Origin of the sequence: Wolbachia endosymbiont (group B) of Philonthus cognatus, from assembly GCF_947179345.1 — a bacterium.
Lineage (GTDB): Bacteria > Pseudomonadota > Alphaproteobacteria > Rickettsiales > Anaplasmataceae > Wolbachia.
Genome location: NZ_CAMXBG010000002.1, coordinates 115,344 through 576,716 on the forward strand (window position 1 = coordinate 115,344; position 461,373 = coordinate 576,716).

Below are 461,373 nucleotides of genomic sequence, written 5' to 3' on the forward strand. Positions count from 1 at the left end.
ATAGCTGTAAAATACAGTAACGGTGTCTACTCTGATCACTTGTGATTTGCTAAAAGAAGTTGATTTTCAGCATGCCATAAAAGCACTATATGCAGATAGAGCATGTGATAGGCACAAGTTTTATAAGTTGTGTAACGAATATGATATAAAGACAAAAATTCCACCAATAAACAATGCAGCAGAACATCCAGAAATAGATTATATGTCTGACAGGAATGCTGCTATTAGGTTAATAAAATTATACGGTGAAGATGGCATGAAAGAATGGAAAAAGAAGTAAATTATGGGAAAAGATCTTATATTGAAGGTTTTTTCTCAAGATTAAAGCAAATATTCGGATTTAGTTTTAGGAATAAATCTGAGATAAATCGAGAAAAAGAACTAAATGCTATTTGCTTAATAAATTCGCTGATATTGGTATGGCTAAATTTGAGATAGTTACATGAATTTAACATAAATCACCATCTCATAAAGTGTGATGCAACAAAGCCAATCGGGAGTCGCAATAGTAAAAGTGAAAGAAATCTTCAAAGTAGAACTATCCCCCAAAGCTGCACATGGACATAGAATATCCTTTATCAGGGATAGACCTAAACATTGAAGATCTTCCCCTAGAGCTAGATATAGATATAAAGTCATTTATACCATTCCCTATATTTGAGAAAAATATCACATGCCAAGAACCTTGTCAAAATTATATAATCTATCTCTAGAGCAGGTTATTGAGAATGTCAATCCACATAAAAGAGCCAGATATTCCTAACACCACTAAACTCACAAATTCATTTGCTAGAGTTTATAAGTTCTTGTTTATAATAATTTTATTATATCGTAAAACCATCTATATCGGCCTATTTAAACAGTATTTTACTTTCCTTAAGGATTTTTTAAAGATCACCTATTGAATTCTATGATATTATTTTTTGTGAGATTGTTATACACGTTATAGCAAGGAAGGCAGAGAGATTTGTTAAGTAGTTTTTGCATCTATATGAGCTACTTGAATAATGGTTACAATATAATTGTACAGCATGAGCTGAGTTCGCTTAGCCCTTATCTACATATTCAGTTCCACCAACAGTTATTGCATCGACCTTGAGTGTTGGCTGACCAACTCCAACAGGCACATTTTGTCCGTCTTTTGAGCACGTACCAACACCAGGATCTAACTTTAGATCATTACCAATCATTGATACTTTTTTTAGCACTGTTGGCCCATCACCAATTAGCGTTGCTCCTTTGACTGGTTGTGTAATTTTACCATTTTTTATTAGGTAAGCTTCCGAAGATGAGAAAACAAATTTTCCTGATGTTATATCAACTTGTCCACCACCAAAATTTACTGCATATAGGCCTCTCTTTACACTGGATATTATTTCTTCTGGTGTATATTTTCCTGGCAACATATAGGTGTTTGTCATGCGTGGCATAGTAACTTCTTTGTAACTTTCTCTTCTACCATTACCAGTTGGATTTACACCCATAAGTTTAGCGTTCATATGATCTTGCATATATCCTTTTAGAATTCCATCTTCTATAAGCACATTATAGCCAGGTAAAGTACCCTCATCGTCTATGCTAATAGAACCACGCAAATTAGGTAGAGTTCCATCATCAATTACAGTAATGTTACTAGCTGCCACTTGTTTACCCATAGAATTTGAAAATGCCGAGATTCCTTTACGGTTAAAATCACCTTCAAGTCCATGACCTACAGCTTCATGCAATAATATTCCTGGCCAACCTGAACCTAAAACAACTGTCATCTCTCCAGCCGGAGCTGGAATTGCCTCAAGATTTACTAGCGCTTGCTCTAACGCTTGGTTTGCAACTTCTTTCCACTTCTTCTCAGAAACAAACTTACTATAAGCGTCTCTTCCACCATGCCCTGCAGAACCTTTCTCCGCTCGGCCATTTTTCTCTACGATGACTAGTACATTAAAACGTACTAAAGGTCTGATGTCGCTTAACCTGTGATCATCTTTTATTATTTGTATAACTTGCCATTCTCCACTTAGAATTATTTTTACTTGCTTCACGTAGTTATTCTTGGACCTTACATACTCATTAACCTCATTGAGTAGTTTAATCTTTGAGTTCAGATCCATTTCATTTATGGGGTTAATCTTTGAATACAGCTCTCTTGTTCCCTCATTTAAGTTTATTGAATTTGTTTTGTTTAAAGATACTGAGTTTTTCACTATAGAAGCAGCGTTACTAATTTCCTTTTCGCTAATTTCAGAAGAGCAAACAAAAGACGTACTATCCTCACAAAAGGACCTTAACCCAAATCCCCTTCTGATATTCAAATCCATGTGTTTCAATATGTTATCATCAAAAACCAGGGACTCTGATTGGCAAAATTCTAAAAATAATTCACCACCATCACTATCGCTCAAAGCGTTGTTGACTATTTTATATACATTATTAATATTAACATTGTTTTGAGCAAAAAATATTTGATCTAGATTTGGCATTACCTTTGAGCTAAAAATTGTTTAAGTATATTATTTAATTTTAACATAGTAAATCACAAAAAGCCCGGGTGGCGGAATTGGTAGACGCGCTAGCTTCAGGTGCTAGTAACTTTTTAAGTTGTGGAAGTTCAAGTCTTCTCTCGGGCACTCTATATTGATTTTTGAGTCAATTAATGCTATGATATAATGTATTTACTACTAAGTTTATGAGTTATGAAGAAAAAAAGCTTGTTTACAGAAAGAAAATAAGAACTTATTCAAAACGCTTGGTTACTGCACTATCTATTGCTTCTTTGATGGGGTATACAGCAGCATTAGCCCTAAATATTTCTTCCTTAAGCTTGTACTGTACTATTGTCAGCACTATGCTAAGTGCACTTTCGCTTGCTTTAAATATATGGTCATTAACTGATCATTTTAGGCAGTGTGGCCTTAATAAGCAACTCGATACCTCTTGGCAAGATAAATTAATGAAGATCTGCCTCGACATTACATCTAACGTTTCATTTTTAATAGGAGGAATTACATCTATATTACCTCTTGAATTTCCTATTATCCCCTTTATTTCCGTTGCTTTTTTTATTCTAGGCTGTACCTTTATGGCAACCAATTTCGTTTGTACTATGATTAGTCAGCCGCAAATAGATGAAAGTAATAATCTCAAATCTAGTAGTCATTTGAACGATCAATCCACGATAGCTGTCTAATTATCACATGTTAATAAATTAGCTTATTTAACTTGACAAATTACGCCATCCCCCTTAACTATAAAAGTAAGAGTATTTATCCTTGTTTTTAATCTCCGCGGATTTAATAACAAAATTCAGTAAAAAACTCAGATATTTATTGGCAAATTACATAAAAATTATAGCGGCTGCATGTCTTTTAAATTTTTTCTACATTCAGCCAAATCGCGCTTATTTTAAGCGTTAGCACATTATTACAACGCCAATTTAAATTATTATAGGGTCAAAACTCGCTATACGGGGGTTTTTTGTCTTTTTTTTTATTTAGTAAATTTCTTAATATTTGTGGCTAAAGTAATTTTAGAGAGCCAGCGTGTGACGCTGGTTCCTGGATCCCAGTGTCGGAGCACTGGGATGACAACAAAGGGCTACTTGAATGATACCCATATTCCAGCATTTGATGCTGAAATCCAGAAATTTTTACTATAAACAAGCATATTGAGCACAAAATTATGCTAAAACACAACGTTTTTTGAGATTACGGAAAGCCAGTGTAAGCCACTTGGATGACATCAAAGAGAGGGTACTGGGATTACACAAAAAGGGCTACTTAAATGACAAGATAGATAGAACTGGCATGAATTGGATTTGAGTAACTCAAATGACCAATGAAAACTGTAACCCTAAACATTGAAGCACTATTATGCACTAAATGATAACTTTCATACACTTGTCATGGTAGTCGTGAAAGAAATAATTCATACAATAAGCATGAATGAAAGAATTGACATGATTTGGAAATTTATATATTATAAAGTATTAATAGTTAGTTAATTTATGAGGTGGAGACATGGGCTATAAGCTAAGAAAAAGAGAATATGATTATAATGAAAGTTTATTTAAAGAGATAGGCATTCAAGTGCAAGAAGTAGAAGGTCGTAACTTCTTAGAAATATCTAATATAATAGCAAAAAATTATAGAAGGTTATCAATAAAGTGTCACCCAGATAAACCAGGAGGTAGCGATGAAAAAATACAGGCCCTTAACAGAAATAAAGCAGCACTTTTGCAATATATTAAACCACTAAGTGGAAAGAATCGGGGATTAATCATTCCTGAGGAATTGAAAAGGTATTTACAATCAATTCAGCAAGGTCAGAATGATAAGCGTGCAGAGTATTATGCTGTTTTTACTCAGGTAAATATCCTACTGCTCATCTCGTCATTAGTGTCGTATATTTACTTGGGGTTTAAGCTATATAAGGCTGCTAATTTTACTGATGCACCTGGCATTTTGTTTAGTGCGACTCTAATAACATCTGTTACAACTTTTTTCTTATCTGTTTATTTGATGTCTTCTTTATTTAAAAAAGCTATGGATTTGCAAAATCCTCAACGGGAACAAGGTGAAAATTTAGATCAAGAAGAGCTAGAAGATGAAATATCCAAAAGTAAAGCATTTAAATATCTAATTCTTACTTCCCAAATTTCAAATTATCTTCCTCCTATTTTATTAGTAGCAGGTTTGGTGTTACAGTACCAATCTAGTTGCTTAAACAGTAAAATACTCATCGGATTTGCTGCATTACTGGGTTGTAGTTTATTACTACACTTAGCAAGTGAAATCTACGAGAGAAAAGTTGTAAATCTTGTAAAAACTGAAGGAATAGGTGATGAACAAAATGTACCTATAGGAGCATCAACCGAAAAGCCAAGCAGCATTGTAAATCCTGATGGTGCTTTTAACGTCTCGGCTCATCAAGTAGGTTGATTATTCTCCATACTCAAATCTCTGGCTAAAAATAACGAGCCACAAATTAGTATGGTTTTGACGTTTTGAATAGAGGCTTTCAATATGTGATTTGATATCGCATCGCCGATTGATTCACATTCAATAACATTTATTCCTATATTACGAGCTCCTTCTCTAATTGAACCTGTACTTGTTGCTTTAGGTTCAGATTTAACACAAACGGCGCATAGTAGTTTGATATATGGCTTTAAGTGCTCTAAGAACTCTGCCACGTTTCTGTTACGAGTAACGCCAAAGATCATATAGACACCTTCAGTAAAATTGTCTTTTATCCACTTAGCTAACACTCTGGCACCATCATTGTTGTGTGCGCCATCTAGAAATAATTGCCAATCTTTTGGTAATAAAGAAATTAAATTACCTTTTTTTATAGACTCTAGCCGCGCAGGCCAATAAGTGCCCTGTAAACCTGAAGCAATGTCCTCTTTTCCAATATCAAAGCCATATTTTCCACTTAAAATGCTACATGCTGCAATTGCGTTTCCTGCATTGATTATTTGATGATCTCCTTTTAAAGATGGCAAAGAAAATTCTATTGATTGAATAGTCGATTGAAAGACCATCCTGTTATTCTGTTTTTCGCAATTCCATTCAAGTCCTCCTCTATACAGAGGAGATTTCTTATTTATTGCATGATGCTCTAGCGTGTTCATTATAGATTTTTCTTGTGGTGCTATTACGCAAGGAACATTAGGTTTCATTATTCCAGCCTTTTCACCTGCTATGGTTTCTACGGTAGGACCAAGATATTCTGTATGGTCAAGGGCAATTGAAGTGATGATCGTTAGAATTGGATTATCTATAACATTTGTTGCATCAAGCCTTCCACCCAGACCCACTTCAACTAAAGTAATATCAGCTTTATGACGAGAAAAAGCTAAGAAGGCTGCAGTCGTTGCGGCTTCAAATAGAGTGATGGGTTGTTCTGCGACTGCTATACGGCATTCTTCTAGTGAGTTATGTAATTCACTATCATCGATATCATTGCCTGCAATAACTATTCTTTCATTAAAATTCACTAAATGTGGAGAAGTGTAGGTATGAACTTTATACCCTGCTGCTTGCATTATATATCTTAGAAATGATAGTGTCGATCCTTTGCCATTAGTGCCAGCTATGTGAATTATTGGCGGTATTTTTTTCTCAGGATTGCCTAATCTATTGAGAGAGCTTTTTATGCGATCAAGAGAAAAATCCTTTGGTCTACTGCCAAGCGGCTTAGGCCAATGAGGCATGTATATCATAGATTATTGTTAAATTTTAATTCATCTATTACACTTGCCATGCCGTGCGTGTCGATTTTTTCACTAAATTGAGAACGTTGATTAATAGCAATACTTATCCCACTCATTACAACATCGTTTATTAAGAAAGAATTGTCACTTTTAGTCACTTTAAAGTCAATGTTTGTAAATTCCTCATCACCATAAGAAAATCTTGTTCCTATCAGACAAGTTTCATCGTCAACTGCTTTTGTACTCATTATGATCATTTCACTATTATTTATGTATTTATACAAAATTTTAGCGCACAAGCGCGCGAGATATACTTCATATTCTTTTAGAAACTCTTCTTTTTCTTTCTGAGTAGATAAATTCCAATATTTCCCTATGACAAATCGAGATATTCCTTTGAGGTCAACATTATTCTGAATAATTTTCAGAAGTTCTTCTTGTACATGTTCTAGATTTTTTCTATTCCCTTTCATAGACGTGTTGTCTACTTGCTGCTTCATGGCAAGCACAAAAGTTTTGTGCCCTATACAATTCGCGTAAGCACTTGAGGAGATTACAATAAAAATGGTTAAGAACTTAATAAGATTCATAAGATATATTTATTAGCTATGATACTTAAAATGCAAAATTTAACAAAGGCAAAATAATGATCGCTAGTTTTAATATATCTATAGACATACTCTATATAAATAATCTATAATTAATTTAGGGGTCTGTGCTATGCGTTATGAGTTAAGTTAAATTTCCCGAGCGATAATTTCTGATCAAGGGAATTGCCTCTGTTAATTTCATTGAAATTAGTACGTGATGCCCACCTTAACTTTAGGTCTCAGGAATCTACTAAGACTGACGGTAGATATGGATCCCTTTTCCATTATTTAGGTTTATGTTACACCAATATAAAGAACAAGGTGTTTTTTTCTGCTCATCTCATGAGATATTTCAAGTTGTAATTGACGTTGAGAAGTATCCTGATTTTGTTCCTTGGTGCAAAGCTGTTTATATAAAAGAAAAAACTGATAGCCAAATGATTGTGGACCTCCTTGCAGCTTTTCATGGCATTAAAGGAAGTTACACATCAGAAGTGACCTTCCTTTCTCCAAGTGGAACAAATGAAGGTTGGATAAAAGCTGTGTCGTCAAATGGAATATTTAAACATTTATACAACGAATGGAAATTCACTCCTATAGATGAAAGTAAAACTATGGTAGAGTTCTATATAAAGTTTGAATTTAAATCCAATTTGTTTTCCACTTTATTAAACTCAGTGTATAAATACACACAAAGCAGAATAATTGCTGCATTTAAAGACAGAGTAGAAAGCCTTGCTAAACAAAAGTTATCTTGACATCATTTATATAAATGCATAAATTCTTTAATAAGTTAAGTGTTTCCATTGTAATGATTTTTAGATTATTGTTCTTACTTATTTTTATAAGTGTTAGTTCTGATGCAGCTATTGAACAAAACTTACCCAACACTCAAAAAACTGATGAAATAACATCAAAAGAACTACTGTCGCTATTGCCTGATGATAAATTATTAGGAGATCGAAAAGCACCAATTTTAATGATAGAATACGCCTCGCTCACTTGTTATCACTGTTCTCTTTTTCATAAGAAAGTTTTTCCTAAAATCAAAGAGAAGTACATAGATACAGGTAAGATGTTATACATATTCCGTCATTTTCCTCTAGATTATAGAGGATTAAAAGCTGCAATGCTAAGTTATTGCTATGAAAAAGAAGAAGACTATTTTAATTTTAACAAAGCTGTGTTTAATGCAATAGACTCGTGGAACTACTCTAATTTTAGTGATTTAACTATACTACAAAAAATTGCTGCACTAAGCAATTTGAAGCAAGATGTATTTAACCAATGCATTAATGATAAAAAGATGATGGACAAAATTATAAATGATAAATCACTTGCAATTAATAAACTTGATATCACAGCTACTCCTGTATTCATCATCAAGCTTAACGATGACAAATCATATGTAGAGAATGGTAAAATCAAACATGAAGGATATAGAGAGCTGGAATACTTCACTAATGTAATAGATGAGCTATATGGAAAAGCTATAGTGAAGTAATAACACTGTAGCTTACCATATAAAAACTCTATGCTGAATCATTATTTTTTGATACTGTTTGTTGCTTTTTACGCTCAAACTCTCTTTTTTTACTGTGCCAAGCATAATAATACATAGCAATTTTATTCTCTATTAATACTATCGTCCCATCATAAAATTGGACCATATCCATAACTTTTTTCTGAGCTTCGTTAAAGCGTTCTTTGTACTTCTCGCGATAAGCTGGATTGTGCAGTAATTTCACTCCTTCATTATTATTAGATTTCTTGCTTAACGTTTCAACTTCGTTAGCAATGTTATAAGACATATAACCCCCTCTAATTGATTATAAAAATTACATTTTAAGAGAGATGTAAATAAACGATCCCTTAATTCTAGTATAACAATTGGTTATTATACTAGTTAACCATAGTAAAATATATAATAATCTTTGTCACTTAAAATTTTACTTTATAAAATAACAACTTAAAATAAAAAAATTTTATTATTCTTAACTCTATTGTTATATTTATAAATCTTATATAGATTAAACCTCCTTAGTTTATATTATAAAACTTAATGCGTCATAACTTTAGCAGAAAATCGTTGTACATAAGAAGCTTATTTGCAAAAGAGTATAAAAAAATAGAAGAACATTGTACTCTTGATAAGAAACAACGTATTCAAATCACTCCTGAAGAAGGAAAATTATTAAATTTATTTATCAAAATCCATAAAGTTAAAAGCATAGTTGAAATTGGCACGTTATATGGTTATTCGTCAATTTGTATGGTAAAAGCTTTACCGAAAGATGGTCATATATATACAATAGAAAATAATCCTCAACACTCAAGAATAGCAAAAAAAAATTTTAGTGCTTTTAATCTAAGTGATAAAATTACTCTAATAGAAGGTGATGCACTGGAAAAAATTAATGAATTATCAGCAAAGGCACCATTTGACATGATATTCATCGATGCTGACAAAAGTAGTTATCCTAAGTATTTAGATTGGGCAGAGTCATACATTAAACAAGATGGGCTAATCGTTGCAGATAACACTCTATTATTTGATACAGTATTTTTAGAATCTCCTCCAAAAGAAGTATCAGAAAAGTCATGGCATGCTATGAGAGAGTTTAACGATAGATTGTCAGATGAAAAAAAATATTTCTCCATATTGATTCCTACTGACGAAGGAATGACTGTAGCTTTAAAACTCACGCAAGTTAAAAATCAAGGTCAGCGTAATGTCTAGGGGGAGTTAAGCCAAAAACTCTCTCTAATAATATTTCGCGAAAACAAGGCCTTGATTTAACAATGGAGTACCATTCTTTTAAAATCTTACTTTTTTCCCATGGGAAACTATTTACGTAGTCTATTATAGAAATATGTGATGCTAAAGTAATATCGGCTAAAGTGAACTTATCGGTTGCAAGCCAAACGTTCTTGTTAATTAAGTGTTCGATGTATTCCATATGGCAAGGCAGGTTATTCTGAGCTGCATGAAGAAATCTAGAGTCAGGGCTGCGGTTAGTAATTACTTTTTCATTCATAATATACTTAGTAACTTCATTGTAAAATTTGCTATCGAACCAATTGATTAAAGCGCGTATTTTAGACTTAATAATAGTGGATGAACCAAGTAATTTGACGTCGCTATTGTAAGTCTCTTCTATATATTCACAAATGGCATTACTATCCGCTATTACAAAGTTATTATCTATTAATACTGGTACTTGTCCGATTGGATTGATCTCCATGAATTCATTCCGCTTTTCCCATGGATTTTCATATACCAAATCACAACTCAGCTTTTTTTCCTTGAGAAGAGCTCTAACTTTTCGTGAAAACGGACAAAGAGGAAAATGATATAAAATCATAATATTCCTCTTTTGTTATTCCAATACCTATATGTTGTCATTCCAGTACGTGACATTGGAATCCAGCTTATTTCATTATGGACATTACTTTTAACATATACTCCTAGAATCCATTGTCCATTGTATAATTTCCAAATATTTTTATACTTGAATCCCAGTACAACTGTACGAACATTGTAGTCTGAGAGCAATCCCCACCGGAAGGGTGTCATTTCAGTGATTGACACTGGGATGGCTTTGTTGAATCGCTCAAGTGAAAAGAACTGGCAGTTACTGACAAAATTCATTATAAATAGCCATTTAACTGTTGAAGAAAAAATATGCCACAAAAAATGAAAGTCAGTAACCAAAACGAATATAACAAATTCCTTGAAAAAAGGGGGAATATTTTTCGTTACATCGATGAAGCTATCGAAAATTGGTATGAAAATAGTCCAAAAATGCAGGGCGGCAACTATATTTATAGTGATAAAGTTGTGATTTTGGTGCATATAATCGTTAATCTTTTTAGAATTGGCTTAAGACAAACGGTAGGGTTTGTAAAAGGATATCTGCAACAAATAGGAAAAAATTTGCAGCTATTCACAAGCATCAAAAAAAACTTAATATTAAGATAAATGATTGCAGAAAATAATATAGAAGATATCGAAGTTGCTATAGACAGTACAGGAATTAGTATATACAACAACACACAGCAAGGAAAATAGCACTGACAGAGTGGCTATGAGCAAACGAGAAAATTGCACGTAATGTTGAATATAAACAACAAAAAAGCCATAGCTGTAAAATACAGTAACGGTGTCTACTCTGATCACTTGTGATTTGCTAAAAGAAGTTGATTTTCAGCATGCCATAAAAGCACTATATGCAGATAGAGCATGTGATAGGCACAAGTTTTATAAGTTGTGTAACGAATATGATATAAAGACAAAAATTCCACCAATAAACAATGCAGCAGAACATCCAGAAATAGATTATATGTCTGACAGGAATGCTGCTATTAGGTTAATAAAATTATACGGTGAAGATGGCATGAAAGAATGGAAAAAGAAGTAAATTATGGGAAAAGATCTTATATTGAAGGTTTTTTCTCAAGATTAAAGCAAATATTCGGATTTAGTTTTAGGAATAAATCTGAGATAAATCGAGAAAAAGAACTAAATGCTATTTGCTTAATAAATTCGCTGATATTGGTATGGCTAAATTTGAGATAGTTACATGAATTTAACATAAATCACCATCTCATAAAGTGTGATGCAACAAAGCCATCCCAGACTGGGATGACAGGAAAAAAAGGCATTCTGATGACACTATTAGTGATGATTGTTTTTATACAGAGTTTTTTCCTTTTAACTCTTACCAAAAGAAATTGCCTGAAGGTAATAAATTTTTGGTGCCAATGAGGAAAGAGGTGGTTTCTAATCTAAAGTTTTTACTAGCCAATGAAATCGCGCGATTTGCAACAGATCTTATTAAAGAGCAAAAAAAAAGAAGACAAAAAATCGGAACTAGGTTTTGAGGAGCTACCAAATGATATAGAGAAGGAGATAGAAAAGTATGTAGATTATAATATAATTGATGAAGTCTTTGATAAGGGATCTTATCTATATGGTGCGGAGTGTGTTGATAGAAATTTGCAACGTTCTTTTGTAGATTTGCTCTCATCGAGGATAACAGGTTATGAAAATGGTCCTAAAAAAACTAAGGATTTTTTAGAAGAGAAAGGAAATTATGTATATCTAAAGAAAAGCATTTTTGATAATCCTAAGCTTGTTAAAGACATAGTAAAGCATATAGTATCTCTGACATGCCGTTGTTTTGATACTCCAAATACCGAGGATGATAATCCAATTACCGAGGATGAAATGAATAAAACTCTGAAGTTCGCAGTTGTTGATTTAATTTGTAAGGCACTACCGCACCTACCAATTGATTCTATGTGGCATACTTCCCATAAAGAAAATGAAGATGAGTATTCAATTTTGGCTCCTGTTATTGATTATGATAATTACATAGAGTTTTTAAATGAAAAAGAAGTTGATCATATTAATAATAAGGTGTTTGGTGGTTCACCTAAGAATTCAGTTATAGGTAAATCACATAATGGAAACTCAAGCAAATTCCTTAGGCCCGACTACTATGGTGAAGGTAAAGGTGGGGATGATGCTTCGGCTAAAGATAGTGGCTTTGGCGCTTCTTCAGCACGATCTTCTTTTAATAAGCCCAAAACAACATTTAACCAACCGTCTGTATCACAGCCTGACCAGCATTCTGCAAAAAAGCAGACATCAACTAGTAAAAAATCAGATTGCTGTATTTTATAGCTCAAGAAAATTAGACTATTTGAGGACGAATTGTGAATGAAAGGTTATTTGCCAAGGTATAGCTGCCTTGGCCTACAAATCTTGGTTTCTTCATCGTTTACCATTTCATACCACTGGGCAACCCAACCAGTGGTTCTTGCAAGTGCAAAAATGGATGTAAACATACTTGAAGGGATACCGATAGCATTCATTATTATACCTGAGTAAAAATCAACATTTGGATACAACTTACGTGTAATAAAATACTCATCCTTTAAAGCTATTTCTTCAAGTTTTTTTGCAATTTCAAGTAATTCATTGTTTTGCTCTAGTTTGCTTAAAATCTCATGACAAGCATCCTTTAATATAAGCGCGCGCGGATCATAGTTTTTATAAACACGATGTCCAAATCCCATTAGCTTAAATGGATCTTTATCATCTTTAGCTTTCTCAATGAATCTATCTACATCTCCACTTTGCTCTATCTCTTTTAGCATATTTATAACTGCCTCATTAGCTCCACCGTGTGCTGGACCCCAAAGTGTAGCAACTCCTGCAGACAGGCTTGCAAATAGATTAGAACCAGCTGACCCTACCAATCTGACAGCTGCTGTAGAAGCATTCTGTTCGTGATCAGCATGAAGAGTAAATATTTTATCCAGAGCTTTTACAAAAAGGGTATTATTAACAGCACTGCCAAATATCATATTTAAGAAATTCTCACTATAACTTAATTTATTATTAGCATTTATGAATTCCTGATTGTTGATATGTCTATAAATCATTGCAACAATTGCAGGAACTTTTGCTATTGCAGAAATTCCAAAATCTAAATCTTCACCATTGACATTGTTGCCATGCATTTCATGGTAAGACGCTGACAAATTTGCAAAACATGCAACTAAAATCGACATAGGGTGAGCAGTTTTTGGAAATGCTTTGATTACATTTGTAACTTGCTCTGATACTTTGGATGATTCTTGTATTTTGAGAAGAAATTTTTTGTGTTGCTCTGAACTGGGTAATTCACCATAGAGCAATAAATAAATCACAGCAGTAAAATTATTATTCTCTGCCAAATCAGCTATATTATGTCCCCTATATTTAAGAACTCCTTCATCTCCATCAATGAATGTAATTGTAGAAGAGCATGAAGCTGTAGAAACAAACCCTGGATCGTAAGTTAATAATCCTGTTGTCTTATATAAGTCCTTAATATTTAACACATCAGGACCTACTGTTCCACTTAATACGGGCAGATCAATTTTTGACCCATTACTTAGTTCCAATAATGCTTTTTTATCCATCACTTGAGCTACTTAATTTTATACAGAATATACAAACTGAAGAGTATATATTAATACAGCTAACTTTACATTAACAGTATTAAGCGGTCATCAATGCTTTTACTTTTGCATTTAAGCGACTTATTTTACGCGCAGCGGTATTCCTATGAATGACACCTTTATTTACACATTTGTGTAAATTGGATTCAGCATTCCGAAATGCCAAGACAACATTCTCTTTATCACCAGACTTGATTATATCAACTAATCTTCTAATAGCAGTACGAGTTTTGCTTTTTCGCATCTTATTTACTAAAGTACGCTTTGCTATTACCTTCATCATTTTTTTAGCACTCTTATGATTTGCCATATATTAATACCTGTACTTTTCTTTTAATTATAAAGTTTTTTTGTTAATTTGCAATATCAGTTTTTTCTGCAATTAATCTACTACTTCTTTCTTCAATGATTTTTTCTAAACTTTGCAAGAATTCATTTTTGTTTAACCCAGGATATATGGGAGGTAATATTTCTATTACCGCCTTTCCGGGATTCTTTCTCAGAGAAAGTATGCTTTTTGGCCAAAACAAACCAGTGTTTAAAGCAATCGGTAACACAGGAACAGATAATACGCTATATAAAGCAGCAATACCCGATTGATATTTTATATTTTGGTTTATAGTTGTTCTTGTACCTTCAGGAAATATTATTATGCCTCTATTTTCTTTTATACACACTTTTGCTAATTTCATGATATGACGCACAGAACTAATACCATCTGAGCGGTTAATAAAAATCATTTTTAATGCCATGAGATGCAAACCAATGAATGGAATCCATTTCAATTCACGTTTTAAAATAAAAACTGCTTTTCTAAAGAGTAGTATAAAAATAAATGTTTCAAATGGAGATTGGTGTTTAGATGCAATTATAAAAGGTTGCTTAGGAATGTTTTCCATTCCCCTCACTTCATATTTAATGCCACATAATAAACGCAACATGAATAATACAACTCTCACCGAGCAAACAAGGAAAATGGTTATTACACACTCAGGAAAGAAAATTACAGGGAGAGTAATTAAAGTATAGAATACTTCCCATAATATAAGGAGTAAATTAAATAATAAACTTGCAATCACAAACACACGTAAACTTATTTGAATTTAACTTTACTACAAAACTAAAAGCAATAAGTTTAATTATTGATCATCTGAGTAATAGGATGAGAATCAGCTAATTTGTCCTTTAACTTTTCGTTAGCAATATGAGTATATATTTGTGTTGTAGAAAGATTAGTATGGCCAAGAATTTTTTGTATCAGCACAATATTTGCTCCGCTATTCAGTAGATGGGTAGCAAGAGAATGCCTAATCACATGTGGAGAGATTTTATTTTCATCAATATCGCACTTTCTTGCTAATTCCTTTATTAATTGACCAACTCTTTGCCTTGTAATTGGTTTATTAGGTTTATCACCTGGGAATAGCCAATCAGATTTTTTGTTGTTAGGGAGCAGATTGTCACGAATTGATAAATAATCTTTAAGGCTTTGCAATGCTTGTTGATTAAAAAAGATTTGCCTTTCTCTGCCACTTTTTCCCTTTATTATTATGTAGCCTTCCTTACCATTACTGTTTACTAAATGTGATACTTCACATAACTTCATATTGATTAGTTCAGAAACACGCATCCCGGAAGAGTAAAGAATATCTAAAATTGCACATAGCCTTTTACTGCTTATCTCTTTATTCGATCCGCTTGCTGATTTTTTTACTGTTTCCATGAGCAAAAATATTTCTTGAACACTTAAATACTTAGGCAAAGGACGGGAAACCTTTGGATTTCTTAATTCATTATCATTAGCCGGTGCTGGATTAAAATCTATTATTCCATCATTAAATAGGCACTTATAGAAATTTTTGATAGCAGATATTTTTCTTGATATAGAGCTAGTTTTATATTTCTTTTGTGTACGTAAAAAGTTTACATAATCTTTAATATTAGCTTTACTTGCACCAACTAAGGTAGTGCCTCCTTCTAATAAAAATTTTTCAAGTTGGTGTAAATCTGAACGATAACTTTCCAAAGTATTTTGTGTAGAGGATTTTTCGGAAACCAAAGTATCTATGTAATACGTTATGTAAAGATCCTCTTTTTTATTTTGTGGTTGTTTATTTTTCATTATCAGCTCCTATATTTATTTCTTTGACTATAATTTGATTAAAAGTATTTTTTGTATTTTTTATAAGAAAATATGAGATAAATAAAACATTTATCAATAAAGTAAGTACTACAAACCTTTGTTTTAACCTTTTTTTTAAATTTGATCTTATTTTTACCATATTTCAATTATAACATCAAATCTATAAAAAACATCCTGTAAAGTAAGTTTTACTATCATATAAAATATTCCTTAGCTATGTCTGTTTATGCTTATTACATCATAGTATTTATTATAATTTTAACATAAAGAGATAGTGATTTCAACTTCATTATTGTATGGGTATTAATAAATCTTTAATATATATAACAAATGTCTTGCAGCAGAAGGAATCACTTGGGACTTTTTTTTAATAAAGTGTTAATAAAAGGAATGGTTACATTTGATCCTATGGATTCACTATCTATTTTTTCTATAATTTTATTAATGCTGTGGAAAGAACGTTCTATTCTTGCTAGAATATAATTAATCACTTTTAAATCAATTTTTAACTGTTTATCTGAAAATCGTTTTATTAGCATAATTCTTAATAATTCCTCGCTTGCAGGCAAAATTTTTACGCTGGTAGTTGACAATATTCGGGAGCTTAAATCTCTTAGTTTGAAGTTAAGCTTTTTTGGTGAAATTGAAGAAGTGATTAGCAGTCTCTTATCATTTTCTTTCATATAATTATAACAATGTAACAACATTTCCTCATCTTTAATGTTTTGTACATCCTCTAAAATAAACGCATCGCTATACCTAATTTCGCTTACAAAATTATTCACATTGATAAAAATTGCATTGTTTATTGATTGCCAAATATGAGCAAGGTGAGTTTTTCCAGAGCTGTTAGGTCCAAAAAGAATCAGGCATTTCCAAGATAAATCGTTAACTATTGAGTTATATACGTGCTTATTTTCGTCTAAGGTGATATAGTTTTGCCAGCAATAATCAACTTGATTATTGCTAAATAAATTTAATTGCACGTAAAGCCTCTTACATTACTACTTTTTGATAATAATTTTTGCATAAAAATTTACTTGCATCTCTCAAATGTATCAGGGGTCCTTTTTCTTTTTATCGTGAACTAATTAGCCATTTTTATAAAGCTCACTTTCAAAATATTTATTGATTGCATATTCTACTAATACAATGAACATTCCTATTATTGGAATAAAAAATAATATACCTATAAACCCAAAATATGAGGTGCATATGACAACTCCTAAAATAATGATAGTTGGATGTATATGAACTTTTTTTCCTATTAATAAAGGCACTAATATGCTTGAGTCTATTAATTGACCAACACTAAATAATAGCAAGACAGCAGTACTTTCAAACCATCCACTAAATTGAGTAATGGCGCTCAAAAATCCGATAATAGTGTATAATAATGGCCCTATATAGGGTATAAATGTTAATGTTCCTGATAAAATTCCAATAGCTACAGAATGCTTCAGCCCAATTATGCTAAGGCCCACGGAGTAAAAGATCATCATGACTATACATACGTTTAACTGTCCCTTTAGGTAATTAGATATAATGAAATCTACTTTGGAAAAATAACCTGCAGCTTTTTCTCTGTAAAGAATGGGAATTAGTTTATTAGCCTTTTCTACAATTGCAGGCCAATCACGTAATACATAAAAAAACACCACAAGCGTAATAGCTATTAATGATACCATGTAAATCAAATTAAAGCTTGAATTTAGCACTTGAATTATAAGATTACTGCCCATGCTAAGAGCATTTATAAAATAAGATATATAATCACTGTAATTTTCTACTAGATTTTTAGACAAGTGATCAAATAAACTATCTTCAGTTTTTATATTAAGAAATTCTAGCACAGAAGGAATCACTTTAAGCTTTAATGAAGGTATCTTATTCACTAAGAAATTTAATATTAAAGTAATTTGAAAATATATAATAGGTAAAACAAATGTGATAACTAATATAAAAGCTATCAATAAGGTAAGTATTATAAAAACTACAGAACATGAACGTGGTATTCTATATTTTTCAAACTTGGTTACTAGCGGGTTAAATAGATGTGCAACAAAAACAGATATTAGACACGGAACAATCATAGGACGCATCAAAAATAATGCCCCTATTATGAAAAGCAGTACACAACAAATAGTTATATGACGTTTTTGCATGTGTTTAGAATAGTTAATTTACCGAAAAATATACAGTTTTTTGTAAGTACTATCTATTCATTATTTTATTAGGCATGAGATCAGCCAAATTTTCACTCAATTGCCAACTAGATAAAACTCCGTTATGCGGGTTATCTGTAAAGCCTCTCAGATTAACGATCTTAATCGAATTTCTATTTAACAATAGATCATCTACTGCCTTTGCCAATTGTGCAGGATATGGTATTAAGGTGTCTCTTTCATGATTAATGACTACTATTGGTATATTATCATTTTGTAGCTTTTGTATATTGCTTACTATATCAAAATCTAAATTTAGGACCTTAAGCATCTTTTTCAATAAGCATGAGGGCAGTACACTTAAAATTTTTGCTTGAGGAATTGGAAAATGCTTTATTGCATTATGAAAAGAGCTGAAAGTGCTAGTAAAAATAACGCCTCCAAGTTTAATATTTTTGTCTGTAAAATATTTTAATACTTCTGATGCAACTGCTCCTCCAAAGGAATGGCCGAAAAGTATGATGTTTTCAGGTTTTACACCCTTGTCCATTAATTCATTGATTTTTTTTATCGAAGACTGAGATAAGCTTTTATTCTTATTTATAAATGGAATCATGAGTATTGATATAGACAAAAAAGTGCAAATCAAAGCTGCTAATATTGCTGAATTCGCTGTCCTAGACGTCATTGGGTTGGTAAATAATATCAGAGCGGGTGATAATATGGATATTCCTAAAAATAAGAAACTAGCTATTGCGTAAGTTATATAGTTTTGAAATGCAATTGGGTATTTATGTGCATGAGTGTAGAAATTAGACCTATGGAGATATGTAGATCTATCTTGTATATACCTGGACGCATTTTTATAATTATCACCTATTCCATGAAAAAATATAAGATGTATCTCATTTTCTTTATTATACTTAGCAACGTGCATTATTTCCCTCTAACATATATTACACCTAGTAAAAGAATATTCTTTTTTGAGAATTGGATCAAACTTTTTTAAAATGCTAGATAACTTGTATTAACAACGAAAATGATAAGCATGTACACTAACAGACTTGAGGAATACAAGATAGCAGCATTAATAGTTGCAGCAGGAGTAGGCAGTAGATGCAATGCCAAAATCCCTAAACAGTATATAAAACTGGCAGGTAAGTCTGTTTTATTTCACACAATTAGAAAATTCTTAGCTAATCAGTACATAAGTTACATAAGAGTGGTAGTAAATGAAAGTCAAAAAGATTTCTATAAAGAAGTTACGTCATCAACTATAGATACTAAATTGCTGAGTCCAGTATGTGGAGAAAAAAGCAGGCAGAGTTCAGTTAAACTTGGACTGGAGAGTTTGCAAAAGATCAATCCAGATTTTGTTATTATACATGATGCTTGTAGGCCTTTTGTATCAAATATTCTAATAAATAACTTGATTGAATCTATGATTAATGGTCAATATACAGGAGTAGTTCCAGCAATAGAAGTCGAGGATACTATATCGTTGGTGAGTAATAATTTCGTTGAATCTGCGATTTCAAGAGAAAAACTTAGAGCCATACAAACCCCTCAAATTTTTAATTTCAGAGAATTATTATCGTGCCATCAGTCAGTCAAAGAATTTACTGATGATTCATCACTAATGGTGGAGCATAAAAAACATGTTGCGATTATTGAAGGTGAGAAAAAGAATTTTAAGTTAACTACAAAAGAGGATATCAATATGGCAAAACTTCTCTTTGGAGAGCCAAAATTCCGTGTCGGAACCGGTTATGATATACATAAATTTGTTAAAATTCAAAATGATGCTAAGAGCTTTATAAAAATTTGCGGTGTGGAAATTGAGCATAATATGGCAATAGAGGCACATTCCGATGGTGATGTTGCAATACATGCAATCGTTGATGCAATACTCGGAGCACTAGGATGTGGCGATATAGGAGAACATTTTCCTCCTAATTCCTCTAAATGGAAGGATTGCAATTCATCTCATTTTCTTGACTTTGCTGCTAAAAAAGCACAGGAAAAAGGATATAGCGTGTCTAATTTAGATATTACTATAGTTTGTGAAGAGCCTAAAATATCGCCTTACAAAGCAGGAATGAAGGAATTCATATCAAAAATATTAGAAATTAATGGTGAATTCGTAAATATCAAAGCAACCACAGCGGAAAAATTAGGTTCTATTGGAAGAAATGAGGGAATAGCAACGTATGCTTCTGTGCTATTGCGTGCAAATTTTTATTGAAGGTAGAAACGAAATAACTTACTTGACAAACTCCACCATTTCACTTCCATTGCAAGGAAAGTGGGAAGGTTTGTCAAGAAATTTCTATGAGCTACTTTCGACATTAATAGCTGATTCAAGTCTTCTATTCAAAATTTTCAATATAAAATCCAATTCATTTGAGTTGTTATAACGTATCATGACTTTACCCTTAGAATTACTGTCATTAATTTTGATCTTTAAACCAAGCTGAGAAGATATAGCTCCTTCTAATGCTGCCATATCTTGATTTTTAGTACAATTATGCTCTTTTCGGTCGTTATTTTGTTGTAAGTCTTTTATCAATTTTTCAGTTTGTCTAACGCTCAGGCCCTGAGAAACTATTCTTTCTGCAATACTTTCCGCATTTTCAACATTAATCAATGCTCTTGCATGACCCATAGACAATTTTTTCTCGTTGATCATTGTTTTTACTCCATTAGGGAGTGACAGCATTCGTATCATATTGGTTATGTGACTGCGGCTTTTACCTAAAGTTAAGGCTAATTCTTCGTGTGTATAGGAGAATTCATCTATTAGTTTTCTGTACGCCTCACCTTCTTCTATTGGATTAATGTCTTGCCTCTGTATGTTCTCAATTATCGATACTTCTAAGCATTCCTTATCATTTAAATCTTTTATGATGACTGGCACACTATCAAGATTTGCAATTTTACTTGCCCGCCAACGACGTTCCCCTGCTACTATTTCATAATCGTCATCATTTGGATCTTTGCGCACCACAATAGGCTGTATAATGCCATTTTTCTCTATCGAACTTGCAAGTCCTTTCAATGACTCCTCATCAAAATATTTTCTCGGCTGAAATTTGCTCGGGTGTAGTAATGAAATAGGTAACCGATCTTCTTTATTATCATAATTATCGCCTATGAGGCCAGCAAGACCTCTACCTAAGCGCCTATTGTCCTTCACGCTGCACCCTCACTTATCAGCTTCTTCTCTTTACAGATGCTCATGTGTTTCTTGAAAATTTCTTTTGCCAAACTTATATATGCTTGTGCACCAGGACACTTAAGATCATATACAATAGCAGGTTTTCCATGAGAAGGCGCTTCTGATAACCGTACATTACGTGGAATAATGGTCTCATATAAGGGGATAATAGTTTTATATACTTTATCATTTAAATATTGGCAAATATCATTTTTAATCTGCTCACTAAGTTTGTTGCGTCTGTCATACATTGTGAGCAATATTCCTTCTATTGCCAGGAAAGGGTTTAGGTTATTTCTTTTTATCAGCTCTACAGTCTTAACTAAATGGCTCAATCCTTCCAGAGCGAAAAATTCACACTGAAGAGGAACAATAATCGAGTCAGCAGCGGTCAGAGCATTGATAGTAAGCAGACCAAGTGATGGAGGGCAGTCGATGATTATGTACTCATAATTATCACGCACTTTCTCTAGAGTGTCTTTTAGTACGAATTTTCCCTGCTCAAGTTGTGATAGCTCAATTTCTGCAGCTGATAAGTCAACCACTGATGAAATTAACGATAAATTTGGAATTTCCTTTATATGAAAAATTGCCGACTCTACCAATTCACTTTCGTTGCTCAGCAGTATTTTATATATATTTTTTTCTTCTCTACTACGATAAGAAACCCCGAGCCCTGTACTAGCATTCCCTTGGGGATCAAGATCTACCAATAAAGTACTTTTTCCCACAGCAGCAAAGGCTGTCGATAAATTTATACTAGTTGTGGTTTTACCAACTCCACCCTTTTGATTTACTATTGCAATGATCTTGCTCACGCCTTTCATCTTATGTATAAAATAACTCTATTGTATATATGCAAGAAATTTTTGCATTAGAAAAATTTTTTTGTTGCCAATCATGCTCAAAGTAAACTGCCTTTTTTTGTCTTGTGTAACACACTTTGAACCTTATTTCCTAACTCATTCAGAGTAAATGGTTTGGGTAAAAAATGGAAGTCTTCTATATTGATTTCATCGCTCTTTAAAAAAGCATCCTCTGCATACCCAGAAATAAAAATAACTTTGATGTTTGGCCTATGTATCAATGTTTCTTTAACTATTTCTGGACCACTCACCTCTGGCATGATTACATCAGTGATTATTAGATCTATGTGTTGATTTTTTTTTCTAATGATCTCTAGTGCCTCGCTGCCTATACTCGCTTCTATTACATTAAATCCTTTTCTTGTAAGAGCCTTAGCAGTAAATTCCCTTACTGAATCTTCATCTTCAATTAATAAAATTATACCATTACCTTTCATCTCTACCGGTTTCTCTATTTCTTTACTATCTTCCTCTTCATCATTTTCATCTGATATGTAAACTATGGGCAAAAATATGCTAAATTTAGTTCCATGATTCACTTTGCTAGCAACATAGATGTATCCTTCGGTTTGTTTAATAATGCCATATACAGTAGAGAGGCCAAGACCTGTACCAGAAGTAATATCTTTGGTAGAAAAAAATGGATCAAATGCCTTTTCAATTATATCACTCGTCATTCCACATCCAGTATCAATCACTTCAATCACAACATAATTCCCATGTTCAATCGTTTCCTTATCTGGAGAAAACATATCCTGAGGTGTAGAATTTAATGAATCAACCTTTTGATTAAAGGTTCGTATAGTTAACTCTCCCCCCTTTTCCATAGCAGCACCAGCATTAACTGCTAAGTTAAGCATAACTTGCTCTAATTGTCCTTGGTCAGCCCTAACAGCACCCAAATCGCTACCATAATAAATATTAAATTTTATATTTTCACCTATTAATCTTTTGATCATTTCATAAAGATTAGCTATCGTACCATTTACATTAATAATCTTTGGCTGCAAAGTCTGTCTTCTTGAAAAAGCAAGCAGTTGTCTTACTAAATTTGACCCACGTTTTGCATTTTGCTGTATCTGTATTATATCTCCAAAAGATGGATCGCTAGCTGAGTGCTGGAGTAAAAGCAAATCACAAAATCCTATTATTCCGGTTAATATATTATTGAAATCATGTGCAATACCACCTGCTAATTGCCCTATAGCTTGCACCTTTTGATAATGCTCAAGTTTTATCTCTAGTTTTTTACGTTCAGTATTATCAATAAAATAACAAAGTATGAACATCACTTTATTATGAAGAAACTTATTAAAATATATTTTCATGTTATTACCGCCATTGAGCTGCACATCAAAGGACGCATTATTTATCCTATTACTTGAAAAATATTCACGCACTTTCATATGATAACCATCTGATATCAATGCAAAGATAGAACCATTATTTGACCCCGCAAGTTTTACTAATGCTATATTTTTCTTTATAAAATTGCCATTTATGTCGCATTGTGCAATAGCAATTGACGAATTTGTAAAACAAGGGTGTAGTTGATAATCAACAATATTTGATTCAGTTGGTGTTATAAAGCCGTGTATATAGCTATGATTGTATTTATCACAAAATATAGCAGTACTCATATAAGCCTTAAATGGAGCACCGCTTATAGTAAAAAACATAATTTCATTTTTGGTTATTGTATCGTCATACTTAGATTGAGATATAAAATCATTGATTGAGCTACCTTTTTCCAATTTTTTTAGTTCAAACATGTCTAAAAATCTTTTATTTACAGATAAGATACCTCCTTTTGTATTTGCAACGTAAGTTGCTATATTGTGTTTCTCTATCAACTCTTCATATACCTGCTCTTTGTTTACCTGTGTTGCCTTCAGTACAAAATACCCACTCGGTCTTGCTATTGGGGCTAATGATAAATTTAAAGTCTTATTACTATTTATAGCAATTTGTGGATTATCCGGTATTGGTTCAGAGAGCAAAAGAAAGTTAGATATTCTACTCTTCTTGCTTAAGGAAATGCATACTTTTACAGAAGTGTTATTTCTTAACGCATGATAGAGTGATTTTCTGTCTTTTTCTGAAACATCTCCTGCTTCAAGAATTTTATCTAGCGTAACATCATCGTTTATGTGATCTTTAAACCTTTCGTAGAACCTCGCATCAGCATAAATAATACCCTCATCTTTATGTAAAATGAGACAAAACTCTGTATTATGATTCAGCGCATTTGCAAATATTGCATTTTGAAACTCTATGATATTAAGTAGATACTTGTAACGTTTTATATTATATACCACAAAGAGAGTCATTAGAGTACTAATTAATAAATTAATCTCTATATTAACATGCTGACTATATACATTAGAAAAATAGAGTACTGATATTGCTATTGGAGGTAAGAACATAATGACTGCCATCACAATAATTGACATCCCATAATTTCTTAGTATGAAGTCAACTCTGTTCTCTTTTTTGTTATCTATGTATCTTTTACTCATTATTATTGCTTGGCATCCTTGCACATATAAAAATATTCTACTATATTGATTTAATTATTATAGATTTATTAACATCCTTGATGGGTAGTTACTATCCCAATCTAATTAAGTCCTGTAAATATAGAGTACAATAATATTAATAAGCCAACAGAAGGTATTATGGAAAAACAAAAGACACAAGCATTTGAATGGTTCTGCGCACTGAGAAACAAGATCACCGAATCTTTCTTATCAATTGAGGTACAGTCATTCACAGAACCAAAAATCGAAAAAAGAAAGTGGAACCGACCAGGTGGAGGAAGTGGTGAATCTACAATTATCTTTGGTAATATTTTTGAAAAAGTTGGAGTAAACGTTTCAAGAGTATACGGAAAGCTCGCAGACTCAGCCATTAATGAAATTCCTGGTGCAAGTGAAAGCAATGGAGAGTTTTGGGCAAGCGGTATATCTTTAGTGTCTCACATGCAATCTCCCCTTATCCCTGCAGCACATATGAACACAAGGCTGATATATACCTCAAAACAATGGTTTGGTGGAGGAATGGACTTTACTCCAATTTGTAAAGATGAGGTAGATTGCAAGTATATTCACGAATCAATTAAAGCAACTTGCGATGAGTTCAACATCGAATATTATCCGAAATTTAAAAAGCAATGTGATGATTACTTTTTTTTACAACATAGAAAAGAGCCACGTGGTATTGGTGGAATTTTTTATGACAATCTAACTTCTGGCAACTGGAAAAATGATTTTGAGTTCACAAAAGCAGTAGGTGAAGCCTTTTTAGAAATTTACTTACACATCATACACAAACATATGCAAAAATCTTGGACAAAAGAACAACGAGAAGAACAATTGATAAAACGTGGCAGATATGTGGAGTTCAATCTTCTTTATGATCGTGGTACAAGGTTTGGTTTAATGACTAATGGTAACCCCGATGCAATTATGATGTCGATGCCGCCTCTTGTCAAGTGGGTGTGAAAAGCGGTTATTAATATAAAATAAATCGTTATAGTTTAAAATTGTACCACAATGGTGAGCTTTTATATAGAGGGGTACAATCATGGGTATAGTAGATAGTTTTTTAATTAAATCTGCTAGAAATAGCAATATAAGAGGCGTGAGGCTAGCTTTAAGTCTTCATAATATAGTAAACAGCTTTGAAAAACTCTTTTCTAGAATTAATCCTTTTAGGAACAAGGGGTCATTTGACTTGAATAATGATCAAACTTTAAATCGAGCTTTAGAGTATGCAGTAACAAATCTTGATCATAATGTAATGACGTTACTTATTAGTGCTGGAGCAAATATTAATGAAATAAATAATAGTATAGGAAATGTAATCCTTCAATACAAAATAGCATCAGAAGCTATGCAGTACGGAGATAAGGACAGTCTCAAAGATCGTAAAGAAAAATGTTGTTTAGTGCTTGGTGAGCTAATAAAAAAAGAAAGAAAAGAAATATTGGAGATTTTGAAACAAACGGAAAGTTGTGACAAGCTTAAAGAGGAAGTAGAGCTAAAATTTAAGGCCAACTCACCTAAAAAACCTCCTAGAATTTTTGAACATGATGATATTTTACTTTTAAAAGAGCCCATTTATGATGAGGTATATGACGCTAAGGTTAGTAACTCATTAGAAGAGTTGAGCGTATCGGAAGAATCCATTTATGCTGAAGTATATGATTTGCATAAAAGATCTACCGAAAATTTATCATTGAAAGATAGTGGTTATTCTAGTATATCAGGAGAACCTATTTATGAAGATGTAGATGATTTCTCAGAGCAAAAAAAGCCCACCAGCTTAAATCATAAAGAGCAACCAGAGCCTATTTATGCTAAAGTAGATTTATCGAAAAAGAGATCAGAAAGACAAGCAAAACATATAAAAGATAATTCTGGGACTTATCATGGATTAGTGAAGGATAAAGTGAATAATTTGCAAGTAAAACTAAATGAGCAAAGTACTAATAAGCCAGCAAGTCAGCAAATCAAGACCAAGGCTGGCTTTAACGTAAAAGAAATAAGGCAAAATTTTGAGCGTAGAGATTCTGGATACGATTCTGGCTATGATTCAGATACAAAAGTTGAACAAAAATTAGATTTAGGATCTAAAGCTCCTAAATCTGAGATAGGTTCAGTAAGCATTGAACATGGGGTAATAGGAGGCTGTCGATATAAAATCACTGATATATCACTCTAACTGTGTGATTCAAAATAATTGAATTGACTTTATATGTATAATCGATATAACTCAGTTAGATTCAAGTCGACTCTTTCGTCTAGTGGTTAGGACACCACCCTTTCACGGTGGTAACACGGGTTCAAATCCCGTAAGAGTCACTCAAACAGAATGCAAATAACTAAAGTTTTGAATGAAAAAAATTAGGCTTTATGTTGAAGAAGCTTTATCACAAAATGTAAGTTTGGCGCTTCATCCACGACAAAGTCACTATATTTACAATGTAATGCGGCTTAAGAAGCATGATAACATCTATCTTTTTAATGGAAAGGATGGAGAATGGTTAGGAGAAGTAGTGAATATATCAAGTAAATCGACAAAAATTATAATAAAAGAACGCACTAAACAACAACAACATGAAAAAAATCTATATTTGTATTGTGCTCTGGTAAAAAGCGGCGCCTTAAGCAACATAGTAAGACAAGCAACTGAAATGGGAGTAACCTGCATTCAATTTATTTCAACAGAACGTACAGTAGTAAAAAACATTAACCTAAGTAGAGCGAAATTACAGGCAATTGAAGCTGCGGAACAATCCGGTAGGACAAGTATACCACAGATTTTTCTTCCTATTAATTTTTGTGAATTATCCGATTCCCAGAATAAAAATTTTGTTTTGTGTGATGAAACAGGTGAAGGACAACCTCCTAATAAAGTTCTAAAAGGCAAGAAAAACGTTGCTATTATTGTTGGCCCCGAAGGTGGTTTTTCATCTTACGAACTTGATTCTGCCAATAAATTTTGTCAGAAACTGAGTCTAGGAAAAAGAATTTTGAGAGTTGATACTGCTGTAGTTGCTGCATTAACCTTCACCAATTGGTATAGCTAGATTTTTTAATATGGCTAGTGCAACTTGACACTCTATATAAAGAAATCTGCATTATATTTTTCCTAAAAGAAATAAATGAAACTTGCATTTTTCCGAACTATCGATACTCTTAGTAAAGAAGTCGGGGCGTAGCGCAGCCTGGTAGCGCATTTGGTTTGGGACCAAAGGGTCGGGAGTTCAAATCTCTCCGCCCCGAGATTAGAAAAATTACAAGAGCACTGTAACCTAAGAGCAATTTTTATCAGCAAGTAAATGATTGACAGCAGAATGAAGCTTTTTTCATATAAATCACTGCATATCATATTCTATCGCTCAAGTTTATAAAATAATTGACAATGTTAATTTTCTAATTTATAAATGGATTTTGAAGTGATTACCGAAGGAGGTATAGAGTTTGATTGAAGTATCAGTCCATTATGGTGATGTAGATAGAGCTCTTCCAGTGTTGAGAAAAATAATTCAAAAGGAAGGAAGAGGGCTCAAAATGAAAAAAAAATATCACGAAAAGAAATCAGAGAAAACAGCTAAAAAAAAAGCTGAAGCAAGGAAAAAGAGGTATCAGCAAGAATGCAGAAGACAGCGTTATGGTTGGTAGTTTTTACTAAGGTTAATAATTAGTTATCTTATGAATATTCATGAATATCAAGCAAAGGAAATTTTACACAAGTTTAATGTCCCGGTACCAAAGGGTTTTGTTGCTACATCTGCAGAAGGAGTAGAAACTCAAATAAATCAACTAAAATCTGACGTGTTTGTGGTTAAAGCTCAGATTCATGCAGGTGGTAGGGGTAAGGCTGGTGGTGTAAAGCTAGCAAAGTCAGTTGAAGAAGCTCAACAGTTTGTAAAGAACATGATTGGTATGACTTTAGTTACTCATCAAACAGGGCCAAGCGGGCAGCAAGTAAGAAAAGTGTACGTTGAAGAAGGCTCAAGCATTAAGAAAGAGTATTATTTAAGCCTGGTAATCGACCCGAAGCTCAGTAGGCCAATATTCATATTTTCCTCAGAAGGTGGAATGGACATCGAAGAAGTGGCAAAAAATTCTCCTGCAAAAATTGTGAAATTTGATATTGATTCTGCTACAAGTTTTGATAGCAGCAAGTTAAGCAGCAGTTTTCATTTGAGTCCAGAACAAATAGAAAAGATATCGAACATTGCAAAAAAAATATATGATGCGTTTATTGCAACTGACGCGAGCCAAATTGAAATTAATCCACTGGTTGAAACAAATTCTGGAGATTTTATTGCGCTCGATGCGAAAATTAATTTCGATGACAATGCTTTATATCGTCACCCAGAAATTATGGAACTTCGTGATTATGATGAAGAAGTGAAAGAAGAGATAGAGGCTTCAAAGTATGGGCTCAGTTACATCAAAATGGATGGCAGTATTGGTTGCATGGTAAACGGTGCAGGTCTTGCGATGGCAACAATGGATATAATAAAATACTACGGAGCAGAGCCTGCTAACTTTTTGGATGTTGGTGGTGGAGCGAGTAAAGAAACTGTAACTGAAGCATTTAAAATCATATTGTCTGATAGCAACGTAAAAGGAATTCTGGTTAACATATTTGGTGGTATAATGCGTTGCGATATTATCGCAAGTGGAATTGTTGCGGCTGCAAAAGAAATGAGCATTAAAGTTCCTCTAGTGGTTAGATTATCAGGTACTAATTTTGAAGAAGGAAAAAAAATCTTAGAAGAGTCAGGATTAAATATTATTGCTGCAGATGAACTGGGTGATGCTGCGCAAAAGATAGTAAAAGAGGTAAAATAAAGCATGTCCGTTTTAGTAAACAAAGATACAAGATTAATATGCCAGGGTTTTACTGGTGCACAAGGCACATTTCATTCAGAGCAAGCAATTGATTACGGAACGAAAATGGTGGGAGGTGTAACTCCTGGAAAGGGTGGTAGCACTCACCTTAATTTACCGGTTTTTAATACTGTAGCAGAAGCCAAAGAAAAAAACGGTGCAAATGCCACAGTTATATATGTACCTGCTAAATTTGCTGCTGCTGCAATACTTGAAGCAATAGATGCAAAAATAGAATTGATAATTTGTATTACAGAGGGCATTCCTATACTTGATATGGTGAAAGTTAAGCGTGCGCTTATCGGCTCAAAAAGTCAATTGATTGGTCCCAACTGCCCGGGAATTATTACACCTGAAGAATGCAAAATAGGAATTATGCCTGGCCATATCCATAAGCGTGGACACATAGGAATTATGTCTCGCTCCGGAACTTTAACTTACGAAGCAGTAGCACAAACAACCGCTGTTGGTCTTGGTCAATCCACATGTATCGGAATTGGGGGGGATCCAGTTCATGGTATGACATTTGTTGACTGTATGGAGCTCTTTTTAAAAGATGACGATACTCATGGTATTGTAGTTATTGGTGAAATAGGTGGAAACGAAGAAGAAGATGTATCACATTTTGTGAAAACAGAAAAAACTAAAAAGCCAATCGTTGGTTTTGTAGCAGGCCAAACGGCACCTCCAGGAAGACGTATGGGACACGCTGGAGCAATCATCTCTTCCAGCGGTGGAAGTGCTGGTGCAAAGTTAGAGGTTATGCGCAGTGCTGGGATTGCGATTGCAGAAACCCCTGCTGTGATTGGTAAAAAGGTGTTAGAAGTAATGAGTGTCAGTGCCTAGCCTAGGTCATAAAAACCCTATATCCCCAGTCATCAGTATATTTTTTGACCACTCAATCAGTAAATGACCTCCTGGTAAATGTACTGAAGTTTGTTTAGTAGCCAAACACTTACGAAGTATAGATGCAACAAATGCTGCACAAGCCGCACTACCACATGAAGCAGTAATACCTGTTCCTCTTTCCCAAACTCTTAAGTTTATTTCTCCAGATTTTTCTATTTGTGCAATACTAACATTTGTTTTCTGAGGAAATAATTCGTGATTTTCTAGCTTTGGTCCTAAATTCTGCAATGGTATTTCGCTTATGTTATCAACAAAAAAAACTATATGAGGGTTACCAATATTTACTGCAACTGGCTCTTTCAGCATTTCAAGCTCTATAGGTAGATAAAGGGGATCGCATTCACAAGAAAGAGGAATTTCATTCCATTTAAGCAGTGGTTTACCCATATTGACCTTTATTGATTTATCACCTACTTTAAAACATTCTAAGATACGATTATTTATCAGCTCAATAGTGATATATTCAGTACCTTTTTCTAACATTATCAAATATCCAACACAGCGTGCTGCGTTTCCACACATTTCAGCTCGACTACCGTCAGCATTGTAGATATGCATAAAGCAGTTTGCAGCATTAGACATTGTTATAATTATCACTTGATCACAACTGCCTTGATCAGCAATTTGTCTATAATTCCAGTCTAAATTATTTGCTGAACGTGAGTCTATGATAACAAAACTATTGCCAGTACCGTGCATCTTTACAAACGGGATCTTGTTTGTTAGGTTACTTACCATTATAGCAAAATTACATAAGTGAAAATTTTTCTTCTAATTACAGCTGTTTTGTATTCTATAGTTTTCTGTAATGTGAGTGCTAAGTCAATACCGGAGAACAGCAAAATGCTCTTTTGGCAAACTGGAGTTAGAAAGGGAGCAAATGTTTTCAATAGAAAAGTTGATAGTGACTTAATCAAATCAGCAAAGGAATACAAAATTGGTTTTATTCGTCTTGCTCCTGACAAATTTGAAACTACGCAACGTGACTTCCTCTTAGGCAATGCAGACAATTATCCTGGCCTGATTTCCAAAGATCTGAAAGTTCTGAAAGATGTTTTAGATGCTTTTCATCAATAAAAAATACCAGTAGTATTAACGATGCTTAGCTTACCTGGATCTAGATGGAAGCAAAATAATAACGATAAAGATGATTTACGTTTATGGTCAGATCAAGCTTTTCAAAAACAAGCAGCAAAATTTTGGCAAGATCTTGCGAAAGAGCTTAAAGATCATCCTGCTATTGTTGGATATAATATCTTAAAGTAGGGTCGAGAACTGGCGCGCCTCTTTAGGGTTTGGTGGCTGATCCATTATTTTCATGTTGGTCCTCAATCCAAAATTCCCATGTTTACGTTTCCAATTCCCGCCTCATCAAACGCAGCATGCGGATTTCCCGCACTACGCTTTCCTAGTAGATTCTTACCAAAGTTTATAACATATTGTGCTGGTAAGGCTTTCGGAACGTAATATCTTATTCTATAGTCCGAATATAGACCAAGGGTCTCATATATACATTCGCTACTCCACCTTTCCCAACCAAATCCTTTTGCTTTTCTGGCTTGCATCATATTGCGTCTTGTTTTCTTCTCTACCCACTGTTTAACGTAGCTGAAGCTTCGACTTGAGTTTCCTATTCTAAAGTAGTTTACCCACCCTCTCAATATTGGATTGATGATCTGAATCACTCTCCTTATTGGTTGCGATTTATAGTTACTGAATACCTTCTTCAACTTTTGAAGTAGGCTTGTTCGTGTTTTCATCTGTGGTGTTATCTGTACTCTCCACTTTCCTTGTTTTGTAATTTTCTTTCGAAAGTCAAATCCTAGAAAGCCGAATGTTTCTCCTCTCTTTAGATTGGCAATTTTTGTCTTTTCTTCATTTACACTTACTTCTAGTTTTGCTAATTCTTCTTGTAACCTTTTGTACACTAATTTCTCGAGCCATTCCCATCTCTGGTGCCCATCTATCAGTATCACTAAATCGTCTGCCCATCTGGCGTATTCTATACGTTGATATTTTTCTTCCCTGGTCACCTCTTTTGCTCTCTCTAGCATTTTGTCTACCTCATTGAGGTATATATTGCTCAACAACGGTGAGATCGGCGACCCTTGCGCTATTCCTCGTTTTCCTCCTACCTTAAGGATTAGCTTGATCAAGTGCATGATTTCTTTATCATTTATTCTCTTGGCAATTTTCTCCATGAGAATATGATGTCGTACGTTATCAAAATAGGATTTCAGGTCTACATCAATACATTTTGTATTGCCTTTGATTGCTGCTTTCGCTACTCTGCTTACTGCTTCATGCGCTTTTCTCTTGGGTCTATATCCATATGATCCGTCCTGAAAGTCAGATTCATATATCGGTTCAATTATTAGCTTTAGTGCACTTTGCACTATTCTATCCCGGATGCAGGGTATGTTCAACGTTCTGAGTTTTCCCCCAACTTTTGGTATTTCCTTTCTCCGGTTCCTATTTGGGCTATAGGTTTTGGTTATTAGTTCATGTCTTATTTGCTGAAGATACTTTTCTAAGCCTTCTGCCTCTATCGATTTGAATGTTACCCCATCAATTCCTGGTGCCCCATTGCTTTTCTTTGTTAGCTTATATGCTTCTTCTAGTGTCTCCATCTTGCAGACGTGTACATAGATTCCCCAGAATCGCCATTCCGGTTCTGCTTTCGCTTTGATATATATCTTTCTTCTCAGGTCTTGTAATTTTATTGGCATTTTTGTCATTTTTACCTTTACCTTCCTTTTGTTAAAAGATCTCTACTAGTAGGGTGCCTTTGCTCCATGGGCGTTACCCCACTTCTTCGCTACTACACACCCATCCGCCACCCTTTCATCTTCGGTTCATTTCCTGTTTTCCAGTTATAGAACCTACCACTCCAAGGTTTTTCTCCTTGGGATGAGGAGGGTTTCTCCAGTTGCTTTATATGTCCTTATTACCATGCTGCCACTATCACCCCGCTAAAGTAGGTATGCTGTATCATTCGTGTTTCAGCCTCCTATATTGCTTTCGCCCTGGTTCAGTGGGCTCGGCCTTTAGTACTTAGAGTTTTTCCGGGGCCACCCATGTGTTCGTTTTCACTGCGGCCTGGTAATTCGCCATTATCCTACGATAACGTTGTCGGTAGGCTTCAACATTTTGGTTTCCCTCCACATTGCTACCCTAGCTACAGGACTCCGACTTTTATCCTGGTGGGTCTGACTCCCACTGAACATCTTCACCTTCTCTGGACACACTGAACCACATCCAGAAAGGCTTTATAATACTGCAGATTCGGCTATTTATAACGTAGAACAAAGCATTGACCTAAAAACCCCTATCATACTGGACAGCAGTAGTTATGGCGATCCTCAGGCTTTCGATAAATTAAAACCACTTAATGATCACAATGTTCTTTATTCATTTCACATATACGAGCCTTTTGTTTATACAAATTTAAAACTAAACCAGGGGAAATTTTTCTATCCAGGATATATTTGTTCTGCTGACACAAATAAAAAAGAGTACTGGAATAGAAATACACTCAGATCATATATAGAACCAGTCAAAGTTTTCCAAGAGAAATATAATATACCAAATTATAAGATCTTTGTTGGAGAGTTTGGCGGGCATCGCTGTTCAAAAGGATTAGAGAGCTATTTTCGAGATCTTACTTCTATTTTTAATGAATATAATTGGCACTTTGCTGTTTATGGTTTTCGTGAAGACGTGTGGGACGGTATGGACTATGAACTTGGAAACGAGAAGCTTTCATGGAAAGACTGGCAAGCAATTGAAAAAGGTACAATGAAAAAAATTACTTACCAGATAATCCTATTTTTAAGGTATTGAGAGAGGGGTGGTCAAAGTAAGTTAACTAGTTTTTGGCCACTCATCATAAAAAAATATTTCTTCTATTGGTCTTCTTTTTTTCTTACTTGTTTCAGCGCCATCTTCTTCGTAACCAACCGCTATCACTGATATTACATTAAAATCATCGGATATGTTGAATTTTTCTACTATTTTATCTCTATCAAATCCACCCATTTGATGAGCCATTAAGTTCATAGCTGCAGCCTGTAGCATAAGTGCATAATTTGCTGCACCAGTATCGTGATTAGCCCAAAAATTTTCACCTTTGTCAGATTTACGGAAATTCTTAGCGCTTAGAGATATAATTAGTATTTGTGCATCTTTTGCCCACTTTTGATTAGATTCATCAAGGCAATTTAACAGCTTTTCCCATGCGCTTTGATTGTTCTGTTTGTTGCATATTACGTATCTCCAGGGTTCATCACCAAAACATGAGGGAGTCAGCCTTACAGCTTCCATTAAAATATCCATGTCTTCCTGAGATATTGCTCTTGTAGGATCGTATGAACGTCCGCTGTGTCTTGCTTTCATCAACGATAATAGATCTTGTTTACTCATCATTTTTAGTTTAATAGTGCATAAATAATTCATTGTAGCACAATATGAGCAAAATTTAAATTGCAAAACCTCTCATACACATATATGACATTTAATAAGTTATTTTTATTGGGAAAGTATGTTTATAACACAATCTAGCAGCAGATCAACACTGGCTGAAATATTGTCTTGCGTTTTACTTTTATTCTTGATGGCTCAAATAAGCATACCATTGCAGCCTGTGCCTATCACATTGCAAACTTTAGGAGTAATGCTTATTGGGCTTAAATTTAACCGCAGAACAGCATTCTATTCTGTGCTTACATATCTATCACTTGGTGCAGCAGGATTGACTGTTTTTGCGAATTTTTCTAGTGGTTATCACATTTTTCTCGGGCCAACAGGTGGATATTTGATTGGCTGTTTAGTTGCTGTTGTAGTAATGAGCAGAGTAAATGAATTACTGAACTCTAAATATAAATCATTTATGTGTAATTCTTTAAGTTGTCTGGCGGGTACATTCGTAATCTTTATTTGTGGTATTAGTTGGCTTACTATTTACGTGGGTCTGAAACAAGCAATAATGGTAGGTGTTTTACCATTCATCCTTCCTGGTTTGGTAAAAATTTTTCTACTTGTAGCAGCTTTGCAGTATTTGAAAAAGTGATAAGGTTTCGTCCTCATCATTTTATGTGCACTCTTGCATTTCAAGGTTATGGATATTCTCAGAGCTTTGTAGAAAATTACAAAAAGATAGCAAGTAAAGTAATTAGTGATCCTAATACTAAAATCGAAGTAGTTGATAATCTTGACACTATTTGTAGTGTTTGCCCAAACCAGACTAAACAAGGTAAATGTATCACACAAGCTAAAGTTTTAGAGCTAGATAGAAGGCATATGGAAATTTTAGGAATAAAAATTGGCGAGATTTTGACCTGGAGTAAAGCATTAAAAAGAATTAGAAAGAAAATGTCTTTAGAGAAATTTGACTACGCATGTGAGGAGTGTAATTGGCAACCATATGGAATGTGTAGAAGTGCTCTTTTAACTCATTCTAAATAGTATCTGCCAATTAATAATATCTTTATTATTATATTAGATAAGTAATTTAGCATTTATGAATTTGTAATGTGTTGCGTATAGTTCAAAGAAATAAGATTTACTGGTTACGCGCTGCAGCCAATTCCACAACACTAGGATCTATGTTTGTCTGCATGTTAATTTGCGTTGTGATTTTATGGAGGTCTTCTGTTACCTATGCTAGTGAAAATTTGGAGATACAGAAGGTCTTTGATAGTGTTGTCAAGCATATAAAAGCTGATAAAAAATATAAAGATCTTGATGTTATCGAGAGAAAAAGTGACAAATTTAATATCAAAATTTCGCAGAATTCTGGCAAGAATTTTGACATATACTCTATTTTAAAAAAAGCAAAAGATTCCTTTGAGTTAGGAGATAGTGAAACAGCTACTTCTCTCCTCAATCAGATTATCGCAAAATTTCCTTATCATGAAAGTGCTTTAATTGGACTAGGGAACATCTATTACGCTAACAAAGAATTTAAAAAAGCTGTAGAGATTTACACAAGACTGTTAAAAGAATATCCTAGCAACCCTTATGTATTAAAGAATTTTCTGACGATAATCTCACAATATGATCCTAATTTAGCATTGAGTGAAATGTTAAAATTGTATGATACACTCAGAAATAGCGCCCCTTTATCAGCAAATTTAGGTTTGATCTATATGAAAAAAGGGGATTACGTAAAAGCTAAAGAATATATGAAAGCAGCAATTTCTTTAGATCAAAACAATATTTTTTATACCTATAATTTAGCTGTTATTCTAGATAAGCTCTCAGATTTTAAAAATGCCACAGCATGTTATTCAAAGTTGTTGAACATGTCAAAAAATGCAAGTGAAAGAATACCTTTATACAAGGTAGCAGCAAGGCTAAAATTTATACAACTCCATAGTGCGCACCCAGCGATTCCATAAGAGTTGCTTGTATCGCTATTTTTGTTTACAACAACAACATTGAACTATAGAATTATATCTAGAGGGGCAATTAGCTCAGCTGGTAGAGCATCTCGTTTACACCGAGGAGGTCGGCAGTTCAAGTCTGTCATTGCCCATTAGCCTAGTTGAATATTAATATTACAATTATTTCAATCAAAGTATAGAAAATGCAAGACAACATAGTACCAGTTTCAATAGTGAAAGAGCTAGAGGATTCTTATCTCTCCTACGCAATGAGTGTGATCATAAGTCGAGCTATACCTGATGTGCGAGATGGATTTAAACCTGTTCATAGGCGCATATTATACGCAATGTCGAGGGCTGGGTTCGATGCCGGTAAACCGTATAAAAAAGCAGCTCGTATAGTCGGGGATGTAATGGGAAAATATCACCCACATGGTGACATGGCTATCTATGACTCCTTGGTCAGGATGGCTCAAGATTTTTCTCTTCTTTTACCACTTATTGATGGGCAAGGTAACTTTGGTTCGATAGATGGAGATCCGCCAGCTTCAATGCGATATACAGAAGCAAGGCTCCACAGAGTGTCGCATTTTTTACTAAATGATATTGACGAAGATACAGTTGATTTTAGGCCAAACTATGATGGAAATGAAACAGAGCCTGTTGTACTGCCTGCAGAATTTCCGAATCTATTGGTAAATGGTGCAAGCGGTGTTGCAGTTGGTATGGCAACCAATATTCCTTCTCACAACCTTGGAGAAATAATAGATGCTTGTATGTTATATATAGATAATCCTGAAGTTACTTTGGATGAGTTACTTGAAGTGATGCCAGGACCGGATTTCCCAACTGGGGGAACGATTCTTGGAAGGTCTGGAATAAGATCAGCATTTGCAACGGGTCGTGGATCAATTGTTGTGCAAGGCAAGACTCACATGGAAGAGCTGTCACAAGATAGGCAAGCAATAGTGATTGATGAAATACCTTACCAGGTAAATAAAGTAAAATTAATTGAGAAGATAGGTGAGCTTGTAAAAGAAAAAAGAATTGATGGCATAACAGAAATTAGGGATGAATCTGATAAGTCTGGTATTAGGGTAGTAATTGACCTCAGAAGAAATGCTGAAGCAAGTTTTATACTTAATCAAATATTGGGACTAACTCCACTAAGAAGTAGTTTTAGTGTTAACACTTTAGTCCTCAACAACAACAGGCCTGCTTTGATGTCGTTGAAAGAAATTATAGCTGCTTTTATTGATTTTAGAAAAGAAGTATTAATCAGGAGAACAGAGTTTCGTCTAAGAAAAACGAGGGAAAAAGCTCATATATATATAGGGCTCTACATTGCGGTCTTGAGCATAGATGAAGTGATAAAAATCATCCGTGGTGCAAAAGATCCTGCGGAAGCAAGTAGAGAACTTTTAAATAAAGAATGGAAAACTTCAGCTGAGATAAACACAATTATTGGATTAATCTCAGACAGCACAAGCTTTTTGAAAGACGGAGTGTATAGATTAACTGAGCTGCAAACGAAAGCTATTCTTGACATGAAATTGCAACGTTTAACAGGCCTTGAAAAAGACAAATTAGAAGCTGAGCTAAGTTCAATGATCAACCTGATAAAAGAATATATCGCTTTTCTTGGCTCAGGAGAGAAGTTGATGAAAGAAATAAAAAACAATCTACAAGAAATAAAGAACAGATTTGCTGTGCCGCGAAAAACTTCAATAGAGGAATCAGATACGGACATTGAAGCTGAAGATCTAATTCCACAAGAGGATATGGTGATAACCGTAACTATGAATGGTTATATCAAGCGTGTGAAGCTTTCTCATTATAGAACTCAGCGTCGTGGTGGAAAAGGAAAGCTAGGACAAGGATTAAAAGAAGAGGATGTAACCACAAAATTATTTGTTGGGAATACCCACACTAGCCTTTTATTCTTTTCTAATATTGGCCGAGTTTATAGATTAAAAGTTTATAAGTTACCTCTTGCAGAGCCAACTGCACGTGGAAGAGCACTTGTTAATATATTTCCGCTTAGCGATGGTGAAACTATAACTAATATAATGCCATTACCAAGTGAAAATGACGAAAATCAAAACATAGTTTTTGCTACTGCTCATGGGAACATAAGGCGCAACTCTTTAGCGGATTTTCACTATATTCCAAGCAATGGAAAAATAGCAATCAAGCTCGATGAAGGAGATAAGTTAATATCAGTTAAAGTATGCAATGAAATTGATCATGTTTTTCTTTCAACAAGATTCGGCAAAAGTATCAGATTTGTTGTAAGTGATGTGCGTCAATTTAAAAGTCGCAATTCAGATGGCGTAAGAGGTATCAAACTTGCAAAGAATGACAGCGTGATATCTATGACCATATTAAATGGGATAGGTGTAGCAACAGAAACAAAAGAACTTTACTTAAAAGTTCCACTTGCAAAAAGACTGGGGACTGCAATTAATAACTCCATTGATTCTAAATTGGAAAAGACTTTGAATGATTTAGGAATAGATAACAAACTGTTCTTAAAACTTGCAATGAATGAGGAGTTCATATTAACTATTACTGAAAATGGCTTTGGTAAAAGAACTTCTGCGTACGAGTATAGGGTAACAAATAGAGGTGGTGTTGGTATTACAAATATCCTTACTACCGACAGAAACGGTAATGTTGTTGCTAGCTTTCCAGTTGAACAGGGCGATAATATCATGCTTATTACAGATAAAGGAAAGTTAATTCGTATTTCAGTAAATGATATCAGAATTGCAGGACGTAGCACTCAAGGAGTCACTCTGTTTAAAACAGAGAGTAGAGAAAAGGTGGTGTCAGTAGCGAAAATTGAGGATCCCGATTCCACTGAAGATAGTATTTCCGAAATTGAAAACTCTGTTTATTCTTAACTGTATAGCAAAGGTTAAGCAAATAGTGCAAATTTCTATTGATTAATCTATAATATTTAAATTAAAATATATGTCTATGTTCAAGTAGAGATTGATGGATAAGAAGTTAACTAAAAATAAAAAATCATTGACGAATGAGAAGAATAAAAAAACATCTCTTGTTAAAGATTTTGCCAAAAATAAGAGTAGAAGAGATTTTATCACATTAACTACGTGTGCCATGGCAGGTATAGGAGCTGCAAGCGGTCTTTGGCCATTGGTTAAGTCTATGAATCCTTCTGCTGAGGTTTTAGCGATGTCTACGGTTGAGGTTAATCTATCTGATATTCAAGAAGGACAAGGAAAAAAGGTAAAATGGCAAGGTAAGCCAGTATTTATCCGCAAGCGCACAAAACAAGAGATTGAGGCTGCAAGAGCCATAAATGCAGAAAATTTGAGAGATCCTGAATCAGATGAAAAAAGAGTATACAAAGGAAAAGATGAATGGTTAATTATGATTGGAATATGCACCCATCTTGGATGTGTACCAGTTGATCACGCTACAAAAGACGGCAACGGTTGGTTCTGCCCTTGTCACGGTTCATATTATGACACATCAGGCCGAGTAATTGGCGGTCCTGCACCAAAAAATATGGCTATACCTGACTACTTTTTTCCAAGTGAAAATATTGTAGTAATTGGCAAGAAGGCTTAACGGATTTTCATAATTAAAGTAATAAAAGTATATTGCATTTCAAGAAGCACACTGACTTCATAGGCAAAGCTCTTGAAGTCTATCAAGCTAATTTTATACTATGCACATATTCGGGTGATAATTAAGAAACTTGCCTGCCAAATCTTCAGAGTTGACAGCTAAATTTAAAACTTGTTCCTTTGCGTCAGAAAAATTCTGACTAACTTGCTTAAAGTTATTTTCTAACTCTTCGAGGATGGAGCTGAAATTAAAAAAACTTTTCTGCATTTTATCAAGATTTTGAGTTATATAGCTTAATACATAAAGATAGAGACAAGAGGGGAAGAGATATGGTAAAGCAAGAAAAAGCTGAAAGTGAGGGAATAAATGGAGTCACCATATCAATATGAATTAAGGGAAAGAGTGATTTCAGTGGAATCGGGATGGCTTTGTTGCATCGCTCAAGTGAAAAGAACTGGAAGTTACTGACAAAATTCATTATAAAACAGCCATTTAACTGTTGAAGAAAAAATATGCCACAGAAAATGAAAGTCAGTAACCAAAACGAATATAACAAATTCCTTGAAAAAAGGGGGAATATTTTTCGTTACATCGATGAAGCTATCGAAAATTGGTATGAAAATAGTCCAAAAATGCAGGGCGGCAACTATATTTATAGTGATAAAGTTGTGATTTTGGTGCATATAATCGTTAATCTTTTTAGAATTGGCTTAAGACAAACGGTAGGGTTTGTAAAAGGATATCTGCAACAAATAGGAAAAAATTTGCAGCTATTCACAAGCATCAAAAAAAACTTAATATTAAGATAAATGATTGCAGAAAATAATATAGAAGATATCGAAGTTGCTATAGACAGTACAGGAATTAGTATATACAACAACACACAGCAAGGAAAATAGCACTGACAGAGTGGCTATGAGCAAACGAGAAAATTGCACGTAATGTTGAATATAAACAACAAAAAAGCCATAGCTGTAAAATACAGTAACGGTGTCTACTCTGATCACTTGTGATTTGCTAAAAGAAGTTGATTTTCAGCATGCCATAAAAGCACTATATGCAGATAGAGCATGTGATAGGCACAAGTTTTATAAGTTGTGTAACGAATATGATATAAAGACAAAAATTCCACCAATAAACAATGCAGCAGAACATCCAGAAATAGATTATATGTCTGACAGGAATGCTGCTATTAGGTTAATAAAATTATACGGTGAAGATGGCATGAAAGAATGGAAAAAGAAGTAAATTATGGGAAAAGATCTTATATTGAAGGTTTTTTCTCAAGATTAAAGCAAATATTCGGATTTAGTTTTAGGAATAAATCTGAGATAAATCGAGAAAAAGAACTAAATGCTATTTGCTTAATAAATTCGCTGATATTGGTATGGCTAAATTTGAGATAGTTACATGAATTTAACATAAATCACCATCTCATAAAGTGTGATGCAACAAAGCCATCCCAGTGTCAGCTACTCTGATGACACCAAAGGGGCACTTGGATAGAGGCTACTTGAATAACACCATCATAAGGTGAAACTAGATTCCAGTGTCAAGCACTGGAATGACAAGGAAAGGGCTACTTAGATGACAAGAAAAAGGACGCTGAGATGACACCAAAGAGGCTGACACCACCATAAAGTAAATTCCACTAACACTATAGGAGACTAACATGAACTTTTTAAAATTTAAAGAAACAGGTCAATCATCAGCAAAAATAGCAAGAGATCTGGGTATTAACGGCGATTCATTAAGCAGGTGGGTAAAAAAATACAATGATAAAATGTCTGGGACAGACGCGTTTCCAGGAAAAGGAAAGTTGGCTCCTTATGACAAAGAACGGTTTGATTTAAAGAAAGAACTGGCAAGAGTAACTAGAGAAAGAGATATTTTAAAAAAAGCCCTGGGATATTTTGCAAACCAAAAAGAGTGAAATATTCTTTTATAAAAGAGCATGAAAACTGCTGTAAAATAAGAGAGCTATGCAGGTTTTTGAACGTATCTGCTTGTGGTTATTATAAATGGATTTCTAAGGAAAAAAGTAATAAAAAATCAACAAGAGAAGAGCTCATAAAAGATATTCAAAAGATATATCAAGCGTCACAATGCAGATACGGAGCTCCACGCTGAATTAAAGGTTTTAGGTAAAAATTATAACATCAAAACAGTGCAAAATGTTATGCAGGAAAATGGCATTCAAGCCCAACTTAGACGAAGGTTTAAGACTAAGAAACTTCAAACAGACAATAGAGTTATAACTCCTAACATATTGGATCAGAATTTCACCACTGATCAGCCAAACAAGATATGGGATTACATACATAAACACCAACGAAGGATGGCTATATTTGGCAGCAATAATAGATTTATATTCACGCATGGTAGTTGGTTGGTCAATGAGTAATTCAATAAATAAGCAATTAGTTATAGATGCTTTATTGATGGCTGTTGATAGGCGCAAACCCGTTAAAAATCTACTATTTCATAGCGATCAAGGATCACAGTACACCTCTAAAAATTATCAATTTTTACTGAATACAAAAAGTATTATTTCTAGCATGAGTCACAAAGGTTGTTGTTACGATAATGCTGTTTCGGAGAGCTTTTTTAGTTCACTAAAGAGGGAATTACTCATTGATACCTCACAACACTCCGCACAAGAAGCTAGAACCGCAATATTTGAATACATAGAAATTTTTTATAACAAACAACGTAGACATTCTACTATTAACTATTGCATTCCTGAAAAATTTGATTCATCATTTTCATGAAAAAAACGTCTTAACTACCTGTCTACTTTTTCTGGGTAAGATCAATATCTTGAAAAAATTAAGCTTTAGTGCTACTAAATATTGTAACTTCTATGCTGAAACCTGACTATGAATATGGAAAAAATACGCAATGCTAAAATAAAATTACCAATATTTCTCGATTATCAATCTACTACTAAAGTAGATCCTCGTGTTTTGGAGGTGATGATACCTTATTTTGGTGAGTTTAGTAATGCACACTCTCGTAGCCATTCATTTGGTTGGACAGCTGAGGAAGCAGTAGAAAAAGCAAGGAAGCACATTGCTGATTTAGTGAATGCAGACAGCAAAGAAATCGTCTTTACCTCGGGTGCAACCGAATCAAATAACATGGCTATCAAAGGTGTTGCTCATTTTTATAAGAATAAGGGAAATCATATAATAACTGTCTGCACAGAGCATAAGTGCGTTTTAGATTCTTGTCGACATCTGGAAAATGAAGGCTTTAAAGTTACATATTTGTCCGTTAAGCAAAACGGAATTATAGATTTGTTGAAACTTGAGGAGGCAATCACTGATAAAACAATTCTGATTTCAGTGATGATGGCAAATAATGAAATCGGAGTAATGCAACCTGTCAAAGAAATTGGTGCAATGTGTAGAAAGCATAATATATTTTTTCATACAGACGCTGCCCAAAGCTTTGGAAAAGTTCCAATAGACGTAAATGAAATGAACATTGATCTTATGAGCCTTTCTAGCCATAAAATTTATGGACCTATGGGAATAGGTGCATTATATGTCCGTAGAAAAAATCCTCGTGTTAGGTTGACGCCACTAATTAGTGGTGGTGGACAGGAGAGAGGCATGCGCTCTGGAACAGTTCCCACTCCCCTTGCAGTTGGTTTTGGTGAAGCGGCACGTATTGCTAAAGAAGAAATGGGAGCAGAAGCAAGTAAATTAGAAGAACTGAGAGATATTTTGTACAACAAAATAAAAGAAGCATTTCCTGATGTTGTTTTAAATGGTGACTATGAAAATAGGATTCCTGGTAACCTCAACTTAAGTTTTCCTTATGTTGAGGGTGAGTCTCTTATCATGGCAATCAAGGATTTAGCAGTAAGCTCTGGTTCTGCATGCACATCTGCATCCCTTGAGCCTTCTTATGTCATAAGATCACTAAACAATGGCCACGATCTTGAGCATTCATCAATTAGATTTGGCCTTGGCCGATTTACAACTAAAGATGAAGTTCTATATGCAGCAGATCTTGTTACTAAAAATGTTGGACGGCTAAGAGAAATGAGCCCACTTTTGGAAATGGTACAAGAGGGAATAGATTTAAGCACCGTAAAATGGGATTCTCATTGAAGAATAAGACGTTAACCATTAGCAGAGTGATGGTTGTCTAAGCTCTTTCTATGGGTGAAATCGGAAACTTAGCTTTAAGTCCTTTATAGATGCCACGGAACTAAGTAGCAATCCTATACATATTAAGCTCGCAGCAGTTGTGCTTCCGCCATAGGATAGAAATGGAAGTGGGTCACCTATTATAGGTAAAAGGCCTATTGTCATTCCAATGTTTATAAAGAAATGAGCACCAAAAAAGGCGAAAACCCCGATAGATATTAACTTAGAAAAATAATTTTTTGACCTGTAAGCGATAGAGAATATTATAGCGAGGAATGTGGTATAGAGTAAAATCAAAGTCATGCTGCCTAAGAACCCCCATTCCTCACTAAGTACCGCAAAAGCAAAATCTGTGCGTTTCTCTGGCAAAAATCCAAGTTGAGTTTGACTTCCATTAATAAATCCCTTACCAAACAAACCTCCTGAACCAATAGCTATTTGAGATTGCTGTGCATTATAACCTATTCCAAGTGGATCTACTGATGAATCCAAAAATGATAATATCCTTTGCTTGTGATAAGGGCGCAAAAAAGGCCAAATAGCTGGTATTGCGAAAATGCCAAGAGTTCCAAAAATTATTAAATGAGGTCTCTCCATTATTGCTGTGAATATGATTGATGCTCCTATAAACAATATTATTACAGCTGTTCCTAAATTAGGTTGCTTCAATACAAGGAATACAGGTAAGAAAATAATTATAAGTGGCTTAAATAAGCTTTGAAATTTCATCATTTTATACACACTTTGTTTATTAAAATAACAAGCAAGTGCAAGTATTAAGCCCACTTTTACAAATTCTGATGGTTGTAAACTAATTGACCCAATTCTTATCCATCTCGTTGCACCCATTATATGCGAGCCAAAAAAATTTACTGCTAACAGCGCAATTACTGCTGCTATGTAAAAAAAATAAGCGTGCTTCAAATAAAAATCTAGCTCTATAAATGACATAGCTATAGCAAGCAAAAGGAAGAAAGAGAATATGACCAATTGGTGAATTGCAAATGGAGCCCACTTTCCTCCAGCAGAAGAATATTGAACAACAATGCCAACACAAAACAGAGCTATTACGTTCATGACTAATAATAAGTGAATCTTCTTCAGCTTATCCACAGCGAAAACTTTACAGACTTTTAGATACAATAAAACATAAGAAAATCAAAAAGCAAATTTATTAATTACCAACCGAATTGGATTACTATATATCCCAGTTATTACCGTTAAAATTGCCATAAATAATAGACAAAAGAGCATAAGCAATGGTACCTCATTAAGTGTCATTCCAGCGTTTGATGCTGTACTGTTTTCAAAATACATTTTCTCAACCATTTTCCAAATGTATACTAATGCAAAAAAAGAGCTAACAGCAAAAAACATCAGAGAGACCCATGCATGAGATTCAAGAATTGCTTGCATCATATACCACTTACTTACAAAGCCATTTGTCAAGGGTACACCGATTAATGCTAAACTAAGTAGAGTAAATGCGAGTGTTGTATAGGGCATTGACTTTTTTAGTCCTGATAAATTTTCTATTTTTGTCATACCAACCTTATAAGAAATACACCCTGCAACCATGAATAAAGACGTTTTTATCATGCTATGATTTACTATGTGAAGAACTGCTGAAAACAAACCTGATTTTGAATTTAAACCCAGCATTAAAAGTATATAGCCAATCTGACTGATACTGGAGTGAGCAAACAGTCTTTTTATATCTTTTTCGATTATTGCAGATATTGATCCAAATACAATAGCGCAAAGTGCGAGGATAATTATCACATTATGCAGTGGTAAGAAAAAATTTTGCTGAAAAACATTGTAAAAGATTCTGATAAAAACATATATCATCACTTTGGTTACTGTACCTGAAAAGAACACGCTAATGAAGCTTGGTGCTTCACTATATGCGTTAACCAGCCATTTACTGAGTGGAAACAGTGCCATTTTGATTGAGAGACCAACAAAAATGAATAATGTACCAAGTCTTATGATGTTATTATCGTATAATGGTACTATTCTTTCAGCCATGTCAGACATGTTGAGCGTTCCGGTCATAGAGTATAAAAGGCCGATGCCAAACAAGTAAAATGTTGCTCCTACAGTACCACTAATGAGGTATTCAAATGCTGCAATCAGGGCTTTTTTGTCCCTTCCCATTGAAACTAATACATAAGAAGAAAGAGATGAAATTTCCAAAAAAACATAAAGATTGAATATGTCGTTTGTTACTAGAATCCCGAGTAGTCCGCTTAAGCACAGTAGAAATAGAGAGTAAAAACCAGTGATCTTGTTTTTGCTAATTTCTTTCTCGTTAATATAAAAGCTATAAAGCACGCTAATCAGCGCTATAAAATTCACCAAAGTTAGAATCAAGGAGTTCAATATGTCGATTCTCAACTCTATTCCGTATGGAGGAGCCCAATCTCCAAGATAATAAGTTATAATTTCACCATTGTATGTTTTCACTAGCAACATTAATGAAATAAAGAAAGTAGCTGCCGTTGTAAAAAAAGAGATAAACCAGGACACCCTATGTTTCCTGGTAAGAAAGCAGAACATCGATGCAATTATTGGTATAATAACTTGTAGAATTGGTAATTGCATTAAACTGTTGTTAATACATCGTTAAAGTATTAGTATATATAATACTTTTTGTTTTAATACCTTTATGTTATCTAAAATTTATAATTCAGTAACAAACTTATTAAGGAGAAAAGGTAAACTTATAGGTAGGGATGAAAACGGAAATTCTTACTATGAATCAAGTAAAGGAAAAAGATGGGTAATATATGACAATGTTTCTGAGCCTACAACAATTCCTCCAGCATGGCATATATGGCTGCATTATACTGATAATGCAGTACCAGTGAATAATAACAAAAGAAAAATTCCTAATTTAACAGGTACAAAAGATGCATACTACCCAAACCAAAAGGTGAAAAATTACTATGAAAGCTGGAATCCTAATAACTAAAGATGCGAAGGTCAAATATACTTGAAATAACTGCTGGTTCATTTGTATTAATTTTTACTATTTTTCTTATCTTCTTCGCTATTGATAAATTATCTTATATAAAGAAAAACTATAAGGATTGTTATAAAATACATGGCCTTTTTACTGATGCTAACGGTGTAGGAGTTGGTGATAGTGTCAAGATCTCTGGTGTGGAAGTCGGAAGCATAACTGGTGTATCACTCGACAAAGCTACCTACATAGCACGAATCGACATGTGTATAAGTAGGGATATAAAACTCCCAGTTGATAGCTCAGCGCTAATCACTAGCAGTGGAGTTGTTGGTAGTAAATTTGTTAATATATCACCTGGCGCAGATTCCAAATTAATTTCACACGGTGGTAAGATAGCACACACTCAAGCTGAAGCAAATATGGGCGGAATAATGGATAAAATTATTGGCATGTTTACAAAGTGAGAATAAGAACACATAAGCCAACTTGGCCTATGTACAATTAAGGGATTTTTCTATCAATAGCTTGAAGTTGTTCAGCGTTTGAATTATCAAGATTTCTGCTAGGTTTTACATTCCTAATAATCTCAACAAATGCTTGTACTTTCAGTATAGGAGTGTTTTTTCTTACGTACTTAGGGAAGTGTTAAATAAACTGTGTCAAACCGAGAAGTAAAGTAATAAATTGATAAAAAAATGGAGGTTTGACAATGAGTCAAGCAAACAGAACTACCGGTTTGGTAGACTATAAAGAATTAGAAACAAATATCTTATCATCTATACGAGAAGGAAAACCATTGACAGGAAGAGATGGAGCATTAACACCATTTATAAAAAAACTGCTAGAGGGAAGGCGAGATAGAAAACCATTTGTCGGCTGAAAGCGAAGAAAACAACCGAAGAAATTCAAAGACTTTACGGACAAGTATTTGAACTATTGACACCAAGAGATAGAGAAGGAAGTTTCGAGCCACAAGTAGTCAGAAAAAGGCAAACAACCGAACTTGAAGCAAAGGTTTTAAGTACATATTCCAGTGGCATGGGATATAGCATCGCATGTAGAAGAAATATAAAATATCTGCAGCAGAGATATCAAGTATTACTGACAAATTGTTACTGGTAATCAACGAATGGCGCAGTCGTCCGCTGCAATCTGTATATCCAATAGTGTTCATGGTTTTTTAAGGTCAAGGAGGACGGGCATTGTGTAAGCAAATGTATGTATAACATATTAGCAAAATGGCAGAAAAGAAGTTTTAGGCTTTTATATAGCAGAAAGTGAGGGAGCTAACTTTTGGCTAGGGATGTTAAATGACTTAAAAGAGAAAGGAGTAGAAGATATCCTGATTGTATGTGTTAAAAAGCTTTCCTAAAGCAATAAACAGTGTATTTCCTAAAGCAGAAATGTATAGTACATCAGATAAGAAATTCACTGAAATATGTATCGAGCAAAAGTTTTCATGAATGATTTGAAAAAAACATATCAAGTAGAGAAATAGCCGAGAATTATTTACTTGAACTGGAGGAAAAATAGGGAGATGGTATGAATAAGTATTGCTTGGTTGGAAGCAAGAGAAGATAATGACTTCTCAGAGTGGATAGGTGGCAGGTTGGATGTTTTTCTGAAGCACTTTCTTGCCCAGGGAGTAGAAAGAAGACTTCGTGGGGGAGATTAACTGCCCCTGCCACCGAAAATCATCGTGAGGCTCACAAAATGTGATGACCTCGTATAGGAGTTTGGAACAAGAGGAAAAAATATGCGTCACATTGGAGTCGATTTACATACCAATAGTTTTACTGTTTGTTACTTACAAGAAGGGAAACCTGAGCATATTCAAACGTTTCGCTTAAAAGACTTGGATAATTTCACCAAAGATCTTCAAGAAACAGATGAAGTAGCCATAGAGGCAACAGGTAACAGCTGTTTCTTTTATGATGCAGTTTCACCTTACGTTAAACGCATAGTAATAATTGCTCCTGGGCAGTTTGAAGTTGTTCGTCGCTCTGTGAACAAAACAGATAAGCATGATGCACGAGCTATTGCTTTCTTTCTCAGCAAAGATATGTTGCCTGAGGCAAGGTGCAAAAACAAACAATGCCAGCAGTTAGCTTCTCTTCTTCAAATGAGAGATCAGTTAGTAAAGTCACGGGTATCTTTAATCAATAAAGTTCATGGTCTTTTTAATTACCATGGAATAAAAATTAAAAAAGAAGTACTTACAACTAAAGTAGGATTTGAACGTGCTACTCAAAAGCATAATTGGGATCCTTTAGAAAAAGTTGAAATTGAAGTGATTAGCTATCATTTAGAAGCTATCCGAGAAAGCCTTAAAAAGCTTGAAAAGGAAATTATAGCTTTCGCTAAACAACTTCCTGGGTTCAGCAATCTTATCAGCATAAAGGGAATAGGTCCAATTTCTGCAGCTGTTTTTATTGTAACAATCGGAGACATTAATGATTTCCGTAGACCTGAGAAACTTACTGCATATTTTGGAGTTGTACCAAGAGTTTCTCAATCTAATCAGCAATGTACAATTGGAAGAATTACCAAACGAGGGTCAAAAATAGCGCGTACTTCTTTAGTTCAATGTACTTGGATTGCTGTACGTTACAGTCCTTACTTGAAAAGCTTTTATGAACATATAAAAAAGAAGCGTGGTTCTGCTAAGGCTATAACTGCTACTGCTAGAAAATTTCTTATAACTATTTTCTACACTCTTAAAAATAACTGTGTTTTTAAAGATTTTACAAAATTTGAAATTTCTACTGGACAATAATCATAGGAGTTGAACATTCCCTTTTTATAAAACTTTTGCATACTCCTATTTAACTTTAATAGCTCTTTATCTTCCTGAAATCTGGATGTTTTATCAATGCATCTTCTATTCAGCCGTTAGCAAGAACTTTCACTTATTCCATAGATTTGCGCTATATGGAAATATGTACGGTATTTACACAAATATTCGAGTGCTATTAACGCTAACTATGGATTAGCCGACAAAGAAAGAATTGGAAATGGAAGGTTTTTTACGTTGTAAAGAGTATGAAATGAGTGTAGAAAAAATATGAACCAGAAAGTTAAAAGGAGATCGGTGGCGAGTGTGTTCAATTTCTAATCTATTTTTTAGGTAACCAAAAACTGTTTCAATAATAGATCTTTTCCTCAGAAAAATCTTCTCATTTAGAGAGATTAATGCGTTTTTCATCCCTTTTTTTATCTTGGTAACAAGCTTTAAATTTCTATCAAGTAATTGTAGAAACAGACCTTTTTGGATATAACCTTTATCTCCAAATAATAAACCCGTTAGTTTTTTAGTCAGATCCGGAACTGGCTTTCTATCATCAACGTTACCTTTGGTTAGCGTAACACCTTGAATTTCGCCTATTTCATTGATTACTACATGTAATTTAAAACCAAAAAACCAGCCATAAGTGCTTTTGCTTAATTTTGCAATTCCAGTAAAAACTTTATTTTTAGATATTCTTTTTGCATGACAGACCGTGATAGGAGTTGAATCAATGTAGGAAATACCTGTATTTTTTGCCTGCTCACATAACCATTGTAGCAGCATTGCTAAATACCATAAAACTCGAGGTTTTAGCGCAATAAATCTATCATAAGAAGGTAGTCTAGAAAAGTCTGACTTATGCAGCAACTGTAAGTAACATATGTAAAATGATTTAAAGTTTTCATATCTAGATTGCTGATATAACAGAATTATTGTTATAATTTCGGAATGCGTTATTTCTGGCACTCTTGTAGGTTTTTTACCATTGGATAATAATCTACCTGCAAAATTTTTGTCTATTATTTTACAATAATCATCTACAAAACAGAATAATTCTGTTACATTCTTATTCACTGGGTAACCTCCTATTATCTCTAAAATACTGGAGTTTACCCTCTTTTCTTATTCTCTTCTAATCCATAGTTAGCGTTATTAATAAATATATTTGGTTTTCCTCCTCTTGCCTTTTTCTTGGCCTCTTCCTCTATTAAAATTTCTATTATTTTTCCAATGTTTTTCTTTTTACTCCTCTTAGTCTTCGAAGCTTCTCTTCATCAAGTTTACTTACCTGCTCAAAATTTATACCTTCCCTAATATTGCTTCTACTACTTGTTTCTTAAGTTATCCAAGAAGTCTATTGTCTGTTCAGATACGAGGTCGCTGCTGCCATTTGAAATATTTTATTCACCTAAAATTACATTCTACCTATTTTAAAAGTAGTTTAAAAAACTTTATAGACTACATACAAAAGACCTAACATCTTTAGCAATGCCTTCATAAATCCTTACTAAATCCTCACTTAGTATTGAAGGATTTCCACAATCAGAAGCACTACATATTTGCGGATCTAGAGGAACTCTGCCCAAGAGTTTGACTCCCAGCTCTTCAGACATTTTTTTTGCACCACCTTTTCCAAATATGTGTATTTTTGAATTATCTTGAACAAAATAGCTCATATTTTCCACAATGCCGATAATTGGCACGCTGAGCTTTGTGAACATATCATAAATTTTCTGTGCATCGACTAAAGCAAGCTCCTGTGGAGTTGAAACTATTATTGCTCCAGTTAAACTAAAATTCTCCATCAGACTTAAATGTACATCGCCAGTGCCAGGCGGTGTATCAATGATTAAATATTCTATATCAGACCACCTTGTTCCCATTAGCAAATTGTAAAGTGCTTTTGTGATCATAGGTCCACGCCATATTACTGCGCGGTCCTTATCAATAAAATAGCCAATTGAAATAGTATAGAGACCATGTTTCTCTATAGGCATTGCTTTACCACTCTGTATTTCTGGTTTTAATTTCTCAGTGCCCAACATTTTAGGAATCGAAGGACCATATATATCTGCATCAACTAGCGCAACTTTATGTTTTAATTCTACTAACGAAAGAGCTAGATTTAGTGCAACTGTTGACTTACCCACACCTCCTTTACCAGAAGCAACGACAATTATATTTTTCACTCCTTCGATATGAAGTTTAGCTTTTTGTTGCCTAGCTTGTTTTTGACCAGTAGCAACTACAGTAACCTTTCCTACTCCCGGTATCGCCTTAACAGCTTGCTCACAATTTTTTCTTAATTCTTCATTTGGCTCAGTAACTTCAAGAGCAAAAGCAACATCTTTACCCTTAATAACAATTGAGGATACTACACCAACATTCTTACCACTTTTCTTCTCTATAACCTTTTTTAGGCTCTCTCTTACGATTTCCTCATTAACCTGTGTAAATTTTTTCCAGAACATATGATGAAATTTTTTCTATTGGTGTATACTAACATAGAATAATTAAACTGCACTGACTTTAAAGCGAGGTTACAAGAATATGCTAAATGATAACAACTTAACACAAGCACAACGAAATTTGCATTTTAAGTTGAAAAAGGTAATATCAAATGGTGAGGGAATTAGTAATATCTTGAAAGTAGCCTCAGAGAATGATTTACTAAAAGTTCTTACAATAGGATATACTACACAATTTCCAAGAGGTGGGGAACGCACTTTAACACTACTTAGCCTCGCCATATTCAAATGTAATGACGAATGCGTTAATTCTATTTTAATACATTCTCAAAATAACGGTACACTGCAAGAGATTATTAATACTGAAAATATTATAAACTATCAAGATAGTCTGATATACACCTTAACATCGCTTGGCTTTGCTATACATTACAATAAGCCAAGATATATTAATGATATTTTAACAAAAGCCCAGGACAGTGGAATACTACAAGATATTCTTGCTGCTAGAAATATTGTACAGTATTTCAATACTAAGGAGTATGCTTTAACACCACTCAGTTTCTCTATATATAAAGGTAATAAAGAATGTATCAGTTCTATTTTAGAAAAAGCTCAAAATAATGATATGCTGCAAGGCGTTTTTATTGCTGAAAATATTTTACAGTTTTCAGATGGTCTGACGCATATTTTAACACCAATTAGCTTTGCCATATATGAAAATAATAAGGAATGTTGTAACTACATTTCAACAATGATTCAAAATAATGTTGTATCGCAAGATATTCTGAATAATTGGACATACATTTTAACATTGCTTGGCCTTGCTATATATAGAAATAACAATGAGTATATTAATACTATTTTAAGACAAGCTCAAAATAATGGTACGCTGCAAGAAGTTCTTACTGCTAATAAAAATACTATGTGTTCTCCAGATGGTTGGACGTACAACTTAACATCACTTGGCTTTGCTATACATGAAGGTAATCATGCACATATTAATTCGATTTTAACTCAGGCCCAAAATAGTGGTATATTGCAAAATGTTCTTGCTGCTAAAAATACTGTATATTCTCCAGATGGTTGGACGTACAACTTAACATCACTTGGCTTTGCTATACATGAAGGTAATCATGCACATATTAATTCGATTTTAACTCAGGCTCAAAATAGCGGTATATTGCAAGAGATTCTGACTACTGAAAATACTATAAACTATAAAGACGGTCGGACGTACAGCTTAATACCACTTGGCATTGCTATATATAAAGGTAATATTGAATGTATTAATTTTATTCTAGCACAAATTAATGATATGCCGCAATACATCATCTATGCTGCCTTTCAACCAACTGCAGCGATTAATGAAAGGAATATTAGGATTAGTAGTGCATTAGATAATGTATCTATTTCTTCTAGGTATGTTAGAGAAAATAGCAAAGTCAATTAATTTCTTAAGTAACTCTTTCTTGCAAGTACTACTTTTTTATGTATCTGTTCAGGCAATGGCGTTAACTTAAGAGAATAAATTAGCAAGCTCTCCTAAAGGCATGATGGCGTTTAGGCTTATCTACTTTATTGCAGCTATACAATCTTCACGTTAACTTTAGTGCGTATACTTAAAAAGGGCTTGAAAATTTTTTGGTTCCAACAAGCACCTGATAAAGTTTTTGTTTCATTATAGCAAATCGACAGCAAGAAACTGCTAGCGATAGTAGGGTTGCCTAGCGATTCTGCCACAGTATCAGCTGCTTCAATGATATCCATTTGTCCCTATAATTGTCTTTTCCCGCCTACCTTATTTTACCACTCTGCTGAACAGAGACAAATTTACTTTCTTACTTCACTCACTAAAATTTTAATATGACGTTTCTTTCCTGCAGACAATTTTATGAATGACTGATCTTTGAAGCTCTCAGAATTTATTATATAGTTAACATCATTTATAGTATTATCATTAACTTTACATCCATTTCCCTGTATTAAACGCTTTGCCGCACCTTTTGAAGGTTCAAAACCGGTATCATGAAGCAAGTCTATCAGGAGTATGCCATTTGCAACTTGTTCTCTTGTGATAGTGTAACCAGAAAGCAATGAACTGTCTTCATTTTCAAAAGCAGAGATTGCAGCAGATCGTGCAAGTTTCGCTTCTTTACAACCGTGACATATTTTTGTCACTTCTGTTGCCAAGACCTTTTTTGCTTCATTTATTTCTTGATCCTTCAAGGACTCTAGTTTTTTAATTTCATCAGTTGGTAAATCAGTGAAAAGTCTCAAGAAACGACCAACATCTTGATCATCAACATTGCGAAAATATTGCCAGTAGTCATAAGGCTTGAGCATGCTGCCATCGAGCCATATAGCTCCACTTTCAGTTTTGCCCATCTTTTTTCCTTGCGCGTTTAATAAAAGAGGTGTGGTAAGACCAAACAGCTCAGGTAAATTTAACTTTTTGCCAAGTTCAATTCCGTTTACTATATTTCCCCATTGGTCTGACCCTCCAATCTGGAAACGACAGCCATACTTTTTATTCAACTCGACAAAATCATAGGCTTGTAACAACATGTAATTAAACTCGAGAAAGCTTAGATTTTGCTCCCTATCTAGCCTAATTTTCACACTATCAAAGCCTAACATGCGATTTACAGAAAAATGTGTCCCTATATCACGCAAAAAATCTATATATTTTATGTTATCTAACCAATCTGCGTTGTTTACTATGATTGCACCAGTTTTTCCATAATCGAAAGATATCATCTTCTCGAGGGTTTTCTTTATACCAAGTATATTTTGATTGATATCTTCTATCGGCAAGACGCTTCTTGCTTTGTCTTTACCAGATGGGTCACCAATTTTTGTTGTGCCACCTCCAAGTAGAACTATTGGCTTATAACCGAATTTTTGTAGGTGACGGAGCATCATGATTTGAATGAGACTGCCAATATGCAAACTTGGTGCCGTACAATCAAACCCAATGTATGCAATTATATAATTATCTTGTGATAATAGCTGGTCTAACCTATCAATGTTTGTACATTGATATAGGTATCCTCTTTCTTGAATGAAGTTTAAAAACTCGGATTTATGTTTCATAATATGTTATTTTGTGTGTAAACGGTGTTGTTAACGATGGTGTCATTCCAGTGCTTGACGCTGGAATCCAGTTTATTATGAAATTTCATCAAAAATGTTGTATAGTGTGCTCGTTTATGATTAAGTTTTCTAGATTCCAGCGTCAAGCACTGGAATGACACCACCAACTTCATAAGGGTTGCCTTCAAAATTACAACATTTGAAAGTGTATACCAGCTACCTGGATAATCAATTCCATAACTCTTCTATCTTATAATATTCTCTTACTTCTGGCCTGAATAGGTGAACCATTATACCTTGAAAATTCACAATCACCCAGTTACCTTCATCCATACCTTCTACATCTATTTTATCATATTGCTTGAGATTTTTCATCACGTGCTCAGCTAATGCTTTTACATGGCGGCTCGAATCACCGGATGCAATGATCATATATTTTGCAATGACAGTTTTATTCTGTACATCAAAAGTAACTATATCTTGACCTTTGTTTTGATCTATTACATCTACAATTGTATTTTTTATTGATTCTGTATCACCATTCATTATTCTAAATTATATAATTTATCTGTAATGATACACTCAAAATTTCTGAATATGAACTATTTTTGATATGTTTCTAGTGTAACGTTTATAATACATATATTTGTAATATATGATAGTTTTCTGATGGTATGATCATTTACTTAATCGGATTTCCGGGTAGTGGCAAACTTACGATTGCAAAAGAGCTGTGTAATATTATTGATGGGGTGATAGTAGACAATAACCTGTTTAATAATATCATATTTGATATGATCGATTTCAGAAACGCTGAGGTTACAAGTGAAATATGGGAAGAAATTTTTGTGATTAGAGAGAATATGTTAGCAATATTGGAAAAATACCATATAGAATCAAAGCATTATATATTTACAAACGAATTGATAAAAGGTGATTCCTATGATCAAAAAGTATATAACTCAGTGGTGAATTTAAGTAAAAAAATGAACGTGGAGATTCTCCCTGTGGTGTTATATTGTAATAGTGGAGAACTAGTAAAGCGCGTTCAATTAAAGGAAAGAGAGCAGGAGAGAAAAATTACTGATTCAGATTTTGCTATGAGAAGAATTAAAGGAAAGAAACTATTTGTGCCTCAAGGTTCACTTGAAATTGATAACTCAAACTTAAGCGCAAAAGAAGTTGCAAAAAAAATTGTTGAAAAAATGAATAGTAAAAAAGTAGTTGGAACTTCTATGATAGATAATTTAGCAACAGAGAGTATTTGTGATTAGTGAGGAGAAAGAGTATCGCCCTTGTGTTGGCATAATGTTATTTAACAAACAGGGAAATGTTTTTATTGGAAAACGCTTTGATAGTGACTCTTATTGGCAGATGCCACAAGGAGGAGTTGATGAAGGTGAAGAGCTAGAGCAGGCAGCGCTACGTGAGCTATTGGAGGAAGTTGGTACTGATGAAGCAGAAGTTGTGGCTCAAAATAAAGAGTGGATATATTACAACTTACCCGAGGAAGTTATACCGATATGCTGGAATGGGAGATATTCTGGCCAAAAGCAAAGGTGGTTCTTAATGAAATTTTGTGGGAAGGATAAGGATATTAATATTAACTATACTGATCATCCAGAGTTCAAAGAGTGGCGTTGGCAAAATGTGGATGATTTGGTAGCCAGTGCCATACCGTTCAAAAAAGAAGTTTATAAAAAAGTGATAGAAGAGTTTTCTTCTATCATAAAAGGATCTATTTATGATAGTTGATTCTCATTGTCATCTAATTTATTTTTCTGATGATGAAATACCAAAGGTAATTTCAAGAGCAGAGCAAAATGGTGTGAGAATTTTGCATAACATATGTATAAGCATTAATGATATCCCTAAATTATTAAAAATCTCTTCATCCTATGATCAAGTCTACTGCTCCGTTGGTATACATCCGCTTGATACTAATGTGGAAAAAGGTGAGTGTATAAATGCTGATGAATTGATTGAATTTACTAAGGGCAAAAAGGTAATTAGTATCGGTGAAACCGGATTAGATTTTTATAAATCTGATAACAAAAGCAATCAAAAAAAAAGTTTTGCATCACATATAGAAGCGGCAAAAGTAACAGGATTACCTTTAGTTATTCACACTAGAAATGCTGATAGTGAGATGATTGATATGTTAAATTCAGAAATGAAGAAGGACGCTTTTAGTGGAGTAATGCATTGCTTTGCTTCTTCTAAAGAGCTTGCTTATAAGGCTATGGACTTGGGATTATACATTTCATTTTCTGGAATTATTACTTTTAAAAATGCGAACTTACTAAGAGAAATTGCACAAAATGTGCCACGTGAGCGTGTTTTAGTTGAAACTGATGCACCTTATCTATCTCCTGAGCCTTACAGAGGAAGAAAAAATGAACCGGCAATGGTGAAATATGTTGTGAATTGTTTAGCAGAATTATGGAATGAATCGCCGGAACAAGTAGCAAAAATAACTACAAATAATTTTTTTAGACTGTTTTCGAAGCTTGAGCTCAAAGAAATTATATAGGACAATTAATTTAGCCGACAAAGCTCTTCCACTGCATTTACAGATTTATTGAACATCTCTTGTTCACTATCGTTCATTTTAACTTCTAGAACTTTCTCAACTCCATTTTTGCCAATAATAGTAGGAACACCAATGAATAAGTCTTTCACACCATATTCACCATTAAGATAAGCAGCGCATGGTAATATACGCCTTTTATCTTTTAAGTATGATTCTAGCATGCTTATGGCTGAAGATGCAGGAGCATAGTATGCAGATCCAGATTTAAGTAGATCAACTATTTCTTTTCCACCATTACGAGTGCGCTCAACTATTTCATCAACTTTTCCTCGCGTAATCAAGCCCATCTCAATGATTTGGGTAAGTGGAATGCCAGCAATTGAAGCATAATTGATTAGTGGTACCATAGTGTCACCATGTCCTCCAAGCACAAAAGCAGATACATCTTCGACAGAAATATTTAACTCACTTGCAAGAAAATAACGAAAACGAGCAGAGTCAAGCACTCCTGCCATACCAACAATCATATTAGTTGGCAGACTTGAAGATTTGTATACTACTGAAACCATAGCATCTAAAGGATTGGTAACCACTATTACAAATGCGTTTGGAGAATGTTTTTTAATATTTTCCCCAACCTCTTTCATTACTGCAGCATTAGTTTGCAGAAGGTCATCTCTGCTCATTCCAGGTTTTCTGGCAATGCCAGCAGTTATTATAATTGCTTCAGAGTTTTTTATATCTTCATACCTATTTGTACCAGTAATATTGACATTAGATCGATCAATAGGAGATGATTCTGTAATGTCAAGTGCTTTACCTTGTGGTATTCCATCGCTTACATCAAGCAAAATAACATCTCCTAGCTCTCTTAGTGCAATCATATGGGCAAGAGTCCCACCGATATTTCCTGCACCAATCAAAGATATTTTTTTTCTTTGTGCTGTCATTTTCTACTCCTTTATATTTACTTTTGTGGCCTTACTACCTTCCCAAGGGGATAAGCTGTCAAACATACGAAAATCTTGTGGTAAGTCTATAGGATTATATACAACCTTTTTTGCCTCTATATCGTATCTTACTTCCTCGTAGCCAGTGAGAGGAAAATCTTTTAACATTGGATGACCTTTGAATCCATAATCCGTTAAAATCCTACGTAAATCTGGGTGATCAGAAAACTCTATTCCATACATATCAAATACTTCACGCTCAAACCACGAAGCTGCGTTAAATATCTTTGCTACACTTAGAGGTATATCACCTTCACATAACTGAAGCTTTATGTGCACTCTGATATTGTGTACAACGCTGAGCAAATTGTATATTAGCTCGAAACGTTTTTCTCTATTTGGGTAATCAACTCCAAAAACGTCAACTAATAATTCAAGCCTACACTTTTCATCATCACGTAGAAAGAGTAAGTGATTTTCAATGTCATTCAAAGCTGAATATATTACAATAGTGCCATCATTTTTCTGAGTACATTCACATTTAGTCTTTTTTTGTATGTATTTTGCAGTTTTATCCATGCTATATATTTTTAGTTCGTTTTATTTTATTTTGTAGACATAGCATTCCATATAGCAACGCCTCAGCAGTTGGAGGGCATCCAGGAACATACACATCAACTGGCACAATTCTATCGCAACCACGGACTACTGAGTAAGAATAATGATAATAGCCACCGCCATTTGCACAACTTCCCATAGAAACGACGTATTTGGGATCTGCCATTTGATCATAAACTTTACGCAATGCTGCTGCCATTTTATTAGTTAACGTGCCAGCAACAATCATAACATCTGCTTGCCTTGGGCTTGCACGAAAGATTATGCCATATCTATCAAGATCATAACGACTGGATGCAGTGTGCATCATCTCTACTGCGCAACATGCAAGACCAAATGTCATTGGCCACAATGAACCAGACCTTGCCCAGTTCATTATATAATCTATTAAATCGCCAAATTTAGTGATAAGAAAACCTTCTTTTTTGTAACGATTCCAGTCGCCATTAGATAAATTTACTTCCATTCCAACGCACCTTTACACCACTCATAAATAAAGCCTATAGTAAGTATTGCAAGGAATATCATCATAGACCAAAATCCGCAATAGCTTATTTTAGATAAAGAAACGGCCCAAGGGAAAAGAAAAGCAATTTCTAAATCGAATATTATGAACAATATTGCAACTAAGTAAAATTTTATGTCGAAACTTTTTCTGGCTCTTGATAAAGGATTAAAGCCACACTCATATGTAGAAAGCTTTTCACCATCTGGGTTACTGACTGCAAGAAACATAGGTAATACACCTAAAGTAAAGGATACTACAATTGATACACAGATAAGAATTAATATGGTTAAATATTCACTCATTTAAAAAACATATAACACTATGAATTTACATGCTTTCCTAATCTTTTACCACCTAAAATATGTATGTGAAAGTGCGGTATAACTTGCTCTCCATCTTTACCGTGATTAGTAACTAATCTATATCCTGTTTTTTCTAAGTTATATTTATGTGCTATTTCTCTAACAGTTTTAAAAAAACTTACTATTTCCTCTTCGGAAGCTTTCAGAACAAAATCATCGTATGAAACGTATTGAGCTTTTGGTATAACTAGAATATGAACTGGTGCATCAGGATACTTATCACGAAAAGCTAGCACATTTTCATTTTTATGTATTTCCTCATAAGACAACTCACCTCTTAATATCTTAGCAAAAATATTAGTGTCATCATAAGCTGTACTACCCATACTTTATTAAATTCCTGGTCCTCTTCTATTTTGCTTATGATTTGGTGTAGAAGGTGGGCTTATTGCTGCTTCGCTAGAAGCATCTTCAAGACTTGAAACGTCTTTTAGCTGTATATCTTGTCCACGCAAAACTGACCCATAGTCCATTTGGTGTCTTTTTGAAAACGTTTCTATTCTTTTTGCCCTTCTTGCAGCAATAACTTCTGGTTGTAAATGATACATATCTCCAGGAACAGTTAGGCTATGATACCTTTCCTCTATTTTAACTTCTTTCATAACACTCTCCATAATTTATTTCCCCCTACCTCTTATGCTTTCGCAACTTTCAAAATCTTGTTTAATAGCTTTTTGCCAATTATTTAAAGTTTTCTCTGATGACTTTTCTTTACCTATAGACCTTATAACTTCTTGTGACTGTTGCTTTTTACTATCGTATCCACTATACAACTTTTCTGCAATATCATACAGCAACTTTCGGTCTGTGTGAACTTTAAACTCTCCACCAGTAATTTTTGCCAAATTTTTGAGATCATAATCAATTTTATTATAAATTCCTTCAAGAGCGTACTTTTTCATTACTTTTTCGTCTATACCTGGATTTTTATCTTTTATTTCTTGGATAATCTTCTCAACATCAACTTCAATTACAATTTTGTTTTCTTCTCTAAAAATAGTTATATTTGGCAGATCTTTCCTTATTTTATCTAATTTCTCTGGACTCAAGTAAGGTATATCCCCCGTTAAAGTTCTTGACGCTAAAAAACTTACCTTACCTTTTTCTTGTTTTGTTATTTGTATGCCAAGGTACTTACTAGCTTCTGTGGTTTTTATAGGTGGGTCATATTTCTCTTCTTCTTTAGTTACATCACTCACAGCCTTTTTTAATGAAACTTTAGCATCATGCTTCATTTCATCAATTGAAGCAAACGGTTTCTTTATAGGATAAATAAGTGCTTTAGGCACAAGAAAAAACACGCCTTTTATCTTAGCCAAAATAGACTTTTTATTTGACTCATCTTTTGCCATACATACCTCCAAGTCACTTTCTACAATCAGATAGTAAAATACACCCAATTATAGACGAAAATATTTAAGCTTGTATATCTATTATAAGATGAAATTATAGAGATAGCAATCATTATTTGTACATTACCAAAGTATGTAGTATTTTTGCTGCTTTTCTTGTTCAAATTACCTTTAAAGATAAATTATGTTAAAATGGAACGCAAATAATATTATCGATGCTACTGGCGGAAGAGGGGAGGGTGTTTGTAATTCGTTATATAGCTCAAATATTTCAACGGATACAAGAAGCATAAAAAAAGGTGATTTATTTATTGCTCTCAAGGGAAAGAAATTTGATGGGCATGATTTTCTACATGAAGCATTTTTAAAAGGAGCTGTTGCTGCGGTAGTAAGCGAAGATAAATATAGAAATTTTCCTCTAATTATTGTGCAAGATACTCTAAAAGCTTTGCATAACATGGCATCATATTACATTAGAAATGTTCTTGTTAATGCTAAAGTTATTACAATTACAGGTAGTGTCGGGAAAACGACTACAAAGGACATGCTGCACACTGTTCTATCGCAATATGGAGCGTCTTATGCAAACAAAGATAACTTGAATAATAATATAGGATTACCTTTTACTATTCTAAAAGTCCCAAAAAACTGCCAGTACTTAATCCTTGAAATGGGAATGAATAGAGCTGGTGAGATAAAAGAGCTATCGAAGATTAGCAATCCGGATATTGCAGTTATTACCAACATCGAACCTGCGCATGTTGAAAATTTTTCATCTCTACTTGATATTGCGCAAGCGAAGTTAGAAGTCCTATGTGGTATGAAAAATAATGGTACTTTGGTTTTGAACAAGGATAATAAACATTATGATTATCTTTTATCAAATGCTGACAGAAATGTAGTGAGCTTTGGTAAGAATGAAAGTGCTACTGTTTGTTTGTTAGACCTAATAAGAAACGATAGCGGTATAAATTTAAAAATTAAACCGCACAACGGTCAAATTATAAACTGTAATTTACGTTTGCGGGGTGAGCATTTTACATACTCTGCATTAGTTGTGACAGCAGTTGTGCAAAGTCTAGGACTTGATTTATCGAAATTACCACTAGCACTTGAGAATTTTACTGTAACAGAAGGTAGAGGTAATGTTCATCAAGCTAAATACAATGGAAAATTAGTACATTTGATTAACGACTCCTATAATGCTAACCCTACTTCAATGAAGGCTGCAATAAGAACTTTAGGTACATATTCTAATTTAAGAAAAGTGGCACTACTCGGCGATATGTTAGAACTTGGTAATGAAAGCATAGTATTTCATACAGAATTGCTTGACTCTATAGTAGAACAAAATGTGAATAAAGTTCATACAGTTGGTAAATTTATGTTAGAATTGAATAAACTTTTACCGGAGAATATAAAAGGCATGCATTTCGATGATTCTAACCAATTGAAAAGTAATTTAGCTAATATTGTTCAAGGTAATGATGTAATTTTAGTTAAAGGTTCTCATGGAATGAGAATGGACCTTATAGTGCAGGAATTCACAATAGAATATTAAATAAAACTATTGTATTAATTTAAAGTTAAGTTATTGGAAGTTTTAACTGTGATAAAACGTATAGTTATTTTTGGTGGAACGGGATTTATAGGAAAACACATCGTAAGACGCTTGGCAGCGGCGGGGTATTTAATAAGAATATTTACTCGTGATCAGGAAAAAGCTGCTTGTCTAAAGTTATGTGGCAACTTAGGGCAAATATCAATACTTGAAGGAGATTTTTTTAATGAAAAATCAATTTTAGAAAGTATGGAGGGGTGTGATGTTGTTATAAACTTAGTAGGAATATTATATGAAAAAAGAAAATACGATTTCTATACAGTTCATGTTGGAATAGCTGAAAGAATAGCAAAAGCTGCGCAAATAAAAAATGTATCCATGATGATACATTTTTCTGCCATGGGAATAGAAAATGATAAGTTATCAAAATATGCCCAAAGTAAATTGAAAGGTGAGAAAGCTGTAGCTTCGGCGTTTCAAGGAGCAATGATAATTAAGCCCAGTCTTGTATTTGGTAAAGAAGATAATTTCTTTAATAAATTTGCAAGATTAGCAACAATTCTTCCTTTTTTGCCGTTGATCGGTAGTGGAATAACGAAGTTTCAGCCGATATGTGTAACAAACTTAGCTGAAGTGGTATACCGTATTATCAGCTTTAATAAGCAAGATAAAAAAATTTATAATATAGGTGGATCAAAAGTTTACTCTTTTAAAAGCTTATTAAAGTTTATTCTGAATGTGACTAACAGAAAGTGTCTACTGATCAATGTACCTTTTCCAATGGCAAGATTGATAGCCTTTTTCTTAGAAAGTAAAGTTGTTTCTGTGCTGTTAAAACCTATAACTGGAGATGCAAGCCCTATACTTACTCGAGATCAGGTGAAAGTTATGATGAGTAGTTCAATCGAAAAGTCAGATGATCTCGAAACAATGAAAATTAGACCACTAGCAATTGAAAATGTGGTACCAGAATACTTGAAAATTTATAGAAAGCATTGATAGAAGAATGTGCCCGGTAGGATTCGAACCTACGACCCACAGCTTAGAAGGCTGTTGCTCTATCCAACTGAGCTACGGGCACACATCATATATAAAATGCTTCTTAGTACACGTGAAGTCAAGTATTTCTTGTGAATATAATGTTTGTGATAATATCTCAAAACTTTGTCAGTACAGCATGTAACGATAAAACTGAGAAAAAAGAAGCGTGGGTAATAGGAAGTCTAATAGCGCAGTAACACAGAACCCCAGGCTAAACCTGCACCTATTGAAATCAGCAATATCAGATTTCCTGACTTTATTTTTGATTCTTGTACTGCATAGTCTAAGGCTAGTGGAATTGACGCTGCTGAGGTGTTTGCATGCTTATCAACTGTATTAATTACTTTTTCTATAGGAAAATCTAATTTCTTTACTACTGCTTCAATAATGCGAATGTTTGCTTGATGGGGAATTAACCAGTCAATATCAGTAATCTTTAAACTATTGCATTTTAGAGTTTCCTCTACTGAGGCTGTTAATTTCTCTACTGCATGTTTAAACACTTCTCTTCCATTCATAAGTATCTTTCCAGAATCACGAGTAGAGGATATTCCTCCGTTTGTACATAATAAGTCCACATTGCCATCAGAGTGTAAGTTTGTTGATATAATGCTACTGCTACTCATTTCTGATTTCATTATCACTGCACCAGCACCATCACCAAAGAGTACACAAGTTGACCTATCTTCCCAATCAACAATCCTAGACATTATTTCAGCACCAATAACAAGCGCGTATTTAATTCTATCGTTAGACTTTATAAGTGAATCAGCAACTGTAACTGCATATATAAAACCAGAGCATGCTGCCTGTACATCAAAAGCAAATGCGTTTTTACACTTTAATTTACTTTGTATAATCGTTGCACAGCTAGGAAAAGTTTTGTCAGGTGTTGTTGTTGCAACTATGATCAAACCAATTTCATCTATTGAAATTTTCGCTTTTTCTATAGCATTTTTCGCTGCATTAACAGCTAAATCTGACGTTAGTTCTCCTTCATCTGCTATATGTCTTTGAACTATTCCTGTTCTTTGCCTTATCCATTCATCGTTTGTTTCAACTATCGATGCAATTTCGTTATTACTCAAAATTTTTTTTGGTAGGTAAGAACCAGTGCTCAATATGAAACTTTTATTCAATATGACTTACCCCGTTAATTATCTTCTGGTTTAAATTTTCACTGATTGCATTTACTGCAAATTTTATAGCGTGAGCAAAAGAAATAGCATCAGAATTTCCGTGGCTCTTTATAATGATACCATTTAGCCCTAAAAACATAGCTCCACTTCTAATTTTAGGATTAAAACGCTCTAATGCTTTATTTAGCTTGGGTTTCAACAATATGCCGACAAGCATTTTTGTCATCCATGAATTAAATACTTCCTGTTTTATTAGACTGATAAAAGTACCAGCAGTTGCCTCAGCTGTCTTGAGCATTACATTACCAACAAAACCATCAGCAACAATTACGTCTATATTACCATCTAAAAATTCACTTGCCTCTATATATCCTTTGAAGTTAATACTTGGAGCATTTTTGAGTAACTCAAAAGCTCCTCTTACTGAGTCAGTACCTTTCACTTCTTCTGTACCAATGTTTAGCAAAGCGACTTCAGGATTTTCAACTTTTAATGCTATTTTTGCAAATATACTCCCCATTAATGCAAATTGAAATAATGAGTCAGTATTACAGTCAACATTTGCACCAAGATCAAGCAATGCAAAGCTTTTTGTCTTAGTTGGACAGACAGATGCAATAGCAGGACGATAGATATTGGGTAATGTTCCTAAAATAAATCTGGAGATAGCCATCAATGCTCCAGTGTTGCCTGAAGACACCATTCCAAAAGCTTTACCTTTTTTCACTGCTTCAACAGCTGCCTTCATACTTGAATCTTTGCGATGTTTCAGTGCAAAAGAGGGTTTATCATTTGGAAGAACATTATCAGAGCAATGGGTAAATTCGGAGTTATCGATTACTTTTTTGTATTTTGAAAGCAAAGGAGATATTTCTTTCTGATCTCCATAAATATGAAAAAAAACTTCAACACCTGGATCAACAAGATTATCCAAGAAAAAACTAGCACCCTGAATTACGGAAAGAGGTGCAAAATCCCCTCCCATAGCATCAAGTGCGATAACTATGTTGTTGTTGACCGTGGGTAACATATCATGAGTTACTCCGCCTTTTGTTTAATGAAAACACGTTTTCCTTTGTAACTATTGTCAACTGCTATGTTATGAGGCAACATGAATTCTCCAGTTGTTGCACATACCACAATATTCTTAGGTTTAATAGCATGATGAGAACGATGCATATTACGCCTTGACTTTGACTTTTTTCTCTTCGGAACTGCCAAAACTTACTCCAATTCAATTATATAACACAATTTATTAGTAGCATGTTTTTTACAAGAAGTAAATAGCGAAATAAGTAAGGTTTTCTTATACAATTCAGTCTTATAAACTTAAACTCAAGCATTTTGATCAAAGTATATTGAACTTAAGATATATCTTGACTATACTCTGCGATAGAGTTAATAAAAATTTTAATAAAATCAGTAAAACTAATTTTTAGCTAAGATAAATGCAAAGTGAGTTCCTTTGATGTAAACAGTGTTAGAATAATCGGTAGGTGCTTTATCAACTTTCTGTTGAGGCTTGGTAACGCATTTGTGTTTTTTATTCAATCTCTATACCACTGCTTTGTGCCACCATATTATTTTAGCAATGTAGCAAAACAAATTATAGAGATAGGCTTTTTCTCTTTACCAATTGTTGGGCTCACTGGAGTTTTTATAGGAGCGGTGATAGTTTTACAAAGTAGCTTAAGTGGTCTATTGATTAATCAAGAACAAGTAGTACCTAAGCTTGTTACGATCACTATCATTAAAGAGTTAGGGCCAGTTTTGATTAGCTTAATAATGGTAGGAAAGGTTGGGTCCTCAATTGCAGCAGAAATTGGCACGATGCGCATCACTGAACAAATAGATGCACTTACAACTTTGGACATCAATCCTTTCAAATATTTAATTGCACCAAGAATTCTAGCGTCAGTTATAGTATTTCCAATACTTACAGTATGTGCAGATCTAATAGGAATATTTGGAGGGTATGTCACCGCAGTCTTTGAATTTAACCACAATTTAAATATATACATAAAATATACAGCTCAATTCTTTAATATAAACGATTTTGTTGTTGGGCTAATGAAAGCGACTGCTTTTGGCGCTATAATTTCTGTTTCAAGTTGTTATTACGGTTACCATTGTAGAGAAGGTGCACGAGGAGTAGGTGTTGCTACAACATCAACTGTTGTTTTTTCGTCCATATTGATCATTTTAGCAAACTACTTGATTACTTTGATACATGTATAGCCCCATAATATCAATATTGAACCTAAGCTTGTCTTTTGATGATAGAACGATATTAAACAACATAAGTTTTAATATATCGAAGGGGGAATCATTAGTCATACTTGGCGGCTCAGGAAGTGGTAAATCTGTATTAACAAAAATAATCATTGGATTGCTAAAACCAGACTCAGGGTCTATTAAAATAAATAGTGAAAGCAAAAATAAATTTGGAGTCTTATTTCAAAATTCTGCTTTATTTGACTACGTTACAGTGTGGGAAAATATATCTTTTAATTATAAAAAGCGCTTTAATATCAGCGAAAAGGAGGCAAAACAGCTAGCAATCGAGAAGTTAAATGATGTTGGACTGGAGGAAAGCATAGCAGATATGTTTCCAATCGAGCTATCAGGCGGAATGAAAAAAAGAGTAGCACTTGCAAGGGCGATTGCGCACAATCCAGAAATTATTGTATTGGATGAGCCAACTTCAGGATTGGACCCAATTATGTCAGATATGGTAAACGAGATAATAATAAAATTATCTAAAGACTTTAACCCTACAATTATCACGATTACACATGATATTCATAGTGCATTTAAAATAGCTGATAAAATAGCAGTATTATACGAAGGGAATATTATCTACCACGGAACTGTCCAAGAAATACAAAATACTAATAACGAATATATAAAAAAATTCATTCATTATATATAGCTATAGGTTTACAAACGATATTGTGAATGCCATATCTACCCTAACTTGAGCTACTGACAATTGTCGTTCTGTTACTAGTGTAGTGCCACGGTGGTATGGTGTGTTAGCTATAAAACAACGCATTAAATATAGCTAAAGTAACTTATATCAACTTTTATTATTATGCCAATTCCAACTGCGGAAATTTATTGAATTTGTTACTTCACTACTCAACAGCAATTACAACTGATGATTTTATTTCATTCTACTACCTGCTGATTTATTTTCTGCTCAGCATATCCATTAAATCAGATTCTTTGAGTTTATTATGATCAACTTTACTGAATTTATTCACCATAGAGCTCATTTGATTGTACTGCTTAATTAGAAGATTAACGTCAGTTACACTTGTTCCGGACCCCTTAGAAATTCTAAGTCTTCTTTTGCCATTTAAAATATCTGGATTTTGCCTTTCTTTTTCGGTCATTGAGTTTATGATGGCTATATATTTTTTCACTTTATTGTCGTCTGGCACACTGCTACTTAGCTTTTTTGTGAATGAACTAGGGATGAATTTCATTATGTTGCTAATGCCATCCATTTTACTCAGAGTTTTTAACATTCCCACTAGGTCGTTTAGGTCGAATTTACCCTTTTTTACTTTCTTTTGTAACTTATCAATTTCTTCCTGACCAACAATCTCAGCAGCTTTTTCAACCAATGATACAACATCACCCATGCTAAGTATCCTTTTTGCAATTCTATCGGGATAAAAATCATCGAGGTCACTTAATTTTTCACCACAAGCAATAAATTTAATTGGACAATCGGTGATCATTTTCATAGAAAGAGCAGCACCACCACGTGCATCACCATCAACACGGGTGAGAATAATGCCGGTTACACCTATTACCTCATTGAATGATTTGGCAATGTTGACCGCATCCTGGCCTATCATTGCGTCGGCTACTAAAATAACTTCTGCAGGTGAAGCTATTTCCTTTACGGCTTTCAACTCATTCATCATATTATTGTCAATATGAAGCCTGCCTGCGGTGTCTAGTATTAATACATCATAATTATCGTTCTTTGCTGCTGCCAGTGCCCTTTTTGTAATTGCAATAGGCTCCTCATTTATTACTATAGATAAAGTTTGTACGTCTATCTGTTTACCCAGCACCTCAAGTTGTTTCTGGGCAGCCGGCCTATAAATGTCTAAAGAGGCAAGCATCACTTTTTTCTTTTGCTTTTTTAGCTTTAAAGCAAGCTTTCCTGAGGTAGTTGTTTTACCTGCACCTTGTAAGCCCACCATCATAATCACAGCAGGGGGTTTAACTGCTAGATTTAAGTCACTTTTCTCTGATCCGAGAACTGCAACTAAATTATCCTGCACAATTTTAATTATCATTTGTGCTGGAGAAACACTTTTTATGACTTTTTCCCCAATCACTTTATCTTTAATGTCGTTGATGAATTTTTTTGCAACTTCAAGTGAAACGTCAGCTTCAATTAAAGCTATACGTATTTCACGCATGGCAAGATTAAAATCATTTTCAGAAATGATCGACTTTCCTCTCAGTTTACTAAATACAGAATTTAAACTTTCAGTTAACGATTTAAACATAATAGCATTAGTAGAATACTCATTAAAAAGAGAGAAGAAGCTGAAACAAAACTTACTGAGTTATAACTTATCACTTCTTTAAGTTTAGTAATATTATTAAAGTATAAATTAGTAAGTGAATTAGTCAAGTTTTGCAGTACGTTGGCAGACATTTCTCTCACTTTAAAGACCAATTGATTGAACAGCAAGACAATATAGGGTACGAAAGCTCTAAAAATCCAATCAATATCCATTTTAAAATTTATTCTTGGGTAAAATAATTTGCGTAAAGGAATAAACAATAAAGTGGTACATAATAACAAATTAAATTGCGACAAAATATTTTTTGTGTTGTACACAAAATCGAAAATCGAAGGGTTATTGTAAATAGGCAAGTAAGGGTTGCCAGCAATTATACATATGAATGCTAAAATAATAATTGTTATTCTACCTTCTTTCCCTTCTGAAGGTTTGGACTTGCTTTTAGCGATAAATATGTAATAGAAAAACTTGAGCCCCACGCTTAAATAAAGCAGTAAATTTAGAATCTTGTATAAATTTTTATACACTTCTAAATTAGCACCACTTGCTTCAATCTCGGCTGTAATGTATGATTTGCTAATAAATCCAACGGTTCCAGGAAATGCAGCCACTGTGAATATCGCAATTATAGCACACATGCCTTCGACTGACATCAATTTACCCACTCCATTAAAACTAATTGTTTTTGTCCGCGAAATAATCGCATTGCTAACCACAAACAATAATGATTGATAAACAAGAGAGAAAATTATGTGTAGCATCAAAATTGGTATTGCCTTTTCCGAAGGGCTGAGTAAACCTCCTGCAATAATCAGCAAGCCCATTTGTCCTACAACATTATAGCATAGAAATCTACGAATATTTTGCTCAAGAGAAGCAAATATAATGCTGTAAATTACAGTGATGGCGCCTACAAGTGCTAATATTTCAGTACAATCTTGCCATAGGGTGTAAGTGTGTAAAAGCATCACTAAAAAAGAGACTTTAGTGGTAAATAAAGAGAGATATGTAGTGCCATGTAGTGATGCAGCAGGATATGCATCAACAACCCAAAACGAAAAAGGAAAACAAGCGCAGTTTATCAATAAACCCAAAATTATCAGGTTAGTGCTTTGAAGTGCCAATCCTGCTGTCAATATAACTCCAACCAAAAAGTGTACACAAGCGTACCTTATTGCAGATCCACTATCTCTACAGCTAGCTGCGATAATAAAAAATGCACTGATGGTCATTAATTCAAAGAATATTATAACCAACATTATCTGCTTGGATAAAATTGCACAGAGTGAGCAGGTAGTATAAGCAAAAAAAGATAGCATCTCTGAAAAAGTCAAATTTTGTGTTGGTAGAACAGCTAAAAATGCAACTGATAAAAAAGATATTAGTACGATACGAAAAGATAAATCAAAATTTAGAACTGGATGAGAGCAATTCAGTGTAGTACCTAAATTTTCAGGTAATATTAGGACTATCACTATTAATGTAGTCAACAGAAATAGCAATAAAAATTTATAAAGTTGCACAATGATGTAAAACAGTATGGTTTATGCTACCTCAACATACAAATAAAATCAATTTGCATATTAACCACTAGTTAAGCTAATTACCATATAATTATATCAGGGTTTAGAAGGTTATAGAGAAACCGGTCAGATTAGGTTTTTAATCTAATCTGACCGATAGCTTTAATAGTGAGGTAAGCTTTAATATAGCACTCCTAATTCACAGTGCTACACTCGTGCATAATTTATTTTTAATTTGTGCACGAGCGTTAGTAAATTATTTACTTTTTGAAATAAAATTTGGCATCAATTCAATATCCAGAACTTCAGTAAGTCTGATAGTTGAGAGTGATTTACTTTCTTTGTTTTAAGTATCTGCATAAATCTAATGGAGCTGCCAGTTTTCAATGCACTCATTCGACTTTTATGCTCTTCGCAATATTTGATTCTATTAAAGAATTCTTTGCTAATCTAGTCTTTAACGCTTTTTTTAGATACCGCCGCGGTGTCTCAGCATAGATTCCACTAACACGTAGCGGAATCTTAAATTGTTTTATCTATAGATCCCTGTATCAAGTACTGTAATGACGGCATTCGAGTAGCGGACACTGGAATCAAGAAAGCTCTTTAGTAGCTGTATAATGAAAATTAGATCATAAAATCCTCTGACAGCATATTCTGTGTTTTACCGTCATCCATAACTGTGTAATCAATATCATATTTATCGAATTCATTGCGCATCCTAGTGAAATGTCCTTTATCATGATCCAAAAGAACACTTACGTATTTAAAGCTATCATTAAAAAGATCATTATAAATTACTGGAGATTGAACTGTGTAGGATTTTGTACACTCATCTTGACCGTTATTATCTTTACAAAGGGACATTTTTCCTGTTTTGCCAGTATCATCTTTAGTAGAAATAAGAAATTTCATACCTACGTCTTCGTTTTTTGCTATAAACTCCTTACACTTTCTACTTTTTGCAGAACATGGTCCTATATCTATAGAGTAGCTTTCTTTTGGAAGTGTGAATCTTAACTTATGTGTCATAATACTACCTTAATAAAAATCATTATTATAGTATAGATTTATTAATAAATAATATACATTATAGTATAATTAGTACAAAATAGGTTTAACCAATCTCAGTAGGACTGCCAGTTGGACCCATAAGAATTATTTGTTCACCTTTTTTAAAACATTTACATAAATTAGTGGAACCGCCAGTTTCAAGCACAATAGTAGAAATAAATCCTTTTTTTTTGTCTACTTCAGTGCCGGTTACTGCTATACCTTCCATAGTGAGGTGAGTTTTTCTGCTATTGGTTTCAAAATTTTGCAACCTAAAGAATTGTCCAGGTTTAAAATTCTTTGCCGCAAGTGGTGCTTTGATCACTATTTCCACAACTTTGTCTGTTAAATATTGAACTTTTATAACCTTTGCAGTGAATTGCTCTTTGATTCTATTAAAGAATTCTTTGTTAGCTTGACGGAACAGCGTCACTCCAGCGCGTGACGCTGGCTGATTAGCTGTTTGGATCACTCCACTCAAAAGCTGAGAAATAATAGGGTAGCCGTTCTTAGCACTTGCCATAGCTTTCACGACGCTGCCGCTATACGAAGGGTGAAGATCACCAAAAAAGCTGATTGTTTTATTGCCTTGCTTATACACTAATATTCTATCTTTATTTTGCATTTTAGGAGAAAATATTGGGTCTATTTCTTTTCCTGATGAATTCAAATGAGTAAAATACCCATTACTTAATTTAAAATGCTTTTTATCTTCTGTTGCAATAACTGTATTTGGCTCAGTACCTGCTGCTATAAAAATAGAACGTGCTTTTATACATTTGATTTCGCCGGATTTTGTGTCTATCAGTTTTATTGACTCAGCATGGTTATATTTATCTGTCACAACTTCAACTGGCTCTAAGTTTTCAATAAAGTAAATCCCTTCTGATAATGCGTTTTGCACCTCTTCGCTATTTAATCGATAACTTGGCGAGTCTTTCAGCTCTTTTCTATATACAACTTTCACTCCCCCAAGACTCTGCATTAACTCTAATATTTTTATTTCTCTACTTTCTTTTTTTGCTAATTCTTGCTCTGCTTGGATCAACTTTGCGTGCGATATGAGCTCATTCGCAATTTCGTGCTCTTCTTCTGTCCAATCTTTTTCAACACAGTCCTTTCCATACTTATCAACTAATATCTCATAACGAAGTAGAAATTTGTCTACTTGAATTGGATAATACGCTAAAGCTTCAGTGGCAGTGTCAATCGCAGTAAGCCCCGCACCTATAACAACTATCGGCATACGAACTTGCAGATTTGCTATAGAATCAAATTTAAGAGCGCCAGTCAGTTGTAACGACATAAGAAAGTCAGATGCCATGCGCACTCCACGAGCTAGCATGTTTTTTATTTTGATCATTCGTGGCTTACCAGAGCCAAGTGCCAGGGCAGTGTGATCAAAACCCAAGTTGAATGTGTCATCAACGGTTATCGTACCTCCAAAACGAATGCCTCCATAAAGTGCGAAATTCTCACGTCTTTCCAGCAAAAGTCTAATGATTTTTAGATAATTTTTGTTCCATCTAGAGGTTATGCCATACTCTGCTACTCCACCAAATCCACCAGCTGTGCGTTCACTTAGTTTTTCATGCTCGAAATCTTTAATTAGCTGAAAATTATCGATCAAAGGTTCAATCTTTAGTCCATCAATGGCGATAACGTTATGCCCATCGTTTAATAAATGATGAGCTAAATTAAAACCCGCAGGACCAAGCCCTACAACTAGGACGTTTTTTCCTGTGTTTCCTTTTGGCAATGGACGCTGAAAATTTAAAGGATTCCAACGGCTAAGCAGAGAATATATTTCAAATCCATACGGTAAACTGAGCACATCATCTAGAATCCTTGTTTCAATCATTGGCACATTTACAGGCTCTTGTTTCTGATATATGCATGAGTTCATGCAATCATTGCATATTCTGTTCCCAGTAGCTGCACATAATGGGTTATCTATTACCACAATTGCAAGGCTTGCTATGCTGTACCCTTCGCTTTTCACCAGATTCATTTCTGATATTTTCTGTTCTAGTGGACAGCCGTGCAATTCAACTTTGAGTGGGGACTGTTTAAAGGTATTGTCGTTATTACTTAGCCCCTTTGAACAACTGTCCTTATTTTGCTTATGACAAAATATGCAGTAATGAGCATTATCCAATGCTTTATTCAAACTCACCTTTTCACTTGTCAGATCAAAACCATGTCGTCTTTTTGTTTTGCTTGAATACAATACCTCAACTTCGTCTACTTCTTTTTTGAAGAACGATACGAGATTTTCGTGATCAATTTTTCTGTGAATACTAAAAAGTATACTCTGTTTATTTTTCACTCTCCACGCTGCATATTGCGCTGCAAGTTCTATTTCTTCTTTGTGATCCTCTTTATTTTCCAACCAACGCATCACCTGCTCAGCAAAATTTTTTTCTGTTGTTGATAGGGCAAGAAAGCGATTTAATTTGCTGGTAACATAATCAATATCTATATCTGCTATATCAGTGTACTTCTTTAATGCATAGCGTTGAACAAATAACCTTTTACACTTATATATTGCAGCAAAGTCGTTGTGCTTTTTCTTTAGCTCCTCTGCTTCTTTTCCAATATTAAAAAGTTTTGCAATAAATTCATCAAGTAAATATGAGAGGTCTATTATTAACTGACTATCTGTCATTTGAGTGGCCAACATTGGTTGTTCTATGGATCCCAGTGTCAAGCACTGGGATGACATCAAAGAAGAAGCTGCTTTTTCTCTTGCTTCAATTAATGAACAAAACAAGCTTTCATCGCACGATTTTATATAATCTAAAAACGTCTCATCTAATTTTATTAATCCACTACAAGTGTATAAGTTTGAAAATGAGATTTTGAAATTCAGTTGCATTGTTATACTATACAGTGTACATACTGTTTCTTACAGATGAAGATTTTATTTGTCTTGCAGTCTTGCTAAGATTGTTGCTTCTGCAGCTTTTTCTTTCCCAACATATGCAACACACTCAAATTTGCATGCACCCAAACACGCACTTTTTATATTGGATTGAAGAACCAACGTGTCCCCTGGAATAACTGGTCTTCTGAATTTTGCGTTTTCAATAGACATAAAGTAAACAACTTTATTTTCTATTGTTTCTTTACCGAGGACACATATAGCAGATGCCTGAGCTAAAGACTCAACTATCAAAACTCCTGGCATTATCGGATGGCCAGGAAAATGACCAATAAAAAATGGCTCGTTGAAAGTCACATTTTTGATTGCTTTTATACTTTTACCAGGTTCGCATTCTATAACCCTATCTACTAAGAGAAAAGGATAAGAATGTGGTAGTATTTTTATAATATCACTGATATTAAATTGCATAAGCCTACTCAATGCTTTGCAAAGCAAATTCAGGTATTTCCTTATTTACATTTTTTAATACCACATCTGATAAATCAACCTCATCCATAGAGTATAGAACTTGGTTCTTTTTTGAAATAAATAGTACTAAATCTACATTGTTTTTTTCTGCCGTTCTTTTAGCCACTTCTTTTATTTTGTTAAAGACACTTTCTACTGCTTCTCTATAGTTTTCTTCTAAATGTGACATTTTCTTAGCGTAATTATCCCTAACGCTTACAGTGTACTTACTAAATTGTTCCGTCTTTTCTTTTTTTGCTTCTTCTGACAAAAGGTCAAATTCTTCTTTCGATGGCTTAAATTTTTCTAACTCATTTTCAAATTCTTGCTGTAATCTAGAATTCTGCTCCTTTATTTGTTGTTGTATATTTTGCAGAGCCAGAGATTCGTTGATAACTTTGTCACTATCAATAATGGCAGCCTTTGTATTAATCGCGCTCTGAGGTTGATACCCTACAAACTTATACCCTACAAATAAGGAAACAATTAAGGCAATGACTGATGTAAATAACTGTATATATTTCATTCAAATCCCCGCTTCAATAGAAATTTTAACGTTTGGTGATGGTATTATATCATAAGTTTCCTTTACTAAAGGAAACCCAAAATCTAATCTAAGTCTACCAAAAGGAGAGGGCATTGAAAAGCCAAAACCTGGTGATACTCTTATAAGCTTACTATCGTAATATTTTCCACTATATATCTCCTTTTCATCTAAACCAAAAAGTGTTGCGTAGTCAACAAATAGTGAGCCTTTGATACCAGCATAGTCATATAATTTAGATAGTGGAAAATCTACTTGCTGTGTTAAATTAAAATAAGTTTTGCCTCCCAATGAGCTTTTATTTTTGTCTTCTGCTCTTGGTCCAATGCCGGAAAGGTCAAATCCTCTAATTTCATTACCCCCTTTAAAAAAGTGCTGGCCAATATTTAGCTCTTTATCGGTATAAGAGAAAATATGACCTGCTGCTATTTTAAAGCGCAATGTTATATCATCATCAATTTTGCTTAGTATAGGGCGTGTATAAAAAGACAAAAACTCAGATTTTAGGAAATTTACATTTCCTCCCAATCCTGAAATATCCTGATTTAAGCGCAACAAGTACCCCTCCTTTGGAGTATATAGATTATCCAATTTATTGTACGCTAACGTGTATCCAACTGATGAGATCTGATACTCACCTTTTTGATCTCTTATTATCTCAGAGATATCCTCATCTTTTCCACTCTTATTGTCCATATGTATATGGTTATATTTATAAGAATAGCGAATAGAGTTGGTTAGATTTTCTAAAATTTTATAAGATAATTTTACTGTTCCTCCCCAGTCACAAGTATCAAAAGTGGTGTTTGGCTTATCTTGTTTTTCATAAAATATACCTACGCCTAATGACGTATCAGAATCGTTAAAATTATTTTCAACAGCGTCTATACTAGTAGAAAGAACATATTGACTTTTTTCAAGAGCAAAAGATACCTCTTTACCACTACCAAATAAATTACGATCTGTGAAATCGGTTTTAACAAATACTCCACCAGGAAGAGACATGCCACCTGTTAAAGATAACGAGGCAGTTCTTTTTTCTTTGACATTTAAATCAAGATTTACTGCATTTTCATCCACTATATAACTATTTATTTTTACTGTTTCAAAAAAATCGCTATATATAAGTTTTCTACGTGATTTTTGAATCTCAGATGTGTTATATGCGTCGCCTTCTGCCATGCTAAGTTTTCTTCTAATTACTTTATCTAAAGTGCGGTCATTGCCATCAATAGTAATTTGGTTTATATAAATCTTTTTACCTGGTAGCACTTTGTAAGTTACATCCACAATATTGTTATGTTGTGTATATTCTGGATTAACTTTTGCAAATATATATCCTTTTTCGTTTAAATGTTTACTTATTTTTTCTGCTGTATTGTTAATTTTAACTCTATTAAATATTTGATTATTTTCCTCTTTGATAAATTCTAATATTTCTTCCCTTAAACTTAAATCCTGAATCTCAGTTTCAATATCAACTTCATTATTTCCAAATAAGTATTGCTGCTTTTCATCAATCAAAAAAGTTAACTCTATTTGGTTGTTATTATCAACCTCAACAATTGGTTGGATATTATTTTGAATATATCCCTTAGATGAATAGAAGCGATCAAGCAGTTCTGTGTTAATCAGTAGATATTGAGGTGAATAATGAGTTCCGCTTTTAAAAATGGCTCTAAATAACTTACTAAATATATCATTGCTATGCCTTTTGATAACTTGCTCTAGCTCATTTGCTGAAAAGCTTTTATTACCTATGAATCGTAAACCCTTAATTTTAGACGTTCTTCCTTCTTTTATCTTAAAAATTAGGTTTATCCTATTGCTACCGAGCTTATCTAGCTCATATGCAATTTTAACACCAATTTTACCACTGTTCCTATAAAGAGTAGCTAGATTTATTAAATCGTTTTGTAATTTTGTTTCAGTGAAAATAGTTAGTGATTTTGACTGGATAACGTTATTTAGCAACTCTTTACTGTTAAATAACTTATTGCCTTTCAATATTACTTTGTTAATCAATGGATTCTCATGAATTTTTACTACTAAGTTTTTTTCATCATCGATATAGGCGTTAATACTAGCAAATAACTTTGTTTTATATAAATCTTTTATAATTGAATCTACATCATCATCATTTATATGACTACCTGGTTCTAATTTTGTATAAAACCTTATTGTTTGATCACTTACTCGCTCATTGCCAATATACTTAATATTTTTTATCTGTACTTTTTCTTTATTTTCTAGAGCAACAAGTAGAGTGGGAAAAGAAATAAATATTATTATTAGTATGTGAAATAACTTTTTCATATGTATCTTAAAAAAGATGCCTAATATCATTTGTGATTGCAACTGCCATCAACAAAAACAGTATGGTAGCACCAAAAGTGACTGCATATTTTTGATATTTCAAACTCAAATCTCTACGTATAACTGCTTCTATAATATAATGAAATAAATGCCCACCATCTAGTAGTGGTATTGGCAGCAAGTTAATTGCAGCTAAGTTAGCTGAAATGATTGCCATAAAATATAGAACCATAATAAATCCCTTTTTGGCTGATTGCCCTGAATATTTTGCGATTTTTATTGGCCCACCTATTTCGTTTATACTCCTTTTACCAACAACAATTTGAAAGAGTGCTTTGATTGTTAAACACATAGTGTGGTAGGTTTCATTCACTGATAGGCTAGCAGCTCCAAGAAAAGATGACTGTTTCAACCCTATCATATTAATTGAGGTAATTCCTATAGTTTTTCTTTCTATTATGTTACCAAAGACATCTCTATCCTCAACTGTAAACGGAGTTAGAATAGTTCTGTACTCTTCGTTATTTCTGCTATACTTAATTTCTATTCTTGTTTCAGGGTTGGACATTATCACGCGTGAAATATCTTCAAAGTATTTTATTTTGTACTCATTGATCTGTGTAATAGTGTCACCTGGTAATAGGCCAGCTTGCTTTGCTGCACTTTCTTCAATTACATTACCAATTACTGGTGGAGTACGATAATAACCTGCCACGCTGAAAAATATTGTGAAAGCTATAACGGTAAATATCATGTTTGCAAAAGGCCCTGCAAAAACTATTGCTGCTTTTTGATATCGAGGTTTTGTATGGAATGAGTATAATTTTTCTTCTTCAGTTAATTTTTGTTGATCAACAGGAACGCTTGCTGCATTAGTATCCCCTAACATTTTAACGTAGCCACCCAATGGAAAGGCACTTAATTTCCATCTAGTTCCAGACTTGTCGTTAAAACCAAAAATTTCAGGACCAAAGCCTATAGAAAAAGATTCAACTTTAACCTTGCATGCTTTAGCGACAATATAATGCCCACATTCATGCACGAATACTATGATAGAAATTATTAAAGAAAACGATAAAAAATAATATATTCCAGCGCTAAGTTGATGAGAAATTAATTCCACCTATGTTTTAAATCTTAATCAAACGTTGAGTATATTAAAATGCGCCTTGCTTGACAAGTATTTAGTTTAGTCTTTAAATTAAAAAAAAAGTTTAATGACAATGATAGATATCTCCTTATTAAGAAGAAAACTGATGTATAGGAGTTGGCATAGGGGTTGTAAAGAAACTGATATACTTCTAGGGCATTTTGCATTGAAATATCTTGATAAATTTTCCTTAAGTGAACTAATTGAATACGAAAAAATAGTTGATCTTGATGATTGCGAATTATATTGTTACATCACTCGTAAGAAACTTCTCCCCCCTGATTTGAGTAGTGAGGTAGTCGATTTGATTGCTTGCTTTAATCACTTATGCACCCAATAATCTTGTTTACCCTATCTAATACTTCAGCATATTCTACTCTTTTTTCCTCCCTATACTTTTTGCATTCTTGATTTATTTCGTCTAATCGCTTTGTTAATTCTAAAATTTTGTCTTCGAGAGTCAATGCTGCAAGTAAGAAATTTAATGCATCTGAGCCCTTACCTCCAGTTCTTTGAGATATGGAGCTAACTAGCTTGTTGAAGCTATTAGCAAGTTGTAATAAATGGTCCTTCTTTTTACTTTCGCAAGATATTTTATATGTGTTATTATGTATAACTATTTCTACTACTTGCATATGATGCTATATTGTACAACTTTCAAATTTACAATATAGATTTTTATTCATTTATCAAGAGGGATAACTTTTTACTGCTACGAAAATAAGTTTTAAAGTATTGATGTTTTGCAACCTTCTGTGACGTCAAATTACTTGCTTCTTTCAAGTTATAGCTTCTAATTGAAAAAGAACCAAACCCCCTGATTTCAACTCTATTATGATATTTCAACGTGTTTGAAAACACTCGAAAGAAACTATCAACTATGTCTGCTATAATGACCTTATCTAACAAAAGGTGTTTTTTTGCCACTTTTGCTATTATATCAGATTTCGTTGCCATTTATATGAAGCACAAGAAGTTATTTGGCAGATAATATTATATTATATTTTTCAACACCTACTACTTCAACTTGTATTTTTTCTGATATAGAAAACTTTTTATTTTCTGGTAAATGCTCTTGATCTACTAAAAGGGTTACATTGTTCTCAACCTCAACGATTAGACCATTTTCCTCTCTCTTACTTACAGTAACCTGAATTTTATCCCCTACTTTAACTTTCTCTATCAGTTCTTCAAGAGGATCATACTCTATTTGCTTTACTCCAAGATAAATTCTTGTCCGATCTACGTTAGCCCTTATCACTTTTGCTTCTATTTCATCACCTACATTATACTTTTTTATCTCATCTGAATTGTTTTTCGACCAACTTAGATTTTGCATATAAATTGTTCCTTCTACGTCCTCAGATATCTCAGAATTATCAAAAGTCACAGATATTTGTGAACCATTGTTGCTTTTAACTTTACCAGAAACAATAGAACCAAGAGGATATTTATCAATAAATACTTGCCAAGGATTCTCTACGCACCTTTTTGTGCTTAAACTCATCTTATTTTTAATAATGTCAATACCGAGAATTTTTACATCCACTTCTTGTCCTATTGTTACAAAACTACTGATTGGTAAATTACTCTTGCTCCAAGTTATTTCTGATGAGTGTACCAAACCCGCAATCCCAGGTTTAATCTCAACAATGAATCCACAATCTTTTATACCCGTTACACATCCTTTGTGTACGCTGTTAATTGGACATTTTGACTCTAGATCTTGCCAAGGATTGTCTCCTAATTGTTTTACACCCAGGGAGATTTTTCCATTTTCTCTATCTATTTTTATAATTTTAGTTTTTATATGCTGACCATAAGAAAAAATTGCAGATGGATGACTTACATTACTCCAAGAGATATCTGTAATATGTAGCAGCCCATCTATAACTCCCACTGTATCTGATTCATGAATGCCAACAAATGCACCGTAGTGAGTGATGCTTTTTATTTTGCCTTCTACTACATCACCTTCATTTAAAGATTCTAAAAACTTAATTTTTTCACCAGCATGCAATTTCTCTAATACCAGCTTTCTTGATACTACAATATTCCCCTGCTTCTTATCCATTTTAAGCACGATGAATTTTTGTTCAGTTTCAATAAGGTGATTAGCATCTTTTATTTGCTTCAAATCCACATGACTCAGCGGTAAAAACGCACTTATTCCATCACCAAGATCAACAATAAAACCGCATTTAATTGAGCGTTTAATGATTCCTGTTACTTCATCTTTTGTAACTGCGCTTTCTTCCAATTTATTCCATTTTTCGTCTCTGATTGCTTTCTCACGACTAAGAACAACATTACCATGGTAATCTTCAATTCTTTCAACATAAACTCTAATTTTCGAGCCAACAGTGATATCATCATTACAACTGAGCTCCTTAATCAGAATTCTTCCGTCTGACTTTAAACCAACATCAACCACAATATCATTAGAATTTCTTCTTGTGATTATACCTTCTACCACATCTCCTTCTTTGATTTTGTTAGCAAAAGAATCTTCACAAAAGTTATTATCTTGATTATCAAATTGATCTTGAAATATCTCTTCTATGAACCTATTTGATGATAGCCTCTTGATAGCAACTGTACTTTCCATACCTTTTAATTTTAACTTCATTAGAACTCATATATTATATAATATTAATAATTAGTGACAAGTAAATTCTCATTAATTCATTTCGAGAATTGTTTAAGCTATAAAAGATTAAGTTATGTAAGTTATGTTATCTAGGAATAATAATTGGATTAGGTCATTTTCCAGAAGATCTAGGTTGAAGTTGAATGTTTTGGAGAAGTATTCTATTAAAAACAGCAAGGAATCTATAAAAAAGATCGTAGACTTACAAAAAAGAATACGAGTAGAAATAGGTTTCGGTAATGGTGAAAATATGCTCCATCAGGCATTCAATGAATCTGATCTATTATTTATAGGATGTGAGCCTTATTTAAAGGGGGTCTCTTCCTTGCTAAAAAGCATAGAAGCACACAGCATAAAAAATATTGTAATATGGACAGAAGATGCAAGAGAATTAATTGTCAATTTTCCTGACCATAGTGTTGAAAAATTCTTTATTCTCTTTCCAGATCCATGGCCAAAAAGAAGTCACAACAAAAGACGGTTAATTAATACGGAATTTTTAAATTTATTAGCAAAAAAAATACTTGTCACAGGTGAAATATTTATTGCAACTGATCATCAGGATTATGCAGAGTGGATAGAGTTACATATAAAGCAGTGTAATTTTTTAACCTATAAGGAAGATAGTTTTGCAAATTATACCCCAACAAAATACCACAGAAAAGCGCTAGAATATCAGCGTAAAATAAAGTTTTTTAAAGTAAATGTTATATCTAAACTGACTTAGATTTACCTCTGCTTGTTAGTACAGATGTGTACATGACACTCTATAGTGCAAGTAGCCTACCATATACTGGGAATAACAGTTTACTGAATTCTTTAATCTCACAAATAGAAAGATCAATAAACTTGATAAACATCAACATTATCAGCCAGCATTGCTTTTGCAACTTCAATTCTACCTTTTTTATGATCGGTTTGGATAATTTTATAACCTATAGCATTTTGTCTAGCAACCAATCTGGTGCTTCTCTACCTTTTTCCCACTTAGCAAATCTCATCTTTTCTTTTAGGTAATATTCTCTATATGCTTCTATTGGGTTACTACATTTATATCGATCAGGTAACGCTTGTGTAAAAGCTTGTATATCAGCTGATCGAAATATTAGCAAATCCTTGTTATTATCGCACCAATCTATAACTTCTTCGGATTTATGCGTTCTTTTGTATCGCAAGCTATATTCTATACACAATTCTTTTCCATGTTTTATTAACCAATCAAAGTTTCCTTTTGATTGTCTAGCCCATAAAGAACAAGGATGGTTTTTGTGAGTAAGTTTATATGGAACTTCTATATTCTGGTTTGTAATGCTGACTAAAGGATTTGGCTCTTTCAATGCTATTGAAAAAACACTGCTAAGCAATTGAGCAGTTTCTAGCGGCATTTTTACTATGTGCTTATCGCATAACATTTGTGCTGCAGTTACAGGACTTTCGTCTAATATAAAGATATTCATCTAAGCACCCAGAGATAGAATTTTTGCGTAGTATTTATTTCAATAAACCCTAAAATATCATTCAGAAAATGGATAAGTTAAATAAGCTCAGTTAAAAAAATTATACACAATTCCGAGGAACCTTTTCAAGCTACAATGAACGTATCGCTACCACTCTAGCAATATTATTTCTCACCCACTGAAGATATTGCACGGTACTGTCTACTTGATCGTCGTGACGGATTTCTGGAAACATTAAAATCTCATACTCAAAGTCGCTAAGCCATACTGCTTGGTTAGGGAGAAAAACCCGCTCAGATTCTATAATTGGGACAATTCGGTGAAATCGAGTTAATTTGTCATCATGTGGTACTATTTGAATAATAGGTAAATCACTGTTTTTCCTGAGCTCCTGAACCAATTGCTGACCGCTTGCTTTTGCTTCGATTAAAATTGCGTGTGGCTTCCACCTTGCAGCCAGCGATAGAACTTTCTCTTTAAGTTTTGGATATTCAAGTTTTGCGCGATATACATCGAGTAAATAGAATGTATTATCTACTTTTGTCCAGGTAGTGCAGACACTAAAGTCACTTGTATTGTTTGTTGAAATTGCAGTATCCCAACTTTGTGTTACATGCAAGAGGCTATCAGGAAAATTTTTATAGCGCTTCAACCACTCTCGTTTAATTATAGCACTTGAAAGTGGTAGAGGGTTTTGTTGGTATTGAGCAGCAAAACCATAACTCCCAAGTTCAGCTTTTATCATCTCAATTTCTTCTTTTCCTTCAGTTAGGGAATACAACAATTGACCTTCTTTTCTTGAGTATATTTCCTGTTCATGCTCTGGAATATGATTATTAACTGAATAAATAATCTCCTTATCTTCAGCTATTATTGGTAAACAGACATGATGCCATATGTTTCTTGGTTTACAGAGGAGGTGACCAGTTAAATCTTCTAAATGGAGTCTGTGCATCACAAGAACGATAACTCCTTTTTTTCTGTCGTTGAGCCTGGTTACTAAAGCCTGATCAAACCAGTTTGCAGCACGCTTTCTAAATGTTTCGCTCAAAGCTTGTGCGGGACTTAATGGATCATCCACGATAATGAAATCTCCACCTTCACCGGTTAATGTTCCTCCAACTGATGTTGCAATTCGACATCCTCTTTGCACTGTTTGAAATTTATATTTAGTGTTTTGATCTTTGCATAATTCTACTTTCGGAAATAGCTCTCTATACCAATCAGATTGCATTATGCACCTTGTATCGAGTGAGTGCTTTTCGCTAAGCAACCGAGAATAACTTGCAACTATTATTCTTGCAGTTGGCTGATTTCCAAGTATCCATGCGGGCCATGCAACACTTACACAAATGGACTTCATTGAACGTGGCGGCATATTGAATATTATTCTTTTCACTTCACCTGAACTTGCCGCTTCAAGCCTGTCTGCTATGACTTTTATATATTGATAATCATTATACTCACACCCCGGCACTACCGTTTGAAAGCATAATTCAATGAATTTGAGAAGGTTTATATTGTTCATAAATTAAGGTTTGTTGATTTTTTTAAGATTTTGTTGTGTAATTAAACCAGCATAGTGAGAGTTAAAATATGAAAGAAATAAGAGAGCAAACTGAGAGAGAATTTATAAAAACTCAAAACGGGATAAAAATAGAGACAATTACGCTTCTTGGTAAAAATCAAAACAATAATCGAGGTGAAAAACATCTGATATACTTTATTGGTGGAAATAGAGCGTTAAGCCCTGGTAAAGATTATTCCCAAAATTGGAATTGGGCCACAGAGCAAGGGATAACTGTACATCTTTTTAATTATCCTGGACTTGGTTTAAGTAAAAACAGTTCATTGATACGTAGCAATAGAGTTAAATCTGGTATAGCAGTTGTAACTAACTTATTGGAAAAAGGTATAAAGCCAGATGATATCATATTGTTTGGAGACTGCCTAGGTGGACATGTGGCTGCAGAGGTTCATAAAAATTTTAAGTATAAGGATATACATTTAAGATGCATCGTTAGCAATGCTGCAAGTTCACTTAAACAAGCTTCTCTTTATTATTTTGGATTCATAGCAAAATTAAAAATTTTTCTTGCTCCGATAATCAAATTGGTACTAAAGATTTTTGGCTGCCACTGGAAGACATATAAAATCGTAAATTCAATTACTCCTTATACAATGTACTTTAATCGAGAGGGAGATAAAACGATAAAACAGCCAGCGCAACTTGCAACAGAAATAGAAAAAATAGATCAAAGCGGTAGAAGGAAAGATTATCAAAAAAAAGAAATATTTGAAGATTTTGAGGAATATGAAGGCTTTTTTAAGCAGCATATAATATTAAGAAAAAATGATGAGTGTATTGATTCGAAAAAAGCTGATAAAGATATACATAAATTGCCAATTACGTGTTTAAAGTCTTCCAACAAAACTGATTACACTTTTCCTGAGTTGATTAGTTTATATATTCACATTACAGATGAATATTTTTCTAAACGTGGCTCATTAAATAATGAGGAGAAGGTTAAAGCATTTAAAGAAAGTAAATTTTATAAAGATTTTTCAAGCTGTAAAAATTCAAAGGGCTTTTTGCATAATCACATGAATAAGCAAGAGTATCCTTCGATGTCATTTCAGCATGTGATAATAGAATTTAGGGAAAAAAAGACCTTTCTTAACAAGTCAAAGAAGGCTAGTTGCTCTTAACTTGACGCGTATACTTTCTTCAATATTTTAGCCATCTGTATCTGTTCAGATGCATGCAAATATTGAAACCAGTGTTTCTTTTCTTATCATCCGAGTACTGGGACCCAGAAGACTCAGGTAATAAGAACTAGATTCCAGCGTCACGCGCTGGAATGACACCGTCATAAACTGCTAGGCCTTCATAATTTCATCCCAGTGTCCTCTTTCTCTTATCATCCCAGTACTTGATACTGGGATCCAGATGCATGGCTAATGCTGAAACCAATACTCCCTTTTCTTGTCATACGAGTACTGGGACCCAGAAGACTCAGGTAATAAGAACTAGATTCCAGAGCCACGCGCTGGAATGACACCGTCATAAACTGCTAGGTCTTCATAATATCATCCCAGTACTGGGATCCAACTAAATTGGTGAACACTTTACAGCATTTTTGATAGAAAGAACTAGATGCCAGTGTCAAGCACTGACCATTTTTTCCTTAAGTTTTTGCAGCTTGCGTTCTATTACAAAACCACTGTGGTGCTAACGAGTGGCAAAATGATAGCAAGTTTTAAATTTTATTTTCAATAACGAAATTTGGCACATCTTGCTATACTTCCAGTTTTTATTGTACAAAAGGGGCTTCTGTCGTCTGTGTCTGACATGAAGCTAATGTTATTCTCCCTCTTCCTTGTCCTGGATTTAGTTTGTGAAACGCGTGGTTGAAATCTTCCTTACTCACTACCTTGGACTTTCTTTCAAGAGCAGCGTATATTTTTGCTTCATTAACTAATTGTTCTAACTCAGCTCCAGAATAGCCTTCTGTTTTTTCTGCAATATCTTGAATATTTAGCCTTCCATCAGTTTTTGTATTTTTGGTATAAAGCTCCAATATCTTTTTTCTCGTTTCCACATTTGGATTAGGTATATGAACCCTTTGACCTAAGCGTCCAGGCCTAATAAGTGCTGGATCTATCTCATTGACCAGGTTAGTTGCACCAATTACTATTATATCTTTTCTGCTCTTAAATCCATCTATTTCAGTTAGTAACTGTGTTAAGCTCTCTCGACAGTGGTAAGCTGAGTTATTAGCGGTACTTCTTTTTTGGGCAACTGCATCTATTTCATCTATGAATACTATACAAGGAGAATATTTTCTCGCTACTTTAAAAAGCTCGCGTACAGCATGTGCACCATGACCAATATATACTCCAATAAGTTCTGGACCTGAGATACTTATAAAATTCATATTTGATTCACCTGCAATTGCGCGGGCGATAAGTGTTTTACCATTTCCAGGAGGGCCGTGCAGTATATAATCTTTTAGTGAGTTAATACTTTCACTTCCAAACATCTCACTCATTTCTTCTGTCATTTGGTTACAGCAAATAATCTGCAATCGTTGTTTTAAGGAATCGTCAATTATAACATTAGCAAATGTTGTTTTATTATCTGAATTAGCTAATTCTATTTCTATAGGCAGCTCTACTTCCTTCATTTTACTAAATATTTGATCATATATAAACCAAGCGATAAAAAAGAAAACAGTGAGTAACACAGAAGGCATAGCTTCGCTAATATAATGTGCAGCCAGCTCATATCCTTTACTGAGAAACATTGTATGCATATAGGCAAACAAAAGAGCAATAGAGACCATAATTGCTATGCATAGTAAACAGATAGCAATTCTTTTGAGTAATTCTGAGATTTCAATTTTTTTCATCTTACTGTCTTATATCGATTTTAAACTGAGAACAATTTTATTTAGATTAAATACTAAAAAAATATACCCTTACACTTCTTTGAATTCTACTAAATTCACTTTTAAAAAGCAATTATAATATACTTTGTGCGTGGTTAAGATAGCTCTGGAATAGTATAAAGAACTATGTCATCATTGAAGAGAAATTCATCTGTTGTTTTGTACTCTTTATTAATTTTATAAGAATCATAAACATCGTAATCTGCTTTTGTATGGTAATCACAATATTGAAACTTACCCTCTTTATTGAAAGAGCCAAATTGATCAATTAATGTAGCCATTTTCTTACCTTTTCCACTTTTTGTTAATTCAAATACATCAGCTGGGCAGTGGCCTGAAGAATCTTGATTAGTAGTTCCTTTTGCAATAAAAAAAGATGGTTTATCGTTAAGCAACTTGCAGAAATTTGGCTTATATCCCTTTTTCATATAGTTTAAACTTGTATACTGGTATTCATCTGGAACATTTGAGTATTGAGAATCATACTTTTTATGTTCAAAAAACTCATTACCTAAGAAATTACAAAATGTTAATTTATAATCATCATTATTACTAGACTTAACGACTTTAAGATAATGAAAGTTTCTAGGAATTTTTATCTCTTCTTCTGTAACGTGATTATGTATGACCAATTGGTCATCAAGCATGCAGTAACCTATTTTTGGTAAAGTAGCTACAAGCTTACCGTTTAACATGATATCTGCTTGATAGATATTATCCGATAATTCTTTTCCCTTTTGCAAAGTAAAATCCTGCCCTGCTTTAGCTGGTGCACTGCATTGCTCAGTTTTAGTTAAGTTTTTTATTATTGTTGATATCTCACTAATTTCTAATATATCATGTTCATTTTTTGTGTATTGATACTTATAGCAACTACCATCTTCACATACTGGAAGACATTTTCCTTCTTCATCTGATATATAGATATAATCACCTTCTATTGTAAAATAAAGTCCACCTTTTTCTTCTTGAATTTTTTGTAGTACTGGGTCATTTTCATCGTTAAAATTGATAAAATTGAGCATTCCAATAAAATTATTTCCATCATCATTACTCATTATGAGTTCAATAACAAAATTATTACTGTCTTTTATGTACTTACGTGAAATTAACGCTTCTTCTCCTAATTTAAGCTGTTTTATAATATTCTCTTGATTCTCGCCTATGATAGCTTTTTGTTCTATAATAAAGTCCGTGCCATTTAATTTCAGAGGTGAGTTGTTTGTAAATAAAACTATCTCATCACCCTGCTCCTTTAACTTTAAATCATTAATATTCCCTACTTCAACTATACCAATATGTGAAGAAACAGTATTAACATTACCATTTTCCTTTACTATGTAATATACAGTGGGAAGTTTAATCAATTTTTTATAAAGCGGATTTTTATCGTCTATTTTAAATATATGTTTTTCCATGATATTACCTTAAATAACCAACAACTTGCTGATTAATGGCACTGAGGCTACTAGGAGGAGCAACATAACTCATAAAACTCCTTGGCTGCTCATTATCTGCCACTATTTTTTCAGTATTAACGAAAGCTCTTTGCTGCTCATTTAATCTTTTTTCCATATGATCTTTAAAAATAGCCAAACATTTACCGGTTTGTTTGTAATTAGGGAATGATTTTTTCGCAGTTACACACAAGAACTTCAACAACTCGTTATGATTTTCATCATTAAGTAATGACTTATTGATAATGGTTGACTGCAGTTCCATTGGATCAAAATTTAGACTTCTCTTTGAAATGCCACATTTCACAGCTGTTACTCCTAATACTTCTTCAAATTGTATTACAATATCTGCTGCATTTATTATTTTTGCTACTTCCTGTATTTCATTTTTTACTTTATATTCATCCTGTTCTACCGCAGGGTAAAAGAAATTTATTACTTGAGATATAAATGAAGTTGGTCTGCTTGCTCCGCTTGTCACTGATGATTTTTTAATTTCCCTCCTTCTTCTACGTGCACCACAAATTTGATCTGCTGGACTTGTTCTACAAAATATATCTTTTGTTTTACTATAGAGCGCCTCTGTGTCTCTTTGCGATCGCAAAGCTTGAGTGTTAAAACTTTTAGCATTTTTTGTAAAAATAGCTGTTTTATTGTGCAGTTTTTCGACTTTGTTTGCAAAACCTTCTGAAGCATTTTTAGCTGCCTCTGCTGCTTTTTTAGCATCCAGAGTTTCATTTTTTACTTTTCTTATCTCACGTAAAAACTGATCAGCTAATGTAGCACCTATTCCATCTATACCTGGCTCACCTTTTATGCCTTTAGGACCAATATCTCCTTTTAATCCGTCTATACCGGGCTCACCCTTGTTGCCTGTAAGACCTTGTGTACCATTGAAGCCCCTCAGACCTGGCTCTCCTTTTGAACCTGGCAACCCATCTGATCCTTTAGGACCTTCTGGACCTTGCAATCCATTTGCACCTGGTTCTCCTTTCTCACCCATATCACCTTTTATTCCCATGGCTCCATCTACTCCTTTAGGACCTATATCTCCCTTTGTTCCATTTATACCTGGCTCACCTTTTATACCTTGAGGTCCTATATCTCCTTTTAATCCTTCTATACCCGGCTCACCCTTGTTACCTGTAAGACCTTGCGTACCATTGAAGCCCCTCATACCTGGCTCTCCCTTAGGACCTTCTGGACCTTGCAATCCATTTGCACCTGGTTCTCCTTTCTCACCCATATCACCTTTTATTCCCATGGCTCCGTCTAATCCTTTAGGACCAATATCTCCTTTTTCTCCCTTTGGACCTTGGACTTCTCCTGGATTTTTCCTTAGTTCTTCTGCAATGCTTTGTGTTAGCTCGGTATTATTTGCAAGGTTTTCTACTAATGTATGATTAGAATCACTTAGTAACACATCTGCTAGCTCTTCCATTCTGTTATCAGCTAATGCAATGGCTATTCCTGTTTGAATATCTTGATTACTAATAATTCTTCCTGCAACTTGCTTCTCTAATACTAAATCTCCTACTTGGTCACGATATTCAAGCACCTGATTAGCAATAGTGCCATTATTAATTAATTTTTGTGCAACTTCTTCAGGACTTGCATCTCTACCTTTATCACCTTTAGACCCAGTATCTCCTTTGTCACCTTTAGAACCTATCTCTCCTTTCTCACCCATATCACCTTTTATCCCTATGGCTCCGTCTAATCCTTTAGGACCAATATCTCCTTTTTCTCCCTTTGGACCTTGGACTTCTCCTGGATTTTTCCTTAGTTCTTCTGCAATGCTTTGTGTTAGCTCGGTATTATTTGCAAGGTTTTCTACTAATGTATGATTAGCATCACTTAGTAACACATCTGCTAGCTCTTCCATTCTGTTATCAGCTAATGCAATGGCTATTCCTGTTTGAATATCTTGATTACTAATAATTCTTCCTGCAACTTGCTTCTCTAATACTAAATCTCCGCCTTGGTCACGATATTCAAGCACCTGATTAGCAATAGTGCCATTATTAATTAATTTTTGTGCAACTTCTTCAGGACTTGCATCTCTACCTTTATCACCTTTAGAACCAGTATCTCCTTTGGGACCTTTAGAACCTATCTTTCCTTTCTCACCCATATCACCTTTTATTCCCATGGCTCCGTCTAATCCTTTAGGACCAATATCTCCCTTTGTTCCATTTATACCTGGCTCACCTTTTATGCCTGGCTCTCCCTTAGGACCTTGTGCACCTGGCAATCCATCTGTTCCGGTATCTCCTTTATCACCTTTAGACCCAGTATCTCCTCTCTCACCTTTTAGACCTTGAGAACCAGGCTCACCTTTCCAACCCCTTGGCCCACTTGTTCCACTTTCACCTCGCACACCTCTATCACCCTTTATACCTTTTGTTCCATCTATACCTGGCTTACCCTGAGAACCAGATTCTCCCTTGTTGCCTTTTGGACCCAAATGGCCTGGTTCACCTTTAGGACCACGTGCTCCAGTGCTACCTACAGAACCTTCTGGACCAGGAAAACCTCGGTCACCCTTATCACCTCTGGAACCTTGGTTGCCGTTGAACCCCGGTTCACCGGGTGCACCGGTATAACCTAGTTCGCCCTTTTGTCCTGGAGGACCTTGAGGACCAGGCGCTCCATCGAAGCCTCTATCACCTTTTTGTCCCCTTTCACCTGGCTCACCTTTAGGACCTTGTACACCAGTACGTTCTAATCTGTCTATTCTGCGTTTTAAAAGTTCAATTTCTGTTTCTAAATTTATATGTTCTTGAATATTCACATCAACCTCCAAAAAGTTATCAAAATTTTCTAAGTTATAATAATAAGGATATGGACCTGGTCTATTGTCGTGCTCATACCCAAAAGAATTAGGGTTAAAATTATAAAAATTTTTGCATGTGCTATTTTCATACGATATGCAACCAACATAACTATTGCCTAACTTTTTTACTGCGAAATAGGTATCTTGTGCTTTCAAGCTCTCCATTTCATGAAAAGGGAATAACTGGAATATATTGTCTATACGAGTAAATGCTGAAAGGATATCATTCAATATGCCAACTTTTCCACCAGTTAAATTATATACCTGAGCGCTCCTATATAATTTGTATATATTTCTTGATTCTTTAAACAAATAGTCTCCTATTTTTATTTTGAGTCTTTTATCAGGTGAACTTTTAAGATCTTCCAAAATAAGACTGACATTTTCGCTACTAATTATGTCTTTTGGATCTATTAAAACTTTCCTGTTTTCTAGCAGTTCATAATAAATACTACAGCTTTCACGATTATATGCCTTAACATGTAAACCATTTGTGTAACCATGAGGTATACGATCAATAGTAGCTATGATAGTATTTTTGCCATCATAGTAATAATAATAAGGTTGATCAGAGGTAGTAACTAAAGCGAATTTGTAATCATTTCCTACCCTTTCTAGCTTTAATTGTGGCCATTCAGATAAGTTGTTTAGTATACTTGCCACGTCATGCTTCAAATCCCAAATTTGAAAACTCAGGCCAATATTGTTGTCGATGATAATGTAAGATACACTAGGCAGGCTAAATGTTGTTTTGTTATTTAATCTTATTTGTGCAGGTATCCTACGACCAGTTCTATTATTACAATCGTTTTGTAGGATACCTTCCTTTTCTAGTTTAAAACGCATCTCCACCTCCCTTTGCGATTAGATATAATTAATTTATGGGTATTAATTATTGATTAATAATGATGATAAGTAAATATGATTATGCTTTATACTAATTTAATTATAAATTAATTTGTGAAAGAAAGTTATCCTTTTTAAACTGATTATCAAAAGGCTTTATATCATCCAGTTTCTTACCACTATAGCTCTTTCATCTTATGGATGATATCGTTCCAGTGCTTGATACTGAAGTCTAGTTCTTTCATAACCTCGTTGGAAAGGTTTTCAGTATAGGGATAAATTTTATTAATCTACAGAAAAACCCTTACCCTTAGGATAAAGAAGCTAGTTAAATTTGTCAAGCAATTTTTTCATGACCAACTAGATAAATAGCTACTTCTTCAATTTGATTGAGGTGAAAAATTGATTGCCGTTGCGGTAAATAAGCAGCATTACTGAATCTTTGCCGTCTTTTTTTACTGCTGAATCAATTTGTTTTTGAAAATCATTAGTATTTTTAATATCGATTCCATCTAGTTGGATAATTATATCACCTTTCTTAATAGAACGTAGTGTAGAATTACTACTACTATCTACACTAGTAACTACTACACCCTTTGTGGGTGCATTGTTTTTTAGTTCTTTTGGCAAATTTGAAACGGTTAAACCACTTATATAACTAGATGTTGATTTATTTTCTTCTTGATTATTACCTGAATCATCATTTGTAGATTCCTCGATTGCAACCTTGATATTGACTTCTTTACCTTTTCTAAGTAACTTAACCTGTACTTTCTTTCCGGGCTCAGTTCGTGAAACCATATGAGGTAATTGCGTCATTCTATCAATTTTTTTGCCGTCAAATTCTAATAGTATATCACCTACTTTGATTCCTCCTTTCTCTGCAGGACTGCCCTTTACTACGCTTGCAACTAATGCACCTTTGATATCTTTTAAACTTAAGGATTCAGCAAATTCTTTTGTTATAGGCTGAACTTGCACGCCAAGCCAACCATGTTTTATTTTTTTACCACTTTTTAATGTGTCAATAATTGAAATAGCTAGATTAGATGGTATAGCAAAGCCTATACCCACGTTACCGCCAGACTCAGATGGGGAATAAATAGCAGTATTAATACCTATAACTTTTCCATTTAGATGAAATAGTGGTCCCCCTGAGTTACCTCTATTAATTGCAGCATCAGTTTGAATAAATTCATTCATAGTACCAATACTAATGTCTCTAGATCTTGCAGACACAATTCCTGTACTTACAGAGCCACCCAAACCAAAAGGGTTGCCTATTGCAATAACTGTATCACCAACTCTTGCTTTATCAGAATTACCAAATTCAACAAAAGGAAGATCTTTATCAGAATTAATCTTAAGCACAGCAAGATCAGTTTTTGCATCATAGCCTAAAACTTCTGCTTTGAAATAAGTATTATCGTTCATAGTAACTGTAATATCTTGGGCATTTTTAATAACGTGATAGTTGGTTACTATGGTTCCACTTTTATCTATAATAAATCCAGACCCAAGTAACGTCACTTCTCTATTAATGCTAGGAGCTCTATCGAAAAATTGATCAAAATGCTCGAAAAATTCTCTAAAGTCATCAAAGAAATTATTTCTTGGCGTAAAAGGGATTTTAGTTCTATTGTTATTTTCTTGTTTAATTATTTGTTCACTTGAAATATTTACAACTGCAGGAATAAGTTCTTCCACTATATCAGCAAGCCCTTTATTACAACTACATACAGGATCTGCAACTGTTTTTGCAAACAGATTAGCATATGAAGAAAATGAAATTAAAAAATATGCAAATATAGATAAAATAAATGCTTTACTTTTCATAAACTATTTCCATCCCTTGTTCAAAATATCTAAGAAATTATTATTTGGTGAAAGCACAAATTTAGTATTATCCTTAGCAAATGATTTACTATAAGCTTTCATAGAGCGATAAAAGTTAAAAAACTCTTCATCAACCTTGAATGCCTCATTATAGATTCTAGTTGCTTCAGCATAACCACGGCCTCTTATTTCATGTGATTCTTTTACTGCACTAGAGACAATTCCCCTTTTTAATTTATCAGCTTTTGATCTAATTTCTTGTCCAGCTTGTTCTCCTTCTGCTCTAATTTCTTTTGCTTCCTTTTCCCTTTCAGTTTGCATGCGGCGGAATATTGCAGAACTATTTTCTTCTGGTAGATCTGCTCTCTTAATTCTTACATCTATTATTTCTATGCCAAATTTTCCAGCTTCAGAATAAACTCCACGTTGAATTAATTGCATAACTTCTGATCTCTTTTCATTCAACAAACTAATTAATGAAAATCTTCCTATATTCTCCCTTATGTGAGCTTCTATGACAGAATATAATCTTCTAACTAGCCCTGATTCATTTTTCACAGTTTGATAAAAAGTGATAGGATCTATTATTTTATATTTTGCATAAGCATCTACTATAATACGCTTTTGATCTGCAGTTATCACTTCCCTTGGAGTTTTATCAGGACTTAAATCTAAAATTCTCTTATCAAGAAATTCTACGTTATTTATAAATGGCAATTTAAAATATAAACCACTGTCCCTAACATCTTTTACGACTTTACCGAGTTGTATAACTATTGCTTGTTTTGTTTCTTGAACAACGAAGATTGAATTAGATAAGGCAATCAATAATACAACAAATATAAAAGCAAAAACAATTTTTATATTACTACTCATGGCTATTTTCCTAAATTTGTAAGAGGTAAATAAGAGAACATACCTTTCAGATCGTCTGTTATAACAAACTTATCTACCTTGCTGAAAATATTTTCCATAGTTTCAAGATAAATACGATTCTTAACAAGAGAAGGATTTTGTCTATATTCTTCGTAAAGAGATAAAAAGCGATTTGCATTACCTTTTGCTTCATTTATTATTTCATTCTCGTATGCTTCTGCATCTAATTTTATCTTTATTGCTTCACCTTTTGCACGAGGTATAATATCATTACTGTAAGCGTATGCTTCGTTTATGGTACGCTCCTTATCTGCGCGAGCACTTTGTACATCCCTAAATGAGCTAATCACCTTTTCTGGTGGATCAATTTTTTTCATTTGAACGGATAAAATCTCTATACCCATTTGATATCCATCAAGAATCTGTTGCAATAAAATTATAGTATCTCTGGAAATTTCAGCCCTGCCTTGACCTTCGAGTGCAAAAGAGATCGTATTCTTACCTATTATTTCTCTCATAGCACTTTCAGCAGCATTTTTAACGCTAAAACCAGGTTTATAATCCCGCACTTTGAATAAATAATCTTTAGCATCCCTGACTCTCCATTGGACCTCAAAGTTAACGTTGACTATGTTCTCATCTCCGGTAAGCATCACTCCTTCACCACGATCTGTATCTCGCCCATAAGAGCTACTTATCCCAATTTCTTCACGATTTACTTCTTTAACATTTACTTTAAAAACCTTACCAATAGGGTAGGGAAAGTGATAACGCAAACCAGATGTTTCTGTATTGGAATATTTGCCAAAAGTAAGTTCTATACCTTCCTCACTCGGATGGACAATATAGAAACCAGTACAAAGATAAAACAACAAAACAATAAAAATGATGAAATAAGGTTTTTTCCCTCTATTTCTGGTTAAGCCATTAAAAAAGCATCTTATATCAGACACAGCTTTACTTAAAATATCTTCATTACTTGAACCTGACGGTTTCTTTCCAAGATTCCAAGGATTACGCTCATCCATAAAAATTATTAATTGTATAACTAATACGCTGATATTACTTAATCTTATCAAAAAATGCAAAACTATTTTGTTTGCAGATTAATGATCGGAGTAAAGGATGTGATCATACACTTCCTTTTTCTCTATATGATATGGTCAATTCTACAGAATTTCTAGCTTTTTTTGAATTCTTTATTGTCGTTTTTGATAAGTATCTTTAGTTGTATATTAATTATTAACATAAAAGACAATGCCTGGGATTTAGGAAACTTAATTTTAATCAAGTAGCTGCATAATAAATCATTGTCAAGTGATGGAATGACATTATCTAATATGCAAATTACCTGCAAATTGAAATGTTCAAACAATTGTGTATCTGAGTTTTGAGATGACGAAACTAGGGTTGTGTAATCTATACATATTTGTGATAACTTCTCACCTTCGCTCAAATAACTTTTCAATATCGCTTAATTTCATTTCTATATAGGTTGGCCTTCCGTGATTACATTGTCCAGAATAAGGTGTCTTTTCCATTTGCCTCAATAATTCATTCATCTCCTCCAATTTCATCTTTCTGCCTGCTCTTATTGATCCATAACAAGCAATTGTGGCTAGTATTTTATTCACCTTATCCTCTATAGGTAATGTATCTTCTATTTCTGTTAGTCTATCAACTATATCAATGAGCATTCTCTTTGTGTCTACTGCTCCTAAGATTGCAGGAACTTCTTTTACTATGATCTTATTTTCTGATTTAATTTCAATCTCAAAACCCATCTCAAAAAGTTTATCTTTATAAGTTTTAATCATCTCCATTCCAGCTTGATTTTTGATTTCAACCATTTCAGGCAAAAGAAGTTTTTGTCTTTTTATACTTGATTTCTCCTTTAAGCACTCGTATACTAGCCTTTCATGGGCTGCATGCTGATCTACTATAATTAGTTTGTCTCTTACCTCAGCAATAATATAAGTATTGTAGATTTGACAGTGTGCAAACCCAAGTGGATAGTCCCTTATTAGATCGGTTTGTTTCCTTTCCAAAATTGTAGTTTCTGCTCGTGGAGGAGATTTTTGCATACCAGTATAATCAAACGATTTTGAATGTTCTGATAAGCTTTTTGTCTCTATATTTGGAGAAGTAAATTCTCTCATTAACTGGTTTTCAAAAGGATCCGACCTTCTTCCATAAAATTCATTTTTAAGACTAGACCTACTAAAAGGATCTGATGATAGATGATTCGTTGTTGTTCCATTCTGGGCCAATACAGTTTCTGCAAGATCTATTCTCTTTGATAGCACTTTTATTAGCCCTCTTCTCACTATTTCATATATTAGCCTCTTGTTCTGAAACCTTACCTCTGATTTATTTGGATGCACATTTACATCAACTTGATCATACGGTATCTCTAAGTGCAGCGCTGCAAAAGGATATCTATTGCTTGGAATAAGGTCGTGATACGCATAACGAATTGCACCAATAAGTAGATTATCTTTAATTGGTCTACCATTAACAAATGTATAGATCTGAGTTGAATTGCTACGATTGACAGTAGGTTTACAGATGTATCCTGTAAGTCTAATGCCATCTTCTTCTTCACTAATTTGCAAAGAGTTTTCATGAAATTCTTCTTCTACTTCGCATAGCCTGCTAAATAATGAGGTCTGCTTAGCATACTTAAGAAGCTTCTTATTATCGGAGATAAGAGTAAACTCAATTCCATAATTGATCATTGCTAAGTTGTTTACAATATCAACAATGCTTTGTGTTTCTGCCCTTTCGGTTTTGAGAAATTTTAGTCTATTTGGTGTGGCAAAAAATAAATCTCGTACTTCAATATATGTTCCTATCGATAAAGGATAAGGAACAAGCTCTCCTATTTTTTCTCCCCCCTCATACCTTATAGACCATGCTTGATCTGCTTTGCTTGCCTTAGATGATAATTTTATTCTGCTTACTGCTGCAATTGAAGGCAAAGCTTCTCCTCTAAAGCCAAGATGCTTGATCTCTATCAATTCACTGTCACTCAATTTTGAAGTAGCATGGCGCATAAACGCAAGTTCTAAATCATTCTTTTTTACTCCGCTACCATCATCGATTACAGTAATGAGGTTACGCCCACCACTTTCTATCTTAATTTCTATCTCTGAGCTTCTGGCATCTATTGCATTTTCCACTAATTCCTTTACCACACTTGCAGGCCTTTCTATTACCTCTCCTGCTGCTATACGATTTATGGTTTTTGTATCTAAAAGAACTATTGCCATTATAATGTTGGTTTTTCTTTTACTGCTTTAGTTTGCCCCTCTCTCCATTTTTTTAATCTATCTGCAATTTCACTATTAGAAATCGACAATATAGATGCAGCAGTAATAGCGGCATTGCATGCTCCACTCTCTCCTATAGACATTGTTGCAACTGGAACACCTTTTGGCATCTGCACTATAGATAATAGACTATCGAGCCCATTTAATTGCTTGCTATGCACAGGAATACCGATAACAGGTAAATAAGTAAGCGATGCAGTCATACCAGGTAAATGAGCCGCTCCTCCTGCACCAGCTATAATAACCTTAAAGCCTTTTTCTTGAGCAGACTTAGTAAAATTAAAGAGTCTCTCTGGTGTTCTGTGTGCGGATATTATAAATACATCATGTGAAATTTCCAATTCTTTTAATAGGTTAATAGCATGCACCATAGTGCCATAATCCGACTCGCTTCCCATAATTACAGCAACATCCTTTTTCATTTTTTCTGTATTAGACATGATTTTATTTACTAACCAAATAGTATTTAAGAAGCAACAGATATTTAAATTAAATTACGAATATGATATAGCATTCTTATTAAATAGAAACTTTAAAAATTGAAATGAATCCCTATATTAAAATATAGAGGTATAAATTTCGGATATAAGGGTCTATTCATAATCTTTTTAGAAGCAAAGTGGTGGAAGCAAGAAGACGATTTGTAAGCTAGTATTGAATTTTGCTTATCACAATTGTCTACACTTTTCTATAAGAGTATTAGAGACTTACCTTTTGACAATACGGCAAAGATTTCTACAGTTACATCCTTTTATTTGTTTCTTTGCAATTACTTTTTTATATATGTTTCAAAACACTTTCTTTACTTCCGCTATGTTTTTTACTTCATTTATTAAAATAATCTTGTCATTTTGAAAACATTGTTGATTCACTGAAGCCACTTTTTAGGACCTGTAACACTATGTAAAATATATCCTAAATCTTCTTGATTTTGTTTCTTTCTACAGAACTCTACTCAGTTTTTCTCCTACTCATCTTGCTCTGTTTTCATAATTTACATACTCTATCTCCTGCTTTATTCCTTTCTTGAGATCATGTACAGTCTCTAAAACGAGTTTGTAAAATGATTATTTCTGTATTTTAAACTTTGCAATTTCAACTTATTCTCTTTAATAGTAAGTTTTTTACAAAATAATAGTTTGAAATTACTAGTATTTTGATAAAAATTATAGTCAATTTAAAATTTTGAGTATCAGTATATCATTATAGTTATTGACAAATTATATAGTATTAATATATTGGTATATTAAATATTATGATATAATATTTAATAAAACTAGTTGGTATGTGAGAGTAAAAATTATGGAAACAATATCATTAAACAATCTGGATAGTGAAGCAATAAAAAAAAAATTGCTGAGCATAATAAGTAAAATTATAGGAAAAAATACTTGGACTCAAGCTTGTGCGGCTGAGAAACTTGGTATTGATCAACCAAAGGTGTCACAAATTAAAAGTGGTAAGACAAGTGGTTTTTCTTTAGAGAGACTGTTAGGTTTTTTGAAAAAGCTTGATCATGAAATAACAATTACAATAACAGAAAATCAATCAGTAAAAGCTAAAGAAGAAAAAGTAGAATGTAGAATTGGATCTCAATAGATCCGAAGTTGACATCTTATTTTTTGTGATATAGTATAAAGTTTATAAAGGTAGTATTTTATGATTGAGTCTATTGTAGAAAAGTGTGTAGAACAGGTACAGAACCGTTTTAAATTGGTTCTGCTAGCAAGTCAAAGAACGCATGATTTGAGTACAGGGGCAAGCGATCCCGTTGAAATGGTTAAGTTTAAAGATCATAAGGATACGATAGTTTCTTTATATGAAATAGCAGAAAAGAAGGTGAATACTCATGAGTTGTTTAACCTTTTGGTGAAAAGGTGCAAGGAGCACATGAAAGGAAACACAGATAATACTTATATTAATAGTCCAAGTAAGCTAGCAAATTTGTTAAATTTTTCTGATCATCAACTTAACACAAGTCTGGATGTAAGTCAAGAAAGCCACGATGATGAAATAGATGATCAAGATAGTGGTGAAGAAGTACCGATTTAGAAATCTGCAGAGGTTATAATAGCTTATAAATGATTAGTATTGCTATCTATGCGCTTTTGTTCTGTATGAGTGTAATGTTATGTTGTATAGTATTTAGGTCAAGTGATGTGTACAATAAGATTTTAGCATTCAATAGTTTATCAACACAAGTAGTTTTACTCATAACAGCAATATCGATTATTCTGAATGATTTTTTTTTAATTGATATAGCATTACTGTATGCTAGCATCAGCTTTATATCAACTATAGCGCTAATGAGATTAATGTTGTTTTGATAATTTATGGTAGCATCCATTCTCATATTTTTAGGTGTTTGTTTAATAGTCATTTCAAGCTTAGGAGTAGTAGTATTTCCTGATTTCTATACTAGACTACATGCTGTAGGTATTACAGATTCTAGTGGCGCAATGTTGTTGTTGATTGGTTTTGCTTGGCAAAATGAATTTTCAATCAATACTATTAAAGTTATATTATTGATTTTTATAATATGGATAGCCAATTCAACTAACAGTTATATTTTAGCGCGTACTTATTATAAAAGTAAAGACTATTAAAGAAGGTTAAGATGCTAGAAATACTGAATCTAATATTACTTTTGCTGTTACTCACGGTTACAGTTTTTATAGTTCTTTCGAAACATTTGGTTGTAAGTGCTGTTCTAATGTGTGTATTTAGTGCACTTATTGCACTTATGTACTTGATTATGAATGCGCCAGATGTTGCAATTACTGAAGCTTCTGTTGGTGCAGGATTGAGCACAGTCTTTACGTTTGCAGCACTCTCTTTGGTAAAGAATTACAAAGCAAATTTATCTCATAGCCCCACAACACTTTTTTTTATGTTATTTTTGACTGCATGTTTATCATACTTTATGATTCAATTACCAGATTTTGGCAGTCATAATGCTCCAGTTCACTTGCACGTTGCTCCTTATTATGTAGAAAATACTGAAAAAGCTATTGGTATTCCTAATATAGTGACAGCTGTTTTAGCAAGCTTTCGTGGCTATGACACATTTGGAGAAACTATAGTAGTTTTTACTGCTGCACTTTGTATAATGTTAATATTAGAAGAGAAAGAAAGTGATTAAAGATCCGGTATTAAGTGCAGTAACATTTTTGATGATACCTTTTATCATTTTTTTTGGTTTATACATACAGTTTCATGGTGACTATACTCCAGGTGGAGGTTTTCAGGCGGGAATAATTATTGCTTCTGGGATAATATTATATTCTATGTTATTTGATATACCTACAACTTTAAAAGCAATACCTTACTCTATTATCAAATTTACTAACGTACTAGGTATTTTAACCTATGGAGGAGCTGGTATTATAACAGTTTTATTTGGCCAAAATTTTTTATCCTATAGTATATTGTCAGCTGATAGTAGAACAGGTCAAAAATTGGGTATTTTCTTAGTGGAGCTGGGTGTATTGCTTACCGTCTCTTCTTCCATGTTAATCATATATATAAATTTTGCTCGCAAGAAAAAACAATGACTCTATATAATTATGTAGGCATTACTATATTAATGGCGCTAGGTTTCTATATCATTGTAAATGATAAAAACTTAATAAAAAAAATGATGGGATTAAGTGTCTTACAAGCATCTGTTTTGTTGTTTTACATATCTTTAGGGTATGTAAAAAGTTCTTTACCTCCTATATTGACTTCAAATTTTCACTTATATACCAATCCTATACCTCACGTCTTAATGCTTACTGCTATAGTGGTTGGAATTGCAACATTTTCAGTTGGATTGTCCATAGTAGTAAGAATGGAGAGATTAGTTGATTAAGAAGAGTGTGAATAAATTGACAGTATCTTAAACTATATGAAGTAGCAAGTAACTATAAATTAAGAATAAAACTATAAGCTTGCTAATTGTAAGTTTATTTGATAAATAAGAAATAAAATTATAAACTGTAAAGGTAATGATGTCAACTATTAATGGTACGGAAGATAGGAAAAAGATCATCAAAGATCTTGTAACCAAAAGTATAAGAAAGGGCGGTTTTATCACTTTTGATGATATAAATGATAAGTTGTCAGATGAAAGTTTTCCACCTGATTTTATAGATGATACTATAGCTTTATTGCAAGACTCTGGAATTAACATACTCGAAAGTAGTGAAGATGAGGAAGAAGCTCCTTCTAATGATGATGGTAATAAGCTTGATGATGATGAGACATCGTTGAATACTACTACAACTTTAGTGCAAAATGATGATCCAGTAAGGATTTATTTACAAGATATGAGCTCTGTAAAGCTTTTGTCACGAGCAGATGAAATTAAGATAGCAAAAAAAATTGAATCTGAAAAGCATAACATGTTACGTGCAATAATTGAAACATCAGTGGCATTCAACATGATCAAAACATGGCGTGATGATTTAAGTGGGGGAACTTTTTTGCTGAGAGAAATGATAAATCTAGATGCAATTTATAACTCTGATTTCAATATGGTAGCCAAAGAAGAAAGTGAAGCTGAAGATGTTAAAGATTATGTTGATGATGAGGAAAAAGGCAACGATGAAAAGGGAAATGAGAGTGAAGATATAAGTTCAGCGAATTTAAACATTTCTGTTCTTGAAATGGAAAGTGATTTATTGCCAAAGGTTATCACAGCATTGGATGAGATCATTACTTTCACAAATGAAGCATTGGTATTGAAAAAAAATTCTAAAGATTTCTCTAATGAGCTAGAAAATTTATATAATCAAATATGGTCTGTAGCATTACAAATTCAGTTTAGTGATGCTGCTATTGCCAGAATTACACAAAAACTTTACGAAATAAATAGACTAATCACGTTTGAAGAAGCTAATCTTATTACTGAGGCTAGAAAGTACGATATTGATAGAGAAAGTTTCTATAATATTTATTGTGCTGTGCTTTTAGAGCACGAATTGAGCGAAATCAGTCTTTTAAAGAAGAATGAAAATCAGTCCCTTTTTACAGGTGAATTAAAAAATAAATTCTTAAGGTTTATAAACGATAACTATGAATATATAGCTAGTGCCTTAAGAAATATTAAGAGTTATGTACAAGGAGATAAAGTACAAGAGTTTAAGGAGCTAATCAAGAGAATACAAAAACACGAACGAGAAGTCTCTGAAGCAAAGCAAGAGATGATAAAGGCTAATTTAAGGCTAGTGGTTTCAATTGCTAAAAAGTATTCAAAAAGAGGACTTGATCTACTTGACTTGATACAAGAAGGCAATATTGGTCTTATGAAGGCTGTAGATAAGTTTGATTACAAACGTGGATATAAATTTTCGACTTATGGTACTTGGTGGGTAAAACAATCAATAACTAGGGCAATACCTGAACAGTCTAAAGTAGTTAGAATACCAGTTCATATGGTGGAAATTATCAGTAAAATCAATAAAGCATTAAGAAAGATGACTCATGGAATGGGTAGAGAGCCAACATTAGAGGAATTAAGTATAGAATTGGCAATGCCGATAGAAAGAATACGTAAAGTTATGAAAATAGCAAGAGATCCAGTAAGTCTTGAAGCTCCAACAGGAAAGGATGATAGTAGTACCTTCGGTGATTGTATAGAAGATAAGCGAGTTTCTAAACCAGAGGATGCTGCAATACTTGCCGACTTGCGTGGCATTACGACCAATGTTCTTGCAACTTTAACACCAAAAGAAGAAAGAATTCTAAGGATGCGCTTTGGCCTTGGTAAAGATGGAAAAGAGCATACCTTAGAAGAAGTAGGAAAAATTTTTAATGTTACACGTGAAAGAATTAGGCAAATAGAGGCAAAAGCACTACGTAAGTTGAAACATCCAAGCCGTGCTAAAAAACTTAGAGGTTTCTTTTAAGGCAGAAGGGCTGCTCAAAAAATAGGTAAAATTCAGCCAAAGTTTTATAATTTTACCCTATTTTTCTTTTTTTATAGGCTTCATAGAGCAGTATGATTAGATATTGAATGTTGTGGCAAATAAAAAGAATAACTCTAATTAAAAGTGTAAAAATTTTTGTGTTCTGGGTGATAGTTTATCTGATAATGGTGTAATTATTGAAATTTTAATAACTTATCCTTTGTAAGAAACGTGAAACTTAATGCCCCTTTTTATTAAGGAGGATTTTTAGCAATGGCCTTACTGTTGTTGAATATGTAGCAAAGTATTTAGGTTTAGAAGAATTTAAGTCATCATGGAGATGCTCATTTTTTGATCGATACTATGAACAGTAAGGTCATAACTATGCGATTTTATATGCAACAGCATCTGAAATTCTTAACCCTATTTTTTCTTATTTCCTCAATAAATTTCGTTTAGTTAATCAGCTAAACGCAGTAATTAAACATCATCCAGACGTAGGTAAAGGAGATTTTATTTTTCATTATAATCGAGGAAATAATATTATGGGTGCCACTGCTTATAACAATGTTAAAGCAGAAAAAGTATTGAAATAAAGCGGTTAGTGAAATATGTAATGCATTTGGTTCTAAATGAATATGGTGTAAAGCATGTGATTGTTGCAAATGTGACTGAGGTTGGTTTGATACTAGCTTTAATAAAGACGAAAAGCAAGAGAGCTGGCTGCAAAGCTTACACAGAGTTTCAATACAAAATTAGCTAATGATTTAGATTATATGAAGAAAGGTGCAGATCTTGAAATAAAAGCATTCGATCTTAATTCTAAAATGAAAAGTATGCTTGGTAAATATAAGAGCAAAGGGTTAAATGATCGAGATGCATACCTATCAAACATCGTAGACCAGTTTGGGGGAGGGTGATTTGGAAAAAGTATAAAGATACTCTTGTTGATATTTAAAGGAAGGCTTGATACTTACTATAATTCTGGATGCAGCACAGAAATACTAAAGGATTATTTCTTTTTTGATTATTTTTATCCAACTGCAGAACCTTATTGTGAAGTTGGTAATGAAATGTATGAGTTGATAAAAAATTAGATTTCTTTTAAACATCTTTATGGTTTGTAGTAACTATCTGCGTAGCTGAATGGTAAAGGGAGGGGGGTAAACAAAGTAATCTAAAATATAGAGAAAATACAACGGTGCTTGATACATAGCTATTGCGATTTTATCCTCTTTTTGTCATTTTAGTGCTAGAATGACATTCTGCTAGTGAAGTTTATTCTTTGATATATTAACTATAAATATAGAGAAGTCTTACTAAATAAAAGGGTAAAAGGAACCTCTGAGTAGTGAAATTTTGACTCTATATTACTGTAAGTGGTGCTGTAATAATGTTCTAACAAGCGCGACTTGGCTGAGTATAGAAAAAATTTAAAAAACCGCTATAATTTTACGTAATCTACCAATAAACACCTAAGTTTTTACTGGATTTTGTGATTGATCCTACAGTCAAAAACAAATTTTGAGTCATAAATACTTTTAGTGCCATAATAAAATAGGGAGGTTTGTCAAGTAAAGTTCTTTATTTCATCAGATGCGCTGCCAAATTGTTATGCAAGCAAGTTTTTTAGTTTTCGTATATCCGAAGTAATTCTTGTGCATTGGCCTTGATTAGAGTCGGACATTCTCTATCATTTAATAATGAATGCAATATTTCAATTGCACCTTTAATGTCGTTACTGTGTATCTTTACTATAGCGATAGCTTCTTGGCTTGAATAAGGGTACACTGCATTTGATTCTAAATTACTAATTTTATCTCTATTTGTTTTTTCACCGCTGTAGTGAAGTAAGCTCATTACTTCTAAGTATTGTGCTAACTCACGCAAAACATCAGGAGCATCTTTATCGTCTGCCAAATCATTATAAATAATAGATGCTGTGTCTGTTGGCATTGAATCTGAGATATGATTGAATGCGCGTTCAAAATTTGCTAAATACTCCCAATTTGAATCTATTTCTTCTAGCAGTGACTTATTATCTTTTTTTAAGAATAATACTTCGTAAAATTTGTCACCTGCAGTTATAGATTGTTTTGTGTTATCAATGTTGCGCAATAAGTATAATGTGATGCCAACTAACATTGGCGCGAGTGCAAGCAGAAAGATGTATTTTTTCATGGTAATATTCCAAATAGTTATATATTTATACATTAATGCTTTTGATTTGCAAAAACATATTGACATAGTGATTATATCACATAATAATATTCTTAGAGTTGTTTGAATAGTTGGAGATTAAAATATTTCTAAAGTAGAAATAAAGACAGCAGTATCAAGCTAAATTATTTTTTGTCGGATTTATCCGATGTACCCTCAACCTTTTATAGGTTGAAGTCTAAATTTGAGAGTTTGATCCTGGCTCAGAATGAACGCTGGCGGCAGGCCTAACACATGCAAGTCGAACGGAGTTATATTGTAGCTTGCTATGGTATAACTTAGTGGCAGACGGGTGAGTAATGTATAGGAATCTACCTAGTAGTACGGAATAATTGTTGGAAACGGCAACTAATACCGTATACGCCCTAGGGGGGAAAAATTTATTGCTATTAGATGAGCCTATATTAGATTAGCTAGTTGGTGGAGTAATAGCCTACCAAGGCAATGATCTATAGCTGATCTGAGAGGATGATCAGCCACACTGGAACTGAGATACGGTCCAGACTCCTACGGGAGGCAGCAGTGGGGAATATTGGACAATGGGCGAAAGCCTGATCCAGCCATGCCGCATGAGTGAAGAAGGCCTTTGGGTTGTAAAGCTCTTTTAGTGAGGAAGATAATGACGGTACTCACAGAAGAAGTCCTGGCTAACTCCGTGCCAGCAGCCGCGGTAATACGGAGAGGGCTAGCGTTATTCGGAATTATTGGGCGTAAAGGGCGCGTAGGCTGGTTAATAAGTTAAAAGTGAAATCCCGAGGCTTAACCTTGGAATTGCTTTTAAAACTATTAATCTAGAGATTGAAAGAGGATAGAGGAATTCCTGATGTAGAGGTAAAATTCGTAAATATTAGGAGGAACACCAGTGGCGAAGGCGTCTATCTGGTTCAAATCTGACGCTGAAGCGCGAAGGCGTGGGGAGCAAACAGGATTAGATACCCTGGTAGTCCACGCTGTAAACGATGAATGTTAAATATGGGAAGCTTACTTTCTGTATTACAGCTAACGCGTTAAACATTCCGCCTGGGGACTACGGTCGCAAGATTAAAACTCAAAGGAATTGACGGGGACCCGCACAAGCGGTGGAGCATGTGGTTTAATTCGATGCAACGCGAAGAACCTTACCACTCCTTGACATGGAAATCATACCTATTCGAAGGGATAGGGTCGGTTCGGCCGGATTTCACACAGGTGTTGCATGGCTGTCGTCAGCTCGTGTCGTGAGATGTTGGGTTAAGTCCCGCAACGAGCGCAACCCTCATCCTTAGTTACCATCAGATAATGCTGGGGACTTTAAGGAAACTGCTAGTGATAAACTGGAGGAAGGTGGGGATGATGTCAAGTCATCATGGCCCTTATGGAGTGGGCTACACACGTGCTACAATGGTGGCTACAATGGGCTGCAAAGTCTCGAGACTAAGCCAATCCCTTAAAAGCCATCTCAGTTCGGATTGTACTCTGCAACTTGAGTACATGAAGTTGGAATCGCTAGTAATCGTGGATCAGCATGCCACGGTGAATACGTTCTCGGGTCTTGTACACACTGCCCGTCACGCCATGGGAATTGGTTTCACTCGAAGCTAATGGCCTAACCGCAAGGAAGGAGTTATTTAAAGTGGGATCAGTGACTGGGGTGAAGTCGTAACAAGGTAGCAGTAGGGGAATCTGCAGCTGGATTACCTCCTTAGGCTTTGTACGTAATTCACCATTTCAAATAATAGTGTCATTATGTACTATACTGCTGTCTTTACTTCTACTTTATTTTTTAATTTCTCGATAACGAAATTTTATGAGTAATAGGCCTCTTTCCCCATATTTACAAATATATAAAGTACAAGTTACTAGTTTTTTTTCTATTATGCATAGATTGACTGGTATCTTGCTATTTCTTTTATTAATCATACTTTCTTGGTATTTTATATTATATGTTTACTCCCCTAAGTTAATTATAGTAAGGTGCTTAAATGCATTATTGTTCACTCCTGTTGCTAAATTAGCTTATATCTTATGCTTTGTAAGCTTTATGTATCATTTTCTTAATGGTATTCGTCATTTATTGTGGGATGCTGGGCTTAATTTAGAAATTGCTAGTGTTTTAAAAAGTGCTATGTTACTAACAATAATGCTATTTCTTTCTACTATTGCTTTTTTATTTATATTTATATGAGTCAATCTATAAATTCAGTACATCATTGGTGGATCCAGCGTGTTTCTGCGGTGATTTTGTTATTTTTATTTCCTTGGTTTATTTACTCATTTTCTTGCACATTTTATGTTGATAGCCCTTTATCTTTTAATGAAAAATTATTTCAGGCTATTAATCATCCACTAGAGCTTTTGTTTTTTGTTATATTGGTGTTTTGCATTTTTTGGCATGCAGTTCTTGGAATGCAGGTAGTGTGTGAAGATTATATAGACAGCGTACCTCTAAGGATTTTTACAATTACATGCATGAAATACTTATCAAGCATTACTTATATAGTCCTTGCTTTTACGACTTTTTTCTTTTATAGGCATATTTTCTTGTAAAGTTGCCAGTTCTATGTTAATATATTATTAGTGTACTAGTTTTATTATTGAACTATAGCGATTTTGGTTTAGCAATATGTTAGAGACATTGAAAAAGTGGGGAATAGACCTTACGCTAAAGGTGAAGGATCTATTTAGTTCATCTGACTCTCAAGTTTATGTCAAAGACCTTAGGAAGGTAATGATATATGAGGATGGAAGAAAGTGTCAATATCCAAAAAATTATGATCAGATTGTAGATTCTGGGAGAGTTGTAAAAAAAAATGACAAGCTTGTAAAAGATAAAGACGGAAATCCAGAGTACCAGCTTATATATAATGAATACAAATTTGATCTAGCCTTGGTTAAGGAAATTGATAAAAAATCTTACTTTACTATTGACTTTTTAGTTAGTAAAGGTAGGCGTGAGGTTAATGATTATAGTAAATTTTATAATCCATTTAAGTTTTCAAAAATAGATCTTGAAAAACACTTGCCGGTCTTTGAGGTTGATACTAAGTTACTTAGATTAACTAATTCTTCTTTTCTTGCTAAAAAAGGTTGCTTCATCAATGATGAAACGGGAGAAGTTGATGAGAAAGATAGAGATGAAAAAGGAAGAAATGGAAAATTACTATACGCTAGTGATTACAAGAAGCTAAGCACCCATTTTTCAGAAATTAGAGATCAGGATGGTAATCTAGAGCTAGATAAAAGTCTTATATCTGTTTCTATCGTTTTTGCTACAAGCTTGGCTAAAGTTTGTACTAAATTGTTGACCTCTCTTCCTATAAAGTTAGGGGAGTATTTAATAAGCGAACAAAACCCAATTGCAAAGTCTTTTGGCTATCTTTTGTTCACCCCTGCAATGGCAGTAAAAAATTTAGTGAATATGGGAGCTACCATACTTAAGGCTCCAATTTTATTGTTTGTAGCAAATGAGAAAAAGTATGGTGATGCTTATCTTACTATGTGGAAACACCAATTGAAAGAATGTTGGAAAGAAGTAAAAAGCGACTTTAATGTTGTTACAAATGGGGAAAGGCCAAAGCCGAAGCAGAAGGATCATAAGCCACTTAGCATAGCGGGTACATGGAAAGAGCTTAACGCTAGAAAATCAGATATTGAAAAAAACTTAGAGAAGGGGTTGAGCAAAAATAGTGAAAGTATAGATAAATCTAGAGAACTAGGTGTTGGAGAAAGCTTAAAGGAAAAGTTGCAAAACAAAACTGATGAAAAAGTAGCTGCAGCCGTTAATCAAAAAAGCAACACTCCTTATATTGATAGAGAGAGAGAAAGAAGACAAGATTCATCAAAAAATTTAGGGACTCCATCACGCTCGTAGTCAACCATCACTTTAAATTACTTTTTACTTTAATCATCTCACAATAAAAACTTGCATGCATTTTGCCGTTAGTATAAGATATTAATCAAATAATTAATATCTTAATTAAATGCGCCCTGTAATACTGTGTGGTGGTAGTGGCAGCAGACTTTGGCCTCTATCTAAGCCAAAGCAATTTCAGAAAATATTTAGTCAGAATACTATGTTTCACAACACTTTGTTGAGGCTAAAAGGCGATTATATGCCACCCATCATTACCACAAATATACAATATGAGTCATTATTGATGCAGGAATTACATGCATTACAGGAATGTAAAGTAGTTTTTGAACCAGTTAAAATTGGGACAGCGGCAGCAATACTAATTGCTGTGCTTCTCTGCGATAGGAACGAGACAATCTTAGTTCTGCCTTCAGACCATTTTATAGGTGATTTGAATAGTTTTTATGTTTCTATTGAGAAAGCGTCTGAGCTAGCCTCTAAAACTAACTCTATAGTCACTTTTGGGATAAAGCCTCATGAATTCAATTCGGAATACGGCTATATAAATGCAGTATATGGTCAGAAAGGGAAATATCACATAGTAAAGAGCTTTATAGAAAAGCCTGAATATGAGCTGGACAATAATCATTATTGGAACTCTGGAATATTTGTGTTTAAAGCAAAGCGCTATATAGATGAGATAAAAAAAATTGCTCCGACTCTCTATAATTTATGTTGTGAAAGTATGAAGCATTTTGTACCACGAGAGAGATTTCTGTATTTAGAACAGCAAAATTGTGCAGGAATGGGTGATACATCTATTGATCACCTAGTGATAGAAAAAGCAGAAAATATTGCAATGGTAGAAGCTAATTTTGATTGGATGGATATTGGTACTTGGAGTTCAGTTTTAGAACTGAGTAAGAGATTTAGTGAGAATTTAGTTTCATTTCAGCATGTAACAAAAGGAAGAGAGCCAGTTTTGATGACAGAAAATGGTGAAAAGATTTTATTAGGTAGAGTTTATAAACGGCAAAATAAGAGCCTAATGTTGTTCATTAATAAAGTTAAAGAAGCAAAGCCAACAAGGAAAGAGATTAAGCCATGGGGATTTTATAGTGTGATTTTAATGGGTAAGGATTTTCTTATAAAATACCTTTTTATAAATCCACTGAGCTGCACTTCTAAGCAATTTCACCACTATAGAGATGAGTACCATATAATACTATCAGGGGTTGGATGCGTGAGTTTAGATGACAAAACATATGCTATAACAAAAAATCATGTAGTAGAGATTCCAAGGAAGGTGTTTCATAAAATTGAGAATAAAAGTACAAGATTTCCTCTTGAGATAGTTGAGTTTCAGGTAGGAAAGTTTTTATCTGATAATGATATAGTAAGATTGGACGATATATATGGAAGGTCTTAATATAGAATATTGAATATATTCTATAAGCTTGCTAAATTTAGACAACCTAATTTGAGGTAAAGGAAAAATTACAGTTATATGAAGCATAAAAAGTATGATATTTAAATCTTAGTATAATGTCTATTGCCTTTGAATTTACTATGGCTATTCGCTATTTGCGAGCAAAGAATTCTAGATTTTGCTCTATAATGGCCTTGTTTTCTATTATTGGTATTGCTCTTGGAGTTGCAACGCTAATAGTAGTAATGTCTGTAATGAATGGGTTCAGAGCAAAGCTGCTCGACTCTGTACTTGGCATTAATGGCCATATTAATGTTTACTTTGATAGAAGCATAAATTCAGATTACCACGCAGTGTTAAAATCTATTGAGAAAATCCCAGGTGTATTAAAAGCTACTTCTATGACCAATGATCAAGTAATCGTTGCAGCAAATGGTGGAATTGCAGGTAGTGTAGTTCGTGGTGTATCAGCTAAAGACTTATTTAATAACACTACCGTTACAAATAATGTGATTGTGGGTAATGTGGAAAAATTCGATGAAGGAGTAATAATAGGGGCACGATTGGCAGAAGCCTTGAATATTGATTATGGTGATAATATTATACTTGTATCTCCTGAAGGATTTGATGTATTGCTTGATGAAATGCCAAGAATGAAAGAATATAAAGTTGTAGCAATATTTGATATGGGTATGTTTGAGTACGATAATACCTTGATGTATATGCCCATGAAATCAGCTCAGGCTTTTTTTAATTATAAAGATAGTGTGAGAAATATAGAAGTGTTTGTAGATGATATTGCTATGGCTAATAAGCTAGCAAACGCTATAGCAAAAGAAACAGGAATGAAAGCTGAAAGTTGGCAATCTCAGCAAAGCCATTATGTTAATGCTTTAAAAACTGAAAGAAATGTGATGTTTTTAATTCTTACTTTGATTATAGTTGTGGCAGCATTCAATATTGTTTCAAGTTTGATGATGATAGTGCAAGAAAAGAAATCCGCAATTGCAATTATGCGTACGTTTGGTGCAACAAGTGGAAGCATTATGCGCATATTTTGTGCTTGTGGGCTGTTAATTGGTTTTACAGGAACTTGTCTTGGCTCTGTTATAGGAGTTATTTTTTCTCTCAACATTGAAAATATTAGAGTGTTTTTAGAAAACATTACCAACATCAAGCTATTTGATCCTATGATATACTTTTTTTCAAGTTTGCCAGTGATATTAGTTTCTCAAGATGTAGTGAACATTTCTGCACTTGCATTGTTCTTGTCATTTTTAGCAACAATTCCTCCTGCATTGCAGGCAGCTGCACAAGACCCAGCGGAGATATTACGTTATGAATGATACTCGAAAAAAATGCATAGGTTGGTTCTTAATTATATTGTTATTTGTTAGCCATATTGCAATAAATAACATAATATTTTTCAAAATAAATCAGCAAGAAAGTGAAAATAGTATAAATGGTTTAACGGAAAAGATGGATGAACTTAGAGTATTGCTTGAAGTGAATCAATCTAGGGTAGAGAAAAGGATATTTGACTTAAAGAGAAATCTGCACACTCAATGTGAGCAAGGTGATGGTAGTTTAAGGCATAAGAACCTCGCAAAGTTGCTGCTACTTGTGATTAAGATGAAGAATTCGTTATTGCGAGAAGCCAAGTTTGATAATCATATAAATTCAATAAAGCCTTTGATATCAGAGCTTGACGATCCAGAGATAGAAAATGCAGTAAATGAATTGGAAAATTTGAAAGAGGTAGATACTTTACGCGGGTTGAAATTGTCTTTTGAGAAGAACATGACTGTTATTAACTACAATAAAAGTAACTTGTTTAAAAAAATCATTTCAAATTGGATAAAGATAGATGATCGTAGTGATCCACTCAGGTTAAAGCTTGCGGAAATTGAAGAATTAATAAGCGATAATGATTGGCAGAGCATAGCCACCGCAATAAGTGACTTAACATACCCAGAATTCAAACCATGGCTTAATAAATTGAATGATTTTATTGTAGCTTTCAAGAATACTTCAATAATATATCGTCACTTATTACAATACATCTCATGATTTATTTTATAATTTTTGCTTTTTCGTTTTTATTTGGCATATGGATCAAGGTAAGTGGTGAAGTAATAAAATTGGAATTAGGCAATTACACTATAAGTATTGATCTATATTTCGTTATTCTTGCTTGCGTAGTCTTATTATTTTTATTGATTGCAGTTGCACGTTTTTGTTCTTCTATTTCCTCAACATTTGCTAACATAAAAAATAGAAGAAGAAGTAGGGAAGAATTGCTTCTCTTTGAAGCTTTCTTTAGCTTAGACTTAGGTAATATAGAGAACACCAATAAGCTAATTAAAAATCTAAATGAAGAAAGTGATAAATTATCTTTAGTAAAGCTCTTTAATTCAGGTAAAACGGGAAATTACAGCTTTTTCAGCCATAATTTAACGAGTATTGCAAGTAAAAATCGCAACTTAGCTCTACTTCTGATCAATAAACTGATTATTCACCTAAAGCAAGAAAGGTTAGTCTTTCAAAAATTTATAGAATATTGCTCTAGTTCAATTAATGATAAAATTTTGTCTATTCCCTTTCAAATAGAGCATTGTATATTGCAAGAAGATTGGATAAATGCAATTTCAAAGTTAAAGGAAGCTATCAAATTCAATATTTTTCTTCCCTTTGATCGTAAAAAGATGTTAGCGGTTTTTTATTGCGCTTTAGCAAAGCAATACGAAAGTAAAGGAAGTTTTTACAAAGCTATAGATTATTTAGCTAAAGCACAAAGTTATTATGCAACTTTTCAGCCCATCAATTATTTAAAGGCAGAATTATATATCAAGCTTGAAAAAATCAGAAAAGCTTCCACAGTATTAGAGGAAGAGTATAGAGTAAATCCTACTCCTCAATCAGCTAGAATGTATATCAAGTTAAATAATAAAGGCGCTGAAAGACTATATAGCTTACGCCCTGATTATTATTTTAGTTATTGCTTGCTTGCTTTGTCTTCAATTAGCTTAGGGAAATATGATCTTGCAAGTCAGCATTTAGATATTGCTATGAAAAAAGCTAATTACATATCAATCTACCTTGTTATGGTACAGCTCAAGATTATGTTGCAAGAGTATGATCAAGCAATTTATTGGTTAAACAGGATGGACTCAGAAGCTGTGCCTGATCCAGGTTGGAAATGTGCTGATTGTAATAAAGAGCTAAAGCAATGGGATTATAAGTGCTCAAGTTGCAATAGTCTTAATTGTATTTACCTTATATTATAAGACTCCATAAGGTGTGATACTTTTACATCGAGATTGCTTTAATATAATCTTTATCTCAAAACAGTAAATCTGTGAGTTTCTTAATTAGGTTTGACTCCAATGTCAAAAAAACTTGTTTTTAGACATTACCAGTTATATATTTTAATAAATTAGAATTATATACAAAATGAAGAGCTTAAAGGAATTATCCTTAAGAATTAAAAATATTAAGTCTGTGCAGAAAACCACGAAAATAATGCAAATGGTTTCTGCAGCAAAATTATTACAAAGCCAAAAGAAATTATCAAATTCAAAATTGCATATATCTAAGCTGCATAGCATTATTTCTTCACTAGCGCTATCAGCGGATCAAGAGTTACTAGCAAGAATTCTAAATATCAATAATGAAGATTCTTTCCTAGTATTTATTATTGCATCTGATCGTGGTTTATGTGGCAGCTTTAACTCCTCTGTTGTTAAATTCAGTCAGGAGCATATAAACAAATTAATTGCAAATGATAAGAAAGTAGACATTGTTTTTTTTGGTAAGAAAGCTTTTGAGACAGGCAAAAATAGATTTAATTCTAAAAATATCTTGAAGGTTGAAAATAGTAAGGGAATCAAACTAAAGCGTGTGGAAGCCTTGGTTAGTGATATAGATCTAAGTAAATACAATAAAGTTAAGGTTTTTTACAGTAAATTCTATAATACCTTCATGCAAAAGCCAATATTAGAAACAATAAAACCATGGAGTAAAGACTCATTATTAATTGATAATTCTGTAGTTAGTCCTCTAACAGATTACGGCTATGAGTATGAACCACAAAATATTGAGTTTATTTTAAAATCTTTGACTCAAGATTATGTTACAGCTGCTCTTTATTCTGCTTTACTTGAAAGTGCAGCAAGTGAAAATAGTGCTAGGATGGTTGCTATGGAATCAGCAAACAGAAATACAAAAGAAATGCTAAATAAACTAGCATTACTTTATAATCGTTCTCGTCAAGCAGCAATTACAACTGATTTGATTGAAGTTATAGGTGGTGCAGAATCTTTATAGAAACTCAAGGAATGAAAAATGAATATATTAAATATTGCAGCAGATATCACTAAACTAATAAAAAAGCAGAATCAAGACGCAGAGGTTACAATATATGAAACTAATAAGACCTCGGTTTCTCAGCGTCTATCAAAAATTGAACAAATATCACAATCTAGAAACTGTACTGTCGGAATTAGAGCTATAGCAGGTAAGAACAAAGCTGCGTATATTTCCACAAACGATTTGAATAATCTTAGTAGTGCAGTGAGCCAAGTGGTGGAAATGGCAAAGAATGCCCAGGAAGATCATTATATTAGTTTTGCTGTAGATGGCAGTAATTATATCTCTTCTGCAGATTTAAATATCTCAGATAATAATGTTGTAACAATTGATAAATTAAAAGAAATTACTGAAGCTACAGAAAATTCAGCTCTTGCACATAAAAATATTATTAATTCCGAAGGAGCTTCATCTTCACATACTTCAGTAAATACAGTATTATCAACCGTTTCTGGTTTTGTTGGTTCATTTAGTAAGTCAACTTTTGTTAATCAGGTTTCTGTTGTTGCTGGAGAAAAGAGTGAAATGAAAATAGGCTACGATTACGATGTAGCATGCAACTTCAGTGATTTAAAAACACCGGAGTCAATAGGGAAAGAAGCAGCAAAAAGAGCAATAGATCAATTGGGTTCATGTACAATCAGGACAGGCAAATTTCCGGTTGTTTTTGAAAAAAGAGCAGCAAAAGAGCTAGTAAAGAGCTTTGCTTCTGCCATAAATGGTAGCAATATTGTAAATAATAGCTCTTTTTTGAGAAATAGTTTAAATAATCAAATTTTTAATACTGAGATTAGCATTATTGATGACCCATTGTTACCAAGGGGTATAACATCAAGACCGTTTGACGGGGAAGGAATAATGAGCAGAAGAAATGAATTTGTAAAAAATGGAGTACTGCAAAACTGGATTTTAGATCTATATTCGGCTAGGAAATTAAACTTGGAAACGACCGCAAATGCAACTCGTGCAAGTAATGCTGCAATTATTCCTTCAGCTAGTAATTTCTATTTCAAAAATGGTAATAGATCGTTTAAGGAATTAATTGAGGAAGTAAAAGAAGGAATATATGTAACTGATTTATTTGGTTTTGGTGTTAATTTAATCAATGGCGATTATAGTCAAGGTGCATGCGGATTTTTTATAGAAAATGGTAAAATAACGTATCCAATACACGAGATTACTGTTGCCGACAATTTGAAAAATATGTTTAGCAATTTAGTTGTTGCAAATGACCTAACTTTCTGTGGGCAGTTTAATTCACCAACGATTAAAGTTAGCGAAATGACAGTAGCAGGTTCACTTAGTGATTAAAAATTTTAGTTGCATTAAGTACAATAATTGTGTACTATTAATATGTAATGTTAAGAATAGACTATGGAGTATAGAAGTTTAGCTGCAGTAACTAAGCTTAAAGCATTCTAAATCGTAATTTCAAAGTTTTTCATCACATTAATAATATTAGTTAGTAGTTTAGGAGTTATCCATATGGAATTTGGTAATATAAAATGGTTTAATGTTGAAAAAGGCTATGGTTTCATCAAGCCAGAAGGTAAAGGTGAGGACGTTTTTTTACATGTTAGTACATTAGAACGTTCAGGAATAAGACTTGATGCACTTCGAGGAGAGGATAAAAAGAGAGGAATGAAAGGGGAAAGAGTAAGTTATGAGCTTAAAGAAGAGCGTGGTAGGAACGGAGAAGATAAAAAGTCTGCAATAAATTTAAGATTGGAAGATTAGTCTATCGTGAAGCTTTTTAATAGGGTAATGTATTGTGAGTAATTTTCATGAAATGGGGCTTCCAACTTTGCTTAGGCAAGCTCTAAGTAAAAATAATCTTTGTGTTCCAACCCCGATTCAGGTGCAAGCGATTCCTCTAGCTCTTCAAGGCAAAGATATTCTTGGGTCTGCTCAAACGGGAACTGGAAAAACCTTAGCGTTTGCTATTCCACTGGTTGCTAAATTGATGAATGAGCCAAGCATTGGTTCAGCTTTAGTCATCGTGCCAACCAGAGAGCTTGCTCATCAGGTAACAAGTGAGATAAGAAAACTCTTATCTCAAAGTTCTTTACTAAGAGTTGCTTTGTTGATCGGAGGCGAGCCTATTTTTAGGCAGCTAAATCAGCTTCAGAAAAAACCACAAATTATAATAGGTACTCCTGGTCGTATTATAGACCATATTGAGCGTAAAACTTTAGTTACTCGGAATGTTGGTATTCTTGTGCTTGATGAGACGGATCGTATGTTTGATATGGGCTTTGGAATTCAGATTGAAGAAATTATGAAGCATTTGCCTAAAATAAGGCAAACTCTTATGTTTTCTGCAACTCTTCCTGGAGAAATAGTAAAACTTACTGAAAAATATCTTAATCAACCAGAGCGTGTTTCTGTTGATTGCCAGGCTACAACTTCTGTAAAAATTAAACAAGAAGTTGTTTATGCATCAGAATCAGAAAAATATGGCAAGCTTGTTACACAATTATGTCAGCGCAAAGGATCGATCATTATTTTTGTCAAAACAAAGCGAGGAGCGGATCAGCTAGCTGACAAATTGCACAAAGATGACTATAGCGCTTTGGCAATTCATGGTGATTTAAGGCAGCACAAGCGTGAAAGAGTCATTGATTCTTTTCGTCGTGGCCGCAATCAAATCATGGTTGCAACAGATGTTGCTTCTCGCGGCCTTGATATTCCGCACATTCAACATGTTATCAATTATGATGTACCACAATCGCAAGCTGATTATGTTCATCGTATAGGTAGAACTGCACGTGCGGGAGCTGAAGGATTTGCATTATCTTTTGTTACACCTCAAGATAAGAGAAGACTGCCTGCACTAGCAGATAAAGAAGGAGAGCCAAATTTTGATTGTAGTATGCAATCTCAAAAACGTAACAGCAAAAAGATCTTTAAAAGGCCAAGTACGTTAAAGGCTAAATATGGTAGAAAAAAGATCAATGTATTTAAGAAGAAAAGCAGAGTACTAGAAAAAGCGTATTAATGTACTTAACTATTCTTCTATTCTTTAAAAGCTCCAGTAAACTTGCTGCAAAGTGAAGTGATTGGAGGATGGTAGAAAGAATATATAGCTAGCCCAAATTAGATTTACCTACAATTTGATAATCTTAATTCTGCTGCTTATAACGTTTTGAGATTATCACAACGGTATAATGTTAGGCTGTGTGGACTATAATCTGTAGCTTAATTCAATTTGGCTACAACGAGCTGCTAGATTTCAGTTTTTTTAATAATTGTGTGCTACTAATTATATATAAATTTACACTTTTAAAGAGAATAGATGATTTCTAAAAATTTAGAGGCAAGTTTAAATAGAGCGTTACAGATTGCTTCTGATTGTAAGCTTAAATATGCAAAAGTGGAACATTTGTTGCTAGCATTAATCAAAGATGTGGATGTAAATTATGTTTTATCAAGATGTAACATCAGAGCTGGTGAAATCATAAATATAGATAATATTATATTAAGGAATGATCGTGGTAATAATGCAAAAGGTTTTTTACAAGACAACTCCGAATTAACTGTCAATAAAGTTGAGCCTGATGTGCTATTTCAACGCATAATACATAAAGCCATGATACGAGCTCATCGTCTGGGAAGAAAAGAAATAAATGGAGCAAGTATTCTATTAGAGATTCTGTCTGAGCAAGATTTATACATTGAAGAGCTATTACGCAAACAGAATGCAAAGGATTCTAATTTGATTTATAACATATCCAATATAAAATATTCAGGTGATATAGAAGAATATGTAACTAATCGCAAGATAAAACTTGATAAGAATAACGATATCTCTACTGTAGCAAATAAAGGTGAATTATTAAAAGATGAAGAAGTTCTACAAAATTATTGTAGAAATTTAAATGATTATGCAAGAAGCAAAAAAATAGATTATGTCATTGGTCGTGATTATGAATTAAATCGCACTATAGAAATCTTGCTAAGACGCAGAAAAAATAACCCTTTATATGTCGGAGAACCAGGTGTTGGTAAAACAACAATAGTTGAAGGCTTGGTATTGAAAATTATTGAAGGTAGTGTTCCGAGTGCACTGAGATCCAGCATAATTTATGCTTTGGATTTAGGATCACTTCTTGCAGGAACACGCTATAGAGGTGACTTCGAAGAGAGAATAAAATCTATAATAAAAGTAATTGAGGCAAAACCTGGCGCTATTCTTTTCATTGATGAAATACACACTATTATTGGAGCGGGTTCAACAAGTGGCAGCTTTCTTGATGCTGGCAATCTGCTCAAACCTGCACTTGCAAGAGGTGCGTTGCGTTGTATAGGTGCAACTACATATAGAGAATATAGCAATAGCTTTGAAAAGGATAAAGCATTAGCAAGGAGGTTTCAAAAAATTAATGTAAAAGAGTCTTCTATTAATGATACAGTAAAGATACTAGATGGTATAAAGCATTACTATGAAAGGTATCATGGAGTATATTACACGAAACATGCCATTAAATCTGCAGCTGAACTTTCACACAAGTATATTACTGGGCGAATATTACCTGATAAAGCAGTTGATGTTATAGATGAAGCAGGGGCATATTGTAAGTTACAAAAAAACAGGCGAAAAATTATAAACAGTAGAGATATTAAGAATACTATCACTAGGATTACAAACGTACCTTGCGAGCTTGATGATGTGCAAAGAGTAAAATCTTTGAAAGAAAATCTCAAGAAAGCCATTTTTGGTCAAGAGCAAGCGATAGAGTCTCTTGTTAATTCTATTAAAATTGCTAAATCTGGTCTGAGAAGTTACAGTAAACCCTTGGCAAATTATCTTTTTGCAGGACCAACTGGCGTAGGTAAGACTGAGCTTGCAAAGAAATTAGCACAGAATATGGGTATGAACCTTATACGATTTGATATGTCCGAGTATATGGAACCTCACACAATATCTAGAATGATTGGTTCCCCTCCTGGATATGTGGGTTACGACCAAGGTGGATTGCTTACAGAATCTGTATCTAACAATCAATATAGTGTGGTACTTCTTGATGAAATTGAGAAAGCTCATAGTGATATTTACAATATATTACTACAAGTCATGGATTATGGTTATGTTACAGATACTTACGGGCGTAAAGTTAATTTTTCCAATACAATTTTAATTATGACAACCAATGCAGGTGCATTTGAGCGTAGCAAAAGTTCTATTGGCTTTGGGTATAAGGACTTTAATATTGGTGATAGCGAAAAAGCAGTAGAACGGATTTTTAGCCCTGAATTTCGTAATCGCTTGGATGCAGTCATTTCTTTTTCTGACCTCAATTTAGATGTCATTTTGTATATTGTGGATAAATTTGTTCAAGAATTGAAAAAGCAACTTATGCAAAAGGGCATAAGTTGCTTAGTCGAAGAGGAAGTAAAGTTTTATCTTGCACAAACTGGCTACAGCAAAGAAATGGGAGCACGTCCGATAGAGAGGTTGATTGAAAAAGAGATAAAAAGTCATTTGGCTGAAGAAATGCTGAATCGTCAATTAATCAAAGGAAAGAAATTAAGGATTTATATGGATAAACAAGAAATTGCTTTTAATATAGTTTAAATTCTTGCTTGAGTATTAAATTTGTAGTATAAGCCTCATTTTTTAATGAGGCTAAAGTGGCAAGTTTAACTAGAAATCAATATTACAGTAATCAAGATTTACGGAATTTATTTTCAAGACTGGGAATAAAAGCGGAAGAAGTAATAAGCCAGGAGTTTGATGATGTACTTAAGTTAGTTGAGCGGCGCTTTAGAAAAGCTTCATTAAAATGTCACCCTGATAAAGTAATAGGAGAGAAAGAAAAAAAAGTAGCTGAAGAAAAGTTTAAAAAACTTAGTGCAGATAAAGATAAGCTAGAGCAATATCTTAATGCTTTAAAAGCAGCTGGCATATCTATACCATTACAGCAAGAAGAGCAAAGAAAAACCTATGAGATTTTATCACGTAGAAGTAAAGCTATAAATAGAGCATTTTTATTTTTTATATTAGCAAATGTGATACTTGGTCCGTCGCCTAAAGTCAAATATTACTTATCGCAACTTGCTAACAGTGGCAAAGTGCAAAACATCGCTTCTCAATTTTATGCATTCAGCATAGGGATTTGGCCATTGTTGTTCATGATATCCTTTGGCATTATTTATGCAGCAAGTAAACAAAGTGGTTCACAAGAAGGAAATATGGATAGATTCAACCGAAGGTTTAATTTACTTATTGCTGCTGATAATTATGTGATATGTATTGCAGTAGCGTTTGCTGTGTGCAGTTTAGCATCGGAAATTGCACAAAATGGCTGGCCTGTTCAATATGGAACAATGCTGATAGTTAATTTGGCATTGGATTTATTACTGATTGCTTTACTTAGAACTTTTACGAAAGCTTCTGAATTATATAGTGAGCACTGCATCCAGCGTTTATACGAAGAAGATGCAGAATTTAGCTACAAGGAAAAGTTTGCATGGTATGACTATAAATTAGTGCTTATGCCGCTCATTATTCCTATTGTTAAAATTTATTTTGAAGATTTAATTCAAGAAAAACCACAACAGCACACCACCGATCCTAAAGTTACACCTTTAAATATAGGTGTAGGAGCAAGAGTATAAAAAGGTCTTTGCTTCAACTATAGTTTTTGCTACACTTTAAGTAAATTTGAAGATGTTAATGAGTGAAGAAGTAAAACAAATCCTAAGTTATTACGAAAGTGAAAATCCTGGAGTAAAAGCAAATCTTGCTCGTATTCTTATGCATGGAAAACTTAGTGGAATTGGCAAGTTAGTAATTCTTCCTGTAGATCAAGGATTTGAGCATGGGCCAATAAAAAGTTTTGAAGTTAATCCTGATGCTTACGATCCGCATTATCATTTTCAGCTTGCAGTTGATTCGGGAGTAAGCGCATATGCTGCTCCGCTTGGTATGATCGAAGCTGGTGCTTCAACTTATGCTGGAATGCTACCACTTATTTTGAAGCTTAATAGTGCTAACTCCTTGCACTCGAAAAACTTAACTTCTGATCAAGCAATAACTGCTTCTGTAAAAGATGCGCTGCGTTTGGGTTGCGTAGCTGTTGGGTTTACTATATATCCTGGTTCTGCTAAGTGCTTCGATATGATGGAAGAAGCTCGCGAAATTATAGCTGAGGCTAAGTCTTGCGGCCTTGCCGTAGTGCTATGGTCTTATCCACGCGGTGAAGGAATTTCCAAAGAAGGCGAAACAGCAGTTGATGTCATTGCTTATGCTGCGCATATAGCGGCTTTACTTGGCGCTAATATAATCAAAGTAAAACTTCCAATTAACTATTTGGAAAGGGAGAAAATAGAAACAGAAAATATTGAGTCATTATCTAAAAGAATTGAATATGTTAAAAGATCTTGTTTTGCAGGGAAAAGAATAGTAGTTTTTTCTGGTGGCGAGTCGAAATCAGTGAATGACATATGCAATGAAGCGAAAGAAATTAAGCAAGGCGGTGGTAATGGTTCAATTATCGGGCGTAACACTTTTCAAAGAAAAAGAGAGGATGCTTTATCTATGCTAAAAGATATAATGGATATCTATGCATAAAAAACGGCTGGGTGGCAGAATGGCTTATGCGGAGGACTGCAAATCCTTTTATACCGGTTCAATTCCGGTCCCGGCCTCTTACTCCAATTAGATCGTTTTTTCTTCTGAAATTTTAACAAGAAGTGTGGCTTTTAATGAAATATTTAAAAAAATAAGATACTATATTCAAAATATAAGCAGTAAAATGCCAAAGAGATTAACAGAAGTTTTATTATTGATTGGTTTGCCCTTCTTGCTTACCAGTTGCACTTTTCACTATTTATTAAAGAGCTCGTATACTCATCTTGCACCAGAAAAGTACCCTTCATCCAACAAACAGCCGGTTTACGTCGGTACAGCTTACAGTGCACAGACTATATATAATGCGTTATTTAATGACTTTCTGTTAATAGGTAAGTCATCATTCACAGCCAAACATGGGCGTGCTAGTCAATATGTTAACTATGGAAGAGAAGTTGGAGCAGATGTGATAATCGTATCATTTCAAAATATGCAAAAGGATAAAGAGCATTTTAGCATCACAGAAAAACTATTATGGGACACAAGCTTAACAACATTTCATACAAGGACCATTATAAACTTTGATCAGGACGTACTCTTTCTAAAAAAGGTAGGTGATGCAAAAGCTCCATGGGAATATGTCAAAGGAGAGTTCAAGCTTCACGAAAAAGACGATACTGATCCATATCTAGGGAATTGGGTGGGGTATAGAATATGCAAGATTGCAATATCTTCTTCAGAAGATGAATACTTAGGATTTGTAAATGAAGATAATTGTAAAGAAAAATCTGGAATAAATAAGATGCTTGCTTGGAAAAATGGGGATGTAAGGTTGCGGATTAATAAACAATCAAAACAGGGATTTTATTTAAATCGAAATAAGATTCCTATACTAATAAAATCTCAAATTAACAAATTTGGCTACCTCGAATTAGTAGATAAAAATACTGATCAAGTTCTGGTTTCCCTTCAGAAAAATTAGTTTTTACTACTCATAGAAACTATATACTTACTATTTTGATAAACCTCAAGCTTTCTAAGTTATTCTTGTTGCATGGTAAAAAATAAACTAAAAATAAGCAAAGTGTTTTACAAAATGATATTACGTAATTTATTGTTTTTACTGCCGCCTGAAATTGCTCACTCCTTGGTAATAACGGCGTTAAAAAAGATGCCCTGTAGGAAACCTATAGAACTACCTAAGTCTTTAAATGTAAACTTTTTTGGTAATAAAATTAGGAGTCCTGTAGGTCTTGCTGCAGGTTTTGATAAAAATGCGGAAGTTGTAAAGCCGATGCTCTCATTTGGTTTTGGATTTATTGAGGCTGGTACTGTAACTAAACATCCCCAATATGGAAACAAGAAACCGAGAATTTTTCGATTAATTAAAGATGAAGGAATAATTAATAGATTGGGATTTAATAATAAAGGAATAGACTATCTTCTTAAACAGATCAGCGAAGCTAAGCTTGATGATTGCATTTTTGGCATCAATATAGGAAAAAACAGTACATCAAAGGATCAAATAAGCGATTATGTTGAGTTGCTAAAGATAGTATATGGAAAGAGCAATTATATAGTACTGAACATCTCATCTCCAAACACACCTAACTTGCGCAATTTGCACAATAAACAAGAATTATCCAAATTGTTGAAATCTATCACTCTAACCCGAAAATCAATCGATAGCTCTGAATCCATACCGATAATATTAAAAATTTCTCCAGATATAGATCAGCAAACAAAAGAAAATATCGCTGAGCTTACACTAGAATATAAAATTGACGGCTTAATAGTAAGCAACACTACGATAAGTCGAGATTCTTACTATAATGAGAGCGGTGGGTTGAGTGGCAGACCATTGTTTCAACTTTCAACTGAGTTATTGAGTGATATGTACAAGCTTACTAAGAGCAGAATTTTATTGATAGGATGTGGGGGAGTTTCAAGTGGTGTTGACGCATATGAAAAAATAAAGGCAGGAGCTTCTTTAGTTCAGCTATACACTGCTCTTGTATACCAGGGGCATCAAGTTGTGAACAAAATTAACCTGGAGCTTGCGGAACTAGTAAGAAGGGATGGATTTAGTAACGTTACTGAAGCGGTGGGTTGTATACATTAATTTTGGAAGTGGTGGTATTATTTTAATAAAATAAAACTAATTCTCTGGTATAAAGGTGGTAGAAAGCGTTTTTCTTTTGAATGATGAACATGAAAGTTTTGAACGATATAATATCTAAAGTTATTAATTATCAATTTACAGATCATGCAATATTAGAAGAGGCATTAACCCATCCAAGCGTAAATAAAAGGAATAGCGAAGACCAGATCGTAAGCTACGAAAGGCTAGAGTTTTTGGGCGATAGTATTTTGAACATGGTTGTATCTGCTATGCTGTTTAAAATGTTTCCTGAAGAAAAAGAAGGAGCATTGGCAAAAAGAAAAACGGATTTAGTTTGTGGTAGTACCATTGCTAATGTTGCTAAAGAAATAGAGTTAGGTAACTTTATCATCATGAATAATAGTGAACGTTGCAACGGAGGGAAATGTAACTTAAAAAATTTAGAAAATTCGCTTGAGGCACTAATAGGTGCAATTTATATTGACGGTGGACTTGAGAGTGTTGAAAAATTTATTATCCGACATTGGGAAAAGCTAGCTAAAGACATCCTCGATCCTCCTCAAGATCCTAAAACTTCACTGCAAGAGTGGACTCAGAAAAACAAATTACCTTTACCAGAGTATGAACTTGTAAAACAAACTGGACCAGCACACAATCCTGAGTTTACTATATCAATTTTCATAGAGAATTATGGCAAAGTTTCTGCATGCGCTTCTAGTAAAAAAATTGCTGAACAAAAAGCTGCTGAGTTGATGCTAGAAAAAATTAGAAAAAACGACTCATTTTAAGCAAAATAGACACTAACATAAATTTTAAGTAAGTGAATAGCGAATACTCTTTAGTTCAGTTTACATATTTTTTTATCTCAGCCAAAATCTTATCAGATTGACTTTCATCTGAATTTAAATCAGCGACAAAGTGTGTGACATATTTCCCTTCAGGGCCAATAAGGTATATTATTGAAGAATGGTTAATTTCCTCTTCCCCATCTGTTTTACTTGCATATACTTTATACTTTGCAACTACTTCGTCTATTTTTTGTCTTTCACCAGTTAGCATTTGTATTCTATGGTCAAATTGCTGCTGAAATTCTTTAAGCCTTTCTGTATTATCGCGCTCAGGATCAACTGTGATAAAAAATGTTTGTAGCTTGTTGTCAGTTTTCTCGTCTAACTTTGCAAGTGTTTCTGAAATTATTCCAAGGTTCATAGGGCAAATTCTTTTACATGAGGAAAATCCAAAAAAAATCATCATATACTTATCTTTGAAATCACTACTGCGTACTATTTGCCCGTTTTGGTTAATCAAAGAAAAATCCCCACCTATTTTAATTTCTGTATTGTATGGGACAAAGATGCCTTTCTTAGTAAAATAACAATAACCTAAGAAGACAGCTGCTAATGCTATTAGTAGACTAGACAATAACCTTATAGACTTTACCATTAAAGCGTTCCTAATAAAATTAAATCATATATTAACTAGTTGACTGATTCAACATATTCCTTCCAAAGTGGATTGTTAATTTTGTCTAACAGTTTCTTATGCTCATCAAATTCTTCACTACTTGGTGAGTGTTCTCTGCGAGCTAAATTTCGCACTTTGTGCTGGATAAACGTGGAGTTATTGTCCTGATCACATTCATTATTAAACAGAAAGGTTTGCAATCCTCCTGTAAGCTCAACATAGACCTTTGCAAGCAATTGAGCATCAACTAATGCTCCGTGTAACTCTCTACCTTCCAGAGATATATCAAAACGTTTACATAATGCATTTAAAGAAGCAGGTGACCCTATGAATTTTTTTCTTGCAAGTGGCAATGTATCTAGCACTCTATCTGAGGAAATTAACCTAGCATTTAACTTGCCTAATTCCATATTAAGGAACTTAACATCGAACTCAGCATTATGAATTACCAAAATGTCATTAGATATGAAGTCAAGAAATTCAAGTGTAACATCTGAAAATAGTGGTTTATCTTCCAAAAACTCCTCACTAATACCATGAATCTTAAATGAGTGGTAAGGTATATCTCTTTCTGGATTAAGATATCGATGAAATGTTTTGCCTGTTGGAATACGATTAATTAATTCCACACATCCTATCTCAATAATTCGATGACCAGACTCAGTGTCAAGACCTGTAGTTTCAGTATCAAGTACTATTTCTCGTAGCCTACTTTCCATCAGTTGTCATTTGTTGTTAAATTTTTATCATTACTTGCCTTCTTATAGTTAATAGAAACAAGTAACCAAGTTGGGTCTGATGAATTAATATTTTTTTTGAATTGCCATACATCCTCAACTTTGTTAATGGTAGACATACTACCTGATATGATGTCTCCTTCATTATTCTTAACAAAGTTAATTTGCTCTGAAAGGAAATATACTGCAACAAATATTACGTTTTTTACTAGTTTTATTTCTAAGATCTTTTGTGAAACGATAGAAACAATTATAGACTCGTGTACCTCTTTACGATGTTTAATTTTGTCCACAAAGCTGTTATACAAATCTTTGTCCAGAAGGGATTTTAATTGAGGTAAATTTCCTTGGTTAAAATATTTAATTATTAATTCAAAAGCTATGCTTGAACCTTCGATAAAATTGGAAATAGAGAAATCTCTGTTTTTTTGTAATATTTGTTCATAAGTAGCTTCTATTGAACTTTTGTCATTGCTATAAATATAATCTTCGATATTTTCTACTACATCCTCTTTACTTTGACTTACATCCAATACACCTGTTAGCTTTTTTAGGTTGAGACTGGCTGATTTTCCTAAAGAATTATATAAGCGTGAAAAAATAAACGCCGCTAGTAAAGCATATATTACAAGCTCTATCATGGTAACTTAACCCCTTGGTATATAAAGTATCTAAATATTATTAATTTTTGATAAAAATATGTTTTGCATATTAGCCTATAGTTAGGTTTGCTATTCGTTTATAAATGAATATATTATATAAGAAAGTATTAAATATCTCAACTTAATTAAAGGAGAAGTAAGAAATGTTACAACACAAAATGAAAATTCATGGTCAGTATGTCAAAGATTTTTCGTTTGAGAATCCAAATTCGCCATTCCTTCCTTCTAGTAAAGCTCCTGATATTAATGTAATGGTTAATATTAATTCAGCAAAATTAGAAGGAACAGAAAATAAAAAAGGAATAAGTGAAGAAAAGCCTTTTCATGAAATTACTTTGCATATAGAAGCCAAAGCAACGGTAAAAGATGAAGATGTAAAAGATGATATAGCTTTCATTTGCGAGGTAAAGTATTGCGGTATTTTTTCAATAGAAAACTTTACAGAGCTAAGTGAAGAAGAGGTGAGACAAGCTTTATTTATTGGTGGACCTACTTTTCTTTTCCCTTTTGCAAGAGAAATAATTGCAAGAGTTACAAGTGGTGGTGGATTTCCCCCACTGATGCTAGATCCTATAGATTTTGAAACTATATATGAGCAGCAAGGTCAACAACAAAAAAGTAACGGTAGTAATTCCAATTTTAACTAATATGATGTAACCTGATGAATAATTCTTTAAACGCAAAAACGACTTTAAACATTGACGGGAAGTCATACAACTATTTCAGCCTAAGTAGTGCTAGTGAATTTTTAGGAATAGATGTGACTAAGTTGCCCTGCTCGCTTAAGGTTCTGCTTGAAAATTTATTGCGCAATGAAGATGGAGTAAACGTAAAGCTGGATGACATAAGAGTACTAGCAGACTGCGTCAATAAACACACTAATCACGAAATTAGCTATAAACCAGCAAGGGTGTTGATGCAAGATTTTACAGGGGTTCCTGCTGTTGTTGATCTAGCTTCGATGCGGAGCTATGTAAAGCAAAATGGAGGAAGCCCGAGTAACATAAACCCATCTGTACCGGTTGATCTTGTGATTGACCATTCTGTTCAAGTAGATAGTTATGGAAGCACTTCCGCATTCAGTAAAAATGTTGAGCTAGAAGTAAAAAGAAATTTGGAGAGATATCAATTTTTAAAGTGGGGAGAGTCGTCCTTCACAAATTTTAGAGTAGTACCACCAGGTACTGGAATTTGCCATCAAGTAAACCTTGAGTATTTAGCGCAAGTTGTGTGTAATAATGATGGGGTCATATATCCTGACACTTTAGTTGGTACTGACAGTCACACTACAATGATTAACGGGTTATCAGTCCTTGGTTGGGGTGTTGGAGGCATAGAAGCTGAGTCTGTGATGCTTGGTCAACCAATTAGTATGGTGATTCCAGAAGTAGTTGGATTTAAATTAATTGGCAGACTACCGGAAGGAGTAACTGCGACTGATTTAGTGCTGACGGTTACCAGTATCCTAAGAACAAAAGGTGTTGTTGGTAAATTTGTAGAATTTTATGGTGATGGTTTAGATTATTTATCTCTAGCAGACAGGGCCACTATAGCTAACATGGCCCCAGAGTATGGTGCAACTTGTGGGTTTTTTCCAATTGATCAGAAAACACTCGATTATTTACATTTAACAGGGCGACCAGAAGAGCTGATCAAATTAGTTGAAGTCTATTCAAAAGAGCAGGGATTGTGGCGTAGCAGTAATGAGTTAGCATTTTTTGACACACTAGAGCTTGATTCATCAAGCGTAAAGCCAGTGATGGCTGGTCCTAAAAGACCACAGGATAAGATTTTCCTTTCAGAAGTAGCGGAATCTTTTTCTACATCTTTTCCTATTAATGAGACAAACAGACCTCCGTTGGAACCTATCTATGGCGATCAGCTCCAGAGTGGCAGCGTAGTGATTGCAGCAATAACAAGCTGCACTAACACCTCAAATCCAAGTGTGATGATTGCTGCAGGTCTTGTAGCTCGTAATGCAATTAAACTTGGATTAAAATCAAAGCCTTGGGTTAAAACTTCTCTTGCTCCAGGGTCACAAGTTGTGACAGAATATTTAGAAAAGTCTGGATTGCAGGTAGATCTAAATGCTTTGGGTTTTAATCTAGTTGGATATGGCTGCACAACTTGCATTGGAAATTCTGGTCCACTTAATAAGGATATAGAGGATGATATAAAAAACAAAAACTTAACTGTTGCTGCAGTTTTGTCTGGCAATCGTAACTTTGAAGGAAGAATTCATCCGTTAGTCAAAGCTAATTACTTGGCATCTCCGCCACTTATTGTTGCATATGCACTTGCAGGCACTGTGCAAATTGATTTGACAAAAGATTCAATATGCAAAGATAAGAATGGAAATGATGTCTATCTCAAAGATATATGGCCAACAAATAATGAAGTTGAGAGCTGTGTTAAAAGTGTTGTGACGCGTGAAATGTTCATACAAAAGTATAAGGATGTTTTTTCTGGTGATGAGCATTGGCAAAAGATAAAGTGTGAGAAAGGTGAAATCTATGATTGGGACGCGAAAAGCACTTATATACAAAACCCTCCCTATTTTGATAATTTATCGATTAAGAACAATAAAAGCAACATAGTTGATATAAAGAATGCGCAAATACTAGCGATGTTTGGCGATAGCGTCACTACTGACCACATTTCCCCTGCTGGAAATATTGCCTCAAATAGTCCTGCAGGCATATATTTAAAAGGTCTTGGAGTTGAACCGCAAGATTTCAATTCATATGGATCTCGCCGCGGTAACCACAACGTAATGATGCGTGGAACCTTTGCTAATATCAGAATAAGAAATAAAATGGTGAGCGCTGAGGGTGGCTATACAAAACATATTCCTTCTCAAGAAACTATGTCAATTTTTGATGCAGCAATGCAATATAAAAGAGAAGCTGTTCCATTAGTTGTTATTGCAGGAAAAGAATATGGTACAGGTTCAAGTAGGGATTGGGCAGCAAAGGGTACTGCATTACTGGGAATTAAAGCTGTGATTGCAGAAAGTTTTGAACGCATACATAGGTCCAATTTGGTCGGTATGGGTGTTCTTCCACTTGCATTTCAGGATGGAGTAACGAGAAAGGTATTTGATGGTAGTGAGATAGTGAGCATAAAAGGTGAAGTAGTACCAAATGGAAATCTAGAATGTATCATTAAAAGAAAGGATGATTCAGAGCAATCCATTCAACTCAAGTGCTGTGTACAAACTGCAACTGAGGTTAAGTACTTGATGAGTGGTGGAGTGTTGAGCTATATACTTGCGCAGTCCTTTTGAGCTATCACAGTCATTAACTAGGTTTTTTGAATCGATTCTGGCTCTTTATTTAAATAATAATTTATTCGATGCAAAGTTATGATATAATCTTACCTTACATATGGTAAAGGGTGTTTTGTAGATAATTATGATCAGTTCTATACAAGAACCTAACGCATTACGAAAACGATTGCAGGCATTTTATCGTGCTGATGAAAAAAGTCACGTACGTTATCTTGTAGAAAAATCAGAACTTTCGGCTGATTCAAAAAACATAGTTTACAATATTGCAAAACAAATTGTCGAAAAGATTAGAGGTAGTAAATTAGGCATTATAGATTCTTTTATACAACAGTACTCACTTTCTAACGACGAAGGAGTAGCGCTAATGTGTCTTGCTGAATCATTACTTAGAATACCAGACGATTACACAATAGATGAATTGATCAAAGATAAAATTGCCAACCAAGAATGGAATAAACACCTGGGGCGTTCCTCTTCATTGTTTGTTAATGCTTCTACATGGAGTTTAATTATAGGAAGCAGTATATTAAGAAACAATGAAGAGGATTCAAAATTCTATCACATAATTTCCAGGTTATTGAAAAATTTAGGAGAGCCAATAATCCGCAAAGCGGTGAAACAAGCAATATCCATTCTTGGCAAGCATTTTATTGTTGGAGAAACTATAGAAAAAGCATTGGAAAGTGTGAAATCAGATGACTACAGTAAGTATTTATGCTCTTTTGATATGCTTGGTGAATCTGCTTGCACAGTTGAGGATGCGGAAGAGTATTTTAATTTATACATGCATGCAATAAAAGCCATAGGTGAATCTGCTGACATAAATGATTGCTTTAAATCTCAAGGGGTTTCAATCAAATTGTCTTCACTGCACTCACGTTATGAATTTAGCCAATTTGGTAATATAGCTGAAGAGCTGAGAGCTAAGTTGCTGGAACTGTGTCATGAAGCGAAGAAATATAACATTTCACTTTGTATAGATGCAGAAGAATCAGAAAGACTTGAGATGTCATTAGTTTTATTTGAGCAATTGCGTCTTGATGATTCACTTTCTAAGTGGGAGGGGCTTGGCTTGGCTGTGCAAGCGTATCAAAAACGTGCTTTATCTGTTCTTGATTTTGTTGAAGATGTTGCCATTCGATCAAAGCATAAAATTATGGTGAGGCTTGTAAAAGGAGCATATTGGGACTCAGAAATCAAGCGCACACAAGAATTAGGGTTAGTTGGTTATCCGGTGTTTACTAGAAAAAGCCACACAGATGTATGCTATCTTGCCTGTGCGCAGAAACTTTTAAGCAAAGAGAATCACTTTTATCCATGTTTTGGAACTCATAATGCTTATACTTTTGCTACTATAATAGAGCTTGCCGATAAAAATCATCCTGGGTTTGAGTTTCAGCGCTTACATGGAATGGGTAAAAGTTTGTATGATTATGCAATTTCAGAACTTGCAACAAGCATCAATTGTCGTATATATGCACCTGTTGGTAAACATAGTGATTTATTACCATATCTTATTAGGCGCCTTCTTGAAAATGGAGCTAATAGCTCGTTTGTCAATCAAGTAAATGATTCTGACGTTAAAATTGAAGAATTAGTCTCAGATCCATTAGAAAAAGCTAAAAGCTTAGAATATGAGCCTCATCCAAGCATCCCGTTGCCACGAGATATTTTTGGAGAGGAAAGAAAAAACTCCTTGGGGATGGATATTAGCGATTCAATTGCAGTTTCACAATTTGCAAATGATATAAGGGAATTTAGTGAAAAGAAATGGCAAGTTGGCCCAATAATTGATGGAGAGTCGTTTCTTGACAGTGCGGAATTTACCGAAGTAGTGAATCCTGCACATTTGGAAAATGTAATTGGAGAAGTGTCAAGTGCAACAAGTGCTCAGGCTTTAAATGCTCTTGAAATAGCACATAGTGCTTTTACTAAGTGGCAGAATGTTTCAGCAGAAGAGCGCGCTAAATGCCTTGAAAAAGCTGCAGATTTGCTTGAGGAAAGGATGAAAGAGTTAATTTATATTCTGATTGTAGAAGCAGGAAAAATTTTATCCGATGCAATAGCAGAAGTAAGAGAGGCAATCGACTTTTTGCGCTATTATGCAATGATAGCAAAAAATGAACTGAATGACTGGAAAAAATTGCCAGGTCCAACAGGTGAAGATAACTTCATCTTTTTTGAAGGCAGAGGAGTTTTCTTATGCATATCACCGTGGAATTTTCCACTCGCTATCTTCATTGGACAGGTTTCAGCTGCACTTGCAGCAGGTAATGCAGTGCTGGCAAAACCGGCAGAGCAAACGCCGATTATTGCCTATGAAGCTGTTAAGATACTACATGAAGCTGGAATACCAAAAAATGTGCTACACCTTATTCCAGGGGATGGTTGGTATTTAGGTAAAACATTAGTACCAGATAATAGAATTTCTGGTGTAGCTTTTACTGGTTCAACACAAACTGCTCAAATAATTAATCGAATGCTTGCTAGTAGAGATGGTCCTATTGTGCCACATATCGCTGAGACTGGTGGATTAAATGCTATGATTGTTGATAGTTCTGCTCTTTTAGAGCAGGTAACTAAGGATGTTTTAATTTCTGCATTTCGCAGTGGCGGTCAACGTTGTTCTGCTCTCAGAGTGCTATTTATTCAAGAAGATATAGCAGAAAAACAGATAAAAATGATATGCAATGCAGCTCAAGAACTAAAGATAGGTGACCCAATACAACTGAGCACAGATATTGGTCCAATAATTGACAAAGCATCTATTGATATGCTCACTAAACATACGGAAAAAATATCAAGTGATGAAGATTCAAACCTTTTGTCCAAGGTACCCATGGATACAAATTCTTATAATGGTTATTTCTTTCCTCCGTACATTTATGAGATACAAAAAATTTCGCAATTAAAGCAAGAAGTGTTTGGGCCTATTTTACATATCATACGTTTTAATAAGTCGCAGTTAAATGAAGTTATAAGTGATATAAACAATACAGGATATGGACTTACGTTTTCTTTGCAAAGCCGTGTACAAAGTCAGATCGATTTAATAAGCAAGAAAATATCAGTTGGAAATGTATACATCAATCGCAATCAAATAGGTGCAGCAGTTGGAATGCAACCATTTGGCGGTAGAGGACTGTCAGGTACCGGACCAAAAGCTGGTGGTCCTAATTATCTGCAACGTTTTTCTATAGAAAAGGTTGTAAGTGTCAACACTACAGCATGTGGCGGTAACATTACACTTGCGTGTTTGGATTGATTTGCAATTTCTAAATTGGAAGTCCGTGCAGTTGTGTATGCAGTACTAAAACCTAAAACTCATACACTGAAAGGATAGTTGTGATTCTAAGGAGGCTTCAAAGAAAGTCTTGTCTTTAATAAAAGAAAAAGGTTGCTATAATTCTGATAAAAGCACTATAAACAAAATGAATGTAAAAAATATCTTATTAGCGTTTTTAGTACAATTTATATTCGATTTGTCATTATTTGCGGCTGATCCTATTTTGCTTAATTGTATTGAAACTCCAGGAATTTATGATCTTGAAACAAGGCCAAAAAGCTTTAACTCTTCAAATAATTTAAGAAGAAAACCTGGCTCTCCAAATAATGCAGCAGGAGAATTAATAAATGTAGTGGGTAGAGTTACTGATGTAAATTGCTTACCGATACAAAATGCTGTGGTTTCTATATGGCACGCAGACTCACTTGGCATGAGCTATTATGATGAAAATGTGGAGCTTGATCCAAATTTTGCTGGATCAGGAAGATTTGTAGTAAATAACCTTGGCTATTATAATTTTATTACAATAGTACCAGGTAAAATTGGTGATAGGGCTCCACACATAAACTTTTTGGTCCAACATCCAGATTTTCCAGAATTCACAACACAAATGTTTTTTGCTGATCATAATTGCGATAACTGTGATGATCTTCTTCTTGGTAATCTTATTGAGAGTGGACTTGCAAGCCTTCTGATAGCACCATTTACTTATAACAATCAGGCCATGAAGACCTACACATTTAATATAACCCTAGGTGGGCATAACAAATTTTCTGATAAAAGATAAAGCCCTTGCATATCAGGGGAGTTCATAGTAGTCTTAAGCGCTATTGTACTTAAAATGTATATGAAAAATATCTTACTAATGTTTTTACTATGTTTTATGTGCAGCTTACAATTATTTGCAACGGAGATGTCAACGATGAAGATAACAATTTCTAAAGCTTTACCCGATTTTGAGACGCTAGTGGTAGGTTTGTTTGAGGGTGATAAGCTCATAACTAATGTTCTACAAGATAAGCAAGCTATAGATAACATCAAGAAATTTAGTGGTTTTAATGGAGGTTTTGGTGAATTTTTCTCCGTTACTTCATCAGAGGGAAAAAATATTATAGTTGCTGGTCTTGGAATGAGAGATGAATGGGATGAAAGCAAAGGATTAAATATTGGTGGTAAAATATATTGTGAGCTAAGCAGATTAAGAATCAAGCGAGCAGCTATTTCAATCGAGGGCAGTACAGCAAATGTTGCATATGGAGCATTTCTGCGCAGTTTCAAGTTTGATAAGTATAAAACTAAAAAAGATGAAAAAATTACAGAAGTAGAGGAGATCACAGTGCTAACGAAAGATGAGCAATTCAGTAGTGCTGAAAAATCATTTGAGCGTTTAAAACACGAAGGTGAAGGTATCTTTCTTGCACGTGCTTTTACTACTGAGCCACCTAATATTTTATATCCAGAGTCTTACGCTAATCGTATAAAAGCTGAACTTACTCAACTTGGTCTTGAGGTTGAAGTGCTTGATAAAAAGCAAATGGAAGAGAAAAAAATGGGAGCCCTGCTTGGAGTAGCACAAGGAAGTAGTAAAGAGCCAAAGTTAGTGGTGGTAAAATGGAATGGGGCTTCTCAAGAACAAAAACCAATAGCTTTTATAGGCAAGGGTATAACGTTTGACACTGGTGGAGTGTCACTTAAATCCTCACGCGGTATGGAGTCAATGAAATATGACATGGCGGGTTCTGCTACTGTGGTTGGGGTGATGCGTACTCTAGCTGGACGAAAAGCAAAGGTAAATGCAGTTGGTGTAGTTGCACTTGCAGAAAATGCAGTGGACGGTAATGCTCAAAGACCAAGTGATGTAGTAACTTCGATGTCTGGACAGACGATAGAAGTGTTGAACACTGATGCAGAAGGAAGGCTCATACTTGCAGATGCTTTGTGGTATACGCAAGACAGATTCTCACCTAAATTTATGGTTGATCTTGCAACTTTAACTGGTGCTATAGTGGTTGCGCTTGGAAATAATGAATATGCTGGTCTTTTTTCAAATAACGATGAATTAGCAAATCATCTGATTGATGCAGGAAATGAAGTAAATGAGAAATTATGGCGCTTTCCTATGAATGAGACTTATAACAAAATTATTGATTCACCGATTGCTGATGTGCAAAATATAGCTCCTGCAGGTTCTGGTGGGGATAGCATAATGGCTGCACAGTTTCTACAGCGTTTTGTGAACGACACTTATTGGGCGCATTTAGACATTGCGGGCGCTGCTTGGCATGAAAAAGGCACTGATATTTCTCCAAGAGGGGCAGTAGGTTTCGGTGTAAGGTTGCTCAATAAATTAGTTGAAAAATACTATGAGGTTAATGATTAGGGATATTTGTATTGGGTTTATGGCTTAATTCATGGCTACATGATTGTCTATTTACAAGGCGTAGAAAATGATATCATAAAAGTAACTTGCACTTTCTTTTTGGAGGATTCTAAAGTTACGAACTTGAGCAGCATTAAGAAAGTATTTTTGTTCAAATGATGATTGTAATGATGATCTATTAAAACTTTAAAGCCATTTAGTATTGACGCTATATACTTAAGTGTTAAAATAAAATGAGAAGTTTTTAGGAGTTTATATGGCAGTAGGTGGAAAAGCAAAGACAGCTAGTAAAAATAACCCTACTCAGCGTAAGAAAGCCGAGCAAAAAATGTATAAAGATAAACCGGTAAAACCTGTTAGATATATAGATCGTGACTCGCGCATGAATTATATGTCTGCTCAATATGAAAATGGCAATCTAGTTGAAGATGAGGTAAGCGGCAATCCTATAAAGTGGGAAGCTGTATAGTAGTTGTGGTTAAAGTTACTATTAATTCTAAGGAATGTGAAGTAGAGCATGGGCTCACTATAATTCAAGCTTGTGAAGTTGTGGGCGTTGAAGTTCCGCGATTTTGTTATCATGAGCGTTTAGCAATTGCTGGTAACTGCAGAATGTGTTTGGTTGAAGTTGAGGGTGGCCCTCCAAAACCAGTAGCTTCTTGTGCAATGCCAGTTGCAGAGGGTATGGTTATTCACACGGATACTCCCAAGGTAAAAAAGGCGCGTGAAGGAGTGCTCGAATTTTTACTAATTAATCATCCACTTGATTGTCCAATTTGTGATCAAGGTGGTGAGTGCGATTTGCAAGATATAACAATGGCTTATGGGAAAGGAATAAGCAGACTTGATGAGCATAAAAGAGCTGTGCCAAAAAAACATTTTGGTCCACTGATTGAGACTGCGATGAATCGATGCATTCATTGTACTCGATGTGTTAGATTTTTGTCTGATGTTGCAGGTACAAATGAACTTGGAGGAATCGGAAGGGGAGAAAATGTAGAGATTAGCACTTACATAAAAAGGCATATTAGTTCTGAATTATCTGGAAATATCATAGATCTCTGCCCGGTAGGGGCTTTAACTTCAAAGCCTTACTCCTTTACAGCGCGTCCATGGGAGCTATCACATTGTGAGACTATAGATGTGCTAGATGCTGTGGGAAGTAGCATTAGAGTTGATTATCGTGGCCTGGAAGTTATGCGAATATTACCAAGGCTGAGCGAAGAGGTAAATGAAGAATGGATATCAGATAAAACCCGTTTTGCCTATGATGGACTAAAAGTTCAGCGTCTTGATCAACCTTATGTAAAAAAAGATGGTAAATTAGCCCCAGTTGATTGGAATGAAGCACTAACTGTTGCTGCAAAGAAATTAAAGAATACAAAATCAAATAAAATAGCTGCAATTGCAGGTGATTTAGCAGATTGTGAGTCTATGCTTCTACTCAAAGAAGTGATGCAGAAGCTCGGCTCGGGGAATATAGATTGTAGGCAAGATGGAGCAAAGCTTATATCAAATAATCGTGGGTCATATGTATTCAACACCACTATTGAGGGTATAGAAAATGCAGATTTATGTCTGCTTATAAATACAAATCCAAGAATAGAAGCACCAATAATTAACGCAAGATTGAGAAAGAGATATTTACAAGGTAATTTCACTATTGCAAATATTGGTCCTAATCTTGAATATCTATATAATGTTGAAAGATTAGGTGATGGTCCAAACGTTCTAAAAGAAATAGAAGAGGGAAATCACAAATTCTGCGAGTTACTGAGTGCGGCTCAGAACCCTATGCTAATTATCGGTCAAGATGCATTAATAAGAGATGATTCTGAATCAGTTTTAGCTCTAGCTGGCAAAATTGCAGAAAAATTTAACATGATCAGAGATGACTGGAATGGCTTTAACGTACTGCATAAGGCTGCAGCAAGGGTTGGTGGACTCGATATTGGATTTGTTCCTAGCAAAGGTGGAAAAGACATTAATCAGATGCTAAAACAGGCAGAAAGTGGTGAGATAGAAGTAGTTTATCTTCTTGGCGCAGATGAAATTGATATATCAAAGTTAGAAAGTACATTTGTAATTTATCAAGGCCATCATGGTGATAGTGGAGCACACATAGCAGATGTTATTCTACCTGGAGCTGCTTACACAGAGAAATATGCAACTTATGTAAATACTGAAGGGCGAGTACAGAGAACAAATTTAGCTGTTTTTCCTCCTGGTGAAGCAAAGGAAGATTGGTTGATTATAAAAAATTTATCCCAATATTTGGGCCTTTCCTTACTATACGATAATTTATTTGATGTGAGGAAGAAATTATACACTATTGGTCCACAGTTTAGAGATCTTGACCAAGTGGTGAAAAACAAATGGGTACCAATTACCTGTGATGAAATAAAATTAAGTAATATCTCTTTCACTCTAAAAAAGTGTAATTTTTATATGACAGACTCAATAAGTCGCGCTTCAAAAATAATGGCAGATTGTACTAAGAATTTTTATGAACACTCTACTTAATATTTTATTTATTCTAACACCATTATTACTAATAATTCTGGTATATTTTCAACGAAAATTAAACTCTATATTTTTGTGTAAAGAACAAAATACATTAGAAAAACAGTTCGTTTATAAGCTAGTTGATTTTATCAATGATATTATTGCACTATTTACGGAAGGATATGTATGGATGGCAATAACATTTATTATAGTTACCGAGGGAAGAGGGAATTATTTGCCTCTCACAATGATCTTAATTATGATGTCACTAGTGTCATTCATATGCATATCATTTTACTATTCTATTAAGCTAAATGCTGTACAGAAAAGTGTTGTCCTATTGATTTCAATAGGGACATTGTCTTTTGTGTCTAGAGCATTTGCTGTATTTTTTATTGCCACAATTATGAACTATTTTTTTGATTTAGGGTTGCATGTACTTGATATTTGATATTCTTTTTCTTCTTATTCCACTTTTGCTTTCAGTAGCATATTTAGTGTACTTTGAGCGTAAAGTTATTGGTGCAATTCAACTAAGGCATGGTCCAAGTGTAGTAGGGCCATTTGGGCTACTACAGCCATTTGCAGATGCTATCAAATTGATAATTAAAGAGCCGATAATACCATTTAGAGCAAACACCATACTGTTTATTATGGCTCCAATGCTCACCTTTATTTTAGCATTAATTTCCTGGGCAGTTATACCATTTGGAGCTGAAATAATTACAGAAAATGGACAGCAGGTAATAATCCCTAAGGTAATAGCAAATATTAATGTTGGAGTGCTTTATGTGCTAGCTATATCCTCTTTGGGAATATATGGCATTATTATTGCAGGCTGGTCTAGTAATTCTAATTATGCATTTCTTGGCGCTATAAGGTCAGCTGCTCAAATGATTTCATATGAAGTTTCAATAGGTCTAATAGTTGCTACAGTTGTTATTACAACTGGCACATTAAATCTTGGAGAGATGGTGGTAGCGAAACATAATATGCCATTTTGGATTGATTTATTACTAATGCCTATAGGAATAATATTTTTTATTTCTTTGCTTGCCGAAACTAATCGTCACCCATTTGACTTACCAGAAGCTGAAGCAGAGCTCGTCTCTGGGTATAACGTCGAGTATTCATCAATGCCTTTTGCTCTCTTTTTCTTGGGAGAATATGCAAATATGATTTTAGCAAGCGCTATGATGACAATATTCTTTCTAGGAGGGTGGTATCCTCCATTAGAGCTTAGTTTGCTGTATAAAATTCCTAGTTTAATCTGGTTTGTTTTGAAGATAGTTGTACTTTTGTTTATATTTGTTTGGATTAGAGCTACAATACCTCGTTATCGTTATGATCAATTAATGCGTCTTGGTTGGAAAGTATTTTTGCCAATATCGGTACTTTGGGTAATACTCATTTCAGGAGTGTTGCTTTTTACTGGGAATTTGCCTGGATCCAATGTTTAATTTCCCAAATACAAGGTTAAGGCGTAGGCGCTCAGGCAAGTGGATTCGCAATTTAACAAGTGAAAGCACTTTATCAGTAAATGATTTGATTTTTCCCTTATTTGTTCATGACGGAGAAGAAACAATTGAGCCAATTTCTGGCTTACCTGATATCAAATGTTATTCAATAGATGGATTAATTTCTATAATTCAGAAAGCTAAGGACTCGGGGATTAATGCTGTTGCAATTTTTCCTGTAGTTGATAGTAAACTAAAATCTGAAAACGCCGAGGAAGCGTACAATCCTGACAATTTAATCTGTAAAGCAATTTGTGCTGTAAAATCAAATGTACCGGATATTGGCATTATTGCAGACATTGCACTAGACCCATACACTACTCACGGTCATGATGGCATTTTAAAAAGCAGTAGGATAGATGTAGAAAATGACGAGACTGTGTCAGCATTATGTAAGCAAGCACTTGTTTTAGCAAAAGCAGGATGCGATATAGTTGCTCCTTCTGATATGATGGATGGCAGGATAGGAAAAATAAGAAAAACATTGGATGATAATAACTTTCAGAATGTGTCAATATTGTCCTATGCAGTAAAGTACTGTTCTAGCTTCTATGCGCCGTTCAGGCAAGTTGTCGGTTCGTGCGCATCATCAAATTTCATCGACAAAAGTGGTTATCAAATGGATTATAGAAATGCACGTGAAGCAATCTGCGAAATCGAAATGGATATAGATGAAGGTGCAGATTTTATTATGATAAAGCCGGGTATGCCATACTTAGATGTAATAAAAACAGCAAGTGAAAAGTTTAATTTTCCGATTTTTGCTTACCAAGTAAGCGGTGAATACGCAATGATAAAAGCTGCAGCAAATAATGGCTGGCTGGATTATAACAGAGTGATTTATGAGTCCTTAATTGGTTTTAAACGTGCAGGTGCAAGTGCAATATTTACCTATGCTGCACTTGATGTTGCAAAAAATTTGGTATCTACTTAGCAGTGTGGAACATCTAAGTAGGTAGCTGGCCGAAGTGACTTGACAAACCTTCCCACTTTCCTTATCATATCAATAAGAGTATTTATCCTTGTTTTTAATCTCTGCAGATTTAACAACAAAAATTCAGTAAAAAACTCAGGTATATATTGGCAGATTACATAAAATTATAGCGGCTGCATGTCTTTTTTATTTTTTCTACATTCAGCCAAATCGCGCTTGTTAGCACATTATTACAATGCCAATTTAAATTATAAAATTCGCTATAAGGGGGTTCTTTTGCCTTTTTTTTTATTTAGTAAATTTTTTAATATTTTGAATTAGCTATACATACTGACATCATATCACAGTGCGTGACACTGTGATCCAGAAAAACTAACCGCAAATTGAATCATAATAAAGACTAGATTCCAGCGTCATGAGCTGGAATGACATCAACTTTTGAATTCCAGTTATGCAAGAGATCTAATGACGCAAAGGGGCTACTTGAATGACAGGAAAAGGAGCACTGGGATAGAGACAATAATATGAAGAAAGAAGGGATAACGGTTATTGGTAAATTTAGATCGTTTTTAACTATTTGCCTTTTTTCTATGCAAGAAGTGTATTGATAAGTCCATTACAATTCAGTATTGTGAAAAATATAAGTCAAGTGTTAGTTAGGACATGGGGATTTTTTTTCAATTTTTGGGTAAGGTGCTAGGCAAGGTTTTTCCTGCCAAAATAGTAAGCTCTTTTTTAGGAGTAGGATATTTACCGGGTTGGCAGCATTATTGGTCTTCTTTTCTAATATTATTTATTACCGACATTATATTAATGCTTACATACGGAGGTGATTTTATACTATATAAAATGCCGAATTCAGGCATAGTTGTGGCTGCTATTTTTACCAAGCTAGCAATAGTTATGTTAGTGCTGCAATTAGTTGGCATATCTATTTTTCATACTCAAGATCCTTCAGCTAGCAGTGATGAGAATATAGTAATACAAATAGCATCAGGACAGGTGCTGACTGTTGCGCTTTCGATGCCGGCAATAATGTCAATTTATTATATTGTAAGTAAATTCTATCTAAGTATATGTAAAGCAATACTTCAATGTCCATTTTGGTTTAATGATCTTATGCATTTGTTCTTTTTCTTTATAATACCTTATTTATTTTTTAATATTGTAGAAGTAATAAAACCATGGCCGATAAGTACGATACAGCTTAGTTATAACAATGCAATATCAATCACATTTGAAGGGATTTTTCATGTGTTTTATGCAGTGATTTTATTGTACTTGACTGCATTTATATTCTGCGATCTGACTATGCATGATGCGATTGTTTTAAATAAAAGCATATTTGAGTATGTAAAAGAAAGTTCAATAGCCTTGAGTGACTATTTTCATGGCACTATTAAAAAAATAAGTATAGAATAGTACTTATTTGCTTATGTATTCAGTTTAAAAGATATACAGTTTGCGTGAATCTACAGGATATAATAAAGGGATTACAAGATTTTTGGGCAGATGAAGGGTGTACTATACTTCATCCATATACGTCTGAAGTTGGAGCTGGAACACTACATCCCGCAACAATCATGTCAGCGATTGACGAAAAATCAACAAAAATTGCGTATCTACAACCAGTAATCAGACCTGCAGACGGACGCTATGGCGACAACCCTAATCGTTTATATCAGCATCATCAATACCAAGTTATAATAAAACCATCTGGCAGCAATTTGCAAGATATTTACTTAAATAGCTTAAAAGCTCTTGGTGTATCGACAAAAGAATATGATATTAAGTTTATTGAAGATGATTGGGAAAACCCAAGTGTTGGTGCATCCGGTCTTGGTTGGGAGGTTACATGCAACGGAATGGAAGTAACACAACTTACTTATATACAGCAAGTGGGAGGTATTGACTGCAGAATAATTCCTGGTGAAGTAGCATATGGGTTAGAGCGTTTAGCAATGTGCATACAGGGTGTAGATAATGTTTACGACATAATGTGGAACGGTAGCGGTGCAACTTATGGAGATATTTTTAAACAAAGAGAGCGAGAGTTTTCTTACCTGGCACTTGATTATTATGATACTAAAGTAGTACAACAGCAGTTTGAGGATACAGAAAAACTGTGTAAATTCCTTGTTGAAAAAGAATTGCCGATAGCAGCTTATGACCAATGTATTAAAACGAGCCATCTACTTAATCTACTTGATGCAAGAGGTGTGCTTGGTGTGAATGAACGTACAGCCTATATTGGTAGAGTGAGAGAGTTAACAAAAAAATGCTGTGAATTATATAGAGCAAAGTAGAATATGTTGTCACAATTATTGTTTGAATGTCTTTCAGAAGAAATTCCATCAAGAATGCAGAATTCATCTGCAGCTCAGGTTAAGAGCTATATCACTAATGCTTTTAGTAAAAATAATGTGAAATTTGCATCTATAGAAGTTTATGTGACTGCACGTCGCATTGCTCTTTTTATTGATGGCATAAGTGCTTTGGAGCTAAAAGATTCTAACAATGAGATTAAAGGACCAAGAGTTAATGCACCGAAAAGTGCTATCGAAGGTTTTTTGAGAAAAAATCGGAAAGGTGAAGAAGATTTACTCATTCGCAAAGTAAACGATGAAGATTTTTACTTCATTAAGAGAGAAAGCTGCTTATTTAACATCAACGGGTTTCTCAAAAATCAACTGGAGGAAATGCTAAAAAACTTTTCTTGGCCAAAGAGTATGAGATGGAGTGAAAGAAAAGAGAGATGGGTTAGGCCAATTAAAAATATTCTATGTATTTTAAATGACGAAATAATACCTATATCTTTTGCAGGGGTTACAGCATGCAACGTGACGTATGGTCATAGGTTTCTCTCAGGTGATGCAGTACTTACTGTTAAAACACCCAAAGACTATTTTGAATTGTTAGAAAAAAATAATGTCATTCTCCAGTTGGACAAAAGAAAGCAATTTATACTAGATCAGATTAATAAGTTTACAAAAGAGGAGAACTTACAACTTGAAAAAAATGATTATTTACTTAATGAATTGGCAGGGCTTATAGAGTGGCCAATAGTATTATTTGGTAAAGTAAAATCATCAGAATTACCGAAGGAAGTAATACTTAGTATAATTAATACGCAGCAAAAGTATCTTGCTTTAAGTGATGGACAGAAAATATCACATTTTGTTACTGTTGTAAATGTTAACAACAATGAAGTTGTCAAAGGCCATGAAAGAATATTAGAAGCACGTCTTGCTGATGCCCAGTTTTTGATATCTCAAGACAAGGAGGAAAACCTAGATTACTATGTCAAAAAATTGAGCTCTATTTCATTTCATGCTTCGCTCGGTAGCGTAGAAGAAAAAGTGAAGCGTATTATCGCTCTTTCAAAGTATATAGCGATATTTATTCCACATGCTTCATTAATTAAAGTTGAACGTGCTGCATATTTAGCAAAGGCAGATCTTGCAACGTTGATAGTGAAAGAATTTCCGGGATTGCAAGGAGTAATGAGTGGATACTACGCTTCTTATTTTCAAGAGGATAAAGAAGTAGTGGAAGCTATAACTGAGCACTATAAGCCAATTGGATCGGACCAAGAATGCCCTAAATCTCCTACTGCGATTGCTGTAGCTATTGCAGACAAAATGGATAGTTTGGTTGGCTTAATTGCAGCAGGTGAGAAAATCTCTGGTTCGTATGATCAGTTTGGTTTGCGGAGAATGACAATTGGTATAATTAGAACAATACTTGAAAATAATTTGCATATTCCAATTAGATTGCTGATAGATAAGTCAGTATCTTTATGTTCAAGGCTTCTATTGAATAAAAATATAACTCCAGTTGATAAGCCAAGTGAAAAACAAATTTCAGAACTAGTATTTAAATTCTGCTTAGAAAGGTTCAAGGTTATTTTAAAAAATAGAAATATAAGGCAAGATGTTGTAGATTCAATACTATATAAAGTCGATATTAATGATCTGCTGAAAGCGGAAAAGCAAACTGTTATATTGGATCATTATCTTAGTACAAAAGAAGGTGAACAAGTTCTAGGCACTTACAAAAGAGTCAGTAACATAATAAGCAAAGTAAAAAAAAGTGATGGCACTACTTATAATGCATCTTACAGTAAGAAGTTTTTGATTGAAGATGAGGAGATTGCGCTATCAAATTGTGCTATAACTGCTTTTAAAAACATCAAACAAGCGATAGAAAATAACGACTTTAATACAGCGCTTGATGAACTTGCTCGTTTTGCTCCGTTTATCAATCAATTTATGGACAGTGTAAAGATTAACTGTGATTCTAATGAGCTTAGAATAAACAGGTTATCTTTGCTTGCAAATGTTGTTTCTACCTTTCATTTAGTAGCAGAGTTTAACCTTATACAGGTTAAACAATTGATAAATGCTCAGGCAATATAAGGAACAAATCAAATCATCTCCACAATCCTGTGGCGTTTATAAGATGGTTGGAGATAAGAATAAGGTTTTATACATTGGTAAAGCAAAAAACTTGAAGTCGAGATTATCCGACTACCTTCAATTCGAAAACCTTTCTGAACGAATCAGAGTAATGATCTCACAGGTTATTAAGGTTGAAATATTCATCACTGAGAATGAAATCGAAGCATTGCTTCTTGAAGCACAGTTAATAAAATCGTTAAAACCATCTTATAATATTTTGCTTAGGGATGGAAAATCTTATCCTTATATAACAATTTCTAAGCATGATTATCCAAGAATAGCGAAATATAGAGGTAAGTTTAAGAAGAATGAGTTTCATTACTACGGCCCTTTTCCATCTGCCGCTGCTGTTAAGAACACTATATTATCATTGCAAAAAGCTTTTCTCTTAAGAGTATGTTCAGATCAATATTTCTCTTCAACAAAAAGACCATGTCTTGAGTATCAAGTTAAGCGCTGTTCAGCACCATGCGTAGATAAAATTACAAAAGATGATTACTGCAAATCAGTAAAACAAGCACAAGATACTCTGCTAGGAAGGAATAAAGAAGTGCAAAGACAGCTATTTTCTACAATGGAAAAGTGCAGTAGGGAGATGAACTACGAGCTTGCTGCTGTCTATAGAGATCGATTGAAATTTCTTCAGCAAATTCAAATGCAGCCAATGGATTTTTCTTTTGAAGAAGATGCAGATTTCTTCAGCATTGTACGTGAGGCAGACTTAGCATGCATTGGTGTACTATCTTTCAGAGATAAAGGTAACTATGGAAGCATTCCTTACTTCATTGAGAATTGTAGTGATCATCCAAATGATGAAATTTTATCCACCTTTTTGGTCAATTTGTATAATCCAGTTAGCACACCACCAGCACAAATTTACGTTCCCGATTTTATTAAGGATAAGGAAATTATAGAACAAGCACTTTATGCTCTTACTCAAAAATCAATAAAAGTTTTGTATGCAAAAAATAGTAAAGAGCGTGATTTGTTGAATTTTATTTACAATAATTCTAAGCATAGCCTAGAGCAGAAGCTTACTGATTATAGAAATAACCTAGAAAAGCTCGAAGAGCTTAGCAAAATCTTTTTGTTACCAAATATTCCAAAGCGTATCGAGGTTTATGATAATAGCCATATATCTGGAAATCAACAAGTTGGTGTGATGATTGTTGCAGGGCAGGAAGGTTTTTTAAAAAGTGAATACAAAAAATTTACTATAAAAGAAGAAATTTCAGGTGATGACTATAAAATGATGAGAGAAGTGCTGACTAGACGTTTCTCTGGCAATATAAAAGACATCATTCCTGATTTTTTACTGATTGATGGCGGTCCAGGACATGTTTCCATAGTGCAGAATGTGTTGGAAATATTGAATATAAAAGTTCCTTTTGCTTGTATGGCGAAAGGTCATGATCGTAATGCAGGAAATGAAAGATTTTATGTGCCGGACAGAGAAGAATTTACTCTAGCAAGTGACAGTAAGGTCATGCTTTATTTACAATTGCTGCGTAATGAAGCTCACCGTTTTGCGATAACTTCGCATAGAAAAAAACGCGATAAACAGTTTTTTGCTTCACAATTAAGTAAAATATCTGGTGTTGGCAGTAAAAGAAAGAAGGCACTCATGTCTCATTTTGGTTCGGTAGAAAACATAAGCAAAGCTTCTCTAGCTGAAATTCAAAACGTACCTGGAATTAGTAAAGGTTTAGCAGAAATCATTCTTCAACACGTGAATTCTAAGAAAGGTACTCCTAAATAGGTACTCTAAAATTAACCTTTATTTCTTCTTAATAAGACATAAAAAGCTCCTTTGCCACCATGTTTTTTTATGGCTTGCTGATAGTATAAGATCATATTTCGAACTTTTGTGTCATTCAACCACTTATTTAAGCTATTCTTTATAGTGTCTATTTTATCTGTACTATTACCATGCCCCGTAATTACCAATAAGCACCTATTCCTTGCTTGATAATTTTTGATAATAAAATCTATCAATTTACAATAAGCATTATCTATACTATAGCCATGCAAATCGAGTTTATCGCTTATAAAATATTTGCCTCTATCGATCTTTAATTTTGTATTGTAGTCAAGACAAAATGATGAATCACCATTATCAGTATTAAGAAAATTTTCTTGTAAGCCAGAGATACCTTTATCAATCATAGATTTTATATTTACTTTGTGATCAACTTTCAAAGTAACTTTGCCACATTCTATTGGCTTAACATTTTTTTGCCAATCTAACTCATCGTCTGACATAAATTCATTAATTGAACTGCATAATTTTACAATAATATATAAACACAGTAAAATATTGCTTACTCTATAAAAATCTGATTTTTAATAATGAGATGAAATCATCAAAAGCTAATGAAAACTGTTGGATATATGGAAAGCACACTTGTATTTCAGCATTAAGAAACAAAAATAGGCGGTGTATAGAACTGTTAGTAACAGAAAATTTCTACAGAGAATTTGAGAAAGAAATTAAACAATGTGCAGATAGTAAGGGCATTAAAGCTCGACTGGTAGAGAACAAAATGTTCAATGATGTTTTACCCAAAGGTGTAAATCACCAAGGAATTGCTTTAAAAGTTACTCCTATTTTTCACAGCTTAAATATTGAAGAAATAGCTGAAGGTTCAGGTGAAAACTCTACTATAGTCATTTTAGATCAAATTACTGATACACACAATATAGGTTCGATTTTGAGAACCTCAGCTTGTTTCAACATTGATGCATTGGTTTTACCACATCACCATTCGCCGGGCGAAAATGCATCTATCGCAAAAGCAGCAAGTGGAGCACTGGATATTGTCCCTCTAATATACGTTACAAACATAGTAAAGACGATGGAGTCTTTAAAAAAGATAGGCTACTGGTGTTATGGGTTTGATTGCAATGCAAAGGAAAATATAGATGAAATAAAGAATTTTGGGCAAAAAAGAGTAATTGTTTTTGGTTCTGAAGAGAAAGGAATGCGGAGACTAGTTAAAGAAAATTGTGATTATCTTTTAAAAATCCCAATGTCAAACGTAATTAACAGTCTAAATGTTTCAAACGCAGCAGCAATAGGACTATATTCCATCTACATTAAAACAAAAATAACTGCAAATTAGTTGCAATAAAACAAGGATGTCATTCCAGTATGGGGAGTGTTAAATAAACTGTGTCAAACCGCATTTTTAATTCAACTCAATTTTCAATCTGTTCGGAAAGAAAATATCAAGTTGAGACACGGTTAATGCCCAATTTTGTACAGACATTGTCCATTTCTCTTCCACCTTTTTTATAGCACAATATACCTGTTTGTACAAGGCACTTATGCTGGTAAATGAGCCCTTGGTTTTGGTAAATTTTCTGATTTGTCTATGCAGGCCCTCAATTGGATTTGTAGTGTAAACCAGCCTTTTCACTGGGTCAGAATACTTAAAATAGCCAGACAAATTTTCCCAATTATTCTGCCAAGACTTTATAACCATTGGATATTTCGTGCCCCATTTTTCATCCAGCTCCAGCAAATAATTTTCAGCAATTTCCTTGTTTGAAGCCTGATATATTTTCTTCAAATCGCTCATAAAACTTTTCACATCTTTGCTAGACACATATTTCAGCGAGTTCCTTATCTGATGCACTATACATAGCTGCACCTCTGCATTAGGGAACACGCTATTTATAGCCGTAGGAAAGCTTTTCAGCCCATCTACACAAGCAATTAGAATATCCTCTACACCCCTTTCTTTGAGGTCATTTAACACACCGAGCCAAAAGTTAGCTCCCTCACTTTCAGCCAAATAGAAGCCCAAAACCTCCTTTTTGCCTTCTTGATCTACACCTAATATGTTATACATGCATTTGCTTACACACCGTCCGTCTTCTTTGACTTTGAAGAACATGCCGTCCATGAAAACTATCGGATATACAGACTGCAGCGGTCGACTGCGCCATTCATTTATCACTGGCAGTAATTTGTCGGTAATGCTTGATATCTCTGCCGCTGATATTTTGTGGTCATAAATTTCTTCAACATGCGATGCTATATCTTTGTAGCCCATGCCACTTGCAAACATACTCAGGATCTTTTTTTCAAGCTCAGGATGTAGATTAGTTTGCCTTTTCTTAACCGCCTGAGGTTCAAAACTCCCATTTCTATCTCTTGGCGTGAAGAGTTCAAATGATCCTGAACTTGTATTCAAAGTCTTTGAATTTCTACCATTTCTTCGGTTGTTTTCTTCGCTTTCAGTTGACAAATGGTTTTCTATCTCACCTTCCAGGCTCACCTCTAGCAGTTTTTTTATAAATGGTGTTAATGCACCATCTCTTCCTGTCAATGGTCTTCCTTCTCGTATAGATGATAAGATATTTGTTTCTAATTCTTTATAGTCTACCAAACCGGTAGTTCTATTTGCTATTTTTTGACTCATGTCAAACCTCCATTTTTTATATCAATTTATTACTTTACTTCTCGGTTTGACACAGTTTATTTAACACTCCCCCAGTATGTGATACTGGAATGACAACAGTGAATGACATCTTGCGATGTCATTCACTAGCACTTACATTACCAATTCCAAGAAAGAGGTGAACTTGAATCTGTTGGAATCTCGAAGGATGGCTGTGACACTATCTCTTTTATCTCATTTCTAAGCCATTCACTACCTTCTTGCCCAGCATCCGTGATAGCTTGCTTGAAACTGCTCTCTAGTACAGCTTTAGCAGCTTCAGTGACGTGACCATTACCATTTATAGCATTTCCTATTGTAGTTAACTTAATTAACTCAGCGTTTAAGTCAGCAGGCATCTTATCAGTCTTAGTTTGTATTGCAGTAACCTTATTTCCTAAATTAGCAGCATTTGTAGCAGTTTCTATAGCAGTTACTTTAGCTGTTAAGTCAGCTGGAATAGTATCAGTTTTAGCCTTTATAGCAATGACATCAGCTCCTAAGGTATCTGTAATCTTATCAGTCTTAGCCTTTATTCCTGATATCAGATCTGTTCCGACTTGAGTTTTTATGGTAACTAAGTCAGCTGGAATAGAATCAGTCTTAGTTTTTATTGCATCTACATTAGTTCCAATACCTAATAATGTAGCAATTGCACCTCCAGTCATGAAGTTTGTTGCTGTAGCACTGTAATCTATTTCAGCAGCACCATTAGGTTCATACTTAAAAGTGTTGAAAACATTAGTAGCATTGTCTACACCAAAGGTATACTTATTCTGTGCAGCATCTTCATAAATTATGCTTTTAATGTTAGGGGATGGTACATTTGCTCCAGAGTTGTCTTTAAAAGTTAAACTAGCCATATCACTTTCCGTTAATTATAAAAACCATAATGTGCATGAAAATAATATAAATTCCGTAAATACTAGATTTTGCATAAGATTTCCTTGAAGCTTTTCGCTTCAGAATTCTTCTCTTGTGATCTAAGTATGTAGCAGACGATGTCATCCTAGTAGCCCCTTTGGTGTTATTCCAGTGCTTGACACTGGAATCCATTTTTCCATCATAAGAAACGTTGATTACTTTTATACTAGCAAATTTAACTGGATGCCAGTGTCTGGGCATTGGAATAACAAAAAGAGGGCAGGGCCCTCCTTGTATATTAGATATAGGCTGAGTTATGATCGTGATAAACGTGATCGCTTGCGCAGTCGAACATTTTCACAAAACCATTCTCTAGATAGAGATTATATTCATGATGTTGATCTAATAACTCAAAGTTATCTTGTGTTTCTAAGCTGAAGTGACTTGAATCTGATAGCAATTCGTAATTTGGATTATCTATTTTACTAATGCTGCTTATTACTTTGCCATTACCATTTGATATAGCCAAACTATAACTATCACCATCCTTCATTATTTTGATGGATACCTTATCTTCAGGTAACACTATAAGCTTTTTCGTGTCACTATCGTGAATTAGAAATTTGCCATCTTTAAAGTAATACTTGTCTTCCGGCAAAGCACCAATCTTATAATCCGATGTATGCAGTTTGTTCCAAAAATCTAACACAGATTGCTTATCTGCTCCTTCTGCTCTATTATACAAGGCTTTCACATCATTATAATCTATGATTACATTTGCCTTATGCTTTCCTTCTACATCTCTATCATAGCTCTTTTCTATTTTCAAGATTGTGTCTTTCAACACTACCTGCTCTTTCTCCTCCACTGAAGCTGACCTTTTTGCCCTTGTTGGAATTTGTGGTTGATCAGACTGTATTTCACTATTGTCGTTTGATACAGTTCTCTCTTCAGCAACAACATTAGTAGTACTATGAACTTCTGTCTTAGTTTCACTTACTTGCCCTTTTGGACTTTCGGTTTCCCTTGTGTATATCCTTTGATAGTCAGTGTAGCCTCTATTAGTGTCACCGATATCGCCACTGCCTTGATCGAAAGTTATTTTTTTGCTTCCATTTCCCATATTCTCAATTTCAACTTGAGGAGAAACAGATGCGAGGAAATCATTATAGCTGTAGTTATAATCAGCAGAAAAGAATATTTTTCCTTTGAAGTTATGGAAATTATTAGATAACATTCCAATTTCTTCATCAGTATCACCATCAAATAGTTTTACTTTAGTGAAATATGTTTGATCTTTTATTCTAACTATTTCACCACTCGAGTTTCTTTGTATCTGATAATCATTTGGATCATGTTTAATGGTAAAAAGTTTACCAGGGGCATATTTTTCTAAGTTTATAAGGCCCACATTTATATGTTTATGAGAATAATCTCTCTTTTCATATTCATGTGCAAATACTGGGTCAATATATTTGTATTCGTCTGGTATGCTACTGTATTCTCTTCCTTCAGAATCAGATGGTGCTAATTTATATTCTCCATCTTTTTCCACCAATTTTAGGTGAGTAATATTGCCTGGCAATTGAAACCTTACGTTTTTTCCATGATCATGAATGAACAAGTTACTTTCATTTATAACTTCACCTCTTTCATTTTTCATCTCTTCAGTGATATAGAAGCCCATATTTTTGAATGCATGTAGATTTTCGCCTTCTTGCTTTACAATCGCTTCGTATACATCGTCGTCTGTCCTATCTGTTCCCTTATTATCCAGTAATGTTCCTTTTTCCACGATTACTCCTTTTGCCTTTTGCTCATCAGAATATTGAGCATGCTTTGAATCCTGATGATTTAGAATTTTGGTCCCTCTAAGAAGCAGAGAATCTAAATCTTTTTGAATGTGTCCAGTGCTAGGATGCAACAATTCATTTTCATGTAAATGTGCTTCATCAAAGTATTCATCACGTTCAACTGTTCTGCCATCTATCAGAGAAGCTTTATAATGACCATTTTCTTTTGTAATAGCCATATAAGCACCACCGTCATATTGAGTATTCAAGTTGTGCAATATGTCCTCAAAAACAAAAGTTTCTTTAGTTTGACCTTCAACTTGCTTAAAAAAGCCCGATTCGCTCGACAACTCTCCAAGCTTTGTATTCCCATCATATATAGATAGTGCACCCATATCTCCGTGACCAAGAGCTTTGATAGAGAAAACTTTACCTTCTTGTAGATTAATATGAGCACCTCTGATTAGGTTTGGATCGATATTAACCATCTCTTCTAACATCTTTTCTACGTCAATGTTCTGAGTTTCTTTTACTTGTTTCAAGCCAGCGTTTATGGTTTTATCAAGCAAATCATCTTTCAGTTGTGTATATTTGTCCTGTGTAGCATTATATAATCTCTTATCTTCATTATGATAATTAGTGCTGGCTGAATTGCATTTTTCTACAAATTTCTCATAAGAGATCTCTCCTCTTTTGTATTGCTCGTATGCATCATGACGCTGTGTTTCTTCCTGTTCACGAAGGCTTTTCAACACATCATTATATTTTATATCCTTCTGCTTATCTAAGTCTTCTTTCCCATCATAGTAAGATTTTCTAAGATCTTCACCATATTTTGATAATATCCTCAAAGCTTGCATTTTATACTCTTGACTGTTTTGATATTCATTACCTTGTTGATCAGAGTAAGTCAGCTTAACCTGCCCATCAGTAGTTTTTACTGCCTTTAAGAAATGATATTCCTTTGATATATCGAGGGTATCATTTGTTGCCCTATTAACAGCACGAGCATAATCGTAAAATGACACATGCTCTATAGCAGAGAAACTTCCAACGTTTTCTCCATCTATTTTTTCTATATTTGCTTTATAATACGATACATCTTTAATTTCTCCACCCACTATTTCTTGACCAGTTGCTATAAAATCTCCTTTTGTAACTTGCAAAGCGTTGAGATGTTCCATTGCAGTTTCTGTATCATTCTCAGCAAGCCAACTTTTGAAGTCAGCATCATGTCCTTTTATGTCTTTCAAGAAACTTTTTGATTCATCTGAGTTACCTTGACGTAAAGCATCTAGGTAGTCTCTTAATAAACTAGGATCTTTTTCCTGTAAGTACATTATCAACGCATGACCAGTTTTATACACTAAACTGTTTTCTTCACCATTGGCTGAGTATTGTAAATTTAAAATTACACCTAGATCCAAATTTGCGGCTTCAGTTTTATCAATGCTTGACCCTTGAGCATTGAACTTGTGATCTGAATGATGTTCAAAGTAATCTGCAATTCCCTCCATTAATACTGTAGGTAGAGATTTTCCTCCTGTAGCCAAGTAAGTTAAACCATGTGCAAATTCATGCTGAAGGTTATGAACGCCACCTTGCTGATAGACATACATCTCAGCAAAAATATCAGCTTCTCCTTTGTAGTAACATTTACCACCTTCATCTCCAAGGTAAGAACCAAAACGTTCGCTTCCACCAAGGTGAGTGTAATCAGCCTTATCATCAAACACATAAATTTTGAATGTTTGTTCTGAGCTACCAGGCTCCAGCTTAAATGCATCTTTAAAATTAGTAGCTGTTTCTCTTATCTCACTTTCAATGTGAGCAACTTTACTTGTTCTTAAATCATGATAATGAACCTCTACTTTGATATTTAAATCTTTAACTTCTATGATATGCTTATTGTTAAAATATTCTTCTTTAGTTATATTTTTATTTACTTGTTGACTGATTGTCATAACTTTAACCTCTAATTTATTAGTCTCCACAATATCAAGCATAAAGCTACTTCCGCTAAGAAAGTGTAAATTCTCATATTGATATAATTTATATCTTAATAAAAAAGTATAGATAGTTAACTCAATATGAAAAATCGAGAATATAGCTAAAATTCCATAGCTGTTAATAAGTAGCGGAATTATAATTAAGAAATTTACTGAGTAGAAAAAAAGGTAAAAAAATCCTTTAGTAGCGAGTTTTATAATGTAAATTGGCGTTGTAATAATGTGCTAACAAGCGCGATTTGGCTGAATGTAGAAAAAATAAAAAAAGCCGCTATAATTTTTATGTAATTTGCCAATAAATACCTGAGTTTTTTACTGAATTTTGTTGTTAAACCCGCGAAGATAAAAACAAGTATGAATACCCTTGCTAATATAGTAAGGAAGGTAAGAAGGTTTGTCAAGGAATTTCATCCAGCAAGAAGTCTAAAAGCAAATTGACTTTCATTTCACTGAAGCACTATACTAAGGTTAAGATGGGTAATTAGCTCAGTTGGTAGAGCACTTGCTTGACGTGCAAGGGGTCGCTGGTTCGAGCCCAGTGTTACCCACGTTTTTTTGCTCATAAAAAGATTTTGTATGACAGCAGTGCACAATGGCAAACACTCAATAGCAGAGTCCAAGCGCTTAATTTATTCCATAATAATAGTTGCAATAACAATGCTTATGGAGATAGTAGGTGGAGTAATTTCACATTCGCTTGCTCTACTATCAGATGCAGGGCATATGCTCACTGATCTTTTTGCCTTGATTTTAAGCTGGGTAGCGCACAAATTTTCAGCTAAGAAATCTGATTTACAGAGGTCATATGGGTATCACAGATTGCAGATAATTGCAGCATTTGTTAATGGTTTAACTCTATTTTTCATTGCAGCGGTCATTATAATTGAATCAATAAAGAGATTCATTTGTCCGGTCAATGTGGAATGGAAAGTAATGCTAATAATTGCCACACTTGGCCTAATCTCTAACATTATAGTCTTTTTTATATTACATAGTAAATGCGAAAGTAATATAAACATAAAAAGTGCTGTATTGCATGTTATCGGAGATATTTTAGGTTCTGTAGCTGCTATACTTGCATCCATAATTATCATGTTTACCGGATGGCAAATAGTGGACCCTATTTTGTCAGTATTTGTCAGTGTAATAATCTTAAACAGTGGATATAAAATTCTCAAGAATTCTTGCCATATACTCCTTGAAGGTACACCTGAGAGTGTATCTGCTGAGGAGATAAAAAGTGAGATTGTATCTAAGTTACCTGAAGTGATAGATGTGCATCATATACATGCATGGTCACTATCTGATAATTATTTTATACTTACTATGCATGCCAAGATAAAGCAAAATGGACAACACACTAATATTTTGTATGAGATAAAAAAAATACTATTAAATAGGTTCGAAATTGCGCACTCTACAGTTGAAATTGAATACGATGAGTGCGTAGACAGTAAAATACTTAAGCATTGACATCTATAGGCTATTTGTTATTACTACAATATCATAATATTATAGAGAGTAGGCTATGATAGGTATTTCCCAAATACAATTTCCTGGAAAGGATTCTTACAGATTAAAGACAGCAAGTTACTTCGCAGCTTTTGTTTCTTTAAGCATTTTAGTTAATCCTGCCAATGTCTTTTTATCTTTTGCCACATTGTTTTTTAGATCTGAAATAAAAACTTTTTACGTTTATAAAGACATAAAAGCTGCAAAGCAGGAAAAAATAAGTAAAAAGGAATATTGGGAAATATTTTTTAAGGATAATAAAATTAAGATAGCATCTTTCCTTTTATTTTTTGCCTCTATAACATATATAACTTTTACAACTACTTTCCTGCTTGTTTCGTTACTTGCAACAATACCACTTGCAATGATTTTAATTCTATTACAAAGTGAATTAAGGCCAAAGGATTTTAATCCATTTACGTTACTCAAAGCTGCTATTAGTTTCTTTTTAGAAGGCATAAAAGAAAACTCACGTGGGCTAGTCAATAGCTTTGATATTAAGCTTGAACATTTACTACCCCATCAATTAAATAATGATATCATTAAAAATATTGACAAATTAAAAGATAAATATACTGAACAAGTATCTGAAGACACTATTAATAATGAGGGATTTAAAGAGTTTATTGAATATATAAATCACTTACATATGCTTGATGGCCAACCATTTAGTAATGAGAATAAGGGAAAATTAGTAATGTTTTTGCAAGATTTTTGCAAAGGTAATGAGAAACATAGCTCTGGTTTCACTGGTGGACAAATTCTTCTGTTAGTTCTTAGAGCCTGCAATGATGGAGATAGAGAAGCTGTAAAAAATAAAAAAGACGCGTTGATTGCAAATTTACTAGATAGCCAAACTTTCTCTAGAAAAGAACGAATTCCTAACACATGTTTTACTGGTGTTATCTACAGAATGTTAAGTACATTAGAGGGTATTCATTCCGATCCAGAGATTAAATTTACACCACCTAGACAAATGCTCCTTACAGAAGCAGAAAATGAAGCACGTAAGTTTATGTTAGACAGGCTAAAAAATAAGAAGAACAGTAAAGAAATTCTTAGGGCTTGGCATAACGCCCAAAATAATTATGAAGATGATAAAAGTCAAAAAATAGTTGATGATTTTATTGCAGAAGTAAGTATTTCCTTAATGAGAAATTTACTGAGTTTTACTTCTCAATATAGTGAACAAATTGTGCTGACGTTAATGAAAAATATCAGCTCTGTAAAGTTAAATAAATTAGAGCACTTTGCGCTGTCTCAGCACATAACAAATAAACTACAGGGGGATGGTTTAGACGATCAACTCGAAAACATCAAAGGAAAAGTCTTTTTGGAGCCTTTAAACCAAAATTTACTTAGAACAGATTTTTTTCTCAAGGACTCATCTTTAACTGAAGCTAAGAGAATAGCTAGCAAAATAATAAAAGAAGAAGTAAAAGAATTAAAATTGAAAGCCAAGAAGACTATTAAGGGTCAAGTGGCCAGAATGTTAGATAGTTTAAGAACGTTACCACTAGAGAAAAGGTGTTATAGGGTATACACGGAACTGAGTAAAAATAGCAGAGACGATAAAGAAGAAATAAAGAAAATTCTGCAAGAAAAGCTAGCAATAACAGAAGCAGTGATAAATAACATGTTAAAAAAAGAAGCTTCACACAGGCTAGAGATAGAGATTGAAGATATTTATAATCAAAATAAGCGCAATGTAACCACACTTTATGAAAAAATACAAGAAGTGAAGCAAAGATTCATTGAAGATGAATTTTTAATACCTCAAGAAGTAGAGAGTATAACAAGAGTAAAAATTACAATCTTAAATAAAGAAGATAAAATAATACCATCAAGCAGTTTATCTCGTAGTTTAAGTGTCAGTGATTTAACATCTCACCGCTTATAAAAACTTATGCTCTCTGCCTTGCAGAAGATTTGCAATATTTTTATAATGCTTCAAGAAAATTAATATCGCTACAGTGAGTAGTATAAGGAATAACTCCTTTTGAAAAAAGAAAGATGCTATAACAGCTGCTGCATTAGCAGCCAAGGAAGCAAGAGAGGAGTACCGAAAGATAAAAAATACTATTAGCCAGACAAGTACAAATGCTAATGCTATAGAAATGTTAAGTGCTATCAAAGCTCCCAAAGTTGTTGCAACCCCCTTTCCTCCATTGAACCTTAGCCAAATAGGAAACATATGCCCTAGAACTGCTAAAATTGCAGATACATATATATAAAAATCGTTATTATCACAAAATTGTTGTGCTGTATAAACCCCGACAAATCCTTTCAAAGAGTCTAAAAATAATGCGAGGACAGCAAGTCTCTTATTTCCTGTTCTTGCAACATTTGTAGCACCAATGTTTCCTGAACCTACTTCTCTTAAATTTATACCATTTATTTTTGCAATAATTAAGCTAAACGGTATTGAACCTAATATGTAAGATAATACAAAGACTACAAATATCTCTATCATAGCAGAAATCTAGCTAATTTTGTTATTCCTTAGCCTTTTTAGATAACATTGGACTTCATTGTTAATCTGATTGCTAAACAGTATAAGTGCTGTCATATTGATGAGTGCTAAGCAAGAGAATAAAGCCCCACCAATATTAGCAATAGCCATTATATCTTTGGAAAGACCAGAGAGAAATGCCACAATTATTACCGATATTCGGTATATCACTATACTCTTTGGACCAAATAAATATAACCATCCCATTTCACAACAATATACAAATGAAATTACTGAGGAAAACGCAAACAAAGGCGCAGCGATGGTTAAAAGTATAGGAAACCAAGAAGAAACTGTTTCAAATGCTTTTTGGGTGATCAATATTCCCTCGCCAATGCCAGTCTGGTATGCACCTGTTATTACTATTGTTATTCCTGTTAAGCAACAAATTAACATTGTATCAAAGCATGGTTCTATCATCGCAACTAGTCCAGTTCTTACTGGTTCTTCATCCTTAGTTGCTGCATGAGTAATTGATGCAGAACCAACACCTGCTTCACTGGCAAAAATTGCCCTTTGAATTCCAGCAACAAATGCTCCTACCACTCCTCCACCAACGGCATTGAAGTCTATCATACTGGAAAACAATATTTTTAATGTATTGCCAAAATTGTGAATATTGAATGCAATGATTGTGACACAACTCAAAATATATATTAGTGACATGATAGGCACTAGTGCAGAAGATACTCTAGCTATTCTCCTAATTCCACCGATAATCACCAGAGCAAGTAGCGTAGAAATTATGGAAGAGAGAAACCAAGGATGACCATCTATCCAATTTGAATAGCCAGATAATATTGAAATCATTTGGTTAGTTTGAAATGCTACACTTCCACCAAGGCCTGATAATACAAAAACCGCTGCATATATTGCAGCCAGTACGATACCAAATTTTTTAAATCCAAACTCTTCTAGCCCATTTCTTATATATTGAAAGGGACCACTGAATAACTGCTCCTGGCCTTCTGTTCTGTGTCTGAATGCTAAAGTTACTTCAGCAAACTTTGCAGACATACCAAAAAAGCCTGTGATCATCATCCAAGGTACCGCTCCTGGCCCTCCCATTGAAATTGCAATTGCAACACCAGCAACAGTTCCAAGGCCTACTGTGCTTGATAGCGCGGTTACAAATGCCTGAAAATGCGTAATGTGACCATCATGATGATCTGTGTCATATTTTCCACATAAAATAGCGAACGCATGCTTAAACATCCTTATGTTGAGAAATCTAAAACGTAGTGTTAGAAATATATAACCAAAGGCCAATAAAAGAATTATAAATGGTACGTGAAAGATCTTGAAAAACAACACTTCATTCATGAAGTTGCTTACTCCATTTAATGCAGTGTCATAACTTTTATGAAAAACTGAAGCAGCGTATACATCATTAAATGGTAGGCAAAATAACATCATGCAAAGCAATCTATAAATCATGTTTAATACCTTTTGTAATAAGAATCTATTGTATTTAAGACTTCCCTTCTCAGTAGATATATTGCAACAGCATTTGGAATCATAAGGCACATAAACAGGCTATCGCCTAAATAAGATATAAATTCTATATTTTTTGACATACAACTGATATACACTGAACCCACTATAAGAATTTGGAACAATATCAGTACTTTTTTGTTACCAAATAAGTACAACAGGGCAACTTCACAGTAGTAATAGTAAGCTATTATTGTGGAAAATGCAAAGGAAAACATTATCAGCGGAAGAGCTAGCTTGCTCAATAAAGGCAAGGCTGTTGAAAATGCTGAGCTAACTAACGTAATATCACCTACGGTATTAGTGCTATGCATATCGGTGATAATTATCACAATACCAGTCAAAAATGAGACTAATATTGTGTCTACAAATGGTGCAATCATTGCAACACTTCCAACTTTAACTGGGTCTTTCTCTTTTACAATCGAATGTGCTATAGCTGCTGTTCCAGTACCTGCTTCATTAGCAAACACTGACCTTCTTACCCCTGCTATTAATCCACTCAATACTCCACCTCCTATAGCTGATTTGTTAAAGATATCTTGAAATATTATAGATAGAGCATTCAGTAGATTATTTCCGTTTACACAGATTAAATATATACACATGCCTATATATAACATTATCATGATCGGCCCTAAACCTGTTGCAACTAAAGCAATTCGCTTTATTCCTCCCAGTATTACAATTAATACAAATAGCGAGATAATAACAGATGTGTTGTATTCAAATAAGTTACTTGACAACGCTGCAATTTGATTTGCCTGAAATGGTATGCCGCCTAGAATCATTGCAACAAGCAGCATAACTGCGTAGATAAATGCAAGGAATTTGCCAGTCTTCATAAATCCAATCTTTGCAAGTCCATGTTCCATATAATAAAAAGCCCCACCAGTTGTGTTTTCAGAGCGATGAGTAAATGCAAGCACTACTTCAGCAAATTTTATTGACATGCCAAGTACTCCGGTAATTATCATCCAAAAAACTGCACTTGGCCCCCCTATTGTAATAGCTATTGCAACTCCTGATATTGTTCCAAGACCAACTGTTCCTGAAATTACCGTTGCAAATGCCTGAATGTGGGTGATTATGCCGTTATTATTATGGCTCTCTAGGTTGAATAGTGTTTGTATCCCATATTTGAACAACCTAAAGTTAATGAATTTGAATCGAATCGTACAAAAAACCCCAGTTGCAATTACCCAAATAATTATAAATGGTATGTTGAATATCTTTATATACAGAAGAGAGTTTAATAGATCAGTTGCTTTTACAATCATGCTGCTCACTACTTTTATATAGCTAATGAGTTTTATATGTGTAGTATATATAAAGTCCAGTGCTTATTGGAATAGTAAGTATATACAATGCACCTAAAATTGGTAGTGTTATCCAGGGCTTGCTTATAAACAGTATGATCAATATTCCAAAAAACGACACAAATATATAGGATAGGCTTCTAGGAACATAAATGTGCTTTGCAGAGAAAGTTGGAATATGACTTATCGAAAAAAATGAAATGGCCAAAAAGTAACAAGCTGTATTCTTTACGTTAAAAAATTGCTCTATAAGAAGTAAGTATTCACTCTCATGAGATTGAAAGGTAATAATTATTGGTAACAGAGCAAGTAAAGCGCATACAGGAGCTGGAACGCCGGAAAAGAAAAATTTTTTCCAGTATAATTGTTCTGAATGTAGTAAAACATTGAATCTTGCAAGTCTTATTGATATGCAGATTACATATATCATTACTAAAATCCATCCTACAACTTTAATTTCCTTTAATTTCCAAAAATATAAAAGAAAAGCAGGTGCTGAACCAAAATTTAGAAAATCTGCAAAAGAATCAAGCTGTGCTCCAAAATCGCTAGTTGATTTTAGAATTCTTGCTATTCTGCCATCCATTCCATCTATTATTGCTGCAATGATAATAAAAATTGCTGAAAATTCCCATTGTTCATTAAATGTGAATTTAAGTGAAGTAAGGCCAGCACATAAACCTAGTAAAGTTATAAAATTTGGAAATAACTTGGTAATAGGTAAGGATTTACCGTTACTTTCATCGTTATTCATACAATGTCAAAGGTAAGCTTCTCTTGTTTATTTAAATCTGCTATAACTGTCTCACCACCAATAACAGTTTGGCCTTCTGAGACTCTTACCTCTATTCCAGCAGGGATATAAATATTTACTCTACTGCCAAATCTTATAATTCCAAACCTTTCACCTGCTTTTACATTCTGAGACGCTCTTAAATTACAAACAATGCGGCGTGCGATAAATCCAGCTATTTGTTCCACAATGATTTCTTTTTCCTTTTCATACTCAATCACAATAACCTGCTTTTCATTTTCATTACTGGACCTATTACTCATTGCAGAAACAAACTTGCCTTTCTTGTAGCTCATTTCCTTTATCGTACCAGATATTGGTATACGATTCACATGAACATTTAAAACACTTAGAAATATGCTGACAAGCGTAAACTTTTTCTCTTCTCTATTCTCTTCTGATAAAGGGTAACTAACTTCTTCAATTTTTGAAACCACACCATCAGCGGGACTTAATATAAAATCCTTATTGTTTGGTACAGCTCTTGCTGGATCACGAAAGAAATAAGTACATAGTAGTGTTGGTAATAAGCAAGTAATTCCAGTCCCCCAAGATATAGAAAATGCTATACACGTTACTATAAAGGAAACAATTATAAATAAATAACCTTCTCTGTTTATGTTAGGCAAACCAAAGCACATAACTTATTCTCAATAATTCATTATTAACAATTTATCATTTATAATTTCTCATGAAAAGCTTTTTTTCACTTCTTCACTTTTGGAATGCTTATATAAGCATTGATGGATATTAAATCTTTAATAAAAATTAAAGATTTTTAGCTGTTGTTAATATTATTTTAATAAAAAATTAACAATTATTCTTAATAATGTATGAATTATTATGTTCGTAATTTCGTATGACAGGGGAAATAGAAAAAGATGAATCTCCTTCCTTATACTCTGCAATTCGGATGGGTGATATTGAAGCTACAGAGCTACTAATAAAGTCTGGTGCAAACGTCAATGATAATTATGAACGTAATCGTACGCCACTGCATGTTGCTATCGGGTATAAGCAGTTTGAAATAGCGAAATTGCTGATAAATAACGGAGCAAACGTTAACGCAAAAACTGGAAATCATGGCAAAGATGACTTAACACCAATGCACCTTGCAATTTTTGCAAACACGCCAGAGTTTATAGAATTGCTAGCTAGCAATGGTGCGTCAATTGATGAAAGAGAAAGCACTGAAGGACATACACCTTTTCACCTTGCTACTTTATATGGAAATAAAAGTGTAATACAAGCCTTAGTTGACAAGGGACAGAATATTGAAGATATTGATAATAATGGGCGTACAGCTTTATTTTTAGCTATTAGGCAATGCACTGAAGCAAAGAATGATAGCAGAGTAGAAGTTATCGAGTATTTGATGAATAAACTCAAAGCAGACATAACGAAAAAAGATAATAATAACAACACAATACTTTTTCCTGCTGCTAATAATTGTCCTGGAAAAGTAGTGGAACTCATCATTAAACAATATATAGAAAGCTTTGGTAGAGATCGGTTGAAGGATTTTATCAACCACAAAAATAAAGATGGAATAGATGCTTTGGATATTGCACTCAATAGTGGAAATGAAAAGGCCATTGAAGTACTGAGATCATATGGAGCAGATATCGAGAATAAGGTAACTCACAAGATTACTGCAGAAAAACCAATTAGTAGCCTAGATGAAGCAGAAAGTATAGAAGTGGTATCCCCAATCAAACAAAAATAAAAGCAGCTCTAAATTCCTTGCTTTATTTACATTCTTTCTATAGCATGACATATTAATGTTAGAATAGGGTATGTTTGCAGGTCAAAATAATAATCAACAGCAGAATAGAAATAGAGCACAGACTTTAATAGAAAGAGTGCAAAATGCTTACAACAACACTAATAAAATTAAAAGATTCATTAATATAGTTTTATTAATAAGTATGATTCCTTCATTTTTTCTTCTTGTACAGCTCTCTTTGTATTTATCATTAGTAAATTATTTTTTCAAACCAAGGGAAAATGAAAAAAGATTATCAGCGTGGCTAAAAAATGTTATTAGAATAACATTAAGCATTTTTTTAATTATACACATTATTAATTCCTGTGTGCTTTTGGTACTGCCTATATTGTGGTTATGGTTGCTAAACAAATCACTCATTGAAGAAATACAGCAGTTTAACGATTTAATACAACAAATTCCAGAGGAAGAAAGGCCTATTTTCTTTCAAGATTTAGCAGCCATTCCTTTTATGGCACAAACTACTCATGACCCAAGTGCAGTTGCTAGTATAAACTTGAGTGTTGATAGACTCATAGAAAAGTATAAAGAGAATTTAAGCAAAGATGAATTCTATGTACAGCTAAATAGAGGCAACACAAACGACATTGAAGAGTACATCAAACAATCAAATGAATTTACAGAAGGCGATAAATCTCATGCACTTGAATGCTTAAGATTTATCAATAGAACAGGAGATAATTTTAAAGACAATCATAGTAAGTTAACACTAAAGCAAGCAGCTATTTTATGTTGGAAAGCCTGCAATGATAGAAATACAGGGACAGAAAATCAAAGAACTCCTTTGAATGATGAAGACATAAAAAACAGAAAAGATATGTTTTTAAAAGGTCTTGTAGACGCTGCAACAACTTACGGTAATCAAGGTCAAAGTTGTGCAGGTGGAACATACAATAAATTATTTGAGTCTTTATCTGGCTTACATCCATCAGTGGTTATTACACTCGATGGAGAAGAGGCTAGAGAAATGATAAAAGAAACGATCACACAAAAATTCCCTGAAATGGCCAAAGCCAATTTCACCAATTTCCCTGGAATAGAACAAGAAAGGATCCGTAGCGAGTTACAAACGCTAACTATGGATTAGAAGAGAATAAGAAAAGAGGGTAAACTCCAGTATTTTAGAGATAATAGGAGGTTACCCAGTGAATAAGAATGTAACAGAATTATTCTGTTTTGTAGATGATTATTGTAAAATAATAGACAAAAATTTTGCAGGTAGATTATTATCCAATGGTAAAAAACCTACAAGAGTGCCAGAAATAACGCATTCCGAAATTATAACAATAATTCTGTTATATCAGCAATCTAGATATGAAAACTTTAAATCATTTTACATATGTTACTTACAGTTGCTGCATAAGTCAGACTTTTCTAGACTACCTTCTTATGATAGATTTATTGCGCTAAAACCTCGAGTTTTATGGTATTTAGCAATGCTGCTACAATGGTTATGTGAGCAGGCAAAAAATACAGGTATTTCCTACATTGATTCAACTCCTATCACGGTCTGTCATGCAAAAAGAATATCTAAAAATAAAGTTTTTACTGGAATTGCAAAATTAAGCAAAAGCACTTATGGCTGGTTTTTTGGTTTTAAATTACATGTAGTAATCAATGAAATAGGCGAAATTCAAGGTGTTACGCTAACCAAAGGTAACGTTGATGATAGAAAGCCAGTTCCGGATCTGACTAAAAAACTAACGGGTTTATTATTTGGAGATAAAGGTTATATCCAAAAAGGTCTGTTTCTACAATTACTTGATAGAAATTTAAAGCTTGTTACCAAGATAAAAAAAGGGATGAAAAACGCATTAATCTCTCTAAATGAGAAGATTTTTCTGAGGAAAAGATCTATTATTGAAACAGTTTTTGGTTACCTAAAAAATAGATTAGAAATTGAACACACTCGCCACCGATCTCCTTTTAACTTTCTGGTTCATATTTTTTCTACACTCATTTCATACTCTTTACAACGTAAAAAACCTTCCATTTCCAATTCTTTCTTTGTCGGCTAATCCATAGTTAGCGTTACAAGAGTTATCATCTGAAACAGTAAGGTATATTATGACTACGCATTCAGCTCTTGAGAGAAGGTGTCAAGAGTTCAGCGATAGATTAAACAATGATAAACAGAAAGAAATATTAAAAGAGTGTATGAGCAACTTATCCGGTGTTGATCTAGAAAGTCCAATTGAAAGAAGAAGGTAAATTGTATTTGATTGTGGCCATTTATTTTGAAATATGAAGCAGAATTTTGTATGGTTGTTTCAATTTAAGTCTATGTATTGAAATAACATGTAAAACCACTTCGTGTAGGTGATGTATTATATTTTATCTATATGTCAAGAATCCTTCTCTCAACTTAAAGATGTTGCTAATCAGCACATACAAATGTAATATTAATTAATATTTATAAATAAAGCAATTCCATGGAAAGTAATTACAACGCTGATGCAATAAAAATCCTAAGAGGTCTTGATGCTGTAAGAAAGCGTCCAGGTATGTACATTGGTGATACTGATGATGGATCAGGCTTGCACCATATGGTGTATGAGGTTGTTGACAATGCGATAGATGAGTCTTTAGCTGGTTATTGTAGTAAGATTGAAGTTAGCATAAATGAAGATGGCTCAGTATCTGTAACCGATAATGGTCGTGGCATTCCAACTGATATTCATGCAGAGGAAGGAATATCAGCAGCAGAAGTAATAATGACCCAATTGCATGCAGGAGGTAAATTTGACAGCAATACCTATAAGGTTTCTGGAGGATTACATGGTGTTGGAATTTCAGTTGTTAATGCGTTATCGAGTTGGCTGGAATTAACCATCTGGCGCAATAAGAAGGAATATTTCATACGCTTTGAAGATGGTGAGTCTGTTGAATCTTTAAAGGTAATTAATGAAAACACAAATAAAAGAGGAACTAGAGTAACGTTTATGCCATCAACGGGGACTTTTAGTAGTATTGATTTTAGTTACTCCACTCTTGAGAGTCGCATCAGAGAATTGGCATTTTTAAACTCAAATATTGAGATCATTTTGTGTGATCTCCGTAATAAACCACATGTAAAGTCTCATTTTAACGATAGTAAAGAGTCTGAAGATAATTTTGGTACAGCTAATTTTGTACGGTACTTAGACAAGAATAAGACACATGTTACTAAAATTGCCAGCATTAGAGATAATGTAAAAGATCTAGGTACCAGTGTAGAAATATCAATGGAGTGGAATGATTCCTACTATGAGAATATGCTATGCTTCACAAATAATATAAGACAACGGGATGGTGGTACGCATTTGGCGGGGTTTAGATCTGCACTAACCAGATGTATCAATAACTATGCAAACAATGAAGGTTTTTTGAAGAAGGCAAAAGTGAATTTGACTGGAGAAGATGTTAGAGAAGGCTTAACTTGTGTTTTATCTCTCAAGATGCCTGATCCTAAATTTTCTTCACAGACAAAAGATAAATTGGTCAGTTCTGAAGCGCGGGCAGTTGTAGAGAGCATAGTTTTTGACAAGTTGAGTACAATACTTGAAACTGACCCCAAGTTAGCAGCAAGTATAGTAGAAAGAGCGATTAGGTCAGCAAAAGGAAGAGAAGCCGCAAGAAAAGCACGAGAGTTAGTTAAAAATAAAAACAATATTAATATTGCAACTCTACCTGGAAAGCTTGCCGATTGTCAGGAAAAAGTTCCTGAGTTATCGGAATTGTTTATAGTAGAGGGTAATTCCGCAGGTGGTACTGCAAAGCAGGGACGTAATCGTAAAACACAGGCGGTACTTGCTTTAAGAGGGAAAATTCTAAACGTAGAACGTGCAGGGCTGGATCGTATTTTTTCATCTGCAGAAATTGGCTCTCTGATCACGGCAATTGGGGCTGGAATAGGGAGTGAGCACTTCGATATTGAAAAAACTAGGTATCATAAAATTATCATTATGACAGACGCAGATGTTGATGGCTCGCATATAAGAACTTTGATTCTAACTTTCTTTTTTAGACATATGCGTGAAGTAATTGAAAAAGGATATTTATACATAGCGCAGCCACCGCTCTATAAAGTTACAAAAAATGCTAAAGATACTTATATCAAAGATGATGAAAATTTTGAAGAGTATATAGTAAATTCAGCGATTAAAAAATTAACATTAAATGGTGTAGGCAAAGATTTGCGTTTCGTTTTGAATAAGTGCCTCAGTATTTCAAACATTAGCAAAAATTATGATAGGGAAATACCAAAAGATCTCTTAGAATCATTGCTAATTTTAAGCAAAAAGAATGCTCTATTGTCTGCTGATGAGATATTAAAATATTTAAAATTGATGTATAGTGAATATAATTGGGAAGTAGAAGTAAAAGATGAGGAAATTCACATTGCTAAATTGTTTCAAGGGTTAGCAGACAAATATGTATTCTCGCTTAGTATGCTTGAAAGTAAAGAAATACGGAATATATTGAGTTCTCTTGATAACATAATTGACTTATTTAATGGTGATTCATTTTTACAGTCGCAAGAAACTGAAATAAAAATAAAGTCTCCAAGTGCACTCGCAAAAATAGTGATGGATTATGGTAAAAAAGGTTTAACTCTGCAGAGATTTAAAGGCCTTGGTGAAATGAATGCTGATCAGCTTTGGGAAACTACACTCAATCCAGAAACTAGAACTCTGTTAAAAGTTGAAATAAAAGATTGTGAGGAAGCAGATAGCATATTCTCGGTGCTAATGGGTGATATAGTTGAACCACGTCGTGACTTTATAAATAACAATGCACTTAACGTACATGATGTTGATATTTGATTTTAGAAACGCTAAACCCTTATGGCTTAGCATTGTGTGCCAAACCGGCTATTTAAAACGTACTACTAATCAGTCTATTTCAGAAATCTGAATTGATCTTGATTGTATTCCTATTTTCGATCATAAATATATAGATTTTCTGCCCTATTGTTGTTATAATTAATACCTCGCTAAAATTGAATATTAATGAATGAATTGAGAAGGCTCACTATTACAGAGATGCATGATGGACTAAGGCGGGGAGATTTTTCTGCTGTTGAGCTTGTAGAGACGCATGTTAATGCAGTCGAAAATGAGCAACTAAATGCATTTGTAACAAAAACCCCAGAAATCGCGATAAAAGCTGCTAAAATAGCAGATGAATACTTCTTGAAACAAAAAGATAATATTTCACCACTTATGGGCATACCAGTTGGTGTTAAAGATTTATTCTGTACAAAAGGAATAAAAACAACAGCATGCTCAAAAATGCTGGAAAATTTCATCCCGACTTATGAATCTACGGTATCTAACTTGCTTTTAAAAAATGGAGCAGCCATGCTTGGTAAACTTAACATGGATGAGTTTGCTATGGGTTCTGCGAACACAAACAGCTATTTTGGTCCTGTTGAAAATGTGTGGATTAGAAAAAGTGACGGAGAAAAAGTTGTTCCTGGTGGGTCCTCTGGTGGATCTGCAGCATCAGTTGCTGGGTTTTTATGCGCTGGAGCATTAGGAAGCGATACTGGTGGGTCTGTACGCCAACCAGCAGCTTATTGCGGAGTAGTGGGAATAAAGCCAACTTATGGAAGGTGTTCGCGTTTTGGTATGATTGCATTTGCAAGTTCTCTCGATCAAGCAGGAGTAATTACTCGTTCCGTTTCTGATTCAGCATTAATGCTTGAAATAATTTGTGGCTATGATGAAAAAGATTCAACATCGAGCAAAAGGACAGTGCCTAAATTTTCCAGTTTTATAAATGGTGATATTAAGGGTAAGCGCATTGGTATACCAAAAGAGTATAAGATGGATGGAATTTCAGATGAAATAGTTCATAATTGGGAAAAAATTGCTTCCTATTTAAAAGAAAACGGTGCTGAAGTTGTTGACATTACTCTGCCTCATACTAAATATGCGATACCGGTTTACTATCTAATTTGTTCTGCTGAAACTTCATCTAACCTTGCTCGCTATGATGGTGTACGTTACGGATTCAGGGTTGATGCTGATACCCTTGAAGAAATGTATTCGCTAACAAGAGCAGAAGGTTTTGGTAAAGAAGTGAAAAGGAGAATTTTAATTGGTGCTTATGCGCTTTCTTCAGGTCATTACAATGAGTATTATGAAAAAGCACAGTGCATTAGGGCATTAATTAGAAATGATTTTATAAAAGCGTTTGAAAAAATAGATTACATACTTGTGCCATCTGCTCCAACAGAAGCTTTTGGCTTAAATGAAAAGCCAGACCCGCTAATTATGTGCATCAATGATGTGTTTACCGTGCCGGCAAGCTTAGCGGGGTTACCTGCTATTTCTGTTCCTGTTGGACTTTCCAATGAAGGCTTACCACTTGCTTTGCAAGTAATTGGAAATTATTACGATGAAGCTGGAATATTAAATATGGCAAGTGTGATAGAGCAAAATTGTGGCAGAATAGTTAATTCCCTTACGTAATATGTTTTCTTATAGTAACTATAGCATTATGATTATTTTTGCTATAGGAAACAAGAGCTTGATTTTTATAGCTAAATAACAGACCATCAAAGGCACACATAAATATCTACAATGAAAGAAAAAACTTTCACAATCATTGATGGTTATGGTTTTCTTTTCAGGGCTTACTATGTCTTACATCATTTAACTACCACAGCTGGTATTCCAGTAGGTGCTGTGTACGGTTTTCTTAATATGGTTCTGAAGTATATTTCCCATTCGGACTACTTAACTATAGCACTTGATTCTGGCAAAAAAAATTTCAGGCACAGTTTATATTCTGAGTACAAAGCAAACAGAGTAACACCTCCTGAGGATCTAATTCCACAATTTACAATACTGAGAGAAGCGGTAGAAGCTTTTAACTTCAGCTATGAAGAGATTGAAGGCTATGAAGCAGATGACATAATTGCAACACTAGCTGCAAAATATGCCAACCACGAAGACTTTAAAGTAGTAGTAGTCTCATCAGATAAAGACTTATTTCAACTTTTGAATTACAACATTCTAATATTTGATCCTATCAAAAATATATACGTAGATGAAAAACAAGTGATAGAAAAATTTGGTGTAAATTCAAATAAGCTTCTTGATTTATTTTCTCTAACTGGAGATGCATCTGATAACATTCCAGGCGTTCCAGGAATAGGCCCAAAAACTGCAGCTAAATTGCTGGATAAATTTGATTCGTTGGATAACATTATAGAAAACATCAATAACATTGAGCAAACAAGAGTTCGTAATATTCTTACTGAGCATAAGGAAAAAGCACTAATTTCAAGAGAACTTTTGTCACTATGCAAAAAAGTAGATCTTCAACATGATATTGTAAAATATGAAGTCCATCCTCCAAATATGGAAAAATTGTTATCCTTTTTGAAGAAATATGAATTTAATTCATTGATAGGAAAAGTAGAAAAGCTCTTTTCTTATAGTGGATCTAGCACAAAAGAGAAAATAGAATATAGTAGTGAAGAATTAGAAAAATTTTTGGAGCATTGCAGATATGAAGGTAAAATTGCAATTCATTGCCACTTTGAAAACAATAGATTGAACAAAATCTCCTTATCTTGTAGTGAGGATAATATTTTCTACATAGATCAAAGCTGCCTACAAGATGCACTTACTATAATAAATTCAACTTTATTTTCAAATGGGGTGCTTAAAATAGTACATGATATTAGAAAGATCAGAGAAATATTTCCTACAATAGAGAGAGTGCTAGACTCAATTGATGACCTGATGATCATGTCATACAGCCTTGACACAGGTAAGCGTGATCACAGCATTCCAAACATAATTGCACACAATTTAAGTAAAAATGTAGAAACTTTCTCGGCAAAAATTTTAATAGCGATCCATGAGAAACTGACACAAAGATTATTTCAGGAAAAACTTTTTACGATTTACGAGCGCTTTGATAGACCTCTCATGAAAGTAATATTTGATATGGAGCAAAATGGAATACTGCTCAATATTCAAAAACTACAGGAATTGTCTGATAAGTTTGAGCAGCTAATTGCTGTACTTGAAAACGATATACATAATTTAGCAGGAGAAAAATTCAACATTGCATCGCCAAAACAATTAAGTGATGTTTTGTTTAATAAAATGGAGCTAAGTAAAAAGAAAAAGTCAAAATCTGGGTCTTATAGCACAAACTCTGAAGTTCTAGAGGCACTTGAAGAGGAGGGGACAGAAATCGCAGGTAAAATTTTAAGTTGGCGACATTCAAGTAAATTAAAGGGTACCTATACTGACGCGTTAATAAAACAGGTTGATCCGCTTGATGGTAGGATACATACAAGCTTTTCAATCACTGTGACTGCAACTGGAAGGCTGAGCTCTAGCAATCCTAATTTACAAAATATTCCTATCAGAAGCGAAGAAGGTAGTCTTATCAGGCAAGCCTTTATTGTGCCAAAAGGTTGCAAGATAATTTCTGCTGACTATTCACAAATAGAATTAAAAATCCTGGCACACGTTGCAAATGTTACCGCATTTAAAGAAGCTTTTGCAAACAGGCAAGATATTCATGATATCACTGCAAGACAAGTTTTTGGAGTGCAAGAAATAGATGAGCAATTAAGACGCAAAGCAAAAACCATTAATTTTGGCATTATATATGGCATTAGTCCATTTGGCCTTGCAAAGCGACTTGGCATTACCTTTCAAGAGGCTGCTGAATACATTAATTACTATTTTTCTTGTTATCCAGAAATAAAAGCCTATATGGAAAAAGCAGTATCTATCGCAAGACAGCACGGTTATGTAGAGACTTTGTTTGGTAGAAGATGTTTTGTAAGAGACATCAACAATAAAATTCCTTATCTAAGACAATTTGCAGAAAGGGCAGCAATAAATGCACCACTGCAAGGAACTGCCGCTGATATAATAAAACGCGCGATGATTCGGCTTTTTGATCAGTTAAAGTCAGGTAAAATAATCCTCCAGGTTCATGATGAATTACTTGTAGAAGTGGAAGAGAGCAGAGTGCAAGAAACAGCAAAACTTATGAAAGATATAATGGAAAATGCAGTAGAAATTTCTATACCACTTGAAGTAGAAATAAAAATTAGCGACAACTGGGGCTTTTCTTAATTATACCGTAGACCCTAAGAACCTGTCTTGAAAGGACTTAATTAACAAGCATAGTCATATTAAATATTTCTTGAAGTAAGGAGAGTACACTCATACGTCAAGCAAACAACATTTACCTAAAATTCTGTGACATTAGCAGCTTTCTTGCCCCGTTTTCAGTAAACAGTGATTCTTCTATATATTAGAAAAATTTTTATTTTAATTAGCGTTAAACTATAGGCGCCTATTGGTTTTTAGCTAAAGTAAAGGTCAAATATCTGGAATTCTGGACATAAAATCCCCCTGTGTAAAAAAAAGATTAGAAAAAAGTGCAGCGCACATACAACAGAGATTAAGCATATTTACATGCACTAAAGAAGATACGCTACGCTTTTTGATTAAAAATTTGACTGAAAAGTCTGCAGACAAAGATAGATTTTGAGCTCTTAAAATATCTCTAACTGTAATTATAATCAGATTTAAAATATATGGAAGCAATTTTTTACATTCCCTTATCACTTATATCATTTGTTACTTTTCTATTTTTTGCTTTATTCTTTTCTTTTTTTTCTCTTTCAAGACAGGTTCTAAGAAATTTGAACTAATACGAAAAATATGCTATAATTATGGCATAGGTAAATGAAATAGGTCAACCATGACAGTTCCACCAGTAAAAGCAGAGTCTTCAAAATCACCTATAAAGGAAAGTGAGATAATTTTCAAAGAAGAACATAAGGCAATTTATGATGCCTTCATGGAAGAATTACAAGATAAAGCCAAATCACAGGAGAGCCCACGAATAACTAATGTTTTCATATCAGATTATGAGTACATACTACTTAATAATGTCAATCCAGAAAAGATAAGACCACTCAGTGAAGAGAATTTTTGTCAGTTTTTACTTTCTGTGCTTAAAGAAATTAGAGAGAAAAAATTAGCTGGAGAGGAAGATAGTAAAGTAAAGCAAATAGTAGAAGGATGCTTAGATGATGTACGTGGTACAGAAGCTAGGGATTGGGTTGTTGATTTTGTTAAGCGTAAAATACCTGGAAGAGGATTATTAAAAAAAATACCAGGTCTTGGAAAAGTTTTAGATGTTAAGGAAGAAGAGGATAAACCACTACTTAGTGATGAAGAGATGGTAACAAAGTTCTTACGTAAAGTTTTTCTTCCTATTCTTTTTTCCATTGCTTCAATATTAATTTTTGGTCCTACTACACTTGCGATAATTGCTGCTGTTATTGGTACAATATTTGCTGTAAAGGGAGGAATTGAAGTTCTTTTTTCAAATAATAGGCCAGGTACTTTATATGACCCTAGCTCACCAGATAAAGATGATATAGAAAAGAGAGAAAAATTGAATGAAAAAATTCGCAATGGCATTGATGATATTTTCAAAACCGAAATCAAAGAAATTACTGAACAAATTTCTCAGGGAGACGGAGAGAATAAACAGCATTTTGCTTCTGAGCGAGTTTGCAGTCCACGAAAAGAAACACCTGCTACCCTTAAACAACCTACTTTAGATCAGCCAGCCAAAAGCACAGAAAAGACAGCAGTCAAGTAAGACCTATTTGCCAAAGGTGAATTGTGTAATAGGTCTTTTATTGTTTTATAACACATACAACGGGAGTATGATCAGATGGGTTTTCTAGTTTACGCAACCTATCATCTATGTAACATGTTTCCAATTTATCTGCAGCTTGTGGCGATAGCAGCATATGATCTATTCGCATTCCTTGATTGTTTCTGAGTGAATTACCTTGATAATGCCACCAAGTGAATTGTTGTAAGTTGAGGTGAGATATTCTAAATGCATCTTTAAAACCAAGATTCAAGATTGCTCTTAACTTCTCACGCTCTTTTATATGAAAGCACACTTGGCCATTTAATAAATTTGAATCAAAAACATCAATTTCATCCAGTGCAACATTATAATCGCCAGCTATAATAGTTAACTCTTCATTTTTCAACAAAGTGCCCATCCTTTCATATAGGTTATCAAAAAACTTGAGTTTATACTCAAAAGTATGAGAGTCTGGGCTTTGACCGTTTGGAACGTATACACTTCCTACCCTTACCTTATTATTGGTGTGTTTTATCACACACTCTATATAACGTGCTTCTTGATGACTCTCTACAACATCAATTTTTAATTTTTCCAGTATTGGATATTTAGATAAAACACAAACACCATTTCTTGCAACCTGTCCATAGATAGCATATTCATATTCTAATTCTTCTATTTCTGCATAAGGAAATTGCTCTTCCGTACATTTTATCTCTTGCAGCAAAACTATATCTATCTGACTATCAACTATAAAACTACAAAGTTGGTTAATTCTTTTACGTATGGAGTTTACATTCCAAGTTGCAATCTTTAGCATCAACAATCCTTATTAATTATATCAATTAAACTCTCCCCTGTGGGCAACCTCGATGTTATAATTTTTTTCCACTTGATTAACTTTAAACTATCAGCAATGTTTTTACTCATGGTATATGCAACTGTATTATTCATCACAGGAGATAGCCCACTTTTTAGAACTAATGAACAAAATACCCTTGCAGTTTGTGAGGAAAAAAAAGCAACGCTATCAATTTTACCGTCCAATAGTAAATTTTTACACCTATTAGTTAGACTCCTTTTAGTAATTGTTTTATAGAGTACAACTTCTCTTACGTTAAAACCTTCTTCAGATAATCTTTTTTTTAGGTCACATGATACTTCTTGTCCCCTTATATATAAGAACTTTATTGCATTTGAATAATGAGATTTTATGAATGATATCAGACCATCAACGTTGCTGTCTGCTGAGATTATATCGGAAAATCCCAAATTTTTTGCAGCCTGCATAGTTGAATTACCAACTGTAATAATCGAAAAGTTATCCTCTTTGCATATTTGACTGAAAGCCTTTACACTGTTTTTACTTGTAGATATCACAACATCAAATTCGTGCGCGGATATATCAGGATTTAAGTACTTTATTGTGAATACTGGCTCTATAAAAACTTTGTATCCATATTTTTTTAGCGTGCTTCTTGTGCTCAACGAATCTAATAAAGGCCTTGTCAATAAAATAGACTTCATTCTGGTTTATTTCGCTAGCAGTAAAATGATATCCCTTATACACAAATTATTGAATAAAAATTTTATTTTTCAAGTTTCTTGCATAACCTAGAAAAAAGGCAAAAGAAACTCCATAATTGGCCCAGTGCTAGAAAACTGATCTTAAATAAGCGAATGTTTTTGATCAAATGAAAAAAAGATGTTACTCACTGAGTAACATCTTTTTTAAGAAGATAGATAGTTTTGTTTACTCTCTATATCTTCATTTTTGGAGCTTGATGCTCTACATCGACTTCAGCAGTTACTGTTGAAGAAGGTCCCACCAATTTGTCCAAAGAACCTGTCTTTCTTAAGTCAGCTTGGGTTTTTAACTCACCATTTTCCTTAGTGAGTATCCCATGTTGCGGAGAAGAACTTGGTGAATTGAACCCACTATCAGGATTACGACGGTAACTGGCAAAGCTAGAAGTTGTAGCAGTACTGTCAGTGCTTAAAGAACCCATTGAATTGCTTCTTAGCGGTTTCTCCGGAGCAACATAAAAGTGGCTATTTCTTATCTCTGCAGATGGCATCTCATCCTCAGAAATCCTTTTATATCCTGTGCAAGTAACTTTCTCTGGCTTTTTGCCACCTTTTAGTGATGATGACCACTTGCTAAAAAGTGAAGTAGGTGCTTTTACTTCCTTATGCTCACTAAGATTTAATAATTCTGCTTTGCTGCTAACAGTACTTATAGAACTCGTTGAACTACTACCTGATAAGCTATTTTCCAGTGAATTCATAGAACTTGCTTTATGCCTTTTTGCTGACTTATCAAGCCTTTCTAAAGTATTAAAACGAGTATGCTCTTCCTTGCATTCTTTAATAACTTCCTTAATCTCATTATGATGTTCAGAAAAAATTTCATATAGGCTGCTATTATCTTTAGCTAACAAATGTTGCAACTTCTTAGCATCTAATTTATTGATAAAATCTATTTGCTGCTTCAATCGGTTGATCAACTGGTCCTTTTTGGCACTGTGTTGACCATCAACAGAATAAGCTTTCTCTAATATTTTTTCCCCCAGCTTAGAAAATATTTTCCTAGTTAAAGCAGAGCTATTCACACCTTTGTCTTCAAAAACTTCCTTGACAAACATTTCCTTTACACTATTAAAACTTCTCGTTTTTTCTTTTGTTTTCAAAATAACAGTTTGATCTTCATTACCTATTGAATATGCGATGCCATCTAAACTAGACATGCTTGCACCACTATCACTCATCTTCCTTCCAAGGTTTTGAATGTTATCCCCCATTTTTCTTAATGTAGAGCTAGCTCTCTCTTGTGTTGCCTGTTTTACAGAACTTGCAGTTTCTTTTACCGAATTCTTGGCATATACAGCACCATCTTTGATTTTTCCGCCAATATGCTTCGCTCCTTCAACTGTTTTTTCTGCTGACCATTTGAGCCCTTTATATCCAGATTGAACTGCTTTTACAGCAACTTTCACAGCGAAAAATAGAGTAAGACCAACTATAGCACCTGGTATAGCAAGTGTTGCACCAACTGCCAAAAGTGGTAGCACTGCTGTAAATAATCCACTTGCTGTACCTACTACAAGGGCCTTATCTCCTTGCTTCATTTTAGAGAATTCTGTATCTCCTTTTACTAGATCCATAATTCTGTCTTTTAGCTTCTTGGGATCGTGAATGATATCTGAATTTAATGAAGAATCTTGAATCATTTTAAGATCATCTTGCTTAGTTTCAACAAAATTTGAAGAGTTTTTTTCACTAGGTGACATTTTTAACCTCACTATTAATTAAACATACTAATATTGTATATATCTGATTCTTAAGTTAGGGTTAATTCATCTAACAATGTTCATTTGCACTCAAATGATTTTACTTGATGTGTTTTGTTGAAAGGACAGAAAATTAGTGATTGTTGCGGTATGACGTCTCGTTTAGATCAGCTATAGTTGAAGCAAAACTTATCCTTTTGAAGGAGTAGATTTTTCTGAAGCCTGAGCAGAGACTGCGCTTGGATCTGATAGTTCTGTTCTGACATATTTGCCTTCTTTATTGTATAAATCAATCACTTGCTCTTCAGTTTGAACTGCCACTGTATTAGTCTCTTTTTGACCTGTTAAAGATGATGCATTAACACCTGCATTTGTACCTTGGTCTTGTGTTTTAGGAACTGTAGTTTCGTGATCACTTGCCTCGATTCCTCTACTTTCATATTCAACTTCAGTTTGAGTTGAAGTAGCTACTTTCGCATTTACTTCACTGAACTCATCCGCAAGTGATCTTCCAGATTTAAGTTGCCAAATTTCCCTTTCTAAATTTCCCTTTTCTTTTTGCAGTTGATTTAATTCTCTAGCTAATTGATTTACTTTATCAGTCAATTTTTCGTTTTCATTTCTTGCTTCCGTCAATTCTTCTGCCAACTGCTTTTCATGATTATCTTGTGAACCTTCTACCAATATTTTCTTTAGATTATTTTCCAAATTTGCATTCTTTTTTTCTAGTGCACTTAACTTAGCTTCACTTTGCTTAAATTTTTCCTGTAGTTCCTCATTTATTCTATTTGTTGACTGAATCTCGCTTTCTTTATCTTTCAATTGATTAATTAAATCTGTTATTCTAGCATTTTTATCTTTTTGACTTTGTTCTAGTGTGCTTACCTTTCGTTCTAATTGCTTAATGTCTTGATCTTTTTCTTGCATTATTTTTTTCAATTCAGCTTCAAGTCTTTTAACTTTTCCTTCCAAAATTTGCTTTTCTTCACTTAGTGTTCTTATTCCTGTATCACCTTCCTTTTCTATATTTTGATTAAGTTCTTCTGATTTTTTGAGTTTCTCTGTAAGCTTCTTAATAGAAGCATCTTGTTCCTTGATTTTTTGATCTCTTTCAAGCATTGCTTCCTGTTGTTCGTTAATTTCATTTTTCAGGTAATCACGTTCCGAGATTAGATCATCACGCTGCTTTGCAAGTTTGTTAATTTCATTTATAGTCTCATCTACACCTTTTAATCCCTCTTGCTCATACTTTCTGTCATAATCTTTGTGCATTTTTTGTTGATCGTAACTGTCGTCAATGTATTCATCAGTGATTTCAGACTCTTCATCACCAATTTCGCTCTCAGTGAAAAAAGAACTTCTACGCGAATCAGGAGAAGAATATCCACTACTACTTGGTATAGGTGACTGTGGTGGATCTTTTGTAAATATTTCCTCTGCCAGCGTTTGCTGCTCGTTCACACTTTTGCCCATGTCAGTAAAAGCTTGATGCAGAGTTTTTCCGTTGATAAAAACTTCTTTATTCTGCTCAACTAATTTTAATACCTCTTCTGGGTCAGTTATTTCTCCAAATTTTGGTTCATCAATCACTCTTTTTATGCCCTTAGAATTTACTTCTACAGTCATGCTACAATCTATGCTATTGCCTTTAGAATCCTTAGCTTGCCAGTTAATGGTCATCTCACATGAGCTTGAACCAGTAAAATCATAGTGCCTTTCGCTGCCTTTTTTGGTTGCAGTTATTTGACTATCTTTCCCTAAAGATAGGTTATAAACCTTGCCTTCGTCGCTGGCTCTTAAAAGGGTGCTAATCTCTATTGGTTTTTCTTTATTTTCAAATCTAATTTTAAATTCATTATCTTGTGTTGTATATACTAAGAAATTTTCACCTGGTAGAGATTCTTCAAATTTTTTATGTGTTGCAGTTATTGATTGCTCAAACTTTTGAAACTCATTTTCCCACTTTAAATTTATCTGTTCTTTAATGTCCTTATCTTTGCGTAAAGGGCCAATAAAATACCAAATTAAGTTTTCTTCCTCTAATTTTTTTATAAAATCCTGAAAATTGTTGCAAGGTTCAATGAAACTTAAAATATCATTTTTCTTTTGCTCATCTACATCTAAACCTTGATTTTCAGTTACAAGTAAATTTTCTTTTGGCATAATTTTTATTTTTAGAGAGCTACATTACAATACTAACATATTTTCTTAAAAAATCAACTAATTTTATAGTTAAATAAACTTGAGTATTTGGCGGGAATGTTATATATTAACCACTCCAAGAAGTGCACTATGGACAATACTATTATAAGAAAATACGATATTAGAGGTGTGGTAGGCAGAGACCTGCAGATCAGTGATGGGTATGAAATAGGTAGAAAATTTGGTCAAACTGCAGCTAACGTTTGTGTAGGCTATGACAGCAGGATAGATTCACCAAGCATAGAAAAAGAATTAATCAGAGGCTTGATTTTATCCGGTGCGAATGTTATACGCGTTGGGCTCTGTTCTTCACCTATGCTCTACGCTGCAACAATGCAGGCAGATCTTGGGATTATGATCACTGCTTCTCATAACCCCAGAGAATATAACGGCTTTAAATTTTTCAGTAGTAAAAAAGTTTACTCAGATCAAGAAATGAAGGAAATTATAGGCAGTACAATTAAAAACAGCACGAAAATTGGAAGCTTAATTAACACGAATACATATAGTGAATACATTCACATATTAAAAAATGCACTAAAAAATAATACTACACGCAAGCTAAAGATAGCCTGGGATTTTGGCAATAGTCCAACAATTGTAAGGTATATTGAAAAAGTTTTACCAAGTCATATACACATCATAACCAATAACTCTATAGATGGGACGTTTCCACTGCATGACCCAGATCCCATAGAAGAAAAAAATCTTGCTCAGTTAATCAGTATTGTCAAGAAAGATAAATGTGATCTTGGTATTGCACTTGATGGTGATGGTGATAGGGTACGCTTGATTGATAATAAAGGTAATGTTGTTTCCAATGATCACTTGTTTATGATTTTTTCACGTGAAGTATTGGCGGAATACCCAAAAAGCAAAGTTATTGCCAACGTAAAAATGAGTATGAAAGTGCATGATTTCGTTAGCAAATTAGGAGGACAAATAATTACCTGTGCCACTGGACACTCACTAGTTAAGAAAAAGATGGTAGAAGAAGGGGCCAAGTTTGCCGGTGAACTCAGTGGGCATTTTTTCTTTTCTGAGTTAGGTTTTGATGATGGACTATATTCTGCTATTAAAGCCATTGACATTTTACTTAAGAAAAACCAAAGCCTATCTGAGGCGATTGAAGATTTACCAAAGTTATATATCACTCATGAAGTGAAAATTGTGGTGAAGGATGAGAAAAAATTTCAAATAATTGAATCAATCAAGGAGACACTAAAGCAGCAAAACATTGTATTTTCAGAGCTTGATGGAATTAAGGTAACTGATGATAAAGGTTGGTGGCTTCTTAGAGTATCAAATACGCAAAACTGCATAACAGCAAGATGTGAAGGAAATACCTTAGAAAATTTTGAACTCACTAAAAAAGTTTTGTTTTATTACATTGATGCACTAAAATTATACATTTAAATTTTTTTGATGATTTACTTATTCGTCAATGTTTGCAGTTTTGTTTGATTAGTAATAGGAATTGGTAACCTATGTCGCACTGCTGTGGATAACAGCTGTCTAATCTAGTTTAGCTATAGAAAATGCACACTCACTTTTCTTTATTGTTTTGAGGTTTTTCTTGATCAACCATTTCCTCACCAATCTCTTTTATTTTTAGTATCAATGACTCTGGTACATACATGTTAATTACTTCTTCTGTTGTCACAAATAAAGCCTGATAAGAGTGTGAATTTATTATCCAATTGGGCAATATGTCTTCTGCGTCTATTTTAGACTCTCCCTCTTTTTTATCATATACTGTGTGGCAATATAAGTGCACAGCAAAAAATAGTACATAAGAAAGCAATATTCCTCTGAGTGCTCCGACAAAGATTCCAGTAACTCTATCCATTAATCCCAACCTTATAGGTGATAATATGTACATTAGCCAGTTATTCATTGTCATGAATGTAAGATTAAGTATGATAAATACAGAGATTGTAGAAAGTATGTTTTTTGTAACTTTAGAGTCAAAATACTTACTATAATTTATAATAAAAAAATCATAGTAACTAGCTGTCAAAAAGACTGATAAGAGCAAGAACATTAATGCACATAGCTCTTTTATAAAACCTCTAGTTATCGATATTATTACACACAAGACAATAATAAAGATAATTAGGCTATCGAAAAACATATTTTGTATCTATATGATTTTCAAGATATAATAGTTGTAAATAACAAAGTTGTAAAATTAATTGTGTTGATATTTTATCAGCTGGTCTAAGTACCGAGCAATCATATCAACTTCTAAATTTAGGTAATTACCTGTTTTGTTATATTGAAAAGTTGTATTTTTCCATGTGTAGGGAATAATGTTCACAGTGAATTCTTGGTTGATAACTAAATTGACCGTAAGGGAAACTCCATCTAGCGTTACAGAACCTTTTTTTGCAATAAATTTAATTAATTCTTGTGGGCATGATAGTCTGATTTCATGAGATTCTAAATTTTGATTGATTGTTAAAATTTCTGCCGTGTCATCCACATGACCCTGAACCAAGTGGCCGTCAATTCTGTCACTCAGTTTCATTGCTTGTTCTAGGTTTATTTTTTTCCCTGTTTTCCACGTATTTAAGTTAGAAACCTTCATGGTTTCTTGAGATACTTGAACTGTGAATACATTGCTCATTATGTTGACAACAGTTAAACACACTCCGGAGCAGGATATTGAATCTCCTTTGTTTATAGAGGATAAATTTTGTGTCTCAATATGGAAGATTTGATCAGAGTTAGGGTGGATAGTGATATCAGTTATAGTGCCAATATCTTTGATAATTCCTTTAAACATGCAATAAAATAAATAATTATATCACAAAAGATCTTATTTGTTAGGTGCGCAAAGGAAGATCTTTTTTACTTATCTGCTCAATAGATTCTACAGAATATTCAGAATATAGAAAGTAAGCCAGGTTCAAAACGCACAGTGTAATTAATATTGGTAACCCTATGTTTAATGTTAGACCGATACTTTCCCTTTTTTCTGTTAGCACCAATTCCTTTAAAATTGACACTTTTCCCAGCGGCAAGTGCCATAGGCAGAGTGCTGATATAGAAGCTGCTACTAAAAATAGACAAAAATAAGTCTCTTTCGAAGAAAACATAGCTTTTAATGTTGATTTGAGCCTAATATTAGTAGGCAATCGAGTTTTAGCTTCATTTGTTTTGGTAAATGGTCTACAGCTTTGCTTGGTAAAATTTCATGAGAAACATTTTTAGGCTGTGGAGAAGGTTGGCCTGAAACTAATTTAATAAACTGCGCTTTTTTTCTATATACTTGCTTTTGTAAATATTCTTTACCTAAAAGTGAATTATTAGGGGGTTGTGGCCTTTTGAGTACCTCTAGCACTTCTGATATCTCATTCGGCTCTAATATTTCATGTAGTTGTTTATCTTGGAAATAAATAATATTAAACACTGAGTTGAAAATATTGTAAAATGCATCTGAATCTTGATTTTTATATTCACTTACTACTTCTACGAATATTTCATCGAGTTTTTTTCCCTTGTGCTTAGCTACATTATCTATCATAGCTACTCTAGCATCAATTTGAGCTTGTTTTATGATTGATTGTTTTTCTTCTTGCAATAATTCTTTAGCCTGCTTTTTTGACTTCTTTTTTCTATTAGCCTTAAAATAATCTGTGTGCGAAGTAGTTTGACCTATATCCCGCTCTATTTCTTGAGGGACTAAATTTCTTGTGGCATCCTCATTTTTAGCTTTTTCTGCATGCTTTAGCTGTTCATTCAAAAATGCCTCGATTTGTTGCAAGCTATTGAGGTTGATGTTTTTAACTTCTGTTTGTAGCGTTATTGTTATGCCCTGCAGGAGGATTTGAATTGGAGCATTATTTATGAATTCTTCTACAGTTTTACAGTAGCTATTGTATAATTCTTCACTTTCTTTTGGCATTTTTATATTGGCTGTGAAGTTTTTCTCCTGAGAAAGGCAGATTTTAAAAAAGTCAATTAAATGTTTTATTTGAGGTAATATTGTATTAGGGTTTACCTCTGTCAGTAGCTTGAGCTTAAATGAAAACTCTTGCGTATCACTTGTAATATTTTTTGAGCGAATGGTGCTAATCTCCAGCACTTCATTAGAAAATGCTTTACTTATTTCTTTAGATCTATCCTTAAAAAACTTAGGTAAATCCTCCATTTCATATTTTTTCTTAGTTTCTATGTTACTACTATGCATGAGTAAATTTTTTAATATAGAGTGAAATAAAAAACATAATTAGTCAATAAATTAATAATTATAGCACTCTTACATAATAGTAGCGTGTTGGATTCAATAAGAGCAGAAAAAGTTACTTTACAAATCTCATCAATCTTCTTATCATGACAATAAGAGTGTTTATCCTTGTTTTTAATCTCTGCAGATTTAACAACAAAATTCAGTAAAAAACTCAGGTATATATTGGCAGATTACATAAAATTATAGCGGCTGCATGTCTTTTTTATTTTTTCTACATTCAGCCAAAACGCGCTTTAAATAAGCGTTAGCACATTATTACAATGCCAATTTACATTATAAAACTCACTACTGGGGGATTCTTTTGCCTTTTTTTCGCCTGGTAAATTTTTTAATATTTTGGATTAGTTAGGAGTCCTATAGAGATGTCATTCCAGCACTTCTTATTACCTGTTCTGGATCCCAGTGTCAAGCACTGGGATGACAAGAAGGAGAATACTTGGATGACAAGAAAGAAAGCGCTGATTTCATATGCATCTGATAAAAAAGATGATGTCATGCCAGTGCCCAGACACTGGCATCCAGTTTTTTCATGATCATCAAAACGTTGTATTTTAACATAAAACGGCTACTTTTATGCTTACCAACTTAATAAAATTCCTAGATCCCAGTGTCGGAGCACTGGAATGACAGAAGAAGGAAACACTCGGATAGGGGCAATTTTAATGATACCATCATAGAGATCAGCTACTCTGATGACAACTTTTTATGCGAATAGTTTTATTGATGATATTAAAGATTTCACTATAATGAAAGTTTAAGCTAGCGTTTTTAAGGTGAACAAAGAGCTAATAAGTGAAATACCTTTACTTGAAGATAAGGCAGTTTCTGAGATTGAAAATGCTGCTTCTTTGCAGGATTTAGAAAAAGTTAGGTTGTCATACTTGGGGAGAAAGGGTGTAGTAAAAGCTTATTTCGATGACTTAAAGAATATAGATGATGCAGGAGAAAAACGCGACCTAGGTGCAGTGATTAATGTTTTACGCAATAAGATAGACCAGCTTATAACAAGCAAAGAAAATGAACTAAAAGATAAAGAAGTTAAGTTAAAACTGCAAAATGAAGCAGTTGATATCACACTGCCTGTCAGACCAGAAAGAATTGGCAAGATTCATCCACTCAGTAAAGTTATAAGTGAAGTGAAGCTCATTTTTGCGCATATGGGCTTTAAAGCAGTTGATGGTCCTGATATTGAAGATGAATTTCACGTATTTGATGCATTAAATACTCCAAGTCACCACCCTGCACGAGAGGAGCAAGATACCTTCTATTTAAGGAATAAAATAAATGATAAAAGAATGGTGCTGCGCACTCATACCTCATCTGTGCAGATTAGAACCATGGAAAAGACAAAAACTTTTCCAATTAAAATAGTGGCTGCAGGCAGGGTATACAGAAATGACTTTGATGCAACTCACACTCCTATGTTTCATCAGATAGAAGGACTTTATGTTAATGAAGATGTCAATATGGGCCAATTAAAATTTACTATTCATTGCTTCCTTAGTAAATTTTTCGGAGATAAGGGTCTAAGAATACGCTTTCGTAATAGTTTTTTCCCTTTTACTGAACCTTCTGCGGAAGTGGACATAAGCTATAAAGATAGTAAATGGATTGAAGTACTTGGATGTGGTATGGTGCATCCAAATGTCTTTAAAAATGTTGGAATAGACCATACTAAATACAGTGGCTTTGCATTTGGAATTGGCATAGAAAGGCTTGCGATGCTGAAATATCAAATTGGTGATCTAAGGAGCTTTTACGACAATAGAGTTAGTTGGCTCAACCATTATGGTTTTCATTTTTTGTCTTTAAGATAAGTGACAAATAAATCTTATACATTTGTTGTACTTGCTGCTGGGCATGGTAAACGAATGAATTCAAGCTTGCCTAAGGTTCTGCACAAAATAGGTAATTTCTCCATGCTTGAGCATGTCATTTACAATGCAAAGCAGCTGAATCCTGAAAAAATAGTTATTGTAGTCGATTTGCCTTTAACTCAAAGGCTGAAATGCTTTGAGGGTATAAAACTAATTACACAAGAGTCAACGCTCGGTACAGGGGATGCAGTCAAAATTGCAATGAGAAACCTGAAAGAATTGTCAGATATAGTTGTTGTGCAGTATGGGGATACTCCACTAATAAAAAGCAGCACAATAACTAAAATGATAAGCTGCTTAGGAGAGAGCAATGCTTTAGTTTGTCTTGGGTTTAAAACTAATAATAAAGGATACGGTAGACTAATTATTGAGAATGGTTCCCTAAGAGAAATCGTAGAAGCACAAAATGGTAGAAATAATGATGAGGAATTTCTTGCTAATGCCGGAATAATGGTTGCACGTGAAAAGAATCTACGTGAATTGGTGGAGAAAATAGAGTGTAATAACCAAGCTCATGAATATTACTTGACCGATATCGTTGCCATTGCAGTAAAGAGTAATTTAAATGTCGGCTATGTTATTGCTGATGAGGAGGAGGCAAATGGCATAAATAATAGGAATGACCTTGCAACGGCCGAGTTTTACTTTCAAGAAGAAAAAAGAAAGTTTTTCACTAACTCTGGAGTAACGCTTGTTGCTCCAGAAACTGTTTTCTTCTCTCTTGATACGCAAATTGGTATGGATTCGATTGTTTACCCATACGTTTTTTTTGGTCCTGGAGTAAAAATAGGATCTGGTGTTAGGGTTGGTCCATTTGCCAAATGTGAAAATACAACAATAGGTGATGGTGCAATCATAGGTAATTTTGTTGAAACAAAAGCAAGTGATATAGGTATAAATACTAAGATAAAGCATTTAAGTTATATAGGAAATACTCAGGTAGGGCAGGGGAGTAACATAGGTGCAGGTACCGTTATTTGTAATTATAATGGAAAAAAAAAACATAAAACAAATATTGGAAGCAATTGTTTTATTGGTGCCAATAGTTCATTGATTGCACCGCTTAATGTGCATGATGACTCTGTCATTGCAGCAGGTAGCGTTATAGTAGAGGATGTGCCAGAGAAAAGTCTTGCAATTGCAAGAGAAAGGCAAATAACTAAGAAAATAAAATAACTCTAATTTTTATTACACGAATTATGTTATTTTTAACATATATATTAGTATACATGTATATCAATATACATGTTAAAAATGAAAAAGTTGCTTATTTTGGTGGTCTGTTGTTTCCTGTCAGTACCGTCTTTTGGAGTTGATTGGATTAAAGATAGAATTTATACTTCTTTGTCATATAGCCGACTTGGTGTTAATTATGACGTTGGTTTTCACTATACAGATAGCGTTAAAATTTCAGTTGGCTATGTAATCAAACCTATTATTAATTCTCTAATCAAACCTACTCTTGATGAAGAATTTGGAGCAGTGGTGGGGCTTATGGCAAAGCTTCATTATCATCATAAATTTGAAAATACGGGTATTACTCCTTATATTACTGCTGGTGTTGGTGCTGTTATAGTGCGTACAATGAAGGCTAAACCTAATGTAGGTAGAGCTGATAGTATAGGTGAAAACATAAGTGCTCTACTTGGAGAGGCTTTCAAAGCTGTAGTCAATGATGAATTTTTTTCTTATCAAATAGGTTCTGGTATTAATCTTCCACTTTCTGAAAGAACAAGTGTTTTTGCTGGCTACAAATTGCAAAGGTTTCATAAAATTTTCCATGGAATTGAGCTAGGAGTGAGTTTTAATTTATAAACTCTGATTGAATATTTTTAGTAAAGGCTAGTGGGAAATTATATTGAAGTGAAAGTAAGTGATGTAGACTAAAATGATGATTGCAGCAGATAGTGAAAGATATGCCAATTTGCAATTGCAAGAGAAAGACAAATAACAAAAAAAATAAAATAATTCCAATTTTTTACTTGCAATTTATACTATTTTTAATATTTATATGCTTGTATATGCATATATTAATCTTTGGAGGATAAAAATGAAAAAGTTACTTACTTTCTTGGCTTGCTGTTCTTTGTCAGCACCGTCTTTTGGAGTTGATTGGGTTAAAGATAGAACCTACACCTCTTCGTCGTATGGTATGCTTGGTATTAATTATGATCTTGGCTATCATTGTACAGATAGCATTAAAATTTCATTTGGTCCTGCAGTTAAACTTGTTATGAGTGAAGGGATTTTAGACGCGGGACTTATGGCAAAGCTTCATTATCATCATAAATTTGAAAATACAGATATTACTCCTTATGTTACTTTTGGTGTAGGAGGAGTTGCTAAAATTCCTCTTTCAGAAAATCAAGGGCCAGACGTAGAAGAATTTTTTTCTTATCAAATAGGTTCTGGTATTAATCTTCCACTTTCTGAGAGAACAAGTGTTTTTGCTGGCTACAAGCTGCAGAAGTTTCATGAACTTTCGCATGGGGTTGAATTTGGAATGAGTTTTAATTTGTAAGCTCCGATTGAATGTTTTTAGTGAAGTCTGGTTTGAATTTTTGTTGAAAAAAAGCAAGTGATATAGGCTAAAATGATGATTGCGGTAGGTAACAAAATGTGACAAAGAGAAGTTTGGCAATTGCAAAAGAAAGGCAAGTAGCTAAGAAAGTGATTCCGATTTTATTATGTAAGTTATGTAATTTTTAACTTTTCTGTGAGTATATATGCGTATATTCATGGTTAGAGGGTGAAAATGAAAAAATTACTTACTTTAGTAGTCTGCTGTTCTCTGTCAGCACCGTCTTTTGGAGTTGATTGGATTAGAGATAGAATCTATACTTCGTCGTCATATGGCAATCTTGGTGTTAATTATGATCTTGGTTATCACTATACAGATAGCATTAAAATTTCAGCTGGTCCTGTATTGAAATCTGTTTTGTTTGGAGGATCTTTGGCAGAGTTAGGATTCATGGCAAAGCTTCATTATAATCATCAATTTGAAAGTACGGATATTACTCCTTATGTTACTTTTGGTGTAGGAGGTGGAGCTAAAGTATCTCAACCAGCACAGCAAGGTCAACAGCCAGACGTAAAAAAGTTTTTTTCCTACCAGATAGGTGCTGGTATTAATCTTCCACTTTCTGAGAGAACGAATGTTTTCGCTGGCTATAAACTTCACAAGTTCAGTAATTTTTCTCATGGGTTTGAACTTGGAATGAGTTTTAATTTATAAGCTCCGATTGAATGTTTTTAGTGAAAGCTTGAGTTTTTGTTAACGTCGTAAAGTTTTCATGAGACTAAGAGAATTTGAGAGTAGTCAAGTTTTAAAACTTGACTACTCTCCACGAGGAAAAGCAGATAAAGGTAGAAGTATTTCATGTTTTTATTTATATTGACAGTATGTGTAACATCATTTACGATTAGTGTTAATAACAATAATTGATATTTGTCATGTTTGCAGTAATCGAAACTGGTGGAAAGCAGTATTTAGTAAAAAAAGGCAGCATAATTAAAGTAGAAAGATTACAAGCTGAAGAAAAAGAGGAAGTGGAAATCAATAAAGTGATTTGTGTTTCAAGTAATGGCTTATCTTGTTCATCTAATGCTGTTGTTAAAGCTGAAGTACTGGAGCAGTGTAGAGATAAAAAAATTATAATCTTTAAGAAAAAGAGAAGAAAAAATTACCGTAGGAAAAATGGTCATAGGCAGTATATTACTGTTCTTCGTATCAATGAAATTAGTCTTCAAAAGTAAGAGGTAGGATATGGCAACTAAAAAATCAGGTGGTAGTTCCTGTAATGGTAGAGATTCGGCAGGGCGTCGGCTCGGGATAAAGAAGAATGGTGGGGTTATTCCAGGTAACATAATTGTACGTCAAAGAGGTACAAAATTTCATCCTGGAAAGAATGTTGGTATGGGTAAAGATCATACGATTTTTGCTAAAACGAAAGGCTGGGTGAGTTTTAGAAAATCAGCAAATAAAAAGACGTTTATTGATGTTGTGCCTACAGATGATATGCAAGCCTTGGCTTGAATAGATACGGGTCTGTAGCTCAGGTGGTTAGAGCGCACGCCTGATAAGCGTGAGGTCGGAGGTTCAACTCTTCCCAGACCCACCATTTAAATTTGCAATAGTTTTGATATTGTGTAACTAAGCGATGGTTTTACATAAGAATTCAGTAACCAGTGAATCAGTAGCAGCCGGTCATCCAGACAAAGTAGCAGACCAGATTTCAGATGCAATACTTGACGAATACCTTTTTAATGACTCTTCCTCTCGTACTGCAATAGAGACTTTAGTTACTAAAGATAATGTTATTATAGCTGGGGAAGTATTTGGGCCGAACATTGAAAATAGCAAGATTGAAAGTATTGTACGGAATACAATAAAAGATATTGGTTATGAGCATGATGGTTTCCACTGGGAAACAGTGAAAGTAAATATATTACTACATGAACAATCAAATGACATTGCAATAGGTGTGGATCAAGGTGCTGGGGATCAGGGCATAATGTATGGCTATGCAACAATAGAGACAGAAAGCCTCATGCCAGCACCCATTTTTTATGCACACTCGATTCTGAGAAATATCATGAGTATGGTCAAAGAGGTAAAGCTTGGTCCGGATGCAAAATCGCAAATCACTTTGGCGTATGAGAATAACCTTCCAGTGCGTGCTGAAAGTATTGTTGTTTCAATACAGCATCTTGAGGATCTGAGTCAATCGAAAGTGAAGGAAATAATTTATCCTTACATAGCTTCATCTTTACCTGAAGGGTGGATGTGCCCTAAAGAAAATCTCTTAGTCAATCCAACAGGTAGATTTGTTATTGGTGGACCAGTTGGTGATTGTGGATTAACCGGACGAAAAGTTATGGTTGATACTTATGGAGGCTATATTCCACACGGTGGAGGAGCGTTTTCTGGAAAAGATGCAACAAAAGTTGATAGATTCGCAGCTTATATGGCGAGATACCTTGCTAAAAATATTGTCTTTGCAGGTTTAGCTGAACGTTGTCTTGTGCAGCTTTCTTATGCAATTGGTGTCTCAAAACCTACTTCATTTTACATTGATACATTTGGCACGAATACAATAGATGAAGAGAGGATTAAAGGGTTTATTGAAGGTAACATAGATTTATCAACTAAAGGCATAATCAGACATTTATCACTTAATCGTCCTATATATAAACGTACAGCCTGCTATGGGCATTTTGGTAAAGAATCGGAAAGTGATGGTGGATTTTCTTGGGAAGGTGTGGACTTATCTACTGATTTTTGTAAAGAATTTAATATAGAAGAAGAAAAGAGAGAATTTCTTTAAACTATTAAACTCTTTTATTTCTAGCTTGATACTTATATAATAACTTATTATAAATTGTAAGTAACTCTTTAGTAACTATACTAGTTTTAATATTTATGAGGCTTGCAAGATGTCCGACAAACCAAAAGAAGAATTTTATGATATTGCTATAAAAGAATCATCTGGTCTTATTGAAAAAATAAAAGGACATCCTTTCAATGTTGAGTTGATGAATAATACGCTAGATTATGAAAAGTTCAAATTTTATCTTCAGCAGGATTTTTTATATTTAGTGGACTGTACTTGTGCTTTATTGATTATTGCAGCTAAAGTTCATGACATTGAAATAATGAGCAGCTTAATAAATGTGGCAAGAGGAACATTTGATGTTCGGAGGCAATATAAAGAACATTTTGGAGATTGTGATTTATCTGATAATCACAAAAAATCAAGATCCTGTTCTGCCTTTACTGACTTTTTCATGCGCGCTGCATATCACAGTTCTGTTGCTGAAGCTTTATCAGCATCTTACCCTTGCTTTAACATATACCAAATCATTCTACATAATATGATGAGTGAGCTAACACTCGATGAGGTTAAAAATAGCAAGTACGAAGGATGGGTCAATATTTACAATAGCAAAGCAATGAATGCTGCAATTGATGAGTTTACTAATGTTACGAATAAATTTTATAAGAAAGCTGGAGATTGTGAAAAAAGAAGGATGCATGAGTTTTTTAAGAGAGGTCTAGAGCTAGAAATAATGTTTTGGGATGAGATGTATTCTCTAGCATAGTCTGTAGTATTAACACTAAATTATATTCTAGTTTATGTGATGTTCAGTGGTATAATTAAGAGCTATTATGGGTCAAATCTTTTAAAGGATATTATTGAGCATCCTTTCAATGTTGAATTAGCAAATAATACTTTAAATATAGAAAACTTCAAATTTTATATACAACAAGATGCATTCTTTTTAGCTGATTATGTTCGTACTGTTTTAATGATTGCATCAAAAATGGAGAGTTGTAACAACATTGTTCCATTTATTGAGGTGGCTAAAGGGGTAGTAGAGATTATGAAAGTGTTATACAACCACTACTTTGCTGTGTATTCCATAAATCGTGGAGAAAAGTCGCTTGAGTGTTTCAATTTTACTAACTTTCTTTTGTCTACTTCATATAGTAACGTTTATGAAGCTGTAACAGTTCTCTACTCTTGCCATTTTATATATAAAGTTGTTGTTAATAGTATGAGAAATAAAATTAAAAAAAATAATAGGTATAAGGATTGGCTTGATTTTTTTGGCAGTAGCTTGATGGAATCTGGATGTGTTGCTTTGGAAGGTATTGTTGACGAGTATTGTAACAAAGTAAGGGAAAGTGAAAGGACCAGAATGCTTGAATTATTTAAAATAACTGCACAATTTGAGTTAGACTTTTGGAACAGCGCATATAATTTTTCAAGATTTAATCAATTTCCTAAGAAATATTGACAATTTTAAGCTAATTTGTATGCTTAATACGTATTTTTGAAGATGATATGAAAAGTAAAGAACATGATTTTCATTTAGTGGACCCAAGTCCCTGGCCAATTGCTATATCAGCAGCAATTCTTGTTCTTGCACTTGGATTAGTTGGTACACTCCATAAACAAATTTCTGGAATATTTGGTTTAGTTTTGGGAATCTCTGCGGTATCAGGAGTGCTGTTTTATTGGTGGAGAGATGTAATAAGAGAAGCAATTTATGATAAATGCCATACTGCCATTGTAAAACATGGACTCAAGCTTGCAATGTACTTATTTATCCTCTCGGAAGTTGTGTTTTTTATAGCGTTCTTTTGTTCATTCTTTAAAGCCTGGCTTGATCCGGTTTTTTTATTTGAAGCGTTTTCTCCTACAAAAAAAGTTGAATGGCCCCCTGAAGGGATTTTACCACCGGATCCGTGGTCGTTACCATTTATGAATACACTAATATTATTGCTTTCTGGTACAACAATTACTTCAGCACATCATTTTTTACTTGAAAATGATAAAAAAAGCATGATTAAAATGCTGTCTATAACTATATTGCTTGGGATGTTCTTTATAATAGTGCAAGCAATCGAATATCATGAAGCAAGTTTTTCTTTGCGAGAAACAGGAGAAAAACTTATTTATACATCTAACTTTTACATGATTACTGGGTTTCATTGTGTGCATGTTATAATAGGAATAATATTTTTGTCAGTATGCTTATTTAGAGCTCGAAAAGGTCAATTTACACCTCAAGATCACTTATGCTTTGAGTTTGCTTCTTGGTATTGGCACTTTGTCGATCTAGTATGGATATTTTTATTTCTGTTTATTTATTGGTTAAGCCTTTATTAAGTGATTAAAATAATAGGCCTAGATCCAGGGATGAGTAAGACTGGTTGGGCCATTATTAGACTGGAAGAAAAGAATAATATTAAATTTTTGGGTGGCGGTACCATATCAACTGATGGTAAATTGGGTGTAGGTGAACGTCTACATATAATTTTTGAACAATTAAAGAAAGTAATTTTCCTATACTCTCCAAATGAAGCTGCTGTGGAAAAAATTTTTATTAATAAGAATCCAAAATCTTCGCTAACTTTAGGATATGCAAGAGCAATTGCAATTTTAATATTACGAATGACGGATTTACCCATGAATGAATATGATGCAAACTATATAAAAAAGAGCATTACTGGAAATGGTCATGCTGATAAGGGTCAGATTATATTTATGGTCAAGCAAATAGTTAAAAGCTCAAATATAAAATGTCACCATACTGCTGATGCTCTTGCTACAGCAATTTGTCATGCTTATACGAAAAATTTTTGTTTTATGGGAATTGGTAGTTAATTCAAATTTTAAACTTGTAAGGCGTGGATTTTTGAAATCTTGCATCTAATTATAAATACATATCAGTTATCAGATTTAGAATATAGCAGAAATTGCTGCAGCAATAATATAACTATCTTCTATCTATAATGAAGACAAGTAGTGAATCACTATTTGCGATTCACTTTTTATCTGTTTAAGCTTTACTATCTTTCTACGGAGTTTTTAGCTTCAATTTGTAAACTATTTATTTTTGTTGCTAAAGGTTTACCTATTGTGCTGGAATTTGTGGATGACTGTTCTTTCTCTCGTGACCTATTTTTGGACAGTATCTTTCTTATTTCTTGAATATTGCTCTCTCTTTCTTCTCGAGTCGGTAATGTTGCAGTATAAGACTGATCTTCACGCAGCTTTATATAAGAATGCTCTTTACCACCAAATTTATAATTTCCAGTCATATTTTGTATAATTATCTGGACCTTTTCATAACTATAACTAAGCAGATCATTAGGCTTGTTTCCGTAATAATCAACAGCGTTTAAATCAGCTCCTTTATCCAATAATTTTTGTATTAGCTCGGAAGAGTCGCCCCTCAGGCATGCTATATGTAAAGGTGTCATACCGTTACCGAGATGAATACAATTTATATCAAGATCTTCTCTTTCTAGTAATTTATTTATAATGTTTTTTTGTTGTAATGAGGGTTGAGGGCCTTTATGTTCAGTGTTGGCATGATTGTAGCCTTTGGCTATAGAAAGAAGAATAGGATTATTTCCATATCGTAGGTTATACTTATTAATGTTTTTGGTTTGATTAATGAGATATCCAATTCTTTTGCTGTTTGAATTTGATATATCCATCATAAGCTGAGTATTGTCACTTATAGCAGCTGTAATACTACCACCAGTAAAGCGAGGCATATCATATTTTTCTGGAGATAACAATTTAATATGGTTATTATCGAACTGAAAGCGACATATTACTAATCCAAGATCTCCGCCAGTTCTCTGAAATTTTTGATAACTTTGAGGAGATTCAAACTCTCTAACAAGCTTAAGTTGCCCTTCCTCCTGTAAATAGCAAATCTCTGTGTACTTGCTAAGTTTTAGTTTATTCTGTGCAAGATATTTGAGGGTACGGGCCACAAGTTTCCCATTCTCTTCACAATAGTATATTCTGTACACATAGTACATTCCCTTGCTTACTAATTCACACGTATCATAGTAATCTTGGTAACTTTCTCTAACAATCTGATCAATTTTTTCTTTATGTGCACCAAATTCATGATTTTGCAACGAAAGATGTTTATACAATATTTCTTTAAACTTCTTTTCATCTAGCTTTGATGACGGTTCTGTAAAGTATTTTAATGAAGGTTGAGTATTTTTTATGAGCTGTTTCACGGTTTCATTCATAGTTATCTTCTCATTTACATGCTTAAATTATACCAATATTTTTAATATTGTCAATAATTAGATTAATTATCTCATTTATAATTATAATAACTTAATATATCTCTCTCTTGTTTAATAGTTAGTGTTGTGAATTAAGCTAAAAAAATGACAGAAACGGAACCAATAGCTATTTAATTGCATTTATCTTATCCAATGTTCGTTGCAGAATAATACATGCAGCAATTTTATCATCTATTTTTTTTGATTTTGTGATTGATATTCCAGTAATTTTTAGTGCGTGAGTTGCAAGAGATGTTGATAGACTTTCGTCTTGTAGGTATATGTGTACTTTGCATTTTTTTATTATTTTATTTGCAAACTGGATTATTACTTTGCACCATTCGGTCTCTTGTTCATCTATTGTGAATGGTAGTCCTATTACCATTGATCCAGCTTCATTTTCTTTAAGCACTCTATTTAGATAACCTAAATCTTTGCTCATATTTCTTCTATAATATATACTATGAGCTGTAGCTATAAGCTGTGTTTTATCACTAAATGCTATGCCTATTTGTTTTTCTCCCATATCAAGGCACATTATACGTTTATCTCTTGGAATAGACTTTAGAAATTCATCTGGATTTCTATGTAGCATCTATGAAAACATAACTTTTGTACAATTGTATTTTTGTGACAGTAAGTTATGTACATTCTACTGGCATGATAGACATTCATCATAATTAATATCTGTTTTTTGTTGCAATATTTCACTTTTTTTGAATATGTCATGTGAGACCTTGTCAGCTCTCTGCATTGATTGTGATCTGCAATAATACAAGCTTTTTAATCCTTTTTTCCAAGCAAGCATATGTATTTTGTGTAAGTAACGTTTATGCACATTGGCAGGTAAGAACAGATTTACTGATTGAGATTGACAAATATAAGGAGTTCTATCACTTGCATGTTCTATGATCCATTGTTGATCAAGTTCGTATGCTGTTTTAAATGTCAGTTTTTCATGCTTGCTAAGAAAATCTAAATGCTGAACAGAACCCTCATTTGTTGAAATTGAGGACCATGTTTCATCATTGTCTTGATTTTTTTCTGCTAGTAGTTTTTGCAAGAATTTATTTCGTACTACAAATGAACCTGTAAGTGTCTTCTGTATAAATACGTTTGCTGCATACGGCTCTATTCCAGGAGAAGTGTTGCCTGCGATAATCGAAATTGAGGCAGTTGGAGCAATAGCGAGCTTATGTGTAAACCTTTCCATTAGATCGATTTCTTTAGCGTCAAGACATGGCCCTTTTTCTTCTGCTAATTTTTTAGAAACTACATCCGCTTGCTCGCGCAAATGCTTAAATACTTTTTTATTCCATTGTTGGGCTGTTACTGATTCAAAAGGAACCATTTTACTTTGTAAAAATGAATGAAAGCCCATCACACCAAGACCGATACTACGCTCTCTTATTGCGGAATATTTTGCTCGCTGTATTTCATTTGGTGCGTGGTTTATGAAATCCTCTAATACATTATCAAGAAAACGCATTATATCTTCTATGAAAAGCTCATTATCTTTCCATTCTTCGTAGTATTCAAGATTTACGGATGATAAACAACATACAGCAGTGCGTGACTTTTTCAGGTGATCGTAACCTGTAGTTAAAGTTATTTCACTGCATAGGTTTGACATTTTGATGTCTAAGTTGAGCTTTTTGTAAGATTCTGGCTTATTGTTATTTGTTGCATCAAGGAAAATAATGTAAGGTTCTCCAGTTTCAACTCTTGCTGTTAATATTTTAATCCATATATCCCGTGCTTTTACTGTTGAAATAACTTTATTGTTATGAGGGCTTATTAAATCCCATTCTTGATCATCTTCAACAGCTTGCATAAACTTATCTGTTACTATTACAGCATGATGTATATTTAATGCTTTGCGATTTGGGTCACCACCAGTTGGCTTACGTAAATCTAGAAACTCTTCTATTTCTGGATGCCATACAGGAAGATAAACTGCTGAGCTTCCTCTTCTTAAGGATCCTTGGCTGATTGCAAGCGTCAGAGCGTTTTGTACTACGATAAATGGCACAATTCCTGATGTTTTACCGCTACCTTTGACACTTTCACCAATTGAACGTAAATTTCCCCAATAACTACCTATTCCACCACCACGTGCAGCGAGCCAAACATTTTCATTCCATAGATCAACTATTCCCTTCAAGCTATCTTCAGTTTCATTAAGAAAGCAGGAAATAGGCAATCCTCTTTTGGTACCGCCGTTACTAAGTATTGGTGTTGAAGGCATGAACCACAAGTTGCTCATGTAATCATAAAGACGTTGTGCATGTTTTCTATCATCAGAATAGTAATTAGCAATACGTATAAAGAGATCTTGATAACTTTCATTTTCTATTAAATACCTATCCAATAGAACTGCTTTTCCAAAATCGGTTAATTTACTATCTTTTGCGTAATTAATAGTAATGTAATTCATAAGGCTCCTTTTATGATAATATAGAAATTTATTTGAGCGATTTCTCGATTAAGTTGTTGAATTTGTTTGTGGATGTTGTAATGCAAATAAGATACCATCAACCTGACTGCCATATATTTTACAGTAACTCATTTGACTTATTTGCATATTTGTTTCTTTTGCAACATGCTGAATATAATCTTCTGAATGACGAAAATAATCTCCTTTATTTACAAAGTCAATACCTTTACCTTCCTTTCTTCTTACTAAACATACAATAACCCCTTTTTTGTTTGTCAATCCTTTTGCTAGTTCCAATTCTGCTAGAAAATCATGTAGATAGTGTAGCACTTCAGCAAAGATAATTACATCATACTGCTGGTTCTTCTCTTGTTTAAGAAACTCTTTCATTTCTGTATGTATTAACTCATCGTAAACAGGTTTACCTTTTATAAGGCATCCTCTTGCAATATTGAGCATTCTATTTGAGATGTCAACTCCTGTTATGCGACTTCTAATATTACTTATTTTTAGGAAGTGACCACATATTCCAGTACCGCAACCAAGGTCGAGTATATTCAGTTTAGAAGTGGAGTTGTTAAAGACTTTTGTAATTATCATGTGTACGAGTTCATGCCCTCTGTATTGTTTGGCAATTAGCCAATGCTCAACAAAATATTCACCTGTGTAATCAAAATATTGTTTTATGAGATTTTCAGGCAATTCTACGATATCTGATGTGTTTGTTATTTTTTTTAAGTAGTAAGAAGCTTCTTTGTGACTACTATCTAATTTTAGCGTCTTTGTTAAATAATTATAAGCTCTATTAGTATTTCCTACTGCAAAATGACATCTTCCAATATTATACCAGATTATAGGTAAATTGGGGTAGAATATGCTAATTAACCAAAATCTTAACTTTGCATCTGATATATTACCTTTATAGAAGTGATATAACCCGATTTCAATGTTGGTATTTAACAGGTTTTTAGATTTTTCAAGAAACACTACAATTTCTTTATGGAGAGTATTGTATCTATCCATAATGAAATTTTTTACTTTTTTAATATTTAATAAGCCAGTGAGCTTAGATATACAATTTAAAGCAAAGTTTTTTATAAAAGATAGATTACTTTTCATACATTAGAAATACTCCAAATGTTCATTTTCATTTTTAGGTAACTAATTTTAACACATTTTATCTTACAAAATATCTTTTTCATTAATTTTTCTGTACATATCAATTTGTCGAATATTTCTCAGATTGTACTGTTTAAGATTGCTGGTATATTGTTGTTGATAATAATAGGTAAATGTTTTGTGTAAAAAGGCGTTGACATATGATTTATCAGATTGTAACATATAAAAGATTAGTTTTTAGATGTTTGAAAAGTTTTATGGTAGAGATTATTTAATCTCAATTCAATTGTAAGTTAATATTTAACTCTGCATATTCTACATATAGTCAGATAAATAAATTATTAAGAGCACTTGATGGATGCCTTGGCGTTAAGAGGCGATGAAGGACGTGGCAGGCTGCGATAAGCTGTGGGAAATTGTCAACAAATTTTGATCCGCAGATTTCCGAATGGGGGAACCCAACTAGCTTAGCTAGTTATTATATACTAAGTATATAAAGCAAACTTGGTGAACTGAAATATCTAAGTAGCCAAAGGAAAAGAAATCAACCGAGATTCTGTTAGTAGTGACGAGCGAAAGCGGAAAAGGCTAGTGATTTAAAAATAAGAATTAGAATACTCTGGAAATGGTAACCATAGAAGGTGATAGTCCTGTATAAATAGAAAGTTTTTAAATCCTTGAGTAGAGCGGGGCACGTGAAATCCTGTTTGAATATGGGGGGACCATCCTCCAAGCCTAAATACTCCTTAACGACCGATAGTGAACAAGTACCGTGAGGGAAAGGTGAAAAGAACCCCGGGAGGGGAGTGAAATAGAATCTGAAATCAAGTGCTTACAAACAGTTGGAGCTCTATATCAATTTATTGATATTTAGAGTGACAGCGTACCTTTTGCATAATGGGTCAGCGAGTTAATCTATGAAGCAAGCTTAAGCCGGTAGGTGTAGGCGTAGCGAAAGCAAGTCTGAATAGGGCGTTTAGTTTTATGGATTAGACCCGAAACCAAGTGATCTAGTCATGACCAGATTGAAGGTATGGTAAAACATACTGAAGGATCGAACCAGTTAATGTTGCAACATTATTGGATGAGTTGTGATTAGGGGTGAAAGGCCAATCAAACTTGGAAATAGCTGGTTCTCCGCGAAATCTATTTAGGTAGAGCGTTGTATGTATGTTGTTGGGGGTAGAGCACTGGATAGACTAGGGGGATTCATCATCTTACCAAATCTAACCAAACTCCGAATACCAACAATTAATTATACAGCAGACACACTACGGGTGCTAAGTCCGTGGTGGAAAGGGAAACAGCCCAGATCACTATCTAAGGTCCCAAAATTACAGCTAAGTGGGGAAGGAAGTGGAAAAACCATTACAGCTAGGAGGTTGGCTTGGAAGCAGCCATCCTTTAAAGAAAGCGTAACAGCTCACTTGTCTAAATAAGTTTTTCTGCACCGAAAATGTACCGGGGCTAAAGCTGTATACCGAAGATGTGGGTGCTTATTAATTTCGATTAATAGGCGCGGTAGCGGAGCGTTCCGTAAGTCTGTGAAGGCGGTTTGTGAAAACTGCTGGAGATATCGGAAGTGAGAATGCTGACATAAGTAGCGTAAAAGAGTGTGAAAAACACTCTCACCAAAAATCTAAGGGTTCCTACGTTAAGTTAATCTGCGTAGGGTTAGTCGGTTCCTAAGGCGAGTCCGTAAAGGAGTAGTCGATGGCAATTAGGTTAATATTCCTAAACCTCTTAAGTGTGACGGGTTTTGTATTTGTATAGGTCTTATTGGATTGATCTATGCTTAAAAGAAGCTCCAGGAAATAGCACTTATATTTATGAGGCCGTACCGTAAACCGACACTGGTGGATGAGTAGAGTATACTAAGGTGTTGAAAGAATGATGTTGAAGGAACTCGGCAAATTATACCTGTAACTTCGGAAGAAGGGTAACCTGCTTTTAGGCAACTATGAGTAGGTGGCACAAAATAGGGAGTAGCGACTGTTTACTAAAAACACAGGACTCTGCAAACACGTAAGTGGAAGTATAGGGTCTGACGCCTGCCCAGTGCTGGAAGGTTAATAGGAGGGGTGCAAGCTCTGAATTGAAGCCCCAGTAAACGGCGGCCGTAACACTGACGGTCCTAAGGTAGCGAAATTCCTTGTCGGGTAAGTTCCGACCCGCACGAATGGCGTAACGATTTCTCCACTGTCTCCAACATCACTTCAGCGAAATTGAATTCCCCGTGCAGATGCGGGGTACCCGCGGTTAGACGAAGAGACCCCGTGCACCTTTACTATAGCTTTACATTGCTATTAAAAGTGTGATGTGCAGGATAGGTGGGAGACTTTGAAGTTATGGCGCTAGCTATAATGGAGTCAACCTTGAGATACCACCCTTTACACTTTTGATATCTAACTACGTTTCATTATCTGGAACTAGGACATTGTATGGTGGGTAGTTTGACTGGGGCGGTCGCCTCCTAAAAAGTAACGGAGGCGTGCGAAGGTAAGCTAGAGCTGGTCGGAAATCAGCTTGATAGTACAATGGCATAAGCTTGCCTGACTGCGAGGCTGACAAGCCAAGCAGAGACGAAAGTCGGTCATAGTGATCCGGTGATTCTGTATGGAAGGGTCATCGCTCAACGGATAAAAGGTACGCCGGGGATAACAGGCTGATGGTGTTCGAGAGTTCATATCGACGACACCGTTTGGCACCTCGATGTCGACTCATCACATCCTGGGGCTGGAGAAGGTCCCAAGGGTTCGGCTGTTCGCCGATTAAAGTGTTACGTGAGTTGGGTTTAGAACGTCGTGAGACAGTTCGGTTTCTATCTGCCGTGGGTGAAGGAAATTTGAGAAGATCTGACTCTAGTACGAGAGGACCGAGATGGATATACCTCTGGTGTACCAGCTGTTATGCCAATAGCATCGCTGGGTAGCTATGTATAGATGGGATAATTGCTGAAAGCATATAAGCAAGAAACCCTCTTCAAAAAGATTTCCCAATTAAGGCCGTGGAAGACTACCACGTTGATAGGCTAGGTGTGGAAGCATGGTAACATGTGAAGCTAACTAGTACTAATAGCCTGATTGATTTATTTCCTTTCTATATGTGCATATGCAGTGTTAAATATTAAATTGAAATTTGTTAAGTCAGAAATTTTTATTGACTTGGTGACTATAGCAAAAATGAACCACCCGATCTCATTTCGAACTCGGAAGTGAAACTTTTTAGCGCCGATGATACTTAAAAAGGGAAAGTAGGTCGTTGCCAAGCTTATAAAAATTTCTTTTTATCTATATCTGTTCAGTAGAGCGATGAAACAAGGTAAACATAGAGTAGCTGTGAGGTAATATAACTAATCTTTTAGAACTTTGCGAAAACTTTAAAATAAAAGTAGAAAATTTAAAAGTAGAATTTGTCACCTATTTGCAAATGAGGAGGAGAGATAGTAACATTTAACAAATCATCAAACAATTGATCTTCCGAAAATCAAACTTTATATAATTGAATATTAATTAAGTTGTTGGAGATGAGGAGAAAGAAGAAGTAGCAAACTACCAAAAAGCAGATACATTTGGTCCAATAGTTAGGTGATAATTGTAGCACTCAGTGGATTTTATAAAAATTCAAAACGTGAAAATTATAAGTGATGTTTTTAATGTGAATTGAAAGCGTATCAAATAGTGAATATAGAATTCCCTCAAAATGCAAAAAGGTGTATGAGCAAATCGAATAAGAAAAGTGAGGTTTTGCGCATCAACGTGTTATAATAAAGGTAAACTTGGTTAGTGCTGAAGCAATACTGCAAGTTTTAAAGGGAAAGAAGATTTAAAAGACAGTGTATGTTGCAATCGTAATAGTCGCTGACAGGTACTTTGAAACATAGCTGGACTATTGAAGTTAAAATTCTGGGCTGTTACTTAAAAAACGCATCCACTGAATTATTTATGCTAAAAAAAAGCTTTATTAAAAAATGAAACAGAAGTGTAAGAAAGTTGCAAAACGTATAAGGTATTACTTGAAGCTACCTATCTGAAGCAACTGGAGCTTTTCAAGTTGCGAAAAATATTTTAAAATCTGAAAGAATGGTGTGAAATTTTTTAAGTAAACCAGAAAGTATTCCACTATCGCGCTGAACAGCAAATTAGGCATTATATCATTTACTGTAAAAGCTCATATTTTACGTAATCAGAGCTAGGAATTTGAAAGGATAATTTCATTATACTTAACATGGAAACAAAGAGAATTATACAATCCCCTGCCTATCGTTTCTTGAACCACTCCCTTGAACGGGTACTTTTACTTTTATCAAACTATTCTCTTATTGTAATAAGTTGCTTCTATATTTAAATTTAGCAACTTCCCTCTAGGATTATCCTTATTTTGTTCTAAGTATTGGCTTTGTTCAAATGCCATTCCCCATTGTGTACGATAGCTAGACTTTCTATATTCATAAAAACTCTCTTCAGCATTATTTGTATCGAGCTTTTTATCTTCTTTTCTTATACTCTCTACCATCAAGCACCCACATCTATTAATTTATTTTAAAAAGTTTACTTATCTTATCATAAAAAATATATCTGTAAATACTTTAGTGAAAATTTCTTCTTATTTTATCTTTCTTTAAGCAAATATTGAGGTCTTTTTGTAAATTTTTATAGCCTGCTTGCATAATGTTTTTATGGGTTAGTATTATGTAATAGTATCCTACATTACTTATATTAGAAATGCTAACTTTAGCTAGCATTCGTAATTGCCTTTTTATTTTATTTCTTTTTGCTGCTTTTCCGACTTTTTTACTGATAGCCAGACCTACTCTAATAACATGAATATACTTTTCAGGTTCTCTTTCTTTTATAGCATATAGTGATATATATACCCCTCGATAAAAAAGACTGTCAGGTGCTAATCTGTTTTTAAAAGCAAAGGAAAACTCTTTTTTTTTATGCTTACTATGCGCATAATTTATTACACCCTAATGAGCGACGCTTATTAAGAATTTTTCTTCCAGCTTTTGTTGACATACGTGAACGAAATCCATGTTTGTGCTTTTTTTTTAAATTTTTTGGTTGAAATGTTCTTTTCATTGTTTTTATATTAATATAACTATTTATTTTAAATTATTTTTCTCTATTGTCAAATAATGGTCAACTTCTATGGCATTCTTATTGAATAAAATTTGATATATGGAAAAATGAATTTAATTATAGGCGTACCTGTTTTACTAATCCTTTTATTTTGTTTGAGTAAGTTTCAAGCAGTAAGTAAAGTTAAGTCTTATATATATTTGAGTTGTATGTGGATGCTACCTTGTTTGTTAGCATTCTATGATGGTTATTTTATAACTTCTATTTCTATAGCGTTACTTTTTTTTATGCTGATTTTTATCTTTAAAGGTAAAAGAAATAAGATGGTAAAATTTTTGTTATTTATGGCTTTAGCAATATCACTTTTTATCACTTTATTTATAATGCTATCTATTTTTGTTCAGTCCATTTCTTTTTTTAATAAAGTAGCTATTTCAGAATTCTTATTTTGCTTAAAATGGAAGCATAATGTAGCTATTATTGGCGAAGGAGAGGTGGGATGTTTTGGTATAGCGCCACTTTTAGTGGGGACATTACTTATAACTATTGTAGCAATGTTAGTTGCGGTGCCGCTTGGTTTATTTTCTGCAATATATATTAGTGAGTATGCGAGTGAAAAAGTGCGTTATGTTATTAATACAGCCTTACAGGTTTTGTCTGCTATTCCTACTGTTGTATATGGATACTTCTCAGTTGTATTTTTGTCTTTTTTTATAAAGCAGGTAGCAAATTTTTTTAATTTAAGTATACACTCAGAAAGTGCTTTGATTGCTGGTTTATCGATCGGGGTAATGATTCTTCCTTTTATTATTTCTTTGCTTGAAGATGCTATAAGATCTGTTCCAAAAAGTTTGCGTTATGGTTTTATGGCGCTTGGTGCAACTCCAGCGGAAACTATATGGCATATAACAATACCTTATGCAATGCCTACAATTTTAAGTGCAATTTTATTATCAATTTCAAGAGTGATAGGTGAAACAATGATTGTACTAATGGCTGTGGGAATCAATGCAAATTTGACCTTTAATCCTCTCAATTCAGTTACTACTATCACTGTACAAATTGCTACATTACTTACCGGAGATCAGGATTTCAATAGTGTGCAAACTCTTGCTGCTTATGCGCTTAGTTTGGTGCTGTTTGTTATTACTTGGCTATTAAATGCATTTGCACTATTTATAATGAAACGTAACTAGTAAGTGTTTTAATATTGCAAAATTTCTGTTAATAATATAGGATTTATTTTCTTTAGAAGTTCTTTTATAGAATTTAGTGTTAGGTGATGAAAGAGATGAGTACAGGTAAAGTAGTTAAAATAACTCAAGCAGTTGTTGATTTAAAATTTGAAGACGGGTTGCCTAAGATATTTAATGCTTTAAAAAGCAAACTAAAATGTAAGGGCAAGGAGCTAGTTTTAGAGGTTTCACAACATATAGGTGACAATGTAGTTCGTTGTATTGCTATGGATAGCACAGATGGTATGTCAAGAGGTGATGAGTTTGTTGATACAGGTGCACCAATATCAGTTCCGGTTGGACGCTCAACTTTAGGAAGGATTTTTAATGTTGTAGGAGAGCTTATAGATGAGTGTGGTCCTTTAAAAGGAAAGTATAATTTAGAACCTATACATAGATCACCTCCAAGTTTTACTGAGCAGAAGATACAGGAAGAAGTTTTAGTTACAGGAATAAAGGTTATAGATCTTCTTGCTCCTTATCTTAAAGGAGGAAAAATTGGCTTATTTGGTGGAGCTGGTGTTGGTAAAACAGTTCTGATAATGGAGCTGATTAACAACATAGCAAAAGCTCATAAAGGATTTTCTGTGTTTGCTGGAGTAGGAGAGAGAACGCGTGAAGGTAATGATCTTTATAACGAGATGATTACTTCGAATGTAATAGATATAAATGAGCACGAAAAATCTCAAGCCGTTTTGGTTTATGGTCAAATGAATGAACCTCCTGGAGCAAGGGCTAGGGTTGCTTTAACAGCACTAACTATGGCGGAGTATTTTCGTGATCATGAAAATCAAGATGTTCTATTTTTTGTAGATAATATCTTCCGTTTTACTCAAGCTGGCTCTGAAATTTCTGCTTTGCTTGGAAGAATACCGTCGGCTGTTGGTTATCAGCCAACTCTTGCGACTGATATGGGCGCTATGCAAGAGAGAATAGCCTCAACTACTGCTGGTTCTATTACTTCTGTACAGGCTATATATGTTCCTGCAGACGATTTGACCGATCCAGCTCCAGCAACTACATTCTCTCATCTTGATGCAACCACAGTGTTGTCAAGGCAGATAGCTGAAATGGGTATATATCCTGCTGTTGATCCACTTGACTCAACTTCTCAGTCTTTATCTGCTGAAATCATTGGTGAAGAGCATTATAATGTGGCTTCTGAAGTGAAACGTATATTGCAAACTTATAAGTCGCTGCAAGATATTATCGCAATACTTGGTATGGATGAACTATCTGATGAAGATAAAATTATTGTTGATAGAGCTCGTAAAATTCAGAAGTTTCTTTCTCAACCTTTTCATGTTGCGGAGGTATTTACTGGCATGTCTGGCAAATTTGTTTCACTTTCTGATACTATTTCTAGTTTTAAAGGAATTATTGAAGGTAAATATGATCACCTGCCAGAAGCTGCTTTTTATATGGTGGGAAGTATAAGTGAAGCAATAGAAAAGGCTGAATCAATAAAAGCTGAAGTTGGAGCCGGACATTAAAGATTATGAACACTTTTAAGGTGCAATTTTTTTCTCCTGATAATCGAATTTCATTCGATGAAGTGGTTTCGCTTTCAGTGAATGGGCTTGAAGGAGAGCTAGTGATTTTAGCTTACCATTCTCCTTACTTAATTTATTTATTGCCTGGTATAATTACTGCTCAAATGAGTAACCAGACAAAGGAAAAAGTTGTAATTGATAATGGTATATTAGAGGTTGCAAATAATAATTGTAGCATTATAACGAATCAAATTCAGGTTTTTGATCATTTGACTCATGATGAGGAATCATTAAAAGATAAGAGAGTTGGTATATATTTAAGTTATCTTGATGTCAAATCTCTTTAGGGGCTACTTGAATAAAGAAGCCGCTGGTCTCATGTGCATCTTTAAACATTTCCACGCTGACTTTGGCTACACACCTTTGAGGGACTGCTGATTAAGTCTAGAAGTGAATTACAGTGATCGCTATGAAATGCGCTATCAAGGCTTAAAGACCTAGATTTTTTTTCTGAATCATCAATTTCCTCTGTAAGCTGGTAAAACATTTTTGAATTATTATCAAAAACTTCCTTTTTATTAACAAGTACTTGATCAATTACTGGACTTAACAGTTCTACTTGGCTATTTAAGTATTGCACTGTACCGTTTAGCTCTTTTCTTTCTCCAGTTATTCTTTCAATTTCCAGAGCTTTATTTCCAATTATTTCTGTCAAGTGCTCATTACATTCTTCCAATTCTTTAATCTTTGTCAGTAATTGATTCTCTTTTGTTTCTTCTCTCTTCTGCGACAACTGTTGCTTATACTTCTTAATTTGCTCATCTTTAAGCTCTACCTCGTTCTTTAACCCTTCATATTCCTGCTTTAGCTGATCTACCTCTTGTTTATAAGATTCCAGATTTGTGTTGTACTTATCATCTAAGCGTAGAATTGTAAATTTTAAATTCTGTATATCTTTCCAATTTTCATTTAATATATCTTCTGCTTCCTCTTCCGCTTTTTTAAACTGTTTCAATTTATCTTCCAGTTTTTCATTTTTTGCATTAGCAATTGTTAACTTTTTCTCTAGATCTTTCTTTCCTTCATGTGCACTTTCAAGTTCTTGTATTTTCTCTTGCAGCTCTGTTGATATATTTTCTAGCTTCTCATCTTTTTGTGTTAGTCCAATTTGCAATTTTACGTTTTTTTGCTTTTCTTCTTCAAGTTTATTCTGTAAATCACTATTGCACTTTTCTAATTCTTCAATTTCTTGCTTAGCCTCCATGAGTTCCTGTTCTGATTTTTTTTGCTTTATTATGCAATTACTTAACAGCTGGTCTAATTCCTCTTGCAATTTTCTTACCTCACTTGTCAACTCTTCTTTTTCTACATTAGCAACTTCCAGCCTCTTCTTTAGATCTTCTTTTTCTTCTTCATACACACTCTCAAGTTTTTGCGCTCTTTCTTGCAGCTCTGTTGACATATTTGCTAGTTTTTCATTTTTTTGTGTCAGTTCAGTTTGTAATTTTGCATTTTCTTGCTTTTCTTCTCCAAGTTCATTCTGTAAGTCACTATTGTGCTTTTCTAACTCTTCAAGTTCTTGTTCAGCCTTGTCGAACCTATATCGTAATTCGTTCCTCTGCTCATTTAATTCTCTAATTTCTTGCTCAGCTTTTGTAAGCTTTTGATCTAGTTGTTGTGAATTAACTTCTGTTTGAGTTGCAATTGCTTGAGTTGCAATCTGCTGTGGATTAACCTCTGATACATTGTTGCTAGTGAAAGAAAGAATAGGATTGTTTTTAGCATCATTTTCAAGATCTTTCAGCTTTTCGTCTTGATTGATTACGATATGTTCGTTATTTTGCAGATTACTAACAGCCGGTGCAATGTTAGCATTTTTGTTCTTTTTCAATAATGCTTTTACAGCATCATGTAGAGAGAGGCCTTGAATATATAATTCCTCATTTTGTCTTATTAATTCCCAAAACTCCTCAGGTGGCGATTCAAAATCTTGACCATTAAATTGCAGTACTTCAGTTATACCAGAATTACTTACATTCATAACCATAGTACAGGTAAAAGTTTTCCCATCCTTGTCCTGCACAGGCCAAGTGCTTGTCATTTCATAATATGCACCCTCTTTAAATTCATAATGTCTTTCCTTACCTTTTCGGTAAGCGTATATGTCATGCTTTTTATCGCAATAGATATTCAATGTGCTAATATCCCTTTCTTGCTGTAAGATATCACTAATTCTTATTGGCTCACTTCTATTGTAATTAATAAGATTAATGTTTAACACTTTATCAGAATTGTTAGTTTCTACATAAAAAGCTCGAAGGTCTATGTCTTTGTCTCTAAAATACTTACTTACAGCTTTTTTTGCCTGATTTGCTAATTCTATAAAGTTTTTTTTAAAGCTCTTGTTGAAAGATAGATCTATATATGCTTGCTTAAAATTTTCATCATTTGTTAAATCCATGAGCAAGTCATAAACCTCCCATTTTTCCTGACAATGTTCTTCTAAAACAGTAATGCTATTTTTTCTTTTCAGCTCTGCTAATATGTTTTTCAATGTCGGGAAATTTGTTGACATAATATACCCCTTATTACTATTGTTCTGATAATATATTTACTTTAGGAGTGATTAACTCCTTTTATATTAACCTTTTTAGTTGAATTTAATTGCGAGCGTTAAACTCGAACTTAGTCATTTTGTTTATTGTTCCTCACTACCTATTTGTGTTACTATACTAATAGTAGCACTAAGTTTTAGGCTATGCAAGAATTTCTATTGAACGTAAAGCTAGTAAACTTCAGAAATTGGTTATGCTAATTTTGTTAATAAAATGCAACCAATTAAGGAAAGCGCTATACTGTTTCTCAGTGCAATATTTTCTTTCCTAACGGACTGAAAATTGAGTTGAGTTAAAAATCCGATTTTATTTAATACTTTTCAAAGATGACAATATTTTGTAAAAATAGGTTTTTAATAGGACAATAATATGGAAATTTTTCTTGATAGTGTTGATTTGAATGAAATTAAGGAGCTAAAAGAGTTCATTGATGGTATAACAACAAATCCTTCTTTAATAGCAAAATCTGGACATAAAGATAAGTACGAAGATTTAGTAAGCGAAATATGTTCTATTATAAAAGGACCTGTTAGTGTTGAAGTTGTTGCAGATAGCCATGAAGATATGGTTAAGGAAGGCCTTAAGTTAGCGAAAATCGCTAGTAATATCGTAGTAAAGTTACCCCTTACACATGAAGGATTAATTTCTTGTAAAAAGTTGTGGACAGAACATAAAATACCTGCTAATATCACATTATGTTTTTCTCCTGGACAAGCACTGTTTGCCGCTAAGGCCGGTGCTTGTTTTATTTCTCCCTTTGTTGGTCGCCTTGATGATATAAGCTATGATGGCTTATCGCTAATAGAAGATATATGCACTATATATTCTAATTATAATTTTAAGACAAAAGTTCTTGTTGCATCAGTAAGAAGTCCAGCACATGTAATAGAAGCTGCACGGCTTGGTGCTCATTCAATTACTGTGCCAGCAAAAATACTTAGACAGTTAATTAATCATCCACTTACTGATCAAGGGCTCGCAATATTTGAAAAAGACTGGGGCGTAAAACAATAAATGACATTGCTAAAAAAGACATAAAAACACAATAATTTATATAAAAAGGACATAGGTACCATCTGTCCTTTAAAGACATGTAGGTCAATGATATGCGTAATTCAGTGTTTTAAACATGATAGTCCTCCACTAATAAAAAAGATTGAGAAAAATGTATACAGCTACGACCGAAGTATAGCTAAAATATATTTTAACTGAAGATTATAGATTAATTGAATTGAAAAGTCTGCAGACGAAGATAGATTCCGAGCTCTAGAACACCTTCACTGTGCATGATAACAAAACTATTAGAGTTTGTCAAGTAATTTTTTATCGTAATTTTACGAACGTGTCATTCCAGTTTTACGTACACAGCTGTACGAATATTGCAATACGGCATATAATAAACAATGTCATTCCAGTGCTTGACACTGGAATCTAGTTAAATTTATGACTATAAAAGTAATGTTAAAATGCAATGCTTCTAGTGATGATGGATCCCAGTGTCAAGCACTGGGATGACAAGAGAAGAAGCACTGGTTAGCCATGCATCTAAAAATTTATAAACAAAAGATTACACTTCACAACTTTGTGATGGAATAAGTTTTTCAATGCTGTTGACGCAAAACTCAGTTGTATTATTAGCTATTTCATCGAATTTATCATTTATATCCTTACCTATTTTTTCATCTTTAATATATTCATACAGAGCTAAAATAGCTATAGTTGAACATATTGCGATGAAACCAACTTTTGCTGTAATAAGTAATGATATCCCACCTGCAAGTATGGACACTGCTCCAATAGCTAGGTTTATAATTTTATTTTGTGTTGATTGATTCTCTTTATCCTCTAAAACGTTTGATATTGCTTTTGAGGCAATTTTTATTGCTATTGCTGTAGTTGAGATTATAACAAACATCATAGCTATTTTTGCTAAGAGAAAAATTGATGGTAGCATTATTACAAGAAACAGTGAAGCACCTCCTATAAATAACCATTTCTCATTTATTTTTTTAGACTGATCTGTATTATTAGGCATTGCAACCCTCCACTTTCATTAACAGTTTATTCATATAATATGAAACATGCGATAGTCAAGATGTTTTTGTGTGGAGAAGCTTGCGATTGAGTTTTGAAGAGCTTTAGCTTTACAAGATGGTAGATTTGGTGATTATCGTAAGATTCTTGCAGTCATTTTAGTGGGAAGAATTTGTAAAATATTAAAAAATAACCGCCAGAAAATTGGAAACGCTATAACTTTCTTTCCTTTAAATATACTTTTTAAAATATATGCTGCAGCTTTTTCTGGCTCCCATATGAAGGGAAGTGGTTTATTAGACTTAAACATATCTGTTTTTACTGGCCCTGGCATTATGGTGATAAACTTTGTGCTACTGTTAGCATATTGGATTTTTAGTGATTGAAAACAACTTTTTAGTGCTGCTTTGCTGGCACAGTATGCAGAAGCATGTGGTGTTGCATGCATAGCAACAAGAGAAGATATAACCGCAAAAGTTGCCAAGGAATTATGATGAATCCATTCTTCAATCCAGTTGATAACGCCAAAATAATTGGTTTCAAATGTTTTTCTATGAATGTTGGTATGAAACTTATCTTCTATTTCGCCACATCCTGCATTAAGAAAAAAGAGATTTGGTATAATATTTTGCTTTTTTAAAAAATCAGACGAGTTTTTAATATTTTCACTTTTGCTTACATCACATGTTATAGGTAAAAAATTACTACCTAATTCTTCTTTTAATTTTTCCAGTTTTTCAGTGCGCCTTGCAATGCCAACCACAAACCATCCATCTTTAATGAGCAACCGTGCTAGACTTTCTCCAATGCCAGATGATGCTCCTGTAATGAGACAAGTTTTTCTATCCATGTGAATTTACATAACGTGAAGTATGAATGTAATGACTATTGCCTATTCACACAAGTTAAGTTTGCTATAATTTTGCTAAATAATAAAAAAAGAAAGCTACTTATAATTTTGAATTTTATATAAACTTAAAGGGAAGTTTAGTATTTGCTTACTTGTAATTTAAAATTCTTATATAATATTTTAAATGAGTTGAGAGAATTAAATGCAGGATGCAGCTTTAGTTTTACAAGATGGCAAGTGCTTTTTGGGAAAATCGGTAGGTAAAAGAGGCAAATGTATAGGTGAAGTTTGTTTTACCACTGGTATGACAGGTTATCAGCATACTATAACAGATCCTTCTTTTGCTGATCAAATAATAGCGTTCACTTTTCCTCATATTGGTAATGTTGGAATAAATCACAAAGATAATGAAGGAGAAAAAGTTTTTGCAAGTGGTGTGGTTATGCGTGAACTTTCTCCTATGTCTCACTCTTCTTCATATATTAGTTTAAATGATTGGTTGGAGAAAAATAATGTAGTTGGGATATCGGGAATTGATACTAGAGCTTTGACGAGATATTTGAGAAAACATGGATCTCAAAATGGAATGATATGTCCGTCAAGTGAGGCACATATATTAGATGAATTGAAGAAATACAAATCTGTAAATGGAATAGAAATAACTAAGAAAGTCAGTTTAAGTAATAACTTTCAAAGCGCTCTTAATGCAAAATATAGGATTGTAATTGTTGATTTCGGTATAAAAAATAGTATAATCTCACGCTTAGTAGAACTTGATTGTACGGTTGAATTAGTCAAACCAGATACAGGTTTTGCTCACAAAATATTAAGCATGAATCCAGATGGTATAGTGCTTTCAAATGGCCCTGGTGATCCACAAGAGATAGGAGAGAGTGTAATTTCAGAAATAGAAATTATTGTGAAATCTAAAATACCAGTTTTTGGCATATGCCTGGGCCATCAATTACTTGCAGTTACTTTGGGAGCAAAGACTGTCAAGATGGATATTGGTCATCGAGGGAGTAATCATCCAGTTTATGATCTGGAGAGTAAAAAAGTTGAGATAACTAGCCAAAATCATGGTTTTGTTGTTGATTCAGCTTCTCTTCCAAGTAACGTTGAAGTTACTCATATTTCTCTATTTGATAATAGTGTAGAGGGGATAATGATGAAGGATTACCCAGTCTTTTCTACTCAATACCATCCAGAAGAAGCGCCAGGTACACATGATTCACATTACTTGTTTGGGCGTTTTATTGACAATATTTTGTTATATAAAAGTAAAATCTAACTGAAATCAGTTAGATTAGCTTTTATTACTTGATCTTTTGGATTTGGATGTTTAATATTAGGAATAATAAAACTTAAGTTAAGGTAGTGTTCTCTTAACAGATTTTTGTGGAGGAGTGACCGAGTGGTTAAAGGTAACAGACTGTAAATCTGTCCGCATTGCGTACGTAGGTTCGAATCCTACCTCCTCCATTGTGCGGGTATAGCTCAATGGTAGAGCTCTAGCCTTCCAAGCTAGTGACGTGGGTTCGATTCCCACTATCCGCTCTTTTTTTGTTGTATTTATATAAAATCAACATATTATTTGTTGATGTATTTGTATTTTAGGTAGAAGAGTTAAAATTATGACAGCGATAGTAGAAGCATTTGGAAAGCCGCATGTAAACGTGGGAACGATAGGACATGTGGATCATGGGAAGACAACGTTAACAGCGGCGATAACAAAGCATTATGGTAATTTTGTAGCATATGATCAAATAGATAAAGCGCCAGAAGAAAGAAAGAGAGGGATAACAATAGCAACAGCGCATGTTGAATATCAAACAGAAAAGAGACACTATGCACACGTTGATTGCCCTGGACATGCTGATTATGTAAAGAATATGATAGTAGGTGCAGCACAGATGGATGCAGCGATATTGGTAGTCTCAGGGGTTGATGGGCCGATGCCACAAACGAGAGAGCATATATTGCTGGCAAAACAGGTGGGTGTTGGATATATCGTGGTATATATAAATAAAGCTGATGTTGCTGATGCTGATATGATAGATTTGGTGGAAATGGAAGTGAGAGAGTTGCTGAGTAAGTATAAATTTCCAGGTGATGAAGTGCCTGTGATAGTTGGGTCTGCGTTAAAAGCATTAGAGGATGATAGTAGTGAGTATGGAAAGAAATCAATAGATAAATTGATGGAGAAGTTAGATGAGTATGTGGTAGCACCTGAAAGGCCTATAGATTTGCCGTTTTTATTGCCAATAGAAGATGTATTTTCAATATCGGGCCGAGGAACGGTAGTAACAGGAAGAATAGAGAAGGGGGAGATAAAGACAGGGGATGAGATAGAGATAATAGGTCTGAAAGCGACGCAAAAGACGATATGTACTGGTGTTGAGATGTTTAAGAAGTTGCTAGATAAGGGAAGTGCAGGACTCAATGTGGGAATACTACTAAGAGGAACAAAGAGAGAAGAAGTGGAGAGAGGGCAAGTATTGGCAAAACCAGGGACAATAACCCCGCATAAGAAATTTAATGCGGAGGTGTATATATTGAAGAAAGAAGAAGGAGGAAGGCATACACCATTTTTTGGAAATTATCAGCCACAGTTTTATTTAAGGACAACGGATGTAACTGGGAGCATAAAATTGCTAGATGGAAAGGAGATGGTAATGCCAGGGGACAATGTAAGTATAGAAGTGGAGTTGAAAGTACCAATAGCAATGGATAAAGGATTACGTTTTGCGATAAGAGAAGGTGGTAGAACTGTTGGTTCTGGCGTTGTTTCGGAAATTTTAGAATGAGTATAATAACTAAGATGAAGCAAGATATATATATTAAAATCAAAGCTTTCGATTGTTCCTTGCTGGAAAAGTGTATTCGCGAGTTTATTGATCAATTAAAGCAGTTTAATGCAGATTTATCTGGTCCGATTGCGTTGCCAAGAAAAGATTCTAAATTTACTGTTAATAGGTCTCCTCATGTTGATAAAAAATCTCGTGAGCAATTTGAAATGAGAATTTCCAAGCGGTTAATTATTGTACATAATCCTACTCCTACTATGATGCAGATGCTTGCAGATTTATCTTTTTCTGCTGGTGTAGAAGTGGATTTAAAGGTTAAGGAAGGTTAATATTTAGGAAAAGAAAATGAAGAGAATAAATTCGCTTAGGAGAATTGGTTTGTTAATGATGAATGTTGGCCATACTGCTATGTATTTTGATAATAGTCGCATGGCTGTAACCCTATTGCATCTCAGCGAAACTTATATTATCGATATAAAAGGACAAGATGAATGTGGCTACAATTCAGTCATTTTAGGCACGGGGGATTTAAAAAAAATAGCAAAACCTCAGTTGGAATATTTAAAGAAAAAGGGTATAAATAGTAAATGTAAATTATACGAAAGTAGATTAACTGATCTATTCGGAATAGAATGTGGTAAAAAGGTGGGGGTTAATCATTTTGTAGTTGGTCAATATCTTGACATTACGGGTTATTCTTTAGGTAAAGGGTTTGCTGGTGTGATGAAGCGGCATAACTTCAGTGGGCTTAGGGCATCTCATGGTGTTTCTATTGCTCATAGATCACAAGGTTCTACTGGTCAATGTCAAGATCCTGGTAGAGTATTCAAGGGGAAGAAAATGGCTGGTCATTTAGGTAATAGCAGAGTAACTGTACAGAATATGAAAATATTATCCATTGATTATGAAAATAGCATAATTGCTGTAAAGGGTAATAATGTTCCTGGGTTTAAAAACTCTTATGTTTTTGTGAGAGATGCAGTTAAAAAGCCTTTACATAAAGATGTTCCTTTTCCAGCAGGTCTGCTGTTGAATATGAGTGATGATGCTAATAATTTGGTGAGTTAGTTATGGAATGTGAATTAGTTGATCTATCTAATAATAATGTAGGTAGTGTTGAGCTTAATCCCTTGATATTTTCTGCCAAGCAAAAATTGAGTATTTTGCATGATATAGTGAGATGGCAATTAGCAAAGAGAAGAGTTGGTGCTCATAAAACAAAGGGTATCAGTAATGTTTCTGGTACAACAGCTAAGCCGTATGGTCAAAAACGTACCGGTAGGGCGAGACAGGGGAGCTTGCGATCTCCTCAGTTTAGAGGTGGTGGAATTATTTTTGGTCCTGTTGTGAGGAGTCATGCTTATTCTCTTAATAAAAAAGTACGTAAATTTGGTTTGAAAATTGCTTTATCTCTAAAATATTTAAATAATCAAGTTATTGTTCTTGATAGTTTAGATGTTGATGTGAAGAAAACATCTAAAATGTGTGAATATATTAAAAATTTTAAATTTTCTTCTTTTTTAATAGTTGGTGATTATGGAGATGATTTGTTACGTGCTGCTAAAAATTTGCATTATGTAGATTTAATCAAACCTATTGGGTTAAATGTTTTTGATATATTGAATCATGAATGCGTGATGTTAACAAAAGACACTTTAAAGCATCTTGAAGGTAGATTGTTATGATTAAATATAATAATATAATAAAATCTCCTGTAATCACAGAAAAGGCTTCTCTTTTAAGAGAGAAGTTTAATAAATACTCTTTGTATGTTTCTGTAAATGTAAATAAGCGTCAAATAAAATCGGCAATAGAGTCTTTATTTAATGTCAGAACTTCTTCTATAAATGTTATTAGAGTTAAACCTAAATATAGACGTTTCAGGGGTGTGATTGGTTGTAAAAAACAGAGAAAAAAGGTTTATTTTTCTTTGATAGATGGTCAAAAATTAGATATAATGAGCGTTTAATATGGGTATGAAATTTTTTAATCCTGTTACTCCGTCTTCTCGTGGGACTATATTAATAAGTAAAATTGGTTTATCAAAAGATAAGCCAGAGAAGTCTCTTGTATTTGGTAAGAAATCCAGTGGTGGAAGAAATAATCATGGTAGAATTACAACTCGTCACAGGGGTGGTGGTCACAAGAAGAAGTATAGAGTTATAGATTTTAAACGTAATAGAAGTGATCAAGGTATAGTTGAGAAAATAGAGTATGATCCAAATAGAAGTGGGTTTTTAGCATTAATATCATATAAGGAAGATGATATTAAATCTTATATATTAGCTCCTCAAGGTATGAAGCCTGGTGATGTTGTGACAGCTGGAGATGATGCTGATATTCTGCCAGGTAATTGTTTGTTGTTGAAATATATACCTGTTGGTTCTTTTGTTCATAACGTTGAATTGAAGCCAGGTGGTGGTGCTGTAATTGCTAGAGCTGCGGGTTGTTGTGCACAAATTGTTGGTCGTGATGGTCAGTATGTTTTATTGCGGCTTAGATCTGGTCAAGTTAGGTTGATTTTATCTTCTTGTAAAGCTACTATTGGTGTAGTGTCTAATCTTGATCATAAGAATAGAAAGTTGGGTAAGGCTGGGAGAAGTAGGTGGCTTGGAATTAGACCTGCTGTGCGTGGAGTTGCAATGAATCCGATTGATCACCCTCATGGAGGTGGAGAGGGAAAAACTTCTGGCGGTCGTCATCCTGTTACTCCTTGGGGTGTTGCAACAAAAGGAAAGAAAACTAGGAAAAAAAATAAATCTAGTGATAAGTATATAAAAAAATTGAAAGGTTAATTTATGAGTAGATCTGTATGGAAACCACCTTTTTTACATCCATCTGTACTAAGATTAGTTCAGAGGGCTTCAAAAGAGGATTCTATTAATAAGGTGATAAAAATTCATTCCAGGGCTTCTGTAATTCTTCCTAATTTTTTGGGTTTAAAGTTTGCTGTTTATAATGGTAAAGATTACATTCCTGTTAGTGTTGATAATCAGAATATGATAGGTCATAAATTTGGTGAATTTTCACCTACTCGTAAATTTACTGGGCACGGTGGTGATAAAAAGGCAACAAGAAGATAGGTAATTGATATGAAAAATAGGGATATAATAGTTGAGGCTGGTTCTAGGGTTTTAAGATCGACTCCTCGCAAATTGAATTTGGTTGCTGATTTAGTACGTAATAAAAAAGTTTCTTTTGCTAATGTACAATTAAGATTTTGTGAAAAAAAAGCTGCTAGTTTTATAATGAAGGTGTTGAATTCTGCAATTGCTAATGCTCAAAATAATTATGGATTGAACATTGATAATTTATATATAAAGGAAATTTTAATAGGTAAGTCCCTTACTTTGCGTAGAGTATATCCAAAAGCTATGGGTAGGGCTAATAGAATGAGTAAATTTTATAGTAATATTACTATAAAATTGAAAGAAATTGTATGATTTATAGAAATGGAAAGTTAATAGGGAAAGTGTAAAAATATGGGACAGAAGGTTAATCCTAAAGTATTTAGATTACGAGTAAATAGTAATACCTGGGATTCTGTTTGGTTTGCTACAGACGATTATAAACAGAAATTGCATCACGATCTATTTATTCGCAGTTATATAAATGAATCCTTTAAGCATGCTGGTATTTCTAAAGTAATTGTAGAGCGTAAAGTTAATTTAGTGTCTGTAATAATACATTCTTCTAAGCCTGGAGTTATAATAGGTAAGAAAGGTTTAGATGTTGAGAAGATAAAGCAAAAAATAGCTAAAAAAGTAGAAAGTAGTGTCGAAGTGAATGTAGTAGGAGTTAAAAAGTCTGAAATAGATGCAGTTTTAATATCAAGGAGTATTACACATCAGCTAGAAAAAAGGATTTCATGTAGAAGAGCGATGAAAAAAGCTATTCAAAATTGTTTGAAGATGGGTGCTGAGGGTATTAAAGTAAGTTGCTCTGGGCGTCTTGGCGGAGCTGAAATAGCTCGTACTGAATGGTACAAAGAAGGTCGTTTGCCTTTACACACTTTGCGTGCTAATATAGATTATGCTTTTTGTGAAGCGAAGACTATATGTGGTATTATAGGAGTTAAAGTTTGGGTTTATGTTGGTAGTTAAGGTATATTGAAATGTTTGTTCCCAAAAAGAGTAAATATAAAAAGGTATTTAAGGGGAGAATCAAGGGTAATGCTAAGGGTGGTAGCACGCTGTCTTTTGGAGATTATGGATTAAAAGCTATGGAAGTAGGTAAGGTTCAGTCTAAGCATATTGAAACTGCAAGGCGCGTAATATCTAGAACGTTAAAACGCTCTGGTAAAGTGTGGATAAGAATTTTTCCTGATACCCCGGTTAGTAAAAAGCCGGCAGATGTACGTATGGGTAAAGGGAAAGGTAGTGTTGAATTTTGGGTGTTTAAAGCTAAGCCTGGCAGGGTTTTGTTTGAAATTAGCAGTGATGTTCCCATGCATTTAGCAAGGTTGGCACTTGAAAAGGCGACTGCCAAGCTTCCTATGAAGTGTAAATTTATATCTAATCATAATTGAATGGAGTTGCAATGGATATAGTTGAAATTGAATCAAAATCTTCAAAAGAATTGCATGAAGTTCTTGTGAGTTTTAGGAAAGAATTTGTTAATTTGGCTTTTCAAAAAAAGCTGGGCCAGTGCAACAATTTTTCGCGTTTTAGCTTAATAAGAAAGAGCATAGCTCGTAGTCTAACTGTATTAAATAGAAGAAAGAGAGAGGGGAAAAATGCCTAAGAAGGTTTTTTGTGGTGTCGTAACTAATGCTGAGTCTGATAAGACTGTAAAGGTTTCGGTGTTACAAGTGTATAAGGATAGGCTGTATAAAAAAGTTATTAAAAAATACAAGAAGTATACAGCACATGATGAGAATAATAGTTGCAAAAAGGGAGATAGGGTTTTAATAAAGGAACATAAGCCTATTTCTGTTACTAAAAAATGGGTTGTTATCAATAGCTAAAAAGGAATAGGTATTTATATGATTCAAAAAAATACATTGTTAGAAGTAGCTGATAATTCTGGTGCGCGTGCAGTGCTTTGTATTGGCTTGTTAGGTGGTAGGAAATCTGCATCTGTAGGTGATACGATTATTATATCTACTAAGTCCATTAACCCAAAAGGTAAAGTTGAAAAAGGAAAAGTGTATAAAGCAGTTGTTGTTAGAGTAAAAAATAGTGTTAAGAAATCTGATGGTTCTGTAATTCGTTTTTCTAGCAATGCTGTGGTTTTAATTAATGATCAAGGTGAACCACTTGGCACTCGGGTGTTTGGTCCAGTAAAAAAGTTATTATCTGGTTCTTTTATGAAAATAATGTCATTAGCTGATGAGGTTTTATAATGAGTGCTAAAATAAAAAGTGGTGATGATATTATAGTTTTAACTGGTAAAGATAAGAGAAAAATTGGTAAGGTAATCAAAGTTATAATACGTGATGCTAAAAAGAAAGTAGTTGTTTCTGGCGTAAATGTGTGTAAGAGACATACTAAACCAAGAGCTGGTGGTGGTGGTATATTGAATAAAGAGTTAGCTATTGATGTATCCAATGTTGCAATATTGGATCCTAAGTGTAAAACTCCAACTAAAGTAGGATTTAAGATTATAGATGGTAGAAAAGTGCGTTTTGCAAAAGTTTCTGGAGAAGTGATAGATTAGGTTGATATGTTTAAACAATTGTATAAAGATAATATAGTAAAATCCTTAAAGGATAAGTTTAATTACGGCAATGTAATGCAAGTGCCTAAACTTGTCAAGGTGTGTATCAATATGGGCGTTGGAGATGCTGCTACGGACAATAAAGCGATAAATGAGCCATTTGATAATCTACATTTGATTGCTGGGCAAAAGCCTGTGTTAACCTTTGCAAAAAAATCTATTTCTGGTTTCAAAATTAGAAAAGGTGCAACTGTAGGTTGTAAAGTGACTTTGCGTAGAAATAAAATGTATGAATTCTTAGAAAGATTAATATATATTGCTTTGCCAAGGGAAAAAGATTTTAGAGGGTTTAGTGTGAAGCAATTTGATGGTCATGGTAATTTTTCCCTTGGTATCAAGGAGCATATATCATTTTTAGAAATAGACTATGATAAAATAAGTAAAATTAGAGGTATGGATATTAATATTATAACAAGTGCAGTTAGTGATAAGGAAGCAAAGGAATTATTACTGGCTCTTAAATTCCCTTTTTTTGATAATTGAGAGAAAATATATATGGCAAAAAAATCCATGATACAGAAGAATCTTCGTAGAATAAAGTTATGCGATCAGTATAGTAAGAGAAGGGAAGAATTAAAATCTATAATGAATAATAAGGATTTATCTATTGCAAAAAGGTTTGCAGCTCAAAGTAAGCTGATTAAAAAATTGCCTAGAGATTCTTCTAAAATCAGAATTAGGAATAGATGCGCTTTAACTGGTAGGCCGAGAGGAGTATATAGAAAATTTGGTTTATGTAGGATTGTTTTACGTGATTTGTGTTCTTTTGGACAAGTTCCAGGGGTTACAAAATCTAGTTGGTAAATGTGATATAAGGAGTGTAATAGTGTCGTTATCTGATGGTATTGGTGATTTTTTAACAAGAATACGTAATGCTCAATTGGCAATGCATAGGGAAACAAGAGTCCTATTCTCTAAAGTGAATTCTTCTATATTGAAGATCTTAAAAGAGGAAGGGTATATTCTTAATTATGAAAAGCAAGAGAGAGGTAGTATCCCTTCGCTTGTTGTGCAGTTGAAGTATTATGATAAATCACCTGTGATTAATGATATAGCTAGGGTATCAAAGCCCGGTTGTCGTTATTATTCTAAGTGTAAGGACATTTCTAAAGCATATAATGGTCTTGGAATTTTTATTATATCTACACCGAAAGGAGTGATGACCGATTATAATGCACGTAGATTAAAAGTTGGTGGAGAAGTTTTGTGTCGTGTATTTTAAATGATAGGAGAAATGTATGTCTCGTATAGGTGCCGCACCTATCAATATTCCTGCTGATCTTTCAGTTGAATATAATGATGGTAGGGTATTAATAAGAAGTGTTAGGGCAGAAAAAGAGCTGAACTTGTGTAGTGGCATTCTGTGTCAGATAGTTGATAATCAATTGTTACTTTCTGTTGATCAAGGCAGGGATGATTATGATAAAATAAAATCTATATGGGGCACTTATAGAAGTAATATTAATAACATGATTAACGGTATGGTTAATGATTTTTCTGTTGATCTTGAGATTAATGGTGTGGGGTATAAAGCAGAATGTGATGATAAGTATTTGACTTTATATCTTGGTTATAGTCATAATATTAAGTATAAAGTGCCTAAAGACGTTGAGATTAAGTGTATAAAGCCAACTCATTTAGTGATTCGCGGTATGGATAAGCAAAAAGTCTATATGGTGGCTTCTGATATATGCAAAATTAGAAAATATGATCCTTATAAAGGTAAGGGTATTGTAATAAAAGGCAAATTTATGCTGCGTAAGATTGTAAATAAAAAGAAGTAATTAAAATGAAAAGATTGTATAATTTTTTAAGTAGCTATGAAAAAAGGAAACTTCGTAATAGAGCGAAGCTCGATAAGAGCGCTGGACGTTTACGTATATCCGTATTTAAGTCTAATAAACATTTTTACGTTCAGTTGATTAACGATGCAAAAGGAATAACCCTAGCTTCTGCTTCTACTTTGGATGATAAAATTAGGAATGTATGTAAAGGTAGGGTCAATGCTGAAACTATAAAACAGGTTTCTTCTTTAGTGATTGAGCGTCTGCCTAGTACAAAATTGCAGCAGCGGTTCGTCTTTGATCGGGGAGCATATAAGTATACAGGATTGATTTCTCAATTTGCTGAGGCTTTAAGAAGCTCTGGATTTAAATTTTAGAAGGTTTTAAATATGGCTGTAAAGAATTTACAAAATAATAATGATTTATCAGAACTTTTGGTTTCAGTGCGAAGGGTAACAACGGTTACTAAAGGTGGTAGAAGATTTTCATTTTCAACTTTGGTTGTTGTTGGTGATGGTAAGGGTAGGGTAGGATGTGGAATAGGTAAACACGCAGAGGTTGCTGAAGCAAGAGTGAAAGCTGTAAATGCTGCAAAGAAGTCGATGATTAGGGTGCACTTACGTGAAGGTAGAACTTTACATCATGATATTAAAGCTAAATTTTGTTCTGGTGAGATAGTTTTAAGAGCTGCAAGAACTGGAACAGGTATTATTGCTGGTGGAGCAATGAGGTCGGTTTTTGAGGTATTAGGTATAAAGGATGTGGTAGCTAAGTCTACTAGATCAAATGATCCCCATAATATTATATGTGCAGTATTTAAGGCTTTTGATGTTATGTTATCTCCTCGCCAAGTGGCAAGTAAGAGGGGTAAAAAGATTAGTGAGATAGTTGGAAATAGGTAAAGTATGAATGATGCTGTAAAATTAAATTCTGTGTTTACCAAATTATCTAAGAAAAAGAAGCCTAAATTATTAGGTAGAGGTATTGGTTGTGGTAAAGGTAAAACATCCGGTAGGGGTCATAAAGGGCAAAAAGCGAGAAGTGGCGTTTCTATAAATGGTTTTGAAGGTGGACAGCAGTCTATATATACTCGTTTACCTAAAAGAGGTTTTAAGCCTATACGCAAAAACTTATACTCTATATTTAATGTTGGTGATGTACAGTGCTTAATGGAAGCTAAAAAAATAGTCAAGGATTCTATCATAGATAAGGAGCTACTGCATAAATTAGGTTTTATCAGATCTGTTAAAAGTAAAATCAAACTTCTTAATAAGGGTAAATTAAGCGAAAAATTTGTGTTTCATGTTGATTTTGCATCAGAAGCTGCAAAAAGATCTGTAGCTTCAGTTGGTGGTAGTGTAGAAATACTATCGTAAATCATGAGCAGTAAATTTGCATTTAATAGTTTGGATTCTACGTTGTTATATAAAAGTGATTTACTAAAGCGTATATTTTTTACGCTAATGGCTTTAGTTTGTTATCGTTTAGGTACTTATGTTCCTATTCCTGGAGTTAATCTTGATATAATCAATGATATATTTCCAAAAGAGAGTTCTGGTGTTTTTGGAGTATTTAATTTATTTTCTGGTGGCGCTTTAGCTAGAATGACGATCTTGGCGTTAAACGTTATGCCATACATAGTTGCATCCATAGTTATGCAATTATTATCTTCTGCCGTTAAAGGAATCAATGAAATTAAAAATGAAGGAGAGTTAGGACGTCGAAAGATGAACTCTTATATACGCTATATGACTATAGTGTTTTGTATCTTTCAATCAATTACGATCTTAATAGGGTTAGAAAGAATGAATAGGGAAGGGGTATTAGTTGTAGTTGAACCTGGTATTATGTTTCGTACTATAGGTGTCTTTAGCCTTTTAGGTGGAACTATATTTTTAATATGGCTTGGTGAGCGGATCAGTGTGAGCGGTATAGGCAATGGTATCTCATTAATCATTTTTACTGGCATAACATCTGAATTACATAATGCTTTATCATCTCTGCTAACATTAAATAAAAATGGTAGTATGTCGTTTTTCATTACCCTTTTTGTTATAGCATTGTTTTTTTTACTGCTCCTTTTAGTCATTTTTACAGAATCTTCTTATAGAAAGGTAATTGTTCAATATCCCAAAAAACAGTTTAAAAAATTACATAATGATGATTTTACTTACATTCCATTGAAGATCAATTTATCTGGTGTAATACCAACTATTTTTGCTAACGCAATTCTATTAACGCCTATTTCAATTGCAAATTTCTATAAAGGTCATGCCATTGCTGATTTTATTTTAAACTACTTTATGGCAAATAAAGTGATGTACATTATAACTTACTTAATACTCATAGTACTTTTTAATTTTTTCTATACCAATTTTATATTTAATCCAGAGGAAAATGCTGATTTTCTTAGGAAAAATGGTGGTTTTATTCCTGGTAGAGGGCCTGGAAAACATACTTCTGATTATCTTCAAGATATAGTTTTTAAATTAACATTTATTGGGTCTGCGTATTTGGTGGTAATATGTACTATACCTGAAATTATGAGGTATCATTATGATATACCATTTATTTTTGGTGGGACGAGCTTGCTGATTATAGTTAACGTTATTACTGATACTATTATGCAAGTACAATCTTATGTTTTTTCAAATAGGTACGATAGTTGGATAAAGAAATATGAGTCTAAAACAAGGAGACTAAAGTGATTATTACAATTTTTGGTCCTCCTGGCTCTGGTAAGGGTACTCAGTCCAGTTTGTTAATAGCAAAGTATAATTTTAAATTAGTTTCAGTAGGAGATTTATTAAGGAATATTATATCTAGTGGGAGTAAATTAGGTAAAGGAATAAAGGATACTGTTGAATCTGGTAATTTAATTCAAGATGAAGTTATATGTAAATTATTGTGTGACCAGCTTGCATTAATAGATGGTGATTTTTTGTTAGATGGTTTTCCAAGAAATTTAAATCAAGCTCATTTTTTAACTCAAGTTTTGCAAAAAAGATGCAATAGGGATGTTGATCTTGTAATTGAGTTGCAGCTTGACGATAATATTGCAATTGATAGATTAAAAGATCGTCTTACTTGTTTGGATTGTAAAAGTATATATAGTATATCTTCTTTTAAGAATACTACTTGTGCTAAATGTAAAAGTACGAGATTGGAGAAGAGAATTGATGATGCTAATATGCTTGCAATTAATAAGAGGATAAGAGAATATCATTCTCAGATAAAGGGTTTGCGCGAGTATTATAAGGACAAGTTGTTAACAATTAACGCTAATTTGAGTGTTGATAGAGTAATGCAAGAGATTGAAAGTAAAATTTCTTGTAATTTGATTTGACTATAAGTTGTTTTATGGTATAAATTAAGAGTTATTATTAATAAAGTATCGAGGTATCAGTGGCACGTATTGCAGGCATAAATGTTCCGGTGAAGAAGTGTATTCCTTTTGCATTAACTTATATACATGGTATAGGTATTACTACTGCGAATATAATTTGTCGTAGCTGTAAAATTGATGAGCGTAAGCGTGTTTCAGAATTACAAGATGAAGATATAGAGAAAATTAGTAGTTTTATTAGGCAAAAATATGTCATAGAGGGTGAGCTCAGAAAAAAAGTGGCTATGGATATAAAATCTTTAATAGAAATCGGTTGCTATAGAGGATTAAGGCATAGAAAAGGTTTGCCTGTGAGGGGACAAAGAACCCATACTAATGCTAAAACTCGTAAAGGCAGATCTAAATTGCCTATTGCTGGAAAAAAATAAAATTTGTTATTATCGTGAGTTTTTATGAAAAAAGTTAAAACGGTTGGTAAGAATAGAAAAAGTTCTATTACTGGTATTGTCCATATTCGTGCAACTTTTAATAATACTTTTGTAAATGTGACTGATGTTTGTGGTAATACGCTTTACCAGACTTCTGTTGGTGCATGTGGTTTTTCTGGTTCGAGAAAATCCACACCTTATGCTGCAGGTAAGGTTGCCGATTCTGCTGCGAAGAAAGTAATAGAGAGATTTGGTATGAAGGTTGTTTCTGTAATAATTCGTGGTCCTGGTTTTGGTGCAGAAGCTGCAGTTAAAGCACTTAGGAATTGTGGATTGACTGTCACTTCAATTGCAGATAAAACGGCGATACCTCATAATGGGTGTAGACTAAGGAAAAAAAGAAGAGTATAGGATATTTGGAAGGTTTTTGTATGTATTATAGTGATAATGTCTCTTTCTGTGGAAATTTAGATAGATTAACTAAGCCTAATGCGATTAAGGTAATATCAGGTGATTCAAGTAAAAAAGGTGATATAGTTCTAGAACCTTTGGAAAGTGGTTTTGCTTTAACGTTGGGTCATGCATTAAGGCGTGTAATGTTGTCTTCTCTTCGCGGTAGTGCTGTTTATGGAATAAAAATTGAAGGCGTGAATCATGAATTTACTTCGATCCAAGGAGTTAGGGAAGACATAACTGATATAGCATTAAATATGGGCATGTTGAGATGTAAGCTAAATAACACGTCTAATAAGTGCTTAAATTTGAGCGCTAAAGGGCCTTGTCAAGTATTAGCTGGAATGATAGAAACTGATGACCAATGCTCTATTGTTAATAAAGATTTGGTGATATGTACACTAGGTCAAGATGTGGAGCTTAACATTACTATATATGTTGCTAGCGGAAAAGGTTATCTTCCTGTAAATAAATATAAAGAAAATGAATTTTTAAAGCTTATGAATGAACAAGATTTAATTGGTTTCATTCCAGTTAATGCTTTATATAGTCCTGTCGAGAGGGTTTCGTATAGAGTAGAGAATAGTCGTGTTGGTCAAGTTACTGATAAAGATAAGCTAATATTGTCAATTGAAACTGATGGTACAATCTCTCCAAGTCAAGCTGTTGACTATGCTGCAAGAATATTACAGGAGCAATTTCAGCCTTTTATTAGTTCTGATATGAGTTATAAAAAATCGCAGGTTTCTTTGTCTAGTGGTGCTAAAGATTTGGGCTATGATCCTGTTCTATTGCGTAAAGTAGATGAAATGGAATTATCTGTTAGATCTCATAACTGTCTGAAAAATGAAAATATCACTTATATAGGTGATCTTGTGCAAAAGACGGAAGTTGAAATGTTAAGAACTGCTAATTTTGGCCGAAAGTCTTTGAATGAAATCAAGGCAATTTTAAATAATTCAGGTTTGTCTTTGGGTATGAATATACCAAATTGGCCTCCTAAGGATATAGATGAACTGGCTAAACAACATACTGATGAGGATTAGGTAGTATATGAAACATGGAATAAAGAAAAATAAACTGTCTCGTTGTACCGAGCATAGGTTATCAATGTTAAAGAATCTATCTATCTCATTAATTAATCATGAGCAGATTGTAACTACTTTACCAAAGGCTAAAGCACTTCGTCCATATGTGGAAAAGTTTATTACAATTGCTAAGAATAACGATTCTTTACATGGTAGAAGGCTTTTGCTTTCACGTCTTCATAATAGTAAGTTAGTAGTTGATAAATTATTAAGCGTTCTAGCTAATCGTTATCAAGACCGTAAAGGTGGATATTCTAGAATAATAAAATTTGGTACTCGAAAGGGTGATTGCGCTCCAATGGCAGTGATAGAGCTAGTTGATAGAGATATTTCAGCAAAAGGTGAGATTTATAGTAAAAATAAAAAAGGAAGCAAAGTAGTTACACAAAGCTAATTATTCTTTTTATGGTAAGTAGGTTACGCTATTTTGTAGGTTACTTTGGAGAATTGTTAGTTTCGATATATTTAAAGCTGAAATTCTATAATGTTATAAAACGTCGCTTCCGTTGTAAGTTGGGTGAAATTGACTTAATTGTATCTAAAAAAAGGGAGCTGATTTTTATAGAAGTTAAAACAAGTTTATTTGGAAAAGAAGTACCGATATCTCATTTTCAGTGTCAGTCTATTATAAATTCTTCTAAATATTTCTTAAGTAAAAATCTTGATTTTTTAGATTATTCAGTCAGATATGATTTATGTTTTCTTTCCTTAAGGAGAAGACCTATTTATATAAAAAATGCTTGGATTGAACAATGGTAGCTAAAATAATTTAGATTTACTAGAACAGGTAATTGAATATGAAAAACAATAATTTAGTTTCATCTTATGCTAGAGCACTGTTTCATGTTTCAGGAAGCAGATTAGGTATTATAAGAAAAGAAGTAGAATTTTTGTTAGCTTTTTTTAAAGATCAAGATGTTTTTGTGTATCTATCTCATCCTATGGTTTCTCTTTTGCACAAAAAAGAAGCGATACTTTCTATAAAGGAGAACTTGAGTGAAAACTTAGTCAAATTTATTATGGTTACACTTGCAAACAAGCGCTCCCGTTTATTAATCCTTATATTAGAAAAATTCTTAAATCTTGTAAGGGAAAGTGAAAATGAATTGGAAATTACTATAAAATCAGCAGAGATTTTAAAGAAACCTGATATAAAAATAATTACTGAATCTTTGAACTTTCTTGGTAAAATAATAAAAGTCAGTCATGTGGTTGATCCTTCTATACTAGGTGGCTTTGTAGTTAGGTATGGTTTTAACTTGATTGATGCTTCGCTTAAGAGTTATTTGGATAGATTGGTTGATTTGAGTAAAGTGGAAATGTTGAAAATAAGGAATTGTATATGAAGAATAGCATAAATGCCTCTGAAGTAGTAAACATAATAAAAGAGAAGGTTGAGACATTTGATAATCCTATAAAACGAGAAAATATAGGTGAAGTAATTTCAGTAACGGATGGTATCACATTGGTCTATGGGCTGGAAAAAGCAAAGTTTGGTGAAAAGGTATCTTTTGCAAGCGGTGTAGAAGGAATAGTTCTTGATTTAGATCATGATACAGCTGGAATAGTTGTGCTTGGCAATGACCGTGATGTAAAAGAAGGGGACGTTGTAAAATGTAGTGGTGATGTTGTACAGGTGCCTGTAGGTCATGAATTATTAGGGAGAGTTGTAAATGCATTAGGCGATCCTATAGACGATGGCGGAGAAATTAGAGCCAAGAACAAAATGTATATAGAATCTAAAGCGCCAGGTATTATTGACCGTAAATCTGTGCATGAACCTCTGCAGACAGGAATTAAAATTATAGATTTGTTGATTCCTATAGGTAGAGGGCAACGTGAATTAATTATTGGCGATAGACAAATTGGTAAAACCACTATTGCGATTGATACTATTATCAATCAGAAGAAGATTAATGATGAGGTAAACGAAAATCAAAAAATTTACTGTGTTTATGTTGCTATTGGACAAAAAATTTCGACAGTAGCAAAAGTGGTGAATAAGCTAAAAGAAAGTGGAGCATTAGAGTATACAACCGTAGTTGTGGCTAGCGCATCTGACTGCGCGCCTATGCAATTTTTAGCACCTTATACCGGTTGCACTATTGGAGAATTTTTCCGTGATAATGGAATGCATTGCTTGGTGGTATATGATGATTTATCTAAGCATGCTGTGGCATATAGGCAGATGTCCTTATTGCTCAGACGTCCTCCTGGTCGTGAAGCTTATCCTGGAGATATATTCTATGTACACTCTCGCTTGCTTGAAAGAGCTGCCAAAATGTCTGATGAAAAAGGACAGGGATCTTTGACTGCTTTGCCGATTATTGAGACTCAGGCTGGCGATGTATCTGCATATGTTCCAACTAATGTGATTTCAATTACCGATGGACAAATTTTTCTTGAGTCTGAATTGTTTCACAAAGGATTTCGCCCTGCAGTGAATATAGGTTTATCGGTTTCTCGGGTTGGCTCTGCTGCACAATTGAAATCTGTGAAAAAAGTTGCTGGTTCTATAAAGCTGAGTTTGGCCCAATATAGAGAACTGGAAGACTTTGCTAAATTTGGTTCTGATCTTGATGCTACTGTTCAATTGTCCTTAAACAAAGGTAAATACCTTATTGAATTATTAAAGCAAAAACAGTATTCACCTATGCAAATAGAAGAGCAAGTATTGCTTATGTATATCTTTTCTAATCTGTATGGTCAATTAAATAAGGTACAGGTGAGCAACATCAATAGGTTCGAGTGTGATCTTATCAATTATTTTCAAACTGTTCACCCTAGAGTTTTAAAAAAGTTGTCAGGTGACATGAATGATGATATAAAAGATGATATTCTTGGTATTGTGAGTGATTTTGTCACTCAATTTAATTGCGTTTAGGCGGTGATTATGACTTCATCCATTGTTAACAAGTTTCCTATTACAAGGGAAGGTTTTGAGAGTATGCAAGTCGAACTTGAGAAATTAAAGGAAGAAAAACCTTCTATCATACAGGCTATTTCTGATGCTCGTGATCAAGGCGATTTATCTGAAAATGCAGAATATCATGCAGCACGGGAAAGATTAAGTTTTATTGAAGGCCGCATAATTGAGGTAGAGAGTAAACTTTCACATGCAGAAGTGATAGAAGTAAAAAATTTGTCTGGTGATACAGTAATGTTTGGTGCAACTGTTACGGTAAGCATGCTCGGTGATGATAACAGTGAAATAGAATATGTTTATAAGATTGTAGGTGGGTATGAAGCTGATGCTTCAAAGCAGTTGATCTCTACGGATTCACCACTCGGTAGTGCTTTAATTGGCAAAAAAGTTGGTGAGTATGTGGAAGTGATAGTGCCAAATGGAGAGAAATTGTATAAAATAGTTAAGATTGAGTTTAAGTAAATCATGGTACAAGTAACTTATCCTTCAATTAGTCTACCCGGTATTTCTTCTGTGGAAGATGTATTGAGGGATGCTAGTTCTGGTAAATTATTCATTTTAGTTGACGATGAAAACAGAGAGAATGAAGGTGATCTGATTGTATTAGCTGAGAAATTAGAGCCAGAACATGTGGCTTTTATGGTTAGATACGGTACAGGGATTGTTTGTTTAGCAATGACTAAAGTTCACATGAAAAGGTTAGGCCTTAGTTTCATGGAAAAAAAAAATGTTGGTGAAAATCATACTGCTTTTACTACATCAATTGATGCACGTTATGGTATTACTACGGGTGTTTCAGCTGAGGATAGAACAAAAACTATACATGTTGCTATTGATAAAAATAGAACTCAGGATGACATTATAACTCCCGGTCATATTTTTCCTGTGATTGCACATGAGGGTGGAGTAGAGCAACGTGCTGGTCATACTGAAGCAAGTGTTGAGATAGCTAAGTTAGTGGGATGTAATCATTCTGCAGTTATTTGTGAATTAGTGAATGATGATGGCTCTATGATGCGCTTACCCCAGTTGCTTGAATTTGCTGAACAACATAATATTAAGTTAACTACCATTGATAAACTTATCAGTTACGTTCAAAATTTAAACTAGCGTTTATAGATTCGTATAGTTTAAGTGTTAAAATACAAAATTCCTCAAAGTTATACAAACAAGGAATTTCCATGTCTAAGCTTTTTGTTTTACTATTTTTTTTCGTATACTGTAATAGCGCTTACTCTGTTAGTATTATTAGAGATAGTGAAGTGGAAGCGGTAGTTAAGGATCTAGCGCAACCTTTATTTTCTGCTGCGGGTATTGATAATGATAAAATAAAAGTTTTTATAGTTGATGATAGATCGATTAATGCTTTTGTAATTAACAATAATAGCATTTTCATTCATTTAGGGCTTTTACAATATTCGACTGAACCTTATGTCTTACTTGGTATATTAGCACATGAAATTGCTCATATATCTGCTGGTCATGTATTACAAATGAGTAGTGCTGTAGGTTATTTTCAATCAATAGCAATGATTAGTTATATGGTAGGATTAGTTTCTAGTATTGTCATTAACCCTCAGGTTGCGAGTGCAATCTTGCTTAGTGGTGTAACGCTTAGTTCAAGGTTGTTTTTTAACTATTCTCAAGAGCAAGAGAGTGTAGCAGATAGCTATGCTTTAAGATACCTAGATGAATCTGGCTATGATAATTTGGGTATGAAAGAGATTTTTGACTATTTTAAGAGTATTGAGCATGAAAACACTGAAGAGTATTTCCGCACTCACCCACTTAGTGATAAGCGTATATTTGCTGTACAGAATTATAAGGTTAAAAACAATATAAAACCAATCCTTGCAGATAAATTGCTGAAGTTTGAGCGTATGGTTGCAAAGCTAGACTCTTTCTTTGCTCCTATTCATGTGTTATCTAATAAATATGAAGGTAGTTCTAAGTATGTAAATGCTGTAATTCACTATAGGCAAGGAAAGATAGAAGAGGCTATTACTAAAGTTAATTCATTGATTCAAGAGTCACGCAATGATCCTTATTTATATGAATTAAAAGCGGAGATGTTATACAAAGCTGGAAATTTAAGTGAAGCAATAAAAATGTATGAAGAATCACTTAGATATTTATCTGAGAAGAATAACTATTTAGTGAAACTTGCGTTATCTCATACTTTATTATTACACGGTGAAATAGAGAAGGCAATTTTTTACCTAGAGCAGGTTGCAAACGTAGAAACAAATAACGCCTTTGTCTGGAAGTATTTAAGTATTGCATATAAACGTAGCGCTGATATGGCAATGTATTATTTTGCTTTGACGAAAAAGGCTTGTATTGAAGGTAATTTAGAGAAATTTATGAAATACGCCGATTTAGCTGTTAAAAGCTTACCAAAAGATAGCTCTTACTTGCTACAAATTGAAGATATGAAACAACAATACACACAAAAACACGCTTACTTTTAGGATTATTTTCCACACTTATCCAACATATCTTTTACTTCAGTACTTATATTGGGTATAATTTTCATTATAATCGTTTTGGCGCCAAAAAATACACCACAAAACATACCTAAGGCAAAGAGAGCTGGCCATGGCATTCTACCAAATATTGCAAGCAAAGCTGCACCTATTATGACTACAGTCATAAGTGGTCCGCCTATTCCCCAAACGTAACCAATAATGTTGCATATTACTTGGGCAGTTGTATCTTCTATGTCGCTAGCAGCACTTGCGTAATCTGAAAAAGAGAGAAACAGCACTATACATAAAGCATTAAAAAATTTTTTTATTATATAGCTCATTCTTTTGCCTCCAAGTAATAAACTAGTGTGAATCTAAATTTATATATATTTATTTTAAGGTAAAACTCATAGTTTGTCCATAAATAAGTGTTGCTACATAAATAGCCCACCATTGATGTTAAGCACATGCCCCGTTATATATCTTGCTTCGTCGCTTGCTAAAAACAATACCCCTGCTGCTATTTCTTCTCCTGTTCCCATTCTTTTCATTGGAATATTATCTAATATTTTTTCTTTTTGTTTTTCATTTAAAACTTCAGTCATCTTAGTATCTATAAACCCAGGAGCAATGCAATTTACTGTTACACCGCGACTTGCAACTTCTTTTGCTATAGATTTGCTCATAGCTATTATTCCAGCTTTTGATGCTGCATAATTTACTTGCCCGGCATTTCCTGTCAATCCTACTATTGAGGAAATATTTATGATTCTTCCCCAGTTGTTTTTAATTAATTTTCTGCATGCTTCTCTATTTAGTTTAAATGTAGAGTTCAAATTAATATCAATTACCTTTTGCCATGCTTCATCTGTCATTCTCAACAATAAGCTGTCTTGTGTAATTCCTGCATTGCATATGAGTCCATCAAAGCCTTTCATCAACTCACTTGCTTTATTTATTAGTTGATTTACCTCTTCAGGATTTGATAAGTCGCAAGGAAGTACGTGAATGTTTTTTTCATATTTTTTAGCAACTTCTTCGAGTACTTCTTTTTTTGTACTAGAAATACATAAAGTTGCTCTGGCCTTATGCATAATTTCTACAATTGCTTGCCCTATCCCGCCTGATGCACCAGTAATCAGAAATTTCCTGTCTTCTAATCCGAACATGATAATTTTTATATTATCCCAGCTCTTAACAGAATATTAAAAGACTTGCAATAGATTTTTTTCATAACTTTCATTTAATAGAAGCTTCTTGACAAATCTTGTGTTTATTGGCGAAATTATGGCGGCTGCATGCCTTTTTTTATTTTTTTCTATTCAGCCTAAACACGCTTCGTTTAAGCGTTAGCACATTATCAATTACAGTAATAAAATCAGCACCATGTGGATTCTTTTGCCTTTTTTTTGATTGGTAAATTTCTTAACACTTATAGCTAAAGTAATTTAAGAGAGCCAGCGCGTGACTAGTTCTTATTACTTGATCAGTCTTCTGGATCCCAGTACTGGAATGACAGGAGTGTGAGATAAGGCTACATTCATACTCCAACAGGTATGACATCATAGAGGTCATTGAGATGACAGACTTGAATGACAATAGGGACACTAGAATGAAAGGAAAAGAGGCTATTTAATTGTGCTGAATTTTACAAAATTTATTACTCCTGCCTGACAAATTCATTAGAATAGTATGTATAGTATGTTTATTAGTGAAAATCCGAAAAAAATGCAAGAAAAGTTAATATATTACTTTAGCCAAAGCAACTGTGAAGGTAATGCAGCAATGAGAAATCTACTAGGAGGGAAGGGAGCAAATCTGGCAGAGATGTGTAACATTGGCATTCCTGTTCCACCTGGTTTTACAATTTCCACTGCTGTTTGTCAGGCCTATTGTCAAGATAATGAATTGTCTTGTGATCTACGTAACGAGATAAAAAACTACATGGCGATGCTCGAAAATGACATCGGTTGTAAATTCGGGGATTCAAATAATCCTTTATTAGTTTCCATACGCTCTGGTAGTGTGAATTCAATGCCGGGCATGCTCGATACAGTTCTAAATGTTGGCCTAAATGATGCAACCGTTGTTGGTCTTGCAAAAAAAAGTGGAGAACGTTTTGCCTATGATAGCTACTGTCGTTTCATCATGATGTACTCGAGTGTTGTACTACAGCTTGACCATCACTTATTTCAAGACATTGTTGATAGTGAACAGCAAAAAAGTGGAGCAAAAAGCTTAGCTGATCTTAATGTTGATGTTTTAAAGAAAATTGTTAATGATTTCAAAGAGATAGTATATGAAAAAACTGGAAAGCATTTCCCGCAGAACGTTGAAGAGCAATTGTTAAACTCGGTTAATGCAGTATTTGCCTCTTGGAAAAACGATAGGGCTGTTTCCTATAGAAGAATACATAGTATTTCTGAAAACCTTGGAACTGCAGTTAATGTACAAGCAATGGTTTTTGGCAATCTGAACGATAATTCTGCAACCGGCGTGATATTTACACGTAATCCTTCAACTGGAGAAAAAAAGCTTTTTGGTGAGTTTTTAGTTAATGCTCAGGGTGAGGATGTGGTTTCTGGTGTTTATACTCCTATGCCAGTTAACGGCGAGCAAGAAAACACCATAGAGAAGTTGCTACCAAGCATCTACCGAGAATTATGCGCGGTATGTGAAAAACTTGAAAGGCATAATAAGGACATGCAGGATATCGAATTTACTGTACAAGACGGTAAGTTATGGATTTTGCAGACTAGGTCTGGCAAGCGCACAGCCGAAGCTGCTATTCGCATAATAGTTGATATGGTAAACGAAGGAGTGATTACAAAAGAGGAAGGAATATTGAGAATTGATCCAAAAACCTTTGACAATTTATTACATCCAGTTCTTGATGTTAAAATTGATCAAGAAGTAGTAGGAAGAGGGTTACCAGCTTCTCCAGGTGTTGCTTCTGGATATGTAGTATTCAGTGCAAGTGATGCTGAAAAAGCTGCAGAGCAGGGTAAAAAAGTAATTTTGGTAAGATCAGAGACGAGCCCTGAAGATATTAATGGAATGAATGCTGCAAGTGGAATAGTAACAGCGAGGGGAGGTATGACCTCCCATGCCGCTGTTGTAACTCGTGGAATGGGTAAACCATGCATTTGTAGTCTAAATGGACTTTATATTGATAAAGATGAAAAATTTCTTTCTATGGGGGATATAAAAGTAAATAAAGGTGAATCAATCACCATCAATGGAGGAACAGGAGAGGTTATGCTTGGTATTCTTCCTACAATTTTGCCTGAATTATCTCAAGAATTCAAAACGATAATTAACTGGGTAGATGAAATCAAAACAGTGAAGGTGAGAGCGAATGCTGATACTCCAAAAGATGCAAAAATTGCAAAAGAATTCGGTTCAGAAGGTATAGGATTATGTCGCACAGAACATATGTTTTTTGCTAGTGATAGAATCGAATTCATTCAAAAATTGATAATAGCTGATGATGAAAATGAAAGGGCAAATGCATTAAATAAACTCGAAGAAATGCAAAAGTCTGATTTCAAAGAAATATTTTCTATTATGGAGGGCAGGGAGGTTACTATACGTTTGCTTGATCCACCTCTACATGAGTTTTTGCCCCACAATCAATCTATTATAGAGAAAATTGCCAAATCACTGAATAAGTCAGTTGAATCAGTAAAAAATAAAATAGCACAGTTATCAGAAAAAAATCCAATGCTTGGCCATCGAGGTTGTAGACTTGCCATTTCTCATCCTGAAATATATGGCATGCAAATTAGGGCAATACTCAGTGCTGCAAGTGAATTAAGGAAAGAAAAGAAGATAGAAGTGAAACCTGAAATCATGATTCCTTTTATCATGAGTGAGAAAGAGTTTATTCTGATATGCGAGTTAATAAAGAAAGAAGCCGAAAATTTCGATGTGAACTATTCAATCGGAACGATGATAGAACTGCCACGAGCAGCACTGATTGCTGATAAATTGGCAAAACACGCAGAATTTTTTAGTTTTGGCACTAATGATTTAACACAAACAACTATGGGACTTTCACGAGATGATTCAGTTAATTTCCTCGATTCTTATAAGGAAAGCAACATATTTGAAAACGATCCATTTGAAGTGCTAGATGTTGAAGGGGTAGGGGAATTAATCAGAATAGCTATCGAAAGGGGCAAAAAAACCAGAAAAGAAATTAAACTTGGTATATGTGGAGAGCATGGAGCGAATCCACAGTCCATAGAGTTTTTCATCAAATCAGGGGTTGATTATGTGTCATGCTCGCCCTATAGAGTACCGGTTGCAAAGTTAGTGGCAGCACAGTTTAGCATAAGTTTGTTGGGTAGCACAACTGTACGAACATAGATTTCGCTAACAAGTAGCGGAATGATGATTTTTCAAATTGTCGATAAATCTAAGTCAGTTTAGCTATTTTGCTGCTACTTTTTTTCTTAATATCTTAAGAAAGATTGACTTTTTGTCTAAAATAATATAGGATAAAGTAATAGTGAGTGAGGTAAAAATGTCAATATCAAAAGAACGTAAGGAATATTTACTAGAAAAGTTTAAATATGCTGCCAAAGAATTTGGCAAGTCTGGTACAAAGTCCAATCATCTAGCAGTACCAAAGGAACAGCAACTCTCTATTGATTTAGGTAATAGAAAAGTTTTTGGTATCATAAATAAGATTCTGTATTGGATAGAGAATAATTTTACTTATTTTTTTCCACGATATAATTTGTTTCCAGAAGTTGGAGTTGAAGGAAGAAAAATTCCTGGAACTAATACAAGGGTTAAGTATTTTACTCCAGATGACCAAGCAGAATATACTAAAATTCCTCATGAAGGAAAATTATACGTGGACTTAATGCCAGAAGTGGAAGGTAACAAGTTAAAAGGCTTTAAAGGCAAACTATATGATACAACTGATAAAATTAGTAAGGGTAAAAAAGGTTGTGTAGCTTATGTTATCACGCTTGATGGAAAATTAGTAACTCATGAACATATTAATGTTAACAAAAGCGAATGGGCTTATCGTCATTCAACTCTTGCAGGCGGTAAGCCGATTTTATGTTCTGGTTTAATGAAAGTGGTAAATGGTAAAATAACTTATATAGACAATAATAGCGGGCATTATAAACCAGAATCAGCAAACTTATACAATGCAGTGAAAAAGTTAGAAGGTCTATTTTCGGAAGATGCAAAAGTTGTTTGCCTACCATATTGGATTAGCTTGAAAAAACAAATTCCGCTTATACGCAAAATTAGTCTAGCCAAACGAGAACCTGTAGAGAAATTCTTGGAAAGGATGAAGAAAAAAGGGAAAGATGGATTGACTCAATATGAAAGACATTTTGAAAAGATAAAGGAATTTAATGAGCAGTATGAACAAAAATTGCTTCTTGCAAACTATAAGTCACCTACAAATGAACTGTCCTACAAACCAACTATACATAAAAAACACAGATTGAAATACTCTGAATATATTAACTTACACCTTAATTTTTTGAAAGAGTTTGATGAAAATCCTGAAGTGCAAAAAATAGCAATAGAACATTCAATAAGAAGGGTTATTGGAGCAAATTATGGCCATAAACCTACAGTTGCGCTTGCTAAGGCACAGGTAATAGATAAAGATGGAAAGCTGCAAGAAACGGACGAAATAGTAGGTATAAATGTTGCTTTTCACCATGAGAATGATCGTGATGGCTTTGCTAAACTTCTAGATTTTAAAAAGTATAGCTATATTTGCGAACCTCATTTGCAAGATAAAAAAAATAGAGCCGATATGGAAAAATTAATGCCCAATAAACATACAGTTTTTATGAGTACAGACCAGGCTAATAAATTTATAAAGGGCACTTTACAAATTAAAATTGATAGTGTTGAACAATTGAGTACCAGTTTGGTGATGGGCTAAAGCTCTGTTTAAATATATATTTAGTTTTGTTACAATATTCTTATTTTCATCATATAATATGATGGAAATTTTATGCACAACTTTTTTATTTGATTAAAAATTGCATTTTTGCAATAAAAACTTATTTATTGTAAGAAAACTTGCTCATATAAAACTATTTATAGAGTGACAATAGCTGTGTTATACTTACACTTCTGATTCGAAAATTTATGCAGTTATTTCTAACAAGATTGGTCAATAAATTTTACTGTTTAAGGATGAGAAACAAAGTAATCATCGTTTCTAGTATTGCTCTTATTCTACTGTTCTTTATCAATAGTACATTTTTAAAAAAAGATCAGGCGGTTCATAGTGATAATCCAATTAGTAGTTTTTCAGTAAAAACTCAGGATTATACTCCACAAAATCGCACTGTATATTTAAATTTTTCTGGTACAGTAAATCCCTTGCATAGGGCAAGCCTTGTCTCAAGAACAAGTGGTCAAGTTATTGCTATTTATTTGTCTGATGGTGAAAAAGTAAAAAGAGGCGATGTAATTTTAAAGATAGAAGATTATGACAGAGTTGCACAAGTTGAGAAAGCCAAAGCTTTGTTAAATCAGCGTGAAATTGAGTATGATTCCTCTAAAAAATTGAATAAAAAAGGCTATGGAGCACAGATAAGAGTGGAAGCAGCTTTTACTGCATTGCAGAGTGCAAAAGCTGACCTAAAAAGGCTAGAGTTGGATTTAGAAAATACTGCGATTAAATCCCCTATTGATGGTTATGTAGATAAGATCAACGTAAATGAAGGGGATTTTGTTAATCTTGGACATAAGATAACTGACATAGTTAATTTTGATCAGGTTCTTGTAGTGTTGTATGTTTCAGAAAATGAAGTAAATAAAATAAAACTGGGTAGTGCAGCGCAAATTAATTTGCTAGACGGAAGGGAATTAGTAGGTGAAGTGAGTTTTATTAGTAAAATTGCTGAGCCTAAAACTGGATCTTATAGAGTGGAGGTCAAGGTAACTGATAATGAAATTATATCCTTGCAAGGACTGACTGCTAGTGTAAGCCTACCTTCAGGTGAAAAATTTGCATATAAAATTCCTTCTTCAGCCTTGAGCTTAAGTGACGATGGTGTTCTTGGAATAAAGATTGTTGATGACAATAATTATGTAGTATTTACACCAATAGAAATTGTTGACCATGAAGAAGATGGGGTTTGGATAGTAGCAAATAACGAAAATAAGCCTATAAATTTAATAACATTGGGTCATCTATCTGTTAAGCCTGGTGATAAGGTATAACTCGAATGTAACATGACAACGAATCCTGTCATCCCAGTGCGTGGTCATAATCTCATCAAAAACTCAAAATTCCTGGACCCCACCTGGGATGACACCAAATGAGCTACTCGCATTTTTGAGGTATAAATCACAATATTTGTACAGTTGTGTGTGTGCTACTAAAAGGATGTCATTCAAGTAGCTGACACTGAAATCGAGAAAAGAAGGCAGTGTCTGGACACTAACACTATGTTTTTATCTATCTTATTTTGCCACTCTGCTGTGTAAACTTACTCTGCAATAACCTTTTTTTCTTTTAGCAAATTTTGTAACTCACCTTTTTCATACATCTCGCGGGTTATGTCACAGCCACCAACAAACTCTCCCTTTATATATAATTGTGGAATTGTTGGCCAATCAGAGAAACTTTTTATGGACTGACGTATTTCATCATTCTCAAGTACGTTGATGCATTTAAACTTTACATTTAAGTTTTTGAGAATTGACACGACAAGTCCAGAGAATCCGCATTGAGGAAAATCAAAGGTGCCTTTCATATACAGCACTACGTCATTTTCTGCTATGTCTTTTTTTATTTCTTCAAAGTTATTCATAAATATCACCTTAATTTTAAGCTCCAGTTTCTAGTTGCAATGCATGTATAGACTGACCTTCAAGAGCTTTATATATCATTCTATGTTGTTCTATTTTTGTCTTTCCGGAAAAACACTTGGAAGTTATTTTTAAATGGTAATGATCATCATCTCCAGCAAGGTCCTTAATCTTTATATCAGCGTCAGGGAATGACTGTTTGATAATTTTCTCTAATTCATGAATTGTAATAGTCATCAGTTTATTTTAATTATAAGCCTAAAATATGCAATTGATTATTGTGAAGACAATAAATTGAGCGTATTGAGAGCACTAGCAAGACGAGATTTTAGTTGACTTGCATACTCATTCCAGTCCTCTATTTCCTTTCTTGCAACGCCTGAGGTAACTGCAGCTTTTGCAACAGCAGGAGATACTATAGAAATTAATCTTGGATCAAATGGAGTGGGTATTATATATTCACGTCCATAGCTCATTTTACGACCGCCATAGGCTGCAGATATCTCATTTGGCACTGATTCGCGGGCAAGCTTTGCTATTGCATCTGCAGCGGCAATTTTCATTTCTTCATTTATTGTCGTTGCATGTACATCAAGTGCTCCTCTGAATATATAAGGAAATCCCATTACGTTATTGACTTGGTTGTTATAGTCTGATCTGCCAGTTGCAATTATTGCATCTGGCCTGACAGACTTTGCAAATTCAGGCCTTACTTCTGGATCAGGATTAGCAAGAGCAAAAATGATTGGGTCTTTATCCATGCTTTTTAACATCTCTTCGCTGAGCACATCCTTTGCAGAGAGTCCGATGAATACATCAGCGCCTTTTATGGCATCAAGTAGAGAACGTTCTTTAGTGTCAATTGCATATTTTCCCTTCCACTCATTCATGTCCTCTTTTCTGTCTTTGTGTATTACTCCTTGTTTGTCACATAGTACTATGTTTTTAGCGCCCATGGACTTTAGTATTTCCAAACACGCAATACCAGCTGCTCCAGCTCCATTCATGATGATCTTGACATTCTCTAATTTCTTTTCAGCAATATCGAGGGCATTTTCTATACCAGCTGCAACAACTACTGCAGTTCCATGTTGATCATCGTGAAAAACCGGAATATCCATCAATTCATTTAGACGTTTTTCTATTATGAAACAATCAGGAGATTTTATATCTTCTAAATTTATTCCCCCCCAACTTGGCCCAAGATACCTTACTGCATTGATGAAATTTTCTATATCTTCTGTGTCAACTTCTATATCGACTGCATCAATGTCAGCAAAACGCTTAAATAAAACAGCTTTGCCTTCCATGACGGGTTTGGAAGCAAGAGGACCGATATTGCCAAGTCCCAGCACTGCGGTGCCATTTGAAATGACAGCCACATAATTGCTTTTTGCCGTGTAATCATAAATAGCCTCAGGATTTTTAGCTATTTCAAGGCATGGAGCTGCAACGCCAGGGGAATAAGCAAGTGATAGGTCATGCTGTGTGGATAAGGGTTTTGTTGGTATAACCGATACCTTACCAGGTTTACCACCCCTATTATGATACTTCAGTGCTTCTTGTTTTGTGGTGTTATCTAAATCATTATTCATTCTTATGCTTTGAGCTTATTATTAGTAATTTTTTAAGTATTTTTTTAAGTATATGGGGTTTTTATGAATGTTCAACTATTAGCTTGTGAACTCTATTGTACTTCTGTATAAATTTATCTACTACGTAGGGTGATGTACATGTTTAAGAAAAACGTGCCTAACTTGCTAACAATTTCTCGTGCGCTCGCAATACCGGCAATAATATCAAGCTTTTATATAGAAAGTAAGTATGCAAGTCTAATAACAATATTGATCTTTATGTTTGCGTGCATTACAGATTTTTTTGATGGTTATTTAGCGCGTGCATGGAAAGTCCAATCGAATTTTGGCAAGTTATTTGATCCAATTGCCGACAAGTTAGTAGTAGCTTCAACAATAATCATGCTAGTTTATAAGCATAAGATAGATGATATTACAATTATACCGTCAGTTATAATTGTTTGTAGGGAGATATTAGTTTCAGGCTTGCGGGAGTTCTTGATAGCTACAAACGTTAGTTTACCTGTGAGTAAGGCTGGGAAAATTAAAACATTTTTGCAGATGGTTGCTATAGTAGCGTTAATAATGAGTGATTATGAAGCAACTAAATATATAGGTGTGGTTTGCTTATGGGCTGCGGCTGTTATGACTATGTGGTCAGGCTATAATTACGTTCTAGCTGGCATCAAACAGATTGACTAAATTGCTTAAGAGTATACAAAGAAAGTTAATAATTTCATAACATTGACTTAGTAATTAAAATCCTATATAATGTATTAGTTCATAAGTTGGTCTGTTCATATGACTAGTATTACAGGCACTAAGTTTTTTTTAAAAAGATCCAAAGGTAAAAAAGGTGCTAAAATGGAAGATTTTTTCTGGGATTTTTGGCCAACAGTTGATGAAGAAGTCAGAAAAGAAAGAGAGGAAGAAAAAAGCAAAAAGCTCGAACAAGAACTATTAACACTAAAAAAAAGAGAGCTACATAGGAAATGTGTATCATTGGTAACAATGGTTCCATTTGCATTGCTGATGGCAATTGAGCTCGAAAAAACATGTAGCGATCAGGTATTACTTGGCCTTATAAGCGGTGCATTAGGCCATATTATATTACCTTTCACAGTCTTATCTCTTATTTGCACGCTATATTTAATTTATAATAATAGAAAAATAGCAGAAAAAGAACGAGAATTGGAGAATATTGAAAGTGGGAAAACAGTAGAAAAAGAAAAGAGAGACCTTCCTTGTACCGTTGATGATTACTTTAACTATGCTGATGCTGCTTTAGTTACATTAGTTATTGTGGCTAGCATAGTAGGTGAAGCATTGGAGCAAGGAATAATAGGAGACGTAGCTTTTTCAATTTCTAGTCTATTTTACTTTGTAGCGAGTGCTACTTTCTGCTATCGCGAGTACAAGAAAAGTAAAAAATATGAAGTAGAAAAAGAGCAAGATTTTGATGAGAAATCTGAAAAAAAGACAAGCAATATGTCTGCAGCTAAGTTAATGCTCGCTGGTTCTTCTTTATTACTAATCAGGAGAATAATATTGATTTCTGGAGTAGCATTAGCATCATCTGCTGTTGGGCCTGCTTTAGGTCTGGTAGGTATTGCTCTTTTGATGGTAGGAAGTGGATTGATCACACATTCTTATAGTAGAAAGCTAGAGAACGTAGAAGTGAGTGGAAAGGGTGTTGCAATAGGTGGTGGTGCGAGCAATATAGGTAATGGTGGCCAAGAGCCGCTTTTCGTTCGATGATAATGCCAAAAATTTGTTTATTTAGGTAATATTTAGTCTATACTTTATTTTGATCAAAAAAAATCTTATGTATAAGACTTTAATCATATGCTTTTTTCTTCTGACTTGCCCCTTCACGCAGTCGTATGCGAATGATCTTGAACACACTGAAACTGAACTATATGAGGAGGCAGTTAAGCTTTATGATCAGAAAAAATATAAGCAAGCTATTAGAGCATTTCAAAAGATAGAGGATTTGTATCCTTTATCTTATTGGGCAATGAAAGCCAAATTATTGTCTGGGGTTTCTCACTATAATATGGGTAAATACAGCGGTGCTGCAAGTGATATGGATGATTATATATACGTTTATCCAAATGGTGAAGATTTGCCATATGTATATTACTTAAGAGTATTATCTTATTACATGCAAATTAACAAAGTGCAGCTTGGGCAACAAATTGCATATAAAACTTTAGAGCTAGCTACTGAATATATTAATCTTTTTCCGAATAGCGAATATATAGAAGAGATCAAAGAAAAAGAAAAATTAATCACAGAACATATATCAAAAAAAGAGTATTCTATTGGTGAATTTTACCTAAAGCGTGGTGAATATTTAGCAGCAATTAAGCGTTTTCAAGATATGATAAGCAATAAAGATTCTAAATATTCTTCTAGAGTTATTAGTTATTTAATAACAGCTCACTTAGCTCTTGGCCTTGACTTAGAAGCTGAGCAGTATGAAAATATGTTAGTAGAAGGGGTGAATTAGTTTTCTTATGGCTGGTCATTCACAGTTTTCAAATATAAAACATCGAAAAGGTGCTCAGGATGCAAAGCGCTCGCAAAAATTTACGAAGCTCATTAGGGAAATAACAGTTGCTGCAAAACAAGGGCTACCTGATCCCGAGCTTAATCCACGTCTTCGCTCTGCTATCTTTGCTGCGCGAAAGGAAAATCTACCAAAAGATAAAATAGAAACAGCAATAAAAAATGCAGCTGGTAACGTTGCTGGAGAAAGTTATGAAGAAATACAATATGAAGGCTGCGGACCTTCTGGTGCTGCACTTATTGTCCATGCTCTGACAAATAATCGCAACCGAACTGCTTCTGAGATACGTTATATCTTTTCTCGCAAAGGCGGTAATTTGGGAGAAACAGGATGTGTGAGTTACCTTTTCGATCATGTAGGCTTAATTGTCTATAAAGCAGAGGGTATAAATTTTGAAGATTTATTTAACTATGGAATTGAATTAGAAGTATTGAATGTTGAGGAAAATAACAAGGAAGAATTATATGTTATAACTTGTGCAGTAAAAGACTTTGGTAAAGTACGTGACGCTTTCTATACAAAATTTGGAGAACCAGAGCTTGCTCGTCTTTCATGGCAACCAAAGGACCTGATTGAAGTTAGCGACAAAGAATTAATTGATAAATTATCTACATTAGTTGAAGAGCTAGAAGATAATGATGATGTGCAGTATGTTGAAGGTAATTTTATTTTTGCTGATAAACTATGAGGCTGGTAATATTTCTACTGCTTTGTATTTTACCAGCATATGCGACTGAAACATCTGCAGTGCCGCTTCAGCATGGGATCAGGAAAAAAGAGCCAGTGTCAAACAAACAACTGTACGAACATTGTGATATGAGTGCCAAGAAAGATGTCATCCCAGTGTCTAGACACTGGGATCCAGAGAATTCAATTGCAAATGGACACACCAAGCGATTGTATAATAAAGACTGGTCAAGCATTGGAATGACACTAACCCACTCTCCAGTGTTATTCCAAGACGGGATCAGAAAAAAAAAAGCTGCTTTGGTGACAGAAAGTGATAGAAAGTTGTTATTCATATCCAGTGACATAAAATCCTCTTTTTTTGATGCAGGAGGTTTGGCGCCAGATACAATAATGAGATTAATCAGCATATATAAAGATTATGGTGTAGATTTTAAAAAAGACATTGTGCCCAAAAGCAAGTTGGAAGTTCTGTGTGAGAGTGATCAGAAGGCTGAAGAAAAAATTTTATATACTTCACTCACAACAAGCAATAAAGCTATAAGTTTATATTATTATGAGTCACAAAACAGCAAAGAAGAGTATTTTAATAAAGAGGGTGTAAGCTTGAAGAGTAGCGAAATTTTTGTAAGTCCTTTAAACGGAGATTTTCGTATATCCTCGAATTTTGGTAATAGAAATCATCCCATTCATGGTAAAATTGCTTTTCATAAAGGAGTAGATTATGCAGCTAAACTTGGCACTCCTATACACGCCACTGCAGAAGGTGTAATAGAATATATAGGAAAGAATGGTGGCTATGGGAATTACATCAAAATAAAGCACAACAATAAATATTCAACTTGTTACGCACATATAAGCAAATTTAGTAGCGATGTAAAGTTAGGCTCTAAAGTAAAGCAGGGACAAATCATTGCTTATGTTGGCAGCACTGGTGTTGCAACAGGACCTCATTTACATTATGAAGTTATATATAATGGTAAACATATTGATCCGCTTACGATAGCTCATGGCAATGAGATAAAGTTGCCTGATCGTGAATTAAGAGAGTTTAAATTATTTGTAAGTAAGGTAGATGAAATAATCAGCAGAGAGGGTGCAAGTGAAAAAGCAATCTGATGAAGACAGTACAGATAAAAATACAATAAATGATAGAAATCTAAGTAAAATTCGGGCTTTTCCTGTACTAATAGCGCTAGGGTTAATTTTATTGGTACTTTTTGTGTATGACAGCACAATTGCACTTGGAGTTGCTGCTGTTTCAATATTGACTTTTTCTCAAGGATTTTTCGTTAATGATCCTAATGAAGCAAGAGTGATAGAGTTTTTTGGTCATTATATTGGAACTTATTTTAAGTCTGGAATATGCGTAACGCTTCCATTTTCGAGTAAATATAGAGTTTCTTTGAAATTTCAGAATATCAATACAGAAAAAATTAAAGTTAATGATGCTAATGGAAGTCCGATAGAGATTTCAGTAGTAATTGTTTGGAGAGTGAGCAGTCCTGCGAAGGCATATTATAATGTTAATAATTATCATGATTTTGTTTTTGTGCAAAGTGACTCGGTAATTAGAGAACTGGCAAGTAATTATCCGTATGATAGCGAAAACGATGAAGAATCTTTGCGTAAAAACTCTGACAAAATTTCAAATGAATTGCGGTCAATGCTACAACAAAGATTGAATATTGCTGGAATTGAAATTGCAGAAGCGAGAATATCGCATTTGGCGTATTCATCTGAGATTGCACAAGCAATGCTGAGACGTCAACAAGCACATGCCATCACCTCTGCAAGAAGGCATATAGTGCAAAATGCAATAGGAATTATCGAAGAAGTAATAGCCCATTTTGAAAAAAATAAAAGCTTACAATTGGATGGAAAACAAAAGGTTCAATTGATAAACAATTTGCTAGTTGCTCTGATCTCTGAGCAGGATGCACAGCCGACTATTAGTTTGGATAATAATTAGCATAGAAGCCGATTGGGTTTCATGAATGCAAGTCACTGTTAATTTCTTGATTAATAGACTAAATGATGTTATAAATTACACGCATTAGGGGTGCTCTAAAAAAGCTGAGAGTACATAAAGTACAACCCTTTGAACCTGATCTTGTTAAAACAAACGTAGGAAAATGTATGTATATAAATATTGAAGAATGCTTTGGCTTCATCGCGTTCATTACATCTCTCATTGGGTTATTGCCTCAAGTATATAGAGCATATATCACAAAACTTACTCGTGACGTATCGATGCTAATGTTGGTGAATTATCTTATTTTTTCATCATCTTGGCTTATTTACGGTATTTGTCAGGGTTTAACTTTTGTGATACTCAGTGATATTGCTGGATTAGTGATCAGTATAATATCAATTGTTCAAAAATGTTACTACGATGCAAAAACTGCACGGAGCGTTTTATAACCATATGCTACATTGTAGCGTGGAGCAAGAATATCGTTCTATTGTAGTACTAAATGGAGAAATACCTGATTCATCGTTTTTTAAACAAGATATACCTGTTATTGCTGTAGATGGAGGAGCAAATAAGCTTCTATCAATTGGCGTAAAACCTGATCTTGTAATAGGAGATTTGGATAGTATAAATCCGAATTTACGTGCTAATTTAAATACAGTATATCTACCTGATCAAGATTATTGCGACTTTTCTAAAGCAATGGTTCACTTAAAAACAGTAAAGTTATTGCCATCAATAGTAACGGGTATTACTGGAGGAGCAATTGATCATATACTACAAAATATTAACTTTTTTTTAAGTATAGATAGTATCTTTTATATGCCTTCGCCTCCCATGGTGGGGTACGCCTTACAAAAAGGTATTAGCTATTTTTCCTCTTTGCTAAAAAATACTAAAATATCTTTACTTGGTATACCGAAAGCTCAAATATCAACTAAAGGATTACAATGGGAACTGTACCTTAGTAACCTTGCTTTTCCAGGAAAGAATTCTTGCTTTAATCGAAGTTTAGGCAATGAGTTATCTATAGAAATACACAGCGGCGTGTGTTTAGCAATGATATATTTAGAAGCAGTAAATGATGATGGTGTGTATTGAGTTAAAACATTAAGAAAAAAAAAGTAGAAAAACCGTGTTAACACTAATTCTAAAAACTGCAGGCGCCTGTTGTTAGCTAAAGTAAAGGTCAAATATCTGGAATTCTGGACATAAAATCCTCCTGTATAAAAAAGATTCAGAATGTACACACAACAGATGTGGCTGAATTTTTATTGAAAAATTGGTTAAAAGGTCTGCAGACCGAGATAGATTTTGAGCTCTCTAAATATCTCTACCATCATTATAATGGCATCTTGAGTATGCGGAAGCAATTTTTTCATTAAAATAAAAAATTTTATTCTACAGCGCGGCTACTTGAATGACAAGAAAAGGCCAGTCGGATGATAAGAAAGGAACCAATGAAAGCAAATAGGTGTTATTCCAGCGTGTGACGATGGAATCCACTCTTTTCGTCATCTCATCAACTTGGGATTACTTTTGTACCTAAAATTTCTGGATCCCAGTGGGCTTTGTTGCATCGCTCAAGTGAAAAGAACTGGCAGTTACTGACAAAATTCATTATAAATAGCCATTTAACTGTTGAAGAAAAAATATGCCACAGAAAATGAAAGTCAGTAACCAAAACGAATATAACAAATTCCTTGAAAAAAGGGGGAATATTTTTCGTTACATCGATGAAGCTATCGAAAATTGGTATGAAAATAGTCCAAAAATGCAGGGCGGCAACTATATTTATAGTGATAAAGTTGTGATTTTAGTGCATATAATCGTTAATCTTTTTAGAATTGGCTTAAGACAAACGGTAGGGTTTATAAAAGGATATCTGCAACAAATAGGAAGAGATTTGCAGCTATTCACAAGCATCAAAAAAAACTTAATATTAAGATAAATGATTGCAGAAAATAATATAGAAGATATCGAAATTACTATAGACAGTATAGGAATTAGTATATACAACAACACACAGCAAGGAAAATAGCACTGACAGAGTGGCTATGAGCAAACGAGAAAATTGCACGTAATGTTGAATATAAACAACAAAAAAGCCATAGCTGTAAAATACAGTAACGGTGTCTACTCTGATCACTTGTGATTTGCTAAAAGAAGTTGATTTTCAGCATGCCATAAAAGCACTATATGCAGATAGAGCATGTGATAGGCACAAGTTTTATAAGTTGTGTAACGAATATGATATAAAGACAAAAATTCCACCAATAAACAATGCGGCAGAACATCCAGAAATAGATTATATGTCTGACAGGAATGCTGCTATTAGGTTAATAAAATTATACGGTGAAGATTGTAAGTTAAAAATGTGATATAAAAGAGATAAGAGGGAAAGATAACCCTACTCACTATAGGAATAGGGCTATCACGGGCGTGTGCGACCGAATGAAAATTGGTATTACAACCGTAGCCATCAAGGTACACTAGCCCTATCCCTCGATACGTTTGAATAGTTGTGTGGGACATATATGTGCACCCGTTTACAATCTTAAATTAATTAAACTATCGAGGTTATTATGATTGCATCTTATCAAAATTTTATTGGCATTGATATTGGAAAATTCAAAAATGTTGCTGCAGTGTACAACCAAAAAAACACTATCAAGTTCAATAATAATGATGCTGGTTGGCAACAATTGTTTCAAGAATTTTCAAATATTCTACCTAATTCTTTTGTAACTTTAGAAAATACAGGAAAATATGAGCTTGGTTTAGCACGTTCTCTTGTTGATATGAATGTTGCTGTGCATCGAGCTAATACTCGTAAAGTAAAAAGTTTTATCATATCACATGGAACTTTAGCAAAAACTGATCAATCAGATGCAAAAGCCCTTGCTCAATATGGTTTTGAACGCTATAGTGCTCTATCTCTATTTGTGCCTATGTCAAAAGAACAAACTGCCTTAGTTGCACTCTGTCAACGTCGTGATGACATTACGCAAATGAGAACTCAAGAGAAATGTAGGCTTGCAGCACCTGAAAACGACTATATAAAGGAAAGTTGCCAAAAAACAATAGACTTTTTTACCAATCAGATAAATGAGTTCAACGATGCCATACAAAGAATTATTGATAAAAATCCAGAGTTACAAAAGCGTCAAAAGATCCTGAGAACAGTGCCAGGAATAGGTCTCAAGCTATCTCAAGTTTTTGTGTGTCTAATGCCAGAACTTGGCTACCTAAACAAAAAAGAAGTTGCAAGTCTTGCTGGGGTTGCTCCACATCCAAAAGAAAGCGGTAAAACTATTGGTTACCGAAGGATAACAGGTGGTAGAAGCAATGTTCGTGCAAAGCTTTTTACAGCTGCTATGGCCGCTGCAAGATCTAAATCTGCACTTGGTGCTTTTTACTCTAATCTTATTGGTAGAGGTAAAAAGAAGATGGTAGCTATAACAGCTCTAATGCGAAAAATCATAGTAATTGCCAATGCAAGACTTAAAGAAGCAATTAATATGAAATAAAAAAATCTGCATAGAAAATAGGTTAACGGATATGTGCGTCTACACACATTTAAAGCACATATTCGTTAACCATAAAATCTAAGCAGTGGTTGCTGTTTGATATAAATTTCTTTCTGTATAAACTGGGATCTTTGTTGCCAAAATACATTTTTCAATTGAATAAAAATGCAAAATTATGAACAAATGAGACTAAACTCAAAAAATTTTAAAAAACATAGTTGATGGTTATTTTGCTTGAGATCTTAATAATATATTTTGCTAAATTAATATTAGCTTGCTTATGGAAGAATTAGGCAAACTTATGATAAAAACAAAATTTGAAAGCAAACAAAAGACCCTGTATTGAGCCTATTAATAGGCTTTTGTCGAAAGTTATTCAAGCCTAAAAAAATTTTCTAAAATAGTGATTGACATGTTTTAAAGGTGGAGTAATATGTCTAAAGTGTAATGGAGACTAATTCATTATGGTACTTGATAAGGTACAATATTTTTTCATTTATTTATCAAAGAGGGGGTAATTATGGAGCATCGAAATTCAGAAGTTCTATTTTTATCTATTGGTGAGGTGCTCCTTATTACAGTAGTAGAGCTTCAAATATAGTGTATTTTTTAATGGGTAATTATAATGGAACAAGAAAGTTTAATTAAATCAGACGATTCGCATTACTGTAAAGAAATTTTAAGGAGAGTAATAAAGCATGATGATCCTTTTAAAGAATCTAAAGCAAAGCAATTAAGAAGATACATTGGTAGTAATAGCAGGATAATCTATTATGTAAACTATGATATAGTTTCAGATATTTTCTCTAAAGGTGATTGTTGGGTTAATGATAATGTTTATGGAAAAAGGTTAGATAGGCGTTTTTTCGTTCAAGAGTTAATAGATATCTCCTCAAAAAATAGCTATGATAATCACCCATATGTTGGTGAATGCTATACATTAGCTTGTTTGAACTGTTTAGATGAACAATTAGTTCGTAATTTATTCACACTATACAAAAAGCAAGCAGAAGAAGTGCATAATTTATCTGAAGATGATGTATTAGAAGAAAGATCTAGAGAATTGGAGAAATTTTGGGGTCATTTTATTACTGATAAACTAGAACGGGTAAAGGAGGAATATGCTGAGTATTATGATACTAACCTTGATATTTATGGGTTTAAAGTAGCTTATCATGATTGTGAACGTGAAGCTGTTGCTTTTTTCTACAAACGATTAGAAGAGCAAAATACATCAGAAGAGGTTAAGCTAAATTTATTGATGGAAGCTGCTTTGTATTCTATGAGTGGAACTAATGATGTAGATACTACTATCTTTTGTTTACAAAAGGTCATGGATAATGAACAGCACTTGGAAAAATTTCTCAAGAAATGTAACGTTTTACATCTATTAATTGGTGAAGGTTACTTTGATACAGTCTGTCAATTGTTTTCAGTATGGTCTCAATTTTACTCTGTGGAGAATTATAGTACTCTATTGTCAGCTGCTAGTTGGAAATCCAATAAATCTCGTGCAAGTCTTTTACATAACATTATCGAGTTAGGAAAAGAAAGGTTCTGGAGGGAATTACCCTCGTTTGATTGTGATAACTATAGTTCCCTATTGAGAGGGTTTGCAGAAAATAGCTGTAGCGAAGCTTTTAAGGAACTATGGCAAGCTTATAATAATGAGGAATGTCAGCATGTTTTTCTATCTGGAAAAGGCAAAGTTATTTGCAATTTACTTTACCTTAATGGTAATCGAGAGTTATTAAAAGAATTTTTACTTCACTACGCTAACAACAATGAAGCGATGTTAAAAGATATTGATAGCTTTATCTCTAATCTAGATAGTGCACTTAACAGCTACGTGTCTACTGATGATGCTAGCTTAGATAAAATTAATCGCGGTTGGGTAGTACATGATGAAATTAAAAAAACTTTGCCAAAATTAATTGAAGCACTTGATCGCAATACTCAAAATGTACAAGTTCAAAACACAAGTATAGAAGTAGATAGCATATCTCCAGGACAAAGTAGCAAAGAACATATACATTAAGTGAGCACTTTATTGTTAAATAGTTAAAAGAAGGTATTAGTAGGTGATCAATATGGATAACTATGAATTAATTAGAATGTTGATAGAAGGTGATACTCTAACTTTTAGGGATAGATTACAATCATTTATTGAGCAGCTCCCTGATAATAAGCGTTCTGTAAATAAAGAAGGTTTTTTTCCTTTATTTGTATTAGGTGGGTTTTTAGCTTTGCCAGATACTGAATTGGGGGAAAGTTTAGGAGTTAAGCAAGTATTTTTTCGTGTTGAAAAGTATAAAAAAAATAATAAATCTTATGTTAATGGGGTTAAATTTGCCCTTTTAATAAAGGAACAAAATAAGAAAGATAAGTTACTATTTATTGTAGTTTATGAAAAGAATCCTATAGTATTTGATCGAAAGGAAGTAGAGTATATTAAATCTAAGTTAAATAGCTATGATACTGAGGAAACATGGCACTCTATTCAAATAAAGCATGAGGATAAGGTTGGTATAGTAGTATATGATAAATGTGATGATGACTTATTCCCCGACAAATCTGCTTCTCATAAAGGTGAATTATTTGTTTTAAAGAAAAGAGTGGAAAGAGGAAATTTAGAAAGGTTAATTACTAAATATTCTCTCTCTGATGAAGAAGAAGTTTTCAAAAGTTTTAAGGATACATTGAATTATTTTGATCAAGTAGTTCAAGATTACATAATCGAGAAGAGCGGAAACTTTGACCACGAATCTGACTACCATGGGCTGTTGTCTGGTTTCTTTGTAATGTTATTTAAGTATCGATATAATCTTAAGCTTTATCCTGAATTATCTTTAGGTGAAGGCTATAGTGATATTGTTGTATTAGTTCGATCACAAGAGCGGTTAAATAATGTTATTCCTATAATAGTAGAGCTTAAAGCTGGTAAAAGTTTAGCTATTCAAGGTGATCCTTTTGAGCAAGCAAAAAAATACGCCGAGGCATTTAAGTATGGTCCACGGAGGATGATCACAAATAACAATAATGTTATCTACGCAGTGCTTAACTTTGATTTGTCTCATGATAGAATTGAAATAGGTACAACAGCTAGAGATAGTCAACATCTCAGCCCTTTTTTACAGTTACTATTAGAATCTGATGATAAAGGTATTATATATGAACAATTAAAGTATCTTTATTATACCATACCAAATTTATCTGACAATTACTATATGTATACTAGTAAGATACTATTAGGGGAATTAATGCCAGCTAAAGCAGAAAATGGAATATGGAATAAGTATATTTTTCAACACGATAAGGGTGTTTCTAATGATATCACATCATTTGGATTTTTAAATTCAGGTAAAGATCAGTTGGTATTACTTAATGTAATTAGAAGTGATTCAAGAAATAAGAAAATTAATATAGATGGGATAATTGAAAAAGATGAAGAAGCTAATATAAAGCTTAATATGGATGAGTCGATTCAGAGTAGTAGAAATTTAAAAATAAAAGAAGTTAATTTATTACTAAAAACAAAAAAAGCAAACATAGGTGAATTTGAGAACTGGTGCAGGAAAGTTCAAGTGAATTCTTACAGCAATTTAGATGACTATAACGAAAAAAAGACTCAGAGCTTTGATGGAAAATGTGTCAAATTGGATGTTGATGTAAATAAGTTGAATGGCCTACTAAATAAGGTAGTAAATAAGAAAGTAGATGGTGCACAATCTGATGCAGAGCACCATATAGGGTTATTTAAAGAAGTTAGTCAAGTTTTATTACCCTTCAAGGAGTTAATTGATAGTGAAGTAGATTTTCAATCCATGCTACATGGTTTACTTATGTATTATCAAGAGTCTACTAGTAGTAAAAAGCTTGTAGGTGTTATTTCAGAGGTTCAAACTGGTGGTGGGAAGCGTATTGATATCGGGGTGGTTGGAGGGGAAATATTTACTGGTATAGAATTAAAATTTGATAAAACTGGAGGCATAGTACCTGAGGGAGAAGAATTAACAACCAAAGCTAAGGAAGCTGAAAGTCAGTTAGAGCGTTATAAAAAACAACCAAATAATATAAAATCCTTAATAGATAGCGAGGAGGCAAGACTGTTTTGGGCAGTGTTTCACAAAGGTGCTAATGAGCCTAAATTGTTAATTGAAACACGCAGTGAGTTTTATGCTTTTCAGTTAGATCATAGCTCAATATGTCTTCCGCCTGTGTCTCGAAGAAGCTTTGCTATACAAAAACAAAAAGAAGATTATTTCTTACTTGTTAAGGAAAATTGTTTACGTGATATTGAAAATTTATTAAGTAAAAATATTAGTGTTGAAATTAAGGACAAGTATGGAAGAACTCCTTCTCATTATGCTGCTAAATGTGCTAGGTTAGATATAGTTAACCTTTTCTATCAAAAAGGTGCTAACTTTAAAGCTAAAGATAAAAATGGTGAAACGCCTTTAGATTTCGTTAATCTCTTTCTTAAGGGTAGTGGTAAGGATGTTAGCGATAGTAATAAAGTTTGGTTAAAATCTTGGAAACCTCTACATTATGCTGCCTACAATAATAATGTAGGTATAGTGCAGAAGATATTTGAATTGCTTTTCAATGAAAGTAATAAGGACATTAATGTTAGGGATGGAAAGTATGGATATGCTCCTTTAAATGTTGCCGTCTATTACAATAGAACTGGAATGGTTGAATTTTTCTTGGATAAGAATGCTAATATTGAAACTGAGGATATATATGGCCGAACTCCTCTGCATCATGCTGTTAGCTATAGTACATTGAATATGACAAGGCTTCTTTGCGAAAAAGGTGCTAACATTAAAGCTAAAAATAAGAAAGGTGAAATACCTCTATGCACAGCTAATCAACATAACAAGGTAGATATGATCAATTTTCTGTTAGATAGAGGCACTAATATTGAAGCAAGTGACTTTCATGATAATACAGTACTTAAGCTAGCCTATTGTATAAAAGGGGTTATAGACAAAACAAACAATAATGTACCACCTGACTTTGAAAAATTGAAGAATAAGTTACCGAAGTCAGTGAAGAATTTGGTATTTGCGTCAAAAGTATGTATCACAAGTGTTTATAGTAATGAGTACTTGTATGCTGCTGCAGATAGGTTGAATTATGATAAAGAGAGAAGACAAGTATTTACCTGGGTTTCATCGAAGAAAAACAATCCGCCCGGTTCATGCGGTGGCGATAAGCAAGGTATGTGGAAGGTTCAACCTTATGGCGATAATCTTTGTATCACAAGTGTTTATAGTAATGAGTACTTGTACGCTGCTGCAGATAGGTTGAATTATGATAAAGAGAGAAGACAAGTATTTACCTGGGTTTCATCGAAGAAAAACAATCCTCCTGGTTCATGTGGTGGCGATAAGCAAGGTATGTGGAAGGTTCAACCTTATGGCGATAATCTTTGTATCACAAGTGTTTATAGTAATGAGTACTTGTATGCTGCTGCAGATAGGTTGAATTATGATAAAGAGAGAAGACGAGTATTTACCTGGGTTTCATCGAAGAAAAACAATCCTCCTGGTTCATGCGGTAACGATAAGCAAGGTATGTGGAAGGTTGAAGATTTTGGATCTATTCGCAAGAGACGTGATATACAAGAACTAGAAAGTAAAATGAGTTTAAATGCTGGTCTCTATGTTGATGTCAATATTACCGATAAAAATCATTCATCACGTAAACTTCTTACTGAAGATTCAGGTAATCAACCTGAGATAGCAGCAAGTAGTGGCACAAGACCATCTTCATGGATAAATGATTTATTTGGTTGGGTAAAGAGCTCTATAGGTGGGTTATTAGGTTTTAGAGCTGCTTTACCTGAGAAAACATTCACTCAAAGTTCAATCTCACAAATTAGTGCACCAATCGATGTAAATGGTACAATAATGTTACTTGATTTATTAATTAGAAAAGTTACAGGTCAGAAGTATATTTCTACAGTAGATCAGTCTATATCCCCACTAGAAGCACAGGGCTATGCATTAAATATTACAGAGGGATTTGAGAGAGTAGTAGAGCAAGCTGGATTAAAAAGTGGTGTATCAATGCATCGATTAAATATTGATTATATGGGAATGCAGAAAGAGATTACTAGAAAAGTCATGAGTGGTAAATTTAATGAGATTTCGGGGATTTTAAAATCGTATGTAGAGAAAGCATGTCCTGGTGAAGAAGCTGGTAAATTAAGTCCGAAGAAATTTGAAAAGTTTATAGCTCAATTTAATAAGGGTCTGCTAAATCAATCAATAGAGCAGATATTACACAACAGAGATGGTACATTAGAAGTTGATGGTGCAAAGCAAATGAGTTTAGAGCCTCAAAGTTATTTAAGTAATGCTTCTATTCAAAGCCATTCAAAGGACAAAGTATCAACTTGTCTTTCTGATGTAGGAGTAACCAAACTTGGAGGTAATCTCAATAGGTAGGTTATAATATAAGAGGTGGAGCTATAATATGCCAAGTAGTGGAAAATTTAAAGTGAAGGTGGCAAAATTAGCCACAAAATAATTAGGTATACCAGTAGCAAGTTTGATGGTTCTAATGCTAACATGAATGAAGTAGGAATACAAGACTAGAGTTGGGGAATAAATGGTTAATATACTATCCGTATTAAACTTACAGCACGTAGCTTTGATATAGAAGTTTGGGTAACGTTATGATAGTAATTTATATAATTCTATGTGCAATCTTTATAGCTGTTTTAGACAGTTCATTAGACTCTTAATTATAGGATATGTTTAACTGAGGAAAGATTTTCATAAATGTTGAAGTAAATAAGTTGTAGTATTTATGTTTTTTCCCTGAGTTGTAAAATTTCAGAATGAGAGAGACCGGTAATTTGAGCTATAACATCTATAGGGACACCGGCCTTGAGTGAATTTTTTGCAACTTCAATTTTACCTTCAATTTTACCTTTTTGATGGCCGATTTGGATGCCTTCTTGTCTACCTTCTTGTCTACCTTCATGTTTAGCATCATCGAGTTTTTGAGCAAGGACAGCCTGTTCATCACGAATACGCTTGATCTCTTGTTCATAGGCTATAAATTCTTTTTCTGACCAGTTGAACCTATTTAGTTCTTCATAAGCTCTTTTAATTATTAGATCACTTCCTATTATTCTCTCTAGCTCTTCTTCACTAGTTTCGTCTGCATATCTGAAAAAGTATACCCATTTTTCAACTATACTTGAAAGCTGATCTTCTTTGGTTTTTGGAAATTTAGGCAACTCAATAAATATAAAGTAAAAATCTTTTAGATCATGTTCATTAGTATCTTCATCGCGAATAGTGTGCTTTGATTTGTACTCAGACTTATCAGGAAATAAAATACAATCTGCTATAGCAATAAAGATAATTTCCTTAAGGTCATGATATTGATCACCCTTACTAGCCTGTCTTGAATAAGCTTTAGCAGCATAGTATTGGGCACGTTTTTCAAAGCCTTTGGTTTTAGCGACCTGCATTTCGACTATCACTTGCAGCCCATTTTCATCTCTACAAAGAACATCGACAATGCTTTGTTTTTTAGAGGCAATATCAGGGTCTTGAATAGTACTTAAAAACTCTATATCCTTTATTGCACTTTTGCCGGTGAAGCCAAGAATATCATTAAGAAAGTGAATAAGGATATCTTTATTTTTTTCAGTGCCAAAGATGCGCTTGAACGATATATCATTTTTTGGATCGAGAAACTTAGAAAGAGCCATGAGAAAGTAAGATAAAAAGCATTAATAATTATACACAATTGTGAAGAAATATTCAACGTTTTTGTGCTAAAGTCTATTAAAGTTAGCTAAATTTCAAGAGTTGGCAAAAAATTACCTTCATAGATGACCATAGGATGCTACCACGCACCTTAATGTTTATTTTATCATCTTTTACAACTCCCTCTATAAACCCCAGCAAATGAATTCATGAGCTATAAAGAGCTTTAAAAACAATTATTTTGGGTATGGGTATGAGAGACTAACCTCCTAATAAAAATACGAGCCTAAAAGCTCAATTACGATTTACCTAACATCGTGAGATACCGTCTCGTCAGTCAACAAAAAAATTATAAAAATTGAACCTTAAGCTGTATTGTAAAATCACAAAATACTGCCAACTGTTTAGTGGTATAAAGATTATTATAGTTAATGTATATGTTGATAAGTAAATTAGTTTTATATATAAGACAGCAGGAATTTACTTATCAACATATACATTAACCAACTACATTAAACGAATTTATATAAAATACTATTTTATATTAGATGGTAGCATCTTAAATTACTAAAACTTCAGTCAACCTCCTAGCCCTGTAGTTTTTAATATGGTCAGGATTAAAAGCACTTTTGGATCTCAGGATACCAAAAATAGTATGGAGTAGTTTACGCATTGCAGCACCAACGATGGCCATATTATGCTTACCCTTTTCCTTTAATCTTTGGCAAAAGCTCATAATGATAGGATTGTGATTCTTAGCTACTATAGCAGGAAAGAAAAGTGCCTTACATAATGTTCGCGAACCAACTTTACTTAATCTGGGCTTGGCATGTACAGATGAACCTGACGTTATGTTTCGTGGTATAACTCCTGCATATGCTGCCAATTGCCTGGCATCTCTAAAAGCCTTTATGTCAGGAACTTCAGCTAAAATAGCTATTGCTGATTCCTCTCCTATTCCTGGAATAGTTAATAAAAGTTGAAAATTTTCCAACAATTCTTTGTGCTGTTTTAGTAGTTCACGTACAGAGTTTTTTATTGTTTCTATTTTTTGTTCTATGTTCATTGCAAGGTCTTCCCAAGCATTTGCAACTTCTTTTGGCAGTCTCTCTTTTTTTTCTAAGTGGTTATTTACTAATGTCAATTCATCTTTTAACGCAGCCGAGCAGCGATAAAGATGTTTTAGTTTTTTCAATTCAGAAGAAGGCGGTGTCCAGCGAGAAGGTTCCTGTCTTTGGCAATAATCAGCAATAATTTCTGCATCAGTCTGATCATTCTTTTGTCGTACAAGCTTACTCCTCGCATAAGATTTAATACAATAAGGATTTATAACACTAACAAAATGCCCAGTATTGTGCAGAAATTCAGCCAAAGCTCCGCTATAACAACCAGTAGCTTCCATACAAGCTTTCACTTGTTCTACGTTATGTTTTTGTAGAAAGCTCAGTAGACCTTGAAACCCATTATCATCGTTCTTAAAGCTCCTTTTCCTAGCTTCACGTTTTCCTTTTTTGCTTATGAATGAAAGAAAGACATCAAAACGTTCTTTTGAAATGTCTATGCCTAAAAAATTGTTGATCATATATAACCCCGTACGTTACTATTAAAATGAAAAGTAAGGCTTACCTTGTGAATACAGAATTAGAACCACTTAGGTTTTTCTATGATACCGTCCAGCCTATACTTTTGAGGAGGAAGCTCTTATCTCACGAGCAGATTCTTAATCTTGGACAGGTTTCAGAGTTCTTCCTCCTCCATCTAATATTTAAGCTTAAAACATTAGATGCTTTTTTCAAGATACAAGGACAGGTTTGTCAATCTCTCACACCTTACATTTTAAAATATTCAAAAAATAATATCAACATATTTCGGTAGCAAATTTACGTTGAATCTATATCCTGTAAGTATGGGCGAAAAAAAGAAGGTTACAATATATACAGATGGAGCATGTTCCGGAAATCCAGGTCCTGGTGGATGGGCAGCTGTGATGATGTATGAAAATAAAAGTGTCTTTATCAAAAAACGTATCTCTGGAGGTGAAGAAAACACAACGAACAATAAGATGGAGTTAAAGGCTGTGATTAACGGGCTAAAGATGTTGAAAGTTTCTTGCAAAGTTGTTTTACACACTGATAGTCAGTATATTAAACAAGGTATAACAGAGTGGATCAATAAGTGGAGAACAAATGGTTGGAAGACAGCCAATAAAAAATCAGTAAAAAACGTTGAGTTATGGAAGGAATTGGATGAAATTGTCTTGCAGCATGATATTAACTGGAAGTGGGTTAAGGCTCATAGTGGTAATACCTATAATGAAGAGGCAGATAGACTTGCTAGAAAGGAATCTAAAAAGCTAAAATATAGAGATTGTGAGGTCAAGAAATCACCAAAAAATAGAGGGAACTCTAAGTTTCATAGATTGGGTGGAGTATTATGGCAATAATTCTTTTAGATACAAAAACAATAAATCGTATAGCAGCGGGAGAGGTAATAGAGAGGCCAGCAAGTGTAGTAAAGGAATTAGTAGAAAATGCAATAGATGCTGGAAGTTCAGAGATAGAGATCAAAATAGAAAGTGGTGGGCGTAATCTTATAACTGTAACAGACGATGGAAATGGAATAGAAAAGGAAGATTTGGAACTTGCGTTTATGCGCCACGCTACTTCAAAATTAAGCGATAGTGAGTTAATAGAGATCAGACATCTTGGCTTTAGAGGAGAGGCTCTGCCTTCAATTGCAGCAGTAAGCAGAATGAAATTATCATCCAAGGCAAGTGGAGCAAAGGAAGCATGGTCTATAAGATATGAGGGAGGAGAAAAAATAAGAGAGATTACCCCTTGTTCTTTGTTGCAAGGTACATACATTGAAATTCGTGACTTATTTTTTGCGACACCAAATAGACTAAAATTTTTAAAAACCGAAAGAGCAGAAACACAAAGTATTGTTGATATTGTGAATAACTTAGCGATGATTAATTATAGTATTGGGTTTACTCTCACTTCCGGCAATAAAAAGCTCTTAAAATATGTTAAGCAAACTTCATTATTTAACAGATTATGTGAAACAGAAGAAGAATTTCAGAGCAATTCGTTGGAAGTTAAAGAGGAAGAAGAAGGCATCAAACTTAAGGGACACATCTGTAAACCTAATGTCAATCGTGGTAACTCAACTCAGATTTATACGTTTGTTAATGGAAGGCCAATAAAAGACAATCTACTTGTTGGTGCAATTAGATATGCGTATCACGATTTTATTCCAAACAATAGGTACCCTTTTGCAGTGTTGCATTTAGAAGTACCATATGACCAAGTAGATGTAAATGTGCATCCAAATAAATCGGAAGTAAGATTTCAAAATAAAAGGTTAATATATGAAATAGTGAGAAGAGGGCTAATAAAAGCGTTGTCAATGAGAATAGGTACCTCTTCAGTGAGTGATATTGATGGATCTAGGTGTCAAGGTATTGGAGAAGAACTGGGTGGTTCGCCTTTTGATGTTAGTGAAAGTCAAAGGAATAATGAGCGTGTTAATAATGGAAAAAGCAGAGAAGTAAAGGGTCAAAAAGAATTTTACGAAAGGAGGCCAAGTCTTTTAGAAAATCGTCTAATGAAAGAATTCAATGCACCAGATGAAAGAAGGCAAAGCTTACCAGAAACGTTTAAATATGGAGAATCTCCACCCCAAAAGGGAACGATGGTTTTAGAAAGGAAGCAAATTGATTTAATAGAGGATTATCCTCTGGGATATGCACGCTGTCAGGTCTACAATACTTACATTATTGCTGAGGCTAAAGGCAAATTAATTATAGTAGACCAGCACGCAGCTCATGAGAGGTTGATCTATGAGTGCTTAAAACAAAAATCAAGCATAAAAAGGCAAAAGCTTCTTCTTCCTGAAACAGTTAAAATCAAAAACCAAGCTGGAATGGGGATGATTGAAACTTATAAAGATGAGCTTTTTGAAATGGGTTTTGGTATTGAAATATAATCAGAAGATAAAGTAAGGGTAAAAGAAATACCTGCAATCTTGGGAACAATAGATATAAAAGAGATGCTAGTTGATATAGTAGATAAGTTAATGGAAATAGAAGATACGCTACCAATAGAGGATAAGGTGAATAAAATATCAGCCACAATCGCTTGCCATGGAGCAGGAAGAAAAATGAAATTGGAAGAGATGAATGAGATACTAAGACAAATTGAGAAAACTCCATATTCTGATCACGGAGGACCAACGTATATAGAAATGAAACTAAGTGATATAGAAAAATTGTTTGAAAGGAGATGAGTTCAGTTTGTCAAAAAGGTTCCCAATTAAGTATACATAACAGCTCTTCTGGTTATGGAGTATAAAATTTGAAAAAAGAGAATAATTACTCTAATTTTTTATATTATAAAGTAGTAGGACAGAAAGTAAGAAGTTGTAGGATAGCAAAGGGGTATACTCAAAAAGATTTAGCAAAAAAAATCGATACAACATATCAGGTAATACTGCAATATGAAAAAGGAACGCGCAGAATTTCAATTAAGAAGTTATATGAATTAGCAGAAGCATTATCAACAACTGCTAGAGATCTAGCTTGCATACAAGAAGTATCAAATGAAAAAAGGTATGAGGAAGAGGAGGTACTAAATCTAGTAAGAAGACATAAAGAGATTAAGGATCAAGAATTACGTGAAACGTTTTATTTATTAACTAAATTCATCCGTATTAGTGAGGAAGAAAGTGGAAAGGCGGTAAAAATAGAAGTAGCAAAGGGTTTGGTTAAGGAAGGAGTTTCTGCTCATGTTATCTCTCAAACGACCAGTTTATCTATTGATGAATATGATAATGATGAAAAAAAAATTTCTATTCCGTATAAAGTAGGTCGAAGAATAAAAGAATGGAGGTTGAGAAGAGGATACACACAAGAAGATTTAGCAAGTAAAGTGGGCATAATAAATCAAAGAATATATGAATATGAACAAGGACGATCTGCTGTTTCACTTGAAATGTTAGATGAAATAGCAAAGGTACTATTAATTAATATTACAGATCTGCTTCCAGAAACAAGAGAAAATGAGAATAGTGAAGTGGAACTATCAAGGTTAATAAAAGAATACAAAAAGATTAAAAGCCAAGAATTACGTCATGTACTAATAAAATCTCTGTTTGAAAGCATACAAGTTTGCAAAGAGAAAGTGGAGAGAGTAGAAAGGATGAAAATTGCAAAGAATTTAGTTAAGGAAGGAATTTCTATCAATATTATTTTAAAAACAGTAGGTATCTCTTTAGACGAAATTCAACAAATTTAAAATAAAAAAATCAGTATCTATTAACATTTTTACTTTTTGATGAAAAAATAAGTAAAAAAGATTGAAAAATTGATTTGACTTCACTCAAAAGCTATGGCTTTATGCCAATGCTGATAAAAAACAGCAGTAAATAATTAAAAATATTTTGTTATTAGTGAAGGGTAATTTTTATGAATAATAAGGAAAACAGTAAAGATCGTAGAGAAGAAATAGAATTCAGAGCATTAGAAAGCAACGGTAAAGCACTACTTGATCGTGAAGTAATAGAAACGTTTCTAAGTGCAGTGCATGACAGGGAAGAAGCTCGAATTATTGCTAGAAAGCTAATAGATAATTTTGGAATAGGAGGAGTTTTAGGCCAGGAAATAGATGACTTGAAAACTATAGAAGGGATAACCGACTCTACAGTAGCAGTAATTTTATGTCTAAAGGAAGCTGCAAAGAGAGTACCAAGAGAGGAGTTAAAGAAAGGACCTGTAATGGATAACTTGGAAACCATAGTAAAATATTTAAGGGTGAGTATTGGTTATTCAGAGGAGGAAAAGATGAAAATAATATATTTTGATCAAAAGTGCCGTTTAAAGGGGGAAGAAGTGTTTACTGGTACAGTAGATAAGGTACCTTTTTACATAAGAGAAGTAACAAGAAAGGCATTAATAAGAAAAGCGACGTCAATAATAATATCGCATAACCACCCAGAAGGAAGGTTAAAGCCATCTGATGAGGATGAAGCTGTAACTAAAGACTTGGCTAAAGCTTGTCAGACTATAGGGATTAGGTTAATGGATCACATTATCATCACAAGTATTGGGTATTTTAGCTTTAAAGAGCAAGGACTGTTATAAAGCAGATGTTTGAAGATTTTCATGAGTTGTTTAACTACTTGAATGAAAAAGTATTTGCAAGTGCATTAATCATTGCTTATAATTAATGAGAAAGTATATATTGAATTAATAATAAAGTAATAAAGTCGGTTGTAGACTTAGTAAAGTATATTTAATAGCGGAGGCTAATATGGTTAATAAAATAATTGTACCTTTTGATGATCAAGAAGGAGGTGTTTACGAATTAAATGTTGATCTTGATAGATTATCAAAGGGTGAAATATCAAATGCGATTATAGGAATTGGTCGTACTAACACCTTTGTAGGCAAAATTAATAAGGCTAAAAAACCTGGAGAAGTGCCCTCCTCTAATAGAGACGTTCAAATCAACTATGGAAAAGGGCTTGATTATATATATGGTACAAAACCTTTAAACGATCAAGCAGAATATTTAAATCCATTTACTTCAGCTTTGAAAAAAATAAAGCCAAGTGCAAGCGAAAGTGAAAAGTTAAGCTGGTTTAAGAGTTCTGTAGTAGAGGCAAAAAGCGTAAATGAATTGCATAAAGCCATAGACCAAGTATTAGCATCTGGAGGAAGGCTAAATGCATGTAATGATGGGGAGTGGAGCTTTGCTGAGTATGTAATATTGGGTACACATTTTCATAAATTTGATAAGGCTGATCGTAAAAAGCTAATACGTAAACTAATGCTAAACGGTGCAGAGTTTCATGATACTTTATTGGAGAATAAATTGATAGGTGAAATCTATAATGAGCTACAGCCAGAAGTTCAGCCACAGATAGATGAGAGACTAGAAGAACTAGAGAAAGCTGGCGAAAGTGCTCTTCAAGAAGGAGAATTAATAGATATCGAGATAGACAATGCAACATTATATATAGAATTTTCTGAGGACAGTAAAGTAGAGGTTGCCAAAATACTGAGAGATTTAGGAAGTAATATTTTAAAAATTGGCAATGATGCAGTTGAGGTTAAAAGTGAGAAGGGAGGTATAAGAAACTATATCGATATGTCAGATGAAAGCTCTATTATATTAGAATTTCCTACAAGCATTGGTCAGCTAAATATTATATTGTACCACGATGTAAAAAAATATGATCAAGTACAAGTGAGAGTAGAAAACAAAGAAATGTGGGCTGAGTTACAAAAAAGAGGCGAAGAAATAGGAAAAAACTGCCTTTTTGGAGGAGTGAAACTTCAAGAAGCAGTAGAGAAAGGTAATTTCACTAGATGTGGCATATGGAGTGAAAAGTATGCTATAAAAGAGGTTAGCAATAATGAAGTATTGTCTCCGTGGGTAAATAGAATACGTAAAGGTAGTAAAGAAACCTTTAGAGAACTTTAATCCGTCTACAGCCAACTTTAAGGTTCCAGAGGTTTTTTCTTGCCGTTATATCTGAGCTATAGTAGAAAATATTATATATGGTTCTTTGTATGGAAAAAAGTCTAGACTATGAAGTAGGGCAAAAAGTGAAAAGTTGGAGGTTAGAGAGAGGGTATACTCAGAAGGATTTAGCGGAGAAGGTTGGTGTAAAGTACTGGGCAATACTGCAATATGAAAAAGGGAGTCGTAAAATTCCAATTAAGAAATTATATGCTATAGCAGAAGCGTTATCAGTAAATGTTAAAGGTCTAGTTTGTGGGGAGATGCTACCAAATGAAAAAAGATATTTTGAAGATGAAGAAATATTAAATTTAGTAAAGGGGTATAAGGATAAAGAATTAAGCGAGGTATTTTATTTATTAACCAAATTTATTCGTTTGAGTGAGGAAAGAAGCAGAAAAGCGGTAAAAATGGAAGTAGCAAGGGGTTTGATGAAAGTAGGAGTTTCTGCTCATGTTATCTCTCGAACAACTAACTTATCTATTGGTGAGTATGAGGAGAACAAAATTCCCATTCCATACAAAGTAGGGCAAAGGATAAAGGAGTGGAGATTGATACGAGGATATACTCAAAAAGATTTAGCGAATAAAGTTGGCATAACAAATCAAGGAATATACGAGTATGAACAAGGGAGAGCTGCTGTCTCACTTGAAATGTTAGATGAAATAGCAAAGGTATTATCAATCAGTATCATAGATCTACTTCCCGAATCAGATGAGGATAGTGAAGCGGAAGAAAAGCTATCAAACTTGATAGAAGAATACAAAAAGATTGAGAGTCGGGAATTACGCGATATGCTAATCAAGTCTTTATTTGAAGGTATACATGTTTGTAGAGAAAAGGTCAGAGAGGAAAAGAAGATTGAAGTTGCAAGGAATTTAGTGAAAGAGGGAATTTCTGTTGATATTATCTTGCAAACGACAGGCTTATCAAATTATATGATTGAGAAATTTTTGTGATTTCATAAAAACTTAGCCAATAGTGGATTTTTTTGTGATAGAATATATGTTTGCTTCTGTAGGAAAAACAGCTTTTAGAGGATTTATCTATGATAATTCAGAGCATATTGGCTCAGCAAGCTACGAGCTGGGGAAAAAAATAGAAGGTTGTAGGATAGTACAAGGGTATACTCAGGCAAAATTAGCAAGCAAAATTGGTTTAACACATAAGGAAATACATAACTTTGAACTAGGGTGCAAGGCTATTACAATCAAAGAATCGTATATAATAGCAGGAGCATTGTCAGTTAATGTTATAGATCTACTTCCAGAACCAACAGTACTAAGAGAAAACAGTTGGTATGAAGATGAGGATAAAGAAATAGTCTATCTAACAAAAATACATAGAGAAATTAAGGATCAGGAATTACGCAAGAAGCTGTATCCATTAGTAAGGTTTGTATATATTAGCGAGAAAATTAGCCAAGAAGAAGCGAAAATAGAAGTAGCAAAGAATCTAGTGAAAGAAGGAGTTTCAGTTGATATTATTTCCCAAGTGACTCGCTTATCTACTTATGAATATGATGATATAGAGAAAGAAATTTGTACTGATTCTATACTCTACAAAGTGGGGAAAAGGATAAAAGAGCAGAGATTAATACGGGAATACACTCAGGAGGACTTGGCAAATAAAATAGGTTCAACACCTAAAGAAATACACGACTATGAACGAGGATATACAGACATTCCAATTGAAATATTATATAAGATAGCAAAGACATTATCAGTTAACATTAAAGCTCTTGGACTAACAGAATATGAAAATGAGCCAGTTTTTGGGTTTATAGGTAAATGCGAAAAAATTGAGGATCAAGAATTACTGGATACGGTAGCCAGATCTTTATCTGAAGGAATGCAAACTGGTAAAGAAAAGGTTAAAAAAGCAGAGAAAATCAAGATTGCAAAAGATCTAGTTAAGGAAGGTGTTGCTATTGATATTATTGTGCGAGCAAGTGGCCTAACTGCTGATGAGTGTGAAAATTGAATGTGTTTAAGATATAAGTAAAGTTAGTTAATGATTTAACCAGCAGAATTTGCTAACCAACTTTTTTGGCTCAGTTGAATTTTGCTTGGTATAAATTAAGATATGAAATCGCAAAGTTTATCTATTAATTTCTGATTGTCCTCTATCATTGCCTTTGCCTCTTGTTGAAGAGATTTGATATTTTTTGATGTAATGTTATCCATGTCAGCCGACGCTAGCTTCAATTGCGATTGTATTCTTACGTATCTATTGCCTATTACTTGATTCATCTGATAATTTACGCAGTCCAATCCAGAGGCAAACATCACATTTAACAAAGGTTTTATCCAGCCTATTTTTCCAAATCTCTTTGAATTGGCATACTCTATGCTTCTATCTGTTCTTCCAGTACCTATCGATAACAGTAGAATATCATCATTTGGAAATAACCTCTTACCACTTGCATATGCACAAGCCGCTGGATTATTAGCAAAAACCCCTCCATCCACTAATACTCTATCTATCTGGTCAATTTTTAGATGTTTTGGTATGAAATAAGTAGGTGCAGCCGTTGCAGCTCTAAGTGCATCTTTCAGCTTAATATTACCTTCTTTCCAGTTTTTAAAGAAAAATGGACGATTATTGTGAATATCATAACTTGTTATCAGTACCTTACTTAATGTGTTTTTTAGAATATCCTCTCCAAAATATTTATCCAGTACAAATTCAATATTTTTATGTGGGTATTGTGTGCAATTAAACCAAGATAATATTGATCGCCTAAAGAATGAAGACTTAAAAATATATGGTCCATATTCCCGATAGAACTCGACTAAATCATTAGCAGAATATTGAGGTTTATCTTTTTTACATAATCCAGCAATAACAATTCCACCAGTTGAGGTTCCTGCCATTAAGTGAAAGATTTCAGCTACCCTCTTTCTTGTTCTTTTTTCTATTTCTGCTAGAATAATGGCTGGTATTATGCCCCTTATGCCTCCGCCGTCAACTGAAAGGATGTATTTTGCCACTGTGAAATTTATTTGTGTTTTTGCTCAAGCTCATTAACTTCTTCAATGAGGTTTTTTACCCGCTCCTCAAGGCGATAAACTGTTTCCATTAGTTCGTGATTTCGTTCTATAAATTGATCATGAATTTGTACTTTTAAATCAAGCTTAGCGAGCCACCAAATTGTTGCTATGGTCTGTATTACTATCGTTACTATTACTGTGATTGGGATTTTTTGCTTTTTCATGTGAAGATATTAACTTGTTATGGATAGTTTTAGAAGTTTATATACAGATTATAGAAAACTTACAGCTTTAGTGATTTCTTTCTATTGATTTGTATCGATCCTCTGCTTCTGCAAGTAGCTTTATTATTTCTCTGTAAGGTTTATCTTTGTTGTGCCTTGATGCCATTACAGCTATTCTTCTAGGGCTTTTTCCATTGCTATCCTTTATGTTAGGATTCGCTCCTTTTTCTAATAGAAACTCAACGATTTCTAAATAGCCTTGATCTGCAGCAGAATGTAGCGCTGTCCATTTAAATTTATTAGTAGCATTAATATCAATACCATCTTCTACTAAAAACCTTACGATTTCTAAACATCCTTCTCCTGCAACATAACGTAATGATTTTTCACCAATACTTATATTATCTTTTATCAAGGATTTCACAGTTTCTAAGTCACAGTTCTTAGCTGCGATTTCTAATGTGGCGCTGTAACTCTCATCTCCTTTTTTAAACAAGGAAAAATATATAACCACAATACACACCGTTAGCACTATAAGAAAAATTAATCCATCAAATTCTCCTTGACGTATAATTGAATTTTTATGAAAAAGCCTTCTTACATTTCTGCTCATGTAGTACTGCAATAATTATACCCATCTAGAATTAAATAATCATTTGCTTAAGTTTCACTTAAACAGCTTTGCTCACTGTTGCCTCTACTATAGTTTGATATCCCCTATTATTGAGAATATGTTCTGCCTTGCTAATTATCCATTCACCTTCAATTTCCTGACAAAATCCTGAAAGACTGATCTTAGCTTCTGCAAATAATTCTGGATTACCAGGAACAGTTACATTTAAATTTGATGTACTACGTTTTAATTGTCTTAACTTAGCTGCTGCTGCACTAATTGCTGATTCTGCAGTAGAGTAAAGCGTTTGCAGAGTATAACTTGGACCCTCATTTCCCACTTCCTCTTCTATAGTTTCTCCCTTTTCATAACTGTGCCATTTTGCAATAACAGATCCATATTTGTTACGCACATTAAAATTTACCTCCCAATTTATAACATCTTTAGGTGTAAGTACTGTTGTGCCTAACATCTTTCCAGTTGCTGATCTTGCTTCTCCCTTTGGAATAAAAATTATATATCCTCCTGCTGGTTTTACTAGTGCATCATATTTTTTCCCTAATCCTTCCAAAAAACTCATGTCGCTTTCTTCTGCTTGGATGATATGTGGTACAAATATATTTTCAAATCTTTCAGCGACTTTACTTTCATACCCATGCTTTTGTGCTATTTCTTTAATTAAATCTCCTAAGGTAATGTCCTTCCATTCCTTTGATTTTCTTTCCTTTAATGATCCTCTTAAACTTGCAGCATCACATTTTATTCTTAAAGTTTGTGGTGGACTTTGTATTGTAATTTGATTTGCCTTATATACTCCCATAGGTAGTAAACCTGTTTCTTTATATCCGAGAAAAATTTGTAAATTACCCTTAAGTTCTAAAGCGCTAGAGCTATAACTAATATATATCTCGGCTTCGTCACTTGTAGTACCGGATCCATCAGTTACACGTAGTGATATTAAACTCTTTTTTAAAACCTCTGTTACTGGGTTATTTTTTGCTACTATATCAAAATCTGGTGTCATTCATCTAAAATATTTATAACAGATTCTTTCAATATTCTCTGAATTTTAGGAAGCTTAATTTTTAATCCAGCGGGCAAAAAACTTCCATGTTCTACAAGTCCTGGATTTTCAAGCAATACTTCCTCCACTGCTCCACTACTGTATCCATAATGTTTCCAGCAAATTTCATCTAACATTTCGTTTTCTTTAGTGTAATAATAAATCACTTGCTGTAACTTTTTAACTTCAAAATAAACTCAACTTTTCTTGGTTTTCCATCAGGAAAAAATAATATCTGTTTTTCTTCTACATTAGTAGTGACAAAATTTCCAAGCACATTTCCTGAATTATCAACTAGAACGTGTGGTTCTTGAGTATCACGTATATTTTTTAGCTGTTCTAAGCCATTACTCTGATAATGTGGATAAATCACTCCTGTCAAATCAATACATTCAATTCCTGAGCCAATGTTTTGTAGCGACGTTTTTTCAATACATTCAATTGTATACCACCTTTCTTCTTTAATGTATCTTAGGCTTGTTAGTTCAAGCTTACATTTCCCAAGCAACATTAATGCAACTCTTCAACTATATCAAAAAGTGCTCCACGTGCTTGTTCTCTAAACCTTTCTATTACTGCATCAGCAACACTGCGCACATCTTCAGACTTAATGTTGATATTAAACGTTTGATAGAATGCTTGGTTATATACTTTCGATTCCCTATTTTCATATCTACTTTTCTTGAATGCTTTCTCAACTTCTTCTTGTTCTATAGCTCTTTTTTCTTCTATAACACTTTTAATTTTAAAATTCTCAAAATTGCTTTTGCTATTTTCTGAAAATTGTTTAATAGCACTATTATTTGTCAATGAGGTTCCGTTACTGAAAATGCTATTTTTAGAAAGCTCATTAACAACATTTCCATTATTTTCAAATTTTCTAATCGGACTATTCTCAGCAAATATACTACTTACTGTATTTCCCATCCATGAAAAAGCTTCTCCTATAGGTTTAATGAGTGATTTCCAAAAGCTAGAGAAAAAGTCTTTCACTTTTTGCCAGTTAGTGATAACAAGAGCTGCACCAGTGACAAGACTTGCTACTAAAAGTCCAATCGGGTTACTCATTACAGCAAACGTTATTGCTCTTAGTCCTGTTATTACTGCAGGAAAAACTGTAGCTGATAAAAATGAAAATACTCCAAGTAGGTTTGCTTTCAGACCAAAAATCGTACTTCCTAGCAATGTAAATCCGTATCCTAGTCCTACTGCTGCAATTTTTAAACTTATCAAAGCTGCTAAAGTACTCATGATTGCCGTAGTTAAAGTTGGATGTTTTTCTGCAAAAGAAGCTATACGCTCTGTTATTGTTTTCAAACTTCCAGCTACATAATTTAAAGTAGGTAACATTACTGACCCTAGATTCATGCCAGCTTCAAATACTGCATTTTTAAGTAATTGTAATTTATTAGCTGTAGTATTTGCCCGATTGTTAAATTCGTCCTGCATTGAAGCGTTATATTTTTCTTTATCAGCTAAATGTTCAATAGCTTTCTTGTAAATGTCTAAGCTTCCTACTAAAAGAGCAATGTCATCTTGAAACCCAGCACCAAATAGATTCATAAGAATACCGGCACGCTCTTGATCATCTATTTCTTTTAAAGTTTCAAGAAATTGCAATATTGCCTCTTGAGGATTTTTTTAATGGTTTGTTCAAGCTCTTCTATACTTGTTCCCATCTCATCTAATGCATCATGAAATTCAGGACTTTGCTCTCTTGCAGTCTGTAGTTTACTAAGAAAGTTATTTATAGCAGTTGCTGCTTTTTCAGGTTGTTTACCTAAGCTTATGAACGCACTTGCTAAGCTACTTGCTTGATCAATTTCTAAACCAAACTGTTTAGCATTACCACCAATTCTATTCAGTGTAAGAACCATTTCCTTAGCTTTGGCAGCAGTATTATCTGAAAGATGGTTTATTATGTTACCTACATTTTCCATACCATCAACTTTAATTCCATAGACATTGGATATTTTCGCAATAGCATTACCAGCTTCTTCTGAAGACATGTCAAACGCTGTGGTCATTTTAGCAACTACTGTTGTAAACTTCATAAGATCATCTTTGTCAATACCAAGTTGACCACCACTTGCAGCTATTTGTGCTAATTCTGCAGCTGACAAGGGTATTTCACGAGATAATTTCTTTAATTCTTTAGCAAACTTTGATGCTTCATCTTTAGTATCATTTTGCACAAATTTTACTACTTTTTTTACATCAGCCATAGCACTTTCAAAATCAATCGCAACCTTGATCGGAGCTGCAAGCGAAAGACCTAGTCCAATAGTCTCTATAATTTGTGACTTAAAATGTGCTTTGCTTGCTAAAAAACTTTGGTGATTACGTATTGCAGACCCAAGCTTACCATACTTACCTTTTAGCGCTTCAACAGATGAGCCAAGTTTATATTGATTACTTACTAATGACTTAATATTTCTTCCACTTTTTCTTACTTCTTCATTAAATGAATGCAAAGCATCTCTCTTTTTCAAATATGCTTCTTTTGCTTTTGTTGCAGAAAACTTAGCTTTATCAAACTCAGCTTTTAAAGTTTTGCTTGGTTTCTCTATTGCTTTCATTTGTTTAGCTAAAGATTTTACCTGATCTTCAAAGCCCTTCCACGACCTCCTGCTAGTCAAAACATCACTACCCAACTGCTTAAACTTTGATACTGATTTTAAAGATGAATCAAGCTTTCTTATATTCTCACCAAGATAAGTAAGTTGATTACTACTGCCCTTTATTACAGTATTAAAACTGCCATCAAGTACCGCACCTATTTTTATCGATAATACTGACATTTGAACTTCCTAGCTAATTTGCTCCATAAAATAAACTCACTAATCTCCATATCAAGAATGTGCTCAACTCCACCACCTATGATAGAGCCAAGTACTAGTATTTCTAATCTCAAGTTTTTTGGATAATCGGTGAAAAAAAATCCTTTAATACCTCTTGCACTTTCACATAATCAGCAATATCCAACTCTTCAATTGCTTCTTTTGCAACTGATGTCAGGTTGGCAGTCAAAGTTACTTCCTTACTTAGATCACTACCATTAAGTCTCTCAATAGCTAGATAATCTCTAACTTTTGGACGTCTAATGGTAAGCTCTGAGATAGAAATACCATCAACTGTTATTGGATTATCAAGTTTTACTGTTGTCATACTTTCTCCTAAAAAATAAAATTCTAAAATCTTTTTAAAACTAAACCTAAATACCTAAAACCGTTTGCAGCAAGGCCATTTGATCAACACCGTTAATCTTACGGATCATGTTCTCAGCATCGATTTCTATTAATTCATTACCACCGATAGTAAGTTTATAGTAATGGGCAGCTACAGTACACTTCAGCGTTGCTTTTTCAGCAGGTTTCCAGCTACCAAAATCAAATTCTTTGAATATGCCCCTTAAATTGATTATTACTCCTTCAATATCATTGCTACCACTTCCTTGCATTCCTCCACGGAGCGTTAAAGATACTGAATTTCCATCTATCAAGCCAAAAAGTCTAAATAGTTCTGAATCATACTCAGCGAAAGTAAAGTCTGCTTCAAGCTTTTCCATGCCCATGTCAATATTTATTGGGATATCCATACCACCAGCACGATATTCTTCGGTTTTTATGGTGAGCTTTGGTAACGTTATCTCATCAATTTTTCCTGCATAACCCCGACCATCTACGAATACATTAAAATTCTTTAAAATCTTCGGTAACATCTCTTTCTCCCATTTTTATAATATTGTACCACTCACAAGATGTGACCTGAAAGTAATCTGTTCTGCTGGATATGGTGGTGTAAATTCGAAATCAAAATATACTTTCCCGCTTGCAATATTTGCCGGTGTATTGAGTTCAGGTGTTGCATAACATTTTCCGCTAATAATAGCTCCTTGTGCTTTTAAATTGGCCAAATAAGAATTCACCCCCTCAATTACATCATCTATATAAGTTTTGGTAATATTTCGATCAACTGCCCAGAGATGAGCTCGAAGTAAACTATCATTGATTAAATCTGCAGTCCTTCTCACTGATAAAAAAGCCCATTTTGAGTCATTTGAACATGTTCTATTGCCCCAAAGTTTGTAGCCGTTTTGATGAATTATCGTTGTTACTTCATTTTCATTCAAGTGGTTTGCTCTACAACTTGTATCACCGAGCGTAAAATCAATAGGCCTGCTTGTTCCAACAATACCATTTATCTCTTTGTTTGAAGGTGAATGCCAAAATCCTTGCTCACTATCTACTTTCGCTATTAAACCAGCTACAAATGGGCTTGCTGGCAAAATTTCTTCTTTTCCTTCAATAAATACCTTAACCCAAGGATCAACTACGTAAACTCTTGAGCTGCCTACACTTTTTCTCCATTTTATTACTTCTTCATCATTGGTATTTGGACCATCTGCTACTATTATGCTTCTTAGCTTTTCTGCTACTCCTATCAAAGCTGCTACTACTGGGTTTTTAGATTCAGGCAATTGATGAGTAAATTGAGGCGCAATTAATATTCTTGGAGCAACATGAACTATACTTTCACTGTTGAGGAATGCCTCTATCCCTTGATACTCTCCAGTCTCTTTATCAACACCGCCAATTATATTCTTCAGCGTCTCTTCTTCTTTTAATTTTGGATCGCTGTTTTCACTCTCTTCAACTCTAATTACTATAACTGTTGCACCAATCTGGGAAAATATTCCATTTACTGCAGAAGGTAAACTTCCACTCTTTCCGAGCTTTACTGCTTCCTTTAAGCTTCCTGCAACTAACACTGGTTTATTTAGCGGAAATTTTTGCTCATCTGCTTCAGGTGCAGTACCAATTACACCTATCACTGATGATTTAGCTGTACGTACTGCTTTGGCCCCTGAGGTTACCTCAATAACATTTACTCCGTGCAAAAATTCTTCAGCCATTTCTTTGCATCTTTTGTTTAAAATCGTTTAGTAAGTTCTCTACACTTTTGGCTTCTGCAATTTTCTTCTTGGTAATGTCTTCCAACTCTTCACATTTCATTATTTCTTTTACTGCTTTTTTTACTTTTTCTTCAATGATTCTTGCCATTTCAGTAACTGTAATACCACGTACTTTTGCTAATGGCTCTATAATTTCTGCATCTTTTTCGTCTATAGATTCTGGTGCTGCTAGAATGTTTTCTGCGGCTTTTGCTTGTATTTCGTACGACTTAAGCTTCTGATGAGAATATCCTGCGTATTGGTGAGTATAGTTATTATAATAAGTACGGAGACTAGAAAGTGCAGAAAGTTTTGCATTTTCCAATAATTCCAGCTCAATATCTTCCTTATTCCTTTCAACAATTTTCTCCCCTTCTGTTAGACAATAGCTTTTTTGCCAATCAAAATCTTCTGGTGCTTCATACCAATCATTTCCAGTTGGCTTGTTTTCAAGTGTTGTTGTTTCAATCTGCTTGTGGTTTTCAAAACGTATATAAATAGTCATAAATTCCTCCTCATTGCCATATTTGATTAGTTCGTTCTAATCCTGGACATTGCCAAGCTTTTAGCGTTCTCTCCACATCTACTTCAAGTCCTGTAGTTAGAACATTGCTACGTATGTTATAAATCCCCCACTGAATAAATTGACCATAGTTATGTACATAATTTGATGCAAGCATACCTTGACTAACTTGTGTCCTGGAATACAGGTAAGATGATGTGTAAAGTAATATTGCAACTGTTTTTCCTGCTGGAATCTCCACATTACCAGATCCAGCTAACTTGCTATCAGAACTCGTGTATTGGTAAACATTTTTCCATATTATTCTTGAAATACTTGATTTATTAGAATTGGTATTATCTGGTGTTCCCACAAATAATCCTGCTCCCCCATACTCCGTACTCGAATACGATGATCCAACAAATTCTATTGTCTTATTTATGTTCACATTGGTTGTATTTTTTACAAATACTACTCCAAGTGCAGCATACGGATAATAGTATATCTCATCATAACTACCAGAAAAACTTTTTGTGCATAACTCTCCGTAAATAAATGTTCCTTTACTTCCCTCTATAAAACTGAGTTGTCTTGGCCGATAAAAACTAACGTAATCTGTATTGTACGTATGGCTACCTGCTAGTAGTTGTAACATATAGTCAGTTTTTGTTATATCACTACTCCACTTTCCAAGCTCTGTCGTAAAAGTTCCGTGGCCAAAATAATTATTTTTTCTGCCAAGTACACCAAATAAGAAAGGTAATGACCCTGGTTCAACCATGTTGCGCTTTCTTATTTCATTTATAAGAGACACTTTTAACTGTTCATCCCGAGTTTTTACCTCATTTATCAGGGATGTTTTTAATTGGTTATCACGAGTTTCTATTTCCCCAATAATTGATGAGCCAGATGGTACATTATTAACAGCACGAAAATCTTCTACTAAACCTTTAAGACCATCTTTATGACTATTACTAATGCTATTTATTGCTGCAATATTGGCATTCTTTCTCGTATCAAGTAGCGATAAATTTGTTGTTCCTTTTTCATCAATTCTCTTTAATAACTGCTTCTCTGATTCAGAGATCACTGCTAAAGAACTAGCTTTTTTATTATCCAGATCAGTTAAGTGTTTTTTTGCACTATCAAGAAGCTCTTTTAGCTTACCATCAGTCATCTGTACAATTTCAGAAACTGCACTTTTGTCGACTATTGATTCCAATGCTTTAGCAAGATATGCTAATTGATCTGGTGTACTGTTTGCTGCTAAATCCTTAAGCCTCTTTTGTAGTGCATCAATTATTCCTTTTACTTCAGTCATCTGCACAACGTTGGAAATAGCTTTTTTATCTGCTATCAATTCCAGCGATTTTGCAAGATATGCCAGTTGATCAGGTGTGCTACTTGCTGCTAAATCCTTTATCCTTTGGTATATTACTTCTTTCATTTCCAAAAATTTAAAAAAGTCTCAAAATTAAACCGCTCAAAATTACTCTTAAGTTGATTATGCTCATCTTCTCTTTCGGTAATATCTTCATCTATTTTTTCTATAGCTCTTCGAATACGTACCACATCTTGAACTGCAATATTTTCTGGATGAGGCAGTGGATATCCTCGTTTGGTTTGGTCAACAGTCATTATGTGACAATCACTCTGAGATTTTTTACCTTAGGGCGATAAACAACTGTTCCACTTAAAACTAATTTTACCCTAGTCTCATTGCCATTAAAATTTGATAGTACATGAGTTCTCTCCACCCAATTTTCCCCAATTGGTTTTCCTGATGTTAAATTTACTAATTGCCAATCCACATTTTTTTGCACATATGCTTTTACATCTGCAGTGCCAGGTATTAGCGCATCATACGTTATGGTAATTTTAGTGTTAGCTCCTGCTGTAATACTTCTTGTAACATAATCTCCAGACTCTGAAAGATTACCTAGAACTAGCTGTAACCCAGGATATAGCACTGGACTTTTTTCTTTTGACCCTTTTAAATTTGCCTTTACTGTTAACTCTCCAGATAGTCTTTCACGCAGCGCGAGCGGCAAGTTATCAGATAGAAAATTTTCTTTTCCTTCTTCATCTGTCAGAATAAATTCTACATTGGTATCAAATGCTACTTTTTCGACGTTCGTCAAAACAATTAAATCTGATACGTTATTTGCAGTAACTTTACCAAGATCAATAACGTGAGAATTTTCAGTGAACTTCGTTGCTAAAAGCCTAAAAGTTAGATCTAAATTTTGATGTGGTGTCCAAGTACTTGCGTTGCTAGATGAAAGTAATACTCCTACTTGATATGGCTGACTTGTTACCCAACGGCTATTTACTGCATCATATTTGCCAAGCTCTGCTATTTTTACTGCAGTATCTGCATCATCAGTGAGTAGAACTATTGCATACTCTTGTCCTGCATGGCAAAACACTGGTAACCAAGTAATACGTGTTGCTATGCCATCTATCTTTATATCTTTTGGCTCAATATAGCTTTCAGCAATGACAGTTTGTGAGGGCATTCCCACTGCTGTTTCTCTAATCTGCACAGCAACACGTTTTTTGCCTCTATTTAGTAGGGTCGAGAACTGGCGCGCCTCTTTAGGGTTTGGTGGCTGATCCATTATTTTCATGTTGGTCCTCAATCCAAAATTCCCATGTTTACGTTTCCAATTCCCGCCTCATCAAACGCAGCATGCGGATTTCCCGCACTACGCTTTCCTAGTAGATTCTTACCAAAGTTTATAACATATTGTGCTGGTAAGGCTTTCGGAACGTAATATCTTATTCTATAGTCCGAATATAGACCAAGGGTCTCATATATACATTCGCTACTCCACCTTTTCCAACCAAATCCTTTTGCTTTTCTGGCTTGCATCATATTGCGTCTTGTTTTCTTCTCTACCCACTGTTTAACGTAGCTGAAGCTTCGACTTGAGTTTCCTATTCTAAAGTAGTTTACCCACCCTCTCAATATCGGATTGATGATCTGAATCACTCTCCGTATTGGTTGCGATTTATAGTTACTGAATACCTTCTTCAACTTTTGAAGTAGGCTTGTTCGTGTTTTCATCTGTGGTGTTATCTGTACTCTCCACTTTCCTTGTTTTGTAATTTTCTTTCGAAAGTCAAATCCTAGAAAGCCGAATGTTTCTCCTCTCTTTAGATTGGCAATTTTTGTCTTTTCTTCATTTACACTTACTTCTAGTTTTGCTAATTCTTCTTGTAACCTTTTGTACACTAATTTCTCGAGCCATTCCCATCTCTGGTGCCCATCTATCAGTATCACTAAATCGTCTGCCCATCTGGCGTATTCTATACGTTGATATTTTTCTTCCCTGGTCACCTCTTTTGCTCTCTCTAGCATTTTGTCTACCTCATTGAGGTATATATTGCTCAACAACGGTGAGATCGGCGACCCTTGCGCTATTCCTCGTTTTCCTCCTACCTTAAGGATTAGCTTGATCAAGTGCATGATTTCTTTATCATTTATTCTCTTGGCAATTTTCTCCATGAGAATATGATGTCGTACGTTATCAAAATAGGATTTCAGGTCTACATCAATACATTTTGTATTGCCTTTGATTGCTGCTTTCGCTACTCTGCTTACTGCTTCATGCGCTTTTCTCTTGGGTCTATATCCATATGATCCGTCCTGAAAGTCAGATTCATATATCGGTTCAATTATTAGCTTTAGTGCACTTTGCACTATTCTATCCCGGATGCAGGGTATGTTCAACGTTCTGAGTTTTCCCCCAACTTTTGGTATTTCCTTTCTCCGGTTCCTATTTGGGCTATAGGTTTTGGTTATTAGTTCATGTCTTATTTGCTGAAGATACTTTTCTAAGCCTTCTGCCTCTATCGATTTGAATGTTACCCCATCAATTCCTGGTGCCCCATTGCTTTTCTTTGTTAGCTTATATGCTTCTTCTAGTGTCTCCATCTTGCAGACGTGTACATAGATTCCCCAGAATCGCCATTCCGGTTCTGCTTTCGCTTTGATATATATCTTTCTTCTCAGGTCTTGTAATTTTATTGGCATTTTTGTCATTTTTACCTTTACCTTCCTTTTGTTAAAAGATCTCTACTAGTAGGGTGCCTTTGCTCCATGGGCGTTACCCCACTTCTTCGCTACTACACACCCATCCGCCACCCTTTCATCTTCGGTTCATTTCCTGTTTTCCAGTTATAGAACCTACCACTCCAAGGTTTTTCTCCTTGGGATGAGGAGGGTTTCTCCAGTTGCTTGATATGTCCTTATTACCATGCTGCCACTACCACCCCGCTAAAGTAGGTATGCTGTATCATTCGTGTTTCAGCCTCCTATATTGCTTTCGCCCTGGTTCAGTGGGCTCGGCCTTTAGTACTTAGATCTTTTCGGGGCCACCTATGTGTTCGTTTTCGCTGCGGCCTAGTAATTCGCCATTATCCTACGATAACGTTGTCGGTAGGCTTCAACATTTTGGTTTCCCTCCACATTGCTACCCTAGCTACAGGACTCCGACTTTTATCCTGGTGGGTCTGACTCCCACTGAACATCTTCACCTTCTCTGGACACACTGAACCACAAACCAAAGCTTTTCGATTACTGGCAAATCAATCAGCTAATTGGGCAAAGTGGGATGATGATCTTTTAAAGGTAGAAATTCAAGAGCTAGAAGATTTGCAGTTTGACCTTAAAATGACAGGATTTGAATTAGAAAAAGTTCAACATTTCCTTGATGATTTAGATAGTGAAAAAGAAGATCTTTCTGACTTAGTTGTTGATGACAAAAAAGTAGAAATAACAAAACCAGCTGATCTATGGATTTTAGGTGATCATCGAATCTATTGTGGTGATAGCTCTGTAGTGGAATCATATAAAGCGCTGTTAGATGATAAAATGGCAGATATTACTGTGTGTGATCCTCCATATAATGTTGATTATGGTAGCAGTCAGGAGAGAGAAGATAAAAAAATATTAAATGATAATCAAGGTGAAAAGTACGAACTTTTTCTCTACGACATCTGTTCCAATATTTTAGCATATACGAAAGGTGCAATTTACATCTGCATATCATCATCAGAGTTTTCAACGTTGCAAAAAGTATTTGAAGAAGCAGGTGGTCGTTGGTCAACATTTATCATTTGGGCAAAGAATCATTTTACACTAGGCAGATCAGATTATCAAAGACAATACGAAGCAATGCTCTACGGTTGGAAAAATGGCAATAAACGTGAGTGGCATGGAGGAAGAAATCAAAGTGATCTGTGGTTTTATGATAAGCCAACGCACAATACACTACACCCAACGATGAAGCCAGTAGAGCTAATGGAGAGAGCAATAGTAAACAGCAGCAGATCAGGAGACATAGTTCTTGATCCATTTAGCGGCTCTGGAAGTACACTGATTGCATGTGAGAGAACAGGAAGAATTTGTAGGACAATAGAGTTAGATTCAAAATTTGTAGATGTAACCATAAAACGTTGGCAAATATATACCGGAAGAGATGCCCTTTTAGCCAGTACTGGTAAAACTTTTGCAGAAATTCAAGAAGAAAATTCGTAAAAAGGAGCAATAAAGAGAGGAGGAAAAGAGTGGAAAAAATCACACAAACAGAGTGGGCGAGAGAACAAGGATTTTCAAAGCAATACGTCTGTTATTTAGTAAAGAAAGGAATAGTTGAGCTGGAGAATGGACTCATTGACCGAGAACAAGCAAATAGGGCTATAGAAACAATCAGAGATCCAAGTCAACCGCTGAGAAGAAAAAACTATTCAGAAAACGGAGAAAAGCTTTCCACAATGTTGCTAAAAACGCGAATAAAAAATGAGATGGAACGTGGTAAATTGCTTGAGGCAAAAGCTAAGGCTGAAATAGGAGAACTTGTAGCAGTAGAGGAAGTAAAGCGCGATGCATTTAACGTAGCAAGAGTTGTCCGTAATAATTTGCTTAATATTCCAAATAGAGTTTCAGCACTGCTTGCATCACTGAGCGACACTGAAAAGATTCATATTGCGCTAACCGAAGAGATTACAAACTCATTACAAGAATTATCTAATACTAAATTTCAAATATAAAAAAGATTTTGAATATAAAATGGCTGATAACTTAAGTTTAGAGTTAATAAAATGCCTCATTAATCAACCTGGATTAGATGTTAATGTCAGAGGGTTAAACGGAAAAACTCCACTGCATTGCGCTATAGAGTTTGATGAATTAAGTATGGTAGATCTGTTACTCACGAAAAAGAACATTAATCCTTTTGTTGAGGACAATGAAGGCAAAACCTCCTTAGATTATGCCAAAGAAGGTAAAAAAGCAGAAATATTACAAGCATTAATCAATCACAAATACGGATCAGAACAAGATAGCTTACTTCATTTAGCTGCAATGATAGGTGAAATTAATGCAGTTAGATATTTGATCAGAAAAGGTATTGACGTTAATGTACGAAATGCTCTGCATCATACTCCATTACATCTAGCAGCAGGCATAGGACATGAAAATGTTGTCAAAATTTTAGTGGAAGAAGGAAGCGCTGAAATAGATGTCTTTGATGCACGAAATCAGACACCAATGCACTATGCAGTTAATAACAAGAAGTTGGAGATAGTAAAGTTATTACTGGAGCTAGGAGCAGATGTAAATAGCGCACGTGTAGGACAAAACTCGATGAAATTATCACCTGTGCATATAGCTGTAAGTAATACTAATTACGATGAAAGGGATTTATGTCTTGATATTCTCAAATGCTTAATAAAGGAGCCTAATGCTCAAGTCAATTTGCAGGACTACGAAAATAGAACACCTCTACATTACGCTGAAAGACTTAAAACAATAGAGGTCTTACTAACGCGAGAAGATATAGACCCTCTGGTAAAAGACGATAGGGGCAAGACACCATTTGATTACGCTAAACCTGAGATAAAGAAGGCTTTGATGAGTAATAAATACGGTTCTGAAAAGAATAGTCTACTCCATTTAGCTGCACAAAGAGGAGAAATTGAGCTTGTAGATGCAATCTTAAAGGAAGAAATTGATATTGATATTGTAAATAATAAAGGTTTATCACCTATTTACCTTGCTGCAGAAAAAGGACATTTACATGTAGTAAAATTACTACTGAAAAAAGGAGCAAACTATACACCTGTTTTGCACTTAGCAATCAAGTCAAATAATTTAGAGTTACTTAAAGTTTTATTTACTGAAAAAAATGGAGCGTTACTCTGCAGAGATACCGTTGTTAATTTTCCAACCCTTCATAATAAATATATAGCACAGAGAGAAATAGCAGATAAAAGGATGAAAAAACATAATAATATTATCTGCATCTGTATTACAGTTAGCGCAGTAGCAATGGCAGCATATATAGGTTTAACAGCAACAACAATAAGCAGTACAATCATTTTTGCAACAACAACAGGAATACTTGCGCTTATTATAGCAATAATGATAAGTGAGATGAGCAAAAGATACATAGAAAAGGAATTTCAGAAAAAGATGTTTATGGAACTGGAAGAGTGTAGTTCTACTGTTAATGATGTTGAGATAGAGTCAATTATGAGTAGATGCAGACAATGATATACGCTAGAGCTTTTTCTGAAGGTTTAAGACCAGATCCAGAGCTTAAAGTATCAGAGTGGGCAAATGAGTATCGAGTTCTAGCACCAACTGCAGCATCAGAGCCAGGGAAATGGAGAACAGAAAGAACTCCTTATTTAAAAGAAATAATGGATTCACTTTCTCCTTCTTCACCTGCAGAAAAAGTAGTATTCATGAAAGGAGCGCAGATTGGGGGAACAGAAGCTGGTAACAATTGGATAGGCTATATCATCGATCAAACACCAGGGCCAATGCTAGTAGTACAGCCAACAGTTGAAATGGGAAAACGTTGGTCAAAAGGAAGATTTGCGCCACTGATTGAAAGTACACCATGTTTAAAAAGTAAAGTAAAAGACCCAAGATCAAGAGATTCAGGGAATACTGTACAAAGTAAGGAATTTCCAGGTGGAATAGTAGTAATAACCGGAGCAAATAGCAGTGTAGGCCTCCGATCTATGCCAGTAAAATATCTCTTTCTTGATGAAATAGATGCCTATCCAGGAGATTCGGGAGGTGAAGGAGATCCAGTTTTACTCAGCATAGCCCGTACTAATACATTTGCACGGCGAAAGATTTTTTTAGTATCAACGCCAACGATTCATGGAATAAGCAGAATTGAGAAGGAATTTGAAGCTACAGACAAGAGATATTTTTTTGTACCATGTCCGCATTGTAATTATTACCAAATTTTAAAGTGGTCACAAATAAAATGGGAAGATAAAAATCCAAATACAGCACACTATATGTGTATAGAATGTGGTGAAAAGATAGAAAATCATCAAAAGACAGAGATGCTAGACCGTGGAGAATGGAGAGCTACAGGGGCAAAAGAAGGGGAGAAAAAAGGATTTCATCTTTCAAGTCTTTATAGTCCAGTAGGCTGGTATAGTTGGCAACAAGCAGTAGAGGACTTTCTCCATGCAAAGGAAAGCGAACAATTACTGAAGGTTTGGATAAATACTACGCTTGGAGAAACCTGGGTAGATAAAGGAGAAGTACCAGATTGGAAGCAATTATTTAACAGGAGAGAATTTTTTCCCGTAGGCACAGTACCAAAAGGTGAAGTGGTTCTCACAGCAGGAGTAGATGTCCAAAAAGATCGGTTAGAAGTAGAAGTTGTAGCATGGGGAAAAAGCCGTGAAAGTTGGTCAATAGACTACCGAGTATTTGAAGGAGATACAGGAGGAGGAGAAGTATGGGGAAAGCTTTCGGAGCTCCTCAATCATCATTTTATCGGTGAAAATGGTCTTGAATATATGATAAGTATGATGGCGGTTGATGCAGGGTATGCAACGCAGGAAGTGTATAATTGGGTAAGGAGTCATCAAGGCTCTGGAAGAGTAATGGCAGTAAAAGGTGTAAATAAAGCACTAGTGCCACTTAGCAGCCCAAGTAGAGTAGATATAACAGTTGGTGGTCAAAAGCTAAAGAGAGGAATAAAGCTATGGCCAGTAGGAGTATCGATATTAAAGTCAGAGCTTTTTCAATTACTTAATGTTTTAAAAGAAGGTGAAGAAGCTCCAGCAGGATATTGTCATTTTCCCGAATATGCACCTGAATATTTTAAGCAGCTAACAGCAGAGCAATTAGTCAGCAAAGTGGTAAAAGGATACACCAAACAAGAGTGGCAGAAGGTAAGAGAAAGAAATGAAGTACTGGATTGCCGAATTTATGCGAGAGCAGCATCTATTGCGCTTGGAATTGATCGTTGGCCAGAGAGTAAATGGAATAGTTTAAGTGAAAAACCAGAAAGCAAAAAATCAAAGAAAATAGTCAAAAGCAAGTGGATCAGCAAGTAGTAAATGTATAACGCAGAATATTTAATTCAAGTCGAAGAAGCGATAAAGAAACTACAAAATGGAGAGAGAGTAGTATCAATTGCATATGGTGACCATGTTGTGAGATATGCTGAAGTTCAGATAAATGATTTACTAAACTTAAGACAACGTATTAAAGCTGAACTGAAAGTTGCAGGTGTGAGACCGAAGAGAAGAATTGTGATTGCGACAAGTAAGGGGATTGACAAAATTGTGTAAAAATGTTATAGTTTAAGATTGGTATTTTCTAGTTAAAATATGGATCAAAGTCAAGAAAGGCTTAATGTTAATGTAAATTTTGAGGGGGAATTTGCTCACTACCTTATAGAAATGGCAAAAGTTCAAAATAGAACTATAGGAGAAGTTGTAAAGGACCTAGTGGAAGAAGAAATTGAAGCAAGCAAATTATCTGAAGAAGATGATGAAATAGATGAAGTAGATATAAAGTTGGCTAAGCTTTCTCTTGAGCGTGATGCTAGAGGTGATGAAGAAATTAGAAGTGAGGATGTAGATTGGAATAGAATATTATCTGCAAAAACAGTCTAAAGGTGGAGATACAAGCTGGGATACGATATTATCTATTCAAAAAGAGTTCTTGAGGAGGACTTTCTTGCATTACCACAAACGATAAGATCTAGAGTGAGAAGAGCTGTAGATAGTCGTCTTGCAACCAACCCTAAAGCAATAGGTAAAGCATTATCGCATGAATTCAAAGGGTATTTTAGGATACGAGTAAGTGATTATCGTGTAATTTATAGGATAAATTACTCAAAACACACAGTAACTATTACTGCAATGGGACATCGGAAGGACATTTATGAACGCAGCCCAGAATAAGCGTTGGTATTTGTGCAAGAGCCTCATGCATAATTTATAAAGTGTTAACAGCCAGACTCTCCAGCAGCTTGCTGTAATTTTTTAATGTCAAATTGCGCAACAAACTGCTGCATAATCAAAGAGGCAAAATGCTATTAAAATCGTTCAAACAACTATTTAGTAAGCCAAAAATCAAAAGCTCAGCGTGGGATGCAGCAGGCTCAGGAAGAAGATTTTTTCACTTTCAACCAGAGTTAGGAAGTATAAACAATTTGCTGTCTCAAAGCCTTGAAACTTTACGTAGTAGATCACGTGATATGGTGAGAAAAAATCCTTACGCTGCAAATATAATTGATACGATAGTAAGTAACTCTATTGGAACAGGAATAAAACCACAATCAAAAGATGGAGAATTTCGAAAGAAAGTACAAGAATTATGGCTACGTTGGACAGACGAAGCAGATAGCTGTGGAATAAGTGATTTTTATGGATTACAGGCTTTAGTATGCAGAAGTATGATAGAAGGTGGAGAGTGTTTTGTCAGACTTAGAAATCGCAAGCCTGAAGATGGATTTTCTGTACCATTGCAACTGCAAGTACTTGAGTCTGAACATTTAGATAATAAAACAAATCAAACTTTAGCAAATGGTAACATAATCCGTAATGGCATTGAATTTAACCGACTTGGTCAAAGAGAAGCATATTACTTATTTAGAGAGCACCCAGGTGAAGGTTTGTTTGGTGAATCAGTGAGAGTACCAGCAAATGATGTTTTACATATTTATAGACCATTAAGACCTGGACAAATTAGAGGGGAACCATGGCTTTCTAACGTGCTTTTAAAACTTTACGAACTTGACCAATATGATGATGCAGAATTAGTACGAAAAAAGACTGCTGCAATGTTTGCGGGATTCATTACGAGACTCGATCCTGAAGCAAATATCATGGGAGAAGGTGAAAGTAATGAGCAAGGAGTAGCACTATCTGGCCTAGAACCTGGTACTATGCAACTACTTGATCCAGGTGAGGATATAAAGTTTTCAGAGCCATCTGATGTTGGAGGAAGTTATGAAGCATTCATGAGACAGCAACTGAGAGCTATTGCAATAGGCACAGGAATAACATATGAGCAACTAACAGGAGATTTAACAGGTGTTAATTATTCATCTATTCGTGCAGGGTTAATAGAGTTCAGAAGAAGATGCTCAATGTTGCAGCATAATATTATGGTATATCAGTTTTGCAGACCTATATGGAATAGATGGCTAGAGCTTGCTCTTTTATCTGGAAAACTTTCTACAACAGATGATCAAACGCTGAAAGAAGTAAAATGGGTACCACAAGGGTTTGATTGGGTTGATCCTTTAAAAGACCAACAAGCACAGCAAATGGCAGTAAGAAATGGCTTCAAGAGTCGCTCAGAAGTTGTTTCAGAATTGGGTTACGATGTTGAAGAAATTGATCAAGAGATTGCCGAAGATCAAAAGCGAGCTGATTCTTTTGGACTTTGTTTCGATTCTGACATTAATCATAAAAGGGAAGGAAGGTGATGTGGATAAATAAACCAGTAATGGTAGAGAGAAGAAGCTTTGAACTATTATCATTATATAATAGCAAACAACCTATCTTTAAGAACTTAAAGCATTTTCATATAAACCCAAAAGGAATAGCAGTAATACGTATTTATGGAGTGTTGACAAAAAAAACAGAAGCTTTTGATCATATTTTAGATATGACTTCGTATGAAAATATTCATGAAGAGATAGAGAGCGCTTTAGAAGATAAAAGCATAGAGACGATTCTACTTGACATAGATAGTCCAGGTGGAGAAGTAAATGGAGTGTTTGATCTAGCTGATTTTATCTACGGTGTAAGAGGAAAAAAGAGGATAATAGCGATAGCAAATGATGATGCGTACTCTGCTGCATATGCTATAGCTTCAAGCGCTGAAAAGGTTTTTGTGTGTAGAACCTCTGGTGTTGGAAGTATAGGTGTTATTGCAAGTCACATTGACCAAAGCGGTTTTGATGAAAAGCAAGGTATTAAGTACACCACAATCTTTGCTGGTAGTCGAAAGAATGATTTAAATCCACATGAGCCAATGACGTCTGAAAGTCTGGAAAGCTTACAAAAAGAAGTAGACCGACTATATGAAATGTTTGTGCAGCTAATAGCAAGAAACAGAGGTCTTTCAATTGAAAAGATTCGATCAACAGAAGCAGGTCTATATTTTGGCGAGAAAGCAGTAGAAATAGGTCTTGCAGATGGAGTTACAACATTTTTTGAATTTATTAACAAAGGAGAAAATACTATGAATAAACAAACTACAACTGACCTAGAAACTGATAATTTAACTAAGTATCGTACTGAAGTTGTTGAATTAATACGTTTATGTAACTTATCACGAATGCCAGAGAAAATAGGAAAATTTATTGAGCAGGGCGTAAGTGTTGAGCAAGCAAGGGAGGTTTTAATGGAATTACTTGCAGAGAGAACGAAGAAGACAGAGATACTGAGTGCAATACCACAGAATTCGCAGGAAGATTTGATGACACAGGTAGCGAAAAGTCGGTGCATTTAAATTTTATAACCGCCATATATAGTGCTCTGCGGTAAATAAGTGTCCAAAATGCGCCATAATGGCTAATTATAAGGTAATAACCGCAGTGTATAGCAGTTATAAACACGGTGGTAAAAAAAATAAAAAAAGGAGAGAAAAAGACATGATAAGTATAACTGAAGGAAATAATTTAGGCGATCTTCTGAAATATGAAGTGTCCAACCTATATTCAAGAGACCAAATAACAGTAGCTAAAGGTCAAAATCTTAAGCTTGGTGCAGTAGTTGCCAAAAAGACGGAAGATGGTTTTATTAGAGTACTTAATCCTGCTGGAACAGATGGCACACAGACAGCAATAGGTGTTATTGCAAGTGATGTAAATGCAAAAGAAAACTCAAAAGCAGTGATAATTACACGAATAGCTTTACTTGCTGATAACGCTGTTGTATGGCCAGCAAATATAACTGAAGAGCAAAAAGCAGCAGCAATAAAACAACTAGAAACACGTGGTATTATTATTCGTAAAGGAGCGTAACATAATGCAAAATCCATTTTCAAATACAGCATTCAGTATGACAGCTTTAACTGGTGCTATTAACATATTGCCGAGTAATTTTGGTAGAACTGAAAGTTTAAAGTTATTTCCAGGCAAGTCAGTAAGGTTTCGTCATATTACTATAGAAGAGCAAAACGGTGTATTAAGTTTATTGCCAACGCAAGTTCCAGGAGCACCAGCAACAGTAGGAAAAAGAGGAAAAAGAAGAGTAAGAACGTTTACAATACCACATATTCCTCATGATGATGTAGTTTTACCTGAAGAAGTTCAAGGAATCCGTGCTTTTGGCTCAGAAAACGAACTTGTAGCGCTTGCTGACGTTATCACTGATCACTTGCAAACAATGAGAAATAAACATTCAATCACGCTAGAACATCTGCGTATGGGAGCTTTAAAGGGAATAATTTTAGATGCAGATGGGTCTGAATTACTTAACCTGTACACAGAGTTTGGAATTACAGCAAAAACAGTAAACTTTGCTCTTGGCACAGCAACGACAGATGTAAAGCGAAAGTGCATGGAAGTACTAAGGCATATTGAAGATAATTTAAGTGGCGAGTATATGGAAAGAGTACATGCTCTGGTAAGTCCTGAATTTTTTGATGCATTAACCTCTCACCAAAAAGTAAAAGAAGCATATGAAAGATTGTAAGTTAAAAATGTGATATAAAAGAGATAAGAGGGAAAGATAACCCTACTCACTATAGGAATAGGGCTATCACGGGCGTGTGCGACCGAATGAAAATTGGTATTACAACCGTAGCCATCAAGGTACACTAGCCCTATCCCTCGATACGTTTGAATAGTTGTGTGGGACATATATGTGCACCCGTTTACAATCTTAAATTAATTAAACTATCGAGGTTATTATGATTGCATCTTATCAAAATTTTATTGGCATTGATATTGGAAAATTCAAAAATGTTGCTGCAGTGTACAACCAAAAAAACACTATCAAGTTCAATAATAATGATGCTGGTTGGCAACAATTGTTTCAAGAATTTTCAAATATTCTACCTAATTCTTTTGTAACTTTAGAAAATACAGGAAAATATGAGCTTGGTTTAGCACGTTCTCTTGTTGATATGAATGTTGCTGTGCATCGAGCTAATACTCGTAAAGTAAAAAGTTTTATCATATCACATGGAACTTTAGCAAAAACTGATCAATCAGATGCAAAAGCCCTTGCTCAATATGGTTTTGAACGCTATAGTGCTCTATCTCTATTTGTGCCTATGTCAAAAGAACAAACTGCCTTAGTTGCACTCTGTCAACGTCGTGATGACATTACGCAAATGAGAACTCAAGAGAAATGTAGGCTTGCAGCACCTGAAAACGACTATATAAAGGAAAGTTGCCAAAAAACAATAGACTTTTTTACCAATCAGATAAATGAGTTCAACGATGCCATACAAAGAATTATTGATAAAAATCCAGAGTTACAAAAGCGTCAAAAGATCCTGAGAACAGTGCCAGGAATAGGTCTCAAGCTATCTCAAGTTTTTGTGTGTCTAATGCCAGAACTTGGCTACCTAAACAAAAAAGAAGTTGCAAGTCTTGCTGGGGTTGCTCCACATCCAAAAGAAAGCGGTAAAACTATTGGTTACCGAAGGATAACAGGTGGTAGAAGCAATGTTCGTGCAAAGCTTTTTACAGCTGCTATGGCCGCTGCAAGATCTAAATCTGCACTTGGTGCTTTTTACTCTAATCTTATTGGTAGAGGTAAAAAGAAGATGGTAGCTATAACAGCTCTAATGCGAAAAATCATAGTAATTGCCAATGCAAGACTTAAAGAAGCAATTAATATGAAATAAAAAAATCTGCATAGAAAATAGGTTAACGGATATGTGCGTCTACACACATTTAAAGCACATATTCGTTAACCATAAAATCTAAGCAGTGGTTGCTGTTTGATATAAATTTCTTTCTGTATAAACTGGGATCTTTGTTGCCAAAATACATTTTTCAATTGAATAAAAATGCAAAATTATGAACAAATGAGACTAAACTCAAAAAATTTTAAAAAACATAGTTGATGGCAAGAAGGAGCAGCACTTCGAAATGATATGAGATCAGGATTTACGTTCTGTGGAATTACATTTGAGGAATATAGAGGGCAAGCAACTGATCCTGAAGGAACCGTAAGAAGATTTATTGAGAAAGATACAGGGCACTGTTTTCCACTAGGAACAGCAAGCACATTTACAACATATTTTGCACCAGCAGATTTTAATGAAACAGTAAATACTCTTGGACAGCCACTATATGCAAAACAAGAACCAAGGAGATTTGATAGAGGAACTGATTTACATACGCAGTCGAATCCATTGCCAATGTGCCACCGTCCGTCCGTTTTGGTAAAAATAGTAACAACATAGTAGAGCCCTCACGTAGAAAACTCTACTTATGGTTTTAATATGTGTTGAGTATGCTAAAAAAATATAAGGATGCAATATATTTTTAGAAGCCTTTAGAAGTGAATTTGAATGAATAGAAAATGGTATGCAGGAAAATGTAAAGAGGTTATTGAAAGATTGTCTTATCCATTTAGGGGAGATAGCTTTATATGAGTCAAAGGATAAGTCATATATGGTACAAGTATTAAAGCAACAGCCAGATAAATTATACGAGATTGGTGAAGGACAATTTGTGGAAGAAACTTTAGCGTTAGAAGTAAGTGCGTTTGATGTGTTAAGGCCAATAGTAGGAGATGTTTTTGTTATAGGTGATCGAAGATATAAAGTACACTCACCGCCACTTAGAGACAAGTCTGGAATAACGTGGAAAATAAAAGCGTCTGGGGTGTAAAATGTGTGCGCCAAGAAGTGCGTAAGGAACAGTTGGTGAAAATCCAACACGGGTAAAGCTTAGCCAGCAACCTGGAACAAACCATTATGCTGCGTAAGGTAACGAGCGTAGTAAAGCTAATGGAATGGACAACATAGGGTGCAACGAAAGTGAAGGTATTGAGTTCCGTAATTCACGCGTCATGGGGGCCGACACTTTACATTTGGTGGAAGGCAACATGGGTAATAACGCTAAGGAAAGATATTACTCACCCCATCGGGATCGAAGGCCGCGTCATGTGTTGAGATGGACCTTACGTGAACTTGGGAGATCCTTTGTATTCCTGTAAGGGTACTCTGGAACAAGTCAATAAAGGCAAGGACTGGAGGAAGATGCAAAGGAAGTCGGACTAACTGATAGTACTCGGAGTGTGGGAAAGCCACATACAAGGGGAAGCGGTTAGCAATATAGTGACTGGTATAGGGATTGCTATACCAATACAACAGAGATTGGAGGAGTATGCAAGGAAAACTAAACCAGATAGCAGTAAGGGCTAAGCAAGATAAGCGAGTAAAATTTACATCGCTAGTTCATTTGATTAATGAAGAGAATCTTGCAGAGTGTTACAAGGAACTAAAACGCAACAAGGCTTGCGGTATAGATCGTGTGACAGTGGAAGCTTATGGAGAAAATCTAGAAGAGAAACTTAGAACGCTAGTGGATAGTATGAAGAGAAAGCAATACCGACCGCAACCAGTGAAAAGGGTATACATACCCAAAATTGGAAGCAAGGAAAAACGCGGTCTCGGAATACCATCAACAGAAGAAAAGTTGGTACAGGTAATGCTAAAGAAGATATTAGAAAATATTTATGAAGCAAACTTTATGGACAGCTCGTATGGATTTCGACCAGGAAGAAATTGTCATCAGGCGATAAACGCTCTAGATAAAGCAGTTATGCACAAACCAATTAACTATATTGTAGAAGTGGATATCAAGAAGTTCTTTGATAATGTTCAACATAAATGGCTAATGAATTGTCTAAGGGAACGAATAGCTGACCCAAATTTATTGTGGTTAATAAAACGATTTCTAAAGGCAGGAATAGTCGAAGTTGGATGTTACAAAGCAACCGATCAAGGCACACCACAAGGTGGTATAGTAAGCCCTGTATTAGCTAATATATACTTACACTATGTGCTGGACTTATGGTTTGAAAAGAAATTTAAGCCAAAAGCCAGAGGATATATACAGCTAATAAGGTTTTGCGACGATTTTGTAGTTGGCTGCGAGAGGGAAGAAGACGCAAAAGAATTTCTAGAATTACTGAAACAAAGACTAAGTAAATTTGGATTGGAAATAGCTGAAAATAAAACAAAAATAGTAAAGTTTGGTAAGAAAGAATGGTATCAAGCAGAAAGAGAGAAACGTAGGACGGCTAGCTTCAACTTTCTAGGATTTACACATTATTGTGGAAAAAGTCGTAATGGTAAACTTATGATGAAGCAGAAAACTTCAAAAATAAGCCTAGCTAGAAAGATTAAAGAAATCAAAGAGTGGTTGAAGATGGTACGAAGTCGTATCTGTCTCAAAGATTGGTGGCAGAAACTTAAAGCCAAACTAACAGGACACTATAACTACTTCGGAGTTAGCGGAAATTATCGGTGTTTGATTCAATTCAATCGACTGGCAACAAAGTTAGCATTTAAGTGGATAAACCGACGTAGTCAAAAGAAAAGTATCGATTGGGAACAATTTATACACTATTTAAAAGTAAATCCATTACCAAAACCAAAGGTATATGTTTCTTTATACACAGGAGCACTAGTGTGAACGCTGTATTGTGGAGCCGTGTGCGGGAAATCCGCAAGCACGGTTCTTTTGGGGAGACTATGGTTATGAGACCAAATCGCTGATTTCAAGGTCATAAGTCTCTACCAGACCTGTTCATATAGAAGTTGAGGTAATAGAAAATGTAAATGCTAAAAGAAGAAAAGTAGAATTAGCAACGGTAAAGGCATTAAACAAAACGGCACTATGGTTAAAAGCGCAAGCAGCTAAGGAAATCAGTGAGGAAAAGCAGATAAAATTAAGTTTGATAAGAAAGAGATTAAGAATTTTTAAGGCAAAAACTAGCAGATTAGACGTGTTAATTAGAGCAAATTTGTATGATATTAGAGTATCAGCAATGGGCAAGATGAGACAAACAAAAAGAGGTACAAAAATAGGAAAACATAAGTTTATAGGAGCGTTTACTGCAACAATGCCAAGAGGAAATAGTGGTGTTTTTAGGCGTGAAGGAAGAAAAGCTTTGCCAATACAAGAGGTAAAATTAGGACTGGAGCCAGAAGCATCAAAAATAATAAAGGAGCTAGTTAATTATGAGTTTGAAAGGATGTTTGGAAAGTTCTTTGAACGTGAATTGAACTATATTACAAGAAATGTATGAATTTTAAAGATTTGCATAATGCAATCTGCACTACGCTGAAGAGAGAAATATCATCGATACAGACATGCGAAGTATATCCAGCAATAAGAAAAGAATTAGTAGCACCAGCGGTTTTTGTGGAGCTTAGCGGATTTGAAAAGGGACATGATCCTGGAACAGAAGAGTTAGCACTAAAAGTAAGATTTGAGGCAAGGATTGTAGTTGATGGAACAGTCGAGTATTCCTCGTTAGTTGTAAGGTCATTAGCAGCAGAAGTAGCAAGAGTAGTAAATAAAAATACTTGGAATGTGGAAAATGTTTCACCTGCTGAATTTATCTCTGCGGAAGTTGACGGATTTAGGCCAGAGCTAGATGCTTATCTTGTGTGGCTAGTTGAATGGGTTCATGAGGTACACTCGGGTAAATCAGTATGGTCAACTGGCATAATGCCACATGTTATTGAGATAGGTGAAGTGCATGTTAGACCATAGTTTTGCAATTTCAGAGCTGAATAGGAAGCTAGCAAACGTTATTCGTATAGGAATTGTAAAAGAAATAGATTATGAAAAAGCAAAAGTAAGAGTGAAAATAGGCGAATTTTTAACAGATTATTTACCGTGGATAACAAGTAAAGCAGGAAAAGATAGAGATTGGTCTCCACCAGATATCGGTGAACAGGTTATGATATTTTCTCCTCTTGGCGAATTATCGTTAGGAGTGGTGTTAGGAGGGATATACCAGGAAAAATACCCTGCATCAGAGAATAAAAAAGAGGTGAGTAGCTTAACATTTCAAGATGGAACAAAGTTATCATACGATAAAGATAAACATCATTTAGAGATTGAAGTAGTAGATAAAATAACACTGAAAGCTGGAGAATCGAGTATAGAAATGACAAAAGAAAGAATAAAACTTAAGGGAAGGAGAATAGATCTAAACTAGCATATGGGTAAAGCAATCGTTTGTGTAGGGGATAATTGTACAGGAATACCGGTTCATGTTTGTATGAGTGGAAGTGAAGACGTATTTGTAAATAGTAGATCTGTGTGTCGTAGGGATGATATCTTGACTATAGGGGAGACACTAACGCAAGGGTCAAACAGCGTATTTGTGAACGGTATGGGAGTAACAAGAACAGGAGACTTGGTATCGTGTAGTTTTAAAGTGATAGGTGTTAGCAAAAATGTATTTGCAGAATGAGAGGCATGAATGCTAGCACGGGAAAGGAATTGGAAGGAATAGAACATTTAAAACAATCAATTACTGATATTTTAACCACTCCTATTGGATCACGTATTATGAGAAGAGAGTATGGTTCTCGATTATTTGAATTAGTAGATAAGCCAATAAATAGAGATTTAACTATGGAAATCTATGCAGCAACAGCAGAAGCACTGGGGAAATTTGAGAAGAGATTTAAGTTAGAAAAAGTAAAGATTGCTGAAGCTAAAGAAGGAAAAATGACTCTTGTACTTGAAGGTATGTATCTTTCAGAAGGCAAATTCATAGGTATTAGTGGAGTAGTTGTTTAGAAATGCAGACATCTAATATTATTGAAAAACTAAGCTATGAGGAAATCTTTTCCAGAATGAAGGAGGAATTAGTGTGTAGAGATGAAACCTTTTCAGCGTTAGTAGAATCCGATCCAGCAATAAAGATTCTGGAGGTAGCAGCATGGCGAGAACTTTTACTCAGACAAAGGATAAACGAAGCTGTAAAGGGTAATTTACTTAAATTTGCGACAGGAGAAGATCTTGATAATTTGGCTGAATTTTATGGAGTAGAGAGAGAAAAAGAAGAAGATGACGAACGATTTAGAAAGAGGGTAAAAGCAAAAGTAAAAGGCTGGAGCACATGTGGGAGCAAGGAACATTATAGGTATTATGCACTGTCAGCAGATAGTAGAGTAAAAGATGCATTAGTAGAATCACCTATACCAGGAAAAGTACAAATTTCAATTTTATCAACACAAACTGGCATAGCATTAGAAGAGCTACTTGAAATTGTAAGAAAGCAAGTTACTAGAGATGATATAAGGGTTTTAACAGATACAGTAACAGTAATTGGTTGCAATATTACGGAAATAGATATTGACAGCAGAATGAGCATAAGTTCTGTAATATCAAAGGAGGAAATTAAGGAACAGTTCATCAAGAAGTTTGAAGCAAGTAGAAGGCTGGGATGGAATGTTACAAGATCATGGATAATAGCGAATTTATTTGTAGATGGTGTAGAAAACGTAGAATTAATCGAGCCAAAAGAGGATGTTGTGGTTCTGGGAAATGAATGTGCAAATTTGAGAAATTTAAAGATTGAGTTGAATTAATGTTACTGCCACCAAATGCAACAAGGCAGGAAAGAGCGCTAGTAGATGCGATAGATTATAAAGTAGATCCAAACTGTATCAGAGGATTTAAGTTTAGTCTTAAAGAAGAAACATTGCCGTGGATAATAGAAGAATATGGTTTAGAAGAGATACTGCGTTGGGTAAAGGATAAAAGAAAAGCCGTAGTAGAAGGAGTAAAATTTCAAAGACTGAGAGGAACTCCAGCATCACTAAAAATAGCACTAAAGTGGGCAAATATAGAAGATATTACAATTATTGAAGAGCCACCCGGTAAACACTTTTTTGAGTTGCAAGTAGGGATAAAAGAGGTACCAAATGACTTCTTCGTAGATGCAGTAGTAGAGCTGGCAAAACTATCACTGCCTGTAAGATCCAGATTAATGAGGATTTTTAACGATTATTATAATGTGCAGAGATTTATATTGGATGAGAGTTTATTTGGAGATCTTCTTTCTGATTATTCAGGGGTAAAAATAGAAAAAGATGGACCAGTGTTATCATTTGGAAGAGTAAATTTTTTCAGGTCTAGTGGTCCAGTTATTAGGATTATAGAAAACTATCTACGCGATCATTATGAACGAGCTTTAAGCAATGATATATATCGCCTAGATGTAGCAATACTTGGAGAAACCGAGCCTCACACAAAGAATTATAACGGTATTTATGAAAGAAATCATTTGTGGTACAACTTAAAAGCACTATATCCATTACCACAAAGTTTATTACCAGCAATTAAGTTTGTCAAAGCACAGATTGTACTGTCAGATAGCTGGAAATTAGGAGAAATAAATAGCTGTTTTCCTCTTTGTTATCAAGAAGAGATAGGAGGCACACTTTTCCTTGGTAATGATAAACTTTCTGATCAGCTATGGAACTTGGAATACAAACCAATTTTGGAAAGATTTAATATCAGCTATGAATATGAAGCAAAGAATCTTACTGATCAAAAGGTTGCGAAAGCTAATTTAACGGAATATCACGTTAGTTGCGAAAATGATAGAAGTTCAGGAAAAGAAGATTCGATACACGAATTAGAAAAGCACATTTTAGTATTTTACCCGGGAATACTGAAGTGGCACGAACATCGACATTTGCACAGAAGTTGGAAAAATAGTCAAGTAATATCTCTAATAAGTTAAGTATTTATATTGAGATCCTCATATATTATATTAATAATAGGTAAAAGTGTATGAAATAAAAAGAAAAAGACTTGCTTTCTCATGCTAAAATGGACATGACTTGAATAGCAGCAGGTAAATATAAGAAATTTATCTGACGCTAGAAAAGCTAATTTTGTGAGGTATGAAATGAGTTTTAGCAAGAGTAAGTTTTTTAAAGAAGTATCAAGTAACGATATTAATAAAAGAAATGAAGAAGGAGAGACGATATTGCACCAAGCAGTAGAAATCTCCGATTACACAACAGTGAGGTTATTAATAAAAAAAGGGGCAGAGGTTAATGCAAGAGATAAAAATGGTTATACACCTCTGCACTGTGCAGTATTCGCAAAAAGTTTAGAAAATGTAAAAGTGCTGCTAAGAGAAGGAGCAGAAGTAAATGCCACTCAATATGTCACTGGATGTACGCCACTCCACTCTGCGTGCAAAGGAGCAGGAGTTGAAATAATAAAAGAGCTAGTAAAAGCAGGAGCTGAAGTTAATCAACTGAATAAGTACGGCGCAACGCCAATGTATTACATCTGGGAAAGTGAAAAGTATCGTCTATGTGATAGCAAAGAGAGTGAAAAGGCGAGTAAATTTTTGAGAGAAAAAGGAGGAATAACAAAAAGTAGAGAACTGACGTGCTATGGAATAGAGGGGCTAGTGGGAGAAATAGCAGACATGTTGAATGGAAGCTACATGCCGGAGCTAAAAATAATAGAGATAGGAGAAATAAGGAAGAAAGATAAATCACTAATAAAGGAAGAATGTGAAAATTTAGCAAGCAAAATAATGAGCCAAGTAAGTGAAATGATAGATGAGGTGGTGAAAAGGAGGGCTTAAAGAAGGGGTTTAAATTCAGAGAAAAGGTGAGGTAGGTCATGAGTAAAAAAGGAAAAGAGGAGTCACTATTAGAGAACTCATTTAAAAATATTTATGCAAGAGACAGAATAGCTCTGCATTACGCGGTAGACGCAAAAACAGTGAAGTTATTAGTTGAAAAAGGAGCGAATGTGAATGTAGCAGATGCGGAAGGATATACAGCACTGCATCTAGCGGTAACGGAGAAACGTCTAGAAACCGTGAGAGAATTGATAAAATCAGGAGGGAATGTAAATGCGGAAGAATATGGAAATAAATGCACTCCATTGCACCTTGCATGTATGGTGGGGAAAGTGGAAATAGTGGAGGAGCTAGTAAAAGCAGGGGCTGAAATAGAGTAAGCAGATAAATTTGGAATGACAGCAATGGATTATGCGAAAAATAGCAAAGAGATAACCGAGATATTGAAGAAAGAAACGGACAGAATTGAAAAGTTATTTGAACAAATAGAACCTTCTATGAGAGGCTGAAAATATGGAAAGAGAAACAGAAAAGAAAGTAATGAATTTAGAGAGAAAACCTTTGGGTGAGCTGAGAAAAACGTGGAAGAAGGTATTTGGGGAAGAAGCGCCTAGATACTCAAAGAAATATCTGATACCAAGATTAGCTTATAGAATGCAGGAAAAAGCGTATGGAGAAATGTCAAGAAAAGGATTAAAAAGACTAGAGTATCTGGCAGATCGGCTAGAGAAGGGAAAAAGAATAAGTAGCGATAAATTGCCAGTAGCAGGAACAGAGCTAATATTAGAGAGAGGGGAAGAGACGCATGCGGTAATAGTAACAGATAAGGGTTTAATCTACAGAGAAGAATTTTTTACGTCATTGTCAGCAGTAGCCGGAAAAATAATGGGAATGAGTTACAACGGCCCTTTATTATTTGGAATGCGTGAAAAAAATGGAAGTTGAAAATGCTAAAAGAAGTAAGATGTGCAATATATACGAGAAAGTCAAATGAGGATGGACTAGAACAAAAGTTTAACAGTCTTGATGCGCAACGAGTAGCATGTGAAAAGTATATAAAGAGCAAAGAAGGCTGGGTAGCATTGGCAAAAAAGTACGATGATGGAGGATATTCAGGAAAAAATTTAGAAAGACCAGCGATAAAGGAATTATTTGAAGATGTCAGAGGAGGAGAGATAGACTGTGTAGTAGTATATACACTAGATAGGTTATCAAGAGAAACAAAAGACAGCATAGAAGTAACGTCATTTTTTAGAAGGCACCGAGTAAATTTTGTAGCAGTAACACAGATATTTGACAATAATACGCCAATGGGAAAATTCGTACAGACAGTATTATCAGGAGCAGCACAACTAGAAAGAGAGATGATAGTAGAGAGAGTAAAAAATAAAATAGCAACATCAAAAGAACAAGGTTTATGGATGGGGTGTGCCGTAGAGACACAAAGAATGATCAGAAATGAGCAAACTAAGTGCTTAAGCTGCACAATAGATGAGGGAAGGTCCCTCAAAGTCGGCTTGCAAGAGCAGGCTTTAAACAACCATAAGCTGCTTTGATAAAGAGTCAAGGTAGTGAGCGTTATGGAAAAGGCACAAATACGTGTCATGTACGAAATAGAGAGGCGAATGAAAATGAACCACTGATGAAGTGTCGAAAGGGCTGAGACGACGTCAAAACCAGGAGCTCCCATCTCTCCTGGGATAGATCTACAAGGAACTTGCTTACTGGGTAGGTGGCGTCCGGCATATAGGTGGCGTGAAAACTATTATAGGCTATTGTGTAGAACTGCGGGAACCTGTCGTTTCGATGACAAGGGAGAAATCCAAGAAGCTAAACTTCAAGGATGAGAGTACCGATGCGAAGAACAGGGGCGGATCAGCTTGTAGTAGTGAAGAAGTTTCTGTAATGGAAAGGGAGCGAAGGAGCTGAGTTATTCAGTTTTAATTATGTATCAACCGAAAGGGAGGAGTTAATGAATAAAACAAAGTCTTTTGATATACCAAAGCAACTTATTTGGAGGGCTTATAAACAAGTATCGAAAAATAAAGGTGCGGCTGGTGTGGATGAGGTATCGATAACAAAGTTTGAAGAGAACCTGAAGGATAATCTGTACAAACTATGGAATCGGATGTCATCAGGAAGTTATTTTCCAGAGCCTGTAAAAGCTGTAGCAATACCGAAAGATACGGGAGGGGGACAAAGAATTTTAGGTGTTCCTTCAGTATTCGACAGGATAGGGCAAACGGCTGCTTCTATGTATCTTGAGCTGCTAGTAGAGCCAAAATTCCATGAAGATTCATATGGTTATAGACCAAATAAATCAGCACTGGATGCGGTAGATACTGCAAGGAAAAGATGCTGGAGGTATGATTGGACGATAGATCTAGATATATCCGGGTTTTTCGACAATTTGGATCACGAGTTGGCATTGCAAGCTATCAAGAAGCATACAAACTGCAAATGGATCATACTGTATGTTGAAAGGTGGATGAAAGCCGCTATTCAGCTAGAAGATGGCAGTAAGGTAGTTAGGGAAAAGGGAGTTCCGCAAGGAGGTTCAGTTAGCCCAATCATTTCGAATATATTCATGCATCACGTATTTGATATATGGATGAAACAGAACTACCCTACAGTACCATTTGAGAGGTATGTAGATGATGCAATAGTGCACTGCAAGACGCAAAAACAGGCAGAATTTATGAGAGTAATGATCGAAGAAAGATTAGCCAAATATAAGCTAAAGTTACATCCTGATAAAACACAAATTGTGTATTGTAAGGATGGCAACAGGAAGAATATGTTTCCTACACAAAGCTTTGATTACCTAGGATATACTTTTAGACCTAGAAAAGCAAAGAGCAAGATAGGGAAATATTTCGTTGCATTTCTTCCAGCAATTAGCAATAAGGTTAAGAAAAAGATTACTACAACCATAAGGTCATGGAAAATACTACGAAAAACACACATAACATTAGAGGAGATATCAAAGAAAGTAAATCCAATAGTCAGAGGCTGGTATCAGTACTATGGCAGGTTTTACCAATCGGAGGTGTATAAACCTCTTAACAATGTAGAGCAACATCTAGAAAAGTGGACAAGAAAGAAATATCCGAAACTTGGAAAAAGACTAGCAAGGCAACTTCTAGGAAAAATAAAAGAAGAGAATCCAAAGACTTTCTACCACTGGACAGTAGGGTTAGGTCAAAAGGCTGAATAATGGAAGCTGTATAAATCGAGAGATTTACGTACAGTTTTGCGAGAGACTGGCTGGGGAAGTTCCGCCGGTCTACTCTCCAGGAACTTTACCGCTTGGGTATGATGTAAAAGATAAGGAATTAATAATAAATGAAAAAGAAGCAAAAACAGTGCAGCATATATTTGAAAGATATTTGGAGCTGAAGTCAATGGCAGAGTTGGCAAGAGAGTTAAACAGGGAAGGATACCGAACAAAAGCAAAAACGGATATCTTTAAAAAAGCAACGGTGAGAAGAATAATAACAAATCCAATATATGTGGGAAAGATAAGACATTATGACAAACAGTATGAGGGAAAGCATGAAGCAATAATAGAGGAAGAAAAATGGCAAAAAGCGCAGGAATTGATAAGTAATCAGCCATATAGAAAAGCAAAATATGAGGAAGCGCTGCTTAGGGGAATAATTAAGTGTAAGAGCTGTAGTGTAAATATGACACTGACATACTCAAAAAAAGAAAATAAAAGGTACCGATATTATGTATGCAACAATCACTTAAGGGGAAAGAATTGTGAATCAGTAAATCGAACAATAGTAGCAGGAGAAGTAGAAAAAGAAGTGATGAGAAAAGCGGAGCAGATATATGAAAATTGGAGAGAAAAGACCGAAGAAAAATGGGAAAATTTAAATTTTGGAAAGCAGAAAGAAGTAGTGAAAAAGTTAATAAAAGGAGTAATGATAAAAGAAGATGGAATAGAGGTGAGTTTAGAGGATAAGGTGGAATTTATACCAATAAAAAAGAAAGGAAAGAAATGCACAGTAACTGAGCCAGAAGGCAAAACAAACAATGCACTACTGAAAGCAGTGGTAAGAGCCCATCTGTGGAAACGGCAACTAGAAGAGGGAAAATACGAAAGTGTGAAGGAGCTGAGTGCCAAAATTAATATAGGTACAAGACGTATACAGCAAATTTTAAGGTTAAATTATTTAGCTCCGAAGATTAAGGAAGACATAGTAAATGGGAGACAGCCAAGGGGTTTGAAGTTAGTTGATTTGAGAGAAATACCGATGCTGTGGAGTGAACAATTAGAGAAGTTTTACGGCTCAGCATCGTAACGTTTATAAAAACAACAATATGAAAAAACATCGAAAAAAGTATGTGCCAGAAAATTAAAAAAGGTTATTGCAAAAGGAGCTACTACAAAGAGCCACACAAAAGATGCTGAAATTGATATAGAAAAGTAAGTCAATGTTACAGAATCAATTATGTGAAAATATCAATATAAATAATGAAGATCTTAGTATGTTAGATGCAATAATGGTAGAAAATGATCCAATTTTAGCTGCATATTTTAATAGTAGACCTGGAGTGTAAAAGGCAGCCCAGCCAATTGTATGTTCCATATCCTCATTTTGTAGCCAGCTTAAAAACAACATAAAAGAGTATTCTTAGAAGACATTGGTACGAACTCCTTAACCTATAAATTATAGTAGTTTATATTTAAATAATAATCTTCAACTTTTTTAGCAAATCAATCTACCTAGAAACTTCTCTCCTAGGATCAGAAGTCCTTCTTAACTCTTCACGTTCTGTCCATTTGTTGTTAGACTCGCTTATTACTTCAGGACGTATTAAATATCCACCAGATCTTTCAAAATATCCTTGCTCAATAGCATCGTAGACCCTATCTCCACCAAGTAAGCAACTCTCACCTAATTCTTCTTCATAACCTTTGAATTTTTCCAATACTTCCTCTTTATTACTCGCTTCTACTATAATTTTGCTTTTATCTTGTACGTCAGGATACAGTTTAACGTCTATCTTTCCCAAACTAGTATAGAAAGTCAGTACTATATTGCCCGTAAGGTTAGTATAATTTCTTATCCCATCTTCCGTTATAATTTCTACCTCACTTTCACCGATTGCTATTACATCTCTTCTAGATTCTATACTTCCATGAGTTAAATTTGCTTCATTTATGATTTTCGCAACCTCAACTACACTATTTTCTGAATATTCCAAATAGAGAATAGAGTTATCCACTTTTACATTTTTCACCTTGCCAGTAGTTGCATTTTTAACAATTTCCATAAATTTCAAACTACGCTTTGCATAACTTTCATAGGCTTTTACCATATTAGCTTTGTGGCTTTTAAACTCTTCTAGTTCATCAATGACAAGGATGCTGCTTATAGTATGTAGTACTACTCCTTTTGATACTAAGTTACATACTATACGACTAGCAACCTCTACATCACTTGCAATTCTAGAGTTCTTTTTTAATTCACTAATTTTTCTTATTATACAATCTGCAAAGCCATATTTACTCTCATATTTCTTGTCATATAAACTTCCTGACACAGCAAAGTTCAGCATTACTCCTGCTTCTATAGCTCTTTTTACAACTTGCTCTAACTCGTTCATGTTTTCGGCTGCATTGGCCATATCTAAAAAAGTTTTCAATTCCTCCCGTTGGTTTAATATTAAAATGTCCCATAAAGTGGAAGCTTTAGGTAAATGTTCTTTGTCCTTCCATCCTTTGTAATCAATTGCTCCTGCTTCTAACAGTAACCTTTCTGCTTCTTTAAAACGAATTTTATCACCATAACAAGCATCTCTAATCTTTTGAAAAATACGAGACTTTCCTTTGCAATCACGAAGATTTAAAATCTCTTTAAGACCTTCATTTCCTCTGTGCTGATTTAAAAACTCTCTTAGTTGATTAGTGTCAAGGCTATGACCGCAAATATCTTCTAAATGGCTTTTTGCTCTCATTTGCTCCTGAGTTAAAAAGATTTGTTCTAAAATATTCACTTCAAAAGGTTTTTTGTTAATAATTACAATATCTAGAGGAGTTTTTCCTTGTTTATCAGGTTGATTACGTGCTCCTTTGTTCAGAAGTAAAGGTATATTTAAAGTATTATAATAAGCAGCATAGTGCAAAGGTGTTTGTCCTTCACTGTCAACTATGTTAGGATCAGCTCCAGCCTTTAAAAGTAAAGTTATAAATGCTCCAACTGCCCAGGCCATATCTTTTTCTACTGCCAAACGCTCCATACTTTGTATTACATGCAGTATTGTCAACTTGGACTTTCCTCTTTGAAGATTGAGAACAATCTTTAGATCATCATTACTTTTGTTGTCTTGTAAAAAATTCTCAAACCTTGTAATGTTACAAAATGGAAAGTCTTTTAGGAGACTTAACAACGCCTTATTCAAATTTTTTTGGCCCTCTTTTAATAAGTCAGGTGCACCTGAAGACCACTCAGATATTAAATTATTGAATTCTTCCCTTTTTATAATAGAGATCAAAGAGCTGTTATCACTAAGCAGCAATGAGTATTTAAGTGATTCATATTCATCATCTACTTGCTCTTCTTTCTGTTTCGCTTCTCTCTTCTCCAAATTATCTATATCACCATCTTTAATGAGTGCAATTAAATACTTCAAAAATTCAACATTTCTATTTTCCAGTAAGGAACATGCTCCATTCTTCATAAGAATCGAGATCATTTTTGTATTTCGGCCAGCCAAGTATAATGGAGTCCTACCTTTTTCATCTACTGCATTAACATCAGCCCCATTATTTATTAGGTGCTCTACTATTTTTGTTTTGTTACCCAATATAGCATAATGCAAAGGAGTACTTCCATCATTATATTTCTTCCTAACACTTGCCCCATTCTTTATCAGGACCTCTACCATTCGTGTATTTCTATGCAAGATAGCATAATATAATGGATCACGATCGTATATATCCATTCCATTAACATCAGCCTCTTTTTGTATAAGAGTCTCTACCATTCGTTTATTATTTTTCAAAACAGCAAGCTGTAATAGGCCAGATGTATCTATTTGTTTTAGCTTCTCTTCTACTTTTCTGAACACATTACTCTCACTTAAACCAACGTCAGTATCAATAGAAGCTAGTATTTCTTCCAACTTATCAAAACTCATAACTCTCCTCATTTTAAAACTCCATATTTTATTATTATATACTTGACATAAAAAACAAGAGCTATGTAACACTTACTCTTAAGGTGTAACTGGTTCTGGTAAATTTTGTCTCCCTATTTCATATTCATTTAGCTTAGTACTAGGCTTTAATATTGCATATGTAATGCCACTAGCAATGGCTCCAACTATCAATGCAGCAATAACTAATATTGATAAACTTATATGAGTAACAATACATCCAATGGTTACTGTCAACGTGGCTATTACACCTACAGAGAAACCGGTCTTTATTGCTCTTGAAGTTTCAGAATGCTTCTTTTTTTGAAAATTAAGATACTCAACAATATTTTTGTGGCCGCTTCTATCAGCTAAATCCAGGGGAGTATTACAATCAACGTCCTTTACATCAATAGTAGCCTTTTTTTCCTCTACAAGATATTGAACTATGTCTGAGCGACCCATTCTAGCAGCTTCATGCAACGCAGTACTGCCATTTTTGCTTTTTGCTTCAACGTTAGCCCCTTTGTCTAACAGAGCTTGAACTACTTCTAAGTGACCAGTTTCAGCAGCAATATGCAAAGCAGTACAGCCTTCGTTGTTTCGTGTTTCAAAACTAGCACCCTTTTCTAACAGACATTGAACTACTTGCAAATGACCACGTCCAGCAGCTTCATTCAAAGCAGTATCGCCATCCTTGTTTTGTGCATCAATATCAGCACCTTTGTCTAGTAGAGCTTGTACTATTTTTAAGTAACCCTCTCGAGCAGCAATATGCAAGACATATTTGAAACTCTTCTTTAGTATGTCAGCATTATCCATTTTATCTAATAGAGCTTGAACTACTTCTAAGTGACTATTTGTAGCAGCATAATGCAAAGCAGTTAAGTCATCATTTTCTTTTGCCTCAAAAACGGCTCCTTTTTCCAACAGAAATTTAACTACTTCTAAGCGTCCCTCGCTAGCAGCAATATGCAAAGGAGTTTCATTATCATCGTTCTCTTGGTTAATATTAATTCCTTTTTCGTCTACAAAGTATTTAACTATTGCTAAGCAACCGTTTTCAGCAGCAAGATGCAAAGCAGTATCGCCATTGTTGTTTTGTGCATCAATATCAGCATCTTTATCTAATAGAGCTTGAACTATTCCTAAGTGACCTCCTCTAGCAGCATAATGCAAAGCAGTACATCCTTCGCTGCCTGGTTCCTCAACACTAGCCCCTTTTTCTAACAGAAATTGAACTACTTCTAAGTGGCCATCTTCAGCAGCTATATGTAAAGGAGTGTCATTATCATCGTTCTTTTGGTTAATATTGATTCTTTTTTCATTTATAAAGTACTTAACTACTGCTAAGCAACCATTTTCAGTAGCACAATGAAGAGCAGTGCAGCCTTCGCTATTTTGTTCTCCAACACTAGCCCCTTTTTCTAACAGAAATTGAACTACTTCTAAGTGGCCTTCTTGAGCAGCTATATGTAAAGCAGTATCGCCATTGTCGTTTTGTACCTCAACATCAGCACCTTTGTTTAGTAAAGCTTGAACTGCTTCTAAGTTGTCATCTTTAGCAGCACAATGTAACTCAGTATTACCATTACTTTCGTATACATTAGGATACATAATTTACCTCACTCTAAAAATCCATGTTTTGATTATTATACACTTGATATAATTAGCAAGAGTTTATTTTTTAGAACAGCAAATTTGTTGTATATAGGTGTAGAAAAATATCTTTTATTTCAAATTGGATAGAAAAACACTCAACTTAGTGTCATAAGGATTTCAATTATTTACTCCTTCAAAAAAGGTCATACATTTGCGAGAACAAGCCACGTAAAATAGGGTTATAAAAATAGAAAATTTAAATTATTTCCATAATCTTAGGCAAAACAGTTCGTATGTAGATATGGATGAAATGTGCTAATGTGGCTAGTTTTAGCGTATAATGAAATCACTATATTAAAAAGTTCGTATGGTACACATGGTAGACCAATGGATCCCAAAACAAAAAGCTCTCACGCTTGCTGATTTTAGTTATCGGAAATGGCTGTATTGTTTCAGTTTTGAGTAATATATAAAGTTGAATTAGTACTTAAAAATAGAAAGAGTACATTGCAGTAAAAAAACAGAAGTGTTTTTGCAAGTACTGGCTTTAGTTTTAAAAATACAAACTAAAATAAAATGCTAAAAATTTCTTGCTCTGCTAGATCTTTTTAGCTATAATGTGATTCAATGTAAAGAATACATGGGGTGTTAGATGAATTGTATTATGTACATCATTCAGAAAGCAATCCTGGCTTTTTTAAGAATATATCTAGTTTAGTAAGAAATCAAAAGAAAGGCACACTGTAATCAAAGTTACTTAGGATTACCGTAAAGTTTCTACAGCAAATTGGTTTGGTACAGCTGCATAAGAATCAAATGAATTAGATGTCAAAACCAATCTTCAGAAAAGAGGTTTACGACAAAACAATCAAAATATGAATATTAAAATATAGGGGACTTTATGTTAGGTAAAGAAAATACAAAGGAACAAGTAACAGATAATCAATCTAGGTTAATAAGAACGCAAAAAGAAGACACATTGTCATCTAGTAGTCAGCAAATATTACAGCTGCCAGAAGGTTTTACAATAGGGAAAACAGTTGGAGGAGGGGATGGTTTCTTTCACGCGGTTGTACAAGGACTTAAGCAATTAAAGCCAGGAACAAGTGTTACTGTGAAATCTTTGAGAGAAATTTGTAGGAAGCAAGCTTTAATTAGTCAAGAAATGAAAGAAAAGATTATAGCCGATGCTAGAAACCGTGAAGATTCTACAGTAATACCTCCAGGGCCTGGTATTGATGATGATGAATTATGGAAGACTTATTTGGTTGGTATAGAATACAGTAATGAAGATATAGAAAGAATGCAGAAGGACAATAAAGAAGTGGCTTCATCATTAACTGATTTAAAGTATGGAAATACGTTGCAGGTTCCTATATGTGGCAGACCTAAAATTGAGGGAAGCATGATTTGTAATGAATATAATGTTAAGCTGCATGTTATTGAATATCTTCCCATATATGAATGGTCAGGGTCTCTTATTGATGGATTAGGATCCAAATTTGTAAGTACAGATTATAATGAAAAAGATACTATACATATAATAAATAAAGGAGATTTTCATTTTGAGCCAATCTTGAGCGAGACACTATTAATAAGTGAAATACAGAAAGAATTTACTAGTATTCTAGAGGGTTCTAATCTTATAGAAGATAGAAAGCTTAAAAAGCTAAAAAGTTTTTTTGAAGCATATCCGAGTCTAAACGTTAATTTTCAGGTGAATCAATATAATGATACACCGATACATATTGCTGTTCGTGCTGGAGAATCAAAAATTGTTAGGTTTTTGCTAAAGATAGGAACGCAAGTTGATGTTGTAAATGGAGAGGGAAAGACTCCTATAGATATTGCTAAAGATAATAACAGAAAAGATATCGCTAAGATACTGCAACCGCTTATTTCATATAAAGAAGTTGATATACCAGGAGATGGCAGTTGCTTATTTTGGTCTGTTGCTTTAGCTTACTTAACTCCCGTAAAATTTGATGATTATGCCTTCCATGAAAGGTTTAAAGAATTATTTGCGAGCGACCATGATGTACATTCAATTCAAAGGCTAATACAAAGTAATGCAAATATTTATGAGGATAGTGTAATGAGGCGGTTGGTAACGAAGAAATTTCGTTGTGAGGTTGCTGATGAAGTATGTTTCAGCCAAAGAAGATTTGAAAATAAGGTTGAAATTATGGATCTTTTTGAGAGTCACAGTGGAAGTTATTTTACAGGAGGTACCTTTAAAAAAGAGTTTGAACATGAATTCGGTGCTGAAAAAATTGAGCAGTATAATATTGACACTAGTAAACTCCAACCCAATTTTTTTGATGAAAGTGCAATAAAGGAAATTTGTACTGAACTTAATAAGATAAAAAAACGTGATCAAGTTCAGGAATTTATATTTGATACATACTTGAAATGCATGGAAATGACTCAAACTTGGGGTGGAAAGCATGAAATAAATGCAATGTCTGATCTACTAAATACAGCGATAATAGTGTCTGAGAAAGATTCAAAAGATCTTATATACAATGAAAAGAAAAAATACTGTAACAAAATACGCTTGTCTTATAAAGAAAATAATCATTATCAATTTTATCAAGTAGAGTATTCAAATTTGATGAAGTTTGTTCTGAGTTTCATTCAATCATTTGAAACGAGGCTTATTATATATGATATACTTGCAAGTACACTGAGAGAGGGAAACAGAATATTTTCGGATGGGGTGAGCATTAACAGGTTTGTGCAAAGTATTTTTGGATGTTCAACACATGATGATTGGGAGATGTTTGGTATGAAAGCATCTTTGAGAGAAGGTAATGTAACAAAAGCGACAAAAAGTTTTATTAATCTATCAGACTTAATAGGAACGTTTAATGAATATAAACTGGGCTTTAGAAAAATATTAATGGATGCTGGATGCAATATTTTTCAAAGTTTTGAAATGCAGTTTGAGAAAATAGGCTTTGATCATATTTCAAAGATAGCAGATGATATCGTAGATAAGATAATTGAATATTACATTCAGAAAGAATACAAGGGAGATTTGAGCAATATAAGAATAGCTGAAACCCTTGTTCTAAATACATACTTTCAAGGTATGTCTGCGCAGTATGGAGAAATAAGTTATAATCTTAGAGACCTATATGAAAATATCGGAATTGCAGAAGGCAGTGAAGGCTCTTTCGTCTATTATAGAAAGAAAAGTGAGGATAAATCTAGTCAGTATGGTTATCGCCGTTCCCTTATGGGTGAAAAGTCGAAAAGAACATATGATACAAGATATATTAGAGTAGAAGCTACAAACGTAGAACTTGAAAACTATGTGTATACTTTAGATGCCTTAAATATACAAGAATTTAAGGCTAAAGTGGAGAAGATATTTTATATTGTCAATAAAGAAATCCAAATTCCAAGCAAAAAGATAATTGAGGATCTTATAGTAAAAATTAAATCCCATATTGAACAAGAGGTAAGCTTTTTAAACGAGCATATCTTATTTTGTTGTCAAGAGCGCAAACAAAATTTAGATATGAATTTGAAATACTTAGTTAAAGAAGAAGGAAAAAAAGAACAACATATAATAGGAGGCAAAGAGTTAATAGGAAGAACTGAAAAAAATAGTGATGTTGTATCTTTGATGGAAAAAAATTTAAAAACAATTCCAAATTCGTTTTATTATCTAAAAGTAAAAGAAGCATTTGTAAATCATGCTGAAACAGTCTCTCAAAACTATAGCAACCTACTTGAATCAGAGCATGGTAATACAGCAAGATCTAGGAGTTTTTGGCCTAGTATAAAAGTATCAGATATAAAAAGATTATCATCTCTACTTGGGAAAATGAATTTTAAGGATGTATGTGCTCCAGTAGAAGAATTCACTGGAAGAAAGAAACAAATAGAGGAGATATATACAAAATTACATGGGGGAGAAGTAATAATAGTAGGTCCATCTGGAATTGGCAAAACTCAACTAGCTAGAAAATTTGTTGAAGAAAACAAAGGAGTTTATCTTCATATCTATGAGGTAAATACTCAAGATATATTGTCCATAGAAAGTTCTTTTGATTCCCTTGTCCGAGATAGGCTAAGCATGTGTATGGAAAGAGAAAGAAATAAAGGAGAGGAAAAATGCCTATTCCTTTTTCAGGGAGTTAAAAAAGAAGATCTAGAGAGAATTTTAAAGATCAGAGGTAAAAGAGGTGGTTTTGACTGCTTATTTACTTCTTCTGATCAAGGTTATCAAGATATAGCAGAAGTGTCTTTAGATAGTCTTGGAGAAAAAGAAGCTATACAACTTGTAAAAAGAATTTTAGAGATAGCAGATAAGTCGCAAGATGAAAAAATAAAAGCACTAATAAGAAAACTCGAAGGTTTTCCATTAGCTATAAATCTAGCAGTAGCATGTATTAAAAACAAAGGATCAAGCTCTTTGAGCGAAGCATTTGGAATTTTTGAATATTTAATACAATACGAAAGTTTTAATCAGAAATTTCCACGAAACACTAGACAAAATGAATACGATAGAATACTGCAAATAACATTACTAATCTCGATGGAAACAATAGAAAAGATGAGTTCTGGAGAGAAAGTTCTAAAAATTTTAAATGCTATGGCTTATTTTGGTCATGGTACAATTGATCCCAATTTATTTCTTCCCTGGATTAGATATGAGGATAGGCTATACTCCATTTTTAAATTGCTAGAACAATATTCGATAATTTATCCAAAAAAGGAAGGTAAATACAAGGTCTATACTATGCATGAATTAATAAAAAAAGTAATACGTTCACAGTTTACCATAGATGAGGAAAAATACATATTAAGTTGTATAATAGAATTGGTATCTGAAACTGAAGGAGGGTTTTTAGATGTAGTTCACCTCTTATCTTTGTTTGATCATGGTCAAAAATATGACTATCTAATAGAAGAAAATAAGAATCTTCCTTGTTTAATTTTAAGTGGCTTAAATGAGTTATATGAGTATCAAAAAGTTATCAATCTTACGTCGCAATTATATCAATTACTTGCTGTAGATGATGGATATTCAAGGTTGATCAAATATGAGTTTGCCTGTGCGCGAGCTGGTTTGGGATGGTATGATAAAGCATTAAAAGTCTTTCTAGATTTGAAAAAATTAGAGAAGGTAAATGATGTATTTCCTTCTCTTGCTTTGGATAAAAAAATACTTTCTATTTATCTCAAACAAAAAAATTATAAAAAAGCATTGTCGTACAGTAAATACAATAACTTTATATTTACTAGTTCATTTAACGAAGAAATCATGGAACTTATAGAAGAACATCTAGATATGGCAGTTATTATAGCTGAAGTATTTGTAATGCAAAAAAGATATACTGATGCATTTACAACTTTGTACTATGTAAGACAACTGAGAAATGAAATTTTCCTTAAAATAAGTGATTTTAACTCCGATGATGATCCTTATCTTGATCCTTCCGAGGTGTATGAATTTTATAATTTAGATACAAAATATATCTATGCCTTAGCATATTTCTTTATGAGTCAAGAAAGAAAAAAAGTAACTATAAATGAAGAAGCGTTACCACATAAAGAAGATTTACCTCGTGAATTGAGTATAAAAGCTTTATTTAGGCAGCTACAAGATATTCTGATAAATCAAGAGAGTAGTCAGTACTTACAACCGGCTCCTTATTTTGTTGCAATAGAGGTAGGAAAAGTAATTCAAAGAGAATTAAGAGAGAAAGCATTGCAATATTTTGAGAAAGTGCTGAAGCTACAAAAAAATTATGGATTTTTAGATAATCATCCTAACGTACTATCTGTGAAGTTTTATATAGCTGTTTTACATAGTTGCTTAGAGGATAAAGAAAAAGCATTACAAGAACTTCAACGATTGCAAGAATTACAAGAGAAGGTTATAGGGATAAATCATCTTGATACTTTAGATACTGTATATGCTATACAAAAGTTGTTTACTAGAGATGAAGATAAATCAACATATTTAAAAAATGAGGTAGAAAAAAGAGAATCGCTCTTACAATTTGAAAAATCTGATTTGAATGCTAAGGGTGTTTCAATCTTAAAAGAGCTTTATGTAGAAAAAAATAGGGAAAGTTCTTCTTCAGTATCAAGTGAAGAGTTACTGCTAGGAAACAAAAGGTTTCTAGACACAGAGAGTACAAAAACTAAAAGGAGAAAAATAGATAACCAGCCAGCCAGTAAGATTTATCTTAACGATGTCAACGTAAATCTTAGCCGTCAGCAAGATGCTATAGTCAATTTATAATATTGACTGGCAAAACATTATCTTCTTACAACAGATGGGTCTAGATGCTTAAATTTTTAATATTATTTAATGATAATCTAAGGACAATTACAGTAAGGTTTCAGCAGAAGTTTAGATACATGGTTCCAGAGTGTGATGGTAGTGTAAATAAATGAGGAGCACTGTAAACATATAAATTCGAAAGGTGTAAGACCATTAAGAGTTTTAATTCTTCTAGCATAATTGTAAGCCATCATAAAATTGTAAAGATGCTTTTTGAGCTGCTGATGTGAGCGGTGGTAATATTTTTTAACTGTAGCATTTTTAAAAGTTTTATTCATACGTTCAACTTGCCCATTTGTCCAAGACTTTTGTCAAACGATGTTCAGTGTCATTTTCTTCACAAACTCTATTAAATATGTGTTGAAAAGCGTATTTATGGTGCTTCTGGGAGGCTTTGTTGAATGGCAAGGAATGAGGAGGAGTAATGAAAGGAATTTACGAGGCAAATTTGAAAATAGGCCTATATCAGTAAAGTTATTAATCAAATAGCATTTTAAAAGCACCTCTTTGAGAGGGAGTGTTAAATAAACTGTGTCAAATCGCATTTTTAGTTCAACTCGATTTTTAACCTACCAGGAAAAAAGATATCAAGTTGAGAGATAGTTAAAGCCCAATCATGTATAGGCATAGTCCATTTCTCTCCTGCCTTCTTTATAGCACAATATGCCTGTTTATACAAGGCATTTGTGCTAGTAAATGAGCCCTTGGTTTTAGTAAATTCTCGGCTATTTCTCTACTTGATATGTTTTTTTCAAATCATTCATGAAAACTTTTGCTCGATACATATTTCAGTGAATTTCTTATCTGATGTACTATACATTTCTGCTTTAGGAAATACGCTATTTATAGCTTTAGGAAAGCTTTTTAACACAAAGCTATCAGAATATCATCTACTCCTCTCTCCTTTAGGTCATTTAGTACTCCCAACCAGAACTTCACTTTCAGCCAAATAAAAACCCAAAACTTCTTTTCTGCCATTTTGCTAATATGTTATACATACATTTGCTTACACAATGCCCGTCCTCCTTGACCTTAAAAAACCATGAACACTATTGGATATACAGATTGCAGCGGACGACTGCGCCATTCGTTGATTACCGGTAACAATTTGTCAGTAATACTTGATATCTCTGCTGCAGATATTTTATATTTCTTCTACATGCGATGCTATATCCCATGCCACTGGCATATGTACTTAAAACCTTTGCTTCAAGTTCGGTTGTTTGCCTTTTTCTGACTACTTGTGGCTCGAAACTTCCTTCTCTATCTCTTGGTGTCAATAGTTCAAATACTTGTCCGTAAAGTCTTTGAATTTCTTCGGTTGTTTTCTTCGCTTTCAGCCGACAAATGGTTTTCTATCTCGCCTTCCCTCTAGCAGTTTTTTTATAAATGGTGTTAATGCTCCATCTCTTCCTGTCAATGGTTTTCCTTCTCGTATAGATGATAAGATATTTGTTTCTAATTCTTTATAGTCTACCAAACCGGTAGTTCTGTTTGCTTGACTCATTGTCAAACCTCCATTTTTTTATCAATTTATTACTTTACTTCTCGGTTTGACACAGTTTATTTAACACTTCCAATAAAAAAATATCAAAGTCATCATATTATATCACGAACCTTTTCCAAGACTTTTTTCATATTTTCGCTTGAAAGTGGAATTAAGCCAAGCCTAGATAAATATCCACCTTCAGTACTAATAGAGTCTACAACTTCTCTAATGAATTCCCTTAATCCATCAACAGTATCTAAGTGTTCTTTCTTTATATAAAGATATAAAGGCCTTGCTAACATATACTCCCCCGATGATATATTTTTATAAGTTGGCTCAATTCCTGCGATTGTGCTTCCTTGAATCTCATCTTGGTTTTTCGCTAAAAAGCTGAAGCTAAATATTCCTAAAGCATTTTTATTGCTCTTCAATTTTTGTATTATTATGTTTTCATTAATTCCAACTTCTATATATCTTCCATCATCTCTGATATTACTACATGCTTTCTTTCTTTTTTCTTGGTCTTGATAATTCTCTTTGAAAATCCTTGAGTTCATACATGAATATTGATCAAGCATAATAAAATTAATCAAAGTTTCATGTGTACCTGTATTTTGATGTGGGCCATAGATTTTAATTTCTGTTTTTGGTAGAGCTTGATTTACATCAGACCAAAATTTCTTGTTATTCTTTACTAATCTATCATTGTCTTCAGAATATGAAGATAAAGTTTCAAACAGGTCATTTTTTGTAAAATCAAATCTATGGCTTTGATTTGAATTTGCAATAACAATTCCATCATAGCCAATTATGATCTCTATTACTTCATTCACTTTATTTCTTTTACATAATTCTCTCTCTACTTCCTTCATAGGGCGAGATGAAGTAGTGATATCTGGTGTGCCTTCCCCTATTCCTGAACAAAACATTTTGAACCCTGATCCACTTCCTATCGATTCTACAACTGGAGTTTTAAAGGAAAATATACGGCTGAATTCTTCAGATATAAATGAGATAAAAGGAAAAACAGTTGAAGATCCAACAATTCTGATATATCTTCTGGCATCAACATTTGACAGTGGGATGAGTAATACAAATGCAAAAATAAGGAAAAGGCGTTTCAGCATCGTTTTCGCTCAAGAGTGTAAACTTAATTATCGTAATAAAAAATCAAACTGAAAAGCTTTTTTTCTAGATTTCAAAAGGTATAACGATCAAATGTGTGCGTAATGATGAGATCTGAATCACAGCATTCATACAACTGTATCTATATCGAATCCTCTTATGTTTTTCAATACTGAAAAATTCTTTCATATTAACTTAATGATGCAATATATCCTTTTCTTTAATAGATAAGTCATCATCGACTTTTTTTACATTATCATCAGTAATGTTTTGTATTTCCTTTTTGGCAACATGAAAATCATCTTCTGAGATTTCCTTATTTTTCTTCATTTCCTCTATTTCTTCCATAACATCTCTGCGTATATTTCTAATTGCAACTCGTGCATTTTCAGAAAATTGATGCAATAATTTCACTAATTTTTCACGAGTTTCTTGTGTTAAGTCTGGAAGAACTATACGTATAGTATTTCCTTCAACAACAGGATTTAAATTCAGGTTAGCATTGATTATCGCATTTTTTACTTCACCGATAACAGTAGCATCCCAAACTTTAACTGATAGAGTTTTGTTATCTATAGCTGAAACTCCTGCAACTTGGTTCAGTTTTTGATGTCCACCATAGATATTTACAACTATACCATCAAGTAATGATGCGTTAGCTCTACCAGTACGTACACCTTTCATATCATCGTGAAAAGACTGAATAGTTTTTAGCATTCTTTCTTTTGTTTTAGCTTTTATTTCGTTTAACATAAATTACCTAATGTTTACAATCTGAAACTATAGTATAAGTGCCTTGACCCTTAATAATATCAACCATTTTTTCTCTTTTTAAAGAAAAAACTACAATTGGGATAGAATTCTCACGAGCAAGTGAAATTGCTGATGCATCCATAACTTTTAAATCACGAGTTAGCAGATCTGTATAAGAAAGCCTATCATACATCACAGCATTCTCATTTTTTTTTGGATCGGCAGAATATACACCACTTACTTGAGTACCTTTTAAAATAACATCACAATTCATTTCAACAGCACGTAAAGCTGCAGCTGTATCTGTAGTAAAAAATGGGTTACCTGTGCCTGCTGCAAAAATGACCACTCTACCTTTCTCTAAATGATGAATAGCCTTCCTTCTTATATAAGGCTCACATATAGTAGTCATGGGTATAGCAGACAACACCCTAGAGACTATAGAGCTTTTTTCTAAAAAATTTTGCAAAATTAAAGCATTAATGACAGTACCAAGCATTCCAATATAATCACTGCTTGCTCTTTCACAGCCACTTAAAGACGCTGATGCACCACGAAAAATATTCCCACCACCAACAACAATACAAACTTGAACCCCGAGATTACAAACTTCAACTATGTCTTTGGATAGTTTATCTATAACTTCCATATCATGGCCAAATAGCTTTGATCCCATCAAAGCCTCCCCAGAGATTTTGAATAACACTCTGGGGTACTTTACTTCTGAAGTTTTGTTACTTATTTGCACCATCCAAAGTAAGTAACTTATAATTAGCTAATTTAACAGCACTTGATTCTATAAAATCAGCAATCTTCATTTTATCATCTTTTATAAACTTCTGCTCTAGCAGAACAACTTCTTCATAGTATTTAGCCATTCGTCCATCTACTATTTTTTTCGCTACCTCTTCAGGTTTATTTAAGCTCTTTACTTGCTCCTCGATTATAGAACGCTCATTTTTTAATTTTTCTTGATCTAAATCATTTATAGATAAAGCTTCAGGTTTCATAGCAACTACATGCATAGCTATTTGCTTTCCAATCTCTTTTTTATCACCAGATGACTGCAATGCTACTAAAGCACCAATCTTACCTAAGCCAGGCATATCACCATGTACGTATCCAGAAATAATCCCATCTTTAGTCTCTAGGTAGCAAAGATTGCTTAACTCTAACTTCTCACCAAGAACCGATGTACCACTCATAATAGCTTCCTGCACTGTACCAACATCTTCATATTTGGCATTTTTTAACTCATCAAGACTAGTACAACGTTCTTGACAAGCAATTGATGCTAAATTTGAAACTAATGCTATGAACTTCTCATTTCTAGCAACAAAATCAGTTTCACAATTGACTTTAACCAATACACCATAATTTTTAGCCAAGCACATAGCAATAAGCCCATCCGAAGCTACTCTATCAGACTTTTTGTCAGCTTTAGCAAATCCTATTGTACGTAACCTATCAACGGCTTTCTTAATATCACCATCACACTCTTCTAACGCTTTCTTACAATCGCTTAAGCCAAGCCCTGTTCTATCGCGTAATTCCCTTATACTACTTGAATCCATCTTCATTTACTTACTATTACCTCCCTTTCTGTTTCAACCTTAATACGCTTCTTTTTAGTTTGCACAATATCCTCTTCTTTTTCTTGAATAAGCTCATCATCCTTAACTCTAGACCTTGTCAAACTAGACTCTATTCCAGCTAATATAGAATCAGCAACTAATTTACAATAGAGCTCTATTGATTTTCTTGAATCATCATTTCCTGGTATAGGATAGGCAATACCATCTGGGTCAGAATTGGTATCAAGTACTCCAACTACAGGAATACCCAGTTTTTTGGCCTCTTTAACCGCTATATGCTCTTTGTTAGTATCAATAATAAATAAAATATCAGGAACTGCTCCCATTTCTCTAATTCCACCCAATTCTTTATCAAGCTTTTTTCTTTTCTTTTCAATGTTTCCTAATTCTTTTTTTGTTAAGATGCTATCTTCATCATTGGATATTTTCTCATATTGTATCAAAGTTTTTATCGAAAAAGAAACAGTGTTCCAATTAGTAAGCATACCACCAAGCCATCGATCATTTACATAATACTGACCACAACGAACTGCTTCACTTGCAACAATATCTAAAGCTTGAAATTTCGTACCAACAAATAAAATGCGACCATCTTGAGATGCAACATCGTATAAAGCTTTCATCGCCGCCTCTAACAATGGTAATGTTTTTCGTAAGTCTATTATGTGTATACGATTCTGTTGATGTATACCATATATATATGGGGCCATTTTCGCATTCCAGCGACTAACTTTATGGCCAAAATGCACACCAGATTCAGCTAAATCACGTATAGTAACTTTAGGCAAATTTGTCATATTTACTCCTCCAAATAGTTTATCCTCCATGGCATAACCCTAACGGGACTACTTGCATAAGCCATGTGTGAAATTAAGTTATTTACATGGTAATAAAAAAGACAAAAAAGCGCAAACAAAAAATATTGACAAGTGGCAACACGTTGATTAGCTTTAAGGTTGCAAACGTTAAAAAGCAATGGGGGGTGTAGCTCAGTTGGTTAGAGCGCATGCCTGTCACGCATGAGGTCGTGAGTTCAAGTCTCATCACTCCCGCCATTACAGCAGAAACACCTTAAAATTCTTTAAGTTTCTTATTAATTTGAATTAATTTCTTTCAGAGACTTGACATGATATTGTAATTGCTGCTTAATCTATTTAATTTTATTAATAATTGGGATTAAATATGTTCATTTCTGAGGTTTTTGCGGCAGATGCGACTAATAATGTATCAGCATCTGTTGCTAACTTTATTCCACTCATTTTAATATTTGTAGTATTTTATTTTCTCATTATTCGCCCCAATCACAAAAAACTAAAAGAACATAGAAGGATGATAGATCAAATAAAACGTGGTGATACGGTTATTACTTCTAGTGGAATAATAGGTGAAGTAAACAAAGTTGACGAAGTAAATGCACAACTAATACTAGAAATAGCACCAAAAATTGAAATAAAAATCCTAAAGTCTGCTATATCTGAAATCTTAAATAAAGAAATTCAAAAGCCAGTAGCTAAATCTATTGAAAAAAGCAAAATTGAAAAGAATGGCAAGAAAAATAAACTAGAGGAAAGTAAAAAAGACAAAAATGCTTCATAATTTAAGAAGTGTGTGGAATATTAGGTATAGTAAGTAGCGGTGATTCAGTAATACCAACTTTACTAACCGCGTTGCAAAAATTGGAATACAGAGGGTATGACTCTTCAGGTATAGCAATTATAAATAATAGAGGTAAGATAGAAGTAAAAAAATCAGAAGGTAAAGTTGAAAGATTGTGTGAAGTTGTTCATGAGAGCAAGATATCTAGTAGCAAAGTTGGTATAGCACATACTCGTTGGGCTACACATGGAGCTCCAAATCTTAAAAATGCTCATCCCATTTATATAAATAATGTTGTTGTTGCTCATAATGGCATAATTGAAAATTACAATATATTAAAAAAGGATCTGGAGGAAAAGGGAGTATCTTTTCATACCGACACTGATACAGAAGTAATACCAAACATATTAACTGCATATCTTAATGAAGGATTGTCACCAGTTGATTCTATATTACAGTGTCTAAACAATTTACAAGGTTCACTTGCTTTGGCTTTATTATTTGCAGAATATCCAGATACTTTATTTGTTGCAAAAAGAAATTTGCCTTTAGCAATAGGATATAACTGTAATAAAGTGTTTGCTGCTTCTGATACTAATACTTTGAATTCATTTGTAGAAAAAATATTGCATTTAGAAGATAATGATATTGCAGTAATAAAATCTAACGAATTCAGTATATATAATAATGGTATACAAGTTAAACGCAGAACAGAAAATAGCAGTCCAAGAAATTTTCTAATTAGTAAAAATGGTTACCCTAGCTTTATGCTAAAAGAAATTTTTGAGCAACCGTATGCATTAAACAAAACAATAAATCAATTTTATAAACAATATAAAGAAATCAACAAAGAATTATTTTCTGAACTAGGTTACATTACTATAGTTGGATGCGGTTCATCCTATTTTGCTGGACTAATAGCAAAGTGTTGGCTGGAAAGTATTGCTCAAATTCGGGTATATCTAGAAATCTCGTCAGAATTTAGGTATAGCAGCGTCAAGCTCGAAGAAGGTAGTATTGGCTTATTCATTTCTCAATCTGGTGAAACTGCAGATACTATGGAAGCACTACGTTATGCGAGATTGCAGAAACAAATGATCATTAGCATAATTAATACATTTAATAGCAGCATAGAAAAAGCCTCAGATATTGTATTGCATACTCTTGCTGGACCTGAGATTGGTGTTGCTTCGACAAAAACCTTTTCTACGCAGCTTGCAATTTTAGCATGCTTTGCTGTAGAGCTTGGAAAAATAAAAGGTATACTGGGTAGAGAGAGGATAAAGGAACTAAGCGGTGCTATTAATTCCATTCCCGAACATGTAGAGCATGTTTTGAATGTGATGGAAATACAACATATATCAGGCAGTATATTAGAGCACAATAATATAATTATAATTGGGAGAGGAAGCTCATATGGAGTTGCAATGGAAGGTGCATTGAAGATAAAAGAGCTTTCATATATCAACACAATTGGTATTGCAGCGGGAGAAATGAAGCACGGTTCTATCGCCTTGATAGACTCTACTGTACTTGTTATCGCAATTATTCCTTACGATAATTTATTCTTTAAAACGCTATCCAATATACAAGAGATTATTGCAAGAAAAGGTAAAGTAATTGCCTTTAGTGATAAGCAAGGAGCACCGCTCTTAAAGGGAATTTGCATAGATGTGGTGCAACTTCCAGAAGTTGACAATTTTGTTTCTCCAATTATCTACAGTGTTGCTATGCAATTTCTTGCTTATTCTATTGCAGAAAAAAAAGGGTTAGATGTAGATTGTCCGAGAAATTTAGCTAAATCTGTCACAGTTGAGTAACTTATTTAAAGTGAGTTGCTAATTAACAGCTCTAATTGTCAGTTATAAATTACTGAATTTTACTAATAAATTCATTGCTATCATTAGCCCTCTGCGAAAGAATATGTAACTAATGTAAGGATGAGAGAGGCTAAAATCCACGCCTCAAATTAACAAGATTTGCCATTATGGTTACCAGACACAACTTAACCTAGCAAGCAAGAATTAACTAACAGAAAAATTGAAAACTAATATCAGTCTCTTATGTAATGCTACTAATATTTTTCTAATATGTTTTCTATTCAGGAAAGTCTACATCGCCATAACAATATTTACTAGAATGAGGTCTTGTCTCATTGTAAAAACACAACCAATGATCAACGTCTATCTGAAGATCTTCTAATGAATTGTAGATTGTTTTACAAAAAAAGAGGAGTAAATGAGAGTTCAGTAACTTGATTATAGAGTTGTACTGCCTTTCCATATTTGAAGCAAGTTGTTATTCTATCTCAAACCGTAGCACAAAGTAAATATGGCAATTTACACTAAAATTTTCTGTTTATGATTTATATTATGTAAAGATACTATTTGACCTTGAGCTTTAAAGATATTATGTAATAGCATTATTTAATATGCGAGGTTTATTATGGCTAAAGTAAGTGCTGGTGAAAACTCAAAAAAGCTTAAAGATGGTAAAAATCAGCCCATATCACCAAAAAAGTTCAAAGGCAGTCAGTCTATGTCACCAAAACGGAGTCAGAATTCTGGTGAAAAGCTATGGAATGCATTAGAATCATTAGAAGAAGCAAAATCAGAGTTGAAAAAAAGAAAATTTGAAATAGAACTAAAAAAAGACACTGAAATATCAGACGAAGGAATAGAAAAAGTAGTGGAATTGGAAAGGAAAACAGAAAAAGAGATAGAAGAAATAGCAATGCCAATATCAACGTTACTACTTAAGGAAACAATAATAAAATTACAAGGAACAAAAATAATAAATTTTTTAAAAAAATTAGAAAAACAAGTAAAAGAAATGCAAGAATTATGTAAGAAACTAGAATTAAATGCTAAAATAGAAGAAGAAGATCTAAATAAGCTCGAGGATATAAAGAAAGAATCAGAAAAGTGTTGCAGAGAGTTAGTGAGCTATATGCCTAATTCAAATAATCCTAGAATGTTGTACACTGCTGTTATTGGTGTTGGTCTTGCTGTTGGGCTGGTAGCAAGTACTATACTTGAACATACAACTAGACTAAGTATATTAGCAATAATTGGCATAGCTACAGCATCTGCACTCGTAGCTGGTGGTGCTACATATGAAGCACTAAGACCTAATACTAAAATAGATGAATCAAAAGAAGTCCAAATAAAGAGTTCTCATCACTCACTTTCCTAATCACACTTTAATTCAAACTTTATCAGTTTTATTCAAGTTGCTTCTAAAAGGAGAATATCAATGGTGTTCTCCTTACTGATTTGGTTAAAATGCAGAAAACGCCTATGTCAAAATTTACACAGATGTTAAGTGCTGCCACTAATTCCCAGTTAGTACAATTTGTGTATCTTATTGACATATTTAATTTATTCTGTTACAATTTTTAGTAATTAGGTTGGGGTAAAACAATGAAGAGTTTTAAATGGCTACTTAATCAAGTCAGACTTTCATGGATTAGCTTAATATCAAAAGTAAAGAGCTTTTTTCAAACTAACGATACACATCATCAAACAACTGCTAGCAATGGAAATGATCATACAAGAAAAATAAGTGTAGAAAATACAATAGAGGAGAAAGTTAATGAAGAGGATGTATGGTATGATTCTCTGAAAGAACAAGAGCCAGGTGAAAAAGAAAGAGATCTGGATGAAGAAGAATTTTTTGATGCTATTGAAAATTTGGATGAAGAGGAAGTGAGTGCTAACATAGAAGGAAAAGAGTATGAAAAAAATAAATACTATAGTCTACAAGATGGTCTACAAGAAAAAAATGAATTTGATCACACAACGCACACTCTTACACTTGCTTTTGAAATTGAAAAGCCATTTCCAGACTCTGACCTTAGTAAATTTAAGTTATGCGAACTTAAGCAAAATGGTGATAAATATACGTTTATCTTAGAAAATGATCAGAAAAGTCGAATAGAATTACACTCTGAATATCTCAATATTTATTTTCCTAAGTATTTTGAGAAACACAGTAAAAAAGGAGCTTACACCGAACTTTTTTCTCAAGAAGAAAATAGAATTAGCAATGATATTATAATACCGCTACAAGTTCCAAAAGAAGCAAGCATATTTACCAAAGAGTGCAATTGGTTAATAAGAAAGGTTGTAGGTGAAATACCAGATTATCCAGTGGGCAAATCGCTTGAATACTACAGGAGTCGTGTAAATTTCTTTCTTAACTCAAACAATACTATATCTCTTTTTCTAACGTCAGCATGGACAAAATGTGCAGCTAAATCATCAGGTACTCAGATAGAAACAAACTGGCCAGTAAAGGATATTCTAGTCAGAGGTAGTTTTATTAATCAGCATATTCCTAGAGTTGAAGAAGCTTATATTGATAAGCATTATATAGTTGAAGAAACTTTTGAAGTAGTTAACGTAGAATGTGCATCAGAGCTGAAGATTTCTCAACCTAGCATATAGCCTTATATTCTTTCATCAGCATGATATAATTTTGTGCAGATTGTGTAATATGTTTTATTTCCTCATCTGACATTTTTTTGAAGAATTGTGCTGGCCTGCCAGCCCATACTTCACCACTTTTTATCACTTTTCCATGTGTCACCAGTGAGCCAGCAGCTACCATAGCTCCAGACTCGACAATCGCATGATCCATTATAACAGAGCCCATACCAATAAATGCTTTATCATGTATCGTGCATGCATGTAACACACAAAAATGTCCAACCGTCACTATACTACCAATAATCGTGTCACCGCCTGGATTTCTATCTACATGAATTACGGTGCCATCTTGAATATTCGTTTCATCACCTATTTTGATTGATCCAACATCTCCTCTGATCACACAATTAAACCAGATACTCGCATTCCTTCCTATTTCAACGTTACCTATGATACGCACACCATCTGCGATAAAAGAACTTTCATCCATTTTTGGTTCATAATCTTTGTATTTTAAAATTTGATAGCTCATAATTTAAATAAGGTTTAATACATACTTGGGTTCCAGTAGTCAAGTTACTCGGGTAAAGATATTCTTGACTTATGATCCTTATGCTCCTAAAATCTTCATTTTTAGCTCTATTCATAATGTCAGTAACAGTACTTAGTGTACTTCAAATAATATTAGTTGTTGTATTGGTAATTTTAGTGCTCCTGCAGCCACCTGGAAGTAGTTCATTAAGTGGCTTTAGTAATTCACAACAGGGAATGAATTCAATAATTCCGGTAAAGTCTTCTGAAAATCCACTCAGTAGAATAACTTCTATAGTTGCTGGGCTGTTCATTATAAATACACTGTTACTATCAGGATTATGTTCAAAAGATGTACATAAAAAATCAATTGCAGAGAAGATTATATCAGAAAAGAAGCAAGAAGGCCAATCAACTTCTGTTCCATTTGAAAATTAATGAAAGAAACCAAGTTTATCTTTGTTACAGGTGGAGTTGTTTCATCACTTGGTAAGGGTTTAGTTGCTTCAAGTGTGGGAGCACTTCTTCAAGCTCATGGATTCAATGTTCGCATCAGAAAGCTTGACCCATATCTCAACATTGATCCTGGAACAATGAGCCCAGCTCAGCACGGGGAAGTATTTGTTACTGAGGATGGTGCTGAAACTGATTTAGACCTTGGACATTACGAGCGTTTTACTAAAATTAAAGCAACCAAGGACGACAATATAACAACTGGTAAAGTATATAATAAATTATTAAAGAAGGAAAGGTGTGGTGATTATCTAGGCAAAACTGTGCAAATCATTCCTCATGTGACAGATTTAATCAAATCTTTCATTTTTAATGGTACAGAAGATTTAGATTTTGTAATATGCGAAATAGGCGGAACCGTAGGTGATATTGAAAGCCAACCGTTTTTGGAAGCTATACGCCAAGTTAATTATAAACTAGGAAAGCAAAAAGTTATCCTTATTCACTTAACTTTAATACCATATCTCACTGCAGCACAAGAATTAAAGACAAAACCGACACAGCATTCAGTTCGAGAGTTAAACTCTGCGGGGTTACAACCAGATATTATATTATGTCGCAGTGAAAAAGAAATTTCCGATAATCAAAAAGAAAAGATAGCCAATCTTTGCAATGTTTCTTTATCTAACGTAATACCTGCTCCTGATGTAAACCATATATACGAGTTACCGTCCTTGTATAATCAATGTGGGCTCGGGACACAAATTTTGGATCACTTTCACTTAAGTAAGCCAAAACCAAGCTTACCTGAATGGGACCAAATAGTACACTCTATGAGACATCCAACACAAGAAGTTATCGTTTCCATAGTAGGAAAATATACTGAATTTCCTGACGCATATAAATCACTGATTGAAGCATTAAACCATGGTGCAATTAGTAATAAAGCTAGAGTGAAGATAAATTGGGTCAACTCAAGAGAAGAGAATGGAAAATCTATAGATGCAAAGTTTATCAGAGAAAAATTACAAAGCTCTAATTCAGTCCTTGTTCCAGGAGGATTTGGTGATAATGGAATAGAAGGTAAAATATTAGCAATAAACTATGCCCGTGTAAATAACATTCCTTTTTTAGGAATATGTCTTGGTATGCAGCTTGCAGTGATTGAATTTGCTCGTAACGTTATTAAGCTTGAAGATGTACACTCTGAAGAATTTTATACTTGCAAACACCCAATCATCAAGCTCGCTGATGGTAAGAACGTTGATCTTGGTGGAACCATGAGACTTGGAACATACACGTGTAATGTAAGTCCAAATTCAAAAATGGCAAATGTGTATAGTAGTGTCACTATTTCAGAAAGACACAGACACAGATATATAGTTAATTTAGATTATAAAAATAACTTAGAAGAGAATGGAATGATATGCAGTGGTATATCAGAAGATAAAACATGCATAGAGGCAGTGGAGCTAAAAAATCACTCATGGTTTATTGGTGTGCAATTTCATCCAGAATTTCAATCAAGACCATTTTCTCCTCATCCTCTCTTTACATCATTTATTAAGGCAGCTATTGACAATAGAGTTTAATAGAACTTAATAAACTATATTCTAATAGAGAGGTAAAAAATGTTACTAAGAAATAGTAAAGATAGCATTACATATGGATCTGCGACCTTCGAGGAATTGAATAGGCATGTAGAACAAATAATATATAAATTAGAGGAGGATCAAATTATAGAGGATATAATGGAAGAAGTAGTTGTAGCTATAAACGAACTAAAATCGGTAGAAGAAATAAAAAAATATTTAAAGCGAGAAATAGATAGCCTTGTAAAAAGGACAATAGTCCTTAGTGAATTCTATAACCTAGAAAAAATAGAAAAGCCAAGAAAAGAAAATTATATTTACCCAAGCACCTAATGTTTAAGTACCAATACATGGAACTTGCCATAGAGCAAGCAAAACTTGCTCAGAAAGATGGCGAAGTGCCAATAGGTGCTGTAATAGTTAATGGAAACAATATCATCTCCTCTGCACACAATATATCTAATGATCCAACTGCACATGCAGAAATGTTAACAATTAGAAAAGCATTTTCAACTTCCACGCTTTATGAAGCTGAAATGTACGTAACGTTAGAGCCGTGCCCGATGTGCGCTCAAGCTATCTCTTTTGCAAAAATTAAACGTCTGTACTTCGGGGCTTACAATCCCAAAGGTGGAGGAGTTGAAAACGGCACTAGAATATTTCAATTCTGTAACCACATACCTGAAGTTTATGGTGGAATATTAGAAACAAAATGTTCTCTTTTGTTAAAAGATTTCTTTGAGAAATTGAGAACTTAGTTTAAGATGTGTGAGATTGTTTCAATATGGGAGTGTTAAATAAACTGTGTCAAACCGAGAAGTAAAGTAATAAATTGATATAAAAAATGGAGGTTTGACATGAGTCAAAAAATAGCAAATAGAACTACCGGTTTGGTAGACTATAAAGAATTAGAAACAAATATCTTATCATCTATACGAGAAGGAAGACCATTGACAGGAAGAGATGGTGCATTAACACCATTTATAAAAAAACTGCTAGAGGTGAGCCTGGAAGGTGAGATAGAAAACCATTTGTCAACTGAAAGCGAAGAAAACAACCGAAGAAATGGTAGAAATTCAAAGACTTTGAATACAAGTTCAGGATCATTTGAACTCTTCACGCCAAGAGATAGAAATGGGAGTTTTGAACCTCAGGCGGTTAAGAAAAGGCAAACTAATCTACATCCTGAGCTTGAAAAAAAGATCCTGAGTATGTTTGCAAGTGGCATGGGCTACAAAGATATAGCATCGCATGTTGAAGAAATTTATGACCACAAAATATCAGCGGCAGAGATATCAAGCATTACCGACAAATTACTGCCAGTGATAAATGAATGGCGCAGTCGACCGCTGCAGTCTGTATATCCGATAGTTTTCATGGACGGCATGTTCTTCAAAGTCAAAGAAGACGGACGGTGTGTAAGCAAATGCATGTATAACATATTAGGTGTAGATCAAGAAGGCAAAAAGGAGGTTTTGGGCTTCTATTTGGCTGAAAGTGAGGGAGCTAACTTTTGGCTCGGTGTGTTAAATGACCTCAAAGAAAGGGGTGTAGAGGATATTCTAATTGCTTGTGTAGATGGGCTGAAAAGCTTTCCTACGGCTATAAATAGCGTGTTCCCTAATGCAGAGGTGCAGCTATGTATAGTGCATCAGATAAGGAACTCGCTGAAATATGTGTCTAGCAAAGATGTGAAAAGTTTTATGAGCGATTTGAAGAAAATATATCAGGCTTCAAACAAGGAAATTGCTGAAAATTATTTGCTGGAGCTGGATGAAAAATGGGGCACGAAATATCCAATGGTTATAAAGTCTTGGCAGAATAATTGGGAAAATTTGTCTGGCTATTTTAAGTATTCTGACCCAGTGAAAAGGCTGGTTTACACTACAAATCCAATTGAGGGCCTGCATAGACAAATCAGAAAATTTACCAAAACCAAGGGCTCATTTACCAGCATAAGTGCCTTGTACAAACAGGTATATTGTGCTATAAAAAAGGTGGAAGAGAAATGGACAATGTCTGTACAAAATTGGGCATTAACCGTGTCTCAACTTGATATTTTCTTTCCGAACAGATTGAAAATTGAGTTGAATTAAAAATGCGGTTTGACACAGTTTATTTAACACTCCCTTCAATATTTTTTGAGTAAAATCTGTATTATAACTCTTTCGTATATTTGACCAATTTGCTCATGCAACGTACATAAGGGGTGTTATTACGATAACTCCGTTGCAGAAAAGTTTACTCAAAAGGGAGCTTCTTATTGATACTTATCAACGTTCTGTTCAACAAACTAGAACTTCCATATTTAAACACGTAGAAATTAGATTTCTTGCACTACTGGAATTTAAAGAGTTCCAGCGCGTAACGCTGGAATCTAGATTTTCTTGCTAAATCCCAGCTGGGATGACGCTTAGTTATGCAAGAAATCTATTTTTTATCATAAATAACTTAAATATTATATTATAAACTCTGCTAAATTTATTCTCACAACAAAAACTTCTTCTCTACTTTTTTTTGAGTAAGGTCACCAATTCTATTTTTCTAAAAAAGTGTTTTCTGAGCTGAAAAGCCCAGAAAACATTTAGTCTTATATAAAATTAGTATCATCAGAAACAGGATTATCTTCATAGTAAGGACTCGCTCTTTGCATATCATCAAAAACAGTTTTTAACAGTACTTCCTTATCAGTATCCCATGCAACTTTCTTCATGATTGGAATATAATCCTTACACTTTTGGTCAGCTCCACAGTCCTTGATTTTACCATTAGCCTTTAGATAAGGCTTTAATGAACTATAGTTTATTTGAGTGTTATTGCCCTCTTTATCTATCATTTGTCCTGAGTTATTAACAAGTATCAATGGTGCAACTTGTTTTGCTTTCATAACACTTATTTCACCGAACTCTTTAACGAGATCAGGACATGATTCTCTAGAAAAAAAATTCTTGTTGCATTCTTTAGTATAATAGTAGTCGTTAGAGTAGCAGAAACTCTTAATCCCTTCTTCTTGACACGCTAACTCTTGTGGACTATTAATGCATTTATCACATTTTATATCACTAAAGTGGCCTATTGAACTAAGAGTATCAGTAAAGGCAAATTTAAAATTTACTGCACCATAACTACCCTCTGCTCCCTTTTCTATATATGGTGCAATTTTAGGATTACCGTACATCTCAGAATACAAATTCTTTAATAAATCAGATGTATTAAAACCTTGATAACCTATCTTTCCATTTTCTCCATAAAAACGAGCATAAGATCCACAAATTTCTTCCTTGCTACAATCTGGGGTTATTTTTTGAGACGTAATTTCTCTATTTTCATCCCTTCCTCCATTAGTAACAGGTTTGACTACATTAGTTTCATCTCCTCCTCCATTAGTAACAGGTTTGACTACATTAGTTTCATCTCCTCCTCCATTAGTAACAGGTTTGACTACATTAGTTCCACCTCCTCCATTGGGACAAGGTTTATCTGTACCACTTCCTTTCTCTTTTTTACATTCTTCAGCTGCTTTTTTATACCACTCAGTCTCTGCTTTTGCCGTGTCAATTTTACACTGTATAAGTTCTTCTTTATCACTTCCTTTCTCTTTTTTACATTCTTCAGCTGCTTTTTTATAACACTTATTCTCTGCTTTTGCCATGTCAATTTTATACTGCATAAGTTCTTCTTTTACCTTGTCAATTTTACACCGCATAACTTCTTCTCTCTCTTGTCCAATTTCGCACCTCAAAGCTTCTATTCTTGCTTGCTCAGCTTCCAATTTTGCTTGCTCAGCTTCCAATTTTGCTTGCTCAGCTTCCAATTTTGCTTGCTTAGCTTCCAATTTTGCTTGCTTAGCTTCCAATTTTGCTTGTTTAGCTTCTGCTTGAGCATCATCATACTTTGCCTGATTAATTGCCTGTTCAGAGCCTTCTTTCATCTTCTCAGCATCTTTTTTACACTGTATTAACTCATCTTTTGCTGCCTCAGCTTCATTCTTAGTTTGTTCTACCTTCCCTTTCTCTTCTTGAACCTGTAATTTTAACTCATCAACTTCTGCTTTTGCTGCCTCAGCTTCATTCTTAGTTTGTTCTACCTTCCCTTTCTCTTCTTGAATCTGTAATTTTAACTCATCAACTTCTGCTTTTGCTGCCTCAGCTTCATTCTTAGTTTGTTCTACCTTCCCTTTCTCTTCTTGAACCTGTAATTTTAACTCATCAACTTCTGCTTTTGCTGCCTCAGCTTCATTCTTAGTTTGTTCTACCTTCCCTTTCTCTTCTTGAATCTGTAATTTTAACTCATCAACTTCTGCTTTTGCTGCCTCAGTTTCATTCTTAGTTTGTTCTACCTTCTCCCTTTCTTTTTGAACCTGTAATTTTAACTCATCAACTTCTGCCTTTGCTGCTTTAGCTTCATTCTTAGTTTGTTCTACCTTCCCTTTCTCTTCTTGAACCTGTAATTTTAACTCATCAACTTCTGCCTTTGCTGCTTTAGCTTCATTCTTAGTTTGTTCTACCTTCCCTTTCTCTTCTTGAACCTGTGACTTTAATTCACTAGCTTCTGCTTCTAATTGTGTAATTTCTCTTTGTGATTCCACAGCATCTTTTTTACACTGTATTAACTTATCTTTTTCCTTCTTAGTTTCATCTCTACAGTCACGAAGTAAATCTTCTTCTGATTTATCATCCTCTTTTTCCGCAACCTGATCTCCTAGATTTTCGACTTGCTCACCCTCTTCATCATAAAAAAGTTTGTTGGCATATAAATTACTATTATCAACTTGATCGCTATAGATATTGTTTGACATTGTGACCTCCTATATAGTCAAAACTGGAATTAAATTAGAGTATAAAAGCTAGGAATTCAACATGGGTAAAAGAAACCACAGCTCAGGAAATCTAAGGTTAACTCAGAAATTATTATAAGCCAAAATGATTAAAAATTTTATAACTTATATTGTAGATCTAGCATGATAACCAACAATTAGATTTTCTTCAATTTCCACCTTACTCACCAGCTTGACACAGTCCACCTTTATTCATTAGAGAGCCGTGATTCCTCTACTCTCCAATGATTAATCACTTGTCAGTTTTGAGTGTAGTAGTTGATAGCCTGTACGTAAATACGTTGCTTGTGTTCTTTAGAAATTTTTAGTCTACTATCTTTATCCAGAAAAAAATTGTAAAATTTCTATAGTTATGGTATAATTGTAAATACCGCTTGCCAATAAGCTGAGTATAAAAATGCCATTCGGACAAATCATTACATATAGCACGATATTACTTACTATAATTGCAGTATTTCTCTTTTTGAGAAAAATATACAAAAATCATATTAGAAAAATTATATTTCCTCTAAAAGTTCTCAAAGAAGAGTGGGAAGAAAATAGAAGATTTAACGAATTATATCAAAAAAATAAGCAAAAAGAGTTGATGAAACAACAGGAAATGCTAAGGGAGAAACAAAAGAATATGCAAGTTTACAAAGAAGATCTAGAAATAGTTGATATAGCAAAACCGTTAGGTAAATGGACAAAGATGGTTATGATGGGTAATAGTTTAATGAAACATTTTGCACAATTGATACACAGAGAAGGTGATAAGAAAGGATTTTGGGAGCTATTTATAAAAGCTCAGTCTTCAACTAAGGGTAAATATAAAGGAAAAGGCAGATAATCCATGCTTGAATGTAAAAATCTATCCTGTGCTCGTAATAACAAAGTATTATTTAAAAACCTCAATTTAAAAGCTGAGCCAAAATCAAAAATCTTAATCACTGGTCCAAATGGTAGCGGCAAAACCAGCTTAATCAGAAGTTTATCTGGACTCTTACCGCCAGTATCAGGCAATATAAGATACTGCGGAAAAGACATATATGATGATCCAAAATCCTTTATATCTTCCATGGTTTACGTAGGACATAAAAACGCCTGTAAAGATAGCTTAACAATTGGTGAAAACATAGAATTCTGGGCAAGAATACGGAACACTAGAGAATCAGTTATGGCAGCTGCTTATTGTTTAGAGTTGCAACCTGTATTTAACATTAGATATGGTGAACTTTCTGCAGGCTGGAAAAGAAGAGTTGCGCTTGCCCGCCTTTTAATTTCTAATGCAAATATCTGGCTGATAGATGAACCTTTCTGTAATCTTGATAGCACAACATGTGAATTAGTATTGAACCTAATCTCAATACGCTCTGAGCAGAACGGTACAGTAATTATTACAGGACATAGCTCTACAGAACAATTGTGTGACTTCAAGACAATCGACATACGTGATTTTAACAGACCTCTTGTATAATTTTTGGCCTTATTGTACTTACATCAATAATTTATTATCACATTTAATATTACGCATTAAAATTAACTCATCTCTTTCAAAGGCTCTATATTAAAAATCGAAAGTCCAGAAGCAATGACGTGTGCTAAGGCTTGGACGAGAAACATTCTTGCAGCGGTGAGATTTAAGTTATTCTCCAGTATAAACCTCATATTTAAATCACTTTTGCCATATCCCCATAAAACGTGAAACGCTTCTGCAACTTCAAGTAAGTAGAAAGTAATTCTATGTGGCTCACAAAGCCTTGCAGATATTTCTACCACATCTGGCCACTTTGCTAAGGTTTTTATGAGGAATAGCTCCCCATCTGTCTTTAAAAGTGAAGGGTCTGCTGTTGGGAGCTCTTTTGGAGCATTACGCATTAACGAATGAGCACGGGCGTGCGCATATTGCACATAAAAAATAGGGTTGTCTTTTGACTGTTCTTTAACTTTAGCAAAATCAAAGTCCAAGACCATATCATTCTTGCGTGTTAACATTATAAAACGAGTTATATCCCTGCCAACCTCTTCCACTACATCCCTAGCTGTAAGAAAATTTCCTGATCTTTTCGACATCTTAACAGGTTTGCCATTTTCGAAGAAATTCACAATATTATGCAGTTTTACCTCTATCTTTGCTTGATCATCACTGAGCGCAGAGACAACTGCTCTAAGCCTTTTAATATAACCGCCATGGTCACTGCCGAGCTCTACGATCATATTGTTAAAACCACGTGATATCTTATCAAAATGGTAAGCAATATCCGATGCAAAATAAGTCCAGCTACCATCCTCTTTTTTTAGTGCGCGGTCAACATCATCACCAAATGTTGTAGAGCGAAATAACATTTCTTTTCTGGAAGTCCAACTTTCACTTTCTTTGCCTTTTGGTTTCTCCAAGTATCCTTCATACACAAGACCCTTATCAGATAATATCTTTATACTCTCTTCGATTTTGCCATTTTTTTGTAGCTCATACTCTGAAGTAAAAATATCATGATTGACTCCAAGCAAGCTCATGTCCTCCTTTATGAGTTCTAAAATAGAACTTAAAGTATATTCTATAATTACTCGATTATCTTCCTCTTCTCTAAGCTCCTTGCCATATTTTTTAGCTAGCCCCTTCCCTATTGGTTTTAAATATTCACCTGGGTATAAACCTTTTTCGATGCTAATTTTTTCTCCCAGAGCTTCCTTATACCGCAAATATACTGACTTTATTAGTGTATCTATCTGCGCTCCAGCATCATTAATATAGTATTCCTTAGTAACTTTATAACCAACTTTCTTCAGCAAATTTGCCAGAACATCACCAAACACTGCTCCTCTTGCATGACCAATATGCAGAGGACCTGTTGGATTTGCAGATACAAATTCAACATTGATGGCCTGATTGTTTCCAATGTTGAGAGTGCCAAACTCCGTTTTTAGCTCATTTATTTGTTTTAAAATCCCATGCCACACTTCTATTTTTAAGTGCATATTGATAAAACCGGGGCTTGCTATTTCTACTTTTTTAACTTCATCAAAAAGTTCAAATTCTTTGACTAAAACCTCTGCAATCTCAACTGGATTCTTTTTTTCATGCTTTGCAAGCACCATAGCAACATTTGTGTAAATATCTCCATGCGCTCTATTGCTCGGAGGTTCTACAATAAAGTTTGTTGCATTCGTGCTTATAATACCCCTTTGCTTCAACTCATTTAACTTGCTGGAAATTAGAGAGGAAACCTGCTTGAAAATGTTCATTAACTAAAAAGCTATAAAATCTGTAGCAGTATAGCGAATAAGTGGGGGAAGTTGAAGTTATGATTTTCTCTCCACTCTTTGTTTGATGTAAGGCAACCTTTTCTGGGTCTTTTGAAACCCAGAAAAACTATAGTTTACATTAAGTCGTTGCTGTCACTATAGTGAGGGAAAGCCATACCTTCGCTGTAACCAAGATCATTATTATCAGTCTCAGGTTTCTCTAGTTCATTCTTAGTATCAGGTTTCTCTAGTTTATTCTCAGGATCAGGTTTCTCTAGTTTATTCTCAGGATCAGGTTTCTCTAGTTTATTCTCAGGATCAGGTTTCTCTAGTTTATTCTCAGGATCAGGTTTCTCTAGTTTATTCTTAGTATCAAGCTCTTTCCTCAGTTCATCCTTAATAGTTTGTTTTAGATCATCCTTAGTATCATCACTAATCTTAAACTTAAGACTTTTCTCTAGTTCATTCTTAATACTTTCTTTTATCTCATTCTTAGTCTTACCACTAATCTCAAACTTAAGACTTTTCTCTAGTTCATTCTTAATACTTTCTTTACTTTCTTTTAGCTCATTCTTAGTCTTATCACCAATCTCAAACTTAAGACCTTTTTCTAGTTCATTCTTAATATTTTCTATCAGTTCATTTTTAGTCTTATCATCAATCTCAAACTTAAAACATTTTTTCAGTTCATTCATAGTGTTATCATCAATCTTACACTCAAGATCTTTACCACATTTATCATGAATCAACTTATTCTTATTAATTTTACAATCATCCAACTTTGTAAACAAATTAACTCTTACCATATCATTTACATAACATGTATTATTTGGCATTGGATGAGTATAGACGCTTTTAAACATAAAATAACTCCATCAGTAAATAAATTTATCAAACAATTAAACATAGAATAATGTGTGTACTAACAATACACACATTGTATTACTTTTATAGAAAATAAATATTTCCTTCTGCTGGTGTATTGTAGGTAGAAAGAAAGGCTGCAGCACTTTGAGAATCTACTATAGAACCGTTTATTACTTCTACACATTTATCACATTCAGAATTGTCTTCACAGCTACCCGCAAGTTTACCATCTACAACCTTAAGATTATTTTTAGAATTCTGAATAATCTTTGCACACTCTTTAAACTTGTAGCCTGTTGGATCTTTGGTCTTAACATCAAGGATATCATCAGTTATTGGGTTAACCGTTATTGCAAGCTTTGAAAAATCAACGACTGTTTTAGATTCAGGTTCAGGTTTAACTTGTGGACAAGGTGGACAAGTAGGAGCAGGTGGACAAGCAGGAGCAGGTGGACAAGCAGGAGCAGGTGGACAAGATGGTATATTTATATCGGGAAGCTGTATATTTAACTCAAGTCCATTATCGTACGGGTTAAATCGATTATGGTCACATGGATCAAAGTTATGATACCATGGATTGAATTTATGATGATGTCGTGGATCAATCATCCAGCCCTTACGTGCGGAAGTACAAGGGTCTATACATGAAGAAAAATTGTAAGTCATAAAAATCCTAAAAAAAATAACTATCTTATTATTATAAGATAAAAAAGTTAACGATTTCATAACTTTAATGCTAAATTAGCATATACAAATATAATACATTTAAAATACGACTTTAACATAGGAGATATTGAAACTAAAAAGCTTTGCCAGCAAAATAATGCTAAGATTTCAAGAAAAAGCTGTCAGTAGTCAAATTAGTTGTGTTAATTTTGGTAGAACTGCTATAGCCACTGCAAATGACAAGCAAGCATCTGTTTATTATATTTTTAAGCAAAATGTGAAGCACATGGTTTCCCATGTGCTATTCGAAGTACGTGTAGCAAGAGTGGCAGCACATATATTTGTAAGTGATCCAAACTTAGCAAAAATAATCAAATGTCTCACAATAAGGGTTATGATATATGTCATAATGGCTATTATATGAGTTAAAATGATTATGGCACGAATTAGTAGCACAAGGTACAAATGTAGGTGGACAAGATTGTGCACAATTCGATACTGGTGCTTGTAAAGCTGGTGGTAAATTATAAGCCATACTTGATACCGGTGCTTGTAAGCCTGGTACTGGCGAATTATAAGCTGTGTTCAATACTGGTACTGGTAAACTATGAACCATAGATTGTAGCTTTGGCAGATTATTGTAAAACATAACGATCCTTAAAAAATACTATGATATTATTATAAGTTAAAATCATTAAAGATTTAATAACTTAATTGCTAAATCTAGTATAGAGACTAATGTTACGATTTAAATTTTCCTTCAGTTTTTACTATATCTTCACCAATTTTGCATACAGCCCATCTTTACTCATTAGAGAGTCATGAGTTCCTACTTCCTCTACTCTTCCATGATTGATCACTATAATCTTGTCAGTTTTGAGTGCGGTTGATAGTCTGTGTGTGATTATAATTGTTGTTCTGTTTTGCATTAATTTGCTCAGTGCTTTTTGCACGAGGTTCTCACTTTTATAATCAAGGGCAGAGGTTGCTTCATCCAGTATTAAAACCTGAGGATTTTTCAGTATTGCTCTTGCTATTATAATACGTTGCTTTTGTCCTTCGGAAAGCTTTAGTCCTCTTTTTCCTACAAATGTATCAAATTTATCCGGCAGCTTATCAATAAATTCCATTGCATACGCACTGATAGCTGCTTGCTTCACCTCTTCATATTCAGCATCTGGTTTACCATATAGTATATTTTCCATTATTGAGCAAGAAAATATCATGTGATCTTGTGGTACTAAGCCAAACAGCGATCTTAGATCATTTAGCGCAATTGTCTTAATATTCTGTCCATCGATAGTAATACTGCCTTCACTTGGATCGTGAAAACGGAGCAAAAGCTTTAAAATGGTACTCTTGCCACTGCCAGATGGTCCAACAATTGATACTGATTGGCCTGCCTCTATAGAAAATGATACGTTATTTAATGCTGGCTTATCAGCATAAAAAAATGTTACATCATTAAACGAAATTCCTTTTTGAACACTATTGATCCTTATAGGATTATCACTATCTAATATAGAGCTTTTCATGTTCATAAATTCAAATAAACGCTCTGCAATTCCAAGACCTCGTTGCAAATCACTGATGTTATCGCTTAGATTGTTTACAGCCCCTGAAGCAAGCGCTGAATAAAACACAAATGAGGAGAGTTCTCCAATGGTCATATTATTACTTAAGACTTCTTTTATTCCAAAAAAAAGCAAAATAACTAGCGAACCTATCACACACGTGATAACTAGAGTTACTAAAATAGCACGCAAGAGTACTAATTTTACGTATGATTTTGATACTGAGTTTAGATGTTTCTGAAAACGAATTTTTTCATTTTCTTCTAGTACAAATGATTTAATGGTTACTATAGATCTAAAATTTTCCTCACTAAATGATGCAAGCTCACTTAATTTATCCTGAGCAAAGCGTGCATAATTGCGAACTTTTTTTCCAAGTGAAGTCATGATAATGAGCAGTATGGGTATTATTGCAGCTGCATATGCGGTTAAATGTAGATTTGTATATAATAACATGGCAACACTGCCAATTAATATTACAAAATTTCGCAATATGGTGAGTAGGCTGCTATTTATTATTGATTGCAACGCAGAGGTATCAGTAATGAGTGCTGAGATAACATCTTGTACGCCTGTGTTTTCAAAGAAACTTGGTTGCAAGTCAGTGATACTGCTATATAAGTCGTATCTGATTCTTGCAATAACTTTTTCGCTGCCAATGCCAATGAAATATAACCGAATAAATGCAGTGAAAGAAATGCCTAAAACTATCAGTATTGAAACTACGAGCTTGGTAGTAAAGTTATGCTCTGCGCCAGAATCAATTATGTTGCTTAAGCCCCTACCAAAAAGAAGAATCGTTAAAGCTGAAAATAGAACTGCAATAAAAGCTACGGTAAAATAATGTAGATTAGGTTTTATATAATAAAATAACTGCTTAATGTTAGATCGCATTTTATTTTTAAGTTAATTATATAGATTTTAGCTTCAGGAAAAAGTTACAATATTAGTTTACAGTGTACTTCGTTAGAGCAATACGTTCAAGAAACTTTAGCTTGATTTCTACTGAAGGAAAAACGCTGCGAAATTACAGAAAGTTAGCAAAAAAAACTACTGAATAGACCAGAGTTTAATATTCATTTTGTTCCAATATGTAATGCTACTATTCCATAGCTCATATTATAGAACTCAACATTCTTAAAGCCTATCTCTTCAATTTCCATTTTAAAATTAGTTTGAGTTGGAAATTCTCTGATGCTTTTCACTAAATATTCATAAGAACCCTTATCTTTAGCAACTATGCTACCAATTTTAGGAATTACTTTAAATGAGTATAAGTCATAAAATTTGGTGAATATCTCATTTTGATAATGCATAGGGGCAAATTCCAAGCAGACAAATTGTCCATTTTGCTTCAATACCCTATATGCTTCACTTAAAGCCTTTTTACGGTCAGAAAAGTTTCGAATACCAAAAGCTACTGTATAATAATCAAATTCAGAATCTTCAAATGGTAAGCTCTCTGCATTTGCACATACCCAATTGAAATTTAGCTGATTTGAATTTATTGCTTTATCACGCCCTTTGTCCAGCATGTTTTGATTTATATCACATACTGTAACTTGAGCACTTGGTTCACCTCTTGCTATTCTTATAGCTATATCTCCGGTTCCTCCAGCAATATCCAAAACCTTGGAGTTCTTTTTAAAATGCACACTACTTACCATCTTCTCTTTCCATAGCCTGTGCATTCCAAGACTCATTATATCATTCATGATGTCGTAGCAATTTGCTACAGAATCGAAAACCTCTTTAACTAGTTGTGATTTATCCATATTTTATATAGAGATTGCTTACATAATTATTTTAAACTTTAGCAGTTAAATTAATATACTAATGAGAAAAATATACTACAATTAAACATATTTAATCCAGTAAATCATTAGTGTCGACAGCTTTTTCACAAAATATCATCTCTCTTATTATGATATTATCTGTAGCAGTTGTTGATATGGCAACAGACTTATACTCAGTTGCATTGCCAAGTATTGCCAACTATTTTAAGGTGAAAGGTAATATAGCGCAGCTTACGATCAGTTTAAATTTATTAGGAATTGCAATATCTGGATTAATTTATGGCCCATTGTCAGACTATTATGGTAGGCGCCTAATAATGCTTATTGGTATGACAATTTTTACTTTGGCAAGTATTGTATGTTGCATAGCTGATAATATTATACTTTTAATATTAATCCGTTTTATACAAGGAGCTGGAGCTGGTGTTGCAGGCGTTGTCGGATATGCAGCAATCAGGGATATGTACTCAGGTAGTGAATACTCAAGAGTAATCTCAAAGTTAAATATGGTAGTAGCGCTTTCACCTGGAATAGCTCCAGTAATAGGCAGTTATATGATTTCACATGGATATAGTTGGAAATTTTTGTTTTTTATCATATCATTTGCAGCAATTGTTATGCTCATTTTTATTTACTTGAAGCTGCAAGAAACGCTCACTGTAAATAAAAATCAAACCAACATAGCCATCAATATCTTCAAGCAATATATATCAATATTCAGGAATTATCGTTTCCTTGGGTTTTCAGCCATTCATGGATTAACTTTCATGTGGCTTTGGGCATACATTGCTAACTATCCGTTCATATTTGAATCAATGGGTATTGAAGTACAATATTTTGGCTATCTCATATCAATCATAGTCATATTTTACGTAATCGGCACTTTAATTAACAGAAGGTACGTACCAAAAATAGGAGTGAGCAAGATGCTAATCATAGGTTTGGTATTACCAATAATATCTGATGGTTTATTGGTATATTTTTATTTCATGAACAAATTGAACGTACTTATTCTTCAAGTTCTTTGGATTCCAAGCAATATAGGACTTGCACTCGTAATCAGCAATAACGTAACTTCTGCTTTAGAAACGGTCAAAAGTATAGGGCTTGGTAGTGCAGTTCTCTCATTTTGCAATATGATGTTTGGGGCTGTTGGAATATACATAGTAGGAAAATTCTTTTCTTATGGCATTTTACCAAATTTACTATTAACAGTTGTATGTTCTATAATTGCAATTCTTATATATAGTTTACTTAAATACACTGAAAAACACGAAGGATAATCATTATTTCTACAACCAAGAGTTCATGAATTATTAACTACCTTACTATAGTAATGCAATTTTATAGAGAAGTGTTAAATGAATTATTCAATCAGAAATATAGATGCTGCTTTACTTGATGCTGCTAAAAGAGGTGATCTTAATGAAGCAAAGCGCCTAATAAGTGAAGAAGCTGATGTTAATGCATATGATGGATCTCGAGGTAATTCTCTATATTGGGCTGTTAAAAATAATCATTCTGATATAGCAAAAGTTCTATTAGATAATGGAGCAGATTTTATTGCTTATGACTCTTCTCGAGAACGCCACGTGTTAAATAAATACGAAGAAGTAAAAGCTGAGCATTGTAAGGTTTCTCTACATCTGGCTGCCAGACTTGGCGACTTGAAAGCAGTAGAAGACCTATTAAAGAAAGAAGCAAATGTTAATACAAAAAATGATAAAGGACAGACTCCTTTAGATTTAGCTAAGACAGAAGAAATAAAAAATCTATTACAAAGCATAAAAGATGCCAATGACAAATTGCTTGAAGCTGCTAAAAGCGGTAATATTGATGATGTAGAAAATCTGTTAAATAGAGAAGAAAAAGTACAGGTTAACGCAGAAAATGAATTTGAAGAGACCCCTCTACACTTATCTGCTCAAAATGGACATAAAGACGTAGTGGAATTTCTACTCAGCAAAGGAGCAAAAATTGATGCAAAAAATGAATTTGAAGAGACTCCTCTACATTTGGCTGCTCAAAATGGACATAAAGGTGTAGTAGAATTTCTACTCAGCAAAGGAGCAAAGGTTGATGCAAAAAGTGATGATCTAAATACCCCTTTACATTTTGCTGCTAAATATGGACATAAAGACGTAGTGGAATTTCTACTCAGCAAAGGAGCAAAGGTTGATGTAAAAAATGAATTTGAAGAGACTCCTCTGCATTTTGCTGCTAAAAGTAGATATAAAGATACAGAAAGGATAGTAGAATTTCTACTTGATAAAGGAGCAGACGTTAATGCACAAAATAATGCAGGAGAAACCCCTTTACATTTAATTCTTCAAAAAATAGACCTAGATATAGATACAGATAAATTCTACACTCTACTGAACAAAAAAGGCATCAATGTTAATCTAACAGATAAAAATAAAGAGACTCCTTTGCATTTTTTTTTTTAAAAGAAAGCGATGGAGATACCTGAATTGGACGATCTACTGAAAGTAGAAAGTATCAATGTTAATTTACAAAATATAGATGGAAAGACTCCTTTACACCTGGTAATTGAAAAAAACAACTGGAATACATTACCTAATGTATCGTGGAGCCGTGAAAAGATGGTCGATATTCTAATAGAAATGAAGGCAAATGTTAATGCAGTAGATAAGGATGAGAGGACTCCTTTACATTGGGCTGCAGGATATGGTAGAAAAGAGATAGTAAAAGCTCTAATAAACGCAGAAGCAAATGTTAATGCACAAGATAAATATGGAAAGACTCCTTTAGATTTAGCTAGCACAGAAGAAATAAAAACTCTATTACTAAAACCCCCCAAAAAAATTGATGACAGTATAGCATCAAAAGATAATGAAGTAGGTCAAGAGGAAGATGTTGGACAAGAAGGTAATGTCCAACCAGTTACACAAGAGCAAGACCCAAAGGAAGAACAACAGGAGATCAGTGTAGAAGAAGAAAGTGATGTAAAAATTGGAGCTGCTGATAACGGACATTCTATTGACATAACACTTACACAAAATGGTGTTAGTCCACGAAGTGAATCATCAACAAATGAAGAACAGCCAAGCTCTTTTTTTAGTAACTTGTTTAGTATACTTATGAAGCCTTTTTCTTTAATAGGGTCATTTTTTGGTAATTTCTTTTCATGGTTGTTTGGATCTGATGAACCATCAACTGAATCTGATCAAATAATTGCACCAAGTAACTCAGGAGGAGAGGAGCTAACAAACTATCAAGAGGGTGATCATAATATTATATAATAGATTTCTTGCATAACTGGAATGCAAAGAAAAATCAGTTTCAAGTGGCCCGGGAGTGTTAAATAAACTGTGTCAAACCGAGAAGTAAAGTAATAAATTGATAAAAAAATGGAGGTTTGACAATGAGTCAAGCAAACAGAACTACCGGTTTGGTAGACTATAAAGAATTAGAAACAAATATCTTATCATCTATACGAGAAGGAAAACCATTGACAGGAAGAGATGGAGCATTAACACCATTTATAAAAAAACTGCTAGAGGGAAGGCGAGATAGAAAACCATTTGTCGGCTGAAAGCGAAGAAAACAACCGAAGAAATTCAAAGACTTTACGGACAAGTATTTGAACTATTGACACCAAGAGATAGAGAAGGAAGTTTCGAGCCACAAGTAGTCAGAAAAAGGCAAACAACCGAACTTGAAGCAAAGGTTTTAAGTACATATGCCAGTGGCATGGGATATAGCATCGCATGTAGAAGAAATATAAAATATCTGCAGCAGAGATATCAAGTATTACTGACAAATTGTTACCGGTAATCAACGAATGGCGCAGTCGTCCGCTGCAATCTGTATATCCAATAGTGTTCATGGTTTTTTAAGGTCAAGGAGGACGGGCATTGTGTAAGCAAATGTATGTATAACATATTAGCAAAATGGCAGAAAAGAAGTTTTGGGTTTTTATTTGGCTGAAAGTGAAGTTCTGGTTGGGAGTACTAAATGACCTAAAGGAGAGAGGAGTAGATGATATTCTGATAGCTTTGTGTTAAAAAGCTTTCCTAAAGCTATAAATAGCGTATTTCCTAAAGCAGAAATGTATAGTACATCAGATAAGAAATTCACTGAAATATGTATCGAGCAAAAGTTTTCATGAATGATTTGAAAAAAACATATCAAGTAGAGAAATAGCCGAGAATTTACTAAAACCAAGGGCTCATTTACTAGCACAAATGCCTTGTATAAACAGGCATATTGTGCTATAAAGAAGGCAGGAGAGAAATGGACTATGCCTATACATGATTGGGCTTTAACTATCTCTCAACTTGATATCTTTTTTCCTGGTAGGTTAAAAATCGAGTTGAACTAAAAATGCGATTTGACACAGTTTATTTAACACTCCCCATCACTTTATGAGATGGTGATTTATGGTAAATTCATGTAACTATCTCAAATTTAGCCATACCAATATCAGCGAATTTATTAAGCAAATAGCATTTAGTTCTTTTTCTCGATTTATCTCAGATTTATTCCTAAAACTAAATCCGAATATTTGCTTTAATCTTGAGAAAAACCCTTCAATATAAGATCTTTTCCCATAATTTACTTCTTTTTCCATTCTTTCATGCCATCAACTATGTTTTTTAAAATTTTTTGAGTTTAGTCTCATTTGTTCATAATTTTGCATTTTTATTCAATTGAAAAATGTATTTTGGCAACAAAGATCCCAGTTTATACAGAAAGAAATTTATATCAAACAGCAACCACTGCTTAGATTTTATGGTTAACGAATATGTGCTTTAAATGTGTGTAGACGCACATATCCGTTAACCTATTTTCTATGCAGATTTTTTTATTTCATATTAATTGCTTCTTTAAGTCTTGCATTGGCAATTACTATGATTTTTCGCATTAGAGCTGTTATAGCTACCATCTTCTTTTTACCTCTACCAATAAGATTAGAGTAAAAAGCACCAAGTGCAGATTTAGATCTTGCAGCGGCCATAGCAGCTGTAAAAAGCTTTGCACGAACATTGCTTCTACCACCTGTTATCCTTCGGTAACCAATAGTTTTACCGCTTTCTTTTGGATGTGGAGCAACCCCAGCAAGACTTGCAACTTCTTTTTTGTTTAGGTAGCCAAGTTCTGGCATTAGACACACAAAAACTTGAGATAGCTTGAGACCTATTCCTGGCACTGTTCTCAGGATCTTTTGACGCTTTTGTAACTCTGGATTTTTATCAATAATTCTTTGTATGGCATCGTTGAACTCATTTATCTGATTGGTAAAAAAGTCTATTGTTTTTTGGCAACTTTCCTTTATATAGTCGTTTTCAGGTGCTGCAAGCCTACATTTCTCTTGAGTTCTCATTTGCGTAATGTCATCACGACGTTGACAGAGTGCAACTAAGGCAGTTTGTTCTTTTGACATAGGCACAAATAGAGATAGAGCACTATAGCGTTCAAAACCATATTGAGCAAGGGCTTTTGCATCTGATTGATCAGTTTTTGCTAAAGTTCCATGTGATATGATAAAACTTTTTACTTTACGAGTATTAGCTCGATGCACAGCAACATTCATATCAACAAGAGAACGTGCTAAACCAAGCTCATATTTTCCTGTATTTTCTAAAGTTACAAAAGAATTAGGTAGAATATTTGAAAATTCTTGAAACAATTGTTGCCAACCAGCATCATTATTATTGAACTTGATAGTGTTTTTTTGGTTGTACACTGCAGCAACATTTTTGAATTTTCCAATATCAATGCCAATAAAATTTTGATAAGATGCAATCATAATAACCTCGATAGTTTAATTAATTTAAGATTGTAAACGGGTGCACATATATGTCCCACACAACTATTCAAACGTATCGAGGGATAGGGCTAGTGTACCTTGATGGCTACGGTTGTAATACCAATTTTCATTCGGTCGCACACGCCCGTGATAGCCCTATTCCTATAGTGAGTAGGGTTATCTTTCCCTCTTATCTCTTTTATATCACATTTTTAACTTACAATTTTCATCAGCTACTTGGATAATAGATATATTCACAAAATTGTTCCATTTTTCTCAATAGGTTTTGGTTTTCTTTTCCCCTTATTAGCAGAGCATAAAACTTAGCTTTTTAATAAATCTCATTTTAACTCCAATACACTAACTATGAAACAATCTATATTGCCATCAAAAACGGAATTTATATTGCCAACTTCATATCCAGTCCTTAAATCCTTTACCATTTGATACGGATGCATAACATACGATCTGATCTGACTGCCCCAACCTATATCGCATTTCTTGCCATATTCTTCGGCCATTTTCTGTTCTTTTTTTTCCAATTCAATTTGATATAAACGTCCTTTAAGTAGTTTAAGTGCTTCATCTTTATTTTTATGTTGAGAACGACCATTTTGGCATTGAGCTACAACGCCTGTTGGAATATGCGTAATACGTACCGCGCTTTCAGTCTTATTTACATGCTGACCACCTGCTCCAGAAGCACGGTAAGTGTCGATCTTTAAATCCTTTTCATCCACAACAATATCTATTGAATCTTCAATCACTGGAGTTACTCCTACACTTGCAAAACTGGTATGACGTTTACCATTTGCATCAAATGGTGATATTCTAACCAATCTATGAACTCCACTTTCGCTTTTTGCCCACCCGTAAGCTTTTTCTCCGATGATCTTTATTGTTGTAGATTTTATACCAACTGCATCACCATCTAATTTTTCTACAACTTCAACTTTAAAATTGTGATAAATTTCTGCCCATCTTGTATACATGCGCATGAGCATCTCAGTCCAATCATTGCTCTCTGTTCCACCAGCTCCTGAGTGGATTTCTAAAAAGCAGTTATTGTTATCTGCTTCACCAGTAAATAAGGATTCTGTCTCTTTAAGTTTGATTAATTTCTCTAGCTTTACTAACTCACCTTTAACTTCAGAAAAAAATTCTTCATCATTCTCATCAATAGCAGATTTCATCAAGCTGATAGAATCGTTGTAATCGCTTTCTAGCTTTGAAAACAATTCTATGTCATGCTTAATTTTAGAGCGTTCTTTTAAAATTTCTTGTGCTTTTTGATTGTCTTGCCACAGATTATCATTCAACGCTTGAGAATCCAGCTCTTCAAGACGCAACTTCAATTTTTCTATGTCAAAGACACCTCCTGATAAGAGAAATACTTTTATTTAAGCCTTGAAAGTATTCAAGGATTTCTGGATGGGTTTTCATTATACTTTAGACTTTAATATATTTATTATCACTAACAATAACAGCAAACAAAATAGAAATTTAACCATATAATAGTTAATTCAAAATAATTTTATTATACTTGAATGTTCAATAAAATCAAGTGTGTATATTTATTAAAAAAATAAGGTAAAGTAATGAATATTAAAACAAGTTCTCATTATGGTTTAGACAAAAAGGCTATTGATGATTTAATAGAGTCTCTTGATAATCAAGAATTAGAGAATGTTCGTAATATTGTAAAAACGATAGATAGCGTTCAGTTAGCTTATTTTTTATCTACTTCGATCAGTGATCACAGGGAGAAATTAGTTAATATCCTCGATCAACATTTGTTAAGTGATGCCTTAGTACATGTAGTACCAGATTTACAAGTAGAGATCATAGAAATATTGGGAATAGAAAATACAGCAAAGTTACTAATGCTTCTTGATATAGAAGACATAGTAGCTATAGTGAAAGATTTAGATAGAAAGTCTATAGAAAATATACTTAACTACTTACCCAATGCAACTCAAAAATTAGTAGAGGAATTGTTATCATACCCAGAAGAAAGTGCAGGAAGGTTGATACATAAAAATATGGTTATAGCTCCATATTATTGGACGATAAATCAGCTAATGGAATTCTTACGCAACTATAAAAAAATACCAGAAACATTTTATCAAATTTTCATCATTAACTCAAAATTAGAACCCATAGGCATTTTCAACTTAAATAAGGTAATATCTCACTCAGGAGAAACAATAATAAAAGAGATAATGAGTCAAGATATAAAAATAATTAAAACTGGAATGGACCAAGAAGAAGTAGCAAGAATATTTAAAGATTACGCTCTATTATCAGCTCCAGTAGTAAATAAGAATGGTAAAATTATAGGTGTAATCCTTATTGAAGATGTAATCAAAATTGTTCAACAAGAAGCAGAAGAGGATGTGCTTAAAATAAGCGGTGTATCATCTAAATCTGATATAAATGCTCCTATACATAAAACTATAATTAAAAGGCTACCTTGGTTATTATTTAACCTCTTAGCTGCAACAATATGTTCTATAGTAGTTGGCTTTTTCGATAACGTAATAGAAAGTTTTATAGTACTGCCAATAATTATGCCAATAATTGCATCAATGAGCGGAAATGCAGGATCCCAAACAGTAACACTAACTATCCGGGCAATCGCAACAAAATATCTAACTGAGCAAAATGCAAAAAGAATACTGATGAAAGAATTTTTAATAGGTCTTATAAATGGAGTGATTTTATCTACAATTTCACTCGTAGTATTAGCAATAAGGTTCCATAGTTTAAAAGTAGAGATCATTTTCGTAGTTTCCATGATTGCAATGTCGATCATTGCAACATTTATCGGCACTTTTATTCCTATAATGCTTCATCGTTTAAGATCCGATCCTGCTGTTTCGTCTTCAATTCTAACATCAGCAACAACTGATATTCTCTCAGCTCTTATATTTTTTGGTCTAGCCACGATCTTTTTATTAAATAGCTGAATCTTGCTATATAAAAATTGCTTTACAAGCTTTAACTGCCACGTTATCATTACTCACAGGTGCATTGAAGAAGAAAATAAGAGTCGATAAAGAAATAAAAGTACATGAAACTGAGCTGCTTTAGTTTTAAAATAAAATGCTAGAATATGCAAAAAAGTCCTTGCTCTGCTAAATCTTTTTAGCTATAGTACAATTTAATGTAATCAATATGTGGGGTATGGTGTTAGATGCACTGTATTATGTATGTCATTCGGAAAGCAATACTAGCTTTTTTAGGCATATATCTAGTTTAGTAAGAAATAAAAAGAAAAACACACTGTTACTCAGCAATTAAAGTTACTTAGGGTTACTATAAACTTTCTACAGTAAATTGCTTTGGTACAACTGCATAAGAATCAAATGTTGAAACCAATCTTCAGAAAAGAGGTTTACGACAAAACAATCAAAATATGAATATTAAAATATAGGGGGCTTTATGTTAGGTAAAGAAAATACAAAGGGACAAGTAATAGATAATCAAATGGATTATGTAGATGATGAGTCAACAATAGGAGCAAAAGGAGGTCTTAATCATGAAGATAGATCATCTAGTGAAGAACTTCAGCGTGGACGAAGTCAAGAGAGCCCTAGAGTAACAAGATCTTCATCTATAGGCAGCAGTAGTACATCGACTGATGATGAAGAAATGTTTAGCTGTATAAGCATTACAAGTGATGAAATAGTGAAAAAAGCAACTTTTTTTGTTAAGACTTTTGTTAAAGAATTCGAGGAAAAATTATCTAAATATTTTGAGGAGGCAGAACCAGATTCAAATATACAAAAAATAAGCAAAGCTTCAGCCAGCTTTAGTTCTTTTTTGAATAATACTATTCCAGCAAGTCCACTAAAATTATTTAGTGTTAAAGTTAATGAGAGTATCAATCATTGTGTTACAGGAAAACGGCATAAGAAAGGAGCGAAAAATATTTTTACAATAACTACGCCTTGCTACAAAGCTGAAATGAGAGAGATTTTAGTAAAAGCTGGCTTAGAAATTTTTCACAGGTTTGAGGTACCATTCATAAAAGTTGTAGATATCAATCCCTCTTTTTATCATAGGAAAGTTAAGAAGTTAGCAATAGATGCTGTACATAGAACAATGAATTACCTTTTAACTTCTGAGGAACAAGACTTTTCTGTTGATCTTATAACACAAGGTGTTGTTCTAGGTAAGTCAAAAAAGAAAGGATATTTTACGCGTCCTGGATATGAAGTAAAAGATGAGCAAAGTGGTGAAAGTTTAGTAACCTCAGAATTGTATGAATGGGTAGGAATAAAGAAAAAAGAAGAAGATGAAACTGTTAATTATTATCAATATAATTCTGAGGAACATAATCTAGAGGAATATAACTGTGCTGAAAAATACGGCTATCGGCTTCCCTTTGAATGGGAGTTAAGAAAGTGGGAGGAGGTAAAACAAAAGTATGTATCTAGTGAAGTACCCATAGAAAGATATGTGTATATTTTAAATGATGAAAAAAAAGAAGAATTAGCTCGTTTTATATTAAAGGAGATTAATGAACAAGATCCTGTGAAAAGGAAAGATATAGAAGATGTAAAAGAACATCTTAGAAAGCAAGATGAAGATAGGCGTCAATTTTCCTATAGTTTTGGCAAGACACCAGAAAATTTCATTGAAAGAAAAGAGGTGGTAAAAAATTTGAACCTAAGGTTACATAGTAGTAGTCAAGAAGTAAAAATGTCACGAGTAGTCTTAATTAGTGGGAAGTCTGGAATAGGAAAAAGCGAACTTGCTAGAGGCTATGGGTTTAGTGAAAGGCGTAAGGCTACTTGGGCAAGGATTATGTGGATAGATGCCTCGTCATGTACCAATCTTTCAAATTCATTTCATGGGTTGGCTGAAAGGTTAGGGGTTTCTAGAAAAAGTGAGCAAAGGAGAGAGAGAAACATTAAATCTATTGTCGAGGATGTATATGAGTATCTTCAAGACACAAAAAGTTTGTTTGTTTTCGATGATGCTAGTAGTTATAAGGAGATTGAGAGTTTTTTACCATCCAGCTTCCCTGTTTTTTCTAATAGAGAAAAACCTTACGTTTTAATTACTTCTCCTAACAAGAATTGGAAAGAAGAAATAGAAGATATAGAAGAAATAAAGTTGGGTAATTTAAAAAAAGAAGAAGCCGAGGAATTTACTCGAAAAGCCTTAGGGGAAGATGAATCACAAGGTAAATCTATATCAGAGTTAATAGAAGAGTTTAATTGTTTTCCATTAGATTTGAAAGCAGCAACATCATGCATTAAACAAAAAGGTCTTAGTATTAGAGAATATCTGGAGGAATATAGAGTAGCTCAGCAATCAAAACCTGATTTTTTGGAGACACAAGTTGTTAATAAAAAATCTTTTAAAGCTTTGAAGATTAACATTGATAAAATAAAAGAAGAAAAAAATGTTGGGCAGCAAGCGTATGTTATTTTAGTATTCATGGCTTACCTGGACCCTAATCAAATTAATACAAAAGAAATTTTTTTCAAGGGGGAATCAAAAGAAAATCAACAAAGGGTTTTGGATGCACTTGATCTACTTAATCAGTTCTCATTGATTGGATTAGAGAAAGGGATAGCAAAAATTCATCAAGAAGTACAAAAAATTATAAGGTTAGAGCAAAGAAAAGAAAAAAGAGAAGAAGAATTTTTAAGAAAAATAATGACATCATTGATGAATAATAACTGTAAAAATGTAAGCCATATCATATCCATTTGGAATTATGCAAGTGAATATAAAAAGTTAGTTAATGAATTTATTGAATCTGATTATTATGGAATGAATATCTTACATTTTCTGGCCATAGATGATAATGAAGAAGTTATTAAGCTTATATTCGAGAATGTAGATCTAAGTAAATTAAGTAAAATTGTTAATATCGGTGATAAAGATGGATCTACTCCTTTAGAATATGCTGTTATATATGGTCACTTAGCGTTAGTTAAATACTTTATAGGAAAAGGGGCTGATTTTAAGGTAAATGATGACCCGAGCCTTACCCTTTTAGACTGTGCTGCTCTCCATAATCGACTAGAAATAGTTAGGTATTTTATTGATAACGAATATTTTCAGTTTGATAGTACTGTTTTATACTATGCTATTGAAAATAATTGCTTAGAGGTCGTTAGATACTTTATAGAGGAAAAAAAGATTTATATAAATTTAAAGGACGGAGAAGGTAAAGGTTATTTGCACTATGCTGTTGAACATAGTTCCTTAGAGATTTCTGAGTACCTTTTAGCGTACGGGGCTACAGTAGATCTACAGGATAAGAATGGTATGACTCCTTTGCATTTTGCTGCTATGTATGGTTACCTAGGAATTGTTCGCTACCTCGTAGAGCATGGGGCTGATATAAATTTACAGAATGAAGATCATATGACTCCTTTGTACCTTGCTGATGTATATGGTCACTCAAGCACTGTTCGCTACCTTGTAATGAATAACGTTAATACGAATCTAGAGGATATTAGTAATAATATTTCTCAGAACTACGATGTTAAGTTTCATTGCTACGACAGCGCTAGGTCCCTTTTTTCTTTAGAACAAGGAGCTAATGTGAAACTTGAACTCAACGATGATTTGTACCATTATACTAACAATTATTACCCAAGTAGTATTTGTTGCTATCAACCTCAATCTACTGTGTACTCAGCTCCATACTTAAAAACACAATCACATAAAAGAAACCTAGAGACATTTGATGAACATACACTACCTAAAAAAAGAAAATTAGAAAATATAAGTGAAGCATTGCAATTTGAAGATAAAAGCACGGTTAACTTAACTCATAGGTCACCTATATCTTCATTTAACAGCGTCTCTGTACAACCTGCAAACAAGGACTTAAGACTATAATTTTACAGTAAGCTATTTAATTTTATGAGGGGAATTTCAAAAAAACAGAGAAATAAAGTAATAAATTGATATAAATTCGCGTAGAACAAGTGGTAGACCATACGATTCCAAAGAAAACACTTCTCACAGCCCTTGATTTTGGCTGCTGAAAGTAGATATATCGTTTAAATTCTTAACAAAAAGATATACTAAATTAGTAATAATTTATTTAGGAATAGTAAAGAAAAGTCAAGCAAACTTATTGACATTTATTATTAATATATTTATACTAAATATTAATCATTTTAGAGGTAATTTATGCCACAACTAGAAGAAACGAAATCAACAGAACTTTTGGATGCTGTTAGAACACTAAATATGAAGGAAATTGTGAGATTGATAAAAGCTGGAGCAGATATTAATGCAAAAGATAAGTATGAACGAACTCCTTTGCATATAGCTGCATTTCGAGATGAAAGTGAGAGAACAAAAGTTCTAATAGAAGCTGGAGCATATATTAATGTAACAGATCAGAGTAAACGAACTCCTTTGCATACTGCTGCTGAATATTCCTCTACAAAGGCAGTAAAAGTTCTAATAGAAGCTGGAGCATATATTAATGCAAAAGATGAGGATGAACGAACTCCTTTGCATATGGATGCATTTCGAGATGAAAGTGAGACAAAAAAAGTTCTAATAGAAGCTGGAGCAGATATTAATGCAAAAGATAAGAATGAACGAACTCCTTTGCATGCTGCTGCTGAACATTCCTCTACAAAGGCAGTAAAAGTTCTAATAGAAGCTGGAGCAGATATTAATGCAAAAGATAAGGATGAACAAACTCCTTTGCATATAGCTGCTGTAAAGGGTTATACAGAGATAGTAAAAGTTCTAATAGAAGCTGAAGCTAATGTGAATGCAGTAGACAAAACGAGATGGACTCCTTTGCATATAGCTGCATTTCGAGATGAAAGTGAGACAACAAAAGTTCTAATAGAAGCTGGAGCATATATTAATGCAAAAGATAAGAATGAACGAACTCCTTTGCATACTGCTGCTGAATATTCCTCTACAAAGGCAGTAAAAGTTCTAATAGACTTAGGAGCAGATATTAATGCAAAAGATAAGAATGAACGAACTCCTTTGCATATGGATGCATTTCGAGATGAAAGTGAGACAAAAAAAGTTCTAATAGAAGCTGGAGCATATATTAATGCAAAAGATAAGAATGAACGAACTCCTTTGCATGCTGCTGCTGAACATTCCTCTACAAAGGCAGTAAAAGTTCTAATAGAAGCTGGAGCAGATATTAATGCAAAAGATAAGAATGAACGAACTCCTTTGCATATAGCTGCTGTAAAGGGTTATACAGAGATAGTAAAAGTTCTAATAGAAGCTGAAGCTAATGCGAATGCAGTAGACAAAACGAGATGGACTCCTTTGCATATAGCTGCATTTCGAGATGAAAGTGAGACAACAAAAGTTCTAATAGAAGCTGGAGCAGATATTAATGCAAAAGATAAGAATGAACGAACTCCTTTGCATGCTGCTGCTGAACATTCCTCTACAAAGGCAGTAAAAGTTCTAATAGAAGCTGGAGCAGATATTAATGCAAAAGATGAGGATGAACGAACTCCTTTGCATATAGCTGCTGTAAAGGGTTATACAGAGATAGTAAAAGTTCTAATAGACTTAGGAGCAGATATTAATGCAAAAGATAAGAATAAAAAAACTCCTTTGCATCGGGCTACTGAAATAGGCTTTACAGATATTTGTGAGGTTATACTAAATCACATAGCAAGACTAGAAGTTGCTGGCTTATATGTAAGTGAGGAAAATTTACAAAAGAAAAATGAATTTATAACCACTTCAACCGAGAGGTATAACAATTATTTACAGCATCTTAAAAATTGTGAAGAAGAAGTTAAAAAGATTAAAGAAAGAAATAAGTCACTATATGACTTTTTGAGGGAAAATGACGTTAATAAAATGGCTGGCATATGGGAGCAAAATGAAAACGTACGTAATGAATTTGATAATGAAGAGAATTTAAAAAAGCTATATCCAGAATATGCACATATTTTAATTAATAAGGCTGATGAAGTAAAAAAAGAAATTTTCCTGCACAATAATAAACCATTGGTGGATTTTCTATCAACACATTATAGATATGATTTTCAAAAGGCGAAATTCTTTGGCATGGAGAGATTTTTTGAGGTGCACAAAAATGACTTTAAAGAAGAAAGAGTAGGAGTCCGAAATAATACACTATTTTACTTTGTAGACTTTAATGTTGAAAAGAGGTACGCTCCTAAACTAAAATTACAGGCGTTTGTAGAGACAATTGGAAACGAGGGTGTAAACAGCAATCTTCATCACCCAAACACTGAACAAACTCAAGGAGCTAGTCAGTCTCTTAATTAAAGGAGGGATGCATGGAAACCTGCTGCAAAAACAAAAAGAGGTGTTTCTCACTTGTATAAAGTATTTTTAAACGTGATTTTTTAATATCATAATTACTATGAAAACTGGGGCTTTCCTTTTGCAGCAGTTCTTGAGTTCCAGCAACAGACCAATCCATCCCAAAACGAACTCTTCTCTCACTAGCCGGTTTTAGTTGTTGGGAATGGTTGTTTTATTTAAATTTTTAGTAATATATACTATTAAGTCAGTATTAATTCGTTAAGAACTTTCATTAAAGATTATCAAAAAAACTTCTAAATAGGGATTGACAAGTTTTAGAGATGGAGTATTTTATGAAAAGTATATTGAGCTATTAATTTTTTATGTATAATAAATATGATAGTGAAAATATTTTTCTTTATATTATGAGGTAGCTGTTTTATTCAGAAAAAGATTTTTTTCTTACTTTGAAATTGAGTGGTTTTTATCGAGGGTTAAATGATTAATGAATTATTTGCTGCTGTACGTAGTGGAGATGCTAATCAAGTTGCGGATCTTATCAATAAAGGGGATGATGTTAATGCCAGGGACAATAGAGGCAATACTCCTCTACATTTAGCTGTTCTTGCAGATAAATTACAGGTAGTAGAAAAGCTTATAGAGAGAGGAGCTGATATTAATGCTAAGAATAATCATGGCGCTACTCCTCTGCACTGGGCTGCTCTTAATCAGAATGTCAGTATAGTAGAAAAGCTTATAGAGAAAGGGGCTAATGTTAATGAGAAGAATAAATATGACAATGTCCCTCTGCACTATGCTGCTTTTTTTAATGGTTGCTTAGGTACAGCAGAAAAGCTTATAGAGAAAGGAGCCAATGTTAATGCTAAGAACAATGATGGCGCTACTCCTCTGCACTGGGCTGCTCTTCATGATAATTTACAAGTAGCTGGTCTTTTTATAAATAAGCGTGCTAATGTTAACGCTAAAGATGAGAATGGTTGGACACCTTTGCATACTGCAGCTGCTCGTGGCAATTTGGGTGTAGTTAAGCTCATTCTTGATAAAAGTGATTATGTTGATGCTAGAGGAGCTTTAGCCGTAGCAAATACGCTTAATGAAGAAAACAGCTTAGAAATACGAAACCTTCTAGAAGAAAGAATAAGAAGAAATGAAGAAATCACCCAACATCTTAACTTGCAAGAAGAAAGCAGCTCCCTATCAACACGTGTCCATAATCGCCTCAGTATTGCACAAGAAGATGAAAATTCGTTGCAAAATGATAAGATAGGTCCTGATAAAATAGGAGTTACAAGCGGAACAAGTAAGCCATCTTCATTTATCAATATTTTTGCTTACACTACGGTAGATACTATTAAAGGTATTTTTCAGTTTGTTTCTTCTCCTTTTAAGGCAGCTATAAGTATGGAACCTTCTCAAGCTATTACAGTTCAAGGTATTGATAACAACGGTATACTTCTTTTATTAGATGTATTTATAAGGAAAATCACAGGTCAGAATTATATTTCCACAGTAGTTCAGTCTATATCACCATTAGAAGCACAGGGCTATGCATTAAATATTATAGAGGAATTTGAGAAAGTAGTAGAGCAAGCTGCATTAAAAATTGGGATATCAATGCATCGGTTAAATATTGATTGTGTAGAAATGCAGAAAGAGGTTACTGCAAAAATCACGGGTGGTAAGTTTAATGACATTTCAGGAGTTTTAAACTCATATGTAGAGCAAGCATGCCACGATAGAGAAACAGGTAAGTTAAGTCCAAAGAAGTTTAACAAATTTATGGTTGTATTTAATAAGGAACTAGATTTAATAGTAAATCAATCAATAGAGCAGATATTACACAATAGAGATAGTACATTAGAAGTTGAAGAACAGCAAATAAACTTAGAGCCTCAAAGTTATTTAAGTAATACTTCTGTTCAAGGTCATTTAATTCAGGATAGAGGTTTAATAAATCAAGGTAAGGCTTAATTCCTTAGCTTTTTGATTTCATCTAGTAAAAGGTCGGTAATTTGATCTTATAACATCAATGGGCACACCAGCCTTTGTTTTGTATGCATTCAAGCAATGTGTGACTATTACGCCACCTAAAAAAATAATCATACACTGTCTTCCATAGAGGAAAATCTTTTGCTCTACTGGCAAATACCTTTCATTATGTATTGTATAACATTAATAATTGCTTATTTTGTGCTTTCTTGGCCACACCTTGTGCAACTCTTGGCTCAAGAAATTTCCATTCTTTGTCACTTACATCACCTGGATATATTTTTTACTGATCCTATCATATTATCTTCCTGATTTCCTTTCAAGATATGTTCTAAAAAGTAGAATCCGTTCAGCAGGGTGACAAAATAAGATAGAAAAGACAGCCATAGAAATAAATGGTGTCATTTCAATATGATGCTTTCTCTGTCATCCCAGTACTTGACACTGGAATGACAACATTTTTGCTTCGATATTTACACATTAGCCATGCATCTGAACGGATACAAAAGTAGAATTTAGAATTCTATCTAAAAGGATACCGAAAAAGAGCAGGAGTCCTATCTGGGAATTATTTTTAAATATGGACATGCATTGATTAGAATCGTCTGGATTGAAATTTTTGTGTTGGTGGTGAAATATGAATCCTATGGCAAGTAAAGCAATATAAAAGATGTTATTTAATGATGATAGTATACCAGCGTACAACCATGCCATTAAGGATATTAAATAAAATCTTTTCAACCAAGATTTTGTTGTATTGCCAAAATATAATGCAGTAGATTTCATTCCTAATTTCTCATCATCTTTTTTATCTTGATGAGCGTATATAGTATCATAACTAAGCGTCCAAAAGACGCATCCTATATAAAATAGCAAGGATTCTATGCTAATCTGGTTTGTTATTGCTGCTGAACCCATGAGTGATCCCATGTTGAAAGTAAACCCTAAAAACAATTGTGGCCACCAAACGTAACGCTTTAGCAAGGGATAGATAACTATCATGCACATTGAAATTATTCCAAGTATAAGAGTAGTTTTATTGGTTAATAATAAGATTACCAGGGCAATAGACAGTAACAGTGAAAGTAAAGCCAAAGCCTGCTTTATGTTTAATGCACCACTTGCAAGTGGCCTATATTTTGTTCGTTCAACATGTGCATCTATTTCTCTATCGAAGATATCATTGATTATGCACCCTGCGGGTCTCATTAAAAATGCACCTATAGTAAACAAAACAAGGAGAAAAAGAGCCTGATACGATAGAGAAGTTGAGGCTAAAAGAATGCCGCTTAAGCTAGAAAATAGCACAAGCCATAAACCTGTTAAACTGTGTATTCTCATTAATGAGAAATAATGGTTGAAATACATTAATTAAGTGTGATTATGTAATATTTTGCTTACATTGACAAAATTATCGAATGCTAAATCAGGCTTAAAAACTAACTCAGGTATAAATCGCAAATCAACATAACACAATATAGATTTACGTATTGACCATGCAGATTGGTTCATTTCATTAACAACAGTGCTGATATCATCATTATCATTTTGGATGTTCAATGAAGATAACACAATATATACATCTGCTTTCTTCAAATCTTTGCTTAGCTTTACATCAGATACTACTACTTTTTCATTAAGCACATTACTTTCCATTAAGACTTTTGATATTGCCCTATGTAATACCGATGCTACTTTTAGGTTTCTAATTTCCTTTTTCATATTCAACTACTATAACGTCCTTTCTTCTTGCACTAATTGATAAGCTTCCAAAATGTCTCCAACTTTAATATCGATATTACCCTCTAGCGATATTCCGCATTCAAAATTTACACCCACTTCTTTAACATCATCTTTAAATCTACGTAGTGCTTTTAACTTTCCTTCATGCACCAATTTGCTGCCACGTACTACCTTAATTAAAGAATCTTTTTTTATAACTCCATCAGTGACATAACATCCGATTATATTACCGGCTTTGGATGCATTAAATATTTGCCTTACAGATGCAGAACCAACACGAACCTCTCGTGTAACAGGCTTTAACATTTTAGTTAGATACATCCTCATGTCTTCAATAAGCTCATATATTATATTGTAAGTATGTATTTCTATACCTTTTTGTTTTGCTAATTCTCTTATTTTTGAATCCACTTTTACATTAAAAGCTAAAATTACTGCGCTTGATGCTTCTGCAAGCAGCACATCTGAATCTGTTACTCCTCCTACTGCTTTGTGTAGAATATTTAATTTCACTTGCTCTTTACCAAGCTTATCAATTGAGCTTGATATTGCTTCAATAGAACCAGTGACATCGCACTTTAAAACTACAGATAGTTCTTCTGTTTCACTATCATTACGACTGAATATATCTAAATTACTGTCGTCTAAATCTTCTTGCTTTTTCTTGATTAATTCTAACCTGTATTCAACAATTTCACGAGCCTGCCTTTCAGAGTTTACAACAACAAATTTATCTCCAGCATTTGGTACACCATTTAAACCAGTAACTTCAACTGGAGTAGAAGGTAGTGACGCTTTTTCTCTTTGACCAAGGTGATTAATCATACTGCGTACTTTGCTGTATGTTGTACCAACTATCAATATGTCACCAATCTTTAATGTTCCTTCTTCAACTATTAATGTAGCTGATATTCCTTTAGCTTTATCTATTTTGGACTCTATTACCCATCCAAGTGCTCGACAATCCTCTATTCCTTCTAGCGTCATTAATTCAGCAATTAATAAAATTGCCTCTTCTAGTTTATCTAAGTTGATTTTCTTTTTTGCTGATACTGGCACAATTATAACATCACCACCAAGTTCTTCGGGGATGAGGTCATACTGAGGCAAACTATTAATTATTCTTTCTACATCGCCAGGTTGTGATTTATCAATTTTATTAATGGCAACTATAATAGAGACATTTGCTGCTTTTGCATGGTTTATTGCTTCAACTGTTTGTTTCATGATTCCATCATCAGCTGCAACTACTATCACAACTATATTAGTAATATTGGCACCACGTGCACGCATTGCAGTAAACGCCTCATGCCCTGGTGTATCAATGAAAGTAATTTTTTGCTTATTTTTTGTCGTTAATTGATAAGCACCTATATGTTGAGTGATGCCACCTGACTCTTTTTCTGCAACATTGGATTCACGAAATGCATCAAGCAATGATGTTTTACCATGATCCACATGTCCCATAAAAGTAACGATAGGTGGTTTTGGTCTTTTAGGTAAGTTTTCTCTGTTGCTTATGAAGAGTAAATTCTTTTCTTTATCAGCATCACTTACTCGTTTAGCCGTATGATTAAATTTTTTTGCTATTTCGCATGCTATATCTGGATCTACTAGATCATCTACTCTATAGCTCTCCCCAACTTCTTCTTTGAGCATTTTTAGCACACTCTTGCTATCTTCTGCCATACGAATAGATAACTCCCTGATAGTTATTTTGTCTGGTATAATAACTTCTCTTGCTATATTTTTACCCTTAGTAAACTTTGATTGTTTACTTCTTATACCAAATTTTTGCTTAAATACAGGGAGGTGTTCATTTCTTTCATCTATTGCCTGTGTAATTACTAGCTTAGAATGCTTAGAGTATATATCTTTGCTAGCTTTAAAAGACTTTTTATCATTGTTCTCATATTCAATACTATCTTCTTTTTGTTCAACTGAGTTAGTATTACTTAAAACTTCCTTATTTATTTCTTTAGGTACAGAGTGTGATTCATTTTTATCTTCAGCTTCTTGATTGCTTTCTTCTTTTTTTATTTTCTCTTCTTGTTCTCTCTGATTCCTTTCTTTCAGCAAAGTAGCATTCTGTACAGCATTAATGCGGGAAATTTGTTCTTTTTCAGTTAAAGAGCCTAATTTACTCTCGTCAAATAAACTATATTCTTCTGCAGAATGAATTTTTCTTCTTTTTTTTACTATTGTAGTACCAGTACTTTGACTATCTAAAGAGTTTAAATTAATGTCTAATTTAAGCTTGCTTAAGCCTTGTAGGGTTAATTTTTTATTACTGATATCTTCATTATTCATATTGTTTTTATATTAATCCAAGCTTTTTACGTGCTTCTATGATTATTAAATCTGCTGTATCTTTTAGATTGTCTTTATTATTAGTTGAGGAAGAGAGTATGCTACAAAACTCATAATTTGATAAATCTGCTATGTCCTCTAAAGTTTTAATATTATGTTTACTAAGAGCAATTTTATTATCTATTGATAAGGCTAAGTTGATTACATCGTCTTCCATACCTAAATTTTTTAGCTCTTCTATTTTTCTATCATTCTCTGCTTTCAGGTAATTATTTGCTCTATTATGAAGTTCATTTGCAATATCTTCATTGAAGCCCTCTATTGAAGCAAGTTCCTTAATTGAAGTGTTAGATATATCTTCTACACTTGAAAAACCTTCTGTTACCAATAATTGGCCCATAATCTCTTCTAAGTTTAAAGCTTCAGCAAATAAAACTGAACATTGACTAAATTCTTTATTTCTTCTTTCTGATTCTTGCTGAGTGCTTAATATCTCAATTTTCCATCCAACAAGCTCTGAAGCTAATCTTACATTCTGACCCTTTTTTCCTATAGCTAAACTCAATTGATCTTCAGCAACTATTAACTCTATACAATTTTCATTTTCGTCAATAATGACCTTTGATACTTCTGCAGGAGTAATGGCTTTAATAACAAATTGACCCAAATCTGATGAGTAATGTATGACGTCGATTTTTTCACCGTTTAATTCGTGTATAATAGTTTTTATTCTATCTCCTTTAACTCCAACGCAAGCACCTACTGGATCGATATTCTTATCAGATGAAAAAACAGCAACTTTAGATCTTGAACCAGCGTCTCTAGCTATACCTTTAATTGTTATCAATCCGTCAGCAACTTCTGGTACTTCTTGATTCAACAATGCCTCTAAAAAGCCTTCATGAGCCCTAGAAAGAATGATTTGACGTCCATCGTCAGAGCGCTTAACAGCCTGTATGTAAGCTTTAACCTTATCGCCTTCACGAAATGACTCACCACCAATTAAGTTTCGTAAAGGGAGGTATGCTCCAATTCCGTTTATGTCTATAATAAGATCTGAATATTCTACTTGTTTAACGATGCCATACCTCATTTCTCCTACCTTATCTTTAAATTCCTCATATTGCTTTTTTAACTCTTCATTTTTGATTATTTCAGAAATCTTTTGCTGGGCAATTCTTGCTGAAACAAGATCAGTGTTAAGAGAAATCAACTCACTAATAGTATCTCCAACTTTTGCATCTTCTTTTATTAACTTAGCTTGTGTCAACTTAATTAAGTCACACTCATTTTCATTTGATTCATCATTAATGACTTTTAGTTGTCTATATGAGGTAACTTTGCCTGTGTTTCTATCTATATTAACTACAATTTTACTTTTGCTACCATACTTTTGTTGAGCTACTGCTTCGATAGCACTTTTAAGTGCATTTATTATAATATTAAAATCCAAACCTTTTTGAAGTGAGAGCTCTCCCGCTGTTTTTATTACATCAAGGCTTCCAACTATGTTATTCTTGTTGCTTTTCTGCTTAACACTGCTTTTACGATTAGCAATCATATAAATAAATCCAATTTAATTAGTTATAATTATAGCTTCAACAGGTAAAGAACGCTATCTTAAATGTTAAATGATTGCTAATTTAAGTCAAGTTTTTTCATGTCTTTGTATGATAAGCAATGCCGGAGTAAAGAGTAAAGTTAAGACCGTTGCAGCCAATATTCCACTTGCTATGGTTGCTGAAATATCAACCCACCACTGGCTTGATGGAGCATCATATGTGATTTGTAGCGTAAAAAAACTGATATTTAACCTAGTAATCATCGGTATTAAACCAAGAACTGTAGTTGCAACGGTAAGTAGTATTGGCCTGATGCGAGAAATTGAAGCGTTTATTATACATTGCTTAATGTTATTTTTGCGCACCTTAATTTGCTGATGAAAGGCATCAAGCAATAGTATATTATTATTCACTATAATTCCTGCTAAAGCAATTATCCCCACTCCACACATGACAACTACAAAAACTTTCTGAATAAGAAAGAAAATGAAAAATACACATGTCGTTGATAAAAACACTGCTGTCATTACGATAAATGTATAGTATATGTTGTTAAACTGTGCCACTAGCACCAATATCATCAATGTAATTGCTAATATAAAAGCCTTTAATAAAAATGCTCCTGATTTTTGTTGATCTTCCTTATCACCTTTGAAATCAATCTTTACTCCTTTACTACAGTCTTGAGTAATCGAATTTTGAATGAACTTAACTCTTTCATCAACAAGATAGCCAGTATCAACGTCAGCAGAGATTGTTACTGTGCGTGATCCATCAATCCTACTTAGTTTATTTGCCTTTTTTTCGGGAACGTATTTCACTATGCTACTCATAGAATATGGTCCATTTGCTGTATTAATAAAAAGGTTATCTATAGTTTTCATGTTGCGATTCTTTCTGGGAAAGCGTAGTACAATATCAATTTCTTCATCTGCGTTATTTGGTCTATATTTTCCAATTAATACTCCATTTGTAACCATCTTTATAAAATCACCGATGGTTGCAACACTTACTCCAGAGCTTGTAGCCTTACTCTTATCAATACTCATATTCCACTCTATTTCAGGTGCTGATCTACTATCTTGAATATTTATAAATCCAGATGAAGGTTGGTCCATAATTTTTAGGATTTTCTCTGCTACTGAATTCAAGTTGGATGCACTTCCGCTTAAGTTAATTTGTATTGGCTTGTCAGCTGATGGTCCTGACTTTTGTTCCTGTACATCAATTATTACTCCTTTTATGTTTTGTACACTACTCCTTATATCATTTAGTATTTGCGTAGCTTTGCGCCTGCAGCGCCAATCTACAAGTTCCAATTGAATTTTGGCAATAACGTTGTCTGAAAATTTTCCTGATCGAGCATAAAAAACATAAATTTCCTTTTCAACACCCAAAATACGTTCTTCTACTTTCTTAAGTATCAAATCTCGTTCTTTGGCTGATAAGCTTTCTTTTACTTTAACGCTGATTAAAATGTTATCTGAATCTACATTCGGAAAGAACTTTAATCCAGGACCAAAAGTAAAATATAATATACTAGACAAAAATAAAACAAACACAACAACACATACAAATTTTTTGGGGTGATCTAAGACTTTCTCTAACATACGTACATAAGTTCTTATTATAAGCCCAGTATTTTTTATCTCACCACTTTCTATAGCACTCATTCTTATTATTTCTTTTTTTGAAGTTATGGAAGGTTTACCAAATATTGCACCAAGTGTTGGTATAAAAACCAAAGCCATAATTAGCGATCCAGTTAAAGTTAGAATTATTGTAATTGGTATGTACTGCATAAATTTACCGACTGTATCGGGCCAGAGTAACAGAGGGAAAAACACTGCTAATTTAGTCAATGTTGATGATAAAACTGGATAGAACATATCATGAACTGAGGTGCAAAAGGCTTCTACTTTATCCATGCCACAAATCATCTTTCTATCAGCATATTCGCTGATTACAATTGCATCATCAACCAGCATGCCAACTGCCATAATTAAACTGAAGAGCACAACTATATTTAGAGTAATACCCATGAGGTAAAGAGCCATTATTCCTATTAGAAAGGAGCCAGGTATTGATAGTGCAACAAGAATAGCAGCCCTTGTTCCCATAAAGAGCATTATTATGGTTAATATTAGTAATACGGCAAATATTATACCATTTTCCAAGTCGTCAAGCACATCACGTACATTTTTTGACTGGTCATTCAAATAAACTACTTTTAAATTTTCAGGTAATTGATCTTTTGCTTTGTCTATTAAGTATTTTACTTGATTTACCGTGTCTATTATGTTTTTTCCATTACGTTTTGAAATTTCTAGTACAATGCTAGGTAGTCCATTAATACGAGCAAATCCTTGGTGATCCTCAAACCCAAGGTATACTTTTGCTATATCTTTGATTCTCAAAACTGCATCACTTTGAGATCTAATAGGAATATTCATAATATCTTCTATGTCTTTTAATAACCCTGATATTTTAATCGAATATTTACCGGTATCATTTTCTAGTGATCCGGCTCCTACCAATCTGTTGTTGTTTGATATAGCTTGAAATATCTCATTTGATTGAATGTTATATTTTGTTAGAACTGTGGGCTCAATTATAACTTCCACTGTTTCTTTACGCATACCTGCTACTTCAACTTTAAGAACATTTGGCAGAGATTCTATTTCTTTCTTTAGTTTGCGTGCTATTTCAGTTAAAGTTCTTTCCGGCAAATTACCAATCAAGCCAACGTTTAGTATCGGAAATAAGCTCAAGTTTATTTCATTGATTATTGGAGATTCTGCTTCAATAGGTAATTTTGATTTTATGTTTAAAAGCTTTGAACGGACATTATCGAGCACTTCTTTATTATCATACTCTGTTCTAAATTCGAGTATCATGTGAGCACCATCATTAGTTGCAAAAGCTCTCAATTCTTTTACACCTTCGATGGATCTTAGTTCATTTTCTATAGGAAGCACTAATAGCTTTTCACTATCCTCGACAGAAATACCAGGAAACCCGACAAATACACTAATTATAGGAATCTGTATATCAGGATTGCTTTCTCTTGGCATCTTTATATAAGTGTATGAGCCGAAGGTAAAAATCACGATAAGCAATAATATTACTGTTCTATTCCTCTCTACAAGTAAGCTTTTCATGCCAAACATTATACGTATTTATATCATATTATAGCTAAGATAAATTATATATTAATTAATCCTTATATGTCTTTATGTAAATGATTAAAATTTTTACAGTTTTGCAAGCGTAAGAAAATTTCTATATAATATGACTTTAGTATGGTATTTGAGGGATTATTATGGTAGCAGTTTTAAGTGTGACAGAAGGCAAGAATAAAGTGATCGTATCTGGGTTGATTGGGCTTTCATCAACCTTAGTATTTTTGACAGTGATTCACATTGCTGCAAAAATAGCCATTATAGTTACTGCTGCTGCAGTTACTTACTTATTACTTTTGCTGATTCATAAAATAAGAACTAAAAAAGAACAGCCTGCTGAAATTACTGGTGTTTCAGGAGATAAAGTTTCAGAAGATGAAGGGTATAGCAGTGTTGATGAAGGTGAAGAAAAAGATACCGTAAAAGCACCAGAAAGAACTGAAACTGAGTTAGAAGAAGAATTAAAAAATAAAAGAGCAGAAGAAGAAATGAAAAGTGGACTACCTGAACATATGGACCTTGACGGTAACTCACTTGCTGGGGCTGATGATACAAGTCAGACTAAATGCGCAACGAATTATATGGATTTAATGCTACCCCCTCCTATGCATATGGATGGATATTACCGAGAAATCAAAGAGGTTAATGCTCTGAGAACTTCTGTAAATAATTATCCAATGATAGTACCAGAGCGGCTAACTATGGAAGATATTGTTAAACAACGTGGTTAGAGTTTATATCAAACTCTCCATCTTGTATTGAGAATCAGATGCAATGCCGTAGACTCTACTTGGTGGAATGATTTTGTTCTCTATACCGAAAGCCATGCCTTCAACTATTGCTGCAAGCACCTTTTCAAGGTTGCAATCTGCTCCAGGAACACGGTGCTCTAGGCGGCATCTTTTGGAATCGTTGCCAAAATAGGGAATTCTTATCGCAGCAGTTCTGTTATTCACTCCCCAACTAATCGTAGTTGGAGTATGAATATCTGGGTACTGAAATCTTAAATATGAATCATCATTTGGAGCAAAAAACAACATATGTTTTTTCATCATTGCACATAATCCACCTATGCTGTGAATCAGGTGGTCACTATATTTTTGCTTATTGCCATAAAATAAGTTATTATTATTTGAATCCATGAGGCTAACATGTACATTTAGTGCGCTGCCTGCTCTATCCAAATAAGGTTTTGCTTTAAAAGAAACATTACCATCGAACTCTTGTGCTGTTCCAATCAGTAATTTTTTTACTAACTCAAAATGCATAATTAAATTATCAGGACTCGTATAACAATCACTTTTTATCTCGTATTGGTTTAAAGAACTCTCTTTCTCGCAAAAAAATCCAAGAGAAGCTATTTTATTTTTGATGCTATTCAGAAATAAATATTCTTTTTTTATTCCCTCAGTGTAAAACTCCAGTTCAATACCGAATACAGTATTATGACTCAAATTACTTAATATAATCACAAATTTACTTCAATAAATTTATACTAAATCAGCTATATTTATACAAGTACTTTACTTATTTATCAGTAAATTTAATATCTTATTTATACATAATATATTACTATTTTTTAATAACATACTTCTAATCCTCGGTACAAGCGACATTTACAAATTGATTGTTTTTATTTCAAAAAAATGATCAATTTTAGTGCTTTTATACTCTTTACAACTCGTCAAAAAATCCTCATAATTTTAGATATGTATTAAGTAGTGTTAGCTTTTTATCTTACAGTAAGCTATTGATTATCTTGCATCTTTCTGATTATTGTTCTTTCTTGGTGTGGTATATGAACTTAACTAACCCTAAGGTTTCTACTATGTTTTTTGATCAGATTATTACAGTAACGGACCACAATGTTACTTGGGAAAAAATCCAAAATTATCTCCATAATCTCTATGGAGAAGCAACATATAACAGCTGGCTGAGTTCACTAAGATTTATCAGCAACAGAAATGGAGAAGTTTTGTTGTCTGTACCAACAAGATTTATAAAGGAGTGGATTACAGTTCACTACATGGAAAAAATATTGTCATTATGGCAAAGCGAAGATCAAAGTGTATGTTCTATTGATATTCAATTAATTGAAGAAAGAAATTCAAATTCTAATACGATACTAAAAAATAGAGAGGAAAATAATCATAATCTTGGTTCACCACTAGATACCAGATTCACTTTTGATAATTTTGTGGTAGGAAAGTCAAATGAGTTAGCATTTACAGCGGCAAAGCGTGTAGCGGAATCTATAGATCCAATATCAGGAAGCAACCCTTTATTTCTATATGGTGGAGTGGGACTTGGTAAAACACATTTAATGCATGCTATAGCTTGGGACATAGTCAATTCTCCGTCAGCAAAAAGAAAAGTGGTATATTTATCAGCAGAGAAATTTATGTATCAATATATTACGGCGCTGCGGAGCAAAGATATTATGTTATTTAAAGAGCAATTTAGATCAGTAGATGTATTGATGGTAGATGATGTGCAATTTATCAGTGGTAAAGATAGTACACAAGAAGAATTTTTTCACACTTTCAATGCATTGATAGACCAAAATAAACAATTGGTTATATCAGCTGATAGGTCTCCTAGTGATCTTGATGGAGTAGAAGAAAGAATAAAATCACGACTTGGTTGGGGATTAGTTGCAGATATTAATGAAACAACTTTTGAATTAAGACTTGGTATATTGCAGGCGAAAGTGGAACGAATGAATATGTATGTTCCAAAGGATGTCCTAGAATTTTTGGCAAGGAATATAAAATCCAATATAAGAGAACTAGAAGGAGCATTAAATAAGGTTGCTCATACCTCTTTAATTGGAAGAAGCATGACAGTAGAATCAGCTAGTGAGACCCTAATTGATCTTCTTAGGTCAAATCATAGGTCAATCACAATAGAAGAAATACAGAAAAAAATAGCTGAATTTTTCAATATAAAGATTGCAGATATGCAATCTAATAGAAGGCTCCGCAGTCTTGCGAGGCCGAGACAAATAGCTATGTATTTCGCAAAGAAGTTTACGCAAAAAAGTTTACCAGATATTGGAAGAAATTTTGGTGGTAGAGATCATGCTACTGTTATACACGCAGTCAAACAAGTGGAAAATTTCATAAGAACTGACCCAAAATTTGCTGATGAAATCAATCGATTAAAAAAGATGTTTAAGTAGCACTTTATTAATGACAACCAGGCTGTTTTCATTTTTTTGATCAAATATCTTTTTCAAGTAGATTAAGTAAATCAAAGATCATTATTAGTATAAGCTAAGAGAAAATAGCTAGTCGATTGCTTAAAAAGTATATAAAATCACAATTTAAGTAGTAAATATGGCAATTAGACTTATTCCAGATAATCTTGATATAAAATTTAGTAAATATAGAAATTTGACAGCACTTGTTAGCGTTATTCTTATCATTTTTTCAATGCTTACTTTTATGCTGCGAGGAATGAATTTGGGTATAGACTTTACAGGTGGAATTTTGATAGAGATAAAATCTTCAAGCAAGGATGATGCTATTCTCGGTATATTAAAAGAGAGTGGATTTACGATACAGAGTTCAAAAGCTGGTGATAACTTAGTTGTGCGGTTTAAAGATGAGGGAGATGAAGATAAAATTAAAAAGGTTAAAAGTATATTAGAGAGCAAATTAGGTAATTTAGTAACTTATCGCAAAATAGATTATGTTGGTCCACAAATAGGCTCAACGCAGATATTTGAAGGGATATCAGCCATGTTAATTGCAATTATTGGAATATTTTTTTATGTTTGGCTTAGATTTAACTGGCAGTGTGGACTTGGTGGAATAATGGCACTGATCCATGATGTGATTTTAACTCTTGGCTTTATCAGTTTAACGAGTATTGAGTTTAATATTTCATCAGTTGCAGCTCTCCTTACCGTAATTGGCTACTCAATCAATAACTCAGTGGTTATATATGATCGGATTCGAGAGTATCAAAAAAGTGGAAAAAATGCAAAAATAGGTGAAGTAGTTGATGCCAGCATTAATTCGACGCTATTTCGCACTATGTTAACTTCAGGTACTACTCTTCTTGCCGCTCTTCCTTTAGTGCTGATTTGTACAGGTGTGGTCAGAGACTTCTGCTTAATCATTTCTTTTGGCATTGCAATCGGCACCTGTTCCGCAATATTTATCTCTGCTCCTATATTGACCTGCAGAGCGTTGATAAGTAGAGTATAGAACGTTTAACTACGATATAATATTAGCTTGTTATCCCTAATAGTGAAATGAAAATATCTCAAAAAGCTCATACCAAGTAATGAATGGGACATAGAGTGAGTATTAACACTAGCGTGCACATCATTAATTAAAAAATTTCCTATTTTAACTTGAGGTATTTGAACCACTCCAGCTTTTATTTGACCTTTTGCAGTTTCATATATTTTAAAGTCTTGAATGTTTTGTAAGTTAATACCAGCATGTAACGCATCTTTTTGCGATAGAACAATATCAGTTGCTCCGGTATCAAGCAAAAACGTTATATTACGATCATTGACTTGAGCTTGAATATAAAAGTGTCCATCGTATGACTTTGTAAATTCAATACTTCCGCCATTTTGAACCCTTCCTTTGTACGGTAGAAAAGTGCTCAGAAACCTATTGCTTAGTTTATCCCCTTGTGAATCAATAAACATTGCAGTAATGACTATTATCAGTAGCCAAATAACTAGATTTTTTGCTGCATTCATATTATTAAAATTTGAAGCCATAAGAGTAGATTTTTAAGATTAGCGTTAAAAGCTATTATTAAAAACAAGTAAACTTTATTGTTTTAGTACAATATTTAATATATACTTTAAGGAGGTATGTTCGATTTAATTTCATGTCAGAAGCAAAAAATTTAATTTTAGCAACAATTCTTTCTATATTGATTATAGTATTATGGCATATTATTTATGATAATTTTCTTAACACGAGTCAAAGCCAACCATCGATTGAAAATATTGAACATATCGAATCTTCTAACGACCTTGCTCCTATGATATACCAAAATCGTTCTGAAATTATTAATTCTACTAGAGAACAGAGAGTTAATTTAACCAATAACATGCTTGAAGGATCAATTTCTCTAAAAGGTGCAAGGTTTGATGACTTAATCTTAACTAACTACCACTTAGAACCGAGTTCTTCTTCTCCACAAGTGGTGTTACTGTCACCTGCAGAATCAAAAGATGTATATTTCGCAGAATTTGGGTGGCTCGATCCGAATGAAAAGATTAAAGTTCCAGATTCTAAAACAGTATGGCAAGCAGATAAACTCAATCAAAAAGAGGTCAATTTATTTTGGGATAATGAAAATGGCATTTTATTTAGAATGAAAATTAGCCTTGACGATAACTACATGTTTAAAGTTGAGCAAATTATTGAAAACAATACAAAAGATAATGTAGTTTTGGTTCCCTATGGTAAAATCAATCGTAAACGTGATAATATTAACGAATCCTATTGGATATCACATGAAGGAGTACTAGGTGCATTTAACAATAAGCTAGAGGAGTGGACATATAAGGATATTTCTAAGAAGCGTTTAATAAAGGCAAGCACGAGTGAAAAAAATTGGTTTGGTTTTGCTGATAAATACTGGCTTACAGCCATCATACCTGAGAAATCTGATCAAATAAATGTAAGTATTAAGCATACGAATGTTAATAACGTTGATAAGTTTCAAGTAGATTTTGTTAAACCTTACAAACACATACTCCCTGGTGCAAGTGTTTCTACTCTGAACTACTTTTTTGCTGGGGCAAAGAAATTGAATTTACTTGATTCTTATAAAGACACTCTTAATATACCTTTATTTGATAAGGCTGTAGATTTTGGTGTACTTTATTTTATAACCAAGCCAGTGTTTTTACTGCTTGAATATTTTAACTTTGTTTTGAAAAATTTTGGCTTAGCAATATTATTGCTAACTTTAGTAATCAAACTTTTGATGCTTCCCTTGTCTAATAGATCATATATTTCAATGTTTAAGGTAAAAAGCCTTCAGCCTGAATTAACTCGTATAAAAGAGTTGTATAAAAGTGACAGCTTAAAGCAGCATAAAGAGACAATAGCGTTGTTCAAGAGAAACAATGTAAATCCAATGTCGAGCATTTTCCCTATGCTCATACAAATACCAGTATTTTTTGCTCTGTATAAAGTATTATTTGTTACTATAGAGATGAGACACGCCCCTTTTTATTTATGGATTAAGGATCTTTCAGCTTCTGATCCAACAAACATTTTTACATTATTTGGGTTGTTTAATTATAACTTTCCTATTTCTATAGGCATTTTACCTATAATTTTCGGCGCTACCATGATAATTCAGCAGAAGCTAAGTGAGAAAGATCAAACCAGTAAAGATGATATTCAAGTAAATGTTATGAAGTTTTTACCTTACATTTCTGTCTTTATTTTTTCTTCTTTTCCTGCCGGCCTGGTAATATATTGGATATTTAGTAATATTATAACTCTGGTTCAACAATCATTAATAAAGTTGCTTTTAACAAGAAAAGTAGGAATGAATGTCGAAAATACTAATAGTTAATTCAGTTTATTATACTGAAATAGCAAACCTTTTGCTTGAGGGTGCAACTGATAAATTCAAAGGAAATAATATTGGTTACGAGATAATTAAAGCGCCTGGTACGTTTGAGATACCAGCTGCAATTCTTTTTGCGGTCAAAGGCAAGAATACTAATTATGATGGTTATTTAGCTCTTGGATGTGTAATTCGTGGTGAAACTGATCATTATAAATACGTTTGTAAAGGAGTAATCGAAGGCTTAAATGCAATTGTTATGCATCATGCAATACCTCTTGGTATGGGAATAATCACAGCAGATAGTAAAGATAAAGCACTAATTAGAGCTGACAAAAATAAAAAGAACGTTGGTGGCCATGCAGCCTCAACTGTTTTGCATATGATAGATCTACACAATAAATTAAAATAATGGAGGAAAAACCAGTAGATAAAAAGTGGCGTATAAAAAGAAGTACGGCAAGATTTCTTGCTGTACAAATTGCTTATTCAAATATTTTCGTAGGTTACAACAAAAGCACCTTTAAACTGGAAAATTGTGAGCTTAAGGACTACATAAGTAAGTTGAAAGATATATTTGAATGTGAAGAATTTGAACATCAGTTCTTAGAAAACTTGTTATATAAGGTTATAAAAAGCAGTGAAGAATATGATAAAATAATAGAGTCTTACTTACACCCAAGCTGGTCCCTTTCACGGTTAAATCTTATAAGCTTATCTATTTTGCGTGTTGCAATATGTGAGTTGATTAATTGCGATACACCAGTTCCAGTTGTTATCAATGAGTATACTAATATTGCATCTGATTTACTTGATAAACCAAGCGAAATTGGTTTTATTAATGGGTTATTGGATAAGGCAAAAGATGCAGTTAAATTAAATAAAAATCCTTAGCAGCTTCTCACAACTATATAAAAGTTAAGGGAATTCCCATAGTGAATTTGAGTAACTGACATTAAAAAAACGGTAGACTTAGTCTACCATTTTTATTTCGCTTAATTATTTATTTATTCCGTTGTTCCCTTGTTCAGTTTCTGGTGCTTTAACAATTGAGCTTGGCGCAAATCTAATGATTAGTTCTTTAGCATCATTTTCTTCAGCGCCTAAAACTGACATTTCTAAATTCTCTCCACGATTTATATCTTGAATTGAACCATGACTATTCTTCTTGTATAGCTTACATACAGCAAGGAGTTTAGTGTTGCCAAGCAAGATCGGATCAGAATTATTATTGTATTTAATTTGACCATTACTCTCCGCTTGAAATACTTCACCTTTTAAGTTAGTAAAATCTATTGTATATTCACCATTTTTGTTCTTATAGTTCTCTTCAATAAATCTATAATCTTTATCTGTTACTTGCAACATCGGATATCTTTGAGAGCTACCAATAACAATTCTTGGAGCTTTAAGCTCAGATATTTCATTGTTTTTGATGATGGAATATATTGCTAAACTAGCCAGTGCAACAGCAGCAAATGCTAAAACACTTATTCCAAGTGGTGTAGCTGCAAAAACTGCAATTGGCGCTGCGCTAAAATCGAAGTTGAAGACACCCAATACGGTGTTGAAAGTGCTACTGCTGTGCCTATAACATACAGAGAAGTAAACGCTACAATTGCAATGTTTGTTTTATGACGGTGGGTTTTTAAAATTGACATAATTTCCTCTTAAAATAAGTTAATAATATATTAATATTATATATAAAAAAATCAATACAGTTAACTTACATATAAAAAACTACCTACCGCTTGATCCAAAGCCCCCTTCATTGCGGACGGTTTCTTCTGTGCAGAATTCTTCTCTGTCATCCCAAATTACCTGAGATACAGGAGAAATAAGGATTTGTGCAATTCTATCTCCTCTTTTTATTTCATATGGCTGATTACTTAGATTGATTAGGCAAACTTTAACTTCACCTCGATAATCGGAGTCTATAGTGCCCGGAGAATTTAAGACAGTGATTCCATGTTTTGCAGCAAGTCCAGAACGTGGGCGAACTTGCCCTTCAAAACCGTTTGGTATTGCAATTACAATGCCAGTTGGAATAAGTAACCTTTCAAGTGGATTTAAAATAACAGAGTCGTCCAATGCAGCATAAAGATCCATGCCAGCACTCTGCATAGTTGCATAACAGGGAAGAGGCAGGCTTTCGCCATGTGATAACTTTTTTATTTCTACTTTAATTTTATCTCTTTGCATTTTTGTTCACCAGTTATGAAAATTTGATTGTAGCATGTAAATTATGCCTGTAAAAGATAAGAAAACTACTTGACAAATGTTGCGAGCTTTCCTTATCATGACACTAAGGGTGTTTATGACTCAAAACTTGTTTTTGACCTGCAGACAAAAACTCAGTAAAAAACTTAAGGTACTTATTGGCGAAATTATAGTGGCTGCATGTCTTTTTTATTTTTTCTACATTCAGCCAAATCGCGCTTGTTAGCACATTATTACAGCGCCAACTTAAATTATTAAAACTCACTACGTGTGGGTTCTTTTGCCTTTTTTGCAATTAGTAATAATATTTTGGATTAGTTAGGAGTCTTATAGAGATGTCATTCCAGCACTTGATGCTGGAATCCAGCCTTTCTGCAATCTCATCGAAAACGTTGTACCACTTTCTATGCTAGTTTGCTTGTGAGCAACTTGGATCCCAGTACTGGGATGACAAAAAAGGGCTACTTGAATGACATACTTGAATTTACGCTATAAAGTGAACCGGTTTGGTGTGCTGCTGTTGTTTGCAGTATTGTAGTGCTAATTTTTTACTTCGGTAGTCTTTTTATTGTCATTATAATTATAAGAATAGTTGAGGCCAATTAATATGAAAACTTTTACGAAAAATTTTAAAGGTAAGGAAAGAAAGCTAGAAGAGTTCAATGAGAAAGTTGAAGACATATCAGCTGTAGCTCAAGATAAGTTTGCACATGAACTTGAAAATATCGCATATGAAAGTGTGCAGAAATTTCGCAGTCTACTTGCTAAAGAAATAAACTCCACTTTCAATAACATTCATTCTCAGAATGTCAATCTACTAAAATCCGGCTTAGTAAACTTGATCAATAAAAAAGGAGAAACAGCGTTAATACGTTCTCTTCTCAATATACTTGTACGATAGAGTTGCTGCTGCAATTTAATATTAAGTGATAACTAAAATAAGTAAGATTTTTTATGGATAAGTCTTACTTATTTTAGCTATATATAGAAAAGGAGGGTTGTTATGTCAACAAGACTAGAGTATCCAATTATAAATATACAACGTAAGTCTAAGCCTAAATCTTTTCCAGTAACTTTAGGAGAGGTTAAATCTTTTTTACGAATTGAAAATGATCAAGATGATAAGTTGATTTCAAGTTTTATTTTTATGGCAACTGATTATGCTCAGTGGCATATGGAAAAGTCTCTAGTAAAGCAAACGTGGCAAGTTTCATATGAAGGTTATATACCTCGTAGAATCTATTTAAGCTATGGTCCTGTGAATAAAATAATATTGGCTACTGATAAGAATAGAAAACTTAGTTATTATTTTAGTGATATAGGAAGCTATATTGAATTTTTCAATTATTTGAACATAATAAGGGCTGATGTTGTATACGAAGCTGGCTATGACAGCGTTCCTGAGCAAATAAAGCTAGGTATTATACAGCATGTTTCTGCTCTCTATAAAAATCGTGAATCAGAAGTAAGTAGCCATTTATCTGAGGTAAAGAAGGTGTATTCTCCATTTCGCGAACCAAAGGTTGTTTTGTAGTTCCTGTTTGTCATTCAATAGCAGATACAACAGATGGTGTCATCCGAGTAGCCCCTTCGATGTCATCCCAGTACTGGGATCCAGTTTTTTCATGATCATCAAAACGTTGTATTTTAAAATAAAACGGCTACTTTTATGCTTACCAACTTAATAAAATTCCTGGATCCCAGTACTAGGATGACAAGAAAGAGCTACTGGAATGACATCATTATAAAGTGAACCAGTGTCTGGGCATGTGATGACACCATCTGTTGTACCTACAAATTGCAATGTTCTTAGCCGTATCTGTGAGATGGAAAAAATTCAAATTATAAATGAGTTGTATAATAGTATTTATGCAGCATTAAAAGCAAACTCTGATTTAAAGAAATATGTTACTAACATCTATGATTACCTGCCTAAGCAGGTTACTATTCCTTATCTGAGATTGCGCATAGTAAATTATGTTAACCTGCATATGCTATCTAATTTTGCTACAAAAGTAAGATTTTCATGCGACATATATACTTATCATATAAGCAGCATGCTTGCTGCTATAAAGCATGTTAGCTTGGTGGTAAAGAGCATTAGTAGTGAGACCATTTTTGAAAGTAATTGTGCTATGAATCAGCATGATGAAGTTTTACATTCAACAATTAATTTTGATATTTTAATACAAGGAGGTAGCGATGAGCAAATTACAGCTGAAAATTAAAGGTCATGACAATAATTTTGTTGTGCTGAATAATATACGAAACTTAAGGTTTACTTTGCGTAATAACAAAGAGGAGATGAAAGATATTTCCTCTTTTGGCTGGAGAAAAGTGCTTGATTGTGTTGGAAGTAGAAAGATTACAATAAAAATTAATGGCATTTTAAATTCAGTATTGGCTGATGAATTATTGCGTAATTCTGCAATGTTAAACTCTAATAATGATTATGAGATTAGTTTTAATGCTAAGGAGAAGATAAAACTCAGGTGTTCGGTTGAATTGTATGAGAGATATTATGATCCTGCCACTTTTGACAGCTTCACTGTAGTTTTAGCCAGTGCTGAAGTTGTGAACACTTTTCATTAGTGTTAATTTAATTTTTTCATATACAATAATAATAAGTGGGAATAAATTAAAAAAAATTATGAACGATGAGGATCTTTTCGAAGAAGACGATGATAATATTGAAGAGAATAGCGATGACAGAAGAGAAAGGAATTTGAAGAATGAAGATCAGCTGGAAGAGCAGTGCAAAGAGTATTTAAAACCTTTCGAGGATATTTTAAGTCAAATTGATGAAGGAGTTGATAATTTAGATAGTTACGAAAGGACTATGCAAGTAAAGCGAAGTATAGATAGGCTCATAGAAACCTTATATAGCCAAGCAGCATCTGAGGATATTGATGTAGAACTTGAAACCACAAAACACACTCGCGATAAATCAGAGTCCAAGAAAAGAGTTCTGGAAAAGAGAAAGAAACAACTGATGGAAGAGATCTTAAGTTTTCAACAACAAAAGGAGCTAATGAATAGTAGGGAAAAACATGAAGTAGCAAGTGATGAAGATGTTCAGAAGGCAAAAGCACGAGTGAAGTCTTCAATTAGGGGGGTGTTGTTTTCAGTTATTGCTCATAGAATGGATCCAAGAAGGAGGGCAGGGGAAACTGCTGATGACAATGAAAAGCAAGCTCGTATGTACGGTAGAGAAGCAGTTGGTGGAGTTTTAGGTGGATTATTCAAGGCGTTTTTAACTGCAGTTGCTGCTGTTGTGCGCGAAATTGCTAAACCACTTCAACATATGGACACACAAGAGACGTCTTTTGCAAAACAAGTTGAAGAAAGCAGAAACCAGGATTCACAGAAAGGTCGATCTGTGTAGGTCAAAGTATAGTTTCAAAAAAATTTTTGAAACTATACTTCTTACATTCCCCACCTAATCAAAGTTCAGTACTATAATACAGAATACTCTAACTCTGAAGGAAATGTATTTTCCATAATTATTTGTACTTTATCAAGAAACCCTTGTTCCATTTTACTGGTATCAAATTTTTCTTTTGATGTGTTATTTTTTATTTCCTGATAGTATTCCTTAGCTGCACTCTTTATATCTTCTTGTTTTAAATAACATCTTCCTTCACATTCGTATTTTTTAGATTCTTTTTCTTTTTGACAATTTGTTTTACATTCTTTATACTCTCTGTCGTTGAGAATCTCAAATTCCTTGCTATCCTCGCATTCTGAATTGCATTTAGAAAGTTCTTTTTCTTCTTGTTTATTGCAATAATAATTTTTACATACTTTATCTACCACGTAATTCTCTTTAACAAGTAAATTTAAAAATTCTTGTTTTGGACTCATAAGCTCTTTTATTTTATCAAGCAATTCTTGTTTCATTTTCTCAGCATCAACATTTTGAGTTACTACTAACGTTTCTTTTGCTGATGAGTCTATTTTTCTTTCTTGCTCTTCTTTGATTACATTCGCTTCTTCAATTGATTTATTGTACTTCTTATATATTAATGACTTTATATGGGTTTTATGTTTTTCAATCTCATCATCTGATAATTTTTGTGCTATTTCTTCTTTTTTATTTTCATAGTATTCTTTAGCTGCACTTTTTATAGCTTCTTCATTTTTGATACATTTTTTTTTACAAAAATCAAGTTCAACTTTTGGTTTAATGAGTTCTTTATACCAATCTTTACCTTCATCTTTATCTTTTAAGTTATAATGTTTATTACAACGGCTATCGCATGATGATTTTTTTTTACCTGGGATAGCTTTTGCATTTCTCAAATCCGAGCATTCTCTTTGGCATGATGAAAGGTCATTTCCTAATGCTTCGCCTGAGTTAAATTTCTCTAATATTTCTTCAATGGTCTTATTTAATATTATACGTTTTGGTGCTGCATGTAATGTACTTATGCAATATTCCTTTTTACATAAATCTACCACGTTAGTGTTTTCAATAAAGTCTCTAAATTTAATTTTTGTATCTACTGCGTTGAGTTTGCTGGTTTCTCCAAACATAAAATTTCTCCTAATAAATTAATATTTTAATACTTATTAGTAAATTTATTATTAAAATAGCATGTTATGTAGTATGTGTATTAAACAATATCTACTCAACGCAAATTACAACAAACGCAGTAGCATAATCTTGATCATCACTTAGAGAAAGGTGTATCTTGTAGTCTTTCGAGATGAAATCCTTTGTGATAGCAAGATGTGGTTTTCCCCTGATATTACTGTATATTTCTATATCTTTCATTATAATTCCTTGGCTGAATCCAGTGCCTAGCGCTTTAACAAAAGCTTCCTTTGCAGCAAAGCGTTTAGCAAAATATTTTGCCCTTACTTCTTGGCTATTATATTTTTTGCTTATCTCTATCTCCTTCTTAGTATAGACTTTATTGAGAAATTTTTCCCCGTATTTTTGTGATATCCTCAATATTCTGGGTATATATACTATGTCAGTGCCAATACCGTATATCATTTTGCGCTAAAACGATTTATTGCTTCTTCAACTTGTATTTCCTCTACCTCTCCAGTTGCTCTATTTTTTACTTCAACTGTATTTTCACTTACTACTTTTTTTCCAACAATTATTTGCCACGGCAAGCCTATCAGATCCATTCTGGCAAATTTCACTCCTACACTTTCGTCCGTATCATCATAAAGCACTTCATCGCTTTTCAAAGCTTTGTATATTTTATCTGCAGCCTCCGTTACTTTTGTTTGTAAATTGATCAAACCAACTTTAAAAGGAGCTACTGTCTCTGGCCAGATAATTCCTTTATCATCATGGAAAGCTTCTATTATTGCGCCAACAAGCCTTGAAACTCCAATACCATACGAACCCATATGCATGTTAACATTTTTTCCATCTTGAGAAGTAACACTTGCCTTCATAGGTTTCGAATATTTATCACCAAAATAAAAAATATGCCCTATTTCAATACCCTTGCTAACATTTAACTGTTCTTGCGGTATAGGACAACTTTCAGGATCATGCATATCGTCTGCAACTGCATATATGCTCTTCAGACTTTCAATATCTTCACTCTCTAGTAATTCAAAAAGTTTATTGTCATAATATAGAGTGCTCTCACCGGTGTTTGCCAATATATGAAATTCATGACTTAAATTTCCTCCAATTGGTCCTGTATCTGCCCTCACTCCAATTGGAGTAAGTCCCATGCGTTTGAAGATTTTTATGTAAGTTTTATACATCAAATTATATGAATTCAGTGCACCTTCGTAATCTACATCAAAACTGTATGCATCCTTCATCAGAAATTCTCTGCCTCTCATAACGCCATAACGAGGTCTTACTTCGTCACGAAACTTCCACTGAATTTGATATAAACAAAGTGGTAAATCTTTGTAACTTTTTACCGTATTTCTAATCAAATCAGTTACCACCTCCTCATGTGTTGGACCAAAAAGCATATCGCTTTCATGCCTATCTTTAATACGTAGCATTTCTTTGCCGTAATCATCGTAACGTCCTGACTCTCGCCAAAGACTTGCTGGCTGCACACAAGGCATCAACACTTCAATCGCACCAATTTCATCTCTGATAATATTTTCAATATTTTTAAGTACCAAAAGACCAAGCGGCAGCCAAGAATAAATTCCAGATGCTGTCTGCTTGATTAAGCCCGCACGTAACAAATATTGATGAGAAATAATTTCAGCACCAGCCGGGGTTTCTTTTAAAGTTGGCAGGTAATATTGAGATAAACGCATTTGATAAATCTGATTGTACTAAGTAATCTTAATACAATCAGGCCTGTAGGTAAACTTATTTTAAGAAGAGTGTACTACTTTCTCTTACCTCGATCTACGACACTTTGAACTTGAAATGGTTTTTGCACCTCACTATTCACTGAGTCAACATTATTTGCTTGTGCTGCAGGAGAAGCTTCATATTTCGTTTTTGAATTAACAGGCTTAGGCGATATCGGTGGCTTCTCTGCCTTTAGTGTAGAACGTGGTGGAGTTGTGGATTTAGGTTTTACATTATCATCAGATTCATGACCACTGTCAGGACTCTTGCTTCCTCTTTCATCTTCTGGTTGGGAGTTTGAAGGCGTAGGTTTTTTCCTGGATTTTGTCAGCTTTTTCTCTTTCGGTTTTTTCGATTTATCATTGCTCCAATCATCACTGTCACTGTGGTCAGAAACTTCACTTTCACTACTAGAAAATTCTATTGCTGGTCTCCTCTTCAGGATATTAGCTATCCCAGAATCATGACATTGAGCATTCCTCATTGTACGTTGCTTATTCTCTTCTCGCAACTTCTCAATTCTTGCAAAATACTCTTCTTTTGTTTCTTGTTTGGCACCCGCAGGTAATGACTTGTTTTGTTCAGAATCAATAGCCTTCTCCGGTGCACCATCATTAATAGGTTTTAACTTCGTACCTTTTCTTATCTGTTCAAGCAGATCAGAACGATCATGCTTAGATTCATTAGCCTTTTTCGGTGCACCATTCTTAGGTTTCTCCGTATACTTGGAAGCTGTAGGAGGAGGCGGCGGAGATGGTAGTGGTGCAGCATTTTGTGGCAATGGAGGAGGTGGTGGAGGTAGTAGTGGTACAATGGGTATTCCAGACATTACTGGAAATGATGGTGTAGGAGTATTGCTATGTTCAAGTCCTTTTGCTTTCTGTAAATCTTGTGATTGTTTTCTACCAGGATCAACTCCTTTCTCGCTGTTTATTGCAGAAAGATGTGAATTGATAAGATATGCAGCTAAGCTCAACATAACCGATGCAGAAACAGAAGCAATAACTGCAGAAGACACTGGCACTGCATCATTACTTAATACCGCTGAAATGATAAAATACGTGTATACTCCAGCTACAGGACCGGATGTACACAATAACAAAATAGCAATTGAATATTTTAAGGCAGTTGCCTTTTTTTGTTCTGCTACAGATGACTTTTGATTTTCACTATCAGACTGTACACCATTATGTTGTTCAGTCATAGGTTTTTTCGGCACAACCTGTTTAGTATTGCTTCTGTCATTTTTAGTTTTGTCACTCGCATTATCTTCTTCTTTTGACTGAGCGCTATTTCTGGTTTCTGGATTCTTAACATGAATACTATTCTTGCTTCCTTTATTTGCAGTTTTGTCACTCGCATTATTTTCTTTTTCTTCTTCTTTCCTGTGTTTTATCTTATTTTTCAAATCTTCAAGCAAATTTGGATTAGTAACCTCAGATGGACCTCTTTTTAATTGAGTGCTATTGCTGGTTTTTGATGGAGTACTACCAAGAGTGTTTTCATTTTTATCGTTATTTTTCGCTGGCTTCCAATTTTCTCCCCAATCTGCAGGTGGTAGAGGTGGGGGTGGTGGCGGAGCTGATGATGGTGTGTTATTATTAGTAAGCATTTTTCTTCCTTATTATTAATATTATATTAATGATGATTAAATTATTAGTACTTGTCAATAATTTATGAGTAAATTAATATTAAGATAATAAAATAAAAAGGAAAGAGAGAGGAGCAGTCTTCTAAGAAGAAATAGAAGCTGTCTTAAACCTCAAGTCATCACTTTGTTACCACAGCACATCATCGATGTTTTGGTATAGAGTAATCAGAATCATAAAAATAGCTTAGTGTTAGCTATTTTTATGATAACCTCTCTTAAACAATTGATATTTTACAGTGTTTTTGGTAAAATAATAGCTTAAGGCTTAGAATAAAAGTTTATGAGTGAAGCACAAGGTCCAAATATTGCAGAATGGCAGGCACAGCAGCAACACCAGGAAGCCGCTAGTGAGAAAAGTGGTTTCGGTCTTGGTCATAGTGACTCTGTTGCAACAATTGTGGATGGAATGAAGTGGATGTTCAACTTTCATGAAGGAGCAATTGCTGCTTATAATAATGTGTTTGAAGGGTTGGTCAGTGGTAGCAGTCTAGTAACGTTATTTGGGAAATCAGGTAATATGTTTGGCATAAAATTTCTTGAAAGTCTTGCAGAATATTTTTCAGGTGGTGGTGGAGAAGATATGCCATCAGAAGGAATGGGTATGGACTACGGTGATGAGGGGCATCATCCGGATGATTATCCCCACGCTAGCAATGAAATGGCTCAAAGTGCTGATGGTTTGCATGATATGCATGATGCAGGTGATCATCATGGCCAATCTTTTTCACCTGGTCCTTCACCATCTGTTGGTGATGATCATGAGCTTGGTTACTAAATAACTAAGAAGATTTTATTGTAATTAGTGAAAAAAGTTTCAGTTTTAGGATCAACAGGAAGCATTGGAAAAAAGACTGTAGATTTGCTCTCAAAGAGAAAGGAAGAATATCAGGTGGAAGCACTAAGTGCCAATTCTAACTTTGCTCTACTAGCACACCAAGCAAAACTGCTTAATGCAAAATATGCTGCCATTTCTGATGAAAGGTTCTACAAAGATTTAAAAGAAGATCTACTTGGTACAAACGTCAAAGTAGAAGTTGGTGCTCCAGGTCTAGCAAATGTTGCTTCTCTACCTGTTGATCTCTCAGTTATTGCAATAGTTGGCATTGCAGGCCTTGATCCAGTTATAAAGGTTATAGAAAGCGGTACTAAAGTTATTGCTCTAGCAAACAAAGAGAGTATTGTTTGCGGTGGTAAGTTACTACTTAAAAAAGCTAAAGAAAGGAGCGTACAAATAATCCCTATTGACTCTGAACACAACGCAATTTTTCAAGTTTTGCAAAACGATGATAAATGTGTAGAAAAGATTATACTCACTGCCTCTGGTGGACCATTTTTAAATTATAGCCTTGAACAATTAAGAAATATCACAGTAAATCAGGCACTAAGTCACCCTACTTGGAAAATGGGAAAGAAAATCTCAGTTGATAGTGCAACAATGATGAATAAAGCACTAGAAATAATAGAAGCACATCATTTGTTTAATATTAGTCCAAATAGAATTGAAGCAGTAGTGCACCCTGAGTCGATAGTACACGGAGTTGTAGTTTATCAAGATGGGTTCAGCTTTGCTGTGCTTGCAGAAACTGATATGGAAATTCCCATTGCATATGCTTTATCTTGGCCAGAAAGATCAACTTTAAATCATAAATTAGATTTAACAAAGCAAGGAAAATTGACCTTTCAAGAACCAGACCACAAATGTTTTCCTGCACTAAAGCTCAGTATGGAAGTGTTAAATTCTTCTTCTCCACATACAAACAGTATTGTTTTCAATGCTGCAAATGAGATGGCTGTTAACGAATTTTTGAAATCACGAATCGGTTTCTTAGAAATATTAGAGGTAGTAAAATCAACAATAGAAAATTTTGACAAGTACTCTGATATTAAATCACTATCTGACATAACAAGTATCGATTTTGAAAGCCGTATTATTGCTAACAAAATTATTGAAAATAAAGGTATCCGTTCAGCAGAGTGATAAAATAAGGTAGACGAGAAAAGACAACTAAATGGTCAAGTAGACCCATTTCATACTCCTGTCATCCTAGTAGCTGACACTGGGATCCAGAAAAATTTACAAGTAAACTGAGCTTATGCTAAATTCAATGAGATTAAATGAAAACCAGCATCAAGTGCTGGAATTACACCTTACCTGAACAGATAAATCACTTAGCATGTTCGAAATCAACCTGAGAGAAATTTACATCGTTAAGAACTGTATTTGCTCTATACAGACAACCACATCCTATTGCAAAAAAAGCAACGAAGTTGCAGCAAACGGAACTGGGTTATAAACTGTGAAACATAGACCAACAGCAAGTACTCCAGATAACAAAAAAGCACAAGCATAATTAGTTTGTTTCCTTTTTTGAGCGACTGCTTCTATCTTTAGGAATTCTGGTTCTATTGCTTTCTTGACATGTCCTGCAATACAATTTCTTGGACTTTTGTTTTCATAGTTTTTAATATTAGGTTTGATATTTGGATGTGTAAGTAATATTTCTATCATGTTTACATTTCCCAACTTGCAAGCAATGTGTAGAGCTGTATTTTTTTCCTTCTTGCCGGTCTTAATTTCCTCCTCTGCACGAGCATAATTTTGAGGTATAAATCCTTCATTAACAGGTTGTAAATTGTCAAGGTATACACAACCCCTTATATCCTTATCTACTACTTCTCTCCCCTCAAATTCGTAAACTGGATAACCATCATGTTCCTTTGGTTTTCTCTTAATAACAGCTTGCTTGCTTTTAATATTTACATCAATTTTTTTATGCTCTACAAGCAACTTAGCCATAAGCTCTAAATATTGATGTTCCTCGTTATTACTAGTAACAAAAGCTGAAGCAATGCACATCAAAGGTGTCATCCCATCCTCAAAAGCGTTAACATTCGCTCCTTCTTTCAATGCTTGTTGAAAATGATTCCAAGCTTCCTCAGGTGTTATTCTTTCACCACTAGCATTTTGAAATTCAATAGCTTTAAACAACTTTTTTGTTGCTTCACTTGTACTAAACATTTTAACCCCCTATCACAACAAACTTGATAAAATTATACATAGAAAAAATTAAAATATCAACTATTAAGCTAATGATCCAGAATATACTCCTTCGTTAAGGGAGATTGAGCATTTTCAAATATTTCTTGAGTACTTCCGAATTCAACAATCTTGCCATTGCAAAAGAAAACTATGCTGTCAGATAATTTTTTAGCTTGCTTCATCGAATGAGTTACCATAATTATGGTGAACCTCAATTTCAATTCTTGTATAAGATTTTCGATTGCATTGGTTGCCATTGGATCAAGAGCAGAGCATGGTTCATCCATTAATAAAATAGTTGGCTTTACTGCAATTGCACGAGCAATGCATAATCTTTGTTGCTGGCCACCAGATAAATTTAGTGCACTATCTTGCAATCTATCTTTCAACTCTTCCCATAAACCAACCTTAGTTAAACTACTTTCTACTATTTCATCTAATTTTTGCTTATTTTTCACCATGCCATGCAATTTAGGTCCATAAGCAACATTATCATATATTGACTTTGGAAAAGGATTGGGTTTTTGAAATACCATACCAACTTTTGCTCTGAGCAATACAACATCCATATCACGTGAATATATATTACCCAGCCCATCGATTACCAGTTCACCAGTCGCTCTACATCCAGGTACGTAATCATTCATACGATTAAAACAACGCAAAAATGTCGATTTACCGCACCCAGAAGGTCCGATAAAAGTTGTGACTTTCTTTTTGCAAATATTCAAATTTATATCGAATAAAACTTGTTTAGAGCCATACCAAAGATTTAAATTTTTAACGAAAGCGTATTTATCGCTCATACTAAATCCTGCATTGAATAAAGTCCTGGAGTTTTATTCTCGCACAACCATATTGCTGCTTGAATAGCCCCTCTAGCAAACGTTGTGCGGTCAATTGCCTTGTGATTTAATTCTACTCGTTCATCGGAATTGACAAACATGACACTGTGATCTCCTATTACTCCACCTCCACGAGATACTGCAAAGCCTATTCCTCCTTTCCCTCTTATATTTGAATTATTATGTGAATATTGATTGAGCTCAAAATCCACTTTTGCAGCGTTAGCAACTGCTTTACCAAACTCTATAGCTGTTCCAGATGGTGAATCCTTTTTTAAATTGTGATGCATTTCCCAAATTTCAACGTCATACTCATTACCTAAAAGTTTGGCAGCTTCTTTTACCAATTTCAGCAACACATTAACTCCTATACTCATATTTGCTGACCATAATATTGGAACTTTAGCAGCATATTCTTTTAAATTTAGACCTTCTATTCCAGTTGTGCCACTAACTAGCGGTTTTTTAAATTTCACGGCCGCCTTAAGGCATTCTAGCATACATTCTTTAGTTGTAAAATCTATTACAACATCGGACGATTCAAATACCTCACTAATAGAACTTGTAATTTTGATTCCTAAATTGCAATTATTGCCTACAATAGGCCCAATATCTAAGCCTATATACTCACTGCCCAAGCGAGCAACAGCACCTGCTATTTCCACTTTGGTATTCGTAATTAATTCATTGAGTATTTTCTTACCCATTCTGCCTAAGCAGCCTATTACTCCAACTTTGATTTTCATAAAGCTTTTTCCACTATGTTAGGCTTTTTTTGAAGCTTTGTCATCTTTATAAGCTTAGCATATTTAGCCTTACACTGATAAAACTATAGCTATACATCGATGAATCTATTGAAAATTGATACGAAAAATTGTAATTAGTCAATTTTCCCTATGGAGAAAACTTATAAAGAAAAAGAGCACCAAAGGAGGTGCTCTTTTGTGAAGGATTTGTTTACTAATTAATAATACCGCTTCCTACTTTGCTCGGATTAGAGGTACAATGTGTTTGTGCTTCTGGTACTCCAATTGTTGGACTTGGTTTTGTACCTTTTTCATCTTGTTGTGCCGTAGTAGGATTGAGATTATGCTGCTCCAACGCTGTACCTTCAAACGGCTGATTAGATATATCATCTACTTTAACCTTTGTTACACCATTCTCCAATCCTAATATTTCTTCTATACGGTAGGTGTTATCTTTTTTACTCTGAATTTTATTAAGATTTAAATACACACCATTTTCATTCTTTTTTGTTACTTCTTCTATAAGTACATTTTTGATCTCACTCAAGCCATTATCATTACCAACGATTTTATATTCATTTTTACCGCACTTTACATATACAAGTAGTTTAATCAATGAACTAGATTGAGCACTGAGACGATTGAGATTTGTATACTCTCCTTCTGCTAAAGGTTTATTTAATGAAAGAAAGAATTGGTTATCCTTAAATTTAATCTCACCTACTGCTTTAGGTTCATCATTTAATCTTTCTGGAAAATTTTCTGCTGGCTCGACGTTTATATCTGTTTTAGATACAGATTCTTCAGTCTCATTTTGCATAGGGGTGCTAACAATTGGAATTGTATTACTTTTATTTTTATTCTCACCTGAAGGTCTTTCTGGTGATGTATTTTCTTGAGTAGTATTTTTTTTACTACTCAACAGCCAATTCCAACCTGATGAAATTTTTCTTGCAATCCATGAAATTCCTGTACGATCAGCAATCCACTTAAAAAATTTTTTTATACTTTCCCACATACTTTACTCCTTAAATTAATAATTTAATTATTATATATAAAGTTTAATTTGTCAATTTTCCCTGTGGAGAAAACTTATAAAGAAAAAAGAGCACCAAAGAAGATGCTCCTTTTGAAGGGTTTATAGCAATTATTATGCACTAACACATAGACCATTACTAGCGGCTGGTGTTGTTGTAGAACTAGCAATTTCTGATTGAGGAACTATAATCGGATCTTTAGATATCTGAGTTACGTTAATGACTGCTTTTTTCTCACTCAAACCTAAGATCTTCTTCATTGCTACCAATTCGTTAGACACAGTTTGATTATCCGTAACTACTGACTTTATATTCAAGAACACACCATCTTTATTAACAACTTCAGGTTTATCACAAGTAATTTGGAATACTTTTCCTTCTTCGGACTGGACGTATAAATTGTTTACTTTTAAATGATCAGAAGTCTCAATGGAATTAAGATCTATATCATCATCAAAAGCTTTGTTTGTATGCTCTTTATCTACATCTACAAATAGTTCCAGCGTTCCAGATATGTTTTCAGAAATACTGGCAATAATAGGTAGTTTATCATGTTCCTTAGATTGCGTAATATCAGCTCGACCGTCATTACCATTGCTATGGATTGGATAATCTGCAACTACTGGCTTCTCATGATTAACTGTATTATCCAAAGTTTTTGTTAATGTATTGCTTGAAAACTTTTCTTGCTCTAATGATAAATTTTGTTTAGCATTACTTGATTTACCACCAAACAACCACTTCCAGCCTGATGCAATTTTTTTTGCAATCGACTTAAAAAACTCTTTTATTTTTTCTAACATATTTTACTCCTTAAATTAACAATAATTTAATTATTACATAAAAAGTATAATATGTCAACTATTTCATAAAAATTTTAGTACTTGCTTGCAATTTTCAATAATTTAATAGCACTGGTGTTGACAACCTCCCCACCGACACGCTTAGTAACAAAAAATCTAACATAAGGTTTGTTTGTATAAGGGTCTCTCAATATTCTCATTCCTCTGTTATCTACGATCTTATAAGCTTGTTTGAAATCCGCTACTGCAATCATTGTAGGTGGCATATCAGCAGATTGATATACCGGTATTCCCATCAAAGTATCTGGAGTTTCAAGCGATAAACTCGGCTGCCAGAGATATTGACCTGTTTCAGATTTTAGTAGCCTCACGTCCTTTAACGTACTCCTGTTCATCAAAAATGATGCATTTTTAGAGTAATGTTCATTTAGAGAGTAGTACAATATCATTATGGCATCGCTGTCTAGCTTATCAGCTTTGATTTGCTCTATTTTATCTTCGTAAGCTAAAATTCCTTTAGGCTGAAAAGTGCCATCACCTTTAATGAAGGCTTCATTCTCTTTCTTACTGAAAGTTTCGGCAACCTTTTCCACAAGCCAACTTTCAACATTGACAAATGCATCATCGAGCAATTTTTGTGATATTTGCGGCTGAGCATAGAGCTCGTAAGTTGTGATGGAAATCTTTTGAATTTTAGGTGTACTTGTGTCTTTTGCAAAATCATACTTGGATTTATAGCCACCATCTTCATCTTCTACTGTTTCACCACTCCAACCTGCACCAGCACGGTCACAATCTTCTATAATATAATCCAGCGTTTCAGTAGAGATTCTTTGATTGGAACATATTTGCCGCATTGGAGATGAATCAGCTATACGCTTGTTTATCCGTTTTACAATGTGAGGAGTAACTAAATACCCTCCAATATCATTGTCATCTCCACTTAGGGTTTTGTGTGATAACCTACTTTCCATTCCTTTGCGAATATAATCAGAAAAATATTTATCACCTGTATTAAAATCTGTGCTAATCTCTGGGCGTTGAGCTGAAGTTTCAATAAAATCTAAGCGCTCTTTGCAATTATCAATATTACTATTTATCTTGCATAGCTGCTCAGGTCCTTTGCTTTCGATTTCTTTTAGTTTGCGATCATTTATTAATTTAAATTGCTCCCATGATGAAGCGAGTTCATTAACACGGTGAGCGATATCAGTAAGTGACATAATAGCCTCCTTTAAAAATAAAATTAGAATAGTATTGTAGTTTGAAGGTAATCTTTATCAGTAATCTCAGTACCTTTTTGTTGTCATGCAAACTGCATTCAGAAAAAAGACCGGTGAATGGCAGCTTAGTATAACTCAAACGCTTGTTTACAATATGGATCCCAGTGCTGGGAGGCGCCCTCATGGTAAACAACGTTCATACAACTGTATACGTATAATGCTCGTACCTGCCATTCACCGGTCTTTTTTCTGGATTCTAGCATTGGCTTCATGGTAGATACAAATGAATGTAAGCTGCTTGGTAACGAGAGAAAAATGATAATGATTACTTGTTGAAGTAAAAAAAGCAGTGTAGTATTACACCACGCTAAGTATTATACTTAATTGTCAGTACTATACAGCATCCATTTTTTTGTGTCAAGCACTTTTTTTCACTGAGTATCTATTCAGGAGAATGTGCAAATAAAGTACGTAGCCGTACAAATTTGCCAAAACAATAAATGGTATCCTGTGCTGGGATCCATTTTTCTATCATCACCAGAAACGTTGATTACTTTTATACCTGTAAATTTAACTGGATCCCAGTGTCAGGGCACTGGGATGACAGAAGAAAAAGGCCTGTATCGGCTACTTCGATGACACTCACAGCCCTGTCATTCCAGCGCGTGACGCTGGAATCCAGAAAAAAAAGAAAAATGGTCAAGCACTGGGATGACACCCATTTAGTTATCTTTTCTCGTCTACCTTGTTTTGCCACCCTGCTGAACGGATACATACCGTTTGTTGCTTTTACTCTATGCTACCTTATCTGCCCTGCTTCAATCAGTAAGGGATTTCAATATTAACTCTGCACTACTTGCGGGATTGCTACTCTCTGTAATGGGTCTGCCAATTACGATATAATCAGCTCCTGAATTTATTGCTTCTTTTGGTGTTGCTGTCCTTTTTTGATCATCATGACCTCGATTCATACGGATTCCTGGAGTAATAATTTTAAAGTCTTTACCACATTCTTGGCGCACTTCTTGAGCTTCTAGTGCAGAGCAAACTACTCCATGTAGTCCAATCTTTTTTGCAAGCTTTGCTAGCAAAATTACCTGTGATTTTGCTTCCCTTGCTACTCCGAGTTCACTCAGATCTTCATTGCCCATACTAGTTAGTACTGTTACTCCAATTAGCTTTATTTTCTTTCCTTGCACTATACTTAGTGCTTCTTTAAGCATTTTTGTTCCACCACTGATATGCAATGTTAGCATTTCAACATCTAGAGCTTTTATTGCTTCAACTGTTCTAGCTACAGTGTTTGGAATATCATACAATTTTAGATCTAAAAAAATTGGTACATTGCATTTTGCAACTTCTCTCACTCCAGAAGGACCATGTGCAGCAAAAAATTCTAACCCAAGTTTTACCATGCCAACCTTATCACGCAGACCATTAGCCCAAGATATGGCTTCATTCAAATCTTGTGTATCCAGTGCGCATATTATTGGGTTCATTATCTTGTATAATTTTTTTTATAATAAGAGTAATTGTTGCATTTTACAATCCATATTCAGGGATTGGTCCACTTGCAATGCTTTGTACAGACACTGAACACGATAATCTGGTCGGAGTGGGTGAACGACTGGCATATCCAAGATCTTCCTGTAAAGAATCAGACGTTTCCTCCGATGTTTTGGAACCTTTCATTGGCTTGAATTGCACAAGCTGCCCTAATATAAATTTTATTTTCTGAGTCTCCCCTAATATTATTTTTTTGCTATAATCTTTAATTGTTTCATTTTCTCTTATCGATTCTTCTATCTTATCTATCACATATTGAAGTTGTTTTATTTGACTGTCTCGCTCTAAAAGTGAATTTCTTAAATTTTTCACTTCGTTATTACAATCTTGTCTTATTCTGTCTAACTCAAAAGATTGATTTTTAATTAAACCGTCTGCTTTATCTAGCTCTTCAAATTTCCTTTTTAACTCTTGAGATAAGTTTTTATTTTTCTGATCAATTTCTTTAAATTTACATTGTAATTCATCTAATTTCACACAAAGTTCTTCTTTTCTTTTATGTAATTCTTCTTTTTTCATATACAGTATATGTTTCTCTTTACGTAATTTGTCTATTTCCTTAGATAACTCCTCTTTTTCTTTAGATAATTTCTCTACTTCCTTATATAATTCCTCATATTTATCATTGTCTATTTTTCTTTTCAATTCGATTATAAGTTTTTTCCTCTCAGTTAGATTAGCTTCTTTTTCCTGTAACTGTTTACACAAATATGAGATTTTATGGAGTAGTTCTTTTTCTTGTGCAGCAAGCTCATCTTTCTCCTTCGTTACTTTTTCTAATTCGTCTGTTATTCCAATTATATGGATCATTTTTGCTTCTAATTTCTCCTCCAAAGATTTTTTTTCTTTAAGAAAAGATTTCCTCTCAGCTTCTATTTTTTGACCAAATTTTCTTTCTTCCTCGTATAAATTGTGCTTTTCTTGAGTCAACTCACGCTCTTTGTGAGCAAATTCCTTTCCCACTTTCCTAGTGTCAATAATTATTTTATACAAAATCATAAAAGCCAAAACAGATAATACAGCTAAAGCGAGAATTAAAGAACTAGGTACATTAATAAGCGCTAAATATGTAAGTAACGTGAGAGTAGCCAGAGAACTAGCTATAAAATAAAATGTATTATATTTATTAAGTAAATTGCTCATCACCTATACACAAAACTGCAGCAGTCTTGTATATATTGATTAAAATTGTCTTACCTGTAGAGGAGAACACTTATCACAATTTTACCAGTGATAAACTTTAGTTGATATTCTAACTAAACTCAAAATGCAAGGTGGCATCAGACAGGAGTAGAACATCTAGGAGTAGAACATCTACTAGAATATCCAAAATCTTCTGAATATGAAGCTTCATCCAGCTCTTTATTTGGTAGTGCTGATAAATCTCCATTACTTATATCTGAAGGAGGAAGGCTATCATTAGTTTGTACAGATATTTCTTCAATTACTCCTTTTATTTCTTGATCACTGACTCCAACATTCTTGATTAATTCCTCCAATCTATTCAAAATCTCTAATACAGTTTCCTGCGATATAATCACTTTATCTCCTTCTCTTACATTCTCTTTGAACAAATATATCATGTTTTTTGCCAAATCTTGTGCTAAGCTCACACGATTCTGATGAACTAATGAAGATTGATCATTCAAATCTGAAATTTCTTCTTTTATAGAATGCTTCTCAAATAGTAACTCTTTGTACTTTTCATGTTGAATGTGACTTTCTTCCTCCAGATTGATGCTATAATTTTCCAACTCTTCACTGTTTTTTCTTTCTTTATTAAGAATTTTTTCTAACTCTTTAATCCTACTGAAATATTTAGTTTCTTTCTCTTCCGATTGCTTACTTAGTTCTTCTAAATCTACAGTTAGTTTAATCACTTCTTGAGTTTTTTCATTTAACTTTTCTTGTAATCGTCTTTTTTCTTCTTCTAAATCCGATGATTTAAGTATTAAATCATAAGTTTCAGAACTTTCTTTTTGCAACTGCGCTTCTAACTCTGCTATTTTTTTCTCTTTCTTTTCTAAACATGTCATCAATTCTGTTACTTTTTTAGATTCTAATTCATGTGATTGATTTTTTAATCTCTGGATTTCATTGTCCTTATTACTTAACTTTTTTTGAGCATCATTCAGTTCTTGTTCTAACCTTTTATTTTCATTCATTGATTTAGCCAGTCCGTACTCTGATTTCCTTATTTGATCCTTTAGTCTTTTTACTCTGACATCTCGACCTTCAGCATATTCTTCCAAATTTTGCTTTTCTTTACTTAACTGTTGTATCTTTTCTTGCATTTCCCTTAACTTCTTATTTAACTTTTCCTTCTCTATTCTTTTCTCCTCAAATTCACTCTCTACCGAATCACTTAGCTGCCCGAATTTTTGTGTTATTTCAGCCAAAACCTCATTTAATTGCCTTACCTTTCCATTTAACTCCTCTATCTCTCTCACTTTCTGCTGCAATTGTTCTGACATAGTTTCTTTATCTTCAGTCAATCTTGTATTTTCTTTTTCCAATTTATTAATTCTTTCGTTTAAGCTGTCATCTACAACTTGTGCAATTTTGTCTTGCATTTTAGTACTACCTATTTGAGCTTCTTTGATGCCACGCTCAATTTCTTGAGTTGTTTGAATGTTAATATTTCTATTACTATTTTCTATCACAATCTCAGATGATTTATGATTGCCTTTCTCCTTATTTCTAAATTTTATTTGATACAAGAATAAGTTACCTATTTTTACATCTTTATTTGCTTTCAATTGATCATCAGTAACACGATTACGCTCGATAAGTTCTATACCATTAGCATCAATATTAATTATAATAGTGCACTTTTTTCCGTCCTCATCACACCAATTCAGAGTCATTTCGTATGCACCATCAGTTACAACATAGTGCCTTATTCCTTCTTCAGAAACAAAACCGTGCATTCCATTTTTTCCATTGCTATGCAGAGTTGAAAATCCTGAAATTCCATTATCTTGACAGAAATTACTATTCAAAAACTCACTGACTTTGAATTTGTTTTTATTAGCTCCCAATTTAACTTCTGCACAACTACCATATATTGACACCGTTTCAACACCACTTTCAATATACCCATTCAATACTTTTTTAGCCTTATCTTGAAGCTCTAGTCTCGCCTCCTTTACATTATTGAAATCTTGGATAACGGCTTTATACACTTCATCTTTATTAAAATTGGCATTGTATTTTATTAAAAAAGATAATATGTGAAAACTAGCTACAGCAGTGTGAATTGATTTATTCTTTTCTTTTATCTTACCGAGCAAAAACAAAAACCTTTGAATGAAGTCATGATAATCATCTTTTTGTTCTTCAATTTTATTATTATATGAATTACCAATCATTATTACCTCACAACTAAATAATTAGTATAGTAATACGAATGCTAAGTTACATCAATCAATAAACTTACAGTAAATTTTCCATTCTCAGTTATAAGCTCTGCTTCTGTACTCTCAACCCATTCTATCACTTCAGCATTGCAAACTGACTGCAAATCATGCTGAGCAGAATAATTTAACTCATCCTCTTTTACACTCGCTTTTATCATCAACTTTTGTATAAGATGCTTAACTGATACGTTATTATCTGCTTTTATTTTTCTCACAAGGTTTAATATCTGCACGAAATTATCTCCCATTTCTTCAGAATACTTATCATAGATAAGTTCTTCCTTGTTAGGCCAATTACTTTTATTGTGAACAGAGTTATAACTATACAACTGATGATATATTTCCTCTGTAATATATGGCAAAAATGGTGCAAATAACCGCAAAATAATATTTAGTACATATGCCAAACTCTGTTTCGCACTCATGTTTGCCTCGCTGTCCAATGCATCTCCATATGCACGTTTTTTAACTAACTCTAAGTAATTATCACAAAAATCTTTCCAAAAAAATTCTTCTATTGCGCTCAAAGCTTCGCAGTATTCAAACTGTAATAGGTTGTTCGTCGTTTTTTCTATCACTTTATATAATTTGGACAATATCCACTTATCCATCGTCTCACTGATGGAATTTATGCTCAATGCTTGATGTTTTTCCATAAACATGGAAACAAATTTGCTAGCATTCCAAAGTTTCGTAACAAGTCGTTTGCCAATTTTGAAGATATTTTCAGAGTAGACTGTGTCAACTCCAAGTCTTGAGTTTGCTGCCCAATAGCGTACTACGTCAGCTCCATAGGTTTCAAGCATTACATGAGGAGTGATGATATTACCTTTTGATTTACTCATCTTTTTTTTATCGTCAGCCAAACACCAACCACTAATCATGATATTTTTCCACGGCAGTGAATCTGCATGATAATGTGCCTTCAAAATCGTATAAAAAGCCCAAGTTCTTATTATCTCATGGCTTTGGCTGCGCAGATCTGCAGGAAATATCTTATCATACCGATGGCTTGGTAAACCGAGCTCACTGTTTACTGCCAGTGCACTTAGTTGAGGAGTGATCGCACTTGTTGCCCAAGTATCCATCACATCTTGATCTGGAGTAACTTCTTCTCTGCTATAGCTTTTCGGCAAACCTTTTAATGGATCGATAGGTAAATCCTTTACTTCAGCTAGAATGATTTTGCCTTCTTCTCCCTTACGTTTTGAATACCAAACTGGAAATGGTACACCAAAATAACGCTGTCTTGAGATGCACCAATCCCAACTTAGCCCTTCTATCCACACCTCCATACGTTTACGCATAGATTCTGGATGCCAATTACATTTACTCACTTTATCTAATACTTGAGTTTTTTGCTCTAAAGTCTTGACAAACCATTGATAAGTAGGTAATATTTCAAGCGGCGCACCAGATCTTTCAGCACATTTAACAGAATGAGAAATGCTAGTGCTTTCTATTAAAAGTCCTTTTCCACTGAGGATTTCAATGATCCTCTTTCTTGCTTCTTTAACTTTTAGTCCATGGATCCCAGTGTCAGCTACTCGGATGACGCTGGCATGTGTCTCCTCTGTCACCTGAGTAGCTTGATACTGGGCATCTTTCTCCCCTGTCATCCCAGTGCGTGACACTGGGATCCATTTTTGATCACACACTGCATGCAGGTTTATCCTTCCATCCTGATCAATTATAATTGTCACCGGCAGATTATGCTTTTGCTGCCAATATATGTCGAGCTCATCACCGAATGTACAGCACATAACAAGCCCAGTGCCTTTATCTATTTTGACCTTATCATCAGCTATTATTGGAACTTTTGCCTCTGTAATTGGCACTACGGCTATTTTTCCAATCAGATGGGCATATCGTGCATCTTCTGGATGACAAAAAACTGCAACACATGCAGGAAGTAACTCAGGTCGCGTAGTTGCAATATGAATCTGCTCATTTTTTTCAGTGGAAAAAACTATCGTGTTCAAAAATGACTCAAAGACTTTATCCTCTATTTCTGCTTGTGCAATTGCAGTTTTATCGATTGGGTCCCAAAGAATAGGTTGCATTTTCCTGTATGCATACTCTTTATTATATAGATCAATGAATGACATTTGAGAAAGTGCCACAGCTTCCTTGCTGATCGTGTGGTATTCCAAATCCCAGTCATAGCTAATGCCAACTGATTTAAACAATTCCTTGAATTCTTGTTTTGACTTCTCAATAACTTCATGGCACATCTCTATAAATTTTTCTCTGCCAACTTCTTTTGCACGGGTTTTATAGGTTTGCTCGACTAACCTTTCAGTCGGAAGACCATTATCATCAAACCCAATTGGATAAAACACATCTTTTCCCAGCATGCGTTGAAACCTTGCAATAAAATCCGTATGGCAATAGCTAAATATATGGCCGATGTGCAGCTTTCCTGATATCGTTGGTGGAGGAGTGTCTATAGTAAAAGTGTTATTCTCTTCACCATTCCATTTATAAACTTTACTTCCTTCCCATAATATGTTGTATTTATTTTCAATTTCTCTAAAGCTGTATTTTTCTTCTAACATAAATATTTTTCAGTTTTAAGCTTTAAGTTAGCACAATTGAGCAAATACAGCAATTTTAATGTCTGACATTTTAGTGTCCCCCTTCGGGGATTGTCCCGCCTTGAGGCGAAGGGCAAGTTACAATAGTCGCGTATGCGACGTTATGGGTATAATGCACACTCTAAGTACGATATGAGAGTACACTTGGTATGGATTCCCAAATATCGAAAAGGGTGCTAATAGGCCAAATTGCTGTTAGAGTTAGGGAGCTGCTAAGGCAGGTTACTATGGAAAATGAGATCCAAATTATCTCAGGCAAAGTTGCAGTAGATCATATTCATATGTTTATATCATATAAACCACAGCAAAATGTTAGTAAAATTGTACAACTTTTGAAAGGAACAAGTTCAAGGTTGCTGATGCAAGATTTTGCAAGTCTAAGTAAGCAATTTTGGGGCAGGCACCTTTGGGCACGTGGATATTGAGCCGTAAGTTCTGACAGACGAGGTTATACAAGAGTACATATCTATCCAGGAAGGCGAGCCACTTCATGACAATGATCAATTTCAAATTGATTAAAATTTAACCCTTCACCTTGTAGGTGATGGTTGTTGAGTTTATAATACAAAATTTCTTGATTTTAGTTTTTTATGTATTACACGATAAATTTTTAGTATTGAGGTTTATTATGCCTGATTTTAAATTTTCTGATTTACAAGATCTTGTTAATGCTCTATATGATCCATACTATCTGCCCTCCAACGAAAAAATAAAACTAGCAGAATTGCTTGAGGACGTGTTGGAACTAGAAGTTAAAAAAAGCTCAGAAGATGCAATAGCTACATTGAAAGATAAAATAAGAAATGAATTAAAAAATGAAATGAAAAGTGAAATGAAACAAAAAATAAATAAACTTGAGCAGCTAGAGGCGGAAAATAAAGACTTACAAACTAAAAAGGATAGAGCTAAAGGGTTAAATAGATCCTTAGAATATGCAAGGAAGACAGCTCAGAACGAAAATATAGAATTAAAAGCTGAAAAAAATAAACTAAATACTCAAATCCAGCATTCACAGCAAGAAAAGAAAATATTAGAAGTCAAAAATGAAGCAAATAAACAACTAAAAGAAAAAGCAACATACATCGCTACTGCTAGTACTGGTCTTGCTGTTGGGTTAGTAGTGTATATTACACTTGAACATACAACTAAATTGGACATGTGGTTAATCGTTGTTATAGCAACAGTATCTGCATTCTTAGCTGGTGATTTAATAATGAAACCTAGCTCTCAAGTAAATGGAACACAAGAACCACAAGGAGTGGCAAATAAGAATTCAGTGTAGCTTGATATAGTTTTTTTCATTTCACTGCCTTTCCAAATTTGAAGCAGGTTGTTTGAGCCATAGTACAAAGTAAATATAGTAATTTTACACTAAAATTTTTAGTTTTGTTTCTGTGGGTTAGTTGGTACGAGCCTTGCCTTTAAGAAGATGTAAAATCACAATTATTACGAATAACATTCCACCAATAACTGATATAGCTCCACCCGTAATAAAACAAGCACGTGCCAACATTGATGAAATACTTGGCAGATCTGCAACTTTTCTTAAGGCACCATATCCACCAAGCCAAACAAGTCCAGTAATGTGGAGAAAATGTCCCAAGCTATATGCATAAATCTGTAATCTTACTATGGAGCTTTTTATTTCTTTACAGCCCAATTTTGGTAACAGCCAGTAGACAAAATTCATAAAAGCTATAGTAATACCAACTACAGAACCATGATAATGCGCAGGAATAGTGACATTTCCTTCAATAGTTAGCACTCCAAGCACACCTCCATAAATGAACAATACAAACGAGTGAAGAAGATAATTGCCCTTATCATTGAGCAGAGTTTTTATGTTGCAATACACTAATATTGTTAAAAAGCACGGCAGAACTGCTCCAGCAATTCTCATATGCCAGGTAAAAAACTGTATCAATTCAGCACTATCCGCCGAATAAATAAAGTATATAAACGGCGCACCTACGGTCAAAACTGTGTTTATAAATAGTGGTAAAATGGTAATTTTATTTAGACTAATATAGCGAGCATTCAGTATGATCAAATAAACTAAAAACATTGCTTGAGCAAAGGCAAACTGCAGTAAATGTCCGCCTCCCCAAAAGAGATATTCATAAAATAAATTCTTGTCTGAGTGATATAGACCTGGAGGCATATTTTTATGTGCTAAAACAACACAAAGAAATGATGACACAAGTATAATGACCAGGCCAATTTGTCCGATTGAAAGATATGAGTCTTGTTTATTTGATATGTAGGCTAGAGCTGTATTTATCAATATGCTGGTAATGAAAAGACTGAGTCCAAGTAAAAATAATTTGTTTTGTAATACAGGTATATAGTTACTTTTGATAACTTCAGTATTTGGAACAAATGCAGATATAAACATTAGCAGCATGGAAAGGATTGAGAGAGTCCATGAGAAGTTAAACCAATGATTGGTGTTTTTTAAGTTTATGATGAAGAGCAGAGATATTATAGAGCACATCCATACCAAAATTGACAAATTTACGTGTATCACCAGTGCATTATCAAAGATATATTGTGCAGAAGGAATGAGAGAAGAAATAAAAGGCAATCGTAGAAAAATAACAATTATTGACAGCAGTCCAGAACAAGCAAGAGCAAGTACTGCCAAGAATATCCATTGCCTGCAAAGTGAAGCGTTATTTTGTATGTTGAGCATTTACTTTTAGGTACTATAGCATAAGACAATGTACATTTTTCAAATTGATATGCATAGTTTAAATGAATGACATTACAACAATATCTTTCATCGTGAAAATGCTGCGTCCATTTCCATTTCATATTATGGTAATATTACTGACAGCGTTAGTCTGGGCTATCGAAATGTGTTTTAATCAATACTTGATAAAAATTATTACAGTAAGAGAATCTTTACATAATGGCATGACATTACGTTAATGCTTTTGATCCACAATTAAGAACATTTTCGTTGTGATTTACGTTTCTAGTATGTATATTAATGAATCTTGTTTTCACTAAATAATGAAAATAATAATTGTCATGATAATGTTATTGTATAGTAACTATACAATGGCAAGCGAACGAATAAGTTTAGTAGATAAAAAATTATCTCAAGGATATGTAGCTCCAATACTTACAGAAAATAGCGTTATTTTACCAGACAAGCACGGTACCTTATATTCCTTTGATATCGATAACCCAAGAGTTATAAATTGGAAATTATACCTCTCAAGTAGGAAAAAAATTGGTAATATGAGTTTATCGAGCTACAAAGAAAATGTTTTCTTTGTAGTGGATAACATTCTACACACAATAGATGCGAAAACAGGGGAGATTCAATGGGAAAAAGAATTAAGAGCTCCGGCAAGAGGGAAAGCAATAGTAATAAACAATAAGTTGGTAGTATTGACTATTGATAACTATCTACATGTATTTGATATAAAAGATGGCAGCCCCATTTGGGCTTATCAAAATGGTATAAATGAGGTTCGAGGTTTATATTCCATCTCACCAGCAGTCTCTAATGATAAAATAATGGCACCATTTTCAAATGGCGAGTTAATAGCTTTTAATGAAGAAGGTAAAAAACTATGGAGCCAAAAATTAGCTACAAATCTTTTAGACACACAGCTTACAGATGTAACTACTACACCTAGAGTACACGATAATATCTTAATAGCTACGAGCAACTCTTATATTTATAGCATTGACGTAAACTCAGGAAATATTTTATGGTCAAGGCCACTACAAGTAAAAAGTATATCAAACATTGAGTCATATTATAGCCCTCTTATTCCTGCAGAGAAACAAAAAGAAGGCGGAAGAATTTTCATGGTGACTAAAGGTAATAAGGTAATTGGCATCGACATACAAAGTGGAAAAACAGTTTGGACATCTGATTTTATAGAGAATGTGCAATTGTTTGTTCCAATTATGTATGCCCATACGCTTTGGGTAACAAGTAATAAAGGTTCAATATTTGCTTTTCCTGGATCTGAAAGTACAGGAAGGGTAATTAAAATACCCGGTAATGTGTTTCATGCTCCAGTATTTACCCATGGTAAGATGTATATAACGACTGAAGGAAATGGTGTTTATTCTTTAGAAAATAGGTTTGTTTTTTATGACTGATTATGATTTGATTATTATAGGTGGTGGTCCAGGTGGTTACAAATGCGCTATCGCTGCTGCAAAACTCGAACTCAAAGTTGCTTGTATAGACAAAAATAGCATTTTTGGTGGCACGTGTTTGCGAGTTGGGTGTATACCATCAAAAGCATTACTCCATTCCTCTTATCATTATGCTAGCGCGAAAAATAATCTATCAAAACTTGGCATAAAAGTTAAGGATGTAAGTCTCGATTTGAGAGAAATGATAGGCTATAAAGACGCTAGGGTTCAGGAACTTGGAAAAGGCATAGAATATCTGTTTAACCTTCACAAAATCACTAAAATCAATGGGCTTGCTTCTTTTGACCAAGGTAATCTTGAAGTTTCAGTTGAAGGTAAGGTGCTGAAGGCAAAAAATATAGTAATTGCAACTGGTTCTGATGTTAGCTCTCTGCCAGGAATTAATATTGATGAGAAAGACATTATTTCGTCTACTGGTGCATTATCTTTAACTGAAGTACCAAAAAAACTTGTCGTAATCGGAGCCGGGGCAATAGGGCTTGAAATGTCTTCTGTATGGAGGAGGCTAGGGTCTGAAGTCACTGTAGTAGAATTTTTTGACAGAATCGCTGCAGCAATGGATGGAGAATTAAGTAAGTCTCTACTTTCTAGTCTACAAAAACAAGGAATAAAATTTTTACTTAGCACTAAAGTTGAGGAGATAAAACAAAGTAGTAATTCTTTGAGTGTGGAAGTTTGCTCTGCTCAAGACAACCAAACAAACATTATAGAGGCAGATAAGGTGCTGGTTGCAGTAGGACGCAAACCATGCACTGAGGGTCTTGAAAAAATAGAGAAAGACAGTCGTGGTTTCGTTCAAGTTAACAACAGATATGAAACTAATGTGAAAGGAATATTTGCTATTGGTGATGTGATTGGTGGAGCAATGCTTGCTCATAAAGCAGAGGAAGAGGGAGTTGCAGTTGCGGAAATAATAGCAGGACAATTACCTCACGTTGATTATGAAATCATACCGTCAGTCATTTACACCCACCCTGCAGTTTCTTCAATCGGTAAAACCGAAGATGAACTGAAAAGTGTTGGTCGAAAGTATAAAGTTGGTAAATGTCAATTTGCTGCAAATGGTAGAGCAAAAGTCACTGACGATGCTGAGGGATTCGTGAAAGTTCTGACTTGTAGCAAAGCAGATACAATACTCGGTGTACATATCATAGGAGCATACGCTGATACGCTAATCAATGAAGCAGCGGTTGCAATGGCATATGGTGCAGCAGCAGAGGATATATACAGAATTTGTCACTCTCATCCTGATATAAATGAAGCCTTTAGGGATGCGTGCATCGATGCTTTCTTTAAAAAGTAACTGTGGACCTCGGTTCAATCATTGAAAAATGGTATGATTGGCTAAAGTACAACAGGTCTTACTCACCAAACACTTTGGAGTCATACATGAGGGACCTCAAAGATCTTATAAATTTCCTAAATACTCACATTGGTGAAGAAGTAAATGTTGGCTCTTTAGAAAAATTAAGCATACCTGAACTGAGAAGTTGGTTTACCTCTCGTTATGCAAGAGGTGTAAATGCGAGATCTAACACTCGCGCATTGTCAGTAATCAGAAATTTTTTCAAATATATAAAAAACAATTATGAAATAAATAATGAAGCGGTATTTTCTTTATCAAGGCCAATTCAGAGAAGAACTCTACCTAAAGCACTTTCAATATCTAACATAGAAACTCTATTGAAAGAAATGAAATTGCCTGATCTAGGCGAGCCTTGGGTGGTAAAAAGAGAAATTGCAATTGTCGTTCTGCTATATGGTACGGGCTTAAGAATCACTGAAGCACTGAATCTTAAGGTTAGTGATATTAGCAATGAAAGTTTAATAGTAACAGGTAAGGGAGATAAACAAAGGCAGGTATTTATTCTTCCAGTAGTAAAAAAGTGTATACAAAAATATATAAAAGCTTGTCCCCACTTTGACGAAGCGGGACATCTTTTTGTGGGGGTAAGAGGAAAAAAATTGGGAAGAACTTATGTTGCTAATCGTTTGCAAAAAATAAGAAGATTTTTAAACTTACCAGAAATTTTATCTCCACATGCATTTCGCCATAGTTTTGCTACTCATTTGCTTCAGGAAGATATTGACATAAGATCAATACAACAGCTGCTTGGCCACTCAAGCCTTGAAACTACTCAAGTTTACACTCACCTAAATTATCAAGATGTCTTCAATATGTATAAAAACTTTCAGAAGAGTTTGAATAAAAAATCGAAATCTTAACTTCGTCTTAAATCGATAATATTGCCGAACTGAGTGCTTGCAACATCATTCAGTACTGTACCTGCTTTATATAAGCAATAGTGACCAGCAGAGAAGAAAGCAAAAACGTTTTGCAAAAGGTTATGAATGAAAGAGAATAGACAGCAGAATTTAAATTAGAAGCTATGTAAAGAAACAAGTCAAGCAAATAGCAAAAGATCTGGGACCGTACACCTAGGCACTCAATTTTAATTTTTCACTCAAAACCAAGTTTACGACATCAGGGCTGGCTTTTCCTTTGGTGGATTTCATGACTTCACCAACAAAGAACCCATACAATCTTGTTTTACCACCCTTATATTCTTGAACTTTATCTTGGTTGTCATTGATGATTTTATCTATTACCTCTGAGATTTGACATGTGTCAGTTATTTGCTTGAGATTCTGCTCTTCTATAATAAGGGATGCAGGCTTTCCAGTTTCAAACATAATATCAAAAACTTGTTTACCAAGTTTAGCAGAGATCGTTCCATCGACGATAAAGTCGAGGAGTTCGGATAAAGCATCTGCTTTAATTGGAGAGCTAACAATATCAATATTTGTTTTATTTAAACGACCGAAAAGCTCGACGGTTAACCAGGTAACTGCAATCTTTGAATCATGCTTTTTTGCTAATTTTTCAAAATAATCGGCAATTTCTTTATCAGAAGTGAGAACGTCTGCATCATATTCATTGATACCTAATTCCTCTATGTATCGAAGTTTTTTTTGATCTGGCAACTCGGGTAAAGATGATTTAATAGAATCAATTTTGTCTTGGCTTATTTCAACAGGTAGCAAATCAGGTTCAGGGAAATATCTATAGTCACTTGAATCTTCTTTGCTTCTCATCACTTTTGTTTTTCCTAAAGTGACATCAAACAATAAGGTATCTTGACTTATTTCTCCTCCGCTTTCCAAAATTTTGATCTGCCTTTGTGCTTCATAATCTATAGCTTGTACAATATAACGTATTGAATTTAAGTTTTTTATTTCACAACGAGTGCCAAATGTGCTACTACCCTTTGGGCGAACAGAAACATTTGCATCACAGCGAAGTGACCCCTTTTCCATATCACCATCACATGAACCGATGTAACGCAAAATCTGCCTCAATTTTTTCATGAATTCTGCAGCTTCTGCAGATGAACGAAGATCTGGCTCTGAAACAATTTCCATTAAAGCAACACCTGCACGATTTAAATCTATGTAAGTTTTGCTTTCTTCATGAATACTCTTTCCTGCATCTTGCTCTAAGTGAATTCTTGCGATTCTTATTTCTTTTTCATTATTATTGATAAACACTTTACCATTTTTAACTATCGGCTCAAAGAACTGGGTTATTTGGTAACCTTGTGGTAAATCGGGATAAAAATAATTTTTACGATCAAAGTAAGAGCACTTATTAATTTCTGCAGAAAGTGCAAGACCGGTACATATTGCTTGCTCTATGCAGAAATAATTTAATATTGGCAATGTACCTGGCATTGCTGCATCAACTAGAGAAACTTGAGTATTGTGCTCAGTGCCAAATTCCGTTAGTGAACTAGAAAATAGCTTTGTCTTAGAAGAAACCTGAGCGTGTACCTCAAGTCCAATTACTGTCTCCCAGTTTTCTTTTGTCATGTATTTTATTCAATTAATAACTTTATATTCTGCAAACTAGCACAAAAAGTCAAATAAAACTCATTTAACCTATGATCCAAGAGCGGTGTATATCAATAATATAAGAGTTACTACAGTTTCTATTGACTAGGCTGTTATATAATAAAGTTAAGTGCTGCCAAAAAATATCTATAGTAGGCCAAAACATAATTTTGATGGCAACTGATTAGCTAACAAATTTATAAACATCAGTATATAGTTCATCAATGCCTGGCTCTTTACTATTTTTAGCAAAATCTTCTGACTTTTTTACTAAATCTCGTATTTCCTTATCAATAGCTTTGCATTCTTCATCAGAAGCGATTTTATTGTCTGTTATATACTGTTTTAGGGTGCTTATAGGATCATGATTTTGCTTCATATCTTCAACTTCTTCTTTTGAACGATAAGTAGCAGGATCTGACATTGAATGTCCACGATATCGATATGTCTTCATTTCAAGCAAGAGAGGTCCTTTTCCCCCACGTACGTGCTCAGCTATTTCACTTGTTAACTCATAGACAGAGAAAAAATCCATTCCATCAACTTGTTTTCCAGGAATACCAAAACTCTCTCCTCTTTTATATAGTTCAGTTACTAAAGTTGATCTTTGTACAGAAGTTCCCATTGCGTATTCGTTATTTTCTATGATATAAACCACAGGTAACTTCCACAAAGATGCCATATTAAATGATTCATATACTTGTCCTTGATTTGCAGCACCGTCACCAAAATATGTGAATACAACGTTATCTTTTTTCTTGTATTTATTAGCAAATGCTATTCCTGTGCCAATTGGGACTTGTGCACCTACTATTCCATGTCCACCAAAGAAATTTTTTTCAACATCAAATATGTGCATGGAGCCACCTTTGCCTTTTGAACACCCTGTTTCTTTGCCGGTTAGTTCTGCCATCACAACATTCGGATCAGAATTACATGCAAGCATTAAGCCATGGTCTCTATAGCTTGTGATAAAAGCATCACCAGATTTTGATGCAGCTTGAGTCCCAACTGCAACTGCTTCTTGCCCTATTGATAAGTGACAGAATCCGCCTATTAATCCCATTCCGTATAATTGTCCTGCTTTTTCCTCAAATCTGCGTATGAGAAGCATTTTTCTGTAGAATCCAATCACCTGTTCTTTAGTGAAATTTTCTGCTTTCATATTGACTTTCTTTTATTAAATTGAGATCATACCAGAAATTTTTAACATTTTATAATACTATCTATATGGACTACTATCACTGGCTTGAAGCTTTTCACGTTATCTCTGTAATTATGTGGGTGGCAGGTATGCTCTATTTGCCAAGGCTTTATGTTTACCATGCATCTGTAAAACCAGGGTCAGAAAATGACAGCTTACTTCAAATAATGGAGAAGAGACTCCTTAGATATATCATAAACCCTGCAATGCTTTTCTCCCTTAGTTTTGGAATTATGCTAATGATTATTAGGGAAGCATATCGCGAAGGGTGGTTTCATATAAAAGCGCTAGCATTATTCTTAATGTTTGCTATTCATGGCCTACTTGCAAAGCATAGGAAAAATTTTGCAGTGGGCTTGAATAAGAAAACTCACGTTTATTTTCGTGTTTTAAACGAAGCAGTAACAGTGTTAATAATAATTATAGTTATTATGGTTATTGTAAAACCTTTTTGATTTTCTAGCCTAATGCTGAGCCATTGAATGGAGTATAAGAATTGTTACTAAATAGTTTATTCTGATGTTCCGTAGTCTAAGTAAAGTACTTAAGGTATAGATTCTTTGTTTTTGTGTGTTATCCTGGTTAACAAGAATTCGCAGTAGTATTATAATGAGTAAGTTAAAAAAGCTTAGTGCTGGACTTTCTTTGACAGGCCTGATTGGTAGTGATGATATAGATATGCAAAGGGCAGGAAATAGAAAGAAGAAATATCAATTTTTGGATAAGACGTTCGCATGGATTGATGCGATGATAAATTTTATTTTTAAACGTGAGAGTAATAACGTAAATGAAGTCCTAAAAGTCACATGGGGACCACTATTTTTTGGTTTAGTGGTGATATTCATCTTTTTTGGAATAGGTGGTATTTGGTCAGCTATAGCTCCAATTGACGGAGCAGTGCATGCAAGTGGAGAAGTTATTGTCTCTTCAAATAGAAAAATAGTGCAACACTTGGGTGGGGGAATAATAAGCAAAATTTTAGTAAAAGAAGGTCAAACAGTTAAAAAAGATGAGCCTTTAGTTTTATTAAGTGATGTTAACGAAAAGGCAAATTTGAGTATAATTAAAGAAAAACTCTTATCATTTTTGGCAACTGAAGCAAGACTTATTGCAATTAGGGGAGACTTAGATACGCTAGAATTTTCTGATGAGGTTAAAAGATTATCTAACGATGAACTTGTAAATAAAGCGATAAAGAATCAGGTAAAGTTGTTCAACTCTCAGAGAAAGAGTATATTAGGAAAAACTGACATACTGCAACAACGTATAAAGCAGTTAAATGATGAATTAGCAGGGCTAAATTTTCAACTAAATGCAGCCCATAAGCAATATGACTTGATAACTGAGGAGTTAGAAACAAAAAGACAATTACTTGATAGTGGCCATATAAGCAAACCACACATTTTAGCTTTAGAAAAACAGTTTGCTGAAATTGAGGGTAGAGTTGGACATTACCGTTCTGCAATATCTCAAGTACAGCAAAAGATTGGAGAAAATGAGTTAGAGATTATAAATGTGAAGAATGATGCTCAAGAAAGAGCAAATGCTGAGCTTAAGGAAGTTAATACATCTATTGCAGACTTAAAAGAGAGGCTGATGGTTGCTGAAGATTCGTTAGCACGTACAATAATTAAATCACCTCAAGATGGTATAGTTACAGATATAAGATACCACACTGAAGGTGGTGTTATACAATCTGGAGTTCCAATCATGAGTATAGTACCATCAGATGATGATCTAATAATAGATGCTAAAGTTCTAACCAGAAACATAGAAGAGATACTGTCAGCAAAAAAGAAAGATAGCAATATAGTCTCTATCGACGGACTAGAAGGGCTGAAAGTTAAAGTAAGGCTGAGCGCTTATAGTGCACGTCGCTTAAGTTTAATTAACGGTATAGTAAACCATATTTCCCCTGATGCTCTTGATGATCCAAGGATGGGGCGTTATTATTCAGTGCGAGTGGTGATACCAAAATCAGAACTTGCTCAATTTAAAAACGTATACCTATATCCTGGTATGCCAGCAGAAGTATATATAGTTACTCAATCCCGCACTCTTTTATCGTTCTTGTTTACACCTATAATTGCAACATTCGATAGATCTTTCATAGAGAGATAATTTATTTTGCTTTTCTAAAAAATTTGTTTACAGAGTTTGATATGCAAAAAAATTTACACACAAGTAGTGTATTATTTTATAATTATTTTCTATAATATGTAAATCTTTGATTTAAGATGCAAATGCTAACGTAAAAATTAAAGGTTAATTAGTAAACTCAGCTGTATAATAGAATTAAAGGAATTAGTAAGATTTTTACCTCAATGAATTATAAATAGGCAAACTTACCTAAAGTTTAATAGTGTCTGTTACTGCTTTTAGGTGTGAGGCTAGAGGGTTATTAGCAATAACAGACACTATTAAACTTATTATAGAACTTCCTTAAAGTAAATACTTAACTTAAAATATTATAATATTTTAACTTAAAATAGATTCATGTAAATGCTTTTTCCTCAAGTTAGTATCGTATTAGTATATTTATTAAATGCTAAAAAAACATTAATCATCATTTACTTTTGATTCAATATTTAGCAAAACACTTGTGTACATTCTATAATCTCTGTTTGCATAGTAAGTGTATATATATTATTATACAGTTAGTTTTACAGCAAAAAATATGGTGAAGTTATTTGCATTATTGATAATGTTTTACTCAAACATATCAATTGCTTCTGCTCCTACTTCTTGGCAATTTGGATTTCCTGCGCCTGCAACTGAGATAATGGAGGTTGTAGTTAAGTCACATTCGTTTGTGATGAGTGTAATGATTGCAATTATGCTTTTTGTATGGGCCCTGCTTGCTTATGTAGTATTTCGCTTTCGTAAGGGCAAAGTGAAAAATGTCAGTAAAATAACTCATAATATCTTTGTAGAAATTATCTGGTTTGTTATACCAACGATTATTGTTGGGGTATTGGCTTTTAAAAATGCTGAATTAATTAAACTACAGGAGAAAGTGCCAAAAGCTGACATAACACTAAAAGTTATTGGTCATCAATGGTATTGGAGTTACCAGTACCCAGAATATCAAGGTATTTCATTTGACAGCTATATAAAAGGAAAAGAAGACTTTACCGAAAGAGATTTAAAACTATTCTCTGTTGATAATAACGTTATTTTACCTATCAATACTAATATTCGTTTACAAGTGACAGCAGGAGATGTAATACATAGCTGGGGAATACCGGCTTTTGGTATAAAAATTGATGCAATACCAGGTAGGCTGAATGAAGCATGGTTTAACGTTACAAAGCCCGGTATTTATTATGGGCAATGTTATGAACTATGTGGTCAAGGTCATGGATTTATGCCAATTGTTGTTGAAGCAGTGAGTAAAGAAGATTTTAATAAGTGGATTGAAGATAAAAAATTAGTAAGTTAAGTTTGGAGTATAGATATGAGTGATGTACCAAAAGGTATAAGACGTTGGCTGTTTTCTACTAATCACAAAGATATAGGGACACTATACATTATTTTTTCCATATTAGCTGGAATTATTGGTGGATTATTATCGGTAATTATTCGTACTCAGCTAATGCACATTAATATACTGAACAATAATTACCAGCTATATAACGTAATGATTACAGGGCATGCGGTAATAATGGTGTTTTTTATGATAATGCCAGCCTTAATGGGAGGATTTGGTAATTGGTTCGTACCTCTCATGATTGGTTCACCAGATATGGCATTTCCTCGTATGAATAATTTAAGTTTTTGGTTATTAGTATCATCTTTTATTTTGCTTATCCTCTCTGTATTTGCTGGCGAAGGTCCTGGAACAGGATGGACTTTATACCCACCTTTGTCGCAAATTATGTCCCACCCAAGTGCAGGAGTTGATCTTGCTATACTTGCACTTCATGTTGCTGGTATGTCATCAATTGTTGGGGCGATCAACTTTATAGTCACTATATTCAATATGCGTGCAAAAGGTATGTCACTCACTAAAATGCCACTATTTGTTTGGTCTGTTTTACTAACGTCATTTATGTTAATTGTTGCCTTACCGGTACTTGCTGGTGCTATAACTATGCTGCTAACTGATCGCAATATTGGTACTTCCTTTTTTGATCCTGCTGGTGGCGGTGATCCTGTGTTATTTCAACACCTGTTTTGGTTTTTTGGTCATCCAGAAGTTTACATAATTATTTTCCCTGCATTTGGCATCATAAGTCAAGTCGTATCAACTTTTTCCCATAGGCCAGTATTTGGCTATAAAGGGATGGTTTATGCTATGATAGGTATAGCAGCATTTGGTTTTATGGTTTGGGCTCATCATATGTTTACTGTTGGGCTTAGCGAAGATGCTGCTGTGTTTTTTAGCACTACAACAATTTTTATTGGTGTTATAACTGGTGTAAAAGTTTTTAGCTGGATTGCAACTATGTGGGGTGGGGCAATTGAATTTAAAACCCCTATGCTATTTGCGCTAGGTTTTATTTTTATGTTTGTTGGTGGGGGTATAACCGGAATAATTCTTTCTCACGGTGGAATAGATAAACTTTTACACGATACCTATTATGTCGTTGCTCACTTTCACTATGTCATGTCGCTTGCTGCATTATTTGGAGCCTTCGCTGGTTTTTATTATTGGATAGGCAAAATGTCAGGTAAGCAATATAACGAGTGTTTAGGAAAGGTACACTTTTGGCTCACTTTTATTAGCACCAATGTTACTTTCTTACCTCAGCATTTCCTGGGATTAGCCGGCATGCCAAGGCGTATACCTGATTATCCCGACGCGTTTATCCCTTGGAATTATATATCCTCAGTTGGCTCATATATGTCCTTTGTTTCAGTTATGTTTTTTGTGTTTATAGTTATACATCTCTTCAAATGGGGCAAGAAAGCTGGAGATAATCCTTGGGAAGGTGACACTTTAGAATGGACAGTATCTTCACCACCGCCTTTTCATACTTTTGAAAAACCACCAGTGATAAAATAGAATGTACACAAGTGTTTTGCTAAATGTTGAATCAACAATACTGGATTTTTGGCATTTGCTAAAGCCAAGGATAATGTACCTTGTAGTGTTTACTGCAGTTGCTGGAATGGTTGCTGCGCCGGGTAGTATTCATCCTTTTCTTGTACTAATATCTCTGGTATGCATTGCTCTTGGTTCAGGATCTGCAGGTGCGATAAATATGTGGTATGACAGAGATATAGACTTGCTTATGGAGAGAACAAAAAACCGCCCTATACCTTCAGGTAGAGTTTCTGCAGAAAGCGCGCTTGAATTTGGCATAACTCTTGGAATATTGTCAGTATTTATCATGGCAATAGCAGTGAACTATGTTTCTGCTGCTTTGCTTGCAATTAGCATATTATTTTATGTTTTTGTGTATACAATTTGGCTCAAAAGGCGTACTCCGCAGAATATTGTTATTGGTGGTGCAGCAGGTGCTTTTCCTCCAATGATTGGCTGGGCGGTTGTAACTGACTCTGTAAGCTGGGAAAGTTGTATTCTATTTTTAATAATTTTTATGTGGACTCCACCACATTTTTGGGCTCTATCTTTAAATAGATCTGAAGATTATACAAAAGCATCGATTCCAATGTTCAATATCGTTTATGGTCCAGAAAAAACGAGGAAATATATATTAATCTATAGCGTGTTACTCGTATTAACTAGCTTACTTCCAGCACTATTTTTGAAAAAGGCTCTATTTTACCTCAGTATGGCAATTATTGAAGGGTGTGTTTTTATTTGGTTTGCTGCATCCGTTATAAGGCTTAAAAGTCATAGCTCGCAGAAAAAAATGTTTTCTTATTCGATTTCTTATCTATTTTCTCTGTTTGCCAGCGTTATTTACTGCTCTATTGATTTATTTTAACCATGAAAGAACATAAAAACTATCTTTTACTTTCTCTTCTAATAATGCTCGTTGTAGCACTTTTTTTTATTTCCATAATAAAATTTAAAGGTGCGGCTTAAATTGCCTCTATATCTATAAAAATTGTGATTTTATAGAAGCAACGATATACTTTATTAATTCACTACAGTTAAAGATGAAGAAAAAGGAAGTGACAATATACACAGATGGAGCATGCTCTGGTAACCCAGGGACAGGAGGGTGGGCAGCAATCATATTATTTCAAAATCATATAAAGAACATCTGTGGTAGAGAAGAAAATACTACAAATAATAAAATGGAGTTAACAGCAGTGATCAATGGACTGAAGGTATTAAAATTTCCTTGTAATATCAGTTTGTATACGGATAGCCTCTATATTAAATACGGTATAACAGAATGGATAAATAAGTGGAAAATGAACGGCTGGAAGACAAGTAATAAGAAGTCAGTAAAAAATATAGAATTATGGAAAGAATTAGACGATGTTGCTTTGCAACATGAGATTAACTGGAAGTGGGTGAAAGCGCATAATGGTGATAAATACAATGAAGAAGCCGACAGCTTAGCAAGAAAAGCAATAATCGATGCTTAAAAAAATAGCTCTATCATTTTCTATAATTTTATTATTTATATTCTGCTTCTTTATCCCTTTTAAAGGGGAAGGTCCTTTAGAAATCAATATTAGTTATATTAATTTTTATATAAAGAAAAAAATATTAAAGATATTTACCAATTCGGATGTCAGCATGGAGAGTACCTCGGTTATTTGGCAGAAAGATGGCAAGCTAGTCATTACAGATTTAAAAATAACAAATCCTGACTTTACCATAGAAGTTCCTGAGCTTTTCGTACACTTTAAGTTAAGTTCCAAAAAGTTCTCTCAGGTTTTAGCTGGTAATGTACACATATATATCAAGAAGGAAGAGACCAGAGGAATAACAACATCTGTAATGACAGATAAGATGAGTAGTACAAAAAATCTGCTGAAGACAATAAGAAAAATTTTTTTCTACTTAAATGCAGACTCAAGGATTGAAATTACTAACATTGCTGTCAATAAAAGCACGGAAGGTGAGTTTTTCATCGATAAAGTATATGCAGGGAAGGGGGAAGATTTCAATGTTTTGGATATTCGTGTTCATACAAAAGATAAAAAGGGGATTCTAGATGATTTATCTATTATGATAAAAAATCGCAATAATTTGTTAAATTTGTATGGAACATTTTATAACCTAAAGTTGGGGCTATTTAACGAGTTTTCCACACTAGTTAAAAGTTACAATTTGGACAAAGAAATAGGGTTCAAAGGGAACTTCTCAATGAGGATTAATGGAAAGGATGAAGTTATGGATGGAAACATATACGTGTTAAATACAGAGAGTCACTCAGGTAAAAACTTAGCCTTGACTAATGTAAATGTAAATTTGACATATAGTGATGAAATCATTAGCGTAAAAAACTTTCATTTTAAGTTAAATGATACTTACCTTTCTTTGATTGGCAAAATGAACTTTGGCACAAATCATGCTTTGCTTAGAGTTAATATTAGTAAACTTGTTGCAAAAGATTTATGTACTTATGTACCAGATGGTGTAGTAAATAGTAAATTTAAAAGCTGGTATTGTAATAATATTGATGGGGATGTTCTAAATACCATTGTAAGTTTCAATGGCAAAATTAACAATTTGGTTAATGACGATCTATCAGACATTGTAATTGTTGCTGATATAGAAAATTGCAGCGTTAAATTTGATGAAGATTTTGAACGAGTGGAGAAGTTGAACGGTGAGTTAACTCTTAAGGATAACAATCTCAAAATTATTGTAAATAGTGCCAAGTTCCAGAATTTCACTATCGATAGTAGTGATATTGAAATGAACTCTCTAAATAAGGAAGATTCAGTTCTTACCATTAACGGTCAGGCTGTAAGTGATGCTTATGGGTTATATGAGCCTATAAGATTTAAGCTGGATGATGTGGTAAAACTTGAAAGAGATAAAGTAGGTGGAATAGCAAAGTCTGTATTCAATTTTCGTATTTTTAATCTAAACTCTAGTGATAAAAAAGTAGATTTTTCGGCCAAATTTCATTCTGAAATTGATAATTTGGTGGTGTATAATGGAAGTTTTGGTAAGTATGATATTAAGCTCGATTTTGGGAGTGACTTTATAGATTTAAATGGTAGTGGTATGGTGAATAATACACAGCTTCTATTTGACCTCAAAAGTAGCAATAAAAATGAAAATTTTGCCTGGAATTTGACTGGAGATTTGCCTGCTCAAATACTTAATTTCGGTGATGGTTACATCAATGCAAATATAGAATCAGTGGTATATCAAGATAAGACGGGATATATTAATGGTAATATAGATTTATCAGAGCTTGAGTCACGTTCAACCTACTTAGGGTGGAAAAACCATTTTGAAGATCACAATAAAGTTTTATTTTCTACAAGGCTAAAAGGAGTAGGTGAGTTGCTAATAGACAAACTAGACGTTGTAGGAAATGATCTAGACATAAAATTCAGCGGAAGAGTAGAAAATGGAAATCTATATTTAAATTCTAGCAACTTTAAATTACCTGATAATAATTTTAGTATAGAGATTGAGTCAGGTAAGGAGAAAAATGCCATAACTATTCATGGTGAGAAAATCAACTTAAGTGATGTTTTAGGTTTACTTGGCAAAGATAGTAATCGATTAAATAACAACATAGAAGTTACTATGAATGTTGACAATATAATTATGAAAGAAGGAATTATCATAAAAGATGCTAAGCTAAATGTAACTTGTGCTAAAGGTGATTGTAGTGGAAGTCAATTCACAGGACAGTTTTTAGAAGATAACAGTAATATACTAGTAGAATATAGTGAAATAGGGCTAGAAGTATATTCGGATAATTCAGGTATGCTTTTACGTTCTTTCGGTGTTGGTAAGTCAATTAAAAACGGCAAATTATCTCTTTATCTATCTTCTAAGAGAGAAAATGGAGAACATTATGGTATGTTATCTATCAACAATTTCTATATCAAAGATGCTCCACTACTTACTACTTTATTATCAATGTCCTCACTTCCTGGTATTGTAAATGCTATAAAGAACGAAGGTGTGCATTTTTATAAGTATAATGCACCTTTTTCATATAAAGATGGCACTATTGAAATTGAGGAAACTTGGCTCGAAGGAGCGGAACTAGGCATTAGCACTAGTGGTACACTCGATATTAAGGGTTATAAATTTCAGGTTGAAGGACAAGTAATACCAGCATATTCAATTAACAAATCTTTGTTGAAAATCCCTATAATCGGAAAACTTCTGACTGGTGGGAAGAGTAGGGGGATTATTTCAATAGACTACAAAGCAAATGGTGATGATAAAAACAACAACGTATCTGTTAATCCTATCTCTTCGCTAACCCCAAGCTTACTTAAGAGGTTATTAGGAGTATTTGATCGTATTATGACAAAAACTAATAAAAGCATTTTAAAAGGTAGTTTAAAGAAGAAATTTAGCTCAATATGACCAGAAGAAAAGTTATTTATTGATGTTTAGTTAGATGGTAAACGTTAGATACAACAAACAGAGGAAGTTAGATAAAATAATTAAGGGAACAAGAATATAAAGGTTTAACTTGAAGTAACCGGATAAAATCTGAGTCACACTTCCAAGTGCTGGTACCCACGAAAGCAATGCAACTGCACAAATCAGTAGGTGCCTTACAATTTTTGGTGTTTTGTCTTCATTCTCTAATTTGTGATGTGATCTTCTGATAAAAATTGTTATTCTACCTAAATACCAGTTAGCTATTCCACCAAGACTGGATCCTAATACTCCAAAAAGTAATATAAGTAGTTGATCGTAGTTTGACCTAAAGCATAACATAGTGTAAAGTACAAAACCTTGATGTATGGGTAAGATAAGCGATGATACTAGGCTATCTATAAACAATAGGAGATAATTTTCCATACCAAGTTGTTGTACCATCTTCGTTGTCAGAAATTGTAACCCCCATTTGTTTCAATTGCTCTCTTATTTTGTCTGCAGTATCATAATCTTTATTTTGTTTTGCTACTTTTCTTAAGTCTATCAACCTTTCTATTTCTTGATGACTCACACCACTTGCAAACCACTCTTGATAACTTGACTCAAGAATACCAATGAACCTTGCGCTTTTAACAAACTTCTTAGTTAATTTGAGCCTCTCACATTCATTACTTGTCTTATTGATTTCTGTAGCCATTTCATGCAATATGGCTACAGCTTCAGGAATGTTTAAATCGTTTTTCAAAGCCTCTATAAAATCTTTAGAGACTTCTGCATCACTTTCCTCAATACATGTACTACGTAATAACCGATAAAACTTGTTTAAAGTTTCTTGCGACTCAGAGATAACATTTTCTGTCCAATCAAGTGGTTTTCTGTAGTGAGTTTTAAGCAGCGCATAACGTATTACTTCACCCTTTATTCCACTATCTAACAAATCCCTTACTTTGACTATATTAAATAAGGATTTGCTCATTTTCTCTTCATTTACCGTAAGAAACCCGTTGTGTACCCAATATTTTGCAAACGTTGACTCAGCAAATGCAGATTTACTCTGTGCAATTTCATTCTCATGATGAGGAAATTGCAAGTCTATACCCCCACCGTGAATGTCAAAATCTTTGCCAAGGTAAGCATATGACATTGCTGAACATTCTATATGCCACCCTGGTCTTCCCTCTCCCCATGGACTATTCCAGTGACTTGAAAGTTTATAGTCAGTTTCGTTTGCAGGTTTCCAAAGTACGAAGTCTCCTGGGTGTTTTTTATTTTCACCAACTTCAACTCTACTACCGTAGTTTAATTCATCAATTTTTTTTCCTGATAAAACGCCGTATTCAGGGTAAGATTCTACACTAAAATATACATGTTTATTGGATTCATAAGCATGACCAGCTTGCAGCAAAGACTCAATTAACTTGATAATGTTATCTATGTTTTCCGTTGCTTTTGGTTCATATGTTGGTTCTGCACAATTTATGCTTTCCATGTCTTCATGAAAAGTTTTAGTGTAATATTTGCTAATGCTTTCTATATTACTATTTTTCTCATTTGCTGCATTGATTATCTTGTCATCGATGTCGGTTATATTACGCACATAAGTAACTTTTCCATAACAAAATTTAAGCAGTCGAAATAATACATCGTAAACAACAATAGAACGTGCATTACCTATATGTGCTGTATCATATACTGTTGGCCCACAAACGTACATTTTTATATGATCTTTATCGATCGGTGTAAAGGGCTCTTTTTTTTTTGTTAAAGTGTTGTAAAGCTTAACCATATACAAAGCTTTTTAGAAAAGAAAATGCTCCAAATATAAGCTGTGGTCCTTTAACTATTACGACAAGAGTAAGTAATAACCCACACAATGATACTAATACTCCCATTATAGAGAGAAATCCATCTTTGCTCATGATACCCAGTGAAATGAGAGTTGTACCAATTGCAGGAATGAAGTTAGTTAAAGGAAGTGGGATTGCTATCGATAATGCACAAAGCAGCATTATAAATGCTAAAATATTTTCACCAGGACCACGAAAAATGAAAGACATTCTTGGTTTCATGAACTTTTCTATTTTTTTTAATGTAGGTGAAGTTTTCTCTACCACGAGAGCTAGTGTTGAACGTTGAAAAGATTTCCTTTCTAGCCAATTAGGCATCCAAGGAGAATCAAACCCAAATAGAAGCTGCAGTGAAAATAAGATTAAAGGTATAGAAAGAATGGTTGTATAGCCAGGTGGAACAGGTATAGGTACTGATAGCGGTAAAGAGAAGATGATTATTAAAATACCAAAACCACGCTCATGTAAAGCTGTTTTAATATCAAATAATGTTACTTTATCATTATCGTTATTATTAGTATCTGCAACCTCTTTTAGAATATCAGAGGCCAATTTTTTATCTTCAGTCAATTTCACACTTTTTTCCACAGTTACCCTTTAATAACAATATAACTTCTAACTAACATAGTTATTGCTATATTTCAATATCGATTATTCATTTCATGCTGTACTTCATTCTTTTATTAAAGTGTTGTAAAGCTTTTAAGTTATAAGGCTTTTAAGAAGAGAAAGTGTTCCGGCTATAAGTTTTGGTCCTTTAACTATTACAATAAGGGTAACCAATAACGCACAGAATGAAACTAACACTCCCAGCGTAGATAAAAATCCATCTTTACCCATAATGCCGAGTGAAATAAGAGTTATACCAATTGCAGGAAGGAAGTGAGTAAAAGGTAATGGAAGAGCTATTATTATTGCACAAAGCAACATCATAAAAGCTAGAATCTTTTCACCTGGACCAAGAAAAATAAAAGACATTCTTGGTTTCATGAACTTTTCTATTTTTTTTAATATAGGTGAAGTTTTCTCTACCACGAGAGCTAGTGTTGAACGTTGAAAAGATTTCCTTTCTAGCCAATTAGGCATCCAAGGAGAATCAAACCCAAATAGAAGCTGCAGTGAAAATAAGATTAAAGGTATAGAAAGAATGGTTGTATAGCCAGGTGGAACAGGTATAGGTACTGATAGCGGTAAAGAGAAGATGATTATTAAAATACCAAAACCGCGCTCATGTAAAGCTGTTTTGATGTCGAACAATGTTACTTTATCACTATCGTTGTTATTGGTATCTGCAACCTCTTTTAGAATATCAGAGGCCAATTTTTTATCTTCAGTCAATTTCTCACTTTCTTCCACGATTAACCTTTAATAACATTCTAACTAACATAATTATTACTGTACTTCAATCATACCTCTTCAATTCTTTAGCCTTGTTTAAACAAATGACACGCACTTTAGTGCGTGTCACGAAACATAAGGAAGCTAACGATCTGGTTCATTAGATGATAGTTTCTCTGAATCCTTAAGTTCTTGTTTAAGGTTTTTAATGCCTTTGCCTAAATCACCCATAACTTGTGGTAACCTACCTGCACCAAACAGAACTAAGATTATTATTAAGACTAGAAACAGCTGCCATGGACCTAAACTCATTTGTACCTCCGTTGAAAATATTAACTTTTAGGTATTAAAACTTGACTGAAGCCAAGTGATACATAAATTATATCACTTTTATTGAATTATAAATCAAGAGTTTTTAATTATCTTATAATAGTTTTAGCCTAACATTAAGTTTAGTTTAGCTGTAGAGTAAAAGGAAGCTCACTAAAAAATTTTGCTAACGTATCATCTTTAGGTCTGTGGTATATGTAGCTAGGAACTCCTGATTGAATAATTTTACCATTTTTCATCACGTAAATAAAATCTGCAACTTTCAACGCTTCTTGCGGATCATGAGTTACCATGAGTACAGGAATATTTTTGCTTCTAAAAAGTGACAATATATGGTGCCTTATTCGATATTTGAGCAGTATATCTAAATTAGAAAATGGTTCATCGAGCAAAACAACATCAGGATTTTGCGCCATTACTCTTGCTATTGCAACTAATTGTTGCTGTCCTCCTGATAAAGCATGAGGGTACGTGTTTTCATATTTTTCTATATTAAATAGCTTTAAGATTTCCAATGCAGTAAGGTATTTTTCTTTCTTAGAAGTACTGCAAATAGCAAAAGTTATATTTTCTATTACTGTTTTATGAGGAAATAATGCAGAATGCTGAAAAATCAATCCGATATTTCTACGCTCTATAGCAATTGACACTTTGTTACTTGCAACTAATTTATCATTTATAACAATGGTTCCAGATTTTGGATTTTCTATTCCTGCGATTAATTTTAGAATTGTTGACTTGCCACAGCCAGAATGACCTAGTAAACAGGCAACACTTCCTTTCTTCACTTGAATGTTGATGTTGCTTAAAGCAAAGCCATCTTGATTACTATAAAAGTAACTAATATTGTTAACTAGCATTAATCTTTCAATTGGAATCGTATTATTAAATATAACAGTATTACATTCAAGAAATACAGAAATATTTTTTATTATTGTGAATTAATTGTACAGGGTGCCTAGAAAAATGCGAGACTTTTTGCTATAATTTTGCATAAATAGCAGAAGACATGGGACTATAGCTCAGTAGGATAGAGCGTTGGATTCCTAATCCGAAGGCCGTGCGTTCGAATCGCACTAGTCCCACTTAATTTTGATAAAGTGGTTTAACAATCAAGAAATTATAATTGGTTTGAAAAGTGATTCTAGGAGCTAGATTGCATGGTTTCTCAAGCTTGAATTTACAGGTTCAACCTTATTTTCTCTCATTTCGCTGTAACTTGGAAGTGTAAAATTTTTTACATGTAATCCAGTTACCATTACAACTAAAATAGCTAGGACACTGCAAACTAATGCACCAGCTAAAGATGGAACCGTCACAGCAGCAGCAACAAACAATCCTGCAATAACAACTCCAACAACATCACTCCTTAATGAGGCGTAAAAACTCTCCTTACTTTTTTTGTATTTAGTTTCTTTTTCATGTGGTGGAGAAAATTGAGCCTCTACAAAGCCGTTAGCTTTCTTATCATTATTTGGTGTGACAGTTGGGCCAGTCCTTGTTGATACAGGTGCTTCATTTTTGTTATTATTACCATTAGTACTAACTGGAGGCGCTGTTGCCGTAGGTTTATTACTAATATTTTTGTTAGGTTCTGTTCTATTTTCTTCTACGCTTGGCGTAGTAACAACCTGGTCAGTCCCTGTTACTACAGGTGTTTCATCCTTGTTTACTGCTGATGCGCGTGTTTCTTGATCGTTCTGTATTAGCACTGTCGCTGCTACAGAATTATTTTCTGCAATAGCAGTGCAGAATGCATCATCCTTTAACTGTTGATATAATCTGTACAATTCACTTTCAGGATCTAGTTTTGATTGCTCTGCATTAACACTTTGCAGTAACGTGCTCAGAATCTCAGCATTGTCATCATCAGTGTAAGAGACAACAAAGCATAATATAGATTTTTCTCCTTCAATTTTGCTAACGTAATACCTTCCTTCTTGACCGATTGCATTGATGATGGTCATTCCATTTTGTAAGAGAAATTTTATAACGTTCAAATTTTGATCTTTAATTGCATATTCTAGTACAGCATTTTTTTCACATTTGCTCTGAAGATTAATTCCCTTCCTTTTTAACCTTTTTTGCAAATCTTCAAAACTAGTAACTGTGCTATCCTGTTTTGTAACCCTATCTATATCAAGACACAGATTCCTAATGTCATCATTATTTAGCGTGAGACCAGTGCTTGTATTACTGACATTGGACTCCGCTCCATCAGGTGTGTTTTGCTTCTTGTTTATTGCTGATCTAAGCAGTGCAATTATTACACAGCTTGAGAGATATTTATTGTGATCAGAATTGCTGAAATCGACTTTAAATTCAGAATCTATTTTAAGTTCTTTTCTAAGTGATAATTTTTTCTCTTCAATTATTCCTAAAAGATTTCTTATGCCATCTTCTGGTACGCCTTTCATATACTTTAAAAGTAACCTAACTTTTGTTAGTTCACCACCTATAGAGGCATGACTCAGAGCCTGAACTTTTTCTTCTCCAGTAAATCTTTTGTTATCCAAGAGTACCTTCATAACTTCAGTGCTCTCATTGTGAGGAGCTGTGTTAAGAACCTCTAGTATTTTCGTATGATCTATGTAATCTAAAAATATCTCAAACTCTTGAACTTTACCTTCATTAACGGCGGTCAACAAAGCATTCGATTTTCTTTCTTGATCAAATTTATCGCTATCCAAAAATATCTTTATAACGTTAGGTTTTTCACCTGACACAGCGTAATCTAATACAGTTTTAGAAGTAGTATCTCCAATATCAATTTTAATATTTGACTTTGCGAGCAATTCAACAATTTTTAGAAATGTATCATAATCATTTAAAATACTGCTTGTCCCTGAGCGGAGAATATCCATAAACAAATCACAAATCTTTGCATCTGTTGGCCCACTTTGTTTTAGCTTCTCACCAAATTCCTGAGCAGCTATATTAGGATTATCAGTTACAAATTTCTTTACATCTTCATAAGTTAAATTACCGATCATATTCAAATCTTACTATTATTGCTATACGCTTATTATATCAACTTTTTCATTATTCCGTCAAGTAATCTTGCAGTATCAAATGGCATGATATATATTGATTTATGATTCTCGAGCAAATGATAGAAGATTTAGCCTATAAGTTAGTGAAAGTAACCGAAGCTGCAGCACTTGCTGCATATAAATTGGCAGGCCTTGGTAATGAAAAAAAGGCCGATCAGGTTGCAGTTGATGCAATGCGTACGGTGCTAAACTCAATTGAAATAAATGGTACAATTGTGATTGGGGAAGGGGAGAGGGACGAAGCACCGATGCTATATATCGGAGAAAAAGTTGGCACAGGAAGTGGCCCTGAGATTGACATTGCTGTTGATCCACTTGAAGGCACTACGATTTGCGCTCATTATAAACAAGGGGCAATGTCTGTTCTTGCTGCAACAAAAAAAGGTAATTTTTTACATGCACCTGATGTTTATATGGAAAAGATAGCAGTGGGAAAAAATCTCCCAGAGGGTGTAGTCTCACTAAAAAATAGGATTGAGAAGAATCTGGACAATTTAGCCAAGGCAAAAGGATGTAAAGCAAGTGATCTTATAGTAACTGTACTTAAACGTGAAAGACATGATGAATTAATAGCAAAAATTAGGAAGCTAGGAGCAAAAGTGAAATTAATAGATGATGGTGATGTTGCAGCCATAGTTTCGCTAATAAATGGCAATCACGATATGTATATCGGCACAGGAGGAGCTCCAGAAGGAGTGCTTGCAGCAGCAGCGCTAAGCTCAATCGGTGGGCAGATAGAAGGAAGATTAATATTTGACACGGATCAATTAAAAGAAAGAGCAAAAAATTTGAATATCACTGACCCAGAAAAAATCTACACCGTGAAAGACATGGCAAGAAGTGAATCAGTGTTCATTGCAACTGGAGTAACAAATGGAGAGTTTGTGGATGGAGTAAAGTTTGGCCAAGATATTTGTCTGACTAATTCATTAATAATATTGCCTGGTAAAGTAATAAAAATACAAACAAAATCAATATCTTAAACATTTGTTATATGCTAATTATAAAATTTTATAGAAGGAAGATACTTATAATTGTCTTAAAAAAATGAATTTACATATTAATTTTAGCTTTACAACATTTGGCATTAAGTTATAGTTAAATAGTAATACTAAGAGGTGCTTAATGTTTAGTTCACTAACTAATTTTTTTACGAATACGTCTAAAAAGAAAAGTTCTCAATCTGAAGAAAATAATCATTCTTTCTCTAACAGCACAGAAAGTTTATTAGTCCAATCTACTAAAAAAAATCCTCAACTTGATGATCAAAGTAGAACTGACGCATCTCCTCAAACAAATCTTCAATTTAGTGAGGATGATGTAAAAAACGTGCTCCAAGACTTCGAAAAATTGGATTATAATGATAGTAAGTGTTTTAACAAAATAGCAGAGAAGTATAAAAAAGAGAGAGACCTTTTTGACTATGTAGTGTTAAGCAAGCAAAAGGAGATAATCAATATATTAGATAATAAGCTTCCTGATCTCAAAAGACAAGAAGAGTTTAGAAAAAGATTGGATGAGTATATTTATTCTAGGATTAAAGATGGAATGAGTTATGGAGAAAATCTCCAAAGTACACTTCAGTTTCTTAAAGGTAGGGCAGAAGAAGTATTATCAGATTTTAAAAATTTGAGATTCGATTTTAAGGATAATAAATGTGAAGACCCTAATGATTATGTAAATTATAATAGCGGCCGGCCGGCAGATCCATTTGATAAAATAGCAAATTATTATCGAAGAAAAAGGGATATTTTTCTTTTTAACTATGCGATATTGAGTCAGCAAAAAGAAATAATGAATATATTAGATAAGAAGTTTACTAATGAAGATCAGAAAAAGAATTTTGAAAATAGGTTAGGTAGATATCTTATTCGAATTGAAGAAGGGATGAATGATGCAAAAGAATTTCTAAAAGAAGATGGTCTAGTAGGCTTTTTTGATGGACGTTATTGGCCAGGCGAAAATGCAGAAGTTAATCATTATGATAATCTTAGTGTAAATATTATTAAACCTGAAAAGAGTTTAGAAACAAGCCGTCTTTTCACTGACAAAATTGAAAGGATGGAAAGAAATAAAAATGAGGTAAAAAGAGCAAAAATATACAGCGATGGTAAACTAATTGTAACGATTGAAAAGAATGATAAGCAACAAAGAAATTACCGCTTTGCAAAAGATGCAACATGCGATATGAAAATTAGGTGGAGTGCAGAAGATGAGAAAGGTAATTCTGTTGACTGCTTTATTAGTTTAAATGCAAATCCTAGTAATATTGAGATTGGTCAGGTAACTATTAATGGTAAAGATGTTCAAGTAAGGGAAATTTTAGAATTAGCTAAGCAAAATAAGGATATGCTTATAGAAAATCAAGCTTTATATGAATTTTTAGAAGAATGTCTGGAGAACGTATTATGTGAGGAGGAGAAGAATATACAACCACAGGGGAAAGAAGTTGTTACAACACCTAGCTCCATTCTCCATGACGTGGAACTAGATGAGATCAGCGAAGAGGAAGCCATAAAGAAAGGCTGGACTCCCGGGTACTTTGGTAGTTAGATGTATACTACACATTAAACCTAAAGTGCATTATATCGCCATCTTGCACGATATAATCTCTGCCTTCGAAGCGAATTTTCCCTGCATCTTTGCAAGCTAATTCGCTTCCATATTTTATATAGTCTTCAAAGCTTATGGTTTCTGCTTTTATAAAGCCCTTTTCAAAATCAGTGTGAATTACACCTGCTGCTTTGTCAGCTGTTGATCCTATCTTTATTGGCCATGCACGTGCTTCTTTGGGGCCCACAGTAAAAAAAGTTATCATACTTAGCACTTCATACATAATACGTGCTACTCCATCAAGTCCTGATTCTTGTAAGCCAAATTCTGATAAAAAATTCTGTTTTTCCTCTTCACTATCAAGATTTGCAATATCTGCTTCAAGTTTCGCTGAAATACAATAAAATTTGCTTTTATTTTCTTCCGCCATTTTTTCCACCCTTTTAGATAGTTCATTACCAGTTATGATATTCGTATCTTCAACATTGCATACATACATAACAGGCTTTGTTGTTAGCAATTGAAGCAACTTCATTTCATCTTCATCAATATGCTCTAAGCTTCTTGCAGGCTTGCCAAGTTTTAAAGTAGCTAAAACCTCTTGCATCAACTCAAGCTGCTTTTTTAGCTCTTTACCACCTTGCTTTGCTTTCTTTTCTAATTGAGGAAGCCTTTTTTCTATGCTATCAATATCAGCTAGAATTAATTCCATTTCCACTATTTCAGCATCTGATATTGGATCTATTTTACTGTTTACATGGCTGATATCGTCATCCGTAAAGCACCTGAGCAGATGAACAATGGCATCAACTTCTCTGATATGACTCAAAAATTTATTTCCTAGTCCTTCACCCTTGCTCGCACCCTTAACCAAGCCGGCAATATCGACAACTTCCAGTTGATTGTAGATTATTTTCCCTGAGTGAGCAATCGCGGCAATTTGTTTCAAACGCTGATCTCGTATTGGCACTTTGCCAACATTTGGCTCGATTGTGCAAAAAGGATAATTTGCAGCTTCAGCTGCACTTGACTCTGTAAGTGCATTAAATAAAGTTGATTTTCCTATATTTGGTAACCCAACTATACCACAGTTAAAGCTCATATTTGCTATTTAAAGCCTTAATTATTGCATAATTAAAAAATTTTTGCTATACCTAATTAGTTACTTATTAATAAGTTAGTTAATATAATAACATATAGCTTGAATTAAGGTAGAAATTATGGTTGGGCTTAGAAAACGGAAATTACCAAATGGTTTTGACAGTATTGAAAATGCTAAAGTACGCAAGACTTCAGAGAGTAATGTAGAAAAAGAACCTTCTAATAACCAAGTAGTTAAATATGATACTGCAGGTGATGGCAATTGCTTTTTTCATGCAGTGTTTGGTGATAACAGTTCTGGTACATATAAAGCTGAAAGAGCGCAAGATATGAGAATGGAATGGCACAAATTTTTAAGTCGATTTACGTCTTTAGATGATCCAAGTATGCCAGCTCCTTTAAAGGATCAGCTAGAAAAGGTTTTTAATATGTTTTTTAATAAGCCAGGGGATTTAACTGGCAAGTCTGATAAAATAAAGGGTCTGGTTAAGCAAACAAATAGGAAAATTGAAAATGCTGAAGGTAATGTGAAGAGGTTAGTAAGTAGAGCTGTTAGCAAATTTAATATATCGCATAATCAAGCTGTGCTTAATCTCAGTGAATATGCAGAGGCTCTTGATGGCATTGGTGAGAGTGAATATAATGCCGAATATAACAGTGATTTTATTACACGCTCATTTCTTGACAAACCTGAACTCTATCAATCCTATCTAGAAGCAATAGAAAGTAAAAGTTATTTTCCTTTTATTGAAGAAATTCAATTATTAGCTTCTTTAGCTAACATTGAAATTAATGTCCATTGTAAAGTTAGCGGCAGAGAGAAACAACAAAAGTTTGAACCAAATCCTGAAATAATAAATGATGATCAACTAAATCAGATGTTTGATCGTGAGAGTTATAAATTAAATGACGAGTTATGGGGTAGTAAAGAGAGAGAAACAATATATCTTGAAGGAAATCATTACTCTAGGGCTAAAATTGTAACTCAAGAGTTAATAAAACAGCAGCAGGAGCAAGACTTTCTATTAGCAAAACAACTTCAGATAGATGAAATTTTGGAATATTGTGATCTTTCAAAGGATATCTCTGAGAGAGTAGAGATTGAGAGGGAGTTTGATGAGTTATTGGCAAAAAATGCTGATGGAAAAATTGGTGATGTTATAGGGCAGTGCATTAATGATGTACAGCAACGTATAAAATGCCTTGAGGAGCCAGTCTTATCAAGAAGGTGCAGTGTGGAAGAAGCACGTGTAGAAAAAACATTTTATCAACAACAAGTACCACAACCTGTAAGATAAGTCTTCATAGTCTATATACTTCTATAGGGGGGCATTCTATAATAAAAGCCATGCTCATTTTTAACCACTGCTTAATAAGAATAAAGTCTTAGCAAAACAAACACAAGAACAATAGGATTTCTTGCTTGCAAAGCAACTCCAAGATCGGAAGGAAAAAGACTTTTCCTTGCAAGGCAACTTCAAGAGCAACCCTCACGCACAATCTCTTAACCCAAATGGAAGAAGTAAAAATAGAAGATCAGCGGCAACAAATACTTGTAAAATAATAACCCTATGGTTAATATGCGAAGATTTAATTAAAAAATGTTGTCATTCTAGTAGCTGATACTGGACTCCAATGTCAATTACTCGGATAACAAAAAAACACAGGCTTCACATGCATCTGCATTACTGTATTAGTCTACTATCTTCATTCCCACAACATTATACCCTGAATCAACATGTAAAATTTCTCCAGTTGTACCACTACTCAGGTCGCTTAATAAGTATAGTGCTGCCTTGCCAACATCTTCTATTGTAACATTGCGTCTAAGTGGAGAATTACTTCTATTCCATTCCGATATGGAGTGAAAATCACTTATTCCAGAAGATGCCAAAGTTCTGATTGGACCAGCAGAAATTGCATTTACTCTGATGTTCTGTGGTCCGAGATCACATGCTATATATTTTACACTTGCTTCAAGTGCTGCTTTACATAAACCCATCACATTATAATTTGGCATAACTTTTTCAGCACCATAGTAAGATAAAGTAAGTAAACTACCGCCATTTAACATCATTTTTTCCGCCCTTTGCGCTAAAGCAGTAAAAGAATAGCACGATATATGCATTGCATTAATAAAGTTGTTTAGTGAAGTATTGACATATTTACCATTTAGCTCATTTTTATCGGAGAATGCTATTGCATGTACCAAAAAATCAATAGCACCCCACTTCTCCTTTATTTCCTTAAAAGCATTATCTATAGTTTCCTCATTTGAAACATTACAGTGCAATATTAACTCTACATTTAATTCACTTGCTATTGGTAATAATTTCTCTTTTATTGTTTCATTTTGATAAGTGATTGCAAGCTCAGCTCCATGTTCTGATAGAGTCTTTGCTATACCATATGCTATTGACCTCTTATTTATTATTCCGGTTACTAACCCTTTTTTACCCTGCAATATCATAGAATTATTTGCCTTTTTTATAATTTGAAATATTAACTAGGCAAAGTCAATTATGTTTTAACTGTAGCTAACGTATAAAAACGGTTCTGTCGCATCTATAAACCATAGGAAAGAAGATCATTAAAGGTGGGATTATAGGAGTTATGAAGCCATTAATATAGCAAAATTCTCAAAAGTAGAAACATTATTTTAATAATTTGTCTTTTTTGAATCATACGAATATTTTCTATGCCTGTGATGGTAATCTTTGCGGAATGGAAGCTTTTAAACCCAAGCATTGGCTTTATTAGTTTTTTGATAAATCTATCAACAATATTATTTAGATATTTTATTTGAAGAACTGTAATCTTCAGAAATTTCTGCATTCAAATCATCAAGAGCAGCAGTATTACTGCCGCTTTTATCAATTACAATTTTCTCAGGAAGATAGTTACTCCTGAAGGCTTTACGAAAGAATGCAAGTGCTGCAGACTTGTCTCTACTAACACACAAGAGTACAGTATATAAATAAACCCATTTACCGTTTAATTTAATGTAAGTCTCTCCAACTACTACCAACCTGCTTCTTTCTTTTCCTTACTGCCTCATCTATCAGTGGTGATAACCCACCTTTGTAACGTAGCATTTTGCTCCCCTTATACTCATCATTTCTTCCAAATCTCGATAGCTCAAAGAGAATCGACATTTCATGTATACAGATAACATCCTCTGAAAAGCTAAATCCTTTGAAATATGGCAACAATTTTTGATTGATACGAAACATCTTTGCTTTTTTTTTAGACAATTATATCATTCTTCTTTCTACTTCCCTACAAATGCGACAGAACCCTAAAAAAGAAGTAATACATATAATCGGTATAGGTGGAATTGGAATGAGCGCAATTGCTGAAATTCTTCATAATTCCAGTTATAAAATTCAAGGCAGTGATACGCGATCAAACGACAATATAGATAGGTTACAAAAATTAGGTATAGAGGTCTATATTGGTCACGATGCAAGTAGTATTAGACAAGCTCAAATAGTTGTACATTCTTCCGCAATAAAACCTGATAATGTGGAGCTAGTTGCAGCAAGAAATAACAATAAAACAGTTTTGCATAGGTCAGACATGCTGGCTAAAATTATGAAAGGTAAATATGTGATAGCGGTTTCTGGTTCAAGTGGCAAGACAACAACAACATCTATGATTGCTTCCATTTTTGATCATTCTGGTACTGATGCTACTGTAATTGTGGGAGGAGTATTAAACTCCTATCAGAGTAATTCAAAACTTGGCAAGAGTGACATTTTTTTAATCGAGGCTGATGAGTCTGATGGAACTATGTTAAAAATTCCTGCAAATATTGCTGTTGTAACAAGTATTAATGACGACCATATAGACCATTACGGTACATTTAACGAAATCAAAAATGCATTTTCTCGATTTGTAAACAACGCGGATTTTGCGGTTTTACCTGATTCTGCAAGCGTCAATTATGATGAGAATAATTCTATAACGTTTGGGTTTGGGAATGATAAGATTAGAGCCAGCAACGTCAAACAACACAATAATAGCATAGAATTTGATGTATTGATTAGTATAAACGAAAATAACTGGATTCCATTGTCAACTACTCAAATAGTTGATAGGGATGGGATAAAAGCAGCTCTTGATTCGTCACTTCAATGCTTGAAACGGGACTCTCGTTTCAATGTTGAACAAAATACTATAGAACTCAAGAAGACAATCCCTAGAAAATCTCTACATCCCAAAAAAAAGTAAATCGTACTAATGCTATTTGAACGAACTAGCACAAAAGTAAGCTAAATTTTTTAGGGTATAAAAACAGCAAGAAACAGTATTTTAAAGAAAGTTAGAATTTGATTGGATTGTTGAAAGTTGGCTCTCAAATTTTAGACGCATGAGCAAGCTCATACTTGTTAACTAATATAGACTAGGTGATGTGGAAGAGATACATTTAGAGCAGCCGGCAAAATTGCAATACATATTACCGCAATAACTAGAAATGAGAAGGATCTATATGGTGATTATAGATTTTCTCCAGATCTTGAAAACAATAAATAGGCAGTAAAAATAAGTTCTAGCGCTACTGCAGATAGAACAAGAAGAGATATATTGATTGCCTGACCGTTGTAAACGTAGCTTGTTAAGCTGATAAAAATAGCCATAACAAAAGCTCTAATGAACGAGAGTGCAGAAGAAGCCGTACCTTTAATTTCAGGAAAAACGTTTATTGATGCGTTAAAAATCACTGGCTGGCATATTGCACAACCGATAGAAAAAATAATCATAGATAGTGTTACTAAGTAGGAAGAATGGGGCATGATTAAACTGAGTATTACAAGCAATAGAGACCCAATAGCACCCACGCTTGTACCAGAAATTACACACCATATTGCTCCAAGTTTCTTTAAGATCTTACTGGAAAACAGGCTAATAAGTGAGAAGGACCCAACTATTGCACCTTGATGTAGTGCATAAATAGTGCTAGATAAACCAAAAGTCTTCATATACAGAAAAGGTCCACAAGTGATGAATGACATATAAGCGGCAGAAAAGAGACTCGGTACCAAAGACAACGTAACAAATCTCGGACTAGATAGTAGTTTTCTGTAATCTTTCATCATTTTTTTCAAACTGAAAATATCGCGGTCCTTTTTTGTTTCTGGTAACAGAAAAAGCAGTAAAACCCAGGAGATTAAACAAAGTATTGCAACAGTTGCATAATTACCACGCCACCCTACAATTTCATTGATGAAACTGCCTAACACTGGCGCAATTGCCATGACAACTGTTAGAACAGAATTCATGATTCCAATAAATTTTATTGCTTTGTCACCCTGATAACTGTCTGCAACGATTGCAAACACAACTACAGATGTGCTTGCACCAATACCTTGAATAAAACGAGAAATTAAAAGAGAAAAAACCGACGGTGCAAAAACACAACCAACAGCGCCAATTAATAACAAAGTGTTACCTATGATCATAATCCTTCTTCTGCCATAACATTCAGACAATGGACCAAAAAATAACCCTCCTATGCAAAAGCCTAGGAAATTATAAGCAATAGTTAATTGAATTGTTCCTTCTGATACGTTAAAATAGCGCACCATATCAGGAAAACTAGGTACGGAAATGTCAATCTCAATGAACTTGGCAATTAGAGACAGGATTAACAGAAATGGTAGTAACATTTGAGATTTTTCATTAATGAATAAAAATATCACATTTAAAGCGTTGAAAGAAGAACATTTTTTACTGTTATTAAAATGGTTAGAAACACCTCACGTAAAGCTATGGTGGGATGCAGATATAAATTGGACACCAGAGTTAATTGAGAAAAAATATAGTACCTACATTAAGGGGTTCAAACGTTTGAAGTTTGAGACGCAAATTATTGAAAAACCGATGTATGCATTCATTATTAATTGTGACGCAGTTGATATTGGTTATATTCAATACTATAATAGGCAAGATTTTCCACCTGAACAAGGCTACGATACTTCAGAGCTTCCAGAAAGTTGTGCTGCTATAGACTGGTATATCGGAGAGCTGAATTATGTAGGTAAAGGAGTTGGTTCACAAGCTTTGAATATATTTTTAAACAAATTTGTCTTTAAAGTTTATGAGAATGCCTTTGTCGACCCAGGTATAGCAAATGCTTGTGCAATCCGTGTTTACGAAAAAGTTGGCTTTAAAAAAATTATGGAAAGTAATGATGCGATTTTAATGATTAAGGCAAGAATTCCTGAGAACCATTCAAGATGAGTGTTTTTTCAACAATCTACCTAAATTACTACAAGTGGTTTATAAAAATATACAAGGAGCTTTATACAAACTTAACATAATTTAATCATAAAAATATCACTATTAAGTCCTATATAAGAACAAATTTTGGCACTCAGTGAATCTTTTTTAACTAACTATGAACTTGATTAATTGGAAAATAAATTTTACTTACTTTTACAATACCTTAAAATCTAATATCACTTTATCAGCAAAGATATCACAATAGGCTAGTATGTTCTTTACTCTTTTCCTCAAAATATTACCTATTTACATTACAATACTTATTGGTTACTTAGCAGGAAGATATCTTAAAATTGATAGAAATACTATATCTCAAATACTCTTTTATATAGCTAATCCAATAGTGATTTTATACGGAGTATCTCATACAGAAGTTAATTTAAAAGTAATTTCTCTGCCGATTTTGATATGGTTTATAGGTAGTACTATGTCCTTATCAGTGTATTATCTTTCTTCTTTTTTATTTAAGGACAACACGAGAAACATATTAGCGTTTAGCTCGGGCAGCACAAGTATGGGTTATTTTGGTCTACCGATTGCCATGGCTTTATTTGATGAAGATTCAGTGTCTGTGTATGTTGTCTGTTACATAGGAATGGTACTATTTGAAAATAGCTTGGGATTTTATATAGCTGCAAATGGTATCTATACTGCAAAAGAATGCGTATTAAAGTTACTCAAACTTCCCTCATTATATGCAATGATTCTAGGTTTCTTTTTAAGTATATATGATATACAAATACCCACTTTGTTGACAGATGTTATGATAAATATCAGAAGTACATTTATCACATTAGGAATGGTGCTGCTTGGAGTAAGTATTGCACAAATTACAAATTTTAAAGTAGATTGGAAGCTTGCCTTGACCACTATTGTAGCAAAGTACATATTCTGGCCGTTATTTGTTTTGGGAATTGTCTTGCTAGACAAGCATGTTACAGGTATATACGATGAAAGCATCTATAAAGCACTGATGTTACTGGCTATTATTCCGATTTCTGGATCCAGTATAATACTTGCTAATATTTTAAATTACCAACCAGATAAAGCTACTTTATTGCTCCTAATTAGTACTGCAGTGGGACTATTTTATGTTCCACTTATAATATCATTATTTTTTACTAAACTTGTCCCTTTTTGATCAAAAATTTAAGCGCTAGGCCTATTCACAAAACTTGAATTTAGACTAGACTTCTTGGATAATCATAAAAGAAACTAATCCTTTTTTCCTCTCCTTTCTTATTTTTTTACACAGAATAGGAAGTTATCAATTGATGGAATTTTCGCAATAATGTCAATAGCAGTAAGATTTCCTACACCCTTTAGCAGGTCTATAGTTGAATTTGGATGTTCTATGAGCAGCAACAAATAAATGTAACTTGCCTTTTTCTATATGATGCTATTAACCTAATAGGTATTCGCTTGACATTTCCATATCTTTGTTATCATTAGTAATACTAAAGGGAAAACTAAACTTAATAAGATTTGGAAGCATATTGTTGTTCTATGATTCACGTAATGCTGCTATGCCTTCGTTGCAAACGTTGTCATAAAGTAAATTAAATTCTTTAATATTTGAAAAACTACCACCCCTTAGCGCACTCATTAATATTATTCCACTTTCAACATCAATATCATTAGAAATTAAATCAAGTTTAACAAGATTTGGAAAGTTACCCATTCTTTAACAATTTAGTGATCGCTATTGAGCCTTCTGCGCCAATAATGCTAGAAGTTAATTTACACTCAGTAATATTTGGAAGATTAATATTGTCTAATGCTTCATTTAAAACTTCTCCGCACTGAGCATCAATATAACAATTAGATAAAGTCAAGCTCTAAGGTGGTGAGCGTTATGGAAAAGGCGCAATTATGCGTCATGTATGAAATAGAGAGATGAACTGTATTAAACAAGATTTGATCTGACACTTTAAAAAAGTAAGTTATAAAATAATAAGAACAAGGAGTGTTAGAAATGAGAAACAAAAATATTAAAACCAAAACTAGGTTTATTAGAGCTAGCAAAACAGCTCGGCAATGTATCTCAAGCGTGCAAGGTAATGAAGAGATACGTTTTAAGATTTAAGGAGTTATATGAAAATGGAGGAGAAGAGGCATTACACGAAATCAGCAAGAAAAAACCACTGTTTGCAAACAGAGTTTCCGAAGATATAGAAAGAGCAGTAGTGAATATTGCTACCGAATTTCCAGCATACGGACAACAAAGATCTGCAAACGAACTTAGAAAAAGAGATCTCCGAAGGTGGTGTGAGGTCTGTATGGCTGAGAAATGACCTAGAGACCTTCAAAAAAAGGCTTAAGGCTCTTGAAACAAAAGTTATGCAAGACGGAATAATTCTGACAGAAGAACAGCTTGCAGCGTTAGAAAAAGTGAAAGAACAAAGAGAAGCTCACGGTGAAATTGACACAGAACACCCAGGTTATTTGGGATCTCAAGATACTTACTATGTAGGCAATATCAAGGGTGTTGTGCTCATTTACCAGCAGACTTTTATTGATACATATTCGAGAGTAGCGTTTGCTAAGCTTTATGTAGATAAGACAGCTATTACTTCTGCTGACTTGCTAAATGATAGAGTGATGCCGTTTTTTGATGGACAAAATATTCCTTTATTGCGAATTCTCACGGATCGAGGTACAGAATATTGTGGTAAACCAGAAAATCACGCTTATCAGCTTTATTTGGGAATTGAAAACATTGATCATTCAAGAACTAAGGCCAATTCTCCACAAACTAATGGCATATGCGAGAGGTTTCATAAAACTATGCAAGATGAGTGTTACAATATTATCTTTAGAAAGAAAATCTACAGCTCTTTGAAAGATTTGCGGGAGTGTTAAATAAACTGTGTCAAACCGAGAAGTAAAGTAATAAATTGATATAAAAAATGGAGGTTTGACATGAGTCAAAAAATAGCAAATAGAACTACCGGTTTGGTAGACTATAAAGAATTAGAAACAAATATCTTATCATCTATACGAGAAGGAAGACCATTGACAGGAAGAGATGGTGCATTAACACCATTTATAAAAAAACTGCTAGAGGTGAGCCTGGAAGGTGAGATAGAAAACCATTTGTCAACTGAAAGCGAAGAAAACAACCGAAGAAATGGTAGAAATTCAAAGACTTTGAATACAAGTTCAGGATCATTTGAACTCTTCACGCCAAGAGATAGAAATGGGAGTTTTGAACCTCAGGCGGTTAAGAAAAGGCAAACTAATCTACATCCTGAGCTTGAAAAAAAGATCCTGAGTATGTTTGCAAGTGGCATGGGCTACAAAGATATAGCATCGCATGTTGAAGAAATTTATGACCACAAAATATCAGCGGCAGAGATATCAAGCATTACCGACAAATTACTGCCAGTGATAAATGAATGGCGCAGTCGACCGCTGCAGTCTGTATATCCGATAGTTTTCATGGACGGCATGTTCTTCAAAGTCAAAGAAGACGGACGGTGTGTAAGCAAATGCATGTATAACATATTAGGTGTAGATCAAGAAGGCAAAAAGGAGGTTTTGGGCTTCTATTTGGCTGAAAGTGAGGGAGCTAACTTTTGGCTCGGTGTGTTAAATGACCTCAAAGAAAGGGGTGTAGAGGATATTCTAATTGCTTGTGTAGATGGGCTGAAAAGCTTTCCTACGGCTATAAATAGCGTGTTCCCTAATGCAGAGGTGCAGCTATGTATAGTGCATCAGATAAGGAACTCGCTGAAATATGTGTCTAGCAAAGATGTGAAAAGTTTTATGAGCGATTTGAAGAAAATATATCAGGCTTCAAACAAGGAAATTGCTGAAAATTATTTGCTGGAGCTGGATGAAAAATGGGGCACGAAATATCCAATGGTTATAAAGTCTTGGCAGAATAATTGGGAAAATTTGTCTGGCTATTTTAAGTATTCTGACCCAGTGAAAAGGCTGGTTTACACTACAAATCCAATTGAGGGCCTGCATAGACAAATCAGAAAATTTACCAAAACCAAGGGCTCATTTACCAGCATAAGTGCCTTGTACAAACAGGTATATTGTGCTATAAAAAAGGTGGAAGAGAAATGGACAATGTCTGTACAAAATTGGGCATTAACCGTGTCTCAACTTGATATTTTCTTTCCGAACAGATTGAAAATTGAGTTGAATTAAAAATGCGGTTTGACACAGTTTATTTAACACTCCCAGATTTGCAGATTGATGTTGATCATTGGCTGCGTTCTTACAATGAGACAAGGCCTCATTCAGGCAAATATTGCTTTGCCTATGCAAACTTTTCTTGATAGCAAACAAATTGCTTTTCAGAAAAATATTAGTAACATTAAACAAAAGACTGATATTAGTTTTCAATTCTTCTGTCAGTTAATTCTCACCTGTCAGATTAAGTTGTGTCTAGTACACTTTATCTCAATTTCTATCAATTTTAGTCATTCTGAGAAAACATTATTACTACCTCTCTTCATTGTATTAGAACAAGAAACAATGTCACCAACTCTTCCCACTCCATAGCTATTCGCAAACACTGTTTTTGATCCTTGAATCATTACTTTTCCTTCACTAAAACTGTCTCCTTGTCTGCATATTGACTTTCCATTTACAAAAACATTGTTACTCCCACTAATGCAGAAATGCGGTGTTACTTCTCCACAATAGTCTCCTAATCGTACAACCGATTTATTCATTTAATTAAGGTTTATTCTATCTGCTTTCAATTTTATTCCACTTTTTGTCATCTCTATTCTCGATCCCCCAGCTTTCAGTGTTATTTTGTCTACTACTTCAATCTCTAAATGATGTTTTTCCTTATCATATAACAATCTTGTTCTATCTTGAAACTTCACACTATTTATTTCTTTTTTATTTTCTAGTGCAGCGTACTTTTGTTGATATATTCCAGGAAGTACTACTCCTAAAGATAATTCTCCCAGCGGGGAAAGTATAACTACTTGCTCATCAATATCTGGTGAAGACCAATTTCTATCTTTTCCTGCTTTGCTCGTTATCCATGGTAAATAATCTGTTAAAAATTCTCCTATTTTAACTCTTACTTTTGCTTTTTCATAATCTATTTCTTTTACAACTCCTATACGAATAACGTTTGCTAGCTTCCTATTCAGCTCTGAAATCGCAAAACTATGATCCAACATTTATATTTCCTACGTTTATGGTATGTGGCTTAATTTTTCCTTCTTCCCAAATAGATCGCCCTACGTGTATTGTATGCACCCATTCAACCATCCACACTAAATATGCATCCAATTCTGGCCTAAATCCATCAGGTTCTGCAGAGAGAAATTCACCTGGTGAAATGTTCATACTAAAAGTGCTTTTATTCACAACTTTTGCAACCTCAGCAGCTAATGTTCTGACAATAATAGGGGCATTTTCTATTGTGCTATCAATCACAATTCGTGCTTCAAATCTTGCTTTCAGCGCTAATTCCTCTGTTCCAGGATCTTTTCCCGATTCTAAACTCACAAGCTCTACAAATAACGCTGGCGCTAATAATTCTTTTCTTATTGCTGGATAAATTTCATATGTCTGTATAGCCGGTATTTCTTCCTTCAGTGTGGTGCAAATTGCTTGATGTAAATCTTTCCAGAACTTTGTCATGCATATAATTTAACTCATGTAATGTATAAAATATTTTTCAAATACCTTTTCAACTTCATAATTAACAATATTATCCTTGAAGCCTCAGGTTCTAGTGGCAACTTAACTTCCTTTATTGGTAATGCTGCTCTTCCTTCACGTTTAAAAATACCGCTATTTCCTTTTGGCATAACTGCTGCAAATCCTCCTATAAACTCATGCTTTCCTACTTTCGATCCTCTTCTTGTTTTTTGTATCTTGCCAATTGTCGATGCTCTAATGTCGTAGAGATTTGCTCTAATTATAGCTCTTCTCATAATAGTCTGACAGACAAATAAACGTTTCTCTGTACCATCATCTTTCTTGATTCCAACCATACTAATTACTTCATCAACAATACCTGGAATTTCACTAGCAGTTTTTGCTCCTTCACATTGAGGAAGCCAGGTTGAGCGATTGCAATCATCAAGATATTGGCCTAATGTGCCAACTATGATGATGTCTTTATCTCTGATATGTTGAAATTGATTGAGCCATGCCATCATCTCTTGAGCAAGTAACCCATAAGCAGCTCTTTTATCTTCTTTTCCCGATCTATCAGAAAAACACTCAGGTTGCATCCTTGCCCATAAGAGACATAAACGTGAAGCAACGGTTATACTATCTACAAAGATGCATCGGTATTTAGAAACTTCAGAAAGAAGATCTTTATATTTGCCAGATACATGTTCATGGTGTTTTTGGCTGTATGCTTGGTCAGATTTCAGCGCAGGGTTTGGACCACCAATAAGACAAGCTACATCTCTTGCCTCATTCCAAGTGCGAATAATGATTGAATCTCCCTGCCAATCTTGAACAGCAAGCAGACCTGCTTCAAAGTCAAGACATAGTGTTGGTTCACTTATAGTCTTTAAGAGACTGGTTTTACCAATACCGTAAGGACCAAAAATTACTACTTTTATGCCTGTAGTTGTTTTCAATCTTTCATTATTGTTTAAAATTTTAAAAGTCATTTATTCACCTCAATGGTATATGTTATATATTCAGGAAAGGTAGAATTTATGTTCAATTTTTCTTTTTGCTCTTGTAGTAGATGGAAGAGAGTTTTATACGTATTTTTCTTACCATAGTATTTAAAGTAGTTCTTGATATGTTGTTCATCTTAGCAACTTCATATAAGTTAAAGTACTTGAGTTGTTCGCATATCTTTTGCATCTTTCTTGGTAGTATTGAAATCATGTAATCTACATCAGTACGTTTCGCTACTTCATCTTCAAAAGCTTCTGTTTTCTCAATATTGACATAGTTATTAATATTGCGCTTCATACATAGTTGTTTCTCCAATAAGTTATTGGCACGACGTTCGGTTAATCTTGCTACAAAAGTGTTAAAGCTACCTTTACTTTCATCATATCTATCAAGATAAGTCCAAATTTCACAGAAAAGTTCTTGCTCAAGATCTTCATGGGTTTCATGAGTAAAGCATTCAAAAAGTTTTAATCTCTTAGCTTGATACCGTATATTTTGAACAACTATGGCAGTTTTTAGTTTCATAACTTTTCCCTAAAACAATTAATGCTTTAAGGATGAGAACTTATAGGTGCACTTTGTAGGACAGGAGCAAAAATAAATAATACAGATGCAATTTCTAACCTATTGATATTATATTGTTTTTTTCGAGAATAGTACAGTTCGATTTTTAAATAATACTGCAATAAAAAATTAGATTTTTTTTGGACAAAAATTTTCCAAATCCTGAATATATATTATATAAGCCTTTCAAACTCATCACAGGTGTCAATTCTTACACAATCAGGAAGAGCAGCAAGCATAAAAAAGCAATCTATCCATCTTGCTTGGGGCAGTGGTGATGCTAATTGGGAAAGCAATCATAAAGTAGAAAAAAAACTTTTGCAGCTGATAACGAAATCAAGCTTGATCACCATCCCATTAAAGACGTAAAAGTTTTTAAAAGACTTGGTCTCTTCTCATAAAACTCTTTTTGATTTTTTTTCTCTTTACTATTGACTTGCTCTTGACTTTTACTAGCATCAAACTCTTCAATACTTTGATCACTTGCTGCGAATGTGCCTATTCTCATCGATAATGCTTTCTCTTCTCACTATTTCATATATTAACCTTTTATTCTGAAATCTTACTTCTGATTTATTTGGATGCACATTTACGTCCACTTGATCATACGGTATCTCTAAGTGCAACGCTGCAAAAGGATATCTATTGCTTGGAATAAGGTCATGATACGCATAACGGATCACCAATAAGCAGATTATCCTTAATTGGCCTACCACTAACAAATGTATAGATCATATCAGACTTACCACGATTGACAGTTGACTTGCAGATGTGTCCTGTAAGTCTAATACCGTCTTCTTCTTCATTAATGCCCAGAGAATTATTCTGAAATTCCTTCTCTACTTCACATAGTCTACTAAATAACGAGGCCTGCTTAGCATATTTCAAAAGCTTTTTATTACCGGAAGTGAGAGTAAACCCAATACTATAGTTAATTATTGCTAAGTTATTTACAATATCAACAATGCTTTGTGTTTCTGCCCTTTCGGTTTTTAGAAATTTTAGTCTATTTGGTGTGGCAAAAAATAAGTCACGAACTTCAATATATGTACCCTTTAGCAAAGAACAAGGTGTAATCTCTCTTATTTTTTCTCCTCCCTCATACCTTATAGACCATGCTTCCTTTGCTCCACTTGCCTTAGATATTCTACTTACTGCTGCAATTGAATTCCCCCCTAAAGCCAAGATTTCTATTAACTCACTATCGCTTAATTTTGAAGTGGCATGCCTCATAAATGCTAGTTCTAGATCGCTCTTTTCTATTCCATTTCCATCATCTGTCACAATTATAAGGTTACGCCCACCACTTTCTATTTTGATCTCTATTTCTAGCATCTATTGCATTTTCTACTAATTCCTTTTGCTGGCCTCTCTATTACCTCTCCCGCTGCTATACGATTTATAGTTTTTGTGTCTAAAAGAATTATTGCCATGTTTACAACTCTCAGTCTGATCAGGATATAGCTTGAATATCAATGCGAATCAAGTTCTCTATTAAATAAGCCCTTTCATGAAGATCATTCTCTGATTAACATGTTGGAATTTAGTTGAATATTTCTTCAGAATTGTGTATAATTATTAGTGCTTTTTATCTTACTTTCTCATGGCTCTTTCGAAGTTCCTTGATGCTCGCAATGATATAGCTTTTCGTCGTATCTTTGGTACCGAAAAAAATAAAGATATTCTTATTCACTTTCTTAATGATATACTAGGTCTTACCGATGACAACAAGATTAAAGATGTCTCCTTTCTCAGTCCCATTCAAGACCCTGTCATCGCCTCTCAAAAGCAAAGTATTGTTGATGTTCTCTGTGTTGATTCTACAGGGGTCAAAACCATCATTGAGATGCAAGTCGCTAAAACTACTGGCTTTGAAAAACGTGCCCAATATTATGCCGCTAAGGCCTATTCAAGTCAAGCTGATGTAGGTGACCAGTATCATGATCTTAAAGGCGTTATCTTTATTGCCATTGCCGATTTTATCTTATTTCCTAATAAGCTGGCTTATAAGTCTGATCATGTTACTTTTGATAAGATAACTTTTGAACATGATCTCAAAGACTTTAGTTTTACTTTTATAGAGTTACCTAAATTTAAAAAAAGAGAAGATCAATTAGAAAATATAGTAGAGAAATGGTGTTATTTTTTTAAACACGCCGGTGAAACAAGTGAAGAGGATCTAAAAAAAATAATAGGAAGTGATTTAATTATTGGCAGGGCTTATGATGAGCTGAACCAATATAATTGGAGTAAAGAAGAACGTCTTGCTTACGATCAAGCTAAGAAACGTACCGATGATTATTTATCTAGTCTTGAAGAAAAACTTCATGAAGGCATCCAAATCGGCCATCAAAAAGGTAAAATTGAAGGTAAAATTGAAGGTAAAATTGAAGTTGCCAAAAACTCACTCAAGGCCGGTGTCTCTATTGATGTTATCGCTGAAATAACTGGCCTTTCTTTGGATGAGATTCAAAAATTAAGAAGTTAATTTAACCTTAAACTTCTATCCTGAGTAAAATTACTTTGAGGTCTTGAATTTATTCGCCCATCATTAATCTGTTCCGTACGTATAGCTCTTTTTACAATAATCCGAACGTATCGTAATACGCTACTGGCCTACTATCGACATAAATACATATCTTATCACGTTCGAACTATTATAAGAAAGGCTATACTTCTTGGCACACCTTACATTTTTGTGATTACTAACTTTCATCATCTGTGCTTTCTAAAATATTCGTTGCATAATAGAGCAATCGCTCTTTATTTAGCTTTCCTCCCTTTTTCTTACCTCCTATAAACTTCTCGAAGTGTCTTTCAATTTTGCTATAGGATTAATAAACTCGGTGCTTGGCGAAACAATTTCTTCAGTAGTAAAAGGCTTGACGTTTTTCTCAAGATCATTTTTAACTTCATTTGCTTTATCAACAACACTATTGATAATTTTTTTATCTTCTTCTGAGCTTTGCTTATTTTTTGTTGCACAAGAAGAGTCACCAAGCAGTGGAGAGATAACATAATCTGCAGCTTCTTTTGCCAATTTTATATTTTCCCTTTGTGACAAAATCTCTAGCTCATTTAAGTCACTTTCACATGTAATTCCAGCTTTACCTTGTTGTGATTTTATGTAGTACTCTCTATCACCTTTTGATTCTTCACTCTCTCCAATATCAGACCTACTATTAATCCTATATTGCGATACCGCAGAAGGAATAGTAGAGTCATCATGCTCTTCTACTCTATAATAATGACTATTATAAATGTTAATCCTTTGAATTATATTCTGCAGATAAGATTGCACCTGTTCTATGTTTTGTAAGTCATCTTTTGTGAATTTAAAAGATTTATCTTTTAAATTTTTCCTGAATTTTCTCAAACTTTCCACTTTATCTTGATTTCTTCCTCCTGGATAAATTTGATCAAGTAACTTAAGCAAATAATCACCTTTTTTCAACGGTGATGTTATTTTATCAAATAATTTTAGATGTACTGGATGTTTCAAACATGCATTGATATGCTCTAAGTAATTATTGAAGCTTTTAGTGTCATTTTCGTCCTGTGTTTTTTTTCTCTGTTGATAAACTTCATTAAATTTCTCACTTAACAAATTAATCTCTGTGACACTTTTAACGCTATATTCTGCTATAATATGAGCATAAGTATCCACACTAGGATTATTCCTTAACTTATTAACTTTCTCTGAAAAGCTATTGTAAGTACTTTTTGTTTTTAAGTAATACTCGAAACGATTAAGAAGATACACAACTGTTATAAAAGCATTTCTTAGCATTGTAAACAAAGTACCACCATAATTATCTCTCAATTCTTTTTCATAATTATTAAGCTTTCTTCGTGCATGTTTTAATACACCAATAAATTCCTTCTTACTTTTATTGAAATCATGCTCATTGGTATTGTAAACTTCTATAAACAAATTTAAGGCAATTTCAATACTTTGATCAGCCAGATCGTCAATTCTTTTCAGGCTTTTTATTTCCTGGTTAATATAATCTATTATCTCTGTTGCAAGTTTATTTCCATAAGCTTGTTGATTTGATAATCTTACTACTGATTTATTATAAGCATCAATATACTCTCCTCCTTTCTTGAGTAGATTTATGTCAAAGCTCAATTCACCACTCGAATAGCAAAAGAATGCAGACTTTCTATTAGAGTTTAGGCATCTAAGTCTACCTGGAGCTTGAATAAGCTGTGCAGGCTTGTTGAGATCAGTAGATATTGGATCTATTAGCATTCCAACATGTTGTAAATTGATATCATTGTATCCCTGTACCTTGGTAGGATTTACATCATTACCAACTAATCCCATGCGGCACAAAGCATGATAATCCTTTTCTTCTTTCAATAGATCTTCATATAAATCTTTTAGCTTAGCTTCTGATAAATGGTCTATTGCTAACTTAGCTAACTGTTCCTGATTTAAGTCTTGTAAAATTCTTTTTTTATGATGGTTGATAGACAAATTATTCTTCTCATTTATTGCTTTCTTGAGTTCCTTAGCATGATATGTATCTAGGTTAATTAGATCTTCACATACGCTTTGATTATCACTCGGGGACAATTTCTTTTTTACAAGCTCTTTTACAAGCTCTAATTCTTCTAATGGTTGACCACTTATATAGTCCGAAAGCTTACTTTTAAGATCTTCTGTAGATAAATTGGCTGAGCTATCTAACATTACTAATTTTACTTTGTACTTATTTTCGTAACAAAAATCTTGTAGTGCTCCTAATGGATATTCTTTTTTATTACAAGAATAACAAGGACTAGAATATCTTGAATAAGTTAGCTTACTACCATCTTGTAATGTCATTCCAAGTGCTTTCCCGAGATCTTCAAGTAGCTTTTTCTCATTTTCTCCTAGGCGTGTAGATCCTTTTTTCTCATCTTGTTCTTTATCTCTCAATCCTCTTAAAGAAGAGGCAAACTTTCTTCTTTCAGCAGCTACTCTTTTGAACAGGTCACAAAAGTCATCCATTTTACCTTCTTCTACTCCATAATATTCAAGGTAGTCTCTCACTACATCGTAATAGCCTCTACTTAGCAAATCTACTAGCTTTGTAGGAACTTGTTCTAATCCCTCAGATGACATCAAGAGATGAAGTTCTTTATCTTGGTTCCAATTCCTTATTAATCTTATAAATAAATCACGGTCTTTATTTTCCTTTAGAAGGTTAATTACAGATCGCATATGCTTAACAAGGTTTTTCTTTAATTTATCGCTTTTAATCCCTTGATCTTCAACGTATGTTTTTAAATCACAATTCTTGTCTAACGCTTTTTTAACTTCTGCTACTAAACCTTCCAAATCTGCACACCTCTTCTCATCAAGCTCGTGTCTATTTAGACCTGTTAAGTATGAAAGTGTATTCTCAATTATTCCATGCATTACACGGAATGCAGAATAATCAGCAATACCACTGAAGTCATAATATTCTTTTACGATTCCTGATGCTTTTTCTTTTGTAATATTGAACCGCTTAGCAACTTGCTCTGTTATGAGAACAATTTTTTTTGATTGAGTTATTAACTTATATTCTGGTTGGGGTTCGAACGTTCGCTCCAAGAAATCAAGAATCTTTGATTCATTAAACTTTGGTAAGGTTTTGTTTCTACCATATTGCAATATTTTTTTCAGATTCTCTATCTGCTTATTTGACTCAGCTAAAATCAATGCTGGTTCACCAATTACGCTTTGAACATTTCTATATAAATAATTCTCTACTTCTTTTTTTAATTCATCGTCTGTTAAACTTGCATCGCTATATTTATTGTTTTCTTCCGGCTTAAAATCCACATACTCTTCAACGCCATTAGAATATTCTTTTGCTAGATTTTTACTTTTTACTTTGGTATGAACTTGTAGATTTAAATCCCCGTATACACCAGACTTCATTTTATCTGTCAAAGAAAGAGTTTTAAGTAAACCATCATTTTCTTTGATATATTTATGAGTGCTTATTGAAGGCGTTGCACTTAAAAACAGCGTAGGCATAAGTACAGATAAGAGTCCCATACGGTGTTTACACAACTCCTGCTCTGCTACTCGGTGCTCTTCATCAAAGGACAGAGATATAGATTTTTCAATATTTAGTTCAAATTCTTGATTATTAATTGTAACTTTACCATCTTGAATTTTATATTCCTTATCTCCAAATTGAATTTTATCTGCAAGAATTAAAAAATCTTTCTCATCTATATTTATTTTCCCATTCTTTATTTTAAATTCTTTATCTCCAATGTTGAGAGCTTTTATAATATCAGGAAGCTGTTCAAGACCTATTACCTCTAAAAATTGATCCCAATTTTTCATTAAGCTTTCGCTGCTCAATATATAGCACCCTTTATTATCGCTTATCTCTTTCAACTCAATATCTTCAATATCAGAGTCAGATAATACTTTTTTCCAGTCATCACGTTTCTGTGTTACAAGATCTTTACTAGGTGCTAGAGATATGTAAGGTACACCCATTAGCCTAGCTGGTAGATATTCAACAAGCAGTTCTATAAATGTTTTTCCAGTTCCTGTTGCAAGCGCAAACTCTTTAGTTGGACTCTTACCTTCTTTTAAGTGTTCTATTGTTTCTTTGATGTAAGATAAATGTTGTGGAAATATTACAATTTTACCAAGCCCACCTATTGTTGCACTTTTTTCTTTACCTTTGATTGTTACACTATAATGGTGATTACCTTTCTTATCTCTGCTGATTGTCAACTCATGCTGTGTGCACAAAGTAAGTAGATATTCGTCAGTGTAATCTGTCGTATCTTTAATATCTACCGAAGAAGAAGCACTTTCATCAAATTTAACATTGTATGTACCTTCTTCCTTCTTCGTTAAAGTTACACCAATTTGTCTTTCACCTATTGTTACTTTATCATTTATTTCATCTTTATTGCTACTTAACAAACTTTCTATTTTTTCTTTAATGCCCTTCGCAATTTGAGAAGTTTTGCTATTTAATTCAATTGACAGCAAGACTCCCAAGTAAGTCTTTTCTAGCCCTTCTATATTTCTCTTTTTTGAATCGTCATCAAACTTTGTGAATATTTGCGCAGATGAATGTACCATGTTTTTACCTTTAAAATACAGTGTTAATCTTTTAATAATATAGGAAATTAAATAATTAATCAATATATTTAATTAATGAATTACAAAATAATCATAAATTTTTCTATTATTTCCAAATGAATTAGTATGAACTCTTTAATGTACATTAGTAAAAACCCAAATAATATAACCATTGATAGCAATAAAAACCAAAGATCGTGAAAACTGTTTTCCTTTGAATCTGCAGATCTAGTTTATTAATTAATTTAAAATATTGTACGTGTAAGTTTAGGAGAAGGAAATAGTGAACAAGATGTTGCTGCTTTGGCCAAGTCACTAAATAAAATTAAATCAAAAAGTGTTGCAATGTGTTAGGAAGTCAATCAATAAATAATTATATTCTGATAGGTTGCCCTGGAAGTGGAAAAGGTACTCTTGCAGATGAGATGTCAAAATATGGTTATTTAAAAATTAACACAGGGGATTGCTTGAGATCTGAAGTAAATAACAATACTTCTCTTGGAATTAAAATACAAAAAGATCTAAATGAGGGAATTTTTATCTCTGATCAGGATGTTTGGGAGAGTATCTTACCATCTTTAAATAATGCTATCAAAAGCAAGCAAAAATTTACTCTAGATGCCTTCCCTCAAAATCTTGGTAAATTGGAGTTACTTAAAACTTTTTTAAAAGATAATAAGTTAGTTAATACTGTACAATTTTTTATTTTTAGAGTTGATAAAAGTTTAGCTTTACAACGTATACAGGGAAGATTAACATGTCAAAATTGTACAAAAGTTTATAATGAAATAAGTAAAAAACCTAAAAAAGCTCTTAAATGTGATCACTGCTGTGGTACCTTAATAAAACGTCCAGAAGATAATTTGAATAAATCTACCGAAAGAATAGAAAATTTTTATAATATTACTGCTCCTATTGTTGGAGTAATAAAAAGACAATTTGCAAGTATAGACATAAATAGTAATATAAATGAAAATGCTATTGAAAAATTAAGCTCCAATGAATCTATATGTCAAATAAAATAAGGTTTAAAAGTATAGTTGCAGTTTATTTAATAGTAGAACAAGGCAACAAAACTCTCCTTCTTTTAAGAAAAAATACAGGTTATGCAGATGGACTGTTTGGGTTAGTATCTGGAAATGTGGAAGAAAATGAAAGCATAAACGAAGCGTGTGTCAGAGAAGGGCATGAAGAAGCAGGCATTGTACTTAATAGTGAGAATTTGGATCTTGCTTATGTACTACAAAGAAAAGAGAAGGCGTTAACTATACTTGATTTTTTCTTTAGAATTAAGAAATATGAAGGAGCTATTACCAACACCGAGCCACACAAATGTGAAAAATTGGAGTTCTTTAATGTTAAGGAATTACCTGAAAATACTATTCCATACATTAAGTATTCTTTAGATAGAATTAGAATAGGAGAGCGGTATGGGGAATATGGCTTTTAACAGCAATATAACTATCTCCTCGCGCAACGCTGAAAATAGAACCCAAGAAGACTTGGATATGTTGCAAAGAATTTTATTTAAAGGGGAAGAGTTATCAGGAAATCACAGTGTTGTTAGGGAGTACGAAGGAAAGTTAGCAAATTTTTTTGGTGTGAAACATGCAGTTGCCACATCTTCAGGTACAGCAGCCTTACATATAGCTTTAGAAGCTGTAGATACAAAACCAGAAGATGAAATAATTGTACCTGTGACAGGTGCTGTGATGTCAGCTATGCCTATAATTATAAGTAAAGCTACTCCTATATTTGTTGATATTGAGCCAAATAGCTTCGAAATTAACATAAAGGAATTAGAGCAAAAGATAAATTGTAAAACTAAAGCCATTATCTCTGTGCCAATGTGAGGCTATTCTACTTATAGCAAACAGTTAGATAGGATATCTAAAAAATATAACATCCCTATCATTGAAGATGCAGCTCAAGCCATAGGAACTAAGAATGGTATAAAATACGAAGGTACTTTAGGTAAAGTAGGGTGTTTTAGTACGCATGAGTTAAAGTTAATCAGCACTAGCGAAGGTGGCTTTATCTTAACTTCAGATGAAAAGCTTGCTATGAAAATGAAGTCTTTCTCCAAAATTGGTTTTTGTACAATAGAAAAAAGTTTTGGGTGTCGGAAAGGATTAAACTATAAACTATCTCCCTTATCTGCTGGTTTAGGCATTCAACAATTAGCTAGACTATCAAATAAATTAGAACGTAGATTATACATAGCTTCTTTGTGGAAAAAATATTTATGTATCGGTGACATTGCGGAAATAAATTATAATGCAATGTCAATACCTAGTTATTATAGCTTAGTTTTAATAATATCAAAGTTTAAGGGAAAAGACGCAACAAAACTATCGAGCATTTTAGCTCAACATAATGTTATTACGGATATTTATAGATATAAATATAAAATATTACCAGAATATCCTGTTTTTTCACAAGGTATGCAAAATAAGTTATCGAATGACTTCGTTAATGCTAGGAAACTTATTTCACGTTTATTAATTCTTCCAACTCATGAAGGTATAAAAGAAGAAGATATACCATTGTTATCAAACCTAATACTACAGTGCATTCAGTAAATAAATTTAAGTTTTAATAATTATTTCTGAATACCCATTAACTGTACTAGACACAACTTAATCTGACAGGTGAGAATTAACTGACAGAAGAATTGAAAACTAATATCAGTCTTTTGTTTAATGTTACTAATATTTTTCTGAAAAGCAATTTGTTTGCTATCAAGAAAAGTTTGCATAGGCAAAGCAATATTTGCCTGAATGAGGCCTTGTCTCATTGTAAGAACGCAGCCAATGATCAACATCAATCTGCAAATCTTTCAAAGAGCTGTAGATTTTCTTTCTAAAGATAATATTGTAACACTCATCTTGCATAGTTTTATGAAACCTCTCGCATATGCCATTAGTTTGTGGAGAATTGGCCTTAGTTCTTGAATGATCAATGTTTTCAATTCCCAAATAAAGCTGATAAGCGTGATTTTCTGGTTTACCACAATATTCTGTACCTCGATCCGTGAGAATTCGCAATAAAGGAATATTTTGTCCATCAAAAAACGGCATCACTCTATCATTTAGCAAGTCAGCAGAAGTAATAGCTGTCTTATCTACATAAAGCTTAGCAAACGCTACTCTCGAATATGTATCAATAAAAGTCTGCTGGTAAATGAGCACAACACCCTTGATATTGCCTACATAGTAAGTATCTTGAGATCCCAAATAACCTGGGTGTTCTGTGTCAATTTCACCGTGAGCTTCTCTTTGTTCTTTCACTTTTTCTAACGCTGCAAGCTGTTCTTCTGTCAGAATTATTCCGTCTTGCATAACTTTTGTTTCAAGAGCCTTAAGCCTTTTTTTGAAGGTCTCTAGGTCATTTCTCAGCCATACAGACCTCACACCACCTTCGGAGATCTCTTTTTCTAAGTTCGTTTGCAGATCTTTGTTGTCCGTATGCTGGAAATTCGGTAGCAATATTCACTACTGCTCTTTCTATATCTTCGGAAACTCTGTTTGCAAACAGTGGTTTTTTCTTGCTGATTTCGTGTAATGCCTCTTCTCCTCCATTTTCATATAACTCCTTAAATCTTAAAACGTATCTCTTCATTACCTTGCACGCTTGAGATACATTGCCGAGCTGTTTTGCTAGCTCTAATAAACCTAGTTTTGGTTTTAATATTTTTGTTTCTCATTTCTAACACTCCTTGTTCTTATTATTTTATAACTTACTTTTTTAAAGTGTCAGATCAAATCTTGTTTAATACACTTAAGGGAAATACCGATGTTATGGAGTGAGCAATTGGAGAAGTTTTACGGTTTTAATTATGCCATTTAATAACAAGAAGCTTGAGATATCAAGAGATTATGTAAAAGGTATTGACTTGTAACCTCATGACAATTAAGCTATGCTTATTGTATAGCTAGAGAGGTAATGTGCCAAGTTTTTTTGATAAACCGTTTGAAGAACAAGTAGAAGAAATAACAAAAACTGAAAATGCAGAAAGTTTAAGGTTACTACAGGCATTAATTGGTGTGAGAAATCCTGATGCATTCATAAAATATTACTCGAGTTTTATAACTGCTAAAATTAATATTCTTAATGTAAGGCGTTATGGTGAATGTAGACTGCAAAAGCTATGTCTTGAACAATACAAGGAAATTTTTGAGTATTTTTATAATGTAAGTAATAAGATAGGTGAAGTAGAATTGAGAAAGTTTTTAAACGGGAAAGGTGATCTAATTAAAGGTGGTATTAGAGAAAGTTTAAAGAAGGTAATACTGAAGCCAGGTAATGGAGAAAATGTAGAGCATGTGTACAGTATAGACACAGCATGGTTATGTCTTATAGGTTGTGAGCAAGTTTTAGAAGCTTATGACAATACTGCAAAGAAAACAATAGAGGAAACTGACCAAAAGATCATAGATATAGTTAGGAATAATAAACACTTTGATGAAGGAAGAAGAAAAATAAATGAAGAATTAGCAGAGTGCAAAAGAAAGTATAAGCAATATAGTGAAGAGATTAATAAGTTCTATGATTTTATAAAAAAAATAGAAAATCGCACTCTTTTGTCAGATTGGTGCAGTGTACTACTAGAGCAAGTAAAGAAAGATTCAGACAAGTCAGATGAGGGGATGGTACACATACTGCGTAATTATAATAGGTCTCAGTTAGATACGGATGTAAGTAATTGGTTAATCAGCAAAGTTTTTGATAAAGTCTTAGATAATAAACTGAAAGAATTAAAAGAGAAATACCAGCTGGAGGAAGTAAGTATTGAATATGATGTAGGTAAGAATTATTTAAAGAGGGAAGTACTAGAAAAATCTAGTGTCAATGTGCTTAATCCCAAGAAACTTATTAATGCAATGCAAAGTGTTCCAGATTATAAGGTTAAAAGTGAAAAGGAGAAACTAAGTGAGGTTACGGTTTGGTCTATAGAAGGACTTACCAATGAAGAGAATAGAGCTTTAAAAGATGCATTGCCAAGAGCAACCAAGGCCTGGAAAGAAAGCGAAAGTAGTGAGTTAAAGATTAAGGATTTTCTAATAATGCTGTTAAAGGTATTGGGTCAAGAGATTGTAGAATTAGAACTTAGTAAAAGAAATAGGTTAAGTTTACAGCAACCGCAACGCGACCACAAGGTTCTACTGAAGGGCTTGCACGATAGAGTATCTGATATATTAGGTAAGAATAAAAATAATGTTTATGATGATAGTTTCACAGAGAAAATTCTTGTTAATATATTGAAGAGAAAACAATACCATAGTTTAGCATTGATGTTAATTACCCAGCTGACAAAACCTCATGATATAGTGAAAGCAGAACAGGATATTTTAAATACTATGTTGCTTGAAGCTATAGAAAAAGATAGAAGAGATATGGCATTACTTTTGATATGTAACGGAGCTAGTATTATTGTGTCGCCTACTGTTATTGCAAAATTAGGTGATGAGTTATTAGGAACAAAAGGAGTGGAACAAGTTGCGCGTTTATACAGTAAAATGCCTATAATTGGGGTAAAGTGCAAAAAAATAAAAGAAGGAGAATCAAGAATAAATAGGGAGTTAGAAATAATAGATTTTACTGTAAAAAGCCCTCTTGATAGGAATCAGGAAAATGATGACGAAGAAGTACTAGAAATTTGTGAGATTTTCAACTTAAAAGAACTAAGTGAGTTATTCCCTGAAGGATCTCTATTAAAAGTGGGGAGTGATATCACAATGAGTTACAATGAAAAAATATCAAGCGGAAAATTAAAAAGAACTGAAGGTAAAAAAGATTCAGAGCAAGAGAATAAAACAGAGAATTTAGAACTTGTAGCGCAGTACCTAGAAAAAAAGGAACGTAATAAATTATTACGTAATTGGTCTCTAGGTGGGGCAGGTCTTGGAGGAGTTGGGGGAGCTTGTGCTTTTTTCTTTCTTGCTCCTCCAATTGCTGCTCTTGTTTTTGCCGGTGTTGCTGTTGGCTCTATAACGGTTAGTTTGCTTGCTTCTGGTGTACATATACTTATAAACAAACAAGGTGATCTTGAAATAAGTCGTGACAATCTTCAAGACTTAAATAAAGCAATTGATCTTTTTATAGACTTATTAAAACAAAATGTTCCTTCAGGAATAAGTAATACTTTCTTAGAAGAATTGAGACAAGAGAAAGAAGAAATAAATAAAAGTAAAGAGAAGTTTATAAATCTCTCGCGTATTTCAGATGTTATGAAAAGGGTATGCAAGAAAATACCAGGAGTTGGTAAGCTTATTTCAGAGATAAAAGAAAAAAAGTGGAAAGATATAGAACTCATTATGTTACTGCTTGAAGATTTTGAGCGTGAGTTTAATAAAGCTGTTGCTGAATCAAGTAAAGTAAAGGAAGTAACATTTGGAGATCTTGCAATGAATATAATCAGAAGTAGAGAAAACTATATTAGGTGTTTAAAAACGCAGAGTATGGTAGATGAACAAAATGACACAACAAAGAAGCTAAGTGCAGTAGCACGTGAAATTTCGGATATGTTGATAGATTTATCAAATGCGGAAGTAAAAAGAATGGCACAGGATAAGGAGGAGGAAAGACAAGGAAGAGAAGAGGCACAGGCAGGAAAAAAAGCTGTTGGTTTATTGTATGATGAAGCAGAAGATTTATTCAATATATCTAGAAAGAAGATCAGATGTAATCAGGCTGTGGAGGAATCCTTAGAACAACAATATACTTTTCTAGTTCTAAATAAAGACTATAAAGAAAAATTTAAGGGTATTTGCAATGAATATAGAAACCTCAAAGAAGAGTTAAAGAGTAAACAGCTTAGACTTGATGATGAACAAGAAAAATATGTATTCGATAAGGAAGAAAAAAAGCATGTTATGGGTAAGTTGGCAAAATTAAATGATGAAATTGATAGATTAAGCAAAAACTTTGTTCAGCGTGAGCATAAAGAGAATGAACCTGCAAGAAAATTCGATGATGAGGCTATTAATGAATTAAGATTCCATGTAATTGCAGAAACAAAGCAAGCAAGAAAAGCTACAGAGCAAGAAAGAAAAGCATTGATAGAGGAAAAAAATGCAGTTGAAGAAATAGTGATGCAATTACAAATGTCAGATTCAGTGCAAACACCAAGCTCTGCATTCAGTAGTGTAAGTCATGAATCAGTTGCAGGGCCTTCTTGGCGAATATGAGAACAAAGAAGTTTATAAAATTCTTGGAGCGCGAAAGATTAAAAAGCGTTCTGTATGAAAGATTAAAATGTCAAGAGCCAGAAAGCCATGGGGAAATAAATCAGTTATTTGATGAGTTTGGCAAGCTAAAGATAGTGTGTTGGATGCCATCGGTGGCTGAAAGTGCAAGAGGCAAAAAGTTCTCTCATGGGCAAGTGGTTGCAGTGCTGCTTTTAACAGGAGCAGTTGCTTGTTCTTTGTATGAGAGATATAGAGTATTAGGATTGCTTAGCCTATCCTTTCTCTCAGGATATGTTTTGCATTCATTTTTGCACTTTGCAAGACGTATTGATCGTTATACTGAAATTTATCATGAGGTTAAAGTTATGCTTTCACAAACATCAGCAAGTAATTATCAAAATGGATACATGCAATCAATTAACAGCGTAACTAATGAACAAGTTGCAGGACCTTCTTGGCAGATATAAGGGTTTTGAAGTTTTTATAATGGAAGATTTGAAAGTGGATAGCTTTTATATAGTTTTTTTATCGTAGAAGATACCAAAGAATTATTTTTATAAAAACACAAGTTCATTAGCACTACAAAAGTTTTAATTATTTACTTTTCCCAAAACCGCAAAAAAGTACCTACCTTTGTGAGAACAATTAAAACAAAAGCGGCGTTGTAAAAATAAAAGCATGAAATTGTTACAACAAAGTTGGGCAAAACAGTTCGTACGTAGATTTAGTAAAAGTGAGCCAATATAGCTGATTTCAGCGTATAATAAAATCACCATATAAAAAAGTTCGTATGGATTACGTGGTAGACCAACTCATCCCAAAGAAAAATGTTCTCACCGTCCTTGATTTTTAGTGCTGGAAATAGTTATTTTATTTAAGTTATTAGTGAAATATATTGCTAGATTAATAGTAATTTATTTGATAGTAAAAAGAAGAATTGAACTAATTTATAGTAAAACAAAATTTTAAGATGGAATAAAGCTCAACACAAAAACTTAAATAAAACAGCGTGAAAATAAAATGTCAAAATATGTATAAAAATTACTTGCATTGCCAAATTTATTTATTAGCATATAACTAAATCTAATATAATCTTAGGTTTTTATGTGAAATAGGCAGGGGTTTTATGCTGAAAGTGGAGCGTTCAACAGATTATCTAAAAGGAGCTAGTTTAGAAATTACTGAGCCGATAGAAGAAGAGCAAAATACACAACAAAGCAGTAAATCTTTTCAGCCTAAACCTAGAATACGGCGGCAATATAGTCCTAATGATAATAACTTGCAAT

At 33.9% G+C, this 461,373-nt stretch carries 399 protein-coding genes, 12 tRNA genes, 3 rRNA genes, 1 other RNA gene, 33 pseudogenes and 1 riboswitch (2 of these 449 running past the window's edge); of the genes and pseudogenes, 271 read left to right on the forward strand and 177 right to left on the reverse strand.

Going from position 1 to position 461,373, the window contains the following annotated elements; genetic code table 11:
• A pseudogene (locus ONG78_RS08090) lies at positions 1-446 on the forward strand (IS5 family transposase); it begins 456 nt to the left of the window's first position.
• A gap of 600 nt (positions 447-1,046) precedes the next feature.
• Here ONG78_RS08090 and tldD read toward each other — a convergent pair.
• Positions 1,047-2,477, reverse strand: coding sequence for a metalloprotease TldD (gene tldD, locus ONG78_RS02445; protein ID WP_264377585.1), 1,431 nt, complete (start codon positions 2,475-2,477; stop codon positions 1,047-1,049).
• A gap of 62 nt (positions 2,478-2,539) precedes the next feature.
• On the opposite strand from tldD, the gene ONG78_RS02450 reads away from it, so the two are divergent.
• From ONG78_RS02450 to ONG78_RS02460, 3 genes are all read left to right on the forward strand, one after another.
• Positions 2,540-2,624 (forward strand) — tRNA-Leu (locus ONG78_RS02450).
• A 59-nt stretch (positions 2,625-2,683) separates the two neighbouring features.
• On the forward strand, positions 2,684-3,184 hold the full coding sequence (locus ONG78_RS02455; RefSeq protein ID WP_264374488.1) for a hypothetical protein: 501 nt from the start codon (positions 2,684-2,686) through the stop codon (positions 3,182-3,184).
• 829 nt (positions 3,185-4,013) lie between these two features.
• Positions 4,014-4,934 (forward strand): molecular chaperone DnaJ, encoded by a 921-nt coding sequence (locus ONG78_RS02460; RefSeq protein WP_264377586.1) that lies wholly within the window; start codon positions 4,014-4,016, stop codon positions 4,932-4,934.
• On the opposite strand, the gene ONG78_RS02465 is transcribed toward ONG78_RS02460, so the two are convergent.
• Complete coding sequence (locus ONG78_RS02465) at positions 4,922-6,220, reverse strand: bifunctional folylpolyglutamate synthase/dihydrofolate synthase (protein ID WP_264377587.1); 1,299 nt, start codon at positions 6,218-6,220, stop codon at positions 4,922-4,924. The genes ONG78_RS02460 and ONG78_RS02465 overlap by 13 nt on opposite strands.
• The gene (locus ONG78_RS02470) at positions 6,217-6,801 is read right to left on the reverse strand and encodes an MlaC/ttg2D family ABC transporter substrate-binding protein (protein WP_264377588.1); all 585 of its coding nucleotides are present in this window, start codon (positions 6,799-6,801) and stop codon (positions 6,217-6,219) included. Before ONG78_RS02470 ends, ONG78_RS02465 begins: the two co-directional genes overlap by 4 nt.
• A gap of 117 nt (positions 6,802-6,918) precedes the next feature.
• Here ONG78_RS02470 and ssrS point away from each other — a divergent pair.
• From ssrS to ONG78_RS02485, 3 genes are all read left to right on the forward strand, one after another.
• A non-coding RNA gene (ssrS, locus tag ONG78_RS02475) (6S RNA) lies at positions 6,919-7,080 on the forward strand.
• Between the two features lie 17 nt (positions 7,081-7,097).
• Positions 7,098-7,559, forward strand: a complete 462-nt coding sequence (locus tag ONG78_RS02480) for a type II toxin-antitoxin system RatA family toxin (RefSeq protein WP_264374484.1) — start codon at positions 7,098-7,100, stop codon at positions 7,557-7,559.
• Between the two features lie 53 nt (positions 7,560-7,612).
• Complete coding sequence (locus tag ONG78_RS02485) at positions 7,613-8,305, forward strand: DsbA family protein (RefSeq protein WP_264374483.1); 693 nt, start codon at positions 7,613-7,615, stop codon at positions 8,303-8,305.
• Between the two features lie 28 nt (positions 8,306-8,333).
• On the opposite strand, the gene ONG78_RS02490 is transcribed toward ONG78_RS02485, so the two are convergent.
• Entirely contained in the window at positions 8,334-8,612 is a 279-nt protein-coding gene (locus ONG78_RS02490; protein WP_007302334.1) for a DUF2671 domain-containing protein, read from the reverse strand.
• A 251-nt stretch (positions 8,613-8,863) separates the two neighbouring features.
• Here ONG78_RS02490 and ONG78_RS02495 point away from each other — a divergent pair, with 251 nt between their 5' ends.
• Complete coding sequence (locus ONG78_RS02495) at positions 8,864-9,541, forward strand: O-methyltransferase (RefSeq protein ID WP_006013497.1); 678 nt, start codon at positions 8,864-8,866, stop codon at positions 9,539-9,541.
• Here ONG78_RS02495 and ONG78_RS02500 read toward each other — a convergent pair.
• Complete coding sequence (locus ONG78_RS02500) at positions 9,513-10,166, reverse strand: glutathione S-transferase family protein (RefSeq protein ID WP_010403901.1); 654 nt, start codon at positions 10,164-10,166, stop codon at positions 9,513-9,515. The two genes, ONG78_RS02495 and ONG78_RS02500, sit on opposite strands and share 29 nt — an antisense overlap.
• Positions 10,167-10,486: 320 nt before the next feature.
• Between ONG78_RS02500 and ONG78_RS08095 the strand changes: the two are divergent.
• A pseudogene (locus ONG78_RS08095) lies at positions 10,487-11,388 on the forward strand (IS5 family transposase).
• 220 nt (positions 11,389-11,608) lie between these two features.
• Positions 11,609-12,490: a hypothetical protein gene (locus tag ONG78_RS02515; protein WP_264375197.1), complete on the forward strand. Its 882-nt coding sequence runs from the start codon at positions 11,609-11,611 to the stop codon at positions 12,488-12,490.
• Between the two features lie 44 nt (positions 12,491-12,534).
• Here the strand turns inward: ONG78_RS02515 and ONG78_RS02520 are convergent, their stop codons facing one another.
• The 7 genes from ONG78_RS02520 to ONG78_RS08100 all read right to left on the reverse strand — a co-directional run bounded on the left by ONG78_RS02520 (position 12,535) and on the right by ONG78_RS08100 (position 19,060).
• Positions 12,535-13,776, reverse strand: a complete 1,242-nt coding sequence (locus ONG78_RS02520; RefSeq protein WP_264377589.1) for a citrate synthase — start codon at positions 13,774-13,776, stop codon at positions 12,535-12,537.
• Between the two features lie 79 nt (positions 13,777-13,855).
• Complete coding sequence (rpsT, locus tag ONG78_RS02525; protein ID WP_007302369.1) at positions 13,856-14,125, reverse strand: 30S ribosomal protein S20; 270 nt, start codon at positions 14,123-14,125, stop codon at positions 13,856-13,858.
• Between the two features lie 43 nt (positions 14,126-14,168).
• On the reverse strand, positions 14,169-14,894 hold the full coding sequence (locus ONG78_RS02530) for a lysophospholipid acyltransferase family protein (RefSeq protein ID WP_029237643.1): 726 nt from the start codon (positions 14,892-14,894) through the stop codon (positions 14,169-14,171).
• A 56-nt stretch (positions 14,895-14,950) separates the two neighbouring features.
• Entirely contained in the window at positions 14,951-15,937 is a 987-nt protein-coding gene (locus ONG78_RS02535; RefSeq protein ID WP_010404031.1) for a site-specific tyrosine recombinase, read from the reverse strand.
• Between the two features lie 371 nt (positions 15,938-16,308).
• Positions 16,309-16,944 (reverse strand): DnaA ATPase domain-containing protein, encoded by a 636-nt coding sequence (locus ONG78_RS02540; protein ID WP_015588224.1) that lies wholly within the window; start codon positions 16,942-16,944, stop codon positions 16,309-16,311.
• A 105-nt stretch (positions 16,945-17,049) separates the two neighbouring features.
• Positions 17,050-18,123 (reverse strand): AI-2E family transporter, encoded by a 1,074-nt coding sequence (locus ONG78_RS02545; RefSeq protein WP_264377590.1) that lies wholly within the window; start codon positions 18,121-18,123, stop codon positions 17,050-17,052.
• Between the two features lie 49 nt (positions 18,124-18,172).
• Positions 18,173-19,060, reverse strand: a complete 888-nt coding sequence (locus ONG78_RS08100) for an alpha/beta hydrolase family protein (RefSeq protein WP_265014937.1) — start codon at positions 19,058-19,060, stop codon at positions 18,173-18,175.
• A gap of 102 nt (positions 19,061-19,162) precedes the next feature.
• Here ONG78_RS08100 and ispD point away from each other — a divergent pair, with 102 nt between their 5' ends.
• Positions 19,163-20,368, forward strand: a complete 1,206-nt coding sequence (ispD, locus tag ONG78_RS02560) for a 2-C-methyl-D-erythritol 4-phosphate cytidylyltransferase (RefSeq protein WP_264377591.1) — start codon at positions 19,163-19,165, stop codon at positions 20,366-20,368.
• Positions 20,369-20,452: 84 nt separating this feature from the next.
• Here ispD and ONG78_RS02565 read toward each other — a convergent pair whose 3' ends face one another.
• From ONG78_RS02565 to ONG78_RS02575, 3 genes are all read right to left on the reverse strand, one after another.
• Positions 20,453-21,319: a ParB/RepB/Spo0J family partition protein gene (locus ONG78_RS02565; protein ID WP_264377592.1), complete on the reverse strand. Its 867-nt coding sequence runs from the start codon at positions 21,317-21,319 to the stop codon at positions 20,453-20,455.
• Entirely contained in the window at positions 21,316-22,158 is an 843-nt protein-coding gene (locus tag ONG78_RS02570) for a ParA family protein (RefSeq protein ID WP_264378059.1), read from the reverse strand. Before ONG78_RS02570 ends, ONG78_RS02565 begins: the two co-directional genes overlap by 4 nt.
• A gap of 86 nt (positions 22,159-22,244) precedes the next feature.
• Positions 22,245-24,725, reverse strand: coding sequence for a response regulator (locus ONG78_RS02575; RefSeq protein ID WP_264377593.1), 2,481 nt, complete (start codon positions 24,723-24,725; stop codon positions 22,245-22,247).
• A 159-nt stretch (positions 24,726-24,884) separates the two neighbouring features.
• Here ONG78_RS02575 and hemF point away from each other — a divergent pair, with 159 nt between their 5' ends.
• The 8 genes from hemF to sucD all read left to right on the forward strand — a co-directional run bounded on the left by hemF (position 24,885) and on the right by sucD (position 30,461).
• Positions 24,885-25,709, forward strand: a complete 825-nt coding sequence (gene hemF, locus ONG78_RS02580; protein WP_264377594.1) for an oxygen-dependent coproporphyrinogen oxidase — start codon at positions 24,885-24,887, stop codon at positions 25,707-25,709.
• 82 nt (positions 25,710-25,791) lie between these two features.
• Complete coding sequence (locus ONG78_RS02585; RefSeq protein WP_264376524.1) at positions 25,792-26,931, forward strand: hypothetical protein; 1,140 nt, start codon at positions 25,792-25,794, stop codon at positions 26,929-26,931.
• A gap of 68 nt (positions 26,932-26,999) precedes the next feature.
• Positions 27,000-27,071, forward strand: a tRNA-Glu gene (locus ONG78_RS02590).
• A gap of 32 nt (positions 27,072-27,103) precedes the next feature.
• The gene (locus tag ONG78_RS02595) at positions 27,104-27,799 is read left to right on the forward strand and encodes a 16S rRNA (uracil(1498)-N(3))-methyltransferase (RefSeq protein WP_015588133.1); all 696 of its coding nucleotides are present in this window, start codon (positions 27,104-27,106) and stop codon (positions 27,797-27,799) included.
• Between the two features lie 122 nt (positions 27,800-27,921).
• A tRNA-Pro gene (locus tag ONG78_RS02600) sits at positions 27,922-27,995 on the forward strand.
• A gap of 198 nt (positions 27,996-28,193) precedes the next feature.
• Positions 28,194-28,394: a 30S ribosomal protein S21 gene (gene rpsU, locus ONG78_RS02605; RefSeq protein WP_007302350.1), complete on the forward strand. Its 201-nt coding sequence runs from the start codon at positions 28,194-28,196 to the stop codon at positions 28,392-28,394.
• 30 nt (positions 28,395-28,424) lie between these two features.
• On the forward strand, positions 28,425-29,576 hold the full coding sequence (sucC, locus tag ONG78_RS02610; protein WP_264375184.1) for an ADP-forming succinate--CoA ligase subunit beta: 1,152 nt from the start codon (positions 28,425-28,427) through the stop codon (positions 29,574-29,576).
• Between the two features lie 3 nt (positions 29,577-29,579).
• Positions 29,580-30,461 (forward strand): succinate--CoA ligase subunit alpha, encoded by an 882-nt coding sequence (sucD, locus tag ONG78_RS02615; RefSeq protein WP_264376525.1) that lies wholly within the window; start codon positions 29,580-29,582, stop codon positions 30,459-30,461.
• Between the two features lie 6 nt (positions 30,462-30,467).
• On the opposite strand, the gene dapF is transcribed toward sucD, so the two are convergent.
• Positions 30,468-31,262, reverse strand: coding sequence for a diaminopimelate epimerase (gene dapF, locus ONG78_RS02620; protein ID WP_264377595.1), 795 nt, complete (start codon positions 31,260-31,262; stop codon positions 30,468-30,470).
• A gap of 72 nt (positions 31,263-31,334) precedes the next feature.
• Between dapF and ONG78_RS02625 the strand changes: the two genes are divergently transcribed.
• Both ONG78_RS02625 and ONG78_RS02630 read left to right on the forward strand, forming a co-directional pair.
• Positions 31,335-31,601 (forward strand): hypothetical protein, encoded by a 267-nt coding sequence (locus tag ONG78_RS02625; RefSeq protein WP_264377596.1) that lies wholly within the window; start codon positions 31,335-31,337, stop codon positions 31,599-31,601.
• Between the two features lie 21 nt (positions 31,602-31,622).
• Positions 31,623-31,790 (forward strand): hypothetical protein, encoded by a 168-nt coding sequence (locus ONG78_RS02630; RefSeq protein ID WP_264377597.1) that lies wholly within the window; start codon positions 31,623-31,625, stop codon positions 31,788-31,790.
• 62 nt (positions 31,791-31,852) lie between these two features.
• Here the strand turns inward: ONG78_RS02630 and ltrA (ONG78_RS02635) are convergent, their stop codons facing one another.
• Positions 31,853-33,262 carry a group II intron reverse transcriptase/maturase gene (gene ltrA / locus ONG78_RS02635; protein WP_264377598.1) on the reverse strand — a complete coding sequence of 470 codons (1,410 nt, stop codon included), beginning with the start codon at positions 33,260-33,262 and terminating at the stop codon, positions 31,853-31,855.
• A gap of 598 nt (positions 33,263-33,860) precedes the next feature.
• On the opposite strand from ltrA (ONG78_RS02635), the gene ONG78_RS02640 reads away from it, so the two are divergent.
• Entirely contained in the window at positions 33,861-34,367 is a 507-nt protein-coding gene (locus ONG78_RS02640; protein WP_264378060.1) for a glycoside hydrolase family 5 protein, read from the forward strand.
• A gap of 21 nt (positions 34,368-34,388) precedes the next feature.
• On the opposite strand, the gene ONG78_RS02645 is transcribed toward ONG78_RS02640, so the two are convergent.
• Positions 34,389-34,979 carry a nitroreductase family protein gene (locus ONG78_RS02645; protein ID WP_264377599.1) on the reverse strand — a complete coding sequence of 197 codons (591 nt, stop codon included), beginning with the start codon at positions 34,977-34,979 and terminating at the stop codon, positions 34,389-34,391.
• Between the two features lie 85 nt (positions 34,980-35,064).
• Between ONG78_RS02645 and ONG78_RS02650 the strand changes: the two genes are divergently transcribed.
• The 9 genes and pseudogenes from ONG78_RS02650 (at position 35,065) to ONG78_RS02700 (ending at position 44,628) form a co-directional block, all read left to right on the forward strand.
• Positions 35,065-35,592 (forward strand): biotin transporter BioY, encoded by a 528-nt coding sequence (locus ONG78_RS02650; protein WP_264377600.1) that lies wholly within the window; start codon positions 35,065-35,067, stop codon positions 35,590-35,592.
• Positions 35,589-35,987 (forward strand): DUF1284 domain-containing protein, encoded by a 399-nt coding sequence (locus ONG78_RS02655; protein WP_264377601.1) that lies wholly within the window; start codon positions 35,589-35,591, stop codon positions 35,985-35,987. The genes ONG78_RS02650 and ONG78_RS02655 overlap by 4 nt, the downstream gene beginning before the upstream one ends.
• Before the next feature lie 68 nt (positions 35,988-36,055).
• Positions 36,056-36,922: a tetratricopeptide repeat protein gene (locus ONG78_RS02660; RefSeq protein WP_264377602.1), complete on the forward strand. Its 867-nt coding sequence runs from the start codon at positions 36,056-36,058 to the stop codon at positions 36,920-36,922.
• Between the two features lie 64 nt (positions 36,923-36,986).
• Positions 36,987-37,059: transfer RNA gene (locus tag ONG78_RS02665), tRNA-Val, on the forward strand.
• Between the two features lie 51 nt (positions 37,060-37,110).
• Entirely contained in the window at positions 37,111-39,813 is a 2,703-nt protein-coding gene (gyrA, locus tag ONG78_RS02670) for a DNA topoisomerase (ATP-hydrolyzing) subunit A (RefSeq protein WP_264377603.1), read from the forward strand.
• Positions 39,814-39,907: 94 nt separating this feature from the next.
• Positions 39,908-40,507 (forward strand): ubiquinol-cytochrome c reductase iron-sulfur subunit, encoded by a 600-nt coding sequence (petA, locus tag ONG78_RS02675; RefSeq protein WP_006014178.1) that lies wholly within the window; start codon positions 39,908-39,910, stop codon positions 40,505-40,507.
• Between the two features lie 512 nt (positions 40,508-41,019).
• Positions 41,020-41,921 (forward strand): annotated as a pseudogene (locus tag ONG78_RS08105) (IS5 family transposase).
• Between the two features lie 258 nt (positions 41,922-42,179).
• Positions 42,180-43,278, forward strand: a pseudogene (locus ONG78_RS08110) (IS3 family transposase).
• A 108-nt stretch (positions 43,279-43,386) separates the two neighbouring features.
• A complete protein-coding gene (locus tag ONG78_RS02700) occupies positions 43,387-44,628 on the forward strand; it encodes an IscS subfamily cysteine desulfurase (protein WP_264377606.1) in 1,242 nt (413 codons plus the stop codon).
• Between the two features lie 48 nt (positions 44,629-44,676).
• On the opposite strand, the gene rodA is transcribed toward ONG78_RS02700, so the two are convergent.
• Both rodA and ONG78_RS02710 read right to left on the reverse strand, forming a co-directional pair.
• Complete coding sequence (gene rodA / locus ONG78_RS02705; RefSeq protein ID WP_264377607.1) at positions 44,677-45,780, reverse strand: rod shape-determining protein RodA; 1,104 nt, start codon at positions 45,778-45,780, stop codon at positions 44,677-44,679.
• A 45-nt stretch (positions 45,781-45,825) separates the two neighbouring features.
• Entirely contained in the window at positions 45,826-47,274 is a 1,449-nt protein-coding gene (locus ONG78_RS02710) for a proton-conducting transporter transmembrane domain-containing protein (protein WP_264377608.1), read from the reverse strand.
• 64 nt (positions 47,275-47,338) lie between these two features.
• Here ONG78_RS02710 and ONG78_RS02715 point away from each other — a divergent pair, with 64 nt between their 5' ends.
• The 4 genes and pseudogenes from ONG78_RS02715 (at position 47,339) to ONG78_RS02730 (ending at position 50,414) form a co-directional block, all read left to right on the forward strand.
• Positions 47,339-47,644, forward strand: coding sequence for an NADH-ubiquinone oxidoreductase subunit NDUFA12 family protein (locus tag ONG78_RS02715; protein WP_264377609.1), 306 nt, complete (start codon positions 47,339-47,341; stop codon positions 47,642-47,644).
• Between the two features lie 2 nt (positions 47,645-47,646).
• The gene (gene mlaD / locus ONG78_RS02720) at positions 47,647-48,102 is read left to right on the forward strand and encodes an outer membrane lipid asymmetry maintenance protein MlaD (protein WP_264377610.1); all 456 of its coding nucleotides are present in this window, start codon (positions 47,647-47,649) and stop codon (positions 48,100-48,102) included.
• Between the two features lie 245 nt (positions 48,103-48,347).
• Positions 48,348-49,168 (forward strand): annotated as a pseudogene (locus tag ONG78_RS02725) (IS256 family transposase); the annotation flags it as partial.
• A gap of 226 nt (positions 49,169-49,394) precedes the next feature.
• Positions 49,395-50,414 (forward strand): IS110 family RNA-guided transposase, encoded by a 1,020-nt coding sequence (locus ONG78_RS02730; protein ID WP_264377526.1) that lies wholly within the window; start codon positions 49,395-49,397, stop codon positions 50,412-50,414.
• 122 nt (positions 50,415-50,536) lie between these two features.
• Here ONG78_RS02730 and ONG78_RS02735 read toward each other — a convergent pair.
• The 3 genes and pseudogenes from ONG78_RS02735 to ONG78_RS02745 all read right to left on the reverse strand — a co-directional run.
• Positions 50,537-50,614 (reverse strand): annotated as a pseudogene (locus ONG78_RS02735) (transposase family protein); the annotation flags it as partial.
• Positions 50,615-50,627: 13 nt separating this feature from the next.
• The gene (locus tag ONG78_RS02740; protein WP_019236992.1) at positions 50,628-51,500 is read right to left on the reverse strand and encodes an IS982 family transposase; all 873 of its coding nucleotides are present in this window, start codon (positions 51,498-51,500) and stop codon (positions 50,628-50,630) included.
• A 377-nt stretch (positions 51,501-51,877) separates the two neighbouring features.
• Positions 51,878-52,897 carry an Mrp/NBP35 family ATP-binding protein gene (locus ONG78_RS02745; RefSeq protein ID WP_264374522.1) on the reverse strand — a complete coding sequence of 340 codons (1,020 nt, stop codon included), beginning with the start codon at positions 52,895-52,897 and terminating at the stop codon, positions 51,878-51,880.
• A 79-nt stretch (positions 52,898-52,976) separates the two neighbouring features.
• Here ONG78_RS02745 and ONG78_RS02750 point away from each other — a divergent pair, with 79 nt between their 5' ends.
• The gene (locus ONG78_RS02750; RefSeq protein WP_264377611.1) at positions 52,977-54,347 is read left to right on the forward strand and encodes a WD_0033/WD_0034 family tandem repeat-containing protein; all 1,371 of its coding nucleotides are present in this window, start codon (positions 52,977-52,979) and stop codon (positions 54,345-54,347) included.
• 79 nt (positions 54,348-54,426) lie between these two features.
• Here the strand turns inward: ONG78_RS02750 and ONG78_RS07990 are convergent.
• The 3 genes and pseudogenes from ONG78_RS07990 to rsfS form a co-directional block, all read right to left on the reverse strand.
• Positions 54,427-54,585 (reverse strand): annotated as a pseudogene (locus tag ONG78_RS07990) (IS4-like element ISWosp8 family transposase); the annotation flags it as partial.
• A 142-nt stretch (positions 54,586-54,727) separates the two neighbouring features.
• Positions 54,728-55,990, reverse strand: coding sequence for a tyrosine--tRNA ligase (gene tyrS / locus ONG78_RS02755; protein ID WP_264377612.1), 1,263 nt, complete (start codon positions 55,988-55,990; stop codon positions 54,728-54,730).
• Positions 55,991-56,218: 228 nt separating this feature from the next.
• Entirely contained in the window at positions 56,219-56,536 is a 318-nt protein-coding gene (gene rsfS / locus ONG78_RS02760; protein ID WP_007302263.1) for a ribosome silencing factor, read from the reverse strand.
• A 128-nt stretch (positions 56,537-56,664) separates the two neighbouring features.
• Between rsfS and ONG78_RS02765 the strand changes: the two genes are divergently transcribed.
• Genes ONG78_RS02765 through ONG78_RS02775 form a run of 3 tightly spaced genes read left to right on the forward strand, consistent with a single transcriptional unit; the run spans position 56,665 to position 58,523 of the window.
• Entirely contained in the window at positions 56,665-57,264 is a 600-nt protein-coding gene (locus ONG78_RS02765) for an AAA family ATPase (RefSeq protein ID WP_064085464.1), read from the forward strand.
• Complete coding sequence (locus ONG78_RS02770; RefSeq protein ID WP_264374526.1) at positions 57,257-57,745, forward strand: RNA pyrophosphohydrolase; 489 nt, start codon at positions 57,257-57,259, stop codon at positions 57,743-57,745. Before ONG78_RS02765 ends, ONG78_RS02770 begins: the two co-directional genes overlap by 8 nt.
• Entirely contained in the window at positions 57,735-58,523 is a 789-nt protein-coding gene (locus ONG78_RS02775; RefSeq protein WP_264377613.1) for a TatD family hydrolase, read from the forward strand. Before ONG78_RS02770 ends, ONG78_RS02775 begins: the two co-directional genes overlap by 11 nt.
• Before the next feature lie 5 nt (positions 58,524-58,528).
• Here the strand turns inward: ONG78_RS02775 and mdh are convergent, their stop codons facing one another.
• Genes mdh through ONG78_RS02810 form a run of 7 tightly spaced genes read right to left on the reverse strand, consistent with a single transcriptional unit; the run spans position 58,529 to position 62,313 of the window.
• Positions 58,529-59,473, reverse strand: a complete 945-nt coding sequence (gene mdh, locus ONG78_RS02780) for a malate dehydrogenase (protein WP_264377614.1) — start codon at positions 59,471-59,473, stop codon at positions 58,529-58,531.
• 3 nt (positions 59,474-59,476) lie between these two features.
• Entirely contained in the window at positions 59,477-60,052 is a 576-nt protein-coding gene (locus ONG78_RS02785) for an NADH-quinone oxidoreductase subunit C (RefSeq protein ID WP_264377615.1), read from the reverse strand.
• Between the two features lies 1 nt (position 60,053).
• Complete coding sequence (locus ONG78_RS02790; protein WP_264330817.1) at positions 60,054-60,557, reverse strand: NuoB/complex I 20 kDa subunit family protein; 504 nt, start codon at positions 60,555-60,557, stop codon at positions 60,054-60,056.
• Complete coding sequence (gene ndhC, locus ONG78_RS02795; protein WP_264377616.1) at positions 60,548-60,901, reverse strand: NADH-quinone oxidoreductase subunit A; 354 nt, start codon at positions 60,899-60,901, stop codon at positions 60,548-60,550. Before ndhC ends, ONG78_RS02790 begins: the two co-directional genes overlap by 10 nt.
• Positions 60,902-60,918: 17 nt before the next feature.
• Positions 60,919-61,287 (reverse strand): HIT domain-containing protein, encoded by a 369-nt coding sequence (locus tag ONG78_RS02800; protein ID WP_006014413.1) that lies wholly within the window; start codon positions 61,285-61,287, stop codon positions 60,919-60,921.
• A 6-nt stretch (positions 61,288-61,293) separates the two neighbouring features.
• Positions 61,294-61,575: a hypothetical protein gene (locus ONG78_RS02805; RefSeq protein WP_010403548.1), complete on the reverse strand. Its 282-nt coding sequence runs from the start codon at positions 61,573-61,575 to the stop codon at positions 61,294-61,296.
• 3 nt (positions 61,576-61,578) lie between these two features.
• Complete coding sequence (locus ONG78_RS02810) at positions 61,579-62,313, reverse strand: hypothetical protein (RefSeq protein ID WP_264377617.1); 735 nt, start codon at positions 62,311-62,313, stop codon at positions 61,579-61,581.
• A gap of 184 nt (positions 62,314-62,497) precedes the next feature.
• On the opposite strand from ONG78_RS02810, the gene ONG78_RS02815 reads away from it, so the two are divergent.
• Both ONG78_RS02815 and ONG78_RS02820 read left to right on the forward strand, forming a co-directional pair.
• Complete coding sequence (locus ONG78_RS02815) at positions 62,498-63,874, forward strand: UDP-N-acetylmuramoyl-tripeptide--D-alanyl-D-alanine ligase (protein ID WP_264377618.1); 1,377 nt, start codon at positions 62,498-62,500, stop codon at positions 63,872-63,874.
• Positions 63,875-63,922: 48 nt separating this feature from the next.
• Positions 63,923-64,873 (forward strand): complex I NDUFA9 subunit family protein, encoded by a 951-nt coding sequence (locus ONG78_RS02820; protein WP_179945645.1) that lies wholly within the window; start codon positions 63,923-63,925, stop codon positions 64,871-64,873.
• Positions 64,874-64,881: 8 nt separating this feature from the next.
• Here ONG78_RS02820 and ONG78_RS02825 read toward each other — a convergent pair.
• From ONG78_RS02825 to rpmF, 4 genes are all read right to left on the reverse strand, one after another.
• A tRNA-Arg gene (locus ONG78_RS02825) sits at positions 64,882-64,955 on the reverse strand.
• 142 nt (positions 64,956-65,097) lie between these two features.
• Complete coding sequence (locus ONG78_RS02830) at positions 65,098-66,054, reverse strand: beta-ketoacyl-ACP synthase III (RefSeq protein WP_264377619.1); 957 nt, start codon at positions 66,052-66,054, stop codon at positions 65,098-65,100.
• Entirely contained in the window at positions 66,047-67,084 is a 1,038-nt protein-coding gene (gene plsX / locus ONG78_RS02835) for a phosphate acyltransferase PlsX (protein WP_010405337.1), read from the reverse strand. The genes ONG78_RS02830 and plsX overlap by 8 nt, the downstream gene beginning before the upstream one ends.
• An 8-nt stretch (positions 67,085-67,092) precedes the next feature.
• Positions 67,093-67,275, reverse strand: coding sequence for a 50S ribosomal protein L32 (gene rpmF, locus ONG78_RS02840; RefSeq protein ID WP_006014434.1), 183 nt, complete (start codon positions 67,273-67,275; stop codon positions 67,093-67,095).
• Between the two features lie 234 nt (positions 67,276-67,509).
• On the opposite strand from rpmF, the gene ONG78_RS02845 reads away from it, so the two are divergent.
• Complete coding sequence (locus ONG78_RS02845; protein WP_029237671.1) at positions 67,510-68,292, forward strand: MlaE family ABC transporter permease; 783 nt, start codon at positions 67,510-67,512, stop codon at positions 68,290-68,292.
• Entirely contained in the window at positions 68,285-68,986 is a 702-nt protein-coding gene (locus tag ONG78_RS02850) for an ABC transporter ATP-binding protein (protein WP_010405332.1), read from the forward strand. Before ONG78_RS02845 ends, ONG78_RS02850 begins: the two co-directional genes overlap by 8 nt.
• A 259-nt stretch (positions 68,987-69,245) precedes the next feature.
• Here ONG78_RS02850 and ffh read toward each other — a convergent pair whose 3' ends face one another.
• The 8 genes from ffh to rseP all read right to left on the reverse strand — a co-directional run bounded on the left by ffh (position 69,246) and on the right by rseP (position 80,563).
• Complete coding sequence (gene ffh / locus ONG78_RS02855) at positions 69,246-70,589, reverse strand: signal recognition particle protein (protein ID WP_264377620.1); 1,344 nt, start codon at positions 70,587-70,589, stop codon at positions 69,246-69,248.
• A complete protein-coding gene (locus ONG78_RS02860; protein WP_264377621.1) occupies positions 70,574-72,133 on the reverse strand; it encodes a proton-conducting transporter transmembrane domain-containing protein in 1,560 nt (519 codons plus the stop codon). Before ONG78_RS02860 ends, ffh begins: the two co-directional genes overlap by 16 nt.
• A 627-nt stretch (positions 72,134-72,760) precedes the next feature.
• The gene (locus tag ONG78_RS02865) at positions 72,761-73,165 is read right to left on the reverse strand and encodes a hypothetical protein (RefSeq protein ID WP_264377622.1); all 405 of its coding nucleotides are present in this window, start codon (positions 73,163-73,165) and stop codon (positions 72,761-72,763) included.
• Positions 73,166-73,250: 85 nt separating this feature from the next.
• Positions 73,251-76,064: an FAD-dependent oxidoreductase gene (locus tag ONG78_RS02870; protein ID WP_264377623.1), complete on the reverse strand. Its 2,814-nt coding sequence runs from the start codon at positions 76,062-76,064 to the stop codon at positions 73,251-73,253.
• A gap of 45 nt (positions 76,065-76,109) precedes the next feature.
• Positions 76,110-76,541, reverse strand: a complete 432-nt coding sequence (gene fabZ / locus ONG78_RS02875; RefSeq protein WP_264377624.1) for a 3-hydroxyacyl-ACP dehydratase FabZ — start codon at positions 76,539-76,541, stop codon at positions 76,110-76,112.
• 4 nt (positions 76,542-76,545) lie between these two features.
• Complete coding sequence (locus ONG78_RS02880) at positions 76,546-77,106, reverse strand: OmpH family outer membrane protein (protein WP_264377625.1); 561 nt, start codon at positions 77,104-77,106, stop codon at positions 76,546-76,548.
• Entirely contained in the window at positions 77,107-79,440 is a 2,334-nt protein-coding gene (gene bamA / locus ONG78_RS02885; protein ID WP_264377626.1) for an outer membrane protein assembly factor BamA, read from the reverse strand.
• 7 nt (positions 79,441-79,447) lie between these two features.
• Positions 79,448-80,563, reverse strand: coding sequence for an RIP metalloprotease RseP (rseP, locus tag ONG78_RS02890; protein WP_262986220.1), 1,116 nt, complete (start codon positions 80,561-80,563; stop codon positions 79,448-79,450).
• Between the two features lie 100 nt (positions 80,564-80,663).
• Here rseP and ONG78_RS02895 point away from each other — a divergent pair, with 100 nt between their 5' ends.
• Complete coding sequence (locus ONG78_RS02895; protein ID WP_010404229.1) at positions 80,664-80,930, forward strand: succinate dehydrogenase assembly factor 2; 267 nt, start codon at positions 80,664-80,666, stop codon at positions 80,928-80,930.
• Here ONG78_RS02895 and ONG78_RS02900 read toward each other — a convergent pair.
• Genes ONG78_RS02900 through ONG78_RS02910 form a run of 3 tightly spaced genes read right to left on the reverse strand, consistent with a single transcriptional unit; the run spans position 80,908 to position 83,219 of the window.
• Complete coding sequence (locus ONG78_RS02900; protein WP_010404232.1) at positions 80,908-81,225, reverse strand: cell division protein ZapA; 318 nt, start codon at positions 81,223-81,225, stop codon at positions 80,908-80,910. The two genes, ONG78_RS02895 and ONG78_RS02900, sit on opposite strands and share 23 nt — an antisense overlap.
• 43 nt (positions 81,226-81,268) lie before the next feature.
• Positions 81,269-81,547, reverse strand: coding sequence for an HU family DNA-binding protein (locus ONG78_RS02905; RefSeq protein WP_010404234.1), 279 nt, complete (start codon positions 81,545-81,547; stop codon positions 81,269-81,271).
• 19 nt (positions 81,548-81,566) lie between these two features.
• On the reverse strand, positions 81,567-83,219 hold the full coding sequence (locus tag ONG78_RS02910) for a 30S ribosomal protein S1 (RefSeq protein WP_264377627.1): 1,653 nt from the start codon (positions 83,217-83,219) through the stop codon (positions 81,567-81,569).
• A gap of 103 nt (positions 83,220-83,322) precedes the next feature.
• Between ONG78_RS02910 and trmB the strand changes: the two genes are divergently transcribed.
• Positions 83,323-83,967, forward strand: a complete 645-nt coding sequence (gene trmB, locus ONG78_RS02915; protein WP_264377628.1) for a tRNA (guanosine(46)-N7)-methyltransferase TrmB — start codon at positions 83,323-83,325, stop codon at positions 83,965-83,967.
• Positions 83,968-84,175: 208 nt separating this feature from the next.
• On the opposite strand, the gene ONG78_RS02920 is transcribed toward trmB, so the two are convergent.
• Positions 84,176-84,697, reverse strand: a complete 522-nt coding sequence (locus tag ONG78_RS02920; protein WP_264377629.1) for a pyrimidine dimer DNA glycosylase/endonuclease V — start codon at positions 84,695-84,697, stop codon at positions 84,176-84,178.
• 130 nt (positions 84,698-84,827) lie between these two features.
• Positions 84,828-86,225: a phage terminase large subunit gene (gene terL / locus ONG78_RS02925; protein WP_264374543.1), complete on the reverse strand. Its 1,398-nt coding sequence runs from the start codon at positions 86,223-86,225 to the stop codon at positions 84,828-84,830.
• A 68-nt stretch (positions 86,226-86,293) separates the two neighbouring features.
• Here terL and ONG78_RS02930 point away from each other — a divergent pair.
• A pseudogene (locus ONG78_RS02930) lies at positions 86,294-87,437 on the forward strand (alpha/beta hydrolase family protein).
• Between the two features lie 574 nt (positions 87,438-88,011).
• On the opposite strand, the gene ONG78_RS02935 reads toward ONG78_RS02930, so the two are convergent.
• The 8 genes from ONG78_RS02935 to purE all read right to left on the reverse strand — a co-directional run bounded on the left by ONG78_RS02935 (position 88,012) and on the right by purE (position 100,771).
• Positions 88,012-89,109 (reverse strand): AAA family ATPase, encoded by a 1,098-nt coding sequence (locus ONG78_RS02935; protein ID WP_264377631.1) that lies wholly within the window; start codon positions 89,107-89,109, stop codon positions 88,012-88,014.
• 134 nt (positions 89,110-89,243) lie between these two features.
• Complete coding sequence (locus tag ONG78_RS02940) at positions 89,244-90,566, reverse strand: hypothetical protein (protein ID WP_264377632.1); 1,323 nt, start codon at positions 90,564-90,566, stop codon at positions 89,244-89,246.
• Between the two features lie 4 nt (positions 90,567-90,570).
• Complete coding sequence (locus ONG78_RS02945; RefSeq protein WP_264377633.1) at positions 90,571-94,287, reverse strand: collagen-like protein; 3,717 nt, start codon at positions 94,285-94,287, stop codon at positions 90,571-90,573.
• Positions 94,288-94,659: 372 nt separating this feature from the next.
• Positions 94,660-96,123 (reverse strand): DegQ family serine endoprotease, encoded by a 1,464-nt coding sequence (locus ONG78_RS02950; RefSeq protein ID WP_264374548.1) that lies wholly within the window; start codon positions 96,121-96,123, stop codon positions 94,660-94,662.
• 3 nt (positions 96,124-96,126) lie between these two features.
• Positions 96,127-96,999 (reverse strand): protease modulator HflC, encoded by an 873-nt coding sequence (hflC, locus tag ONG78_RS02955; RefSeq protein WP_264377634.1) that lies wholly within the window; start codon positions 96,997-96,999, stop codon positions 96,127-96,129.
• Between the two features lie 2 nt (positions 97,000-97,001).
• Positions 97,002-98,027 carry an FtsH protease activity modulator HflK gene (gene hflK, locus ONG78_RS02960; RefSeq protein ID WP_264375971.1) on the reverse strand — a complete coding sequence of 342 codons (1,026 nt, stop codon included), beginning with the start codon at positions 98,025-98,027 and terminating at the stop codon, positions 97,002-97,004.
• Positions 98,028-98,441: 414 nt separating this feature from the next.
• Positions 98,442-100,271 (reverse strand): DNA mismatch repair endonuclease MutL, encoded by a 1,830-nt coding sequence (gene mutL, locus ONG78_RS02965; protein ID WP_264377635.1) that lies wholly within the window; start codon positions 100,269-100,271, stop codon positions 98,442-98,444.
• Complete coding sequence (purE, locus tag ONG78_RS02970) at positions 100,271-100,771, reverse strand: 5-(carboxyamino)imidazole ribonucleotide mutase (RefSeq protein ID WP_007302433.1); 501 nt, start codon at positions 100,769-100,771, stop codon at positions 100,271-100,273. Before purE ends, mutL (ONG78_RS02965) begins: the two co-directional genes overlap by 1 nt.
• 862 nt (positions 100,772-101,633) lie before the next feature.
• On the opposite strand from purE, the gene ONG78_RS02975 reads away from it, so the two are divergent.
• The 10 genes from ONG78_RS02975 (at position 101,634) to ONG78_RS03020 (ending at position 107,142) form a co-directional block, all read left to right on the forward strand.
• On the forward strand, positions 101,634-101,930 hold the full coding sequence (locus ONG78_RS02975) for a helix-turn-helix domain-containing protein (RefSeq protein WP_064085421.1): 297 nt from the start codon (positions 101,634-101,636) through the stop codon (positions 101,928-101,930).
• A 60-nt stretch (positions 101,931-101,990) separates the two neighbouring features.
• Positions 101,991-102,383, forward strand: coding sequence for a DNA-directed RNA polymerase subunit omega (rpoZ, locus tag ONG78_RS02980; RefSeq protein ID WP_264374551.1), 393 nt, complete (start codon positions 101,991-101,993; stop codon positions 102,381-102,383).
• A gap of 29 nt (positions 102,384-102,412) precedes the next feature.
• On the forward strand, positions 102,413-102,658 hold the full coding sequence (locus tag ONG78_RS02985; protein ID WP_319606842.1) for a monovalent cation/H+ antiporter complex subunit F: 246 nt from the start codon (positions 102,413-102,415) through the stop codon (positions 102,656-102,658).
• Positions 102,659-102,664: 6 nt separating this feature from the next.
• Positions 102,665-102,937, forward strand: a complete 273-nt coding sequence (locus tag ONG78_RS02990) for a monovalent cation/H(+) antiporter subunit G (RefSeq protein ID WP_264374553.1) — start codon at positions 102,665-102,667, stop codon at positions 102,935-102,937.
• Between the two features lie 11 nt (positions 102,938-102,948).
• Positions 102,949-103,473, forward strand: coding sequence for a DUF4040 domain-containing protein (locus ONG78_RS02995; RefSeq protein ID WP_213863894.1), 525 nt, complete (start codon positions 102,949-102,951; stop codon positions 103,471-103,473).
• Entirely contained in the window at positions 103,466-103,885 is a 420-nt protein-coding gene (locus tag ONG78_RS03000; RefSeq protein WP_007302439.1) for a Na(+)/H(+) antiporter subunit B, read from the forward strand. The genes ONG78_RS02995 and ONG78_RS03000 overlap by 8 nt, the downstream gene beginning before the upstream one ends.
• Complete coding sequence (locus ONG78_RS03005) at positions 103,882-104,184, forward strand: cation:proton antiporter subunit C (RefSeq protein ID WP_264374554.1); 303 nt, start codon at positions 103,882-103,884, stop codon at positions 104,182-104,184. The genes ONG78_RS03000 and ONG78_RS03005 overlap by 4 nt, the downstream gene beginning before the upstream one ends.
• 139 nt (positions 104,185-104,323) lie before the next feature.
• Positions 104,324-106,222: an RNA polymerase sigma factor RpoD gene (rpoD, locus tag ONG78_RS03010; RefSeq protein ID WP_264374803.1), complete on the forward strand. Its 1,899-nt coding sequence runs from the start codon at positions 104,324-104,326 to the stop codon at positions 106,220-106,222.
• 616 nt (positions 106,223-106,838) lie between these two features.
• Positions 106,839-106,985, forward strand: coding sequence for a GDSL family lipase (locus ONG78_RS03015; protein WP_236607939.1), 147 nt, complete (start codon positions 106,839-106,841; stop codon positions 106,983-106,985).
• 13 nt (positions 106,986-106,998) lie between these two features.
• Positions 106,999-107,142 carry a hypothetical protein gene (locus ONG78_RS03020; RefSeq protein ID WP_029237693.1) on the forward strand — a complete coding sequence of 48 codons (144 nt, stop codon included), beginning with the start codon at positions 106,999-107,001 and terminating at the stop codon, positions 107,140-107,142.
• 709 nt (positions 107,143-107,851) lie between these two features.
• Here the strand turns inward: ONG78_RS03020 and ONG78_RS03025 are convergent.
• The gene (locus tag ONG78_RS03025; protein ID WP_264374555.1) at positions 107,852-108,469 is read right to left on the reverse strand and encodes a hypothetical protein; all 618 of its coding nucleotides are present in this window, start codon (positions 108,467-108,469) and stop codon (positions 107,852-107,854) included.
• Between the two features lie 153 nt (positions 108,470-108,622).
• Here ONG78_RS03025 and ONG78_RS03030 point away from each other — a divergent pair.
• From ONG78_RS03030 to rnc, 19 genes are all read left to right on the forward strand, one after another.
• Positions 108,623-110,126 (forward strand): 16S ribosomal RNA (locus tag ONG78_RS03030).
• A gap of 102 nt (positions 110,127-110,228) precedes the next feature.
• On the forward strand, positions 110,229-110,606 hold the full coding sequence (gene sdhC, locus ONG78_RS03035) for a succinate dehydrogenase, cytochrome b556 subunit (RefSeq protein ID WP_264377636.1): 378 nt from the start codon (positions 110,229-110,231) through the stop codon (positions 110,604-110,606).
• Positions 110,603-110,968, forward strand: coding sequence for a succinate dehydrogenase, hydrophobic membrane anchor protein (gene sdhD, locus ONG78_RS03040; RefSeq protein ID WP_264377637.1), 366 nt, complete (start codon positions 110,603-110,605; stop codon positions 110,966-110,968). Before sdhC ends, sdhD begins: the two co-directional genes overlap by 4 nt.
• A gap of 76 nt (positions 110,969-111,044) precedes the next feature.
• Positions 111,045-112,292: a hypothetical protein gene (locus tag ONG78_RS03045; RefSeq protein ID WP_264377638.1), complete on the forward strand. Its 1,248-nt coding sequence runs from the start codon at positions 111,045-111,047 to the stop codon at positions 112,290-112,292.
• Positions 112,293-112,401: 109 nt separating this feature from the next.
• On the forward strand, positions 112,402-113,703 hold the full coding sequence (locus ONG78_RS03050) for a sugar phosphate nucleotidyltransferase (protein WP_264374558.1): 1,302 nt from the start codon (positions 112,402-112,404) through the stop codon (positions 113,701-113,703).
• 116 nt (positions 113,704-113,819) lie between these two features.
• Positions 113,820-115,049 (forward strand): lipoprotein-releasing ABC transporter permease subunit, encoded by a 1,230-nt coding sequence (locus tag ONG78_RS03055; RefSeq protein ID WP_264377639.1) that lies wholly within the window; start codon positions 113,820-113,822, stop codon positions 115,047-115,049.
• A complete protein-coding gene (locus tag ONG78_RS03060) occupies positions 115,042-115,773 on the forward strand; it encodes a hypothetical protein (protein ID WP_226079284.1) in 732 nt (243 codons plus the stop codon). Before ONG78_RS03055 ends, ONG78_RS03060 begins: the two co-directional genes overlap by 8 nt.
• Complete coding sequence (locus ONG78_RS03065) at positions 115,770-116,990, forward strand: tetratricopeptide repeat protein (protein ID WP_264377640.1); 1,221 nt, start codon at positions 115,770-115,772, stop codon at positions 116,988-116,990. Before ONG78_RS03060 ends, ONG78_RS03065 begins: the two co-directional genes overlap by 4 nt.
• 166 nt (positions 116,991-117,156) lie before the next feature.
• Positions 117,157-118,029: an ATP synthase F1 subunit gamma gene (atpG, locus tag ONG78_RS03070; protein ID WP_264377641.1), complete on the forward strand. Its 873-nt coding sequence runs from the start codon at positions 117,157-117,159 to the stop codon at positions 118,027-118,029.
• An 18-nt stretch (positions 118,030-118,047) separates the two neighbouring features.
• Positions 118,048-119,382: a TldD/PmbA family protein gene (locus ONG78_RS03075; RefSeq protein ID WP_264377642.1), complete on the forward strand. Its 1,335-nt coding sequence runs from the start codon at positions 118,048-118,050 to the stop codon at positions 119,380-119,382.
• Between the two features lie 174 nt (positions 119,383-119,556).
• Positions 119,557-119,808 carry a cold-shock protein gene (locus ONG78_RS03080; RefSeq protein ID WP_264377643.1) on the forward strand — a complete coding sequence of 84 codons (252 nt, stop codon included), beginning with the start codon at positions 119,557-119,559 and terminating at the stop codon, positions 119,806-119,808.
• Positions 119,809-119,842: 34 nt separating this feature from the next.
• Positions 119,843-121,069, forward strand: a complete 1,227-nt coding sequence (locus ONG78_RS03085; protein ID WP_012481988.1) for a DEAD/DEAH box helicase — start codon at positions 119,843-119,845, stop codon at positions 121,067-121,069.
• A 297-nt stretch (positions 121,070-121,366) separates the two neighbouring features.
• Positions 121,367-123,646: an AAA family ATPase gene (locus ONG78_RS03090; RefSeq protein WP_264377644.1), complete on the forward strand. Its 2,280-nt coding sequence runs from the start codon at positions 121,367-121,369 to the stop codon at positions 123,644-123,646.
• 56 nt (positions 123,647-123,702) lie between these two features.
• The gene (locus ONG78_RS03095; protein ID WP_264377645.1) at positions 123,703-124,689 is read left to right on the forward strand and encodes a molecular chaperone DnaJ; all 987 of its coding nucleotides are present in this window, start codon (positions 123,703-123,705) and stop codon (positions 124,687-124,689) included.
• Between the two features lie 58 nt (positions 124,690-124,747).
• Positions 124,748-125,644, forward strand: coding sequence for a class I fructose-bisphosphate aldolase (locus ONG78_RS03100; RefSeq protein ID WP_010404347.1), 897 nt, complete (start codon positions 124,748-124,750; stop codon positions 125,642-125,644).
• A gap of 5 nt (positions 125,645-125,649) precedes the next feature.
• Positions 125,650-125,721 (forward strand) — tRNA-Cys (locus tag ONG78_RS03105).
• 107 nt (positions 125,722-125,828) lie between these two features.
• A complete protein-coding gene (locus tag ONG78_RS03110; RefSeq protein ID WP_006015735.1) occupies positions 125,829-126,626 on the forward strand; it encodes a hypothetical protein in 798 nt (265 codons plus the stop codon).
• 72 nt (positions 126,627-126,698) lie between these two features.
• Positions 126,699-127,766 carry a quinone-dependent dihydroorotate dehydrogenase gene (locus ONG78_RS03115; RefSeq protein WP_264377646.1) on the forward strand — a complete coding sequence of 356 codons (1,068 nt, stop codon included), beginning with the start codon at positions 126,699-126,701 and terminating at the stop codon, positions 127,764-127,766.
• A gap of 89 nt (positions 127,767-127,855) precedes the next feature.
• Positions 127,856-128,554, forward strand: a complete 699-nt coding sequence (rnc, locus tag ONG78_RS03120; RefSeq protein ID WP_264378061.1) for a ribonuclease III — start codon at positions 127,856-127,858, stop codon at positions 128,552-128,554.
• A gap of 55 nt (positions 128,555-128,609) precedes the next feature.
• Here the strand turns inward: rnc and ONG78_RS03125 are convergent, their stop codons facing one another.
• Genes ONG78_RS03125 through ONG78_RS03135 form a run of 3 tightly spaced genes read right to left on the reverse strand, consistent with a single transcriptional unit; the run spans position 128,610 to position 130,608 of the window.
• Positions 128,610-129,209, reverse strand: a complete 600-nt coding sequence (locus ONG78_RS03125) for an SCO family protein (protein ID WP_264374567.1) — start codon at positions 129,207-129,209, stop codon at positions 128,610-128,612.
• A gap of 35 nt (positions 129,210-129,244) precedes the next feature.
• Positions 129,245-129,949, reverse strand: a complete 705-nt coding sequence (dnaQ, locus tag ONG78_RS03130) for a DNA polymerase III subunit epsilon (protein ID WP_264374568.1) — start codon at positions 129,947-129,949, stop codon at positions 129,245-129,247.
• Positions 129,949-130,608 (reverse strand): Tim44/TimA family putative adaptor protein, encoded by a 660-nt coding sequence (locus ONG78_RS03135; RefSeq protein WP_264374569.1) that lies wholly within the window; start codon positions 130,606-130,608, stop codon positions 129,949-129,951. The genes dnaQ and ONG78_RS03135 overlap by 1 nt, the downstream gene beginning before the upstream one ends.
• A gap of 164 nt (positions 130,609-130,772) precedes the next feature.
• Between ONG78_RS03135 and secB the strand changes: the two genes are divergently transcribed.
• The 13 genes from secB (at position 130,773) to uvrC (ending at position 150,759) form a co-directional block, all read left to right on the forward strand.
• Entirely contained in the window at positions 130,773-131,276 is a 504-nt protein-coding gene (secB, locus tag ONG78_RS03140) for a protein-export chaperone SecB (protein ID WP_264374570.1), read from the forward strand.
• Positions 131,277-131,290: 14 nt separating this feature from the next.
• The gene (gene acnA / locus ONG78_RS03145; protein ID WP_264377647.1) at positions 131,291-133,915 is read left to right on the forward strand and encodes an aconitate hydratase AcnA; all 2,625 of its coding nucleotides are present in this window, start codon (positions 131,291-131,293) and stop codon (positions 133,913-133,915) included.
• Positions 133,916-134,042: 127 nt separating this feature from the next.
• Positions 134,043-137,183, forward strand: coding sequence for a bifunctional proline dehydrogenase/L-glutamate gamma-semialdehyde dehydrogenase PutA (putA, locus tag ONG78_RS03150; protein ID WP_264377648.1), 3,141 nt, complete (start codon positions 134,043-134,045; stop codon positions 137,181-137,183).
• Between the two features lie 166 nt (positions 137,184-137,349).
• Positions 137,350-137,991: a protocatechuate 3,4-dioxygenase gene (locus ONG78_RS03155; RefSeq protein WP_064085711.1), complete on the forward strand. Its 642-nt coding sequence runs from the start codon at positions 137,350-137,352 to the stop codon at positions 137,989-137,991.
• A 96-nt stretch (positions 137,992-138,087) separates the two neighbouring features.
• Positions 138,088-139,584 (forward strand): leucyl aminopeptidase, encoded by a 1,497-nt coding sequence (locus ONG78_RS03160; RefSeq protein ID WP_264377649.1) that lies wholly within the window; start codon positions 138,088-138,090, stop codon positions 139,582-139,584.
• 256 nt (positions 139,585-139,840) lie between these two features.
• Positions 139,841-140,053 carry a hypothetical protein gene (locus ONG78_RS03165; protein WP_264374574.1) on the forward strand — a complete coding sequence of 71 codons (213 nt, stop codon included), beginning with the start codon at positions 139,841-139,843 and terminating at the stop codon, positions 140,051-140,053.
• A gap of 5 nt (positions 140,054-140,058) precedes the next feature.
• Positions 140,059-142,107, forward strand: coding sequence for an NADH-quinone oxidoreductase subunit NuoG (gene nuoG, locus ONG78_RS03170; RefSeq protein ID WP_264374575.1), 2,049 nt, complete (start codon positions 140,059-140,061; stop codon positions 142,105-142,107).
• Between the two features lie 416 nt (positions 142,108-142,523).
• Positions 142,524-143,549, forward strand: a complete 1,026-nt coding sequence (gene nuoH, locus ONG78_RS03175) for an NADH-quinone oxidoreductase subunit NuoH (protein ID WP_264374576.1) — start codon at positions 142,524-142,526, stop codon at positions 143,547-143,549.
• The gene (hemB, locus tag ONG78_RS03180; protein WP_010404406.1) at positions 143,542-144,540 is read left to right on the forward strand and encodes a porphobilinogen synthase; all 999 of its coding nucleotides are present in this window, start codon (positions 143,542-143,544) and stop codon (positions 144,538-144,540) included. The genes nuoH and hemB overlap by 8 nt, the downstream gene beginning before the upstream one ends.
• Before the next feature lie 663 nt (positions 144,541-145,203).
• Entirely contained in the window at positions 145,204-145,962 is a 759-nt protein-coding gene (locus ONG78_RS03185) for a phosphatidylglycerophosphatase (protein ID WP_264374577.1), read from the forward strand.
• A gap of 44 nt (positions 145,963-146,006) precedes the next feature.
• On the forward strand, positions 146,007-146,846 hold the full coding sequence (locus ONG78_RS03190) for a glycine--tRNA ligase subunit alpha (protein ID WP_264374578.1): 840 nt from the start codon (positions 146,007-146,009) through the stop codon (positions 146,844-146,846).
• Positions 146,847-146,849: 3 nt separating this feature from the next.
• Positions 146,850-148,958 (forward strand): glycine--tRNA ligase subunit beta, encoded by a 2,109-nt coding sequence (gene glyS, locus ONG78_RS03195; RefSeq protein ID WP_264377650.1) that lies wholly within the window; start codon positions 146,850-146,852, stop codon positions 148,956-148,958.
• On the forward strand, positions 148,942-150,759 hold the full coding sequence (gene uvrC / locus ONG78_RS03200) for an excinuclease ABC subunit UvrC (RefSeq protein WP_264377651.1): 1,818 nt from the start codon (positions 148,942-148,944) through the stop codon (positions 150,757-150,759). The genes glyS and uvrC overlap by 17 nt, the downstream gene beginning before the upstream one ends.
• Before the next feature lie 11 nt (positions 150,760-150,770).
• On the opposite strand, the gene ONG78_RS03205 is transcribed toward uvrC, so the two are convergent.
• Positions 150,771-151,262: a Smr/MutS family protein gene (locus ONG78_RS03205; RefSeq protein WP_264374581.1), complete on the reverse strand. Its 492-nt coding sequence runs from the start codon at positions 151,260-151,262 to the stop codon at positions 150,771-150,773.
• 92 nt (positions 151,263-151,354) lie between these two features.
• Between ONG78_RS03205 and rlmB the strand changes: the two genes are divergently transcribed.
• A complete protein-coding gene (gene rlmB, locus ONG78_RS03210) occupies positions 151,355-152,122 on the forward strand; it encodes a 23S rRNA (guanosine(2251)-2'-O)-methyltransferase RlmB (protein ID WP_264377652.1) in 768 nt (255 codons plus the stop codon).
• 66 nt (positions 152,123-152,188) lie between these two features.
• On the opposite strand, the gene ONG78_RS03215 is transcribed toward rlmB, so the two are convergent.
• The 3 genes from ONG78_RS03215 to ONG78_RS03225 form a co-directional block, all read right to left on the reverse strand.
• Complete coding sequence (locus ONG78_RS03215) at positions 152,189-153,427, reverse strand: IS256 family transposase (protein WP_019078875.1); 1,239 nt, start codon at positions 153,425-153,427, stop codon at positions 152,189-152,191.
• Positions 153,428-153,564: 137 nt separating this feature from the next.
• Positions 153,565-154,308, reverse strand: coding sequence for a hypothetical protein (locus ONG78_RS03220; protein WP_264377653.1), 744 nt, complete (start codon positions 154,306-154,308; stop codon positions 153,565-153,567).
• Between the two features lie 299 nt (positions 154,309-154,607).
• Positions 154,608-158,108 carry a peptidase M2 gene (locus ONG78_RS03225; RefSeq protein WP_264377654.1) on the reverse strand — a complete coding sequence of 1,167 codons (3,501 nt, stop codon included), beginning with the start codon at positions 158,106-158,108 and terminating at the stop codon, positions 154,608-154,610.
• A 478-nt stretch (positions 158,109-158,586) separates the two neighbouring features.
• On the opposite strand from ONG78_RS03225, the gene ONG78_RS03230 reads away from it, so the two are divergent.
• The 3 genes from ONG78_RS03230 to ONG78_RS03240 all read left to right on the forward strand — a co-directional run bounded on the left by ONG78_RS03230 (position 158,587) and on the right by ONG78_RS03240 (position 161,523).
• Positions 158,587-158,659, forward strand: a tRNA-Val gene (locus ONG78_RS03230).
• A gap of 28 nt (positions 158,660-158,687) precedes the next feature.
• Positions 158,688-159,584: a cation diffusion facilitator family transporter gene (locus tag ONG78_RS03235; RefSeq protein ID WP_250120286.1), complete on the forward strand. Its 897-nt coding sequence runs from the start codon at positions 158,688-158,690 to the stop codon at positions 159,582-159,584.
• A 55-nt stretch (positions 159,585-159,639) separates the two neighbouring features.
• A complete protein-coding gene (locus tag ONG78_RS03240; protein ID WP_264377655.1) occupies positions 159,640-161,523 on the forward strand; it encodes a hypothetical protein in 1,884 nt (627 codons plus the stop codon).
• Here the strand turns inward: ONG78_RS03240 and plsY are convergent.
• From plsY to ONG78_RS03265, 5 genes are read right to left on the reverse strand one after another with little or no spacing between them, the layout of a single operon-like run.
• Positions 161,518-162,096: a glycerol-3-phosphate 1-O-acyltransferase PlsY gene (gene plsY, locus ONG78_RS03245; RefSeq protein WP_405197775.1), complete on the reverse strand. Its 579-nt coding sequence runs from the start codon at positions 162,094-162,096 to the stop codon at positions 161,518-161,520. The genes ONG78_RS03240 and plsY overlap by 6 nt on opposite strands.
• 9 nt (positions 162,097-162,105) lie before the next feature.
• On the reverse strand, positions 162,106-163,572 hold the full coding sequence (locus ONG78_RS03250) for an alanine/glycine:cation symporter family protein (RefSeq protein WP_264377656.1): 1,467 nt from the start codon (positions 163,570-163,572) through the stop codon (positions 162,106-162,108).
• A gap of 2 nt (positions 163,573-163,574) precedes the next feature.
• On the reverse strand, positions 163,575-164,909 hold the full coding sequence (locus ONG78_RS03255) for an alanine/glycine:cation symporter family protein (RefSeq protein ID WP_264377657.1): 1,335 nt from the start codon (positions 164,907-164,909) through the stop codon (positions 163,575-163,577).
• Positions 164,910-164,931: 22 nt separating this feature from the next.
• Positions 164,932-165,702 (reverse strand): CDP-alcohol phosphatidyltransferase family protein, encoded by a 771-nt coding sequence (locus ONG78_RS03260; RefSeq protein WP_264374590.1) that lies wholly within the window; start codon positions 165,700-165,702, stop codon positions 164,932-164,934.
• Positions 165,699-166,382: a phosphatidylserine decarboxylase gene (locus tag ONG78_RS03265; RefSeq protein ID WP_264374591.1), complete on the reverse strand. Its 684-nt coding sequence runs from the start codon at positions 166,380-166,382 to the stop codon at positions 165,699-165,701. Before ONG78_RS03265 ends, ONG78_RS03260 begins: the two co-directional genes overlap by 4 nt.
• A 218-nt stretch (positions 166,383-166,600) precedes the next feature.
• Here ONG78_RS03265 and ONG78_RS03270 point away from each other — a divergent pair, with 218 nt between their 5' ends.
• The 8 genes from ONG78_RS03270 (at position 166,601) to ONG78_RS03305 (ending at position 178,171) form a co-directional block, all read left to right on the forward strand.
• A complete protein-coding gene (locus ONG78_RS03270; RefSeq protein WP_264377658.1) occupies positions 166,601-167,467 on the forward strand; it encodes an ankyrin repeat domain-containing protein in 867 nt (288 codons plus the stop codon).
• 70 nt (positions 167,468-167,537) lie between these two features.
• Positions 167,538-168,614 (forward strand): hypothetical protein, encoded by a 1,077-nt coding sequence (locus ONG78_RS03275; RefSeq protein WP_264377659.1) that lies wholly within the window; start codon positions 167,538-167,540, stop codon positions 168,612-168,614.
• A gap of 58 nt (positions 168,615-168,672) precedes the next feature.
• Complete coding sequence (locus tag ONG78_RS03280) at positions 168,673-169,545, forward strand: IS982 family transposase (protein WP_019236992.1); 873 nt, start codon at positions 168,673-168,675, stop codon at positions 169,543-169,545.
• A 49-nt stretch (positions 169,546-169,594) separates the two neighbouring features.
• On the forward strand, positions 169,595-169,738 hold the full coding sequence (locus ONG78_RS03285; RefSeq protein ID WP_264377660.1) for a hypothetical protein: 144 nt from the start codon (positions 169,595-169,597) through the stop codon (positions 169,736-169,738).
• Between the two features lie 221 nt (positions 169,739-169,959).
• Positions 169,960-172,332 (forward strand): DNA topoisomerase (ATP-hydrolyzing) subunit B, encoded by a 2,373-nt coding sequence (gyrB, locus tag ONG78_RS03290; protein WP_264377661.1) that lies wholly within the window; start codon positions 169,960-169,962, stop codon positions 172,330-172,332.
• Positions 172,333-172,518: 186 nt separating this feature from the next.
• Positions 172,519-173,985, forward strand: coding sequence for an Asp-tRNA(Asn)/Glu-tRNA(Gln) amidotransferase subunit GatA (gene gatA / locus ONG78_RS03295; RefSeq protein ID WP_264377662.1), 1,467 nt, complete (start codon positions 172,519-172,521; stop codon positions 173,983-173,985).
• A 111-nt stretch (positions 173,986-174,096) separates the two neighbouring features.
• A complete protein-coding gene (gene polA, locus ONG78_RS03300; protein ID WP_264377663.1) occupies positions 174,097-176,625 on the forward strand; it encodes a DNA polymerase I in 2,529 nt (842 codons plus the stop codon).
• A gap of 634 nt (positions 176,626-177,259) precedes the next feature.
• Positions 177,260-178,171, forward strand: a complete 912-nt coding sequence (locus ONG78_RS03305; RefSeq protein ID WP_264377664.1) for a hypothetical protein — start codon at positions 177,260-177,262, stop codon at positions 178,169-178,171.
• 37 nt (positions 178,172-178,208) lie between these two features.
• On the opposite strand, the gene ONG78_RS03310 is transcribed toward ONG78_RS03305, so the two are convergent.
• The 4 genes from ONG78_RS03310 to ONG78_RS03325 form a co-directional block, all read right to left on the reverse strand.
• Positions 178,209-178,991, reverse strand: a complete 783-nt coding sequence (locus ONG78_RS03310; RefSeq protein WP_264377665.1) for an exodeoxyribonuclease III — start codon at positions 178,989-178,991, stop codon at positions 178,209-178,211.
• Positions 178,991-179,698, reverse strand: a complete 708-nt coding sequence (locus ONG78_RS03315; RefSeq protein ID WP_064085243.1) for a uroporphyrinogen-III synthase — start codon at positions 179,696-179,698, stop codon at positions 178,991-178,993. The genes ONG78_RS03310 and ONG78_RS03315 overlap by 1 nt, the downstream gene beginning before the upstream one ends.
• Before the next feature lie 233 nt (positions 179,699-179,931).
• Positions 179,932-181,461 (reverse strand): actin-bundling T4SS effector WalE1 family protein, encoded by a 1,530-nt coding sequence (locus ONG78_RS03320; RefSeq protein ID WP_264377666.1) that lies wholly within the window; start codon positions 181,459-181,461, stop codon positions 179,932-179,934.
• A 189-nt stretch (positions 181,462-181,650) separates the two neighbouring features.
• The gene (locus ONG78_RS03325; RefSeq protein WP_264377667.1) at positions 181,651-183,624 is read right to left on the reverse strand and encodes a hypothetical protein; all 1,974 of its coding nucleotides are present in this window, start codon (positions 183,622-183,624) and stop codon (positions 181,651-181,653) included.
• A 129-nt stretch (positions 183,625-183,753) separates the two neighbouring features.
• On the opposite strand from ONG78_RS03325, the gene ONG78_RS03330 reads away from it, so the two are divergent.
• Positions 183,754-185,079, forward strand: a complete 1,326-nt coding sequence (locus tag ONG78_RS03330) for a phosphomannomutase/phosphoglucomutase (RefSeq protein ID WP_264374601.1) — start codon at positions 183,754-183,756, stop codon at positions 185,077-185,079.
• 130 nt (positions 185,080-185,209) lie between these two features.
• Here the strand turns inward: ONG78_RS03330 and ONG78_RS03335 are convergent, their stop codons facing one another.
• The 3 genes and pseudogenes from ONG78_RS03335 to ONG78_RS03345 form a co-directional block, all read right to left on the reverse strand.
• Positions 185,210-185,797, reverse strand: a complete 588-nt coding sequence (locus tag ONG78_RS03335) for a CvpA family protein (RefSeq protein ID WP_264374602.1) — start codon at positions 185,795-185,797, stop codon at positions 185,210-185,212.
• A 57-nt stretch (positions 185,798-185,854) separates the two neighbouring features.
• Positions 185,855-186,451, reverse strand: coding sequence for a riboflavin synthase (locus tag ONG78_RS03340; RefSeq protein ID WP_254229936.1), 597 nt, complete (start codon positions 186,449-186,451; stop codon positions 185,855-185,857).
• Positions 186,452-186,491: 40 nt separating this feature from the next.
• A pseudogene (locus ONG78_RS03345) lies at positions 186,492-187,858 on the reverse strand (hypothetical protein).
• A gap of 833 nt (positions 187,859-188,691) precedes the next feature.
• Between ONG78_RS03345 and pheS the strand changes: the two are divergent.
• The 13 genes from pheS (at position 188,692) to ruvC (ending at position 197,969) form a co-directional block, all read left to right on the forward strand.
• Positions 188,692-189,735: a phenylalanine--tRNA ligase subunit alpha gene (pheS, locus tag ONG78_RS03350; RefSeq protein WP_264377668.1), complete on the forward strand. Its 1,044-nt coding sequence runs from the start codon at positions 188,692-188,694 to the stop codon at positions 189,733-189,735.
• Positions 189,736-190,971 (forward strand): NTP transferase domain-containing protein, encoded by a 1,236-nt coding sequence (locus ONG78_RS03355; protein WP_264377669.1) that lies wholly within the window; start codon positions 189,736-189,738, stop codon positions 190,969-190,971.
• Between the two features lie 78 nt (positions 190,972-191,049).
• Positions 191,050-191,610 (forward strand): P44/Msp2 family outer membrane protein, encoded by a 561-nt coding sequence (locus ONG78_RS03360; protein WP_264377670.1) that lies wholly within the window; start codon positions 191,050-191,052, stop codon positions 191,608-191,610.
• Between the two features lie 235 nt (positions 191,611-191,845).
• Positions 191,846-192,316, forward strand: coding sequence for a P44/Msp2 family outer membrane protein (locus tag ONG78_RS03365; RefSeq protein WP_264377671.1), 471 nt, complete (start codon positions 191,846-191,848; stop codon positions 192,314-192,316).
• Positions 192,317-192,550: 234 nt separating this feature from the next.
• Entirely contained in the window at positions 192,551-193,030 is a 480-nt protein-coding gene (locus tag ONG78_RS03370) for an outer membrane protein (protein ID WP_264377672.1), read from the forward strand.
• Between the two features lie 218 nt (positions 193,031-193,248).
• Positions 193,249-193,551, forward strand: coding sequence for a 50S ribosomal protein L21 (gene rplU, locus ONG78_RS03375; RefSeq protein ID WP_015588327.1), 303 nt, complete (start codon positions 193,249-193,251; stop codon positions 193,549-193,551).
• Positions 193,552-193,561: 10 nt separating this feature from the next.
• Complete coding sequence (rpmA, locus tag ONG78_RS03380) at positions 193,562-193,831, forward strand: 50S ribosomal protein L27 (protein WP_264374607.1); 270 nt, start codon at positions 193,562-193,564, stop codon at positions 193,829-193,831.
• An 8-nt stretch (positions 193,832-193,839) separates the two neighbouring features.
• Positions 193,840-193,916, forward strand: a tRNA-Ile gene (locus ONG78_RS03385).
• 39 nt (positions 193,917-193,955) lie between these two features.
• Positions 193,956-195,122, forward strand: a complete 1,167-nt coding sequence (gene metK / locus ONG78_RS03390) for a methionine adenosyltransferase (RefSeq protein WP_264377673.1) — start codon at positions 193,956-193,958, stop codon at positions 195,120-195,122.
• Positions 195,123-195,231: 109 nt separating this feature from the next.
• Complete coding sequence (locus ONG78_RS03395) at positions 195,232-195,897, forward strand: TenA family protein (protein WP_264377674.1); 666 nt, start codon at positions 195,232-195,234, stop codon at positions 195,895-195,897.
• A gap of 39 nt (positions 195,898-195,936) precedes the next feature.
• A complete protein-coding gene (locus tag ONG78_RS03400) occupies positions 195,937-196,596 on the forward strand; it encodes a TenA family protein (protein ID WP_264374610.1) in 660 nt (219 codons plus the stop codon).
• Positions 196,597-196,643: 47 nt separating this feature from the next.
• Positions 196,644-197,471, forward strand: a complete 828-nt coding sequence (locus tag ONG78_RS03405; protein ID WP_264374611.1) for a cytochrome c oxidase subunit 3 — start codon at positions 196,644-196,646, stop codon at positions 197,469-197,471.
• The gene (ruvC, locus tag ONG78_RS03410; RefSeq protein WP_012481999.1) at positions 197,472-197,969 is read left to right on the forward strand and encodes a crossover junction endodeoxyribonuclease RuvC; all 498 of its coding nucleotides are present in this window, start codon (positions 197,472-197,474) and stop codon (positions 197,967-197,969) included. It abuts the gene before it with no gap.
• A gap of 185 nt (positions 197,970-198,154) precedes the next feature.
• On the opposite strand, the gene ONG78_RS03415 is transcribed toward ruvC, so the two are convergent.
• The 4 genes from ONG78_RS03415 to ONG78_RS03430 form a co-directional block, all read right to left on the reverse strand.
• The gene (locus ONG78_RS03415; protein WP_264376499.1) at positions 198,155-199,351 is read right to left on the reverse strand and encodes an ankyrin repeat domain-containing protein; all 1,197 of its coding nucleotides are present in this window, start codon (positions 199,349-199,351) and stop codon (positions 198,155-198,157) included.
• A gap of 178 nt (positions 199,352-199,529) precedes the next feature.
• Positions 199,530-199,997 carry a Holliday junction resolvase RuvX gene (ruvX, locus tag ONG78_RS03420; RefSeq protein WP_012482000.1) on the reverse strand — a complete coding sequence of 156 codons (468 nt, stop codon included), beginning with the start codon at positions 199,995-199,997 and terminating at the stop codon, positions 199,530-199,532.
• A gap of 57 nt (positions 199,998-200,054) precedes the next feature.
• A complete protein-coding gene (locus ONG78_RS03425) occupies positions 200,055-201,839 on the reverse strand; it encodes a ribonucleoside-diphosphate reductase subunit alpha (protein WP_264374613.1) in 1,785 nt (594 codons plus the stop codon).
• Positions 201,840-201,887: 48 nt separating this feature from the next.
• Positions 201,888-202,958 (reverse strand): methyltransferase domain-containing protein, encoded by a 1,071-nt coding sequence (locus ONG78_RS03430; protein WP_264374614.1) that lies wholly within the window; start codon positions 202,956-202,958, stop codon positions 201,888-201,890.
• 331 nt (positions 202,959-203,289) lie between these two features.
• On the opposite strand from ONG78_RS03430, the gene ONG78_RS03435 reads away from it, so the two are divergent.
• The 3 genes and pseudogenes from ONG78_RS03435 to ONG78_RS07995 form a co-directional block, all read left to right on the forward strand.
• Positions 203,290-206,054: ribosomal RNA gene (locus ONG78_RS03435) — 23S ribosomal RNA — on the forward strand.
• A gap of 67 nt (positions 206,055-206,121) precedes the next feature.
• Positions 206,122-206,228 (forward strand): 5S ribosomal RNA (rrf, locus tag ONG78_RS03440).
• 191 nt (positions 206,229-206,419) lie between these two features.
• A pseudogene (locus ONG78_RS07995) lies at positions 206,420-207,231 on the forward strand (IS66 family transposase); the annotation flags it as partial.
• A gap of 32 nt (positions 207,232-207,263) precedes the next feature.
• On the opposite strand, the gene ONG78_RS03445 reads toward ONG78_RS07995, so the two are convergent.
• The 3 genes from ONG78_RS03445 to rpmH all read right to left on the reverse strand — a co-directional run bounded on the left by ONG78_RS03445 (position 207,264) and on the right by rpmH (position 208,042).
• Entirely contained in the window at positions 207,264-207,473 is a 210-nt protein-coding gene (locus tag ONG78_RS03445; RefSeq protein WP_264374615.1) for a hypothetical protein, read from the reverse strand.
• Between the two features lie 73 nt (positions 207,474-207,546).
• Positions 207,547-207,924, reverse strand: a complete 378-nt coding sequence (gene rnpA / locus ONG78_RS03450) for a ribonuclease P protein component (RefSeq protein ID WP_080589533.1) — start codon at positions 207,922-207,924, stop codon at positions 207,547-207,549.
• Positions 207,908-208,042: a 50S ribosomal protein L34 gene (gene rpmH, locus ONG78_RS03455; protein WP_010404613.1), complete on the reverse strand. Its 135-nt coding sequence runs from the start codon at positions 208,040-208,042 to the stop codon at positions 207,908-207,910. The genes rnpA and rpmH overlap by 17 nt, the downstream gene beginning before the upstream one ends.
• A gap of 107 nt (positions 208,043-208,149) precedes the next feature.
• Between rpmH and pstC the strand changes: the two genes are divergently transcribed.
• From pstC to ONG78_RS03470, 3 genes are all read left to right on the forward strand, one after another.
• On the forward strand, positions 208,150-209,238 hold the full coding sequence (gene pstC, locus ONG78_RS03460) for a phosphate ABC transporter permease subunit PstC (protein WP_226079768.1): 1,089 nt from the start codon (positions 208,150-208,152) through the stop codon (positions 209,236-209,238).
• A 95-nt stretch (positions 209,239-209,333) separates the two neighbouring features.
• A complete protein-coding gene (gene atpD / locus ONG78_RS03465; RefSeq protein WP_264374808.1) occupies positions 209,334-210,770 on the forward strand; it encodes a F0F1 ATP synthase subunit beta in 1,437 nt (478 codons plus the stop codon).
• Positions 210,771-210,775: 5 nt separating this feature from the next.
• Positions 210,776-211,117, forward strand: a complete 342-nt coding sequence (locus tag ONG78_RS03470; RefSeq protein ID WP_012482002.1) for a F0F1 ATP synthase subunit epsilon — start codon at positions 210,776-210,778, stop codon at positions 211,115-211,117.
• A gap of 41 nt (positions 211,118-211,158) precedes the next feature.
• On the opposite strand, the gene ONG78_RS03475 is transcribed toward ONG78_RS03470, so the two are convergent.
• On the reverse strand, positions 211,159-213,345 hold the full coding sequence (locus tag ONG78_RS03475; RefSeq protein ID WP_264377675.1) for a coiled-coil domain-containing protein: 2,187 nt from the start codon (positions 213,343-213,345) through the stop codon (positions 211,159-211,161).
• Positions 213,346-213,754: 409 nt separating this feature from the next.
• On the opposite strand from ONG78_RS03475, the gene fsa reads away from it, so the two are divergent.
• Entirely contained in the window at positions 213,755-214,399 is a 645-nt protein-coding gene (gene fsa, locus ONG78_RS03480) for a fructose-6-phosphate aldolase (protein WP_007302527.1), read from the forward strand.
• A 553-nt stretch (positions 214,400-214,952) separates the two neighbouring features.
• On the opposite strand, the gene ONG78_RS03485 is transcribed toward fsa, so the two are convergent.
• A complete protein-coding gene (locus tag ONG78_RS03485; protein WP_010407187.1) occupies positions 214,953-215,420 on the reverse strand; it encodes a hypothetical protein in 468 nt (155 codons plus the stop codon).
• A gap of 132 nt (positions 215,421-215,552) precedes the next feature.
• A complete protein-coding gene (locus ONG78_RS03490; RefSeq protein WP_264374618.1) occupies positions 215,553-216,269 on the reverse strand; it encodes an SDR family NAD(P)-dependent oxidoreductase in 717 nt (238 codons plus the stop codon).
• 202 nt (positions 216,270-216,471) lie between these two features.
• On the opposite strand from ONG78_RS03490, the gene carA reads away from it, so the two are divergent.
• The 36 genes from carA (at position 216,472) to ONG78_RS03670 (ending at position 237,290) form a co-directional block, all read left to right on the forward strand.
• The gene (carA, locus tag ONG78_RS03495; protein ID WP_010407192.1) at positions 216,472-217,560 is read left to right on the forward strand and encodes a glutamine-hydrolyzing carbamoyl-phosphate synthase small subunit; all 1,089 of its coding nucleotides are present in this window, start codon (positions 216,472-216,474) and stop codon (positions 217,558-217,560) included.
• 109 nt (positions 217,561-217,669) lie between these two features.
• A tRNA-Tyr gene (locus tag ONG78_RS03500) sits at positions 217,670-217,751 on the forward strand.
• Positions 217,752-217,755: 4 nt separating this feature from the next.
• Positions 217,756-217,826, forward strand: a tRNA-Gly gene (locus ONG78_RS03505).
• A 77-nt stretch (positions 217,827-217,903) separates the two neighbouring features.
• Positions 217,904-219,076 carry an elongation factor Tu gene (gene tuf / locus ONG78_RS03510; RefSeq protein WP_264374619.1) on the forward strand — a complete coding sequence of 391 codons (1,173 nt, stop codon included), beginning with the start codon at positions 217,904-217,906 and terminating at the stop codon, positions 219,074-219,076.
• Between the two features lie 14 nt (positions 219,077-219,090).
• Positions 219,091-219,405 carry a 30S ribosomal protein S10 gene (rpsJ, locus tag ONG78_RS03515; protein ID WP_264378063.1) on the forward strand — a complete coding sequence of 105 codons (315 nt, stop codon included), beginning with the start codon at positions 219,091-219,093 and terminating at the stop codon, positions 219,403-219,405.
• Between the two features lie 16 nt (positions 219,406-219,421).
• Positions 219,422-220,144, forward strand: a complete 723-nt coding sequence (rplC, locus tag ONG78_RS03520; protein WP_264377676.1) for a 50S ribosomal protein L3 — start codon at positions 219,422-219,424, stop codon at positions 220,142-220,144.
• Between the two features lie 2 nt (positions 220,145-220,146).
• On the forward strand, positions 220,147-220,761 hold the full coding sequence (rplD, locus tag ONG78_RS03525) for a 50S ribosomal protein L4 (protein ID WP_264377677.1): 615 nt from the start codon (positions 220,147-220,149) through the stop codon (positions 220,759-220,761).
• Entirely contained in the window at positions 220,758-221,045 is a 288-nt protein-coding gene (locus tag ONG78_RS03530) for a 50S ribosomal protein L23 (RefSeq protein WP_264377678.1), read from the forward strand. The genes rplD and ONG78_RS03530 overlap by 4 nt, the downstream gene beginning before the upstream one ends.
• 1 nt (position 221,046) lies before the next feature.
• Positions 221,047-221,871: a 50S ribosomal protein L2 gene (rplB, locus tag ONG78_RS03535; RefSeq protein ID WP_264374623.1), complete on the forward strand. Its 825-nt coding sequence runs from the start codon at positions 221,047-221,049 to the stop codon at positions 221,869-221,871.
• A gap of 3 nt (positions 221,872-221,874) precedes the next feature.
• Complete coding sequence (gene rpsS / locus ONG78_RS03540) at positions 221,875-222,159, forward strand: 30S ribosomal protein S19 (protein WP_264377679.1); 285 nt, start codon at positions 221,875-221,877, stop codon at positions 222,157-222,159.
• 9 nt (positions 222,160-222,168) lie between these two features.
• A complete protein-coding gene (gene rplV / locus ONG78_RS03545) occupies positions 222,169-222,519 on the forward strand; it encodes a 50S ribosomal protein L22 (RefSeq protein WP_264374625.1) in 351 nt (116 codons plus the stop codon).
• Positions 222,520-222,558: 39 nt separating this feature from the next.
• Positions 222,559-223,179 (forward strand): 30S ribosomal protein S3, encoded by a 621-nt coding sequence (gene rpsC / locus ONG78_RS03550; RefSeq protein WP_264374626.1) that lies wholly within the window; start codon positions 222,559-222,561, stop codon positions 223,177-223,179.
• Positions 223,180-223,190: 11 nt separating this feature from the next.
• Entirely contained in the window at positions 223,191-223,604 is a 414-nt protein-coding gene (rplP, locus tag ONG78_RS03555) for a 50S ribosomal protein L16 (protein ID WP_006012233.1), read from the forward strand.
• Positions 223,605-223,615: 11 nt separating this feature from the next.
• Complete coding sequence (gene rpmC / locus ONG78_RS03560) at positions 223,616-223,819, forward strand: 50S ribosomal protein L29 (RefSeq protein ID WP_264374627.1); 204 nt, start codon at positions 223,616-223,618, stop codon at positions 223,817-223,819.
• Complete coding sequence (gene rpsQ, locus ONG78_RS03565) at positions 223,812-224,042, forward strand: 30S ribosomal protein S17 (protein WP_264374628.1); 231 nt, start codon at positions 223,812-223,814, stop codon at positions 224,040-224,042. Before rpmC ends, rpsQ begins: the two co-directional genes overlap by 8 nt.
• Positions 224,043-224,060: 18 nt before the next feature.
• A complete protein-coding gene (gene rplN, locus ONG78_RS03570) occupies positions 224,061-224,420 on the forward strand; it encodes a 50S ribosomal protein L14 (protein ID WP_007302542.1) in 360 nt (119 codons plus the stop codon).
• Positions 224,420-224,734, forward strand: coding sequence for a 50S ribosomal protein L24 (rplX, locus tag ONG78_RS03575; RefSeq protein WP_405197776.1), 315 nt, complete (start codon positions 224,420-224,422; stop codon positions 224,732-224,734). Before rplN ends, rplX begins: the two co-directional genes overlap by 1 nt.
• Positions 224,735-224,740: 6 nt before the next feature.
• Complete coding sequence (gene rplE, locus ONG78_RS03580; protein ID WP_264374629.1) at positions 224,741-225,277, forward strand: 50S ribosomal protein L5; 537 nt, start codon at positions 224,741-224,743, stop codon at positions 225,275-225,277.
• A gap of 12 nt (positions 225,278-225,289) precedes the next feature.
• Complete coding sequence (rpsN, locus tag ONG78_RS03585; RefSeq protein ID WP_264374630.1) at positions 225,290-225,598, forward strand: 30S ribosomal protein S14; 309 nt, start codon at positions 225,290-225,292, stop codon at positions 225,596-225,598.
• A 22-nt stretch (positions 225,599-225,620) separates the two neighbouring features.
• The gene (gene rpsH / locus ONG78_RS03590; protein ID WP_264374631.1) at positions 225,621-226,016 is read left to right on the forward strand and encodes a 30S ribosomal protein S8; all 396 of its coding nucleotides are present in this window, start codon (positions 225,621-225,623) and stop codon (positions 226,014-226,016) included.
• Between the two features lie 16 nt (positions 226,017-226,032).
• Positions 226,033-226,578 carry a 50S ribosomal protein L6 gene (gene rplF / locus ONG78_RS03595; RefSeq protein ID WP_264374632.1) on the forward strand — a complete coding sequence of 182 codons (546 nt, stop codon included), beginning with the start codon at positions 226,033-226,035 and terminating at the stop codon, positions 226,576-226,578.
• A 5-nt stretch (positions 226,579-226,583) separates the two neighbouring features.
• The gene (gene rplR / locus ONG78_RS03600) at positions 226,584-226,955 is read left to right on the forward strand and encodes a 50S ribosomal protein L18 (RefSeq protein WP_264377680.1); all 372 of its coding nucleotides are present in this window, start codon (positions 226,584-226,586) and stop codon (positions 226,953-226,955) included.
• 12 nt (positions 226,956-226,967) lie between these two features.
• On the forward strand, positions 226,968-227,480 hold the full coding sequence (rpsE, locus tag ONG78_RS03605) for a 30S ribosomal protein S5 (RefSeq protein ID WP_264377681.1): 513 nt from the start codon (positions 226,968-226,970) through the stop codon (positions 227,478-227,480).
• Between the two features lie 3 nt (positions 227,481-227,483).
• Complete coding sequence (gene rplO, locus ONG78_RS03610) at positions 227,484-227,954, forward strand: 50S ribosomal protein L15 (RefSeq protein WP_006012263.1); 471 nt, start codon at positions 227,484-227,486, stop codon at positions 227,952-227,954.
• Positions 227,955-227,957: 3 nt separating this feature from the next.
• Positions 227,958-229,286, forward strand: coding sequence for a preprotein translocase subunit SecY (gene secY, locus ONG78_RS03615; RefSeq protein ID WP_010404717.1), 1,329 nt, complete (start codon positions 227,958-227,960; stop codon positions 229,284-229,286).
• Positions 229,283-229,924: an adenylate kinase family protein gene (locus tag ONG78_RS03620; RefSeq protein WP_264377682.1), complete on the forward strand. Its 642-nt coding sequence runs from the start codon at positions 229,283-229,285 to the stop codon at positions 229,922-229,924. The genes secY and ONG78_RS03620 overlap by 4 nt, the downstream gene beginning before the upstream one ends.
• A gap of 59 nt (positions 229,925-229,983) precedes the next feature.
• Positions 229,984-230,352, forward strand: a complete 369-nt coding sequence (gene rpsM, locus ONG78_RS03625) for a 30S ribosomal protein S13 (protein WP_010404723.1) — start codon at positions 229,984-229,986, stop codon at positions 230,350-230,352.
• A gap of 24 nt (positions 230,353-230,376) precedes the next feature.
• Positions 230,377-230,763, forward strand: coding sequence for a 30S ribosomal protein S11 (rpsK, locus tag ONG78_RS03630; protein ID WP_264377683.1), 387 nt, complete (start codon positions 230,377-230,379; stop codon positions 230,761-230,763).
• A 20-nt stretch (positions 230,764-230,783) separates the two neighbouring features.
• Positions 230,784-231,851, forward strand: a complete 1,068-nt coding sequence (locus ONG78_RS03635; protein ID WP_264375913.1) for a DNA-directed RNA polymerase subunit alpha — start codon at positions 230,784-230,786, stop codon at positions 231,849-231,851.
• Between the two features lie 7 nt (positions 231,852-231,858).
• The gene (gene rplQ, locus ONG78_RS03640) at positions 231,859-232,287 is read left to right on the forward strand and encodes a 50S ribosomal protein L17 (protein ID WP_010404731.1); all 429 of its coding nucleotides are present in this window, start codon (positions 231,859-231,861) and stop codon (positions 232,285-232,287) included.
• A gap of 11 nt (positions 232,288-232,298) precedes the next feature.
• A complete protein-coding gene (locus tag ONG78_RS03645; protein WP_010404733.1) occupies positions 232,299-232,652 on the forward strand; it encodes a YraN family protein in 354 nt (117 codons plus the stop codon).
• A gap of 38 nt (positions 232,653-232,690) precedes the next feature.
• Entirely contained in the window at positions 232,691-233,239 is a 549-nt protein-coding gene (gene atpH / locus ONG78_RS03650) for an ATP synthase F1 subunit delta (RefSeq protein WP_264377684.1), read from the forward strand.
• The gene (gene atpA, locus ONG78_RS03655; RefSeq protein WP_264377685.1) at positions 233,236-234,777 is read left to right on the forward strand and encodes a F0F1 ATP synthase subunit alpha; all 1,542 of its coding nucleotides are present in this window, start codon (positions 233,236-233,238) and stop codon (positions 234,775-234,777) included. Before atpH ends, atpA begins: the two co-directional genes overlap by 4 nt.
• Positions 234,778-234,786: 9 nt before the next feature.
• A complete protein-coding gene (gene greA / locus ONG78_RS03660) occupies positions 234,787-235,281 on the forward strand; it encodes a transcription elongation factor GreA (RefSeq protein ID WP_007302559.1) in 495 nt (164 codons plus the stop codon).
• 3 nt (positions 235,282-235,284) lie between these two features.
• The gene (gene ribB / locus ONG78_RS03665) at positions 235,285-235,929 is read left to right on the forward strand and encodes a 3,4-dihydroxy-2-butanone-4-phosphate synthase (RefSeq protein WP_007302560.1); all 645 of its coding nucleotides are present in this window, start codon (positions 235,285-235,287) and stop codon (positions 235,927-235,929) included.
• A 71-nt stretch (positions 235,930-236,000) separates the two neighbouring features.
• Positions 236,001-237,290: a M48 family metalloprotease gene (locus ONG78_RS03670; protein WP_264374638.1), complete on the forward strand. Its 1,290-nt coding sequence runs from the start codon at positions 236,001-236,003 to the stop codon at positions 237,288-237,290.
• Positions 237,291-237,292: 2 nt separating this feature from the next.
• On the opposite strand, the gene ONG78_RS03675 is transcribed toward ONG78_RS03670, so the two are convergent.
• Positions 237,293-237,628: a TrbC/VirB2 family protein gene (locus tag ONG78_RS03675; RefSeq protein WP_264374639.1), complete on the reverse strand. Its 336-nt coding sequence runs from the start codon at positions 237,626-237,628 to the stop codon at positions 237,293-237,295.
• 93 nt (positions 237,629-237,721) lie between these two features.
• Positions 237,722-238,456: a 3-oxoacyl-[acyl-carrier-protein] reductase gene (fabG, locus tag ONG78_RS03680; protein ID WP_264374640.1), complete on the reverse strand. Its 735-nt coding sequence runs from the start codon at positions 238,454-238,456 to the stop codon at positions 237,722-237,724.
• Positions 238,457-238,988: 532 nt separating this feature from the next.
• On the opposite strand from fabG, the gene ppdK reads away from it, so the two are divergent.
• The 3 genes from ppdK to ONG78_RS03695 all read left to right on the forward strand — a co-directional run bounded on the left by ppdK (position 238,989) and on the right by ONG78_RS03695 (position 244,505).
• Positions 238,989-241,658: a pyruvate, phosphate dikinase gene (ppdK, locus tag ONG78_RS03685; protein WP_264377686.1), complete on the forward strand. Its 2,670-nt coding sequence runs from the start codon at positions 238,989-238,991 to the stop codon at positions 241,656-241,658.
• Positions 241,659-241,815: 157 nt separating this feature from the next.
• Positions 241,816-243,213 carry a hypothetical protein gene (locus ONG78_RS03690; RefSeq protein WP_264377687.1) on the forward strand — a complete coding sequence of 466 codons (1,398 nt, stop codon included), beginning with the start codon at positions 241,816-241,818 and terminating at the stop codon, positions 243,211-243,213.
• A 257-nt stretch (positions 243,214-243,470) separates the two neighbouring features.
• Positions 243,471-244,505: an efflux RND transporter periplasmic adaptor subunit gene (locus ONG78_RS03695; protein ID WP_264377688.1), complete on the forward strand. Its 1,035-nt coding sequence runs from the start codon at positions 243,471-243,473 to the stop codon at positions 244,503-244,505.
• A 269-nt stretch (positions 244,506-244,774) separates the two neighbouring features.
• Here ONG78_RS03695 and grxD read toward each other — a convergent pair whose 3' ends face one another.
• Genes grxD through ONG78_RS03710 form a run of 3 tightly spaced genes read right to left on the reverse strand, consistent with a single transcriptional unit; the run spans position 244,775 to position 246,691 of the window.
• Positions 244,775-245,098, reverse strand: coding sequence for a Grx4 family monothiol glutaredoxin (gene grxD / locus ONG78_RS03700; protein WP_264377689.1), 324 nt, complete (start codon positions 245,096-245,098; stop codon positions 244,775-244,777).
• A gap of 16 nt (positions 245,099-245,114) precedes the next feature.
• A complete protein-coding gene (locus tag ONG78_RS03705) occupies positions 245,115-245,333 on the reverse strand; it encodes a BolA/IbaG family iron-sulfur metabolism protein (protein ID WP_264377690.1) in 219 nt (72 codons plus the stop codon).
• A gap of 38 nt (positions 245,334-245,371) precedes the next feature.
• On the reverse strand, positions 245,372-246,691 hold the full coding sequence (locus ONG78_RS03710; protein WP_264377691.1) for a malic enzyme-like NAD(P)-binding protein: 1,320 nt from the start codon (positions 246,689-246,691) through the stop codon (positions 245,372-245,374).
• Between the two features lie 138 nt (positions 246,692-246,829).
• Between ONG78_RS03710 and pgsA the strand changes: the two genes are divergently transcribed.
• From pgsA to ONG78_RS03775, 12 genes and pseudogenes are all read left to right on the forward strand, one after another.
• Positions 246,830-247,372: a CDP-diacylglycerol--glycerol-3-phosphate 3-phosphatidyltransferase gene (gene pgsA, locus ONG78_RS03715; protein WP_264374646.1), complete on the forward strand. Its 543-nt coding sequence runs from the start codon at positions 246,830-246,832 to the stop codon at positions 247,370-247,372.
• 99 nt (positions 247,373-247,471) lie between these two features.
• Positions 247,472-248,428 (forward strand): hypothetical protein, encoded by a 957-nt coding sequence (locus tag ONG78_RS03720; RefSeq protein ID WP_319606843.1) that lies wholly within the window; start codon positions 247,472-247,474, stop codon positions 248,426-248,428.
• Positions 248,429-248,495: 67 nt separating this feature from the next.
• Positions 248,496-249,182, forward strand: coding sequence for an outer membrane protein assembly factor BamD (bamD, locus tag ONG78_RS03725; RefSeq protein WP_264375545.1), 687 nt, complete (start codon positions 248,496-248,498; stop codon positions 249,180-249,182).
• 7 nt (positions 249,183-249,189) lie between these two features.
• Positions 249,190-249,930, forward strand: a complete 741-nt coding sequence (locus ONG78_RS03730) for a YebC/PmpR family DNA-binding transcriptional regulator (protein ID WP_264374649.1) — start codon at positions 249,190-249,192, stop codon at positions 249,928-249,930.
• Complete coding sequence (locus tag ONG78_RS03735; RefSeq protein WP_264377693.1) at positions 249,927-251,048, forward strand: peptidoglycan DD-metalloendopeptidase family protein; 1,122 nt, start codon at positions 249,927-249,929, stop codon at positions 251,046-251,048. Before ONG78_RS03730 ends, ONG78_RS03735 begins: the two co-directional genes overlap by 4 nt.
• Positions 251,032-251,901 (forward strand): SPFH domain-containing protein, encoded by an 870-nt coding sequence (locus tag ONG78_RS03740; protein WP_264374651.1) that lies wholly within the window; start codon positions 251,032-251,034, stop codon positions 251,899-251,901. Before ONG78_RS03735 ends, ONG78_RS03740 begins: the two co-directional genes overlap by 17 nt.
• A gap of 76 nt (positions 251,902-251,977) precedes the next feature.
• A riboswitch (TPP riboswitch) is annotated at positions 251,978-252,080 on the forward strand.
• Positions 252,069-252,353: a SemiSWEET family sugar transporter gene (locus ONG78_RS03745; protein ID WP_264374652.1), complete on the forward strand. Its 285-nt coding sequence runs from the start codon at positions 252,069-252,071 to the stop codon at positions 252,351-252,353. (Overlaps the previous riboswitch by 12 nt.)
• On the forward strand, positions 252,325-253,005 hold the full coding sequence (locus ONG78_RS03750; RefSeq protein WP_319606844.1) for a thiamine diphosphokinase: 681 nt from the start codon (positions 252,325-252,327) through the stop codon (positions 253,003-253,005). The genes ONG78_RS03745 and ONG78_RS03750 overlap by 29 nt, the downstream gene beginning before the upstream one ends.
• Positions 253,006-253,558: 553 nt before the next feature.
• A pseudogene (locus ONG78_RS08115) lies at positions 253,559-254,267 on the forward strand (transposase); the annotation flags it as partial.
• A 222-nt stretch (positions 254,268-254,489) separates the two neighbouring features.
• Positions 254,490-255,434, forward strand: a complete 945-nt coding sequence (locus tag ONG78_RS03765; protein WP_264377456.1) for an IS110 family RNA-guided transposase — start codon at positions 254,490-254,492, stop codon at positions 255,432-255,434.
• Positions 255,435-256,059: 625 nt separating this feature from the next.
• On the forward strand, positions 256,060-257,472 hold the full coding sequence (locus tag ONG78_RS03770) for a hypothetical protein (RefSeq protein WP_264377697.1): 1,413 nt from the start codon (positions 256,060-256,062) through the stop codon (positions 257,470-257,472).
• A gap of 52 nt (positions 257,473-257,524) precedes the next feature.
• The gene (locus ONG78_RS03775) at positions 257,525-261,889 is read left to right on the forward strand and encodes an ankyrin repeat domain-containing protein (protein WP_264377698.1); all 4,365 of its coding nucleotides are present in this window, start codon (positions 257,525-257,527) and stop codon (positions 261,887-261,889) included.
• 362 nt (positions 261,890-262,251) lie between these two features.
• Here the strand turns inward: ONG78_RS03775 and ONG78_RS03780 are convergent, their stop codons facing one another.
• Positions 262,252-263,169, reverse strand: a complete 918-nt coding sequence (locus tag ONG78_RS03780) for an Rpn family recombination-promoting nuclease/putative transposase (protein ID WP_264377699.1) — start codon at positions 263,167-263,169, stop codon at positions 262,252-262,254.
• Between the two features lie 557 nt (positions 263,170-263,726).
• Entirely contained in the window at positions 263,727-264,749 is a 1,023-nt protein-coding gene (locus ONG78_RS03785; protein ID WP_264377700.1) for an IS110 family RNA-guided transposase, read from the reverse strand.
• Between the two features lie 324 nt (positions 264,750-265,073).
• Here ONG78_RS03785 and rnhA (ONG78_RS03790) point away from each other — a divergent pair, with 324 nt between their 5' ends.
• The 7 genes and pseudogenes from rnhA (ONG78_RS03790) (at position 265,074) to wmk (ONG78_RS03820) (ending at position 272,673) form a co-directional block, all read left to right on the forward strand.
• The gene (gene rnhA, locus ONG78_RS03790) at positions 265,074-265,610 is read left to right on the forward strand and encodes a ribonuclease HI (RefSeq protein ID WP_264377701.1); all 537 of its coding nucleotides are present in this window, start codon (positions 265,074-265,076) and stop codon (positions 265,608-265,610) included.
• Positions 265,601-267,454, forward strand: a pseudogene (gene mutL / locus ONG78_RS03795) (DNA mismatch repair endonuclease MutL). Before rnhA (ONG78_RS03790) ends, mutL (ONG78_RS03795) begins: the two are co-directional and overlap by 10 nt.
• 68 nt (positions 267,455-267,522) lie before the next feature.
• Entirely contained in the window at positions 267,523-268,461 is a 939-nt protein-coding gene (gene wmk / locus ONG78_RS03800; protein ID WP_264377702.1) for a WO male-killing family protein Wmk, read from the forward strand.
• Positions 268,462-268,631: 170 nt separating this feature from the next.
• On the forward strand, positions 268,632-269,306 hold the full coding sequence (locus ONG78_RS03805) for a JAB domain-containing protein (RefSeq protein WP_264377703.1): 675 nt from the start codon (positions 268,632-268,634) through the stop codon (positions 269,304-269,306).
• 169 nt (positions 269,307-269,475) lie between these two features.
• Positions 269,476-270,651, forward strand: a complete 1,176-nt coding sequence (locus tag ONG78_RS03810) for a hypothetical protein (RefSeq protein ID WP_264377704.1) — start codon at positions 269,476-269,478, stop codon at positions 270,649-270,651.
• A gap of 89 nt (positions 270,652-270,740) precedes the next feature.
• Positions 270,741-271,649, forward strand: coding sequence for a WO male-killing family protein Wmk (wmk, locus tag ONG78_RS03815; protein ID WP_264377705.1), 909 nt, complete (start codon positions 270,741-270,743; stop codon positions 271,647-271,649).
• 46 nt (positions 271,650-271,695) lie between these two features.
• Positions 271,696-272,673, forward strand: a complete 978-nt coding sequence (gene wmk / locus ONG78_RS03820; protein WP_264377706.1) for a WO male-killing family protein Wmk — start codon at positions 271,696-271,698, stop codon at positions 272,671-272,673.
• Positions 272,674-272,768: 95 nt separating this feature from the next.
• Here the strand turns inward: wmk (ONG78_RS03820) and ONG78_RS03825 are convergent, their stop codons facing one another.
• From ONG78_RS03825 to ltrA (ONG78_RS03895), 15 genes and pseudogenes are all read right to left on the reverse strand, one after another.
• A complete protein-coding gene (locus ONG78_RS03825) occupies positions 272,769-273,683 on the reverse strand; it encodes a patatin-like phospholipase family protein (protein ID WP_264377707.1) in 915 nt (304 codons plus the stop codon).
• A gap of 8 nt (positions 273,684-273,691) precedes the next feature.
• Positions 273,692-273,907, reverse strand: a complete 216-nt coding sequence (locus tag ONG78_RS03830) for a hypothetical protein (protein WP_006015629.1) — start codon at positions 273,905-273,907, stop codon at positions 273,692-273,694.
• Positions 273,908-273,974: 67 nt separating this feature from the next.
• Positions 273,975-274,520: an ankyrin repeat domain-containing protein gene (locus ONG78_RS03835; RefSeq protein WP_214303457.1), complete on the reverse strand. Its 546-nt coding sequence runs from the start codon at positions 274,518-274,520 to the stop codon at positions 273,975-273,977.
• Between the two features lie 58 nt (positions 274,521-274,578).
• Positions 274,579-275,544 (reverse strand): phage late control D family protein, encoded by a 966-nt coding sequence (locus ONG78_RS03840; RefSeq protein ID WP_226079683.1) that lies wholly within the window; start codon positions 275,542-275,544, stop codon positions 274,579-274,581.
• Positions 275,541-275,750, reverse strand: a complete 210-nt coding sequence (locus tag ONG78_RS03845) for a tail protein X (protein WP_405197565.1) — start codon at positions 275,748-275,750, stop codon at positions 275,541-275,543. Before ONG78_RS03845 ends, ONG78_RS03840 begins: the two co-directional genes overlap by 4 nt.
• Positions 275,747-276,094, reverse strand: coding sequence for a phage tail protein (locus ONG78_RS03850; RefSeq protein WP_226079687.1), 348 nt, complete (start codon positions 276,092-276,094; stop codon positions 275,747-275,749). Before ONG78_RS03850 ends, ONG78_RS03845 begins: the two co-directional genes overlap by 4 nt.
• A pseudogene (locus tag ONG78_RS08120) lies at positions 276,094-278,384 on the reverse strand (phage tail tape measure protein). The gene ONG78_RS03850 and the pseudogene ONG78_RS08120 overlap by 1 nt, the downstream one beginning before the upstream one ends.
• Positions 278,385-278,493: 109 nt before the next feature.
• On the reverse strand, positions 278,494-278,751 hold the full coding sequence (locus ONG78_RS03860; RefSeq protein WP_264376465.1) for a phage tail assembly protein: 258 nt from the start codon (positions 278,749-278,751) through the stop codon (positions 278,494-278,496).
• A gap of 46 nt (positions 278,752-278,797) precedes the next feature.
• Positions 278,798-279,304 (reverse strand): phage major tail tube protein, encoded by a 507-nt coding sequence (locus ONG78_RS03865; RefSeq protein WP_208571690.1) that lies wholly within the window; start codon positions 279,302-279,304, stop codon positions 278,798-278,800.
• Positions 279,305-279,319: 15 nt separating this feature from the next.
• Complete coding sequence (locus ONG78_RS03870; protein WP_264377708.1) at positions 279,320-280,498, reverse strand: phage tail sheath subtilisin-like domain-containing protein; 1,179 nt, start codon at positions 280,496-280,498, stop codon at positions 279,320-279,322.
• Positions 280,491-281,042 (reverse strand): hypothetical protein, encoded by a 552-nt coding sequence (locus ONG78_RS03875; RefSeq protein ID WP_017532577.1) that lies wholly within the window; start codon positions 281,040-281,042, stop codon positions 280,491-280,493. Before ONG78_RS03875 ends, ONG78_RS03870 begins: the two co-directional genes overlap by 8 nt.
• A gap of 10 nt (positions 281,043-281,052) precedes the next feature.
• Positions 281,053-282,486: a hypothetical protein gene (locus ONG78_RS03880; protein ID WP_264377709.1), complete on the reverse strand. Its 1,434-nt coding sequence runs from the start codon at positions 282,484-282,486 to the stop codon at positions 281,053-281,055.
• Positions 282,483-282,677, reverse strand: a complete 195-nt coding sequence (locus ONG78_RS03885) for a hypothetical protein (protein WP_264376462.1) — start codon at positions 282,675-282,677, stop codon at positions 282,483-282,485. Before ONG78_RS03885 ends, ONG78_RS03880 begins: the two co-directional genes overlap by 4 nt.
• Positions 282,677-283,669: a hypothetical protein gene (locus ONG78_RS03890; RefSeq protein WP_264377710.1), complete on the reverse strand. Its 993-nt coding sequence runs from the start codon at positions 283,667-283,669 to the stop codon at positions 282,677-282,679. Before ONG78_RS03890 ends, ONG78_RS03885 begins: the two co-directional genes overlap by 1 nt.
• Before the next feature lie 8 nt (positions 283,670-283,677).
• Entirely contained in the window at positions 283,678-285,087 is a 1,410-nt protein-coding gene (gene ltrA / locus ONG78_RS03895) for a group II intron reverse transcriptase/maturase (RefSeq protein ID WP_264377711.1), read from the reverse strand.
• Between the two features lie 510 nt (positions 285,088-285,597).
• Between ltrA (ONG78_RS03895) and ONG78_RS03900 the strand changes: the two are divergent.
• The 29 genes and pseudogenes from ONG78_RS03900 to ONG78_RS04040 all read left to right on the forward strand — a co-directional run.
• Positions 285,598-286,584, forward strand: a pseudogene (locus ONG78_RS03900) (DNA-methyltransferase); the annotation flags it as partial.
• 29 nt (positions 286,585-286,613) lie between these two features.
• The gene (locus ONG78_RS03905; RefSeq protein ID WP_264377712.1) at positions 286,614-287,096 is read left to right on the forward strand and encodes a hypothetical protein; all 483 of its coding nucleotides are present in this window, start codon (positions 286,614-286,616) and stop codon (positions 287,094-287,096) included.
• Positions 287,097-287,115: 19 nt separating this feature from the next.
• Positions 287,116-288,600: an ankyrin repeat domain-containing protein gene (locus ONG78_RS03910; RefSeq protein ID WP_141457102.1), complete on the forward strand. Its 1,485-nt coding sequence runs from the start codon at positions 287,116-287,118 to the stop codon at positions 288,598-288,600.
• Positions 288,597-290,420: a phage terminase large subunit family protein gene (locus ONG78_RS03915; protein WP_264378065.1), complete on the forward strand. Its 1,824-nt coding sequence runs from the start codon at positions 288,597-288,599 to the stop codon at positions 290,418-290,420. Before ONG78_RS03910 ends, ONG78_RS03915 begins: the two co-directional genes overlap by 4 nt.
• Positions 290,421-290,423: 3 nt before the next feature.
• Positions 290,424-290,657, forward strand: coding sequence for a gpW family protein (locus tag ONG78_RS03920; RefSeq protein ID WP_264377713.1), 234 nt, complete (start codon positions 290,424-290,426; stop codon positions 290,655-290,657).
• 39 nt (positions 290,658-290,696) lie between these two features.
• Positions 290,697-290,984 carry a hypothetical protein gene (locus tag ONG78_RS03925; protein WP_007302904.1) on the forward strand — a complete coding sequence of 96 codons (288 nt, stop codon included), beginning with the start codon at positions 290,697-290,699 and terminating at the stop codon, positions 290,982-290,984.
• A 30-nt stretch (positions 290,985-291,014) separates the two neighbouring features.
• Complete coding sequence (locus tag ONG78_RS03930; RefSeq protein ID WP_256359319.1) at positions 291,015-291,275, forward strand: type II toxin-antitoxin system RelE family toxin; 261 nt, start codon at positions 291,015-291,017, stop codon at positions 291,273-291,275.
• A gap of 128 nt (positions 291,276-291,403) precedes the next feature.
• Positions 291,404-292,807: a phage portal protein gene (locus tag ONG78_RS03935; protein ID WP_264377714.1), complete on the forward strand. Its 1,404-nt coding sequence runs from the start codon at positions 291,404-291,406 to the stop codon at positions 292,805-292,807.
• Positions 292,807-293,838, forward strand: coding sequence for a S49 family peptidase (locus ONG78_RS03940; RefSeq protein WP_141457110.1), 1,032 nt, complete (start codon positions 292,807-292,809; stop codon positions 293,836-293,838). Before ONG78_RS03935 ends, ONG78_RS03940 begins: the two co-directional genes overlap by 1 nt.
• Positions 293,839-293,980: 142 nt before the next feature.
• Positions 293,981-294,352: a head decoration protein gene (locus ONG78_RS03945; RefSeq protein WP_141457362.1), complete on the forward strand. Its 372-nt coding sequence runs from the start codon at positions 293,981-293,983 to the stop codon at positions 294,350-294,352.
• 4 nt (positions 294,353-294,356) lie between these two features.
• Positions 294,357-295,019 (forward strand): annotated as a pseudogene (locus ONG78_RS03950) (major capsid protein); the annotation flags it as partial.
• Between the two features lie 223 nt (positions 295,020-295,242).
• Positions 295,243-296,187 carry an IS110 family RNA-guided transposase gene (locus tag ONG78_RS03955; protein ID WP_264377456.1) on the forward strand — a complete coding sequence of 315 codons (945 nt, stop codon included), beginning with the start codon at positions 295,243-295,245 and terminating at the stop codon, positions 296,185-296,187.
• A 222-nt stretch (positions 296,188-296,409) separates the two neighbouring features.
• Positions 296,410-296,751: pseudogene (locus ONG78_RS03960) on the forward strand (major capsid protein); the annotation flags it as partial.
• Between the two features lie 124 nt (positions 296,752-296,875).
• Positions 296,876-297,181, forward strand: coding sequence for a head-tail joining protein (locus ONG78_RS03965; protein ID WP_141457114.1), 306 nt, complete (start codon positions 296,876-296,878; stop codon positions 297,179-297,181).
• Positions 297,182-297,679: 498 nt separating this feature from the next.
• Entirely contained in the window at positions 297,680-298,993 is a 1,314-nt protein-coding gene (gene ltrA / locus ONG78_RS03970) for a group II intron reverse transcriptase/maturase (protein ID WP_264377715.1), read from the forward strand.
• 118 nt (positions 298,994-299,111) lie between these two features.
• The gene (locus ONG78_RS03975) at positions 299,112-299,609 is read left to right on the forward strand and encodes a phage tail protein (protein ID WP_264378066.1); all 498 of its coding nucleotides are present in this window, start codon (positions 299,112-299,114) and stop codon (positions 299,607-299,609) included.
• Positions 299,606-300,079 (forward strand): hypothetical protein, encoded by a 474-nt coding sequence (locus tag ONG78_RS03980; protein ID WP_264377716.1) that lies wholly within the window; start codon positions 299,606-299,608, stop codon positions 300,077-300,079. The genes ONG78_RS03975 and ONG78_RS03980 overlap by 4 nt, the downstream gene beginning before the upstream one ends.
• Positions 300,066-300,530 (forward strand): phage baseplate assembly protein V, encoded by a 465-nt coding sequence (locus ONG78_RS03985; protein WP_264377717.1) that lies wholly within the window; start codon positions 300,066-300,068, stop codon positions 300,528-300,530. Before ONG78_RS03980 ends, ONG78_RS03985 begins: the two co-directional genes overlap by 14 nt.
• 3 nt (positions 300,531-300,533) lie before the next feature.
• A complete protein-coding gene (locus ONG78_RS03990) occupies positions 300,534-300,788 on the forward strand; it encodes a PAAR domain-containing protein (RefSeq protein WP_264377718.1) in 255 nt (84 codons plus the stop codon).
• Entirely contained in the window at positions 300,785-301,120 is a 336-nt protein-coding gene (locus tag ONG78_RS03995; protein ID WP_264377719.1) for a GPW/gp25 family protein, read from the forward strand. Before ONG78_RS03990 ends, ONG78_RS03995 begins: the two co-directional genes overlap by 4 nt.
• 2 nt (positions 301,121-301,122) lie before the next feature.
• Positions 301,123-301,914: a baseplate assembly protein gene (locus tag ONG78_RS04000; RefSeq protein WP_264377720.1), complete on the forward strand. Its 792-nt coding sequence runs from the start codon at positions 301,123-301,125 to the stop codon at positions 301,912-301,914.
• The gene (locus ONG78_RS04005) at positions 301,914-303,074 is read left to right on the forward strand and encodes a phage tail protein (RefSeq protein ID WP_264377721.1); all 1,161 of its coding nucleotides are present in this window, start codon (positions 301,914-301,916) and stop codon (positions 303,072-303,074) included. The genes ONG78_RS04000 and ONG78_RS04005 overlap by 1 nt, the downstream gene beginning before the upstream one ends.
• Before the next feature lie 168 nt (positions 303,075-303,242).
• A complete protein-coding gene (locus ONG78_RS04010; RefSeq protein WP_264377722.1) occupies positions 303,243-303,938 on the forward strand; it encodes an ankyrin repeat domain-containing protein in 696 nt (231 codons plus the stop codon).
• A gap of 38 nt (positions 303,939-303,976) precedes the next feature.
• A pseudogene (locus tag ONG78_RS04015) lies at positions 303,977-304,447 on the forward strand (ankyrin repeat domain-containing protein).
• 4 nt (positions 304,448-304,451) lie between these two features.
• Positions 304,452-304,883, forward strand: coding sequence for a DUF2924 domain-containing protein (locus ONG78_RS04020; RefSeq protein WP_264377723.1), 432 nt, complete (start codon positions 304,452-304,454; stop codon positions 304,881-304,883).
• A 2-nt stretch (positions 304,884-304,885) separates the two neighbouring features.
• Positions 304,886-305,365 (forward strand): annotated as a pseudogene (locus ONG78_RS04025) (recombinase family protein); the annotation flags it as partial.
• 545 nt (positions 305,366-305,910) lie between these two features.
• Positions 305,911-307,155: a group II intron reverse transcriptase/maturase gene (gene ltrA / locus ONG78_RS04030; RefSeq protein ID WP_264377174.1), complete on the forward strand. Its 1,245-nt coding sequence runs from the start codon at positions 305,911-305,913 to the stop codon at positions 307,153-307,155.
• Positions 307,156-307,231: 76 nt separating this feature from the next.
• Positions 307,232-308,248, forward strand: a pseudogene (locus ONG78_RS04035) (recombinase family protein); the annotation flags it as partial.
• Positions 308,249-308,381: 133 nt separating this feature from the next.
• Positions 308,382-308,507, forward strand: coding sequence for a hypothetical protein (locus tag ONG78_RS04040; RefSeq protein WP_264375407.1), 126 nt, complete (start codon positions 308,382-308,384; stop codon positions 308,505-308,507).
• 162 nt (positions 308,508-308,669) lie between these two features.
• On the opposite strand, the gene ONG78_RS04045 is transcribed toward ONG78_RS04040, so the two are convergent.
• Positions 308,670-311,090, reverse strand: coding sequence for an ankyrin repeat domain-containing protein (locus tag ONG78_RS04045; protein WP_264377724.1), 2,421 nt, complete (start codon positions 311,088-311,090; stop codon positions 308,670-308,672).
• Positions 311,091-311,168: 78 nt separating this feature from the next.
• Complete coding sequence (locus ONG78_RS04050) at positions 311,169-312,704, reverse strand: ankyrin repeat domain-containing protein (RefSeq protein WP_264377725.1); 1,536 nt, start codon at positions 312,702-312,704, stop codon at positions 311,169-311,171.
• Positions 312,705-313,590: 886 nt separating this feature from the next.
• Between ONG78_RS04050 and ONG78_RS04055 the strand changes: the two genes are divergently transcribed.
• Positions 313,591-318,954 (forward strand): ankyrin repeat domain-containing protein, encoded by a 5,364-nt coding sequence (locus ONG78_RS04055; RefSeq protein ID WP_264377726.1) that lies wholly within the window; start codon positions 313,591-313,593, stop codon positions 318,952-318,954.
• 77 nt (positions 318,955-319,031) lie between these two features.
• On the opposite strand, the pseudogene ONG78_RS04060 reads toward ONG78_RS04055, so the two are convergent.
• From ONG78_RS04060 to rpsB, 7 genes and pseudogenes are all read right to left on the reverse strand, one after another.
• Positions 319,032-319,368 (reverse strand): annotated as a pseudogene (locus ONG78_RS04060) (integrase core domain-containing protein); the annotation flags it as partial.
• A gap of 175 nt (positions 319,369-319,543) precedes the next feature.
• Positions 319,544-320,503: pseudogene (locus ONG78_RS04065) on the reverse strand (IS256 family transposase).
• Positions 320,504-320,595: 92 nt separating this feature from the next.
• Positions 320,596-321,612, reverse strand: a complete 1,017-nt coding sequence (locus tag ONG78_RS04070; RefSeq protein ID WP_135352867.1) for a substrate-binding domain-containing protein — start codon at positions 321,610-321,612, stop codon at positions 320,596-320,598.
• 193 nt (positions 321,613-321,805) lie between these two features.
• The gene (gene frr, locus ONG78_RS04075) at positions 321,806-322,363 is read right to left on the reverse strand and encodes a ribosome recycling factor (RefSeq protein WP_017532537.1); all 558 of its coding nucleotides are present in this window, start codon (positions 322,361-322,363) and stop codon (positions 321,806-321,808) included.
• A gap of 7 nt (positions 322,364-322,370) precedes the next feature.
• Positions 322,371-323,114: a UMP kinase gene (gene pyrH, locus ONG78_RS04080; RefSeq protein WP_010407219.1), complete on the reverse strand. Its 744-nt coding sequence runs from the start codon at positions 323,112-323,114 to the stop codon at positions 322,371-322,373.
• Positions 323,098-323,943: a translation elongation factor Ts gene (gene tsf / locus ONG78_RS04085; RefSeq protein WP_264375865.1), complete on the reverse strand. Its 846-nt coding sequence runs from the start codon at positions 323,941-323,943 to the stop codon at positions 323,098-323,100. Before tsf ends, pyrH begins: the two co-directional genes overlap by 17 nt.
• Positions 323,940-324,755: a 30S ribosomal protein S2 gene (gene rpsB, locus ONG78_RS04090; protein ID WP_264377727.1), complete on the reverse strand. Its 816-nt coding sequence runs from the start codon at positions 324,753-324,755 to the stop codon at positions 323,940-323,942. Before rpsB ends, tsf begins: the two co-directional genes overlap by 4 nt.
• 181 nt (positions 324,756-324,936) lie before the next feature.
• On the opposite strand from rpsB, the gene ONG78_RS04095 reads away from it, so the two are divergent.
• From ONG78_RS04095 to glmS, 3 genes are all read left to right on the forward strand, one after another.
• Positions 324,937-325,013 (forward strand) — tRNA-Asp (locus ONG78_RS04095).
• 127 nt (positions 325,014-325,140) lie between these two features.
• Positions 325,141-325,554: a preprotein translocase subunit YajC gene (gene yajC / locus ONG78_RS04100; protein WP_264377728.1), complete on the forward strand. Its 414-nt coding sequence runs from the start codon at positions 325,141-325,143 to the stop codon at positions 325,552-325,554.
• A gap of 8 nt (positions 325,555-325,562) precedes the next feature.
• Positions 325,563-327,374 carry a glutamine--fructose-6-phosphate transaminase (isomerizing) gene (gene glmS, locus ONG78_RS04105; protein ID WP_264375401.1) on the forward strand — a complete coding sequence of 604 codons (1,812 nt, stop codon included), beginning with the start codon at positions 325,563-325,565 and terminating at the stop codon, positions 327,372-327,374.
• Positions 327,375-327,672: 298 nt separating this feature from the next.
• On the opposite strand, the pseudogene ONG78_RS08000 reads toward glmS, so the two are convergent.
• Positions 327,673-327,786, reverse strand: a pseudogene (locus tag ONG78_RS08000) (IS481 family transposase); the annotation flags it as partial.
• Between the two features lie 213 nt (positions 327,787-327,999).
• Between ONG78_RS08000 and ONG78_RS04110 the strand changes: the two are divergent.
• Together ONG78_RS04110 and ONG78_RS04115 are read left to right on the forward strand one after the other, a co-directional pair.
• Positions 328,000-328,749, forward strand: coding sequence for a hypothetical protein (locus ONG78_RS04110; RefSeq protein ID WP_007302596.1), 750 nt, complete (start codon positions 328,000-328,002; stop codon positions 328,747-328,749).
• Between the two features lie 227 nt (positions 328,750-328,976).
• The gene (locus ONG78_RS04115) at positions 328,977-330,002 is read left to right on the forward strand and encodes a hypothetical protein (RefSeq protein WP_264377729.1); all 1,026 of its coding nucleotides are present in this window, start codon (positions 328,977-328,979) and stop codon (positions 330,000-330,002) included.
• On the opposite strand, the gene ONG78_RS04120 is transcribed toward ONG78_RS04115, so the two are convergent.
• A complete protein-coding gene (locus ONG78_RS04120) occupies positions 329,992-330,516 on the reverse strand; it encodes a gamma carbonic anhydrase family protein (RefSeq protein WP_213863939.1) in 525 nt (174 codons plus the stop codon). The two genes, ONG78_RS04115 and ONG78_RS04120, sit on opposite strands and share 11 nt — an antisense overlap.
• Positions 330,517-330,632: 116 nt before the next feature.
• Here ONG78_RS04120 and secG point away from each other — a divergent pair, with 116 nt between their 5' ends.
• The 5 genes from secG to ONG78_RS04145 all read left to right on the forward strand — a co-directional run bounded on the left by secG (position 330,633) and on the right by ONG78_RS04145 (position 334,656).
• Positions 330,633-330,953, forward strand: a complete 321-nt coding sequence (gene secG / locus ONG78_RS04125; RefSeq protein ID WP_007302593.1) for a preprotein translocase subunit SecG — start codon at positions 330,633-330,635, stop codon at positions 330,951-330,953.
• Positions 330,953-332,560: a CTP synthase gene (locus ONG78_RS04130; RefSeq protein ID WP_264377730.1), complete on the forward strand. Its 1,608-nt coding sequence runs from the start codon at positions 330,953-330,955 to the stop codon at positions 332,558-332,560. Before secG ends, ONG78_RS04130 begins: the two co-directional genes overlap by 1 nt.
• A gap of 39 nt (positions 332,561-332,599) precedes the next feature.
• Entirely contained in the window at positions 332,600-332,893 is a 294-nt protein-coding gene (locus tag ONG78_RS04135; RefSeq protein ID WP_007302591.1) for a hypothetical protein, read from the forward strand.
• A 17-nt stretch (positions 332,894-332,910) separates the two neighbouring features.
• Positions 332,911-333,318 (forward strand): nucleoside deaminase, encoded by a 408-nt coding sequence (locus ONG78_RS04140; RefSeq protein ID WP_211907921.1) that lies wholly within the window; start codon positions 332,911-332,913, stop codon positions 333,316-333,318.
• 99 nt (positions 333,319-333,417) lie between these two features.
• The gene (locus tag ONG78_RS04145) at positions 333,418-334,656 is read left to right on the forward strand and encodes an IS256 family transposase (protein WP_019078875.1); all 1,239 of its coding nucleotides are present in this window, start codon (positions 333,418-333,420) and stop codon (positions 334,654-334,656) included.
• A 494-nt stretch (positions 334,657-335,150) separates the two neighbouring features.
• On the opposite strand, the gene ONG78_RS04150 is transcribed toward ONG78_RS04145, so the two are convergent.
• A complete protein-coding gene (locus tag ONG78_RS04150) occupies positions 335,151-337,358 on the reverse strand; it encodes a hypothetical protein (RefSeq protein WP_264377731.1) in 2,208 nt (735 codons plus the stop codon).
• Positions 337,359-337,794: 436 nt separating this feature from the next.
• On the opposite strand from ONG78_RS04150, the gene ONG78_RS04155 reads away from it, so the two are divergent.
• The gene (locus ONG78_RS04155) at positions 337,795-338,226 is read left to right on the forward strand and encodes a hypothetical protein (RefSeq protein WP_064085636.1); all 432 of its coding nucleotides are present in this window, start codon (positions 337,795-337,797) and stop codon (positions 338,224-338,226) included.
• Positions 338,227-338,229: 3 nt separating this feature from the next.
• On the forward strand, positions 338,230-338,853 hold the full coding sequence (ccmA, locus tag ONG78_RS04160) for a heme ABC exporter ATP-binding protein CcmA (RefSeq protein WP_264377732.1): 624 nt from the start codon (positions 338,230-338,232) through the stop codon (positions 338,851-338,853).
• A gap of 62 nt (positions 338,854-338,915) precedes the next feature.
• On the opposite strand, the gene argS is transcribed toward ccmA, so the two are convergent.
• From argS to ubiE, 5 genes are all read right to left on the reverse strand, one after another.
• Positions 338,916-340,622, reverse strand: a complete 1,707-nt coding sequence (gene argS / locus ONG78_RS04165; protein WP_264377733.1) for an arginine--tRNA ligase — start codon at positions 340,620-340,622, stop codon at positions 338,916-338,918.
• A 134-nt stretch (positions 340,623-340,756) separates the two neighbouring features.
• On the reverse strand, positions 340,757-341,485 hold the full coding sequence (locus tag ONG78_RS04170; RefSeq protein WP_264377734.1) for a hypothetical protein: 729 nt from the start codon (positions 341,483-341,485) through the stop codon (positions 340,757-340,759).
• A gap of 85 nt (positions 341,486-341,570) precedes the next feature.
• Positions 341,571-342,155 carry a hypothetical protein gene (locus tag ONG78_RS04175; RefSeq protein ID WP_264377735.1) on the reverse strand — a complete coding sequence of 195 codons (585 nt, stop codon included), beginning with the start codon at positions 342,153-342,155 and terminating at the stop codon, positions 341,571-341,573.
• Between the two features lie 770 nt (positions 342,156-342,925).
• Positions 342,926-344,623, reverse strand: coding sequence for an ABC transporter ATP-binding protein (locus tag ONG78_RS04180; RefSeq protein WP_264377736.1), 1,698 nt, complete (start codon positions 344,621-344,623; stop codon positions 342,926-342,928).
• 182 nt (positions 344,624-344,805) lie between these two features.
• Positions 344,806-345,504: a bifunctional demethylmenaquinone methyltransferase/2-methoxy-6-polyprenyl-1,4-benzoquinol methylase UbiE gene (gene ubiE / locus ONG78_RS04185; RefSeq protein ID WP_264375475.1), complete on the reverse strand. Its 699-nt coding sequence runs from the start codon at positions 345,502-345,504 to the stop codon at positions 344,806-344,808.
• Positions 345,505-345,653: 149 nt separating this feature from the next.
• On the opposite strand from ubiE, the gene ONG78_RS04190 reads away from it, so the two are divergent.
• The 4 genes and pseudogenes from ONG78_RS04190 (at position 345,654) to ONG78_RS04205 (ending at position 349,870) form a co-directional block, all read left to right on the forward strand.
• A complete protein-coding gene (locus tag ONG78_RS04190; RefSeq protein WP_264378067.1) occupies positions 345,654-346,808 on the forward strand; it encodes a Bcr/CflA family efflux MFS transporter in 1,155 nt (384 codons plus the stop codon).
• A 78-nt stretch (positions 346,809-346,886) separates the two neighbouring features.
• Entirely contained in the window at positions 346,887-347,972 is a 1,086-nt protein-coding gene (locus ONG78_RS04195) for an ankyrin repeat domain-containing protein (protein ID WP_264377737.1), read from the forward strand.
• Between the two features lie 9 nt (positions 347,973-347,981).
• A complete protein-coding gene (locus ONG78_RS04200) occupies positions 347,982-348,788 on the forward strand; it encodes an ankyrin repeat domain-containing protein (protein ID WP_264377738.1) in 807 nt (268 codons plus the stop codon).
• Positions 348,789-348,910: 122 nt separating this feature from the next.
• Positions 348,911-349,870: pseudogene (locus ONG78_RS04205) on the forward strand (IS256 family transposase).
• A 67-nt stretch (positions 349,871-349,937) separates the two neighbouring features.
• On the opposite strand, the pseudogene ONG78_RS08125 reads toward ONG78_RS04205, so the two are convergent.
• From ONG78_RS08125 to prfB, 3 genes and pseudogenes are all read right to left on the reverse strand, one after another.
• A pseudogene (locus ONG78_RS08125) lies at positions 349,938-350,136 on the reverse strand (IS5 family transposase); the annotation flags it as partial.
• 217 nt (positions 350,137-350,353) lie between these two features.
• Entirely contained in the window at positions 350,354-351,298 is a 945-nt protein-coding gene (locus ONG78_RS04210) for an IS110 family RNA-guided transposase (protein ID WP_264377456.1), read from the reverse strand.
• Positions 351,299-351,639: 341 nt separating this feature from the next.
• Positions 351,640-352,741 (reverse strand): peptide chain release factor 2 gene (gene prfB / locus ONG78_RS04215; protein ID WP_264377739.1). Its coding sequence is split into 2 segments (ribosomal slippage): positions 351,640-352,674 and positions 352,676-352,741, totalling 1,101 coding nucleotides; the frame shifts between segments, so codons are not numbered across the junction.
• Positions 352,742-352,896: 155 nt separating this feature from the next.
• On the opposite strand from prfB, the gene mgtE reads away from it, so the two are divergent.
• The 4 genes from mgtE to ONG78_RS04235 all read left to right on the forward strand — a co-directional run bounded on the left by mgtE (position 352,897) and on the right by ONG78_RS04235 (position 362,542).
• Positions 352,897-354,267, forward strand: a complete 1,371-nt coding sequence (mgtE, locus tag ONG78_RS04220; RefSeq protein WP_264377740.1) for a magnesium transporter — start codon at positions 352,897-352,899, stop codon at positions 354,265-354,267.
• A 475-nt stretch (positions 354,268-354,742) separates the two neighbouring features.
• Complete coding sequence (locus ONG78_RS04225) at positions 354,743-358,168, forward strand: ankyrin repeat domain-containing protein (RefSeq protein WP_264377741.1); 3,426 nt, start codon at positions 354,743-354,745, stop codon at positions 358,166-358,168.
• Positions 358,169-358,465: 297 nt separating this feature from the next.
• On the forward strand, positions 358,466-360,571 hold the full coding sequence (locus tag ONG78_RS04230) for an ankyrin repeat domain-containing protein (RefSeq protein ID WP_264377742.1): 2,106 nt from the start codon (positions 358,466-358,468) through the stop codon (positions 360,569-360,571).
• Between the two features lie 477 nt (positions 360,572-361,048).
• On the forward strand, positions 361,049-362,542 hold the full coding sequence (locus ONG78_RS04235; RefSeq protein ID WP_264377743.1) for an ankyrin repeat domain-containing protein: 1,494 nt from the start codon (positions 361,049-361,051) through the stop codon (positions 362,540-362,542).
• Between the two features lie 498 nt (positions 362,543-363,040).
• Here ONG78_RS04235 and ubiA read toward each other — a convergent pair whose 3' ends face one another.
• The 5 genes from ubiA to ONG78_RS04260 all read right to left on the reverse strand — a co-directional run bounded on the left by ubiA (position 363,041) and on the right by ONG78_RS04260 (position 371,336).
• A complete protein-coding gene (ubiA, locus tag ONG78_RS04240) occupies positions 363,041-363,928 on the reverse strand; it encodes a 4-hydroxybenzoate octaprenyltransferase (RefSeq protein WP_007302787.1) in 888 nt (295 codons plus the stop codon).
• 3 nt (positions 363,929-363,931) lie between these two features.
• Positions 363,932-364,282 carry a ribosome-binding factor A gene (locus tag ONG78_RS04245; protein ID WP_264374680.1) on the reverse strand — a complete coding sequence of 117 codons (351 nt, stop codon included), beginning with the start codon at positions 364,280-364,282 and terminating at the stop codon, positions 363,932-363,934.
• A 9-nt stretch (positions 364,283-364,291) separates the two neighbouring features.
• Positions 364,292-366,613, reverse strand: coding sequence for a translation initiation factor IF-2 (infB, locus tag ONG78_RS04250; RefSeq protein ID WP_264374681.1), 2,322 nt, complete (start codon positions 366,611-366,613; stop codon positions 364,292-364,294).
• A gap of 7 nt (positions 366,614-366,620) precedes the next feature.
• On the reverse strand, positions 366,621-368,174 hold the full coding sequence (nusA, locus tag ONG78_RS04255; RefSeq protein WP_264377744.1) for a transcription termination factor NusA: 1,554 nt from the start codon (positions 368,172-368,174) through the stop codon (positions 366,621-366,623).
• 87 nt (positions 368,175-368,261) lie between these two features.
• Positions 368,262-371,336, reverse strand: coding sequence for an efflux RND transporter permease subunit (locus ONG78_RS04260; protein ID WP_264377745.1), 3,075 nt, complete (start codon positions 371,334-371,336; stop codon positions 368,262-368,264).
• Between the two features lie 161 nt (positions 371,337-371,497).
• On the opposite strand from ONG78_RS04260, the gene ONG78_RS04265 reads away from it, so the two are divergent.
• A complete protein-coding gene (locus ONG78_RS04265; RefSeq protein ID WP_264377746.1) occupies positions 371,498-372,088 on the forward strand; it encodes a hypothetical protein in 591 nt (196 codons plus the stop codon).
• A 3-nt stretch (positions 372,089-372,091) separates the two neighbouring features.
• Here the strand turns inward: ONG78_RS04265 and ONG78_RS04270 are convergent, their stop codons facing one another.
• Positions 372,092-372,829, reverse strand: a complete 738-nt coding sequence (locus ONG78_RS04270; RefSeq protein ID WP_264374684.1) for a type I glutamate--ammonia ligase — start codon at positions 372,827-372,829, stop codon at positions 372,092-372,094.
• 326 nt (positions 372,830-373,155) lie between these two features.
• Here ONG78_RS04270 and dnaA point away from each other — a divergent pair, with 326 nt between their 5' ends.
• Positions 373,156-374,538 carry a chromosomal replication initiator protein DnaA gene (gene dnaA / locus ONG78_RS04275; protein WP_012481713.1) on the forward strand — a complete coding sequence of 461 codons (1,383 nt, stop codon included), beginning with the start codon at positions 373,156-373,158 and terminating at the stop codon, positions 374,536-374,538.
• A 157-nt stretch (positions 374,539-374,695) separates the two neighbouring features.
• Positions 374,696-375,571, forward strand: coding sequence for a protein translocase subunit SecF (gene secF / locus ONG78_RS04280; RefSeq protein ID WP_010401100.1), 876 nt, complete (start codon positions 374,696-374,698; stop codon positions 375,569-375,571).
• A gap of 5 nt (positions 375,572-375,576) precedes the next feature.
• Here secF and ONG78_RS04285 read toward each other — a convergent pair whose 3' ends face one another.
• Positions 375,577-376,101: a TIGR02281 family clan AA aspartic protease gene (locus tag ONG78_RS04285; RefSeq protein ID WP_010401102.1), complete on the reverse strand. Its 525-nt coding sequence runs from the start codon at positions 376,099-376,101 to the stop codon at positions 375,577-375,579.
• Positions 376,102-376,214: 113 nt separating this feature from the next.
• Here ONG78_RS04285 and yidC point away from each other — a divergent pair, with 113 nt between their 5' ends.
• From yidC to nusB, 3 genes are read left to right on the forward strand one after another with little or no spacing between them, the layout of a single operon-like run.
• Positions 376,215-377,924: a membrane protein insertase YidC gene (gene yidC, locus ONG78_RS04290; RefSeq protein WP_264377747.1), complete on the forward strand. Its 1,710-nt coding sequence runs from the start codon at positions 376,215-376,217 to the stop codon at positions 377,922-377,924.
• Complete coding sequence (locus ONG78_RS04295; protein WP_007302797.1) at positions 377,902-378,330, forward strand: 6,7-dimethyl-8-ribityllumazine synthase; 429 nt, start codon at positions 377,902-377,904, stop codon at positions 378,328-378,330. The genes yidC and ONG78_RS04295 overlap by 23 nt, the downstream gene beginning before the upstream one ends.
• Complete coding sequence (nusB, locus tag ONG78_RS04300; RefSeq protein WP_264377748.1) at positions 378,330-378,812, forward strand: transcription antitermination factor NusB; 483 nt, start codon at positions 378,330-378,332, stop codon at positions 378,810-378,812. The genes ONG78_RS04295 and nusB overlap by 1 nt, the downstream gene beginning before the upstream one ends.
• A gap of 105 nt (positions 378,813-378,917) precedes the next feature.
• Here the strand turns inward: nusB and ONG78_RS04305 are convergent, their stop codons facing one another.
• The 3 genes from ONG78_RS04305 to dut form a co-directional block, all read right to left on the reverse strand.
• Positions 378,918-379,478 carry a hypothetical protein gene (locus ONG78_RS04305; RefSeq protein ID WP_264377749.1) on the reverse strand — a complete coding sequence of 187 codons (561 nt, stop codon included), beginning with the start codon at positions 379,476-379,478 and terminating at the stop codon, positions 378,918-378,920.
• Positions 379,409-379,579 carry a hypothetical protein gene (locus ONG78_RS04310; RefSeq protein WP_264377750.1) on the reverse strand — a complete coding sequence of 57 codons (171 nt, stop codon included), beginning with the start codon at positions 379,577-379,579 and terminating at the stop codon, positions 379,409-379,411. Before ONG78_RS04310 ends, ONG78_RS04305 begins: the two co-directional genes overlap by 70 nt.
• Positions 379,580-379,658: 79 nt before the next feature.
• The gene (gene dut, locus ONG78_RS04315) at positions 379,659-380,120 is read right to left on the reverse strand and encodes a dUTP diphosphatase (RefSeq protein WP_264377751.1); all 462 of its coding nucleotides are present in this window, start codon (positions 380,118-380,120) and stop codon (positions 379,659-379,661) included.
• A 625-nt stretch (positions 380,121-380,745) separates the two neighbouring features.
• Here dut and ONG78_RS04320 point away from each other — a divergent pair.
• The 5 genes from ONG78_RS04320 (at position 380,746) to ONG78_RS04340 (ending at position 383,523) form a co-directional block, all read left to right on the forward strand.
• On the forward strand, positions 380,746-381,039 hold the full coding sequence (locus ONG78_RS04320; protein ID WP_063631247.1) for a hypothetical protein: 294 nt from the start codon (positions 380,746-380,748) through the stop codon (positions 381,037-381,039).
• A gap of 102 nt (positions 381,040-381,141) precedes the next feature.
• Complete coding sequence (locus ONG78_RS04325) at positions 381,142-381,672, forward strand: head-tail connector protein (RefSeq protein ID WP_264377752.1); 531 nt, start codon at positions 381,142-381,144, stop codon at positions 381,670-381,672.
• Positions 381,673-381,964: 292 nt separating this feature from the next.
• Positions 381,965-382,366: a tail completion protein gp17 gene (gene gp17, locus ONG78_RS04330; protein ID WP_264374690.1), complete on the forward strand. Its 402-nt coding sequence runs from the start codon at positions 381,965-381,967 to the stop codon at positions 382,364-382,366.
• Positions 382,341-382,730 carry a phage tail protein gene (locus tag ONG78_RS04335; RefSeq protein WP_264377753.1) on the forward strand — a complete coding sequence of 130 codons (390 nt, stop codon included), beginning with the start codon at positions 382,341-382,343 and terminating at the stop codon, positions 382,728-382,730. Before gp17 ends, ONG78_RS04335 begins: the two co-directional genes overlap by 26 nt.
• 58 nt (positions 382,731-382,788) lie before the next feature.
• Entirely contained in the window at positions 382,789-383,523 is a 735-nt protein-coding gene (locus ONG78_RS04340; protein WP_264377754.1) for a hypothetical protein, read from the forward strand.
• Between the two features lie 71 nt (positions 383,524-383,594).
• Here the strand turns inward: ONG78_RS04340 and ONG78_RS04345 are convergent, their stop codons facing one another.
• The 4 genes from ONG78_RS04345 to ONG78_RS04360 form a co-directional block, all read right to left on the reverse strand.
• Positions 383,595-384,674 (reverse strand): hypothetical protein, encoded by a 1,080-nt coding sequence (locus ONG78_RS04345; RefSeq protein WP_264377755.1) that lies wholly within the window; start codon positions 384,672-384,674, stop codon positions 383,595-383,597.
• A gap of 91 nt (positions 384,675-384,765) precedes the next feature.
• On the reverse strand, positions 384,766-385,140 hold the full coding sequence (locus ONG78_RS04350; RefSeq protein WP_007302804.1) for a holo-[acyl-carrier-protein] synthase: 375 nt from the start codon (positions 385,138-385,140) through the stop codon (positions 384,766-384,768).
• Complete coding sequence (proS, locus tag ONG78_RS04355; protein ID WP_264377756.1) at positions 385,137-386,396, reverse strand: proline--tRNA ligase; 1,260 nt, start codon at positions 386,394-386,396, stop codon at positions 385,137-385,139. Before proS ends, ONG78_RS04350 begins: the two co-directional genes overlap by 4 nt.
• 74 nt (positions 386,397-386,470) lie before the next feature.
• Positions 386,471-388,048 (reverse strand): WH2 domain-containing protein, encoded by a 1,578-nt coding sequence (locus tag ONG78_RS04360; protein ID WP_264377757.1) that lies wholly within the window; start codon positions 388,046-388,048, stop codon positions 386,471-386,473.
• 319 nt (positions 388,049-388,367) lie between these two features.
• Between ONG78_RS04360 and ONG78_RS04365 the strand changes: the two genes are divergently transcribed.
• The gene (locus ONG78_RS04365; RefSeq protein ID WP_264374695.1) at positions 388,368-388,862 is read left to right on the forward strand and encodes a hypothetical protein; all 495 of its coding nucleotides are present in this window, start codon (positions 388,368-388,370) and stop codon (positions 388,860-388,862) included.
• Positions 388,863-388,889: 27 nt separating this feature from the next.
• Positions 388,890-390,065 (forward strand): 1-deoxy-D-xylulose-5-phosphate reductoisomerase, encoded by a 1,176-nt coding sequence (dxr, locus tag ONG78_RS04370; protein ID WP_264374696.1) that lies wholly within the window; start codon positions 388,890-388,892, stop codon positions 390,063-390,065.
• A gap of 267 nt (positions 390,066-390,332) precedes the next feature.
• Here the strand turns inward: dxr and ONG78_RS04375 are convergent, their stop codons facing one another.
• From ONG78_RS04375 to ONG78_RS04420, 10 genes are all read right to left on the reverse strand, one after another.
• The gene (locus ONG78_RS04375) at positions 390,333-391,106 is read right to left on the reverse strand and encodes an ankyrin repeat domain-containing protein (protein ID WP_264374697.1); all 774 of its coding nucleotides are present in this window, start codon (positions 391,104-391,106) and stop codon (positions 390,333-390,335) included.
• Positions 391,107-391,174: 68 nt separating this feature from the next.
• On the reverse strand, positions 391,175-391,933 hold the full coding sequence (gene pstB / locus ONG78_RS04380) for a phosphate ABC transporter ATP-binding protein PstB (RefSeq protein WP_010401422.1): 759 nt from the start codon (positions 391,931-391,933) through the stop codon (positions 391,175-391,177).
• Positions 391,930-392,718: a 4-hydroxy-tetrahydrodipicolinate reductase gene (gene dapB / locus ONG78_RS04385; RefSeq protein ID WP_264377758.1), complete on the reverse strand. Its 789-nt coding sequence runs from the start codon at positions 392,716-392,718 to the stop codon at positions 391,930-391,932. Before dapB ends, pstB begins: the two co-directional genes overlap by 4 nt.
• A 214-nt stretch (positions 392,719-392,932) precedes the next feature.
• Positions 392,933-393,736 carry a hypothetical protein gene (locus tag ONG78_RS04390; protein ID WP_264377759.1) on the reverse strand — a complete coding sequence of 268 codons (804 nt, stop codon included), beginning with the start codon at positions 393,734-393,736 and terminating at the stop codon, positions 392,933-392,935.
• Positions 393,737-393,868: 132 nt separating this feature from the next.
• Entirely contained in the window at positions 393,869-394,558 is a 690-nt protein-coding gene (locus ONG78_RS04395; protein WP_264377760.1) for a hypothetical protein, read from the reverse strand.
• Positions 394,559-394,632: 74 nt separating this feature from the next.
• Complete coding sequence (locus ONG78_RS04400) at positions 394,633-395,781, reverse strand: phage major capsid protein (RefSeq protein ID WP_264377761.1); 1,149 nt, start codon at positions 395,779-395,781, stop codon at positions 394,633-394,635.
• Positions 395,782-396,599: 818 nt separating this feature from the next.
• Positions 396,600-397,280, reverse strand: a complete 681-nt coding sequence (pyrF, locus tag ONG78_RS04405) for an orotidine-5'-phosphate decarboxylase (RefSeq protein ID WP_012481735.1) — start codon at positions 397,278-397,280, stop codon at positions 396,600-396,602.
• A 43-nt stretch (positions 397,281-397,323) separates the two neighbouring features.
• Entirely contained in the window at positions 397,324-398,490 is a 1,167-nt protein-coding gene (locus tag ONG78_RS04410; RefSeq protein WP_405197777.1) for a hypothetical protein, read from the reverse strand.
• Between the two features lie 137 nt (positions 398,491-398,627).
• Complete coding sequence (locus tag ONG78_RS04415) at positions 398,628-400,718, reverse strand: coiled-coil domain-containing protein (RefSeq protein WP_264377763.1); 2,091 nt, start codon at positions 400,716-400,718, stop codon at positions 398,628-398,630.
• Positions 400,719-400,759: 41 nt separating this feature from the next.
• Positions 400,760-403,324 carry a valine--tRNA ligase gene (locus ONG78_RS04420; protein WP_264377764.1) on the reverse strand — a complete coding sequence of 855 codons (2,565 nt, stop codon included), beginning with the start codon at positions 403,322-403,324 and terminating at the stop codon, positions 400,760-400,762.
• A 132-nt stretch (positions 403,325-403,456) separates the two neighbouring features.
• Here ONG78_RS04420 and tnpA point away from each other — a divergent pair.
• Positions 403,457-403,882 (forward strand): annotated as a pseudogene (gene tnpA / locus ONG78_RS08130) (IS200/IS605 family transposase).
• Between the two features lie 109 nt (positions 403,883-403,991).
• Positions 403,992-404,645 carry a hypothetical protein gene (locus tag ONG78_RS04430; protein WP_264374707.1) on the forward strand — a complete coding sequence of 218 codons (654 nt, stop codon included), beginning with the start codon at positions 403,992-403,994 and terminating at the stop codon, positions 404,643-404,645.
• Positions 404,646-404,762: 117 nt separating this feature from the next.
• On the opposite strand, the gene ONG78_RS04435 is transcribed toward ONG78_RS04430, so the two are convergent.
• On the reverse strand, positions 404,763-406,055 hold the full coding sequence (locus ONG78_RS04435) for a cbb3-type cytochrome c oxidase subunit I (RefSeq protein WP_264685189.1): 1,293 nt from the start codon (positions 406,053-406,055) through the stop codon (positions 404,763-404,765).
• Between the two features lie 323 nt (positions 406,056-406,378).
• On the opposite strand from ONG78_RS04435, the gene ONG78_RS04445 reads away from it, so the two are divergent.
• Genes ONG78_RS04445 through ONG78_RS04455 form a run of 3 tightly spaced genes read left to right on the forward strand, consistent with a single transcriptional unit; the run spans position 406,379 to position 409,774 of the window.
• A complete protein-coding gene (locus ONG78_RS04445) occupies positions 406,379-407,488 on the forward strand; it encodes an outer membrane protein assembly factor BamB family protein (protein ID WP_264374708.1) in 1,110 nt (369 codons plus the stop codon).
• Positions 407,481-408,851 (forward strand): dihydrolipoyl dehydrogenase, encoded by a 1,371-nt coding sequence (lpdA, locus tag ONG78_RS04450; protein WP_264377766.1) that lies wholly within the window; start codon positions 407,481-407,483, stop codon positions 408,849-408,851. Before ONG78_RS04445 ends, lpdA begins: the two co-directional genes overlap by 8 nt.
• 2 nt (positions 408,852-408,853) lie before the next feature.
• Positions 408,854-409,774, forward strand: coding sequence for a tyrosine recombinase XerC (locus ONG78_RS04455; protein WP_026092663.1), 921 nt, complete (start codon positions 408,854-408,856; stop codon positions 409,772-409,774).
• A 213-nt stretch (positions 409,775-409,987) separates the two neighbouring features.
• On the opposite strand, the gene gatB is transcribed toward ONG78_RS04455, so the two are convergent.
• Both gatB and pdhA read right to left on the reverse strand, forming a co-directional pair.
• Entirely contained in the window at positions 409,988-411,418 is a 1,431-nt protein-coding gene (gene gatB, locus ONG78_RS04460; RefSeq protein WP_264377767.1) for an Asp-tRNA(Asn)/Glu-tRNA(Gln) amidotransferase subunit GatB, read from the reverse strand.
• 205 nt (positions 411,419-411,623) lie between these two features.
• On the reverse strand, positions 411,624-412,604 hold the full coding sequence (gene pdhA / locus ONG78_RS04465; RefSeq protein ID WP_010401363.1) for a pyruvate dehydrogenase (acetyl-transferring) E1 component subunit alpha: 981 nt from the start codon (positions 412,602-412,604) through the stop codon (positions 411,624-411,626).
• Between the two features lie 65 nt (positions 412,605-412,669).
• Between pdhA and hemJ the strand changes: the two genes are divergently transcribed.
• The 7 genes from hemJ to ONG78_RS04500 all read left to right on the forward strand — a co-directional run bounded on the left by hemJ (position 412,670) and on the right by ONG78_RS04500 (position 422,082).
• Entirely contained in the window at positions 412,670-413,098 is a 429-nt protein-coding gene (gene hemJ / locus ONG78_RS04470; RefSeq protein WP_264374712.1) for a protoporphyrinogen oxidase HemJ, read from the forward strand.
• Between the two features lie 154 nt (positions 413,099-413,252).
• Entirely contained in the window at positions 413,253-414,764 is a 1,512-nt protein-coding gene (locus ONG78_RS04475; protein ID WP_264374713.1) for an HlyD family type I secretion periplasmic adaptor subunit, read from the forward strand.
• 556 nt (positions 414,765-415,320) lie between these two features.
• On the forward strand, positions 415,321-416,085 hold the full coding sequence (gene coxB, locus ONG78_RS04480) for a cytochrome c oxidase subunit II (RefSeq protein ID WP_264374714.1): 765 nt from the start codon (positions 415,321-415,323) through the stop codon (positions 416,083-416,085).
• A 15-nt stretch (positions 416,086-416,100) separates the two neighbouring features.
• Positions 416,101-417,651: a cytochrome c oxidase subunit I gene (ctaD, locus tag ONG78_RS04485; protein WP_264374715.1), complete on the forward strand. Its 1,551-nt coding sequence runs from the start codon at positions 416,101-416,103 to the stop codon at positions 417,649-417,651.
• Between the two features lies 1 nt (position 417,652).
• Positions 417,653-418,540 (forward strand): heme o synthase, encoded by an 888-nt coding sequence (locus tag ONG78_RS04490; protein ID WP_264374716.1) that lies wholly within the window; start codon positions 417,653-417,655, stop codon positions 418,538-418,540.
• A 175-nt stretch (positions 418,541-418,715) separates the two neighbouring features.
• Positions 418,716-419,153, forward strand: coding sequence for a ribonuclease HI (rnhA, locus tag ONG78_RS04495; RefSeq protein WP_264374717.1), 438 nt, complete (start codon positions 418,716-418,718; stop codon positions 419,151-419,153).
• Complete coding sequence (locus ONG78_RS04500) at positions 419,146-422,082, forward strand: DUF3971 domain-containing protein (RefSeq protein ID WP_264377768.1); 2,937 nt, start codon at positions 419,146-419,148, stop codon at positions 422,080-422,082. The genes rnhA (ONG78_RS04495) and ONG78_RS04500 overlap by 8 nt, the downstream gene beginning before the upstream one ends.
• 30 nt (positions 422,083-422,112) lie before the next feature.
• On the opposite strand, the gene ONG78_RS08010 is transcribed toward ONG78_RS04500, so the two are convergent.
• The 6 genes from ONG78_RS08010 to ONG78_RS04525 all read right to left on the reverse strand — a co-directional run bounded on the left by ONG78_RS08010 (position 422,113) and on the right by ONG78_RS04525 (position 426,478).
• Positions 422,113-422,526 carry a YqaA family protein gene (locus ONG78_RS08010; protein WP_012481730.1) on the reverse strand — a complete coding sequence of 138 codons (414 nt, stop codon included), beginning with the start codon at positions 422,524-422,526 and terminating at the stop codon, positions 422,113-422,115.
• Positions 422,495-423,889, reverse strand: a complete 1,395-nt coding sequence (gene cysS, locus ONG78_RS04505) for a cysteine--tRNA ligase (RefSeq protein ID WP_064085935.1) — start codon at positions 423,887-423,889, stop codon at positions 422,495-422,497. Before cysS ends, ONG78_RS08010 begins: the two co-directional genes overlap by 32 nt.
• Positions 423,882-424,538, reverse strand: a complete 657-nt coding sequence (locus tag ONG78_RS04510) for an exopolysaccharide biosynthesis protein (protein WP_007302767.1) — start codon at positions 424,536-424,538, stop codon at positions 423,882-423,884. The genes cysS and ONG78_RS04510 overlap by 8 nt, the downstream gene beginning before the upstream one ends.
• Before the next feature lie 114 nt (positions 424,539-424,652).
• On the reverse strand, positions 424,653-425,306 hold the full coding sequence (locus ONG78_RS04515; protein WP_007302768.1) for an exopolysaccharide biosynthesis protein: 654 nt from the start codon (positions 425,304-425,306) through the stop codon (positions 424,653-424,655).
• 126 nt (positions 425,307-425,432) lie between these two features.
• Positions 425,433-425,600: a twin-arginine translocase TatA gene (tatA, locus tag ONG78_RS04520; protein WP_006013840.1), complete on the reverse strand. Its 168-nt coding sequence runs from the start codon at positions 425,598-425,600 to the stop codon at positions 425,433-425,435.
• Between the two features lie 140 nt (positions 425,601-425,740).
• Positions 425,741-426,478, reverse strand: coding sequence for an ABC transporter ATP-binding protein (locus ONG78_RS04525; protein ID WP_264377769.1), 738 nt, complete (start codon positions 426,476-426,478; stop codon positions 425,741-425,743).
• A gap of 151 nt (positions 426,479-426,629) precedes the next feature.
• Here ONG78_RS04525 and ONG78_RS04530 point away from each other — a divergent pair.
• A tRNA-Arg gene (locus tag ONG78_RS04530) sits at positions 426,630-426,703 on the forward strand.
• A gap of 66 nt (positions 426,704-426,769) precedes the next feature.
• Here ONG78_RS04530 and ONG78_RS04535 read toward each other — a convergent pair.
• Complete coding sequence (locus ONG78_RS04535; protein WP_264377770.1) at positions 426,770-428,611, reverse strand: ankyrin repeat domain-containing protein; 1,842 nt, start codon at positions 428,609-428,611, stop codon at positions 426,770-426,772.
• A gap of 119 nt (positions 428,612-428,730) precedes the next feature.
• Between ONG78_RS04535 and glpX the strand changes: the two genes are divergently transcribed.
• Both glpX and ONG78_RS04545 read left to right on the forward strand, forming a co-directional pair.
• Entirely contained in the window at positions 428,731-429,654 is a 924-nt protein-coding gene (gene glpX, locus ONG78_RS04540) for a class II fructose-bisphosphatase (protein WP_264376888.1), read from the forward strand.
• Between the two features lie 142 nt (positions 429,655-429,796).
• Positions 429,797-431,224: a hypothetical protein gene (locus ONG78_RS04545; RefSeq protein WP_264377771.1), complete on the forward strand. Its 1,428-nt coding sequence runs from the start codon at positions 429,797-429,799 to the stop codon at positions 431,222-431,224.
• Between the two features lie 7 nt (positions 431,225-431,231).
• Here the strand turns inward: ONG78_RS04545 and ychF are convergent, their stop codons facing one another.
• The gene (ychF, locus tag ONG78_RS04550; protein ID WP_264377772.1) at positions 431,232-432,326 is read right to left on the reverse strand and encodes a redox-regulated ATPase YchF; all 1,095 of its coding nucleotides are present in this window, start codon (positions 432,324-432,326) and stop codon (positions 431,232-431,234) included.
• A gap of 118 nt (positions 432,327-432,444) precedes the next feature.
• On the opposite strand from ychF, the gene ONG78_RS04555 reads away from it, so the two are divergent.
• Complete coding sequence (locus tag ONG78_RS04555; RefSeq protein WP_264377773.1) at positions 432,445-433,623, forward strand: hypothetical protein; 1,179 nt, start codon at positions 432,445-432,447, stop codon at positions 433,621-433,623.
• A 395-nt stretch (positions 433,624-434,018) separates the two neighbouring features.
• Here ONG78_RS04555 and ONG78_RS04560 read toward each other — a convergent pair whose 3' ends face one another.
• Together ONG78_RS04560 and ONG78_RS04565 are read right to left on the reverse strand one after the other, a co-directional pair.
• Complete coding sequence (locus ONG78_RS04560) at positions 434,019-434,795, reverse strand: enoyl-ACP reductase FabI (protein WP_264377774.1); 777 nt, start codon at positions 434,793-434,795, stop codon at positions 434,019-434,021.
• A gap of 141 nt (positions 434,796-434,936) precedes the next feature.
• Positions 434,937-435,558 (reverse strand): annotated as a pseudogene (locus ONG78_RS04565) (IS6 family transposase).
• 52 nt (positions 435,559-435,610) lie between these two features.
• Between ONG78_RS04565 and ONG78_RS04570 the strand changes: the two are divergent.
• Positions 435,611-436,399: pseudogene (locus tag ONG78_RS04570) on the forward strand (Mur ligase domain-containing protein); the annotation flags it as partial.
• A 425-nt stretch (positions 436,400-436,824) separates the two neighbouring features.
• Here ONG78_RS04570 and ONG78_RS04575 read toward each other — a convergent pair.
• Positions 436,825-437,994, reverse strand: a complete 1,170-nt coding sequence (locus ONG78_RS04575; protein WP_264376355.1) for a multidrug effflux MFS transporter — start codon at positions 437,992-437,994, stop codon at positions 436,825-436,827.
• Positions 437,995-438,010: 16 nt separating this feature from the next.
• Here ONG78_RS04575 and ONG78_RS04580 point away from each other — a divergent pair, with 16 nt between their 5' ends.
• Both ONG78_RS04580 and ONG78_RS04585 read left to right on the forward strand, forming a co-directional pair.
• A complete protein-coding gene (locus tag ONG78_RS04580) occupies positions 438,011-438,568 on the forward strand; it encodes an acetyltransferase (protein ID WP_264377266.1) in 558 nt (185 codons plus the stop codon).
• Between the two features lie 253 nt (positions 438,569-438,821).
• Positions 438,822-439,751 (forward strand): AEC family transporter, encoded by a 930-nt coding sequence (locus ONG78_RS04585; protein ID WP_264374729.1) that lies wholly within the window; start codon positions 438,822-438,824, stop codon positions 439,749-439,751.
• Between the two features lie 363 nt (positions 439,752-440,114).
• Here the strand turns inward: ONG78_RS04585 and ONG78_RS04590 are convergent, their stop codons facing one another.
• Entirely contained in the window at positions 440,115-440,291 is a 177-nt protein-coding gene (locus ONG78_RS04590) for a hypothetical protein (protein ID WP_264377776.1), read from the reverse strand.
• A gap of 307 nt (positions 440,292-440,598) precedes the next feature.
• Here ONG78_RS04590 and ONG78_RS04595 point away from each other — a divergent pair.
• From ONG78_RS04595 to ONG78_RS04605, 3 genes and pseudogenes are all read left to right on the forward strand, one after another.
• Positions 440,599-441,466, forward strand: a pseudogene (locus ONG78_RS04595) (integrase core domain-containing protein); the annotation flags it as partial.
• 66 nt (positions 441,467-441,532) lie between these two features.
• A complete protein-coding gene (locus ONG78_RS04600; protein ID WP_019078875.1) occupies positions 441,533-442,771 on the forward strand; it encodes an IS256 family transposase in 1,239 nt (412 codons plus the stop codon).
• Positions 442,772-442,779: 8 nt separating this feature from the next.
• Positions 442,780-442,930 (forward strand): annotated as a pseudogene (locus ONG78_RS04605) (IS481 family transposase); the annotation flags it as partial.
• Positions 442,931-443,046: 116 nt separating this feature from the next.
• On the opposite strand, the gene ONG78_RS04610 reads toward ONG78_RS04605, so the two are convergent.
• From ONG78_RS04610 to mutL (ONG78_RS04635), 6 genes and pseudogenes are all read right to left on the reverse strand, one after another.
• Positions 443,047-443,301, reverse strand: a complete 255-nt coding sequence (locus ONG78_RS04610) for a PAAR domain-containing protein (RefSeq protein WP_264377777.1) — start codon at positions 443,299-443,301, stop codon at positions 443,047-443,049.
• Positions 443,302-443,766, reverse strand: a complete 465-nt coding sequence (locus ONG78_RS04615; RefSeq protein WP_264377778.1) for a phage baseplate assembly protein V — start codon at positions 443,764-443,766, stop codon at positions 443,302-443,304.
• Complete coding sequence (locus ONG78_RS04620) at positions 443,753-444,232, reverse strand: hypothetical protein (protein WP_264377779.1); 480 nt, start codon at positions 444,230-444,232, stop codon at positions 443,753-443,755. Before ONG78_RS04620 ends, ONG78_RS04615 begins: the two co-directional genes overlap by 14 nt.
• 296 nt (positions 444,233-444,528) lie before the next feature.
• Positions 444,529-445,224 (reverse strand): annotated as a pseudogene (locus ONG78_RS04625) (ATP-binding protein); the annotation flags it as partial.
• Positions 445,225-445,276: 52 nt separating this feature from the next.
• Positions 445,277-445,765, reverse strand: coding sequence for a sigma-70 family RNA polymerase sigma factor (locus tag ONG78_RS04630; protein ID WP_264377781.1), 489 nt, complete (start codon positions 445,763-445,765; stop codon positions 445,277-445,279).
• Between the two features lie 439 nt (positions 445,766-446,204).
• Positions 446,205-447,237 (reverse strand): annotated as a pseudogene (gene mutL, locus ONG78_RS04635) (DNA mismatch repair endonuclease MutL); the annotation flags it as partial.
• Between the two features lie 170 nt (positions 447,238-447,407).
• Between mutL (ONG78_RS04635) and ONG78_RS04640 the strand changes: the two are divergent.
• Positions 447,408-448,292 carry an Rpn family recombination-promoting nuclease/putative transposase gene (locus tag ONG78_RS04640; protein ID WP_264377782.1) on the forward strand — a complete coding sequence of 295 codons (885 nt, stop codon included), beginning with the start codon at positions 447,408-447,410 and terminating at the stop codon, positions 448,290-448,292.
• Positions 448,293-448,598: 306 nt separating this feature from the next.
• Here ONG78_RS04640 and ONG78_RS04645 read toward each other — a convergent pair whose 3' ends face one another.
• Complete coding sequence (locus ONG78_RS04645; protein WP_264377783.1) at positions 448,599-452,897, reverse strand: DEAD/DEAH box helicase family protein; 4,299 nt, start codon at positions 452,895-452,897, stop codon at positions 448,599-448,601.
• A gap of 347 nt (positions 452,898-453,244) precedes the next feature.
• Between ONG78_RS04645 and ONG78_RS04650 the strand changes: the two genes are divergently transcribed.
• The 3 genes and pseudogenes from ONG78_RS04650 to ONG78_RS04660 all read left to right on the forward strand — a co-directional run bounded on the left by ONG78_RS04650 (position 453,245) and on the right by ONG78_RS04660 (position 455,479).
• Complete coding sequence (locus ONG78_RS04650) at positions 453,245-453,922, forward strand: adenylate kinase family protein (RefSeq protein ID WP_264377784.1); 678 nt, start codon at positions 453,245-453,247, stop codon at positions 453,920-453,922.
• A complete protein-coding gene (locus tag ONG78_RS04655) occupies positions 453,907-454,347 on the forward strand; it encodes an NUDIX hydrolase (RefSeq protein ID WP_264377785.1) in 441 nt (146 codons plus the stop codon). Before ONG78_RS04650 ends, ONG78_RS04655 begins: the two co-directional genes overlap by 16 nt.
• Positions 454,337-455,479 (forward strand): annotated as a pseudogene (locus ONG78_RS04660) (DegT/DnrJ/EryC1/StrS family aminotransferase). Before ONG78_RS04655 ends, ONG78_RS04660 begins: the two are co-directional and overlap by 11 nt.
• 20 nt (positions 455,480-455,499) lie before the next feature.
• Here ONG78_RS04660 and ONG78_RS04665 read toward each other — a convergent pair.
• Positions 455,500-456,590: pseudogene (locus ONG78_RS04665) on the reverse strand (IS481 family transposase).
• A 254-nt stretch (positions 456,591-456,844) separates the two neighbouring features.
• On the opposite strand from ONG78_RS04665, the gene ONG78_RS04670 reads away from it, so the two are divergent.
• From ONG78_RS04670 to fxsT, 3 genes are all read left to right on the forward strand, one after another.
• On the forward strand, positions 456,845-460,087 hold the full coding sequence (locus ONG78_RS04670) for a hypothetical protein (RefSeq protein ID WP_264377786.1): 3,243 nt from the start codon (positions 456,845-456,847) through the stop codon (positions 460,085-460,087).
• A complete protein-coding gene (locus ONG78_RS04675; protein ID WP_264377787.1) occupies positions 460,075-460,554 on the forward strand; it encodes a hypothetical protein in 480 nt (159 codons plus the stop codon). Before ONG78_RS04670 ends, ONG78_RS04675 begins: the two co-directional genes overlap by 13 nt.
• 659 nt (positions 460,555-461,213) lie before the next feature.
• Positions 461,214-461,373, forward strand: partial view of an FxSxx-COOH system tetratricopeptide repeat protein gene (fxsT, locus tag ONG78_RS04680; protein WP_264377788.1) — the 5' portion only. 9,929 nt of this gene lie beyond the right edge of the window; only the first 160 of its 10,089 coding nucleotides appear in the window; the start codon lies at positions 461,214-461,216; its stop codon lies off the right edge, out of view.

Coding starts and splice junctions, on each gene's coding strand:
- tldD (WP_264377585.1), bottom strand. CDS start 2,477: ATGCCAAATCTAGATCAAATATTTTTTGCTCAAAACAATGTTAATATT.
- ONG78_RS02455 (WP_264374488.1), top strand. CDS start 2,684: ATGAGTTATGAAGAAAAAAAGCTTGTTTACAGAAAGAAAATAAGAACT.
- ONG78_RS02460 (WP_264377586.1), top strand. CDS start 4,014: ATGGGCTATAAGCTAAGAAAAAGAGAATATGATTATAATGAAAGTTTA.
- ONG78_RS02465 (WP_264377587.1), bottom strand. CDS start 6,220: ATGATATACATGCCTCATTGGCCTAAGCCGCTTGGCAGTAGACCAAAG.
- ONG78_RS02470 (WP_264377588.1), bottom strand. CDS start 6,801: ATGAATCTTATTAAGTTCTTAACCATTTTTATTGTAATCTCCTCAAGT.
- ONG78_RS02480 (WP_264374484.1), top strand. CDS start 7,098: ATGTTACACCAATATAAAGAACAAGGTGTTTTTTTCTGCTCATCTCAT.
- ONG78_RS02485 (WP_264374483.1), top strand. CDS start 7,613: ATGATTTTTAGATTATTGTTCTTACTTATTTTTATAAGTGTTAGTTCT.
- ONG78_RS02490 (WP_007302334.1), bottom strand. CDS start 8,612: ATGTCTTATAACATTGCTAACGAAGTTGAAACGTTAAGCAAGAAATCT.
- ONG78_RS02495 (WP_006013497.1), top strand. CDS start 8,864: ATGCGTCATAACTTTAGCAGAAAATCGTTGTACATAAGAAGCTTATTT.
- ONG78_RS02500 (WP_010403901.1), bottom strand. CDS start 10,166: ATGATTTTATATCATTTTCCTCTTTGTCCGTTTTCACGAAAAGTTAGA.
- ONG78_RS02515 (WP_264375197.1), top strand. CDS start 11,609: ATGAAATCGCGCGATTTGCAACAGATCTTATTAAAGAGCAAAAAAAAA.
- ONG78_RS02520 (WP_264377589.1), bottom strand. CDS start 13,776: ATGGATAAAAAAGCATTATTGGAACTAAGTAATGGGTCAAAAATTGAT.
- rpsT (WP_007302369.1), bottom strand. CDS start 14,125: ATGGCAAATCATAAGAGTGCTAAAAAAATGATGAAGGTAATAGCAAAG.
- ONG78_RS02535 (WP_010404031.1), bottom strand. CDS start 15,937: ATGAAAAATAAACAACCACAAAATAAAAAAGAGGATCTTTACATAACG.
- ONG78_RS02545 (WP_264377590.1), bottom strand. CDS start 18,123: ATGCAAAAACGTCATATAACTATTTGTTGTGTACTGCTTTTCATAATA.
- ONG78_RS08100 (WP_265014937.1), bottom strand. CDS start 19,060: ATGCACGTTGCTAAGTATAATAAAGAAAATGAGATACATCTTATATTT.
- ispD (WP_264377591.1), top strand. CDS start 19,163: ATGATAAGCATGTACACTAACAGACTTGAGGAATACAAGATAGCAGCA.
- ONG78_RS02575 (WP_264377593.1), bottom strand. CDS start 24,725: ATGAGTAAAAGATACATAGATAACAAAAAAGAGAACAGAGTTGACTTC.
- hemF (WP_264377594.1), top strand. CDS start 24,885: ATGGAAAAACAAAAGACACAAGCATTTGAATGGTTCTGCGCACTGAGA.
- ONG78_RS02585 (WP_264376524.1), top strand. CDS start 25,792: ATGGGTATAGTAGATAGTTTTTTAATTAAATCTGCTAGAAATAGCAAT.
- ONG78_RS02595 (WP_015588133.1), top strand. CDS start 27,104: ATGAAAAAAATTAGGCTTTATGTTGAAGAAGCTTTATCACAAAATGTA.
- sucC (WP_264375184.1), top strand. CDS start 28,425: ATGAATATTCATGAATATCAAGCAAAGGAAATTTTACACAAGTTTAAT.
- sucD (WP_264376525.1), top strand. CDS start 29,580: ATGTCCGTTTTAGTAAACAAAGATACAAGATTAATATGCCAGGGTTTT.
- dapF (WP_264377595.1), bottom strand. CDS start 31,262: ATGGTAAGTAACCTAACAAACAAGATCCCGTTTGTAAAGATGCACGGT.
- ONG78_RS02630 (WP_264377597.1), top strand. CDS start 31,623: ATGCTTAGCTTACCTGGATCTAGATGGAAGCAAAATAATAACGATAAA.
- ltrA (WP_264377598.1), bottom strand. CDS start 33,262: ATGACAAAAATGCCAATAAAATTACAAGACCTGAGAAGAAAGATATAT.
- ONG78_RS02645 (WP_264377599.1), bottom strand. CDS start 34,979: ATGAATTATTTATGCACTATTAAACTAAAAATGATGAGTAAACAAGAT.
- ONG78_RS02650 (WP_264377600.1), top strand. CDS start 35,065: ATGTTTATAACACAATCTAGCAGCAGATCAACACTGGCTGAAATATTG.
- gyrA (WP_264377603.1), top strand. CDS start 37,111: ATGCAAGACAACATAGTACCAGTTTCAATAGTGAAAGAGCTAGAGGAT.
- petA (WP_006014178.1), top strand. CDS start 39,908: ATGGATAAGAAGTTAACTAAAAATAAAAAATCATTGACGAATGAGAAG.
- ONG78_RS02700 (WP_264377606.1), top strand. CDS start 43,387: ATGAATATGGAAAAAATACGCAATGCTAAAATAAAATTACCAATATTT.
- ONG78_RS02710 (WP_264377608.1), bottom strand. CDS start 47,274: ATGCAATTACCAATTCTACAAGTTATTATACCAATAATTGCATCGATG.
- ONG78_RS02715 (WP_264377609.1), top strand. CDS start 47,339: ATGTTATCTAAAATTTATAATTCAGTAACAAACTTATTAAGGAGAAAA.
- mlaD (WP_264377610.1), top strand. CDS start 47,647: ATGCGAAGGTCAAATATACTTGAAATAACTGCTGGTTCATTTGTATTA.
- ONG78_RS02730 (WP_264377526.1), top strand. CDS start 49,395: ATGCGTCACATTGGAGTCGATTTACATACCAATAGTTTTACTGTTTGT.
- ONG78_RS02745 (WP_264374522.1), bottom strand. CDS start 52,897: ATGTTCTGGAAAAAATTTACACAGGTTAATGAGGAAATCGTAAGAGAG.
- ONG78_RS02750 (WP_264377611.1), top strand. CDS start 52,977: ATGCTAAATGATAACAACTTAACACAAGCACAACGAAATTTGCATTTT.
- tyrS (WP_264377612.1), bottom strand. CDS start 55,990: ATGAAACATAAATCCGAGTTTTTAAACTTCATTCAAGAAAGAGGATAC.
- rsfS (WP_007302263.1), bottom strand. CDS start 56,536: ATGAATGGTGATACAGAATCAATAAAAAATACAATTGTAGATGTAATA.
- ONG78_RS02765 (WP_064085464.1), top strand. CDS start 56,665: ATGATCATTTACTTAATCGGATTTCCGGGTAGTGGCAAACTTACGATT.
- ONG78_RS02775 (WP_264377613.1), top strand. CDS start 57,735: ATGATAGTTGATTCTCATTGTCATCTAATTTATTTTTCTGATGATGAA.
- mdh (WP_264377614.1), bottom strand. CDS start 59,473: ATGACAGCACAAAGAAAAAAAATATCTTTGATTGGTGCAGGAAATATC.
- ONG78_RS02785 (WP_264377615.1), bottom strand. CDS start 60,052: ATGGATAAAACTGCAAAATACATACAAAAAAAGACTAAATGTGAATGT.
- ONG78_RS02790 (WP_264330817.1), bottom strand. CDS start 60,557: ATGGAAGTAAATTTATCTAATGGCGACTGGAATCGTTACAAAAAAGAA.
- ndhC (WP_264377616.1), bottom strand. CDS start 60,901: ATGAGTGAATATTTAACCATATTAATTCTTATCTGTGTATCAATTGTA.
- ONG78_RS02800 (WP_006014413.1), bottom strand. CDS start 61,287: ATGGGTAGTACAGCTTATGATGACACTAATATTTTTGCTAAGATATTA.
- ONG78_RS02805 (WP_010403548.1), bottom strand. CDS start 61,575: ATGGAGAGTGTTATGAAAGAAGTTAAAATAGAGGAAAGGTATCATAGC.
- ONG78_RS02810 (WP_264377617.1), bottom strand. CDS start 62,313: ATGGCAAAAGATGAGTCAAATAAAAAGTCTATTTTGGCTAAGATAAAA.
- ONG78_RS02815 (WP_264377618.1), top strand. CDS start 62,498: ATGTTAAAATGGAACGCAAATAATATTATCGATGCTACTGGCGGAAGA.
- plsX (WP_010405337.1), bottom strand. CDS start 67,084: ATGTTACCCACGGTCAACAACAACATAGTTATCGCACTTGATGCTATG.
- ONG78_RS02850 (WP_010405332.1), top strand. CDS start 68,285: ATGTATAGCCCCATAATATCAATATTGAACCTAAGCTTGTCTTTTGAT.
- ffh (WP_264377620.1), bottom strand. CDS start 70,589: ATGTTTAAATCGTTAACTGAAAGTTTAAATTCTGTATTTAGTAAACTG.
- ONG78_RS02865 (WP_264377622.1), bottom strand. CDS start 73,165: ATGACACATAAGTTAAGATTCACACTTCCAAAAGAAAGCTACTCTATA.
- ONG78_RS02870 (WP_264377623.1), bottom strand. CDS start 76,064: ATGCAACTGAATTTCAAAATCTCATTTTCAAACTTATACACTTGTAGT.
- fabZ (WP_264377624.1), bottom strand. CDS start 76,541: ATGCAATTTAATATCAGTGATATTATAAAAATACTACCACATTCTTAT.
- ONG78_RS02880 (WP_264377625.1), bottom strand. CDS start 77,106: ATGAAATATATACAGTTATTTACATCAGTCATTGCCTTAATTGTTTCC.
- bamA (WP_264377626.1), bottom strand. CDS start 79,440: ATGAAAAAGTTATTTCACATACTAATAATAATATTTATTTCTTTTCCC.
- ONG78_RS02895 (WP_010404229.1), top strand. CDS start 80,664: ATGATAGATATCTCCTTATTAAGAAGAAAACTGATGTATAGGAGTTGG.
- ONG78_RS02900 (WP_010404232.1), bottom strand. CDS start 81,225: ATGCAAGTAGTAGAAATAGTTATACATAATAACACATATAAAATATCT.
- ONG78_RS02905 (WP_010404234.1), bottom strand. CDS start 81,547: ATGGCAACGAAATCTGATATAATAGCAAAAGTGGCAAAAAAACACCTT.
- ONG78_RS02910 (WP_264377627.1), bottom strand. CDS start 83,219: ATGAAGTTAAAATTAAAAGGTATGGAAAGTACAGTTGCTATCAAGAGG.
- trmB (WP_264377628.1), top strand. CDS start 83,323: ATGTTATCTAGGAATAATAATTGGATTAGGTCATTTTCCAGAAGATCT.
- ONG78_RS02920 (WP_264377629.1), bottom strand. CDS start 84,697: ATGAATATCTTTATATTAGACGAAAGTCCTGTAACTGCAGCACAAATG.
- terL (WP_264374543.1), bottom strand. CDS start 86,225: ATGAACAATATAAACCTTCTCAAATTCATTGAATTATGCTTTCAAACG.
- ONG78_RS02935 (WP_264377631.1), bottom strand. CDS start 89,109: ATGAAAAAAATTGAAATCTCAGAATTACTCAAAAGAATTGCTATCTGT.
- ONG78_RS02940 (WP_264377632.1), bottom strand. CDS start 90,566: ATGGAAAAACATATATTTAAAATAGACGATAAAAATCCGCTTTATAAA.
- ONG78_RS02945 (WP_264377633.1), bottom strand. CDS start 94,287: ATGCGTTTTAAACTAGAAAAGGAAGGTATCCTACAAAACGATTGTAAT.
- ONG78_RS02950 (WP_264374548.1), bottom strand. CDS start 96,123: ATGAAAAGTAAAGCATTTATTTTATCTATATTTGCATATTTTTTAATT.
- hflC (WP_264377634.1), bottom strand. CDS start 96,999: ATGAGTAGTAATATAAAAATTGTTTTTGCTTTTATATTTGTTGTATTA.
- hflK (WP_264375971.1), bottom strand. CDS start 98,027: ATGGATGAGCGTAATCCTTGGAATCTTGGAAAGAAACCGTCAGGTTCA.
- mutL (WP_264377635.1), bottom strand. CDS start 100,271: ATGGCAATAGTTCTTTTAGATACAAAAACCATAAATCGTATAGCAGCA.
- purE (WP_007302433.1), bottom strand. CDS start 100,771: ATGTCTAATACAGAAAAAATGAAAAAGGATGTTGCTGTAATTATGGGA.
- ONG78_RS02975 (WP_064085421.1), top strand. CDS start 101,634: ATGGAAACAATATCATTAAACAATCTGGATAGTGAAGCAATAAAAAAA.
- rpoZ (WP_264374551.1), top strand. CDS start 101,991: ATGATTGAGTCTATTGTAGAAAAGTGTGTAGAACAGGTACAGAACCGT.
- ONG78_RS02985 (WP_319606842.1), top strand. CDS start 102,413: ATGATTAGTATTGCTATCTATGCGCTTTTGTTCTGTATGAGTGTAATG.
- ONG78_RS02990 (WP_264374553.1), top strand. CDS start 102,665: ATGGTAGCATCCATTCTCATATTTTTAGGTGTTTGTTTAATAGTCATT.
- ONG78_RS02995 (WP_213863894.1), top strand. CDS start 102,949: ATGCTAGAAATACTGAATCTAATATTACTTTTGCTGTTACTCACGGTT.
- ONG78_RS03005 (WP_264374554.1), top strand. CDS start 103,882: ATGACTCTATATAATTATGTAGGCATTACTATATTAATGGCGCTAGGT.
- rpoD (WP_264374803.1), top strand. CDS start 104,324: ATGTCAACTATTAATGGTACGGAAGATAGGAAAAAGATCATCAAAGAT.
- ONG78_RS03015 (WP_236607939.1), top strand. CDS start 106,839: ATGCATTTGGTTCTAAATGAATATGGTGTAAAGCATGTGATTGTTGCA.
- ONG78_RS03020 (WP_029237693.1), top strand. CDS start 106,999: ATGAAGAAAGGTGCAGATCTTGAAATAAAAGCATTCGATCTTAATTCT.
- ONG78_RS03025 (WP_264374555.1), bottom strand. CDS start 108,469: ATGTCAATATGTTTTTGCAAATCAAAAGCATTAATGTATAAATATATA.
- sdhC (WP_264377636.1), top strand. CDS start 110,229: ATGAGTAATAGGCCTCTTTCCCCATATTTACAAATATATAAAGTACAA.
- sdhD (WP_264377637.1), top strand. CDS start 110,603: ATGAGTCAATCTATAAATTCAGTACATCATTGGTGGATCCAGCGTGTT.
- ONG78_RS03045 (WP_264377638.1), top strand. CDS start 111,045: ATGTTAGAGACATTGAAAAAGTGGGGAATAGACCTTACGCTAAAGGTG.
- ONG78_RS03050 (WP_264374558.1), top strand. CDS start 112,402: ATGCGCCCTGTAATACTGTGTGGTGGTAGTGGCAGCAGACTTTGGCCT.
- ONG78_RS03055 (WP_264377639.1), top strand. CDS start 113,820: ATGTCTATTGCCTTTGAATTTACTATGGCTATTCGCTATTTGCGAGCA.
- ONG78_RS03060 (WP_226079284.1), top strand. CDS start 115,042: ATGAATGATACTCGAAAAAAATGCATAGGTTGGTTCTTAATTATATTG.
- ONG78_RS03065 (WP_264377640.1), top strand. CDS start 115,770: ATGATTTATTTTATAATTTTTGCTTTTTCGTTTTTATTTGGCATATGG.
- atpG (WP_264377641.1), top strand. CDS start 117,157: ATGAAGAGCTTAAAGGAATTATCCTTAAGAATTAAAAATATTAAGTCT.
- ONG78_RS03075 (WP_264377642.1), top strand. CDS start 118,048: ATGAATATATTAAATATTGCAGCAGATATCACTAAACTAATAAAAAAG.
- ONG78_RS03080 (WP_264377643.1), top strand. CDS start 119,557: ATGGAATTTGGTAATATAAAATGGTTTAATGTTGAAAAAGGCTATGGT.
- ONG78_RS03090 (WP_264377644.1), top strand. CDS start 121,367: ATGATTTCTAAAAATTTAGAGGCAAGTTTAAATAGAGCGTTACAGATT.
- ONG78_RS03100 (WP_010404347.1), top strand. CDS start 124,748: ATGAGTGAAGAAGTAAAACAAATCCTAAGTTATTACGAAAGTGAAAAT.
- ONG78_RS03110 (WP_006015735.1), top strand. CDS start 125,829: ATGCCAAAGAGATTAACAGAAGTTTTATTATTGATTGGTTTGCCCTTC.
- ONG78_RS03115 (WP_264377646.1), top strand. CDS start 126,699: ATGGTAAAAAATAAACTAAAAATAAGCAAAGTGTTTTACAAAATGATA.
- rnc (WP_264378061.1), top strand. CDS start 127,856: ATGAAAGTTTTGAACGATATAATATCTAAAGTTATTAATTATCAATTT.
- ONG78_RS03125 (WP_264374567.1), bottom strand. CDS start 129,209: ATGGTAAAGTCTATAAGGTTATTGTCTAGTCTACTAATAGCATTAGCA.
- dnaQ (WP_264374568.1), bottom strand. CDS start 129,949: ATGGAAAGTAGGCTACGAGAAATAGTACTTGATACTGAAACTACAGGT.
- ONG78_RS03135 (WP_264374569.1), bottom strand. CDS start 130,608: ATGATAGAGCTTGTAATATATGCTTTACTAGCGGCGTTTATTTTTTCA.
- secB (WP_264374570.1), top strand. CDS start 130,773: ATGTTACAACACAAAATGAAAATTCATGGTCAGTATGTCAAAGATTTT.
- acnA (WP_264377647.1), top strand. CDS start 131,291: ATGAATAATTCTTTAAACGCAAAAACGACTTTAAACATTGACGGGAAG.
- putA (WP_264377648.1), top strand. CDS start 134,043: ATGATCAGTTCTATACAAGAACCTAACGCATTACGAAAACGATTGCAG.
- ONG78_RS03155 (WP_064085711.1), top strand. CDS start 137,350: ATGAATGTAAAAAATATCTTATTAGCGTTTTTAGTACAATTTATATTC.
- ONG78_RS03160 (WP_264377649.1), top strand. CDS start 138,088: ATGTGCAGCTTACAATTATTTGCAACGGAGATGTCAACGATGAAGATA.
- ONG78_RS03165 (WP_264374574.1), top strand. CDS start 139,841: ATGGCAGTAGGTGGAAAAGCAAAGACAGCTAGTAAAAATAACCCTACT.
- nuoH (WP_264374576.1), top strand. CDS start 142,524: ATGTACTTGATATTTGATATTCTTTTTCTTCTTATTCCACTTTTGCTT.
- hemB (WP_010404406.1), top strand. CDS start 143,542: ATGTTTAATTTCCCAAATACAAGGTTAAGGCGTAGGCGCTCAGGCAAG.
- ONG78_RS03185 (WP_264374577.1), top strand. CDS start 145,204: ATGGGGATTTTTTTTCAATTTTTGGGTAAGGTGCTAGGCAAGGTTTTT.
- glyS (WP_264377650.1), top strand. CDS start 146,850: ATGTTGTCACAATTATTGTTTGAATGTCTTTCAGAAGAAATTCCATCA.
- uvrC (WP_264377651.1), top strand. CDS start 148,942: ATGCTCAGGCAATATAAGGAACAAATCAAATCATCTCCACAATCCTGT.
- ONG78_RS03205 (WP_264374581.1), bottom strand. CDS start 151,262: ATGTCAGACGATGAGTTAGATTGGCAAAAAAATGTTAAGCCAATAGAA.
- rlmB (WP_264377652.1), top strand. CDS start 151,355: ATGAAATCATCAAAAGCTAATGAAAACTGTTGGATATATGGAAAGCAC.
- ONG78_RS03215 (WP_019078875.1), bottom strand. CDS start 153,427: ATGAGTCAAAAAATAGCAAATAGAACTACCGGTTTGGTAGACTATAAA.
- ONG78_RS03220 (WP_264377653.1), bottom strand. CDS start 154,308: ATGGCTAGTTTAACTTTTAAAGACAACTCTGGAGCAAATGTACCATCC.
- ONG78_RS03225 (WP_264377654.1), bottom strand. CDS start 158,108: ATGCTTGATATTGTGGAGACTAATAAATTAGAGGTTAAAGTTATGACA.
- ONG78_RS03235 (WP_250120286.1), top strand. CDS start 158,688: ATGACAGCAGTGCACAATGGCAAACACTCAATAGCAGAGTCCAAGCGC.
- ONG78_RS03240 (WP_264377655.1), top strand. CDS start 159,640: ATGATAGGTATTTCCCAAATACAATTTCCTGGAAAGGATTCTTACAGA.
- plsY (WP_405197775.1), bottom strand. CDS start 162,096: ATGATAGAGATATTTGTAGTCTTTGTATTATCTTACATATTAGGTTCA.
- ONG78_RS03250 (WP_264377656.1), bottom strand. CDS start 163,572: ATGATTTATAGATTGCTTTGCATGATGTTATTTTGCCTACCATTTAAT.
- ONG78_RS03255 (WP_264377657.1), bottom strand. CDS start 164,909: ATGATTGTAAAAGCAACTGATCTATTAAACTCTCTTCTGTATATAAAG.
- ONG78_RS03260 (WP_264374590.1), bottom strand. CDS start 165,702: ATGAATAACGATGAAAGTAACGGTAAATCCTTACCTATTACCAAGTTA.
- ONG78_RS03265 (WP_264374591.1), bottom strand. CDS start 166,382: ATGTGCTTTGGTTTGCCTAACATAAACAGAGAAGGTTATTTATTTATA.
- ONG78_RS03270 (WP_264377658.1), top strand. CDS start 166,601: ATGACAGGGGAAATAGAAAAAGATGAATCTCCTTCCTTATACTCTGCA.
- ONG78_RS03275 (WP_264377659.1), top strand. CDS start 167,538: ATGTTTGCAGGTCAAAATAATAATCAACAGCAGAATAGAAATAGAGCA.
- ONG78_RS03285 (WP_264377660.1), top strand. CDS start 169,595: ATGACTACGCATTCAGCTCTTGAGAGAAGGTGTCAAGAGTTCAGCGAT.
- gyrB (WP_264377661.1), top strand. CDS start 169,960: ATGGAAAGTAATTACAACGCTGATGCAATAAAAATCCTAAGAGGTCTT.
- gatA (WP_264377662.1), top strand. CDS start 172,519: ATGAATGAATTGAGAAGGCTCACTATTACAGAGATGCATGATGGACTA.
- polA (WP_264377663.1), top strand. CDS start 174,097: ATGAAAGAAAAAACTTTCACAATCATTGATGGTTATGGTTTTCTTTTC.
- ONG78_RS03305 (WP_264377664.1), top strand. CDS start 177,260: ATGACAGTTCCACCAGTAAAAGCAGAGTCTTCAAAATCACCTATAAAG.
- ONG78_RS03310 (WP_264377665.1), bottom strand. CDS start 178,991: ATGCTAAAGATTGCAACTTGGAATGTAAACTCCATACGTAAAAGAATT.
- ONG78_RS03315 (WP_064085243.1), bottom strand. CDS start 179,698: ATGAAGTCTATTTTATTGACAAGGCCTTTATTAGATTCGTTGAGCACA.
- ONG78_RS03320 (WP_264377666.1), bottom strand. CDS start 181,461: ATGTCACCTAGTGAAAAAAACTCTTCAAATTTTGTTGAAACTAAGCAA.
- ONG78_RS03325 (WP_264377667.1), bottom strand. CDS start 183,624: ATGCCAAAAGAAAATTTACTTGTAACTGAAAATCAAGGTTTAGATGTA.
- ONG78_RS03330 (WP_264374601.1), top strand. CDS start 183,754: ATGGACAATACTATTATAAGAAAATACGATATTAGAGGTGTGGTAGGC.
- ONG78_RS03335 (WP_264374602.1), bottom strand. CDS start 185,797: ATGTTTTTCGATAGCCTAATTATCTTTATTATTGTCTTGTGTGTAATA.
- ONG78_RS03340 (WP_254229936.1), bottom strand. CDS start 186,451: ATGTTTAAAGGAATTATCAAAGATATTGGCACTATAACTGATATCACT.
- ONG78_RS03360 (WP_264377670.1), top strand. CDS start 191,050: ATGAAAAAGTTGCTTATTTTGGTGGTCTGTTGTTTCCTGTCAGTACCG.
- ONG78_RS03365 (WP_264377671.1), top strand. CDS start 191,846: ATGAAAAAGTTACTTACTTTCTTGGCTTGCTGTTCTTTGTCAGCACCG.
- ONG78_RS03370 (WP_264377672.1), top strand. CDS start 192,551: ATGAAAAAATTACTTACTTTAGTAGTCTGCTGTTCTCTGTCAGCACCG.
- rplU (WP_015588327.1), top strand. CDS start 193,249: ATGTTTGCAGTAATCGAAACTGGTGGAAAGCAGTATTTAGTAAAAAAA.
- rpmA (WP_264374607.1), top strand. CDS start 193,562: ATGGCAACTAAAAAATCAGGTGGTAGTTCCTGTAATGGTAGAGATTCG.
- metK (WP_264377673.1), top strand. CDS start 193,956: ATGGTTTTACATAAGAATTCAGTAACCAGTGAATCAGTAGCAGCCGGT.
- ONG78_RS03395 (WP_264377674.1), top strand. CDS start 195,232: ATGTCCGACAAACCAAAAGAAGAATTTTATGATATTGCTATAAAAGAA.
- ONG78_RS03400 (WP_264374610.1), top strand. CDS start 195,937: ATGTTCAGTGGTATAATTAAGAGCTATTATGGGTCAAATCTTTTAAAG.
- ONG78_RS03405 (WP_264374611.1), top strand. CDS start 196,644: ATGAAAAGTAAAGAACATGATTTTCATTTAGTGGACCCAAGTCCCTGG.
- ruvX (WP_012482000.1), bottom strand. CDS start 199,997: ATGCTACATAGAAATCCAGATGAATTTCTAAAGTCTATTCCAAGAGAT.
- ONG78_RS03425 (WP_264374613.1), bottom strand. CDS start 201,839: ATGAATTACATTACTATTAATTACGCAAAAGATAGTAAATTAACCGAT.
- ONG78_RS03430 (WP_264374614.1), bottom strand. CDS start 202,958: ATGAAAAGTAATCTATCTTTTATAAAAAACTTTGCTTTAAATTGTATA.
- ONG78_RS03445 (WP_264374615.1), bottom strand. CDS start 207,473: ATGGTAGAGAGTATAAGAAAAGAAGATAAAAAGCTCGATACAAATAAT.
- rpmH (WP_010404613.1), bottom strand. CDS start 208,042: ATGAAAAGAACATTTCAACCAAAAAATTTAAAAAAAAAGCACAAACAT.
- pstC (WP_226079768.1), top strand. CDS start 208,150: ATGAATTTAATTATAGGCGTACCTGTTTTACTAATCCTTTTATTTTGT.
- atpD (WP_264374808.1), top strand. CDS start 209,334: ATGAGTACAGGTAAAGTAGTTAAAATAACTCAAGCAGTTGTTGATTTA.
- ONG78_RS03470 (WP_012482002.1), top strand. CDS start 210,776: ATGAACACTTTTAAGGTGCAATTTTTTTCTCCTGATAATCGAATTTCA.
- ONG78_RS03475 (WP_264377675.1), bottom strand. CDS start 213,345: ATGTCAACAAATTTCCCGACATTGAAAAACATATTAGCAGAGCTGAAA.
- fsa (WP_007302527.1), top strand. CDS start 213,755: ATGGAAATTTTTCTTGATAGTGTTGATTTGAATGAAATTAAGGAGCTA.
- ONG78_RS03485 (WP_010407187.1), bottom strand. CDS start 215,420: ATGCCTAATAATACAGATCAGTCTAAAAAAATAAATGAGAAATGGTTA.
- ONG78_RS03490 (WP_264374618.1), bottom strand. CDS start 216,269: ATGGATAGAAAAACTTGTCTCATTACAGGAGCATCATCTGGCATTGGA.
- carA (WP_010407192.1), top strand. CDS start 216,472: ATGCAGGATGCAGCTTTAGTTTTACAAGATGGCAAGTGCTTTTTGGGA.
- tuf (WP_264374619.1), top strand. CDS start 217,904: ATGACAGCGATAGTAGAAGCATTTGGAAAGCCGCATGTAAACGTGGGA.
- rpsJ (WP_264378063.1), top strand. CDS start 219,091: ATGAAGCAAGATATATATATTAAAATCAAAGCTTTCGATTGTTCCTTG.
- rplC (WP_264377676.1), top strand. CDS start 219,422: ATGAAGAGAATAAATTCGCTTAGGAGAATTGGTTTGTTAATGATGAAT.
- rplD (WP_264377677.1), top strand. CDS start 220,147: ATGGAATGTGAATTAGTTGATCTATCTAATAATAATGTAGGTAGTGTT.
- ONG78_RS03530 (WP_264377678.1), top strand. CDS start 220,758: ATGATTAAATATAATAATATAATAAAATCTCCTGTAATCACAGAAAAG.
- rplB (WP_264374623.1), top strand. CDS start 221,047: ATGGGTATGAAATTTTTTAATCCTGTTACTCCGTCTTCTCGTGGGACT.
- rpsS (WP_264377679.1), top strand. CDS start 221,875: ATGAGTAGATCTGTATGGAAACCACCTTTTTTACATCCATCTGTACTA.
- rplV (WP_264374625.1), top strand. CDS start 222,169: ATGAAAAATAGGGATATAATAGTTGAGGCTGGTTCTAGGGTTTTAAGA.
- rpsC (WP_264374626.1), top strand. CDS start 222,559: ATGGGACAGAAGGTTAATCCTAAAGTATTTAGATTACGAGTAAATAGT.
- rplP (WP_006012233.1), top strand. CDS start 223,191: ATGTTTGTTCCCAAAAAGAGTAAATATAAAAAGGTATTTAAGGGGAGA.
- rpmC (WP_264374627.1), top strand. CDS start 223,616: ATGGATATAGTTGAAATTGAATCAAAATCTTCAAAAGAATTGCATGAA.
- rpsQ (WP_264374628.1), top strand. CDS start 223,812: ATGCCTAAGAAGGTTTTTTGTGGTGTCGTAACTAATGCTGAGTCTGAT.
- rplN (WP_007302542.1), top strand. CDS start 224,061: ATGATTCAAAAAAATACATTGTTAGAAGTAGCTGATAATTCTGGTGCG.
- rplX (WP_405197776.1), top strand. CDS start 224,420: ATGAGTGCTAAAATAAAAAGTGGTGATGATATTATAGTTTTAACTGGT.
- rplE (WP_264374629.1), top strand. CDS start 224,741: ATGTTTAAACAATTGTATAAAGATAATATAGTAAAATCCTTAAAGGAT.
- rpsN (WP_264374630.1), top strand. CDS start 225,290: ATGGCAAAAAAATCCATGATACAGAAGAATCTTCGTAGAATAAAGTTA.
- rplF (WP_264374632.1), top strand. CDS start 226,033: ATGTCTCGTATAGGTGCCGCACCTATCAATATTCCTGCTGATCTTTCA.
- rplR (WP_264377680.1), top strand. CDS start 226,584: ATGAAAAGATTGTATAATTTTTTAAGTAGCTATGAAAAAAGGAAACTT.
- rpsE (WP_264377681.1), top strand. CDS start 226,968: ATGGCTGTAAAGAATTTACAAAATAATAATGATTTATCAGAACTTTTG.
- rplO (WP_006012263.1), top strand. CDS start 227,484: ATGAATGATGCTGTAAAATTAAATTCTGTGTTTACCAAATTATCTAAG.
- secY (WP_010404717.1), top strand. CDS start 227,958: ATGAGCAGTAAATTTGCATTTAATAGTTTGGATTCTACGTTGTTATAT.
- rpsK (WP_264377683.1), top strand. CDS start 230,377: ATGAAAAAAGTTAAAACGGTTGGTAAGAATAGAAAAAGTTCTATTACT.
- ONG78_RS03635 (WP_264375913.1), top strand. CDS start 230,784: ATGTATTATAGTGATAATGTCTCTTTCTGTGGAAATTTAGATAGATTA.
- rplQ (WP_010404731.1), top strand. CDS start 231,859: ATGAAACATGGAATAAAGAAAAATAAACTGTCTCGTTGTACCGAGCAT.
- ONG78_RS03645 (WP_010404733.1), top strand. CDS start 232,299: ATGGTAAGTAGGTTACGCTATTTTGTAGGTTACTTTGGAGAATTGTTA.
- atpH (WP_264377684.1), top strand. CDS start 232,691: ATGAAAAACAATAATTTAGTTTCATCTTATGCTAGAGCACTGTTTCAT.
- atpA (WP_264377685.1), top strand. CDS start 233,236: ATGAAGAATAGCATAAATGCCTCTGAAGTAGTAAACATAATAAAAGAG.
- greA (WP_007302559.1), top strand. CDS start 234,787: ATGACTTCATCCATTGTTAACAAGTTTCCTATTACAAGGGAAGGTTTT.
- ribB (WP_007302560.1), top strand. CDS start 235,285: ATGGTACAAGTAACTTATCCTTCAATTAGTCTACCCGGTATTTCTTCT.
- ONG78_RS03670 (WP_264374638.1), top strand. CDS start 236,001: ATGTCTAAGCTTTTTGTTTTACTATTTTTTTTCGTATACTGTAATAGC.
- ONG78_RS03675 (WP_264374639.1), bottom strand. CDS start 237,628: ATGAGCTATATAATAAAAAAATTTTTTAATGCTTTATGTATAGTGCTG.
- fabG (WP_264374640.1), bottom strand. CDS start 238,456: ATGTTCGGATTAGAAGACAGGAAATTTCTGATTACTGGTGCATCAGGC.
- ppdK (WP_264377686.1), top strand. CDS start 238,989: ATGTTTATTAGTGAAAATCCGAAAAAAATGCAAGAAAAGTTAATATAT.
- ONG78_RS03690 (WP_264377687.1), top strand. CDS start 241,816: ATGTCAATATCAAAAGAACGTAAGGAATATTTACTAGAAAAGTTTAAA.
- ONG78_RS03695 (WP_264377688.1), top strand. CDS start 243,471: ATGAGAAACAAAGTAATCATCGTTTCTAGTATTGCTCTTATTCTACTG.
- grxD (WP_264377689.1), bottom strand. CDS start 245,098: ATGAATAACTTTGAAGAAATAAAAAAAGACATAGCAGAAAATGACGTA.
- ONG78_RS03705 (WP_264377690.1), bottom strand. CDS start 245,333: ATGACTATTACAATTCATGAATTAGAGAAAATTATCAAACAGTCATTC.
- ONG78_RS03710 (WP_264377691.1), bottom strand. CDS start 246,691: ATGAATAATGATTTAGATAACACCACAAAACAAGAAGCACTGAAGTAT.
- pgsA (WP_264374646.1), top strand. CDS start 246,830: ATGTTTAAGAAAAACGTGCCTAACTTGCTAACAATTTCTCGTGCGCTC.
- ONG78_RS03720 (WP_319606843.1), top strand. CDS start 247,472: ATGACTAGTATTACAGGCACTAAGTTTTTTTTAAAAAGATCCAAAGGT.
- bamD (WP_264375545.1), top strand. CDS start 248,496: ATGTATAAGACTTTAATCATATGCTTTTTTCTTCTGACTTGCCCCTTC.
- ONG78_RS03730 (WP_264374649.1), top strand. CDS start 249,190: ATGGCTGGTCATTCACAGTTTTCAAATATAAAACATCGAAAAGGTGCT.
- ONG78_RS03735 (WP_264377693.1), top strand. CDS start 249,927: ATGAGGCTGGTAATATTTCTACTGCTTTGTATTTTACCAGCATATGCG.
- ONG78_RS03745 (WP_264374652.1), top strand. CDS start 252,069: ATGTATATAAATATTGAAGAATGCTTTGGCTTCATCGCGTTCATTACA.
- ONG78_RS03750 (WP_319606844.1), top strand. CDS start 252,325: ATGCAAAAACTGCACGGAGCGTTTTATAACCATATGCTACATTGTAGC.
- ONG78_RS03765 (WP_264377456.1), top strand. CDS start 254,490: ATGATTGCATCTTATCAAAATTTTATTGGCATTGATATTGGAAAATTC.
- ONG78_RS03770 (WP_264377697.1), top strand. CDS start 256,060: ATGGAACAAGAAAGTTTAATTAAATCAGACGATTCGCATTACTGTAAA.
- ONG78_RS03775 (WP_264377698.1), top strand. CDS start 257,525: ATGGATAACTATGAATTAATTAGAATGTTGATAGAAGGTGATACTCTA.
- ONG78_RS03780 (WP_264377699.1), bottom strand. CDS start 263,169: ATGGCTCTTTCTAAGTTTCTCGATCCAAAAAATGATATATCGTTCAAG.
- ONG78_RS03785 (WP_264377700.1), bottom strand. CDS start 264,749: ATGATCAACAATTTTTTAGGCATAGACATTTCAAAAGAACGTTTTGAT.
- rnhA (WP_264377701.1), top strand. CDS start 265,074: ATGGGCGAAAAAAAGAAGGTTACAATATATACAGATGGAGCATGTTCC.
- ONG78_RS03805 (WP_264377703.1), top strand. CDS start 268,632: ATGAATAATAAGGAAAACAGTAAAGATCGTAGAGAAGAAATAGAATTC.
- ONG78_RS03810 (WP_264377704.1), top strand. CDS start 269,476: ATGGTTAATAAAATAATTGTACCTTTTGATGATCAAGAAGGAGGTGTT.
- wmk (WP_264377705.1), top strand. CDS start 270,741: ATGGAAAAAAGTCTAGACTATGAAGTAGGGCAAAAAGTGAAAAGTTGG.
- wmk (WP_264377706.1), top strand. CDS start 271,696: ATGTTTGCTTCTGTAGGAAAAACAGCTTTTAGAGGATTTATCTATGAT.
- ONG78_RS03830 (WP_006015629.1), bottom strand. CDS start 273,907: ATGAAAAAGCAAAAAATCCCAATCACAGTAATAGTAACGATAGTAATA.
- ONG78_RS03835 (WP_214303457.1), bottom strand. CDS start 274,520: ATGAGCAGAAATGTAAGAAGGCTTTTTCATAAAAATTCAATTATACGT.
- ONG78_RS03840 (WP_226079683.1), bottom strand. CDS start 275,544: ATGACACCAGATTTTGATATAGTAGCAAAAAATAACCCAGTAACAGAG.
- ONG78_RS03850 (WP_226079687.1), bottom strand. CDS start 276,094: ATGTTGCTTGGGAAATGTAAGCTTGAACTAACAAGCCTAAGATACATT.
- ONG78_RS03860 (WP_264376465.1), bottom strand. CDS start 278,751: ATGACAACAGTAAAACTTGATAATCCAATAACAGTTGATGGTATTTCT.
- ONG78_RS03865 (WP_208571690.1), bottom strand. CDS start 279,304: ATGTTACCGAAGATTTTAAAGAATTTTAATGTATTCGTAGATGGTCGG.
- ONG78_RS03870 (WP_264377708.1), bottom strand. CDS start 280,498: ATGGCTGAAGAATTTTTGCACGGAGTAAATGTTATTGAGGTAACCTCA.
- ONG78_RS03875 (WP_017532577.1), bottom strand. CDS start 281,042: ATGACTATTTATATACGTTTTGAAAACCACAAGCAGATTGAAACAACA.
- ONG78_RS03880 (WP_264377709.1), bottom strand. CDS start 282,486: ATGAAAGAAGTAATATACCAAAGGATAAAGGATTTAGCAGCAAGTAGC.
- ONG78_RS03885 (WP_264376462.1), bottom strand. CDS start 282,677: ATGACTGTTGACCAAACCAAACGAGGATATCCACTGCCTCATCCAGAA.
- ONG78_RS03890 (WP_264377710.1), bottom strand. CDS start 283,669: ATGAAAATAATGGATCAGCCACCAAACCCTAAAGAGGCGCGCCAGTTC.
- ltrA (WP_264377711.1), bottom strand. CDS start 285,087: ATGACAAAAATGCCAATAAAATTACAAGACCTGAGAAGAAAGATATAT.
- ONG78_RS03910 (WP_141457102.1), top strand. CDS start 287,116: ATGGCTGATAACTTAAGTTTAGAGTTAATAAAATGCCTCATTAATCAA.
- ONG78_RS03915 (WP_264378065.1), top strand. CDS start 288,597: ATGATATACGCTAGAGCTTTTTCTGAAGGTTTAAGACCAGATCCAGAG.
- ONG78_RS03920 (WP_264377713.1), top strand. CDS start 290,424: ATGTATAACGCAGAATATTTAATTCAAGTCGAAGAAGCGATAAAGAAA.
- ONG78_RS03925 (WP_007302904.1), top strand. CDS start 290,697: ATGGATCAAAGTCAAGAAAGGCTTAATGTTAATGTAAATTTTGAGGGG.
- ONG78_RS03935 (WP_264377714.1), top strand. CDS start 291,404: ATGCTATTAAAATCGTTCAAACAACTATTTAGTAAGCCAAAAATCAAA.
- ONG78_RS03940 (WP_141457110.1), top strand. CDS start 292,807: ATGTGGATAAATAAACCAGTAATGGTAGAGAGAAGAAGCTTTGAACTA.
- ONG78_RS03945 (WP_141457362.1), top strand. CDS start 293,981: ATGATAAGTATAACTGAAGGAAATAATTTAGGCGATCTTCTGAAATAT.
- ONG78_RS03955 (WP_264377456.1), top strand. CDS start 295,243: ATGATTGCATCTTATCAAAATTTTATTGGCATTGATATTGGAAAATTC.
- ONG78_RS03965 (WP_141457114.1), top strand. CDS start 296,876: ATGCAGGAAAATGTAAAGAGGTTATTGAAAGATTGTCTTATCCATTTA.
- ltrA (WP_264377715.1), top strand. CDS start 297,680: ATGCAAGGAAAACTAAACCAGATAGCAGTAAGGGCTAAGCAAGATAAG.
- ONG78_RS03980 (WP_264377716.1), top strand. CDS start 299,606: ATGAATTTTAAAGATTTGCATAATGCAATCTGCACTACGCTGAAGAGA.
- ONG78_RS03985 (WP_264377717.1), top strand. CDS start 300,066: ATGTTAGACCATAGTTTTGCAATTTCAGAGCTGAATAGGAAGCTAGCA.
- ONG78_RS03990 (WP_264377718.1), top strand. CDS start 300,534: ATGGGTAAAGCAATCGTTTGTGTAGGGGATAATTGTACAGGAATACCG.
- ONG78_RS03995 (WP_264377719.1), top strand. CDS start 300,785: ATGAGAGGCATGAATGCTAGCACGGGAAAGGAATTGGAAGGAATAGAA.
- ONG78_RS04000 (WP_264377720.1), top strand. CDS start 301,123: ATGCAGACATCTAATATTATTGAAAAACTAAGCTATGAGGAAATCTTT.
- ONG78_RS04005 (WP_264377721.1), top strand. CDS start 301,914: ATGTTACTGCCACCAAATGCAACAAGGCAGGAAAGAGCGCTAGTAGAT.
- ONG78_RS04010 (WP_264377722.1), top strand. CDS start 303,243: ATGAGTTTTAGCAAGAGTAAGTTTTTTAAAGAAGTATCAAGTAACGAT.
- ONG78_RS04020 (WP_264377723.1), top strand. CDS start 304,452: ATGGAAAGAGAAACAGAAAAGAAAGTAATGAATTTAGAGAGAAAACCT.
- ltrA (WP_264377174.1), top strand. CDS start 305,911: ATGAATAAAACAAAGTCTTTTGATATACCAAAGCAACTTATTTGGAGG.
- ONG78_RS04040 (WP_264375407.1), top strand. CDS start 308,382: ATGTTACAGAATCAATTATGTGAAAATATCAATATAAATAATGAAGAT.
- ONG78_RS04045 (WP_264377724.1), bottom strand. CDS start 311,090: ATGAGTTTTGATAAGTTGGAAGAAATACTAGCTTCTATTGATACTGAC.
- ONG78_RS04050 (WP_264377725.1), bottom strand. CDS start 312,704: ATGTATCCTAATGTATACGAAAGTAATGGTAATACTGAGTTACATTGT.
- ONG78_RS04055 (WP_264377726.1), top strand. CDS start 313,591: ATGTTAGGTAAAGAAAATACAAAGGAACAAGTAACAGATAATCAATCT.
- ONG78_RS04070 (WP_135352867.1), bottom strand. CDS start 321,612: ATGCTGAAACGCCTTTTCCTTATTTTTGCATTTGTATTACTCATCCCA.
- frr (WP_017532537.1), bottom strand. CDS start 322,363: ATGTTAAACGAAATAAAAGCTAAAACAAAAGAAAGAATGCTAAAAACT.
- pyrH (WP_010407219.1), bottom strand. CDS start 323,114: ATGGTGCAAATAAGTAACAAAACTTCAGAAGTAAAGTACCCCAGAGTG.
- tsf (WP_264375865.1), bottom strand. CDS start 323,943: ATGAAGATGGATTCAAGTAGTATAAGGGAATTACGCGATAGAACAGGG.
- rpsB (WP_264377727.1), bottom strand. CDS start 324,755: ATGACAAATTTGCCTAAAGTTACTATACGTGATTTAGCTGAATCTGGT.
- yajC (WP_264377728.1), top strand. CDS start 325,141: ATGTTCATTTCTGAGGTTTTTGCGGCAGATGCGACTAATAATGTATCA.
- ONG78_RS04110 (WP_007302596.1), top strand. CDS start 328,000: ATGGCTAAAGTAAGTGCTGGTGAAAACTCAAAAAAGCTTAAAGATGGT.
- ONG78_RS04115 (WP_264377729.1), top strand. CDS start 328,977: ATGAAGAGTTTTAAATGGCTACTTAATCAAGTCAGACTTTCATGGATT.
- ONG78_RS04120 (WP_213863939.1), bottom strand. CDS start 330,516: ATGAGCTATCAAATTTTAAAATACAAAGATTATGAACCAAAAATGGAT.
- secG (WP_007302593.1), top strand. CDS start 330,633: ATGTCAGTAACAGTACTTAGTGTACTTCAAATAATATTAGTTGTTGTA.
- ONG78_RS04130 (WP_264377730.1), top strand. CDS start 330,953: ATGAAAGAAACCAAGTTTATCTTTGTTACAGGTGGAGTTGTTTCATCA.
- ONG78_RS04135 (WP_007302591.1), top strand. CDS start 332,600: ATGTTACTAAGAAATAGTAAAGATAGCATTACATATGGATCTGCGACC.
- ONG78_RS04140 (WP_211907921.1), top strand. CDS start 332,911: ATGGAACTTGCCATAGAGCAAGCAAAACTTGCTCAGAAAGATGGCGAA.
- ONG78_RS04145 (WP_019078875.1), top strand. CDS start 333,418: ATGAGTCAAAAAATAGCAAATAGAACTACCGGTTTGGTAGACTATAAA.
- ONG78_RS04150 (WP_264377731.1), bottom strand. CDS start 337,358: ATGTCAAACAATATCTATAGCGATCAAGTTGATAATAGTAATTTATAT.
- ONG78_RS04155 (WP_064085636.1), top strand. CDS start 337,795: ATGCCATTCGGACAAATCATTACATATAGCACGATATTACTTACTATA.
- ccmA (WP_264377732.1), top strand. CDS start 338,230: ATGCTTGAATGTAAAAATCTATCCTGTGCTCGTAATAACAAAGTATTA.
- argS (WP_264377733.1), bottom strand. CDS start 340,622: ATGAACATTTTCAAGCAGGTTTCCTCTCTAATTTCCAGCAAGTTAAAT.
- ONG78_RS04170 (WP_264377734.1), bottom strand. CDS start 341,485: ATGTTTAAAAGCGTCTATACTCATCCAATGCCAAATAATACATGTTAT.
- ONG78_RS04175 (WP_264377735.1), bottom strand. CDS start 342,155: ATGACTTACAATTTTTCTTCATGTATAGACCCTTGTACTTCCGCACGT.
- ONG78_RS04180 (WP_264377736.1), bottom strand. CDS start 344,623: ATGCGATCTAACATTAAGCAGTTATTTTATTATATAAAACCTAATCTA.
- ubiE (WP_264375475.1), bottom strand. CDS start 345,504: ATGGATAAATCACAACTAGTTAAAGAGGTTTTCGATTCTGTAGCAAAT.
- ONG78_RS04190 (WP_264378067.1), top strand. CDS start 345,654: ATGATATTATCTGTAGCAGTTGTTGATATGGCAACAGACTTATACTCA.
- ONG78_RS04195 (WP_264377737.1), top strand. CDS start 346,887: ATGAATTATTCAATCAGAAATATAGATGCTGCTTTACTTGATGCTGCT.
- ONG78_RS04200 (WP_264377738.1), top strand. CDS start 347,982: ATGGAGATACCTGAATTGGACGATCTACTGAAAGTAGAAAGTATCAAT.
- ONG78_RS04210 (WP_264377456.1), bottom strand. CDS start 351,298: ATGATTGCATCTTATCAAAATTTTATTGGCATTGATATTGGAAAATTC.
- mgtE (WP_264377740.1), top strand. CDS start 352,897: ATGAATATTAAAACAAGTTCTCATTATGGTTTAGACAAAAAGGCTATT.
- ONG78_RS04225 (WP_264377741.1), top strand. CDS start 354,743: ATGTTAGGTAAAGAAAATACAAAGGGACAAGTAATAGATAATCAAATG.
- ONG78_RS04230 (WP_264377742.1), top strand. CDS start 358,466: ATGCCACAACTAGAAGAAACGAAATCAACAGAACTTTTGGATGCTGTT.
- ONG78_RS04235 (WP_264377743.1), top strand. CDS start 361,049: ATGATTAATGAATTATTTGCTGCTGTACGTAGTGGAGATGCTAATCAA.
- ubiA (WP_007302787.1), bottom strand. CDS start 363,928: ATGTATTTCAACCATTATTTCTCATTAATGAGAATACACAGTTTAACA.
- ONG78_RS04245 (WP_264374680.1), bottom strand. CDS start 364,282: ATGAAAAAGGAAATTAGAAACCTAAAAGTAGCATCGGTATTACATAGG.
- infB (WP_264374681.1), bottom strand. CDS start 366,613: ATGAATAATGAAGATATCAGTAATAAAAAATTAACCCTACAAGGCTTA.
- nusA (WP_264377744.1), bottom strand. CDS start 368,174: ATGATTGCTAATCGTAAAAGCAGTGTTAAGCAGAAAAGCAACAAGAAT.
- ONG78_RS04260 (WP_264377745.1), bottom strand. CDS start 371,336: ATGAAAAGCTTACTTGTAGAGAGGAATAGAACAGTAATATTATTGCTT.
- ONG78_RS04265 (WP_264377746.1), top strand. CDS start 371,498: ATGGTAGCAGTTTTAAGTGTGACAGAAGGCAAGAATAAAGTGATCGTA.
- dnaA (WP_012481713.1), top strand. CDS start 373,156: ATGAACTTAACTAACCCTAAGGTTTCTACTATGTTTTTTGATCAGATT.
- secF (WP_010401100.1), top strand. CDS start 374,696: ATGGCAATTAGACTTATTCCAGATAATCTTGATATAAAATTTAGTAAA.
- ONG78_RS04285 (WP_010401102.1), bottom strand. CDS start 376,101: ATGGCTTCAAATTTTAATAATATGAATGCAGCAAAAAATCTAGTTATT.
- yidC (WP_264377747.1), top strand. CDS start 376,215: ATGTCAGAAGCAAAAAATTTAATTTTAGCAACAATTCTTTCTATATTG.
- ONG78_RS04295 (WP_007302797.1), top strand. CDS start 377,902: ATGTCGAAAATACTAATAGTTAATTCAGTTTATTATACTGAAATAGCA.
- nusB (WP_264377748.1), top strand. CDS start 378,330: ATGGAGGAAAAACCAGTAGATAAAAAGTGGCGTATAAAAAGAAGTACG.
- ONG78_RS04310 (WP_264377750.1), bottom strand. CDS start 379,579: ATGTCAATTTTAAAAACCCACCGTCATAAAACAAACATTGCAATTGTA.
- dut (WP_264377751.1), bottom strand. CDS start 380,120: ATGCAAAGAGATAAAATTAAAGTAGAAATAAAAAAGTTATCACATGGC.
- ONG78_RS04320 (WP_063631247.1), top strand. CDS start 380,746: ATGAAAACTTTTACGAAAAATTTTAAAGGTAAGGAAAGAAAGCTAGAA.
- ONG78_RS04325 (WP_264377752.1), top strand. CDS start 381,142: ATGTCAACAAGACTAGAGTATCCAATTATAAATATACAACGTAAGTCT.
- gp17 (WP_264374690.1), top strand. CDS start 381,965: ATGGAAAAAATTCAAATTATAAATGAGTTGTATAATAGTATTTATGCA.
- ONG78_RS04335 (WP_264377753.1), top strand. CDS start 382,341: ATGAGCAAATTACAGCTGAAAATTAAAGGTCATGACAATAATTTTGTT.
- ONG78_RS04340 (WP_264377754.1), top strand. CDS start 382,789: ATGAACGATGAGGATCTTTTCGAAGAAGACGATGATAATATTGAAGAG.
- ONG78_RS04345 (WP_264377755.1), bottom strand. CDS start 384,674: ATGTTTGGAGAAACCAGCAAACTCAACGCAGTAGATACAAAAATTAAA.
- ONG78_RS04350 (WP_007302804.1), bottom strand. CDS start 385,140: ATGATATACGGTATTGGCACTGACATAGTATATATACCCAGAATATTG.
- proS (WP_264377756.1), bottom strand. CDS start 386,396: ATGCGTTTATCTCAATATTACCTGCCAACTTTAAAAGAAACCCCGGCT.
- ONG78_RS04360 (WP_264377757.1), bottom strand. CDS start 388,048: ATGCTTACTAATAATAACACACCATCATCAGCTCCGCCACCACCCCCA.
- ONG78_RS04365 (WP_264374695.1), top strand. CDS start 388,368: ATGAGTGAAGCACAAGGTCCAAATATTGCAGAATGGCAGGCACAGCAG.
- ONG78_RS04375 (WP_264374697.1), bottom strand. CDS start 391,106: ATGTTTAGTACAAGTGAAGCAACAAAAAAGTTGTTTAAAGCTATTGAA.
- pstB (WP_010401422.1), bottom strand. CDS start 391,933: ATGAGCGATAAATACGCTTTCGTTAAAAATTTAAATCTTTGGTATGGC.
- dapB (WP_264377758.1), bottom strand. CDS start 392,718: ATGAAAATCAAAGTTGGAGTAATAGGCTGCTTAGGCAGAATGGGTAAG.
- ONG78_RS04390 (WP_264377759.1), bottom strand. CDS start 393,736: ATGTGGGAAAGTATAAAAAAATTTTTTAAGTGGATTGCTGATCGTACA.
- ONG78_RS04395 (WP_264377760.1), bottom strand. CDS start 394,558: ATGTTAGAAAAAATAAAAGAGTTTTTTAAGTCGATTGCAAAAAAAATT.
- ONG78_RS04400 (WP_264377761.1), bottom strand. CDS start 395,781: ATGTCACTTACTGATATCGCTCACCGTGTTAATGAACTCGCTTCATCA.
- pyrF (WP_012481735.1), bottom strand. CDS start 397,280: ATGAACCCAATAATATGCGCACTGGATACACAAGATTTGAATGAAGCC.
- ONG78_RS04410 (WP_405197777.1), bottom strand. CDS start 398,490: ATGAGCAATTTACTTAATAAATATAATACATTTTATTTTATAGCTAGT.
- ONG78_RS04415 (WP_264377763.1), bottom strand. CDS start 400,718: ATGATTGGTAATTCATATAATAATAAAATTGAAGAACAAAAAGATGAT.
- ONG78_RS04420 (WP_264377764.1), bottom strand. CDS start 403,324: ATGTTAGAAGAAAAATACAGCTTTAGAGAAATTGAAAATAAATACAAC.
- ONG78_RS04430 (WP_264374707.1), top strand. CDS start 403,992: ATGCCTGATTTTAAATTTTCTGATTTACAAGATCTTGTTAATGCTCTA.
- ONG78_RS04435 (WP_264685189.1), bottom strand. CDS start 406,055: ATGCTCAACATACAAAATAACGCTTCACTTTGCAGGCAATGGATATTC.
- ONG78_RS04445 (WP_264374708.1), top strand. CDS start 406,379: ATGAAAATAATAATTGTCATGATAATGTTATTGTATAGTAACTATACA.
- lpdA (WP_264377766.1), top strand. CDS start 407,481: ATGACTGATTATGATTTGATTATTATAGGTGGTGGTCCAGGTGGTTAC.
- gatB (WP_264377767.1), bottom strand. CDS start 411,418: ATGACAAAAGAAAACTGGGAGACAGTAATTGGACTTGAGGTACACGCT.
- pdhA (WP_010401363.1), bottom strand. CDS start 412,604: ATGAAAGCAGAAAATTTCACTAAAGAACAGGTGATTGGATTCTACAGA.
- hemJ (WP_264374712.1), top strand. CDS start 412,670: ATGGACTACTATCACTGGCTTGAAGCTTTTCACGTTATCTCTGTAATT.
- ONG78_RS04475 (WP_264374713.1), top strand. CDS start 413,253: ATGAGTAAGTTAAAAAAGCTTAGTGCTGGACTTTCTTTGACAGGCCTG.
- coxB (WP_264374714.1), top strand. CDS start 415,321: ATGGTGAAGTTATTTGCATTATTGATAATGTTTTACTCAAACATATCA.
- ctaD (WP_264374715.1), top strand. CDS start 416,101: ATGAGTGATGTACCAAAAGGTATAAGACGTTGGCTGTTTTCTACTAAT.
- ONG78_RS04490 (WP_264374716.1), top strand. CDS start 417,653: ATGTACACAAGTGTTTTGCTAAATGTTGAATCAACAATACTGGATTTT.
- rnhA (WP_264374717.1), top strand. CDS start 418,716: ATGAAGAAAAAGGAAGTGACAATATACACAGATGGAGCATGCTCTGGT.
- ONG78_RS04500 (WP_264377768.1), top strand. CDS start 419,146: ATGCTTAAAAAAATAGCTCTATCATTTTCTATAATTTTATTATTTATA.
- ONG78_RS08010 (WP_012481730.1), bottom strand. CDS start 422,526: ATGGAAAATTATCTCCTATTGTTTATAGATAGCCTAGTATCATCGCTT.
- cysS (WP_064085935.1), bottom strand. CDS start 423,889: ATGGTTAAGCTTTACAACACTTTAACAAAAAAAAAAGAGCCCTTTACA.
- tatA (WP_006013840.1), bottom strand. CDS start 425,600: ATGAGTTTAGGTCCATGGCAGCTGTTTCTAGTCTTAATAATAATCTTA.
- ONG78_RS04525 (WP_264377769.1), bottom strand. CDS start 426,478: ATGCTAGTTAACAATATTAGTTACTTTTATAGTAATCAAGATGGCTTT.
- ONG78_RS04535 (WP_264377770.1), bottom strand. CDS start 428,611: ATGATCGGTAATTTAACTTATGAAGATGTAAAGAAATTTGTAACTGAT.
- ONG78_RS04545 (WP_264377771.1), top strand. CDS start 429,797: ATGTTTAGTTCACTAACTAATTTTTTTACGAATACGTCTAAAAAGAAA.
- ychF (WP_264377772.1), bottom strand. CDS start 432,326: ATGAGCTTTAACTGTGGTATAGTTGGGTTACCAAATATAGGAAAATCA.
- ONG78_RS04555 (WP_264377773.1), top strand. CDS start 432,445: ATGGTTGGGCTTAGAAAACGGAAATTACCAAATGGTTTTGACAGTATT.
- ONG78_RS04560 (WP_264377774.1), bottom strand. CDS start 434,795: ATGATATTGCAGGGTAAAAAAGGGTTAGTAACCGGAATAATAAATAAG.
- ONG78_RS04575 (WP_264376355.1), bottom strand. CDS start 437,994: ATGTTACTACCATTTCTGTTAATCCTGTCTCTAATTGCCAAGTTCATT.
- ONG78_RS04580 (WP_264377266.1), top strand. CDS start 438,011: ATGAATAAAAATATCACATTTAAAGCGTTGAAAGAAGAACATTTTTTA.
- ONG78_RS04585 (WP_264374729.1), top strand. CDS start 438,822: ATGTTCTTTACTCTTTTCCTCAAAATATTACCTATTTACATTACAATA.
- ONG78_RS04590 (WP_264377776.1), bottom strand. CDS start 440,291: ATGGGTAACTTTCCAAATCTTGTTAAACTTGATTTAATTTCTAATGAT.
- ONG78_RS04600 (WP_019078875.1), top strand. CDS start 441,533: ATGAGTCAAAAAATAGCAAATAGAACTACCGGTTTGGTAGACTATAAA.
- ONG78_RS04610 (WP_264377777.1), bottom strand. CDS start 443,301: ATGAATAAATCGGTTGTACGATTAGGAGACTATTGTGGAGAAGTAACA.
- ONG78_RS04615 (WP_264377778.1), bottom strand. CDS start 443,766: ATGTTGGATCATAGTTTTGCGATTTCAGAGCTGAATAGGAAGCTAGCA.
- ONG78_RS04620 (WP_264377779.1), bottom strand. CDS start 444,232: ATGACAAAGTTCTGGAAAGATTTACATCAAGCAATTTGCACCACACTG.
- ONG78_RS04630 (WP_264377781.1), bottom strand. CDS start 445,765: ATGAAACTAAAAACTGCCATAGTTGTTCAAAATATACGGTATCAAGCT.
- ONG78_RS04640 (WP_264377782.1), top strand. CDS start 447,408: ATGGCTCTTTCGAAGTTCCTTGATGCTCGCAATGATATAGCTTTTCGT.
- ONG78_RS04645 (WP_264377783.1), bottom strand. CDS start 452,897: ATGGTACATTCATCTGCGCAAATATTCACAAAGTTTGATGACGATTCA.
- ONG78_RS04655 (WP_264377785.1), top strand. CDS start 453,907: ATGTCAAATAAAATAAGGTTTAAAAGTATAGTTGCAGTTTATTTAATA.